Genomic DNA, 455,387 nt, shown 5'->3' on the forward strand with positions numbered 1-455,387 from the left:
AACAGCTCGATCTGCGCCAGCGTCTGGTTGGTGAAGGAGGCCGACATCACGAAGGACGGATGCCCCATCGCGTTGCCGAGGTTCACGAGGCGGCCTTCCGACAGCATGATGATGCGGTGCTTGTCGGGGAATTCGATCTCGTCGACCTGCGGCTTGATGTTGGTCCACTTCAGGTTACGCAGACCCGCGATCTGGATCTCGTTGTCGAAGTGGCCGATGTTGCAGACGATGGCGCGATCCTTCATCGCACGCATGTGCTCGATCGTGATGATGTCCTTGTTGCCGGTCGCGGTGACGAAGATGTCGGCGCGGGGCGCGGCGTCTTCCATGGTCACGACCTCGTAGCCTTCCATCGCGGCCTGCAGCGCGCAGATCGGATCGACTTCGGAGACCATCACGCGGCAGCCGGCCTGGCGCAGCGAGGCGGCCGAGCCCTTGCCGACGTCGCCGAAGCCCGCGACCATCGCGACCTTGCCCGACATCATCACGTCGGTGCCGCGACGGATGCCGTCGACCAGCGATTCACGGCAGCCATAGAGGTTGTCGAATTTCGACTTGGTGACGCTGTCGTTGACGTTGATCGCCGGCCACAGCAGCGTGCCGGCCTTCTGCATGTCATAGAGACGATGCACGCCCGTGGTGGTCTCTTCGGAAACGCCCCTGATGCTCTTGGCGATCTCGGCGAAGTAGCCCTTCGGCTTCTCCTTGAGCTGCTTCTTCAGAAGCGCGAAGAAGACTTCCTCTTCCTCGGAGCCGGGCTTGTCGAGGAACGCGGTGTCGCCGTTCTCGGCGCGCAGACCGAGATGGACGTACATGGTGGCGTCGCCGCCGTCATCGAGGATCATGTTCGGGTGACCGCCGCCGTGCCAGTCGAACAGTTTTGCGGTGTAGTCCCAGTATTCGGCCAGCGTCTCGCCCTTGACCGCGAACACCGGAATGCCGGCAGCCGCGATCGCAGCCGCGGCGTGGTCCTGCGTCGAATAGATGTTGCAGGAGACCCAGCGAATGTCGGCGCCGAGGGCTGCCAGCGTCTCGATCAGCACGCCGGTCTGGATCGTCATGTGCAGCGAGCCGGCGATGCGCGCGCCCTTCAGCGGCTGCTTCGGGCCGAACTCCTCGCGGGTGGCCATCAGGCCGGGCATCTCGGTCTCGGCCAGCGAGAGTTCCTTGCGGCCGAAGTCGGCGAGCGAAATGTCCTTGACGATGTAGTCGGTGAAGCCGGGCTTCGCATTCATAGCGGAGGTCCTGTTGTTGAATTGGTCGTTCCGGGTCGCCCTGGAAAGGCGAACCCGGAATCTCGACATGATGGATAAGGATCCCGGGTTCGCCGCTGTCGCGGCGCCCCGGAATGACGTTGGTACTTAGACTGCGCGCTTGAGCGCTTCGACCAGGTCGGTCTTCTCCCAGGAGAAGCCGCCCTCGTTGTCGGGCGTGCGGCCGAAATGGCCGTAGGCCGAGGTGCGCGCGTAGATCGGGCGGTTGAGGTCGAGATGGCTGCGGATGCCGCGCGGGGTGAGATCCATCGCCTTGGCGGCGGCCTTCTCGAGCTGGTCCTCCGACACCTTACCGGTGCCGTGGGTGTCGATGTAGATCGACAGCGGACGTGCGACGCCGATGGCGTAGGCGAGCTGGAGGGTGCAGCGATCGGCGAGACCGGCAGCAACGATGTTCTTGGCGACGTAGCGCGCCGCGTAAGCCGCCGAACGGTCGACCTTGGTCGGATCCTTGCCGGAGAACGCACCGCCGCCATGCGGGGCCGCGCCACCATAGGTGTCGACGATGATCTTGCGGCCGGTCAGGCCGGAATCGCCGTCGGGACCGCCGATGTAGAACTTGCCGGTCGGGTTGATGTGCCAGATGGTCTTCGGCGTGATCCAGTCCTTCGGCAGCGCCTCGCGGACATAGGGCTCGACGATGTCGCGGATCTGCTTCGACGAGATGTCCTCGACCAGATGCTGGTGCGACACGACGATCTCGCGCACGCCGACCGGCTTGCCGTTCTCGTACTGCACGGTGACCTGGCTCTTGGAGTCCGGACCCAGCACCTTCTCGCGGCCGGAGTGACGCGCTTCCGAGATGAGGCGCAGGATCTTGTGGGCGTAGAAGATCGGCGCCGGCATCAGATCAGGCGTCTCGTTGGTGGCGTAACCGAACATGATGCCCTGGTCGCCCGCGCCCTCTTCCTTGACTTCGCCCGGCTGCAGCGCATCGACGCCCTGCGCGATGTCGGCCGACTGCGGATGCAGCAGGATCTCGATGTCGGCCTTCTCCCAGTGGAAGCCGTCCTGCTCGTAGCCGATGTCCTTGATCGCGGCGCGCACGACGCCTTCGATCTGCTCGTTGGTGACCGATGCGGGACCACGGGTCTCGCCGGCGATCACCACCTTGTTGGTGGTCGCGAGCGTCTCGCAGGCCGCGCGGATCTGCCACGGATCGATGCCGGCTTTCGGCCCCTCGCGGTAGAACAGATCGACGATTTCATCGGAGATCCGGTCACAAACCTTGTCGGGATGGCCCTCGGACACGGACTCGCTGGTGAAGAGATAGGACGCGCGCATCAGTAACCCCTTGTTCCGCCGTTAACCTGGCGGGCGTTTGCGATGTTTAACCTTGGATTATGTCAATCACGCCGTCGCGAGATGACGTAGGACTCGTCGAGAAACCAGAGCCCGTTGTACTTCCGCAGCACGTCCCGGGCGGCATCCAGAGTGCGGCCGTTTTGAGTCATTTCTGTCAATCGGTCGTCCTCGATCTGCGCCACATACACCGCCGCATTCCACGCTGCAAAGGCCGTCGAGGTTCCGATGGTACCCGTCACCTCGTTGGGCAGCGCTTCCATATCATACCTGAAGATCGAACGGTTGTCCGCATAGGCATTAAAATTTAGGTCGCGGCCCAACGATCCGAGCTCGTACTTCACCGCGCGCAATAGCTCATGACGGCTGACCGAGAAAGGATTTTCTCCAGGCCAGATCGCCTGGATCATTTCCATGCCGGGATCGTGACCATGGGAGTGGATACCGATCAGGCGCCCGCCCGGCCGAAGCGCCCGCGCTAGCGGTGCAATGATCCGCTTTGCACGGAAATTGACCGAGGACAGGGCGCGGTAGGGCTGGGATGCAATGACCAGGTCGAAGTTGGCCTCGGTCTGGCCCGGCCGCGGAATGGTCGAATCCAGCAGGAACCTGTGGTCCTCGCGGTACAGTACCAGGACGACGGGCCGCTCGTAGAGCGGCATGGCCGTGCGTGGGCTGATCGCGGCGCGCCAGTTCTGCTCCAGGAACGGCCTCAACTCGGCGATCTGCTGCTCGAACTCGCCCGACGAGGCGCCCCGTAGCGGAACCTCGTGCCAGACGGTGGCCGCCGCCGCCGCAGGCGATGCCGGCGTGAGCCAGGGCGCCTCGGAGTAGAACATGTTGGTGAAGACGAACACCGACGCCGGATGCTCGAAAATGCGGTCCGGGACCCTCTCCAGCGTCAGCCGCAGGTCCTCGAGGCTGAGCTCCTTGCCGGCCACGTAGAACGGCATGTGCGGGTAGCGCTGGTGCGTTGCGCGCAGCACCCTGGCCAGCACCGTGCCGTCGCCGACCCCCGCGTCGAAGATGCGTAGCGCCGGCGGGCGCGGATGGATGCTGGCGAGCTCCAGCGCGACGCGCTCGGCGACCACCCGCTTCTCGCTGCAGGTATGGACGAACAGCAGGTATTTTTGCCGGTTCTCGAAGAAACGGAAATTGCCGCGCGGATCGCGTTTTTCCGGGGGCACCTGGAGCCCCCGCGGCGGCGGCAGGCCGCCCGTCGTCGATACGGCGATATAGGCCTGGATCCGATCCAGCGTGTCGATCGTGATGCGCTTTCCCTCGCGCAGGCGATGGACCAGCTTCCCATCGTTCACCGCGCGCCGGCCAAACGTCGATTCCGCCATGTCCGCCTTGCGGCAGAACTCGGTGATTTGGCTGAGGATTTCGTCGTTTTTCATGAATGGGAAGGCGGTGGGCAGGAATATTGGGACCAGCGTCGTAGCAAAATCTGCCCACTGAGGGAATACCCTCCCCGCTTTACCCCACGTCCAATGACGAGCGCGTGAACCCCGGCGCACCGCCGGGCAACAAACAAGCGCTTCTCCTTCAAGGGACCACCGCCATGCGCCGCCTGCTCGTCGCGCTTTGCCTGCTCACAGCAGCCCTGTGGGCCGCGCCCGCCTTCGCGCAGGCGCGCAGCCAGCTCGGGCCGCTCTGCACGACCGACACCACGCCGCCAGACCAGATGATCGACGCCTGCAACAAGATCGTCGCGCTGAAGGTGTTTCGGGGCGAGCAGCTCGCGACGATCTATTTCTGGCGCGCGGTGGGCTGGAACAAGAAGGGCGACTATTCGAAGGTCATCGCCGACACCACCGAGGCGATCCGGCTCCAGCCGAGCCAGGCGGTCTACAATCTCAGGGGATCTGCCTATTACGACAAGGGAGACTACGACATCGCGATCGCCGATTTCGACGATGCGCTGAAGCTCGGACCGCCTGATGGCACCATCTTCCACAATCGCGGCAACGCCTGGCGCGGCAAGGGCGACTACGCCAAGGCGATTGCCGACTACGATGCCACGATCAAGCTGCAGCCCAAATCGACGTTCTCGTTCCAGAACCGCGGCATCGCGAAGGAGGCGCTCGGCGATCTCGACGGCGCGCTGGCCGACATCAACCAGGCGATCCGGCTCGATCCGACGCTGCCGCAGCCGCTGATCAATCGCACCGCGATCTGGCGCGTGCGGGGCGATCTCGATCGCGCCATTGCCGATGGCAGCGAGGCGATCCGGCTTGCGAAGGAGAAGCCGCCCGTCAACATCATGACGCCGCCGAGCAGCGTGCTGATCTCCGGCTATATCCACCGCGCGCTGGCCTATGAGGCGAAGGGCGACTACGCCCATGCGCGCGACGACTACAAGGCGACGCTGGCGATCGTGGCTTCCGATGCCGGCAGCAAGGCCAATCAGGCCACCGCCAAGGTGCGGCTGTCGCTGGTGACGGATGCGCTCACACCCATCCCGCGCGATGCGCCGTCACCGGTGCCGCAGCCGGCACCGCAGCAAACGGGCACGGCACCTGCGCCCTCGGCTACCCCGGTGACGCCTGGCAAGCGCCTGGCACTGGTGATCGGCAATGGCGCCTACGCGCATGTGAAAGCGCTGCCCAATCCGGCCAACGATGCGCGCGCCGTCGCCAGGAGCCTGCGCGACATCGGCTTCACGGTGTCGGAGGGCATCGATCTCGACCGCGCAGCGATGCAGAAAGTGACGCGCGACTTCCTGCGCGAGGCGGCGCGGACGCAGGTCGCGTTAGTGTACTATGCCGGCCACGGCGTGCAGGTCGACGGCCGCAACTATCTCATTCCCGTCGACGTCGAGCTCAAGCCGGGCGCGGGCATGACGGAGGCGATGATCGACATGGACACGATCATGGCCGGCCTCGACGACCAGGTCCGCACCAACATTTTGATCTTCGATGCCTGCCGCAACAATCCGATGGCGCAGCAGGTCGCAGCCGCCGGCACCAACCGAGGTATCGAGGGCGCTTCGGGCCTCGCCGCGCCAACGAGCCTGGGCGCCGGTGCAACGCTGGGCGCGGGCACGCTGATCGCGTTCGCCACCGCGCCCGGCCAGGTCGCGCTCGACGGCGAAGGCGCCAACTCGCCGTTCTCCGCCGCACTCTCCCGCCATCTCGGCACGCCGGGGCTGGAGGTGCAGCAGATGCTGACGCGCGTGCGGGCGGAAGTGGTCTCGAGCACGAAGAACAAGCAGGTGCCGTGGTCGAACTCGTCGCTGCTGGGCGAGGTTTACCTGGCGGAGAAGTGAGGGTGGGTGAGCGTACTGGTTTTCAAGGGTGCGACGCTGCCCGCCACTCACTCGGTGTCATCGCCCGACTTGATCGGGCGATCCAGTAATCCGAGACGCCAGTGATTCACCGAAAAGACGCTGCGTACTGGATTCCCCGCTTTCGCGGGGGATGACAGCGGCCACGTGGCAAACTTAGTTGCCCCACACTTCCTTGGCGATCTCGACTGCAAGGCCGAGCTTGGCCCACTGCTCTTCCTCGGAGAGGATGTTGCCTTCCTCGGTCGAGGCAAAGCCGCACTGCGGGGACAGGGCGAGCTGCTCCAGCGGCGCGAATTTGGCGGCCTCTTCGAGGCGACGCTTGATGTCGTCCTTTTTCTCGAGCTCGCCGAACTTCGAGGTGATGACGCCGACCACGACGACCTTGTTGCCCTTGGGCAGGAAGCGCAGCGGCTCGAAGCCACCGGCGCGGTCACTGTCGTATTCGAGGAAGTAGCCGTCGTAATTGGTGCCGGCGAGCATGGTCTCGGCCACGGGCTCGTAGCCGCCCGAAGAAATCCAGGTCGAGCGGAAATTGCCGCGGCAGACATGCGTCGTCACCACCATGTCGGCTGGCTTCTCGGCAAGCGCGTAGTTGATGACGCGCGCATAGATCTGCTGGAGACCCTCGGGATTGTCGCCGCGCTCGCGCGCTTTCTGCAACTCGTCCTGCGAGCAGAGATAGGCCCACACGGTGTCGTCGAACTGAAGATAGCGGCAGCCGGCATCGTAAAACGCCTTCACGGCCTTGCGGTAGGTCTTGCCGAGGTCTTCGTAGAACGCGTCGAGATCGGGATAGACGTCCTTGGAGATTGCCTTGCGGCCGCCGCGGAAGTGCAGCACCGCCGGCGAGGGGATCGTCATCTTGGCGGTGACGTGGGCCTGGTCGGCGGACTTCTTCAGGAAGCGGAAGTGATCCAGCATCGGATGGTCGTCGGGGAAATCGAGCTTGCCGATCACGCGGACCGCGTCATGCCGCGTCTCGACGCCTGCGAACTGGATGCCCGTGTCCGGGTGAAACATTTCGCAGCCCGTGAGCTTGGCTAGGAAATCGAAATGCCACCAGGAGCGGCGGAATTCGCCGTCGGTCGCGAGCTTCAAGCCGATCGAGGCCTGCTTGTGCACGACCTTTTCGATCTCCAAGTCCTCGATCTTGCGCAGATCGTCAACCGAGATCTCGCCCTTCTCGAGCCGGCTACGGGCTTCCTTGATCTTCGCGGGACGCAAGAGGCTGCCGACCTCGTCGGCGCGGAAGGGGGCTTTGGTTCGCTGCATTTTCTACTCCCGGGATATTTTTAGTGGGCCGCCGCCCCTGCGACGCCGAGGTGGCGCTCGAGGACTGAGGGGTCGGCCTTCAGCGCGGCGCTCGGGGCGTCGTGGACGATCGTTCCGCGCTCCAATATCACAACACGGTCGGCGAGCCCCAGAATCTTTTGCGCGTTCTGCTCGACGATGATCGAGCAGATGCCGCCCGCCCGGGTGATGGTGCCGATCGCCTTCAGAAGCTCCTCGACGATGATGGGGGCGAGGCCCTCCGTCGGCTCGTCCAGCAGCAGGACCTTCGGGTTGAGGGTCAGCGCCCGGCCGATCGCCAGCATCTGCTGCTCGCCGCCGGAGAGCTGGTTGCCAAAATTGCTCCGCCGCTCCTTCAGCCGCGGGAACATCTCGTAGACTCTCTCGACCGTCCAAGGGCCGGGCTGCGCCACCGCGGTCATGTTCTCTTCCACCGTCAGCGAGCGGAAGATATTGCGCTCCTGCGGCACCCAGCCAATGCCGGCCCGCGCCCGCTGATCGGGCCGCAAGCTCGTGACATCGGTGCCGGCGAGCGCGACCGAGCCGGAGAAGCGGCGGGTGACACCGACGATGGAGTTGATCAGCGTGGTCTTGCCGGTCCCGTTGCGGCCCAGCAGCGCAAGCACCTGCCCCTCGGCGAGGCGCAGGGACATGTTGGGCAGCACCACCGCCTCGCCATAGCCCGCGCGAAGTGCGTCGATCGCGAGCAGGTCAGACATTGACCGCCTCCTCGCCGAGATAGACGGCCTTGACCTGCGGGTCGCGCGCGACCACGTCGGGCGGACCTTCGGTGAGCAGCGCGCCCGAGACCAATACCGAGATGCGGTCGGCGAAGGAGAAAACGAGGTCCATGTCGTGCTCGATCAGGAGCACGGTGACGTCGCGCGGCAGGCTGCCTACGACGGCGAGAATGTCGTGGCGCTCGCTTTCGGGCACGCCGGCGGCGGGCTCGTCGAGCAGCAGCACGCGCGGCTTGGCGGCGATCGCGACCGCGATCTCGAGCAGACGTTGCTTGCCGTAAGGCAGCGTCACGGTCTCTTCGTTCATGACGTCGAGCAGATGGAAGCGCCTCAGGAGATCGGCGATCTCGCCGTTGACGTCGCTCCGCGTGCCCATCCTCCGCCACCAATCGCCGCCATGGCCGAGGCGCTCGGAGACGGCGAGGCCGATGGTCTCGAGCGGGGTCAGGTCGGGATAGAGCTGGTTGATCTGGAAGGTGCGCGACAGGCCGCGCAGCACGCGCTTGTGCACGGGCAAATCCGTGATGTCCTGGCCTTCGAGCAGGATACGGCCCGAGTTCGGCTTGAGCACGCCGGTGAGCTGGTTGATGACGGTGGTCTTGCCGGCGCCGTTCGGGCCGATCAGCGCGTGGCGGGCGCCCTGCTCGATCTTGAGCGACAGGTCCCGCGTCACGCGCAGCCCGCCGAACTGCTTTTCGAGATTTTGGGTTTCGAGCGCGATGGTCATGCGTCGCTCTCCGGCACGGCAACGACGGCCTTGCGTCCGGCAACCTGCTTGATGACCAGGTTCGGCACGTACAGCACCCAGCGATGCAGGCGCTGGCGGCCGACCAGCACGATCACGACCAGCACGAGACCGATCCAGAATTGCCAATATTGCGGGGTGATGGTGGAGAACACTTCCTGGAGCATGCGGAAGATCACCGCGCCGACCAGCCCGCCATAGAGATAGCCGGTCCCGCCGATCACGAGCACCAGCATCAAATCGGCCGAACGCTCGAAGGCGAACACGTCAAGCGAGGCGATCGCCGTGGTCTGGGTGAACAGCGCGCCCGCGATGCCGGCATAGAACGCCGCGAGCGTGTAGATCGCGATCAGGCGGCGGTTGACGGGGATGCCGATGGCGGCTGCGCGCAGCGGATTGTTCTTGATCGCGCGCAGCGACAGCCCGAACGGCGAATGCACGACGCGGCGAGCGAACAGGAACAACAGGAACAGCACCGCCAGCGAGTAGAAAAAGCCGGTCTTGCCGAACATGTCGAACGAGATCTCGCCGAAGATCGGCTGCATCTCGATGCCCTGGAGGCCGTCGGTGCCGCCGGTGATGTTGGAGAAGCGCTCGGCGAGCGCTTCCAGCAGCAGCGCGATGCCGAGCGTGACCATCAGCCGGGTCAGATCGACGCCGCGGATCACCAGGAAGCTGGTGGCGAAGCCCAGCACCATAGCGGCAAGGCCGGCTACGATCAGCGCGAGCACGGGCTCGTTGATGATCCCATGCAAGGCGAGGAGCCCCGCGGCGTAGGCGCCGACGCCGAAGAAAGCGGCATGGCCGAGCGAGACGATGCCGGCATAACCGAGGATGAGATCGAGCGACATCGCAAACAGCGCCAGCCGCAGGATGTCGGTCATGATCAGATAGCGCGTGGGAAATGCGAAGCCGCAGGCCAGCACGACGAGCCAGAAGGCGACTTCGCCATAGTGCCAGCGCGCCTGGCGCTGGGCGTGATAACCGACGTCGGAGGAAGCGCTCATCGGCGGCCTCAACGCGCGGCCGTGCGGCCGAACAGGCCGTTCGGGCGCCAGATCAGGATCACGATCATCATGGTGTAGATCACGAAGGGGCCCATCTTCGGCACGTAATATTTGCCGGCGACGTCACCGATGCCCAGCAGGAGCGAGGCCAGGAACGGCCCGGTGATCGAGGACGAGCCGCCGACGGTGACGACGATCAGGAAGTAGATCATGAACTTCAGCGGGAAATACGGATCGAGGCCGAGGATCTCGGCGCTCAGCGCACCGCCGAGGCCGGCAAGCCCGCAACCGAAAGCGAAGGTGAAGGCGAACACCTGCGGCACGTTGATGCCGAGGCCGCTCGCGGCACGGGGATCATCGACCGCGGCGCGCAGCCGGCTGCCGAACCGGGTCTTGGCCAGCACCATCTGGAGACCAATGGTGAGCAGGCCGCAGATCACGATGATCATCAACCGGTAGCGGCCGATGCCGACGCCGAACACGTCGAACTGGCCCTGGAGCGCAGCCGGCAAATTGATGAAGACGCGCGACGAGCCCTGGATGTAGTCGACGGCCGCGACCGACATGAACGTGAGACCGATCGTGAACAGCACCTGGTCGAGATGGCCGCGCGTATAGAGATGGCGGTAGAGCGTTCGCTCGAGCACGATGCCGATCGCAGCCGACGAGACGAAAGCGAGCGGCAGCGCGGCGAAGAACGGCCAGCCCATCCGGTTGACCAGGACCATGCAGACATAGCCGCCGGCCATGGCGAAGGCGCCGTGGGCGAGGTTGACGAAGTTCATCAGGCCGAGCGTGACCGCAAGCCCGCAAGCGAGCACGAACAGCAGCATGCCGTAGGCAACGCCATCGAACAGGTTGGTGAGGATAGAGGTCATCGGAAGCGGGTGAACCCTGGTAATCACTCGTCATTCCGGGGCAGCGCGCAGCGCTGAACCCGGAATCTCGTTTCAACAATTTTGAGATCCCGGGTTCGCGCTAATGCGCGCCCCGGGATGCCCCGCTTTCGCGGGTCACTTCTTCGTCTTGCCGAGATCCTTGACGGCTTCGAAGGTCGCGAACTCGACATTGTAGAGCTCGCCGTCGACCTTCTCGACCTTGCGGATGTAGATGTTCTGCACGATGTCACGGGTCTCGGGATCGATCGAGATCGGGCCGCGCGGGCTTTCCCACTTCTGGCCCTTCATGGCTTCGACCAGCTTGGTGCCGTCGGTGTCGCCGTTGGTCTTCTTCAGCGCCTCGTAGATGAGGTGGATGCCGTCATAGCCGCTCACGGCCATGAAGCCCGGACGGTTACCGAAGGCCTTTTTGTAGGCCGCGACGAAATCCTTGTTCATCTGCGAGGGATGCGCCGCGGAATACAGATGCGCGGTGACCGTGCCGAGCACGGCGTCGCCCATGTTGTTGAGGAGGTCGTCGTCGGTGACGTCGCCGGGTCCGATCACCTTGATGCCGGCCTTGTCGAGGCCGCGCTCGGCATACTGCTTCATGAAGTTGCCGCCCTGGCCGGCCGGCACGAACACGAAGATCGCGTCGGGCTTGGCGTCCTTCATGCGCTGCAGGAACGGCGCGAAATCGGGGTTGGCGAGCGGCGTCTTGACCTCTTCAACCACCTCGCCGCCACCGGCGGTAAAATTCTGCTTGAAGAAGTTCAGCGCGTCATTGCCCGGCGCGTAGTCGGAGGTGAGCGTCGCCACCTTCTTGATGCCGTTCTTCACCGCCCAGTCGGCGATGATGGTGGAGGACTGCGCCAGCGTGAAGCTGGTGCGCACGATGTAGGGCGAGCGCTCGGTGATGATGGAGGTGCCGGCCGCCATCACGACTTCCGGGATCTTGGCCTGGGTTGCGAGCGGCGCGGCCGCGAGCGCGGCCGGCGTCACGCCGAAGCCGGCGATGAAATTGACCTTGTCGTTGACGATCAGCTCCTGCGCGGCCGTCTTGGTCTTGTCCGGAATCGCGGCGTCGTCCTTGAGGATGATCTCGATCTTTTTGCCGGCGACGGTGTCGCCCTTCTGCTGCATGTAGAGCTTGATCGCGTTCTCGATCTGCTTGCCGGTCGAGGCCTGGCCGCCGGTCATCGGCAGGATCAGGCCGACCTTGACGGTGTCCTCGGCCTTGGCCGGCACGATGGTCGCGAGACCGGCGATGGCGGCCGCTGCTGCGGTCCAGGCGACCTTGTAAGAAAACGTCTTCCGTTCGAACATCAGATGTCCCTCCCCTTCATTCCTGACCTCTTGTGCGCCGGACCGAGTGCCCGGTCCTTGGCTCAACCTTAGCTCACGCACGCGCGATGTCGCGCCACATGGCGTCTTTCGCGCCCTTATTGTCAATCGGACGTTTGGCGACCATTCGGCGCAAGCCACGCGTCCCGATTGCCGACGACGGGGAGCGATGCCGTGGTTACGTCGGGGTAACCCGAGCATCCCGATCCTGGTCGCTCCTATTTGTACGATTGTACAAATAAAATGGACCTGTCAACGAAAAAGCCCCGCCGCCGACCAAGCCAGTTTGTCGCGCGCCGCTTGGCACAGTCTAGAAAGCGGCCGGCCGCGTGGATGGAGGATTTCGTCTTTCTTTTGCAGAATTCGGACACCGGCGCGGCTTTGGTCACCGCAAATCGGTGGCTAATTACCTACCTTGAATAAGCCTATTTTACCTTGTTGAAGACTACTCTTCCCGCGCCAGTAACCCGGCGTCCAACCTGACTGAATTCGCGCGCGCACAATGCTCAAGCCTTTCCGCTGCGCCCTCACCCTGGTTGCGCTCGCCGCGGGGCTGTCCGGCTGCGGCACCGCCAACGAAAAGCTGTCCGCCGGCATTGGCGACTACGTCCCGCAATGGGCCGGCGGCCTGCCGGCCGACGCACCGCCGCGGGCGGGCACCCCGGAGTACGATGCCTGGATGAAGGAGCGCCAACGCCTGCGCCAACTTCCAGCCGCTGAGCGGCCGAAGGAAGGGCAGGCCCAGCAGCCGACCGGCACAAACCCCGCCCGGGAAGCGGTTCGCTAGAGCGGATTTCGATCAGGCGCGATCATGACCGGACGACCAAGCTTTGCCACTCCTAGGCGCTGAAGACGTCCGCCGGATTGGTGGTTCGCCCCCCTCATAACCGTTCGCTGACCTTGGCCGCTTCTCAGGCGCTACAGAGCGTTTTGAACACCACTATATTGAAAGATCGCGCAACAGCCGGAGACGCCCGCAAAGGAAAAGCGATCATCGTCAACTATTCGGTCGAGCACTGCCTGGTAGACACCATACACGTGTCGCCGATCCGCATTCCCGGGATCGAGGAAATCGTGAAACATGACGAAACCGCCGTCGACCAGAAGTTTTTTGGTGAGTTCGGCGGCATCGATCGTAGCTTGATATCCGTGCCAGTGATCGATGAAAATGAAGCCGTACTTTTTCCCCTCCGCAGCAAGCTCGTTCATGCGTCGTGTCGCGTCCGAGACGGTGAATGTCACTCTCTCGCTGCCCGGGCGTCCTGTTAGATTCCGCTCGGCTTCAGAGCTGTTTTCGCGGTCCAGCTCGATTGTCTCGATGGAGCCGTGGCCTCGATCATGAACGGCCTGCGCCAGGATCGAGGTCGACAGTCCCTTGTTGGTGCCAGCCTCCAGAATATCTCCGGGGGCTCGGAACGCCAGATCATAAAGCTTCAGCGCATCGCCCCGCCGCAAATAGCCGGTGATGCCGAGCTCGATCAGGAATTCAACGCCCTGATGACCGAGCGGCGCGTCAGCAAGGTGCTGGTGGGACGCGTTGATGATGTCACCGCTGTAGTCGGCAAAACTGAGACGATCCAGCGGCCGCCACTGATCTGCATAGGCCGCCCCTGACGAAGCAAGGCGCTCCTTGTACTTGTGGCTTTTGGTGATCCAGGCGTCATAGTTCGGAGGGAACAGCTTGATCTTGACGACATCCAGCATATTCGACAAAGCCACTGTCATACCCCTAGCTTGTTGCGATCAGATCTCACTGCGGTCGAATAATAGAATAACACCCTGAGGTCTACAATGTTGCCGCGATCATTGCCGCAGTCCTGACGAACCGGAGCTTGCAAAACGAACTGGAACCTTCATTCGGTCAAATCTGCAAAGGCGTCACTGGACGCTGTTTTCTGGACGTGCGATTCTGGATCATGCAGCAATGATTTCCAAAATGAGTTCGGCGGACGAAAAAAGATGCCTGGTCATTGGCGCCACAGGGCTGGTCGGCGGCCATATTCTCCGGCTGCTGCTGCAGAGCGGACAACGGCCGCTCGCCCTCTCCAGATCACGCAAGAGCGCTGCAAACGTCGACTGGTATTGCGGTGACCTGGCAAAGCCTGAAGCCCTGAACTTCCCGTCGTTCACGACCCTCTACTGCACGGCCGATGCTATTCTGTTGGCGAACGCCCTTCCCCATATCTTCGATCCTTCGCTGAAGCGTATCGTCGTATTCAGCTCCACCAGTGTCATGACCAAGCGAGATAGCGAGGTCGCAGAAGAGCGCGAGTTGTTGGGAAGGCTCGCCGAGGCCGAAGACAAGATCGTGCAGGCTTGCGCACGCAACGACGTCGAATGGACGATCTTGCGTCCGACATTGATCTACGACCCTGGCCGCGACACCAATATCACACCGCTTTCGCGCCTCATCCGACGATTTGGCTTCATGCCGCTGGTCGGCGGCGGCTCGGGTCTCCGACAGCCGGTGCATGCCGAGGATCTGGCCATCGGCGCCATCGCAGCGGCATCAACCGCGTCCGCTGCGAACAAGTTCTATTCCCTCCCCGGCGGCGAGACGCTGACCTATCGTGACATGATAGGTCGGATTTTTGAAGGAATGGGGGTACCTCAGCGAACCATTTCGATTCCCGCTTCCCTGTGGAAGGCCGCCTTCGTTTTCGCGAAACCACTCTTTCCAGGTGCGAACGTGGCGATGGGCACTCGCATGACGAAAGACATGATTTTCGATTCGAAGCCTGCGTCTCAGGATTTCGGCTGGAAGCCTCGGACGTTTCATCCCCTGTTTGATCGATCGCCCGTCAAGAAACCGTCGTGATGGTCACTTGACCGCAGGGTCCTTCTGTCCGGTGTGGTTAGCCCGAGGGCTTGTCCCGAACGACGCGATCGACTCCCACGCCATGCCCTCGAAGGGTCGACCAGATCAGCTTCAGATCTGCGGCAAAGCTTTGGCTGCGGATATATTCGGCGTCGACTTCCGCCAGACGCTTGGGGTCCGTCATGTCGATACCCCGGCTTTGCGCAAGGCCCGTAATGCCGGGCAGTACCATCAGGACTCCTAATCGCTTGCGGGCTTCCACCAGTGCCGCCTGGGACGGCAAGCACGGCCGAGGTCCGACAAGGCTCATATCGCCAGCCAGCACGTTGTAGAGCTGCGGGATTTCGTCGACCTTGAAGCGCCGAAGATACTCACCAAGCGCGGTAACCGACGACGCCTCAACCTGGTGGGTCGGAACATTGGCAGTTCCCGCACGCATCGTCCGGAACTTGTAACAGGTAAATGGATGCCCGCCCTTTCCGACGCGAACCTGCGCGAAAATCGCTGGACCCGGGCTCTGAAGCCGAATGGCTATCGCGATGACGAGGAGGACCGGCCAGGAAACCAAAAGAAACAGCGCGCAGGCCGCGAAATCAAACGCCCGCTTCATCGATCAATCACTCCAACGATCCCGACGGTGGCTCGACTATGGCACGGAGGCCCGCCTTGGTCTCAACCCGAGGAGACCATCCAGCCTTCTGCAAGCTGGCAGAGCTTGCAACGAGTTCCCGCCCGATTCGATCCCAAAGCGACCGGCGCCCTGTCGCAATCACCATGGCTTTGAGCGCCTCAGGCGGTATCGAAATCAGTCGAGGCGAACGTCCCATTCCTTCTCTTAGCGTGGCAAAGATTTCGGCGATAGTGATCGGTTCCGGATCGGAAACGATGAAGGTCTGGTTCAGCGTGGCGGATCCACTGAGACAGAACAAGACTGCTTCTGACAGATTCCGGATTGATAGAAGAGAGCGTCGATTGCGGAAGGCCCCAAAGGGTAGCGGAATGGGGAGCGCCGCAATGCGTACGATCAAGGCGATATTGGCCTTGGCTCCCGGGCCGTAGACGATCACGGGCCTGAGAATTGTATACGGCACGCCAGAGCGCTTAATTTCCTCTTCCGCCTCCAGCTTTGCTCGATCGTAAGCCGTGACCGGGCACGCCTTGTCATTTTCCGTAACGACGCTATCTGCCGCCGAGCCCGCCTGGGCACCAATGGACGACATGAAAATCAAGCGTTTGACCGAGTGATGCCGACAGGCCTCTGCCAAGCCTTTGGTCGCAACACGATTGGCTCGCGTGTAGTTGCCGCTATCGACGCGACTGCGGTGGGCGATGGCGGCCAAATGCACGACGATGTCGATGCCCTCGAGCAGCGGATGCCAGTCCACTTGGGTTTCGAGATCGGGCAATTTCACCCATTCCAGATTGTTCCCCGCTCTGCCCGGCTGGCGTGAAGCCGCCCTTACATGATGTCCGACGGACGACAAGGCGGAACAAACCGCTCCACCAATGAAGCCCGAAGAGCCGGTGACCAGTATTCGAAATGGCATCCTATTGTTCCGCCCAGCTCACCACTTCCGCCGAATGTCTTAAAGCGGATACGCAACTCACGGTAAAGGTCCGATACAATCGCACGCCCGAACCATTTTGATGAGGGAGGGCTGGATTTGTCACAACCCAGCGGCCGTCCCGTCGGCAGCCCTGCCTCGAATCAGCAGAAGCATCATCGGCCGGCCGGGGCTTTTCAAAGCCCGGAATCCCGGTTCGCGCCCAGTATTGGCGAAATATGTTCCATCGTCATGAACCTGACAGCCATTCCGGCCCTAGTCCCCAAGATAGTTACCCAACAATCGGGACGTCGGCCCCTGGAACGACGATCACCCGACGAAAAGTTCCCGCCGCTCGGCCGGGCGATGATCCCGGGCCAACCTGTCGTCCACACCATTTTACAGGGTGGAACGCCCAGCGGCGCGCCGCATTGCGCTCGATTCACGAGAGAGCGGGCATGGAGGTCGATCATCCTCCGCCAATCCTCGCGGCGGCAAACAGCAACTGGCGGTTCTGCTCGATGCTTTGCGAATCCTTCAAGACACGTTCGGCATATCGTATGCACGCGGCTCTCGCGGCGGACTGTTCGGCCAACGTCCAACGCGCCGCCTCATCGATGCAAGCCGCGATGGAGCTGAGGTCTGGCGCAATTGCCCATCCCGCACCGGCTTCGCGCAGATCGTTCCACGGGGTCTGATCGCTGGTGAGCACAGGCAGCCCGACACTTAATGCCTCAAAAATGACGTGCCCGTAGTTCTCGCCTAACGTCGGAAACAAAAACAGGTCATAGCCGGCAAAGACCGACGCGATGTCCTGATGCGCGACTTCACCGCGATAGGCGACACTGACATGCGGCGGCAGCTCGTCGATGAGCCTCTGGCATTCCGCCCAATAGGACTCATCCTCCTTTGGTCCGTAGATATCGAAGGCGACGCCTGCATTCACGAGACCAATCGCCTGCAGCGCACCGGTCAGATTCTTTTTAGGCGATATGCGGGACAAGAAACAGAGGCGAAACGGACGACCACTCTCACGTGGACTCCATGCCGAAGCTGCATTCACAGGCGGCGCGGTCGCCAGATCAGATCCGACTGCTATCGAAGACGAGCCGATCGACATCGTTCGGGAAATATCGTCAGCCTCAATTTCCGTCGAAGCATGCCACATGACATCCCGGGTCACCCCAAACATCGAGGCGCCCTTGATATACGCCGATTTCCTCAGGCTCTTTAGTGTCAGGGCCCCAGGCGAGAACTCTCCCCGCGGCGCAAGCAGCAAAGGTATGCGTGGAATAAGACCGAACCGCCGAGCGATCAGGACGCGCAAGCTAAAAATCGGATCGAAAAAACTGTTGAGATAAATACAGTCGGGGCGAACCTCGTCGATCAGGGCGCGGATGGCTCGAATGGAAATGGCTCCGGGTGCAAAATATCGAACCTCGGCCTTGCCGATCTTGATCCAGGCACTTCCATCAAACTCCGGATACGGTTCGGCGTCCCCCAAGTCGCGATCGGTTGTGCCGATGAAAAATCTGATCTCGTCGCCGAGCGCTTCCGCCATGTTCGCGAGCGACCTGATCGGACCGCCTGCCTTGAAGCCCGGCAGATAGTGTCTGTTAAATGCCAACACTTTCATGATGATCTGGTTTCGCGCTGAAAATGACCGATACCGTCGCGGCAATATCGACATCTGGCAACGCCAGGTCGGAATATCCCTTCCAAGGGAACGCAATCGCGAATCCAGGCGAATGTGTCAATCGCACAACGTAGATCATCACCGGCCAATGACCGCAACCACGACGGCAGCGCCCGCAAAACGGCCCACCCGAGGCTGAAAGTCACGATGATTTACTGGGAATTGCGCCAGATGGCCAGCCTGTAGTAATCACGGACCACCGGCAACTCTCGGGTGTGGCAGGGATAATTGGAGACCTATGTTGACGGAACTGCCACTGATAAGCTTGGTGACGCCCACCTACAACCGCTCCAAATATCTGCCGGAGACGGTGAACTCGGTACTCAATCAAAGCTATCCCAATATAGAATTCATCATCGTCGACGATGGCTCAACCGACTCGACCGGTGAGTATCTCGCCACGCTTCCTCCGACGGTCAAAGTCTTGCGGCAATCGAACGCCGGACAAGTCGCAGCGTTGACGGCAGGCTGGGGCGCTTCAACCGGTACATATCTCGGTTACCTGAGCGACGACGACATCCTGCTACCGGACGCGGTCGCAACCCTGGTCAAGCATCTCGAAGCAGAACCTGAGGCGGTCGCTACCTTCCCAAACACCAATCTGATCGATCAGAACGGCAGGGTCGTCAGGGAGCGCGGGGGCCGGCCGTTTTCCCTGGCAGAGCTCGTGATCGAACAAGAATGCTACATTGGCCCGGGCGCCATCTTTCGTCGGAGCGTATATGAGGCGGTCGGCGGTTGGGACCCTCGCTGCAAGCTCGGACCAGATCGCGAATTCTGGATGCGGGTGGGATGTCTTGGCCGCATCGATTTCAATCCGGAGGTGCTGGCGCTCTACAGGGTCCATTCCGGATCTCTTTCAATCAGCGGAATCGTGTCGGACAAGCTGGTCGATGAGTTCATCTATGTTGCGGACAAGTTCTTCGATGGCCCGTTCTGTCCCAGCTCGCTGCGGGCCAGCAAGAACCTCGCGGTCGCCAACGCCAACCTCGTTGCCGCCCGCGGACATCTGCGCAATGGTCATCTGACCCGGTTTGCCCGGTCAATCATGACCGCCCACAGATACGACCCTGCAAGCCTCAATCTGAAAGCGATGTCGAGACTGGTCCGAGCGGTGATCCCCCCTGAGCTGAAGCAACCGATCGCGCGCCTGGTTGGACGCTTTCGACGCGGCACTTAATCCCGTCATGATTCTCATCGTCACAGGGCTCTGCGCAAATGGCTTTTAAGACTCCCGAGCGTCTCAGCGCCCTTCGGCTCACCGGCGCGCCAGCGGCCATGACGATCTATCTTGCATTGACCGTGCTGACCTTTCGTTTCGGCCCGTGGCCCTGGCCAGTGCAACAGCCGGGATACCTTTACCTCTATCTCACAGCGGCCATCGCCCTGTTCTTCATTGGGGCAATCGGCGGCGCCTTCGCATCCCTGCCGTGGCGGTCGCCTATCGCAAGTCATCGAGAAACTGCAACGATCAAAGTTGCGATTCTGCTCATGGTTCTCAGTGTGCTGATCCTGTCGGAGGCGCGAACCGACTCGCTCCTACCACCGGTCTCGCTTCAACTGTCGCTCGCGAACTACAACTACGATATCTTCGTTGCGAGGAATTTCACACGAGGATGGTGGACTTACTTCGAATACGCGTTCGCCCTGCTCAGCCCGTTCTTCTTCCTTGCGCTGACTGGAGCAATTCAGCATTGGCGCCAGCTGTGGTGGCCCTACCGGATTGCGTATATCTTCGCCTGTGTCACTTATCTCCTGATCTACACGCACATCGGCGTTAATCGCGGTCTCTTCCAATTGTCGGTGCTGCTACCGCTGACCTTTGGGCTATGTTACGTCTTTTCGGGACTGACCTCACGCCGCACGATCTGGATCTTGATCTCCTCCGCAGTCGTTGGCACCGCATTGTTCCTGTGGATCTTCGTTTTCTTCATTTCATTTCGCGATCCAGCCTCCAACGTAGGCCACTTCACCCCTTTGAATATCGACGCGCAGAGATCCGGAGCGATCTATGCAATCCTACCGCCGGCGCTGTACCCGGGCTACGAGACGGTCACGCGATATCTCGGCGTCGGCTACTATGGACTTTCCCTCGCGCTGACAGAAACCGACTATGGACTTGGGTGGGGACTCACCAATTCCCTGCTCGTCTTGAGGAAGGCCAAGGTTCTCCTCGGCGACAGCTGGTATTTCCATACGCTTCTTCCGGTCATCGAAAAGAAGTACGATTGGAGCCTCTGGACAACCTGGCACTCCGCGTTCACGTGGTTCATCTCGGATTTCGGCGTGTCCGGTTCATTGATCGTCGTTCTGATGATTGGTCTCCTTTATGGCCTAGTGTGGCGCAATCTTTTGATGACGGGATCCGTCGTTGCGTTAGCCTTGTTCTATCTGCTGAACACGATGGTCTTTTATTTTCCGGCCAACAATCAACTGCTGCAGTCGGCCGACACGTTTTTCGGCTTCCTGGTTCTATTCCTGATTTTCGTTGCTGGTTTTTTCCAACTGGATCTCATTAGAACGTCACCCTCAGCCACCACCGTTTTTGATCAGCCTCCCAAGGATCAGTTTTAGCCAGCCTTCGTGCGATGTCCGGGTAAGATGTCGACAGCATGGGCAACGGATCATAGAGATGCAGCCGTGACCTTCTTACGCAAACGCCCGACGGACCGACCTCCGGGCAGCGGAAATGCGGGCCGATCCGGCGGCATGGCCGTGGCCGGCAAAGTCTTCCAACTCGCGACCGGCGTCGGAATTGGCCTTCTGCTCCCGCTCAGCCTGAGTTTGCACGACGTCGGCCTGTTCTTTTTCGTCCAAGCCATCGTCAACGTAAGCGTTGTCCTCGCTCAGTTGGGACTGCCCGTGACGATCCCTGGAATCGTCTCACACGCGATGGCGGCTGGAGACACGGGACGGGCCCGGATTGTCGCCATCGAAACGATCAAGATGTCTGTCATCTCCGGCCTGGCTGTCGGATGCCTGGTCGGAATTTGTGCGTTCGCTTTCGGCCCGGCTGCCAACGCATTGAGTCCACAGATCTGGAGTCTCGTTCCGCTCATCATTCCCATGATTGCAGCCGGCGCTCTGCTTGGCGTGCTGGCAGAACTCCATCGCGCACTTTACGGCATGATGGCCGCTTCGTTCCTGCCCGCCTTTCAGGGGCTGATCGTCAGCGCCTATCTTGTATTTGCGCTCGCTTTCAAAATCCCCATGTCCATCTCACACCTTCTGACCGCCAGCGTGCTCGCGGCTATAGCCGGGATTGCGCTCGGACTGGTGCAATTGGGCCGAATGATGCGTCCTTGGCAACGGGTACCGGTCACGCCGGCGCCCCCGTCAGACATCCTCGCAGAAAGCTGGCCAAATCTCGTAACGACCATGAGTTTCGTTGCTGCGTCCCAGCTCGACATTTGGGTCGTGGGACTAGGCGGCCACCCTGCAGACGTCGCCTGCTATGGACTGGCTTTGAGAATAGGCGGCCTGTTTGCGGTCCCGCTCACGATCGTATCGCTCACGATCCTGCCCCATATCGTGACGAACTGGGCGTGTCACCGCCGCTTGTACTTGCAGTGGCTGCTAACTCTTTCAGCCACCGGCGCGACATTCGCAGCGCTTGTTGGATTTATCCCGTTCGCGGGCTTCGGACGAAGCTTGATATTGGCGATCTGGGGAGAGGCGTATGCGCCGGCCTTCGGTGCCGCGCTCATCCTGGGTCTCGGCCAAGTCATGTTTTCAGCAGGCGGCGTTGCCGGTTACGTGCTCATTCTCCTGGGCCGGCAGAAAGTCGCAATGGTCAGCACGCTGCTCGTCGCGAGCGTGACCGTGCTGCTGGCAGTTTGGGCCATGTTCAATTTCGGGATTTTGGGCGTGGCAACCGTATATGCCGCAAGTTCGACCGCGCAGGCGCTCGTGAACGTCCTCCTGGTCAGAAACTTCTTCGGGCTCACTGCGAATGCAAGACTGATAAACCCCCTGCGTGTTGGTCGACTGCTGTCTCACACGCCGAAGAGCTCGCGAAGCACGCTGTCGAAATGACCGAAAAATTGACAGTATCGACGAGGGCCACGGCGTTCCTGTCGTCCGTCTTGGATGATTTCCAGTCAACGCATGAGGCGCGGGACGCGTTGCGGATGACCGGCCAATTGCCCCATCAGACTGTTTCTGGTAGTCCTGCGCCCATGCAATCCGGGACGCTTCTGAAGTCGGTAACGCTAGTGCTGGGGCTGCTGGCGGTGTATTTTCCGGTCGCGATCTACCTGAAATATTCCTACACCCCGCGGCCGGAGCCGTCAGTGATCCGAAGCTTCTTGCTCGCCCCGTTCGCAAAGGTTGACGGCGATGGGCATGCGTATCAGGCATCAACGGAGTACATCGCATCGCTTGACGCGCTCGCTGACTCCGCCGACGCCCCGACAAGGTCTCCGATCGTGATCTACGAAAACGAAAAGCAACTCGGACCCGCGCACAGCTCGCACGAGGATATCGAAAAGACGGGTGGCGGACGATTCTCGCATTGGCGAGGAATGGGAATCATTTTCTCGACCAGCGACACCACCAATCCGAACACAAACGGCAGGCGGTATACCATCGTTCGACCGAAGTGAGATCCTTCAGCGCGACTGCCGCTTGCCATTAGCCGGATAACGCAATTCGGACAACCAGCCGACGATCTTGTCGATCTGCTTCTTCCGATCGAATTCAGCGGTCGCAAGCTCGCGTCCGCAGGCTCCCATCGCGCGCCGCTCATCCGGCGTCAAGCTCGCAAGCTGCACGACGGCGTTGGCGAGCCCTTTCGCATCGCCGGCGGGGCACACGAGACCGGCTCCTGCCTGCTGGACCAGCGTCGCGCCCTCGCCGTTCATCATCGCGAGCACCGGAATGCCGGCGGCGAGATAAGTCTGCAGCTTGGCGGGAATCGTCGAGGACAATACCGGGTCCGGCTTCATAGAGACGAGCAACGCATCAGCGTGGGTAAAAAATGACGGCATTCGCTCGACTGCAAACCGCCCAAGCATCAAGATCACGTCACCAAGGCCACGCCGACCGATTTCGGAAGCGACCCAATTCGACATGCGGCCGTCGCCGACGAGGACCCAGCGGAAATCCGGGCGGCCGCGCAAATGCTCGGCTGCGTCGAGGATTGCTGGAAAGTTCTGCGCGTCGCCGATGTTGCCAGCGAACATCACCGTGAATTTGCCATCCGCCGGCGGAACCTCGAGCGCCGCGGCCTGATCGCGCGCCTCGTAGATCAGTTCAGCCCAGTTGGGAAAGTAGACGATGCGCTCCGGATGATCGCAATTGGCGGCAATGCGCGGCACAAAGCTGCGCGACTGCGCCAGGATCAGATCGCAGCGATTGTAGATGAACCGCACCAGACGGCCGATCAGGGCCAGCAACCGGGGCGACCTCACCACACCAACGGCAGCAAGCGTTTCGGGCCAGAGATCCTGCACCCAGAAGGCGACGGGGACGCGTCGCAGCCGACGCAGCAATATCGCCGGAATGCCGACGGTGACCGGCGACGGCTCGAACACGAAGATGCAATCGAATGGCGTCGATCGGAGCTTGATCGGACCGAGAACGCTCGCCGTCACGACGAAGCTCAGATAGTTCAGCAAAAGCCCGGTCCCTGCCGATCGAGCCAGCAGAGGAACGCGCAATATCCGCGCGCCCTTGTATTGTTCGAACCGTTCGGGCGCTGCGTAGAAATCCGCAAATCCGGTGCGATTGGGATAGCTCGGCGTCCCGGTCAGGATCGTGACCTCGTGACCTCGCGCAACGAGATCTTCCACGAGATCGTTGATCTTGAAATTTTCCGGCCAAAAGTACTGGCTGACGACAAGCAACTTCAAGGAACACCAATCCAGGCTATCTTACGGTGCTGACGCCCCGCGGCGTCCGGCGCAATGTCTTCTAGCGATTCGTTCTCCAGACAACCCTTTTGACGTAATCGGTATAGCTATGAATGATGCGGACGACCTTGTCGGACACGTTGGGAGTCGCATAGTCGGATACGAGACGGAGGGCGCGATCCGCGCCACGCTCCCGCGCATCGAGAATCGCAATTCCCTGCATGACGCGGTCCACGTCGAGCCCGACCATCATCGCGGTGCCCTCCTCCATGCCTTCGGGGCGCTCGTGTGCCTCTCGAATGTTCAGCGCCGGGAGATCCAGAATCGACGCTTCCTCGGTGATGGTACCACTGTCTGAAAGTACGGCGCGGGCTCCGATCTGCAGATTGACATAGTCGCTGAATCCAAGCGGCTTCAGCAGCTGGACTTCCGGCCGGAACGACATGCCCCGCGCGTCGATGCGCTTCTGGGTGCGCGGATGGGTCGAGACGATGACCGGTAGGTTGAACTGCGCGGCGACCGCATTGAGCGTCTCCCGGAGCTTGGCGAAGTTCGTCTCGGAATCGACGTTCTCCTCCCGATGCGCGCTGACGACGAAATAGCGGCCGGTCTCCAGCCCTAGCCGTGCCCGCACGCCGGAAGCATCGATCTGCGGACGGTAGTGCTCCAGCACTTCGAACATCGGGCTCCCGGTCTTGATGACGCGGTCGGGCGCCAATCCCTCGCGGAGCAGATAGTCGCGGGCGATGGTCGAATAGGTGAGGTTGATATCCGCGGTGTGATCGACGATCCGTCGGTTGATCTCCTCCGGAACGCGGTCGTCGAAGCTGCGGTTGCCCGCCTCCATGTGAAATATCGGAATCCTGCGACGCTTGGCTGCTATCACCGCAAGGCTGCTGTTCGTGTCACCGAGGATGAGCAGCGCTTCAGGAGCCCGTTCCGCCAGAACCCGGTCCGTCGCGATGATGACGTTGCCGATCGTCTCGGCCGGCGTCGCTCCCGCAGCCCCGAGAAAAACGTCCGGCTTCCGGATGCCCAGATCATCGAAGAAGATCTGGTTCAGCTCGTAGTCGTAGTTCTGCCCGGTATGGACCAGCGTGTGATCACAGAATTGATCGAGCTTGGCGATGACGCGCGACAGCCGGATGATCTCGGGCCGGGTGCCGATGACGGTAACGACTTTCAGCTTGCCAACAGTCATGAACCCGACATCCTGCATCTCATACGTCGCACCATGACGATCACCCACCCGTTTCGGGCAGCACCGGCGCACCCGGGCCCATCGGGCCTACCACCCCGCCTCGTCATCCTTCGTTGACAGGCGTGCGGCCTGCAACAACGGTGCGGATGTAATCGAGGCTATCGAGCAGCTTGGCCATGCCGGTGACTTCGAGGCGGTCGGTATTGTGAGAATTATAATCCTCGCTGATCGAGATCTGCGTTTCGCCCTCTTCGTAATATTTCGTGTAATTCAGGTCGCGCAGATCAGGCGGAACGCGGAAGTAGAGATCGAGATCCTGCGCGTTGGCGCGCTCCTCCCTGCTCAGCAGCGTTTCGTACAGCTTCTCCCCGTGACGGGTGCCGATGATCTGGATCGGGTGATCGGGACGGCCAAGAACCTGCACCATCGCCTTGGCAAGAACCTCGATCGTCGCCGCCGGGGCCTTCTGGACGAAGATGTCGCCATTGTCGCCATGCTCGAACGCATAGAGCACGAGATCCACGGCGTCGCCGAGCGACATCATGAAACGCGTCATGTTCGGATCGGTGATGGTGATGGGCTTGCCGGCGAGGATCTGATCAACGAACAGTGGGATGACCGAGCCGCGCGAGGCCATGACGTTGCCGTACCGCGTACCGCAAATTACCGTCGATCGCGCATCGAGATTGCGCGACTTGGCGACCATGACCTTTTCCATCAGCGCTTTGGATATTCCCATCGCGTTGATCGGGTACACTGCCTTGTCGGTCGAGAGGCAGACGATGCGCTTGACGCTCGACGCGATCGCCGCCTCGAGCACATTTTCCGTTCCCACGACATTGGTCTTGACCGCTTCCATGGGATGGAACTCGCAGGACGGCACCTGCTTCAGCGCGGCGGCATGGAACACGAAATCGGCGCCGCGCATCGGGCCGAGGAGGCTCGAATAGTCGCGGACATCGCCAAGATAGAACTTGAGCTTGTCCGAATTATACAGCTTGCGCTGATCGTCCTGTTTCTTCTCGTCGCGGCTGAAAATGCGAATTTCGCGAATGTCTGACGAGAGAAAGCGACGCAATACTGCGTTGCCGAAAGACCCGGTGCCACCCGTGATGAGCAAACATTTGTCTTCGAACATAGACGTTCCCAAGCGATCTATCCAAAGTTGGCGGCGTTGCGAGCATCTTGGTGTCGAACTCGACCCAGCCTTCCGGAAACTGCTACAGAACCCCCCGCGCTTCCGCAACCGCCGAGTGCCCTCATATCGGGGCGATGCGGGGTTTAAACGCAAATTGGGCCGTCAGGGGCATGGTTCGGGCGTATCCGAACCAAATTCAACTGGATCGCGCATGTGCCTGCCGCATTACCGTCGCCCGCGCCAGCCCGTCATTTGGCCCCGAATGTGGAGAATCCCCCGAAGGAACGGTGCAAGGGCCGTTTCTGCCATCCCGGGGCAAGCGCGGCTGCCAGGAGAACCGGAAGCTGTGTCGGCCCGACGACTCTCTCAGCCTTGACAAGACATGTCGCATATGCGGCCGGGAGCTGGATTTCGGAAAGATATTGGGTCGGCCGATAGAATGCGGGCACCAGCGCCATGCTGAACGAAGCCCGGTCCTGCGGAAGTTCCACCGAGATGCTTTGATCGAGGGGCTGCCATATGCCTTCGCGCCTCGCGTATTGGAATGAAACCGTCGTCCTGCCCGGCCGGCAGTTCTCGCCACCGAACGTCAGCAGGATTCGGTCTCCGTCAGACCGCACATTCCATTGCAGGCCCTGTTCGCCGAGTTTGGGGGTCATGCTGTCCGGGGCACTTTCGACAAGCGCGCGATGCCTGTCCGGCAGTGGCAGATCAAAGACCGCGTTCCCGCCTGCGGAGGGCTTTGTGATCAGCACAACCGGCTCTCTCGGCGCCGCCAGCAACGCTTCGAACTGATGCCGCAGCGCGCGATCCTGATACATCGTCATGCCGGCGTATACTGAAATCAGTCCGACCAACACGATCGCCGCAACGATCAAGAAGCACGGCAAAACGCGACGAAGCCGCGACCATTCGAAGGGAACGCTGAAAAACGAGATAACCGCCAGGATCCAGACGAACTCGAGATGAAAGACGTGCCGGACCGAAAACTGCACCACCGGGTAGGTCAGAAGCGCGCCGAACATCAGAAACAGAGCGAGCGTTTCACGCGGTCTGACTGCCGCCTCGCGCCAGAAGAACGCGACAAATCCTGCTGCACATATGATCGCAATCCATGAGTTCGCCAGGCGATCGTAGAGCCGGTTCAACAAGCGTGCGATCCACGGGGCCGCACGCACCGGAACACCTGGGTCCACATTGACACGCCCAGGCGCGACGAGTTCCGGAAACACGATGACCCAGGCCGCGGATTTCAGCGCTTGCGTCGTCACGTCCCCAGCGAAATAAGGAAGCCAACTGAGCACATAAGAACCAGATCGTGTTATGGCTTGGGAAACCGTGTGGCCAAGCTTGCCTTCGCCCGCGTCCCAATCCGGATCAGCAGGACGCAAGTCTGCGGCGACGGACGACAGCGTGAGCTCGTCTGAATAACGCGCTCCAAGCGAATATGGCACAGGCCCCAAATCCAGATAACTCTGGAATGGATCTGACAAGCCCTGCATCAGCAACGTGCCGGATGCTCCGGCCTTTCCGACCCCCAACAGCGGCGCGGCAGAAAGCAAGGCTATCGCGGCGAAAACGGCGATTGTTGCGATACCGACTTTCCATCTTTTCGGTCCCGAACCGACCACCAATGCGATGCTTCCGATCGGCAACAGGATGAAAACGTCGGAGCGAAAGCCGACTCCCAAGCCGACCGTCACGCCAGACAGGGCCGCCCACAACAAAGCCATGCGCGGCGACTCGGCGCGGATGGTCAAAATCAGAAAGACGAGAGCCCAGATGAAGAATGGCGCCTTGGAGAAATCCCGAAAGTACGGAACCATCGACAGCATGACGGGCGACAGAGTCAGGAGAACTGCCCCTGCCGCAGCGGGCCATCTCGCAAAAAAAAGACGCACGAGCACGAAGCAACCGCACGCATAGGCACCGACCAGCGTCGAAACCAGCGGCCAAAGGTTCGCGTAGCGAATTGACGTCACGCGCCACAAGGCAGAGACCGCCCGGCCCAGATAGAGCTGCGAACGAAAGAAGATGCCGGCCGGCTCTTCCGGAGCGATCCCGATCGTCGCGCAGTCGAACACGGTGCTGCGCCCCGACAGGAAATCGATCATCGGCGAGGGTGCGACCGGAGAGCGCACGAAGCCGTGGCCGCACGCCGAATAGACCATCTCCGGCATGAATGCCTGATAGAAATACAACATGTTCGATTGGTGGAGCACGGCAGCGCCCAGCAGCGCACCCAACAGGGCGAACCCCACCCCGAGAACCCAGTCGGGGCGGTCAGGCATCGTCACGGAATTTCTCGACATTAGTGGGAGACTCACAATCGGGTCGATCTGGGTCCGATCTCCGGAACGGTTCGGCGGCAATACGAGCGCAAATTCGCAAGGCCTGAGCGGACCGTTTATACGTCGATCGGGGCATCGACAAGTGAGCGGGCCGCAGTCTCCGCCGCAGGCCCGACGGCCCATTCCGGGAGCATCCGTACGGACGTCGGCGACTTCGCCGCCGCGCGGTCCCCGGAAACCAGCATCGTCTCCCCTTCTACAGCGACCGGCTTTCAAGTACTGTCCGCGCTCGTCTTCCTGACATCCCTGATGGAGTTGTAAATGACGCTTAGGGTCACGGCGCGCGAGTTCTTGCGAGGAACACTTCATCGTCTTGGCCTGACGAGAGTGATCGACTGGGTGCGCCAGGTCCGGGGAAACAGATTCGCCATCGACAAGCGCGCCCCCGTGCGGGATCGCTTCGCTGCAATCTATCAGAACGACCTCTGGAAGATGAATGAGGGCCAGCCCTCTTCGGGAGCCGGGTCAAGCGAGCACTCGGCGCAGAATGTCATCGCGACCCTTCCGAAAGTCGTATCCGAGCTCGGCATATCGTCGCTGCTGGACATCGGCTGCGGAGACTTCACCTGGATGAAGAAGATAGAGCTGCCTTGCTCATACACCGGTATCGATATCGTTCCATCCGTCATCGCGAACAACCAGAAGCAGTTTTCCACGTCGCAGCGGAATTTCATCTGCCTGGACGCCATCACCGAGGACATTCCGGCTGCGGACGCGGTGCTATGCCGGGAGGTGCTGTTCCACCTGAGTTTTGCCGACAGCATGAGCCTGATCAGGAACGTCTACAAATCGGGGAGCAGGTTTTTCCTGACGACGACGGAACGAGCGACCGGTTACAACTCCGACATCGACAGCGGCGACTTCCGCATTCTGAATCTGCAGATTTCTCCATATAATTTAGGGCCGCCAGTCATGGAGATTGCGGACGACTCAGTCAGCGTCGGCAGGATTATCGGGGTCTGGCGGCGCGAAGATTTTCCTGCCTGGGCGAAAAGCCATTCGGACCGTCCTGCGTCCTGACCCCGTCCGAAGTGCAGGACGTGGTGGCCCGCGAGCGGCGCCACCTCCGCCCGGTTGCCAGGCGCTCCCCTCGCCCCTATTGAGGCCGCTCGCCCCCTAAGGAATCCGGTGAATGACTTTGATGGACAAATGGCGAGCGATTGCCGGTCGCGCCGAAACTCCAGGCGGAATCGGCATCCTGCTTTGCCTGTACATCGTCACCGCCTGCCTCTCCCTGATCGCCGTCACGACTTTCAGCAGCCATTATTTCAGTGCCGCCGCATTCCATATTTTCTACGACCCGGCTCGATTTCCGGTGGCAGCTGCAGTGGTCGCGGCCTTCGCCGTCGTCGGGATGTTCTTCCTGGTAGCCCGCTTCAGTTTCGGGTACATCGTCGGATTCTATCTTTATTCGATGATGCTCGGCTATCTCTGGCTCAATTGCTTCAGCGACTTGAACTACGATCACCGGCTGGCCGGATGGTCTGCGGCATTCTCGGCTGGGGCGTTTCTTGTCCCCGCCACGCTGATCGTCTCACCCGTTGGCCGGATATACGAGCTGCCCGCGCGCATGTTCGAGCATTTGCTGACGCTCATCCTGCTGTTGTCCCTGGCGACGATCATCGCGGGTGCAATCTACAATTTCAGAATTGTGGCCATCGAGGATATCTACCGCTACCGCGATAAGCTGGATTTTCCTACCGGTCTCAGATACGCGATCGGGATCACCACGACTACCTTGCTGCCCTTCGCATTTGCCTGCTTCGTTGCGCGAGGAAACATCTGGCGCGCCGGCGCGGCGCTGGTTCTCTCCCTGCTGTTTTACCCGATTACACTGACCAAGTTCGCTATTTTTACGCCAATGTGGCTGGTGTTTGTTGCCGTTCTCGCCAGATATTCGAGACCCAGAACAGCAGTCATTCTTTCCCTTTTGCTCCCGATGCTCGCAGGACTCCTGACCTCCGTTTTCGAGGTGCTTCCAACCCTCTTCTACACAGTCAATTTTCGGATGGTGATCATCCCGTCGAACGCTTTCGATATCTACAATGATTACTTCTCCAGGCACGAGCTGACCTATTTCTGTCAGATCGGATTCCTGAAGCGGTTCGTTCCCTGCGCCTACAACGAGCCCCTGTCGATCCTGATGAATCAAGTCTATGAACTCGGATTTCTGAATGCGTCGCTGTTTGCGACCGAAGGAATCGCCTCCGTCGGCCCCATGCTCGCACCCATCGCGGCGTTCGCATGCGGATTGGTCTTCGCGTTCGGCAACCGTCTGTCCGCGGATCTGCCGTCCAATTTCGTCTTGATTTCCAGCGCGATCCTGCCGCTGGTCTTTGTCAACGTCCCTCTATCGACTACGCTTCTGACGCATGGGGCTGGGGTACTCTTTCTACTCTGGTATGTGACGCCGCGCGCGATGTTCGAACGATCATCTGCACCATGAAGGCTCCGCCGCTCACCTCCCGAGGCGAGGTTCGCTAAAGCATGACGAGGTAGGGATCCTTCCTCGGCGTGCGCGAAGGCGATCGCGAGGCTTTACCCGTTGCCGACGGCCACCAGCGAGACACGGTGCACACCAAGTCCGAGCAGGCGCTTGTCGCCGCTTGCGGCATTCAAGTCGCAAGGCCAGAGCGGCGTGCAGCCGTCGAGCTGAAGGCGAACCCGGTCGGATCGAAGCCGGAGTAGGCGCTCCGGCACGCGGCCTTCGAGCACGACCACGTCCCCCTTCTGCCTGCGTTCGACGTCACGGCGGCGCCGTTGACGCGCAGCACGGCGTCGTCGACCGCGGCCTAAGAGATCGCGGGTGCAACTTCCCAGCGCACGGTGTGGTCTCCGCCCCGGTCTAAGGCATGCACAGATCTGGTGGTGCGGCGGCTTGACTCGGGTTGGCCGCGGGGGATTCCAGAATCGGAAGTCTGTGTGACTTCTATTGCAGCACTCCGTGGTTGGACGGGGTGCCGTGATGTCGTCACGGATTGACTGGACGCTGGACCGGTTCGGAGATTGTCGTCTCGATAAAGGGGCGGCGCTCGTCGAACGCATGGTTGCGGGCAGAGCTGTCTGCCTGCGGCGGGCTTTCCCGGGGGATCGCGCGCTGGAGGTGCGGTTCAACCGCTTTCTTGGCCACGACAAGGTGAGAGGGAGCGGATCATCGAAAGCTGGGGCGAAAACACGGTCGCGGCAGTAGAAGGCCATCATGTGCTGGCCATCCAGGATACCAGCGAGATTGACTTGACGCCGCGACGCCGGCGCGGGCTCGGAGAAATCGGCAAAGATCGCCAGCCAGGCCGAGATGTTGAGAATCGGCTCTATGTTCCAGTTGTGTGGTGATCCTGGTGCCACGGATATTCCGCGAGCTGAAAGGGCTCGTCTGGCGGGTTGTTGAAGTCCGGCCCATAGAGCGAGAGAGCGAGGCCATGAGTCCCAGAATTTCGGGCGAGGAGCACAGATCGTAGACGGTCCGGCTGTCGAGGTGACGGACGCGCAGACTGAACGGGCAATAGCGCGTCAGCGTGGTTAGCACGCGATCGAGAATGGTCTGGCGCGCCTGCTGCACCTGCTGCGGATCAAAGGCGGTGAACGGCCCCTGGCGTCGAAAGGTTTCGATCTCCGCGGCGGAGAGTGAAGGCATCGATTTTGGCGAAATCGGTCTCGGCCTAACGGAAGGCGCTACGGCGATAGGTTCGATCGCGAAAAGTCTAACAGGATCGGCGGGCATATCCAAGCGAGCACCGGGAACATCATCCCGGGTAATGAGGTCGCGCAGACGGCGATAGGCATCGCGGCCCTGAACTATGTTGCGCTCGGCTGCGCGCAGCAGATCCGCGGGAGCCCCGGCGATCTCGCACCAACCTTCCGCAATGGCGTGAGCTAGCGCGGAGGCGGTATTCTCCCGCCCCAGTTCGACGATCTGAATCCCCGTGTCGAAAAAGCTTGCCCGCGGAACGCAGAACTTCAACCTGTAGTAATGTGACTAGATTAGCGCCACCACGGAGACGCATTGCGACAGGGCACACATGGCAGCGTGGTAGCTGCCGGTAACGACAAGGCAGCAATCGCCGGCCCGTGCAACGATGTCCTCGGGCGCAGCAAGTCCGCGGTGGTCATCGACCCGCTCCGCCAAGTCGTCCAGCGTCTCACGGATGGCATCCGCGTCGGAAGGCCCGAAGGCCGAAATCGGAACGGGGACGATCAGCGCGTCCAGATCAGCGACCGCGCCGCGCAACATCTTGCGCAGGTCGGTTGTGGCAGGCCCGACGCTGGCATAGTCGGCACAACGCACGTCGATGCCAGCCCCCTGCCCAGCACCTCGGGCCGCCTGGCCTGCGCGAACTCGATAGCCTCGTCGCCCACGATCACCACCCGGCGCCTGCGCCTGCGCGACATTCGCCTCCGTCCTGATCCAGCGTCTCGCAGCCCGGCCAGATGCCGCGCAGCCTTGCCACGATGCCTTCAAAGATCGCCCGATCGCCGTGATTGCTGTTGTCGGCGAAATCATTTCCGGATTCGACGAGCAGCTTGACGGTCATCGGGCCGCTCGGAGGTCCTGCGGCTTGGCAGATTAGTGTTGTGATACTTGCCTAATCCACGAACACCACGGTCTTGCGGCCATTGAGAATGACGCGGTCGTCGAGATGGTAGCGGATCGCGCGGGCCAGCACGCGGCGCTCGATATCGCGGCCCTTGCGGACGAGATCCTCCGGCGTGTCGCGGTGGCTGATGCGCTCGACGTCCTGATCGACGATCGGGCCTTCGTCGAGGTCGCGCGTGACGTAATGGGCGGTAGCGCCGATCAGTTTGACGCCGCGCTCATGGGCCTGGTGATAGGGCTTTGCGCCCTTGAAGCCCGGCAGGAACGAGTGGTGGATGTTGATGCAGCGGCCGGCAAGCTTGGCAGACAGATCGTCCGACAGGATCTGCATGTAGCGAGCGAGCACGACGAGATCGGTGCCGGTCTCGGCGACGAGATCGAGGATCTGCGCCTCCTGCTCGCGCTTGGTCTCCTTGGTGACAGGCAGATGGTGGAACGGGATGCCACCGAAGTCGAGCCCGGCATAGACCTCGCGCGGATGGTTGGAGACGATTGCGGTCGGGACCATCGGCAGCTCGCCGGTGCGCCAGCGATAGAGGATGTCGACCAGGCAATGGTCGGACTTCGACACCAGCAGCATCACCTTGCGATGCGCGGCACGGTCGCGCATCTGCCACTCCATGCCGAAACGCTCCGCGATCGCGGCAAAGCCGGTCTGGAGCGCCGACAGTTCCACGGCGAGATCGGCCGCGGTGAACACCACGCGCATGAAGAACTTCTTGGTCTCGACGTCGTCGAACTGCTGGGCATCGAGGATGTTCTGTCCGTTGTGGGCCAGGAAGGTCGACACCGCCGAGACGATGCCGGGACGATCCGGACAGGACAGGGTCAGGACATATTGATGATCGGGCATGGCTCTTGATGAAGGTTTGGGCGGCGACTGCGGAGTGACCCGCGATTTGCGCCCTGCTCTATCACCAACCCCGCCCTTGCGCCAATTCCAAGACTTGATCCCAAGACTTGATCCCAAAGACTTGCGTCAGCATAAAGCGCGGAGTCAGGATGAACGGACCATTGCAATTTACCGCCGGAGCACACCCATGGCCGACCGCTTGAACGGCTACCGCATCCTGATCCTGGAGACGCGCGAGGAGGCGCAGTTTTCAAAGCTTCTGGCGGAGCAAGGTGCCGATGTCGTGCAGTGCCCGATGTTCACCATTCACGACGCGCCCGATCCCGCCCCGGTCGAGGCCTGGATCCGCCGCGCCATCGACAAGCCCCTTGACGATCTCGTGCTGATGACCGGCGAAGGCCTGCGGCGGATCATGAAGCTCGCCGTCGCGCGCGGGCTCGACCAGGCTCTCGTCGCCGCGCTTGCCAAATCGCGAAAATTCACCCGCGGCCCGAAGCCCGGCAAGGCATTGCGCGAGATCTCCCTCGATGCGCAGCAGACCACGGAGAAGCCGACCACCGAGGGCGTGATCGAAATGCTGGGCAGGCTCGACCTAAAGGGGCGACGCGTCGGCCTTCAGCTTTATCCGGACAAGGACCACAGCGCACTGACCGGCACGCTTGCCGCGCAAGGCGCCGATGTCGATACCGTGCTGCCTTATGCCTACGATTCCAAGGCAGCGGATGCCAACATCGTCGCCGCCATCGACGACATGGCCGAGGGGCGGATCGATTCCATCGCGCTGACCAATCTTGGCCAGGTCCGCCGCCTCATAGAAGCCGCGAAGGCACATGGCAGTGAGGCGAAGTTGCGCGCAGGGTTGGAGCGGACGCTGATTGCGTCGGTGGGTCCTGCGGTGTCGGGAGAGCTCGCCGCGCATGGCCTGCGCACGGACATCGCGCCGGCGGAAGACCACTATTTCATGCGCCCGCTGATCTCGGCGATGGCGGCAGCGCTCGCCGAGAGACGGCCAAAGGTGGCGGGTTAGTCACCAGCCGACGATGCTTAGCTCGCCACCTGCGAGGCGGCCGACATCAACTCCTGAGGGCTCGGAGCCCCGAACATGCGGTGGCCACCTTCAGGAACCTCGGTAAAGGTCCAGCGCACGATTCCCTCGCGATCGAGCAGGAACTGGCCGAACAGCTGGCCCTGGCCGGTTGCCGCCATGCGCTGATCGGCCTCCATCATCTCGTAACCGTCCTTGTTGTTGAGGTACTCGGCAGCCGCCAACCGATTCATCGACCCCGACGTTTCGCCGGGCACATCCACCTGCATGCTCTTGACGACGTCCATACCCACCTTGCGCGGCCACTCGGTTTCGTTCTCCGTGAACTCGATAGTGGGCAGGCCGAACGCGCGGTGCGAGACCCGCTCGGGGTCGGACGCGGCGAGCAGATTAGGCAATGGATGATAGCGGAAGTAGAGCCGCGCGCGCTCGATGGGCGTATTCACGACCGTGAGACTTTCGACGCCCTTGTCGCGCAGGGCTGCGTCAAGTTGCGCTTGTGCAGCGATATGGCGCCGACAGAACGGGCAGTGCAGCCCGCGAAACAAGCCAATCAATATCGGGCTATGCCCGCGAAAATCCTGGAGCGCGATCGTTCCATCGCGTGTGATGGCGTCCAGCACGATGTTCGGCGCGCGATCGCCCGGCTGAAGCGGTCCGTCGACATGAAGTTCTGACATAGTTGAACTCCTTCATATGACCTAGTCAAGAAATGGCAGCACGATCAGCCCGGCGGGATCAAGCCCGTGGCGAGCGCAGACATCATGGGCCAGCGCGAAATATCGGTCGGCCTCGGGCATGTCGCCTCGATCAAGGCTCAGCGTGGCGAGACCATCATAGCATGGAAACAGCTGCTGCGGCTCACCGGTTTCGTTCGCCACCTCGATTGCCTCATTGTAGCAGAGGGCGGCCAGCTCGGGGCGGAAGTGGCATTGATGGATTTGCCCGAGAACGATCAGGGGCACGGAGAGATGCTCGCGCTGATCGAGTGCCCGGTCGATTTCGATCGCCTTCTCGGCGGCCGGTACTCCTTCCTCGGTACATCTGTCCGTGAAGGTGCAACAGGCAACGGCAAAATTGGCAAGAAGACGCGCCTGGAAGCCGAGATCCCCGATCCGACGCGCGACATCGAGTCCACGCCGGCAGACCTCCACGGCTTTCGCCGGGTCGACGATCGTGTAGAGCACACCGAGATTGGTGTAGCCGCGGCAGGCTACGTTGAGGAGGCCGGCGGTTTCGGCGGCTGCAACGCTTTGCTCCACCTCGCGCACCGCCTCCTCGTGTCGTCCAAGCCGCGCCAGCGCAACGCCCTTGGTGTTGAGGGCCTCCGCAATGGCACGTGCCGCCTCGAGCCTGCCCTGCTCGTCCGCGGCCGCCGGTACCGACCGTGCATAGCCGAGCGCCTCGTCTGCCCATCTTGCGGCGGCCACGTGGTCGCCGGTCCGAAACGCGAGACGGCCACGCTCCTGCAGGAGATGCGCCCACTCGATGGGCGCGTCGGTCCCTCCAAGCAGTTTGGCCGCCTCGGCGTAATGCGTCTCTGCCTTGATCCGCTTGCCGGCGTCCCACAGCAATCGTCCAAGCTTGCGAAGGATTCGCGCTTCGCCGATCCGGTCCTGGATCGTGCGGTGCCCCTCCAACGCGCTCTGATAGTGCTCCTCGGCCGTGTTCCGGCGGCCAGCCGCGGCACAGAGGTCCGCAATCCGCTCGTACAGGACCAGACGTTCCGGCTCCCGCTCGCCGCCGGTCAACAGCACGGCGAGGGCCTGTTGGTAGAGGCGGATGGCATCGTCATTGGCATAGCTGGCGCGAGCGCGATCGCCGGCCGCGCGCAGATAGCGCGCGCCTTTCGGCTTGCTCGCGCTCAGACTGAAGTGATGTCCGAGCAGTATGAGATCTTCGAGGCGCTCGGGCTCATCGCCATAGAGCCTCTCGAGCGCCCCGCCGATCCGTCCATGAAGCTCGATCCGGCGCTGCAGAAGCAGGTTTTGATAGATCACGTCCTGAAGCATGGTTTGCGTGAAGCGGTAGGTCCGCAGCGAAATCGAGTTCGCGCCCGCGATCTCCTCGATGATCTCCGCGTCGCACAGAAGTTCGAGCCCTGCTTCAACCCTTGCCGGCTCGGTTGCCGCCGCACCGAGAGCAGCCGCATCAAACCGCGGGCCGATCACGGCGGCTTCCTGTGCCAGGCGGCGCACCTGATGCGGCAACCGGTCGAGACGCGCCAGCAACAATGCCTGAATGCTTGCCGGAATATCGGCGGCGGCTTCATCCGATTTCATCCGCCACTGTGCGCCGTCGCGCTCCAGGGTGCCGGCTTCGATCAGGCCGCGTATGATCTCCTCGAGGAAAAGCGGATTGCCGCCGGCGCGATCGAGGATTCGACCGAACAGAGCTCCCGGCGGTTCACGCCAACCGTGACTGAAATAGGCCGCGAGCAGCCTTTGTCCGTCGGCGTCGCCAAGCGGGGGCAGCCGAAGGGTTGTGTGACTGATCCTGCTCGAACCGAACTGGTCCAGTTCCAGCATCGGCCGATGCGTGAACAGCAGCATCAGCCGCGTCCGCTCCAGCCGGTCCATCAGGAACCGCAACGCTTCAAGCGACACCGCGTCGGCCCAGTGCAGATCCTCGACGATGATCAGCAGTGGCGACAGTGCCAGGCGGCCTTCGAGGACGGTGCGAATCGCGAAGAATATCTGCCGGCGGAGCTGTTCGGGCTCGACATGCCTGAGCGCGGCGTTGGGGTCGCCGAGACCGAGGACATGCAGATAGAGGGGCATCAGGCGGTCGGCCTCCTCGGTCGCGAGGCCAAGCTCCGACAGCGCTTCGGCGACCTTCGCCTCCGCCTCTACGGCGCCCGCCTTCTGCGCGATGCCATAAGCGCTGCGCAGCACGGCGGCGAGAGTGCCGTAGGATTGTTCGCCGAGCGGCGAGCACGCCGCGTGCCGGATCGCCACGCCTGCGAATCGATCCTGGTCGCGGATGCGCGCGACGAACTCGCTGACCAGGCGCGTTTTCCCGATGCCGGCTTCACCGACCAGCCGCACCAGTTGAGCCGCGCCGCCGCACGCGCGATCAAGGCTGCCGATCAGGCGCGCAAGCTCGGCGTCGCGCCCGATCAACGGCGCATTGAGGCCCAGCGTGTCGAGACCGCGCGCGGCACGGGGCGTGTCGAGCGGCTCCTTCAGACGGTGGACCAGCACGCTGCCCATCTTGCCCTTGAGCGAGACCTCGCCAAGCGAGTCATAGGAGAACGCATGCCGAGTCAGACGGTGGGTCAACGGCCCGACCAGCACCTCGCCCGGAGCCGCCATCGATTGTAGCCGCTGGGCGGTATTCACCGTGTCGCCGGTCACCGAATAGGATTTGGAAACACCCGCACCGAGCCCGCCCGCGACGACGTGCCCGGTGTTGATGCCGACATGGAGCAGCAGCGGTGAACCGGCATACGCCTTCGCGCGTTCGCTGAGGCGCGCCGTCCGGCCAATCATGTCGAGGGCAGCGCGCACCGCCCGCTCCGGGTCGTCCTCGTGCGCCGCCGGCGCGCCAAACAGAGCCAGCAGCGCATCGCCGATGAATTTGTCCACGAAGCCGCCAAAGCTTTGCACCGCGGCCGTCAACTCCTCGAACAATTCGTTTTGGAGCGTCTGCATGACCTCGGGGTCGAGCCGCTCGCTCATCGCAGTGAAGCCGCTGAGGTCGGCAAACAGCACGGTGATGGTACGGCGGTTCGCCTCGCTGTCGATCTTGTCCGACGGAGCTCGAAATGCGGCTTGAGCCTCCTCCGCCGGCACGAGCGGCGGAGACGAGGACCGGATCGGGAGCGTCGTCGGGCTCGTCCGCGCCGATGCCTGCCCGCCTGTGGGGACCTCAGAGACGAAGGCGCCGCATTTCGGGCAATAGACGAAATCCGGCGCGCATGGAAAGCCGCAGCCGGGGCACGCGTTCGGCTGCTTCGTGCCGCACTTCGGGCAGAAGGCAAAGCCGCTCTGGACCTCTAAACCACAACAAGAGCAGTTCATGGGTCAGGACCTCGCGGAAGCCGCGATGGCGCGAGCTCCTGGACCTGCCGGATGGGCCCAGGAACCTGGCAAGCATGGGCTCGTCGCACGGGAAGAGCAAGCGGCGGTTGGTCAACCTCACCGTATCGGCTGCGCGACGAAGCGATGCAGCGGGCGCACCGGCGCACCGCAAATCGTCGGCAAGCATGGCGGCATGCGGTAGCGCCAATTGACAGGGGCATGGCCGGGGCTACCCTGCCAACAGAAGAACAAAAATAAGGGGGAATCGCCGTGAAACCCGTCATCGCATCTTGAACACATCCGCACTCGCGCCATTCCGCATCCGCAACTATCGCTTCCAGTGGCCGTCCGATCTGCTCACCTCGTGGGCGTTCGAAGTGGAGACGCTGGTGCTCGGCTGGTACATCATGGTCGAGACCGGCTCCGTGCTGCTGCTCACCGTGCTTGCGTCGCTGCAGTTCGTCGGGACCCTGGTCGCGCCGGTGCTCGGCATGATCGGTGACCGGATGGGTCATCGCGATCTCCTGGTCGTGATGCGCCTTGCCTATACGGCGCTCTCGTCGACCATCATGGTTCTGGCGCTGACCGGTCATTTGTCGCCGCTGAGCGTGATGATCATCGTCGCGCTCATGGGCCTGATCCGCCCCTCGGATCTCGGCGTCCGCGGCGCGCTGCTTGCCGAGATCATGCCGCCCGAGCACCTGGTGGGCGCCATCAGCGTTGCGCGCACGACCCAGGACAGCGCCCGCATCGCCGGAGCGTTGACGGGTGCAGGCCTGTTCGCCGTCCTCGGCATCGGCCTCGTTTACGTGGCGATCGCCTGTCTGTATCTCGCGGCCGCACTTCTCATGCTCTGCCTGACCCGGCCAAAGAGGACCGTCACGACGAGCGATCTTCCGGCGAACAGCCACGCGGTCTCGCGATTGCTCGGCGACCTCAAGGAAGGGATCGTCTATGCCTGGAACGGCCCGGGAATGCGCGCGGCGCTGTGCGTCGCCTTCCTGGCCAATCTCACCGCCTTTCCCTTCACCGGCGGACTATTGCCCTACATCGCGCGGGACATCTTTCATACCGACCAGACCGGCCTCGGCTATCTCTCGGCGAGCTTCGCCGTGGGCTCGCTGATCGGCTCCATCACGCTCAGCCTGGTCAGCGGACTGCGCATTGCCCGGCTTCTCATCGGCGCGACGCTGGCCTGGTACGCCATGCTGCTGGTGTTCGTCGAGATCAGGACCATGCCGGTGGCGATGGCCTGCCTCGTTCTCGCCGGCATCGCCCAGAGCATGTCGATGATATCAGCTGCCGTGATCCTGATGCGGACGGCCAGCGCGCACCTGCGCGGCCGTGTGATGGGCGTGCGCATGATGGTGATCTACGGACTGCCGCTCGGATTGCTCGCGGCCGGCAGCTTGATCGACATCATCGGCTATTCCGCGACGGGCTCGCTCTACGCCGCCGCAGGCTTCATCGCGATGCTGGCGATCGCGGTCCGCTGGCGCGCCGACCTCTGGCCGGTCCACGCGCCGGCAAACGCGCGCTAGTCCCCGTAGCCGCGCAGCCGCTCGACGTCGAGGATGGTGACGCCGCCATATTCGAGCCGCAGCAGCCCCTCCTTCTCCAGCCGGTTCAGCGCGCGGTTGGCGTTCTGGCGGGACATGCCCGAGAGCGCGCCGATCTCCTCCTGGGTGATTTCCAAATGCGCGGTGGATTCCGGATAGAGGATCGGATTGAACAGCGAGGCGATGCTGCGCGCGAGGCGTGCGGTGGCATCCAGCGTGCGGTTGACCTCGAGCATGCCGATGAACTGGCCGAGCCGCTCGTTGAGCTGTCGCACCAGGAAGCGGTTGAAGCCGACGCTGTTCTCGAACAGCCACATGAAGGCGCTGCGTTCCATTAGCGCGATGCGGCTGTCGCGCAGCGCGACCACGTCGTAGCGGCGCGGCTCGTTCTTGAGCACGCTGCCCTCGCCGAACCAGGCCCCGGCCGTCAGCCCCGCAAGGCTCGTCTCCTTGCCGTCGCGCGAGACCCCGCCCATCCGCGCCAGGCCGCTCACCATGCCCGCCCAATAGCCGAACGTATCGCCGCGCATGAACACGGTCTCACCGGTGCGGTAGGACCGTTCCGTGATCCCGGTGCGGGCGACCTCGATCTCCGCTTCCGTGAGCTCGCGCGACCAGGCGGCGACCCGCTTCAGTTGATCCTCTGAAATCATGATGCCGAAGCCAGCCGCACCGTTCGCCACCCAATCTCTCTGTTGCACTGCAACACGATCGCTTCGACCACCATCCGACGAAAGATGAAGGCCACTCCCGCCTGAAAAACTTTGTCGCAGAATTGTCAGGCGGGAGACATTTCAAAATAGCGCTTTCCCCTATTGAGGACCACCTTGGGTGATGCGGCTTTTGATCCCGATCGGGAGCAAGAGTGGCGCGGCGCCGGTCGAGACCAATAGCTGCATGGCCTCACCGGCACGGCCGTACTAGGATCGCCCGACAGGAACGGACGAAGAGCGCCGCTGAATGCGCCATCACCGGGAGGGATTTGTTTGGTGGCTACCAGTCTCGAAGTGCGCGGCGTGTCCTTGCGATTCGGCGGCGTCCGTGCGCTGACCGATGTTAGCTTTGCCATCAATGACGGCGAGCTGTTCTCGATCATCGGCCCCAACGGCGCCGGCAAGACCTCGATCGTGAATTGTATTTCCGGCCGCTACAAGCCGACCGAGGGCCAGCTGTTCTACCGCGGCCGCGACATCACAGGGCTGACGCCGAACGCGCGCCCCACGCTCGGCATCGGCCGCACCTTCCAGAATCTGGCCCTGTTCCACCACATGAGCGTGCTCGACAACATCATGGTCGGGCGCCATCACCTCCTGAAGAACAATTTCCTCACGGGATCGCTGTACTGGCTCACCGGCGCGCGCAAGGAAGAACTCGAGCACCGCCGCAAGGTCGAGGAGATCATCGACTTCCTCGATCTCCAGTCGGTGCGAAAGGCGCAAGCCGGCACCCTCTCCTACGGCCTGCGCAAACGCGTCGAGCTCGCCCGTGCCATGGCGCTGGAGCCGCGCCTCATTCTCCTCGACGAGCCGATGGCCGGCATGAACTTCGAGGAGAAGGAGGACATGGCCCGCTACATCGTCGACCTCAACGAGGAGTTCGGGATGACGGTGGTGATGATCGAGCACGACATGGGCGTGGTGATGGACATCTCCCACCGCGTCATGGTGCTGGATTTCGGCCGCAAGATCGCCGAGGGCGATCCGGCCGCCGTGCTCGCCGATCCCCACGTCAGGCGCGCCTATCTCGGCGAGGAGGACGAGGTGCTGGTCGATCCGGACGATGCTCCGCCAGCACAGGAGAGTGCGGCATGATGGATTACGCGGGCCGCGTCGCGCAGGCCGACACCTATCCGAAGATGCTGCGGCTCAATGCCAGGGAGCACGGCAACGAGATCGCGTTGCGCGAAAAGGATCTCGGGCTCTGGCGCGTCTTCACCTGGAATGACTACCACACCCGCGTACGCGACTTCGCGCTCGGCCTCATCGAATTGGGCCTGGGGCGCGAGGACGTCATCGGCATCATCGGCGACAACCGGCCGGACTGGGTCGCGGCGGAAGTGGCGACCCACGCCATCGGTGGATTGAGCCTTGGGCTTTATCGCGACGTGCTGGACGAGGAAGCCTCCTACCTCCTCAACTATGGCGAGGCGCAGGTCGTTTTCGCCGAGGACGAAGAGCAGGTCGACAAGCTGCTCGCGCTTGCCGAGCGCGTGCCGCGGCTGAAGCACATCATCTATTCCGATCCGCGCGGCATGCGGAAATACGACGATCCCCGACTGATGTCGGCGGAAGCGTTCGCCGAGCTCGGCCGCGGCCGCGCCACGCGTGAGCCGGAGCTCTACGATCGCCTCGTCGATGCCACCAAGGGCGAGGATGTCGCGATTCTCTGCACAACGTCGGGCACCACCTCGCACCCGAAGCTCGCCATGCTCGCCGCCGGCCGCGTGCTCGGCCATTGCGCGACCTATCTCGCCTTCGATCCGAAGGGACCGGACGACGAATACGTCTCCGTGCTGCCGCTACCGTGGATCATGGAGCAGGTCTATGTGCTCGGCAAAGGCCTGCTGTGCCGGATGAAGATCAACTTCGTCGAAGAGCCTGATACGATGATGAACGATCTGCGCGAAATCGCGCCGACGTTCGTGCTGTTTGCGCCGCGCGTCTGGGAGTCCATCGCCGCCGACGTCCGCGCCAAGGTGATGGACGCAACGCCGTTCAAGCAGCGCCTGTTCGACATCGGCATGAAAAGCGGACTCGCCGCGCTCGCGGACGGCAAACGTTCGAGCTTTGCCGACGCAATCCTGTTCCGCGCGCTCCGCGACCGCCTCGGCTTTACCCGCCTGCGTTCGGCCGCGACCGGCGGCGCGGCACTCGGCCCTGATACCTTCAAGTTCTTCCAGGCCATGGGCGTGCCGCTGCGCACGCTCTACGGCCAGACCGAACTGTTAGGGGCCTACACGCTGCATCCCGAGGGCAAGGTCGACCCCGACACGACAGGCGTGCCGATGGCCGACAGCGTCGAGATCCGCATCGACAATGCCGACGTCCACGGCGTCGGCGAGATCGTGGTGCGGCACCCCAACATGTTTCTCGGCTACTACAAGAGCCCCGAAGCAAGCGTTGCCGACATCAGGGACGGCTGGATGCTGTCGGGCGATGCCGGCTATTTCAACGCGAACCGCCAGCTCGTCGTCATCGACCGCATCAAGGACCTCGCCGAGACCTCGCGCGGCGAGCGCTTCTCGCCGCAGTTCATCGAGAACAAGCTGAAGTTCTCGCCCTATATCGCGGAGGCCGTGGTGTTAGGCGCCGGCCGCGACGCGCTCGCGGCGATGATCTGCATCCGTTACTCCATCATCTCGAAATGGGCGGAGAAGAGCCGGCTCTCGTTCACGACCTACAGCGACCTCGCCTCGCGGCCCGAGGTCTACGCCCTGCTCAAGAAGGAAGTCGAGACCGTCAACGCCACATTGCCGCCGGCGCAACGCATCTCGCGCTTCCTGCTGCTCTACAAGGAGCTGGACGCCGACGACGGCGAGCTCACCCGCACCCGAAAGGTGCGCCGCAGCGTCATCAACGAGAAATACGAAGGCATCATCAACGCGATCTACCGCGGGGATGCCGACATCCCCGTCGACACCGTGATCCGCTTCCAGGACGGCACCACGCAGCGCGTGCGAACGACGCTGCGCGTGGTGGATCTCGGCGGGCACGGACATATGGCGGAGGCGGCGGAGTGAGCCTGCTTCGAACCGAGACCGCGCTGCCAGCCGATGCGCCCTCTCCCCTTGTGGGAGAGGGCATCTCCGCCGCTCGCCACACCCTCACTCGGGTGAGGGGGCCTCTCTCCGCACCGTCGCTGCCGAGAGAACCCCTCACCCGGCTTCGCTTCGCGAAGCCACCCTCTCCCACAAGGGGAGAGGGTGCACCGTCATCGCTTCTGCATTTTGCGCGGACATCGACATGAACACCGCCTTCCTCATCCAGCTCCTGGTCAACGGCCTCGTGGTCGGCACGCTGTATGGCGTGGTCGCGATGTCGTTCGTGCTGATCTACAAGGCGACGCAGGTCGTCAACTTCGCGCAAGGCGAACTGCTGCTGGTCGGCGCCTGGGTGTGCTGGGCGCTGCTTGCGAAGTACCAGGTGCCGTTCTGGATCGGCATGCCGATGACGCTGGTGTTCATGTTCGTATTCGGCATCGCGATCCAGGTCCTGATCCTGAGGCCGATGATAGGTGAACCCATCATCTCGGTGATCATGGTGACGATCGGCCTCTCGACCGTGCTCCAGGCCACGCTCAAATGGATGTTCGGCGTCAATCCGCAACCATTCCCGCGCGTGTTCGAGAGCCAGTCGGTCAGCCTGCTCGGGCTTCAGATCCAGACCGTCTATGTCATGAGCCTCGTGGTCTCGGTCGCTATGATGATCGGCATGGCCTGGTTCTTCCGCGCCTCCAAATACGGCCTGGCCATGCGCGCCACCGCGTTCAACCAGCAGGTCGCGCAATCGCTCGGTATCTCCGTCAAGAGCGTGTTCGCGATGGCCTGGGCGATCTCCGCGACAGTGTCGGCGGTCGCGGGCGTGGTGGTCGCCGTCGTCAACGGCGTGTCCTCGGGACTTGCGGCCTACGGCATCAAGGTGTTCCCGGCGGCGATCCTCGGTGGGCTCGATTCCGTCGGCGGCGCCGTGCTCGGCGGCATCATCATCGGCTTGCTCGAGAACATCGCACAATATGTCGACAGCGAGTATCTGCACTGGGGCAATCTCTACGAGATCGCACCGTTCTACGTCCTCATCATCGTGCTGATGATCAAGCCCTACGGCCTGTTCGGCACCCACGACATCGAGCGGATCTGATCCATGGCCGGCCCTGCCCTCATCCCTGCTGGTGACTTTCGCACCTCCTACGCGGCGGACACCACGATCTTCCCGACCACGACCAGCCGCAACTTTGCGATCATCGGCGTGCTGTTGCTCTGCCTCGTGCCGCAATTCCTTGGCGGGTACTGGCTCAGCATCCTGATCCAGATCGGCATCTTCTCGATCGCGGCGCTCGGCCTCAACATCCTGGTCGGCTTCACCGGACAGATCTCGATCGGCCATGCCGCCTTTTTCCTGCTCGGCGCCTTCACGTCGGCCTACATCTCCAACAACGCGCCGATCCCGGTGTTCTTCGCGATCCCGCTTGCGGGCATCGTCACCGCGCTGGTCGGGCTGATCTTCGGCATCCCGGCGGCGCGACTGAAGGGGCTCTACCTCGTCATCGCAACGCTGGCGGCGCAATATATCCTGCTCGACTTCTTCTCGCGCGCGGAGTGGTTCACCGGCGGCTCGGTGCCGGCCAGCGCCAATCCGTTCTCGATCTTCGGTTTCACCCTGCGCGGCGACAGACAATATTTCTATGTCGTGCTAGCCTATGTGGTCGCGAGCTATGTCCTCGTCACCAATCTGATGCGCACGCGCGACGGCCGCGCGCTGGTGGCGATCCGCGACCATTATCTCTCGGCTGAGATCATGGGCATCAACCTCACCAAATACCGTACGCTGTCGTTTGGGCTGGCTGCCTTCTTCGCCGGCATCGCCGGCGCGCTCTATGCGCATTACCAGCTCGTGGTATCGCAGGAGGGTTTCGGCATCGAGCGCTCGATCCTGTTCCTCGCCATGATCATCATCGGCGGCACCGGTTCGATCATGGGCACGCTGATGGGCACCGCCTTCGTGGTGCTGCTGCCTGAGACGATGGAATTCATCAGCCTCTACCTGAAGGGCGGCGCGATCGACAAGGCGCTGTCCCTCAACACCAACATCACCTTCCTGCGCGAGATCGCGATCGGAGTGATCATCATCGCGTTCCTGATGTTCGAGCCGGACGGGCTCGCCCATCGCTGGCGACAGATCAAGGCGTACTGGAAACTCTACCCGTTCTCGCATTGAGCACGGGCCACTTTCTAACCAACGAAGAAACAGGAGGAGGCAACCAATGAAGACAAAATCCCTTTTGAGCACTGCATCGCTCGCGCTGGCAATCGCCGCATTCTCGGCCGGCGCGCAGGCGCAGATCGCGATCGGCCATCTCGCCGATTATTCCGGCGGCACCTCCGACGTCGGCACGCCCTACGGCCAGGCCGTCGCCGACACCTTCGCCTGGGTCAACAAGAACGGCGGCGTGGGCGGCAAGCAGCTCAACGTCGATACCAACGACTACGGCTACCAGGTGCCGCGCGCGATCGCGCTCTACAAGAAATGGTCGGCGCCGGACTCCAAGGTCGCCGCGATCATGGGCTGGGGCACCGCGGACACCGAAGCGCTGACCGGCTTCCTCGCCCAGGACAAGATCCCCGACCTCTCCGGCTCTTATGCCGCAGCCCTCACCGATCCCGAAGGCGTCAGCGGCAAGGCCAAGCCCGCGCCCTACAATTTCTTCTACGGCCCGAGCTATTCGGACTCGCTGCGCGCGATGCTGATGTGGGCAGCCGAGGACTGGAAGGCCAAGGGCAAGGCCGGCAAGCCGAAGTTCGTACACATGGGCGCCAACCACCCCTATCCGAACGCGCCGAAGGCCGCAGGCGAAGCCATGGCGCAGGAGCTCGGCTTCGAGGTGCTGCCGCCGCTGGTGTTCGCGCTCGCGCCGGGTGACTACAGCGCGCAGTGCCTGAGCCTGAAATCCTCGGGCGCCAACTACGCTTATCTCGGCAACACCGCCGCTTCCAACATCTCGGTGATGAAGGCCTGCAAGACCGCCGGCGTCGAGATCCAGTTCCTCGGCAATGTCTGGGGCATGGACGAGAACGCCGCCAAGACCGCCGGCGATGCCGCCAACGGCGTGATCTTCCCGCTGCGCACCGCGGTGAGCTGGGGCGGCGATGCGCCCGGCATGAAGACGGTGATGGAGATCTCGAAGATGTCCGACCCCACCGGCAAGGTCTACCGGCCGGTGCACTACATCGCCGCTGTGTGCTCGGCGCTCTACATGAAGGAAGCGCTCGACTGGGCCGCCAAGAACGGCGGCGCCACCGGCGACAACGTCGTGAAGGGCTTCTACCAGAAGAAGGACTGGGTGCCGTCGGGCATGGAAGGCGTCTGCAATGCCTCGACCTGGACCGACAAGGACCACCGCGGCACGCTGAAGGTCGACCTCTATCGCACCAAGATCGCGGGCGCGACCGACGGCGACCTCAACGACCTCATGGCCAAGGGCACGATCAAGCTCGAGAAGGTCAAGACCATCGAGCTGCCGCGCAAGCCGGAACTGCTGGGGTGGTGAGCGCAATCTCCGACGTCATGGCCGGGCAAAAGCGCGAAGCGCGTCTTCGCGCAGACGTCCCGGCCATCCACGTCTGACCACGCGGCATGAAGAACGTGGATGCCCGGGACAAGCCCGGGCATGACGACAGTAGCAGATTGGCGGCATACCCAATGACCGAAATCATCGAAGCAACACGTCCCTCCCCCAGCGCCGTGCCCGCGCCGCCCCTCCTCGCGGTCCGCAACATCGAGGTCGTCTACGACGACGTCATCCTGGTGCTGCGCGGCCTGAGCCTCGACGTGCCCAAGGGCGCGATCGTGGCGTTGCTGGGCGCCAACGGGGCCGGCAAGTCGACGACGCTGAAGGCGATCTCGGGGCTGCTCAAGACCGAGGACGGCGAGGTCACGCGTGGCGAGATCCTGTTCGAGGGCTCCGCCATCGCCGGCATCGATCCCGACAAGATCGTGCGTCGCGGCATCTTCCAGGTGATGGAGGGCCGTCGCATCGTCGCGGACATGACGTCGCTCGAAAACCTCAAGCTCGGCGCCTTCACCCGCAGGGATCGCGAGGTCGACGCCGATCTCGACATGGTCTTCAACTATTTCCCGCGCCTGAAGGAGCGCACCGGCCTTGCCGGTTATCTCTCCGGCGGCGAGCAGCAGATGCTCGCGATCGGCCGCGCGCTGATGGCGCGCCCGAAGATGATCTTGATGGACGAGCCCTCGATGGGCCTGTCGCCGCTGCTGGTGAAAGAGGTGTTCTCGATCATCCAGAAGATCAACCGCGACCTCGGTGTCACCATCCTGCTGGTCGAGCAGAACGCCCGCGCCGCGCTGTCGGTGGCGAGCCACGGCTACATCATGGAGCAGGGCAAGGTCGTGCTCGACGGCACCGCGGACGAACTGCGCGACAACGAGGACGTCAAGGAGTTCTACCTCGGCGGCGCCGGCGATCAGCGCAAGAGCTTCAAGAACCTCAAGAGTTTCAAGCGGCGCAAACGGTGGCTGTGAAACTCAGCTCAGCACCTGCTCCGCTTCCGTGACTGCACAGAGAACATGATAGAACGACGACGCAGGAATGGTGTCGACCAGCGATTTGCCGTCGCGATCAAACTGGTCGTACCAGGCGCCCTTCACGGGATGGCTGAGATAATGCCGTTCGAGCCGCACCAGCGCCGCGCGCGCCTCATCGGCCGCGCCGGCCTCGCCGGACTCGGCCTGCGCGATCCACGCCTTCGCCATCTCGGTCTGCGGCCACAGCCGGCGCGTGCTGCGACGGATGTTGCCGCTGGCATCGCCCTCGTCAACCAGACACCCTGTGGCCTGGTCGCGATAGCGCAGCGCGCTCGCGAGCAGTTCGGCGCGACGCTGTCCGGTCGGGCAACCCGTGATGCGCTCAAACCCTTTCAGCAGCCAGACCCATTCGGCCTGATGGCCGGGCTCGACGCTGACCGGCTCGATCTTGGACCAGTCCTCCTCGAAATACTCCGTCAGGATCCGCTTCTGCTTGTCGTAGAGATTGGCGAGAAACAGCGCGAAGAACTCGCCGGCGCGGTTCTGGAACGACAGGTCGTGGGTCGCATCGAAGCATGCGATCATCGCCTCGAACAGATGCATGTGCGGGTTCTGCCGGCGCGGCAGCGAGACCGGCAGGCCTTCATGGACGCCGCCATGCGGCGAGCGCAGATGGCCGTCGAGGAAGGCGAGCAGCGCGTCGATCTCGGCGCGAATTTGCGCATCCTGGTCGAGCCCGTAGACGGCCGCGAGCGCAAACAGGATGAAGGCGTGGTCGTAAGCATCGCGCCGGCCGTCCAGCACGGCGCCGTCCGGCGTCAGCCGGTGCACATAGCCAGGCCGGCCGTCGGGCGCCTTCGCTTTGCTGAGCAGATGCTCCAGTCCCTTCAGCGCGATGCCGCGCCCCTCAGGATACCAGCCCATCTGCGCCGCCTTGGCGTAGCACCAGATCTGGCGCGCCTGCACGAACACGCGCCGCGGCGCGGCCGTGTCGGCCGTGCCGTCAAGCTGCAGCCGGTCGATGAAACCGCCTACCGCATCGTCCCAGCCGACGGACGACCACAGCGGCAGCGCCTCGTCGATCATGCGGCGCTTCAGGCGCGCGACGACGTCCGCCGCCTCGTCCGCCGCAATGATGCCTTCGTCCGCCATCGCGTCCTCTCCACGCCTCGACACTGGCCGTCTGATACCCATGCCGGCGGCGGCGTGCAACGGATGCCAACCCGGAAAGACCCGCCATGACCGCCCATTACGACGCCCGCGAGACGCGTGAACCGGCCGTGCGCGAGGCAGAGCTGTTCTCCCGCCTGCCGGACGTGCTGCGGGGCGCGATGGCCGCACCCGCCTACGCCGAGCGGCTGAGGGGCATAGATCCGGCTGCCGTGACCTCCAGGGCGGCGCTGGCGGGCCTGCCGGTGCTCCGCAAGTCGGAGCTGCCGGCCCTGCACAAGGCCTCAGCGCCCTTCGGCGGCTTCGTGCCGGCAGCCCCGGGATCGTTCGCCCGCCTCTTCACCTCTCCCGGTCCGATCTTCGAGCCTGAAGGGCGGCAGGCCGATCCCTGGCGCGGTGCGCGGGCGCTGTTCGCGGCCGGGTTCCGCCCCGATGACATCGTGCTCAACACCTTCAGCTACCACCTCACCCCCGGCGGCTTCATCTTCGATGCCTCGGCGCGCGCGCTCGGCTGCGCGGTGATCCCGGCCGGCCCCGGCAATACCGAACAGCAATTCGAGCTGATCGAGGCCTACCGTCCGGTCGGCTACAGCGGCACGCCGGACTTTCTGAAGATTTTGCTCGATGCCGCAGCAAGCTCGGGGCGCGACATCTCCTCGATCAAGCGTGCGCTGGTCTCGGGTGCGGCCTTCCCGCCCTCGCTCCAGGCCGAGATCAAGGCACGCGGCATCGACGCCTACCAGGCCTTCGGCACCGCCGACCTCGGCCTCATCGCCTTCGAGACCGAGGCGCGCGAGGGCATGGTGGTGAACGAGGATCTCATCATGGAGATCGTCAAACCCGGCACCGGCGATCCCGTCGCGCCGGGCGACGTCGGCGAGATCGTGGTGACCTCGCTCGATCCGCACCATCCCTGGATCCGTCTCGCGCTCGGCGACCTCACCGCGCTGTTGCCGGGTCCGAGCAAATGCGGCCGCACCAACATGCGCATCAAGGGCTGGATGGGCCGCGCCGACCAGACCACCAAGGTCAAGGGCATGTTCGTCCGCCCCGAGCAGGTCGCCGAGATCGGCAAGCGCCATGCCGCGGTCGGGCGCCTGCGCCTCGTCGTCATGCGCCAGGGCGAGGCCGATGCGATGACGCTGCGAGCCGAAACTGTGGCCGCGAGCGACGCCCTGCGCGAGGAAATTGCAGGCACCTTGCGCGCGGTAACGAAACTCGGCGGCAATGTCGAGCTGGTCAGCCCGGGCGCGCTGCCGAACGACGGCAAGGTGATCGCGGACGAGCGGTAACTTCAGCTCGACTTCGATAGTCGATAGTTGCCGAGATACAGCACGTCCAGACCCGAGCAGAAGTACGTATGCAACGCTTCCAGCGGCGCGTTCACCGTCGGCTGCTCGTTGATGTTGAGGCTGGTGTTGATCAGGACCGGCAGCGAAGTGGCTTTCGCGAACTCGCCGATCAGACGGCTGTAGAGCGGATTGCTGTCCGCATGGACGCTCTGGATCCGCGCCGTGTTGTCGACGTGGACCACCGCGGGCATGGTCTCGGCGACTTTCTCATTGACTGGAAACGTCACCACCATGAAGGGCGCATCGAACGTGTCCTCGAAATACTCGGCCTGGCGATCATAGAGCACCGACGGACAGAACGGGCGGAACTCCTCGCGATATTTGATCGTGAGGTTGATGCGGTCCTTCATGCCCGCATGGCGCGGATCGGCCAGGATCGAGCGGTTGCCGAGCGCGCGCGGACCGTACTCCATCCGCCCCTGGAACCAGCCGACAGTCTTCTGCTCCGTCAGGTCAGTGACGCAGCGCGAAACGGGATCGTCGAGCAGCTCGAACCGCGCGCCGATCTTGTCCAGCGTCTCCTTGATCGTGTCGTTGGAATATTCCGGTCCCCAATAGGCATGGGTCAGCGGCGCGATCGTGTGGCCAGCCTCCGCGCATTTCATCATCGCGGCGCCCAGCGCCACGCCCGCATCGTGCGGCACCGGCGGAACGTAGAGACGCTTCACGGACGGTTCGGCCGCGATCTCCATGTTCATCTTGCAGTTCAGGCCGACGCCACCGGCGATGCAGACGTCGCCGCAACCGGTCTCGGCGATCGCGGAGCGGATCACCTCGGTGGCGACGATCTCGAGCTGCTTCTGGCCGCTCGCCGCGATGTTGGTCATGCGCTGGTCGAGCGGCGCGCCGCGCAGGCGCCGCGGCCCCAGAATCTCCTCCATCTTCTCGGTGAAGATGCGCTCCTGCCGCGTCGAGAAATCGCTGGTGAATATCCCGGCGTCGCGCCGGCGCTTGTCGAGCTCGGGATCGAGCTCGTAATTGATGCCGGCCGGGCGCAATAATTTCGCAAATTTGTCGAGATAGTCGGGGCTGCCATAGGACGACAGGCCCATGACCTTGTACTCGTCATTGGTCATCTGATAGCCGAGATACTGGGTCAGCATCCCGTAATAGAGCCCGAGACTGTTGTTGCGGCCGAACCGCGTCAGCACGCGGAAGTCGTTACCGCGGGCATGGGCGACGAGGCCGGAGCTGGAATCGCCGGAGAAGTCGAAGCAGGCGACGGTCGCCTCGGAAAAACCGGATCCGTAGAACGAGCTCGCGGCGTGGCAGAGGTGATGGTCGTAGAGCTCGATCTTCGGGCTGTGACCGAACTGGTACCTGAAATATTCGGTGAGGCGCTGCGTATAGTTCGTGTAGGTCTTCAGCGGCGAGCAGATCCAGTCGACGTCGCGCATGGTGATTCCGGCCTGCTTCAGGCAGAAGCCGATCGCCCCACGCGGTAGCTCGCCGCGCGCGTGCTTGGCCAGCGTGAAACGCTCCTCCTCGGCAGCCGCGATCAACTCGCCGTCGCGCAGCAATACCGCCGCTCCGTCGTGGTGGCCGTGCTTGATGCCGGAGCTTATCCCAATCACATACATGTAGACCTCTTGGGAGCTTTCTATAGAAACTGAGGGGGATGTAAATCTTGCTGCCTTGGTAATTTTGCATTGGCCTCCCGCTCTCGCCAGCGGCGGTCACGCGACACAACGCCCGAGAGTGGCCGCCAAATGCCTGACGGATCTTGAATAAGCGGGCTAGCGGCTGATCTGACACGCGCGGTCCTTGCGGCCACAGCGTCGACGGCGCCTCAGGCCGAGAGGCCTCGGCTCAAATTGCGCGTGGTAACGAAACTCGGCGGCAATGTTAAGCTGGTCAGCCCGGGCGCGCTGCCGAACGACGGCAAGGTGATCCCGGACGAGCGCTAGCACGCGTTTGCAATATCCTTGACAAGATGCCGGTCGAACGGCGAACAAAGGCCGCAAACATTTGTTGCGGCTCTCCATCATGACGACATCGACGCGCCCCGCCGTCTTCTTCGACCGCGACGGCGTCCTCAACCACGACGCAGGCTACCTGTTCGATGCCAGCAAGTTCGAATGGATGGACGGCGCACGCGAGGCCGTCCGGCTCGTGAACGAGGCCGGCTATTTCGCCTTCGTCGTCACCAACCAGTCCGGCGTCGCCCGTGGATTCTACCAGGAGAGCGACGTAGAAGCGCTGCATCGCTGGATGGCGGACGAGCTCGCCGCGGTCGGTGCACGGATCGACGCATTCGAATACTGTCCCGACCATCCCGATGGCGTCATCGAGCGCTACCGTCGCGACAGCGACCGGCGCAAGCCCGGCCCCGGCATGATCACCGACCTGATGAAGCGGTTTCCCATAGCGGCCGACCGCAGCATCCTGATCGGAGACCAGCAGCGCGACGTGGACGCGGCGCACGCCGCCGGCATACGCGGCCTCTTGTTTCGCGAAGGCAATCTTGCGGCCTTTGTGCGCGAGGCGCTGAAGCTCGGCTGAGGCCGCTCGGCCCAGCGTTGAAATTCCCCCGTTCCCGGGCTAGTCGTCCGTGGCAGGGCTCACGCACGGCGCGGCGGTTCTTCGTTTGTGGTACACGGCGCCACGCAGCACCTAGCGAACCGGAGTCCCAAGTCTCGTGCGTGTCCTCATCCTCAACGCTGACTATCAGCGCTTCCTGGCCTGGCTCTACCGGCGCAATCCGGGCCTCGACGGCGCGTTCTACGACGCGCAGATGGCGGCGCGTAACGCCAGCCTGTTCGGCGTTGCCAATTTCTATTCGCGCAACTTCGCTGCGGCGGGGCACGTCGCCGCCGACATCCACGTGAATAATCCATGGATGCGGGCAGCGTGGGCGCGCGAGCACGGACTTTCCGTCGCGCAGCCGCCATCGCCCGACGCCTCGGTGCAGCGGCAAGCCATTCCCGGTTGTCTGCTGCGCGCGGTCGCGCCTTTCAAGCCGCTCCTCCGTCCGCTCGCGCGCAAGATGGGCCTGAGCCCGCGGCTCGACGCGGAGGCCGAAAAAATCCTGTTGGCGCAGATCGAGGACTTCAAGCCGGACCTCATCCTCAACCAGGATCTCTTCCACGTCGACACGCGCCTGGCACGCCGGATCAAGCAGATCGGCCGCCCCATCCTGCTCGGGCAGGTCGGAATCGTGCCGTCGCGCGGCGAGGACTGGTCGGTCTACGATCTCCTGATCTCACAGATATCGGCGGTCGTCGATTCGTTTCGGGCCCAGGGCGTACGTTCCGAGATGATCCACCTGGCATTCGAGCCCGGCATCCTCGACGTGCTTCCGCCGGCGCCCGAGCGCAACAACGACGTCTCCTTCGTCGGCGCGATCTCGGCCGATCACCAGCAACGGGTCGCGCAGCTCGAAGCGGTGGCGCAGAAACACGATCTCAAACTCTACGGCAGCGGCCTCGACAGCCTTCCCGCCTCCTCGCCTTTGCACCGCTGCTATCAGGGTGAGGTGTGGGGCGTGGAGATGTACCAGGCGCTGCGCGCGTCCCGCCTCACGCTGAATTCGCATATCGACATAGTCGGACGCGAGGCTGGCAACGCGCGCCTGTTCGAGGCGACCGGCGTCGGAACCTGCCTGCTCACCGACTACAAGGACAATCTTCACACGCTGTTCGACGATGGCCGCGAGGTCGCAGCCTGGCGCTCGGTCGACGACTGCCTCGCCTTGATCAACCGTTACCTCGCCAATGAGGACGAGCGCCGCGCGATCGCCGCGGCCGGACAGGCGCGAACGCTGTCGACCCACACATTCCGGCAGCGGATTGACCACATCCTCCGCCTGGCCGGTCAGAGCTAACGCGTCGCAACGCCGACCGCGTCCGCCCTTGACGGTGCCAGCCAAAATGGCCAAAGTGCCGGACTGGGACGCTATGTCACTATAATTCCTAAGCTTTTTCGAGGCAAGACGATGGAACACGTCGAACAAGTTCGATTCGGCGATCAGCTCTACGCCATCATCGTCCGTGCCTCGTTCCGCGAGCCCGGCATCCACTTCTTTTCGACGCCCGAACTGTCGCAGCAGCTCGCCTTCATGAGCCACCCCGAGGGCAAGAGCATCGCGCCCCACCGCCACAACAAGGTGACGCGGGAGGTCCACTACACGCAGGAGGTGCTCCTGATCCAGAAGGGCAAGCTCCAGGTCGATTTCTACACGGTGGCCGAGGAATATCTGGAAAGCCGCATCCTGAGCGCGGGCGACATCATCCTGCTCTGCAGCGGCGCGCACGGTTTCCACGTGCTCGAGCCGCTCGAGATGTTCGAGATCAAGCAAGGCCCCTATGCCGGCGAGAACGACAAGACTCGTTTTCCCGAGGCCGCGCCGTCCGAGATCAGGGTCAAGGGTCCAGGACTGTGACTGATAAGCCTGTGAGCGAAAAGCCTGTGAGCGACGCGTTCATCCCCGTCAACACGCCATTGCTCGACGGAAACGAGGCCGAGTACCTGGCAGAGTGCATCCGCACCGGGTGGATCTCGTCCGAAGGCCCGTTCATCAAGCGTTTCGAGCAGGCGATGGCGCAAGCCGCCGGCCGCCGCCACGGCGTCGCCGTCACCAACGGCTCGGTTGCGCTCGACATCGCCGTGCATGCGCTCGGGCTTGAGCCCAGTGACGAGGTCATCATTCCGACCTTCACGATCATCAGCTGCGCCGCCGCCGTGACCCGGGCGGGGCTGGTCCCGGTCGGTGTCGATTGCGATCCCGCAACCTGGAACATGACGATCGAGGGCGTCGAGGCCGCGATCACGCCACGCACGCGGGCGATCATGCTGGTTCACATCTACGGCCTGCCGGTCGATCTCGAACCGATCATGAAGCTCGCCAAGGCACGCGGCCTGAAGGTGTTCGAGGACGCCGCCGAAATGCACGGCCAGACCTATCGCGACGCGCCCTGCGGCAGCTTTGGCGACGTCTCGACCTTCAGCTTCTATCCGAACAAGCACGTCACGACCGGTGAAGGCGGCATGATCGTCACCGACGACGACGCGTTGGCCGAGCGTCTCGCAAGCCTTCGCAATCTCTGCTTCCAGCCGCAGCAGCGCTTCGTCCACGAGGAGCTCGGCTGGAACGCGCGCATGACGAATCTGCAGGCGGCGCTTGGCGTCGCCCAGGTCGAGCGCCTGCCGCGGACCGTCGAGATCAAGCGCCGCATCGGCCGCCTCTATGATCAGCACCTTGCTGATGTCGCCGGCATCCGCCGTCCCGTTGCCAGAACCAACTACGCCGACAACATCTACTGGGTCTATGGCGTCGTGCTGGACGATTCCGTGCCGTTCGACGCCAAGGAGGCGATGCGGCGCCTGGCACAGAAGGGCATCGGCACGCGGCCGTTCTTCTGGTGCATGCACGAGCAGCCGGTGCTGCGCCGCATGGGCTTCATGCTGAATGAATCGCATCCTCACGCGGAATATATCGCTCGCCGCGGCTTTTATCTGCCAAGTGGGCTTGCGTTGACCGAGGACGAGATCGCCCGGTCGGCGCAGGCGCTCAGGGAGATTCTGGCGTGACTGTCTTCGCGGACTACGCGCCCTGGTACGATCTGCTCTACCGGGACAAGGACTACGCGGCAGAGACGGACTTCGTCGAAAGCCGCCTGCGCGCGCAAGGCGTCGCCTCGGGCAAGCTGCTCGACCTCGGCTGCGGCACCGGCGTGCACGCGATCGAATTCGCCCGCCGCGGCTGGAGCGCCGCCGGCGTCGATCTCAGCCACGACATGATCGCGAAGGCGAAGACTCGTGCGGAGCAGGCCGGCCTTGCCATTCCCTTTCGCCAAGGCGATGCCTGCGAGACCGGCCCGGAGCGCGGCTACGATGCGGTGGTGTCGCTGTTTCACGTCGCAAGCTATCAGAACGATCATGACAGGCTGGAGGCGCTGTTCAGGACTGCGCATGCGGCCCTGAAGCCGGGCGGCGTGTTCTTCTTCGATTACTGGTATGGCGGCGCGGTGCTGGCGCAGGGCGTGGAAACGCGCGTCAAGGTGATCGAGCAGACCCCGCTGCGCCTGACCCGGATCGCGCAATCCGACCATGACGAACCGAATGCGACAGTGTTCGTCAACTACACCCTGTTCTGCGAGGACATGGACGGCTCGACGATCCGGCGCATCGACGAGACCCACCGCATGCGCTACTGGTTCCCGTTCGAGGTCGAGGCCGTGCTCAGGCGTTGCGGGTTCGAGCCGGCCGGCAGCCATGCCTGGCTGTCCGACGCTGCGCCGAACGTGAAGGACTGGGCCGCCTGGTCCATCGCGAGAAAGGCCGGGCAGCCGTGAAGCGCTACCACGTCGGCATCTTTCTCGAGCTGCCGCTCGACGTCGGCGGCGGCTTCCAGCAGTCGCTCACCGACATCATGTGGATGCGCGACTGGGCCAAGACCGCCGACATCGACGTCACCGTGCTCACGACGCTGCACGACAACGTCGCGATCCTCGCCGATCTCGGCGTCAACAGCGTGTATCTGAAGCTCGGCTGGCTCGACCGCCTGTTCCTGTTCCTCAAATATTCAGGACCGTTCGACCTGCTGCAATACTCCATGCGGGTCTGTGCACCGTTCGAGAAGAAGCTGATCCGGGCCGGCGTCGACATCGTCTATTTCACCACCACGTCGAACTGGAACCTGGTGCTCTACAAGCTGCCGTTCATCATCACGATCTTCGACGGCTGCTTCCGCGACAGTCCTGAATTCGACGAGGTGCGTGAATTCGCCCAGTTCGAGCGCCGCGACATCGTGTGGCGCAGCGCGGTCACCAAGGCCGCGGTGGTCGTCACCAACGCCGACGAACTGATCGACATGCTGTGCCGGCGTTACGCCATGGAGCGCGACCACGCCGTCTGCATCCCGTTCTCGCCATCGCTCTACGTGTCGCGATCAGGCGCTGCTGTCGATCAGGCCGCGGACGCCGCGATCCTCAGGAAGCACCGCATAGAGCCCGGCTATCTGTTCTATCCGGCGCAGTTCTGGTCGCACAAGAACCATTCAACCGTCCTGCTTGCGATGCGCCTGCTCAGGGATCAGGGCGAGAGGCACCGGCTCGTTCTCTGCGGCTCCGATCCCGGCGCGCGCGCCGTGTTCGAGGCGCTGGTCGCGCAGCACGGTCTCGACGATTCCGTGCACATGCTCGGCTTCGTCCCCTCCGCGGAGCTAGGCGCGCTCTATCGCGGCGCCAATGCGCTGGTGATGGCCACCTATTTCGGCCCCACCAATCTGCCCCCGCTCGAGGCGTGGGCAGTCGGCACGCCGGTGATCTATCCGGACGCCTTTCAGGCGCAGGCCGGCGACGCGGCCATCCTGTTCGACTACGACGATCCGGCCTCGCTCGCGAAAGCCATCGTCAAGGTCGGCTCGGCCGCAGAGCGCACCCGGCTCGCCATCGCGGGCAAGCAAAGGCTTGCCTACTTCGCGGAGCGGATCGACGAAGGGCATCGGCAGCTTGCCCGGCACCTGATACGGCTGAGATATCGCCGATACCCTCAAATTTACTGACGGCGGGGCAAGGCTGGAGAGCTCCGAAAGGGCCGCTCATCCCATGAGGCGATGGTGGCATCCTGTCACTGATTTGCCCAACGCGCCAGCCCATTTTTCGTAAAATCAGCAATGCGCCGGACGCCGCGTCGCCTTTCATGGGGTTTGTTTCGACATTTTGCTGTCAGATGGCCCGGGCGTCGGACGGTCGAGGTCGCCCCGGTTTCAGTTCGGCACCGCCGCCAGCACGCGCAGACGCACGCGCTCAATGAGCAACGGGCTCGCCGCGACGGTCACGACGACGAGCCAGATCGCGCATTCCACCAGGAAGCGGAGCGTCCCCGTTCCCGGCACCACGGCGTGGATTGCCAAGCCAAGCCCCCACCCGCCGAGCACGATCGTGACCATGCTCGCGATCAGGACCAGCATGTGATGGAGCGGATGAGCGAGCGTCTGGCGCATGATGACGAGCGTCAGAATTCCGAACTGGGTCAGGAGATCACTCGCCACGATTGCGATTGCAGCGCCGAGCGGTCCGAGCCTGGGAATGAGCAGGACCGACAGGATCAGGAACGCGATCAGCTGCAGCCCCTTGGTCCGGATCAGGAGATCGCCGCGATTGCTGTGATTGGCAAAGACGAATGCCATCAGCGAGGGCGCAACGACGGCCGAACCGAGCAGCAGCGTAATGGCGAGCGGGGCATCGTTCGGAATGCTGCCATGCGTCCACAGGGCGAAAAAATCGGACCAGAAGGGCAACAGGCCTGCGACGATGAGGCTGGCCGCGGCGGTAACGAGCAGCGAGCCCTGGGCATAGAGCCTGCGCAGCCGCACCTTGTCGCCGATCGCATGGTCGTGGCCGAGCTCAGCTCCGATCGGCAGCGTCATCAGGATGCAGAGGCCTCGCAGGAAGCTCGAGATTACGCGGACCAGTCCCCATTGCGCCACCGCCACGCGATCGGCGACCATCGCACTGACCAGCAACATCGGCGCGTTGGCGAGCGCAAGCTCGGTGAGGTTGGCGATGGAGAAGGGAAAGCCAAGGCCGAACTGGCCGGCGCTCCAGCGCCAGGACAAGGACGCAGCGGAGCGGCCACGGCTGCGCCGCAGGAACGGCAACTGGCGCGGCGCGTCATAGGCAATCAGGAACACCGCAAACAGGATCTGCGTCGAGACATAGGCAATCGCGACCGCGAGCAGGCTGCCAAACCAGGCGATCGCGACGAGTTGCCCGACCTGTCCGAGCGCCAGCGCGACGTTTTGCGACCACACGGCCCGGCCGTATTTGCCGCGCACGCGATAGAGGCCGGCGACCAGATTGGCCGGCAGCGCGAGCAACGTGCCGACAGTGATCGCGAGCATCGCGGTGTCGAAGGTCGGCAGCCCCCGAAATCCGAGAACTGCAGCGGGCTGAAACAGCTCGGTGCCGACGATCAGCAACGCGCCGAGCACCACCACGATCCGCAGGTAGATCCGCATCATGCGCGCGTAGAAGCTCGCCGTGCGTCCGTCGCAATCGACGCAGGACTTGAAGGCGAGAAACCGGTTGATGGAGCGAAGCTGCAAGCCGGCATCCGCGACGATGACGAGGCTTCCGGCCGCAAAGAGCGCAAGCCAGGCCGCGAGCATGTCGCTGCTCCAGAATTGCAGGAATGCGGGAATGAGGAGCAGCTGCTGCGTCAGCGCCAGAAGCATCTGCACCAAGTTTGCCGACCAGCCGTGAATGAGCCGGTGAAGGCGGCCGCTGCCCTCTTCGCTCTTGGGGCCGCCCGTCCTGCCTGGCGCGTCAACTTGCGTATCGATCAAGCCGCATCCTTCCCGCAAACGCGCGCCCCGAACCGTCGCGATTGCCAGCGATGGGGCCGGCGGTTCCACCGGACCGCATCCGATCGCCAGTTGATTCCAGCAGCGGAAAACGCCAACGTGGATTCGAAGCAGAGCGTTAGCGCGCGTCTTAAGGTGGTTCAACGGCTTAGGCAATGGCATCCGAATTCATCCCGTTCAATCGGCCCTACGCGACCGGAAAGGAGCACTGCTATATCCAGAATGCGCTGGAGAGCCTTCACGTGTCCGGCGACGGTCGCTTCACCAAACTTTGCCACCAATGGATCGAGCAGCGCACCGGATGCGCCAGAGCGTTGCTGACGCACTCCTGCACCTCGGCCCTCGACCTCGCCGCGATGCTCATCGACCTCAAGAGCGGCGACGAGGTGATCCTGCCCTCGTTCACCTTCGTCTCGACGGCGAACGCCTTCGTGCTGCGCGGCGCGGTCCCGGTCTTCGTCGACATTCGCGAAGACACGCTCAACCTCGATGAACGGCAGATCGAGGCCGCGATCACCTCGCGCACGCGCGCGATTGCGCCGGTGCATTATGCCGGTGTCGGTTGCGAGATGGACGCGATCGGAGCGATCGCCCGGCGTCACAATCTGCGGATTGTCGAGGATGCCGCTCAAGGGGTGGAGGCGAGCTACAAGGGCTCGCCGCTCGGCGCCATCGGCGATTTCGGCAGCTTCAGCTTCCACGAGACCAAGAACATCATATCGGGCGAAGGCGGCTGCCTGCTGGTGAACGATCCCGCGCTCGTGCTAAACGCCGAGATCATGCGCGAGAAGGGCACCGATCGTAGCCGGTTCTTCCGCGGCGAGGTCGACAAATACACTTGGCAGGATATTGGCTCCTCCTATCTTCCGAGTGATCTCACCGCCGCCTTCCTCTGGGCCCAGCTCGAGCAGGCCGAGCGCATCACGCGCGAGCGACTGGCGACCTGGAACAGCTATCACGACATGCTGGCGCCGATGGAGCAGCGCGGCCTCCTGCGCCGCCCCGTCGTGCCCGACCACTGCCTCCACAATGGACATCTTTACTACGTGCTGCTTCCTCCGGACGTCGACCGGTCCATGGTGCTGCGCAAGCTCAGAGACGAGAACATCCATGCGGTCTTCCATTACGTGCCGCTGCATTCCTCGCCCGCGGGGCAGCGGTTCGGGCGGACGCATGGCGATCTGACGCTGACAACCGAACTCTCGGAACGTCTGATCCGACTGCCGATGTGGATGGGGTTGCAGCAGGTCCAGCAGGAGCGGATCTGCGACACGCTGGGGACGATCCTCGGACGGTAAACCCTAGAGCCCGTCCGATTCGCCATTCTTGGGTGTCGAGCGCAACACGAAGGGCGCAAAGGACAGATCGCCGGCCGTCGTCGGCGCCACCAGCTTGCCGCCCTCGACGGGACCGCCTGCCACACCCGGCACTCCGGGCAGCGTCGACGGCGGTGCAAGCGGGGCATCCAGACGCTGCAGCACGAGCACCTCATTGCGACCGCCCTGCTTGAGGGTCACTTCGCGTGGCTGAACCGCGCTCAGAGACCAGCCGGCGCGGGATTCGCCTTGGCGCAGCCGTCCCGGCGATCAACCCGCACCGAATCAAAACTGAGCTCAACGTCAGTTCCAGGTCAGGTCCGGAGCCCTGTGGATGCTGCGCTCGGCGGCTTGCAAGGCGGCGGTACGCGGGCCAGTGGCAACGTCGAGCTCGACATCGAGAAGGAGATCTCCAGCATCGCCGTAGGCAACGCCGGCTCGCTGAGCGCCGACGATCTCGCAGCGCCGCGTCAAGAGCTCGATCGCCGTGACGAGCCGCCAAACCGTGCTGCTTGCCGGCCTGATCAGCGAGACCGAGAGCAAGCAGCGCCACGGATTGCCGATCCTCGATTCCATTCCCGGCGTCAGCGACGCCTTCTCGCACCAGGGCACCGGCCAGTCGCGCCGAGCTGATCCTGTTCATCCGTCCGACAGTCATGCGAGACGGGGTCGACGCGCATGTCATCGCCGAGGAGATGCGCAGCAAGATGAACGGGCCGTCTGGTCGGTAGCAGCAATCCGGTGGTGGTCGTTTCCAAGGCGACACGCTGACGGCGTGATGGACGAGCCGGCCATCCGTGCCCAAGGCTCAGCGCCTCGAGGCTCCTGGCCCGCCCTCAGCCTCATCCTGTGCACAGGCGGCGGCGAAGCCTTCTTGCCGCCCCGGCGCGAGGGCCTCTGGGTGCCCTTCTGGCGGCCTTGATGGTGGCCATAGCTGCGACCGATGCCCGCACCTACAGCATCCCGAACGTATTCACGGCCACTGCCTTTGCCCTCGCCCTGCTCCCGGGCCTGCGCGATCGGGCCTGCTCTGGGCGGCCATGCGGGCCCTCGCGGTGGCCTTGCTGCTGCTCGCGCTGATGATACCGTACCGGCGCTGGCGCGGCCGTTACGGACTTGGCCTCAGCGACGTCAAGCTTGCGGGGGTTGCCGGCGCTTGGCTCGATCTCACGACGGTCGCCGTGGCGATCCAGATGACGGCGCTGGCGGCGATCGCCGCCTACGTCCACAATGTTGCACTGCGAAGAATGCCCTTGAGTGCAACCGCCTTCCTGCCGTTCGGCCTGTTTCTGGCCCCGGCGATATTGCTGGGCTGGGCAAGGTCGTGACGGCCAATTGGTTCACGAGCTGGCCGGCGCTCTCGCCAACCTAGAGCCTGCTCTAGTCCGTTCGCTTCAATGCTCGCGGCTCTGCGTCCATTCCAAGGCACGTATGCGCGCCTCCGGGATTTCGGCGCGGGACATCTTGGTGGTGACGGCATCGCGGATCCTGGCCCGCGCCTCGCGCGCCGGCGGCGGTCGCGAGATTGAGCCATTTCGAGGCCTCGACAATGTCCCGCGGCACGCCCTGCGCGATCGTAGAGCAGGCCGAGCGAATATTGCGCAAGGCTGTCACCCTGCTCCGCGGCGCGGCACTATCACATCGCCGCTTCGGAACAATTCTGCGGCACGTCGCGAGCGGTCTCGAACATGAAGCCCGGATGGAACTGCACGGCGGCATTGCCCCCGTTCAGCCAGCGGAATGAAGATCCTCGAGCCCGTCACATAATCCTGCCGCTTGAAGGCCGCGACGCCCCACCGAGGGATTGCCCGTGGGCCCTGTCCGCACGCGAGCGGCAGAAGCACAGAGAGCACTACTACGACATAGCCGGCTTCCTGTGGTCGCCAAATGCCAACAAGATCTGTTCCGCACGATCGTGTTCATCCCGATGACCGCACCGTAGTCGCCGCGCGCAGGAACATAGCGAGGCGGCACGCACCGCCACCTGTCACACGCAAAATCCCCCGGGGCAAGCTACGCCACGGGGCTTTGGTTTCCCGCTTCTCCCGCGCACGCAGCATGCGACGAAGCGAGACGTGAGATTACCGGCAGGCCAAGGTCTTGACCGGCACGATCGCAGGCGCCCCTAAGGCGACGAAGGCAATCAGAGTGCCTCAGCGATGGGTCGCGATCGCAGTACGTTTGGGTTCTCCGCGTCAACTCGATCCAACGTGTCGGTAACATGAGGAAGCGCTCGATTCGCTTGGCCGGCAATCGAGGGTACTCGGACCGGTTCTCAATCTAGGTGCAGAAGTCTGCCGATATAAGTAGCACCTCTAGTTGTCAGATGCCCGTCGTCCCAGCTCAACAACTCTCCCTTGGAGAACGGCGTGTGGGTAAGGCAACCCTGCTCATTGCACAGCGCATCGAACGGTGACACGAACCGCACCCCCGCAGCAACTGACATCGCCGCAAGTGCATCGTCTATCTCCCTATAGCGTAACGGCTTCGGAGGCATTCGATCGGGAAGTCGGCCATTCGCTCGCCAATACTCGTAGATCTGCGTCGGCAAGTTGGGAGACCAAAGCGGCAACTGACCGACGATGACGACATCGTCGACGAGGCCCTTAAGCTCCGTCAGAGCCTCCATCAGTCCCTTATCCTTCGGCTCAACCGCGAGATAGTTCTCGTACTTCGTCCAAACCGCAAACAGGATAACGGTTCGTGGTTTAAGTTCGGCGATCCTACGCAGAATCGCGGCATTGGCCTTGGCGCAGTTCTCGTAAGGGCCTCCACGTGACGGTGGGCAGCTGTCCCTCGTGAATTGCGCGATGTCGAGCCCGTCACGCTTGAGCCCCGCGTAGAGCCGTCCTGCGTGCGAGTCGCCCCATATCAAGCTTGCCCCCTTGTTGCATTCGGGCGCATAACCATCAAACGGCGCTTCCGCGCTCAACCAGCATCTAAGAACCCGCGCATTCGAGGCAGGATCGTATTGCATCGTTGCGAGGACGGATTGGACATCGCCGGGATAGCGACCGGGCAATCCTCCACTTTGCCAGACGACGGCGGAAAAACCAATGACCGCAGCCATGCCGGCGAGTGAAACGGCGACGCCATGCCTTCTTAACTTTCCAAACCGGATGGGGTGCTCGACGAACCTGGTCGTCAGCGCGGCTAGCAACAGGCTGAGCACGACGAGTGCTGCTCGAACCGAAACCGATCTCGCGCCGAGGATGGCGGCATATGAAAGAAGAGGCCAGTGCCAGAGATACAACGGATAGCTGACCAAGCCAACCGAAACAGCCCACTTCTGCGCCAAAATCCGCGAACCGCATACGATGACAATGGAAGTGCCGATGACTGGGAGCAATGCGAGCAAGCCGGGAAAGGGACTCAACTTGGTCAGCATCGCGGTACCGCCGAAGATGAGTGCGATTCCGAGATTGGACATCCATTCGCGATCCCGAACGCGCAGGTTGCTGCATGCCAGAATTCCCCCGACACCTAACTCCCACAGGCGCGACCACGGAGCATAGAACGCCGCGGTAGGATCATATCGGACGGCAAAACAGCTGTAGATCAGCGAGACTGCCACCACGGCCGAAAGGCCTACCACGAGGCGCCTCGATCGATAGAGCAGCAGCAGCAACAGCGGCCAGATCAGATAGAACTGTTCCTCCACGCCGAGAGACCAAAGGTGCAGGAGCGGCTTCGTCTCCGAGGCCTGATCGAAATAACCAACTTCGCTCCAGGACAAAAAGTTCGGAACGAACAGAACTCCGGCAACTCCATGGCCTCCGAGCGCTTGATACCGCGCCGGCAAGAGCTGCAACCAGCCTATGGCCAGCGTGACGAAGATGACGACCCAAAGTGCGGGAACTATCCTGCGAATGCGTCGTGCATAAAAACCTGCGAAGCTGAATTTTGATGCGTTGAGATCAGACAGTATGATCCCGGTGATCAAGTAACCGCTGATCACGAAGAAGACATCGACGCCTACAAATCCGCCGGTGACAGTGCTGGGAAAGGCATGAAACAGGACGACGAGGATCACCGCAACGGCGCGAAGACCATCAATCTCGGGACGATACTCCTGGGTCATGTTAACTGCGCTTCTGCTCGGCGCTCACTGGCCGAGCGCAAACGGAACAAGATCCGGTAGCGTGCGCGGTTTTGGGGAGCTATTTCCACGGCAGTGCACTCATCTTGCAGTTCAACGTAAGTTTCCGTCACGCATGCCGCCACGAAGCTAAACCGCGCGTCCGACGACGATGCGGCTGCCGCCGGCGGGCCAGCGCAGCCCCGCAAGTGTCATGCGCACTTCGGCACGCAATATCGTGGTGAATATACTGTTGACCCGCGGATCGAGCGCGAATTCACGCTCGACTTCCTCGTTGCCGGCCTTGCCACGGCTCTTCAGCCGACTTGCGACCATCAACGGCAGCAGCAGTGACGTGTACGAGCTCGAGAACAGGGGCTCAAAGCCGTTGCGACGCATCTTCTCTTCGAGCTCGCCAGGGCGGTAGCGCCGCTCGTGATAGGCAATCTCGTCGGCACGGCTCCACAGCCAGGGATGCTGAGGCACGGCGACGATGATGCCGCCGCCGTCCACCGTTGCCGCACGCATCCCGCGCAAAACGCCTTCGTCATCGGCAATATGCTCGATCACGTCGAACGCGCCGACGAGGTCGAACGCACCGCGCGCCGGAATGTGGCGCGCATCCATCTGCACGAATTCGACGTGCGGCAGGCGCGTGCGGGCAAAGGCGAGCCCGGACGGATGCAGCTCCGATCCGACCAGCCGCTGCCACCGGCGCGATTGCGCGAACGCGCGCAGCACCACGCCGTTGCCGCAGCCGATCTCGAGGAACCCATGTGCCTGGGGAAAAAAGCGATTGGCAAGGCCTACCAGCAGCTCGTTACGCGCGACGAACCAGAAATGCTCGTCCTCGACCTTGGCAAGCGCCTCGAAGCCGCGCGGATCCATTCCGCTGATCGTATCGGCGAGTTCGGGCGCAAACATCGGGATGCCTTCGCGCTCTGCCACGGCCACCAAGCAAGCAGGGCAACACCAGCCGACCGGCCAGATCGGTTCGCTGTCGTGGATTTCCTGTTCGGCACCACAGGCCGGACAGCAGCGGCGCCCTCGGACCGAACCGATCATACGAAACTCACGTTGGGCACGGATTCGGCAGGACGGATAATAGGGAGTGAATTCATCGCAGAGTCACTGTAAACACGGTCCAGATGGAGGGCCGGACGAGGGCCTTGCCAACAAACTGTTCGGATCAACCACGCGCGTCAAGCTCCATCGCGGCGCGTCGTCTGGCGTCCATGAAGTCATAGCTGTGCGAATCTCGATCATCCAGTCCTGCTACATCCCTTGGAAGGGCTTCTTCGACCTTATGGGGCGATGCGACGAATACGTCATCTTCGATCATATGCAATACGTGAAGCGCCACTGGCACAACCGCAACAGGATCAAGACCGCCAATGGCGTCGAATGGCTGACCATTCCCGTCGTGACCAAGGGACGGTTCGACCAGCCGATCGACGAGGTCGCGATCGAAAAGCCCTGGGCCGAGAAGCACTGGCGAACGCTGGAACTCGCCTATCGTCGCGCGCCATTCTTCGACGCATTCGCACCGGCGGTCCGCGCCTGGTACGAGCGCGCTGAAAGGGAGAGCCGTCTCACCTGCGTCAACGAGCTTTTCATGCGCGAGATCGCGGGCCTGCTCGGGCTGAAGACGCGGATCGTTAGGGATACGGCCTATCCCGCGGAGGGCGTGAAAACGGCGCGGCTGCTGGCGATCGCTCAGGTCGCCGGCGCCAAAAGCTATCTGAGCGGCCCTTCAGCACGCGCTTATCTCGACGAATCCCTGTTCGCCGCCGCCGGAATCGCCACGGAGTGGATGAGCTACCAGGGTTACCCCGACTATCCGCAGCTCCATGCCGGGTTCGAACATGCCGTCAGCGTGCTCGACCTAATTTTCAACACCGGCCCGGACGCGAGGCACTTCATGCGCAAGCCTGAGCGATGACAGGCCGCTGGATTCGGGCTAGGGACGAAAAAAATCGCGGGACGGGTTCCGGGATTTTCGAGTTGAGGCGCGCGACCCGGGCTGACGCGACGGTTTGCCACAAGGCGTGCGCTTACCGCTCGCCCAGACTGGTGGAGGCGCCACCGGCGACGGTAACCGCCGTTCCGAACGCCGAATTGCCAAGCAGCCGGTTGTTGCCCGGAGGAAAGTGCTGTTTCGTTGAAGCCCGCGATATCCGGTGCAATTTTACCTCGTATCCCCCGAGGTTGATTCACGGCCTGTGCACGTTTGCGCCTCCCGCCCACTTGCCGTATGAGACTGCTCACGGACCATTCCTGCGACATCTCTCTAAGGCATTGCAAAGGCGAGATGATTTGTAGAACGTCAGCGGTCCTGAAGAGGAAGTGATGCAAACAACGCTGGAAAGCCCCGAGGCCCTGGTGCGGGTGGGAACTTTCCCGCCCGGGGTACCGCGAACGGCATCATTCCCTGACATCGATAGCGAGGCTGCCGGGAACTGGTTCGGTGCAGTGAAGGTCTCGACGCGGAGGGAGTGGAGTTGAAGGTCTCTATCGTCACCACGCTTTACCGTTCCGCTGCCTATATCGACGAGTTCCATCGACGGGCAATGCAGGCGGCGAGCGCGATCACCGACGACGTCGAGCTCATCATGGTCAATGACGGCTCTCCGGACGATAGTCTGGAGTTGGCCGTCGAACTGCACAAATCCGATCCGCGCGTGGTCGTCGTCGATCTCGCCCGCAATTTCGGCCACCACAAGGCGATGATGACGGGCCTTGCCCACGCAACCGGCGAATTGATATTTCTCATCGACAGCGACCTGGAGGAGCCGCCTGAAAGCCTCCCGCAGTTTTATGAGCTCTTCAAGCGGGAGGCCTGCGACGTCGTTTACGGCGTCCAGGAAAATCGGCGCGGCGGATTTTTCGAGCGGGCGACCGGTGTGCTATTTTTTGCTGCCCTCGATTTCCTGGGAGACCGACCGGTTCCGCGTAATGTGGTGACGTCGCGCCTGATGACGCGCGACTATGTCAGCGCCCTGGTCAGCCATCAGGACCGCGAATTCATCATATCGGATCTGTGGCAGGTAACCGGCTTTCGTCAGACTGCGATCAGCGTGAAGAAGCTTTCGCTGTCGCCATCCACCTATTCGTTACGGAACCGGATCGAGCTTGCGTTAAAGCATGTTACGACGACGTCGACGCGGCTACTCTACTTTGTTCTCTACACCGGAATACTGATTTTCGGACTTTCCGATGTCTTGATCCTGTTTTACCTGGTGCGCTACTTCGCCTCGGGCATTGGTGTGGATGGCTTCACTTCGCTCATCATATCAATTTGGTTCCTTGGCGGCCTGATAACGCTCATCCTGGGCATTCTCGGAATCTATATCGCAAACATCATGGCGGAGACCAAGCGGCGCCCCTACACCTTGGTTCGCCGCATCTACAAGATCGACACTGTGATCGATCGCAAGCCGAGCCGTGACGGCTCGTCCGACGCGCAACTCGCTTCGACGATAACCACATGAACAACCCAATCGACCCTCCGATCCTGCAACAGGTCGCGGCACACTACACTTCCAAGCTTCGGACGCACGGCTCAACTTCGCGAGGCGTCGACTGGAACGACCTTCACTCACATGAGCTGCGACATCGGCAGTTCCTTCGCCTCTTTGAAGGTGCCCCTGACGCCTCGCTCATTGATCTCGGATGCGGCTTCGGAGACTTCTTGCGCTTCCTGCGCCTCGCCGGACATCGTGGACGCTTTGTCGGCTATGACGTCACGCCGGGCATGATCGACAAGGCGCGTGAACTGCACGGCGAGGGTGACGACCGGCAGTGGCGTGTCGGCTCTGCTCCTTCTGAAACAGCCGACTTCGCCGTCGCGAGCGGAATATTCAACGTCAAAGGCGACGTTCCGAGCGCCGCCTGGAGCAGCTATGTGCTACGAACGATTGATGTGCTCGCGCAAACAGGACGACAGGGATTCGGCTTCAACGTGCTAAGCATGTCGAGCGATCCCGACCGACGCAGACCCGACCTGTACTATGCCGAGCCAGCCGAAATGCTGTCCTACTGCGTTTCCCGGTACGGGCGATCCGTAGCCCTTCTCCAGGACTATGGACTTTACGAATTCACGGTCATCGTGCGCGCGACCGCATCACGTACGACCTGAGCAAGTCACTCCAGCGCGCGACGAAGCGTCCGTTCAAGCCAAGAAACAACCGAAATCCCATCCGCGGCTGCGGCCTTCACGGCCTGGTCGCGCAGTTCGGGCGAAACGCCTTCGAGCTTGCCGAAATAGCGCTTACGATGCGATCCGCCGCGCCATCCGGGAAACTCGATGTCGAGATCGAGCTGCGGCTCTCCGGTACCCACGTCGAACACGATCACGTAGAACGACCCATTCAAAATCCAGTGACACGACACATTGCGCGCATGGGACGGGATCTTTTCGATTGGCGCTTGATGATGAAAAAGCGGATTTGAGTTCTTCAGAATCTTTCCGAACTCGGTCTCGCTGAGCCAGGCTCCAACCCCTTCGTCCCCCAGCACCACCCGGCCACCCGGCTTAACGACCCTCGCGATCTCCGCGATAGAAGCCCTGATGTCGGGAAAGAGGTTGAGGCCGCCAAAATGGAAAGCGCGATCGAAGAATCTGTCGCGGAATGGCAATTTTCCGGCGTCGGCGACAAAGAGCTTCAGCGCAGAGGTATCGACCTCTGCCGCTTCCAGTCGATCGCGCCCGATGTGAACCATCTCACGATTGATGTCGCCCGCGTATACTGACGCCCCGCGCGTCAGGAAATGACGGGTGTCGCGGCACGTGCCGCAGCCAACCTCCAGTATGCGATCCCCTCGGGTAATCCCCAGCAGATCCGTGAGCTGCTCGCGGGTTTTCTCCTCCTCACACAGCAGCATACGGTACATGACATCGTTGCCGGCATCGTATTCCGCCGCGCGCTCTCGATAGTACTTGTTTCTGTCCCCGCGCGCATCATCGTGACCGGTGGCCAGCAGCAACGAAGGAATGCCGTCAATGACGGGGTACCGATCGCCGGCCGGGCTCTCCAGGAAGCGCCCGTCGGCCGACTTGACGAGAGGCTCGTGCGAGCGAGGACAGAAAAACCCTGACTCCGTCATGAGCTGGTCCTTTTGTTCGGCAAAATTTCGCAGCTGGAAGCCTTCGACGGGCGCGTTCCATAAAAGTCGGAAACATCGCGCGGCGTCTGGACTCCATAACCGAGGAGACGGCGGGTTTGTTCGTCGTCGGTGTATTCAGGTCCAAGGAGTGAAGGAAGATCGATCTGCTGCCGCATGAGAGGTATGGTGTAGAGGTGATTGACCGCTCTTCTCGGACTAGAGGTCTGGTTCACACCGCCGCGGTGAAACACCATCGCGTCCAACACCAGGAAGGAACCGGCCGGGGCCGTGACGGTCCTTTGCAGGGCCTCCACAGTCAAATCGGATGGAAACGCCTCCTCCTTGTGGCTCGCGGGCACGACCAGCGTGGAACCATTTTGCAACGTGAAGGGATCGAGGCAGAACAGCGCATTGATCGCCAGAGGACGGCTCGAAACGAAGTGTTGATATGGCAAATCCCGATGGTACGCCGCCTGGTTATATTGCTGCGCATTCGGCGGATTGATGATGCCGTTCTGCTGATTGAGGATAATATAGTCAGCGATCAATCGGCGGCAGATTTCCAGAACGTTTGCGTTCATCGCAAGATCTAAAAACAGACGATCATGCGCGAGCGGCACTCGAATCGTATTATGTTCGTCGATCCTCTTGAGCTCTTCCCGACCTCCATACAGGTCCTGGGTTGACTCCAACACGCGATCGAACGCGTCCGCGAGCCGACGCAAAGCTTCCGCGTCGAAACCTCCATCCACGACAGCAAATCCCAACAGCTTGATTTGCTCAATTGCCCTGTCCAGCGCATTGCTGCTTTGAGCCTGCGTGTGAACGCCGTAACGTGCGACAGATGTTTCGGTCATATCTTACTCTCGAGGACTTGGAGAACGAGCCACGTCGTAGATTGCGTCAGTCGGCGAGCCTCTCCAACGGATGATCGCCGTCCCACACGGCCAGTCCGAAGCCGGTAGCTCCGTAGCCGTTGCCATTGTACGTGAGCCACAGCCGCTCACGGTGCCAGAACAGCGCCGGATAGCAGACCATGTCGAAGTCCCACCCAGGCTCGGTCCGATCGAATTCCATGATCCCGTCGATGCGTTCCCAATGCTTTGCATCCCTGCTCCAGGCCGCTCCCAACGTGTAACGCGAGCCGCGCGTTGCGAAAGTCATCAGATAGACTTCGCCAATCCGCACGACACTTGGCCGTACAACCACATGTTCCTGATGCCCTGTCAGCCCTATGGCGATCGAGCCATCGCGCTCCCAACGAAGACCGTCGCTGGAATGCGCAACCTTGATCGCATGGCGGAGCGACTCCTCACCGAGACCTGCCGCAAGGTTGGATCCATACCACATGCGCCATTGCCCAGGACCGATTTTGAGCACACAAGGGTAGGTCAGAGTGTATGGATCCACCGGGGTGCGATCGAGAACAGGTCCTGGTGAAAAACGCTCGAAAGGGCCATCAAGCGAGGATGATCGCGCCAGACCGATCGCGTTTCGCCAGGGAGAGCGGACGCCCAGGTTCCAGCCCATATAGTAAAGATGATACTCGCTCTCGTCACGCGTGATGCAGCCGATGCTAATGCCGCTGTCGTCGAATGTCCCGTCTTCGCCAGGTGAGATTACCGGCTGCGCGGCCACTCTCAGGACTTGCGGTGTATCCGAAACGGCGACGTCGACCCAACCGATGTGCGAGCGCTTGTCTGCATCGCGCGAGCTGTAGAAAAAGCGAAACGTGTCGTCCGTAACATGAACAGGGATCGGTAACGCCGCGTGACTGCGTGCCCACCATTGCTCTCCGCTGGGAGCAAAGACGGCTCCGAGGCGTCGCCAGGACATGACGGCCTCACAGACTTCTCAAGCGCGTGCTAGGCACGGGCGAGCGTTCGGTTCCGCGTGGTGCGACCACCGACAAATCGGGCTGGTCCTCGAGCACCAGTGCACCGGCGCCCAACACGCTTCGCTGGCCGATCGTGACGTGATCGCGGATCGTCACGTTCACGCCCACGAAGCTCCCTCGTCCGATGCGAACGCCACCGGAAATGACCACGTGAGATGCCAGGAAGACATCATCCTCGATCACCGAGTGGTGACCGATATGATTCCCGCTCCACAGCGTGACATTTGCGCCGACGCTGGCGAAGGGCTGGATGGTGTTGTCCTCGAGAATGAAGCAGTTCTCTTTCAACTCGAACTCGGGGAATACCGTGGCGCGACTGCTCAAATAGCTCGCGAGCTGATACCCCTTGGCGCGCGCCGCAGCCACTTTCTCCGCACGAACCGCGTTGATCTTGGCGTAGCTGACCGCGACAAACATGGCATGGTGGCCTGGCGGGAATTTTTCCCCGACATCCTCGAATGCGACCACAGGACGGCCCCGAAACTCCGTTTGCTTCAGAAAAACGCGATCAACCGCAAATCCGACGACCTCATATTGGGAATCGCAGGAAAAATAATAATCCGCGAGCTCGGCAATTTCACCGATTCCGAATATGACGACTTGCCTGTGTTTCTCTTCATCGGACTTGTCCATGCGGACGCTTATAGCCCATCTGGCGCGCTGACCGAAAGCCGCGCAGCTTGGATTCCTCACAAATATTGCGGTTTAGCGGCAGCGATATCCCTCCAGCGCGCGGTCAATGAATGAGAAACCCTGCCGTGTGACTGGCCATCAATGCCGCGAGCGCATCGTGCGCATCATTCACCTGGTGGGCGAGCATCGGGAAGAGATCTGCCTGCGTATCCGGCGGACTTGCAGGGCCGATGTAAGACGGCACGACATATTCCGCTCCAACCACTTGGCTGTTCACCTGGCCACCGACCGGGTCCAGACCCTGGTGCTCTTGAAACACAAATGCATCCGCTGTCTCCGTCACGAACTGCGAGGTGGAATTCGGCTGAATCCCCTGTCCCGATGCTTTGACGCCGATCACGCCATCGCCGTTGAGATCCTGATGGAAGCTGGTCTCGATCGACTGCAGCGCGACCTCCGAACCCGACATCGGCATGACCGCGTTCGACACGTAGCTGCCCTGGCTGTCGGCGTTCCAGACCGCATACTGGTCGGCGCCGTTGATCTTCCAGGCGACCAGGTAACCGCTGCCCGACTGCTCCGCCCCTATCGCACGCCAAACTCCTGCATCGCCCGACGCGATCACCTGCGTCGCCCCGTATGTTACGATGGGCCCGCTAGACGCGCCGTTGGCGAACAACGAGTATTGGCTCCCCACGACAGCGAGGCTGGTCGATCCGTAGGATTCGATCACGGTTGCGGGCGCTGGCGCGGGAACACCGATCACGCCATCGCCGTTGAGATCCTGATGGAAGCTGGTCTCGATCGACTGCAGCGCGACATCCGAACCCGACGTCGGCATGACCGCGTTCGACACGTAGCTGCCCTGGCTGTCGGCGTTCCAGACCGCATACTGGTCCGCGCCGTTGATCTTCCAGGCGACCAGGTAACCGCTGCCCGACTGCTCCGCCCCTATCGCATGCCAAACTCCTGCATCGCCCGACGCGATCACCTGCGTCGCCCCGTATGTTACGATGGGCCCGCTAGACGCGCCGTTGGCGAACAACGAGTAATGGCTCCCCACGACAGCGAGGCTGGTCGATCCGTAGGATTCGATCACGGTTGCGGGCGCTGGCGCGGGAACACCGATCACGCCATCGCCGTTGAGATCCTGATGGAAGCTGGTCTCGATCGACTGCAGCGCGACATCCGAACCCGACGTCGGCATGACCGCGTTCGACACGTAGCTGCCCTGGCTGTCGGCGTTCCAGACCGCATACTGGTCCGCGCCGTTGGTCTTCCAGGCGACCAGGTAACCGCTGCCCGACTGCTCCGCCCCTATCGCATGCCAAACTCCTGCATCGCCCGACGCGATCACCTGCGTCGCCCCGTATGTTACGATGGGCCCGCTAGACGCACCGTTGGCGAACAACGAGTAATGGCTCCCCACGGCAGCAAGGCTGGTCGATCCGTAGGATTCGATCACGGTCGGGACTAGCTGGCTGATCAGCGTGATGCCCGAGATCGTGCCGTCGGCGAACTGGAAATACTCCGCGCCCGACACGGTATCGGTGCCGTCGGGCGTGCCAGAACGCAGATCGACGAGCGTGAACATTTGCGCGGTCGCGTTGTAGCTGATCCCGTAATTGGCCTTGCTGCCGGAATACACCGCGGTGTCGGTGCCGGAACCGCCGATGATGATGTCGTTGCCGCCGCCGCCAGTGATGGTGTCGTTGCCGCCGCCACCGTTCAGGACGTTCGCGATCGCGTTGCCCAGGATCGTATCGTTGCCGAAGCCGCCGGTGGCGTTGTCGATGTAGGAGCGCGCGTCGTTGTTGTAGAGATAGGCGTTGTAGACGTTACCTGAGGCGTAATGGCCGTTGCCGAGATTGGCGAGTTGCACGGTGGAGAACACCGACGAGGCGCCGGGGTTGAGATTGATGCTCAAATTCGTCGTGTAGTTCGACAGATCGTAGGTATCGACACCGCCGCCGTCCCAAACCGTCTCGTAGATGCGGTTGGCCGAGTTGCCGGCGCCGCCGCCCGGCGCGAGTTGCCCGACACCGTTGATGAACTCCTGACCCGTGCTGGGATTCCAGGAGTAGACGGTGTTCCCACCCTGGGTCGCGTAGTTCGCGCCGTACATCGTCTGGAGCGCGAGGATATCGTTGGCCATATAGGTCTGCGGATATCCGTAAGCCTCGTTGCTGTAGCCGGCGGTCGTCGAGGCGCCGACATAGCTGCGATAGCTCATGACGGTGTATTCGCTGTCGTCATGCGCGCTCGGCACAGCGACATTGGCGGGGCCGCCGGTCTCCTGGCTGTGCTTGAGCCCGAGAGCGTGGCCGAGTTCGTGCATCGCGGTCGTGAAATAATAGTTGCCGAGCTTGGCCAGCGAGTAATTGTATTGGGTCCCGAACCAGACGTCGCCGCCGGCCGCATAGTCGCCGGGGTAGTAGGCGTAGGAGGTTGGGGGCTTCGACGACTGCGCGATCATGATGTTCGCGCCGTCGGTCCCCACGTACTGAATGCTGGCGTTGGTGTAGCCGAGGATCAGTCCGATCGCGTAGTTGATCGCCGCCTGCATCGCGCTTGGCGCCGCGGCGAAGCCAGACGATGTCGGCTCACTGTTGCCGCCGTAATAAGGACTGGAGTAGTCGCTGGGCGCGTCGGGAAAGCTGTAGGTGATCGTGCCGGTCCACTTGTAGCCCGACAGCAAACCGTCAATATCGGCGTTGTTGGTGGCACCAACGGTGACAGAATTGGCCAATGGACTCTCCGGAGCAACGGATCACGCGATTCGCGGACGAAGGCGCATGATTCTAGCTTGAGAGTTATACGTTTGGTTAAAATCCGGCAGCAGCCTCCGGCCCCCTTTCATAAGGCCGTTTTAGCCATCAAATCAAGTAGCGGTACGGGCCAAGGGCAAGGATTCAGGTCCCGCCAGCGGGTATGATCTGTAAAGGAAATCATGAAACCAGGCCCATTTTCAGTCGGTCTCATCGGGGTCCTGGCGGTGTTCGCCGGGCCGGATCGTTTGCCCATCGGAGAACAGCCTGCCATGGTCGGGAAAGCCAATGCGAACGACAGCGCCAAGGAAAGTGGCAAGAAAAGCGTCAGGGAAAGCGACAAGGAGAGCCAAAAGGAGGGAGGACGCGCTGCCTCCATGCCAATGGCCCGCGATCCTTCCGCCGCGGTGGCGGAGGAATACGAAGCCGCCCGCCGGAAGGGAACCCGGGAGGCGTTCGAGCTCTTCATTGCGCGGCATGGCGATGATCCGCTGGCTGAGCAGGCGCGAGCCGAGCTCACGAGGCTCAGTCCTCGGCCTTGATTGGAAACGCCTGACCGCCGTTCATCGCGTGACTCGGCGGAAGCTCGGGGGATCACACTCTGCAAGAGCCGAGCGATTTGGCCTAACAGCCGGCTCAGCGACAATCCTCAAGATGTCTCCAGAGTTAACCGAGACCGATCCGCGCGTGCTGATAGCCGCGGTTCAGAATGTCCTTCCACCATTCTCGGTTGCCGCAGAACCAGCGAACTGTCTTGACAAGTCCACTGGTGAAATCTTCTTCTGCGTGCCAGCCGAGCTCGCGCTCGATTTTGCCCACATCAATCGCGTAGCGCCGATCGTGCCCAGGCCGGTCCTTCACGAAGGTAACCAGGCTTCGCCGCGGATCTGAGGCCGGCGCAATCCGGTCCAGCTCGTCGCAGATGCACTCGACCACTTCGAGGTTGCTACGTTCGCTGGAGCCACCCACGTTGTAGGTCTCGCCGACGCTACCCCTCTCAAGTACCAGCGTCAGCGCCTTTGCATGATCTTCGACGTAAAGCCAGTCCCGGACATTCTTGCCGTCGCCATAGACCGGCAGCGACTCGTTTGCCAATCCCCTGATGATCATGTGCGGGATCAGTTTTTCCGGAAATTGATAGGGACCGTAGTTATTCGAGCAATTCGTCAGTAGCGTCGGGAGCTCGTAGGTTTCGCGCCACGCGCGCACCAGATGATCCGATGACGCCTTGCTCGCCGAGTAGGGTGAATTCGGAGCATAGGCTGTCTCTTCAGTGAACAGCCCTTCAGCTCCGAGGGAACCGAACACTTCGTCCGTTGAAATATGCAAGAACCGGAAACGTGCCCGGTTCGCTGGCGGCAACGTACGCCAATAGCGCAATGCCTCCTGCAAGAGCGTGAAGGTGCCCAGGACATTGGTCTGGACGAATTCAGCAGGTCCATCGATGGATCGATCGACGTGGCTTTCAGCGGCAAGATTCATGACCGCGTCCGGCGTGTAGAGATCGAACAGCCTGCGCAAGCCGGCGCCATCGCAGATACATTGCTTTTCGAAGGCATACCGCGGATGACTTGCTGCTCCCGGAAGCGAAGCGAGATTGGCGGCGTAGGTCAGCTTGTCGATATTGATGACCCGTGCACTGGTATCAGCGAGCAGATGACGAATGACGGCGGAGCCTATGAAGCCCGCACCGCCGGTCACGAAAATAGTCATTCCAGCAAAGCGCATTTAAGTCTTTCATTTCGGCGGCCGCCTAGCGCTTGAACGAGCGATAGACCGAGAGCAAATACTCTCCATAACTGCTCGCTGCGTTCTTTTGCGCGAGCTTTTCGAACGCTTCGAGTGAGATGTAGCCTAGGCGCAACGCAATCTCTTCGGGACATGCGATTCGCAATCCCTGTCGCTGCTCCAGGATCTGCACGAAATGGCTCGCTTCGACCAGAGACCCGTGCGTGCCGGTATCCAGCCACGCAACGCCGCGGCCCAGTTGCTGTACGAACAGCTTGCCCCGCTCGAGATACACCTTGTTCACGTCGGTGATCTCGAGTTCCCCGCGTTCTGACGGCTTGATCTTGGCGGCGATGTCAACGACATCGTTGTCGTAAAAATAGAGCCCGGTGACCGCCAAATTTGATCTCGGATTTTTTGGTTTCTCTTCGAGAGACAACGGCCTGCCGGCAGCGTCCAGCTCCACGACGCCATATTGCTCCGGTGTATTGACGGTGTAGCCGAATAAAGTCGCACCTTGCTTACGCGACGCAACCAAACTCAGCATCTCCTGCATACGGTTGCCATAGAAGATGTTGTCCCCCAACACGAGGGCAACAGCGTCCGTGCCGACGAACTCGCGACCGACGATGAAGGCGTCCGCCAGCCCCCGCGGCGTATCCTGCGATGCGTAGGAGAGGCGCAGCCCGATTTCAGCGCCGTCTCCGAGCAGGCGCCTGAACAAGGGCTGGTCCTCGGGCGTCGTGATAACAAGAATTTCCCGGATGCCCGCCAGCATGAGCGTGGACAAGGGATAGTAGATCATCGGCTTGTCGAAGACAGGCAGGAGCTGCTTAGATACGACAGCGGTAACGGGGTACAGCCGCGACCCTTTGCCTCCCGCCAAAATGATGCCTTTCATGTGCCCCCAAGAATTTGTGCGACCTTGCGCACTTGATACTCAATGCTGGGCTCGGTGCAACGCGGTTGTTAGGCCGGTGCGGGAACCAGCTAGCCGCTGGCGTGCATTGAAATTTTGTTCGATTTGCCTGATCAGAGAACCCTCGCACCGCCCGTCTCTACCCCGGAGCCCTTAAATGCCCTTTCCGCATGCCTCGGAAGCTCTGTCGCGCTTTACCGTGCTCGATCTGACCCGAGTCCGGTCCGGGCCCACCTGCGTGCGGCAGCTTGCGGATTGGGGCGCCAATGTCGTCAAGATCGACGCGCTGACCGAGGATGCCGGCAGCGAGCAGCCGGGCGGGCCGCGGCGGGGTTCCGACTTCCAGAATTTGCACCGCAACAAGCGGGCGATGACCCTGAACCTGAAGGACGAGCGCGGGCTGGCCGTGTTCAAGCGCCTCGCCGCCAAGGCCGACGTCGTGGTCGAGAATTTCCGTCCCGACGTTAAGAAGAAGCTGGGCATCGACTATGAGAGCCTGCGCGAGATCAACCCGCGCATCGTCTATGGCAGCATCTCCGGCTTCGGCCAGGACGGGCCCTACCACAAACGGCCGGGCTTCGATCAGATCGCGCAAGGCATGGGCGGGCTGATGTCGATCACCGGCGCGCCGGGCGAAGGGCCGATGCGGGTCGGTATTCCCGTCGCCGACCTCACGGCCGGCCTGTTCTGCGCCATGGGCATCCTCACTGCGCTGCTCGAGCGCGAGGTCTCGGGCAAGGGCCAGTGGGTGCAGACCTCGCTGCTCCAGGCCCAGATCTTCATGCTCGACTTCCAGGCCGCGCGCTGGCTGATGGAGAAGGAGGTCGCCAAGCAGGCCGGCAACAATCACCCGACCAGCATCCCGACCGGCGTGTTCAAGACCTCGGACGGCTACATCAACATCGCCACCACGGGCGGACGGATCTGGGAGCGTTGCGCGCAGGCGATTGGCGCCCCTGAGCTCTACAGCCATCCCGATTATGCGACCGCCCCGGCCCGCTCCAAGAATCGCGACGCCCTCAACGCCAAGATCGAGGAGCGCACGGTGACGAAGTCGACCGAGACCTGGGTGCGGGAGTTCAACGACGCCGGCGTGCCCTGTGGGCCGATCTACGCCATCGACCAGATGTTCGAGGACGCGCAGGTCAAACATCTCGGCATCGCGCAGGACGTGCCGAACGACGAGGACCGCCACATTCGACTGGTCGGCCAACCCGTCTCGCTGTCGCGCACGCCGAGTAAGATGGTGGCGCGGCCGCCGGAATTCGGCGAGCAGACGAGCGAAGTGCTCGCCGAGTTCGGCTTCGCCCCTGACGAAATTGCCGAATTGAGACGAGTGAAGGTCGTTTGACGTCGCCCAGCGCCAACGCGCGCGACCTGCTGGGGCCTGCGCACGGCTCGGGGATCCTCTCGCGGCCCGCCCGAAGCGATCTGCCACGGCGATTTCGGGCCGGCGAATATCATGCTCCAGGGAGCAGAACCACGCGTCATCGTCGCCGTCCTGCTCAAATCCTGCCTCGCGGTTCGCTCGGGCGCGCATCTGAGGCGGTGCCGGCCCATGCCCGCATATCCGAATTCTCGAGCTGCCCCGCTAGGCTGCCTTCTCCGCTGATCTGCGAACCGGCCTTCCCGCCAGCAATGATCCGTTGATTTATATCGCTCTACGATATATTTTCGCGCAGTGCGCCGTGGCTAGGGGACGCGCCCGACGACTAGGCGCGTCCCGAGTACGGCGCCGGCCGATGTGATCGGCGCCAGCTCATCATCCTCACAATCGCGTTATCCCGATCAGACCAACATGCCCCGCCCCATCCCCGCCAATTCCCTGCCGCGCCTCGGCGACTTCACGACAGACCGGCGTGTTCTCCTGCTGGTCGCCATGGCGGTCTTTGTCGGCGCGGGTGGCGCCGGTACGGCATGGCTGTTGCTGCGCGCCATCGCGCTCGTCACAAATGCCGTGTGGCTGCACACGCTGAGCACGCAGACCCTCCCGACAGCTAATCTGAAACCCGACGCCTGGATGGTTGCGGCCCCGGCCTTTGGCGGCCTCGTCATCGGCCTGATGGCGCGCTTCGGTTCCGAAAAAATTCGCGGCCACGGTATTCCCGAGGCGATCGAGGCGATTCTGATCGGCGGCAGCCGTTTGCAACCGAAAGTCGCCGTCCTCAAGCCGCTATCGTCGGCGATATCGATCGGCACCGGCGGGCCATTCGGCGCAGAGGGTCCGATCATCATGACCGGCGGTGCGGTCGGCTCTCTCTTCGCGCAATGCTTCCACCTCAGCGCGGCCGAACGCAAGGCGTTGCTGGTGGCCGGTGCCGCGGCAGGCATGACGGCCATCTTCGGAACACCGATCGCGGCCGTCATGCTCGCCGTCGAGCTTCTCCTGTTCGAGCTGAAGCCGCGCAGCCTGATCCCCGTGATCGCCGCCTGCGTGGTCTCGTCGTCGCTGCGGCCCTGGCTGATCGGCAGCGGCGCACTGTTTCCGTTCGCCGGCCAGCTCGATCTGCCTTGGTGGGGGCCGCTTGCCTGCGTCGGCGTCGGCGTGGTCGCGGGATTGCAATCGGGATTGCTGACCACGCTGCTGTACAAGGCCGAGGATTTTTTCAGTCACCTGCCGATCCACTGGATGTGGTGGCCGGCGATCGGCGGACTGTTCGTCGGCGCCGGCGGCTTGATCGAACCGCGGGCCCTCGGTGTCGGCTACGACATCATCGGCGACCTGCTCAACGACAACGTCGTGGTATCAGTCGCGGTGCTGATCCTGCTGGTAAAGTCCGCGATCTGGATCGTCGCTCTCGCGTCGGGCACATCCGGGGGCGTCCTCGCGCCGCTTCTCATTTTCGGCGGCTGCGTCGGCTGGCTCGAAGGACAATTGCTGCCGGGGCCGCATGGGGCATGGGCGCTCGTCGGCATGGCCGCGATGATGGGCGGCACCATGCGCTCGCCGTTGACCGGTATCCTGTTCGCCGTCGAACTGACTGGCGACTTTCCGCTGCTCGGATCGCTCCTGATTGCCACGAGCGCCTCCTATGCGCTCACCGTGCTGCTGCTCAAGCGCTCGATCCTCACGGAGAAGATCGCGCGGCGCGGCCAGCATGTGGTGCGCGAATACGGTATCGATCCCTTCGAACTGCTGCGCGTCAACGAAGTGATGGTGACGGACGTCGATACGCTGCCCGGAACGATGACGGTCGGCGAAGCGATGTCGTTCTTCTCCGGGGACGAGCGGCGTCACAAATCCTACCCGCTGATCGATGCAGGCGGTCAGGTCTCGGGTCTCGTGGGCCGCGCGGACGTCTTGCGCTGGCGCGCGGAAAGCGCCGACGGTCGCGACACCTTGTTCGACTGCGCATCGGATCGCTCGCTCACACTCGGCTATCCCGACGAACCGGTGTCACATCTTGCGGATCGGATGGTTCTGGCCGACGTCGGGCGCGTGCCGATCGTCGAACGCGCGACCGGGCATCTCGTCGGCCTGGTTGCCCGCAAGGATATCCTGCGCATTCGAGCCACCGCAAGGTCCGTCGAGAAGCAGCGCTCGGCCTTCATCGGCCTTCATCGACCTTGGCGCCGCAGCCCGTCAGAAAAGGTGACCGCCCTTAACGAAGCGCGGCTTTAGACAGCGGATGCGCCTCGCCGACGATGTCATACAACTCTCTTTGCTAGTTCGTATCTTGCGATAGCTATCCGGCGAGGAAGAAGGAGCCATAAAGCGCTGTGTAGCAGACCCAGGCGAGCCGTGTTCCCTGCCAAAGGCTCGTCTTAGCAAGAGCAAGAGCCGTTCCAAAAGCAATTACAGCGAGAGCTTGTTGCATGCGCTAATCATTCGTGAGTTGCCCATACCGGACGCTGCAGAAATACTGACCCGGCTATGGATCCCCTGTTGCTAATTGTCGGCGTTGTGGCCATTTTGACTGTTGGTGCCACGTTCGCGGTGATCACCTATTTCGATGTTAAAGCTGAGCGCCGGCGCCAACGGTAAGGCCGCCTCTGTTCATTTCGGTTTTTGGCGCTTCAATGCTCGCATGATTCCGATACGGGCAAACATTGTCGGGCTGCCGCCTTCCGCCACCAGGATCAGTGCTGCATCGCGGTTGCCATTCCGGCGCGGAGTGCTCTTTCTTCGGCAGCGTGGCGATGTACTCGCCGGCGTCGAGCAGCGTCACCAGTACGCGATCACCGATCCTGGTCGGATCCTCGAACGGCCGATGCCATCCTCGTTCCGTCACACCGCCCCCGGTTACCAATAGCCCATGCCACCGATAGGCCCTTTGGCGTTCCAGTTGAAGTCCGGTCGTACGTCCGCGCCACGCCAACTCCGGCTGGCGAGCTTTTATCGCTGACGCGGAACCCCGCCGAAGGCCCGTCAGTTTTATTGAACGGGCGATTCCTTTGCTGAGAGGCGGTACGTCATGGACTGTCTCAGCCTTGTCATACCGGCCACTATTCTTCCTGGGCCACAGTAAGATTGATCGGCGGAGACGGTGACGCAATTACCCCGGGTCCGCATGAGTATAGAGGACCCGCCCGTTCGCGCTGGGGGCCTTCTTTGCACGCCCGGCAAACTCCCCGTTGACGCGGCCGAGAAGGCTGTCACATTACTTTGACAGACAGGTGCCAGTTTGGCAGGCGCTGGGATTTCAGAGCCCAGACCGGAATACGCGGCGAATGCTGCCGAGCGAATATATTCCGCTTGTGCAGCGTTCGGTATCCTCTCAATTTCGGGAGTTCGGCGTGTTTGATGCTGAAATAACTGCGCTGCTCAGGGCGGTGCTCGAGGAAGTTTGCGAAAATATTCCTGTAAGCGAGACGGGCGCCAGAGCGTACGTTGCCTCGAAGCTGTTGGATGCCGCAGCACACGGACAGCTCTCAACCGACGCGTTGAAAGCGGCGGGCCGCAAGGCCCTCGACCCACCAACGATGTGGCCCTGATTATCCGCTCATCACTCGATCACATCGTATTCGAATGCGACGCCGTCAAAAGTGCGTTTAGGTCAATGTTGCTTTCTTTTCGCATGCAATTAAGCGCGATATAGAATACCACAGGTTGCATAAGCAGGGGACGCTTATGGATTGGGCGGAACGAACTTATCTGTTCAGCTTTGTCGTGCTGTCGATCTTCAACGCTGTGGGGGTGGTATGGATGATTTTATCGCTGTGAGCCGTGCTACGCGGGGCCTTAGCACGCATCGTGCGGTTAGGTCTTGGTGCGTGTCGTCCGGTTGGATTGCGCTACTCGCGATTGTTGCCTACGCGATCGCTAACCTTCCCTGGTAAGGCATCAAGCAACTGCGCTCAACACAACGGCCTTTTCTTTATGCTCAGCGTAGCCACCAGCACCGCTGCCAATAAAACCCAGCCGACGATATAAACGATAGTCATAGAACCGTACCCTCAAGATTATCAGGGTAGTGCCTTGGCCCCGAGAAAGGTTCAAAATCTTCGTGTCATCGCCGGCGCGTGCGGTCGCTAGTTCGTGACTGGAATCAGGGGCTTTGAACGCTGGTCGGTGGAGTGGAAGCCTTCTGGCGGAAGATCGATCCGATCGTCTATGGCGGGCTAGCCGCCGTTCTTGCCTCCCAAGCCGCTGCCTCGATCCGCCTCGCCCAGAAGAGCGGCAGACTGCCAGCTCATGGTCGAGCCGACCAAACCGTTTGACCAGGACTCCCAGAATCTGCATCGTAACAAGCGGGTGATGACGCTGAACCTGAAGGACGAACGCGGGCTCGCCGTGTTCAAGCGCCTCGCGGCCAAGGCGGACGTGGTGGTCGAGAATTTCCGGCCCGACGTCAAGAAGAAGCTCGGCATACGATCAATCCGGGCATCGTTTAAGGCAGCATCTCCGGCTTTGGCTAGGACGGCCCCTATCACAAGCGGCCGGGCTTCGATCAGATCGCGCAGGGCATCGAAAGACTAAGGGAGGCGGGCGTCGTCTGAGTCCACTCACGACAGGGGCAGTCTCGCATTGGGTAAATCGTTGGATGCCTGTCCGTTCGGGGCCGCCGGGCCCGACCGGACAAGCCTGATTGACCCTCCATCCCGGTTTTCACGAAAAAAGAGTCTCCGTTCCGGCCGTTCCTAGTTGTTCATGCAAGGCTGCCTTAACCACAGGTGCTCTAGATTTCAGCCCATTCAAAGCGGAATGAACCCGAATGGCGATCGATTCCCGGACGGTTAGCTACAGCATCATTGTCCCGGTCTTCAATGAAGAGGCCGTTCTCCCGATATTGCTGCGCCGGCTCGACCTCCTGCTGACCCGGCTCAACGGGCCGGCGGAGGTCATTATTGTCGACGATGGCAGCAGCGATTCCGGCACCATCGTACTGGAAGCACTCGTCAAACGCGATCCGCGCTATCGCTTGATCGGCCTGTCGCGCAATTTCGGCCACCAAGTCGCTATTACCGCCGGCATGGACGCGGCGCAGGGCCAAGCGATTGTGGTTATGGATGCCGATCTGCAGGACCCGCCTGAGGTCGTGGAGCAACTCATCGCCAAATGGGAAGAAGGTTACGAAGTCGTTTATGCGCGGCGCCTGTCGCGCGCTGGCGAAAGCCGGTTTAAGCGCTCGACGGCCCATCTGTTCTACCGGATACTCGGGCGCATGACCTCGGTTCGGATTCCCGCCGACGTCGGTGACTTCCGCCTGATCGATCGCAAGGTGCTCGACGCGCTGCGCCAGATGCCGGAGCGGGACCGCTTCGTGCGCGGCATGATCGCCTGGCTCGGCTTCCGGCAGACTGAAGTGACCTTCCATCGCCTTGAGCGCGCGGCCGGCGAAACAAAATATCCTCTGCTCAAGATGACCCGTCTTGCGTTGGCTGCAGCGCTCGGCTTTTCCGATGTGCCCTTACGCCTGGCAATCTGGTGTGGGCTCTTGGTGTCGTGCCTGGCCCTCCTCTACGGCGGCTGGGTGCTTGTGCTGTGGATGAGCAAGGACAGCCACCTGGTTGCCGGCTGGTCCTCGACCATGGTCGTCATATCGCTCCTATGCGGACTTAACATGCTCATGACGGGCATCGTCGGGCTCTACATCGGCCGCATTCACGCCGAGGTGAAGCACCGTCCACTCTACGTCGTGCAGAAGCGGTTGGGCTTCGATCGCGCCCAAGCTGCGCCGGCGAGCGCCGCAGCTCACGCCATGCACGAATAGTGAGCCCACATGAGCGAGCTCTTCGACCAGTACCGCAGCAATTACCGGGACGTCGTCCAATCATCGATCGACTTCTCGGGCCTGCCCCACAGCTTCTTCATGCGCTCCAAAGCCGACCTCCTGCGCGACCTGACCGCGCGGCGTCTCGGATCGGCAAGACCCGCGATGCTCGACGTCGGTTGCGGCGTCGGCAGCTTTCATCCGTTGCTGCGCGGCATGGTCGGCAGCCTGACCGGCATCGATGTTTCATCGGAGAGTATCGAGCAGGCGCGCGCCGACAATCCCGGCGGCGAGTACCGCGCCTTCGACGGCAGGAGCTTTCCCTTCGACGACGACAGTTTCGATATCGTGACTGCGATTTGCGTGCTGCACCACGTCGCGCCTGCCCAATGGACCAATTTCATTAATGAGATGCGGCGCGTGGCGCGCCCGGGGGGCCTTATCTGCATCATCGAGCACAATCCCCTCAATCCGCTTACCCGCCTTGCCGTTGCGCGCTGCGAATTCGATCGCGACGCCGTGTTGCTCAGCGCTCGCAAGGCACGGAGATTGATGGCGGCTAGCGGTTTGCAGAAGATCGGCGCACATCATTTCCTACTGTTGCCCTGGGAGGCAGAGCCGGCACGCCGCGTCGAGGGCGCCTTGAGGCGTATTCCGCTCGGCGCCCAATACGCCGCCTTTGGTACCGCCTGAACTAATTCTACAACACATCCAACCGCCGATGGGCGACCGCCACATTGTCGCTGAAGATGCATTGCCAGTCCGGCAGGCAGTGGAGCAGCGTGACCCCCGGCGTGTCCAGCTCAAGCAGTGTCGCATCAGGCTTGTATTCGTCGAGCAGCTTGAGAAAATCGCACAAGTCGGCCGGGGATAACGCTCGATTGTAGCGCACTCGGGCAGCAACGCCACAACCCCGGGCGCCGCCGAAGCGGTAATTCACGGCGAAGCGCAGGATGTTGTCGGTGGAGTGCGAGCGATACCCGACAACCAGCGGTGCGCCGCTGAGCGGGATCACGGGCGTTGCGAGCGAGCCCGAGGCGTTTCCGAGATCGACATAGAGATATTCGAGCCTGGCGTTCCAATTGTCGGCGAAGGCGCCTTCGATGCCCGCGCCCGCGCTCCAGCCGACCTTCGTCGTGCTGCTGTTGAAGCTTGCCGCAACCGGCGTGAACGTTCTGCCGTCGGCGCCCCCGAAGCCGCCAACATTGATCGCGCCTACGCTACCTGAGGTCGAGACCCGCCCATAGGCAAGACCGCCGGTGCCTTAGAACAGCAAGCGTGCGTCACGACGACACCGAGCCGGCTTGCTCGCGAGATGCGCGGGCGATTCAGTGCCGCGACACCAGGGAAGAGTTGTCCGGCTTGGGTCCTGCGATCGGTAGTTCCAGATTTTCATAGCGAGTTCTCAGTATTTGATCCACGCAAGCAGCGCGATATTGCGCGGCCGCGCCTCGGAGCCGCCGAGCCCGCCGTTAACGCCACCGCTCGCGCGGTAGTCGGCGAGTGCGCGACAGCCGTAGCGCCACCAGGCGAACTGTAGAAGTGAGACGGTGCGCAACTTGGTATCGGCGCCGAAGGGTCGGTCATGAGTTGCTCGATTAGAGGTTGCGAATTAGATCGTCGCCCCGCTGGGGGAATCTAATGATCCATCGGTTTGTTGCGCCCGGCTACCGTTCGCTGTCCGTTCTCGCTCAACGCGTCTATCGCAGGATGGACCGGGAATGGAAATATTAACCTGACCTCTTCAACTTGAGCCAGACGGGGGCGAAACCAATGACGCTCGGCGCACGCTCAGGCGGCGAACCATCTCCGGGGTGACGGCAAATGATCGATAGTAATGATGACTATTCGCGAAGGTTTCAGGAACTAAGGCCATTTCTCGTAAATGACGAAGGTCTCAGATACGCGGACTTCATCAAGACGCTGACGCCCAACTATACGAGGCTCTATCTGGATATTGCGCTCGGCTACTTTGCGCTGATTGTTACTTTTGCGTCTGTCCGCGCCGTGCCCGTGCAAATGGACTATGGACTGCTATTTACTGTGTTTGCTGGTGCAATCTCTATTGGCTTCTGGATCGCCTACCTGCAACTGTTCCTTCATGAAGGCGCTCACTTCAATTTCGCCCCTGATAGAGGACAGAGTGATTTTCTATGCAACATTCTGGTTGCTTGGATGATAGGGACATCTGTTCAGCGGTACCGCATCACCCATTTTCAGCACCATCGCGCGCTCGGCAAAATCGACGACAGCGAATCGACTTATTTCTCCTCGCTTAATCTGGCATTTCTGATCAAGGCTCTGTTTGGCGTCCGAGTGATGGAAGTGCTGCGGTCGCGCACCGAACTCGAAGCTAAAGCCAAGAGGGTCGATCGAGGCACATGGGTCAGGCCCATGGGTCTCCTTGCGCACATTGCAATCGTCACGATTTCCTTCTTTTCTCGCGAGCTACTTTTTTGCGCCGCGTGGGTCCTGGGGACCGTGATGTTTTTCCCCCTCTTCGGCGCTCTTCGCCAGTTGCTGGAACATAGAGACCCCTCTGCGGATCCATGTGTCGATTACAATGAGCATGATCATGGCGCCTATACGAGGGTGTTTGGACCCGGCATATTCGCTTCGGTATTCGGAGCCGCGGGATTCAATCGCCACCTACTGCACCACTGGGAGCCGCAGGTTTCCTATACCAACTTGCATGAAATGGAGGCATATCTCCTCAAGACGGAGTTAGCATCGGTTATCGAGCAGCGTCGCTCCACATATTTGAAAACGTTCCTCAGTCTCTTCAGGTTCACATGACCAAAATAACGTGCCCGATTTGTGCCGATGGTTCTGTGCGTCATTTCGCGAAAGCCAACGACATTGAGTATTTTACATCCGGCAGGCTCTTCGATTTCTACCGCTGTGACAGCTGCGATATTCTGTTCATTTACCCGATGCTGTCGGATCGGCTGAATGAAATCTATCCATCCAACTATTATTCGTTTCACGCCAATGCAGCCGATACCTTGGCACTACGCTTCAAGAAGCGTCTTGACGACAGGGCTTTCCAAGCAATCACCAAACAACTCAATGGAGAACGCCTGTCTGCATTAGACGTTGGAGGCGGAATCGGTTGGCTCCTCGACGGGCTGAAGAGAGCCGATTCCAGAATTGCTGATACAACGGTCGTAGACATTGATGCTGGAGCGGCCGATGTCGCCCGCGCCAAAGGTCACAACTTTCACCTCACGCCTATTGAAGGCTTCGAGACTGAAAAAACGTTCGACTTGATCTTGATGCTAAACCTGATCGAGCACGTTCCAGATCCGATCAAGATACTGAAAAAGGCAAAGAGCCTGCTTTCTCCTGGTGGTCTCATTTGGATTAAAACGCCCAACTACGACTCGCTAGACGCTCGTATTTTTAGATATCGTTCCTGGGGAGGATATCACACGCCTCGACATTTTGTTCTCTTCACCAAACCTAGCTTCATTCGTCACTGTGAATCCGCGGGCCTTCATGTTTTGAATTGCTCGTATACGCAAGGCGCCCCATTCTGGAGCGTAAGCGCCATTAACGAATTAAAGCGCGTTGGCCTCGCGGAGGTGTCAGCTGCACGGCCATCGCTGCAGAACAGCCTTACTCCCTTTTTTCATCTGCTTTTTGCGGCGTTCGATTTTGTCAGGATGCCTTTCTCTAAGACGTCGCAGATGAATTGCATCCTCACGGCCCAATCATCCACTTCTGAGACATCATCGGCAACACCGATTTCGAGGGCGAAGTTGGGGTCAAGCAGGATTTCTGGCGGTGCGTGATCACGTCGCTCCAATAGGAAGCAGCGCGCGGGCCGGACGGCAATCTGAATCCCGGCTCCATATGAATGCCATGGTTGAGAAGACTCCCGACACTCCCTAGAAGAGCTGCGAGATCTGCGTGCAAGTTCATCCGTTTGGCGAGAATTCTCCGACCTCTCTCAGCCATTACCCCACGCAAAGACTGCGCTCAGGACGTGCCGAACGACGAGGACCGCCACATTCGACTGGTCGGCCAACCCGTCACGCTGTCGCGCACGCCGAGCAAGATGGTAGCGCGGCCGCCGGAATTCGGCGAGCAGACCGACGAGATCTTGAAGGAGTTCGGCCTCAGTGCAGACTAGATCGCGACGCTCCGGAACGCCAAGGTGGTGCGAAAGAACGGCCGCGTCGCGACCGCCGGCCTTTCGGATCCGGGCCGCCGCGGTGATCACCATCGGCCGCGCATTGACGGCTTAAGCAACGATCTAGATCTTACGCAAACCGTCGAAACGCGAGCCGACATAGCGGAGAAAGGTCGTTGTTGGACAGGTCGACCGATCGGCCGAGTTGCTTGACGCCGATCGTGTTGAAGGAGATCGTCGTGGCGTCAATGTTGATGCCGCCGCCCGAGATGGCAATGCCGGCAACCGAGTTGCTTGACACGACCGAATTGCTGAGGTGAACGGCGGCGCCGGCACCCACGCCGATACCGCTGGCCGCGTTGATCACCTTGACGTTGCTGAGCGTCGCCTTGATCAAGCCCGCAGTCGCGCTTGCAATCGTAAAGCCACTGGCTCCCATATCCCGTGGTGTTCACGACGTTCAGCGCTCCAGTTTCCAATCCGCTTGGGTCAAGCGGCAGGCTTCGCCCGCCGCAGCCATCCGACGCAGCGCAGCAAGCGGTCGATCACAGGCCAAAATAGCAGCACGATCGCCAAGGTTGTGATCGAGCCGACCAGGCTGTTCGACCAGAACACCTTGAGGTTGCCGCCGGACCCAATCATCGACAAGCGGAAGGCATCCTCGGCGCGGTTGCCGAGCACGAGCGCCAGGGTGAACGGCGCGAGCGGGATGCCGATCTTCTTGAAAACGTAGCCGACGATTCCGAAGCCCAGCATCAGCCAGATGTCGAACATCGCGTTCTGGATCGCATAGGCGCCGATCGCGCAGGACACCACGATCATCGGCGCCACCGCGGCGAACGGCACGCGCAGGATCGAGGCGAAGATCGGCACCGTCGTCAGCACCAGCACGAGGCCGACGACATTGCCGAGATACATCGAGGCGATCAGACCCCAGACGAAGTCCTTGTGCTCCACGAACAGCAGCGGACCCGGATTGAGTCCCCACACCATCAACCCGCCGAGCAGGATCGCGGCCGTGCCGGAACCAGGAATGCCGAGCGCCAGCATCGGCAGCAGCGCCGAGGTGCCGGAGGCATGCGCCGCCGTCTCCGGTGCGAACACGCCCTCGATGCGGCCCTTGCCAAAGCTCTCGGAATCCTTGGCGAAGCGTTTTGCGAGGTTGTAACCCATGAAGGAGGCCGCGATCGCGCCGCCCGGGGTGATGCCGAGCCAGCAGCCGATGAAGGAGGAACGCAGCAGCGTCACCCAGTATTTCGGCAGATCCTTCCAGACGCTGAGCACGACGCGAAGCGAAATGCTCGCCGCGTGTCCGCGCAGCGCCAGCCGCTCCTCCATCGTCAGCAGGATCTCGCTGATGCCGAACAGGCCGATGACGGCAACGAGGAAGTTGATGCCGCGCAAGAGCTCGGCCGAGCCGAAGGTCATGCGCAGATTGCCCGACACCGTGTCCATGCCGACGCCGGCGAGCAGAAGGCCGAGCGACATCGAGATGACCGTCTTGTGCTTGGCCTCGCGCCCCAATCCGACGAAGGAGCAGAAGGTCAGCAGATAGACAGCGAAGAACTCGGGCGGGCCGAACTTCAACGCAAAGGACGAGATCATCGGCGCGAGGAAGGTGATCAGCAGCACCGCGACCAGCGAGCCGATGAAGGAGGACGTGAACGCCGCGGTCAGCGCCTCCGCCGCCCTACCCTGCTGCGCCATCGGATAGCCGTCGAACGTGGTCGCGACCGACCAGGCCTCGCCGGGGATGTTGAACAGGATCGAGGTGATGGCGCCGCCGAACAGCGCGCCCCAATAGATGCAGGACAGCATCACGATCGCCGAGGTCGGATCCATCGTGAAGGTCAGGGGCAGCAGGATCGCAACGCCGTTGGGGCCGCCGAGCCCGGGCAGCACGCCGACGAAGATGCCGAGCACCAACCCGACCATCATCAGCACGAGCGTCTTCCACGTCAGCAGGACGGCGAAGCCATGAAGCAAGAGACCGAAAGCTTCCATCGTGAGCGCCTAGTAGCCGAAGGCCGCTTCGAGCGGCCCTTTCGGCATGATGACGTCGAAGGCGATGTCGAAGGTGACGAACATGATCGCCGTGAACAGGAAGGCAGTGAGCAGCGACTTCCACAGCGCGATCTTGCCGACGAGCCGCATGAAGCCCGCGATCAGGAGGAAGCTCGCGACGTAGAGGCCGAGGAACTGCATCACCAGGCAGAACAGCAGCGTCGGCACGAACACCGCTATCACACGGCGCGCTTGCGCACGCGTGACGAAGCTTTCGGATGCCGCGCGGTGCGCCACGAAGGCCGCAATCAGGCCATAGAGGCTGCCGCCACCGAGGATGACGGAGAGATAGAACGGGAAATAGCCGGGCTCCGGCCCGGTCGAATCCCAGGAAGCGCCGGTGCGCCAATTGTCGTAGCCGAGCGTTGCGGCCAACGCGAGCAACAGCAGGCAGACGAATATCTCGATCGTGCCGGAGGAGACGACGGAGGGTGAGTCGTCTTCAGGCGCGGTCGGATCGTCGACGACGATTTCAAGATCGGTTTGGGACATGAGCTGCTTTGCAAAAGCCGGGAGTGATGTCACCTCGCCCCGCTTGCGGGGAGAGGCAGAGGCCGCGTCCGCGGCCCGTTTTCTAGAACGCCGAAGCGCCGGGTGAGGGGGACTCTCCGCGAATCCGTCTGCCACTCTCTTCGGGGAGGGAGCCCCTCACCCCTGCCCTCTCCCCGTAAGAACGGGGAGAGCGAAGAGAGAGACGGCTACTTCGCGACGAATCCGGCTTCCGTCATCAGCGACTTGTTGGTAGCGTCGTCCTCCTCGAGGAATTGCACCATGTCCTTGCCGGTGAGGAAGATCGGCTTCAGCGCCTGCTTTTCCATGTAGTCCTTGTATTCCGCGGTCTGCGTCACCTTGTGGAACAGATCGACATAGAACGCCTGCTGCTCCGGCGTGACCTTGCCGGGCAGGAACATCGCGCGCAGCATCAGATACTGGACGTCGACGCCCTCCTCCTTGCAGGTCGGGATGTCGGCCCAGGATTGCGTATCCGTCACCTTGCTGGTGTAGGAGATGCGCTCCTTGTCGAACACGCAGAGCGGGCGCACCTGGCCGGCACGCCAGACTTCGAGATTTTCGCTCGGGTTGTTGACGTTGGACTCGGTGTGGTTGCCGACGAGCTGGGTCGCGGCCTCGCCGCCGGACTTGTAGGGCAGATAGGAGAATTTTGCGCCGGTCTTCTGCTCGAGGAAGACGGTCAGCACGTGATCCTCACGCTTGGAGCCGGTGCCGCCCATCTTGAACGGCGAACTGGCCGCCTTCGCGGCCGCGACGAATTCCTTCACCGTCTTCGGACCTGCGCTGTTGTCCCACAGCACGAACTGGTCGAGCGCGATTACCGAGACCGGCGTCAGCTCGCGCCAGTTGAACGGGATCTTCGCCGACAGCGGCAGCATGTAGATCAGCGAATAGGCGATCAGCACCTTGTTCGGGTCGCCTTCGCTGGACTTCATGTACATCAGCGCTTCCGCGCCCGAGGCGCCGCCCTTGAGCGAGACGACGATCGGCTGCTTCATCAGATTGTTCTTCTGAATGGCGGCCTGCATCATCCGCGCCATCTGGTCGGAGGCGCCGCCCGCGCCGGCGGCCACCACGATCTCAACGGGCTTGGTTGGCTCCCAGCCGGCAAAAGCCGGCGCGCCACAAAGCGCAGCGGCCAGCACGACCGCGGCCTTCATTCCATGTCCCACGTGCGTCTCCCCAAATTTTCGCCTATGTTCTTGTTCGGATTGGCAATTCGCGAAGCAATGCGAATTGCATTGTGCGGGCGAATGCCGGCCAGTTCAAGCCGGCCCGGCGCCGCTCAGCTTATGACTTTGGAATGAGATCGATTGCAAGCTCGACCGCCGAAATCTCGGGACTGGAATAGAAGGCGAGCCCTCAAATCAACGTTGCAGTTCGGGTTGCTCCCTACGATCGTTCGGGAATTACCTGCTGTTTGGCGGTGAGAGATAATTTGTCACAGCTTTGTGCCACAAAGCCCGCGAGATCATCGGGCGGATGGGCCAGCACGCCGGATGCAACCGACTCCAGTCGCTTCAGTGAAGAACGGGCGCGTTTCCTCATTTCGCAGATGCCGAGAGCCTATGGTCTATTTCAATCGAAATTCCACCGGAGGAAAATCAGAGGTAGTTCAAAGCACTTTGGTATTCGCTGTTGTCGTATTCGTGTTCGTTGTCACAAGCCTCATGATCGCGCCGGGCGCGGATGGGCTGTTAGGTGCATACCTCGCCGCCCTAATGCTCGGCATCGCCTGCAACGACGCCCGCCACTACCTCATTCCAAACGAGCTGACCGCCGCGGCTTTCGGAATTGCTTTGTTACGCGGATTAATCTTACCCAATGCCAGTGCATCATCCATGCTGTGGCTGGTGTTTCGCGCCTCAGCGGTAAGTCTGCCGTTGTTTCTTCTCTTGTTGTTCTACCGCCACTGGCGCGGCCAAAACGGATTGGGACTTGGGGACGTCAAGCTTGCCGCAGTTGCCGGTGCCTGGCTCGAACTCCCAACGGCGGCTGCGGTGATCGAATTGGCGGCACTTTCGGCGATTGCCGCCTACACCGCCAATGCTGTCGTGCGACGGCGGTCGCTGCGACGTACGGCACTCCTGCCGTTCGGACTCTTTATGGCGCCCGCTATTTGGATCGGCTGGCTGAGCGAACAATTGCTTTTGCGCTGGGGCTATTTCTGGCCGGGTTGACCTCGCCGCTTGCAAGGTCGGTGCTTCGGCGGTCCCGCGGCCGCGAGTTGAGTGATCGAGACGCGGAGACGTAGTGTTGCACGCTACTTGCCCTTCCAGTTCGGTGTACGCTTGTTGAGGAAGGCGTCCATACCCTCGCGGAAATCTTCGCTCATATAGGCCTTGAGGATCAGGTCCTCGCCCTCTTCGCGCGACAGCGTGGGGCGGATACGGCGCACCGCCTCCTTGGTCGCTTCCAGCGTGAGCGGCGCATGGCTTGCGACGAGCTTGGCGGTCTCGTCGGCACGGCGCTGCAGCGTCTCGACGTCGGGCACGACCTCGTTGAGCAGGCCGAGCGACAGCGCTTCCTGCGCCTCGACGAGGCGCGCCTTGAAGATCAGATCCTTGGTGCGGGCGGGACCAACGAGCGAGACGACGCGGCTGATGTTCGACATCGACAGGCAGTTGCCGAGCGTGCGTGCGATCGGAAAGCCGATGCGCGTGGTTTCGGTACCGATGCGGAGGTCGCAGCAGGCCGCGATGCCGGCGCCGCCGCCGGTGCAGGCTCCCACGATCGCCGCGATCACGGGCACACGGCACTGCTCGAGCGTGCCGAGCACGCGGTCGATGCGGGCCTCGTAGTCGAGCGCGTCCTGCGCGGTCTTAAACGCACGGAACTGCGAAATGTCGGTGCCGGAGGCGAACGCCTTGTCGCCGGCGCCGGTCAGGATCAGCGCCTTGATCGAGCGATCGGCGTTGATCTCCTGGCAGATCTCCGCCATGCGGTCATACATGGCGAAGGTCATTGCGTTACGCGCCTGTGGGCGGTTGAAGGTGATCCGCGCGATGCCGTCCTGGACGGAGTAGAGCAGGTCTTCGTTGGTCGTCGTCGGTGCGTTCATCGCGCGCTCACTTTCTGGGTTAGTTCAGGCCACCTGAGCCTTTAGGCCACCTGAGCCTTGGCCATCGGCACCGCATCGCGTCCCTTCAGGACGTCCATGGCCGCCAAAACGCCGCCGCTCCGGTGCGGAATCTTTGCAAGATCCAGGCCCATCTCGACGCCGGCGAGCGTGCCCATCAGCATCAGGTCGTTGAAATGGCCGATATGGCCGATGCGGAACACCTTGCCCTTGACCTTGTTCAGGCCCGTGCCGAGCGACATGTCGAAGTTTTCGAGCACCACCTTGCGGAAGGCGTCGGCGTCGTGTCCATCGGGCACGCGCACGCCGGTCAGCGCCGGCGAGTGTGCGGCGGGATCGGCGCACTGCGTCTCCAGGCCCCAGACCTTGACCGCGGCGCGGGTCGCCGCGCTGTGGCGCTTGTGGCGGGTCCAGACATTCTCCAGCCCCTCCTCTTCCAGCATCTTGACCGCTTCACGCAGGCCGTAGAGCAGATTGGTCGCGGGCGTGTAGGGGAAGGTGCCGAGCTTGTTGAAGGAGATGACCTCCAGCCAGTCCCAGTAGGAGCGCATGCCGGGGTTGGCCTTCGCCACCGCGAGCGCCTTCTCCGAGACGGCGTTGAAGCCGAGGCCCGGGGGCAGCATCAGGCCCTTCTGCGAGCCGGCGACCGAGACGTCGATGCCCCAGGCATCGTGCTCGTATTCCATCGAGCCGAGGCCGGAGATGGTGTCGACCATCAGGAGGGCCGGATGCTTGAGGCGGTCGAGCAGCTTGCGCACCTCGAGCGGCGGCGTCACGCAGCCGGTCGAGGTCTCGTTGTGGACGACGCAGACCGCCTTGATCGTGTGCTGCTTGTCGGCGGCAAGGCGCTTCTCGATCTCGGCGAGGTCGGCGCCATGGCGCCAGTCGCTCGGGATGAAGTCGACGTCGAGCTTGAACTTGTCGGCGATGCCGCGCCACAGCACGGCGAACTGGCCGGTCTCGCACATCAAAACCTTGTCGCCCGGCGCGAACACGTTGACCATCGCCGCTTCCCAGGCACCGGTGCCGGACGAGGGGAAGATGATCACGGGCTGCTGGGTGCGGAACACCCGCTGCATCGAGGCGAGGACCGCAAAACCGAGCTCCGCGAACTCCGGACCGCGATGGTCCAGCGTCGGCATGTCCATCGCCCGCAGCACCCGGTCGGGCACGTTGGTCGGTCCTGGAATCTGTAAGAAATGCCTTCCAGTGTGCACGGTCATCGGCGTCCTTCCCGGTCTAGCCTTGATTTTGATGGGCGCCGAATAGCACCATTTGACCGGCTTGTCCCCTCTCCTTAAGACGCCTCCCATGCATAAGCGGCGGGCCTCCGCCGCCCCTACTCCGCGGCCACCACCTTTCCGACCGGCAGGCGCCCCTCGGCCTCCGTAAACGGACGCTCCGGATGCATCAGGAAGGCGGAAAAGCCACCGAGCAACAGCAGCCCCATCGACATCAGGAACGGCAGGTACCAGTTGCCGATCGCGTCGATCACGAAGCCGGCAACGAGCGGGGAGACGATGGCGGCGAAGGCCGAGCCGGTGTTCATGAGTCCCGAGGCGGTGCCGGAATATTTCGGGGCAATATCCATCGGGATCGACCACATCGGGCCGATCACCAGCTCGGCGCAGAAGAAGCCGGCCGACAGGCACAGCGCGACGATCGTGATGTCGTGGACGAACAGGATCGGAAACAGCGAAAGCAGCGCCCCCGTAAATCCCGCAACGGTGACGCTCAGCCGCGCCAGGCGGACATTGCCGGTGCGATCGAGGATCTTGTCCGAGAGCACGCCACCGACGCTGTCGCCGACCACGCCGGCGAAAAACACGCCGGAGGCGAACAGCGCCGAGTTCTTGATGTCGAGATTGTAGTTGTTCTTGAAGAACAGCGGCAGCCAGTTGAGATAGAGCCACAGGCACCAGCCGTAGCAGAAATAGGTCAGCGTCACTGGCCACATGCGGCCGAGCAACGGCCCCCACGGCACGCGCGGCCGCTCGCCGGTCGGGCGCGGCGGCAGTGCGGCGAGCTCGGCCTCGGTGATGGAGGCGTGCTCCTTCGGCTCGTTGCGGAAGTACCAGACCCAGACGACGCCCCAGACCAGGCTGACGAGACCGAGCACGACGAACGCGCCGCGCCAGGTCAGCCAGAGGATGAGCAGCGCCACCACTGGTGGCGTCACGGCATTGCCGAGCCGCGCGAACGAGTGTGTCAGTCCCTGCGCAAAACCGCGGCGGTTCGCGGGCGTCCAGTATTGCATCGCGCGCGTTGCCGTCGGGAAGGTCGCGCCCTCGCCGAAGCCGAGCGCGAAGCGCGCGACGAACAGTGCGGCAAGACCGTTGACGAAGCCGGTCGAGATGGTCGCCGCCGCCCAGATCATGCCGCACCAGAACAACGTCTTGCGCGGCCCGAAACGATCGCCGACCCAGCCGCCGATCACCTGGAACAGCAGATAGGGATAGGCGAAGGCGGAGAAGACGAGGCCAAGCTGGGTGTTCGACAGACCCAGCTCTTTCTGGATCTCGCTCGCGGCGGTGCCGATGTTCACCCGGTCGACATAGGTGATGAAATACATCGCGCAGAGCATCGCCAAGACGACATGCGTGGCCTTGAACCGAATTCCCATCTCCACCCTCCCTGACTGCTTTTTATGATTGGCCTTGCGTGTCCCGCGCGACCTGGGTGCCGACCACTTTCAGATGCGGCGAGGCATTGCCCTGCGGGCGCTGCTCCAGCAGCTTCATCGCGGCGTCGACGCCGCCGGAGCGATGCGGCACGCCCGCAACCGACAGGCCCATCTCCACGCCGGTGAGCGCGCCGAGCAGCGTCAGCGCGTTGCATTCGCCGAGATGGCCGATACGGAAGACTTTTCCGGCGACCTTCGACAGGCCCGAGCCGAGCGACATGTTGTAATTGTCGAGCACGATCTTGCGGAACTGATCGGCGTCGTGGCCCGGCGGCATCAACACCGCGGTGAGCACCGGCGAGAACTCCGAGGGCTCCTGGCAGAGGATCTCGAGACCCCAGTGACTGACGGCGGCACGCGTCGCCGCAGCCAGCCGCTGATGGCGCGCGAACACGTTGTCGAGCCCCTCTTCGAGCAGCATCCTGATGGCCTCGCGCAGGCCATAGAGCAGATTGGTCGCCGGCGTGTAGGGGAAGAAGCCGTTGGCGTTGGGCTTGAGCATCTCCTCCCAATCGAAATAGGAGCGCGGCATCTTGTTGGTCTTCGCGGCTGCGCGCGCCTTCTCCGAAATCGCATTGAAGCCGAGACCGGGCGGCAGCATGAAACCCTTCTGCGAGCAGCTCACACTGACATCGACCTTCCACTCGTCGTGGCGGTAGTCGACCGAGCCGAGCGAGGAGATGGTGTCGACCATCAGCAGCGCCGGATACGAGGTGCGGTCGATCGCGGCGCGGATCTCGGCGATGCGGCTGGTCGCGCCGGTCGAGGTCTCGTTGTGCACGACCATGACGGCCTTGATCGCGCGCGCCTTGTCCTCGGTGAGCTTCGCCTCGATCAATGCGGGATCGGCGCCGCGGCGCCAGTCGCCGGGCACGAAGTCGACCTCGATGCCGAATCGCCCTGCCATCTGCCGCCACAGGGTGGCGAAATGGCCGGTCTCGACCATCAGCACCCGGTCACCAGGCGACAGCGTATTGACGATCGCGGCCTCCCAGGCGCCCGTCCCCGACGAGGGGAAGATCACGACCGGACCCGCGGTCTGGAAAATTGTCTGGCTGCCTTCGAGCACGGCGCGGCCGAGCTCGCCGAATTCCGCGCTCCGGTGGTCAATGACCGGCATGTCCATGGCGCGCAGGACGCGTTCGGGGACCGGGCTCGGGCCCGGAATCTGAAGGAAATGGCGTCCCTGGTGCATGAAAACCTCCCTATCGGCGGACTCTGGCCGACTTTGGAGTCATTCTGCATTCATTTTTTGTCATTTCAATCGAATTTTGGTATTCGATTGTGAACATCGACGCGATCGAACAGGCAAACTATTGTGCTGCAAATGAAATCCACGATTCCCGACACCGGGGTTCCGATCGCCCCACCCGCCGGCAATGGCGGCGACCGCCAGGAGGCCTCGCTTCACGGCGAGATCCTGCTGCGGCTGCGCGACTACGTGGTCGAGGGCAATATTCCCGACGGCGCGCGCGTCCCCGAGCGGCAGCTCTGCGCGATGCTCGGGATCTCCCGCACGCCACTGCGCGAGGCCCTGAAAGTGCTCGCTTCCGAGGGCCTGATCGAGCTTCTGCCCAACCGCGGCGCGCGCGTCCGCCAGCTCAGCCAGCGCGACCTCGAGGAGCTGTTCGACGTCATGGCGGGGCTGGAGAGCCTTGCCGGGCGCCTCGCCTGCGAGGCCATTACGGATGAGGAAATCACCGCGATCGAGCAGTTGCACTACGAGATGTACGGGCACTATCTGCATCGCGACATGCACGGCTATTTCCAAACCAACCAGCGCATCCACGAAAGCATCGTCGCGGCCGCACGCAACGAGACGCTGAAGAGCGCCTACACCAACTTCGCAGGCCGCATCCGCCGGGTCCGTTACTCCGCCAATTTCGCCCGCAAGCGGCAGCGCTGGGCGGAAGCGATGCGCGAGCACGAGACCATCCTCGACGCGCTGCGCCGCCGCGCCGCCAGCGAGCTCAGCGACATCCTGTTCCAGCACCTGCGCAACAAGCGGGCGGCCGCGATCGAGCACCTGACCGAGCCCCAAGAGGACGCACCGGCCTCACCCTGAGGGGCGGCCGACTTGCTCATTTTGAATTCATAATATAATCGGTCGTGAGAAATAATGAATAACTCAGCAAGGCTGAGCCTCGCTGGGTCAATCCGGGACCAGGGATGACAAACGCCTCCTCGCTCGAACGGCGCCTGCGCGCGGAAATGACCGGCGACGTCCTGTTCGACGGCTTCAGCCGCGGCCGCTATGCCACCGACGCCTCGTTCTACCAGATCATGCCGGCCGGCGTGGTCGTGCCCAGGACCATGGACGAGGCCTTGCGGGCACTGGCGATCGCCCGCGACGAGGGCCTGAAGGTCACCCCGCGCGGCGGCGGCACCTCGCAATGCGGCCAGACCGTCAATGACGGCCTCGTGGTCGATCTCTCGAAGCACCTGAACCGGATCCTTTCGCTCGACGTCGCCGGCCGCACCTGCGTGGTCGAGCCCGGCATCGTGCTCGACGACCTCAACCGTCAGCTCAAGAAGCACGGCCTGTGGTTTCCGGTCGACGTCTCCACGGCCTCGCGCGCCACCATCGGCGGCATGGCCGGCAACAATTCCTGCGGTGGCCGTAGCCTGCGCTACGGCACGATGCGCGACAACACGCTGTCAATGGAGGCGGCGCTCGCCGACGGCACGCTGGGCCGGTACGGCGAGGTGTCGCGTGATCTCTCCGATCTCGATGCGAACGACAGCGCGCGAGCCCTGTTCCGCGACATGCTCGATCTCGGCGCCCGCGAGGCCGACGAGATCGCCGCGCGCTTTCCCAAGTTGCAGCGCCGTGTCGGCGGCTACAATCTCGATGCGCTGACGCCGCGCAATGCGCGCAACAACATGGCGCATCTCCTGGTCGGCTCCGAAGGCACCCTCGCCTTCACCACCAAGGTCGAGCTGAAGCTGTGGCCTGTCATCCGCAACAAGGCGCTCGGCATCTGTCATTTCGGCAGTTTCTACGAGGCGATGGACGCCGCTCAGCACCTGGTCAAGCTCAAGCCGATCGCGGTCGAGCTGGTCGACCGCACCATGCTCGCGCTCGGCCGCGACATCGCAATGTTCAGGCCGATCATCTCCGCCGCCATCAAGGGCGATCCGGATGCCGTTCTGGTGGTCGAATTCGCCGAAGAGGACCAGGTGGACAATCTGGTGCGCCTCAAGCAACTCGGCGAATTGATGGGCGATCTCGGCTTCGGCTGGAATAACGACCAGCGCAAATGGGGCGGCGTGGTCGAGGTCACCGAGCCCGCGCTGCAAAGCGGCATCGCCGATTTCCGCGCCGCCGGCCTCAACGTCATGATGTCGATGAAGCAGGAGGGCAAGCCGGTCTCGTTCGTCGAGGATTGCGCCGTGCCGTTGCTGCACCTGGCCGACTACACCGCGCGCTTGAGCGAGGTTTTCGCCAAGCACGGCACCAGCGGCACGATGTATGCGCATGCCTCCGAGGGCTGCCTGCACGTACGGCCCGTGCTGAACCTGAAGCTTGAGAAGGACGTCAAGGCGATGCGCGCCATCGCCGAGGAAGCCTTCGCGCTGGTGCGCGAATACAAGGGCTCGCATTCTGGCGAGCATGGCGACGGCCTGGTGCGCTCCGAATTCCACGAGACCATGTTCGGCGAGCGTCTCGTCGCCGACTTCAGGGAAGTGAAGCAGCGCTTCGATCCCGAGGGCGCCCTCAATCTCGGCAAGATCGTCGATGCACCCCGGATGGACGATCGCTCGCTGTTCCGCTTCAAACCCAACTACCGCGTCAACGAGTTGAAGACGAAGCTGGATTGGTCCGCCTATCCCGGCGCCGGCGGCGGATTCCAGGGCGCGGTCGAGATGTGCAACAACAACGGCGCGTGCCGCAAGCTCGAGGGCGGCGTGATGTGCCCGTCCTACCGCGCCACGCGCAACGAGAGGGACGTCACCCGCGGCCGCGCCAACAGCTTGCGGCTCGCCATCTCCGGCCAGCTCGGTCCCGACGCGTTGTCCTCCGACGAGATGATGGAGACCCTAAAACTCTGCGTCTCCTGCAAGGCCTGCCGCCACGAATGCCCGACCGGCGTCGACATGGCCAAAATGAAGATCGAGGTGCTCGCTGCCCGCGCAGCGTCCCGTGGCCTGACCCTGCGCGATCGCTTGGTCGGCTACCTCCCGCGCTATGCCGGTCTCGCATCGCACTTCGCGCCACTCGCCAATTTGCGCAACCGCAGCCCGCTGCTCCGAAAGCTGTTCGAGCGCTTTGCCGGCATCAGCGCGCGCCGCGCCCTGCCCGCCTTCCGCAGCGACGTGTTCGTGCCGCCTGCGGAAGCGGTTGGGCCGGAGACCGGCCGCGAAGTCGTGCTGTTCACGGACACCTTCAATCGCATCTACGAGCGCGAAAATCTTGACGCCGCGCTCCGCGTGCTCGCCGCGGGCGGTTATCGCGTGCACCTGCCCAAGCCGGCGAGCGGCAGTCGCCCGCTCTGCTGCGGCCGTACATTCCTCTCAGCCGGTCTCGTCGACGAAGCCAGGGCCGAGCTCGACCGCCTCGTGGCCGCGTTCGCGCCCTTTGCCGCCCGCGGCGTGCCGATCGTCGGCCTCGAGCCGAGCTGCCTGCTGACGCTGCGCGACGAGCTCGCTTCGCTGCGCAAGGACAACGACGCCAGGGCCGTCGGCGCCCACGCGCTGACTTTCGAGGAATTTTTGGTGCGCGAAGCGGAAGCCGGAAGGCTGCAGCTGCCGCTCGGTACCGTCGCCGACAAGGCCGTCGTGCACGGCCATTGCCACCAAAAATCCTTCGGCGCCTTCAAGCCGGTCGAGCAGGTGCTGCGGCTCATTCCGGGCCTGAAGGTCGAGACCATCGAATCGAGCTGCTGCGGCATGGCCGGCGCGTTCGGTTACGGCGCGGATACCTACGATGCCTCAATCGAGATGGCCGAGCTGTCGCTGCTGCCCGCCGTGCGGCGCGCCGACAAGACGACGCTGGTCGTCGCCGACGGCACCTCCTGCCGGCATCAGATCCACGACGGCGCCCAACGCGAAGCGCTTCACGTCGCGCGCGTGCTGGCGATGAGCCTCGACCGCGCCGGAGCAAATTCCACTTCTCACACTAAAAAGGAAACCAGCCATGGCTGACCTCTCGCTCGACACTGCCCGCAAGATCCTCGACGCCGCCTTCGCAAAGTCTACCGAACTGAAGCTAAAGCCGCTGGTCGTCACCATCCTGGACGCACGCGGTGTGCTCAAGATCGCTGCGGCGCAGGACGGCACCAGCCTGATGCGCGCCGAGATCGCCCACGGCAAGGCCTATGGTGCGCTCGCCATGGGCATGGGCTCGCGCGCCCTGTACCAGCGTGCGCAGGAGCAGGCCTATTTCATCGATTCCGTAAACACAATCGCCAGGGGCGCGCTGGTGCCGGTCCCCGGCGGCGTGCTGATCATGGATGGCGCAACGCTGCTCGGTGCCGTCGGCGTGTCCGGCGACACCTCCGACAATGACGAGGCCTGTGCGGTCGCAAGCATCCAGGCGGCGGGGCTGAAGGCCAATGCGGGCTAGACATCCAATGCGTCAGCTGCGCCGGGGCGTTCTCGCCGCAGCTGACGTTGCAGGTGCCCCTTATCGAGTACCAGTGCGTGACAGGTTAAAATCTGGCCTTCGCCGCTCGCACTAGCCGTCAAGCCTGTAGATGACGAATGAGTGGTTCGCAAAGACGACGGGAAACGACAGCGCCTTCCACGCGGCTTTGCGAACCATGTAATCCCCGCCAAACTGGCTTTTGAAAGCGCGCCATTGGTTTTCATCAAGCCCTGCCCAGCTTTCTGAATCGTCAAGATCATGTTCCGTGTTTTGAAGTCGGCCATCCGGAAATTGTATTGCTGGGCCTCGGGAGTCGAAACGTAGACGTTGTAGACAGCATAAGTCACGATCGTCTGACGCCTGCTGACCCCGCGCCAGGTCAACGGCGCCAATCCGGTGTTGATGAAAGCCGATCCGGGCCGGGTATGATCGCGCGCCCAGACCTGGACGTCGTATAAGTCACAGCGGCTTCAGGAGGATGCCGTCATTGCAGCCGAATTCGAGCACGGTGGCATGGCGCGGATTGACAAATCGTGCAACCACCTCAGTCGCGTAGTCGTTGAAATGCTCCCTCAGCGTCCGGATCGCCGACGAGAAGTAAAAATAATCGGCGAAGAGGAGGGTCGGATCGACCTTCTCGGGAACCTGAACCGCGTAGCAGCTCGGGCAAAAACACACCCGCAGGCGGAATTTCGATTCTCGGGCGAATGTTTCTTCCTTCAAGAACCCGCCGGCCAGCGCCGCCTCGCCGAAATCAATGACTTCTACCAGACCCTCTGCCTCACAAAATGCACATCGGCCGTTCTGGGGGTCAATCGGATGCAATCTTTCCACAACGACTGTCGAGGTCCTACTTGATGGGGTCGACCCCCGAGATTAGGTCCAACTGCGCGGTAGCTAGCGAATTTTTTGGCCAACAAGCCCTAAGCACTGGCCGTGCGCCTGATGGCTCGAACTTGTCAAGCGGGACCTAACCACCGGACGGACCGGAGATGACACATCGACCTGCCTCAGGTCCGGGCCCGCCCACGCGAAATCCGGAATTTCTTGACAGACCGGTGAGATAGATGCCATCCGCTGAGATGCTGAGCCACGTCAAGTGTAAGTGGAAATGAAGAATGTCGTCGGAATTGCCGCCTGATCCACACACGGCTCGCCGCGTCCCGCACGTGCTCGTGCTCGGCGCCACCGGTATGCTTGGGCACAAGCTTGTCCAGCGGCTGGCGGCGCAGGGCTTTCAGATTTCCGGAACGATACGCTCATCTTCGATTCCCGACACGCCCGCGGCCCGACTGGCCCTGGCTGGCACACACCAGATTCAGCCGAATGTGGATGTTTTGCAGGACACGGCCCTCCAGGCAGCGATCGAGGCGGCAAGTCCTGATGTCGTGATAAATGCGGTCGGCGTGATCAAGCAGCTCGATCTGGCGAAGGACGCCATTACTTCGATCGCGGCCAACGCGATGCTTCCGCACAGAGCCGCAGCACTTTGCAGGCAGCGGGGCGCCCGCCTGATACAATTCAGCACCGATTGCGTGTTCTCCGGCCGGGAAGGCCCGTTTGCGGAGAATTCGCCTACCGATGCCGAGGATCTGTACGGACGTAGCAAGCTGCTGGGCGAAGTTTCGGGGCCCGGCTGCCTGACCATTCGGTCTTCCATCGTCGGCAGGGAATTGCGCGGGCGCTCCAGTCTGATCGAATGGTTCCTTGCGCAACGCGGCGGGCACGCGAAGGGATTCGCCGGCGCTCTCTATACCGGGCTTACGACCAACGCCATGTCAGATCTGGTCGGAAGATTGATTACGGAACATCCGGACGTCGATGGCGTCTGGCACGTTGCCTCGGAGCCGATCAGCAAATACGAGCTTTTGCAGATCGTGAACGCTCAATACGGGCTCGGCGTGACCCTCGAGCGCGACGAGACTTTTTTCTGCGATCGCAGACTTGACGGCAGCAACTTCGCGAAACGAACCGGATTCCGCGCGCCAGACTGGCACACGATGATCCGAGAAATGCATGAAGATCCAACGCCCTACGACGCGCATTGAATCTCAGCAATAGTAGGGAACTATTTATCCAAACGTGTGAGCACAGCGCAGCGAGATATCACCCGCTCGATGTGGAACCAACCTTCAGGCTCGTGGAGAACTGAGAGGCGCGGTTACCCTCTGCCGCAGCGCGCCGGACGCTTCAAAGCCAAACGTGCGATTTTGCGAACGAGTTCACTCTCGTTATCGGTGCCGTTGCTTGGGCCATACAGCCTCAAGCTTCCTTCTTAGCAGCGAGTGAACTCGACGCGCGCCTCTGCGCGTGTCGATTTCTACGCAAGGACTCGCCAAGTGGCGCGGACAGACGGCTGTCATTGCGAGAACCTACTATTGAGTTTGCGGGACCGGGACGTCAGTGCGGCTGGCAGGGGAATTGGCAAAAAGCCGGGCAGACGTATCCTCAATCTGCTCCGCAATCTGATCAGTCGCCTCCGCTGTTTGACTTGCTAGAGCTTTGACTTCGGCCGCAACAACGGCAAAGCCTTTTCCAGCATCCCCGCGCGCGCAGCTTCAATAGTGGCATTCAAGGCAAAAAGGTTGGTTCACCGGTGTCTGCGTTTTGGCTGACGCGGGCCATGGTGTAGTTCGGAGGGCTCTGCATGCCCGTAACCGATCAGAAGGGCTGCTTGAAGCCGCGGCGTGCGGCTGCTTCGAGGAGATCGAGGAAGGTCTCATCCAGCTTCCGCTAGCGTGCCTTCATCGCAAGCCCGGCATCTTCGGCAAGGGTCTCCGCCAGGGCAAGAGCAACGGCAATGCCCCGTAGCGACCGCCTCGTCCGGCAAGGCGAGCACGCTCGGTTAGCCCGCAGTTCTTCGATCTCGGCGGCCGCCCGCCCCTGCTTGACGAACTTTGCGAGAGTTTCGGACTGCAGCTCGATCCTTTCGATTTATCGAAGGCGACTATCAATGCTGGCGATTTGTAAGGCCGATTTCCCACTTTGTAGCTCAAATCCGAACGTCGGATGACTTGAGGTTTGGGTATGGTCCTCAAAACAAGAGCCGCGGATATCGCAACGAGTGGCAAGCAGGTGAACAGCAAACTGTTGTAGCTCCGTAGAGCCACGCAGCTCCGCCAGTGAGAAGGAGCGCCGCTGGAATCATTGGAAATGGGCTTGTGACTGCGCCGACGCGATGCGCAGCTCTCCGATCGAGCAAGACACCAGTCCCGAGTCGACCTAAGATTGAAGCGAAACCGATCATTCCAACTATTGCCACTGCTTCAGCCCGCGATCTACCCGCAGACGTCATGATCGGGACGAAGTGTACAATCATCGTCATGATGACAAAGACGATCAGCGTTCCCGCAATGGCAATCTTAAAGAAACTTGCTGATCGCAAACCTTCCTGCAGGGTTAGCCCTTCTATCGCTGGTTCCGGAACAATTTGCGAGTGAGACGTCAGGTTTGCGTTATCACAAAAGAATAGAGCCACGAAGGGATGGCCACGATGGCATAAAGACATCCAAGGGCGGCATAAGCCACTCGCCAGCCCTCGTGCCTTATAGATACTCTGCGATCCACGGCGTCAGTGCAGACCCAAGTCCGGTGCCACAAAACATTACGGCGAGTGCGAGGCCTCTCCCGGACGTGTACCACTGAGCCACTCCCGCGGCCCACGCTGTTGGTTTGAGCAAGATGGCACCCGCAGCGACCAGAACGAAGATCGCCTGGTAGGACCATATTGAGCTTCCGACTAAGGAGAGAGCGGAAAAGCTGCCGCGCTTGGGAACGAAGCGATCGGCATAACAGACGGTCGCGCCGTGCTCGCCCTTGCGCACCGTGCCGCCCCAGCTGAGAAGCTTGCCGAAAGGTCAGCCAGCGTTGTATGGTGAAGCCGCATTCCAAGAGCTGCCCCCACAGGATCAGGATATTGATCCCCGAATAGGATTTTCCGGTCGCGGCATTTCTGGGAGGCGCGAAAACCTGACTGCCGCCACCTGTCCCCCATGGGCGAGCCCAGGGGAAAATGCCCGCCTCCAGGTCCGCGATGATGCGAGCTGTAATTTCCTCAACGATCTCCGTTCGCTCCTCTTCCGCGCCCTGCCGCCCCGGGGATCCCCGCCGGTAGACACGTCATGCAAAGACTTTGCAGCCGTGGGGTCAAGCGTTGCGACTTCAGAATTAGGAACCACCGCGGTGGTCCGAGTGTTTGCTGAGGCTGGCTCTTGCCAAGCTGGTGGAGTGGCCCTGGCCTACCCCTTGCGCCCCTGCAGCCGGGATCGTCTCTCCGCCATGTAGTATCAGAGGAAGCGTATGCGTTCCTCGCCCTCGATCGTGCCGGCCGATCGTCTCGATCGCGACATCTACTTGGTGCTTGAGGACTTCGTAGCGCATGCCGGTTGCGCCTGGCGCGAGACGGACGAGCAGGACACCGACCGCGAAACGGTGCTGCGGGATATCATTTCGGGGTCAGCCAAAGCGGCAAAGAATCTCAAACCTCGTCCACACCCACGACGCGCGGTACCTCGCTCGTCGAGGATGGCCGACGCCCGTTACCGTCCCTTAAACCTCTGGTGGCAGTCTAAAGGCGATCCGCAGACCTGCCTGTCAGGCCACGGATTGGTCAAATTCAGGATCGTCGCAGATGTTTGCCGAGACGCTGGAAGCGGTTCAATCCTCGCCGTCGAAGCGGACGATTTATGTCCGGCTCGTACTGGCTGCGCTGGCCTTTATGGTCCTGCTCAAGATCTTGAGGTTTGGCCGCTGGGGCGCCTGGCAGGTCCGCGAACTCTCGGATTTCGATGCCTTTTACATCACCGCGCAACAGGTGTGGCGCGGCCAGCTCGATCTGGTCTACCGGTTCGAGACGCTGATAAAGCTTCAGGCCGAAGCATAAAATGGGGCAACGAGCTTTATGCCCTGGACCTATCCGCCGCAGTTCGACCTGCTGGTGGCACCGTTTGCACTTCTGCCGGCCGGCGTCGCCTATCTCCTTTTTGTCACAGCGACGTTGACCATCTATCTCCTGACGCTTCGCGCCATTGCAGGCAAGAATTTCGCGCAGATCATGGTCTCATCTTTCCTGCACTCGCAATCACGGTCGGCTGCGGACAGAACGGCTTTCTTACAGGCGCACTGATCGGCCTAGTCTGCCTCAACGTGGAGCGGCGACAGGTCCTCGCCGGTCTCGCACTGGGCGCGATGGTGATCAAGCCGCATCTGGCCATTGCCGCCGGCGTCTACATGCTGCCGGCGCGCCGCTGGGCGGCGCTCGCGACGGCCACCATGTTCGTGCTGGCGAGCTCACTCATCTGCACGCTGGTGTTCGGATGGCAGATCTGGACCGTCTGGCTCCGCGCTATCCGGGAATCAGCCATCTTCCTGGAGCACGGTCTTTATCCGATGTTTCGCATGATCTCGGCCTACGCGGCCGTCGGCAGCGCCGTCGTTCCTCCGACCTTCGCTTTTTGGGCCCAGGCGATCGTCGCCTGCTTCGCGTTGATCGCGGTCGTGCTCGCCGTCCGGCAGGGCGCCGCGCGAAAAATATCGTCCACATTCGCGCTCGGCATCACCGCCATGGTCTCGGTGATGATCAGCCCCTATGCCTATGACTACGACCTGCCTATGATGGGGATTGGCCTCGCGTTGCTGCTTCCCGATCTTGCCCAGTTGGCGAGCGCGCGCGAACGCAGCGTCATCTATGGACTGATCCTGCTCGCCGGCGCCTACGGCATGCTTCAGTCGGCACGCATGGCGGCACAGTTCGGGAATGAAGCCGATCTTGCCGACATGGATGGGAAGTTTGCACCCGCCATCGGTGGCTTCGCGCTGATGTCGCTACTCGTTCTGCTCGCGAGGCTGCTGCGACGCGGAACACAGCCTGCGCCGGCCCTGCCGCAGGTCGCACAAGCCGCGGAATAGCGTCGCCAGATTCGCTGCAAAGCCAGCGCCACGCCGCCAAGCGCAACTGCGATCGCCGGCTATTCGCGCGAGCCCAGCCCGAAGCAGAGAGACCGATTGTCCTGCCGCGCTGCGCCGTATTCAGCCTAGGTGAAACGGCGCTGGCTGCATATTTTTCGTATTTTTTTAACCCGGTCGGCCGCAGTGGTGCCCCAATGCGGCCTTTTCTTTTGTTGGGCGCGCGAGCGTGAACTGCCCCCTTGCTAGTCTCTCGTCTATACTCGAGCAAGTGATCCCATCGTGGCGCTGGTCTAACCATGCCGTTTTGGACACTTTCACAAACCATCAAGGCGGTCTTAGTCCTGCTAGCCGTCTATTTCCCGATTGCGCTTTATCTGAAGTACAGCTACATTCCGGAACCTGACCCGCCGAAGGCTGCGAATTTATCCGGGCCTTTCCGCAAGCTCGATGCGACCGCCTATATGGCCCTTGCGCCAAAACTCGACGCGCTCGCAGATGTTGACTACGGCCCCACCAGATCAACCATTGTCGTGCTCGAGGATGGGAAACCGCTTGGCCCGCCACATAGTCGTTCCAAAGTGGCCAGCGGTAGTTATTCGCATTGGCGTGGTTCCGGCATCATCTTCTCGGCCAGCGACAACAGCGACCCGAACTCCAATGGGCGAACCTATTCCGTTACATGGCAGTGATGAAATATTGAGTAAGACCCGCCAGCGTGAACCGACGGTTCGGAAGCATCACAAACCTGTGGCACGACCGTTGCCCAATCGAAACAACTGGGATTTCAGAGCTCAGTTTGAGAATAAAACGCTGCCGGGACGTGTATTTCGAGCCCGGTAGCGTTCGATTTTGGGCCTAGTGGGACGCCCGCTGGGAGTGGACCGGCTGGCTGAACCTTAATCTCCACGCTCCTGATTGGCGCGGCCGGACCTTTGAGACATGGCAAGCGTTGACGCTCCGAACACCAGGGCAGGATCGTGAACCTGGAGTGTCGGACGTGAGTATAGTCCCTCTGGAATTTGAAAGACGGTTGGCGCAGCGGTGGACGGCCAGATTTCAACGGCCCATCTCACCAGTACAGCAAGTGCGTCAGCCCCCCAGCGAAGGTTGGCAGGTCGTCACTAGCTCGAAGCGAAAAAAATCATCTGTTAAGAAGAGGCGCCAGCGCATGGAGAGCCCGCTGGCTCAATAGCCGGCGGGACATGTCGTTCACCGTCCGAGCGGTCGGCGGTCCGTCATCAGCCGCCGCCGGTCGCGCTTCCTTCGCGTTCGGCGCTTCGATGGCGGCATGCCGCGGACCTGCCCGTTGCCACACGCCCAAGCACGCCGATGGCCGACCGCTCAAAATCACGTTCGGCGAGATGCGCGAGATGGGCGTAAGCGGCGTTCTGGTCTATTGCCGTTGCGGCCATCACGTCGCCCCGGGACGCGACCGCTGGCCGGACAACGTACGGCTCTCGGCTCTCGAGCCGCGGTTCGTCTGCAAGGCTTGCGGCCAGCGCGGCGCAATCCTTCGCGCTGGCAGCGAAGAAACAATGATGGCTGTTGGCCGATAGCCCCGCAAAAAGACGGCCCCGGCCATGGGGTTCGTTGGGTCGTTGAGGCCGGAACCGGTTGGGGGTGCTTGGACTTTGGGGAAGATCAAGCGACTATGAGCTTACTCATAACTCGGAGCACCGCTTTGTTCGTTTCAACACATTGTCGGTACTTTTCCGGACAGGAGCAGCAAACTCTTGCGCAATGAATGACCGAACGGGGCTGGCGGCGGCCTTTCGAAGATCCGATAGACATAGGCGGCCGCAAGCTGGTGACGCTGCTCGACGCCGGCGAGTACATTGCCGAACTGCCGAAGAAAGAGCACGAGGAGGCAGAGTGGCGAGCGGCGATGGAAGCCCTGCCCCTGGTGGTCGAGCGCGGCGGCCCGACGATGTATGTCCGGATCGGGATCATGCGGGCATTGAACCGACATTACGTCCCGGAGTTTAACCCGAAGTGGAAAGAACCTCACTGGGGCCGGCGCAAGCTGAAGAGGGATCGATGACCGTCTTCGTTTACGTGAACACCGCTAAACAGCCCGGCGACGCCGACCACATCAAAGTCTTCTCCACGGTCGATGCTGCGGAAACGTGGTTCGAGGAAAACGATCCCGAGGGGGTGACCTTTGAGTACGACGTGATAGGCCCGCCAGCGTGAGCAGCGAGCGGAAGGCCGCCAACTGAGGCGGCCTTACATATTAGAAACTAAGAGAGCGACGGACGCGATCAGTGTGGCCGTACTGAGGGTCACCACGACAAGGGCTTGTTCACTGTGGGCTTCTAGTTCTTTGTCATTCATCTTGATCAACGCAAGCCCACAGATTTGGTTCGATGGCTAGGTCGGAGCCTTGAGGCCCGGTGAGTTCAGCCATTCCTCGATGTGGGCGGCTACGTCAGATCCGTGAGCCTTCTTCAGAAGCTCCTCGCGCTGTTCACCCGGGGGTAGGTGCTCTGCCATCTCCCTCGCTAGCCTAGCTTCTTGGATGAGCCGTTCGCCCAGCGCTCTATCCTGTTTGAACCGGTGGCGTTTCATTTGAACGTCCTCCCAACCTGAAAACGCGTTAGGGGAACTAACGTTCGGAATTGGAACCTTACATCAGGTGTCCATCGGTCGAACGCCTCTGTTCGCTAAGTGTTCGTGGGACCGAATTCCTTCATTAAATTCTTGCTCGGCTGTCACTGGAAATTTAGGACACTAGGGGATCCAAACTAGGCCACAAGGGGTTAAATACGGACAGTCCCCATGGAGCGATGAGAACATTTCGAGAAACGAGAACAAGAGCCCGCCAGCGTGAACCGGGCGGCCCTGGGAGGGCGAGCCGAAGCCCAGCCCTAACGCGATGCTCTCCCGCGCGCAGCACTCAGGTCCGCTTTTATACCTGGAATTGCTACATCAGCGGGCTGTCGGCTCGGGGGCGGCTCATTAAGGTCTCGCGCCCATGGTGCCCCTAATCGAACTGTCGAACTGGACGTGACTTGATCAGAGCTCACGCAAGCAGAGACAAGCAGGCCAGGAAGGCCAATCAATACCGCCCGCAACATCGCCTGGATGCCCATGCTCGCCTAACCGAGATGCCTCCGAATCGATCCTCAGATCTTATAACCGTTCTTGGGAAAACTCTCGGAAATGATGCCCCGCCAGCGTGAACCGGCGGCTCTCATTCGTTGGTCGGACCAGACACTGTAGGGCGGCCCGTGGATGCATCCGACGTTTCATAAAACCATTGGGGAGGGACTGGGAATGAAGACCATCGCTTTTGCTTTTGCGTACATGCTCGCGTAACGGCTGCCCAGGCGCAGTATGTGGGCGGCACCGGCTCGAATCCGAGCACGCACAGGTCGTCGGGCTACCCCCGCAGCAATGGCACCTATGTTGCGCCTTACGTCGCGACCAATCCGAACGGGATTCAGCGCGACAACTATGGCACCAGCGGCAACTACAACCCGAACACCGGCAACTTCGCCACGCGAACGCCGCGACACTGAGCAACCTTGGATGAGTGACTGCTAACGAGCCCGATAGGCTTGAACGGATTTGTGCGTTCAACAATCAAAGAAAACAAATGGCGACTGACGACGATTGGAGAAATACCGAAATTAATGTTCGGTTTTCGCCGGGCCCGACTCGGATGAACCGGGCCGGGCATGATGGGCTCCTAGCCGCCAGTGTTGCCCATATGGGCGACGTGAAGAGTGGATTTCACAAGACATAGCGCGGTGACAGACGCCAAGGCGCTCGAGATGCCTTTGATGAGTGTTGTGTTGTGTCGCGAACGAGCGACGCGTCTACGACATGGGTCGAGCAATCCTTGGCTTGCCTGCGGTGTGATTGAGACTGCAACCTCGCTTCGGAGGCGCGGGGCGCGCGAACTATCCCGCGCCCTTCAGTTCATCGCGTCAACCGTCGGCTCGACGAAAACTAGGAATCTGGGGTTGCATCAGGCTTTTTCAGCAAGCCGGCAGGGGGGAAGGACGCCGGCCAAGTTGGTTGTCCTGCGCGAGGCGTAGCTGGTTAGTCCTCGCATCATCCCTCGCGAGTGCAGCAAGCCTATCTAACTGGGTGGACAATCCGGTGAAGCTCTTCGCGATGTTCTTCAAAACAGAGGCTCGGCTGGGAGTGGTGCCGGCAACTCGCGATAGAGCGTTGTATTGATCTGCTAATTCTTTGCAGGCTGCAGCGGTAATCATATGGGCTCCTCAGCTAAAAGACGCCAACATCGCAACCCTTGGTACGTTCTGGAAAATCACCACCTTCCAAACCAACTTGGGAGACTACGGGCACAATATGACATTATCATCAAACGAATGAGGCACTTCAGGATCAGAAAAAGAAGCAAATTCGAGCGAAAGTCCGTGGAATCGCTTTTCTTCATCTGGGCCGGTGATCGTCGATCGGTCCGGCAACTTTCTACGGTCGGTTCACGGCAAACCAATTCGTCTCGGATCGAACCCGCATCTCCGCATTGATCAAGCTTGCCGACATCGTTGCAGATGGAATGGACCTGACTAAAGCGCGTGACTGCTTTGAGGCGCAGGTCCACAGGCGCCGGGTGCTATCCTGATTCCCTCTGCGGGTGTCCTAATTAGGACAGTCACGAAGGCAGATTAGACAGAGCCCTCTTTTGAGATCGGCCCGCTTCCTACAGCTGGAGCGCAGCCACGATGGTATTCTTGCTGGCAGTTCGCGTAATCGTCGTACAGGAGGTACGAACCGTACCACGACAACAATGACCACGAAAGCAAGAGCTATCTTCTGCCTCATTTTGACACCCGCAGAGGGGAATTAGGATAGTCACTAGAACAAACTAGGACACTAGGGGTCAAATACGGACAGCACCCCGTCGTGGGTGTGGAAAAGGCCGCCAAGTGAGGCGGCCTTACTCACTGTCGGCGCGACTACCAACGCGCAGCGACGGTGCCGGCACGCCAGGCCAGGCTCCAAATGATCGGCGTGCAGGCCAGCATAAGTGCGCAAATACGAAGTCCGGTCATGTTGAGTCTCCGTTGAGGAGCGCGGAATGCGACTTCTGAGCCTCTCAGACCGATCGGTAATTTCAAAACGCGAAGGGATGCTACTCTTCGAGAAAGGTGAGCGACCACCGATCGCAGCTGGGGCACGAGCAGGGGCACAGAAACGAACGACGAATAAACTCTTGTAAATTCAGATAGATATAGCCTGCCAATGGAGGAGAGAGTGTCAGTCAATCCCCATTGAAAGATAAAGCATTTTTAGTCTTCGCAGGCTAACAGCCACTGTTCAAGCTACCGCCGGAAAACGGAACTCCGTCTTCGACAAAGGCATGTCGGATCTGGTTGATCGGGCCTTTTGCTCCATCTTTTTCTCGCGATAACATCATGCGAAAGCTGATCGCCCTCGCGGTCGCTCACTGGAAGGCGGGCCGGCGACAAGTCGCTGACGTTGGCGATCCAGTGGCCGTGACCGACAGCAGCTTTGCTTGTAGGAATCGACCATAGGGTTCAAGCGCCCAGCGGCGCGTTGGCGCTTGTCGAGCGGCGGCCCACATTCAGTCCTCTGCCGCGGCATCTTCTCCTTCGCCCTACTTTCCCGTGACGATCAGCTGTCAAAGAGCTATCCTTCGAACGAATTCTCCGTCGGCGTCATCGCCGCCCCACAGATTGGAACTGCGATTTCCACGAGCGAATTCGATGCGCACGTCGCCCGCTTTTGAAACGGATCCCGGCTTTGCCCGAATGAACGTGCCGGACATTCGGATCAATTACGATCCAATCGATCCGGACCAGTTCGATCGACCAATTGTCTCCATGTCCATCGAGACGGGGCAAGGGAACGAGGAGTTGCCGCTCCATTCCCACAAGAAGGGCCAGCTGGTGGTGGCCTCTCATGGATCGGTCATGTGCCGCGCTCCGGGAGGACTATGGATCGTTCCGCCACAGGGTGCTGTATGGATACCCGCCGGAGTCCTGCACAGCAACTGCATGTCGGACGCCGGAAAGGTCTACGTCGTCTTCATCGATCCGCAGGCGAGCACGCTTCCGACCACTTGCTGCACATTCACGATATCATCGCTGGTCCGCGAACTGATCCATCGATTGTCGGTATTCCCGCCCCTGTATCCGATCGAGGGACCGACAAGCCGACTTGGGCGCGTCCTGCTCGACGAACTGGTGCAGATGTCGACCGAACAGATGTACCTGCCGATCTCTGCTGATAGCCGATTGCAGCATCTGGCCGCATCTCTGCTCAATGATCCGGCCGATCGGAGCACGGTCGACGAGTTGTCTGCTCGATACGCGATGAGCGAGCGCACATTCGCCCGCCTGGTATTGAAGGAGACCGGAATGACATTCGGGCGCTGGAGACAGCGCCTGCACATCCTTGTCGCGCTTCAGTTGCTGTCAAACGGATCTTCCGTCCAGGCCGTCTCGCTCGATCTGGGTTATGAAACGCCGAGCGCCTTCATCACCATGTTCAAGAAGACGATGGGCAAGAGCCCTCGTCGTTTCCTCGCCGAGCGTTCGAGCTTCGTCGGTCGCGAGCCGGTCGAATGAACCGCAACTTGCGGCTTAACAGCCTGAAGCCGCGGCCGGCATTGCCTTATCTCGCATTGAACGGTGCCAGCGGAAACTGAAGGACCGCCTCGGCCACGGCTTGCGGCGCCACCACGCGAGGCTTGCCATTCTGCCCCTGCAGCATCGTCACGTCGCCCCCCATGTTTTGACCGTCGGCATCGAACTTGATCCTGCCGCTGGACATGAGGATCGGCGTCATGTCGGTTGCTTTGAGCGCGGCATGGATCGCCGCAGATTCGGACGACCCGGCGCGACTGACGGCGTCCACCACGATCTGCACGGCTTCGAACGCGCATCCTGAATTTGCGTCAACCCAGTCGTTTGGATAGTCGGACGCAAACCGCTTGAGGATCGCTGCGGCGTCGGGAGCCTTCGGATTATACCACAGCGTCGACAGTATCGCGCCGTCACCATATTTGCCCAACGCGTCGTAGTAGGCCTTGTCCTGCACGCCATTCGAGTTCGGCGAGAAGATTAGTTTGGGATTCCACCCCTGCTTGACGCATTCACGGATGATCATGATGGCGTCATTGACGCGCGTCACCGATATCAGCGCGTCGGCGCCGGACGCTTTCGCCTTCGCCACCTCAACCGAGAGATCCCTGGCCTTCTCGTCGTATGGGATGTACTGGGCAATCTTCAGAGGGACATCGACCTCCTTCCAGGCCCGATCGATGCTGGCCGCGGTTGATTGCCCCATCGTGTTGTTGAGATGCATGACGACCGCGCTCGTCGGCACATCCTTGAGCGGCGACAACAGCGACTTCAATTCGATCAGCGACTTCCTGACGATCGTCAGCGACGTGGGGCAGTAACGAAAGACCTGGGTGAATCCCTGCGAAGTCACCTGGGTTGCGGTCGCGATATGCACCACCATCGGGATCTTCGCAGCCTCGGCGGCCTGCAGCGCGGATATGGTTGCGCCGGAGTCCCAAGCACCGATGAGCACCGTGCAGCCTTGCCGGATCAAGTTCTCGGCGGCAATTCGCCCGTTTTCCGGCCTGCTCTGCGTATCGGCGTGGATGACTTCCATGTCTATTCCGAATTTCTCCTTGGCAAACTTCGCGCCGACGTCGATACCGCGCACACAGGCTTGGCCGGGAAATGCCAAAACGCCGCTGCTCGGATTGATCGCGCCGACCCGCACTTTGCCGGGAGCCTTTGCCTTCGCCGGCCACGATACGAACCCGGCAGCGGCGCCAACGCTGCTGCCGAGCAGCGCACGGCGCGTCAAACCAATTTCGTTGCGATTCATCATGTGACGTTCGCCCTCAGTCTGCTGCATGAATATTGAGCCGATCCAATAAAAACACGATGACTAGCGACGCACGTGGCAGATGCGCCCGCTCAAATCACGTTTCCACCTCGGCCTTGATCAGATCGTCTTCACTCTCATCGTAAAGCGTGTCGATCAACGACCGATATCTCTCGATGATCTGCCTCCGGCGCTTCTTCCTGGTCGGAGTCATCACGCCATTCTCGGGAGAGAGTTCTTCCGGCAAGATCCGGAAGGCCTTGATCTGCTCGGCCCTAGCCAATTTGCTGTTGGCCTTGCCGATCTCGCCTTCGATCATCCGGACGACGATTTCGGAATTTGCCAGATCCGCGTATTGCGCGATCTGAAGATCCCACGATCGGGCCCACTCCATCGTCGCGATCGCGTCAACTTCGATCAACGCGGTGAGATACTTCCTTCCTTCTCCGATCACCGCGGCCTCGGAAATGAACGGACTATGCCGGATTACATTTTCGATCTGCGTCGGGCTGATGGATTTTCCGTTGGACGTGTTGATGATCTCTTTTTTCCGATCGACCAGCTTAAACAGGCCTGTCGGGCCGATATCCACGATGTCTCCGGTATAGAGCCACCCGTCGCGCAGAGCCGACTTGGTTTCCTCCAGCTTGTTCCAGTACCCGACAAAGAGCCCTGGCCCCCTGACAATCATCTCCCCGTCCTCGAGAACCGCCGTCTCCCAAGCCGAATCATGCACGGGCACGCCAACGGTGCCGGCTTCCGGCCATTCCGCCATCTGGACCAGATTGGCGCCGACCAGTTCGGTCTGGCCGTAACATTCCTTCAGCTGCAGGCCCCACAGCTGCCAGAGCGACATGAGTTCGGACGGCATCGCAGCCGACGATGTGTAGGTGACCGCGAGCTCCTCGAACCCGACTTCAGCAAGCAGCGGACGGAAGATCTGGTCCTGGCACACGGCGAACAGGGCCGAGATCAGGGGATCGGGCGTGCCGCCGGCCTGGCGGTCGTCGAGCGCCTTGCGGGCGATCGTCATCGCAAATTGATAGTCCTGCTTCTGCTTCGCCGATCCGGAATGGACCTTGCTGAGGATCTGGGTGGCGAACCGTTGATAGAAGCGGGGCGGCGCCGTGAAGTAGGTCGGCTTCACGTCCTTGATCGTCTGAGCGAACTCCATGCTGGTCTCGCCGAAATGCGGCACCATCCGGGCGAGCAAAGGCAAGGTCGTTGCCTGCGCGCGCGCGACCGTATGCGACATCGGCAGATGCACGACGACGCGATGGGTGTCGGAACGCATCCGCGGGCTGAACGTCGTCACGCTGTGCGCACCGGCGAGCAGCGACAGATGGGTCAGCATCGCACCCTTCGGAAAGCCCGTGGTGCCGGATGTATATCCGATGCTGACCAGATCGCTCGCCTTGGCTTGCGCGACCTGCTTGCGAAGAAATCCATCGGCATCGACCGAGGTCGCGCCGCAAAAGGCCCTGAGACAGACCACCTTCGCCGCTGCGCTAGCCCCAGTCCACGCCGGATCGAGCACAATGACCTTGCGCAACGTCTCGGCCTGGCCGGACGCCAGGACGATGCCGAGCTGAAGCTCACTGCCGACAAAGACGATGGAGACGCCGGAATCGCTCAGGTAATAGCCGACCTCCTCCGGCGACGAGGTGAAGTACACGCCGACCATGACGCCGCCGGCGCAGATCGTCGCCATGTCGGCGAGCAGCCATTCCTGGGACACATCCCCCATGATGGCTGCACGATCACCGCGCTCAAAGCCGGCCTGTTGCAGGGCGACGGCCAGATTGGCCACCTGATCGGAATACTGCCGCCAGGTCACGGCGGTCCATTCGCCGCGACGCTTTTGCTTGTAGGCGACCGTCTCGGGCCGCTCTGCTCGTCGCGCGTGCAGAAGCTGCGGAATGGTCACGTCGACGAGTTGAGCTCCCGAGGTGATGGATTCGACGTCCATCTCACCGCTCCGCGAAGCGCTTCCGCTTCTCAGCGAAGGCGGCGACGGCCTCGCGCCGCTCGGGCAGCGCGAAGGTCAGCATCTCCAGCGCGCCCGAGGTGTCGAGCACCAGATGCGCGTACTGCTTGATGATCTTGTTGACGCTGTACTTGGTCCAGATGATCGACTCCCGCGGGCCGCTTGCAAGCATCTCGGCGTATTCGATCGCCGCGTCCTTGACGTCCCTTGCCGAAATGACCTCGTTGATCATGCCCATGGCGGCGGCCTTCTCGGCGGAGATGAACTCGCCCGTCATCAGGTAATGCTTCGCGCGTACTGGCCCCATCAGCAGCGGCCAGATCACCGCACCGCCGTCACCCGCTACGACACCGGCCGTCACATGGGTATCGGCAAATCGCGCGATCGGATTGGCGAAGATGACATCGCAGAACAGCGCCAGCGTCGCTCCGAGCCCAACGGCAACGCCGTTGACAGCCGCCACGATCGGCACCTCGACTTCGAGCATGTTGCGGACCAGATGGCGTCCGCTCCTGGTCGGCGACGGCAGCGGACCTTTGTCGAGCGACTTCTGATCGCCACCCGAACAGAAGCCTCGCCCTGCACCGGTCAGCACGATTGCGCGGACGTTCTTGTCGTGATCCAGCTCGACGAAGACCCGCTCGAGCTCCTCGTGCATGTCCCAATTGATGGCGTTCAGGATCTCCGGCCGATTCATCGTGACGACGGCAACGCCGCTGGAGCGCTTCTCGACGATGAGATATTTGTAGCTGTGCTGTGACATTGGTTTCTCCGTCCTGTTGTCCTAGAATTATTTTTGAGGTCGCATCGCCCGGATCTTGTCGAGGATCTCTTCGGTGGGTCGCACAACGTTGTTTCTGTCGTTGAAGTGTGGGATCACGTAGCGACCGCACATCTCGATCGCCTCCATGATCTTCTCATGGTTCACCGAATCGAGATGAAGCAGAACTTCATCGATGCCCAATGCCTCGAATTTCTCGAGCTGACGGATGACGGTGTCCGGACTCCCGCAAACGGTGGTCGCCGATTCGTTGAGCAGGTAGTCCCAATCCTTTCCGGCGCGCTCCGCCGCCGGCTGGCTCTCGCTCATGTATGCATAGTCATCGGAGAGCTTCGCCAGGCGGGGGTAAGCGTCGGTCGCTATCCGGGCGTAGTGCATCAGAGGCTCAGCGTAGTCTTCCTTCGCCTTCTGGTCCGTGGGACCGATGCCAAAGAACAGCGGAAGGCCGATGCGAGAGCGATCGAGCGGACCGCGCTCATCACGCTTCCAGGCTCGACGGTAGGTGTTGATCAGCTTGGCTTGATAGTCCCACCCTTGGTAGATGTTGCTGCTCAGCACGGCGAACCCTTCGGAGCCTGCCCAGCTATGGCTACGTTCACTTGTGGCAGCAATGCCGATCACTGGATGGGGCTTCTGAAGCGGCTTCGGAACCAGCATTCGCGGCGGAATCTGGTAATACTTGCCTTCGAAGGTGAAGATATCCTCGCGCATCGATTTCTTGAGCAGCGCGAGCCCTTCTTCCATTTGGGGGAGCGTTTCATTCGGGTCGACGTTGAAGGCGCGCATGGCGATGGTCGTGTTGGCGCGGCCGGCGTAGAACTCCATGCGGCCATGCGACAGAATATCGGTGACGGCCAGCCGTTCCGCCGAGCGCAAGGCGTGATTGATCTTCTGCGGCATCAGGGTCACCGCAGACCGCAGCTTCACGCGTGACGTCACCGCAGCGAGATAGCCGTAGACCACCTCAGGGGCCGAGCTCGAGATGCCGCCGAGTGCGACGTGCTGCTCGGACAGCGCGACGCAGTCGAACCCCATCTTTTCCGCAAGGCGCACCTCGTCGACCAGCTCATGAAGCCGGCGCGCATAGCTCTGCCCGACCTGGGTTTCCTGCTCCGACCAAAACCCGAACGAAAGTGGCATCTTCTGAAGTCCTCTGGAAGATTCGAGATGGCAGAGGATTTCATAGGCACGGCAACATTTTCATCCGAATGCTGTTGGCGGCTGAGCAGCTTTCCAAATTTTATGCTGTCGGCAGGCGAACCGCATCCTGTTTCCAGCCAACACCACCGCCGGTGGTTTCCCGCGCCTGGCGGCGCGTCAGAAGCCGTCCTAGCCTCATCGACCAAACGAGGTCGCCAGAAGATCCGCGATCGCCTCGAGGCATCGCGCGCCGATCTCGGCGGTCGATCCATGCGGATCACCAATGATCCCGTTGTGCGTGATCGACTTGATCCCGTTCTTCCACATCAACTGAAGCTGCTGTTCAGACAGCGCGCCCAGGTACCCCACTTCGAACCGATCCAGCCGCACGCTATCGGGGCGGAGCCACATCATGAGCGACGTCTCCGCGATGTCGGCGTGTCCACCGACGGCGCTGGGATCACCTCCGGCATCTCGGACGGCGCTTCGCCACTTGTCGATCCAAGCAATTGCATCGCAGAACGCGTCGATCTCGACGTCCGGCGAAACCGCGCGCCTTAACCGCAGAAGCATGTCGCGCAGGACGGGAAAGTTTCCGATATGCCCGGAGAACAGCAGGATCCGCCTGAAACCATGCTGGGCGAGACTTGTGCAGTAGTCCAGGCAGATCGATTCGAAGGTTTCGGGTCGAAGGGAGATCGTTCCAGGGAAGACAAGATGGTGGGCCGAGCAGCCGACCTTGATCGTCGGAGCGATCAGAGCCGTGCCGAGATGCCGCGCGACTTTTGCCGCGAGCGCATCCGCGTGATCTGCATCCATGCAAAGCGGAAGATGCGGCCCATGCTGTTCGACAGCGCCGCACGGTATCAAGACCGTCGAATATCCTTGCGCCAGGGCAGCCGATACCTCCTCGAAGCTCATGATAACCGTGAACCGCTTCAGGAATGGGATGGCCTGCGCTTCGTCGCCCGTTTCGCTCGCGCGCTGCCTTTCGTCGACCGGTACAAAGCGATCGGCATAGACAACAGTAGTCCCGCGCTCGCCCTTGCGGACGTGACCACCGAGCGATAGCGCCTGGCGGAAGGTAAGCCAGCTCTGACCTGTGAACGCGCGCTCGGTGGCAGCCCCCCAGAGGATCAGAACGTTGATGCCGCTGTATTGACGGCCGGTCGCGGCGCTTTTCGGAATGGCCAAGGACGGCTTCACCGCGCCCCAAGGCTGCACCCATGGCGCTCGGCCGGCCTCAAGTTCACCGATAATCTTGTTGGTGATTTCGTCATAAAGGTTTGCCCGGTCCTCACCGGCGCGCGCTCGAGGAGAATGTCTGGACATCGCGGGTCTCCGCGACGGGCGCCGCAAGCCTCTCTCGCAGCCCGTAACCCGTCACGGCAAAACCGCGCGAAACTCTTACTCTCAGCGCCTAAGCGAGAGAATGCGAAATCTGCGATGCGGCCAGCCTTCCGTCCGCTTCTTCATGGCTTTTGGCCTTGAGGTGCCCAGGGCCGCAGGCCCTGACCAGGCGTGCGCCAGTGGCGCATCGCCTCAGCGGACAATGGCACCCGGAGAGCGTGAGCATAGCGACCCGAAGGGGCACGCGGGTCCGAGTGCAGCGACGAGATGAAGTAACCGGGCACCGACCTCTCGGGCGCATAATACGTCGATCGATTCGCCCAACAAGATGAGCTGGAGATCCTGATGAATTACTTCGCTGGACTCGACGTGTCTCTGAAGCGCACCGCGATCTGCATCGTTGATCGAGATGGAAATATCGTCCGGGAAGGAGTGACGGATACCGAACCCGAGGCGCTAATTTCCTGGCTGAGAAATACCCGCTTCGCTTTGCAGCGCATTGGGCTAGAAGCCGGCCAATGTTCCTCCTGGCTGCACAAGGGGCTTTCGGAAGGCGGATTACCCGTCATTTGTGTTGAGACCCGGCACGCAAAGAGCGTGATGCAAGCCCAAACTGTCAAGACGGACCGCAACGATGCTCGTGCGCTTGCGCAAATGATGCGAACAGGGTGGTTTAAGGCGGTTCACATCAAATCTGAAGACAGCCAAAAGCTGCGCGCGTTGATGGGCAGTCGCCGGTGCCTGCTCGACAAGCAACGCGACCTCAACAATCATATTCGGGCGGCACTTCGAACCTTCGGATTCAAAGTGGGGCTTATCGGCCAAAGCCGCTTTGAAGAACGTGTCCGCGGGCTGATCGTGGCTGATGGAGATTTACAGGCCCTCGTCGTTCCATTGCTCGAAGCCCGGCGCATGCTCGGCGAACAAGCACGCGTGTTGACGCGCCTGATTGGGCGCCTGGTTCGGAGCGATGCTACTTGCCGTCGGTTCATGACGGTTCCTGGCGTTGGTCCCCTGACAGCTTTGGCATTCAAGACGACTATCGATAATCCAGGCCGCTTCCGTAAATCACGGCATGTTGGTGTCCATCTTGGACTGACCCCAGGCAAATACGCGTCGGGAGAGGTCGATTACAACGGGCGCATCACCCGGTGCGGCGATGCCTTTGCTCGAGAACACCTCTTTGAAGCCGCGCACTCATTAATGGTCAACACTAAACGGTGGTGCTCGTTGAAGGCGTGGGGCATCCGCATCGCTAAGCGTAGTTCAATGAAAAATGCGCTGGTAGCCGTGGCTCGCAAGATATCCGTCATCCTGCACCGTATGTGGTGCGACGGCAGCGACTTCCGGTGGGAAAGATCGGAGGTCGCAGCGGCAGCCTAACATCCGAATGCACTGATCAGCAGAACACGGCCGAAAGGCTGTCAAGGAGTCCGGTAGGACGAGGAATGGCGAGGGTGATAACCGGTCTGCAGCGCGAGCAAATCGCTCCGCGACTGCGTCCCCGAGATGGTCCCGCCACTTCTTCACGAACATCATCATGAGGCGGGGATCCCGACCTCGAAGAGAAGCGCGATCGCCGGATAGCTTTGACACCACGGTAGGTTCGGAAGGCACAACCACAATGCGGTAATTGGATCAGATTTCGTACTTGACGTCTCAACCCCGGTTAGAGAAGACCGGTTAACAGTGGCACCCGGGAACGGGGCAGTGATAGCGATCGCCGGCATACTTCATGACGGCGGGCCCCTTTCCCGAGTGCCCCCGGCGAGGAACTCCACAGTGCTTGCGCGAGGGATCGAAGCCGGATGGCCGAGACGCAAAGCGGCTCGGTTCACGAGAGCCCGATGCGGCGGAGCCGCACGCGCGCAAGCGGAAGAATCCCCTCAGATTCGAACCAGATGATCTAGATTTTCTCGCGCGCTTGCGCCTGCTCGTCATAGATCCTGATCTGAAGCATGGGAATCGCTTCTTTATATCCTCTCTGCCTGCCCTGGCGCCGTCTCGGTTGCGAATTCGGCCTTGAGTCGTCCATCCACCCCAAGTGCGTAACCAAAGGCCACTGGTGCCTGCAGCCATTCCGGCCTCGCTTTGCAGTAAGATGCTCAGGACCGTTCAGCGCGGTCGAAAGTGACCAGCCGAGCAGCGGTCGAATTGGACCTACTTTGGCAAGAATCGTTCTGATGCAGCGCGCACCTCCAAATTCCGACATCAAAAGCTGTCCCGATATACTTAATGCAGGTTCACCGGCGACCTAGTCGGAAAGGCCATTGATGATGCAGTTCAAGCAGTTGACTGCCTGCTAGCGGTCCCACCGACGACACGCACGAAGAAACTAAGCCATCTCGCGCAAAGGGATCTCAACTTAGTCTGCTCGAGAGCGGCGCGCCAAGGCCGCCTTTTCGCGCGCAAAATCGGCCGATCGCCGCCAAACCGCGCTGCGCAGTAGAGACGAAAACTGCGTCAGCGTAAGAGTTTTCCATGATCCAGTCCGGCTCTAGCTCTACCGACCACAAGCCGAAGGCAATCTAGACCTTTGAGACTGGACGTCGTCCTTCTGCAAATTCAGCTCTTGTTGCACCTAAGCGGTCACGCATCAGTGAGATCAGAACGTCCATCTCCGCCACGCGCTGCGCTGCCCGCTCGCTACCCACCTGCTGGAACGTGGCCCGCGATGATGAGAGCGGACATGGCAGCCGCCTACCTGGACTTTGAAGATACACGCGATCTCGCGCGCGCGATCCACCGAGGAGACGCACCGCCGCCGGTCTGCTGTCGCGGAAAAGGGCGGCTGCGGCAGCCGGTCTGGTCGAAAGCGACCCTGGACCACTTTGCGGCACCTATTGGAACAAGAGATGCCAGCGAACCGGAAGATCTCTTATGCCTAGTATGATATCGCTCGATACAGCACCAAGACTTCCTCGATATTGTCGACGAAAGCTGTTGGCGACCAATCAGGAGGCTTACTATTTTGCACCGCCAACCTGGGCTCGTCGACAAGGCTGCGATTTGGGACCTGAAGCCTTAGGAACCGATTTCACGGCTGCAGTCGAGCGTGTGGAGAAGGTCCTCTTGCCCGCTTTCGATAGTTGGCGCTCGCAAGGCCTCAGTGACGTAGTGCTTGCCTCTCCCGAACCCGGCACCTTCGACTGGCTAGTCGGCGTCTTCCAAGCTCACCAGAAGTGGAACGAAATCGACAGCAGCACTCAGCGTCAGTACAGCAAAAGCCTCGCGCTCTTCGCCAATCATGAGTTGAGAGATGGAAGTCGCGTTGGGTCCAAGCAATTGTCCGATTTCACGAAGGCCTTCGTCGACGCAGTTTATGGAAAGTTACTAATGGTAACGAAAGTGGGTAGCAATGGAGAGGTAGTCGTCCGCGAGCGTCGTCGCTATGCAAATGTGGCCATGGCGAGCTGCCGACGCGCCTGGTTCGTCGGCCAGCGCGCTCAAGAAAAGATGGTACCGGCGAGCAATCCATTTTCACGGATGGGATTAAGATCACGTGCGCCCGGACGGCCGATACGACCCACACCGACCGCAACTTGGGATGAACTCGTCGCATTTAGAGCTGCCGCGACAAGGCTCGACTATCGCTCGATCGGAACTGCTGCTTTGTTGTCATGGGAGTGGTTGCAACGAGAGCAGCACGTGTTCGGCGCCTTCGACATTTCGCACTATCGCCCTAGCGAGCGGCCAAATAGCGTCAGGATCGTGCATCCAAAAAATGGAGAGGAGGCCTGGTGGCCGCTGTCAGACGAAACGGGCGCCCCTCTCTTTCCTGAACTTATGGACGAGCTTGACGAGATTAAGAAGACCTCGCTCCCGGGCCTGGTATTCCGACGTGACCATGCGCATCGTCGGTCGGTAATCCCGCTACCATGGATTACCCCACGCAAGGACCTGCGCTATCTGCGTAGTGTGGTCAGGAAGATAATCGCAGAATCGGGCCTTCGTCAGGAACTTTCCTTTACTTCCTTCCGGCACGGAGGGTTCACCGAAGGCGCCGACAGCGATCTCACGGATGCAGAATTGCGCGCCGCCGGCCGTCATAGATCAAGCCGCCAACTGCCCACCTACGCCAAACGCACCGGCAAGCAATTAATTAGGGCCACAAAGAAGCGTCGCGAGGAGCGGACAAGGTCACTCCTTGTTCGACAAAACGCCAATCGTCCCTCGGAATGAGGCCGCATCGGGCGACCGCAGCATCTAACGCATGTGCTGAAATGATCACCTATTTTCCTGTCCACAACGGCCGACGCTTCTCGCTGAACGCCTTCAGGCCTTCCTTCGCGTCCTCCGTCATTGCGAGCAGCGCGATCTGGCTTTCGGTGTAGGCGATGCTCTCGTCGAACGACATCGAGGCGATGGCGCGCATGGCGTATTTGCCGCGGCGGATCGCGGTCGGGGACTTGTCGATGATGCGGCCGATCAGCCAATCAACTTTGGCATCGAGCTCGGCCGTCGGCACGACGTAGTTGAGCAGGCCCGCATCCTTCGCGGCCTTTGCGTCGAACGGCTCGCCGGTGAGCGCCCATTCGTTGACGAGGCGTCGCGGCGCGATCTCCTGCAGCAGGCTCAGCACCTGCATCGGGAACACGCCGACCTTCACCTCGGGCAGGCCGAAGATGACGTGATCGGCGGCAATCGCCATGTCGGTCATGCACAACAGGCCCATGCCGCCGGCCATGCAGACGCCGCCCACGCGCGCAATCGCCGGCTTCGTCGCGTTCTGCGACAGGCGCAGCAGATCGGCGTAGTCGACATTCGGCTTGGAATGGTCCATCGCGAAAGCTGCGCCGGAATTCTGCAAGTCGGCGCCGGCGCAGAACGCCTTGTCGCCTGCGCCCGTCAGCACGATGACGCGGACGTCCTTGTCGTCATGCGCGTCGCGATAGCCTTTGGTGATGCCGGCGATGACCTCACCGTTCAGCGCGTTGCGTTTCTCCGGCCGGTTGATGGTGATCCAGAACGCCTGCCCACGCTTTTCGGTGATCACGGCTGTGGTTTCGCTCATGGCGCGCTCGCTTCCTTGCTCCCGTTTGGCAGCCATTTGCGGCAGCTCGGGCGGCAGGTGCAAGGGCAATCTGTCGCGAGGCGCTGCTTTAGCGCCTCGACACAAATTTGCAGGCGATCGAGGCGCGAGCGCGCCTCAGGCCGAGCCCGCTTTCCGGACCCAGACCTTGTTGTCGTGGAATGCAGCCCCGCCGATCGGCGCGATCGTATCCGCTCCGGTCAGCATGTTGATGCCGCGGCCACCGATATGGTTCTTGTTCGGGTGAACGGATTCCGCAATCAGCACGCCGCGCCGCACGCCCTCGAACAGCGTTGCCGCCAGCGTGGTCTCGCCGCGGCTGTTGCCGAGCGTCACGGCATCGCCGTCGGTGATGTCGAGCGCGGCCGCATCCAGCGGATGAATCATCACGCTGGCTTTACCCTCGCGCGCCTGCGAGGACGGCGTCTCGTTGAAGGTGGTGTTGAGGAAGCTGCGCGAGGGGCTGGTGGCAAGCCGGAACGGATGGGCCTGATCAGTATGCTCGATCACCGCCCAATGGTCCGGCAACGACGGCATCTTGTCGAAATCGCCCATCGTCTGGCCGAACGGCGGATGCGCCCAATCGGCCTTGAAATGGAATTTCTTGTCGGCGTGGGCAAAACCGTCGAGATAATGCGAGGTCCGGAAGTCCGGTTGCAGGTCGCGCCAGATGTCCGCTTCGAGACCAGCGATGTCGCCGTGGTTGCTGAGCTTCAGCGTCGCGTCGATCAATTCGCGCGGCGTCATCTCGAAGCCCGGATGCTTCGCGTCAAGCCGCGGCGCCAGCGCCTGCATGACCTGATGGTTGGAGCGGCATTCGCCGGGCGGGTCGATCAGCTTCGGCCCGACCGAGATGTGCTGGTGGCCGCCGCCGTAATAGAGATCGTCATGCTCCATGAACATGGTCGCCGGCAGCACGATGTCGGCCATCTCGGCCGTCTCGGTCATGAACTGCTCGTGCACCGCCACGAACAGATCCTCGCGCGCAAACCCCTGACGTACCAGCGCCTGCTCCGGCGCCACCGTCATCGGATTGGTGTTCTGGATCAGCATCGCCTTGATCGGCCCCTTTCCGAGCAAGGCCTCGGCATCGCCGGTGAGGATGCGGCCGATCTGCGACTGGTCGAGCGCGCGCGTGGTCTTATCGATCGCGTCGTGGCCCTCGATGAGGGATTCATTGAAGTGCCACAGCGCGTAATTGTTAAAGAAGGCGCCACCGCCTTCATATTGCCAGGCGCCGGTCACCGCGGGAATGCAGTTCGCGGCATGCATTTGCGTAGCACCGTTGCGCGAGCGGGTGAATCCGTAGCCGAGCCGGAAGAAGGTCCGCTTGGTCTCGCCGACCAGTTTCGCAAAGGCCTCGATCTCGGACACCGGCACGCCCGAGATCGCGGACGCCCACTCCGGCGTGCGCGTCTTCAGATGCGCCTCGAGCTCGGCGGGGCAATCCGTGTACTTGTCCAAATAGGCACGGTCGGCGTAACCATCGCGGAACAGGACATGCATCACGCCGCACGCGAAGGCGCCGTCGGTGCCGGGCCGCAGGATGATCTTGATGTCAGCCTGCTTCATTGTCTCGTTGTCGTAGATGTCGACCGCCGCGATCTTGGCGCCGCGCTCCTTGCGCGCGCGCGCGGCGTGCGTCATCACATTGACCTGCGTGTTGACCGGGTTGGTGCCCCAGATCACGACGAGGTCGGAGAGCGCCATCTCGCGCGGATCGACGCCGGCAATCTTGCCGGTGCCGATCGCGAACCCGATGCGCCCGACATTGGCGCAGATGGTCTGATAAAAGCGCGAATATTTCTTCACATGCGTGAGGCGATTGAGGCCGTCGCGCATCACCAGCCCCATCGTGCCGGCGTAGTAATAAGGCCAGATCGATTCCGCGCCGTACTCGCGCTCGGCCTGGTTGAAGCGATCCGCGATCTCGTCCAGCGCCTCGTCCCAGGAGATCCGCGCGAACTGGCCCGAGCCCTTCGGCCCAATGCGGCGCATCGGAAATGTCACCCGTTCAGGGTGATGGATGCGCTCGGCATAACGGGCGACCTTGGCGCAGACGACGCCGGCCGTGTAGGTCTGCTTCTTCGAACCGCGAACGCGGCCAATGCTGCGGCCTTCGACCACCTCGATGTCGAGGGCGCAGGCCGACGGGCAATCGTGCGGACAGGTCGAATGGCGGATTTCGATCTTGGCGTGCTGGTTCATGGCCAAATTCGTAACACCAAATGACCTGCCAGCCGAGGGCATTTATCCGGCAATGCCCATGCGATTTGCTCAAATCGCACGCGCCAATGGTTCCTGCCGCGACTGCGAAATGAGGCGCCACCACACCGAAAACGGCGCGATATTCCCGGCACAATCGGCTTTGTGAGGCGTCGACAGTCCGCATCCCCTGCCGCTACAGTGCCGGCCAACAAAAACGATATCAGGGAGGTAGGCGTGATGGCCCGACGATTCATGCTGGCGCTGGCGGCCGCGCTCCTCGCCGCATTCTCCGCGGCCCCCTCCCTAGCGCAAGATTATCCCAACCACGCGGTCCGGATCGTTGTCCCCTTCGGCGCCGGCGGGCCGGCGGACGTCGCGGCCCGGCTGATCGGCAACGTGCTCCAGGAGAGCTTTGGCCAGCCCTTCGTGGTCGAGAACCGCACCGGCGCGGGCGGCGTCATCGGCACGGTCGAAGCGGCGAAGTCGCCGGCCGACGGCTACACGCTGCTGATGATGTCCAACACCCAGACCGCGAATGAATCGCTGCTGACGCCGGACAAGCGCAAATACGAGCTGATGCGCGACCTCGCGCCCATCGCGCCGGTGAACTACTCCGATCTCGTCATCGTGGTGAACCCGCAGGTTCCAGCGAAGACGCTGCAGGAGTTCATCGCGCTCGCCAAATCGCAGCCGGGCAAGCTGAACTACGCCTCCTCCGGTCAGGGCACGCCCTATCACATGGCCGGCGAGCTGTTCAAAGCCATGGCCGGCATCGACGTGGTCCACGTGCCCTACCGCAACAGCGGCGAGGCGCGCAGCGGCGTGATCGGTGGACAGGTGCAGATGATGATCGACGCCGTGCCGGCGATGGCGCCGAATATCGGCGAGAACCAGGTCCGCGCGCTCGCGACCACCGGCAAGGAGCGCTCGGCCGTGCTGCCGAACGTGCCGACCGCTGGCGAAGCCGGCGTAGCAGGCTATGAGGCCACGATCTGGCTTGGCCTGATGGCCCCGGCCGGCACGCCGAAGCCTGTCATCGACAAGCTCAATGCCGCCGTGAACGCAATGGTGAAGCGACCGGACATCGTAAAGCTCTGGACCGAGCAGGGTGCCGTACCCATGTCCATGACGCCGGAAGAATTCGAAAAATTCCTCCGCGGCGACATCGAGAAATGGGCCGATGTCGTCAAGAAATTCGACAAGTCCTGAGGTCGCGGAGCGATCATGCCGACCATTCAATTTCAGCTCAACGGCGCGGCGATGACCGTGGAGGCCGATCCCGACCAGACGTTGCTCGATGTGCTGCGCGGCCGGCTCGGCGTCAACGGTCCGCATTTCGGCTGCGGAGCCGGTGAGTGCGGGGCCTGTTACGTCATGGTCGGCGACCGCGCGATGGCCTCCTGCGACATGCCGATGTGGTCGGTCGCGGACGTCGTCACGGTGGAGGGCCTCGGCACGGCCGAACAGCCGCATCCGCTGCAACGCGCCTTCGTCTCCGAGCAGGCTATGCAATGCGGTTACTGCGTATCGGGAATCCTGATCAGCGCGGCGGCGCTGCTGAAGCGCAATCCCTCGCCGACGGAGACTGAGGTCAGAGCCGCGCTCGATCGCAATCTGTGCCGCTGCGGATCGCATAATCGCATGGTCCGCGCCGTGCTGCGCGCGGCAGCGGAGACGGCGACGTCATGAGTGTGCCGTCCCCCGTCCCGAAACTGCCGGTTAGCCTCGCGGCCAATCCAAAGCTGTCGTCCTGGGTGCGGTTCATCGGCGAAGGCGGTGTCGCAATTTCGCCCGGCAAGGTCGAGATCGGCCAGGGCATCGTCACGGCGCTGGCGCAGATCGCCGCGGACGAGCTCGACGTCGATATCGGCAGGATCGAGCTGATCCGCACCTCGACGGCGGCCAGCCCGAACGAGGGTGTCACCTCGGGCAGCCTCTCAGTCCAGCAATCCGGCCGCGCGCTCCGACACGTCTGCGCCGAGGTCCGCCAGCGCTTCCTCGCGGCAGCATCAGAGCGTCTCGGCGTCGATGCGGCGCTGCTCGATGTCGATGACGGCACGATCTCGGGTCCCGGCAATGTCAGGACCAGCTATTGGGAGCTGGCTGGCGACGTCTCGCTCGACCGCGACGCCACCGCGGGCGCCGTGGCGAAGCCCGCTGCCACACGCGGTGTCGCCGGACATTCGGTCCAGCGGGTCGACATTCCCGACAAGGTGTTCGCGCGACCGCGCTTCATTCACGATTGTGCATTGCCGGACCTGGTGCACGGCCGCGTGCTACGGCCTGACATCTCCGGCGCCAGACTGATCGCGCTCGACGAGATGGCTGCGCGCGCCGTTCCCGGCCTCGTCGCGATCGTCCGCGACGGCGGCTTTGCCGGCGTGGTTGCCGATAGCGAGGCTGCGGCGGAAGCCGCACTGAAAGCCTTGCGCAAGGGCGCAACCTGGTCGGCCGGCGAGCCGTTGCCCGACGAAGACGATCTCGCGGGCTTTCTGAAGAGCCAGCCGGCCGAAACCACCGTCATCGACACCAGAGCAGCGGCAACGACGAAGAGAGCTGCGCGCACCCTTCGCCGGCAATACACCCGTCCCTACATCGCACATGCCTCGATCGCGCCATCTTGCGCCATGGCGCAATGGGATGGCGATCGTATCCATGTCTGGACACACAGCCAGGGCATCTATCTGCTGCGCGCCGATCTTGCGATCGTGCTCGAGCTGCCGGCCGAGAACATCGTCGTCGAGCATATGGAGGGGGCCGGCTGCTACGGACACAATGCGGCCGACGACGTCGCGCTCGACGCCGTGTTGCTGGCGAAAGCCGCCGGCGGCCGCCCGGTGAGGGTGCAGTGGTCGCGCCATGACGAGATGTCTCATGCGCCGTTTGGCGCAGCGATGGCCATCGAGATCGAGGCCGACCTCGATGCGGACAGCGAGATCGTCGGCTGGCGCCATGCGATCTGGAGCAACGGCCACGCCGCGCGGCCGGGACGCGCGGCGCAGCCGGCGCTGCTTGCGGCGACCGAGATCGCGAACCCCTACCCGCGCATGATCTCGACGAATCCACCGGCCGCCAATGGCGGGGGCGGCGACCGCAACTCCGTTCCGCTCTACGACCTTCCGGCCTGGACCATCACGAGCCACCGGCTGCTGACGATGCCGGTGCGCACGTCGGCGCTGCGGACCCTGGGTGGGCAAGGCAATGTGTTCGCGATCGAATCCGTGCTCGACGAGATCGCGGTGCTGCGCGGCGAGGACCCGATCGCGTTCCGCCTGCGTCATCTCCGCGACGAGCGCGCCAGCGACGTCATTCGCGCCGCGGCACGCCGCGCGCAGTGGAAACCGCAAAAACAGTCTGGCATCGGCCATGGCGTCGGCTTCACCCGCTACAAGAACACGGGCGCCTATTGCGCCGCGATCGCGGAGATCGAAGGCACCGACGACATCCGCGTCAGGCGGTTGACGCTTGCGGTCGACGTCGGCGAGGCCATCAATCCGGACGGCGTCATCAACCAGATCGAGGGCGGCGCGATCCAGGCCACGAGCTGGGTGCTGAAGGAGCGCGTGCGCTTCAACCGGTCGCACATTACATCAACGTCCTGGACCGACTATCCGATCCTGACCTTCAGCGAGGTGCCGGCGGTGGATGTCGAGATCATCCAGCGGCCGGAGATCGAGCCGGTCGGCGCCGGCGAGGCCGCACACGGTCCCGTGACGGCGGCGATCGCCAATGCGGTCTACGATTGCCTTGGCGTCCGCGTACGCGACCTGCCGATCACGCGCGACAGGATCATCGCAGCCATGGAGCTTGCATCGTGACGACAGTGACCATTTTGAGCGGCGGCGCAGCGCAAGGCCTGGTGCGCGGCCTCAGCGAGCCCTTCAAGGAGCAGACCCGATTCGGTATCGACGGCGAGTTCGGTGCGGTCGGCATCATGGCCGACAAGCTGCGCGCGGGAATGCCGGCCGATCTCGTGATCTTGACGCAGGCCATCCTTGCAAGGCTTGCGGACGAGAAGCTCATCATCCCCTCCTCGATCGCGGATGTCGGCCGGGTCGAGACCGCGCTGGCGGTCCGCAGCCGCGATCCCAAGGTGGCCGCGAAGACTGAAGCCGATTTGCGCGAGGCGCTGCGATCCGCAGATGCCATCTACGTTCCGGACACCAAAGCCTCGACCGCGGGACAACATGTCGCAAAGGTGCTGGATCAGCTTGGCATCGCCTATGAGGTCGCATCGCGTCTCAAGATCTTTCCGAACGGCGCGACCGCGATGCGCGAGCTTGCTGCGTCCACCGCAGCTCGGCCGATCGGATGCACCCAGGCGACCGAGATCATTGCGACCGACGGCATCGCGCTATCAGGGTCGTTGCCGCCGGGCTGCGAGCTCGTGACGATGTACACGGCCGGCGTCACCGCGCGGGCCGTGCACCCGAAGGAGGCGGTCGCCCTGATCGCGCTGCTGACCGGCGCAGACCGGAAGGAGCTGCGCCAGCGCGTCGGCTTTGCCGGCTAGATACGGATGGCCGCCCTATTTGTGCAACTGGGTAAGACCGGTCGGCGGCCCGTCGACCGCGGTCCAGCCGCCGTCGACGAACAGCGTGCTGCCGCTGACATAGCTCGCCGCATCCGAAGCAAGATAGGCCACGGCGGTCGCGACCTCGTCGGCGCTGCTCCAGCGGTTGAACACCGTATGGCCGGCATAGAGATTGTAGATATCGGGCCGCTGCTTGAACGGGCCGGTCAGCGCGGTCTCCGCAATGCTCGGCGCGATCGCGTTGACGCGGACGCCAGCGTGGCCGACCTCTGAAGCAAAGCCTTTCACCAGGAGGCCGATGGCCGCCTTGGTCGAGCCGTAGACGCCAAGGCCCGGCTCGATGGTCACCGCGCGCACCGAAGAGCAGGCGATGATGCTGCCGCCCTTCTGCTCGACCATGATGCGGCCGAAGGCCTGGAAGAACCAGACCGTGCCCTTGACGTTGAGGTTCAGGACGCGGTCGAGATCCTCCTCGGTGTAGTCGAGGATGGTCTTGCGGATGTTGAGCCCGGGTGTCGTCACGGCGATGTCGAGCCGAGAGAATCTCTGCATCACGATCTTGGCGAGCGCATTGACGTCCGCAGCGCTCGCGGCGTCGCAGCTAGCTGCTTCCGCCCAGCCGCCCTTGTCGCGAATGCCGGCGGCCGTCGCCTCGGCAGCGTCAAGCGCACGATCTGCGCAAACGACGCGGGCGCCGAGCCCGGCCAGCGCCTCCGCCGACGATTTACCGATGCCCGATGCGGCGCCGAGCACCACCGCGGTCTTGCCGGTGAGATCGAAGAGCTTGCGATAGTCAGTCACGAACGGTTTCTCCCTGTTGCTGCTATCCCTTGTAGCCCATCAGTAGGCGGGGCAGCCACAGCGAGAACGCGGGGACGTAGGTCACGAACATCAGAGCTGCGATCAGGGCAGCATAGAACGGCAGAATGGTGCGCATCACCGCGCCCACCGAGATGCCGCCGATGGCGCAACCGACGAACTGCGTCGTTCCGACCGGCGGGGTGTTCAGCCCCAGCGCGCAGTTGATCAGCATCAGCATGCCGAACTGCACCGGGTCCATGCCCGCCTTCATCGCGATCGGCAGGAAGATCGGGGTGCAGATCAGGATGGTCGCCGCCATGTCCATGAACGTGCCGAGCACGAACAGGATGACGTTGATGAGCAGGAAGATGACCCAGGGTTGCGAGGACACCTTGCTCATCAAGTCGCCGGCGAAGTCGGCCACCTCGTAGAGTCCCATCAAATACTGGAACATGGTGGAGACGCCGATCAGCAGCAGCACCACACCCGTCGTCTTCACGGCCTTGGCGGCAGCCCGCAGGAAGTTCGGCAAGGTCATGGTACGGTAGATGAAGAACGTCAGCAGGATCGTGTAGGTGACCGCGACGGCTGCGGATTCAGTTGCCGTGAAGACGCCGGACAGGATGCCCGCCAGGATGATGCCGACGATCAAAAGGCCGGGCAGCGCGGCCGCGAACGAGCGGAAAACCTCGGCCCAGCCCGGGAACTTGCCGGCCGGATAGCCACGCTTCACCGCGACCGCGTAGGCGGCAACCAGCATGCACACCATCAGCACGAGCGCCGGCAGGAGGCCGGCCGCAATCAGCGCGCCGATCGAGACCTTGCCGCCCGCGGCGAGCGCATAGATGATCATGTTGTGGCTGGTGGGCATGAGCGCACCCACCAGGGAGGCATGGGTGGTGACGTTGACGGCGTAATCGGTATCGAACCCTTCCTTTTTCATCATCGGGATCATCACCGCGCCCATCGCCGACACGTCGGCCACGGGCGAGCCGGAGACGCCGCCGAACAGCGTGCAGGCGACCACGTTCGACATGCCGAGCCCGCCGCGGATGTGTCCGACGAGGTTCTTGGCGAGCTGCACGATCTTGTCGGCAACGCCGCCATGCAGCATCAGCTCACCACTGAAGACGAAGAACGGGATGGCGAGGAAGGAGAAGATGTTCATCCCCGACATCATCTGCTGAAAGATGACAGCGACCGGCAGGCCTTCGTAGAGGATGGTGCAAATCGCCGAAAGGCCGATCGCGAAGGCGACGGGTACGCCGAGGATCAGGAAGCCGAAGAAGGTGGCGCCGAGAATGATCAGTTCCATGAGGGGACGACCTCTTCGCCGCGCAGGAGCGCAATGATGTGCTCGATTGAAAAGGAAACGATCAGGACGCCGGAGGCGATCAGCGGGACGTAGCGGATGACCTCGGGGAGCCCGAGATTGGGGATCTTCACGGTTCCGACCGACGCCCCGAGGATCCAGCCGTTGTAGGCCATCGCAATGCCGAACACGGCCACCAGAACATGGATCACGAGCTCGATCTTCTCGCGCAGATGGTCCGGAAGCATCACCAGCAGACTATCCATGCCGATGTGTCCGGCGTCGCGAACGCCGACGGCGGCGCCGATCAGCGTGACATACAGGATCAGGACCAGCGCAAGGTTCTCCGTCCAGGTCGGGCTCGAATTGAGCACGTAACGTCCGAACACCTGGTAGAACACGATGGTGACGATGACGAGCAGTCCGGTCACGGACAGATACATGCCGAGGCGAGCAACGACGGCATTGATCCGCGACAGCAAGCCGGTCGACGGTCGGCCGGTTACCTCCTGCTCGTGGCTTGCGACATGTGGGTCTGTCATCGCGTCTCCTTGCGCGTCCCCTTCGCGAGGGTCCGGCGCCCGCCTCGCGGCGACGCCGGACCCGACGCTGTGGTCTTACTTCGTGTCCTGGATCCGCTTGACGAGGCCCTTCAGCTTTTCGTCACCGGCGAACTTGTCGTACACCGGCTTCATCGCGTCGACGAATTCCGCCTTGTTGGCGATCGTGACGACCTGAACGCCGGCGGCCTCGACGGTCTTGCGCGAGGCCTGCTCACGCTCGTCCCAGAGCTTGCGCATGACGGGCACCGATTCCTTGGCCGCCTTGCGGATCATCGCCTGGTCCTCCTTGCTCAGCGTGTCCCAGACCGTCTTGGACATCACGAGAACTTCAGGCGCCAGCGAGTGCTCGGTGACGTTGTAGAACTTGGCGGCCTCGAAATGACGCGAGGACTCGTAGGACGGCCAATTGTTCTCGGCGGCGTCCACCAGACCGGTCTTGAGCGCGGTATAGACCTCGCCATACGGCATCGGCGTCGGGTTGGCTCCGAGGCTCTGGATCATGCCGACCCAGAGGTCGGATTGCTGGACGCGAATCTTCAGGCCTTTGAGGTCCGCGAGCGACTTGACCGGCGCCTTGACGGTGTAGATGGACCGGGCGCCGCTGTCGTAATAGGCAAGGCCGATCAGGCCCGCGTGCGCCATAGACGCTAGGATTTCATCGCCGATCGGTCCGTCAAGGACGGTGCGCATGTGCTGAGTGTCGCGGAAGACGAAGGGCAGGCACAACGCGATGGTTTCAGGCACGAAGTTGTTCAACGGCGATGCGTTGATCCGCATCATGTCGAGGGCGCCGATCTTCAGCTGCTCGATGGTGTCCTTCTCGGAGCCTAGGGCTCCATTGGGAAACACCTTCACGCCGAGCTTGCCGCCGCTCGCCGTCGCGAGCTGCTTGCCCATGAACCTGACGGCCTCGACGGTCGGATAATCTGTGGGGTGGATGTCGGCCGAGCGGAAATCGCGTGCGGTCGCCAGCGGCGCTGAGACCGCCAGTACGGCGGCTGCGATGATACCGGTGAGTGTCTTCATCTGGGCTTCCTCCTGAGTTGATTATGTCGTCGTTGGGCCGATGCTGCAGGCCGCCTTGGGTCGCTCCACTTCAGGTGTAAAGTCAAGCGTTACAAGCGCACCACCTTGGTAGGATTGCGCGGCGGAGTCGAGCGGATTTGACTGGTGGATGATCACGGCGAGGGAAGGTGCGAGCTTCATCGCGCCCTCTCCGGCGGGGACTTGCGCGGCAGGTGCCGGCTTCCCTTTAATCCCGCCTCGCCGTCGGCCAATGCCGGACGCGAGGTGACGATGCTCGTCATATCCATGGACGTTCCTCTGGTTTTAGAATCGACCGCTATTGGTTGCGGCTTGGAGGTGCAGACGTGACGGTCGCCCCATCCTTGTACGATGCGCGCTGATCAGCGCGATATCGCCAACGTCGTCCCTAGGGCGGGCGGCATTCTGAGTCCAAGCCAAATCCGGCATCGATCAATGCTGGAGTTGCATCGATCGATCATGCATCACTTCGAGGGCGCGATCGGCGAATGGCCCCGTTTTTCCGAAATCGCCTGCACCGGGGCGTTACTTGACGCCACAGGTAGAGCCCGCCCAAGATGCGCCGAAACGGAACATCGCGAGGAAATGCCCATGCCGCGGAAGCTGATCGATATTTCCGTGCCGCTCGGAAACGACGTGACGGCCGATCCGCCGGGCAATCACCCGACGATCCAGTATATTGATCACCAGCAGGGCCTGCCCCGCATGCTGCAGTTCTTCGACGGCCTCAAGGCGGAGGATTTGCCGGATGGCCAGGGCTGGGCGGTCGAGCAGGTCTCGCTGTCCACCCACAACGGCACGCATCTCGACGCGCCCTGGCACTTCCACCCGACCATGAATCGCGGCGAGCGGTCATGGACGATCGACGAGGTGCCGCTCGAATGGTGCCTGCAGCCCGGCGTGAAGCTCGACTTCCGCCACCTGGCCGATGGGTACGTGGTGACTGCCGACGATGTCGAGAAAGAGCTGAAACGGATCGGGCACACGCTGTCGCCGCTGGAGATCGTGGTCGTCAACACTAGCGCCGGCGCCAAATTCGGCCAGGCCGATTACGTCAACTCCGGCTGCGGCATGGGCTATGAGGCCACCATGTACCTGCTCGAACGCGGCGTGCGGCTGACCGGCACCGACGGCTGGAGCTGGGACGCGCCGTTCCTCTACACCGCGAAGAAATATGCCGAAACAAAAGATGCCGGCCTGCTCTGGGAAGGTCACAAGGCGGGACGACACATCGGCTATTGCCATCTCGAGAAGCTGCACAATCTCGACAAGCTGCCGTCGACCGGATTCACGGTCTCATGCTTCCCGGTGAAGATCGAGCAAGCGTCCGCAGGGTGGACCCGAGCAGTCGCCATCGTCGACAATCAGGTCTGAGGCCTCACTCGCCGTCGAGGCCGCTCTCGGCGAGGTCGCGCAGCGCATCGGTATCCAGCACGACGATGGCGCCGTGCTCGAGACGAACCCAGTTGCGGCCGGCCCAGGCGCGCAATTGCTTGTTGATGCTCTCGCGCGTCATCCCCACCATCTCGCTGATCTCCTGCTGCGTGATGGCGAGCGTGCCGCTGCCGGAGTCGAACTTGCGCTCTTCGGTGAGACCGAGCAGCGCGCTCGCAAGCCGGCCCGGAAGATTTTGCAGGATGACCTGCTCGACCTGCTGGCTGGTCCAGCGCAGGCGCGCGCAGAGCAGCTCGATGAATTTCATCGCCAGCGCCGGCTGGCTCTTCACGAATGGCAGGAAGTCGCGGCGGTCGATGATGTAGAGCTCGCAATTGGTATTGGCGGTCGCGTCGGCCGAGCGCGGTGCGCCGTCGAGAACCGCGATCTCGCCAAAGATTTCTCCAGGACCGATCAGATTGAGAATGGCATTCCTTCCATCCGGCGACGAAGAGGAAATCTTCACTGTTCCCGTGATCACCGCGAACAGGTTGTTGCCGGGATCGCCCTTGGCGGCGATCGTCGCACCGCGCTTCACCGTGGTGTGCTTGGCGTAGCGGCAGAGCTGATCGAGCGCATCTGGCTCCAGATCCGCGAAGATCGGGTGCTTGCGCAGGACCGATAATTTGTTGCCCGCAGCTTGTCGGGGGTCGCCGGTCTTGTCCTGAGGCACGCCGCTGGGCTCCTAAGACTGCGAGGCACTGGAGTTCCTGCGTAGTCAACGTTAGCAGGCTTTTCAACCGGAAAGCATGTGCACGGTTTGAGCCAAATACGGCGAAAATGCCGCGGTCGGGCGCCAAGGCGGCATCCGGGGGATGAGCCAGCGCGTCCCGGTCGATGCAGAGTTGCAGCTATCGCGCGCACCATTGCGTTGAGGCGCTGCCGAACGGCCGCGAGCTGGCCGTGGAAGCCTCCGCGGCAAGCACGGTAAAACGCGATCGTGATCTCAGGACCGTCAATGCTTGGCGTCCGAATCGGGCCGACCCGCGCTGGTTTGCCGGTCTGCCCATGCCAAAGCCCCGGCGAATGTGACAAAAACGACCACGACAGCGATAGTCACCAGCAGTGCGTCAGTCGGCATGATGCCCTCCCCTGTTATTTGGGGCATTATTGGCGGCGCACGACCGCCGTCATTGATTGGGATCAAAATTGGCGAGCGCCGGATCAGGCCGCAGCTAAGGCCTCGACTTTCGCCGGATCGAGCAGGCTGATGCCGCCTTGAACGATCTCGATCACCCCATGTCGCTCCAGCTTGGTGAAAGTGCGACTGACGGTTTCGATGGTCAGGCCGAGGTAGTCGGCGATGTCCTGACGACTCATCGGCAGCTGAACCGTGTCCGATGCCCCCTTCAGCGAAAATAGCCGCTCGCGCCAGGTGAGCAGAAACGCCGCGACTTTCTCGTCCGCCGATCGGCGGCCGAGCAGGACCATGTGGTCGCGCGCCTGGCTCAACTCGCGAATCGCCAGTTCGTTGATCCGCCTGAGGAGATGCGGCCGGCTCTCGACGAAGCGGCCGAAGGGCGCCTTCGCGAACTGGCACACTGTGACGCCGCCGATCGCATCGGCCGAAAAATTGTGACGGCCGGAAATATTCATCCCCAGGAAATCGCCTGGTAACGCAAATCCCACGATCTGCCGCCGACCGTCGGGCAACAGCTTGTAGAGCCGCATGACGCCGTCGAGGAGGTTGTAGAACGAGGTCGTGGTGTCCTCCTCGGAGAAGACGGTCTCGCCCGCGTCAAAGAGGACGCGACGCCCCAGATGCTCGAATTCCCTGAGCTCGGCCGGGTCCAGCGACGAACACACCGCGAAGTCGCGGACCGCACAATCGCTACAGAAATGCCCGTTCGGCTCGATCGTCACCACGGAAGCCTTCATCTACCGCTCCAAGCACCGGCTGCTCCGCATCAGGCCGAGCCCACCGCGCGGGCTGCATTTTACTGCACTGCGCCAAAGCCGATTGACCCAGATCAATTTTGGCGGGCATGGCCGTCTTGTGTTGTTGTTAGACCGCCTGCACCGTCCAGCCGATCAGCTCCTTTGCAATGCGGGCGAAGGCTGCGTCGAACGCCGCGACCGCTGCGACCGGCTCGACCTTGTCAAGCTTCTCGCTGGTCTCGACGAGGCGCGACGCGATCACCTTGCCGTTCTTGTCGACGATGCGTGCCGACAGTCCGATCTCGACCCGGGCCTCGCCTTCCGTGGCGATCCGGAAACGCCTGATGTCGATCAGGAGCTGGTAGTCCGCCTGTCCGAGGTCAGCCGTGCGCAGCGGCGCGTGGGCGATGTCGTAATTCTCAAAACTGTCGATCAGCCGCGCCTGGACCAGCTTCGGGATGCTGTCGGCCCAGAGGAATTCCGCAAAACCCGGATTGTCCCCGCTGGGCGCAAACAGCATCCGCTGAGTCTGGAGCATCGCAACCGCGGTCGGCTCGGGAATCGCCAGTGACGCCGTAAGCGTCTTGCCGGCCGGCCCAAGATTCTGCGGCGTGCGCAGGTCGTAGGTGATCTTCTGCGCTGGCGTCCCGCCGCCGGTCATCTTTTCGAGGCCTGCCAGAATACCGTCGATCTTGCCGGTGTTGCGCGCGAGCCCGTCGGAGAATGTCTTGAGGTTCGCGATGGTGTCCTTCAGCGGACCGGAATTGTCCTCCAGCACGGTGTCGACCCGTCGCAGCGCATCGCGCGCCGCCTGCGACATGCTCTGGCCTGCACCGGCCTCGGCGATCAGGGTCACGGGCTCGCCGGCCTTGGCAACGATCATGCCACCCTCCAGCGTCACCACCGGCACGCCGGTCAGCCCCTGGAAATCGAGCCCGACCTTGGTGTCGGTACGCACGGGTGTCGTCGAGGCAACCGAGATCGTCGCATTGACGAAGCGCGGATTATCCGGCGCGAGGCCGATCTGCGTCACCTCGCCGACGCGGATGCCGTTGAACAGCACGCCGGCGCCGACCAGCAGACCCGGCACCGGACCTTGGAACTGCACTTGATAGTTCGCGCGCGGCCCAATCCCGCCCGTGTTGTTCAGCCAATAGACGAAGCCGAACACCGCGAGGATCGCGGCCAGCACGAAGCTGCCGATCAGCACATAGGGAGCGCGGGTTTCCATGTCTCATCTCATCTCGTGTTGCAGCATCTGCGAGCGCTTGCCGTGGAAATAGGCGCGCACCCAGGGATGCTCGGATTGCAGCAATTCGCGCATCGGGCCGATCGCCACGATCTTGCCGTCGGCGAGCGCGGCGACGCGGTCGCAGACCGTGGTGAGGCTCGCAAGATCATGGGTGACCATGAACACGGTGAGGCCGAGGGTCTTCTGCAGCGTCCCGATCAGCGCGTCAAAATCGCCGGCGGCGATCGGGTCGAGACCGGAGGTCGGCTCGTCCAGGAACAGGATCGGCGGATCGAGCGCGAGTGCACGGGCCAGCGCCACGCGCTTGGTCATGCCGCCCGAGAGCTCCGACGGATATTTGTCGGCATCCTGCGCCCGCAACCCGACCATCTCGAGCTTGGCGATCGCGATCTCGTCCATCAGCTCCTGGGACAGCACGAGATTTTCGCGGAGCGGAAACTGCACGTTTTGACGAACCGTCAGCGAGGAGAACAGCGCGCCTTGCTGGAACAAAATGCCCCACGTCGTGGCCGCGCCTTCGGTGCGGCCACCGATCGGCTGTCCCATGACCTCGATGCTCCCGCCCTGGCGCGGGATGAGGCCGATGATGGTGCGCATCAAGACCGACTTGCCGCCGCCGGACGCGCCGACGAGCCCGAGGATCTCGCCCCGACGGACATCGAGCGACAGATGGTCGAGCACGGTCTGGCGGCCGAAGCCGACCACGAGGTCGCGAACGCGGATCGCCAATACCTCTTGCGATTCGTCCATCGTCACATTCCGATCGAAGCGAAGAAGATCGCGAACAGGCCATCGAGCACGATCACCAGGAAGATCGACTTCACCACCGACGTGGTCGTCTGCCGCCCGAGCGATTCCGCGCTGCCCTTCACGCGCAATCCTTCGCTGCAGGCGACGATCCCGATCACCAGCGCCATGAAGGGCGCTTTCAGGATGCCGACCTCGAAATGGGTGACGGAGATGGCCTCATGCAGCCGCGCGATGTAGATCGCCGGTGCCATGCCGCCGTAGAATTGCGCGACCAGACCTCCGCCATAGAGCGCCGCAACCGCCCCAATGAACGCGAGGATCGGCAGCGCGATGACGAGGGCCGCTACTCGCGGCAGGATCAGGACATGGACGGGATCGAGGCCCATGGTCGAGAGCGCATCGATCTCCTCGCGCATCTTCATCGAGCCGAGCTCGGCGGTGTATGCGCTGCCCGAACGTCCCGCGACCATGATGGCGACGATCAGCACACCCAGCTCGCGCAGCACCAGGATGCCGACCATGTCGACAGTGTAGGACTCCGCACCGAACCTGCGGAAATGAAAGAACCCCTGCTGGGCGATAATGGCACCGATCAGGAAGGTAATGAGAACGACAATCGGAATGGCCTGCCAGCCGATCCGGTAGAGTTGATAGACAAGCGATGTCAGCCGCAGCGAGCGTGGCCTGCGCAGCACGCCGATCACGGCGATGAACAATGCACCCAGCATTTGAAGGAAAGTCGCGATATCCTCGCGCGCACCGACCGTGGACCTGCCGAGATCGCCAAGTCTGAGCAGGACCGGATTTGCAGAGGGCGCAGGCGCCGGCGTATGGCGGTTGACTTGACGCACCTCGTCCATCAGGCCGCTGAAATGGTCGGCCACACCGACGAATTCGGCCGATCTGCCTGACGATGCGGCCCGTCGCGACAGCTTCTCCAGCACCCAGGCGCCGAGCGTGTCGAGCGCACTGACGCCGGACATGTCCAGCGTCACGGCGCTGGATCGATCGACATCCGCCCCGACCGAACGGGACAGCGTTTCAAGCGCCGACACGTTGGCTGCCGTCCACGGCCCTTCCGGGCGCAATTTCAGCACATCGCCGGAGGGCGCTGCCAGCAACAGCGGTTCGGAGTTCACGCTTCCACCTCATCGGGACAACCGGTCCCCATTCAGCCGGCATTTTTAGGCCAGCATGTGGCGGCCGGTTTGACCTGTCTCAAGACCAGGACCGCGCGCCGTCCCTTGACGCAAATCAAGGGCGCCGGGTCGCCGGGCCCTAGGGTCGTTTCCAACAAAGGGAGTTCTCAAATCCATGTTCAACAGCGACAGGATGAGCGAAGAATTGCGAGCGCTGAAGGTTGACGTCACGCGTCTGCTGAGCACCGCAGGCGAAGAGATGTTCGACAGCTCGAAAGACCGGGCCGAGGCTCTGGCCGATCAGATCAAGGCTGCGCTTGCCGAGCTCGGCGAGACCGTCAGTGACGAGCAGGAACAGTTTCAGGATCTCATTGCGGATCGCCCGATCACGTCGCTCGCCTCGGCTTTTGCGCTCGGCGTAGTCGTCGGCTTCATGCTGAGGAGACACTAGGTGAATACGGAAAATATCGTTAGACATCTGCGCGTGCTGTGGCGTACCGACAGGATCATCGCGGACATCAGGCTGCGCCATCTGCTGATGGGTCTCGGCCTGCGGGCCTTTGCGGCTCTGATCGCGGCATTCGGGCTCCTGATGCTGGAGCTGTCGGCCTATTTTGCGCTGGTCCAGATATGGAGCGCAATTGCGGCGGCTGCCATCCTCGGCGCCGTCAATTTCGCCATCGCGGCGGTTCTCTTCATCGTTGCCGGCCGCCCTCCATCCGGCCGCGACATCGAGCTCGCCAATGAAATTCACGGCACATCCATCGAAGCCTTGCAGCTCGAGGCGCGGGCGTTCCAGGCCCAGGCGTCAGGCGCGGTCCATCATCCGCTCAGCACGATTGTGCTGGTGCCGCTGATCGCGATCATCGTCAAGAGTCTGCGGAAACCGGCCACGGAATCTGCCGCATCGCGCGAAGCGCACTCGTGATCGGAACGCTCAGAGCTTGAGCCTGACGTCACAGAGGTCGGGCTCGATCGAATCTGGCTTCACGTCGAAGCCGAGCTGGCGGCACATCTCAAGCATTGTGGTGTTCTCCCTGAGAACATCACCCGAGATGGTCTTCAAACCCTCGGACCTCGCATAGGCGATGATCAGCTGCATCAACGCCCATCCGAGCCCCCTGCCCTTGAGGTCGGATCGCAGCAGGATCGCATATTCGCCGCTCTCATAGACCGAGTCCGAATGGAGCCGGACGACCCCCACCATCTCGTTGGTGGCCTCGTCGAATGCGATGAAGGCCATTGCGCGCGCATAGTCGAGTTGGGTCAGGCGCGCGATGAACTCGTGGGTGAACTCCTTCATCGGCGCGAAGAAGCGCAGACGGAGGTCGTGCGCCGTGACGTGACGCAGGAATTCGTGGATGGTCGGCTCGTCCTCGGGACGCAAGGGCCGTACGAAGATCCGCCAGTCGTCCTTGAGCGCCAGGCGGCGCTCCCACTGCGACGGATAGGCCCGGACGGCGAAGTTCGCCGGGCCGGAGCCGGCGAATTTGCGCTGCGGCGGCCCCACCGCGACGCGGGCGTCGACCGCGGTTACACCGGTCTCGTCCGCAAGCAGTGGGTCGATGTCGAACTCCCGGATCTCGGGAATGTCAGCGGCCATCTGGGCGAGCTTGACCAACACCATCGCGACGGCGTCCTGCTCGACCGCGGGTACATCGCGATAGGCCTTCAGCAGCCGTGATACGCGCGTGCGGCCGATCAGGTCGCGGGCGAGTTGCAGATCGAGCGGCGGGAGCGCCAGTGCCTTGTCGTTGATGATCTCGACCGCCGTCCCGCCCCGGCCGAAGACGACGACGGTGCCAAAGGTGGGATCGTCGGCAAGACCCAGGATCAGCTCGCGCGCCTTCGCCTTGACGACCATCGCCTGCACGATGACGCCCTCGATGCGGGCTTCGGGACGGAGCTTCCTCGCCCGCGCGAGAATGTCGGTGGCAGCCGCGCGCACGGCCTCCGGCGTGGTCAGATTGAGGACGACGCCGCTGACGTCCGACTTGTGGATGATGTCGCGCGACATGATCTTCAGCACGACTGTGACGCCTTGCGCGAACATCTCGCTGGCGTAGGCGACGGCCTGCTCGACATCGGTCGCAGCACGGGTCGGTACCATCGCGATGTCATAGGCCCCGAGCAGATGCTTGATCTCGACGGGATCGAGCCATTTGCGGCCGTCCGCGATCGCAGCAGCGACGATCTGCCTCGCAGCCCGGGCGTCAGGCACGAACGTGTCGGGCATCGCGGGAGGAACCTGGCTCAGCTCCTCCACGGCCTCGCGATGCCTCACGAGATGCATGAAGCCGCGCACCGCATCATCTTCGGTCGGATAATTCGGAATGCCCGCGCCGGAGAGCGCCTGAACGATGTTCTGATCGGCTCCGACCCAAGCGGCCAGCACGGGCTTCGCCCATCGGCGCTGGTGCTCGCGATATTTGCCGACGAGCTCCGTCACGGTCGCGGCGATGCCGGCCGCCGGGGCTATCGCGGTCTGCACGTTGAGGACGAGGACTGCGTCGTTGTCGGGATCGGCGAGCAGCACCTCCAGCGCCGCCGCGTAGCGCGATGCATCGGCATCGCCGACGATGTCGACGGGATTTGCACCCGACCAGTTCGGCGGCAGCACCGCATCGAGGTTCTTGCGCGTCTCAGCCGAGATCGACGCCGGGATTCCGCCAAGCTCCACCAACCGATCCACGGCCAGGACGCCGATGCCGCCGCCATTGGTGAGGATGGCGAGACGCTTTCCCGTCGGCGGTTCGACGCGACCGAGCGTCTCGGCGCAATCGAACAGCTCGCGCAGATCGGAGACCCGCAGGACGCCCGCACGGCGGAACGCGGCGTCATAGACGGCGTCGGCGCCGGCGAGCGCGCCCGTATGGGTTGCCGCCGCTTTGGCACCCTGCGCCATGCGGCCGGACTTGACCACGACGACCGGCTTCACACGCGCCGCGGCCCGCGCCGCCGACATGAACTTGCGCGCGTCCTTGATGGCTTCGATGTAGAGCAGGATCGCGCGGGTCTTGTGGTCCATCGCGAAATAGTCGAGCAGGTCGGCAATATCGACATCGATCTGATCGCCGATCGTGACAATGCCGGAGAACCCGACGCCGCGCTGCGCAGCCCAATCCACCATTCCGGCGGCGATCGCGCCGGATTGCGAGATCAGCGCGAGATTGCCCGCCCCCGGCATGTGCGCGGCGAAGCTGGCATTGAGGCTGACGCCTGGCATCATGATGCCGAGGCAGTTCGGCCCAATCAGCCGCATGCCATATTTGCGCGCCGCAGCGATCGCGGCCTCGTGCAGGGATCCCGGTCCGTGACCGAGGCCCGCCGAGACGATCAGCGCGCCGGCCGAGCCACGACGTCCGGCCTGGTCGATGATGCCGGGGACCTCTCGCGCCGGCGCGGTGATGACCACGAGCTCGGGCACGAAGTCCAGCCTGTCCAGACTGCCCACCGCAGCGATGCCGCCGATCTCGGCATGGCGCGGATTGACGAGGCCGAACCGCCCCTTGAACTCGGCCTTGTGAATGTTCTCGAGAACGGCGCGTCCGACCGAGACCGGGCGGGCGCTCGCGCCGACGAGCGCAACCGAACGCGGCGACAGCAGATTCTTCAAGCGATAGGTTGACATGAATGCATATGCGCCCGGTCGGTGGCGGTTCCGATGGTTGACGATCGGCCGATAAACTGGCGATGCGCCTAAAGCGCGATGAGATTGGCATGAATCGTCATCGCGCTTTAGGTTGTTGTTTGAGCATGATCTTTTTCGGAAAACCGCTACGCACTTTTCCGGATCATGCTTTAGTGCGAGATCATAACCCAGCACGGTGGCTGGCCAATGACGGTCTTTGTCACACCACCCCAGACGATCTCGTTCAGGCGTGAATGATGGTAGGCGCCCATCACGATCGCATCCATGGCATGGGAATTCGCCCAGCTTCCGAGCACCTTGCCGATCGAGCTGCCGCCGCCCTTCGTGGTTTCGAACGAGGCGTAAACCCCGTGTTCCCTCAGATGGTCGACGAGCGCGGTTCCGGATTGCACGATCGCATCGGTCTTGTCGTCCGCCACCGTGACCACCCGCACGGATGCCGCAGCCTGAAGAATGGGCAGCGCGTCGCCGACGGCCCGCGCGGCACGGGCGGAGTGATCCCAGGCGATCATGACGTTCTCGAACTCCGGTCGGAGCTCGTCCACATGCTGTTCCGGGCAGAGCAGCAGCGGCCGGCCGGATTCGAACAGGAGCGTTTCGATGATACGCTCCGTTCGACTGTCATGCGGCCTCACGGGGACCAGCGTCAGATCGCTGAAGCGTGCATGCTCAGCCAGGATCGACGCGATCTGGTCCGCCGGCACCTTACCCGATCGGCTTTGGGCGCGAATGTTGGCGCGGGAGGCTGCATTGGTGAAGGCGTCGAGGAGTTGCTGCACGTCGCTTACCTCACGCGAACCGCTCGCCTCCGCGGAATCCAGATCGCCAGGGATGATGACCTTCGGTCGCACGAAAACGTCTTCTTCGAGCGCGAGCGCGGTGATCCTGGCGCCGAGGTCGGCGGCGACAGCCACGCATGTCGCGATCGCAGCGAGGGCCGGCCCGCGCGGTTGGCCGACAAGCGGCAGAAAGACATCCTTGATGGGCATCGGGATTCTCCTTACCGGTTAGGATAAGCCAACTTTCGCCGGGAAGCTTGATCCTCCTCAAGGCGGGAACACCGCGCAGCCAGCCGACGACAGGCTTTGACCGATGTCAAGGACTGGCCCCGATCCGCCTCTAGGAGTTAGCCTGCTGCCTCACCGCCGATGCATCTGGATATGCTCGCAGAGATGACGGACGATTCTGCAACCCAGGGACGGGTCTTCCAAGCGTTGAGCGCGCGTCCCGGCGTGAAGCGGATCGACACGCACGCAGCCTCGGTGCTTCTGGACGGGACACGCGCGCTGAAGATCAAGCGGGCTGTTAAGTTTCCATTCCTCGACTATTCGACGCTCGAAAAGCGCGAGGCGGCCTGCGAAGAGGAGATCAGGATCAACCGACCCCTCGCGCCGCAAATCTATCACCGCGTCGTGGCGATCACGGAGGAGCCGGATGGATCGATCGAGATCGACGGTCGCGGCCGGCCGATCGAGTATGCGGTCGACATGTCCCGCTTCGACGAAAACCGGACGCTGGACCATGTGGCAAAAGCCGGCCCGCTGGATGCAGAGCTCGCCCCGGCCGTCGCGGATGCGATCGCAGCATCGCATGCGAGAGCGCCGGTCGCGGACGGCGCCGCATGGATTGCCTCCATTCCTGCCCTGATCGATGGCAACAGCACCGGGCTGCGCAATGGCGATCATTTCGAAGCAGCCCAGATCGAGCAACTTTGCGAAGCCTCACACCAGGCATTCCTGCGCGTCCGCGCTACACTGGAAGAACGCGCGCGCCACGGTTTCGTGCGCCGCTGTCACGGCGACTTGCATCTTGCCAATATCGTGCTGATCGATCGGCAGCCTGTCCTGTTCGACGCGATCGAATTCGACGCGCAGATGGCGACTGTGGACGTGCTCTACGATCTTGCGTTCACGCTGATGGACCTGCTGCGCCATGACCAGTCGACCACGGCCAATGCCGTCTTGAACCAGTATCTGATGACGGCGCCCGACGAAACGCTGGACGCCCTGGCTGCGCTGCCACTGTTCATGTCCATTCGCGCGGCGATCCGTGCGCAGGTGGCGCTGGCGCGGCTGAGGCGGCCTGATGCCGACGGCCCCGGCACTCTCGACGAGGCGCGCCGCTATTTCGAGCTCGCCCAGGCTTTGATTCATCCCCCCGCCCCTCGCCTGATCGCGGTGGGCGGACTGTCGGGCACCGGCAAATCCGTGCTCGCGCGCGCGCTGGCGCCCGCCGTGGCGCCACAGCCCGGCGCCGTCGTGCTGCGCAGCGACGTCATTCGCAAGCAGCTGTTTCAGGTAGGACACACCGAACGGCTACCGCCGTCCACGTACCAGCCTGACGTGACGGCGCGCGTCTACGAGGTGCTGATGCAGCGCGCCCGGCAGGTTCTGGCGCAAGGCCATTCGGCGATCGTCGACGCCGTCTTTGCCCGCGAGCCCGAGCGAGACGGGATGGCCGCCCTGGCACGCGAGTGCGGCGTACCGCTCAATGGACTATTCCTCGTCGCCGACCTCGCCACCCGCCAGGCGCGAATCGGCGGCCGCCGGGGCGACGCGTCCGACGCCACGCAAGAGGTTGCCGCGCAGCAAGAGCACTATAATATCGGCCATGTCGGTTGGGCGACCATCGATGCATCCGGGACACAAGCGCAGACGCTCCAAGACTGCCGGGACGTAGTCGCTGAGGGCAAATAAGGCAATCCGATTGGCGCGGGCTAGGATGGCGCGACCCACCACGAATTCGATGGCGACCGCTCGCGCCAAGCCTGCGGCGCGGCGCAATGTTCTGCCTGGCCGCCTCAGCCCCGGCATGGCCTGCGACACGGCGTTCCGGATCATCGCCCGCCGTCACCTCGATGCCGTCCTCGCCCAGCACGATGGCACCTGCCACGGCGATCCGGAGGCGCTGCATCAGATCCGGATCGCACTGACGCATCTGCGCACCGCCATCCGCTTCTTCTCGCCCATGGTCGATGATGCCCTGCGGCCGAATGTCTGGGCCGAGCTGAAATGGCTGAACAGCCAGCTCGGCATGGTGCGCGACCTCGACGTGGCGATCGAGCGGGTTATCGCCGAGAGCGGAGGCGAGCTTGATGTGATTGCCGAGCTTCAGCATTGGGACGAGAAGCGCGCCGAGAGCCACCGCCTGCTGGCGCGCGCGCTGCAATCGGCGCGGTATCGCCGTCTTGTCGAACAGACCTCGGCCTGGATCGAGAGCGGTCCTTGGTCGACCCGGCGCAGCAAGGAGGCCATCCGATTGCGCCGCTGCCCGCTTGCCGACCACGCGACGGCGCAGCTCACGGAATGGGAAACGACGCTGCTCAGGAAGGCGCGGAAACTCCGCAAGCTCGACGTCGAAAAGCGGCACAAGCTGCGGCTCCTCAACAAGCGGCTGACCTATTCGATCGAGTCGCTACAGGATTTGTTTGCAGACGAATCGCTGACAAAACAGAAGTCGATCCTCAAACAATTGCGTAAGGCGCAGAAGTCCCTCGGGCAATTGAACGACGATGCGCGAGGGCAAACCCTGGCAGCGTCGCTGAACGAGGCCATCCCCGAGGCGGGCATTCGTTTCCTCAACCGGAAGCGGGAAAAGAAGCTATTGCGGACCGCCTCGAACGCCTACCGGAAACTGGACAAGGCCAAGCCGTTCCGCTCCTCCGACCTCGCCCCGAATGCAGAGCCCAAGGATTAGGTGCCGGACCAGCGCCGCTTGACTTGGGTCAAATCAGCTTCCCGCCGGTGACGTAAGCTCCACACATCGATATTCGTGTGAACTTGCGGAGCTTCCCCATGCGCGCCCACCAGATCATGACCCGCTCGGTCATCTCGGTTGCCCCCCACACCAGCATCGTCGAGGCGGCAAACATCATGCTGAAGCGGCACGTCAGCGGCCTCACCGTGGTCGACGATGCCGGCAAGCTGGTCGGCGTGGTCTCCGAGGGGGATTTCGTCCGCCGCAGCGAAATCGGCACCGGGCGCAAGCGAGGCCGCTGGCTGCGGTTCATCCTCGGCCCCGGCAACTCCGCCAGCGATTTCGTCCACGAACATGGCCGCAAGGTCTCGGAGGTGATGACCGCCTCGGTCGTGACCATCACCGAGGATACGGCGCTCGCGGAGATCGTTGATCTCATGGAACGGAACAACGTAAAGCGGCTGCCGGTGGTGCGCGGCGACAAGGTCGTCGGCATCGTCTCCCGCGCCAATCTATTGCAGGCGGTGGCGGGGCTCGCCCGCGAGGTACCGGATCCGACGGCCGACGACGATCACATTCGCGGCCGAATCATCGACACCATGGAGAAAAACGACTGGTCCCCGTTCGGACTGAATGTCATCGTCCGGGACGGCATCGTTCATCTCAGCGGTGTCATCACCGAGGAACGCGCGCGTCAGGCCGCGGTCGTCGCGGCGGAGAACGTCGAGGGCGTCAAGAAGGTGCACGACCATCTGTGCTGGGTCGACACCGTATCGGGCGTCTATCTGAATTCGCCCGAGGACGACGATCTCGCCAAGGCCAGCTAGGCGCGAACCGAAGGCGGCTTAGCGGGGAATGACGGCGGTGGCTTCGATCTCGACGCGCGCCGCCTTCTCGACGAGGCGGACGACCTGCACCAGCGCCATCGCAGGATAGTGCGCACCAAAGGTGGCACGGTAGCTCTTGCCGAGCTCCCTTAGGTTCGCCAGGTATTCGTCCATGTCGACGACGTACCAGGTCAGGCGCACGAGGTGCTCGGGCCGCGCACCCGCCTCCGCCAATATCTCGGCGATGTTGCTCAGGGCCTGGCGCACCTGCGCGACAAAGCCGTCCGCGAGACGCTCCTCGGCGTCCCAGCCGATCACGCCGCCGGTGACGACGATGCGTCCCTCGGCGGCCATGCCGTTGGCATAGCCTTTTGGTAGCGGCCAGCCGGACGGTTGGAGCACCTGCGCCCTGGAGCCGGTTTCGTCCTCGGCTGCTGTCGGCAGCACCGCGAGGTGCGGGCCTTTCGGCGTCGTCACGGACAATTCTTCATCCTTCTCTCATTCCGCCGCAACGCCGGAGGACGTCGCTGCAGCCTGCGCCAACTGCCGCAGGGCAAATCGCTTCAACTTGCCGGTCTCGGTCTTCGGCAGTTGCGCCACGAACTCGATCGCGCGCGGATATTTGTAAGGCGCAATCTCACGTTTGACATGCTCTTGCAACTCCGCTGCGAGTTGAGCGTCCGGCGTCACGCCGGGGGCGGCGATGACATAAGCCTTCACGATCATGCCACGCGCCTCGTCCGGCGCACCGACGACGCCGCACTCGGCTACGGATGGATGCGTCAGCAGCGCCGCCTCCACATCCGTGCCCGCGATGTTGTACCCGGCTGACACGATCATGTCGTCGGAGCGCGACTGGTACCAGAAGTAGCCGTCGCTATCCATCAGATAGGTATCGCCGGTGATGTTCCAGCCGTTTTGGACGTATTTGCGCTGCCGCTCGTCGGCGAGATAGCGGCAGCCGGTCGGGCCGCGCACCGCGAGCCGCCCCATCGTGCCCGGCGGCAGGTCATTGCCGTCGTCATCGACGATTTTTGCTTCGTAACCCGGCACGGGTTTGCCGGTTGCGCCGGGACGGATCTCGTCCTCGGTCGCGCTGATGAAGATGTGCAGCAGCTCGGTCGAACCGATGCCGTCCATCAGCTTGATGCCGGTGGCCTTGAGCCAGGCATCGAATGTCGGCTTGGGGAGGGTCTCGCCGGCAGAGACGCACTTTCGCAGCGAGGAAATGTCGCGACCTGCGAGCTTGCCGATCATGGCGCGATAGGCGGTTGGCGCGGTGAAGCAGACCGATGTCTTGTATTGCTCGATCGCCGTCAGCATGTCGTCCGGCGTCGTCTTCTCCAGCACGACGAAGGAAGCGCCGATATGCATCGGAAACAACACGCCGCCGAAGCCGAAGGTAAAGGCGAGCGGCGCTGAACCGACGAAGCGATCCTTCTGCTCCGCCCTCAAGATGTTGTGCGCATAACCGTCGCAGACCGCCAGCATATCCCGATGGAAATGCATGGTGCCCTTGGGATCGCCCGTCGTGCCCGACGTGAAGGCAATCAGGCAGATGTCATCGGCGGCGGTATCGACCGCCTTGAACTCCGGGCTCGCATCAGCAATCAGCGCCTCGAGCGAGTCCGACGCGCCGTTGCCCCAATAGACCACGTGCTTGAGGCCGGGCGCCGCCGCTTTCGCCTTCTCCATCTCCTCCGAGAGTTTTCCATCGCAGAGCGCGAGTGCAATCTCCGCCTTCTGGATCGGATAAGATAGTTCCTTGGCGCGCAGCAGAGGCATGGTCGCCACGACGATGCCGCCAGCCTTGATCACCGCGAGATAGGTCGCAACCATCATCGGATTGTTGGCGGAGCGCAGCAGCACGCGTCCGCCGGTTACGAGACCAAGCTTGCGAACCAGCACGTTGGCGATGCGGTTCACGAGCGCTTGCAGCTCGCGATAGGTGTAGCTGACGGCCGGACTGATGACGCAGGACGCGTCACTGTGGCCCTGCTCGACCCAGCGGTCGAGAAAATAGCTGACGCAGTTCAATCGCGGCGGATAGTGCAGCTCCGGCCGCGTGAAGATGAATTCGGGCCAGAACTCTCGCGGCGGCAGATGCTGCCGTGCGAATGTATCGACGTGGGCCGTCGCGGCGTTGCCGTCATACGAACCCGACTCTTGAGCCTTAGCGGCGTTGGCCATCGCACGCTCCTTTCAGCATGGAAAGCACCCGGCAGCATCATCTGGAAAACATTTTAGGCTTAAAACAATTCGGCGCAATAGCGGATTTTGGGCATCCCATGCATTTTCCTGCGGCAAGGTGGGACTGGCGGGGGTGCCCGCTGGCCGACTACGGTCGGCGGCGACCGGCCGATTTCTGCGCCGACGCCTTTGTCTTGGCCAGGAGCCGCATCAATTCGCGGACATCCTTCGGTGTCAGGTCGGCGAACAGATCGGCGATCCAGGTCTCGTGCTCCGCAGCCATCCTGCGAAACTCGGCGCGACCCAGCTTTGTGAGGCGGATTACCTGGACGCGGCGGTCCGTCTCCGAGGTGCGCCGGTCGAGATGGCCCGATTCCACCAGCCGTTCGACGAGGCCGGTGACGTTGCCGTTGGACACCATCATGCGCTTGGAGACATCGGACAGCGTCATGCCATCGGGCGCCTTGTCGAGCTGCGCCATCAGGTCGAACCGGGGCAGCGTGACGTCGAAGCGCTGTCGCAGGCGGCCGCGGACTTCGCCTTCGATCAGGGTCGTGCAGGTGAGCAGACGCAGCCACAGCCGAAGCTCTTCGGCGTGGTCCTCCGGCGTCTCGACGGCCTTGGTCTCGGAATCGAGCATCTCGATGCAGTCACTCATGGCCGGCCTTGGCGCCAGCACGGATTCCCCAACGTTTTGAGCTTCAAATAAATCGGCCCCGGCCGCAAGCCTAAAGCTGCAACAATCGACCACACCCGAATTTCTTTAGGCTTCAAATAACTGGCGCGCCGCTTGCATGCGCCGTGGCCCGAAGGATGGCCGCGCCTTGAGCTTGCTTGCCGCGGCCGCCATCATCGGCATAAGCTTGGATTGGAGTACGCGGCTTGCTGCGCAAGCCCGATCGTCACGGGGGACACATCATGAAGACGCAAATGACCTTGGCCGCTGCCGCCCTGCTGCTCGGCACCGCAGTGAGCCCTTCCCTCGCCCAGGAGAAGATCAAGCTGGGCGTGGTCGTGACCCTGTCGGGCCCCGCCGCCGCACTTGGCCAGCAGGTCCGCGACGGCTTTGCGCTCGCCGTGAAAGATCTCGGCGGCAAGATGGGCGGCCGAGATGTCGAGGTGATCGTCGCCGATGACGAGTTGAAGCCCGACGCAGCGGTCACGAAGGTCAAGGGCCTTCTGGAGCGCGACAAGGTCGACTTCGTCGTGGGCCCGATCTTCTCCAACATCCTCCAGGCGATCCACCGCCCCATTACGGAGTCCAAGACGTTCCTGATCAGCCCCAACGCCGGCCCATCGACTTTCGCCGGCAAGGACTGCAACCCGTTCTTCTATGTGACGTCGTATCAGAACGACCAAGTCCACGAGATCCTCGGCAAGGTCGCGCAGGATCGCGGCTACAAGCGCATGTATCTGATGGTGCCGAACTATCAGGCCGGCAAGGATTCAGTGGCGGGCTTCAAGCTCGACTACAAGGGCGAGATCGTCGAAGAATCCTACATGCCGCTGAACACGCTGGACTTCCAGCCGGAACTTTCCAAGATCTCGTCGCAGAAGCCCGATGCGCTGTTCACGTTCATGCCGGGCGGCCTCGGCGTCAATCTCGTCAAGCAATACCGGCAAGCCGGCCTCGCCGACACTATTCCGGTGCTCTCGGCTTTCACGGTGGATGAATCGACCTTGCCGGCGCAGCAGGATGCGGCCGTCGGCATGTTTGGCGGCGCGAACTGGGCGCCCAATCTCGACAATCCCCAGAACAAGAAGTTCGTCGCGGCCTATGAAGCCGCCTACAACGTCGTGCCTGGCACCTACGCTTTCCAGGCCTATGACGCCGCGATGCTGATCGACAGCGCGGTCAAGGCCGTGAAAGGCGATCTCTCGAACAAGGATGCGGTTGGGGCTGCGCTGAAGAAGGCCGACTTCACCTCTCTGCGCGGCGCCTTCAAGTTCAACACCAACGGCTATCCGATCCAGGATTTCTATCTGACCAAGGTCGCCAAGCGTGCGGACGGCAAGTTCCAGACCGAGATCGTTCAGAAGGTCTTCGAGAACTATGGCGACCGCTATGCCAAGGACTGCAAGGCGGCAAACTAAGCCGCATCGCGTTACGGGAGGACTGCAATGAAGAGCGAGATCACCGGCATCACACGGGCCAATGAAGGGATCCAGGGCATTTCCTGGAACATCCTCGGCCAGACCTATGTGCCGAAGAGCAATACCGAGCACAGCTTCTCCTGGCACGCGACATTGCCGCCGGGCACATTCGTGCCGCCGCACATCCATCCCGACCAGGATGAGTATCTCTACATGCTCGAGGGCAAGCTCGACTTCGTGCTCGGCAATTCGGAGGCGCAGGCCACCGCGGGCGATCTGATCCGCCTCGGCATGGGCGTGCCGCACGGCATCTTCAACAAGTCGGAGCAGACCGCAAAGGTGCTGTTCTGGGTGTCGCCGACCCGCAAGCTGTTCGACTTGTTCTGGGGCCTTCACAACATGAAGGAACAGAAGCCCGAGGACGTGGTGGCGATGGCCGCCGAGTTCAACATCCACTTCCTGCCGCCGCCGCCCGGCGGCTAGCAGCGAGTCTTAAGCGCGCACCGCCGCCAGACCCGGCACGGCGGCGAAGCCGGCCTTGGTGGCATAGCCGCGCACGATCGCCTCGCGCTGGGAATAGCTCAGCACGTTGTCGACGTTGTCGAAGCCATCGGGTGCAAGCTGCTCGACCGCGTCGATGACGCCCTCGGGGCCGCCGCGCCGGTTGGAGCGGACGATGTCAGCGGTCATCGGCAGACGCTTCTTCTCATATTCAAGCAAAGCCTGGCGCGGATGCTCGGCGCGCACCAGCGCATCGGCAAGGCAGCGCGCGTCGAGGATCGCCTGAGATGCGCCGTTGGAGCCGACCGGATACATGGGATGCGCGGCATCGCCGAGCAGCGTAACGCGCCCGGACGACCAGTAAGGCAAGGGATCGCGGTCGCAGGTCGGATATTCGTAGAATTCCGGCGTTGCCGAGATCAGGCTCTTGACGTCGATATAGGGTACCGAGAAGCGCGCGACATGCGGCATCAACTCCTCGCGCCGGCCGGGCCGCGACCAGTCTTCCTTCCGGGGCGGCGGGGCATTGCCTTCGCCGACCTTCACCAGCACCGCCCAGTTGGTGAGACGGCTCGCCGAGCTCGATCCCTCTGCGATCGGATAGATCACCACCTTGGCGTTGAGGCCACCGGCCACGATCATCGACTTGCCGGTGAGGAACAGCGGCCAATCGCGTGCACCGCGCCACAGCATCAGGCCGTTCCAGCATGGCGGTCCCTCGTTCGGGAACAGCGTGCCGCGAACGCGTGAATGGATGCCGTCAGCGCCGATCAGGATATCGCCCCGCGCAGTATGAATGTGCGCGCCCGAGCGGTCGAAGAAATAAGCGGTGACGCCGCCCTCGTCCTGCGTGAAGGCGCCGAGGCGGCAGCCGGTGTGAATTGCCTCCGGCCCGAGCCGCTCCTCGACGGCGCGATGAATGACGCCCTGAAGGCGGCCGCGGTGGATCGAGAATTGCGGCACGTCATGGCCGGCGTCGATGCCGCGGGCTTCGCGCCAGACCTCCTGGCCGTGGCGATTGAGGTAATAGAGCTGGTCGGTGCGGATCGCGACGTCGTCGAGCTGCTGGAGGAGACCGAGGCCGGCAAGCTCCCGCATCGCATGCGGCAGCGTGTTGATGCCGACGCCGAGCTCGCGGATGGTGTCGGCCTGCTCGAAAATCTCGCACCCGATGCCGCGCGAGCGCAGCATCAATGCCGTGGTGAGACCACCGATACCGCCACCGACGATAATCGCCTTCATCGCCCTAACTCCACTCGAAAATACGCCAGGCAATGGGTTAAAGTCGCACGGGCGGTCACTCCGCCGCAAGCGGCTTTGTCGCCTCCGCCTTGAGCTCGGCCCGGGTCTTGGGCTTAGCCTTAATTCTCAGCTCCTCGACATCCCGCCGGTCGCGCACGCTGTTGCGGAAAATCTGATCCGTTCCGGGCAGGTATTGCGGCGCAAGTCACCGTTGCTGGCCTCCCGCAGCAAGTCCGGGGCTCAGTCGCCCCTGAAGACCGGCTTGACCTTGTTGGCGAACGCTTCAAAGGCGCGCTCGAAATCCGCCGTGGTCATGCACAGCGCCTGGGCAACGGCTTCCGCTTCGATCGCCTCTTCAATCGACATCGCCCATTCCATCGCCAGCATCCGCTTGGTCATGGTGTTGCCGAAGGTCGGGCCTTCCGCGACCTGCTTGGCCAGCAACTGCGCCTGCGGCAACACCTGCTCGGGCGTGACGATGCGGCTGAAGAAGCCCCAGCGCTCGCCCTCCTCCGCGGTCATGAACCGGCCGGTGTAGAGCAGCTCGGAGGCGCGGGACTGTCCGATGATCCGCGGCAGGATCGCGCAGGCGCCCATGTCGCAGCCGCCAAGGCCGACCTTGTTGAAGAGGAACGCGACCTTCGCGCCGCTCGCCGCAAGCCGCATGTCCGATGCCATCGCGATGATCGCGCCGGCGCCGGCGCAGATGCCCTCGACCGCTGCCACAATGGGTTGAGGGCAGGCCCGCATCGCTTTGACAAGGTCGCCGGTCATCCGCGTGAAGGCGGTCAGCCCCTTGGTGTCCATCTTCACGAGCGGGCCGATGATCTCGAACACATCGCCGCCGGACGAGAAGTTACCGCCGGCGCCAGTGACGATGATGGCCTTGACTGCATCATCGAAAGCGCAGGCGCGGAAGAAATCCGTCAGCTCCCGATAGCTCTCGAACGTCAGTGGATTCTTTCGCTCGGGACGGTTGAGCGTCACCGTGGCAACGCCGTCGACCACCGCCAGCAGGAAGTGCTGCGGCGAATAATCCGCGAGCGGCACGGTCACAGGATTGGCTGGTCTGCTCATGCGATCTCCTTAGTATGTTTGTTCCGCGCTGCTAAATTTCGCCGCCTGCGACTGCAATCGCCTGCCCGGTGATCGCACCAGCGCTCTCGCCGCACAACCAAAGCACTGCGTCTGCCACCTCTTGGGGCGTGATCAGCCGCCCCTGCGGGTTGTGTTTCGCGAGCTCGGCGATCGCCTGCTCGCGGCTTCTCCCGGTCTTCTTGATGATGTTCTCGATGCTGCCGGCGACGAGATCGGTATCGGTGAAACCCGGGCAGACCGCGTTGACGGTCACGTTGCTTCCGGCCATCTCGAGCGCAAGCGAACGGACGAGACCGACCACGGCGTGCTTGGCGGCCGTGTAGGCACTGACATAAGCATAGCCCTTGAGCCCGGCCGTCGATGCAATTGCGACAATGCGGCCATAGGGGCGATCCTTCATCCCCGGCAGCACGCCCTGGATGGCATGGACCACGCCCATGAAATTGACGTCCATCATGCGCGCGAACAGAGCACTGTCCGATTTCGCAAACGGCGCGGATTCGGCGCTGCCCGCGTTGGCGATCAGGATATCGATCGGCTTTCGCGCATGCGCCTCCGTGATGGCGGCTTTCAACGACACCTCGTCCGAGACATCGGCAACGGCCACGAAGTGCGCGGCGCCCGCGTTGACCGCCTCCTCGAGAGGAGCGACATTCCGGCCGAGCACCGTCACGGTTGCGCCTGCCCCGACAAGAGAGGCTGCGATGGCGCGGCCGATGCCGCGACCGCCACCGGTCACGAGCGCGTGCGGCGAGTGCGGCAATCCGGACATGCGCTGGCTCCTTGGCTCTGCTGCTCGTTCCTCGATATATTTTAACCTTCAAGTTTTTGCAACGAAGCTGCCGTAGCGCCGCGAACGCCTTCGCGCGAGAGACCGGCCCGAAAATTGCTTTAAGTATAAAATTATCGCTTCCCATCCCCCACAGGCCTGTTAGCATCGCCTGGGCAAGCAAAAGGATGTCGCGTGTCGCAGCCTGCGCCAATGATAACAAAAGACGGCCGCTTCGCCTATGAAGCAGCGGGCGATCCGGACGCGACACCCCTGATCTTCCTGCATGGCATTGGCGGCGCGGCACGGGCCTGGCGGCAGCAGCTTGCGAGATTCAGCACCCAGTTCCGCGCGATTGCATGGGACATGCCGGGCTACGGCGGATCGGCGCCGCTCGCCAGCGTCAGCATCGCGGCCCTTGCCGATGCGCTCCAGCAATTCATTGAGCAGCTTGGTGCGACCACGCCAATTCTGGTCGGCCATTCGATCGGTGGCATGATCGTCCAGAAATGGCTGGCGCAATCTCCGAAACTGGCCCGCGCGATCGTCCTCGCGCAGACCAGCCCGGCCTTCGGCAAGGCCGATGGCGATTGGCAGAAATCGTTCATCGCGGCGCGGCTTGGGCCGCTCGATCGCGGCGAGACCATGAAGTCGCTGGCTCCCTCCCTGGTGAAGGAGCTTGTCGGCGACGATCCTGATCCGAAGGGAATGGATCTTGCGCGCGAGTGCATGGCAAGCGTGCCCGTAGCGAGCTATCGCGCCATGATGCTGGCTTTGATGGGCTTCGATCAGCGCAGCACGCTCAAGGACATTTCCGTCCCGACGCTGTTGTTGTCCGGCTCCAAGGACAACAATGCGCCTGCTACCATGGTGGCAAAGACGGCAACATTCATTCCATCTGCCGAATATGTCGAGCTGGCTGGTGTCGGCCATCTCGCCAACCTTGAACGCCCTGACGCGTTCGACGAAGCCCTCGGCCGGTTCCTGAATTCCGTCGCGACCAAAACGTAGGGTGGCTGCGCAATGACCATGCAAGTCAGAAAGAACATCGGCGCAACCGACAAGGTCGCGCTGGATGCTCCGATCTTCGATCCCGTGGCATTCCGCCTGAGCGACGAGCAGGCCGGCATCATCGCGCGCGCCCGCGAGATCGGCCAGAGCGTGTTCGCTGGTCGCGCGGCGACTTACGATCGCGAGGCCGTCTTCCCGACAGAGAACTATCGCGACCTGCATCGCGTCGGCCTGCTCGGCATCGCGGTTCCCAAGAAGCATGGCGGGCTCGGCGCGAACTATCAAACTTACGCACTAGCGGCAGCCGAAATCGGCCGCTATTGCGGCGCGACCGCCCTCACCTGGAACATGCACGTCTGCTCGACCCTATGGTCAGGTCCGCTCGCCGACGATCTCGACATGGACGCGGAGACCCGCGCCGAGCACGAGCGACGGCGCGCGGTTCATTACAAGCGTATCGTCGAGGATGGCGCGATCTACTCGCAGCCCTTTTCCGAGGGCGGAGCGGCCGCGGCCGGCGGCGTCGCGTTCGGCACGGAAGCAAAGCCCGTGAAGGGCGGTTGGATCGTCAACGGCAAGAAGATCTTTGCATCGCTGTCCGGTCATGCCGACTATTACGGCGTGCTCTGCACCGAGATGGAGGAGGGCGAAAAAGCCTCGCGCCGCAACACCCTTTACCTCGCGATCTCCGCGAAATCGGACGGTGTCTCGGTGGTCGGCGACTGGGATCCGCTCGGCATGCGCGGCACCGTCTCTCGCACGCTGCTGTTCAAGGATGTGTTCGTCCCTGAGGATTCCGCGCTGATGCCGCGCGGCGTCTATTTCCAGGCGGCGATGCGCTGGCCTCACATGTTCCTGACGCTGTCGCCGACCTATATGGGCCTGGCGCAAGCCGCCTATGATTTCACCGTACGCTATCTTCGCGGCGAGGTACCGGGCATGCCGCCGGTCAAGCGCCGGATGTACCCGACCAAGCAGATCGCGGTCGCGCAGATGCAGATCAAGCTCGAGCAGATCAAGGCGATCTGGTTCCAGGCCGTCACCGAGGCCCACGCCAATCCAAGCAAGGAGCAGGTGCTGCGCGCCTATGCCGCGCAATATTCGGTGATGGAGGGCGCCAATGAGCTCGCCGCGCTCGCGATCCGCACCTGCGGCGGTCAGGCCATGCTCCGCTCGCTGCCGCTGGAGCGCATCTATCGCGACAGCCGCTGCGGCTCGCTGATGCTGCCCTGGACCGCCGAGCTCTGCCTTGACCGGATCGGGCGCGAGGCGCTGTACGAGGCCGGTGAAACGGACGACTGACCGTGGACCTCTGTAGTCTGATCGATCGCAACGCGGCGTTCGCGCCAGACAAGACGGCGATCGCCTTCGAGGGTGAGCGGCTGAGCTACGCCGCACTCGCCGCGCGCATCGAACGGACCGCCACCGCGTTGAAGCAGGGGCTCGGCGTCGGCCGAGGCGACCGCGTCGCAATCCTGAGCCTCAACCGGCCGGACCATCTGGTTCTGCTCTACGCATGCGCGCGACTTGGTGCGATGCTGGTGCCGCTGAACTGGCGGCTGGCGGTTGCCGAGCAACGCTTCATTCTCACCGATGCGGGCGCAAAGGTCCTGGTACTCGAGCACGCATTTGGGGGAGTTCTCCCGGAGCTTGCGCCAGGGACGGCCGTTATCGGACTCGACTTCACGCCACCGCGTGGCGCGACATTCGAGGCGTTGCTGGCTCGCAGCGAAGGCAGCGGCCGCAATCCGCACACTGATCTCTCTTGCCCGCTTCTGATCGTCTACACGTCAGGAACGACGGGACGGCCGAAGGGCGCAGTTCTGCGGCAAGAAGCCTTGTTCTGGAACGGCGTCATGAGCCAGCACATGCACAACATGACGTCGGATGATCACGTGCTGACGGTGCTGCCGTTCTTCCATGTCGGCGGCCTCAACATCCAGACCACGCCGGCACTGCAGCTTGGTGCGACCGTCACGATCCACGCCCGCTTCACGCCGGATACTGCGCTCGCGGCCATTGAACGGGAACGACCGACCCTGACGGTGATGGTGCCGGCAATCCTCCAGGCCGTGAGCGAGCATCCCGCCTGGACAACGACCGATCTCTCGTCGCTCAAAGCCGTCTCGACCGGCTCGACCATCGTGCCACCGCACCTGATCGATCGCTTCGTGGCGCGCGATGTTCCGGTGCTTCAGGTCTATGGATCGACGGAAACCTGTCCCATCGCAGTCTACACCCGGCTTGGCGGCGATCTTTCGCGCGCGGGATCGACCGGACTTGCCGGCCTGTGCTGCGAAGCGAAGGTGATCGATCAGGCCGGCATTGAGGTCCCTGCGGGTACGCCGGGCGAAATCGCCGTGCGAGGGCCCAACGTGTTCTTCGAATATTGGGGCAATGCGGGTGCCACGCGCGATGCGCTGCACGACGGTTGGTATCGCACCGGCGATGTCGGCCTGTGCGATGCCGACGGCTATTTTTGGGTCCGGGACCGCAAGAAGAACGTGATCATTTCCGGCGGCGAGAATGTCTATCCGGCCGAGGTCGAGCGCGTCCTGCTCGAACATCCCGATGTCAGCGAATGCGCCGTGATCGGCCGGCCGGACCCGCGCTGGGACGAGGTGCCGATCGCCTATGTCATCGGGCGGTCCGGCTCCCGGCTCGAAGCGGAGGAGCTGAGAGCGCATCTTCAGATGCAGCTCGCCCGTTACAAGGTTCCGCGCGACATTGTCTTCGTCGACGACCTGCCGCGCACGGCGCTGGGCAAGGTCCAGCATTTCCTGCTGAAGCAACTTGATGCGCAGTCGCGCGCGCAAGGAGAAGCATCTTGAAGATTGCAGTACTGGGTGGGGGAAACGGCTCTTTCGCGGCCGCGGGCGATTTTGCGCTGTCGGGGCATGAGGTCCGGCTCTGGCGCCGCGACGCCGATCAGGTGGCGGCGCATCGCGCCGCCGGCTCGCGCATCCTGGTCAAGGATCACAATGGCCGACACGATGTGAAGCTCGCACTGGTGACGACCGACATCGCCCAAGCAATTGATGGCACCGAGCTGATTCTGTGCCCCGCCCCTGCCTTCGCGCAGCCGGACATTGCTCGTTTGCTAGCTCCGCATTTGCGGGACGGCCAGGTCGTGTTCCTGCCGCCCGCCACATTCGGCTCGATGATCTTCGCCCAAGCCGCACGGGATGCCGGAAACCACGCCAGGGCAAGCTTTGCCGAGACCGGCACGCTGCCTTGGCTGACCCGCAAGCACGGGCCGTTCGAGGTCGCGATCACCATACGCGCCAAGCGGCTGCCGGTCGGTGTATTTCCGCTCGATCAGGCCGCGCACGCACTCGAAGTGATCGGACGCGCTTTCCCTGATGCGATCGAGCCCTGCGGCGATGCGCTCTCCGGCGCGCTGATGAACGCCGGGCCCATTATTCACCCGCCGCTGATCGTGATGAACGCGGGCCCGATCGAGCATTTCGAACGATGGGACATCCACAAGGAAGGAACGCAAGCCGCGATCCGCCGGGTGACCGACGCGCTCGATGCAGAGCGGATCGCCGTGCGCGAAGCGCTTGGCTATGGCGCGCCGCATTTTCCGCTGGCCCACCACTACGCCAAGGAAGGCGAGATCTGGATGTATGGCCGTGGCTCGCACGACCGGTTGACCGATTCCGGCGACTGGCGCGAACGGATCGTGCTGACCGAGCACCGCTATATGCGTGAGGATCTGCGGCTTGGGCTGTCGCTGCTGGTCTCCGCCGCCGCCATGGCAGGCACGCCTACGCCGCTGGCCAAGGCCTTTCTGGCCATCGGCGGTGCAATTTGCGGCGAGGATTTTGCTCAGGGCGGCCGGACGCTCGAGACACTGGGGCTTGGCAATCTCGGCAAAGCCGAGCTCCAGGCGCTTCTTCGCAGGGGATTTTGACCGATGACCAGCCGCGCCAACATTGCCTGCCTCGGGGCCGGCCGCATGGGGCGCGGCATCGCCGTCGCGTTCGCCTACGCGGGGCACACGGTCACGATGATTGATATCAAGGGCCGTTCCGCGGACGATTTCGCCAGGCTGGAGGCGGACGCGCTCGACGAAGTCAGGAAGACCTTTGCCAGCCTGTCGAAACTGGGGCTGCTGACCGAGGCGGATGTCGATCCACTTATCGCACGGGTCTCGGTGGTGCCAGCCAGCCAAAGCGGCGCAGCGGTGTCCGGCGCCGGAATGGTTTTCGAGGGCGTTCCCGAGGTCGTCGAACTCAAGCGCGAGGTGCTGGGGGCGGCCTCAAAACAAGTCGGCCCGGATACGATCATCGCTTCGACCACGTCGACCATCCTCGTCGACGATCTCTCCGGTGCGATCGTGAACCCTCGCCGCTTCCTCAATGTGCACTGGCTCAATCCAGCCTATCTGATCCCGCTGGTCGAGGTTTCACCCGGCAAAGCCACCGATCCCGCCATCATCGATGAGGTCAAGGCGCTGCTCGAAGCCATCGGAAAGGTCCCCGTGGTCTGCGCGGCGACGCCCGGCTTCATCGTCCCGCGCATCCAGGCGCTGGCGATGAACGAGGCCGCACGCATGGTCGAGGAAGGCGTCGCCAGCGCCGAGGAGATCGACAAAGCGATCCGTTACGGCTTTGGCTTCCGCTATGCCGTGCTCGGACTGCTCGAGTTCATCGACTGGGGCGGCGGCGACATCTTGTACTACGCCAGCCGGTATCTCGAGGGAGCGCTCGGCAGCGACCGCTATCGCGCGCCGGACGTCATTTCCCGCAATATGCATGAAGGCCGCATCGGCTTGCGAACGGGTGCCGGCTTCCTCGATTATTCAGGCATGGACGTCGATGCCTATCGCGTGAAGCGGCTTCAGGCCATGGTCGACCTGCTCCGGCATTTCGGCCTGGCGCGCCCACCGGTCCTCGACCGCAGCTAGCCGAAGACGTTCTGCAGCACGCCTTCGCGAACGACCGCGACGCCATCGAGTTCGATCGTCGTTCCCATCATCGGCAAATCAAAGTGGCCCGCCGTGTAGCGGCCGGCAAATTCGTTCGCGCCGGTCGAGAACAGGAAATTGCCGGAGACGGCACGAATTTCAGTGCCATTGGTGTCGCGCTGGTCATACATCGAGAGGGCTTCGTAGCGGGCCCCCGGATTCATGCCGAAACCGACATGCGAGACCGCATAGGCCTCGCGATCGCCCCACGCTGCGAGATAGGCGCGCATCATCGCCGCATCCGTCCCCTCGCCCTCCAGCTCGACGACGTAATCGTCCTTCAGCGTCATTTTCACGGGGGACACCAGGTAGCGCTTGAAGGTCAGATTGATGTCACCGGGGGCCATCACCAGGATCCCGTTGATCGTTCCGCTCTTGGGAAAGCTAACCACAATGCCACCCGGCCAGTGCGCCAGCGTGCCGGGCTTGTCAGTCCAGCCCCACACGCCGACCGTGGACGCACCGACCATGTCAACGTCGAGCGCCGTGCCGGCTTTCGATGTCACGCGCATCCGCTTCGTCCCACGCAACAACTTCGCCGCCGCGCGAACACGCTTCTCGAGTGCGGGATCCGGTACCATCCGCTCCAGCGCTTCCGGGTGTTCGTTGGAGATCACCAGTATCCGCGCACCGGCCTTGAGGATCTCCGGCGTCTCCACCGCGTGCATCAGGCCCTCGATGGTGCAATCCACCACAAAGCCGGCCTGCTGGAGCGCTGTGATGACCGGACCAAGCCGCTGGATTGCCTCGCTTGCTCCGGTCGAACGAACCGGCACGATATTCCGGTTACGCGGGGTCGGCATCACCACATGAAATGGCCGCGCGCCCATCCGCAGCAGTGCGAGCTCCGCCAAATGAACGTTCAGCGCACGCGATTGTGTTTCCGAGAGGATCGCCGCGGTGTCGCTGGCCTTGACGGCGCAACGCTCAAAGATCTCGCAAAACGCGTCGATCCATTTTGCCTCGATGCGATCCGCCAGCATGGTCCACTCCCGGTCTTCTGGTTTCTTTGTTCAGTCAGATCACGCTTCGGGGAAGCCCCGCAAGAGATACGATCGCAGGGCACCCAGCAAGCCGTTCAGGATCAACCCCAGCAGCGAGATCGTGATCAGCGGCACGAACATGTCGACGGCTTGAAAAGTTCGGGCCGCCGTCACCAGCACATGCCCCAACCCGTCCGTCGACGTGATCATCTCGGCCAGAAACACCACGATGCAGGAAATGACAAGGCCGATCCGGCAGCCGGTCAGGATCGAGGGCATCGCTGCCGGCAAGACTACCTTGAACAAGATTTCATAGCGCGGCGTTCCGGCCGCCATCGCCGACCAGACCAGCTTCTGCTCGACGGCTGATGCGCCGTAATAGGTGGACAGCAAAATGGGAAAGAGTGCGTCCGCCGCCACCAGCGTGATCTTCGATCCGTGACCGAAGCCGAGCAGAAGCAGCAGCGCCGGATAAAGTGCGACTTTAGGCAACGGCGCCAACACGCGCACGATTGGCCGAACCACGGCATTGATCGTTGGATTGGCGGCCGCGGCGATGCCGATACTTACGCCGAGAACGACCGCAATCGCAAACCCGGCAAACAGCCGGATCAGGGTCGCCGCGATCTCCTGCTGAAACGTCCACGTCACGAGTTGCTGGAGCAACCTGCTGAAGACGTATCCCGGCGGCGGCAGCAAGACCGCAGGCGCAAAGCCGAACGATACGAGGCCTTGCCACACCGCGATCACGAGCACAATTGGCGCGAGCCCTAGAACGACGTTTGCTGAGGGAAGACGCGATGTCATGAGAAGCTCAGCGGCATGTCGAACTGAGGCTCGGACCAGCGCACCAGCCGTGCGCGGACCCGCTCGAAAATCGCATCGAGGAAAATTCCCATCGCCCCCACGATGATGATCATCGCGAAGACGGTGTCGTATTGGCCCATGTCCAGGGCGTTGAACAGAATGTTGCCGGCGCCGGACTGGCGGGCGATCATCTCGCTGGTGATCATCGTGATCAACGCCAGCACGAGACCCGTGCGACATCCGGTCAGGATCTCCGGCAGCGCCGCCGGCAGCACGATCCGCACCAGCCGTTGCAGCGGTGAAAGTCCCATCGCGGCCCCCGACCACAGCATCTTCTCTTCGACGGCCTGGGCGCCCTCAAAGCTGTGATAGATCACGGGGAGGCTGACGCCGAGGAAGATCACCAGCGTCTTCGTGATGTCGCCGACGCCCAGCCAAAGCATGATGATCGGCATCAACGCCGCTTTCGGCACCGGATAGATCACCATTAGAAGCGGGTTGAAGAAAGCCGCGACGGCGCGGCTACGCCCCATCAACAGACCCAGCGGGATCGAAACGAGCACAGCTACACCGAACCCGATCGCCATGCGGCGAAGCGAGGCCAGGATGTTGATCAGCGACTCCTTGTCACCAAGGATGTCCGGGATCGCGCGGATCGCCTCGACCGCCGTCGGAAAGCTGTCATTCTTCAGCGCGAGCGACGCAACCTGCCACACCGCCAGCAGCCCGATGCAAGCGAACACCGGGGCGACACGTCTGGCGGCGGCAGCAGGCGATGTCATGACGGCGATCCGGTCTCTTCGACCTCGTCGAACATGCGCTCGATGTCGACGACGTATTTCTGGTAGCGCGGATCGAGCAACAGCTCGTTGCGGCGACGCGGCCGGGGCAGATCGATGTCGATCACCTGCCGAATGCGGCCGGGAGATTTCGACATCATCACGACCTTGTCCGACAGGAAGACGGCCTCGTCGACCGAATGGGTCACGAACAGCACCGTCTTGCGGTCACGCTCCCAGATGTTCAGGAGATCATTCTGGAGACGTGTACGGGTGTGCGCGTCGAGCGCGCCGAACGGCTCATCCATCAGCAGAACTTCAGGGTGGTAAGCCAATGTCCGGGCCAGCGCGACGCGCTGCTTCATGCCACCCGACAGCTCCTTGGGATAAAAGTTCTCATAACCTTTGAGGCCGACCATCTCGATCAAGGCCCGGCTCTGTGCTCCGGCCTCGGTGGCAGGCACACCTTTCTGGCGCGGGCCATACATCACATTGCCCAACACGGTCTTCCAGGGAAACAGAGCGAACTCCTGAAACACTGGTCCGCGATCCGGACCCGGCCCCGTGATCGTCTGTCCCTTCATCTTCGCCGCGCCGGTGGTCGGGTTGACGAAGCCGCCGACGATATAAAGCAGTGTCGACTTGCCGCAGCCGGACGGACCAAGGATGGAGACGAAGGCTCCTTCCTCGATCGTCAGCGAGATGTCCGATAGCGCCAAATGATCCTTACGCGCCGAGGTCTGAAAAACCTGGGAGACGCGGTCGATCTCGATGATCGCAGAAGCCGGCCTTTGTGACGTCACCGGATTCACCCATTCGCTCGATCTCGAAGGCACTACCCTCATCCCGTCTCTCGCTTGACTCACGCGCGAACGTCACACGCCGATCCGCGGATGTCCTCCATCAGCGGCTCGAGCTTAGCAAGAAACTTGCCAGACAGGCGGTCATTCTCGCACGGGCGCGGCGCGTCATTAGAACCAAGGCCATTCTGCAGGGCCCTCATGTGTCACGGCTCCGCCCGGCGCCTGTCCGACCAGCCGCGCATACTTTGCGAGCGCACCTGCACGGTGACGGGGCGGCCTCGGCTTCCAATCGCGTCGGCGCGCCGTGAGTTCCTGCTCGTCGACCAGCATATCCATCCGCCGGTTTGCGGCATCGATCCGGATCCTGTCGCCGTCGCGAACAAGCGCCAACGGACCGCCGACAAAGGCTTCGGGGGACACGTAGCCGATGCACATGCCGCGAGTAGCGCCGGAGAACCGTCCATCGGTGATCAGGGCCACTTTCTCGCCCATTCCCTGGCCGTAGATCAGCGCGGTAACGCCGAGCATCTCGCGCATGCCCGGGCCGCCGACCGGCCCTTCATTGCGGATCACCAGCACCTCGCCCGCCGTGTAGGCGCGGTCACGGACCGCTTTGACACATGCCTCCTCATCTTCGAAGACGCGCGCAACGCCCTCGAAGTGCTGGCTCTTCAAACCTGCGACCTTGATCACCGCACCGTCTGGACAGAGATTGCCCTTCAGAACCGCCACGCCACCATCAGGCATGATCGGCGCACGAGACGCGTAAACGACTTCACCATCGGGGGCGTTGGCCGCGCCATACTCTTCGGCGAGCGTGCGCCCCGTGACGGACAAGCAGCTCCCATCGATGTGCCCGCTCTGGATCAACTCGCGGATCACGACGGCAGCGCCGCCGATGTCGTAGACATCCTTCGCAGTGTACTTGCCGCCAGGTCGCAAGTTTCCGATCAGCGGCGTCCTGGCAAAGACCTTGCCGACGTCATCGATCGTGAATGCGATCCCGGCCTCATTCGCGATCGCCGGCAGATGCAGCGCGGCGTTGGTCGAGCCGCCCGTGGCGGCAACTATCGCCGCACCGTTCTCGAGGGATTTCCGAGTCACGAGGTCGCGCGGCAGCGGGCCGCCACGTTCCAGCATCTCCATCACCAACCGCCCGGCACGGCGCGAGATCTGTGCACGTTCGGCATAGACACCGGGCACCATTGAGACGTTGGGAATGGTCAGCCCCATCACCTCCGACACCATCCCCATCGTGTTCGCGGTAAACTGGCCGGCGCACGCGCCGATGGTCGGCAGGCAGGCGCGCTCGATCCGATCGAGCTTGGCGCCGTCGATCTCTCCCGTCATGAAGCTGCCGACAGCTTCGTAGGAGTCGAGCACCGTGAGAGTCCGCCCGTCCACCCGGCCCGGCAGCGAGCTGCCGCCGTAGATGAAAATGGACGGTACGTTGCAACGAACCATGCCCATCATCACGCCGGGAAGCGTCTTGTCACATCCGCCGTACCCGATCAACGCGTCATAGGCGAGACCATGAACGACGGCTTCGATCGAATCGGCAATCAGCTCGCGCGAAAAGAGAGAAAACTTCATTCCCTCGTGATTCATGCTGATGCCGTCTGAGACCGACACGGTGGAGAATTCGCGCGGCGTGCCGCCCGCCTCCTCGATTCCCGTCTTGGCCGCGGCCACCTGGAAGTCGTGCGTCATATTGCAGGGCGTCTGCTCGCCCTTCATGCTGACGACGCCCACCATCGGCTTGGCGATCGCGGCGTCGTCGAGCCCCATTGCGCGCATGAAAGCGCGGTGCGGGGCCCGGTCGAGGCCGTCAGTCGTGACCCGTGATCGCAACTTCTTCATGCGCGCATCTTCTTCATGCAACGTCCGGGATGATCCGGGACGCCGCGCCCCCTCGTTCGGACAATTCGCCCGTCGCCTATTCCAGCGGCGCGACGATCGTCGCGTGCTTGAACTGCGTGGCATCCAGCTTCGGCAGCATTCCGGTCTCCGCGTAGATGTCCAGCATCTTCTGGATCGCGGGGAAGTTCGGCGCCGCACCCGGATCGCGGCCGAAATCGTTGTCCTTGAGCAGATAGGTCTCGAGCACCGGAATAGGCGCCTTCAGAACCTCATTCACGACCTTTAGCGTCTCTTCGCGGTTGGCCAGCGCTTTCTTCATACCTGAGGTAATGTCACGCACGTAGGCCTTCACCAAGTCGGGGTTCTTGTCGACGAAATCCGCGCGGCAGGCTTCCAGGATGTGCACGATGTTCGGCATCGCCTGCGACAACGAGAACAGCTTTCTTGTGCCACCCTTCGCCTCTGCACGTGCGGCAAACGGCTGGTTCATGTTAACCGCGTCGACACGGCCCTGGCGCAGCGCATCTTCGGAGACGGCAAAGCCGACCTCGACCAGCTTGATGTCCTTGGCCGGATCGACGCCATTCTGCTTGAGCAGCAGGTTGAAGGGGCCTTGCGTGCCGCCGCCGATCACGGAAATGCCGACCGTCTTGCCCTTGAGATCGGCGATCGTCTTGATCGGCGAGTCATCCATCACCGCCCAATAGACCGAGAAACCGCCGGGCTTCTCGAAGACGTGCTGCGCTACGATGTAGGCCTTGAGATTGCCGCCGACCACACCGTTGGCCAGCGACAGCGGCGCTTGCGTCGCGCAATCCAGCGCGCCGGCCGCCAATGCCTGCGTCATCGGCGCGGTGCCCTGAAATTGGGTCCATTCGATGTTGTAGGCCTTGCCGATATTGGGAAACTCAGCTGGCCGGCGCATCATCCAGTACTTGGATTCCTCGGCAGGGATGGTCCAGCCGACGCGAATGGTCTGCTGTGCCCATGACGGGCCTGCCCCCGCGCTCGCAGCCGCGGCCGCTCCCAAAGCCAGGATCCACTTCGAAACGGTTCGCATCATGCCCACTCCGCTGCTCCGGCGCCGACCGGCGCCGCCCAACCCGACCGCCTCAAATGTTTCATGGTTCAAACAATCAGGCAAGCCATGCGAGCCGGACGGTTTCGCTGTCCGACCTGCAATGTATGGTAAGGCGGCGTTTGCGCTGCGACAGAAGGAGGCAACCTATGGCTGATGCGAGCAAGACAAACCCGCAGGGCGTCGAGAGGCTCGGCTATCTCGGCCTTGGACTGATGGGAACGCCGATGACCGGGCGCCTGCTCAAAGCCGGCCATCAGGTCGCTGTCTGGAATCGTTCGGAGGGCAAGGTCGCTCCGCTCGTCGCGGCCGGCGCCAGGCGCGCAGCCACGCCCCGCGACATGTTGGCGAACGCGGATATCGTCTTCATGTGCGTGACCGATGCCGCCGCCGTCGAAGATGTGATCTTCGGACCCGAGGGTCTTGCAGCGGCTTCCGGCGCAGGCAAGCTCGTCGTTGACTTCTCGTCAATCCATCCCGACGCCGCGCGCGATCTTGCAGCGCGGCTGAAAGACGCAAATGGCGCGGGCTGGATAGATGCGCCGGTGTCCGGCGGCACCAAGGGCGCAGAGGAAGGCACGCTCGCCATCATGGCCGGCGGGGAAGCTGCTGACATCGAGCGGGCACGGCCCTATGTGCTGCACATGGCAAGCAGGTTCACCCACATGGGCCCGATCGGGGCTGGCCAAACCACAAAACTCTGCAACCAGGTGATCGTCGGATGCGCGATGGCCGTTCTGGCGGAAGCAACGCGCCTTGCCTCGAATGCAGGGATTGACGCAGGCCGGCTGCCCGAGGCGCTCGCCGGCGGCTTTGCGGATTCCATCCCGCTTCAGCTCTTCGTGCCGCGCATGGTCCAGGGCATCCACTCGCCGCCGCTTGGCCATATCGCGACAATGCTCAAGGATCTCGACACGGTCGCCGATGTCGCCCAGGCGACGTCAACGCCGGTGCCGATGGCGACCCTCGCTGGACAGATATTCAGGCTGGCCAAGGCTGCCCGCGGCGCGAACGCGGACGCTTTGGAAATCTACAAGCTCTCGGCCACAGACCGCCGAGCCGACGAGCGTCCTTGAATCGCCTTATGGCGACTTGCGTTCATCATCAGCCAGGAACCGGCCATACACCCCGCGCGCAAACAGCAGGGGCTCCTTGGCACTGTAGGCATAGGCCTCGACCGCGCCGAGGAAGATCACGTGGTCACCGCCATAATAGCGATTGACCGATCGGCATTGAAAGTTGGCGACACTCTCGGCAAGGACCGGCGCGTTCCCGAGGCCCGGGGTCCAGTCGACCCCGGCGAACTTGTCCTCGGACGATTTTGCAAATTTGTTCGCTAGCGTTTGCTGCGACGTGCCGAGTATGTGAACGGCGAAATGGCTGGCGTTCTGAAACACGGGGAGGCTTGAGGAATAGAATCCGAGGCTCCAGAGGACCAGAGGGGGATTCAGCGAGACTGACGCGAACGAATTGCAGGTGATGCCATAGGGCTTTCCATCGGCGGCCATGGCCGTGATGATCGTTACGCCCGTTCCATATGTGCCAAGCGCATTGCGAAAATCGCGAGGATCGATCGGCGAGCTGTCGCTGGCGAGTTCATTGGCTGGATCGGAAATGGCCGGCTGCTTCGGCAGATCATTCATCGGCCGGCCTCACAGCGTGAGATTCTCGGACGGCAGGCCCAGAGCCACCCGTCCGTAATTGGTTCCGGCCGCGTCGAAGTTGAACGCAAGATGCGAGTTTATCGCGTGCGCATCGCGGAACTGCCGCTGCAACACGCCCGTCGTGAACAGACCGCGCGCTCCGCTCGCCGCAAACAGCATCGAGACCGCGTCGGTGCACAGATTCACCGAAAATGCGCCATCGCGACGATATCTGGTCTTGGTCGCCATATCGGGAATACGTCCGCGCCTCGCATCATCCATTGCATTGACGCAGGCCGAACGCATGATCAGGCGCGCAGCGTCGATCTTGGCCGAAGCTTCCGCGATCTTGATCTGCGTGCTTTGAAAGTCGCTCAGCTTGGCACGGTTGTAGGTCGAGATGCGATGACGCGCGACCTCCGCATAATCGTCGAGGCATACTTGAGCATTCCCCAGCGCGACGCCGGAGAGGACGTAGGGAAATAGCGAGAACACAGGTAGCGCATACAGCGGATTGGGATTGACCCTGCTTCCCGGCGTCGGGCCGCCGGCAAGATCGCCGACCGCAACCGTCATATAGTCGGCCACGAAAGCGTCCCTGACTTCGACGTCGCAAGACCCCGTCCCGCGCAAGCCCGCGACATTCCAGGTGTCCAACACCTTGTAATCGCCCTTCGGCAGCAGAAAAATTCGATACTCGATGCCGTCCGCCTCGTCGTCGGAGTAAACGACGCTTGCAAGCATGTTCCATTCGCAGGAGGCAACGCCGGAGGAAAACGGCCAGCTGCCGTGCAACCGGTAGCCGCCCTCGACCCTCGTGGCGCGTCCGGCAGGAAAAATGAACGAGGACGCAATCAGCGCGTCCGGATCGCGGTCCCAGACCAGATCCTGCGCCTTTCGCGCGAACATGCCGAGCATCCAATGGTGGCTCGCCAGGTTAGCGAGATTCCACGCCACTGACGCATCCGCCATTCCCAGCAGTTCGGCGCAGTCGACAAGAGCGACATAGTCAAGCTCGGCACCGCCGATGCGCTTCGGCTGCAGCATGCGGAACAGGCCGGCGTCGTGGAGATCCTTCTCGGTTTCCGTTGGAAGATGCCGCAGTTCCTCCGTGCGGACAGCCCGCTCTCGCAGCCGCGGCACGAGCGCCCGGGTCCGCGCGATCATTGCTGCATAGGCGCGTTCGCCGGCTTCCTGCCCCGTCGGCTGGCCCATGCGCGGCTCTTGACCAGGCGCCATTCGTGTCCCTCGCTTTCACATAGTTATGCGGCGGGAACTTCGCCAAATCAAGCTGGGCAGGGTTAACGTTGCGTGGTCGCCCTGGGCCCCGGCTGTCCGCAGGAATGCGATGTCGCGTACACCGTCTTCTCAAGGCAGCATCCCGCAAGCTTTGCGGTGCCTGGCTCCACGGAGCTGACCGCTCAGGCTTAGCCTGAGGTCGATGGCTTGCCTGATCCAAAGACGCCCTTCTGAGTGAACTCCGAAATCCGGCGATCGTCGTAACCGAGCGTATCACGCAGGACGGCTTCGGTATGCTCGCCTAACAAGGGCGCAGCGACGGGATCAATCGCTCCCGTCAGGCTCATATTGATCGGAGGTTCGATATTGGGGACCCACTTTGCCGTACGGTGCGGAATCCTGTTCAGGCGATGGCGCTCGCGGGCCTCGGGCGCATTGAACCCCTCCTCGACCGTTCGGAGATAGCCGACCGGGATATTGGCCAGCTTCATCTTTGCTATCCAATTCTCGAGGGTATCGCTCGCGAAGACCTCTGCAATGGCTGCCCGCAGGAGCTCCTTGTTCTCAGAGCGCGCTTTGCGCGACGCGAACTGCGGATCGGTGATCAGATCGGGCCGGTTCAGCACCTCGACCACCAGCCGGCGATAGAGCCGGTCGTTCGCGCAGGCCATGTAAAGCGGCCCATCGGAAGCTTCATAGACACCGACAGTGGGGGACCCGTTCGGCGAATTGCCGAACCGGCCAGGGTTTTCGCCGTTGATCAGATAGGCCATGCCGTAGAAGCCGGTCATGCCCATGGCGACGTCGAACAGGGCGACCTCGACATGCTGCCCGCGGCCGAGCCGATCGCGCGCCAGTAGCGCCAGCAAGATGGCGTTGCAGGCGGACATCCCCGTCGCCATGTCCACGATCGGCGGGCCGGTTCGAACCGCCGGCCCATCGGCAAACCCGTTGAGCGACATGAAGCCGCTTTCCGCCTGCGTGATGGGATCGAAGCCGGGCCGCGCGGCAAATGGTCCTGTGCGTCCGTAAGCCGAGATCGAGCAATAGACCAGCCGTGGATTGAGCGGTGCGACCGCCTCGTAGTCGAGGCCGAATTTCTTCATGACCCCGCTCGAAAAGTTCTCCACGACCACATCCGCCTTCCGGATCAGGTCCAATGCGATCTCGCGAGCCTGCGGCACGGTCAGGTCGAGCGCGATACCGCGCTTGTTGCGGTTCAGGCTCAGATAAGCGGCGCTTTCGCCGCCGATTTCGGCGTGCTCATAGGCGCGCGTATCGTCGCCGCCATCCGGATTCTCGATCTTGATGACGCGTGCACCGAAATCGGCAAGCGTCTGCGTGCAGGCCGGCCCCGCCACTACGCGTGTAAAATCAACGACCAAGAGATCGTCGAGCGCGGTAGGCGCGCCCGTCGCCCGAGACGAACGTTCCGGTAATTGAGGCTTGGTGGGCATCGACGGCGCTCCCTTACATCGGCTTATGGTTGCCGAATTTCCTGCAAGAGCAAACTTAAAGCCCGGCACCACCAACTTCGCAAGTGCTTCACCCGCATCGCTTCAATACGCAAAAAGGGCCCGGCGGCCAACGATGCGAATTTTGTACGGCCCGTTTGCGGGAAATAGCGTGTGTGCAAGTGCCGCGATGTCGGCGCCGTGGGGGCTCACTTGCCCAGCACGACCCTAACGCCTAGCCAAACGGCCCCCATCAGTCCGGTCGCGATCACCGTGATAACGGCCTTGAAAGTGTAGCTCTGCGCCTGCTCCACGCTCTTTCGCCACCTCCGCAGGTGCTGGAGATCAGCCCTTAGCTCCTTCCGGTCGTCATGTTCGATTCCGAAGGAAGCCAGCACTGATGCGACGGCCTTCAATACGAAGGCATCGATGCTCTCCTGTTGCAGCCTGTGTTGCTCGGCCAGTTTCTCAGCCAAGATCGCCCTAATTTCATCATCTGGCATCTTCACCGCTTGATGATCCTTGCAACGTTCTCGAAACCACGCTTGGCAAAGTAGAAGGAGACAACCAGTCTCTGTCGGCGTCCGCGCCCTAGACGTCTTCCGTCGCCCGGGCGGGCGGGCCGGCTCGCTCGCGAGCTCGCCTTCGATCTCCTCGCTCAAGAAAACGTCTCCCACAGCACGATTGCAACCAGGCCCGCGAGTGCGTAGGCGGTCATCGTCTCTCCACAAAAAAAAATGCGCGGCAGATCGCGTGACGAAGCCGCGATCGTTTCGGGCGCGAACCCTATCTCCGTGTCTCCGGAGACCGCAGCGGCGCGAGCAACAGGCCCAGCGCCGCGGGCCGGCACGTTCGCGCGTGCACGGCCAGCAATGGTACGGACGGCGGCGCGCCGATCGGCGCTCCCTTAACGCGGTCTAGAGAGTGCGTGGCCGGATGCGCGGCCACCGTCCGATCTCGAAATCGAGACGAAAAAACCCGCGGCGGATGCTTCCGGCGCGGGTGAACCAAACTCGTCTCGATGATGTCATTCTGCCGGTGTTTTGCCCGACGTGTCAAACATTCCTCGTTCGACCGCACCGTGCCGGAACTTACCCGAAGAGCGGCGCGTTTATTCCTTCGGTCAAAGGGTCGTGCGTGCGATGAGCCATACCGTACTGGTTGTTGACGACGATCCCGGCGTCCTCGACGTCATCGTGGGCATGCTGGAAGATCTCGGCTGCGAGGTGACAAGCGCTCAAAGCGGCCTGGATGCACTCGATCGGCTCAGGCAGAATGAGAACATCTCCATCCTCATCACGGACATCAATATGCCGGGCATGGATGGTCATGAACTGGCCGAACTGGCGAAGCGGCTACGCCCGGAATTGAAGATCCTGCAATTATCGGGGCGCGAACCGCGGCGCGGGGGCCTGCCAATGATCAGGAAACCGTTTTCGTTCGAGGAGCTCGCCGACACCATGCGGCGAACCATCGGCGTTCGCTGAAGGCAAGATGCCCAGAAGAAAACCCGCAGCGGGGGCTCCCGCGCGGGTCGAACCAAACTCATGTCGATGATGTCATTCTGCCGGTGTTTCGCCCGACGTGTTAACGCGGCGGACGCGGAAGAAGGAGCCCTTCCTCCCAGCTTGATATGTGGTGCGCAAGGGGCTTGCTTCAAGTCCCCCGCCCTGCCTTAGAACCCCCGACCCAAAGACCATCCAAAGCAGCAACTCGAGGGGGTCCACATGCCTGTATTGCTTCCGACATCCCGGCCGCGCGGCCACACCACACAGGCCGGCGCCAGCCGCGCGAGTCATCATGCCGTGCTGATCGCCGGCGGCGGCCCGACCGGCTTGATGCTGGCCGCCGAGCTGGCGCTCGCGGATGTCGACGTCGCCGTGGTCGAGCGGCGCCCGGATCAGGAACTCGTCGGTACGCGGGCCGGCGGATTGCACGCGCGTACCATCGAGATCCTCGATCAGCGCGGCGTCGCGGAGCGCTTCCTGCGCGAGGGGCAAGTCACCCAGCTCGCAGGCTTCGCCTGGACCAGGCTCGACATCGGCGATCTCCCCACCCGGCACGCTTATGGCCTCGCGCTGCGGCAGAGCCACATCGAACGCATCCTGGCCGGCTGGGTCGAGGAGCTCACGGTGCCGATCTATCGAAACGCCGAGGTGACGGGCTTCGTTCAGGGCGCGACCGGCATCGACGTTGCGCTCTCCGGCGGCAAGACGTTGCGCGCAGGCTATCTCGTCGGCTGCGACGGCGGTCGCAGCCTGGTGCGCAAGAGGGCCGGCATCGATTTCGTCGGCTCCGATCCGACGCTCAGCAATCTCATGGCCGAAGTCGAGATGCGCGACGAGCCGGCGTGGGGTCTCCGCCACGACGCCATCGGCTTTCATGGCCTCAGCAAAGCGGAGAGCGGTCGCGTGCTGGTCGTCGTGACGGAAGCGACGCTCGACCGCACCGCCGAACCCGGCTTGCGAGATCTCAGCGATGCGCTCGTCGCCGTGTACGGCACCGATTTCGGGCTCCAAAATCCCGCCTGGATCTCCCGCTTCACCGATGCAGCGCGGCAGGCCGTGTCATATCGCCGGGAGCGCGTGCTGCTCGCCGGCGATGCCGCGCATATCCATCACTCCGTCGGCGGACAAGGCCTTAACACCGGCGTGCAGGACGCGGTCAATCTCGGCTGGAAGCTGGCGCAGGTGGTCAGGGGCATTTCGCCCGACAGCCTGCTCGACACCTACCACGCCGAACGTCATCCCGTCGCCGCACGCGTCTTGCGCAACACCATGGCGCAAATCGCCATGCTCCGCCGCGGCGAGGCCGGCCTCAAGGCCGCGCGCGATGTGGTGTCCGACTTGCTCGCCATGGACGAGCCGCGCAAACGTTTTGGCGCGATGATGAGCGGACTCGATATCCGATATGATCTCGGCGAAGGACACGAACTGTTTGGGCGCCGGATGCCCGACCTCGACTTGATCGTCGAGGGCCATCCGCTGAGATTGTTCACGCTGCTGCACGGAGCGCAGGCCCTGCTGATCAATTTCGGCAAGACCGGCGGCTTCGACATCGCGTCCTGGGCAGATCGCATCAGAGTCATCAACGCCAGCCACGACGGAGCGTGGGAGCTCCCCGCCATAGGGCAGGTCGCCGCGCCCGATGCCGTGCTGGTGCGGCCCGACGGGCACGTGGCGTGGGTCGGAGATGAGAGCCAGCGCGGACTTGAGAACGCGCTGACCACTTGGTTTGGCCCGCCGGCTGCGGCGTAGCGCACGAGAGCCTCACGTAGCAACAAACAAAGCCCGCGGCATTCCGCGGGCTTGATCGAAAACCCGTGGTTGACGCGGCTTGTGTCGCTCCGCGCTCATGTATTCTCCTGCGAAGCCAGCCAAAGCTCTTCGTGAGAGACGTGGAAATCGCCCGTCGCGCCGATGCTCCCAAGGACGCTTAGCGGTTCGCGGACTCCTCGACATGGGCGTCGAGCGTTCGGCCGTCCTCTCCTTGATGTACAATGACCCGCTCGATGCGATGTCGCGCCTCATCACGGGACAGAAAGTCATAGGCGTATTGATAACCCCACGCATGAAGATCTTCCCGATGGTGGACGCGGCAGATCAAAAATCCATTCGCGTCCTTCACGCGAAAACACTCCTTCTCCTCTTCCATGACCCACGGCGCCGGAAACCGCCTGAGATTGTCCATACCACTTCAAGGACGTGCAAAACTCCTGATCGGCGAGCCGGGCGCCAACAGGCGGCGCTTGGCAACGTGAGCCCGTGGTGCTGGCGCTGGTCGGCGAGGAATATAAAAGCATTGCACAAGGATGGGCTCATTGTCGCCGAGCTGCACCCGCTCTTGCGCCAGACCGCTCATCACCACGCGCATCTTCATGATCTCTTCCGCGACAAAGGTGCAGTCTTCGTCGCGCTTGATCTGCTCATGCATGATGGCTTCGGCTTCACGCATGCTCAAGCGTAATGCCCTGATAATGCGGCGAATTTCATTTATGCGGTTGTCCATAGCCATCTCCACTCGAAGATGGCAGAATAAGAACAAATCATGAACATAAAGTCAAGGGAGACGAAAGCATAAGAAGGGTCGGCCTATGGGCCGAGCAGTCGTTGTCCGGGGATGTATCAAGACAGGAGGTCAGACGCTTTCATGTGCAATCTGTATTCGATCACCACCAATCAGGCCGCCATCGCCGAGCTTTTTCGCGTGGTCCATCGCTACGAAGGCAATTTGCCGCCGATGCCCGGCGTGTTTGCTGATTACCCCGCACCTGTCGTTCGCGACACCGGTAGCGGCGAACGCGAGTTGGTGATGATGCGTTGGGGCATGCCGCCACCACGCACCGGCGGTCCGCCCGTGACGAACATTCGCAACACCTCATCGCCGCACTGGCGCGCGTGGCTCAAGCCGGAGCATCGCTGCCTCGTGCCCGCCAACAGCTTTGCCGAATACGCGCCGGAGCCGAACCCGGAGACAAAGAAGAAAGATGTCGTGTGGTTCGCGCTAGCTGAAACGCGACCTCTATTCGCGTTCGCCGGCATCTGGACGACGTTCAGTGGTGATCGCGGCACGAAGTCAAAGCCGGTCCCCGGACCGCATCAGGTCTCTGGCTTCCTCACGACGTCGCCGAATGCCGTTGTCGAGCCCATTCATCCAAAGGCAATGCCGGCGATCCTGACGACGACCGAGGAACAAGATGCTTGGCTGCGGGCGCCATGGGATGAAGCCAAGGCGCTGCAACGGCCTTTGCCGGATCAAGCTCTTAAAATCGTGGCGCGAGGCGCGGACAAGGAGGACAGTCCGATTCAGCACGTAAAATGAGTAAACCGCTCAAGCGACCAAAACCTCGCGGCGACGGACGCTCGAGATTTCCGGAGCAATGTATCAAATGTTGCAGACGCCCGCCGAGGACAGGCCTACAGTCAGCCATCACCGCGCGGCACGTGGCATCGGTCGGTGATGAGAACGCCGGTTGCGCTCCCGCCCCACTCTGACGAGGGAGCAGTGCCATGCTGAAGCGACGTCGTGTCAAACAGTCCAAAACTCTCCACGAGCGGCTCGCAGACGAGGCCGTACGCCTTCGCGAGGAGGCCCAGGCGCTTGCGCCGGGACGCCGCCGCGAGGTCCTGCTGCGCCGGGCGCGGCAGGACGAGACGGCCATGCAAATCGAGTCCTGGCTGCATTCGCCGGGCCTGAGGCCGCCGACATGACCCGGCAATACCGCGCCTATCTGGTCGGCGACAACGGCGTGTTTCGCTCCGCCGAAGCGTTCGAGGCCGACTCCGACGCATCCGCGCTTCGCATCGCACAACAGTTCACGCGCCGGGGCGACGTCGAGGTCTGGCAGCTCGACCGGAAGATCGGGCTGCTGGCGCAACCCACGCATCCGTCACAGCCTGACCGGCGGCCACGCGCCTGAACCGCCGCACCGGAAGGCGTCACTCCTCCGCAAGCTTGCGCTCGATATAGGCGTCCACCGTCTCGGCGAAGGAGCGCTGCACCCCCACCGCGGCCCCGTGCTGGTCGAGCGCGTCGCGCTGGAGCACGCGCAGGCCGCGCCCGCGGAGGTTGGCCGGCGCGGTGTTCAAATATTGATCGATGGCGCCTTTGGCGAGCGGAATGGCCCTCGGATCACCCCTTGCGATCAAGAGACGCAAGAGGCTCTGGCAATCGGCCAAACCGGGCATGGCTCAGCCTTCAGCGTTGCTGCGATTTCGGCTTCGGCCGCTTGACCGGCTGGGTATGCGTGCCGAACAGCGCCAGCAGAAACGCGACTTCTTCCTTCGAACCGACCTGGATCATGACTTGTCTCCTTTTCGCTCCGTTGGTCGAGCCGAACGAGCTCGGCGTTCAGGACAATCAGGTTTCAGCAATGTTTCAGGCGTGTTTCGTCGGGACCGAAAACGATCTCCAGACCTTTCGATGATGACGCGATGATGCCGTTCTGCCGGTGTTTATCCGACCAGCCCTAGTTCGGAAGAACGGCCCCGGCGCGGGACGGGGGGCTGGGGGCGCCGGAGCCGCCATTTCCGGCCGGCGATCGGCGGTGTGCCGGCCATAAGCCCAAATAGAGTTTGGAGCTGGAAGTTCCTAAAGGGGACCCGCAACTCCGCAGCCTCGTCTTCGCTTTCTTCCGGCCGCCCCCACCTGCCTGACCGCCTTCCTCACCGCGGATTGCCGGCAGCTCAGGACCCTGGGAAATTCACCCGGTCTGGTTCACATTTGTTATGGCAAGGATTTGTTAACCGGGAAAAGATGGCAAGCCGGGGAGCTGGTCGAGGCATTTCATTTCGGAATTATTGAAACCCGGAAAGCATGAGGGGCCGCTGCCAAAACAGCGGCCCTTTGCTTTGACCGGCAATACGAGCGGAGATCTTCACCTCGGGTTCGTCAGGCCAGTCCTAAACCCCGAGCCCATAACGGCACGTAGGTAGGAAACATGTCCTTTGACCCGATGGCCGCTGCGGTTGACTGGCTTGATGCGTCGTGAGCGCGATCCTCACCTTCAAGGCGAAAGGTCAGATAGCTTCGTTGACGTGCGGGCCTTTGAACCAGGGCGCGTACTCATAAAGGAGCAGACGTCGACATCCGCCCAGGGAACTGGTTACGAGCCGGTTGTCACGATGCAGTTGATCACAGACGGGTAATCACTTTGCTCCTGTAAGCGAATAAATTCTTTGATTGCGCGATAACACGTCGGCATCGACGCACTTCCACCCATGCTTTGGTTCGCCCAACGATCCAACATGACATGCGTCTTGACAATTTCTGCGTTCGCCGCGCGCAGGATACCGATGGAAGGCGAAGCCGTTTCAAACAGATATTTGTGGAAGCTGATCACGAAAGTATCGCTTCTCGGTAACCCGTCGCCATACGGAAGAAGGTCCACATCCCGCACAGTCTTGATATTTTTATAGAGCCACTGCGAATCGATCAACGCTTTCCCAATCCCTCTTCCCTCAACGCCAAGCGGAGCAACCCACTCGGGGCCCGGGGCTATGGAGGACCAAAAGATCACGCGATCATCACGGCGGTTCTCCATCGCCTTGAGCATGCAGAGGAATCGTTCCTTTTGCGGATCGTTCGAATGCTCCACCTCGTACTGGAGCTTCTTGAGTTTGTCGGGCCAGGGTATGGGTTTAGGTGGGGGCGGAGGCGGCACAGCGGGAAGATAGATTTTGCGCAGCTTCGGGTCAGCCCCGATGAACGCGTAATTGCGCCCCCCGTCACGGCTGTGGCGGCAACCCACGAGCTCTCGCAAATACCAATTCACCTCCTCAGGAACGTGCGTTTGGAAATTGAACTCGATCAACGCCCACGCATCCATGTGCTCGCGCGCCGCAATTTTCCACCAGTCGTCCGTATCCAGGACCGGATATTCGCGCCCGCCTTTGGGCGGCCACAAGCCGCGCTTCTGCACTGGATTAAGAGGAACTTTGATATTGACCATTCGACGCCTCCCGCACAGTCCGAACCGCAGCGCACAGCGAAAGAAATGAAGTTTCGCCGGAAACATCGGAATGGCAACACGTCGGCGACGCGCCGGGTATGATCTATCTCACATTTGTTCTGGCGCCAGCCGCTCGCGGACAATGTCACCCCTTGGCCCTTCCCGGACCTCATGGAACGTCCGCTTCTGCGCCGCTCTTCGGGAAGCGGACATCGCGGATTTATGAGCACACGCTCCAGCCGCGTTGATTCTCTGCGTCACGACATCGTTGGCCCAATAGGTCAAACTTTATCCAAATGCGGCGAAGCGGATTCGGCGGAATGAAATCTCCCCGCGCCATGCTGGGACATGTCCCTTGCGAGGGCGCATGGGCAAGCTGGAGATTCCGTCGATGTATTACGTCGCCGCCGCATTGCTGGTGCTGTCGGGACTGTTCTACTCCGCGAGCCATCACGAGCTCGGCCAGTTCGGCGCGAACGTGTGCAGCTATGGCAGCACGTTCTGCGACAACCCGGTGGTCGTCTTCACCGGCGGCGCGCTGGCCGCCGCCTGGGGCATGTTCGTCAGCATCAAGTAGCAGCACGCGCCTCGCCGCGCAGCACGCCGCAGCTCAGCGCAGGCACGATGCGCTCCGTCACGTCCTTTGCGTTGAACCGCTAATTCCCAATTCCTTGCGGACGGCCGCGGCCGAATTGCCGACCTTGTCGACGGCCTTTTGCAGCTCCTGCTTCGATACGCCGAGCGCGTGCGTCCAGTACTTGACCTCGAAGGCCTCGTGCATGTTGATCTTGCTGCGGTCCGGTTGCTCGCGCTTCGTCAGATTGTCCATTGCGTTTCCTCCCTCACGGAAGAAAAAAACGCCAACATGGACCGGCCGTTCCAAACGGCAGAGCGAGACTCACAGGGCGAGGCTCACACATCGGGGCTCACACGTCGAGGCTCAAACGTTCAGCCACAGCATGGAAGCCAGCACCGCTGAAAAGACAAACAGCCCGACAATTGCAATTCTGACAACCAGGTCGGCGGCCACGCGTGCCCCCTTTTCGTTGCAAATTCTTTGCCCGCACCGCACGCGGTCACCGCCATGGGCAAGGCAGGACCGTATCGTGACTTTGCTGCCGGGGCGGGGTGGCAACAGCCGGTCAAGCGGCAGCGCAACGTTGCGAACCCACCTTTGGTTCCTAATTTTCGGACGGCGCGAATCAGCCGATGTTAACCCTGCCGGCTGGCGGGTGCCATCGTCGAGAAAGCCAGACCGTGCTGCGCGACGGCGGACAGCCGAGCGCGTGCTGCCTGATCGCCGACGGATTCTGTGTCCAGGGACCGGCCGACCATCGGCGACATGTTCTGGCGCGCGATACGCAGGTGACCGTTTTGACGTGGGGCAAAGGAAAAGCCCGCAACCGTGACGGTGCGGGCTCGATCTCTGCGATGGTACAACTCTACAGGTGTTTTGCCCGACGTGTCAAAGCCGACGCGTCAAAGCAATGACGAGGCATTGGCGTCAGCAGACGGCAGCGCCGGCCGACGCAGGAACTTTGCGGCCGTGATCGCGCTTAAAGCACACTTCGCAATTCCGGAAGGTCAGCCCTGTCAAACCGATCGAAACAGCACGCCGCCAAGCCCGACAGCGCCGAAGATTCGGCGAAGTCCGGGCCGGGGCTGCTGAAACGGCTGGGGCCCGGCCTCATCACCGGCGCAGCCGACGACGACCCGTCGGGCATCGCCACCTATTCGCAGGCGGGCGCGCAATTCGGCTACGGGCTGCTCTGGACGGTGTTTCTGACCCTGCCGTTCATGATCGCGATTCAGCTCGTCAGCGCGCGGATCGGCCGGGTCACCGGCAAGGGGCTCGCCGCCAACGTCCTGCAGCTCGCGCCGCGCTGGATCGTGCTGGGGCTCGTCTCGCTGCTCGTCATCGCCAACACCTTCAACATCGCCGCCGACATCGCCGCGATGGCGGAGGCGCTCTCGCTGGTCATCGGCGGGCTCAATCACGAGCACGCGCTGATCTTCGCGGCGGGCTCGACCCTGCTCCAGGTGTTCGTGCCCTATCGCCGCTATTCGCCGGTGCTCAAATTCCTGACGCTGACGCTGTTCGCCTATGTCGCCACCGCCTTCACCGTGGAGATCCCGTGGAGCACCGCGCTGCTCGCCGCGGTGTGGCCGAAGGTGAATGTCAGCGCCGAGTATTTCCTGATGGTCGTCGCGGTACTCGGCACCACCATCAGCCCCTATCTCTTCTTCTGGCAGGCCTCGCAAGAGGTCGAGGAGATGAACCAGGGCAAGCGCGACAGGCCGCTGCGCGACCTTCCGAACGGGGGCGACCCCGAGATCGCGCGCATCAGGGCCGACACCATCGTCGGCATGCTGCTCTCCAACAGCATCGCCTTCTTCATCATCCTGACCACGGCGTCCGTGCTGAACGCCAATGGCATCACCAGGATCAACTCGGCAACGGAGGCCGCCGAAGCGCTGCGTCCGCTCGCCGGCGACTTCACCTTCGCGCTGTTTGCGATCGGCATCATCGGCACCGGCCTCCTGGCGATCCCGGTGCTGGCGGGCTCGGCGGCTTACGCCGTTGCGGAGATTTTCGGCTGGCGCGCCACGCTGGAGGCGAAGCCGGAAAAAGCGGTCGGCTTCTACACCATCATCGCGGCCGCAACCATCATCGGCTTCGGCCTCGGCTTCACCGGCATCGACTCGATCCACATGCTGGTATGGAGCGCGGTGCTCAACGGCATCGTTGCCGTGCCGGTCATGGCCATGATGATGCTGATCGTCTCGAGCCGTGCGATCATGGGCCGCTTCAAGGCCCGCTCATGGCTGGTCGCGCTGGGCTGGCTCGGCACCGCGATCATGGCGCTGGCCGTCCTCGCTCTGCTCGGCTCATCCGCGATCGGCTGACCAGATGCGGTAATGGGCCCGGCTCCGAGCAAGGGGTCATGATGGTGGCTGTCCCCCGATAGATGATGAAACGGGGTCACGATTTGAGTCGGCCCCAAGCATCTGGAGACGGAGGACAGCCGTGGACAATTATGCCGGAATCGACGTGTCATTGGAACTGTCGAGCGTGTGTGTTGTGGACGCCCAGGGTAAGATCCTGAGGGAAGCAAAGGTCGCAAGCGAGCCCGGCGCCTTAGTTGAGCTTTTTGAGGCGCTCGGCTTTGCAGTGAAGCGGATCGGGCTGGAGGCTGGGCCGCTGTCGCAATGGCTGCATGCGGGCCTGAGAGGTGCAGGATTCGAAACAGTTCTGCTGGAAACGCGGCACGTGAAGGCCGCGTTGTCTGCAATGACGGTTAAGACGGATCGGAAGGATGCCCGCGGGATCGCCCAGTTGATCCGGATGGGGTGGTATCGATCGGTACACGTAAAGTCGGTTGACGCGCAAGAGATCCGGGCACTCCTGATCGCACGCAAACAGCTTCTCGGGCGGCTCATCGATGTAGAACTAAGTATCCGAGGGATTTTGCGCGGCTTCGGTCTGAAGGTTGGTCCGGTGACGCGAAGGAATTTCGAAGCGCGGATTCGAGAGCTGGTTGCGGGCCAGGCGACATTGGAGCGCATTGCCGATGCGATGCTTTCGGCGCGATCGACCCTGAAGGCAGAATACGGAAGGCTACACAAGGCTGTGCTGGCAGCTGTGCGTGACGATGCGGTCTGTCGCCGGCTGATGACAGTGCCAGGCGTTGGTCCCCTAGTGGCTATTACCTACAAATCGGCGATTGATGATCCTAAGCGCATTGCAAAGTCAAAGGCAGCAGGCGCGCTGTTCGGGCTCACACCAAAGAAATATCAATCGGGAGAAAAGGACGTCACGGGCGGAATCACGCTGGCCGGCGATGAGACGGTGCGGACGGTCTTGTATGAAGCCGCCAACGTTCTGCTATCGCGTATCACACGGTTCTCGAAACTCAAGCGCTGGGGGATGGACGTCGCCAAACGGCGAGGCTCGAAGCGCGCAAAAGTCGCCCTGGCACGTAAGCTCGCAGTGATCTTGCATCGGATCTGGGTCGACGGCACAACTTACCGATGGGCTGAAGCGGGGCCGATAGCGGCATAGAACAGGCGGAGGAAATTAAGAACGCAACCGGGCTGAACTGAAGCCCAATGCCCGAAGTCCCGTCGCCGGGACGGTGGATCCGGTGAAGCCGTTACACGCCCAGTGGCCGTCGTCTGACGAACCACGCGTATCTAGATAGGCTCACCGCTCCCTCTGACAGCATGATGTGGCGGCCAGGCGTCGACCACGGACAGAAGCATGAGCTCGGCGGCGTGACGTTCACTCGGGAGGCTTGACATCATCGGGCCCATTACAGAAGGGCGTGTACTCATCTGTGGACGCCCCGCCAGATGCAAGCGGTTTTTGAGGAAGATTGGCACGTAGTCGGATGCTGCCATCTGTCCGGCCTCTGATGCAGCGATGGAGCTGCGGGCCTGTATGGGAGTTCGCGGACCGGAACCAAATCATAAATGCGTGCTCTAGGCACGATGAGTACATCTGGTTCTTCCGGCCCCGTCTCGCCGACTGTTGCACCATACCCTCCTTCGACCGACTACACCTCTGACGACCTCAGGCCCACCAAGATCACGCCTTGGCTGCGACCGGAGCCCTGTAATTTTCCTGCTTTACAAGTAGCGCCCAGACGATCCGCGCCATCTTGTTGGCGAGCGCGATGGTCACCAGCATGCGCGGTTTGCGAGCCAGCATCTGTTCGAGCCACGAACCCCTTGGCGCGCCGCGTTTGCTTGCCTGTTGCACGACCGCGCTGCTGCCGATGATGAGGAGGCGCCTGAGCGTGCGTTCGCCCATCTTGGATGTCGCACCGAGCTTCTGCTTGCCGCCTGTCGATCTTTGAAGAGGCGTGAGACCCAACCAAGCGGCGAAGTCACGGCCTTTGGCAAAGGTCTCGGCCGGCGGTGCTAGAGCGGCGATCGCGGTGGCGGAGATTGGGCCAATGCCGGGAACGGTCATTAGCCGGCGCGATACTTCGTCCTCGCGAGCACGTCGCGCGATTTCCTGGTCGAGGTCCGCGACCTTGCCATTGAGGTCGGTCAGCAGGTCCAACATCAATCGGAACATGGCGTGGGCCGCTTTGGGGAGCGAGCTGGCCATCTCTTCTTCCTCGATCAGGTCGGTAAGCATCGTCACGTGCGACGGCCCCTTAGGTGCGACCCATCCATATTCAGTGAGGTGTCCCCGGATCGCGTTGATGAGCTGCGTTCGCTGCCGCACTAACAGGTCACGGGTCCGAAACACCAGACCCGCCGCCTGTTGCTGTTCGCTCTTCACGGCCACGAACCGCATGCTCGGCCGCTGCGCTGCTTCGCAGATCGCCTCGGCATCGATCGCGTCATTCTTTTGACGCTTCACAAACGGCTTTACGTAGGCGGGAGGGATCAGCCGAACTTCATGGCCAAGCTGGGCGAGCTGCCGGGCCCAGTGATGGGCTCCGCCACATGCCTCCAGAGCTACCGTGCAACTCGCCTGGGCTGCAAAGAAATCCAGCAGCTTTCCTCGGCTGATCCGTTTGCTGAATATAGCGCGTCCTTCCCCGTCCGCGCCATGAACGTGGAAAACATGCTTGGCGATATCTAGACCGATTATGCTAACCTCTGCCACGGACGCCTCCCTTAAGTGGTGCCAACACCTCCACTTTGGCACATCGATGCCGTCGGCGGGGCGTCCACCCCATCATAAATGGCGGGATGGGAAGTCTGCTTCCGGGAGCACAGCAGACCAATTGTGCTCAACGTGAGTTCTTCGGATTTTGATCCAGACCGGACCACCCGTTCGCCGCGCAGGCATTGGGCTTAGGCTCGACCGGTCCTCGCGCTAGTTTGAAGGACCTCGTGTTGCCAGACAGAGCGGTCATCCCCATCGTATAGTGATCAGAAACCGCCAGCCACGAAAAGACCAGACTACTGGCGATTGCCGCGCTTGCGCCGCGTGCTTGGGCGGAAGGGCGCAGTTACGGGTGCCAGGGCGAGCCCCTGGTACGGTATGGTAATCATCCCTCGACCATGGCCGATGAGTGCCGGTCATGTCAGTCCAGTGGATTATCGAAGAGCTGATCTATGGCCAAAAGCATTCTTGTCATCGTTGCTATTCTCGCAATTTCTACTTCTGGCGCTTTGGCCGCACAGAGGATCCATCATGGCCGCGCGTCGCCTGCGCCGTCACTGAGCGAGGGGTCGAGGGGGCTGAGCCCATATGCTGTGGGCCCAGGTAATTCCAACCGCGACCTGTACATCAAGAACCTGCGCGACTCCGGGTATAATCCGGAGAACGACTTCAACAGGTTCGGGAACGTGCAGGCAGCACCTTATGGGGGCGGCTAAACCTCGAATCCCCTTAACCCGGTATCGGCGCGGCTGCCGTCGCTAGGCCCGCCAAAACGGCTTTTCGAGTTCGTGCGCGATGTCGCTCCGAGAGACGCCGATATCGTGCAGGTCGGGCTCGGTCCAGCGTGCGAGCTCCCGGCGATCGCGATAACGCTGCCGCCAGAGATGAAGGGTCTCGCCAACGCTGGCCCAAACCTCGTTGAGATCTGCGACGCCAAGATCTACGACGCCAAGATCTACGACGCCAAGATCTGAGACGCGATGACGAAGGCCGCGAGCACGGCCGGCACGCTGATGAAAATCGTATTACGGCGTCACGGGATTGACGGTCGGAGATGTCTTCGGCCCCGGCCGCTCCGGCTCGACCGGCGACTTCGGTGCGGTGGGAAGCACCTTGGCGCCGGCGGCATGTGCGGCCTCGCCCGTCGTTGCATACATCGCAACATGAGCCGGCTGCGTCTTGGCGCGGTTCCACGGCCCGTGATCGACGATCACCATCGCAGCAATCGTCAAGCCGGCCACGATCAGCGCAATCACGCCGGGATGGCGAAGCGCCGAGGACATGGAGTTTGCGAAACGATCTGTTGCCATCGAACGACCCGTGCTGTTTCCTCTCGCGGGTTAACTCAAACGCATCCTGCGAGTTCCACCTTTCGCTTAAGCAAGTTCCGAGCCACTGCGCGGAACTGATCGTCCCGATACGATCACTTTTTCACGTCGGGGCGCGCGTCGCCGACGAAGCTGTCCCGGTTCGGCATTTTGACAGCCGAAAGCGATTTGGCATCGAGTGTCGCATCGGTTCCCACCAGCCCGTTCAGGTTCAGGGCATAGGCGGACACCGCATAGACGTCCTCGTCGCTCAGCGACTGCGGCGCGTTCTGCGGCATGGCGCGGCGGATATAATCGAACAGCGTCGGTGCATAGGGCCAATAGCTGCCGACGGTGCGGATCGGCCTGGCCGTCCCGATCGTGCCCTGCCCACCGGCGAGCCGGTCACCCAGGCCACCCTCGCCTTTATCGCCATGGCAGGAAGCACATTGCTGGGCGAACACCTCGCGCCCATGGCTGACCGAACCGCCGCCCTTCGGCAGATTGCTGCCGTCACGTCCGACATCGATATTCCAGCCCGCGATCTCCGCAGCCGTCGCAGCGCGACCGATGCCATAAGGGCTTTGCGCCTGTGCTTCGCTCGCGAAGGCACCCAGCGCGATTGCGACGGCGACGCCGCAGCTCTCACGCCAACGCATTGGTCACCTCGCCGTCGGCCGCGATGCGCCAGGGCCAGATCGCGTTGTTGTGGTAGAAATAGTTCTCGCCGCGCACCGCGAGCAGCTCGGCCAGCGTCGGCTGCACATAGCCGGTCTCGTCGACGGCTCGGCTCTGGATCACGGCCGGCTTGCCGTCCCATTGCCAAGGCAGGCGGAAGCGCGTGAGGGCGCGCGTCAACACCGGCTCCTGCAATCGCGCCTCCTGCCAGCTCTTGCCGTCATCGACCGACACCTCGACACGTTTGATCTTGCCATGTCCGCTCCAGGCGATGCCGGTGATCTCGTGGAAGCCAGGCGCGCTCAGGCGATGACCGCCCGAGGGACGCGTAATGATCGACTTCGCTTCCATGTAGAAGGAAAATTCGCGCGCCGTGCCGTCAGGCAAGAGATCGGTGTATTTCGAGGTCTCTTCGCGCGAATAAGTGGGCTCCGCGGTCACGTGCAGGCGGCGCAGCCACTTCACGCTCATATTGCCTTCGAAGCCCGGCAGGAACAGCCGCACGGGATAGCCCTGCTGCGGACGCAACCGCTCGCCGTTCTGGCTGTAGACCAGAAGGGCATCCTCGAGGCATTTCTCGATCGGAATACTGCGCGTCAGCGCGGCGGCGTCAGCGCCTTCGGCGACGACCCATTTGGCGTCCGGTTTCAATCCGGCCTCCTGGAGCACGAGCTTCAGGCTCACACCGGTCCATTCGGCGCAACTCACCAGACCCACGAGGTCCGACGCCGTCTTGCCATAGGGCTTGGTGTAACCAGGATTGCCGGAGCATTCGAGGAAGTGGATGCGCGACTCCGACGGGAAGCGCCTGAGATCGTCCATCGTGAAGATCAGGGGCCGTTCGACGAGGCCGTGCAGCATCAACCGATGCTGCGCCGGATCGATGGTCGGAACACCGCCATGATGCCGCTCGTAGAACAGTCCATTCGGCGTGATGATGCCGTCGAGCTCCTGCAATGGCGTCCGGCTGGAGGCCGATATGTACTGCTTGAGAGTCTTCGAGATGTTCTTGACGACATCCTTCTCGAACGGTGACGGGGCGCCATAGGGCTGGGCTCCCATCGGCTCGCCCGGCGCCTTCATCCATTCGGGAATGTTGGGCGGAAGATTGTCCGTCTCCGCCGCGGCCGACGCACCAGCGCCCAGAACGGCGCCGCCCGCCACCGCGGTGCCGCCTTGCAGGAAGCGACGGCGTGTTGTTCTCGCGGATTTTCCGGCGGCGTCGATCGTGCTGCTCATTGCGGATCCTCGGCTGAAGCGCGACCCGCATCAAACCCTCCGCGAAGGGCGTTTGCAATCCGTACCTATTTCAAAAACAGGCGATTTAGACCAGGACTGGTCTAGATCAACCGGCCGCAACAGCCATTCCGTTCTTCGCGACGCAAGACAGCTATCAGTTTCACTCGCCCGGTGCGATCGCGTTACTCGGCGTCGGGCGGTCGGTGATCTGTTGTCCGAACAGGCTGCCGATCAGCTCGACCGCAGTGCGCGCGGTGCGACCGCGCTCGTCCAGGAACGGGTTGAGCTCGACGATGTCGACCGATCCGACCACGCCGGAATCATGAAGCAGCTCCATGATCAGATGCGCCTCGCGATAGGTCGCTCCGCCCGGCACCGTGGTGCCGACTCCCGGCGCAACACACGGATCGAGGAAATCGACATCGAAGCTGACATGGAGCACGCCATCGCTCGCCTTGACGCGCTCGATGACGCGCCGGATCAGCACAGCGACGCCGAACTCGTCGATCTGGCGCATGTCGACAACCCTGATCCGGCGCGTGCGCATCAATTCCCTTTCGAGCTTATCGATCGAACGCGCGCCGAACAGGTCCAGCCTGTCGGGATCGATCGAGGCGCGCGGATCATCGCCGAGCAATCCGTCGAGGCCGGGCTCGCCACACAAGAACGCCGCCGACATGCCGTGCATGTTGGCGGTGATCGTCGTCTCGGGCGTGTTGTAATCGGCATGGGCGTCGAGCCAGAGCACGAACAGCTCGCGTCCGCACTCCTGCCAGTGGCGCGCCATGGCATTCACCGAACCCATCGACAATGTGTGATCGCCGCCGAGGAAGATCGGCAACGCCCCGGTCTGCGCGATCTCATGGCCTCTGCGGCTCAGCAGACGCGTCCAACGCTGGATTTCGCGATAGTGATTGGCTTTTTCGGGTGGCCTGTCGGCGAGGTCCCTGACCTCGGCCACGGAGAGATCGCCGTAGTCGACGACTTCCAAATCAAGGCCTTCGAGCAATGGCGCAAGGCCGGCGGTGCGCAGCGCTGCGGGGCCCATCAAGGTGCCGCGCTGCGAAGCTCCCATGTCGATGGGCGCGCCGAGCAAGGCGATGCGCCGGCCTTGATCCGTCATGATCCGATCGGTCACGGCAGTCTCCTGACATCCACACGGTCGTGGCAGCCTAGCAGAGATTCGTACCCGTCGTTTCACGGGTATTTCCCGGTGAAAAGACGCCGCGAGAGACGCCGTCCGGAACAAAATCCCGCGCGCCGCATTTCCCTTGCAAGGCCGGCACCCGCCGTACATTACGGCGCCTGTCGCGGATAGCCAAAGGTCTTCGGACCCGCTGTTCAAAACGAGCGCTCGCGCGGATAGCCAAAGGTGCCGGCCTGATTCACTTCGTCAGAAGCGGAGTTTACGAATTTGAGCACCGAAATTCCGCAGCCCCCGTCCCAGCCCGGCATGGCCGAGCGCGCCATCGACGCGGCGGCCGACGTCTCCCACACGATCGGTGAGGTCGCGGGAGGCTTGCGCGCCGCTGTCGACCGCTTGACGCATGTCATCGACGATGCTCGAAAGCCGGGTAAACCGCTCTCGACGGTCGCCGCAATCACACGTGAAGCGCCGCTCGCGAGCCTGTTCGTCGCCTTCCTGTTCGGGGTTGCCATCGCCCGCCGGCGTTAGCAATGAAGCCCGCGTGACGTTAGTCAGCTAGGCCGCGGTGACGGATCGGGGCCGCGGCAGGAATTGCCGTTCGAACGCCTCGGCAGGCATCGGGCGGCCGAAGAAATATCCCTGACCTTCCTCGCATCCCATGCTGATCAGGAAGTCGGCCGTGGCACGGTTCTCGATGCCTTCCGCCACGACAGTGAGCCCGAGCTGCTTGCTGAGACCGATGGTCGAGCCGACGATCGCGGCGTCGTCGGAATCGGCGAGCAGGTCAAGCACGAACGACCGGTCAATCTTGAGCCCATCGAGCGGAAACTTCTTCAGATAGCTCAGGCTCGCATAGCCCGTGCCGAAATCGTCGAACAGAACGCGGACGCCAAGCTGCTGGATCCGCTCGAACATGTCGAGCACGCGGCTTTCGTCATGCAGCAGGATATCCTCCGTGACTTCGAGCTCGAGCAGCGACGGCGTGAGCGCCGTCTCCGCGAGCAGCGCCGCAACGGAATGCGCGAGGTCGCCGGAGTCGAGCTGCGACGGCGAGAGGTTGATCGCGACGCGCACGCTGTTTCCGGACAATTCCCAGGCTCGCGCCTGCCGACAGGCGGTCTCCATCACCCAGTTCGCGATATCCGCTCGGACAGGGACGAGGTGTTGACCACCGGCATGAATTCCCCGGGCGAGACATAGCCGCGCACGGGATGCCGCCAACGGATGAGCGCTTCGGCTCCGAGCAGGCTGCCGTCGACCAGCCGAACCTGTGGCTGGTAGAACAGTTCGAACTCGCCGCGATCCGCGGCGAGCGCCAGTTCGCTCTCCAGCGTCAGCCGGTTCTCCAGCTCCTGCCTGATCGCACTCTCGAAGATCACGTGGCTGCCGCGCCGCGTCATCTTTGCTTTGCTCAGCGCCAGATGACCATTGCCGAGAAGATCGTCGGCGTTGTGCCCACCTTCCGGATAGACGGCGACGCCGATGCTGATCCTGACGCGATGTTGGCGCGCGCCCGTTGCGAGCGGCGCTTCGAACGCGCGCGCGATCCGCTCGGCAAACGCGACAATCGGCTCGCCAGCCTCCGTACAATCAAGCGCGATGGCGAACTCGTCGCCGTTCGAGCTGCGCGCAAGCACCGTGCCCTTCATGTCGCAATCATCGGCGTTGACGCTGACCTTGGCCGGGACCTTCAGCAACGTGTCCGAGCACGATGTTTACGGCCCCTGGTACAACGACCACATCAGGACCGCGAGCCTGACCGCCGATTACCGGCTCCAGGATCGCTTCGGCGGCACCAATTTCGCGACGCTGACTTACCGCCAGGGTCTCGACATCTTCGGTGCCTCGCATTTCGACGACGATCTGCTGTCGCGCGACGGCGCCGCGTCGAACTTCTCGGTGCTGAACCTCTGGTTCACGCGCTACCAGCCCCTCAACGACGCCTGGTCGCTCAAGCTGTCCGCCGCCAGCCAGACGGCATCGCGGCCGCTGTTCATTTCGCAGCAATTCTATCTCGGCGGCACGGCTTTCGGCCGGGGCTATGGCGCGGCCGAGATCAGCGGCGACAACGGTCTTGCCGGCTCGCTCGAGCTGCGCTTCGACCAGAAGCTCAATTTCCGCTACTGGACCGGCTATCAGCTCTACGCCTTTGGCGACGCTGGCGCAGTCTGGAACGACGGCTACCGCCTCAGCGACGGCCTGTCGCTGACATCGGCCGGAGCCGGCGTGCGGTTCTTTCTGCCGGATGATCTTCAAGCCGATCTCGGCGTAGCCGTCCCCTTGAGCTACCGGGCTCCAGACAACGAGCGCCGCAGCCTACGCTTGCTGTTCACCCTCTCGAGCGCATTCCGGCTCTGCCCCGAACGCGGCAGGGGCGGCTGCCTCTAGCTGCCGCGCTCTGAGCACACCCGGCATGCGGCCCTTTTGCGGCCTTGCTCACAGACTTGCCTAAATTTAATCCCGTAACCTGCTCACGATCGCTCGATCCGGGGGCTTCCAGTGACCATTTTCAGTCGAAAGTGATTGGGACGGAACCATGAAGAGGGTGCTTGCAATCCTGGCTTTTCTCTGCGTGCTCGGCGTCGGCCAGTATTTCGTGGTCAGCCGGTTCGCGATCCGACACGAGGTTCTGACCCTGTTCGATGCCGCGCGCCAACGGCCGATCTCGGTCGAAATCGCGGTGCGGCGCGACTACGAGACCAAAGCCAATCTCGGGCTCTGGAAGCTCCCGCTCGCCCTCATCAGCAATGGCAACACCGTCAAGGCGACCGAGTATTCCTTCCTCGCCAACGTGCTCGCGGCGCGCGGTTATCTCGTTGCCAGCATCCAGCAGGACCTGCCGAGCGATCCGCCGTTGATGACCCATGTCGGTCAGCAATATGTCGGGCGGCGCGAGGTCTATATCCGCTGCGAGGCCAACATCCTTTTCACCCTGGCCGAACTGAAGCGACGGCAGGAAAACACCGACTACGACCACATCACCCTCGTCGGCCATTCCAACGGTGGCGACGTCTCGATGTATGTCGCCCATCAGCACCCGGAGATCGTGTCAAAGGTGATCACGCTCGACAATCTGCGGGTGCCCTTCGTGCTCAGCGACAACCTGAAGATCTTGTCGTTCCGCTCCAAGGATCCGCATTTCCAGACCGACCCGGGCGTGCTGCCGACGCCTGAAGAGGCCAAAGCGCGCGGCATCGACATCGTCCACACCGGTGCTCAGCACACCGAGATGAGCGATCGCGGTCCCGATGCGGTCAAGGAGAAGATCCAGGCGACACTCGACCGCTTCCTGCGTGACAGTGCCAGCAGCTCGCTCGCGCCGGCTGACACCAGAAGCCCGATGATCATGAACCCCGGCGACTACTAGCCGGGCCCCCTTTGCGGCAGATCAAGGCAGCTCCAGGCTGGCGACGATACGAAGGGTCTCACCATCCCGGAGAGGCACGTGTCGCACTCCATCGAAAGCCTCGATACGAAACGTCTCGATACGGCAGGCCTTGGCCTGCCAGCTGCGAGGATACCGGCATTCGCGCGGCATCTCTATCGTGCAACCCGCAAGCTGCTGCGGTCGATCATCGCCCGCATCGATCTCTCGCAATTTCCAGGATCGTGCTGCGGCTGAGCGCGGCATCACGCAGGATCAATTTGCGGGCACGCGGCGCACACCGGAACTCAGGACTTTCCCTTGCCGGGCTGCATGAAACTGCCGGTCATCTGGCGCATGTGGTCGCCGGCGCTGGTGAACTGGCTGCGCAGGAAGTCGGACTGGATTCGCATCGCTTCCTGAAGGTCGGTGGCATGCACGAGCTTGCGCGCGTGCTCGAACGCCGACTTCATGTTCTGCTCAGTGAACGCGAGCGCCTGCTTGGACACTTCGGTCCCCGCTCCGGGAACCGACGTCATCGACTTGGTGGCAGCTTCGAAAAACATGCCGAATGCCTGTTCCGCCTGGTCGATCGTCTTTTCGGCCAGGTCGCGCAGTTCGGCCGGGACTTCGAGCTTCGGTTCGATCATGGTCATACTCCTCCCCGTTTTTCCCAACTGAATACCACACTTGCCGGACCGCATTCCAGCGGCAGCCTGGGCGACAAACGTCGCCCGGCGGTCCGCTCCGGCAGGAAAACGAAGGACGAGGCGTAAGGCCGGCCCGCGGCCCGGGGTCAGGACAGGGGGTGCTCGGGGAGGGTTTCTTCGGTGCCGAGGTCTTCGACCAGCTTGATGACCTCGAAACGCTGTCGAGGCCCGAGCTTCAGGAACGCGCGAAGCAGGCGCAGGCTTTCAACGGTGCTGCTTGCAGGCGCGCCGAGCTTAAGGTGCAATTCAGCCGCGAAATTGAGGTTTTTCATCTCGCACCTATGACAAGCATCGGCCCTCGTGATCAGACGTCGAGGTCTCGCTCGAGAACCGAACACCATGACCGGACGCCATGGTGACCCTGAGATCTCGGACGGGGCACCCGGTAGTTTAACACGCTGAACCACATATCCATACGGACTGGCTCAACCGAACAGGTTGCAATTATGTCAAGAAACAACCCTTCCGGCAAGCCCAACCGTCACCGTAGGGATGCTCCGTCCGCATCGCACCACGGCAATTCCGGATAACAGGAATATGCACCGTCGTCACCCACCTGCGTCAAGAAGCGGCATCACTCACGCACACGGCCTCGATCGCTGTCAATCGGTGCAGCGTTTCGCCGTGTTTCCGGTGTGAACGAGGCCAGATTAAAGTTTCGTCACGTATACACGTAATTGTTGAGTCCGACCTCGGCGGTTGTATCGTCGGCGAAATGAACGTCGGGCCGCGCAGCCGGCCTGCAGCGTCTTGATCCGTCCGCCAGTGAAGCCCCCTTGAGCTGTCCGGCTTGGACGCGGTTCCCCGGACCAGGGTTCATCGGTCCGAAGATGTCTCCGCCAATGAACCGTCGTTCAAGGTTGAACGACCAAGCGGTTGCGAAGCGGCCACGCAGACCACGGGCGCCATGGCTGACGGACTTCTCGTTTCGGGCGCGCCTCAGCACCAAAGGACGACAGCATGCTTTCCCGCTGCGATCTCATCAAGGGCGGCGCGGTCGCGCTTCTCACTTTCTCGATACAAGGCGCATGGGCGCAGGAGACCAGGATGAATCTGTTCAAGATCGTCACCATCAAGGACGAAATCGTCGTCGGATTGTCGGCGGCGGAGCTCCAGGCGCTCGGCGGCAACGATGCGAGCGCGGTTGCGCACGCGCTGGCGCAGAAGGGCGATCTCACGGTCTGGCAGTACAACGTGCATCGCGGCCCGAACGGCGAATTGCAACAGGCGCCGACCGCGAAGATCGGGCTCTTGGCCAACGCGTCTCTCCGTGTCGAGCCCTACACGACGCCTTACCAGATCGTGCCGCATCCGTAACAAGCGGCCCGGGCGCGCCTGCGGCGAGATCGCAGGCGCACCACTACTCTCAACGCTGCCTGGCGCGCTGAACCCCGCCTTCCGTCGCAAAGCCGTAGATCAGCGCCAGCCGGTCCAGGCATTCGCGAAAGCGCCGTGCGAAATAGTCGTTCCAGCGCTGCGCACGGACAGCGCGCCGCTCCCCGATCTGATCCATGGTCAGCCCCAGCACCAGGACGTCGTGCACCAGCGCGGCGCCGTCGGTACCGAGTTCGCGCTCGACCCGGTTGAGGCGCAGCACAGCCTGGCGCTGGTCCTCGGTGACGGGCTCGCGCGAGCGCGTGCCATCGACATATTCGCGCGTCGGGTCTACCGCCTGGGGCCCGCGCTCCGCCCTCTCCCAGTCGTTCTGGAAGGCGCGCCCGCCGCGATACTGCGCCTCGTCGATCTGGTGATGCGCGTGCAACCGGCCGAGCGGATCGCCGCGGATCGAGCGGACGGCGACGATCTTCTCGCCGGCATCGAGCGCCAGCGGATTGTCGACCTCGACCTCCGCCACCTCTGCATTGAACGGCACCTCGCGCGATCGCCGATCGTAGATTCCAGTCAATCTGTAGGACTTGTTGCGTCGTGCACCTGCCACTCGGATACTCCTCGCAAAATTGAACGAATAGCGGTCCCGTCAGGCGGCGGAGATCAGCCTCAGGACGACGGGACCGGCGGCGCGAACGGACGCAGCCTCAGACCTTCGCGTCAGGCGGGCATGCGGCGTGCAATAGCTGGAGCCCGGCTGGCGCGGATGGCCGCAGAAGGCGATCCGCTCCTCCTCCTTGTCGCCGCCATAGGGATAGCGGCAATCGTCGCGCCCGAGTTCGCCCAGCGCGACCAGGCGGGGCTGGACGCCGACACAGCGCAACTTGACCCGCGCGGGTTTCATTGCGGATTTCGGTGGCAAGTTCAGGTTCGGTACCGCCGGACGGGGCGGCCCGATGAGACAGGTTCCTGACGGCAAGGACGGCACGATCGATGGACTCATCATCCGCGCCGGTGCCGCGAGTCCCAGCCGCTTGGCGCGGCCGGCCACCGCATTGCGTGTGTAAGCCGTTCCAAACCTTCCGTTTATCTGTCTTCCGATCTCCGCATAAGACATTCCCTTGAGAAAATAGTCGCGAAGCGCGTCGGAGTGCTCCGACGGCCAATGACCCGGTTCCATGCTGCTGTCCTGTGATGCGACTCCTCCGATCGCTCGATCGCGAGGCGGATCCTACATCCCGGTATTCCGAAGCAACTGTCAAGCGACAATTCTGATATTCATAATTGCATCAATTCCGAATTTCGGATTACAAGAGGCCGAACGATGGGCAATCGAGGGAATCACCATGTTGGACGTTGCAATGATCGAGCGGGGCCTGGAGAAGACGGGCAAGAGCAAGGGCGGCCTGGCGGCGGCCATGGGCGTGCGGCCCGGCGCGGTGTCGGAGATCCTGGGCGGCGAGCGCTTGGTGAAGGCGTCCGAAATCATTCCGATCATGGAATATCTTGAGCTCAATCTCGCGCCGATCATGGGCCGTGTCGGGGCCGGCGCGGTGATCGAGCCCGATTATGAACAGGTTCCCCCGGAAGGCCTCGGCGATATCGCGCTGCCGTTCCCGATCATGGAAGAGACCGTCGCCTTCGAGATCGTCGGCGATTCGATGCTGCCCAAATACGAGAGCGGCGACGTGATCGTGGTCTACAAGGACCAGCGCCATCCGCTGTCGAGCTTCTACGGCGAAGAGGCCGTGGTCCGACTCAAGACCGGCGAGCGCTATTTGAAGACCATCGAGCGGGGCAAGTCGCCCTCCGTCGTCAACCTCACCAGCTTCAACGCCAAGCCGATCGTCGGCGTCAAGCTCGAGTGGTTCGGCGAGATCTGCCTGTCCATGCCCAAGGGCCAGCTCGAGCGGCTGCGCGCCAAGTCGGCACGCCCTCGCAAGAAGAGCAAATAGGCGCCGACTTCCGATTTTTGGAAATCATCCTTGACTTAATTCTGTTTTTCGGAAATACTCTGCCGCGCTCCCGGTTACGGGGCGCGGCAGGATCGTTTCATGCAGTATTTCGTCGTGATGATCGACTATGGGCGGCACGGACGCGAGGCGGTCGTCGATCACAAGGCGCGAGGTCATCTCCCGCGTCGCTTCGGGTGAATACCGAAACATCTCGTTCATCCACGAAATCGCGGAGAATGCGGTGGCGGACGTGACCGAGGCGATCCTGACCGAGGCCGCCCTCCCCCAGGTTCCGCCTGAAGAAGTCGACCTCCAGGCCATCCGCCTCGATCACGCCCGCGACCAGCGCAAGCATGAGAAGACGTGACGCAGGTCCAAACGGCCTGCGTCACTGTCCGGCCGGCGATCACACCGTGAGGACGGTCGAGCCCGTAGTCTTGCGCGCGGCGAGATCGGCATGCGCCTTGGCGGCGTCCTTCAACGGATAGGTCTGGTGCACCTCGATCTTGACTGCGCCAGACTTCACGACGTCGAACAGCTCGTTCGCCATCGCGACCAGGGCCTCGCGCTTGGCAGCGTAGGTGAACAGCGTCGGACGGGTGACGTAGAGCGAGCCCTTCTGCGCGAGCAGGCCGAGATTGAGCGGCTCGACAGCACCGGAGGACGCACCGAACAGCGCGGCAACACCGAGCGGCGCAAGACAATCCAGCGACTTCAGGAACGTGTCCTTGCCGACGGAATCATAGACCACCGGCACCTTCTTGCCGCCCGTGATCTCGTCGACGCGCTTCACGAAATCCTCGCGCGTGTAGATGATCACATGATCGCAGCCATGTGCCGTGGCGAGCTTTGCCTTCTCGTCGCTGCTGACGGTGCCGATCACCGTCGCGCCGAGATGTTTTGCCCACTGGCTCAAGATGAGACCAACGCCGCCGGCCGCGGCATGGAGCAGGATGGTGTCGCCGGCCTTCACGCGATAGGTCTGCCGGATCAGATATTGGGTGGTGAGCCCCTTCAGCATCATAGCCGCCGCGGTCTTGTCGTCGACGCCGTCGGGCAGCTTCAACAGCCGGTCGGCCGGGATCAACCGCGCCTCGGAATAGGCACCGAGCGGCGAGGCGCCATAGGCGACGCGATCGCCCGGCTTCAGATCGGTGACACCAGAGCCGACTTCCTCGACGATTCCGGCCGCCTCGCTGCCAAGACCACTCGGCAATTGTGCCGGATACACGCCGGAGCGATTGTAGATGTCGACGAAGTTGAGACCGACGGCAGTGTGACGGATGCGCGCCTCGCCAGGTCCGGGCTTGCCGACACTGACCTCCTCCCAGACCAGGACTTCAGGACCGCCGGTCTTGTGAAAGCGAATGGCATGCGTCATGGGCGTTGCTCCCTTATTGTTGCAGTGAAGGTCCGTGGAAAACGGATCGGCCAGTGAAATAGGAATTCGGTCGGCCCGTTACAGTACAGAGACGTAACAAGAATGTCACAGCGAACGACAAAGGCTCGCAGTTCCGCCTCTGTTCGAAAGAGTTGATGACGGTCATGGTGCGCCCGGCGGTAGGTTTCGCACGGGGTTTGGTGGTCGCCTGCGAAGGAGAGCCGAGATGCCAGCTTATGTACAGCATCATCAGGACATCGAAATCGCGCCTGTAATTTGTCCTGCCTGCATGGGGTTCCTGCCGATGTACGTTCGCGAGGTCGAACCGCATTGGGGCCTTGCCAAGATCGACTTCGTCTATGAATGCGCGGACTGCGGCGCTGAAGTCCGGCAGACCATCCGCAAGCCGGAGCTGCGGCACTGACCGCCGTCGGCGCCCCCCTCAAGTATTTGCGTTAAGCGGAAAAAACGCCGTCCGCGCGGGTCTGATGCCTCCCAAACGAGGCTTGTTCTTTGCCGGGAACGCAGGCAGAACAAGCCTCAAGCAAGACCTTTGGGAGCGCCCTTTCGTGGCTGAACAGAAGGCCTCGACCTCGATCGAGGCAGTGGAGAGCGGCCTCGCCGCGCAGGGCTATATCGCGAGCCGGCAGATCGCGACCGCCGTCTATTTGTCGCAGCAGATCGAGAAGCCGATCCTGGTCGAAGGCCCCGCGGGCGTCGGCAAGACCGAGCTTGCCAAGGCCGTTGCGGCCTGGCGCGGCATGAAGATGATCCGCTTGCAATGCTACGAAGGCCTCGACGAGGCCAAGGCGCTCTACGAGTGGAAATACGCCAAGCAGCTTCTCTACACCCAGATCCTCAAGGACAAGCTCGGCGAAGTCCTCGGCGGTGCGCAGACGCTGCACGCGGCGCTCGAGCAGCTCCACGATTTCGGCGACGTCTTCTTCTCCAAGGAGTTCGTCGAGCCCCGACCACTGCTCCAGGCGCTGGAGCAGCCGGGCGGCTGCGTGCTGCTGATCGACGAGATCGACAAGTCGGATGCCGAATTCGAATCGCTGCTGCTGGAAATCCTCTCCGATTTCCAGGTCACGATTCCGGAGCTCGGCACGGTCGCGGCAATCACGCCACCGACCGTGATCCTCACCTCGAACAGCGAGCGTGACCTCGGCGACGCCCTGAAGCGTCGCTGCCTGCATCTGCATATCGGCTTCCCCGAGCAGCGGCTCGAAGAACGCATCGTCGAGAGCCGCGTCTCCGGCATCTCGCAGGCGCTGCGCCGGCAGATGGTCGGCTTCATCCACGAGATCCGCTCGCTCGACCTGAAGAAGCTGCCTTCGGTCAGCGAGACCATCGACTGGGCGCGCGTTCTGGTTCTACTTCAGGCCTCGGAGCTCGATACGGACATCGTCAAGGACACGCTTAATGTGCTCCTGAAATACGAGGCCGATATCGAGGCAGCAACGCCGCAAATTACGACCTTCATTGCCAAGGCGGCACGGTCCAACGTCTTCGGTTGACGCCGATGCGCGAGAACCTCCATCGTTTCTTTCGGGCGGCGCGCGGTGCCGGCGTGCATGTCTCGCCCGCCGAAAGCATCGATGCGATGCGCGCGGTCCAGCAAGTCGGCTTTGCCGACCGGGCCATCCTGCGCGATGCGCTGCTCCTGACGCTCGCCAAGTCGCAGGACGAGAAGCTCGCCCTCGGCGACTGCTTTGATCTCTTCTTCAGCCAACCAGAGCCGCGGCAGGATCAACCCGAGGCCGACGACAACGACGACGCCTCGCAGGACGCGGATCAGACACCCTCACCCAGCTCGGCCAGCGAAGCAGGCGAAGGCCAGCCTTCCGAAGGATTAGGCCCGCTTGCGCAGATGCTGCTGTCGCAGGATCGCAACGCGATCGCAGCCGCGATCGCAAGCGCTTCCGGTGCGGCTTCGCTGTCCGACATCCGCTATTCGACTCAGCGCGGCATCTTTTCCAGCCGCATCCTCGACGCCATGGGCCTTCAGCGCCTGCGCGACGATCTCGATGCGCTCACCGCGACCAATCCGTCGCTGGCCGAGCGTCTGCGCGGCGCGCTGGACGCGTTGCGCGAAGCAGTCCGCGACACCGTCTCGCAAGGCCTTGCGCTCTATGCCCGCGAGGAGGCCGAAAACCTCCGCAACGAGATCCTGCGCAACGCGCCTCTCGCCCGCATCGAGCGGCGCCAGGTCGCGGAGATGCGCGCTCTCATCCGCCAGATCGCGCGGCGCCTGCGCGAGCGCTACTCGAAGCCGCGCAAGCGTCAGCGCCGCGGCCATCTCGACGTGCGTCGCACACTGCGCCGCAACGCGGCCTGGGGCGGCGTGCCCTTCCTCACCGCGTGGAAGCGCAAGCATCGCGATCGGCCGAAGATCGTCGCCATCTGCGACGTCTCAGGCTCGGTCGCGCAGGTCTCCGATTTCTTCCTGCTCCTGATCCACTCGCTGCACGAGGTGGTCGACGACGTCCACTCCTTCGCCTTCTCCTCACATCTGATCGAGGTCAGCGAGATCCTGGAAAAGAAGTCGCCGGAAGAGGCGATGGCCGAGATCATGTCCAAGGTCGGCTTCGGCTCATCCGACTACGGCTCCTCTCTCGTCGATTTCGAGAAGGAGTTTATGAGCACGCTGACGCCGCAGACCACGGTGATCGTGCTCGGTGACGCCCGCAGCAACAATCTCGACCCGCGCGCCGACATCCTGCGCCGCATCTCCGAACGCTCGAAGCGCGTGGTCTGGCTCAATCCCGAAGGACGGCTCGCCTGGGGCTTCGGTGATTCCGAGATGCCGCGCTACGCGACCTTCTGCACTGTCGTGCGCCAATGCGCCACCGCACAGCAGCTCGAACGCGCCGTGTCCGACATCGTGGCGACTTATCAGTAGACGGCAATCACGTCCGCCGCTGGCGTCAGGCGGCAGTCAGCTCGGCCTGGACGAGGTTGCACTCCCGAAAGTGATGCGCAATTTCGTCGAGCGCGCGCTGCTCCCATTCCTGGGCCTGCGCGAGCCAGAACGCCCGTCGCTCCGAATCCAGCGCCGCGCGCTCTCGGCAGAGGAATTCCTGACTACGAATTGCCATCAGCCTGTTCATGCACTCACACTCCTGTCGTGTGAAGCCAATCCCCTGCGAATCAACGTAGCAGAGTCCAGTCAGAGTCCAATCGCCCTCGCTTCACGATTTCTGTGCATATCGCGACGCGCAATGGGACAGTGATGCTTCCCGTGCACTGCGGTAACTCTCGCCGCAGGATCAAGCGCACATCATCAATTAGTGATCGGAGAGCGGGACGATTTTCGTACGCAAACGATCTTAACTGTTGTGGCGCAATGAAGTGCGGCAATTCGTGAAGAGAGGTTCTAAACAGCTTACCGAATTCCCGACTCATTGTCGTCGCATGGTGTTCATGCGGTGCCGCTAACAGGGACGCGCGAACTTGGACTATCGCTTGAGGCAACATGAGCAACGACATCGACTTCGATCTTTCGCCGGACCAATGGGAAGCGCTGAAAGCGCTTCGCAACCCGGTGTCGAATGGTCGCCTCTCGAAGGCCTATCTCGTCGAAGGTCTCGTCAAGCTCGGTCTCGTTGTTGTCAATGACGGCGTACCTTCGATGACGCCAACCGGACGCAAGGTGCTGGTGCGCGGATCGTGCCGGCTACTGGATCTCGTGGCGTGACGAGACTGTCCGCGCGCAACGGCTCTGCATGATCGCCTGAAGAATAATCTTTTGCGTTCCCGCTGACGGCGCGTCGCGGGGACGACCTCAACCCGCCAACGTAACGATCAAAGGTCCATTTCGGGTTGCGACGACCGTGTGCTCGTACTGAACGGTAGGCGCCTCGGGGCTGCTGTAGAGCGTCCATGGATCGTCATCGCCGTTCTCGGCCCACTCCGCGCCAAGCGACAGGAACGGCTCGACGGTAAACACCAGACCATCGCTCATGATGCGGCGCTCGGAGCGATCGGGCCATGTCGCGATCTCCGTCGGCTCCTCGTGGAGCGACAAGCCGACACCGTGACTGGCTAGGTTCTTGACGAGCATGTAGCCGTTTTTCCGCGCAAACGTCCCGATGGCCTGGCCGATGCCGGCAATCGGTTTGCCGGCTCCGACCTGCCGCAGCCCCGTCCACATCGCCCGCCGACCATCCCTGCAAAGACGTTCGATCGAACGGGTCACGGGCGGAACGGCGAATGAGGCGCCTGTATCGGCAAAGAAGCCGCCCTTCTCGGCCGAGACGTCGATGTTGACGAGGTCGCCACGCTCGATCCGCCGGGCACCCGGGATGCCATGAGCGATCTCTTCGTTCACGCTGATGCAGGTTGCGCCAGGAAAGGCATAGGCCAGTTCCGGCGCCGAACGCGCTCCAGCGGCCTCAAGGACCTCTCGTCCGATCCGGTCGAGTTCGGCGGTGGTCATGCCGGGCTCGAGGGCTTTCCCCATCGCCTCAAGGGCATTGGCGACGATACGCCCGACCTCTTTCAGACAAATCAGATCGTTCTCATTCGAGATTGTCATATCAAGCTCTCGCGAAAGCCGGGACATAGCTGTTGCGATGCCGACTTGCAAACGGAAGAGCGCGCGCAAGAATCCCGGATTATGCGGCGCGCTGGATGACTTCCAGAACCAAGCCGCGACAATCTGGCACGGTTGTTGCTCCTTTTTGAGGTCCAAGACGTCAAACCGGGGGAGTCCACCATGTCGACCATCACCGCGGCACCTACCGCCGAGCCGAAGCCGCTCTACACCTCGCTGTTCGTCCAGGTCCTCGCCGCGCTGGTGCTTGGCGTCATCCTGGGGATGGCCGTTCCGGACTTCGCGATCGGGCTCAAGATCCTCAGCGATGCCTTCCTGAAGCTGATCTCGATGATCGTGGCCCCGATCGTGTTCTGCGTCGTCGTGCACGGCATTGCCGGCGCCGGTGACCTCAAGAAGGTCGGCCGGGTCGGCGTCAAGGCGCTGGTCTATTTCGAGGTCATGACGACCGTCGCCCTCGTGGTCGGCCTGCTGCTCGCCTATCTCTTCGGCCCCGGCCACGGCATGAACATCGATCCCTCGACGCTCGACGCCAAGGCGCTCAACACCTATGCCGACAACGCGCACAAGCTGTCCGGCGGCGGCATCGGCGCCTTCCTGATGAACGTGATCCCCAGCACCTCGTTCGATGCGCTGTCGCGCAACGACGTGCTCCAGGTGCTGTTCTTCGCGGTCCTGTTCGGTGTCGGACTTGCGCTCGTCGGCGGCGAGAAGGGCGCGCTGGTCACGTCGATCATCGACGCTGCCTCCGCCGTGTTGTTTCGAGTCATGGGGCTGATCGTGCGGGTCGCGCCGCTCGGCGTGCTCGGCGCGGTCGCCTATACCGTCGGCAAATACGGCGTCGGCTCACTGAAGCAGCTCGTCTCGCTGGTGATGCTGTTCTACGTCTCGGTCGGCATCTTCGTGCTGGGCGTGCTCGGCGGCGTGATGGCGCTCGCCGGAATCAACATCCTCAAATTCCTCGCTTACTTGCGAGAAGAGCTGACCATCGTGCTCGCGACCGCGTCCTCCGATGCCGTGCTGCCGCAGATCATGAAGAAACTGGAGCGGATGGGCGTGAAGGATTCCGTGGTCGGCCTCGTCATCCCGACCGGCTATTCCTTCAACCTCGACGCTTTCTCGATCTACCTGACGCTCGCCGTCGTCTTCATCGCGCAGGCGACCAACACGCCGCTGTCCTTCGGCGACCTCCTGCTGGTGCTCGGCGTCTCGCTCATCACGTCGAAGGGCGCGCACGGCGTGCCGGGTTCGGCGATCGTGATCCTGGCCGCGACGCTCAACGCGGTGCCGAGCATTCCCGCCATCGGCCTCGTGCTGGTGTTGTCGGTCGATTGGTTCATCGGCATGGCCCGCGCCCTCGGCAACCTCGTCGGCAATTGCGTGGCGACGGTGGTGGTAGCCGCCTGGGAAGGCGATCTCGACCGCGCCAAAGCGGCCAAGGTGCTGGAGGGCGGCGAACTGGTGGACGTGACGGCGGGGTAGCGCCCGCGGATCAGTCATCCCACCGGAGGAGTGGCGTTCCATACGCCCTCCTCCAGACAGACAGGAAGCGCGGAAACCAGGAGTGCGCCACGGCGCCCTTATAGGCCCAGGTGCGATACTTCAGCCCCTGCCCCGAGATCAGCTCCTGATAGCCGCCATGGACCTCGGTCGCGGTCCGAATGTCCTTCAATATTCCCTGCGCGCAAGCCCGATAGGTATCGCTGCCTGAGGCTTCATCAAAATCCAGCATCCGATCCGCGAATTCGACATTGAATGTCGGCCACGACGAACGCCCCTGATAGGCCGGCGCCGCGATCTTGTGGATCATCTTGTTCCGTGGATTATCCGCCGACACCAGGAAGTGGAACGTGCTGGGGATGCGAAATCGCGGCTCGGCGATGATCAGATCCGTCGTAGCCGCAAACAGCGCCCGCTCGCTGGCATCGTTCATGGCCCAGAAACCGCGATGCACGCTGACGAAATCCAGGGCCACCAAGGACACCGGTGCGCCCGCCGGGCCTTCAAGCGAATGCCTGATATAGCCGTCCTTGCCGAACAAACGGAGCAGATCTCGCTTGTACTGCGCAAGGTCGCGACCGAGCAGCCGCTTAACTTCGTTCTCGTCGACGATCCCGAGCTGCACGCCCCACACGAACGTCGTGTAGACGCAGGCGTTGGTGACGAAGCGCCTGCGCTCGGCCCGCGTATCCGTTGCCGCGGAGCGAGGCCCGCCGGCATCGCACAGCAGATACCTGGTGCCGTCAGCGTCGAACGGCTCAAGCTCACTCGCGAGCTGAAGGATCGCGCGCTTCATGTCGACGCTATATTCGGCCAGCAACAGGCGGCCGGCATGTGCGCATTGCGACATCGCCAGATAGGAAGACGCTCTCTCGTCGGCACCTATCATCTGCTGGAGACCGGCGAGAATGCCGAGCAGCGTGTCAGAGGGCCGCGAGAAATAATTCACGCCGAGGTACCGCCCGCGCCCCGCAGGAACGATCGTCGTCGTGACCACGTCGGCGCGAACCGCCTCCAGCAGGAGGCGAACGCTCTTTTCGAGCAGGCGAGCCCGACGGACCGCGTCCTGCGCATCCATGATGGTTTCAGGATCGAGAACGTCGGGGTAAAACCAGGCGAAGTCCCGCGGGTAATAGGCGGAAGCGTGCGGCGCTCCCGTGACGAGGAAGGCCTCGGTCACCGAAAAGGCACTGTCCATCGAGTGCCGGTAGAGATCCTCGATGTCCGACAACGCATGATGCGATTGTCTCAGGAAGCGATCACCGAGAAAATTGACCGCCTGAAGAGCGTTGGCGACAAAGGTCGCAGCCATCCCCTGGTAGAACCGGTTCTCACGTTGTGATGGAAAAGAGATGTCGCTGTTCATGTGCGTCAATCGGCTGATGTCTCGTGACCCCGTGATGGCGGCCACCATTTTAAACATGACTGATTCGTATCTCTACCCGGTGACTTGCGGGCTTCGGGCGATCAGTTCGCGCCGGCACGGCCCTCCTGCGGCCTGAAATTCTCGATCACCCGCAGCAGCACGCGCGCGCCGGCATCGGCATCGGCGAGCTCGACGTGCTCGTCCGGGTGGTGGCTGATGCCGCCGCGGCAGCGGACGAAGATCATGCCGACATCGGCGATATCGATCATCGCCATGGCGTCGTGCCCTGCCCCGCTCGACAGCTCGAACACCGACGCGCCTTCGGCGGCGATCGCCCGCGCGATCTGATCCTTCAGCCAGGGGGCGCAAGGCGCGGTGCGGTTCTCGTGAGTGACGTCGAGCTGAAGCGCCAATTGCCGGCGTTTTGCAATCGCCTCGATCTGGCGGACGACGTCGGCGACCGCGCGCTTGCGATGCATGTCGGTCGATGCCCGCATGTCGATGGTGAACGACACTTCGCCCGGGATGACATTGGTCGCGCCGGGCCTCGCCTGGATATAGCCGACCGTGCCGACCAGCCCGCCCGCGTCGGTGCTGCAAAACTGCTCGATCGCGCCGATGCATTCGGCCGCGCCGGCGAGCGCATCACGGCGCAGCGCCATCGGCACGGTGCCGGCGTGACCGGCCATGCCGGTCAGCCGCGCAGCGAGCCGTGTCGCGCCCGCAATCGCAGTGACGACACCGACGGGCAGGTTCTGCGCTTCCAGCACCGGGCCCTGCTCGATGTGCAATTCGAGATAGGCGAGCAGTTCGCGCCGGGCCCGCGCGGCCGCGCCGATGTGATCGGGATCGAGGCCGAACGCGACGAGCGCATCGCGCATCGACACGCCGTCGCGATCGCGCGTGTTCAGGACGCCCTCGTCGAAGGTGCCGGCCACCGCCCGGCTTCCGAGCAGCGTCGAGGCGAAACGTACACCCTCTTCATCGGCAAAGCCGATCACCTCGATCGCGAACGGCAGGCGCTTGCCGCGGCGGTTGAGATCGGCGACGCAGGCGATCGCCGTGATCACCCCCAGCGGCCCGTCCCATTTGCCGGCATCGCGCACCGTGTCGTAGTGCGAGCCGAGCATCAGGCAGGGCGCCCCCGGCTGCTCGCCTTCGTAGCGTCCGCAGACATTCCCGATCGCATCGAGATGCGCGCTCATGCCGGCTGCGCGCATCCAGCCCAGGATGAGGTCGGCGGCCTTGCGCAGCTCGTTGGTGAGATAGATGCGGGTGAGCTTGTCGCCGTCTTCCGAGATCGCGGCGAGCTCGTCGATCCCGCGCACGATCTCCTCGCCGAGCGATGCATTCTGAACGGCGTTACCAGCAACCATCTCGGCGAGCTTCCCATCTCTTGGGACCGCGGCGGCGGTCCTGGCGGCAATCGATACAAGTTCGGTGCCAGCGAAAAATCACCAACCCGGTCCCCATCCGCGCGTGGGTAGCATGAATGCGGGTTGCCGGCAGACCGTAGCTCCCGTCATGCCACACGCGAGCCGGCCAGGCTGCTCAACTCCATTGCATACAACTTCCATATTTTGCTCAAAAATTAATCTGCCGACTTACTCGGCAGGATTCTGAGAATTCGTAAACACGATACTTTTCAATGGCTTCGTGTCCATTGACCACGCCATGGCCTCTGGCACGAAGCTTGCGACATCTTATCCCCAGGCTCCGCCAGACCGGCGCGGCCGCGAGATTGAGGCGGGACATCCGCCTAGGGGAGCGAGCAATGGATTTCGGCAAGATTTCACGACGTCATTTGTTGCAGGGCGGCGCGGCCCTGACCCTCGGTGCGGCAGCGGGCGTCCGTCCCGCCCTCGCGGCCGATACCACCATCGGCTTCATCTATGTCGGCTCGCGCGACGACTACGGCTACAATCAGGCGCATGCGCAGGGCGCGGCGGCACTGAAGAAAATTCCGGGGCTGAAGGTCGTCGAGGAAGAGAAGGTGCCGGAGACCGACGCGGTCGAGAAGACGATCGAGTCCATGATCAACCTCGACGGCGCTACCCTGCTCTTCCCGACCTCGTTCGGCTACTACAACCCGCACATGATCAAGATGGCCACCAAGTTCCCGAAGATGCGCTTCGAGCACTGCGGCGGCTTGTGGAGCGACAAGGATCCAAAGAACGCCGGCAGCTATTTTGGCTATATCGACGAGGCCCAGTACATCTCGGGCATCGTCGCCGGCTACACCTCCAAGAGCGGCAAGCTCGGCTTCGTTGCCGCCAAGCCGATCCCGCAGGTGCTGCGCAACATCAACGCCTTCGCGCTCGGCGCCAGGCTCGCCAATCCCAAGGCCACCACCCAGGTCATTTTCACGGGCGATTGGTCGATGCCGGTCAAGGAGGCCGAAGCCACCAACAGCCTGATCGATCAGGGCGTCGACGTGCTCACCTGCCACGTCGACGGTCCGAAGACCATGGTCGAGAACGCGGCCCGCCGCGGCGCCTTCGTCTGCGGTTATCACACCAACCAGTCGCCGCTGGCGCCGAAGGCGTATCTCACGGGCGCCGAGTGGAATTGGGAAGCGCTCTATCCGAAGTTCGTCAAGATGATCGCCGCCGGCGAAAGCATCCCGAACTTCTATCGTGGCGGACTCAAGGAAGAGATCGTCAAGACCTCGCCCTACGGTGAGGCGGTCTCCGCCGAAGCGCGCAAGCACGCCGACGAGGTCAAGGCCAAATTCCTGTCGGCGGAGGGCTACGCCATCTTCAAGGGCGGGCTGGTCGACAACAAGGGCAAGATGGTGATCGCAGCCGGCACCGATCGCGGCCAGAAGGATCCCGAGCTGGAGAAGATGGACTACCTAGTCGACGGCGTGATCGGAGCGACTTCGTGACAACGGAAGCCGCGGATTCCACTGAAGCGGCCGGGACAATTGCCCCGGCCGCCGGTCCCGGCTTTCTCCAGCGCCACGGCGCGACAATCGAATACATCCTGATCCCGGGCGCGGCGCTGGCCGGCGCGCTCGTGGTCTTCGGCATCTTCGTCGCGATGTTCGGCAAGAACCCGCTCGATCTCTATTCTTATATGTACTACGGCGCTTTCGGCACCTGGTTCTCCTGGCAGAATACGCTGACGCGTGCTGCGCCGCTGATCCTCACCGCGCTCTGCACCGCACTGCCGGCACAGCTCGGCATGGTCATCATCGGCGGCGAAGGCGCGCTCCTGATCGGCGCGCTGTCGGCGACCAGCGCCGCGCTGGCGCTTCAGGGCATGCCGCCGCTCGTCGTGCAAATTGCCATGGTCATCGGCGGCGTGATCGGCGGCGGCCTGTGGATCATGCTGTCGGGCGCGCTGCGCCAGTATCGCGGCGTCAACGAGACCATCTCGAGCCTGCTGCTCGTCTACATCGCGCTCGCGATCCTCAACCATCTCGTTGAGGGGCTGATGCGCGATCCCGCCAGCCTCAACAAGCCGTCGACGCGCGAGATCGGCGCCGCCAACATGATCGGCAGCATTCCCGGCACCGACGTGCATTGGGGTCTCGTCTTCGGCCTGATCGCCGCGATCGCTGCCTACGTCCTGATCTATCACACCGTGTTCGGCTTCGCCGCGCGCGTCGCCGGCGGCAACATCCGCGCCGCAAAGATCGTCGGTCTCGGCGTCAGCAAGCTGATCCTGACCATCTGCTTCCTCGCCGGCGGCGCCGCGGGCCTTGCCGGCATGGTCGAGGTCGCCGCCGTGCAGGGACGCACCAACGCCAACCTTGCGGCGGGCTACGGCTTCACCGGCATTCTCGTCGCCTTCCTCGCGCGGCAAAATCCGCTCGCGATCATTCCCGTCGCGATCCTGCTCGGCGGCATCAGCGCCAGCGGCGGCCTGTTGCAGCGCCGCCTCGGGTTGCCCGACGCATCCGTGCTGGTGCTCCAGGGCATCATCTTCGTCTTCGTGCTGGCCAGCGATGCACTTTACGGCCGCATTGGATTCTTGAAGGGAAAATCCTGAGATGGCAGACGGATCGATCGGCCTCTGGACTGTCCCGCTCGCCGTGCTCGGCGGCGCCATCCGCGTCTCTACGCCGTTTCTGTTCGTGAGCCTGGGCGAATGCATCACCGAGCGCTCCGGCCGCATCAATCTTGGCCTTGAGGGCACGCTGGTGACGGGCGCGATGAGCGCCTACGGCATCTCGTATCTCACGGGATCGCCCTGGCTTGGCGTGCTCGCCGCCGGCATCACAGGTGCACTGCTGGGCGCATTGCACGCCGGTATCTGCTCGCTGCCGCGCGTCAACGATATCGCGGTCGGCATCGCGCTGATGCTGTTCGGCACCGGCCTTGCCTTCTATCTCGGCAAGCCGCTGATCGAGCCCACCGCTCCGCGCCTGCCCGCGATCGATTTTGGCTGGTGGAGCAACATCCCGCAGGTCCGCGCCGCGCTGCGCGTCAACGTCCTGTTCCTGATCGGCGTCGCGCTCGCGCCGATCCTCTATTGGGCCTTCCGTACCACGCGCTGGGGCCTTTTGATCCGCACCGCCGGCGAGAGCTCCGACGCCGCTCGCGCGATGGGCCATTCCGTGCTGCTGATCCGCCTGCGCGCGACCATGGTCGGCGGCTTCCTCGCCGGCATCGGCGGCTCGTTCCTGTCGCTGTTCTATCCCGGCAGCTGGAACGAGGGCCTGTCCTCCGGCCAGGGCATCACCGCCGTGGCCCTCGTGATCTTCGCGCGCTGGGATCCCCTGCTCTGCCTGTGGGCCTCGCTCGCCTTCGGCGGTGCCGCGGCCCTGGGCCCTGCGCTGCAATCGGTCGGCGTCACCTCCGGCTATCACCTTTTCAACGCCGCGCCCTACATCCTGACGCTGGCGATCATGATCATCACCTGCTCGCCGAAACGCACACTGACCGGAGCACCGGCCGAATTGTCGATCACCCGCTAGAGAGCGAAATCATGCCCGAGCGCTATATCAAGTCCGAGCCCTACGCGTGGCCCTACAATGGCGATCTCCGCCCCCAAAACACGGCGCTCATCATCATCGACATGCAGACCGATTTCTGCGGCATCGGCGGCTATGTCGACAAGATGGGCTATGACCTCTCGCTGACGCGGGCGCCGATCGAGCCGATCAAGAAGCTGCTCGCGGCGATGCGCGCCCAAGGCTTCCACATCATCCATACCCGCGAGGGCCATCGCCCCGATCTCTCCGACCTTCCCCCCAACAAGCGCTGGCGCTCGCGGCAGATCGGAGCCGGAATCGGCGACCCCGGCCCTTGCGGGCGTATCCTCGTTCGCGGCGAGCCCGGCTGGGACATCATCGAGGAGCTGGCGCCGCTGCCAGGCGAGCCCATCATCGACAAGCCCGGCAAGGGCTCATTCTGCGCCACCGACCTGGAGCTGATCCTGCGCGTGCGTGGCATCGAGAACATCGTGCTGACGGGCATCACGACCGACGTCTGCGTTCACACCACGATGCGCGAGGCCAACGACCGCGGCTTCGAATGCGTCCTGCTGCACGATTGCTGCGGCGCGACCGACAAGAGCAATCACGAGCATGCACTGAAGATGATCAAGATGCAGGGCGGCGTGTTCGGCGCGGTCTCGACGTCGGACGCCTTCATCGGAGCTATTTCGTGATCATCGGCGACACGCCGCCGCCAGCGGGCGCCTTCGGCGTCGACGCCATCGCCATGACCATGCGCTTCGGCGACTTCCTCGCGCTCGACAATGTCGAGCTGAAGGTGCGGCCGGGCTCGTTCCATGCGCTGCTGGGCGAAAACGGCGCCGGCAAGTCGACGCTCGTCAAATGCATCATGGGCTATTATCACGCGACCGAAGGCGACATCCTCGTCGGCGGCCGCGAGCAGGCGATCGCAAATCCAAAGGACGCGCACGCGCTCGGCCTCGGCATGGTCTACCAGCATTTTACCCTGGTGCCGGCCATGACGGTCGCGGAAAATCTCGTGCTGGCCCGCGACGATGTGCCGGCCGTGGTGAACTGGCCGAAGGAGATGAAGGAGCTCGAGGCCTTTCTGGCGCGGATGCCGTTCAAGGTGCCGCTCGGCGCCAAGGTCTCCGACATCTCCGCCGGGGAGCGGCAGAAATGCGAGATCCTCAAGCAGCTCTATCTGAAGCGCCGCTTCCTGATCCTGGACGAGCCGACCTCGGTGCTGACGCCGGCGGAGGCCGACGAAGTGCTCGGCATGCTCCGCGACATGGTCGTCAAGGGCGAGCTGACCATCTTGATGATCACGCACAAGTTCCGCGAGGTCATGGCCTTCGCCGACGACGTCACGATCCTGCGCCGCGGCAAGCTCGCAGGTGCCGGCAAGGTTTCCGGACTCACACCGGATGCGATGGCGCGAACCATGATCGGCGCCGAGGAACTGACCGTGCAGCCGCCGCGCACCGGCGAAGCCGGCCAGGCCCGGCTGGAATTGGCAAAAGTCCGCGCGCTCGACGACGCAGGCGCCATCGCCGTGCACGACGTCTCACTCACGGTCCGCGCCGGTGAGATCGTCGGCATTGCCGGCGTCTCCGGCAATGGCCAGCGCCAGCTGGTCGAGGTGTTGGCCGGCCAGCGCGAGCCGGAGGGTGGTGAAATTCGCGTCGCGGGCGATTCCTATCACGCCAGCCGCGAAGAGATGCGCCGCCACAAGATGTCGCTCCTGCCCGAGGAGCCGCTCAAGAACGCCTGCGTCGGCGGCATGAGCGTCGCCGACAACATCGCCTTCCGCGAATTCGACCGCGCGCCCTTCGCGAGCGGCGGCTGGTGGCTCAACCGCGGCGCCTTCCGGGAAGATGCAAAGAAGAAAATCGGACAGTACAAGATCAAGACCCGCACGCCCGATACGCCGATCGCGGCGCTGTCGGGCGGCAACGTCCAGCGCGCCGTGCTGGCGCGCGAGCTTGGCGGCAACGTCGAGGTGCTGATCGCGGCCAATCCCTGCTTCGGCCTCGACTTCGCGGCGGTGGCGCAGATCCACGCCGAGATCATGGCCGCCCGCAACCGTGGCGCCGCCGTGCTGCTCGTCAGCGAGGATCTCGACGAATTGCTCGAACTCTCCGATCGTCTGGTGGTGATGTTCCACGGCGATTTCGTGTATGAAGCACGAACCAGCGAAGCCGATCTGACCGTGGTCGGCCGGCACATGGCGGGGCATTGACCAGGGACGAGCGATGAGCGGCCGATCCGAGCGCGACGAGCACTTCCTCCGCCTGTCCTTTACGGTCGCTCGCCGCTCGCTCACCCATGGCAACCATCCGTTCGGCTGCGTCGTTGTCGATGCCGATGGCAAGGTGCTGATCGAGACCGAGAACGGCTACATGCCCGACCACGACGGCACTGCACATGCCGAGCGTCTCGCGGCCACGCAGGCCTGCCGTATGCTCGACCGCGAGGTGCTGGCGAAAGCCACGCTCTATTCCTCCGCAGAGCCCTGCGCGATGTGTGCCGGTGCGATCTACTGGGCCGGCATCGGCCGCGTGGTCTACGGCCTCAGCGAGCACCGCCTGCGCGGCATCACCGGCAACCATCCCGAGAACCCCACGCTCGATTTGCCGTGCCGTCAGGTGTTTGCCAGCGGCCAGCGGCCGACGGAAGTTGTGGGGCCGCTGCTCGAGGACGAGGCCGAAGCGCTGCACGACGGCGCGTGGACGAAGTAGCGAACTCCAAGAACTCGCCTTCGTAGGGTGGGCAAAGCAAGCGTGCCCACCAATCCCAACCGCTCAGAGAGATTGCGGGCACGGCGCCCTGCGCCTTTGCCCACCCTACGCTCTCGCAGACGCCGATGGCGCTAAGCATCTCTGCGCGGCGCCATCGTTGTAGCTTGGAGACTCAGCCGATCAGAACTTCACAGTGATACCACCGTAGACCGTCGACTCGGTGCAGCTCTTGGTGCTCTGGCCAGTCGCCGCGACGGTGCAGACACCGGCCATGGCGTTGTGGTCGAGGCCGAACTTGTTCTGCCAGTAGCGATAGGCAACCCAGAGGTCGACGAAGTGCGAGTACTTGTCACCCCAGACCGCCTTCGAGGCATCGAAGGTCAGGCGGATCGGCTCGCTGTTCAGCTCGGTTTTGGAGGCGGTCGAGAACCGGCCGGGGCCCGACAGCGCAGGCAGGCCGTTCGAGTCGCCCTTCGGTCCGTACCAGCCGGCGCGGCCGCTGATCGACCAGAACTGCATGTTCGGGGGCAGGAAGCCGAGGTCCATGTAATAGTTGATTTCGACGGCCCAGGTCGGCCTGTAGCTGATATTGCCGTCGGAGTTACAGGTCACGCCCGGCACGCCCGGTCCAAACAGGCCGCACTGCGTGAAGGCGTTGTGGTTCAGGAACTCGTAGTACATCAAGGGCGCGACGTTGATGTAGCCCTTGTAGGGCAGGTCGAAGGCGAACTGCAGACCGGCGACAACGTCGCGCTTGGCGGGCGCCAGGAAGTTGTTCTCGGTGTTGGCGTCCATGCCGACTTCGAACGAGATGTTGTGCAACGGCCCCATGGTGAAGGCCTTGGTGTCGAAGATCTCATTCCAGCCGAAGGTCGAGCGGAACAGGCCGTAGATCTCGGTCGCGCCCGCGCAATCGTTGAGGCCGCCAGTGATGGTCACGCCCGGTGCGACGCAAGGCGAGGCAGGGTCGTTATGGCCCGACTTGAACATCGAGATGGTGAAGAAGTTGGTGCCGTAGGCCCAGAGATCGAAATGGGTGAAGGAGTAGACCTGCTTGGCGGTGGTGCCGTTGATGCTGCCGTCGGGGCTGACGCTCCACATGCCGGGGTCAGTGCCCTTGGGCATCCAGGAGAACGTGACGCGGTTGTCGATCACCAGGAAGAACGGGACGTCCGACGCTTTCTTGGCAGCCTTGACCGGCAGGTCCGCTGCCTGAGCCAGGCCACTGGTAGCGAGTGTAGCAGTCGACAGCGCCGCGGCTGCGATTGCCTTGAAGCGAAACGACATCCTGAATACCCCCAAGTTTGGACACGTAAAAATGAACGCCCCTTGGGTGCGACACTTGCGCCGATCTCCCGGAGTGAGAAGCCTCAACTTCTTTCAAGGCATGCCGCTTGTTTCGGCAGGAGGCGGCCTTTCAACCCGGAAATTCGAGGATTTTTTCCGTTTCGCTGTTGCGTGCGTGCGGTGACGCAATGCCGAACATTCCCGTTTGATTTCATTTGTCTTTTGTGGCGGCGCAAGAATGCAGACACAATTGACGACAGCGACCGTTGGCCTGGTCGGGAATTGCATACGCGCGCCGGCGCGACTTTGCTCAACTTCAGGTCAGGCCTGCACAGCGGGTTCCGATTTGGTTTGAGCCGTCACAAATTTGCAACAGGCGTCTCTCGCAGGAGGCAGCCGCAATGGCTCTCTCGAATGTCGGTTGGCGACGATCATCGACTGACAAGGGCCGCGACTCGCGACACAGACCGCCTGCCGAAGCGTTGAGCAAGGGATGACGCTTTTTCACATCTTACGCGACGGTTCAAACTAGCCCACAATTGAGGCACTTCACCCCGAGCCAGCGCATCAGCGAATGTTAGACCAGACGTCCAACGACCTGCATTCCGGCGAGCTCCCTCTGCTTCAGACGATCGGGCTCACCAAGCGCTATGGTGATTTCCTCGCCAACGATTCCATCGACATCGATATCCGGCCGAAGGAAATCCACGCCCTGCTCGGCGAGAACGGCGCCGGCAAGTCGACGCTGGTCAAGGCGATCTACGGGCTGATCCAGCCCAGCGCCGGCGAGATCCGCTGGCAGGGCCAGCCCATCGCGCTGTCGGGTCCGTCGGACGCGCGCAGCCGCGGCATCGGCATGGTGTTCCAGCATTTCTCGCTGTTCGACAATCTCACCGTTGCCGAGAACGTCGCGCTCGGCCTCGACGGACGAGAATCCTTCAAGGACATGTCGGCGCGGCTGGAGCAGGTGTCGAAGACCTATGGACTGCCGCTCGATCCCAGGCGCGAGGTCTGGCAATTGTCAGTCGGCGAGCGCCAGCGCATCGAGATCGTCCGCGCGCTGATGCAGGATCCGAAATTCCTGATCCTGGACGAGCCCACCGCCGTGCTGACACCGCAGGAGGCCGATCAGCTCTTCATCGTGCTGGAACGCCTCAAGGCCGAAGGCCGCGCCATCCTCTACATCAGCCACAAGCTCGAGGAGGTAAAGCGCCTCTGCGACACCGCCACGATCCTGCGCGGCGGCAAGAAGGTCGAGACCTGCAATCCCCGGCTCGAGACCGCGGCCTCGCTGGCGCGAATGATGGTCGGCGGCGAGATCAGGGAAGTGAAGGCACCCGCAGGCCGGAAGACCACCGTGCCGCGGCTCGTCGTCAACGACCTTTCACTCGCGCCGAGTGAGGCTCATGGCGTGCGGCTCGAGCACATCTCGTTCGAGCTGAAGGGCGGCGAGATCCTCGGCATCGCCGGCGTCGCCGGCAACGGCCAGGACGAGCTGTTCGCCGCGCTCTCCGGCGAACGCCTGGCGAAGGACCCCGGCACGGTGGTGATCGAAGGCATCGCCGCCGGCCACCTCTCGATCACGCAGCGCCGCAAGCTGGGCGCGGCCTTCGTCCCGGAGGAACGGCTCGGCCACGGCACCGCGCCGCGCATGAAGCTGTCGGAGAACGCGCTGCTGACCGGGCACGCCGCCAGCGGCATGGTCCATCACGGCTTCATCGACACCGCGGCGACACTAAAGACCGTGGACCGCGCGACCGAAACGTTCGACGTGCGCAAGGCCAAGCGGGATCCGGAAGCAGCATCCCTGTCCGGCGGCAATCTGCAGAAGTTCATCGTCGGCCGCGAGATCCTGCGCAACCCCGCGGTGCTGGTGGTGAGCCAGCCGACCTGGGGCGTCGATGCCGGCGCCGCCGCCGTGATCCGTCAGGCGCTGCTTGATCTCGCAACCGCAGGCGCCGCAGTGCTCGTCACCAGCCAGGATCTCGACGAGCTCGCCGAAATCGCCGACCGCATCGCCGTGATGTTCCATGGCCGGCTGTCGGCGCCGCTTGCAACAAGCGAAGCCACGCGCGAAAAACTCGGCCTGTTGATGGGGGGCAGCAGCCTGGAGCCGAAGGAGGCCGCGCATGCAGTTGGTGCTTGAGAAGCGCGTCGAGCGTTCTAACAGGATCGCGCTGGTCTCGCCGCTGATCGCGATCGGGCTGACGATCGTGACCATGATCATCCTGTTCGCGATCCTCGGCAAGAATCCGCTTCTCGCGCTGCATGCCTATTTCATCGCGCCTTTGACCGACAGCTATTCGCTGCAGGAGATCGCGGTGAAGGCGACGCCTCTGGTGATGATCGCGATCGGGTTGTCGCTCTGCTATCTCGCCAACGCGTGGAACATCGGCGCCGAGGGCCAATTCCTGATCGGCGCGGTCGCCGGAAGCTGGATCGCAGTGAAGACGCAGGGCACCGATGCCGGCGCCTGGGTGCTTCCGGTCATGCTTGTGCTCGCCGCCACAGCAGGCGCGCTCTATGCGCTGATCCCGGCGATCTGCAAGGTGAAATTCGGCGCCAGCGAAATCCTGACCAGCCTGATGCTGGTCTATATTGCTGACCTCTTCCTCGACTATCTCGTGCGAGGCCCCTGGCGCGATCCGCATGGCTTCAACTTCCCGACCACGGCCGAGTTCGATCCTGTGGCGACGGTCCCGCTGCTGATCGAAGGCGGCCGGCTGCATCTCGGATCGATCATCGCTCTGCTCGTCGTTGCCGCCGCGGCGATCCTGCTCGGACGCACCATCAAGGGCTTCGAGATCCGCGTGGTCGGTGCGGCGCCCCGCGCGGCCCGGTTCGGCGGCTTCAACGCCAACCAACTGATCATCCTGACCTTCGCCGTCTCCGGCGCGCTCGCAGGCCTTGCCGGCATCATCGAGGTCGCGGGTCCGGTCGGGCATCTCCAGCCCGGCATCTCGCCCGGCTACGGCTTTACCGCGATCATCGTCGCCTTCCTCGGCCGGCTGAACCCGCTTGGAATATTAATTGCAGGCCTTTTTCTCGCATTGACCTTTATCGGCGGCGAGCAGGCGCAGATCGCGATGAAGATCCCGTTGGACGTCACCAAGGTTTTCCAGGGCATCCTGCTGTTCTACGTCCTCGCCTGCGATTCGCTTATTCTCTATCGCTTCAAGCTGGTCTTCCCGAACCGACAGGTGGCCCGTGGAACTGGTTGAAGCCATCATCCTCGCGGTGCTCGCCGCGTCGACACCGCTGCTGATCGCCGCGACCGGCGAGCTCGTCACTGAGCGTTCCGGCGTCCTCAATCTCGGCGTCGAGGGCATGATGATCGTCGGTGCGGCCTGCGGCTTTGCGGGTGCGTGGCTCACCGGCTCGATCTTCATCGGCGCGCTGTTCGGCATCGTCGCGGGCACGCTGATGTCGCTGGTGTTCGCGCTGATGGCGCTCGGGCTCGCCGTCAACCAGGTTGCAACGGGTCTCGCGCTGACCATCCTCGGCGTCGGCCTGTCCGGTCTGATCGGCGCCGGTTTCGTCGGCGAGCGGATCACTCCGGCCGTGCATCTCCACATTCCCGGCCTCACGGACATGCCGCTGATTGGCCGGGTGCTGTTCGGCGAGGACGCCTTCGTCTATTTCTCCATCGCACTCGTCATCGGCGTCTGGTGGTTCCTGTACCGCACGCGGGCGGGTTTGATCTTGCGCGCCTGCGGCGACAATCATGTCTCCGCGCATGCACTCGGCTATCCCGTGCTGCGCATCCGCACCTTTGCCGTGATGTTCGGCGGCGCCTGCGCAGGCCTCGCCGGCGCCTACCTGCCGCTCGCCTACACGCCGTTCTTCATTCCCGGCATGACCGCCGGCCGCGGCTGGATCGCGCTGGCGCTGGTCGTGTTTTCGTCCTGGCGGCCCGGCCGGCTCGTCGTCGGCGCCTATCTGTTCGGCGCGGTGACGATCCTGCAACTGCACGCGCAGGGCTGGGGCGTCGGCATTCCCTCGCAATTCATGTCGGCGCTGCCTTACCTCGCAACCGTCATCGTCCTGGTCCTGCTCTCACGCGCGCGCACCGGCGGATCGACCGCGCCGGCCGCGCTCGGCACCGTGTTCGTGCCGGACCGCTGAATTTCATTTCCGGGGCGTGCGCGATGGGGCGCGTACGTTGCGGATCGTGGCTGTCCCCTGATGTTTGGAGATTGATGATGAGGAAATCACTTCTTGCGCTGGCTGCCGGGCTTTTGCTTGCCGGAAGCGTCAGTGCAGCCTCCGCCGCCGACAAGCTGAAAGTCGGCTTCATCTATCTAGGTCCGATTGGAGACCTGGGCTGGACCTACCAGCACGACCTCGCGCGCCAGGCCCTGGTGAAGGAGCTGGGGGACAAGATCGAGACCACTTATCTCGAGAACGTCCCCGAAGGTCCCGACGCCGAGCGCTCCATCGAGCAGCTCGTCCGCGCCGGCAACAAGCTGATCTTCACGACCTCGTTCGGCTACATGGACCCGACGCTGAAGGTCGCCAAGAAATATCCGAACGTGCATTTCGAGCACGCCACCGGCTACAAGCGCAACCCGAACATGTCGACCTATTCGGCTAAATGGTGGCAGGGCCGCTACATCCAGGGCCTGATCGCGGCCAAGATGTCGAAGTCCGGCGTGCTCGGCTATATCGGCTCGTTTCCGATTCCGGAGGTTGTCTCCGGCATCAACGCGACGATCCTCGCGGCGCAGACCATCAACCCGAACATCAAGGTCAAGATCATCTGGGCCAACACCTGGTTCGACCCGGGCAAGGAGGCCGACGCCGCCAAGGCGCTGATCGACCAGGGCGCCGACGTGATCATGCAGCACACGGATTCGCCTGCGGCGATGCAGATTGCCAGCGAACGCGGCAAGCTCGCCTTCGGCCAGGATTCCGAGATGATCAAGTTCGGGCCGAAGACCCAGCTCACCTCGATCCTGGACACCTGGGGCCCTTACTACATCGAACGCGTCAAGGCCGAGCTCGCCGGCACCTGGAAGTCCGAGGACACCTGGGGCGGCCTCGACAGCCACATGTTCGCGATGGCGCCCTACACCAACATGCCCGACGACGTGAAGAAGATGGCCGAGGATGCCCAGGCCGCGATCACTGCGGGCAAGTTGCATCCGTTCAAGTGCCCGGTCATTGGGCAGGACGGCAAGCCGGTCGAGTGCAAAGGTGGCGATCACCTCGATGACGGCCAGATCCTCGGCATGAATTTCTACGTCAAGGGCATCGACGACAAGCTTCCGGGCAAGTAGCACGCTTCTTGCATTGCCTAGATCACCTGCTCCTCCCGGAGGAGGTTCGGAGGGGGTGGCCAGAAGCACCCGGCACTTGTGGTCGCCCCCTCTTCTTTTTTGCCCGGATTATCCCGCCTGCATCGCCCGCGCCGCAGAACCGTGGCGGCGAATGAGATCGGGAACATCCAGTCCCGGGATCGCGCCGTCGATCACGGCCCATTGTCCCGCCACCATCACCCGGTCGGCGCGATGCGCCCCGCACAGCACCAGCGCGGCCAGCGGATCGCCGTGACCGGAGAAGCGCAGCTCGTCGAGCCTGAACAGGGCGAGATCGGCCGCCTTGCCGACGGCGATCTCGCCCAGTTCCGGCCGGCCGACGCAGGCTGCCGAGCCCTTGGTGGCCCAGCGCAGCGCATCCTTGTGGCTGACCTTGGCCACTCCGTAGCGCGCCCGCTGCAGCAGGAACGCCGCCCGCACCTCCTGCATCAGGTTCGATCCGTCATTCGACGCCGAACCGTCGACGCCGATGCCGATGCCGACACCGGCCTCCTCCATCTCGCACACCGGGCAGCAGCCCGACGCCAGAATCTGGTTGCTGCACGCGCAATGGCTGATGGTCGTCTTCGCCTTGCCGAGCCGCTTCATCTCCTCCGCATTGAAGAAGATGCCATGGGCGAGCCAGGTCCGTGCATTGAGCCAGCCGCATTGCTCGAGATAGTCGAGCGGACGGCAGCCATACTTCTGCTGGCAGAATTTGTTCTCGTCCTCGGTCTCGGCGAGATGGGTGTGCAGGCGAACGTCGAGCTTGTCGGCGAGATCGGCGGTGGCGCGCATCAGGGACGTCGTGACCGAGAATGGTGAACATGGCGCCAGCGCAATCTGCACCATCGCATCCGCGCCACGCTGGTGATGCTTTGCAACCACCCGCGCGCTGTCGGCGAGGATCGTGTCCTCGTCCTGTACGACTCTGTCAGGCGGCAGGCCGCCGTCGCGCTGCGACAGATTCATCGAGCCGCGCGTGAGCAGCACCCGGACACCGAGCCGTTTTGCGACCCCGACCTCGATATCGACGGACTCCTCGAGCCCCGCCGGGAACACATAGTGGTGATCCGTTGTGGTGGTGCAGCCCGAGAGCAGGAGCTCGGACATCGCCACGGTGACGCCGAGCTCGAGCGATTCCGGCGTCATCCTTGCCCACACCGGATAGAGCGCCTGGAGCCAGGGAAACAGCTCCCGGTCCATCGCCGCCGGCAGCGCCCGCGTCAGCGTCTGGTAGAAATGATGATGCGTGTTGATCAGGCCCGGCAGCACGACATGCTCGCCCGCGTCGAACACCGCGACATCCGCCGTCGCAGGCCTGCCGCCGGCCGGCACGAGCTCGACAATCCGGCGATCCCTCACCACGATCCCGCGCTCGGCGCCGTCGGCGAGGATGGCGAGGGGATCCCTGATCCAGATCGGCTTTGCGTCGCTCATGATCGTGGTCTCCTCACATCCGCTGATGACAAGGCCGGCAAGGCAGCCGCCGGCCCGATCAACTTCATGCTACGACTTGCTTGTTGCGACTTGGCTCCGGTCTTGCAAGACTCATCTGTACGATTCACGGGCGAAAGCTTTGGCGCAGCCATGGATTTGAATACCATCACGACGGTGGCCCATCCGCAAACGCGAGCACAACTGCCCGCCTGGGCGGAGGGTGATGCTTGGCTCGCGGGCGGCACCTGGCTGTTCTCGGAGCCGCAGGTCCACCTGAAGCGGCTGATCGATCTCACTGACCTGAAATGGCCGGCGCTGACGATCACCGACACCCATCTCACCATCTCCGCCACCTGTACCATCACGCAGCTCGACGGTTTCGCCTGCCCGCCCGACTGGCTCGCAGCCCCGCTGATCGGCCAGTGCTGCCGGGCTTTCCTTGCGTCATTCAAGATCTGGAAGACCGCAACCGTCGGCGGCAATCTCTGCATGTCGTTGCCGGCGGGACCGATGATCTCGCTCACGTCAGCGTTGGACGGCGTCTGCACCATCTGGAAGGCCAGCGGCGGTGAAGAGCAGATGGCCGTCGTCGACTTCGTCGTTGGCAACCAGCGCAACCGCCTGACGCCGGGCGACCTGATCCGGCAGATCGATATCCCGATTGCCGCGCTGAAGCGCCGCACGGCCTTTCGCCAGATCTCGCTGGCACCGGTCGGCCGCTCTGCGGCGCTTCTGATCGGCAGCCTGGATAACGATGGCACGCTGACACTGTCGGTGACCGCATCGACGGTGCGACCGATCCAGCTGTCCTTTCAGAAGGCTCCGGACGCGGGCGCGCTTCGCGACACGATCGCGCAGCAGATCCCGGATGATCTGTACCACACCGACATCCACGGCAAGCCGATCTGGCGCAAGCATATGACGCTAAGGCTCGCCGAGGAGATTCGCGGCGAGCTCCTAGGGGCAACGCCGTCATGAGTTTCGAGGTCAACGGCAAAACGTTCCCGCAGGAGCCGCGCGCCGGCCAGTGCCTGCGCACGTTCCTGCGCGAGCTCGGCCATTTCGGCGTGAAGAAGGGCTGCGATGCCGGCGATTGCGGTGCCTGCACCGTGCTGCTCGACGGCGAGCCGGTGCACAGCTGCCTGATCCCGGCGTTCCGCGCCGAGGGGCGCGCCGTCACCACGATCGAAGGGCTCGGTGGCGACCACGGCGCGCATCCGATGCAGCAGGCGTTCCTCGACGCACAAGGCTTTCAATGCGGCTTCTGCACCGCCGGCATGATCCTGACCTGCGCTTCGCTGAACCAGGCGCAACGCACTGATCTCGGATCGGCGCTGAAGGGGAATATCTGCCGCTGTACCGGCTATCGCTCGATCGAGGACGCGCTGCTCGGCAAGACCAATGTCGAGGAGAGCGTCGAGCCCGGCGCCGCCTTCGGCCGCAGCCTTCCGGCCCCAGCAGGCCCCGATGTCGTGCGCGGCAAGGCGCGCTACACCTTCGACACGCAGATCGACGGCCTGCTGCACACCAAGCTGCTGCGTTCGCCTCATGCGCACGCGAAAATCGTCGCGATCGACAAGTCGGACGCGCTGCGCGTGCCCGGTGTGCACGCGGTCCTGACGCATGAGGATGCACCGTCGGTGCTGATCTCGACCGCGCGGCATGAGAAGGACTGGATGGATCCGGAGGATACCCGCATCCTCGATGACGTCGTCCGCTTCATCGGCCAGAAGGTCGCCGCCGTCGTCGCCGAGAGCGAGGCCGCCGCCGAGGAGGCGTGCCGGCGGCTGAAGGTCGATTACGAAATCCTGCCTGCGCTGATCGATCCGGAGCAGGCGATGGCGCCGGGTGCACCTGTCATTCATCCTGACCGCACCACCGCGAACCGCATCGCCGATCCCCATCGTAACCTCGCAGCGGAGACCCATGGCGAATACGGCGACGTGGCGGCGGCGCTCGCGACGTCCACCGTCACCTATGAGGCTACCTTCCACAGTCACCGCGTGCAGCATGCGGCACTGGAGACCCATGGCGGCCTTGCCTGGCTCGACGCTTCAGGCGTGCTCAATGTCCGCACCTCGACGCAGGTGCCGTTCCTGACCCGCCGCGCGCTGTCGGACATCTTTGAGCTCCCGATGGACAAGGTCCGCGTGTTCTGCGAGCGCGTCGGCGGCGGCTTTGGCGGCAAGCAGGAGATGTTCGTCGAGGACATTCTGGCGCTGGCTACGCTCAAGACCGGACGACCGGTCAAGCTGGAGCTGACCCGCGAGGAGCAGTTCATCGCGACCTCGACGCGGCATCCGATGCGGGTCCATATCAAGGCCGGTGCCGATGCCGACGGCAGGCTCACCGCGCTCCAGCTCGAGGTGCTCTCCAACACCGGCGCCTACGGCAATCATGCCGGCCCCGTCATGTTCCACTCGCTGTCTGAGTCCATCGCTGTCTACAACTGTCCGAACAAGAAGGTCGACGGCTTCGCCGTCTATACCAACACGGTGCCGTCGGGCGCGTTTCGCGGCTATGGCCTGCCCCAAACGCAGATCGCGATCGAAGCCGCGATCGACGAGTTGGCACGGCAGCTCGGCATCAGCCCCTATGACATGCGCCGGCGCAACGTCGTCAAAACAGGCGATCCCATGCTGTCGCCGCCGCCGTCCGAATTTCACGACGTGCTCTATGGCTCCTACGGGCTCGACCAGTGCCTCGACCTCGTCGAACGCGCCATGCAGGCCGACGGCCCGCAGAGGGACCTGACGCCGGAGTGGCTGATCGGCGACGGCGTCGCGCTGACCATGATCGACACGGTGCCGCCGGCCGGCCATCTCGCGGATGCAATGATCGCGCTCAACGACGACGGCGGCTTCGACCTCACCGTCGGCACCGCCGAGTTCGGCAACGGCACCAGCACCGTGCACCGGCAGATCGCGGCGGCGATGCTTGCAACCACCGTCGACCGCATCCGCCTGCGCCAGTCCGACACCGCCCATGGCGGCCACGACACCGGCGCCTATGGCAGTGCGGGCACCTTCGTTGCGGGCAAGGCAACGCATGCGGCCGCGATGCAGCTTGCGACCGAGCTGAAAACGGTGGCCGCCGGCGCCTGGCTGTGCGACGCCGCGAGTTGCACGCTCGACGACGAAGCCGTCGTCAGCGGTGTCCGGCGGATGTCGTTTACCGAACTCGCGAAGCTTGCGCGCGAACGCGGGCAACCGTTCGCGGCCAGCGGCAATTCCGAGGGGACGCCGCGCTCGGTCGGATTCAACGTCCAGGGCTTTCGCGTCGCCGTGAACAAGGGCACCGGCGAGATCAAGATTCTCAGGAGCGTGCAGGCGGCGGACGCCGGAATCGTCGCCAATCCCATGCAGTGCCGCGGCCAGGTCGAGGGCGGCGTCGCGCAGGCGATCGGGGCTGCGCTCTACGAGGAGATGGTGATCGACGCGACCGGCCGCGTCACCAACCCGAAATTCCGCGACTACCACCTGCCCTCCTTCGCAGACATTCCGCGCACGGAGGTCTTCTTCGCCGAGACGTCCGACACGATCGGGCCGCTCGGCGCCAAGTCGATGAGCGAGAGCCCGTACAATCCCGTCACCGCCGCGCTCGGCAACGCGATCGCGGATGCCACCGGCATCCGCTTCACCGCGCCGCCGTTCAAGCCGGACCGGCTGTTTCCGGCGTTGCACGAGAAGTTCGGGAATTAACTTCCGCGATAGGTCGAGTAGCTCCACGGCGTGACCAGCAGCGGCACGTGGTAGTGGCCTTCCGGCTCGCTGATCGCAAAGCGCAGCAGGATCTCGTCGAGGAACGGCGGGTCGGACAGCGGCACGTTGCGCCCCGCGTAATATTTGGCGACGCTGAATTTGAGCTCGTAGCGGCCGATCGGCAGCGGACGGCCGCCGATCAGTGGCTGGTCGGTGCGGCCATCCGCGTTGGTGACGGCGCGCGCGATCACGCGGCTCTCGCCGAGATTCGCAAGCTCGACGAGCTCCACCGGGATGCCGGCCGCAGGCTTTCCGGCGTGATTGTCGAGCACATGCGTCGAGAGCCGGCCGTGTACCTTGAGCTTGTCGTCGGCGACGACGAGCTGATCGAGCCGCAGCGCGGAGATGCGGCCAATCTCCTCGATCGCACGTCGCGTCTCGGTCTTGGCGATATTGCGCAACCGCGTCTCGAAGTCGCGCAGCACGGAATCCCTGGTGTGACGGCGCACGCAGACGATATAGGGGAAGCCGAACTTGTCGCGGTACGCATCGTTGACGCGCTCGAACGCCGCGTATTCGGCCTCCGACAGCCGGTCGAGGCCGGCACTGTTCTGTTCGTCGGTCGACTCCACCGTGAGACCCGCCGCGCGCTGGGTCTTGTTGGCGAGGTCCGGATGCGCCCGGATCAGCGCGAGCTGCACGTCGGGCTCGGCACTCTGGATCGCTGCCATCAGCGCGGCGTGCAGCGCATTGATGCCGGCGAACGGCCGCTTTCCGGCGAGCTGCTCGGCAATCCACGGTGAACATTCGACGACGTTGGCAAGAGCCGCGACAAAGCCGGCCTTATCAGCAGCATTGAGATCGGCGAGCGAGATTTGCGCCATCGGCTTCACCCGATCTCGAAGGCATCGGCGGCGAGATGGGTATGCTTGTCGTGCCAGTGCTGCGCGATCTGGAGCCGCGTCGGCACCCAGACGCGATCGTGCTTGCCGATATAGTCGAGGAAGCGGATCAGTCCCGCGGCGCGGCCGGGCCGGCCGGCAAGACGGCAGTGCAGCCCCACCGACATCATTTTCGGCGCGGTCTCGCCCTCGGCATAGAGCACGTCGAAGGCGTCCTTCAGATAGGTGAAGAACTGCTCGCCTTCCGCAAACCCCTGCGGGTTGATGAAGCGCATGTCGTTGGCGTCTAACGTATAGGGAATGATGAGCTGCTTGCCGTTCGCGCCCTTGACCCAATAGGGCAGATCGTCGGCATAGGAGTCGCAGAGATAGAGGAAGCCGCCCTCCTCCATCAGGAGGCGGTTGGTGTTGATCGAGGAGCGCCCGGTGTACCAGCCGAGCGGCCGCGAGCCCGTCGCCTCAGTGTGAACGCGAATGGACTCGGCGATCTCGGCACGCTCCTGCGCCTCGGTCATGTCCTTGTGCTCGATCCATTTCAGGCTGTGGCTCGCGATGTCCCAGCCTGACTCCTTCATCGCCGCGACAATCTCCGGATTCCGCTTCAGCGCGGTGGCAACGCCGAACACGGTGGTCGGCCATTTCCGCTCGTTGAACATCCGCCACAGCCGCCAGAAGCCGGCGCGCGAGCCATATTCGAACATCGACTCGATATTGGCGTGGCGCTTGCCCGGCCAGGGCTGCGCGCCGAGGACGTCGGACAGAAACGCTTCCGAGGCGCGATCGCCGTGCAAGATGTTGTTCTCGCCGCCTTCCTCGAAGTTGACGACGAACTGCACCGCGACCCGCGCGTTGTCAGGCCATTGCGGATGCGGCGGATTGCGGCCGTAACCGTGGAGATCGCGCGGGTAGCTTCTATCCGTCACTCAGACTTCCTCGAAGCGGATCGGCAGGGCGCCCTTCCACAGCACGCTCTTGCCGAGGGTCGCGAGATTCTCGAGGCCCGAGGTCAGCGTGATGAAATGGTTGCCGGCGAGCTGGCCCATTTTGCTGGCGAAGTGCACGCCGCCATAGGCGAGCAGGATCTCGGTTTCGCTGATGCCGCCGGGATAGAGGATGATCTGACCCGGTGCGGGATAGCTGGTGTGGTTCTCGTAGCCGACACCGAAATCGAGATCGCCGAGCGGCATCCACACGCCTTCGCCGCTCCAGCGCACATGGATGATGTGGCTTTCGAACGGCAGCGCCTTGCGAAAAGCAGCGACGGTCTTGGGCGCCAGTTGCTCCTCGAAGCGAGCATCGAAGGTGAAGTCGCCGGCGCGGATAACGAGTTTGCTCATCTCATCTCTCTGGATCGGGGGCTAAAGGCCCACGGGGAATTCTCAAGCAAAGAGCACTCCAGAGGGCTTCGCGCAAGTGGCGCGGCCCGTCATCTGCGGTCGTAGGACCAGCCGAAAATACCGCTCCGCCGCACGTCGGGCTCGGGCTCGGCGGCGGGCGCGGCCGAAGGGGGCGCCTCCTTCAGTTCCGCCTGTGGCGGAGGTGGAGGCGGCGCCGGCAGATTCTCGCATTTCATGGAGTAGACCAGCTTGCCGTCCGCGGTCCGCCCGATCGGGGCGCACGGGTCTGGATGCGCGGCCGAGGTCTTTGGCGTGAGCTTAACCTGCGCGGCCGCCGGCGAGGCGATCAGGAGAAGGACCAGCAGATATTTCGACATCGTTGTCGCCTGAGAACTCAACTCGCCTCATTGAACCGGATTGCCAGGGGCAAGTCCACCGGCGCTGCGGGCACGATTGCCGAATATTTGGCCGGGGCTAGAAAATTTGCAGGATGGGTAGAGCGAAGCGAAACCCATCCTCTCTCATCAACGCGGAGACATGATGGGTTTCGCAAGTGCTCTACCCATCCTACGGCCCCTCAGACGCACCATCGCCTTCTCGCGGCGCATTTCGCCCGAGCTTTGCTTCGTCGCTCCACCCCCGAAGCCAAGAGGGCGCAGGGAAGACCGGGTGCTGACCTCGCACCCGCGGTCCGCTGCACGAGATGGTGCGCAAGGAAACCGCACAGGAGCATACAGGTGGTGCCAATCACTCGGCCTTCCCTGCGCAGTGGTTGGACGGCTTATGCCGTGCTCTCCCGGGAGCCGAATTCCTTCTGGCCTCCCTCACGCCTGCGAAAGTCACCAGCATCGCGCCGGTTGACGCGACTACCGCATCCGCAAACGCTTGACCGTAGCGACGACGGCCAGGACCACACGTCTATATTTTGGCATTCGGTGAAACACGCCGAAACTAAGAAAGCCCTATTAAATAAGGTCTTTTCAACTACCCTGATGCGGGCTGTTTCAGCGGGCTTCACCAAATTAAGGGCCCGGCCCTAAGACTTTCAGCGTCCGCACGACAAACCGAAAGTCCGAAAGCCGAGCCCTTTGGTCCCAAGCCTTAGGAGCCGAAACCACATGGATACTACCATTGTCCCCTCCCCCACCGGCAAGCGGGGCCGCAACCTCAACAGTAGCGTCAGTCTGACCGACCGCATCTGCGAGAAGCGGGTCGCCAAGAGGACCAAACTTTACGACCGCAAATGTCCCGGTCTCTACGTCAGCATCACCGCGGCGGGCATCGCGACCTTTTCCTTCAAGTTCACCGACCGGCAGACCGGCAAGCAGCGCACCGGCTGGCTCGGCGTCTACAATCCGGAGACCTTCACCGTCGAGGATGCCCGCAGCAAGGTCTACGGCCTCAAGGCCATGGGTGGTGACGCCCTCGTCGAGACCTTCCGTGACCAGAAAGTCGCGAAAGCCAAGCGTGGCAAGACCGTCGCCGAGATCATCGACGAGCGAATCACTTGGATGAAGACGCCGGTCAAAAAGCCGGACGGCGAGATGCGCCCCCGGCTGGAGAGCTGGGAGAACACGGCAAGCCACCTCGACCGCTTCATCCGCCCCCGCCTCGGCAAGAAGCTGGCCATGGAGGTCACTAAGCACGACATCGCGACACTCTCGAACGACATCGTTGCGGGCAAGTTCGGCAAGCCATCCGTCAGCAATGCGCGCCATATGCGGAAGGCGGCTTCGGGCCTGTTCAACTGGGCGGCGGAGGCAGGCCGCGACTACGTCACCGCCAGTCCCTGCGTCAATTTGCCGAAGCTGGACCCAGAGCATCCTCGTACTCGGGTCCTGTCTGTGGATGAGATCAGGACGTTCTGGCACGGACTGGCCCGCGACGACCTCCCCTATGACCGCCGGACGCGGCTCGCTCTCAAGTTCGAGCTCGTCACCATGCTGCGCTCTCGTGAATTGCTAAGTGCGCATAGAGCTGAGCTGTTTGACCCCGACGGCGACCACCCGCGCTTTGACGTGCCGCTCAAGCGGGTCAAGAAGCGGCGGGTGATCCAGCAGCCGCTGTCCGATCTGGCCGTCGAAATCATCAAGGAAGCGCTGACCTCAGATGATCAGCAGTTCGTTTTCGAGAGCCCCATGTACAAAGGCCAGCCTATCCACCGCAAGGCGATAGCCGATGCACTGCGGGGCACCAAGCACGAGAAGAACAAGGATAAGACCAAAACTGCCGGCCTTTCGATGCCTCTTCGATAACCTTTCTCGTGCAAGGCGGTGACCGTCAAAGGATGGCGGTCCCTCCGCGATGGTCGCCAAGGTACTGTGGAGAGCGCCCCAACGTGCCGGGACCGCGCGACCGCGACCTCGGAGGATATTTGCAGTTGCGAATTCCGGGCTTAATTTTATGTCAGTTGGTACACAAAGGGCGGTATGCGATGTGGATGTCGAATACGGAAGCCGTGATCTTCATGGGTTGGAACACCCAGAGCCCGCATAAGGTTAGATAGATTGCGCACCATCGCGGCGGCCTGACCGCACGCTGGATTGGAGGCAGCACATGAAAATCGTGGACGAAGACGGCGAGATCATCGCAACAGCATCCGATGACCATACTCTAATCGGCGGCCACCACCGCCTCGCAGTGGCGGCCAGCCTCGGTCAAAGACTGTTCTGGCGAGATACCGGCGAACCAGTGAAGCTTGATAACTTCTTCAAGCATTATGGAAGTTCTCTTCGACATACAGCCTGAGCCGCTCGCAGAGCGTACGTTGTTCGGTACATCGCAACAACGCCAACTGAGGCGGCTTTCGGCCGCCACCAGTGCAGCCCCACTGACCATTATCGAATTTGCTATTTGTTGTTGAACCTTTGCGAGATTTCCGGGACCAACTGCCGTGGGGTTGGGAACGGAGATTTCCCATGACAAAGCATCGAGTGATCACTGGATTTGTGGCTGTCGCTCTGCTTGCTGCCGCCACCACCGCGACCAACTTTAGGTCGTACTGGTCCTCTGCCGATCGTGCCGTAGCGTCCGCCAACGCGATGTCGATCGAAAAACTCACAGCCGCTGCAGGCAAGCTCGCGACTGATGAATTCGATGACCAATCGGTGATCTATTCGTCGAAGCGCTAAGCAGAGACTGCGTCCACCCACTTCCGATCATCAGTGCTGTCGTTAGAGGAGGGCCTTGGCAGGACGACGGGCGATAATGCTCGCTGACTTGCCCTGCTGCTTGATCGTCCACAGCCGGTACGCTTTGTCGCCTCCGTTGTGCCCGCCACGTCATCCACCGCAATCTGTAGCGGCTTGCCTCTCCCGCTCGGGGCGGCGCATCGCCGCGTGCAGCTGGAACTATCACCGAGGAGTAATACCAAACTTGAGGCGCACAACGGGTGGGATTAGGCTTCCGGCGAAGTCAAGAAGCAATGGCCTGATAACCCGGCGATGGTTTACATGCGCCATACGATTAAGACCGCACCAAACGTTGTCATCCTCGAGGCGTCACATGCGCGGCGGGGATTTGCAATTTCCTGGATCGCCCGAACCCTCGTCACGGCGGCACTCATCGGGTTCTGTCTCAACGCCGACGTCGTCGCCTATGTGGCGCGATACGCCACCCCGCAGGAGTTATCTAAGCTCATCACGGTCGTCCCGCCGGTCATGGCGCAACAGACGCCATTGTCGAAGGACGACGAGGCGGCGCAGCTCAAGCAGGCGGTCGACAGCGCGACAGCGGAACTGCGGCAGTCTCTGCAGCAAGAGCACGCCAGGGCTGAGGCGCTCGAAAAAGAACTTGTGAAGGCATGGCGGTACGTCGGGAAACTGCTGTCGATGCCCAACGGCGAGGCGCATCAGTTCAGCCAAGCGGTCGACAGCGCGACGGCGGTACTGTGGCAGTCTCTGCAGCAGGAGCGCGACAGGGCCGAAGCGCTTGCAACCGAACTGGCGGACGCGCGGCGCTCCATGGAACAGAAACCTGCCGTTGTGGAAGAGAGGCCCGGTGTCTCCTTGCCTGCCTGGGCAAACAGCTACGCCGCCTTCGTGAACCCCGCCCAGACCGCAGGTCAATCGGACGTGGCCACGGAGAACAGCAAATCGGCAATTAAACCAGGCGAACCAGCTCGCGTTGAACACAAACCGCGCGGGGGCTACGGCTGCCAGCACTTTCAGACCTACGATCCGGCATCCGGAACTTACATCGGCTATGACGGACGACGGCGTTCCTGCCCATAAGCGCGGGGGCGGTGTTTCGGCAACAAGTCTAGCTGACCTGCCGCTATGGGCAGCGAGATGCAGCCGCCCTCACTCGGCTGCTGCGGCTTCCTGACGACGTCACCGAACGTGTCGTCTTGTCGATCCATCCAAGGCGATGCCGGTGATCCTGACGACCGACGAGGAGCGCGACGTTTGGATGCGCGCGCCGTGGGATGAGGCCAAAGCGCTGCAGCGGCCGCTGCCGGATGACGGGCTGAAGATCGTGATGCGCGGTCCGGACAAAGAGGACAAAACAGCATGATAATTGCCCTCTACATAGCTGCGGCTGTGATCATGGCTGTCGGGAGCCTCTACTTCGCGTGGCGAAGCAGGGACTTTCGGAAATTTCTGGCCGGTGCTTTCTTCGTGTCATCTGGCATTTTATTCTACCTCTTTCTCGCCGATGTTTCAGTGCCTCTGTTAGGGACAAGCTTCGTCGAGACACCTCAGATCAGCCTCGGCCGCTCGATCGTCCATTTTAGTCTCTTCCTGCTCTGCTTATATTTTGGGTTCGTTAGGTAGCAAGGCTAGCGCGATGCGCGCGCCACGGGACGAGGCAAAGGCGCTGCAGCGGCCTCTGCGGGATGGGACGCTCAAGCTCATCGCCACCGGTGAAAAGGAAGACCGGGCAGCCGCCGCCTAGCTTCTTGCAACGGCATGAGCTCACACATCGGGGCAGCACAATATGAACCGGGTCCTTCGGACGCATCGGAGGGTGCGGACGCTGCTTTGACTCCCTGGCGCAGGTGCCGTACTTTTTAGAAAACAACGGGGCGCGAACTAATTGCAGCTCCAAAGGGAGAACGTCATATGAGCCGGAACTCGATCACCCGCAGGTCATTTGTGGGCGCGGCCGCTGCAACAGCCCTTACTCCCTATGTAACACCTGCAAAGGCGGCAGGACCGATCCGGGTGATCAGCCACCGTCAGCCGGCTTTGGAATACTACACAGACCAGATGAAGAAGGCCCTACCCGAGGGGCTGGTCTCCGTTGAACTCATGCCGATCGACAAGGAAGTCGAGCTAGCGTCGATCACGATGTCATCTCGCTCCGACGCTATCGATGTCGCCTATCTCAACGACACCACAATGCAGAAATTCGCGGCCAGCGGTTGGTTGGAGCCGCTGGACGATCTCTGGGCGAAATACAAAGACGAATTCAAACTCGACGACTTTCCCAAATCTGTCATCGAGTCCGTCAGCTATAACGGCCACATCTACTCAATGCCGATCCTGACCAATACAGAGATGTTTTTCTACCGCGAGGATCTCTTCAAGGAGAACAACATCGCGCTTCCGAAGACCATGCCAGACTACATGGAAGCCGCGAAGAAGCTTCACCAAGGGCGCGTCTCCGGCACCGTGATGACATTGAAGCCGGTCGATGGCTGTCTGAACGAAGCCCACTGGTATCTCAACGCGCTCGGAGAAGGCTGGTTCGACAAGGGCTGGAAGCCCATCTTCAATCAGCCGGCCGGCGTGAACGCCATCACCATGATGAAGCAGATGACGGCGTTCGCCCCACGCGGGTTCACCTCAGCCGCCAATGACGAATCGAGCATCAATTTGCAGCAGGGGTTGGCTGCGATGGGACTGCAGTGGTTCACCCGTGCGGCGTCAATGGATGACGAGAAGAAGTCCCGTTTCGTCGGCAAGATCAACTGGATCGCGCCTCCCGGCGGCGGCCAGCGCATCGCCAATGACGGCTTTGCCATCTCGAAATATTCGTCCAAGGATAAAGATGCGATCTTCAAGATGGTCGCAACGGCAGCCAGCCAGAAGAGTATGCAAAAAGGCGCAGAGTTCGCCATGCCGCCGCGACTCTCGGTGCTGGGAGACCCCGAACTTGCGAAGAAGTACCGCTGGTATCCCGGAGCCCGCGCATCCCTGGAGGTCGGAAAGCCCTTCCCTTCGATGCCCGATTTCCTCGACGTGGGCACCATCGTGACGCGGTACATCCTCCAGGCTGTGACCAACGAGAAGGACGTCAAGGCCGCCCTGGACCAGGCTGCACAGGAAACCACCGAGCTGCTCCAGACACGCGGATACTACAAGTAGTCCGCCCTCGCCTGTGGCGGACCGAGACGCCCGCGGCTTGATCCAAGCCTCCTCCCAAGAAATCTGGCAAGAGATCTGACGTCATGCGTTGGCAGCGCGGCATGTGGCTGTTCCTGGTCCCGAGCTTTGGCCTGATGGCGCTCGTGCTCCTGTGGCCTCTTGGATATGCCGTTTATCTGAGCACGTTCGATTACCACCTAGGTTCGCCGGCGATGCGCTTCGTCGGCCTTGCGAACTACACGCAGTTGCTGAGCGAAGCCCGCTTCTGGCAATCGCTGTCGACCACCGTCGGCATCGCCCTGGGATCGGTGACTGTTGAATTTGCACTTGGGTTTGCCCTTGCGCTTGCGCTGTACCGGCTGACATTCAGCGTGCGCGCCTTTATGATTCTTTTGTTCTTGCCGCACATCATCACGCCCGTCGTCGCGACGCTATTTCTGAAATGGGTCCTGACGTCGAATTGGGGCTTGATCGACGCGACGCTGGCGACCTTCAACATCGATCCGCCGGACTGGCTTGGCAATCCGGTCTGGGCGAGAATCTGCGTTGTGTTCGCCGATGCCTGGATCTTCACGCCGTTTGTCATGCTGGTTCTTTATGCGGCCCTACAGACGCTCGACCAAGCCCAAATCGAGGCGGCGCAGATCGATGGTGCGGGTGAATGGCACATCGTCCGCCATGTCGTCCTCCCGGCCTTGGTGCCGGTCATCGTGTTCACCGTGTCTGTCCGCCTCATGGATGTCTTCCGATTCTTCGATACCATCTACGTCCTGACCGGAGGCGGCCCCGGCACCGCGACCGAGACGATCACGCTGTACACCTACCAGCTTGGTTTCCAGTTGCTACAGGTTGGGAAGGCATCCGCGCTCGGGATCATCACGCTCGTCGTTGTCGCCGCGATCATCGCGGTATTCAGCAGCCTCCTGCAGCGTGGGTACGGAAGAAGCGCATGAAGGCACGCCGCATGACGCATGTGCGTAACCAGACGCTGCTCTTCGTCGGTCTGGCACTCTTCACTTTCGTAAATCTCGTCCCGCTGATCTGGGCCGCCTTGACGTCGATCAAGAATCCGGCGGACGCGTTCACTGTCCCGCCCACGATCATCTTCCAGCCGACTTTGGAGTACCATCGCGAGGTCTGGGTCGATCGTGGCTTCGTTCACTATCTGATCAACAGCCTGATCGTCTCCGCGGGAACATTGCTCATTTCGGTGCCGATCGGCAGCCTTGCAGCCTACGCGCTGTCGCGCATGCCGCAGCGCCGCGCCTCGCCCATTTTGTTCGGGCTGTTTACGATCCGCATGTTTCCACACATGCTAATGGCGATTCCATTCTTCGTCATGGGCAGCTTCCTGAATTTAATCGACACCTACCCGCTCCTGATCGCTGCGCTGGTGGCGATCAACCAGCCGTTCACGATCTGGCTGATGTACAGCTTTTTCCTCGACATTCCGCGCGAACTCGACGAGGCCGCCGCAATAGACGGCTGCAACGTCTGGCAAACATTTCGCATCGTCATTCTGCCACTCGCGCGCCCCGGGCTCACGGTCGCGGCGCTGTTCAGCCTGCTGCTGTCCTACAATGAATTTCTGTTCGCCCTCGTGCTAACGGGCATCCGCACGAAGACGCTTCCGGTTGCGATCGCATCCTTCGGCGGCGAGGACGTCAGCGACTGGTCGATCTCTGCTGCAGGCGCCATCGGCATTATGCTGCCCATCGTTCTGATCATGATCTTCGTTCAGCGTCATTTCGTGCGCGGGCTCACCATCGGCGCCGTTAAAGGCTGACGCGTGCTCAACTCCAACAGGATGAACCATGACCAAAGCGACCATCGTTCTCGACCGCGCGTTCACAGTGGGACACGCGGATCAGCGCCTCTTCGGCAGCTTCGTCGAGCATCTCGGGCGATGCGTCTATGGCGGCATCTTCGAGCCCGGACACCCGACGGCCGACGACGAAGGCTTTCGGCAGGACGTGATGGAGCTTATCCGCGAGCTCGGGGTCACCGTCATCAGGTATCCCGGCGGAAATTTCGTATCCGGTTACAACTGGGAGGATGGCGTCGGTCCGGTCGACCAGCGGCCCCGGCGTCGAGAACTCGCCTGGTTCAGTACCGAGACGAATGCGTTCGGCACCAATGAATTCATGAGCTGGTGCACCAAGGCCGGGTTGGAGCCGATGATGGCCGTGAACCTCGGCACGCGAGGCGCGGACGATGCCAGGGAGCTGCTCGAATATTGCAACGTGGATCGTGGCACTGCGCTCAGCGATCTCAGACACCAGCACGGCTATCCAGCCCCTCATAACGTCAAGCTTTGGTGTCTGGGCAATGAAATGGACGCTCCGTGGCAGATCGGCGCCAAGTCTGCTCACGAGTACGGCACACTTGCGCGCGAGTCCGCCAAGCTGATGCGCTGGCTCGATCCCAGTATTGAGCTGGTCGCCTGTGGATCCTCCAGCCGCAGCATGGCGACATTCGCCGAGTGGGAGCGCGTCGTTCTCGAAGAGACATTCGATGTGGTCGAATATATCTCGCTCCACGGGTATTTTTCCAAGCACGACGACAAGTCACGCGACTTCATGGCTGAAGCCGATCTGGTTGGGCGCTATATCGATGAGATCATCGCGGTCGCGGACGGGGTCGCCGCCCGCCGCCGATCCCCCAAGCGGATCATGCTGTCCTTCGATGAATGGAACGTCTGGTACCGCACTCGTGACCGCGCGACGCGGACCAAGCCAGGATGGCCCGAAGCTCCAGCCATTCTCGAAGAGCTCTTCACGATGGAGGATGCCCTCGTCTTCGGTGCAGCCCTACTGACACTGATCAACCGGTGCAATCGGGTCAAGGCCGCCTGCGTGGCCCAACTCGTCAACGTCATCGGGCTCATCATGACCGAAACGGGAGGGCGCGCCTGGCGGCAGACCATCTTTTACCCGTTCAAGCACGCATCTGAATGGGCGCAGGGAACGGTTCTCGACATGCGCCTAACTTGCGGGACATTTAGCGCAGGCAACGGCGAGCGATTTCCCGAGATCGTCAGCGCTGCCGTCCTCGCTGAGGACGAGAAGTCCCTCTCGCTCTTCTGCGTCAATCGGAACTTCGACCAGCCGATCGATCTGGCGCTCAGCCTGCGCGGTTTTGAGTTTGGCAAATTCGTCGAAAGTCACGTCATGACGTCGGAGGACCTGAACGCGACGAACACTGCGGACGATCCGGAGCGCGTAAAACCCGTGATAGGTCCCGACGCGGCCTCCCGCGATGGAGTTTGGCAACTCACCGTCCCACCGGCGTCCTGGAGCGTGTACCGCTTTGCGGCATCCCCCGAGACTGCAGCGGGCTAGCTGGCGTGACTCTATCCGACCAGGATTCGAAGGATAGGGACGAACTATTGCTGACACTTCTCTCACAGGCTGAGCAAACAGCGCCCACGATTTCGAGTCACGGCTCGGCGCTGACCAGCGGCTGTGGTTCAAGCCGTTTTGGCATCGCAACACTTTCCTTCACGTTTCATTCATTTTACTGAACCTAAACCTGCGGCCTTCAACGGCACGTAGGTGAGGAATATGTCCTTTGACCCGATGGCCGCTGCGGTTGACTGGCTTGACGCCTACCGCGCTAGCGATATCGAATCTATCTTGAAGATGTACGCCGACGACGCTGTCGTCTAATGTGGCTGCGGTGGCATGAAAACCATTGCCGGGACACAAGGCCTTCGCGCGTATTGGGTGGAGCAGCTTCGCGAATATCCCGCGTCCGATCTGGACAATCTCCAGCCATCAAAGACGGAACGGAGATTTCCTATATCGCCCGCGATGGCGTGGTAAGTGCGGTCCTGAGCTTCAACGCTGCCGGAGAAATCGCGTCGCACACCTGCGGTCCCGCAAACGAAGTCTAGCCCAGCACTAGCATGTACGCGAAGGATGCTGAAAGAACGCTGAGTCCGATGATGGTGACTTTGAAAACGAGGTCTGGCGCTGCCACGATGCCCTCCACGATTTCGCAAATCAGTTAAATCTTACGCTTTATTCCGCAGGCTGCAATCCAGACTCACCACATCAGGGATGCGATCACCGCGAGACCAAGCGCGACCGACGCCCAGACCAGCGATTGATAAATCCAGAGCCGACGGCGGGTCATTGACGTGCCTCCCTCGCATGAGGGGCCGCTCGATAGGCAGCTGTGCCATTGAGCCAGATCAATGAATGGTGCGGATCAAATCTTAAAGAGAGCGAAGGCGAGCAGCGCGACCGGCGGCATGCCGACCACAATCACCGCGATACGAACGAGCAACTCGCCACCCATAGGCTGATCGCAGCGAGTGACGCTCAAAGGCGTCTATGCAGTTTGTGCCAGCTTGGCTGAACCAGTGGCAGAATTCGGCAGAAGCTGCGCGACTAGAAGGGTCTACGCCCTAGCTGGGAGACCAATGACCGCAGAAAGGTCAACAACCATAAGCTCGCGATCACGGCAGCGACGTCCCAGCGAGCGCCAGTTAGCATTGATCGCTTGGACGGTGGCCCACCCGGCTCGCGACGCACGCCTCGGTGAGAGGGCCATGATCGCCAACAAGCTGACGCGGTGGCTGACAAAGGCCGAGCAGCATCAGATCTCGGAATTCATCGCGGACGAGACAGCGATGCGCAAAGCACTCAAGAAGCCGCTCACGAAGAAACAGCCGCCAAGTGCGGATTGAGACTCGCCGGCCAGCCCACTTTGACGCAAGGCGATCTCACATGCCTTCCGACCTCGCGATCTCTGCAAGGTTCTCAAGCTGGCTCCCAAGCGCTGCCCAGCTCCGTGAGATGTTCGTCAGCACGGTCGCTCGACGGGCGGAATTCCTCGGATCAGCGGCACGTAGTTTGTACTCGGCGGCATAAGCGCGGCATTGTTCAGCTGTAGGCACGTTGTCCCCTTGCGCGCATCAGTGTCCCGGTCGTGACCGATGGCGATGAGACGATCATCACATTTGTCCGGAAGTCGACACAATCAGGGGAAGCCGAGATGCAGCTATGTGACTTTGCGCTATGCAGTTTGTGCCAATTTAGCGCGGCGGGCCATCACTAGACCCAATATAGGACGCCTACGTGCACAACGGCGCTGACAGTAAGCTTTCACGGCTGTTGGCATGACGAACTTGAAATCGAGAGCCCTCTGTTTGCTTCTTCTCTTGGGTCAATTGACAGGAGCGCTCTTTATAATCTTGGACGGTCTGCCCGAATTTAGGCACTTGATGACTTATCCCGGTGAGCAGCTATCTTTCGAACGGTCTGACAATCTTGCAGCGCCAATCATGATCGTTGCGATGCAAATCGCTATTGGTATCGCCTTCGATGCGTTCCGCTTCCCCCTCAGCGTTCGAATCCGATCTTGAGCCACCTGTTTCTGTTCCTGGGGCGGCTTTCCTTCATTTTCGGTGGCTCGCTGTTCGGCGTCGTATTTTTCAGACATCTGCCGGCGATCAATCAAGGCGCCGATCTTTGGCTCATGTTCAGTCGTGGGTTGCAACTCGTGGCGTCACTGTTCGCGCTATTCTGCGTCACGCTAGAACCAGAACAACTTGGGCGTACCTTATAGGCAGCCAATAGAATCTCGACGGATGCCGGTCACCGCTTCGCATTGGCACAAAGTGCACTAGCCACGCACCGGGACTGTGCTTGTCTGGGATACGCCTCGTCGATCTTTCCAGCCCCCAAGCTTCCTAAGCTTGGCGAGAACGTAGAAGGCCCCGGCGCGGTCAGCAGCTTCGTGGGGGCCAGTTAACTCGGATAGCCCAAGGCGATGGACGCAGAGGCAGATCGGCAACGCGGTTTGGAGTTGGGTCGCCGATGGGCAGAGCATGCTTCGGCACATGAACTTGCCACCATGGTGAGCGGCCCGTTCGATGATCTCAGCCAAATTCTGCCACCGAACGTATCTGATCAGTTCGTCGGCGGCTTTCGCGAAGGCGTGTTGCGCGTCTGGCGGGGATCTTAGGATCTAAGTTCAGCGGCGCACGGTAATGTGCACCAAGTGCACTTGCACCCCCATCATCGGCCGATCCAAGGTGTGAGTTCTAAGGGATCGCTGGACGAGCCGACGAACGCTGGACTACCAGCAATACCTCAACTGCGGCGGCCAGAGCCCGCCGGGTGCCGCCATTGCGTCAATTGTCTTGACCGACCTGAAGAAAGCACGGATCGGACGATCCCGATTGCACCAACGGTCAATTGCATGCTCTCAGCGATCGACGAAGATTGAGACAGTTTCGCGTGCTGGACGACCGCTATGAAGGTGCGAGAGCTTGTGGAGACCCTGCAAAGATTTCCTGATCAAGACGCAACAGTCGTCATCGGTGAAGGAGTGACGCCCAATGTTTGGCTCATCGTCGAAGGTGCCGTAGAGCGCGGCATTCACGTTAAAAAAACCAATCTCGATTGGGTTGGTCCGGGTAGCGAGCCGGGCGTCGAAATCGTCTAGGCACCCTATGAGCGCAGCTTTCCAGTGCCTGCAGCGCTGGCACACCTCGGCATATGCAATTGCACCAGTTGGCTAATTATCGGCTCGAGAGTGGAGCAATCAGACTGAAGCACCCATTAAGTTTAAGATCCGGCATTCCGCTCTCGAAGGCAGCCGGTTTTGGGTGCACCTGCCATGCTTCGTTGGTTACCGCCATTATCCTGAGTTTGCGGATTTCGTGGAGGTGAAGCAGTTGGTCGATCATGACCGCAACGATCATGGGCAGCTGTCCGCCGAGCAGGTCATTGGTGGCTGGCGCTGCACCGGCGGGTACGCCCCGGCTGGTCTGATCGTGACGGGTCTAACTCTGCCGCATGGATATACGTTCTTTGGCACACGACATTTCCAGCCGCCATCCTTGCCCATGCCCTCGTGAAAGATTCGGCCGATCGCATTTTCAATCCGTTCTTTTCCACGAAGCCTGAGGGCATCGGATCGGGGAGCTCGCGATCTGCTCTACTTTACTTGCAAAGTCAAAGGGCGAACTAAGGCTGGTAAAGTCAGATGCCAAAGGGTCCATCTTTGAAGTTGCAATACCATCCGAGCAACAACGCTGATGCCCGTTATTGGCCCTTCGCAGACCTTGGCACTTGCTCCTGCGATGTCAGCACGTAATCCAACTGAGACATTGCAAAGCGCTGCAACCGATTGGGTTGCCTAGTCCAGAAAAAAGCCCCGGCGAGCCGGGGCTTTGGTTTGCGCAGACTGAAGCGATTAGTATCTGGCCGGAGAGCCGTAACCGCCAAAGCGATAGTTCAACCGGACGGTGACCATGTCGACATCCTGACTGAACCTTTCGCCAACGAGAGTGACACCGCCGGGCGTGACCAAGCCTGCACCCACGAAGGTACGGGTGTCATTCCCCATCCAGAGGTGGTCGTATTCAACACCCACCGTCCAGTTCGGCGTGAAGCCATATTCCCAGCCGACGCCCAAAGCGCCGCCCCAGCGCGTATGACTTGCCGAGTCCAGACCCACTCCGGTGAAGTTGTTGAAGACATCAATACGATTGTGGGTCACGGCGGCACCACCCTTCACGTAGAGCAGCGAGGCGTTCCACGCCCAACCGAGTTGTCCACCTTGGCCAACAAAATCTCGACCGCGCGAGGACTGCCTCGCATCGAGGTTGACAAGCTCCTTTGGGAGGAAGGATGGAAGCTCGCTCCCTCAGATGTTTATGAGACTAGGCATGCAGCGTATCCATTCGGCGTAGGCCGCAGGGTTACCGCCGGAGCAGTCCAGGGTTCTCTTTGTAGAACCTGATCAGCTCGATGAGGTTTTCGATTCCGAAGTCGGTGAACGCCTGGACGCCGTCTTCTCCGACGCCATAGACCCAGATGACGCCGTCCTCGATCTCCATTTCGTTGGCGATGTCCCACAACCAGTCTTCGTCTTCGCCGAGGTCTTTCGCGACCTGGGTGATGGTGGTGGCGTGATGGACCTTGTTGACATGGCTGGTCATGCCGCTCGAGCGGAGATCGCTGATGCTGGCGTCCATTTCCAGGGCAGAAGTTCGTCCAGCCGATGAGCCGGATGGGCGGCGATCCGGGCGAGGATATCCGTAAGCCACGCCTGCGGGTCGATGCCGTTCATTTTCGCCGTGACGATGAGGCTGTACATAGCTGTGGCGCGCCGCCCTCCGCGATCAGATCCGCAGAACAGCCAGGACTTCCGTCCAAGAGCGATGCCTCGCAAGCCCCGTTCGGCGGCATTGTTGGAGAGACACACGCGTCCATCTTCCAGGAACAGCGTGAAGCTCGCCCATCGCTTCAGGATGTAGTTGAACGCCTTGGCCAGGTCGTGACCGCGAGACAGTTTGGCGAGCTTTTCGCGCATGTAGACCTCAAGGTCCTCGACCAGAGGCCGGCTCAGCGTCTGTCGCACCTCCAGACGCCCTTCGGGGCTCCTGCCATTGATGGAGCGTTCGATCTCGAACAGCGCATCGATCCGCCGCACGACCTCGATCGCGATCGGAGAGAGCGGGATTTCCTTCTTTCCGGCGCCCTTGCGCCGCGCATTCTCTTCGATGTCGGCCATGGCAAAGAATGGGCGCCTTCCATGCGACCAGCAGGCAGCTTCCCGGATCGGTCCGGGTTGGCGCCCCGCCAGATAGAGCTGGTTGTACCCGTCATAGGCGTCGGCCTGCAGGATGCCGGCATACTGGGCCAGATGCATCTGGGGATGCTCGCCCTTGCGGTCGTGCGAGTGGTAGAACATCGCTGCCGGTGGGCCCGCGCCCCCAAACGGCCGGTCGTCCCGAACGTAGATCCAGCACCGTCCCGTGTCGGTCTTGCCCTTGGCCAGCACCGGCACGGTCGTATCATCGGCATGAAGGCGCTCGGCCGCCATGACATGGGCTTCCACCAGGCGCAGCAGGGGATCCAGCGACGCACAGACCGCCCCAACGGCATCCGCCATGGTCGACAGTGCGATCGGCACGCCTTCGAGAGCATAGCGCTCGGCCTGGCGGTTTAGCGGCTGATGCTGGCCGAACTTCTCGAACATGATCATGGCCAGGAGGCTCGGGCCAGCCCATCCCCGAGCGATGGCATGGTACGGCGCCGGCGCCTGGCTGATCTTCTCGCAGTCGCGGCAGGAGAACTTCTCCCGGACCGTCTCGATCACCTTCCACTGGCGCGGCACTACTTCCAGCGTGCGCGTCACGTCCTCGCCGAGCTTGCGAAGGCGATTGCTGCCGCAGCATTCACAAGCCGTAGGTCCTTCGATCACCACCCGCTCCCGGGGAAGGTGCTCAGGGAAGGTCTGGCGCTCAGCGCGCTTGCGCGTAAATCCGCGCACCGTCGTCGTCTTCGCCAAGGCTCGTTCCGCCGCAAGCTCGTCCTCGGTGGCGTCGGCTTCCAGCTCTTCGAACGTCAGCGCCAACTGCTCGATCAGCCGCGCCGAACGTTCCGACCGTTGCCCGTAGATCTGATGCTTCAGCTTGGCGATCTGCAACTGCTGCTGGGCGATCAGCGCTTCGTCTTCCGACGCTTTCGCGCGGGCGACCGCGAGCTCGGCGGCGATCTCCAAACCCTTCGCACGCTCGACCGCCAGCGCCTCCTTCAGGGCGGCAACATCATCCGGAACAGCGTCGCGGTCGGCATCCATGCGACGCAGTGAATCACAGATTGGACGCGATGGGACTCCCCAAAATGGCAGCAACCGTAGTTTCTTCGCTCAGCCCGCACTCTGCGGTCGCCAACTCAGTTGCGGATTCCGCCAGTCGATGCCCTCGAGCATATAGGCCATCTGCGCCGCTGAGATCGATACCGCGCTGGCCGACGCCGACGGCCAGATGAACTTGCCACGATCCAGACGCTTGGCGTAGAGCGACATGCCCAGCCCATCGTGCCAAAGAATCTTGACGAGGTCACCGCGACGGCCCCGGAAGATGTAGAGATCGCCGGCATAAGGATCGCGCTTTAAGCTCTCCTGAACCGTAAGAGCCAGGCTTTGCATGCCGCGACGCATGTCGGTGTGGCCAGTGGCGATCCAAACCCTGATGCCGCTCGGAATCGGGATCATCGTCGTCGCAGGAGCTCAAGAACCCGCTGCAGCGCCTCGCTGTCGACGTCCCGGTCAACGCGCACACGACAGCCACCGCCAAGCTCGATCTCGATGATTCCAGCCCTTGCACGATGCGCAGGCGGTGAAGACACCGGTTGTGGCGCGTCGCTCGAGACCGGAACCGCCACCGGTGTGATCTCGACGGGAACGAGAGCTGGCCCGGAATCTCCGCCCAGTCGGCCCTGGCGCGCCTGTCGACGCCAAGTGAACAGCAGGCCGTGAGCCACCCCGTGCCGTCGCGCGACGCCGCAGACCGTCTCGCCAGCCTGCAAGGTCTCTTCGACAAGGCGAACCTTCTCGTCGTAACTCCATCGCCGCCGACGCTCGGCGCCCAACACATTGACCTGCATTCGCCACGTGACCTTAAAGCTAGATTTAAGGTCAAATCCTCGGGCCGCCTCTCAAATTACACAAGGCGGCCGCCGCCGGAGGGATACCATGCAGCGGCTATCGCCGGGGATAAGTGGGTCATCGAGGGACTGGGTAGCCAAGGATCGATACCGGCCCGGGTATCTAGGGCGACAGAGATTGTGCTGATCGACTTGCCTCTTTGGGTTCACTTCGCGCTGGCAGCCGAGCGTCAAGCCCGCTGGTACCATGAAGATATGCGTCCCGCCGGAATGGATGAGAAGCCACCCACGATGGCGCTATTCAGGACGATGTGGGAGGTCGATCAGCACTGGCTGCCAGCCATTCGCGACCTCTGTGGCAGGGCCGAGGAAGCAAAGAAGCTAACTCGGCTTTGTAGTCTCGAAGAAATCGATGCCTATTCGGTACAGGTAGATCGACCTGAGAGCTAGGTTGCCGCGCTCGCGCTTGCCGTCCGCTAAGTCTGAGTGAGACATGCCGACTGGGTCAAGCAAAGTCCGCCAGCAAGGTACGTTTCGAAAGGCCACCTCAGTGGGGTACTGACGTTCGAACACGGCCTAGAATAAGCAGCGCCAGAAGCGCAAAGGGCCCAATGATCAAGGCGGTCGAAAGCCAAGCCTTTGTAGATCGGCCACGGTCGCGGGCCATGTCATAGGCAGCAGGCATGCAGACCATCGCGTAGAGCTGGAAAATCAGCCACGTCGGCATGGGCAACTCCTGATTGCCATCCGATGATAGCATCGTTCGAGCTTTTGTCAGCGTCAATGTCAGTTGTTGGCCCCAAGCCGAACTCGCCAAGGCACGTTGCCGCCGCAGCCACCGCCGCTTTTGACCCATAAGCGACATCACCCCTCCGGCACGCCAGCCAAATACATCCCCTTCAAAAGCCGCCTTGACCCCGCAAGAAACGTCGGGTCGTCGGAAACTCGGAGGGTTTTCAAACGGCGGATCGTGAAGGCGGGGTCGAGTAAAAGACCTTCGTTTCTAGCTGCTACCGCGTTATCTGTTTGCCCGAGAAGCGCGAGGGCGGAAGCGTATTCGAAGTGCGCCATGGGATAGTTCGGGTTGGCTTTCAGGCTTCGGCGTAGCCACTCAGCGGCTTCACCATCGGCTTCAAGGTGCAATTTAGCTGTACCAACATAGGCCAGCCAACGAGCAATCCCTTCGTCGCGAGGAGATACACGCAGCGCTTCCTTTACGTGTGCCTCAGTCTCAGCGGGGCGACCGAGATACAGTTTGGCGATGCCGACACAAGCATGAGCCTCGGCAAAATTTGGGTTCAAAGATAGGGCATGCTCGCATTCAGCAAGTCCTTCCAATCCGCGTCTCGTACATAATCGCACGCCACCAAGAGCCAAATGAGCGGCGGCGTGCCGTGGATCGAGAGAGATAGCCTTAATCGAGGCCACTTCTGCCGTCGCAATATACCGATACGGGTCATCAACGAACACAAGGCCAGCACAGAACACATCTAACATCGCAATAGCGGCCAGTGTCTCGATGTTATCAGGTTCAAGCTTTAGGGCCCCCTCGAAGAAACCTCGCGCTTGCATTAGGCTAGTCGGGGTCCAACCTTTATTGAGTCGAGCCATCCCTTGGAAATGCAGATCTAACGCGCTTGGTTGCAAAGAACGCTCCGCTCGCCTCGCCTCGACTGCAATAAGTTGAGCATTAAGTGCGTTGGCCAATCTCGACACGATTTCGTCTTGCATTTCGAAAAGGTCGGCGAGTGGTTTGTCGAAGCGGTCGGCCCACAGATGGCTGCCTGTTTCGGTATCGACTAGTTGCACGCACACCCGAAATCGATCCCCGCTCCGCTGCACCGAACCTTCGAGCACGTAACGAACATTCAGCTCGCGGCCAATCTGCTTGAGATCGACTGCTTTGCCCTTGTAAGTAAATGCGGTGTGCCGGCCAATCACGAACGAGCCTCTGATGCGGGATAAGTCCGTGGTCAGGCTCTCGGTCACGCCGTCGGCAAAATAGTCTTGCTCGGGATCTCCACTGAGATTGGCGAACGGCAGCACAACGATAGAAAGGCGGGGTGCTGAAGGCGATGTCGCTGCGGTCACTTCACCACGCACCGCCGAACTGTCCTGCTCGACAGGGCTGGCCTGTCTTTCTTCCTGCACGGCTCCAACAAAGCGGAATCCTTTGCGCTGCAGGGTCTTTATCAGAAGCTGCTTCTCGCCGGTGTCGCCGATCGCGTTCCGGGCGGCATTAAGCCGGGTCGTCAACGCCGCCTCCGAGACGACGCGGCCATTCCAGACGGCGCTGAAGATATCGTCCTTCGTAACGACGCGTTCTCTGTTGCGGATCAGATAGTCGAGCAGATCGAAAACCTGCGGCGCGATTGGGACTACCTCGTCGCCTCGACGCAGTTCGCGACGACCCAGGTCAAACGTACAGTTTGCGAAGAGGTAGCGCACAGCCTTTCCCTTACGGTAGCCGTCTACTCCCTGAGGTGGGCAGCCGCGGTCAAGACTATGCCACGAGCGAGCGAAATGTAAGCTGCTCACGAAGTGTGCTCGGAACGGTGACCAATTCCGCTAAGTGGATGTCTGCATTTGGGCCTTAGCAGAACATCGAGGCGCCTATCGGCACGTCGGCTGTTGGCGGTAAACCGGACCAAAACACGATTGGCCGGTGATGACAGCTTGTGACCCAAAGCGGACCTGGGGCGAGGCACCGTCTTGGGTCTGCTTGTGACACCCCGAGCGGACATGAGCGGGTTACCCTTGCACGATAATAGCCAAAACCGGCCTCTAGATCGATCTCCCTTTGATTGCGTCATGTCCAAAGGTTCGCTTAGTCTGCGGAAGTCAAAGGGGTAGACCGGGCTGAATCGAGGGAATGGAGCAAAGCAATTGGGTGGCACAGCGCTACGACGAAAGCTGGCGGCAATAGTTGCAGCCGATGTCGCAGGCTATTCTCGCTTGGTAAGTCACGACGAAACTGCGACCCTAAGAAAACTTTCCGCCTATCGCCAAATCGTCGATGCGCTAATCGACGAATATGGTGGGCGGATAGCGAACACCGCCGGCGACAGCATTTTAGCCGACTTTGCAAGTGCAATAGATGCCGTTGAATGCTGCGTAGCGGTTCAGCTTCGTCTCGCCGCCGCTGAGGACGACCAACCTGAGGACCTCGCGCTTCGGTTTCGAATTGGAATTCATCTGGGCGACGTTGTCATTCAAGGGATTGATCTACTGGGTGACGGGGTCAATGTCGCAGCGCGATTAGAAAGCATAGCCGATCCCGGCGGCATCTGCATATCGGGAGCAGTCTTTGATCAGGTTGACGGCAAATTGGGCTACCCCATCGAACCTCTTGGACTTCAGCGCTTGAAGAATATCTCGCGCCCAATCGAAGCCTACAAAATACTGCTCCGGCAACGCTCAACGTCACCGCAGGCAGAAAATCCCTCTTCGTCGAAATTTGAGCAACAAATTCAGTACTGCCGATCTGCGGACGGCGTGCGGTTGGCTTACTCCGTCGTCGGTACTGGCCCTTTCCTGCTAAAATCAGCAAACTGGATCAATCATTTGGAGCTCGATTGGGAGCTACCTCTCTACCGTCATCTATTCGTAGGACTGTCTAAGCAGCACAAGCTGGTTCGCTACGACGCTCGTGGCAACGGATTGTCCGACTGGGATCAAAGTGAACTGTCGCTGGACGCCTGGGTGAGTGACATGGAGGCTGTGGCAGATGCAGCGGGCCTTATACGCTTTCCCATATTTGGGTTTTCCCAAGGTTGCGCCGTGTCGATTGCGTATGCCGTCCGTCATCCTGAACGAGTTTCTAAGCTCATTCTCTTCGGCGGTTTCGCAACCGGCAGATTTAAGAGGCCTTCCAACACGGCTACGGACCTGGAACGATACAAAGCTACGGCAACTCTCATTCGGTTGGGGTGGAGCTCTGAGGATCCTACGTTCCGACAAATGCTGGCCTCCCAGCTGATACCGGGTGCAACGAAAGAGCAAGCGGTGGCTTTCAATGAAATGCAGCGACGAAGCCTATCGGCTGAAAGCGCGGCCCGATATTATGAAACAGTAAGCAATTTCGACGTTCGTGATCTTCTTCCGCAGGTGTCCGTTCCAACACTCGTGCTCCATTTTCGTGAAGATGCAATGGTCCCGATTGAAGAGGGCCGCCTAATCGGCGCCAAAATACCAAACGCAAGGTTCGTCTCTTTGCCGGGAAGAACCATCTCCCTTTAGAAAATGACCCTGGCATGCCGCAGTTTTTCGAGGAGCTGGAATCGTTTTTGAAGACAGGCTAATTGGGTGACCGGGTGGTTTGATTGTCGGCTTCTGGCCCTGAGCTGAACACCACAAGAGCCATTGCCATGTCCGCTATTTGAGGGAAGCCGGACGTCGCCTGGCTGATGGGCTGACCGCTGCTTTCGACAAGTAGCGGACATCACCGACCGGGCTACTGGTGTCGGCCCGGCGACCTTCCGCGCGGGCATCTGCCGGCAAAATCCCAAAGCGCCCTCGACCAGACCGTGCTAAGAAACACTTGCAATCTGCAGGAGACACCCCATGGGCTATTCTGTCGTAGATCTTGGTCCGATGCAGCCACAAGGAATAAGCAATCGAGGCGACGTCATCCTGACGGGCTCCGGGTTGAACCCGCCAAACTTTGTCCGCCTCGTGGACGGCACTCTCATCACTCTTCCATCTGAAATCATAGATGTATGGGCCATCAACAACGAGCGCGTTGTCCTCGCCGGAGTGCAGGGCTCCACCGGGCGGGAATACGCGCTTTACAATCTTGAAACGAATACGAGCGAGCCGATCGCAATTCCGGGTTATCCCGCAATTGGACCCCTGGCGCTGAACAATTCCGGCGATGTGGCGGGAACAGCGGCAAAGGGCTGGAGCGTCTTGGATGATCAGAGAGGTTTTATCTTCAATCACAACACCCAGGCGGTTACTTGGGTGTTGCCAACGTTACCGTCGCAACCACCCGGATCGACGGCCTTCCTTGAATTGAAAGATATCAACGATCTTGGCCACGCGATCGGAGTTCAAGGGTGGGTACTAGGCTACGATCAGCTCGAAGTGCCCGTTTTCTACGATGGTGCAAATCTGCGCGCGGTGGCAAATCCCACCTTCCTGTCCAATGGAATTCGCATCACCAACGACGACAAGCTGTGGGTTTGGTTTTTTGGTCGGGGCGGCCCCGAAGTACAGGCAATTTACGATGCCACCACCGACACACTCACGCCATTCTCAAATGGCCAAATTCTTGACCTCAATGCTAACGGTCAAATCTTGTTTGAGCACGAATTGAACTACTATCTTCAAAGCGGAGGATTTATCACAGCAGTAAGCGATCTCTTCCCGTCCGGATCCGGTTGGAGTCTAGACTTTGCAATTCAAATGAATGATTCCGGGGCAATTGTCGGCTGGGGTGAACTACATACCAATGCTGGTTCCTCCGCCGGACATGGATTCTTATTGAGCCCCCCACCTCTCCGAATTCCGCGCGGCAAGCGGGACGATATTATCGCGATCATCCTCTGGGGCGTGATCAACTGCGGTCCCGGGGTAGCAATAATTGGGGGACATTTAGTCCGAATTCCACCTCACGGACCGCTGAACGAACTTATGGCCGCACTGCCTGAAGCCCTTCGCAACGAGCTGACGCCCTTGATCGAGGATGCGCATTTCAGGGAACCCGCCGACGTGCGAGATTTTCGCAGACGAGTCACGTCTGTAATCTCAAGCTACTCGCGCCGTACATTCGGTCGCTCATGAGGGCAGAAATGAAAAGTGCCCAAGCAACCGAACGTGCCATCGGCAAAATTATTCCTGCTCAGAATCACCGCTCATGTTCTGTGCGGCTTCCACGGGCTGGACGCTTGGTATTGTTGGGTGAACGGTGCTGCGGTTCCTCCTCTACAAGGAATAAACCCGCCCGGGGAACCTGATGGCTTCTGTGTGCTTTGATCTGTATGCCGAGGGAGATTGCGATAACGCTTTGGTCTCTGGCCGCCGCTTGCGCGGTGGCATTTAGTTTGGCCGCACTTGTCTCTCCTCACTAGCCAAGCACTTAGTATCTCATCACTAGCCAAAAGACCGCCCGGCGACCTTTTTTGTAATCGCGAAAGCGTATGACCCTAGAGCTGGATGACCAGCCCTGGAGGGGTCATTGGCAATCTTCGTTGATCGTCGGCTCGTGGCCCTTAGCTGCCTCTCTGCTCTCTAATCCTGATGTCGGCTTGCGGAATGCGAGCGGACCAGGACCGACCCACGAGCGTCTCCCGCCAGGGGCCGCTTGTGACCCAAACACATCAGATGACTGGCGAAGCAGAAAGCCTGCTCTCCTTCACCACATTTAAACCTTAAGATTCTACGAAGAGGACTCACCCACAGGCCGCAGGAACGAACAGTCTTTGTACAGGAGCCATCCGTGGACTTCAGGCAATGAAGGTTTGGCAGACCAGCTGCATCGTGGCTGTCATCGCATCCGTGGGACTTTGTCTGGCCGCCAGTAACAGACCGGCCGCGACGGTGCCGGATGTCATCCCGGAAGCTGCAGCGAACATAGCGGCTCCTGCGAACATGGTGGCGCCCGCCTTGTACGCAGAGGCATCCGCCAGACTGGCGGCAGCGCTTCGGGCAGAAAGTGCAGAGCTTGGCTCGGTGGCGTCAGCAGGTTCCGGGTCGTTGAGCACCGGAGCCGAGATCGTCGATGAACCCGTCGCGCCGAAATTGGTGTCGTTGGGACAGGATATCGTCCAACCGCTGCCGGCAGAAAGCGATGGGTCCAAAGATGCTCCGAAAGCGGCGTCGGCGCAGGATTTCCGTTATCTGGTCTACTACGTCTGGTCCGAACTGCCGCCCGCCGAGAAGCCGGCGGAGATCGTTTTGCGTGCGTTCAAGGACATTCCGGTCGGAACGCCAGCCGAAGAGATCAAGCGCGCTTCCGACGCGTTTGGTCTCGATTTCAATTTCATGATGGCGGTTGCCAAGATCGAATCCGGTTTCAACCCCAATCAGCGCACCGGGTCGTATATCGGCCTGTTTCAACTCAGCCAATATGAGTTCGGGAAGTTCGGCTTCGGGCAGATTCGCAGTCCGCGGGATAACGCCGTTGCGGCCGCCTACAAAATCATTACCGAAGGCGTCCAGTTCGAGTGGGTGACGCACCGGACGCCGGACATGAGCGATCTTTACCTGATCCATCAGCAGGGCTGGGAAGGCGCCGCTGAGCACATCAGCCGGCCCGCTCGCACCGCCTGGAAATCAATGTGCGCCACCAGCGAAGGTAAGGAGAAGGGTGAGAGGTGGTGCAAACGCGCGATCTGGGGCAATGCACTTCCGGCGTTCAAGCGCACCTGGAAATCGGTGGACAACGTGACGTCAGAGGCGTTCGTCGGGATGTGGCGCGGCCGGGTCGCCGAATTCTACACGAAATATGTGGCGACCGCCGCTGCGGCGGCAAGCCAATAATTCCCGATGTCGGCAGGGCCCTGCCACGCATGCATTGCCTTAAGCTGCCTCCGCTCATGGCTCTTCGCCGGACCTTAGCGCCCTCTCCTGCCATGTCTGCAAAGTGACCCGAACCAGACAATCGACGGGGACGAGTGTTTGGCTCGAGCCTCTTCAAAGGGCTCGTTATGCGTCCTATCTGAGCTCTCCCGACCCGTTCACTGGCTCTCTTGCCGTGCTCGAGCGTCGCCTCACAGATGCGTCTTACGAGCGATCGAGACAGGTCTCCAAGGCTCCCAAAGCGCTCTACCCGCCCCCAATCTACGGTCTTACGGTGCGGCTGTACCCCGTAGTGACGAACGGCGCTTTGACGCAACGGGAATTTTCAGCAATACTCGCCGCATGGTTGCTCTTGATGAGATTGCAGATGCCCGTCGCCGCGAAGTTGATCGCGCGCATCGACTGCGATTGGAGGGCCTGGTCGACGATATCCGGAAGGCCATAGAAGGACCCAGCAGCGCCCAAAGAGAAGGTAGCGTGGATCAGAGCGTTGCTCGCCGTCCAGGGCTAACGCACTCAAGGGTAAGCTTGAAACCGACCGCCATCTGAGGTGGCCTTAGTGCCTGCTGATCGGCTCAAATCTATCGAGTCTGGTTGCGCCCTCCCAAAGCTCAACCGCGTGCTCGTCTACAAGCAATTTGGCTCGCTCCCGAGCCTCCTCCTCGTCATGCACGTCAAGGTCGATTCGAAACGTTATGTGCCCCTCGCCGTCAATCAAGTATGCGCGAAACACTCGCATGATCCCGCTCCAAAACACCGCCTCGCTCCGAAGCAAGAACGAGTTTAGAGCCGATCTAAAATCACGTCATTATCGAAATTAGGCCCGCCAGCGTGAACCGGCGGCCGGGCCTGCTTTTCCACACCCACGACCGGCAGTACCTCGCGAGCATCCCGCGCCGCTGGGATAATTTGACTCACGCCAGCGCTGCGGTTCGATGGCATCATGACCAAGGCAGAGAACAGAGCGGCGGCGATCTGCGTCAGCGGCATCGTGCCCGCCAACGTCCTAAGCTTTTCGATTTCCTCTGCGGTCCAATCCTGCTTCCAGCGCGCCATTTTTTCCGACCTACGAATTTCGCGGTTCCAGTGAATTCACCATCGGCACACGGCTTTCCGTGAGCGCAACATCGCTTGGCACAAACTGCACTTGCCCAGGAGCGCGATGTCTCCACCATCAGTGAGCTTGCCGCCCAGGATGTTCTACCTCCAATAGCACGATTCGACGGCGGAGAGCGCTGGCCCCGGCGTACAAACAACCCCCTATATCCCCGGCGCCGGGGCCAGTTTCCGCGAGCGAAATTTCGCTCGTGTCCGCCACCAAAGTTGAGGCATCGGCGGAGTAAGAGTATGAGAAAGGTTCCGCTATTCACCTGCGCGCATTGCCGAGTGCAAGACGCGGATGTGATCAGCATTACCGTCTCCTACAAAAAGGGAGAGTCTGTCCATGGCGAGTGGCACCCAGCATGCTTCGAGCAGGTCAGGCCGACGCTGAAACGCAAGGGCGACCCCATGATCGCCATCAGCAGCAACGTACCGCCGAGCGACCCGCGTAGTCTTGATCATCCTAGCCACCGTGAACAATGGTTGGCGCTGGCCAGGGCAATCGGGCAGCATATCGCGAGAGATGAACGTAATGGCGTCAGCGGGCCGCTCATAGGAGACGTGGACCTCGACGAGGACAAGTCATCATGACATTGCCAACTCCGAAGCCTGATGATGGCACGACCCTCGGCCTTGCCATGGGCGTCGTCGAAGAATGACGATCTTGCCGAGCCCGGCGCGCCGGTCTTCAGTGCCTCGCCTAGGCTAGTCAACGCAAAACGCTGTCCCGTTGCTCTGTCAGGATTCCCAGGCTCGCTAGAGTGCGCATCAATCGATGCAGTGATGGTGCATGCGCCTGCATCGGACCAGCGAGTTCCAAAGCGCTCTTCGGCCCAGAAGCGAGCTGATCGGCTAATCCCACCTTCGCAGCGACGCAAACGGTTCTCGCTTTGCCAAGAAGTGACGCATATTCCGACTCCGTTAATTGAGTACGGTGTCCGCTCTGTTCGGTTTTCGACACTGGAAACCGCGTTCTGCCGTGCTCCGCGCCTGCCCACACGTTTCCGCGCCTCGGCCGCACAGACAAAGCAACTAGCCGGGAGGCCTATCAGTGCGCTCGACAGGCCGGGCCTTACGGCAGCGACCCTCGAAACTCTGCGACACCAATATTCCGAGCGAATATCGCGGCAATCAGGAGGACGAGCATCGCGACGGCAAGTCCATTCAAGATCGCAGACAGATATCGATTAAACCAATAGCGCATCATTACTGCCCCCATGCGCATCGCCCTGCCCGCTGCAACTTGCGTCGTTGAGCCGTTAGGCGATTTGGTGGCACAGCGATGGCATGGCTCCGAAATTGCGCGGCTTGCGGCCCCGCCAATTTGCAGGCTTCGTTGGAGTGGCTACGGCGATGTCGGTGATGTCGCCCATGTTGGCGCGCCTGAGATCACGCAGGCCCTTGATCTGATCACCCGACATAGCTCCTCACGACGGAAGCTTTCCATCCCTGCTGTTTGATGATCGCGCGCGCCTCGTCGTCGCTGTTGCCGAGAGCGCGTTGCGCAGGATCGGCGCCGCGGTCAGGACGACGCCGTGACGGCTGACGAAGCCCGCGACGAAATGCCTCGCCCTCACGCGAACCAGCAGCTCGTTCACGGCTTTTCCCACACGATCAGCAGTACCGCGACGGCCAGCACGGTGAAAAGACCAGATAATCGCTTTAAAGAGCAGCTCGCGCATCGCCGTGCCAAAAAGGCGGCTCCAGCCATAATGGAAGCCGGAGCCGCGAAGTCACGCTTGCAAAGCACCTCGGGTACGACGTCATGTCCGACCCCGAAGCACGATTCAAATGCTGCTCGATTGCCGAGGTTCCCCGTGATGTCCCTCTGGAGACGGCTACAACCGAAGTTAATGCGCAGCTTGACATTTGTTAGATGCGCGAATGCTCGCAAAGTGGAAGGTCGCGTCGGCGCGCGGGGGAGCGCGCTCGCGGCCCCGGCATCCCGACCCCTCTCCTCCCGGATGCCTGGGGCCGACGCGCACTGATTGCGATGTGCCTTGTCGGCCACACGTCCGACTAAACCGAGACCGTTTGTCGGGTTTCGTACAGACGCGCCAGCGCCATTTATTCAGCCTGTCAGCGGACGGGTGTTGATCGGCGGATCAGCCCGGTGGTTTTCCTCCAAGAGCCACCGGGTTTTCCCCCCGGTCTGTGGCGAGGACTGACGGCGCTGTCGGATAATGATCTTCATTTCAAAATTGCCGTCGTGGGCCTGGGCGCGTTTTCGACCGTCCTGGCGATCACGCTGATATTTTCTCTCTGAGCGTGGAGCCCGCGGCCGGGATCGAACCGGCGACCATCCGCTTACAAAGCGAGCGCTCTACTACTGAGCTACGACGGGCAAGGTGCATACAGCTGGCGATAGCTCCATTAGAGGAACCTGCTGCCACGGGGGGTGAACTGGCGCTGCTGAGCCATCGCCTCACCGGAGGCGAGCAGCACCGCGATCAGCCTCCTAATTTGGACCTCCCGAACGTCTTGTCCGTCTTCAGCAGGAACAGACCCTCGTTGCGGTCATCATCGTAGAACCCGATCCAGTAGTATTCCCGCTGGTCAGGCGGTCTCTCGCCGACGCAGACGAACGTCGCGCGATACTCGACATCGCCCCGTGTCGGCCGTTGCGGCCTCAGCCCGACAAGTCTGCACCCAGCCTTCCCAGCCTCGTAGTGAAACCCGCGCGCGGCGATCTGGATGCCTTCCTCATCCTTCCTGCAGTGCTTCATCATGTGCGGCTCGCCGCACCATCGGCCGTGAAACATCGAAGGCATCTCGGCGGCGTCGGCGGCGTTCGCGGCGAGCAGCAGCAGGCCGCCCAACAGGATGGTCCTCATCAGTGATGACCCTTGTATCAGCTTGCCGCGCTACGGACGGATATATGTTTAGGGTAAGACCTTAACGAGTTCTTACTACCCCGAGAGTTGAGCCCGCGGCCGGACCCGAGCCCGCGCCGCTTACAAGGCAGCTGCTCTACCTCTAAGCTACGACGGGCAAACTCCTGCGCCCCGGTGGAGCGCATCATCGTCAAGAGATAATCAAAGGCGGCTCAGTAAAAGCGGCCGCCGGATGACCTCGGCTGCGCTCGGTTCCAATAAGGGTTGACCAGGCACATTGCTGCACGGCCACTCGCACTCGCTTGGCACTGATCCCATGTCGTGTAGGAGCAGTCGAAGTAGGTGCCGCCACCCCACTTCCAAACCTGAAGACAGACTGGGAAGTTCGGATCGTACGTTTGAGCTTTAGCCGGGGTCATCACCAGGATCGCCGCACTGAGGAATATCCAACGGAGCTTCCGCATCGCCACCTCCTCTTTGCCCTGTCCTTCGCTGCGCAAGATATCCCTGCGCGGCGGTGAGCGCCTGTTCCATCGACTTGGTGCCGTTCACGGCTCTGCGACCGGCATTGTCGTCGTAGGTAGAAGAAACTCGAACCGGCGACCATCCGCTTACAAAACGCGCTCTACCACTGAGCTACGACGGGCAGCGCAAAAATTACACTGCTAGCGCCCTCGAGGATTTGCCTATCTAACCGGTACCGGTACCCAGTCGCTTTCAATCCCGACTAGCGCCCCCCGAGGCCCCCCCCTTCAGCGACCGCTCTCCACCGCGAGGGATGCCAGTATCGTTGAGGCGCGCGCATGGCGGTCTGACGCGTCCCAGCGCTCCACATGGTCTTCGCAGAGAAGCGCTGCAACAAAATCGAATCGGAGGCGACGACATCCCCGGCACTCGTGACCTTGCATAGGTCTGCAAGACTCATCACTCGCGGATACAGCAAAAATGAATCGCTGCGATTCCGTAAACGCGGATCGTACAGATTCTAAACGGTGGTTCGACGAGATACGCAAAAAACATCCGCGACAGCAGAATGAAGATCAGACGACCTATGCTGCACGTCTGCACACTTTAATGCAGAAGGCGGATGTGACCACAGTCTGGCCGCTTAAGACACTGCGGCGCCGTCTTTACAGATAGATTGCCGAACAAGCGCTGCGACCTGATGAGTTGCAGCGATTTTGCAGCGATTTTCTGCGTGCGAAAAGTGCGCAATTGCGCTAGGTGACTTGCGCACTTTGCTCACGGCATTCTCGGCGGCATGAAAACAAATGCCACCACCTCAACGCAGTATGCCGCTGACCTGACGCCACTGGAGCTGCGGAAGAAGATCCCGGTTCGAGAAGCCGCCGCGCTGAATGACCTTTCGGAGGCTAGCTTTCGGCGCCACTACAGGCATCTGATCCGCAAGATTACGCCCCGCCGCGACACTGTCGAGCTTGGCGACGCGATCAACCTACCACCTAAGCCGACTTAAACGAAAACGCCCCCGGAGCTGAGGCCGCCGGGGGCGTTTTTGTCTTTGGCCTCGTCCACTGGCAATGAACGGAGGAACCAATGCGCAGGCTATCACTCCCACGTCGCGATCACAATGAGGGCAACGGCTGGCGGAAGAGCGAATCAGCTGGTTCCGACTATGCTGCGAGCCGCACTGCACCCGATGCACAGGTGTCTGCCCAAGGCGACACCGAGGAAATCCTCAAGGCAGAGATGCTGGCGCTCAAAACGGATGTCGAGCGAGAAACCTTAGAAAGCAAACAGAGGTCGAACCATCTCACCGCACGGATTTCTTTTCTCAAGCACCGCCTGGAAATGTTCGAACGCAAGATCAACCGGTAGAAAGGAAAGAGCAATGAACGCGATTGCACAAGGCAAGAACTCATTGGTCCCTGTCGATGGCTGGGATGACACGGCTGCAGAAGCCGAAGCGCGGGTCATCCGCGGCTTGCTGCTCAAGTTTTCGGAAGCCCGTTGGTTTATCGGCAAGGAAAGCGAGCCGGTGAAGGAAAGCCGCCAGCTCGTGGCCGTGGCCACCGCAGCCGCTTGGGTGAGGTGGCAGGGCGGCAAGCCGAGCGAGTACCGCCTGCGCGAGCCAGGAGTGCCCATGCCGGAGCGCGAACAGCTGGGTGATTGCGATCGGGAATCCTGGGAGAGCGGCTCGGACGGGCAGCCCCGTGATCCCTGGCAGAGCACCCGCCTTGTGCACTTGATCGATCCGCACACTGCCGAGGCCTTCACCTTCTCCACGTCGAGTGTGGGAGGCATCGAATGTGTGGTCAATCTTGCCGATCAGATCAAGCGCATGCGGAACACGCACCCCAACGCGGTACCGCTGGTCGAACTGGGCGCCGCGCCGATGAAGACAAAGCATGGCCGAAAGTCGAAGCCGGTACTGAGGGTAGTCGGCTGGAAGAATGCGGTGAATGTCGCGTTCGACCAGCAGGACCAGCTGTTGCCGTCCCCTGCGCCTGAGACACCGGCACAGGTCGCGGCGATCCGCGGCCATGACATGGATGATGACATCCCGTTCTAACGGAAGTTGCGATGGGAGCGGCAAAAGATTTTTCCGCTCCCGCTCTCTTGGATGATTTTTCCACTCCGTCGAGCACTTGCCATGGCGATGCACCAGGAGAATCTCGGCGCTGCGTTGACGCTCGCTTCCGCCGGCATCAAGATCTTTCCTGCCGGATTTGACAAGCGTCCGCTGTTGCAAGGATGGCGCGAGGCGGCGACATGTGACTCAGACCAGATCTCCACGTGGTTTGAGCGCGCAGCGGCGCTTCCGGCGATCCCGTGTGGGCCAAACAATCTCCTTGTGATCGATTGTGATCGTCACGGCGACGACGCTGATGGCGTCGCCGGCTTCAAATCCCTCATCACTGAGCGTGGCGCGCTGCCGCTCCATGTGCCCCTTGTGAAGTCGCCCAATGGCGGCGTGCATGTGTATTTTAGGCAACCGGACGGGGAGGCGCTTGGCAACGGGCGCGGCTCATTGCCCCCCGGGATCGACGTGCGGGGGGTCGGCGGCTTCGTTGTTGGACCTGGCGCACAACTGCCGGACGGGCGCGGCTGGACACTGGTGCCGGAACGCACCGCGATCAAGGATGCGCCGCCCCTCCCGCTATGGCTCGCAGCTATGTTGCGTCCGCCGTCCCCCACGCAGGTGCGCCGTAGCGATGCGCAGACAACCGACCAGCGCGGCCGCGCCTACGCCTTGGCGACACTCGATGGCGTCGAAGTTGAGCTCGCCGCCGTGCCGGCTGGTGAACGGAACGAGCGCATCTACAAGACGGCATTCCGTCTCGCGACCATGGCGGCGCGAGGCTGGCTGACGCAGAGCGACATCATCGCGACGCTGGAGCGGGCCTGTGAGGGCAACCTGTATCTGCGCGAACACGGACGCGGCGCAACGATGAAAACGATCGAGAGTGGCATCCGCGACGGTCTCAGCGTTCCGCATGGAGATCTTGAGGGTCGCGATAATGGAGCAAGCCATTCTGCGAGCGGTAGGACGGAACCCAAGAAAGAGCAGGCGAAGGAGCGGCTGCACACCCTGCGGACCACCGGTGATTGGGACGACCCCGATATGTCGATCCTGGATAACCGCCGGGGCGAGCTGCCGGACCTGCCGATGGCCGCCTTTCCGCAGAGCCTGCACCGCTGGATGACGGATGCTGCGCACGGTGCGGGAGTGACGGTTGAGCACATCGCGTTGACGCTGCTCGGTATCAGTTCAGGCCTGATCGGGGTTGCGCGCAGGGTGCAGGCCACCCGCGCATGGCAGCAGCCTGTGACGTGCTGGACCTGCCTGATCGGCGTCTCCGGCTCGGGCAAGACGCCATCGCTCGACGTTGTCAAGCGGGCGCTCATGGTCGTGGATCGCAACAGGAAAGACGACAACATTGTGCGCCGGCTGGAGCACGAGACCCGCGCCGAGCACGCCAAGGCCGCACTCAAGAAATGGAAGGATGAGCTGTCCGCGGCCGTGGAGACTGGACAGCCGCCTCCGGTCAAGCCGATAGAGGCACAGGACGTGCCCGCGTTCGTGATCCCGCGCCTCTACGTCTCCGACTGCACAATCGAACGGTTGGCGCCACTGCTCGAGGCGCGGCCGCGAGGAGTTATCTACGTGGCTGATGAACTGGCTCGACTCTTCATGAACCTTGAGCGTTACAGCGGCGGTTCGGATCGCGCATTCTGGCTCGAAGCCTGGGACGGCAACAGCTTCATCGTCGAGCGCTTCGCTCGACCTGCGGTGATCCTGCCTCATCTTCTCGTCGGCGTCGTCGGTGGTTTCCAGCCGGATCTGCTGGCGCGCAGTTTTGCCGGTGACTGCGACGGCATCTATAGTCGTTTCCTTTATGCCTGGCCGCAAGAAGCGCCCTTCCGCGAGCCGACCGACGACGCCGATGAAGTCGATCCCGAGATCATCAATGCCTTCGGACGGTTGGCAAACCTCCCGGCTGGAGAAGAAAGTGCGTTCGGGCCGCGAAGCGTTCCACTGACTGCAGACGCCCGGCGTGAATTCGCGCAGTTTGCGCAATTCGCGCATCAGGGGAGGCTGCAGCTTGAGGGGCGCGACCGCGAATACTGGTGCAAGGGGACGGCGCACGTGTTGCGACTGTCCGGCACGCTGTGCTTTCTGGAATGGGCTTGGCTCGGCGGGGCCGAGCCGCAGGCGATCGAGGCGCGGCAAGTCCAGAGCGCGGTCTCTCTGTGGAAAGACTACCTGTGGCCGCACGGGCGCGCCGCATTGCGTCTCGTCGGGCTCACCGAGAAGCATGGAGACGCGCGGACCGTGCTGCGCTGGTTGCATGCGAGTAAAAAGACGATCATCTCACGCGAGGAGGTGCGACGCGAGGCATTGGCCCAACGGCTTGATGCCGGCGAGACGCAGGTGCTGCTCGACCTACTGGTGCGCGCCGGCTGGCTTCGGGAGGCCCCTGTTAAGGTGTCGGTACCGGGACGGCCGCCCCGGCGGTGGGAGGCCAACCCACGTCTCTTTGAGGTCCTTCTCTAAAGCGGAAATTGCGGGAAATGCAGAAACGGAAGAGCACTCTCTCGACATCTCCAGCTAGGTGTCTCGGCACGGCTCCTGCCGCGCCCTCTCCGCGGCAGGAGGCAAGAACGAGCTTTGAGGAAGTCGCGATGACCGCAGCGAAGGAGACACACGCGAAGAGCGATGACGCCGACGGGACGAACAGGCCCACTCCTCGCCGCATGCTCAACGAAACACAGGTGCTACAGCTCATCCCGGTCAGCCGCACCACGCTCTACCGCATGGAGAAGGCAGGCCGGTTTCCGAAGTCCACCTATATCAGCCCTAACCGGCGCGTCTGGTACGAAGACGAGATCGTGGCGTGGCAGAACGCGGTCGATGAATTCGATCCGCATAGGGCTCGGGGCAAAAGGCGGCGCCGCGAAGCCTAGTCCAGCGGTGATGATCCCTATGAGGACGAAGCCCACCGGCTGGGGGCGCTTAAGCAGCAGAGCAAGGGCTCCGCAAGCGTCAGCGTGATTTTCGTTTGCGCCGTGTTCGTATGCGGCTGAGCCGTTTGGCGTTCGCCGCCACCTTCCTTCGATATTGATCAACAATCTCGTCGGCCGAGGCTCCAGCTATCAGGCTGGTACCAGCTTTCGCCGCCGCAAGTATCTTTTCGCTCACCATGCGCTGGGCTTCACGTTGAGCCGCTTTGTCGCCACGCATCAGCTTCGCGATCCGCAGTCCGATCACGCGATTGCTTTCTAGCCCTAACATCATCCAGTTCCACATGTGCGATATTCCCGGTCATGCGAACGGCGTACCATTAGGGATCATATCAACGGTCACGGAGTGCGCGATGTCCAATCAAACCCGCGTGGCTGGTCACGATGGGCACAATCTGCTCGCTCATTCCCTCCCGATCTGCCTCGGCAACACACGTCACCAACGGTCTAGCAAGAGTTCCTTCACCTTGATCTAGGGATACATCCGAATGGGCGATAGCCGAAGATCACTTGGTGCTGAAGAGTGAGACCGCTGCTGCCGGGGGCCAAACGGGGATGTCCGATGGGTGCGGCAGGCTCGCGCTTTGCGCATATGAAGAGAAGTCGCCGCGTCCGGGCGGTCGTTGTCGGCGTGCTGGAAGAGTTGCCGTTTATCTGCCCGGTGGCGGTCGCAATCGGCTCGCTGATCATGATCGGAATCACGCTGTGCAAGGATTGGTCGCAGTGAGCGGGAATAGTGACGAGCGATCTTACCACGCCGGCTTCCCCGGCTGACCGATCTCGAATCGCCACGGTCGCCGCGTCGATATTCAGAGTTCGCTTTGATGCAAATTCGGTGAATCGACGCTGGCAAACCAAAAATATCTCGAAGTTGAGCGCAAGCTGAGGGACACCCCCGGCGCGGAGGCTGTGCTTGTCTCTGTCGATTCCTTGAACGCGGTGCGGAAGGCCTATCCGAATTATTTCCTCGATACAGCGGTGTTCGTGCGGCTCATTCGAGAGACGACCAGAACACTCACGCCACCACCGCGCCCCTCAAGGAGGCCCCCCCGACACAAGGCAGCTCGATCTCTTCAAGTAGCAGACGATCAGCGACAGTCCCTGCCACGGGCGGAGCGGCCATCCCGCTTTCGCTTTTATGCCGCTTTAGCCACTCTTACCGGTGAGGACCTGATCTTGAAACGTAGGAGAGTACGTCATACCGCCGACCTATCAGTCGCAAAATCATGTTGGCGAACTGAACGAGAGAAAAAATTGCGAGGAATTCCAAAATCATTTCGAAAAGCCTCCGGGTTCGAAAATTAGCTGTCGCAAAAAAACGCCCCAGCCCGGAGACCGCTAATCTAAAACTGTTTGTTGCGGTGTAAGCGCAAAATGGAACAGTTCAATGAAGAAACAACAAATCAGTTGCTTTTCGGCAACAGCACGAGGAGATTGCAGCGTTCGTAAACACGCTGTCATTTGCCGCCGGTCGCCAATTTCGCGCCAGCATCATCCGTACTGTTCATCGAGTGGCGGCTCGCCGCACTTGTCGGCCACAGTCGCGAGCGATCTCGGGCGCACCTCGAACACGACCCGCTCGATCTGCGCCGGATCGCGAGTCACCTCGCGGCGCACACCGCGCAGGTAGGCTCGACAGATGCGTCAGCACGGTGCCAGCGATTTGGTCGATCAGTTCATCAACATCCGCTCGGCGCACCAGTTCTCGCTTCTTCTCCATCAACCGCAGTGGCAGCATCTCGCTCTTGGCCGCGACGTGGGCAGCATCGCCCTCCGTGCGCGGTGATTGCTGCCGGCTCGCGCCGCAAGTATCGCAGGTAGTCAACGCGTCTCTGGTCGAGCGGGAAGCCGTCACCTTGCCGCCGGATCACGCCTTCCGCTTCGAGCTTGCCGATATAGGTTCGGGTGCAATCGAGGTACACCGCCAGCCGATGCGCTGACGGTCGCGGACTTTCTGGATCGCGGTCGAGAGGCGACGGACGGGCGAGTCATCGTTCGCTCCTGTTGCGGCGCGTTGGAATATCTCACATCCTCTTGCGGCAGCATAGCGGACCATGCCCGGACTTGCCATCTGGCTGAGCGGCCTGTCACCAATTAACCCGCAGCCCGGCCTTTCCTGTGTAGGCGAAGCCGCCGCCGTCGAACCGGCTCTGGTAGGAAGCGTTGGCGTAGAGCGTGGTGTTCGTTCTCACCTGCCCGCTGACGCCGACATTGACCTCACCCCAGAGACCACCAAGATCGGCGTGGAACGGGATGAAGCCGGTTGCCGAAGAAAATGAGGTCGTCGGATTGCCCTGGAATTCGTTCCAGAGATTCGGCCGGATCCAGGCAGTGATCGTGCGCAAACTGTCGTCAAGCGCCCAGGTGCGGCCGAAGCGGGCGCCGATCCGGCCCAGCAGCGAATCGACATCAGTAAAGCGGATTTGCGCCGCGATGTCGCTGGCACCGTTGATGTTGATGTTCTGGTAGACCAGTTGCGCCTGCGGTTCGATGAACCAGCCGCCGGCGAACTTGAAGGGATATCCCGTCTCGAGCGAGGCGGCGAAACCTTGGCCTTGGGTCTTGAACGTCGGCAGGCCGCGGTTGGCGGTCGAGCTGATGTCGTAGAAAGTGCCCTGCAGGATTGCATCGGTGTACCAGCCGGTCGGCCCGAAATGGGTCCAGTAGCCGCCGAGGGTGTAGGCGTTGAAGTCGCTGTTGCCTTCTCTGCCGTCGAAATGGGTGACCTGTCCCTGGTTGGTGCCGATCGCAAAATAACCGCCGGCATGATCGCGCGAGCCATCGGGTCGATCCTGGCGATAGAAATCCATGCCGGCCTGCAATCCCAGGAAGGTGTAGTCGAAATGCGGACCAGCGGAGCCGCCGAGCACGCCCAGTCTGTCGCCGTGCTGCACGCCGTTCATGCCGATGATCCGGCCCCAGCCAAGATACTGTGAGGCGGGATTGAGCGGGGTAGCCTTGTAGTACCCGCCTTGGGCGGTAGTCGGAGCAACCCCTTCATCGAACTCCTCGCCGACGCGCTCGTGCAGTGTGTCGAGCAGGTTGCGGCCGTACAGCAACGCCATCGACGGGATCGCCGCATAAAGCGAGGTTTCGGCGCGGAAGTTCGGGATCGTCGGCGATGGTGGCGTAGGCCCCGGCGTAGGTGGGACAGGCGTCTGGCACTCCGGCAAGGCAGGGGTCAGCGTGCAGTTCAAGGTCGAGCGCAAATACCAGTTTCCGTTGGCTGCATCGGCGCCAACGCCACCGTGGAAAAGCGTGTATTCGAAGGCGCCGGCCACGGCCGGAGCGCCGAGCGTGAAAGCGCCACCTGCCGAACGGCTGGGGTCGAGCGCCTGCACGACCAGGATGCCGCTATCGAGCGTCAGCGCGCCGGTACCACCGGCATTCTTGACAAAAAGCCGCGTCGCGCCGCCCGGAGCAACGGACGTTCCGTCCACAACAAGGATGTCCGAGCGCGAGGCGGCGCCTCCTTCGTTCAACACGGTATCGATCAATAGGCGGCCGCCGTTCGATATGAATGTGCCGCCGCCGTTCGCTCCGGGCGTATGGCCGCCCGAAATCAGCAGGACGTCACCGGCAACGGGATTGGCCTGCAGGTCGATGGTGCCGGAATTAGTGAACGTCGTTGCGCCGAGAATTTGGCCGTGCACCGGCCCGCCGAGCGCCATGGCATTGAAGGCTAGTCCTAGCGGCAAATACTGGCCGGTGCTGTCGAGCGTGGTCGCGCCGGGACCGCCCAGCAATGCCAGCGTACCACTATTCGTGAAGGTGCTGGGGCCGCTGCCAAGGTCGGAAACCGCGACGCGCAATGTATCGCGGATCCCGTCACCATTGGTGTCCGCGAAGTGGCGCAGGTTGAAGATGCCGTTGTTGGTGACAGCGTTGGCGCCCGCGAACTGGACAAAGCCGGTGATGGTGCCGTTGTTGAAGATGATCGGATCGCCCGCCACGGCGCGGTCGGACAGTGCGCCGATGCTGCCGTCATTGGTCAGGGTCGCGATGCCGCCGGTCGAACTCAGGAAAACGCCGGTCGCCTGCAAGCCGTAGGTCGGGCCGACACTGGTAAGGTCAGCCTGCCAGCCGCCCATGATCGATCCGCCTGGTGCGATGTTGATCGTCACGCCGCCACTGCCGCTTGTTGCGCTGATTGCGGTACCGAACTGCCCCAGAGTTGACACGTTGGTCGCGTTGACCTGCACAAACCCGGACGTTGTGGAGAACGGCACCGGGCTGTGTATGGTTTGGGTGTCGGTGAGCTGCCCGTTGTTCCTGGCGAGTATCGTGCCACTGTCGGCGAGGATACCGACTGCGTTCGAGCCGTTCGTCGTGTTGATCGGTCCGGAGGCATTCACCGCTATGCTGCCGCTGCCCGAAAGCGCCATGATGCCGGCGCCGCCCCCGCCTTGGGTCGTAATGCCCGGACCGGTATAGGTCAGCGTGGTCGGCGCATCCGCGTAGCTAATGGTTCGGATGCCGACAGGGTTATTGAAAATATTAGGATCCGGAGCGGCGGTCCCGAAGCTCATGATTTGCGACGCCACGGTCGCAGTTAATGCTCGACCATTCGCTGCGGTAGCCGAGTCCAGTTGGACGGAGATCGCCGCCTTCACAGGCAACGTTGGAGGATCCACCCCGGGGTTGTTCGAACCGCTGACGGTGATGACGGTGCCGGGACTGGTGGTGACCGAAGCCGACCCGTCGCCCTCGGTCCATACGACGATGCCACGGGGCCTGTTCCCAAACACGTTGATCGTGCCGCTATTGTATGTCACGGAAGCATCGCCGGTCCCACTTGGCGCCAGGAGCGAGTCACCGGCATGGGCAATCAAACCGTAAAAACCTGCTCCGCCCACACCCGGGGTGCCCGTGATATTCCCGGAAGCAGCGATTGTGGCGTTGCCTACCCCGCGGTTATCCGCCTGAATGCCGGTAGATTCCGTTCCGCTAGAGGTTAAGCCCGGGCCGCTCCAGGTTACGCTTGCCACATGAGGGGTCCCCGTCAGGTTTGGCATTGCGAACGCCACGATCGCGTCCTCACTTGCGGTGCCGGCCACATTAATTGTGGTGTTCGTTGCCGTAATGATGGCGTCGCCGCTGGACTGTATTCGCTGCCCGGTGTTGTTGTTGCTAAGAGGATTGGCTGTATTGTTGATGGTCACACCATCCGCAGTGATGGTGATGTTAGCGCTGCCCGCAGTCACGCCCGTGGAGTTAGCTGCGTTGACGGCGTTGAAGCCGGGTGCGCCAGCGGGGATGGTGACAATGACACCCGACTGAAGCGTGAGGTTGATGGGGGTGCCGCCGGAACCGTTTTGGGTATCGTAGCCGATGCCGGTGGGATAGAGGTTGCCCACTGAGGTGCAGGTAACGCTGCCGGAAGCATCGAGTGCCCCGCATTCGTTCAGCGCCAACACCGGCGACAGCCCCGCGTCGACCGCGGCGAAGGTCGCAACCACGGCTAACGAAACGGTCGATAGCAGTGAACGGCGGAGGAGCTGAAATCGATCGGCCAGTTTGTTTGGTGCGACGGTCGTGATTGTAAGACGATCTCGGTATTTTACCGCATTGCAGGCGCAATCATCCGGCACGCGAGTGTCGACGGCCACGGCTCCATACTTCATCACTGCCCCATCAAAGTGATATCACCAAATGAAAGGTCAGGCGGCGCTGGTCGTCAGAAGCACAAACATACTCATTGCGTCAGACCGATTGGCGTAACGCGCAAAACTCGGAACACCGACTCAGCTACATCAAACGACTCTGAATTCGGCGGGAACGTTGTCGTCACTGTGGCGGGCACCCAATGGTTCGAGTTTATCGTTTTGCGTGGTTGCTGCCGGGTTACACAATGGACAGCATCGCTGATCAATTCCTTCGCCTTGGCAGCTCGCGATTTCATTTCTCGCCTCGGCCAACGCGATGCGCACCGCGTACAACTCATCGCTCAGCCCGGCTTTCGCCCTCACGCTCCTTGGCAAAGTGCGTACCGAGCGCATTCCCAGCGTAGACATCCCGGAGGTCCGGGTTGGCCCAAAAGACGACCTCACCCTTACGGCTGCAATTGACACATCGCGTCATTTCGCAGCGGTGTGGAAGTTGGTCGGACGCACCGCAACCTCGAGTTATGAAAACGCCCTACGTGTCGCGCCCCTGATTTTCTCGCCGCAGATATTCTCAATAGGCGCGGTCGCGCGGTTGCCGCAGGAACTTACGCGCTCGGAAGGACCGGAAGACGATCGGGTGCACACAAAAAGAAAGGCCGCCTGCGTTGCCACAAGCGGCCCAAGTCTAGGGAGGAAACGCCCAAGTAGGGCAGCGATAGCGGGAACGCTACCGCATGCCCTTAGACAACACGATCGCGGTCGGCGGCTCAATTGAACGTCGGTAAGCGTCGGTCATCTAAACGGCTAACGGACCGATACGAAGGTTTAAGGCAGTCGCCATCTCCGGTCTCGCGCCAGCGTTTTCACGCATCTTTGCACCCCTTGATGCGAACCGTGCCAGCATCGAGCGCACCGCCGTGCAAGTCCGATTGGCCCCCAACAGCACCGCGAGAGCGGACAATCCGGGACCGCAGCTTAGTGCCCACAAGCCGTCGATCGATCAGCTCGTCGCAATTGGACTATTCGGGCAACCCCGATTTCCGGAGGCCCTCAATCAGTAGCTTCGAGTTTGATTGTCCGCCCCGGGCGATGTACGCGGATATCGTAAACGCGGGATCGGTCTCAAGCAGATGCGCCGCCGCCTCACGTGCCTCCGCATCACGTCCGAGATGGGCGAATGCGGACGCGAGACAGCGGTAAGATGTCGGAAAGGAAGGGTTCTGACGTAGGGCTTTTTTCCCTGCGGCGATGGCCTCGTCAAACCGACCAAGCTCGATTAAGGCAGTCCCCATCCCGGTAAACGACCGGTGTAGCAGCGGGTCTACCGGGCTCATGCGAATGGCACGTTCGAAGCTCCGGATCGCTTCCTCCGGCAGCCCGGCAACTTTTAGGACCCAGCCTCTGCAGTGCCATGCCCAAAATGAATTCGGGTTGAGGGCGACCGCCCGGTCTGCCATTTCGATCTCACTTTCACTATCGCCGACCATGAACGCCGAGATTGCGGCAGTTCTTGCTAATGTGTCTGGATCACTATCGTCGATGCTCAATGCCAAGCGAGCAAGCCGAACTGCTTCCCGGCGCTCGAATTGAGGATCGACAGCATAGCCCTGAAGCACGTTTTGCATGCGACAGTTACCTGCCAGAGCCGCGACTGGGCCGAACCGAGGGTCCAGCTCCAAAGCACAATGCGCCAGCCTGATCGCCTCGGTATTCCCTTCGCGGGTCGCTAGGTACCACTGCTGCATCGCCCGCAGAAAAAAGTCATAGGCGGTGAGGTTCTCCGGTCGCCGCCGCGTCGCGATTGCGATTTCCGTTTGAAACAACTTTGGTTCAATAGCTGAGACAACGGCGACCGTCACCTCGTCCTGAAGAGCGAAGATGTCTGTCAGATCACGCTCGAACCGGTCCGCCCAAATGTGTGCCCCTGTGATCGCGTCAATTAGTTGCCCTGTGATACGAACTTTCCCTGACGCCTTGCGCACAGAGCCTTCAAGGACGTAGCGGACGCCAAGCCTGCGCCCGACTTCCTTGGCATCGACGGCTTTGCCTTTAAACGTAAAGCTCGAATTGCGAGCGACCACGAATAGCCATTTGAACCGCGAAAGCGCTGTAGTGATCTCTTCCACCATCCCATCCGCAAAATACTCCTGCTCGGGATCGTCGCTCATGTTCTCAAACGGCAGCACGGCGATTGAAGGCTTGTCCGGGAGCGGCGGGGCCGCACTTAGCCTATCGCTCAACGCGCTACAGGCTCCCGCGCGGACAGCGTAAGCGCGGACCGGCTTGGAGATGTTCTTGAGCTGCTGTTCGCCCCGATCCTCGAAGCCAACGTCCAGCTTGCCCTCGACCTCGCTGTGCACCTTTTCGGAAATTAAAATGCCGCCTGGATCGGCTGTCCCTTCCAGCCGGACAGCAATGTTGATGCCGTCGCCAAAAAGATCGCCGTCAGCTCCGACGATAACCTCCCCGAGATTGACCCCAATGCGCAGCTTTAGGGAGCTTCGGCCTGAGGCGATGCTTTCCTGTATCTCCACTGCGCATCGCACCGCAGCCGATGGACTTGCGAACTCGGCCAACGCGCCGTCACCCGTGGTCTTGATCAGTCGCCCGTCGTGGCGGAACAGGCCAGGCTCGATGACTTCGCGCTTGAGCCGCTCGAACTCGGCATAAGTGGCTTCCTCAGCGCGTTGCATCAACGCGGAGTAACCGACCACGTCGGCAGCCAAGATCGCCGCTAGTCGTCTCTGAACCCGCTGCTCGGTCACGGCGGTCCTCCGAAGGGCCAGACTAACCACGCCGCTGAGACAAGGAGCATTAAATTCGGCGATCTTTCGATCTTGACACCATAGCTCTACGTCGTAGCCGTCAGCCAAACATCTGGCGCGCTTCTTGGCTTCGGTCTCGTCCTCGCAAACTAGTGGGATGATGGCTCGATATGTCCGTCAAAGCCCATGATAAGTGCGCGGTACTCTTGCATCTTCTGACCTCCGTTTCACAAACGAGAGGCCACCAACTGAGGCGGACCTATTCTTCTGGGGGTTGCAGGCCCGGCGAGGTCAGCCATTCGTCTATATTAGAAGCGGTTTCGAGCTGGCGTAATCTGCGTTCTAGAAGATCACGTTGCGGTCCTGGCTGCGTGTTTTTCAGCTCCGCTATGATGCGGGCTCGTTCCGCATTCAGGTCGTCGTTAGTGTGGGATTGTGGGTGTCGTCCCATGGCACTCTCCTATCCCTGCGTGAATTGGGAGGGAGCGCAACCGGCGTTCTCATCACCGATCCAAAGCACGGTGATACAACCATTGTGCACCCGGAACCGGAGCGACGCCAGAACAAAAGCTAATCCAGGGCAAAACGCGACTTGCCTTCTAGTCAGCACTTAGGCTGGGCCAGACGTTCACCAACCCGCAAGTAGTCAAGTGGCTCCGCTCCCCGGCAACAGATTGGCCCGGGGCCCTCTGCCAGCTTTTAGCTGCGTACGGCGGCGCGGAAGCCGAAGAAGCTCAACGCGCCCGCAACAATGATGGCAATCCAGCTCGGCCAGAACGGTATATTGACGCCATTCAACGTGACGGACCAACCCATCACAATCCGGATCAACTGCAGAAGCGCGATCAGGGCAAAGATGGCAGCGGCAAGCGTGCAGAAGGTTCTTATGGTCATTGTCCATCTCCGATGGCACACGCGCACCCCGAACGCTCTCATACATCATCGTGAGACTGTCGTTCGTGAACGCGCGATAATCCATTCCACACCCCGATGAAAACTGCGGCCGGACCTGAGCAGGCGAGTTGATTGCTTTCGCAGGTTAAACGGATGGTGATGGAAGCGAATAAGGGGCTCATCGCCGCATTGTCCCTTGGTACAATAACTTCTGACAAGTATGGGCGTAACGTATCGCATTCCATCACAACCTCTGGGCGTAAAATCCAATTTGCGACTGCGCTCCTACCAGCGTCCAAAAAGTATGGAGAAGGCCATGCTTATGCGCGACACACCCCTCGGCGACCGCGCCTTTAGCCTCCCCATCGCGCTCAGCGCGTTCAGTTACAAAAAGGGGCAGGAAATCTACGGCGAGGGCGAACCGGCCCGATACATTTATCAGGTGCGACACGGCGCGGTGCGCCGTTACAAACTACTTTCGGACGGTCGCCGTCAGATAGGGGCATTCCATCTGGTGGGCGATATTTTTGGCTTAGAGAACAGCGACGCTCATCACCTTACCGCCGAGGCTGTCGTTGCGACCGAGGTCGTTCTGATACAGCGGGAGAGCCTCGAAGCCCTCGCGGGGACCGATGCTCCCGTCTATCGCAAGCTGCTCGACATGACGACCAGAAATCTACAGCACGCCGAAAACCACATGCTGTTGCTGGGACGCAAATCCGCGACGGAGAAGATCGCGGCGTTTTTGCTGGAGATGGATGAGAGACTGACGAAGGCCGGAATAATGGCGCTGCCGATGGGTCGCCGCGACATCGCGGACTATCTGGGTGTCGCGCACGAGACCGTCACTCGCATGCTGTCGATCCTGCGCGACGAGGGGGTACTCGATTTCATCGGGAACACGCAACGCGAGATCGTCATCCGTGACCGGCAGTGGCTCGCAAGTCGTGATCAACCAAACTAACAGTCTGAGGCTGGTACCGGAATTGGAGCGCTTCGCGAGGCATGGAGCTGGGAAACGATGACCCCGTTTGGCGTGGTTGTTGTTTGCATCATTGGCATCCTGTTCGCTGTCGCCCTCGCTACACCAGTCAGCCGCCAGGCCTTTGTCGGTCGCGCCCGCCAGACTGTGAGCCTGCTAGTCTGGCTCGCTCTGCTAGTGCTGCTCGTGAGCCTGTTCGCGCGGATCGGCTGGTGATTGCTTGCGAATTCCCCGCCCGTTGGCCCTAAGCCTGCCTAGCGTGAAGTGGGCCGCCGGTAACTCCCAGCAATTCCCGGCGACCCCCTGTCGGTCACTCCCAATACCTCTGCCCAATGACAGTAGGCGTGACCGCCCATTGAGGGCCAGCATACTAAGAGAGCGCGACGACGAAATTGATCTCGATCAACGTCGCCGCGAGGATGCGCCTGAGGTAGTGCCTTACTTTCTTGGCAGCAACACCAAGACGAACCATTGAGCCGGGAAGAGCGGGAAGAATAGCGCTCCCAAGAGAAACCAGGCGCGTCTCGACCGGCCTCTCTCTTCCGCAAAGTTGGCAGTTACGCGCCCGCAGTAAAGCATCAACCCGATAACGACTAAGCCGAACATGATCGAAGCAAGCATGAGTGGCTCCTGCCGATAGGCGCTTGCCGAAGATATGGGGTTGGCTTCTAGGTGTGAAACAGGGCCTATTAGGGCCCAGCCCATTTCCCGGCGGTCGCCCGCTATCCGCCCGCTACCGAAAAATGCCTTTTTTTCAATCTCTTCCGACGATTTTAAGAGGCCCAAAATAGAGCTTGCGGAAAGGACCACACGGTTTTTCCGTACGCACGGCCCGCCATTTCGCCGCAGTTTTCCCAGCCCTGTCGACGGAGCCGGAAACTTACAGACGAGACGAACCTGACAGCGCCGCTCATCCGGCACGAAGTTTTGGGCTCACGGAGAGCAATCCGCCCTGCCTTTGACCTCTCGCGCCCGACGCTGCCGCGTCCACCGCAAGCCCGGCCCGCGACAGTGACGACACAAGATCGCCCCTCTTGGTGAGCCGGGATGGGCGACACATACGACAAATCCGAATTTCGGCAAAGTAGAATATTTTCGTGAGCGCGGCTTGACGCCCTCTCGGGTGTTTTGCCCGTCGGGCGACGCAGAGGCGCGTAGCCGGACGGAGCCAACGGGTCGGCGCGAAGCGCCGCCCGATGAAAGACAATCCGGGCTACGGCGAGAACAGGCGCCTAATAAGGCTGATAGTAGCCACGCGGACCGTAATAGGGACCGCCGCCATAATATCCCTGACCACCATAGTAAGGACCCGGGCCGTAATAATTGCGATTCTCGTAGTACTCCTGGCGCCGACTCTCTGCGATTGCGCCTCCGATCAGACCTGCCGCTACGCCCATGAAGGCAAGCCCTGCCGCATTTGGACCCCGGCGATAGTAGCGGTGGCGGCGGGCGGCGCTGAAATCGGTCGCTACGGATCTGCTTGACGTCGCAGAGTCCGCGCTGACGGGCGGCGAACCGGCCGGCGCCGCAGACGAGGGCGAGACGGAAGCTGTCGCCAGAGCCAGACCCGCAAACGCAGCCAGCGCGGCGTTGCGACCAAACCTGGAATTTACGGGCCTATCGCTCATCTCAGCGTCCTTTGTTCTCGTTCAAAGTCAAATTATGAAACGACCTACAACGTGAAAATCACTGAAAAGTTTCGTGATCGCGGCAATCGGCCACTTCGAACGATTGTAAACCGAATGACCAGATCGAGCTTGAACCACTCAACCTGAGCGGATAATGAACAGCCGCGCCGTTTTTCGGTCGCCGTAAGCGTTTCACGTGAACCAACGCATCAACCGACGCCGTCGGGATCGATGCCAATTTTAGGGTTCAACGTGACTGACGCGTCCTTTTCTTCAAGAGAAATCAGATGATTGCGGTTCGCAAACTGCCGGCGCGCTATGCGCCGATCGTGATGCCATTTGTGCTGTCCATCCTCATGACGGCCGTGGTGTCGGTCATTTCGACGCTCCGGAGCCTCGGCGCGACGCCGGCGTTCCTCGCGACCTGGCCGGGCGCCTGGGCGCTGTCATGGCTCGTCGCCTTTCCGACGCTGCTGATGGTGCTGCCACTGGTCCAACGGATCGTGGCGTGCGTCGTCGCTTCTCCATCTCAACCAGGCCGATAGAAGGCGCGGACGGCGGCGCACGAAGCACGCCGTCCCGCTTCCATGATTGCTCGACACCTTGGATCGAGCTTCCACTCTGTCATCTCTACCCGTTGCCTTGTCGCGACGCCGTCGGCTGCTGCCCTACATCGCGTCGCGAACCCTGTCGGAATGCTCCTATCAGGTCGCTCACCGCGGCGATTGGCTGGCAGATCCATGCACTAACCGGCAGCGCCTACTCTCTCGGCCTCGCAGGGCTCGATCATCGCGCTGATGGCGATGGGCGCCATACGATCAGCGGCATAGTCCGCGTCGCGCTGGTGTGGCTCGGCGAATTCGAAAGCTGCATGACCGCCGCCTTACTCGGCGCGATGCCGGCGGTAGTTCTCGACGGCGTCGGCACCACCGACGTGGGGCGATCGTTGTCGTGAATGCGGCCGCGGCTACGGGCCCATATCGATCGCGACTATTGTCGCGCCGATTGCAGCTGGACCGGAGCCGGCCGTCGCACCGCGGCACGCGGTGACGACGTTGCTGGCGCGGGCTTGCGCGTCTGGGCCGCAGCCGGGCGTGGCGCAGGCACGGGTGCTGCGCTCGTCTTCTGCCCCGCGTTCGACCGGTCGGTCGTTTTCCCGGCGATCTCGGGGATCTTGTTATCCGGCGTCTTGTTTTCAGACGCCTTGTCTCCGGGCATCTTGGCGACGAGCCGCGCCATTTGTTCCTGGCCTGCCTTCAACTCATCGGCAAGCCTGAGATTGTCGAGCGACATTTGCTCCTGGTTCGCTTTCAATTGCGCCTGGCTCGCCTTGAGCTGATCGATGCCTTGCTGCACGTTTGCGAGATCGCTCGCCAGCTTCTGCAGCAATTCGGTCAACTCCGGCGGGAGCGTGCTGCCGGTTGGCGCGACTACCTCTGGTATGGTTTCGGCGGCGGATGCCGGTTGCGGCGACGCCTCGGCCAATTGAGCAGTCGGGCTCGCCTCAGCTTCGCGCGCCGGCTCCGCTTGCAACTGCGACGACGTCGCAGCGTGCAGCGGCGCCCAACCGGCGATCATCTGCCTGACCGTATCACCGTGGGATGATTGCGAGACCAAGGCCGCGATGCCAATTCCCGCAGCCAGCCCCAGACCGACGAAGCCGCGCAGCGCCGTCCCGCCACGCCGCGGGCGACTGCGCACGGCATCGCGCTCCAGCCGGGCAAGCTGCTCGCTGGCGCGCGCGATCTCTTCATCCACGCTCCTGATTTTCTCGAAGGTATGCGTGAGCTCTTCGTCCATGCGCGCGGACGGCGCATAACGCGGCTCGACCGGTGTCGTCACGGAGTTCATTGGCGCTCCCCTTCTCAGCCCAATGTCGCCCGAAGGCGTCCGTCGCATTTGCTTACCCTGATCATCGCTGACGCGCTTTGTCCAAAGCAAGACGCCTTCAAGGAAATTCGGTGGCGGGACGACTCCGGGCGCCATGGTCCCCTCCCCCAATACCTCTCTCGACCCCGAGGCCGCGGACCCTTACGACAGCGCCCCGAGCACGCCGCGCGTTGCCTTGTCGATCTCCTCGACATAGCGGCGGCGGACAAACGTCTCGGTGAGGAAGCCGACCACCTTCCGGCTGTCGGTGGAATCCACCACCGCCAGCATCTCGGCTTCCGCTTCGTCGAACACGGCCATCGCCGACTTCACGTTCATTTCCGGGATCAGCACGATCTCGGTCAGGCGGGCGAGCTCGATCACCTGGATGTCGTCGGCGATGGTGTCGAGGTCGCTGGAGAACAGGTCGGGCAGCAGGACGAGGCCGACATACTCGTCCGCATTGTTGACGATGACGATGCCGGGCCGCGAGCCCAGTGCGAATTCGCCGCGCACGGCGGCGATCGTGGTGGTCGACGGCACCTTGCCGACGTCGGAGCGCATCAGCCGCTCGACGGTAAGGTTGCGCAGCCAGCCGACGTCGTTGGCGCTGCGGATGGTCTCGCCGCGCAGATGCAGGCGCCAGGTCGAGAAGGAATGACCGAACATGAAGCGGACGCAGATCGACGTGACGATGCAGCCGGCCAGCACCACGGCGGTGACGTCGACATTGCGGGTCATTTCCAGCACGAGGAACGACATGGTCAGCGGACCGCCGACAATGGCGACGCCGAGCGTCGCCATACCCGTCAGCATCGCGACCAGCGGGTCGATCACGAATTCCGGGCTGATGAGCAAAAGAACCGCAGCGAAGAACTTTCCGATCAGGCTGCCGACGAACAACGAGGCAAAGAACAGACCGCCGCGGAAACCCGAGGCGAGCGAGATCAGGCAGGCCGTCACCTTCAAGGCGATGATGATCGCGATCAGGCCGATCGTCATGTCGTGAAACAGATCGAGCACCATGGCGCCGTGGCCGGCCGCGAGCACCTGCGGCGTGACGATGGCAAAGCTGCCGACGATAAGGCCGCCGATCACCGGGCGCAGCCAGACCGGCAGCCAGACAAACAGGCGCTCGAACATCGAAGACGACCGCATCACCGCGATGCCGACGCCGCTGGTAATGAGCGCAAGCCCGATCAATGCCAGATATTGCTCGACGCCGACCGCGCTGACCTTCGGTATTTCGATAGAGTACGGCGCGCCGCCGAGCCATTGCGCGGTCAGCGCGCCAGCAAGCGAGGCCGCCAGGATCGGCGCGGCGCTGCCGACCGAATAGACGCCGACGATCAGCTCGCAGGCATAGAAGGCGCCGGTGATCGGCGCGCCAAACGCCGCTGCGATCGCCGCGGCAGCGCCGCAACCGACGATCAGGCGCAAATCGTTGCGGCGCAGATTGAAGAACTTGCCGAGCAGTGAGGCGATGCCCGAGCCGATCTGGGTGTAGCCGGCCTCGAGGCCGACCGAGGCGCCGCAGCCGTTCGAGATCAGCGTTTGGCTCGACACCACCATGCTGTCGCGCATCGACAGATTGCCGCCGCGTAGCGCGTTCGCCTCGATCGGGTCGACCGCGTTGGAGATCTTCAGCCGCCGCCGCCACCACTCCATGATACCGAGCGCCAGTCCGCCGAGCGCGGGTGCGATCAGGGCCGCCCAGGGGCTGACCCGGGCGTGGGCGGATAGGCGAACATCGACGGGAATGCCGTAGATCACCATATGGGCAATCTGCGCGATCTCGGCCATCAGCGTCACGATGGCGCCGGTAAACGTGCCGATCACGAGCGCGAGCGGGATCAGGTAGAACTCGTTGCTGCGCAAGAGCGCACGCAGGCGAACCATGACGCGGTTCGATCCCTTGCGATCGGCGATGTGTCTGATGCGCGCGAACACCTTTTTGCCCGCCCTACCCTTCCGACATGCCGTAACCGGCCATGCGCTGGCCGACCCGTTCGATCTCGGCACTCGACAGCAGCGGCGGTTTTCCGATCTGGAGGCAGCCGTGATACTGCCGCGCCAGCGTCTCGACCTCGACGGCGAGCCACATCGCCTTGTCCAGCGTCTTGCCGACCGCAATCATGCCGTGATGGTCGAGCAGGCAGGCGAGCCGGCCCTCCAGCGCCCGCAGCGCATGCTCGGACAGGTCCGCCGTTCCGAAGGTGGCATAGGGTGCGCAGCGGATACTGTCACCGCCGGCGGCCGCGATCATGTAGTGCACGGGCGGAATCTCCATGCCCATGATCGCCAGGATGGTGCAATAGGTGGGATGAGCGTGGACGACGGCGTTGACGTCGGGCCGCGATTTCAGGATGTCGCGGTGGAAGCGCCATTCACTGGACGGCTTCTGACCGGGGGCATGGGAGCCGTCCATCGCCATGAACACGATCTGGTCGGGCGTCATGGCGTCATAGGGCACGCTGGTCGGCGTGACCAAGAGCCCGTCCACATGCCGGACGCTGATATTGCCCGAGGTGCCCTGGTTGATGCCGAGCGCGTTCATGCGGCGGCACGCGTCGATGATGGCCTGTCTCTTATCGAGCTCGTCCGCTGTCATCGACATCCCGATTTCATCTCGACTTTTTGGCGATGGGCGTTTGTTAGACCGGGAGTACGTCAAAGCAATGTGGCAGCGCAAGCGAAAGCGGCCCGGATCAAGTACCGTCTTGCCGGCAGTCCCGCCAAGCCACAAAATATCACTTAAAATCAATAAATTAGCAGATTGTCGCAGGCCTAGGGCAACCCCTAGGGCAGGCTCGCCCGGACGGCCGCGATCCCGTTGATCACGAACTGCACCGAATAGGCTGCGAGCAGCATGCCGAGCACGCGTGAGAGCACGGCATTTCCGGTGCGCCCGAGGGTGCGCGCGATCAGGCTCGCGGAAACGAAGCACAGCATGCAGAGCAGGCAGACGGAGACGACGACCGCGATGATGATCGCGAGCTTGGCCCCATAGCCGGCATTGCCCGTCAGTAGCAGCGTGGTCGCGATCGCACCGGGACCGGCCATCATCGGGATGGCCAACGGAAACACCGCGACGTCGGAGGCATGCTCCGAGGTCGCCTTGTCGGCCTCGCGCGCCTCGCGATGCGGACGGTCGCCGAAGATCATCTGGTAGGAGACGCCGAACAGCAGCAGCCCGCCGGCGATCTGGAAGGCGGGGATGCCGATCCCGAGCTGGCGCAACAGCCAGTTTCCGGCCAGCGAGATCACCACCAGGATCGAGGCCGCGATCAGCGGCGCGCGCAGCGCGATCGTGCGCTTGACCTTGTCGGGCATGCCTCCGGTCGCGGCGAGGAAGGCCGGCGCAAGGCCGACGGGATCGACCACCAGCAGCAGCGTCACGAAGGCGGACAGGGCAAAGTCGAGCATGCGGGTGGGTCTCACGCGAGGTGCAGCCGCAATCCATAACCGCTCGAGGAAGCCTTCGCGAGGAACATTTGCCTTCGCAGAGTCTTGGTCGCGCGAGGATTGAGGAAGGGCATGCCTTCCCATGTCGCCTCAAGAGGAGGATTTATGGCTAAACGAGCAAAGAAACGTGCGAACGCGAAAAAGACGGCGGCGCGCCGTCCGCGTCAGGCACCGAAGATGTTGAGCGACCTGTTCCTGGAGACGCTGAAGGACATCTATTTCGCCGAGAACAAGATCATCAAGACGTTGCCGAAGATGGCCAAGGCCGCGCATTCCAAGGACCTTGCCGCCGCCTTCAACAAGCATCTGCGCGAGACGCAGGGCCAGGTCAAACGGCTCGACCAGATCTTCAAGATGCTGGGCAAGCCGGCCCGCGGCAAGCCCTGCGAAGCGATCAACGGCATCACCGACGAGGGCGCCGAGATCATGAAGGATTTCAAGAACGCCCCTGCCCTCGACGCCGGCCTGCTCGCGGCGGCGCAGGCCGTCGAGCACTACGAGATCTCCCGCTACGGCACGCTGCGCACCTGGGCCGAGGAGCTCGGCATGCCGGACGCCGCAAGGCTGCTCCAGGAGACGCTGGACGAGGAAGAGGCGACCGATCACACGCTGACCGAGCTCGCGACCTCGGTCATCAACCTCGAAGCGGAAGAGGAGTACCGCGCCGCAGCCTGATCGGCGCGACGCGCCCAACTGTTGCCTTCGATGCCGCGGAATATCCCCGCGGCGTCGAAGCGTGCGACTGCAAGGGCCTCTCCGGTTGGAGGGGCCAGGCATGCTCCAAACGCGCGATGCTGGAATTTTGGGGAACCGACCCCATATGCTCGTTTTCCAACCGCAGCGCCTTCCCCGAGTTTTGCCATGCAACCCAAAAATCCCCTCGACTGGATGCTGTCCGAAGCCCTGGACTCGCTGACCCGCGCCGAACGGCTGCGGCAGCAGTTCGGCCGTCAGGAAGCCTGCTGGGAGCCGCCGATCGACGTGCTCGAAACCGAGCATGAGCTTTTGATCCTGGTCGCGCTTCCCGGCGTCAATCCTGACAATGTCGAGACGGTGATCCTCGACGGCGTGCTCGTCATCTCCGGCCAGCGCACGCTGCCGCCGGAGCTTCGCAACGCCCGCATCCACCGGCTCGAGCTGCCGCAGGGCCGCTTCGAGCGGCGCATCGCGCTTCCCGTCGGCCGCTACGCCATCAGCCGCTTCGTGATGGACGGCTGCGTCGCGCTGCGCCTCGCCAAATCCTGAGGTCGATCATGGCCACCGAACAGATGAATACCGCACAAACCAATTCCCAGAACAATTCCGACGTGAAGATTCCCGAAGACGCGCTGATCGTCATCCCGGTGCGCGAAATGGTGCTGTTTCCCGGCGCCATCGCGCCGATCGCGATCGGCCGGGCGAAGTCCATCGCCGCCGCGCAGCAGGCGCTGCGCGAGCAGCGGCCGGTCGGCATCGTCCTACAGCGCAGCCCTGAGATCGAGGAGCCCGGGCCTGATGACCTCTACCGGGTCGCGACCATCGCCAACATCGTGCGCTACATCACCGCGCCCGACGGAACGCATCACATCGTCTGCCAAGGCGTGCAGCGTGCCCGCATCCTCGACTTCCTGCCGGGGACGCCGTTCCTGGCCGCGCGTTTCCAGCAGATCCCCGAGCCGACCACGAGTTCTCCCGAGATCGAGGCGCGTGCGCTGAATCTGCAGCGCCAGGCCATCGAGGCGGTCGAGCTGCTGCCGCAGGCGCCGCCCGAGCTGGTCGCGATGTTCCAGAGCACCACCGCGCCCGGCGCGCTGGCGGACCTGGCGACGTCGTTCATGGACATCAAGCCGCAGGACAAGCAGGAGGTGCTGGAGACCATCGACCTCGCCTTGCGGGTCGAGAAGGTGTCGAAGCATCTGGCCGAGCGGCTGGAAGTGCTGCGCATCTCCAACGAGATCGGCCAGAAGACCAAGGCCTCTTTCGACGAGCGGCAGCGCGAGGCGATCCTGCGCGAGCAGATGGCGACCATCCAGCGCCAGCTCGGCGAAGGCGACGGCAAGGCGGCGGAGGTCGCCGAGCTGACGGCTGCGATCGCCAAGGCCAACATGCCGCCGGAAGCGGAGGCGCACGCCAAGAAGGAGCTGCGCCGCTACGAGCGCATGCCCGAGGCTGCCGGTGAGTCCGGCATGGTCCGCACCTATCTCGACTGGCTGATCGAGCTGCCCTGGGCGCTGCCCGCGGAGAAGCCGATCGACATCAAGGAAGCACGCCGCATCCTCGACGCTGATCACTTTGGCCTGGAGAAGATCAAGGGCCGGATCATCGAATATCTGGCGGTGCGCAAGCTCGCTCCGCAGGGCAAGGCGCCGATCCTGTGCTTCGTCGGGCCGCCCGGCGTCGGCAAGACCTCGCTCGGCCAGTCCATCGCACGCGCGATGGATCGCCCCTTCGTGCGCGTCAGCCTCGGCGGCGTGCATGACGAGGCCGAGATCCGCGGCCATCGGCGCACCTATATCGGCGCGCTGCCCGGCAACATCATCCAGGGCATCAAGAAGGCCGGCACGCGGAACTGCGTCATGATGCTGGACGAGATCGACAAGATGGGCCGTGGCGTGCAGGGCGATCCTTCCGCCGCCATGCTGGAGGTGCTCGACCCCGAGCAGAACGGGACGTTCCGGGACAACTACCTGGCCGTGCCGTTCGACCTGTCGCGCGTGGTGTTCATCGCGACGGCCAACATGCTGGACCAGATTCCGGGTCCGCTGCTGGATCGCATGGAGCTGATCAGCCTCGCAGGCTACACCGAGGAGGAGAAGCTGGAGATCGCGCGCCGCTACCTGGTGCGGCGTCAGCTTGAGGCCAACGGCCTGACGGCCGAGCAGGCCGAGATCGAGCCGGAGGCGTTGAAGCTGGTCGTCAAGGGCTACACCCGCGAAGCCGGCGTGCGCAACCTCGAGCGCGAGATCGGCAAGGTGTTCCGCCATGCCGCGGTGCAAATCGCCGAGGGCACGGCTGCCAAGGTCGTGGTGAGCCCGAAGGACATCGCCACCGTGCTCGGCCAGCCGCGCTTCGAGGGCGAGATCGCGCAGCGGACCAGCATTCCGGGCGTCGCCACCGGGCTCGCCTGGACGCCGGTCGGCGGCGACATCCTGTTCATCGAGGCTTCGCGCGTGCCCGGCCGGGGCGGCATGATCCTGACCGGCCAGCTCGGCGACGTCATGCGCGAGAGCGTGCAGGCTGCGATGACGCTGGTGAAGAGCAAAGCCACGCAGCTCGGCATCGATCCGTCGGTGTTCGAGAAGAACGACATCCACGTTCACGTGCCGGCGGGCGCAACCCCGAAGGACGGACCGAGCGCGGGCGTTGCGATGTTCACGGCGTTGACGTCCCTGCTCACCAATCGCACGGTGCGCAGCGACACCGCGATGACCGGCGAGATCTCGCTGCGCGGTCTGGTGTTGCCGGTCGGCGGCATCAAGGAGAAGGTGGTGGCTGCGGCCGCCGCCGGATTGAAGCGGGTGATGCTGCCGGCACGCAACAAGCGGGACTACGACGACATCCCGAAGAGCGCGCGGGACAACCTCGAATTCATCTGGCTGGAGCGCGTCGACGAGGCCATCGCCGCAGCGCTCGAGCCGGCTGATGCCAAGGTCGAAGCGGCGGAGTGAAGACGATGAAGAAACTGCTGGAAAAAGCGAGGCGATCGCGGAAGACGCAGCGGCTGCGTCAGCTGCTCGACCGTGCGATCGACCGGGTTCGCGATGCGCTGGCGGCACCAGGGCCGCGGCTTCAGCCCGTTCCGGTCCGGGTGAAGCGCCGCAAGGGTTGAGCCCTCCGTCTCAAGCCCTCGCGGCAGCCCCAAACAAAAGGCCCCCTCCTAGCCGAGGGGGCCTTTGCGTTGTTAGCCCACCGCGTCCTTGGCGGCCTTGACCGGGCGGGCGCGGACGATCTTCCGGGCCGGCTTGGCCTTGAACATCATCTCTTCACCCGTGAACGGGTTGGTACCCTTGCGCGCCTTGGTCGCGGGCTTCTTGATGACCACGAACTTGGCGAAGCCCGGCACCAGGAACAGGCCGTTCTTCTTGAGCTCCTTGTGACCGACGTCGGTCAGCGTCTCCATGACGCTCTTGACGTCGCGCTTGGAAAGCTCGGTGGCGGTCGCAATCTTTTCGATCAGCTGCGATTTGGACATTTGGGTTGGCATCGTGTCTCCTCTGATTCGTTGCCGGTTGCATATTAGACCAACCGTTGAAGGCCCAGAGCCTTCTGCACAGTTTTGTCGCGATTTTACGGGCTTTTTTGGCCCCCTGTGGCAAAAAACCCTGCTTTTCAGCGGCTTCCAGAGCGGAAGGAGCCTCCGGCAGCGGTTTTTGCCTTGTTTCAAAGGCCCGCACGCCGCCTTGCTAAAGCTGATTCGCTGCTTTCGACAAGCGACGACCGGCCTCTTTGTGACAGGCCGGTCGCGATTCACCCTGAAAAATAAGGCTAGATCGTCGTGTTGCGGCGTCTCGGCTGCTCTCTCACCCTGTTCTTACGGGGGCGCGACGAGCTTCGCTCGCGCTAGATACGCTCGATGATGACGGCGGGAGCCATGCCGCCGGCGGCGCACATGGTGACGAGACCGCGCTTCAGGTCGCGCCGTTCGAGCTCGTCGAGCACGGTGCCGATCAGGATCGAGCCGGTGGCGCCGATGGGATGGCCGAGTGCGATCGAGCCGCCATTGACGTTGACCTTGGCGCGGTCGAGCTTGAGGTCGCGGATGTACTTTTCCGCCACCACCGCAAAGGCCTCGTTGATCTCGAACAGGTCGATGTCGTCGATGGAGAGCCCCGCCTTCGCCAGCACCTTGCGCGTGGCCGGCACCGGCGCGTTCAGCATCAGGGTCGGCGAGTCCCCCATGTTGGCCATTGCGACGACGCGAGCGCGCGGCTTCAGACCGTGCGCCCTGGCATAAGCGGGCGATGCGAGCAGGATCGCGGCGGCACCGTCCACGACGCCGGACGAGTTGCCGGCGTGATGCACGAAGTCGATGTTCAGGTCCGGATATTTCTGCAGGATCAGGCCACGATAGGTCGTGCCCTTGTCGTCGAGCGCATAATCGGCGACCGCGGGGAATGCGGGCTTCAATGCGCTCAGCCCTTCCATCGTGGTCTGCGGCCGCGGATACTCTTCATGGTCGAGCGCGAGGCTGCCGTCCTCGCGATGGACGGGCACGAGGCTCTTCTTGAAGTGGCCGCCGGCAGTCGCCTGCGCCGCGCGTTTCTGGCTTTCGAGACCTAGCGCGTCGACGTCGCTTCGCGTGATGCCTTCCAGCGTCGCGATCGCGTCGGCGCAGACGCCCTGATGCGACTGCGGATGCCGCGCACGCAGGCGCAGATTGCCGCTGTCCATCATCATCGGACCGCCGCCGCGGCGTCCTTCCATCGACATCATCTCGCAGCCGCCGGCGATGACGAGGTCTTCGGTGCCCGACATGATCGAGGCCGCCGCCATGTTGACGCTGGTGATGCCGCTTCCGCAGAAGCGGTCCAGCGTCACCGCGCTGGCGCGCACGTCGTAGCCGGCATCGAGCGCCGACATGCGGCCAAGGTCGCCGCTTTGGGTCGCGACCTGCGCGCTGCAGCCCCAGACGATGTCGTCGACATCGGCGGTGTCGATGCCGGTGCGATCGGCCAGCGCGCGCAGCACGGTCGCGCCGAGCTGCTGCGGATGAATGCCCGAGAGTGCTCCCTTGCTGGCCTTGCCGACGCCCCGCGGGGTCCGGCAGGCATCGATGATCAGCGCGTCAGCCATTGGCGTTGTCCTCTTGTTTATGGGTGTTGATGTCGTTTCTGAATCAGGGGAAGAGTGGAGTCAACGTGCGGTGCCGCGCGGCCTCCTTGCAAAAAACTGAAAAACAACCCCATGCGCAGTAGAAGCGCGGGTTCCGCATGAGGCGCGGTGAGACCGGTGAAGCGATTGGCTTGTCAGGCTAAACGGCCGTGGCCGCGCGATCGTGCGTCACCTCGCCCCGCCTGCGGGAAGGGGTCGGATTTTACGCGCGGCGGAAAATCCGGGAGAGGGAGAGAAAGCTACGCCCCCGCCGCGTTCTTCGCGATCACGTTGCGGTAGAAGGTCGCGCTGAGCTTCGGCGTGCGCACCTGCGTGTCGAAATTGACGTGATAGAGCCCGAAACGCTTGTTGAGCCCGAACACCCATTCAAAATTGTCCAGCAGACTCCAGAGGAAGTAGCCGCGCACCGGCACGCCCTCCGCGGTCGCGCGCTGGAGCTGGGCGAGATAGTTGCGCAGATACATGATGCGATCGGTGTCGTAGATCTTGCCGTCGGGCGTCACCACGTCGTCGCCGGAGGTGCCGTTCTCGCTGATGTAGATCGCATCCGTCTTCCAGATCTTTGCGGCCAGCTTCGGCACCCAGTAGATCGTCTCCGGCGCGACGCGGAGCCAGTTCGAGTTCATGTGCGGGAACGATTTCGGGATCGGCAGCGGCATGAAGCCCGCGCCCTGGTCGGAGGGCACCACGTAGTTCTGCGGCGCGTAGATGTTGAGACCGAGGAAGTCGACCGGCGAGGAGATGATCTTCAACTCGGCGTCGGTGTATTTCGGCGCATCGGCGCCCGCGTATTTCAGGAAGGCGTCGGTATACCGGCCCGTCATGATGACGTTGAGATAGCCGGCGTTCATCTCGCGCAGCGCGATCTCGGCCGCGCGGACATGCTCGGGCGTGTCGATTGCGGGAACGCAGACGTCGATATTCTCGGCCGGCCCGACCCTGGTGCCGCGGCGGCCGTGCGCCCGCACCGCCTGCACCGCGAGCCCGTGCGCGAGCGCGCTGTTATGCCTGACCTGGTTGACCTCAGCTTGCGGCAGCGTCACGCCGGGCGCGTCGATGCCGAGGCCATAGCCGAACTGGACGAAACGTCCGCTCTCGTTCAGCGTGAACACGTTCTTGACGCGATCGGTCAGGCGCTCGGCCACATAGCCCGCATAGTCGCCGAAGATCTTGCAGGTCTCCGTCGAGCGCCAGCCGCCGAAGCGATCCTGGAGCGATTGCGGCAGGTCCCAATGGTAAAGCGTCAGCCACGGCTCGATGCCGTTCTTCAGCAGCTCGTCAATGAGCCGATTGTAGAAGTCCAGTCCCTTCGGGTTCGGCTTGCCGTCGCCGTCCGGAAACACCCGCGGCCACGCCACCGAGAAGCGGTAGGCCTTGCAGCCGAGTTCCTTGATGAGCGCGATGTCCTCCTTGTAGCGGTGATAATGCTCAACGGCGCGATCGCCGGTGGTGCCGTCCTCGATCTTGCCGGGGATGCGTACGAACTTGTCCCAGATCGAAGCCCCCCGCCCGTCGACGTCGACCGCACCCTCGACCTGATAGGACGAGGTCGCCGTGCCCCAGACAAAGCCCGCCGGAAAGCCGTCCATGCCCCGCGGCGCGGGTGCCGGCTTGACCTCGGCGGCCTCCAGCGGATTTGCGATTCCGGCTGCGGACAATCCCGCCAGCTTGGCAAACTGGCGACGCGAGACCTTGTCCGACATTGATACTGCCCCTTGAGACGATTGTTGCAGCGGCACAATGGCGTGTCGGAAGCTGCTTGAGAAGCCGGAGTTCCGGGACTTGCTGATGCAAAAATGCAGAAGAACGCCCCCGGATTTACCCCGTGCCCTTCTTTTTGTCATTCACGCCCCGAGCCGCGTCGAAGCACGCCAACAGCGAATTGATCACAGCTCGCGAGCCCAGCCCATCCACCACGAAGTCGCGGTCCTTGCCGTTGGGCGGTATGATCTTCAGGCTGCGAATGCAGCAGCGATCGTCCGAATACATCGAACTTCTGGATGATAGAACGATCCGGCGCTCTTCCAGGGATGGCGCAAGAACGTATACGTCCGTTCACAAGCGCTGCCCCGAGTGATTGCGAGTCCGGCTGCGGACATACGGCCAGCCTGGCAAGCAGGCGCCGCGAAGCCTTGTCCGACATGATGCTGCATTGAACCGAGCACGCCGAGCGACCCGGCTCCCTCGATCAGCGCGAGCGCTTGGGCAATTTCGGAAGCTTGTCGGGATTGAACGCCGGTGCCTGCTCGGTTCGTTCACGTGCGGGCGGCTGCTGTTCCGAGAGGATGAGCGTACCCTGGAGGATCATTCCCGGCATCTCCGCTGCCGTCGCCGTGTAAGTCGCGACCTTGCCGGGGCAGTTTCCCTCGATGTCCAGCGTGAGCTCATCGTCGATGCCGAAGACCGTTGCACGTCCGTCGGTATGACGCTTCGTCGACACGGAGGCGGTGAAGCGATCTCCATCGACCTTGCATGATCCGTGATAGGTCATCAGGCTGTCGCAGCCCCAGATTTGTCCGTCTGCGACATGGACGATCCCGGTGCCCTGGTCCAGTGGCGTCTTGTACCACGCCGCGTAGGTGCCGTCCTTCAGCATGGGAGCAGTCTCCCTTGACATTCCCTCGCGAATAATCCGCATGATCAGCGCTAAGAAACGGTTAATCGCGCGGCCCGTGCGAATCCGGTCTGTCTTTTCGCAACTCGGCTTCCAGTTCCTCGATGATGCTGTGAAGCAGACATGCGGCAAGCGGATCGGTGACTTCGCGCTCCAGAAGCCTGTAGCGCGCGATCTGGAATTCCCGCTCTCGCAACTGGTGTTCTGTCATCGGACGGGCCCTCCGGCAAACCTACCCGGAAACAGCCAAGTCGTTTCGTTACAATTTTCAGATCATTTGCTATGGTTTCTGATCGGTAAAGGAACACGGCGCCGAGCAGGCAGGTGTGCGGGGTTTGCAATGTCGATCGTTCAAAGCTATCGCGCCTTCGCCTACAACAATGCCTGGGCGAACCACCGGTTGCTCCGCGCGTGCGCCGAGCTGAGCCAAGGCGCATTTGAGGTCGAGCGGACGGGCTTCTTCCCGAGCTTACAACGGACGCTGAACCATATTTATGTCGTCGACCTCTTTTACGTCGATGCACTCGAGAGCGGATGGCTTGGGCCAAAGGCCTGGGAGGATCCGATCCCGTTTCCAACTCTTGCAGGGCTCTCGAAAGCTCAAGCATTGATGGACCGGCGCTTCATCAGCGTCTGCGATGCTCTGACACCCACCTCGTTGAACGAAGACGTACGGATCAATCGAGGTCCTCGTATCCAGATCGAGCGACGCGACCGCCTGCTGATGCATCTCATTCAGCATCAAATTCACCACCGAGGGCAGGCGCATACGATGTTATCGGGAACGCGCGTCAAGCCGCCGCAGCTCGACGAGTTCTTTTCAGCTGCCGAAGCGCCGTTGAGGGCATCCGAGTTTGCCGATCTGGGCTGGACGGAGGAAACCGTCTGGGGGCCGCCCAACTGAGCGAGCGCGCGCTACCGATTGCGGTTCCGACCTGCTCCGACCGAGGCGAAGACAACTTCCATCAGCCATGCAACACCGGCGTCCTTCATCGCAGCCTTGGTCGCGATGGCGCAGATCGCATCCGGTTTACGGGCGAAAGGCAGCTCGACGAACATCAATCCGAAATGCCCGGCGTGCTGCTGCACCAGACGCCGCGGCAATGCAGCGATCAGTTCGGACCCTGCAAGCTGGACGAGCGCCATCATAAAGTTCGGGACAGTCAAGGCAATGCGGCGCTTGAGACCGCGCTTTGCCAACATCTCATCGACGAAGCCGCGCGGCTCACCGCTGAGAGACACCAGCAGATGCTGCGATTGCGAGAAAGCCGCAGGTGTCGGAGCTCTGGCGAAGGCGTGTCCCTTGCGCATGGCCAGCACGAATTCCTCGTCGTAGAGCCTGCGCGCCTCGAAACGCGGCGATACCGCCGACAGCGGCAGCATCGCGACGTCCAGCTCTCGTCTTTCGAGCATCTCGAGGCACTCGTGCCAGGGTTCGCCGATCGCACCGCCGCGGGGCGCGGGCATCACATGGATCAATCCGATGTCGATATGGGGCGCCCTGCTCGCGATCGAACCGAGTAGCGGCCCCGTTGTCGAGGCGAGAACAGCATCGGGTGCGCCGATCGTAAAACGGCGACGGCTTTTCGCGGGGTCGAATGGTGTAGCCGAGCCGACCAGTTGTTCGACGCGCGCGATGATTTCAGCGATCGGGTGGTCAAGCTCCAGGGCCCGCTCCGTTGGAACGACGCCCTTCGGCGTTCGCAGGAACAACGGGTCGTTCAAAACAAGACGCAGCCGGCCAAGCGCATGGCTGACAGCCGACGGCGTCAGGTTCAGTCGCGCGGCTGCGCGCGCGACATGGCGCTCTTCCAGGACCACGCGGAAGAGCACCAGGAGATTCAGTTCGACCCTGGATAGATCAATTTGGTTCAGCATATTGCTGAAATCATATCGCTGGATTCATCGAGATCAAGGCCTCATGGAATGCGTAGATCGTGCAATCAGGAGCCTCGAAATGATCAGAAGGTCGAAAGAGGTGAGCAAAGGCCATGGCTCGCCGGACAACCAGGACTCGCCGCACAGAATGTCGAGGCGCTCGATGATGATGGCGGCGGCGGCAATTCCTGCTTCCGCTCAGCTTTCAGCCGACGCGGCCGCCGAGGACGATGCGACAGCCGGTCTCATCAGGCTCGCCGGCGAGAAGAATGCCGCCTTCATGCGTGGCGACATGGACCGCTGGTCGCAGCTCGTCCGCATTGCCCCGGATTTCACGCTGATGCAGCCCTTCGGTGGCCCTGCCAGCTTCGGATTCGACAACAGCCCAAAACGGTTGGCTGACCTGGCGCAATATTTCAGGAACGGGGAAACCGGACTGGAGGTCTTGCAGACCTATGCCTCGAACGGGCTCGTCGCGCTCGTCATGATCGAACGCCAGCGCGCGGAGGTCGGCGGCTTGCCTGCCCAGGACTGGTCGCTGCGCGTCACGGAAATCTATCGCAAGGACAGCACGGATTGGCAGCTGGTACACCGCCATGCAGACCCGCTGGTCCGGCGCATTTCCTTGCAGCAAGCCGCGATCCTCGCCCGAGGCTGGGCAGAGTAAAAATGATGTCTTTCGCCCTACAGAGGCGGCCGGGCTTGCGTGTCGAACTCAGAACGTCATCCGCATGCCCGCATAGAACGCACGGGGCCTTGCCGGGCTCAGCGATCGCGGGTCATTAAATTCCGCACCGCCATTGGTGAAGTTGGGCAAGGCTTCCCTATCGAAGAAGGTGCCAAGGGTCGAGTAGCGGTTGTCGAAGATGTTGGCGACGCGACCGTAAATCTGCAGGTTCTTGGTGATCTGGTAAGAGGTGTGGAGATTGAACACGGCGTAGGACGGCAGCTTCGGAAACTGGTTGGACTCATCGCCGACGAAATACTGGCTCGAGACGAAGAGCGCGTCACCCCCGACCTTCCAGACATCGGTAACCGCATATTCGATGCTTGCCTTAATAAGGTGGCTAGGGAGGCGCGGAATGTGATTGCCCGGCAAGACCTGGATATTGCCGTCGTCGGCGAACGGGCTGTCTGAGCCAAGCGTCAGCGCGTCGAGGAAGCGTGCGTCCAGGAACGCGTAGCTCGCCTGGAACTGAAGCACATTCGACTTCAGGCTCACCTCGGCTTCGACACCCTGCCTGCGTGTCCGGCCGACGTTCTGGAAAAAACCGAAGCCGGTCAATCCAGGAATCGGAGTCGCGAGAATGTCGTCGTAGTTGGTCGCCCGGAAAGCGCCGATCTTCCAGCCGAGCGAACCGATGTTCAATTCCTTGGTCCCGCGGAAGCCCGCTTCGAACGTCTTGGATACGACTTGCTGCAGTGGGGGGTCGGCGATCAGGAACTGTCCGATGATGCATGGCCTCGCCGGATCGGCGCAGCCGAGTTCGAGCGGCGTCGGCACCCGGTTGGCTTCGGAATAGCCCGCATAGGCTGTCACTTCAGAGGTGATCTTGTAGGTGCCGCCGATGATCGGATTGAATCGATCATAGGTATGATCGCCATTGAGTGCGGTGCCGAGCTGGTCCATCAGCGTGACACGGGCCGCATTGAACCGGCCGCCTGCCGTCACCGCAAAGCGATCATCCACGTTGAACGTGTCGAGCGCATAGAGCCCCTGATATTGGTTGACGGTACGAAGCGACACGGGGCCAACCGATGTCGGGTCACCGGACGCACCCAGGAATACGCCGCTGCCCGTGACGACATAGTTCGTGCCTATCGTTCCCAATTCGGCACTACCGGTGAAGCGAGTGCTGCTCACATCATAGCTTGCGCCGATCACGAGGCGGTTCTCATGACCGAACAACTGATCGCTGTTGGTCGCCTGGCCGGATATGCCAAAGGTGGTCGATCTCGTGCTGGTGCGATCGATCTCGCCGAGTATGGCGTCCGGCGCAAAGGGATTGGCCAGCTGAACGCCATTCAGGCCAAAAGCCGGGACCGTATCATCGCCAAAGCACAGGAGGGTTGGATCGACACAAGGCTGGGCGTCGGTCGGGTTTCCGTCCACGGTGCTCTGTTTGAAGCGCCGCAGATGCGCCGTGCCCTCAAAGGTCCAGGTCGGCGTCGCCTCCACCTTGCCGGTCAGGTTGAGATAGCCGACCTTGTTGGAAATGGTTTGTGGCGTTGTATAGGTCGCGCCCCAATATTGCTGGAGCAATTCGGCCGGAACAGTGCTGGGTCCTGCCAGGGAATTGTTGGCGACGCCGCCATTGAGGTGGAACTCGTTGCCTTCGAAGCGATACCCGACATCGCCATAGAAGCGCCGGACGTCCGATTGCGAGAAATTGCGGAAGCCGTTGTCGTGAACGCCTTCGAGCGCTCCGTAGACCGACCAATTATTGTCGACCTGCTTGCCCCATTGTGCAGAGCCCTGGATGCGGCCGAATGACCCGCCCATGATATCGATTTCGGCACCCTGATAGTTAAAGCCGTTCTTCATCTGCAGATCGATGGCGCCGCCGAGGGCATTGAGGCCGTATGCCGGATTGTTGGTTACGACCACTGCCGATCGGATCGCAGCCGTCGGGATCAGATCCCAATTAACAGTGTCGGAAAACGCCTCGTTGATGCGTACGCCGTTCTGGTAGACGGCGAGGCCCTGCGGCGTGCCGGCCAGAGGTGAGGCAACGAAGCCGCGAAACTGCACATCGGGCTGGAATGGATTGCCGGTCACTTCATTGATGCTGAGACCAGGCACGTACTGCTGCAGGGCAACGGCGATATCTGGCGAGGCGGTACGCCTGATCTGGCTGGCATCAACCGCATTGATCGCGGACGGCACCTTGTCGACATCGAGACCTCGGCCGGTGCCCGGCGAGGTCGGGTAGACGTAGAGGCGCGTCTTCGGGCTGGCGGACGCCGGCGCCCCTATGCGCGCGACCGGCCGCGTCGGCGCACTGCGCCTCGCGGCCGACGGCGGAGGTGCCGTCACCTCGACGGGCGGCAGGTTCTGGACGTTGGTTTCCTCATCCTGCGCGGCTGCGGCGGGGCCTGCAAAGACCAGGCCCGACACCAGCCCCGTCGACACCGAGGCCATCAACAAACGACGCTTGAACCAAAGAGGCGTGCCCATCCCTGCCTTCCCATCCGTGACCACCGGCTGTTTTGATTTTCGCCGTTTGGTTGAGACGAGTGTATTCAGCGGCAGTGAGTCCGCCAGCCACAAAAGGTCTGGCACTATGCGCACCCGTTTTCCCGACAAAATCGGGAATTTTTCCCGATGCGATCAGGACGCCGCCGTCGGAACCAGCGCCTCCACGGTCAAGCCGCCGTCGCCGGAGACTACGTTGAGCGTGCCGCCCAGCGCCAGAATGCGCTCGCGCATGCCGACGAGGCCGAAGCCGAGCTTCTGGCCCGGCTCCATGCCGCGGCCGTTGTCGCTGACCCGCACGCGCGCGTAGCCGCGGCCGCCGGCCTGCTCGACGGGCTCGATCACGACATTGACCGAAGTCGCGCCGGCGTGGCGGAACACGTTGGTGAGCGCCTCCTGCACGATGCGGTAGATGGTGAGGTCGGCCGTCTCGCCGGTGACCCCGAGCGTGGCCGAGATCACGGTTTCGATCGCGACGTCGGGATGCGACTCCCGCCACAGCCGCGAGAGCGATTCCAGCGCCTGGCGCAGGCCGAGCTCGGCAAGGCCGACGGGCCGGAGCCGCTCCAGCACGCGGCGGGTGAACTGCTGGAGCTGGTTGATCTGTTCCAGCAAGGCGCTGCCGTGCTTTCGGACCGAGTCGGCATTCGGCGCGCGCCCGTCCGCGAGCTTCGCCAGCGCGCTCGCATGCGCGCGCAGCGAGAACAGATACGGCCCGAATTCGTCATGCAGCTCGCGCGCGATCTCCTTGCGCTCGACGTCCTGGAGCGACACCGCGCGCTCGGCCAGGAGCCGCTTTTCCTCCACCGCCGCGCCGAGCGCCGCCGCGAGATGATTGAGCTTGCCGCAGATCGCGGCCAGCTCGGGCGCACCGCCCGGCGTGGCGCGCGCGTCATAATGCCCGCCCTCGATCGCGGTCATCGTCTGCGCCAACGACTGCAGCGGCGCGAGCGCGCGGCCGACCACCGTCATCATCACCAGGAACAGCGCGAGCGCGATCACCGAGCCGACCTCGAGCTGGGTCACGATGGCGTCCCAGATCTCGGCGATCTCGTCGTCGGGATGCGCGGTGATCACCAGCGAGCCCGGCTTGCCACGGACCGAGACCGGCACGCTCACCGCGGTCTGCTCGGGATGAACCAGGCTGACGAACCAGGCCGGCGGTCCGCGCGCGTCGTCGTCGGCAGGCCGGGGCGGCGTCAGCGGGTTACCGCCGGCGTCCTGAAGCGCGATGCTGACATGGCGCAGGCGGCTCAGATCGCGCGCGATCTGGTTCAGCCTGGCATCCGGATCGGGCGCCTCGTTCAGATCGGCCACGATCATCTCGATGAATTCGCGCGCAAGCCGGATCACGCTCTGGTCCTCGGCCTGCACGCGCGGCCCGGCTTCCGCGACCTGGCGGCCGATATTGACGGCGAGCCCCAGCGCCAGCAGCAGCGCCAGCAGAAGGTTGATGCGCGCGCGCAACGATAGATTTTGCCACATTGGTGCCGCCCGTGCCTCGCGAAGGTTGGCCCGCGCCTGTCCGATGACGTTGACAGAGGCGAAGCGCCCGATATCTAATCGAAAGCGTACAGCAATCCCGGCCGGGTTGCATGAGGCGACATGAGACGCGCGCAGCGTTCTTGTTGGATCGTGCGGCGCAAAACAGGCAAATTCTGTCAAGGGGAACGCGCTGTCACGGGGAACGCCTATGCGCATTCTGATCGTCGATGATCATCCCATTGTCGCCTCCGGCTGCCGTGCCGTGCTGGCCGACGAGGGCGAGATCGAGATTTTGGAGGCCGCCGACGCCGAAGACGGCGAATGCGTCTTCATTGTCGAGCGTCCCGACCTCTGCATCATCGACATCAACCTGCCGACCGTCTCCGGCTTCGAGCTCGCGCGCCGCATCCTCGAACGCGCGCCCGGGGCCCGCATCATCATGTTCAGCATGAACGACGACCCTGCGTTCGCCGCGCGCGCGATCGAGTGCGGGGCCAAGGGCTACGTCTCCAAGACCGGCGACCCCGACGACCTCGTCGAGGCGATCCGCGCCGTCGGTGGCGGCGGCACTTATCTGCCGACCGCGATCGCGCGCAGTATCGCGTTTGCAGGACCGACGCTGGCGCAAAGCCCGCTGTCGAAGCTGAACGCGCGCGAGATGGAAATCCTGCGGCTGCTCAGCGCCGGAAAGAGCCTGTCCGAGATCGCCTGGCTGGTGCAGTCGTCCTACAAGACTGTCGCCAACACCTCCTCGATCATGCGACAGAAGCTCGGCGTGAAGACCTCGGTCGAGCTGGTACGGCTGGCGATCGACAGCGGCGTCGCCTGACAAACACCGCCACGAATTCGGTCACACAAGCGTTGCAATCTTGATGTGGTTAGATGCCACGGAGCATAACGGCATGACGATCCAGACTGTCTCGACCAACACATCCTATGGCGGCGTGCAGGGCGTGTACCGCCATGCCAGCCAGTCGACCGGAACCGACATGGTGTTCTCGGTCTATGTTCCCCCACATGCCGCCGGCGCAAAGCTGCCCGTGGTCTGGTATCTCTCCGGCCTCACCTGCACCCATGCCAACGTCACCGAGAAGGGCGAATTCCGCAAAGCCTGCGCCGAGCTCGGCCTGATCTTCATCGCGCCGGACACCAGCCCGCGCGGGCCCGACGTGCCGGGCGATGCCAACAATGCCTATGATTTCGGCCTCGGCGCCGGCTTCTATGTCGACGCGACGCAAGAACCGTTTGCGCGCAACTATCGCATGTGGAGCTATGTCACCGACGAGCTGCCCAAGCTCGTGGCGGAGAATTTTCCGGTCGACGCCAAGCGGCAATCGGTGATGGGCCATTCGATGGGCGGCCACGGCGCGCTGACGGTCGCGCTGCGCAATCCGCACCGCTATCGCGCGGCCAGCGCGTTTGCGCCGATCGTGGCGCCCTCGCTCGTGCCCTGGGGCATCAAGGCGCTGACCGGCTATCTCGGACCGAACAAGGAGACCTGGCGCAACCATGACACCGTGGCGCTGATCGAGGACGGCGCGAAATATTCCGGCTTCCTCGTCGACGTCGGCGAGGCCGACAATTTCCTGAAAGAACAGCTCAGACCCGAGCTGCTCGAGGCCGCCTGCACCAAGGCGGGCATCCCGCTGACGCTGCGGCGGCAGGCGGGATATGACCACAGCTATTATTTCATCTCGACGTTCATGGGCGATCATCTGCACTGGCATGCGGAAAGATTGAAGGGGTGATCTTTCTCACCCTCCCCTTGAGGGGGAGGGTGAGAGCGCCCACTACTCCGGCTTGCCGTAATTCGGCGCCAGCAATCGATTGCGGATCAGGTAGCTCATCGTGCGCGACCACGATTCGTCCGTGTTGCCGCGCATGTCGGCGCTGGCGGCGGTGATCATGTTGCCGGTCTTCACGTCGCGCAAATAGATGTTGAGATTGATGATCAGGTTCGAGACCTTCTGCACCATGCCAGTGATCTCGAGATCAGCGCCCAACTCTCCCGCGAGCTTGAGGTCGCAGCCGCCGCAGGCCTGAAGATTGGCGTGACGGGCGGCATCCCTGACCGGTGCGATGTCGAGCAGCTGGAACCTTCCCGACAGAGCCAGTTCCTTGCGCAGCTGCTCGCTGATGCGCTCGAGCCGCGCCTCTTCCGGCTTGGAGCCGTAGAACTCGCCGGGAAGGCTGGTGTCGATCAGCTCGAAATCGAACACCGCCAGTTTCGGCGGATCGGCCAACGCGACCGAACCCGTCAACAGCAAAGCTGCGAAACATATCAGCGCTCGCATGATCGTGATTCCCGGCCTCGCGCGCGCGGGGACGAAATGCGGGGTTGCAAGCCGGGCCAAATCGGTCATGCTTTAGCAGAGACAATTCTCCACCGGCGGTCAAGCCAGGGAGAACATCTGGAGGAAACATGATCCGATGGTTGGTCGGCCTGATCGGCCTGGGTCTTGCCGCGACGAGCGCGCTCGCGGCCGACCCGGTGCAGATCGGCGTCGGCTATCTCGGCGTCGCCGGCACCAGATCGACGCTGTCGCTGTTCGAGCAGCCCGCGGAGAATGACGGCGTCGCTGGCGCGCGCCTCGCCATCGAAGACAACAACACCACGGGAAAATTCCTCAACCAGCGTTTCACGCTGGAGGAGCGCCGCATCAAGGAAGGCGAAGATCCGGTTGAGGCTGCGGCTGCGCTTGCCGAGAAAAACGGCTTCATCATCGCCGACCTGCCGGCCGACGCGCTGTTGAAGGTCTCGGATGCCCTGCGCGAACGCGGCACGCTGCTGTTCAACGCCGGCGCAATCGACGAGCGGCTGCGCGAGGCCGATTGCCGCGCCAATGTCATCCACACCGCACCGACGCGCGCGATGCTGGCCGATGCGCTCGGCCAATATCTGGTTTGGAAGCAGTGGAAGCGCTGGGTGCTCGTGGTCGGCTCGCATGACGAGGACAAGCTGTTTGCAGACGCGCTCCGGCGTGCCGCCACACGCTTCGGCGCCAAGATCGTGCAAGAGAAGACCTTCGAGGACAAGGGCGGCGCGCGCCGCACCGATAGCGGTGTCACGCTGATCCAGCGCCAGATGCCGGTGTTCACGCAACAGTTGCCGGCCTATGACGTGCTGGTCGCCGCCGACGAGAGCGAAGTGTTCGGCGCCTATCTGCCCTATCGCACCTGGGATCCGCGCCCCGTCGCGGGCTCGGCCGGCCTCGTGCCGCGCAGCTGGGACGCGGCACAGGACCAGTGGGGCGCGATCCAGATGCAGAACCGCTTCATAAAGCTGAACTCGCGGCGCATGACCGCGCTCGACATGCAGGCCTGGACGGCGGTGCGCATGCTCGGCGAGGCCACCTCGCGCACCAATTCCGGCGACGTAAAGAAAGTCACCGACTTCATCAAGGGGCCGGACTTCTCGGTCGCCGCCTTCAAGGGCACGAAACTGACCCTGCGCGACTGGAACCTGCAGCTGCGCCAGCCGATCCTGCTGGTCGACGGCCGCATGGTGGTGTCGGTGTCGCCGCAGGAGGGATTTCTGCACCAGGTCTCCGAGCTCGACACGCTCGGCTACGACCGCCCGGAGAGCAAATGCAAGCTGAAGTGAGGACGCGAATGTTGCGCATGTGGCGTGTGGGGTTGCTGTCCGGACTGGCGTTTGCGCCCGCGCCCGCGCATGCGTTCATCGCCTATGTCTCGAACGAGAAGAGCAACACGGTCTCGGTAATCGACACCGACAGCTGGACCGTGACCAAGACCATCAAGGTCGGCCAGCGCCCGCGCGGCATCGATTTCACGCGCGACGGCAAGTTCGTGATGGTCGCGGTCGGCGACGACGACACCATCCAGGTGATCGATGCCAAGACCCAGGCCGTGGTGGACAGCCTGCCCTCCGGGCCCGACCCGGAATTGTTCGCGCAGGATGCGGCCGGAAAAATCCTCTATGTCGCCAACGAGAACGACAACACGGTGACCGTGATCGATCTGGAAAAGCGCGCGCGGCTCGGCGACATCCAGGTCGGTGTCGAGCCCGAGGGCATGACCATCAGCCCCGACGGCAAGACGCTTATCAACACGTCCGAGACGACCAACATGGCGCATTTCATCGACACCTCGTCGCGCCAGATCGTCGCCAACGTGCTGGTCGACGCGCGGCCGCGCTTTGCCGAATTCAAGCATGACAGTTCAGAGCTGTGGGTATCCTCGGAGATCGGCGGCACGGTCTCGATCATCGATCCCAAAAAGCACGAGGTGACCGGCAAGGTCACGTTCGAGATTCCGGGGTTGCGGAAAGAGGCGATCCAGCCGGTCGGCATCGGCATGACCAGGGACGACAAGACCGCCTTCGTCGCGCTCGGCCCGGCCAACCGCGTCGCCGTGGTCGACGTCGCCTCGCGCAAGGTGACGAAATACCTGCTGGTGGGGCAGCGGGTCTGGCACCTGGCGTTCACGCCGGACGAGAAATATCTGCTCACGACCAATGGCGTGTCCAACGACGTCTCGGTCATCGACGTCGCCGCGCAAAAGGTGATCAAGACTATTCAGGTGGGCGAACTGCCCTGGGGCATTACGATCGCGCCATGACCAGCCCTGCTCCCATCGCCGAACCACAGGAGATGCCGAGGCTGGAAACGGCCGCGGTGCCGGCGCTGTCGATCGACGGCGTCAGCCATTCCTATGGGCCGCGCCGGGCGTTGATGGACGTCTCCTTCAATGTCCAGCCCGCGAGCTTCACCGCGCTGCTCGGGCTCAACGGCGCCGGCAAGAGCACGCTGTTCTCGCTGATCACGCGCCTGTTCGGCATCCAGAGCGGCCGCGTCGGCATTTTCGGCCACGACATCAGCAAGAGCCCCGGCGAGGCGCTGCGGCTGCTCGGCGTCGTGTTCCAGCCGCGCACGCTCGATCTCGACCTGTCGCTGACGCAGAACCTGCTCTATCACGCCGCACTCCACGGCATCAGCCGGCGCGAGGCGGCCGCGCGCAGCGGCGAGCTGCTCGGCCGCATCGGCCTCTCCGAGCGTGCCGGCAGCAAGGTGCGCGATCTCTCGGGCGGCCAGATGCGGCGGCTGGAGATCGCACGCGCCCTGCTGCACCGGCCGCGGCTGCTGTTGCTGGACGAGCCGACCGTCGGCCTCGACGTCAAGGCGCGCGCCGACATCATCAGCCATGTCCGCCAGCTCGTCACCGAGCAAGGCATCGGCGCGCTCTGGGCCACGCATCTGTTCGACGAGATCATGGCCGGTGACGACCTCGTGGTGCTGCACCAGGGCAAGGTGCTGGCGCAGGGGCCGATGAGCCGCGTCATCACGGATGCCGGCGCGCAGGACGTCAACACCGCCTTCATGCGCCTGACCGGTGCGCAGACGATGCCGGGAGGCGGCGCATGAGCAGCATCACGACGCGGGATACGCCGCGCGGTTTCTCGGCCGCGGAATACATGACCTGCCTCACCGGCATCGTCTGGCGCGAGGGGCTGCGCTTCCTGCATCAGCGCGAGCGCTTCGTCTCCGCGCTGGTACGCCCCCTGTTGTGGCTGTTCATCTTCGCCGCCGGCTTCCGCCAGGTGCTCGGCATCTCGATCATCCCGCCTTACGAGACCTACATCCTCTACGAGGTCTATATCGCACCCGGGCTGATGGCAATGATCCAGCTCTTCAACGGCATGCAGTCCTCGCTCTCGATGGTCTATGACCGCGAAATGGGCAATATGCGGACGCTGCTGGTGAGCCCGCTACCGCGCGGGTTCCTCTTGTTCTGCAAGCTGCTGGCGGGCACCGCGGTGTCGCTGCTCCAGGTCTATGCGTTCCTGCTGATCGCCTGGTTCTGGGACATCACCCCTCCCCCGATCGGCTATCTCACCGTGCTGCCGGCGTTGATCCTGTCCGGACTGATGCTGGGCTCGCTCGGCATGCTGATCTCCTCGGGCATCAAGCAGCTTGAAAGCTTCGCCGGCGTGATGAACTTCGTGATCTTTCCGATGTTCTTCGCCTCCTCCGCGCTCTACCCGCTCTGGCGGGTGCAGGAGGGCAGCCCCTATCTCTACTATCTCTGCGCGGCCAACCCGTTCACCCATGCGGTCGAGCTGATCCGTTTTGCGTTCTACGGGCAAATCAACTGGATCTCGCTGGCGGTGGTGGCTGCCTGCACAATCGTCTTCATGATCGGCGCGATTCTGGCCTATGATCCCTCGCGCGGGCTGGCGCGACGGGGCCCTGCGGGAGGCGAATGATGAGATCAGGGATCGTGATCGTAGCCGCTGTGGCGCTCGCTGTTGCGGGCACGGCCGCGCGCGCGGCCGATCCACGCTATCCCGACTGGCCCTGCACGCAGGCAAAAGTGCCGGTGATTTCTCTCGCCGCGGTGTGGGCCGGTCCGGCGCTCGACGACGCCGAGACCAAGTGGAAGGACGACGCCAAGATCAGCGCGCTGGTGTCAAAGCTGTCGGCGCGCAAGACGCCGCTCGACGAGGCGGAGAAGTCGGTCAAGGAATTTCTGGCGGGCTCCGCCGCTGACAAGACCGCGAACGCAAAACTCCTGTTCGCCGGCCTGTTCGACACGCTCAACGCGCAGCGCTCCCAGGTCATGAGCGGGCTCGAACGCGTCAGCCGCAAGCAGCGCGAGGCCGCCGACAAGATTCGCGAGGAGACCCTGGCCCTGCAGGCGCTCCAGGGCGCAACGCCGCGCGACGAGGCCAAGGTCGAGGCGCTCAGCAACGAGCTGATCTGGAAGACCCGCATCTTCGAGGACCGCCACAAGGTGGTGCGGTTCGTTTGCGAAGTTCCGACCACGATCGACCAGCGCCTGTTCGCTCTCGGACGCGTGATCCAGCAGGAAATGGAATAGCGTCAGCCTCGCTGACCGCTCACCAAAAGTTCCCGCGATCGCCTCGGGATCGTTAACCTTTTGCCGCGCTATCTGCCGGAACTAAATCCATTCAAGATGGCTTGTCGAAGTGAACTTCAAGACGTCGGGAGGCCTCGATGGGAACAACAAAATTCATCTTTGCGGGTGCTGCGGCCCTCGGCATGCTCGCAACCAGCGCTCTTGCTGACGACATGACCGGAATGGTCACCAGGATAGACCGGCTCAACAGCACGATCTCGATCCAGCAGACGCAGAAAGGCACGGTCGGAGGCAGCGCGGGCGGCGCCGGCGCGCTTCAGGAGTACAAGGCCAAGGACGCCGCGATGCTGGATGCGGTCCATGCCGGCGACAGGGTGACGTACTCGGCGACCGACAACAACGGTGCGGGCACGCTGACCAAGTTGCAGAAGCAGTAACCCTGCATCTTCACCTCTCCCCGCGCGGCACGGCGTCATGGCCGGGCTTGTCCCGGCCATCCACGCCCAACCACACGGATTGAAGTACGTGGATGCCCGGGACAAGCCCGGGCATGACGGCCTGTGGCTACTGCTCTGGCCGCGGCTGCGGCGGCGTCTCCTCGGTCGGGAGGTTCGCGCGCTCCCAGCCGTCGGTGCCGTCGGGGTACCAGGCGACGTTGGAATAACCGTAAGCCAAGGCGCGCTTGGCGGCGTTCCAGGACATCCAGCAGTCGGCCAAGCAATAGATCACGAGCAGCTTAGCCTTGTCGCCGCGCGCGGCGTGGGCGAGGCCGCGCTGGAAATAATCGTCCATGGCGGGCGGCAGCACGCCGTAGCCGGTGTCCGGCAGCCAGGTGCTGCCCGGAATGTTTTTCCGCGGCATATCGCGCCAGACGGTGCCTTCGGGAAGGTTCTTCGGCTTCGGCGCGCGTGGCAGCACGTCGATGAACGCGCCGCTCTTCGCACGCCAGATTGCTTCGGCCTCCGCAGTCGTCAGCACGCGCGCCCCAGTGAGCATCGCCGGCACCGGCGCGCGGAAATTGTCGGCGCGATATCCCTCGGGCTCGAACGGCTCCTGCTGCTGCGCCAACGCCGGCGCCACCAGAATGGCGGCAACCAGCGCAGCGGCAACGCGCCGCCTCATGGCGTCTTCTTGGCCGTCTCCGCACCGAGCGGCCGGTCGCTCTCGTCAAGCAGCGGTACGCCGAAGTCGAGCAGGATCTTGTTGATCTCGCCCTGGTTCTCCTGGATCAGCTTGTTGAGCTGCCGCTTCCAGTTCTGGTCGGCGGGGCGCACGCCCATGCCGATGCGATAGACCAGCTTTGGCCCCGAGGTTTCCTTCACCAGCGGCGTGACATGAAGCGAGCCAGCCTTCTTCGCATAATACCCGGCCATCGGACCCCACAGCACGCCTGCGTCGATCTTGCCGGCGACGAGGTCGTCGACCATCGCCTGCGCCGAATTGTCGAAGCGCGTGTCGATCATCAGCGGATAGGGCTTTGCATCGCCCATCAGGCCGGCCAGCGCCATGTTGGTCGCCGGCGGCGTGCCGGCGACGATGCCGACATGCTTGCCCTTCAGGCGCGCGTCTTCGAGCGTATCGACGTCCTCGAGGCCGCTGCCGATCTTGGCGACCAGCGCATAGGTCGTGCGGTAATAGGGATTGGTGCCCTGCACGAGGTCGTCACCTTGCGGGAATCCCATGATGACGTCGCAGCGATGCGCGCCCAGCGTCATGCGCACGAAGCCGGTGGCCTGCGGGAAGAAGACGTAGTCGAGCTTCTTCTGGAGCTTGTCCGCGAGCAGCTCGGCGAGCTTGTTCTCGAACCCCTCGCCCTTCTCGTTCGAGAACGGCAGATTGCGCGGGTCGGCACAGACGCGCAGCACTTTTGGATCGACCAGCTCGAACGAGAGGTCGCCGGTCTCGCTGGTCTGCGCAATGGCGACGTCGCCGAACGCGCAGGACGCCACCAGGACCCACAGTGAAAACAACCAGCGACGATGTCGTCCGGCCTCCGTCATCGCGCTTCCTCCTCGGTTTGTTTGAATGCTAGCCATGCAACGCATGACGCGCCATGTTTTGCCAAACTTTGTGCTGGCTTTGCTTTGTTGCAGTGCAAAGCGCGCAACCCTTTGAACTGAGGCGGAAAAGTGTCTCGCATCGCTCTCGTGATCGCAGCCTTGTCCCTGCTGGGGATGGCGACGCTAGCACGCACTGAAGCGGCCGAATTGCCTGTGAGCGAAGTCGCGCCGGGAATCTTCGTACACTCCGGGGCCATCGCGCTGATGACCCGCGAGAACGAAGGCGACATCGCCAATGTCGGCTTCATCGTCGGCGAGGACGCGGTGGCCGTGATCGACACCGGCGGCAGTCTCCGCGAGGGCCAGGCGCTGCTGGCGGCGGTGCGGGCTCGCACATCCAAGCCGATCCGCTACGTCATCAGCACCCATGGCCATCCCGACCATGTCTTCGGCAATGCGGCCTTTGCCGCAGAGGGAACCCGCTTCGTCGGCCACAGCAAGCTGCCGCAGGCGCTGGCGACGCGCGGGCCGTATTATCTCGACAATTTTAGACGCCTCATGGGTAGCGAACTGATCGATCCCGTGAAGATCGTGCCGCCCACCCTGCTCGTCGTTGATACCCTGACGCTCGATCTCGGGTCGCGCCGCCTCACCTTGCGGGCCTGGCCGGCCGGGCACAGCGACAACGATCTGACCGTGTTCGACGAGACCAGCAAGACGCTGTTCGCGGGCGACCTCGTCTTCCTCCGCCATATTCCGGTGATGGACGGCAGCATCCGCGGCTGGCTCAGCATCCTCGGGGAACTCGGCAAGATTCCGGCGCAGCGCGTCGTGCCCGGTCACGGGCCTGTGAGCGACTGGCCTGCCGCGCTCGGCGACGAGCGGCGTTATCTCACGACGCTGCTGGCGGACGTCCGGGCGTCGAACAAGAAGGGCGAGCCGATCCGGACTGCAGCCGACAAGGCGGCCGCATCGGAACGGCCGCATTGGCAATTGTTCGACGACTACAATGCTCGCAACGCAACCGCAGCATTTTCGGAAATTGAATGGGAGTAGTGGACGCGCTACGCTGGACGCGGATCGGCTACGCCGACCCAGAGAAAACTGCTTCGTCCGCACGGGACCACGACCATGACGGGATGCACACGCCGCCGCCTGCCCCTGATCGCCGCATTGCTCGGCATCGCCTTCGCTGTGCCGGCGAGCGCCGAGGAGGCTTACGATCCCTGGCCGGGCCTGGTGCAGGACATCTTCAGCAACCGTCCGATCAACGACGGCAACGACGTCATCGGCATCGAGATGCCCTATCGCGCCGAGGACGCGGCGATCGTGCCGGTCACCCTGCGCAGCAAACTGTCGCCCGCGGATAGCCGCCGCATCCGTTCGATCACCCTCGTCATCGACCGCAACCCCGCGCCGATGGCAGCGAAGTTCGAGCTCGGCGCAGATGCCAACGTCACCGAGATCTCCACGCGGGTGCGCGTCAACAACTACACCGACGTCCACGCGGTCGCCGAGCTCAGCGACGGCCAGCTCTACGTCGCCAAGACCTATGTGAAGGCCTCAGGCGGCTGCTCGGCGCCGGCGGGAAAGAACATCGAGGAAGCCAGGAACCGGCTCGGCCAGATGCGCTACCGGCAATTCGCGCGCGAGGAGGCACCTGCGAGCCGCGTCCGCGAGGCGCAGATCATGATCGGCCATCCCAACAATTCCGGGCTGCAAATGGATCAGGTCACGCAGCTTTACATCCCCGCCTTTTTCGTCAACCAGCTGAAGCTGACGCAGGACGACAGCCCCGTGCTGTCGATGGAGGGCGGCATCTCGATCTCGGAAGATCCCAATCTGCGCTTCACGTATGTGTCCAACGGTGCCAAGCGATTCCGCGCGGAGGCAAAGGATACGGACGGGCACGTGTTCCGCAATGAATGGGATGTGGAGAAGCCGGGGACGTGAGGCTCTCGATCGTCATGGCCGGGCATAGCCGTCCGAAGGACGGCGTCGCTTTGCTCGCCTATGTCCCGGCCATCCACGGACTTCGCGCCTATCCTAAGAACGTGGATGCCCGGGACAAGCCCAGGCATGACGGCTACGGTTGGCGTGAAGCTGGCCGTTAGAAACACCTCACCTCGGCTTCCGCCTGGGCGCGCCTGAGATCATTCACCGCTGAGTTCGCCTGCTCGGACGTACGAAACTGGACGCCGAGATTGCCGCGCACCTGGGACATGCTCAGCGCCGTCTCGGCGGTGACGTAGCGGTCATAGGACACGATCGAGGCCACCACGTCGATCGAGCAGGAGCATTGCTCGATCGACTGCCGGCTCTCGCCATTGGCCTTCATGCAGCCATAGACGTATTCGGCACGCGCCGAGGTCGGATAATCATTGGCCTCCTCGGCACGCGCGGCATAGACGGTCGCAGCCCACACCGCCAATGCGGCGACAATCGGTCGTAGCTGTCCCGCCAGATTCATGAGCGTCCTCCCGCTGGTTGCGACGAAAGCTATGCTATGCGTATTGTCATGAAAAGCACTCCCTTCGAGGAAACGGCTCACAAGGTGATGAGAGCACTTGGTTTGAGAGCGCCTGGACGAACATTGGCGCTCGCGATGACGCTGGCGCTGTCGCTGGCCGACCCCGGCCGCGCCGCGGATACGATCCGCCTTGCAGTGCAGAAGACGGGAACATTCTCCTGGGAGCTGGCCGCGATCCGCGCCGGCGGGCTCGACAAGGAAGCCGATCTGTCGCTCGACGTCGCCGAGCTCGCGAGCCCCGAGGCCGGCAAGATCGCGCTGCGCGCCGGGAGTGCCGACATCATCCTGTCGGACTGGCTGTGGGTGTCGCGCGAGCGCGTGCTCGGCGCCAAGCTCACCTTCTATCCGTATTCCAGCGCGCTCGGCGCGGTGATGGTGCCCGCATCCTCGCCGATCAGGACGCTCGCCGACTTGAAGGGACGGAAGCTTGGCGTCGGCGGCGGCGCGATCGACAAGAGCTGGCTGCTGCTGCAGGCGCGGATGAAGCAAGACGGCATCGACCTGAAGTCGGACGCGAGCATCGTCTATGGCGCGCCGCCCTTGATCGCCGCCAAGGCGCTCGATGGCGAGATGGATGCGAGCCTCAACTTCTGGAATTTCTGTGCTCAGCTCGAGGCCAAGGGTTTTCGCCGCCTCGCCGGCATCGAGGAGATTTTGCCGAAGCTGGGGGCCAAGGGCGCGGTGTCCGCGGTCGGTTATGTCTTCGACGAGAGCTGGGCCGCAAGCCATCGCGATGCGGTGGCGCGTTTCATTGCGATGACCCGCAAGGCCAAGCAGCTGCTGGTCACCTCGGACGCCGCCTGGGACAAGATCGCGCCGCTCACCGGCGCGAGCGATCCGGCCATCCTCAAGACCTACCGCGACCGCTATCGCGACGGCATTCCGCGCCGGAGCATCGTGGACGAGGAGGCGGATGCGCGCGTGCTCTATCGCGTGCTCGCCGAGATCGGCGGACGCGACCTGGTCGGGCCGGCGGCCGAGCTCGATCCCGGCACCTTCTATCACGCGGTCCCCGGAGACTGAGGTGCTGCGTCTTCTCTCGTTTTCCCTGTTCCTCGCGACGTGGTGGATTGCAGCGCTGTTCGTCGGCGGCGCAAAGCTGCCCTCCCCGCCTGCCGTGCTCAACGTCATCATCGCGGAAGCATCGAGCGGCGCCCTGTTCCTGCATCTCGGCGCCACGCTGGCGCGCGTCGCACTCGCCTTCGTGCTGGCGATGTCGCTCGGCAGCGCCATCGGCTATTTGATGGGACGGGTGAAGCTCGCCGACCGGCTCGGCGATCCCTGGCTGATCCTGCTCCTGAACCTGCCGGCGCTGGTCGTGATCGTGCTGGCCTATATCTGGGCCGGCCTGACCGAAGCGGCCGCGATCGCGGCGATCGCCATCAACAAGCTGCCGACCGCCATCGTCACCTTGCGCGAGGGCACCCGCGCGCTCGACCGTTCGCTCGACGAGATGGCCACCGTGTTCGCGATGCCGCGCTGGCGTGCGTTCCGCCACGTCGTGCTGCCCCAGCTTGCGCCCTATATCGCAGCCTCGGCCCGCTCCGGATTGTCGCTGGTATGGAAGATCGTGCTGGTCGCCGAGCTGCTGGGACGGCCGAACGGCGTCGGCTTCGAGATTGGCGTCGCCTTCCAGCTGTTCGACACGCCGCGACTGCTGGCCTATTCGCTCACCTTCGCGGCCGTCGTGCTCGTCATCGAAACCTTGCTGGTGCAGCCGTTCGAAGCCCGCGCAACACGGTGGCGGCCCCGTGCGGCTTGAAGTCGATATCTCCGGAAAGACATTCAGGAGTGCCGCGGGCGAAACGCACGAGGTGCTGGCCCCGGTCAGCTTCGCGCTTCAATCCGGTGAGGTCGGCGTTTTGATCGGCCCCTCCGGCTGCGGCAAGAGCACGATGCTGCGCATCATCCTCGGGCTCGACCGCGATTTCCACGGGACCATCGCGCGTCCACCGGAGGCGCGGATCGGGATGGTGTTCCAGGAGCCGCGGCTGCTGCCGTGGCGCTCGGTCGAGCAGAATGTGCGGCTTGCGGCCCCGGACATCTCCGACGCGAAGCTGTCGGAGCTTTTCAGGATCCTGGAGCTGGAAGCGCATCGCAGCCACTTTCCCGGCGAATTGTCGCTGGGACTCGCCCGGCGCGTCGCGCTGGCCCGCGCCTTCGCGGTCGAGCCCGATCTGCTCGTGCTCGACGAGCCCCTCGCCTCGCTCGACGACGCGCTCGCGGGCCGCCTGCGCGACGAGATCGCGACGCTGGTCGCAAGCCGCCCCATGATGACGCTGCTCGTCACCCACAGCCTCGACGATGCGATCCGCCTCGGTGACCGCTTGTTCTTCCTGTCGCCGCAGCCGGCGCGAATTCTGGCAGAGGTGCCCATCAGCATCCCGCGTGGCGCACGCGGCGACGCAGAGATCGCCACGATCAAGGCGGGCCTCTTGGCGAGGACCCAAGGTGAACATGGCGGCGAACGCGACGGACGTGATGCCTCATAGGCAGCCAGGCAAAGCGCGTGCTAAATATGGCCGGTAGCGGAGCCTGATGATGAAGCGAATGGTCGCCCTCATGACGCTTGGCCTCGCTCTCGTCGCGACCATGGCGAGCGCGCAGGACATGATGCGTGACGTCGACCTCACGTCACCCGCGATGGTCTCCGCGGAAATGAGCCGTCAGGAGGTCGAGGCCATCCTGGCCAAAGCCAGCGCCGGGGCGCCGGCCGATTTCACCGGCAAGCGGTTGTCGGGGCTCGACCTCTCGGGTCTCGATCTTTCCACGGCGATTCTCCGTGCGGCACGACTCAACAAGACAAAACTCGCCGGTGCCCGTCTTGATCAGGCGATCCTCGATCAGGCGTGGCTGCTGAACGCTGATCTCGCCGGTGCGAGCCTGAAGGGCGCCAATCTGTTCGCCTCGCAGATGGCGCGCGCGCGTCTGGACGGCGCGGATCTGACCGGTGCTCGCATCGCGGCCGACCTCACCGGCGCAAGCCTGCTCGGCGCCTCGATTGCGGACGCGCATCTTGGCGCCGATATGCGCAACCAGTCGATGGGGCTGATGCGCGCCGTGCTGCGATCCGCCAATCTGGAAGGGTTGAACGCGCGCAACGCCGACCTGTCGCGCGTCGATCTTGAATTTGCCTCCCTCAAGGGAGCCGACCTGACCGGCGCGTCGCTCAAAAATGCTCAGCTCGGCGGCGCCGACCTGACCGGAGCCACCGTCACTGACGCCGATTTCGAGGGCGCCGATCTTGCCTCGGCGAAGCTGATCGCGCCGATCGGCCTTGACCGCGCCAGGAATTTCGACAAGGCAAAGAACCGCGAGCGTCTGATCAAGGAATAACAGGCGCGCCTTTGGGAGGATCGGCTGATGCGTTGGTTTCTGGCTTTGATCGCGTTGTTGACGTTGGCCGGCGAAGCCGCAGCCCAAAGCAAGGGCAAGGGCATCCGGCTCTGGAATCTGACGACGGAGACGATCTCCGGCTTCCAGCTCTCGCCCGCCGGCAAGACCGAATGGGGGCTGAACCAGTGCCTGAACGACAAGGACAAGGAGGTCGACCACGACGAGCGGCTGCGCATCACCGGCGTCGAACCCGGCCGCTACGACGCCAGGGTCAGCTATCCCAATGCGCGGCAGTGCATCGTCCGCGACATCGAGATCAAGGCCGACGCGGTGTTCTCGATCGCCGACAAGGATCTGAAGGACTGCACGAAATAACGAAGGCGGCTTACGCCTTGTCGTTCGGATGCGGATATTCGCAGCGCCACCGCACCGCCTGCCACTTCGGATGGTCGCCAACCCATTGCGCGATATAGGGCGGCGCGGCCATCACGCATTGCCTCGGGGACCCCGCAAAGTTGAACACCAGATGCTGCTCCTCGCAGGTCGCAGGCGAGAGCACCGCACACACAGTCACCACCAGGTCAATCGGGTTCATGCCGGGATCCTGTCGCAAGGGGACAATGGAGATTAGCACGAAAGATTACGTTCCGAGGAGCGGGAAGTTTCAAACGTACAGGATGTTCCCGCTCCCAGCGCGTGGGGAGAGGCGGAACAAACACCTAGAAGTTTACTCCGAACACCAATCGTGCCTGATGACGCTCGAAATTGACGAGGTCGAGATTGCCGCCTGATCCGGCCGGGCGGCCCCAGGCCTGCATGCTCCAGCTCAGGGTGAGCCGCGACTTCTCCGATAGCTGGAAATAGGCGGTCGGACCGACAAACAGCGCCTGCCCCGAGAGCTCACCGAGGCCGATGCCCTCGTACTGGCGAAAGTAGCGCATCTCCCCGCCGAGCAGAAAATTGGGGCGCACGCGCACCAAGGCGCCAAAGGCCGCGCCGATCGTCGAGCTCTTCTCGGACACTCCCGCCACCTCGAAGCGCGCCCATTCCGGCTGATAGATCAGGTTGAGCGCTGCGATGGCGTAGTTCGGAATCAGCTGACGGTCGAAAGCGAGCGTGAATTCGGAGCCGTACATCCGTCCCTTCGCGCCGCTGGTCTCGTCGATGCGATCGCCATGGAGTTCGGCGGCGACAGTCAACCCGAATGGCGCGCGCTCGCGGTCGAGCAGGCGGTAACGCAGATCGAGCGAGGCACCCTGGAAATTGAACTGGCGGCGGTCGTCGATATCGGGGACGCCGGTGATGTCGTGCAGCGTGGCGGTGCCGCCGACCTCGACACGGAAGTTCGGCAGCGGCACGACCTCGATCTCGACCTCCTGCTGGAGGGCGCGATAGGTGCCGCCGCCCTTGCCGAAGCTTCCTGTCGTTTGGGTCTGGAATTCCCGCTCGCCGGGATTGCCGACGTCGGTGCCGATCATGAAGCCGAAGATGTGCTCGGTATCGAAGCCCTCTTCGGCACTGACACACGCCGGTGCAAGCGCAACACCGAACGCAATTGCCGTCCAGATCGTGTGGGCTCCAATGGGCATTGCGAACACTACCACGGCTTCGACGGCGTTCGCCATCGAAGCCGTGGCAGGTCGTCAGTCTTACTTGCGCGCAGCGCAGGCGTACATGTTGATTTCCATGCCGACCGGCACTTCCACGATCTTCGGAGCTTTCCAAGCCATTCGGGTCTCCCAAGGGTATTGAGCGCGACATCGCGCGGGGCAAAACCTAGGGCTGCGTCAGGTGCAGCGCAAGCCTGGAATCGAAGCGCAAACACAGCGAACCGTCGCATTGTGCTCGCGAATTTCCCTCTCGGGCAAATCGCCTTCGCTCCCAGTCAAGCGTCACATCTCTCACCGCAACAATCGCAGCAGCGCGCGGCCGGCGCGCGAGTTCAGCTCCTTCGCATCCAGCGTTCCGTCCTTGTCGGGATTCGCCGCGTTGAAGCGCTGCTCCACCACCGCGAGATATTCGTCGAGCGTGAGAGTCCCGTCGCGATCGGGATCGGCGGCGGCGAGTTCTTTCGCCGTTAACCGTCCGCGCAATTCGCGCGCGTCCAGCGTGCCGTCGTGATCGGGATCGAGCTTTGCGAACAGCGCAGCGGCCGCCTTCTTCACCTCGGCGAGATCGAGCGTGCCGTCATTGTCGGTATCGAACATCTTTACGGCGTTGCCGGAAGCAGCCCACGCTGGACCGGACAGCACTGCAATCGTGAGCGCAAGCGCAACTGAGCGACGTGAAATCATCAAACCCTCCTGACCAGACCCCCGATTCGCACGGGATCGAAACGACATAAGTCTACAAGCGAGCCCCGGTTCAAGTCCGGAATTGCAACCGGCGCACCGCACAACTCGCGGAACCCGACGGCCCGAGGAGAGCGGCCGAAGCCGGCACCGCTTCATGCCACGGAATTTTTTCAGCGTCTGCGCACAAGTGAAAGTCGGTTGTCAGGTTTCCGTCAGGTGACCGGCATCTGGCATCCAACATATCGGCAACGCACTTACGACTTTCGTATTGACGTGTTTTGCGTTCGGGCGGAGTGTTGCTCCCGCAGCGTCAAAAGGCGCGCATATTGGGAGGAACGGATGAAACGCTTTGCGATGGCCGCGAGCCTCGTCATGCTTGCATCAACTTGTGCGAGCGCACAGACCACCGAGCAACTGGTCAAGGGCGCGACCGATACATCGAACGTTCTCAATTACGGGATGGGCTACAATCTGCAGCGCTTCTCGACGCTGAACCAGGTCAACAAGGACACCGTCAAGAATCTCGTCCCGGTCTGGAACTACAGTTTCAACGACGATCGCAGCGAGGAATCGCAGCCGCTGGTGTACCAGGGCGTGATCTACGTGACCTCGCACAACGCCACCATGGCGGTCGACGCCAAGACCGGCAAGCAGATCTGGAAATCCAAGGTCGAGTATCCCGCCGAGACGCCTCGCATCGTCTGCTGCGGCATCATCAACCGCGGCGCCGCGCTCTATGACGGCAAGGTCTTCCGCACCACGCTCGACGCCAACGTGATCGCGCTCGATGCCAAGGACGGCAAGGAGCTGTGGCGGCAGAAGGCGGCCGACATCAAGGAAGGCTATTCGATGACGGTGGCGCCGCTGGTCGCCGACGGTGTCGTCATCACCGGCATCTCCGGCGCCGAGTTCGGCACCCGCGGCTTTATCGACGGCTGGGATCCGGCGACGGGCAAGCATCTCTGGCGTACCCATTCGATCCCCTCGCCCGACGAACCCGGCGGCGACACCTGGAAGGGCGACACCTGGAAGCTCGGCGGCGGCTCGACCTGGATCACCGGCTCCTACGATCCCGAGCTCAACACGGTCTATTGGGGCATCGGCAATCCCGGACCGTTCAACTCGGCGGTGCGTCCCGGCGACAACCTCTACACCTGCTCCGTGCTGGCGATGGATCCCAAGACCGGCAAGATCAAGTGGCACTACCAGTTCTCGCCGAACAATCCGTTCGACTATGACTCGGTGGCCGAGATGGTCCTCGCCGACATGAATGTCGAGGGCAAGCCGACCAAGGTGCTGATGGACGCCAACCGCAACGGCTTCTTCTACGTGCTCGACCGCACCAACGGAAAGCTGCTCGCGGCCAATCCTTACGTGAAGGTGAATTGGGCGACCGGCATCGACATGAAGACCGGCAAGCCGATCGAGACCGACGTCTCGAAGGACGCGCGCGACGGCAAGAAGGTCACCGTCTATCCGTCGATCCTCGGCGGCAAGAACTGGGAGCCGATGTCGTTCAATCCGCAGACCGGATTGGCCTACGCCAACACGCTCGCCTTCGGCGGCAGGTACAAGACCGAGCCCGTCACCTTCAAGCAGGGCGAATGGTATCTCGGCATGGACCTCACCGACCTCTGGGAGTGGGGTGACGGCCCGCGCGGTCATCTGAAGGCGATCGATCCCATGACCGGCAAGGCCAAGTGGGAAGCGCCAAGCGACATCCCGCGCTTCTCGGGCGTGCTGTCGACCGCAGGCGGCGTCGTGTTCTCGGGCGCACTGACAGGCGAGTTCGAAGCCTTCGATGCCGACACCGGCAAGAAGCTCTGGCAGTTCCAGACCGGCTCCGGCATCGAGGGGCAACCGGTGACCTGGCAGCAGGATGGCGTGCAGTACGTTGCCGTCACCTCCGGCTATGGCGGCGTCTACTCGCTGTTCTCCGGCGACGAGCGGCTTGCCAAGGTGCCGCCCGGCGGCTCGCTGTGGGTTTTTGCGGTCAAGCAATAACCACGGCCCGATGCTGAAGGACATATCTCACAAGACGGTGGCGACGATCGCCACCGTCGCGGTGCTGACGGTCGCGCTTGCGGCGACCGTTCGTGCCGCGGACGATGCAACCGGCAATCCCGTGCAGGCACAGATCGACCATGGCAAGTCGACCTATGCTTCGAAATGCTCGCACTGCCACGGCCCCAACATGATGAATTCCGGCACCATCACGCCGGACCTGCGCGCCTTTCCCGACGACAAGACGCGCTTCGTCACCACGGTGAAGAACGGCAAGAACAACAAGATGCCGCCCTGGGCCGATATTTTGAGCGACGACGAGATCGGCAATCTCTGGGCCTTCGTCTCGAGCAGGAGAAAGCCATGAGACCCTGGCTCGCCGCATGGAGCCTTGCCGCGACCCTCGCGGCGGCGACCACCGCCGCGCGCGCGGCCGAGGAGCCGCTGAAGGTTTGCCTCGATGAGGATCGGCCTCCGCTCTCAATGCATCACAAGGGCAAGCCGGATGCCGGCTTCGATGTGCTGCTGGCGCAGGCGATCGCGGACCGGATCGGCCGGCCGCTGAAGATCCAGTGGTTCGAGAGCAAGCTGGACGAGGATTCGAGCCCGCAGCTCGAGGCCAACGCCTTGCTCTCCGATGGGCGCTGCTCGCTGGTCGGCGGCTATGCGCTGACGACGGATTCCCTCGTCAAGCCCGGCATGAAGACGGCACGCTTGCCGGATTTCGCCGGGGCCACGCGCGACGACCGGCGCCGCCGCGTCGCGCTCGGCGTGCTTGCGCCCAGCCAGCCTTACGTCTATTCGCCGATGACGGTGGTACTCGGGCCGAAAGCGCAGGGCCGCAAGATCGACGACATTGGCGACCTCGCCGGCCTTCGCCTTGCGATCGAGAGCGGCTCGCTGGGCGATGCCATCCTGATGACCTTCGACAAGGGACGCCTGATCGACAGCATCACCCATCTCGTCCCCGGCCGCGACGATCTCCTCGGCGCGCTCCAGCGCGGCGACCATGACGCGACGCTGATCGACCTCGGCCGCTTCGATGCCCACCGCGCCGCGCACCCCGGCACGACGATCACCGCGTCGGGCTATTATTATCCGATCGGCGCCAATCGCGGCTATGTCGGGCTCGCCAGCGACGGCGCACTGATCGACGCGGTCAACAAGGCGCTGACCAGCCTTGCCGCCGAGGGCAAGATCGCCGAGTTCGGCAAGCAGGCCGGCCTCACCTATCTGCCGCCGCGCGAGCCTGCCGTGCTCGGCGATGTCTGGGCGAAGATCATTCAAAGGTGACGGTCTCGTGTCCCGGACGCGGTGCGGCACGCAGTGACGCTCCGCAGAGCCGGGACCCAGGAGGCTACGCAATTCGCTGCGGCATAGGCCCCGGCTCTGCAGCGCACCGCTGAAGTGGCGCTGCGCTGCGTCCGGGGCACAGATAACAATCGTCATTCCGGGGCGTCCGTAGGGCGAGCCCGGAATCCATTTCTCCGCAGCGCATGCGGCCGATGGATTCCGGGCCTGCGTGCTTCGCACGCATCCCGGAATGACGGCGGGTGTGGCTCGCGGCGTCTCACTTCGTATAATGCGGCCGGTCATTGGGCCATTTGGTGAAGTCGTGAGTGCCTCTGCCACAAACTTGCGCGATCTCCTCTCCCGCGAAGTCAAGACCAGCGAGCTCCTGCGCGCGCTGATCGTCGTCGGCCCGATGGTCGCCGCCTATTTCATCGCGCGCGAGACGGCGCTGCTGAACCTCGGGCTCGTCGCGGTCTCGCTGCTCATTCCGGCGCTCAGGCAACACTTTCCGCCAAAAGTCGTCGCGTGGCATTATCTCGCCATCCTCGTCACCTTTGCCGCGCTTTTCCTTGCAGCTCCGGTCAAGCCGCTATTCGTGGTGCTGACGGCACTCGCAGGCTTCCTTGCGGTGGCGGGGACGCGCTACGGCGAACATTTCCGCACGCTCGGCAATTGGGTGTTCATCCCCGCCGTCTATCTCGCCTGCGAGGTGCGGGAGGGCGTGAGCGCCGAGGAAGCAATACGTCATGCCGGCGTGATCGTCGCCTCCTCCCCGATCGCGCTGGCGCTCGTCTGCGCTATCCAGGCTTACGACCAGCGGCAGCGCGGCGATGCCGCGACCTCGTTCGGACCGCCCGCGGCCGAATGGTTTCCGCCCGCAGCGGCAACCGCCATGGCCGTCTTTGCCGCAGCCGCCCTGGTCGAGATCTTCAACCTCGCGCAGGGGCAATGGGTGATGTGGTCGGCCGCAAGCGTCGTGGTCGGCGACCTCACGGCGTCCACCGGCAAGCTAAAGCAGCGGGCGATCGGCGCCTTCGTCGGCGTGCCGCTCGGCTTTCTCGCGGGCCTTGCCCTGCCGGAAAGCCGCGTCGGCTACGCCATCGCGATTCTCGCGGCCACCCTCACCCTGATCTCGTTCTCCCGCTACATCGTCGGCTTCGGCCTGCGCTGCTTCTTCATTGCGCTCGCCGCATCCTTTGCCGGCGGCGCCAGCGGCATCGCCGAGGAGCGCATCGTCAACGTGCTGATCGGCGGTACGTTCGGCCTGACTGCGGTGGCCCTGACCGAGATCGTCTGGCTGCGGGTGATGCGGAAGACCCGATCACCCGGATGACGCGCAAACGGCACCGCGCGGCCTTGTCGAATGCGCCAATCTGTCTCGCCTACCGCCCATGGCGGCGCCAGCCTGATGCAGTAGGGTCGGCAAAAATCAGGAGGGAATCATGCCCGCAAAATTCGATCGCCGCCACTTCATCGCCGCCGGTACCAGTGCACTCGCGATGCCCTTCGTCGCGCGCGGCGCCTCGGCGCAAGGCACGTCGCAAGGCACTTGGCCGTCGCGGCAGATCCGCATGATTTGCAGCTATCCCGCCGGCGGACAGACCGATTTGCTCGCGCGCGCCTATGGCGAATTCATCTCCAAGCAGGTCGGCAAGACCGTCGTGGTCGAGAACAAGCCCGGCGCCTCCGGCGCGATCGGCACGGCAGAGGTCGCCCGCGCCGAGCCCGACGGCCATACCATCCTGTGCTCGATCTCGACCACCTACATTATGAACCGGGTCGTGATGAAGAATCCCGGCTACGACATGGACAAGGATCTGACGCTGGTCAGCGTCATTCCGGGCGCCGGCCTGTTGCTGGTCGCGAACCCCAAGACCGGGGTCAAGACGCTGGAGGATTTCGTCGCCTTCGCGCGCAAGAGCGGCAAGGTCAACTTCGGCACCTATAGCGCGGGCTCGGCCCCGCACATGACGATCAACGAGCTCAACAAGCAGTACGGTCTTTCCATCGAGCCGGTTCACTACCGCGGCGAAGCGCCGATGTGGACGGGGATGCTGGAAGGCACGCTCGATGCCGCAATGGGCAGCTACACGGCGGCGCAGTCCGTCCTGCAAAGCGATCGCGGCACCGTGTTCGCCGTGCATTCGAAGAAGGTCGACGCGATCCCCGCCATCAAGACCCTCCCGGAGCAGGGCGCAACGTCAAAATTCTTCACCGTGAGCGGCTTCTCCGGCTGGGCCGTGCCGAAGGCGACGCCGCAGCCGGTGGTCGACCGCCTGGCGGAGCTCTGCGTCGCCGCCAACAGCGATCCGAAGGTGAAGGAGGTTCTCGCGACCTTCGTGCTCGAGCCGGCAATCGGCTTCAAGGAGACCAATGCCCTGTATCAGCGCGAGTTGCCGATCTGGATCGAGAGCGCGCGGTCGCTCGGCCTCGAGCCGGCCTGAACCCTGCGCGGCGCACGGGGCTGTCCCATCGGAGCCCGGCATCCGACCAAAGCCTAGTGTTGGAACCGCGTTTTCCCGCTATGATTGTGCGCCGGTGCCGGAACCCCTCACCGGCGGACAAGAAAGGCCGATCGCATGACACCGGATGGCGTCGCCGTTGCCGTCATGATCATCCTGCTCTTTCCGATGGGCTATTTCACGCTGGCCTCGCCCGCCTTCCTGCTGGTGAAGCTCGATATCCAGCCCGTCGCCCAGCTATTGCGTGGGATGTTCAATGCCCATTTTCTGGTGATGCGCGTCGCCGGCGTGATTGGGGCGCTGGCTTTCCTGCTCGACGGTCGCCTGGTCGCCGCGATGGGCGTCGGCCTGCTCGCGGCCCTGGCGATCTGGGGACGCCGCTGGTTCATGCAACGGATGGACGACCAGCTCCGCGCGAGGGACGCCGGAGATGCCGAGGCTCCGCGTCGGCTGCGACGCCTGCATTGGAGCGGAATGCTGGGAAACGCGGTCCTGCTCGTCGCTCTCGTGACCAGCATTCCCTACGTCGCCATATCGGCCTGAGAGATATCGCCGCGCGGCCTGCGCCGACTGCGGCGCTCGCCTAATGCTCGCCCGAGGCCGCGGCGCCCTGCTGGGCCTTGTGGATCGAGGACGGCACCACGCCAAAATATTTCCGGAACACGCGGCTGAAATGCGATGAGCTGGAGAAGCCCCAGGAGAAGGCGACGTCGGTGATGGTCTTGCCGCCGTGCGCCTCGAGCTCCTGGCGGCAGTTCTGCAAGCGCGCCTGCCAGATATAGTCGCTCACCGTGGTGCCGCGCTCGGAGAACAGCATGTGCAGATAGCGCTTGGAGCAGCCGAGCTCGGCGGAGATCTGGTCGATGCACAGATCCGGATCGCGCAGGTGCTCGCGAATGAAGAATTGCGCGCGCACATACATCGCCTCGGGCCCGACGCGATCGAACATCGTGTCCGCTTCGCGCAACGGCAGCAGCAAGAGGTCGATCAGCGAATCGGCGACACCGACCGCGCTGTTCGCCGACAGCTTGGCCGCCTCGTCGAAGGTGGCATGGACGAAATCATGGGCGATCCTCCCCGTCCCGGTCTTCGCCGACAATTTGCAGGCCGGCATCCGCTGCGACGGGAATCCGCGGTCGCGCAGCAAGGCCTTCGGCACGATCACCACGTCGTGGCGGGTGAAGGCGGGGCTGATGATCGAATGCGGACAGGAGACGTCATAGGCGATGATGTCGCCCGGGTTCAGCTCGATGTGGCGGCCCTCCTGCTCGAAATAGGACACGCCGTAGGTCTGGAAGTGGATCTTGATGTACGGGTGTTCGTTGGCCTTGGCGCGCGCCAGCGTGTGCGCGATGCGATGCTGGCTGACCTCGATCTGGCAGAGCTTCAGGCGCGAGACGCTCGTGTAGTCGATGCGGCCCTCGAGCGAGGACGCCTCGAGCGGATCGACGTCGAAATGCCCACACAGGCTTGTCAGCCCGTCGATCCAGCTCTGGATCTGCCGCTTCGGCGTCAAACCGGTCGTCGAGAGCGTGTGAATGGTGTCGGACATTAATCCAGCCGCTGGTTTCATCTGGAGATTCGACGCGAATCGCAACCAGCGCTGCCGGAGCCCTCAGCCATGATTGCGTGACGTTTACCTCGAATTTGAGCGGTCTGTTGCAACGAGCGCGATCGTTCCATTGCCACCCTTGACGGTTAATCCTCCGCCTTAGTTGCAGCGCCGTCAAGGGGAACCTGAGCGTCGAAGGCGGTCGCGAAGCCGCGCGGAAGCCGCTGAATTCGCTACTGCAAAATCAAAAACTTCGCGTCCGTGCGCTGTCAAGCAAACCGGCTTCCCTCTTGGGCAAGTTTCCCGATGACGAAGTCGTTAGGGATTGCGGCAGGAACAACAAAAACGGGCCTCTCCTGCACGTGGACCCGTAGCTCTCATCCGGAGGAGGAAACAGCACAGCATCGTTTCTGGTCCCAAACGTGACCGCCCTGCACGAGCAGACGCCGGACTAGAAGCCCGGTGATTAAGCAATGCTTCGGAAACAATAAACGAGACCAACGGAGGAATGACTATGCGCAAGGTGCTAATGGCGACCTATCTTGGCTCCGCGGCGATGCTCGCCGTCGGCAGCGCGTCAGCCAATGACGAGCTGATCAAGATGTCGCAGAATCCCAAAGACTGGGTGATGCCGGCGGGAGACTACGCCAATACCCGCTATTCGAAGCTGAACCAGATCAACGCACAAAACGTAGGCAAGCTCCAGGTCGCCTGGACCTTCTCCACCGGCGTGCTGCGCGGCCACGAAGGCGGCCCGCTGATCATCGGCAACATGATGTACGTCCACACGCCGTTCCCGAACAAGGTCTACGCTATTGACCTTTCCAACGAGAACAAGATCGTCTGGAAGTACGAGCCGAAGCAGGATCCGAACGTCATCCCGGTGATGTGCTGCGATACGGTTAACCGCGGCCTGTCCTACGGTGACGGCAAGATCATCCTGCATCAGGCCGACACCAACCTCGTCGCGCTCGACGCCAAGACCGGCAAGGTCGAGTGGTCGGCGACGAACGGCAACCCCGCGAAGGGCGAGACCGGTACGTCGGCGGCGCTGGTCGTCAAGGACAAGGTCCTGGTCGGCATCTCCGGCGGCGAGTTCGGCGTGCAGTGCCACGTCACCGCTTACGACCTCAAGAGCGGCAAGCAGGTCTGGCGCGCCTTCTCCGAAGGTCCGGATGACCAGATCAAGGTCGATCCGGCCAAGACAACGTCGCTCGGCAAGCCGGTCGGAGCCGATTCCTCGCTGAAGACCTGGCAAGGCGATCAGTGGAAGATCGGCGGCGGCTGCACCTGGGGCTGGATGTCCTATGATCCCGCTCTGAACCTCGTGTATTACGGGTCGGGCAACCCCTCGACCTGGAATCCGAAACAGCGTCCGGGCGACAACAAGTGGTCGATGACCATTTTCGCGCGCGACGCGGACAGCGGCATGGCCAAGTGGGTCTATCAGATGACGCCCCACGACGAGTGGGACTATGACGGCGTCAACGAGATGATCCTCTCGGATCAGCAGATCAACGGCCAGCCGCGCAAGCTGCTGACTCATTTCGACCGTAACGGCCTCGCCTACACGATGGACCGTGAGAACGGCGAACTGCTGGTCGCCGAAAAGTACGATCCGAAGGTGAACTGGACCTCCGGCGTCGACATGGACAAGAACTCGGCGACCTATGGCCGTCCGAAGGTGCTCGACGCAGCGTCGACCGACAAGGCCGGCGAAGACCACAACGTGAAGGGCATCTGCCCGGCCGCGCTCGGTACCAAGGACGAGCAGCCGGCAGCCTACTCGCCGGACACGCAGCTGTTCTACGTTCCGACCAACCACGTCTGCATGGACTACGAACCGTTCAAGGTGAGCTACACCGCGGGCCAGCCCTATGTGGGTGCGACGCTCTCGATGTATCCGCCGCAGGGTGAAACCCACATGGGTAATTTCATCGCCTGGGACGGCAAGACCGGCAAGATCGTCTGGTCGAACAAGGAGCAGTTCTCGGTCTGGTCGGGTGCGCTCGCAACCGCCGGCGGCGTGGTGTTCTACGGCACGCTCGAAGGCTACCTGAAGGCGGTCGACGCCAAGTCCGGCAAGGAGCTCTACAAGTTCAAGACTCCCTCCGGCATCATCGGCAACGTCACGACCTATGAGAACGGCGGCAAGCAGTATGTCGCAGTGCTCTCCGGCGTGGGCGGCTGGGCCGGTATCGGTCTGGCAGCTGGTCTGACCGATCCGACCGCCGGTCTCGGCGCAGTCGGTGGCTACGCGGCTCTCAGCAACTACACGGCACTCGGCGGTACGCTGACCGTGTTCTCGCTGCCGGCGGCGAACTAGCCTCACCTTCGTATCGCTCCGGCGCGTGGATCAACTCCACGCGCCGGCTCGTCTCCACCGAACGCCTTCGAGGATCATCTCTTGCGTAAAATCTGCTTTGTCATCGCTGCGACCATCTTCGTGACCTCGGGGGGAATTGCCGTTGCGGACGGTCCGGGCGACCCGACCGCCGTCAAGAAGGAAGACGACGGAAAGTGGCTCGATAAGGAAGGAAACCCGACCTACAAGATTTCGGCCGACGGCACCGTGGACTGGTTCACCTATTCCGGATATCGCCGCTATCATTCCGACTGCCACGTCTGCCATGGCCCCGACGGCATGGGATCCACCTACGCACCGTCGTTGAAGGATTCGGTCAAGACCATGAGCTATGGCGACTTCCTCGGCGTCGTTGCCTCCGGTCGCAAGAACATCTCGACCGCGCAGGAGAACGTCATGCCTGCCTTCGGCGACAACCCGAACGTCGCCTGCTACATGGACGATCTCTACGTCTATCTGCGCGCCCGCTCCGACGAGGCGTGGGGCCGTCAACGTCCCTCCAAGAAGGAGGAGAAGAACGAGACCTACACCAAGGCGGAAGACGCCTGCATGGGCAAGAAATGAAGGTTACCAGGACCGATACCACCTCGTGGCGTCCTGCGAGAATTTGAGGAGTTTACGATGAAGACACGTGCCGCCGTTGCTTTCGAAGCCAAGAAACCACTCGAGATCGTCGAAGTCGATCTGGAAGGACCGAAGGCGGGCGAAGTCCTGGTCGAGATCAAGGCGACGGGCATCTGCCATACCGACGCCTACACGCTCGACGGCTTCGACAGCGAAGGAATCTTCCCGTCGATCCTGGGTCATGAGGGCGCCGGTATCATCCGCGAGATCGGACCGGGCGTGACCTCGGTGAAACCGGGTGACCACGTCATCCCGCTCTACACGCCGGAGTGCCGGCAGTGCAAAAGCTGCCTGAGCCAGAAGACCAATCTCTGCACCGCGATCCGCGCGACGCAGGGCAAGGGCGTGATGCCTGATGGCACCAGCCGCTTCTCCTACAAGGGCAAGCCGGTCTACCACTACATGGGCTGCTCGACCTTCTCGAACTTCACCGTGCTGCCGGAGATCGCCGTGGCCAAGATCCGCGAGGACGCGCCGTTCGACAAGAGCTGCTACATCGGCTGCGGCGTCACCACCGGCGTCGGCGCGGTCGTCAACACCGCGAAGGTCACGCCGGGCTCCAACGTGGTCGTGTTCGGCCTCGGCGGCATCGGCCTCAACGTGATCCAGGGCGCCAAGATGGCCGGCGCCGACAAGATCATCGGCGTCGACATCAACGACTCCAAGGAGGATTGGGGCCGCCGGTTCGGCATGACCGAGTTCGTCAACCCCAAGAAGATCACCGGCGACATCGTCGCGCATCTGGTCAATTTGACCGACGGTGGCGCCGACTACACCTTCGATTGCACCGGCAACACCACCGTGATGCGCCAGGCGCTGGAAGCCTGCCATCGCGGCTGGGGTACCTCAATCATCATCGGCGTTGCCGAATCCGGCAAGGAGATCGCCACCCGCCCGTTCCAGCTCGTCACCGGGCGCAACTGGCGCGGCACGGCCTTTGGCGGCGCACGCGGCCGCACCGACGTGCCCAAGATCGTCGACTGGTACATGAACGGAAAGATCCAGATTGATCCGATGATCACCCACGTGCTCAAGCTCGAGGAGATCAACAAGGGCTTTGACCTCATGCACGAGGGCAAATCCATCCGTTCAGTCGTCGTGTTCTAGTTCGAAAGCGTCACACCCAAGGAGGATCGACCCATGACTGTTGCACTCCATCCCTCGATCGATAACGGCGTCAAACAGGGCAGCGGCAACTTTGCCGGCGGCACGCTGGTCTGCAAATGCACGGACCACCCGGTCAAGGTCGCGGTGAAGGGCGACGTTGCCCACAACCACGCCTGCGGCTGCACCAAGTGCTGGAAGCCGCAAGGCGCGAACTTCTCGGTGGTCGCCGTGGTGCCGCGCCAGAACGTCAGCGTGACCGAGAACGGCGACAAGCTCCAGATCGTCGATCCCTCGGCGGTGATCCAGCGCTACGCCTGCAAGGCCTGCGGCACGCACATGTACGGCCGCATCGAGAACAAGGGCCACCCGTTCTACGGCCTCGACTTCATCCATCCCGAGCTGTTCCAGGAGCAGGGCTCGCAGGCGCCGCAATTCGCCGCCTTCGTCTCCTCCGTGATCGAATCCGGCGTGAAGCCGGAACAGATGGCAGGCATCCGCTCGCGGCTGAAGGAAATCGGGCTCGAGCCCTATGACTGCCTGTCGCCGGCGCTGATGGACGCGATCGCGACCCACGTGGCGAAAGCCAAGGCTGCCTGACAAGGCTGCCTGACAAGGCCGCCAGACCTTCGCCGTGCCCGTCCGCTCGCTGGCCCCGACCATCGCCAGCGAGCCGGACGGTCCGGTCCCCGACCAAATCGCTGCGATGCCTCCGCTTCGCACGACGCAAGATGCGAGGGCCATGAGCTCCTCAGATGAGCTCCTCAGTCCTGGTCTCTGAATGACTGCGCAGTGCCGCCCACTTCCCCCTCGAAGTCCGCGCCTCTGCGTTTCTCCCTCCCTTGACTGAGGCATCCTGCTTCGTCCGCGCAGTCTCTGCCGGACGAAGCTTTTTTGGTCGTGCACATTCCGCAGGCGCAGGGGCGTAATGCCGCGCCCTGCTTTTGACAAACCTTGGTTGCAATCCTTTCCCGTCAAGAACACCCGGCTGTGAACGCCGGGCCGAGGCGATCTCTGCTATGATTGCGTCGTGACGATGCCGCGACGTTCAATCAATCAAGAATAAAACGGGAGGTATCGAGCACATCCGGACATTGCGATTCGTATTCCAGCCGCCCGCCGGGATCTGCCCGCGCGGGGCGACAGGCGAGGATGCGGGCGTGACGACGCACGGACCATTGCGCCGGCCGAGGGCGGCGCGTTCAAAATCACAAGCTTATGAAGAGCGAGGGACGATCATGATCAAGGTGAAGATCAACGGCCAGGAACAGAGCTGGGACGGCGACCCGGATCTCCCGCTACTCTGGTTCTTGCGTGACGAGGCCGGGCTGACCGGCACCAAGTTCGGCTGCGGCCAGGCCCTGTGCGGCGCCTGCACCGTCATCGTCGACAAGGAGGCCGTGCGCTCCTGCATCACGTCGATCAACGACGTCGCCGGGCGCGAGGTGACCACCATCGAAGGGCTGCATCCGAACGGCGACCATCCCGTCCAGAAGGCCTGGCGCCAGGTCAACGTGCCCCAATGCGGCTTCTGCCAGGCTGGCCAGATCATGCAGGCCGCAGCGCTGCTGATGGAGAATCCCAAGCCGTCACACGACCAGATCCGCGAAGCGATGGCCGGCAACATCTGCCGCTGCGGCTGCTACCAGCGCATCGAGAACGCAGTCCATCTCGCATCGACGGGAGTGTGACATGAACTTCATCGAGAACCCGACGAAGCTCCGTGGCTTCGAAAAGAACCTCAAGGTCGAGAAGGTCTCGCGCCGCAGCATCCTGAAGGGGCTCGGCATCACCGGCGGCTTCGTGCTCGCCGCCCCCGTAATGTCACGCCAGGCCTTCGCCTATGAGACCGGCGCCGGCAAGATGCCACACGGCGTCGTGGTCGATCCGCGCGTCTTCGTTGCGGTCGCGCCCGACGGCACCGTCACCATCCTCGCCCACCGTGCCGAAATGGGCACCGGCGTGCGCACCAGCCTGCCGCTGATCGTGGCCGAAGAGATGGAAGCCGACTGGTCCAGGGTCAAAGTGCAGCAGGCCCACGGCGACGAGGTCAAGTTCGGCAACCAGGACACCGACGGCTCCCGCAGCACGCGGCATTATCTGATCCCGATGCGCCAGATCGGCGCCTCCGCCCGCACCATGCTGGAGCAGGCCGCGGCCAAGCGCTGGGGCGTGCCGGCGACCGAGGTCAAGGCCGTCAATCACGAGGTCGTCCACAGTGCCAGCGGCCGCAAGCTCGGCTTCGGCGAGCTCGCCGCGGACGCAGCCAAGCAATCGGTGCCGAGCATCGAAGGCCTCAAGCTGAAGGACCCCAAGGACTTCCGTTATCTCGGCAAGGGCCAGATCGGCATCGTCGATCTCCACGACATCACCACCGGCAAGGCGCGCTACGGCGCGGACGTACGCCTGCCCGGCATGAAATATGCTGTCATCGCACGCCCGCCGGTGACCGGCGGCAAGCTGGTCTCGTTCGATCCGGACGCGGCGCTGAAGGTCCCCGGCGTCGAGAAGGTGATGCAGGTGCGCGGCTGGCCGTGGCCGTCGAAGTTCCAGCCGCTCGGCGGCGTTGCGGTGATCGCGCGCAACACCGGCGCGGCGATCAAGGGCCGCGACGCGCTGAAGCTGACCTGGGACGACGGCGCCAACGGCAAATACGACTCTGTCGCCTATCGCAAGGAGCTCGAGGAAGCCTCGCGCAAACCGGGCCTCGTCGTACGCCAGGAGGGTGACGCAGACGCTGCGCTGAAGGGCGCCGACAAGGTCGTCGTCGGCGAATACTATCTGCCGCACCTCGCCCATGTCAGCATGGAGCCGCCGGTGGCGGTCGCCGACGTCAAGGGCGACAAGGCGGAGATCTGGGCGCCGGTGCAGAGTCCCGGCGGCACCCGCGAGGACGTCGCCAAGACGCTCGGCATTCCCGAGGACAACGTCACGGTGAACGTCACGCTGCTCGGCGGTGGTTTCGGCCGCAAGTCGAAATGCGACTTCGCGCTCGAGGCCGCACTGCTGTCGAAGGAGCTCGGCGCGCCGGTGAAGGTACAATGGACGCGCGAGGACGACGTCCGTCACGACTTCCTGCACACCGTCTCGGTCGAACGGATCGAGGCGGGACTCGACAAGAACGGCAAGGTGATCGCCTGGCGCCACCGCAGCGTGGCCCCGAGCATCGCCTCGACCTTCGCCGCGGGTGCAAACCACCAGGCCCCCTTCGAGCTCGGCATGGGCCTTGTCGACATGCCGTTCGAGATCCCCAACATCTCCTGCGAAAACCCGGAAGCAGCGGCGTTCACTCGCATCGGCTGGTTCCGTTCGGTCTCGAACATCCCGCGGGCCTTTGCGGTGCAGTCGATGGTCGGCGAGATCGCGCAGGCGACCGGGCGCGACCAGAAGGAGACGCTGCTCGCGCTGATCGGCAGCCCGCGCATCGTCAAGCCGGCGGTGAAGGACATGTGGAACTACGGCGAGCCCTATGACAGCTACCCGATCGACACCACGCGCCTGCGCAAGGTGGTCGAGCTGGTCGCCGAGAAGGGCGAATGGGGCCGTCAGGTGCCGAAAGGCCACGGCCTCGGCATTGCCGTGCACCGCAGCTTCGTCAGCTACATCGCGACCATCGTCGAGGTGGCCGTCGACGAGAAGGGCAAGCTGACCGTGCCGCGGGTCGACACCGCGATCGACTGCGGCACCTATGTCAATCCCGAGCGCATCGCCTCGCAGATGGAAGGCGCGGCGATCATGGGGCTGAGCGTCGCCAAATACGGCGCGATCACCTTCAAGGACGGCAAGGTGGAGCAGAAGAACTTCGACGACTTCCAGGTCCTCAGGATGGATGAATCTCCTCTTGTAACCAACGTCTACATCGTCCCGCCCGGACCCGACACGCCGCCGAGCGGCGTCGGCGAGCCCGGTGTTCCGCCCTTCGCACCCGCGCTGATGAACGCGATCTTCGCCGCGACCGGAAAGCGTATCCGCAGCCTTCCGCTCGGCAAGCAATTGGAGGCTTGAGACGGAACATTGAGCGGCCTCGCGCCGTTTCCATCGATCTGACAGGAGCAGATCGATGACCAACATCTCAAAGGCGCTCGCAGTCTCGTTGCTGTCGGGCGCCTTTTTCATGACGACCACGGCTGCGTTCGCTCAAAGCAACACCACCCCGCCGACCACCGCCACGCGCCCCACCGCGCCAGAGCAGAACTCGCTTCCCAACGCCGGCGCCCCGCCCCCTTCGACCACGCAGACCACCGGGCAGACCAGCTCCGATCCGAAGGTTCAGGAGATGAACCAGAAGGAAAAGGACAAGGTTGATCGGCAGGGGAAGTAGCGGTTCAGCGCCTGCGCCCACAAACCGCCGCTCGCCGTCATGGCCGGGCTTGTCCCGGCCATCCACGACCTCTGCCGCGGCACGAAGAACGTGGATGCCCGGGCCTTCGCCTCGCCGAAGCGGCTTCGGCCGCGCAGGCGGGACAAGCCCGGGCATGACGAGTTCGTGGCGCGAGCACCGCACACGCAAAATGCGGCGGACGTTGCCGTCCGCCGCATTTGCCCCCTTGACGCTCCGCTTCCTTCGATCCGTCCGCGGAGCTTATTTCTTCAGCGCGAAGACCCAGATGACGCCGCCCTGCGGCACATTGGATTCGATGCCGATATTGTTGGTCGCGAGCGCATCCTGGATGCGCTGGGCGTCGACGCCCCATCCGGACTGGATCGCGATGTATTGCGTGCCGTCGATCTCATAGGACGACGGCATGCCCATGATGCCGGAGTTGGTCTTCTGCTCCCACAGCAGCTCGCCGGTCTTGGCATTGAAGGCGCGGAAGTTGCGGTCGTTGGTGCCGCCGACGAAGACGAGATCGCCTGCGGTCGCCGTCACCGAGCCGAACAACTGCGACTTCGGGAAATTGTGCTGCCACACCTTCTTGCCGGTGACGGGATCCCAGGCCTGAAGCTCGCCGAAATGATCCGCGCCGGGCTTGGTCTTCAGGCCAATGTCTTCCGGCTTGGTGCCGAGCCAGAGCTCGCCGGGCTTGAGCGGAAGCTTCTCGCCGGTAAAGCCGCCGCAGAAATTCTCGTTGGCGGGCACGTAGACGAGGCCTGTCTTCTGGCTGTAGGCCGCCGACGGCCAGTCCTTGCCGCCCCACAGCGACGGACAGAACTCGACGCGCTTGCCGACGGCCGGCTTGTGATCGGGATCGACGATCGGCCGTCCGCTCTCGGCATCGATGCCCTTCCAGACGTCGGTGGAGACGAACGGCCAGCCGGCGACATAGTTGATCTTGGTCGGCGTGCGCTCGAGCACCCAGAAGATCGCGTCGCGGCCGGGATGGACCAGGCTCTTGATGTTGCGCCCATTGCGTTGCAGGTCGATCAGCATCGGAGCTTCGACCTCGTCCCAGTCCCAGGAATCGTTCTGGTGATACTGGTGATAGGTCTTGATCTTGCCGTTGCTGGGATCGAGCGCGAGCACCGACGAGGTGTAGAGGTTGTCGCCGGGGTGCATCTCACCGGGCCACGGCGCGGCATTGCCGACCCCCCAATAGATCGTCTTGGTGTCCTTGTCGTAATTGCCGGTCATCCAGGCCGAGCCGCCGCCGTTCTTCCAGTCGTCGCCCTGCCAGGTGTCGTGACCGGGCTCGCCTTCGCCCGGAATGGTGTAGGTCCGCCACAGCTCCTTGCCGTCCTTGGCATCGTAGGCGGCGACATAGCCGCGCACGCCGAACTCGCCGCCGGAGCCGCCGACGATGACCTTGCCGTCGATGATCAGCGGCATCAGGGTCATGTACTGGCCCTTCTTGTAATCCTGCACCTTGGTGTCCCACACCACCTTGCCGGTCTTGGCGTCGAGCGCCACGACGTGGTCGTCGGTGGTGGCGAGATAGAGCTTGTCCTCCCAGAGGCCGACACCGCGACTGGTCGGATGCAGCTGGAACAGATCGTCGGGGAGCTGCCGCTTGTAGCGCCAGTACTCGTCGCCGGTCTTCGCGTTCAGCGCGATCACCTGGCCCATCGGGGTCGCCACGAACATCACGCCGTTGTTGACAATCGGCGGCGCCTCGTGGCCTTCGACCACGCCAGTGGCAAACGTCCAGACCGGCGTGAGATTCTTGACGTTCGAGGTGTTGATCTGGTCGAGCGGGCTATAACCCTGCCCGTCATAGGTGCGCCGATAGAGCATCCAGTTGCTGGGTTCCGGATTTTCCAGCCGCTGCGCGGTGACGGGAGAATAATTCTCGATCGGGCCGGCGCCGGCCGCGGTCGAGGCAAGACACGTGAAGGCGACGAAGCCGGACAGTAACCATTGCTTCCTGGTCATGGACGTTTTCATGGACGTTCCCCTTTTTCATCCGTTTGAATTCTTGTTTTGAATTCTTGTCGTTCGTCCCGTCGTCCGCCCTCGGCGGATGCGGCCTCTCGTGACGCAGGCATAACCCGCACCGTCCATCATCCTGGCTGCACGCCACCTACCTTTCCAATGAAGTTGCCGACCACGCTGAGCGAACCGTCAGCGAGCGCGAGCGGCAGCGCGGCAAGCCGCCGCGGCGCCGGCCCGAACACGACCTGCGCGCCCGCGCGTGGATCGTATTCGGAGTTGTGACACATGCACTTGAACACGTCCTTGTCGCCGACATCGCTCTTGACCCAGGCGGTGACTGGACAGCCGGCATGCGAGCAGATCGCCGAATAGGCCAGGATGCCGTCGACGGCACGCGCGCGGGTCTTCTCGTCGAGCTCGGCGGGATTGAGCCGGATGATCAGGATTTCGTTGAGGCGCGAGGCGCTGCGCACCACCGATGTGTTGGGATCCTTCGGCCACGCATGGACCGGCGGTCCACCGGCCGGGAGATCGGCCGCGGTGATGAGCTTTCCTTCCTGATCGCCTTCGGAGAAGACGAGGAGATCACCCTTCTGCGGACGTTCGTCGGAGCCTGGCGGATCCTCGCCCGCGCGCGCCTGCGTGGAACAACCAAGGCAGGCGGTCGTGGCGAGCGCGCCAAGCAGCAGCGTTCGCCGCGTCTGTTCTGTACCCGCGTCGACTTCAGGTTCCGCGGTGCTCTCGGAGGACGATGAGGAAGTGGTGTTGAATGATGCGCGCGACATGCACGTTAGCAGGCGCTGGAACTCTGCCGAAAAAAAGGCGGAGAATTGGCGCCGCAGCGCATCAATATGTCTTTGCTCGCTTTGGTTGAACGCAAATGAATGCGTTCCAGCGCAAATTTGCAATTGCAACGTCGCGTCGCGCGATCGGCATGATGATTTTGCAGATCAGACCGATGATGCCGGAATTGGTGCAACGCGTTATTGACCGCGCAGCGCAACCTCGAAGCGATACAACTGCACGTTTTGCAGGCAGACTTACTGCCGTCAGGACCGGAGCACGTGACGCGGCGCAGCGATGCGGCCGGCGATGGTCGCCGACGCCATCTCAAAACTGTCGGCGATGCGACGCGCCTTGTCGATGAAGAGCGCGGCCGCCGGCGGGGGACAGACCTCGCGCGCGGTCTGCTCGAACAGATCGAGCCAGCGGTCGAAATGATCGCCGACCAGCCTGAGCGGCACATGCGCCCGCATCGGCGAACCATGATAGCGGCCGCTCATCAACACGACCGACGACCAGAAATCCTTGAGTTTGGCGAGATGCTCATCCCAATTCTGCACGATCGCAAAGACCGGCCCCAGCAGCGCATCCTCGCGCACGCGTCCGTAGAAGCGGGTGACGAGCTCCCCGATCATCTCCTCGGTGATCCCGGTGCGCTCGATCGCATCCTGGGTCAGCAGGTTCCGGCGCGCGGCCGCCGCCTCGCGCTCGGCCTTCAGTCGATCCGACATGTCCTTCGTTATCCGTTCATTTGTTCCCGCAGGCCGCCCGTTCGACATTGTCGGGCCAATTGCGCGCGGCGTCTTTGTCGTAGCGCAAATTGCGGGGATCAGGCGGCGGATGCCGGGCACCCGCCGCCGGCGCCATCAGGCGCTATAGGTGTAGAAGCCCTGGCCGGTCTTGCGGCCGAGATGGCCGGCATCGACCATTTCCTTGAGCAAGGGGGCCGGACGGTATTTGGGATCGTTGAAGCCCTTATAGAAGACCTCCATCACCGAGAGCATGGTGTCCAGCCCGACGAGATCGGCGAGCGCCAGCGGCCCGATCGGATGGTTGCAGCCGAGCTTCATGCCGGCGTCGATCTCCTCGGCGGTCGCGATCCCTTCCTGGAGCGCAAAGATCGCCTCGTTGATCATCGGGCAGAGGATGCGGTTGACGGCGAAGCCGGGGCTGTTCTTGGCCGTGATCGCCACCTTGCCGACCCGCTTGGCGAAATCCAGCGCCTTGGCGTGGGTGTCGTCGGAGGTCTGCAAGCCGCGGATGAGTTCCAGCAGCGCCATCACCGGCACCGGGTTGAAGAAGTGCATGCCGATGAAGCGATCGGGACGATCGGTTGCGGCGGCAAGCTTCGTGATCGAGATCGAGGAGGTGTTGGTCGCGAGCAGCGTGCGCGGCGACAGCGTGGCGCAGAGGTCCTTCAGGATCTTGACCTTGAGCTCCTCGTTCTCGGTCGCGGCCTCGATGACGAGGTCGCAATCGGCGAGCTTCGCGCGGTCGGTGGTGCCGGCGATGCGCTTGAGAGCCGCCTCGCGATCGGCCGCCGACATCTTCTCCTTCTTGACCAGGCGCTCGAGGCTGCCGCCGACGGTCGACAGCCCGCGGTTCACCGCCGCATCGGAGATGTCGACCATCACGACCGAGAGCCCGGCCGCGGCACAAATCTGCGCGATGCCGTTCCCCATGGTCCCTGCCCCGATGATGCCAACCGTGTTGATCATTGCCTCGTATCCTTCATCCTTGCGGGCGTGCCAGACGGCCCGGCCCCATTGTTCCTGCATCAGGGTCTAGCACCGCCGCCGGGCGGGTGCGACCTGATCCTGCCCCTCCTTAAAGCATCCCAGGCGGGAATAAAGCCGCCATTCGGGCGCGAAACGGCATGATCTGGCGGCCTGGCAGCCGGTTTTCGCCGAATTTGCGCCTGCCCGGCGCGTCGCCGGCGGAAGAGCGGCGCAACGCACGATCTCCATCGATCAGACGATGCAGTGCCCGCCAGCGGGGTGTAATCGATGCGCAATGGCCAGCGCGACTGCTCCGCGACGCCATTGTGACATAGACCACATGGGCTTCGTGCCCCAGCTGTTAGCGTCGCACACATGAACAAACAGATTGCACTACCAATCGTTTTTAGCGCCCTGCTCGTCGCCACGCAAAGCCTGGCGGCCGAGACCAAGGGAGCCGGCTCAACCTTCGTTTCGCCCGTGATGGCGAAATGGATCGACGCATACAAGACGAAGACCGGCAACACCGTCAGCTATCAAGCGGTCGGCTCGAGCATCGGCGTCGGCCTGATCAAGAAAGAGGCCGTCGACTTCGGCGCAAGCGACATGCCGCTCGACGCGAAGGAGTTGGAAAGGCTCGGCCTCATGCAATTCCCGATCGTGATCGGAGGCGTCGTGCCGGTCGTCAATATCGACGGTGTCAAGCCCGGCCAGATCCGCTTCACCGGCCAATTGCTTGCCGACATCTATCTCGGCAAGCTGAAATCATGGAACGATCCGGTCATTCGCGCGATCAACCCCGACATCAGGCTGCCGAACACGCCGATCACGGTGATTCATCGCACCGACGGATCCGGCACGACGTTCAACTGGTCGAACTACCTCTCGAAGGTCAGCCCGCAGTGGAAGACGAGCGTGGGCGAAGGCACCTCGGTCGAGTGGCCGCTTGGTCTCGGCGGCAAGGGCAATGACGGTGTCGCCTCGCTGGTCAGCCTCGTTCCCGGCTCGATCGGCTATCTCGAATACACTTACGCGCTGCAACGGCTCGACAGGATTTCCTTCGGCGTCGTGCAGAACAGCGCCGGAAATTTCGTCGTCCCCGACGCCGCATCGTTCCAGGCCGCGGCCTCGAGCGCGGACTGGAAGGCGGAGAAGGATTTCCATCTCGTGCTCACCAACGCGCCCGGCGAAGACGCCTACCCCATCACGGCCACGACGTTCGTGCTGATGCCGAAGGCGCCGAAATCCGAGGAACGATCGGGAGCGGCCATCGACTTCATGCGCTGGTCGCTGGAGAACGGAAAGGCTCAGGCCGAGACGCTCAATTACGTGCCGCTGCCGGCCGCCCTGGTCGACCAGATCGAGCGCTACTGGGAGCAGAGCCTTGGTGCGCCCACGATTTCGGCATCGGCTGCAGTCAAGCGCTGAGGCTCGAAGCAAGTCTGGCCAGAGATCAATCGCCGGCAGGCCATCCCCCGCTGGAACTTTGCGCGCGTCGAGCACGTTGAGCTGGCACCGGGCCTGAACTCGGCCGGTTGGAGGCCTTGCGATCTTTTCCGACGATGAAGACATCGACCACGGTGACCTCAGGAGCTCTGTAACCCCCTGGGTCACGAGCGGCGGACCAGACGTTCGACCCGTCATCGGAAGCTTCGCATGCGACGTCCTCGTTATCGGTGCGGGGATCACCGGCGCCATGGTCGCCGAAAGCTTCACCCGTCGCGGGCACGAGGTCGTCGTCATCGACCGGGAAACTCCCGGACACGGCAGTACCGGCGCCAGCACCGCGATGTTGCTCTGGGAAATCGATCGACCTTTGTCCGAGCTTACCCAGGCTTACGGATTCGAACGTGCGGCGCGTTGCTACACGGCGAGCCTCCGCGCCGTCCAGGGCTTGTTGTCGTTGACGCGCCACTATCGCATCCCATGCCACATCAGAGACCGGCTTTCACTCTACCTTGCAGTTGACGACAGCGGAAAATCCCTGAGAGAGGAGTCTGATCTGAGAGCGCGCGCCGAGTTGCCCGGCGTATTTCTCGATCACGCGTCACTGCTCCGCCGGTTCGAGGTTGCCCGTGCGGGTGCGATTCTGTCGCCGCTTGCCGCAGATGCCGATCCTGTCGAGCTCACTCACGGACTTCTGAAGATCTCCATCGGACGGGGGGCCCTTGTCCGGCAAGCCAACGCGACGGCTTTCGAAAGCGCCGGCTCCAAGGTCGCCGTTGGCCTCGACGGCGGCCACGAGATCGAGGCGAACCGCGTGGTGTTGTGTACGGGTTACGTGATGCCCAGCATCGTGCGTCCGACCATCCAGCGCCCGGCCTCGAGCTGGGCCATTGCCACAGAGCCTCAGCCTCTAAATCTGTGGCCCGAGGACGCGCTGATCTGGGAAGCGAGCCATGACTACCACTATGCCCGCAGCACGTCGGACGGCCGGATCATCTTCGGCGGTGAGGATGATGATTCCGCGATAGAACCGCAGGCGCGCGAAGCGCTCACCTCTGCCAAGCGGGAACGCCTGAGGCAGAAGCTTGGGGCGCTTTGGCCTCGATCATCCCACAAGATCGACTATTGCTGGTCGGGGGCGTTCGACACGACGCAGGACGGATTGCCGCTCATCGGCGCGGTGCCCGGCCAGAAGAACATTTTCGCCGCCTATGGCTACGGCGGCAACGGCATTACGTTCAGTTATCTTGCGGCTGAACTGCTCGCGACGTTTTGCTCCGGAGGCAATTCTCCGCTACTCGACGACTTCGCGATCGATCGCACCGCCTGAGCAGACCGACCATCGAAGCGTTCCATATGGGACATCTCGGGGCGGAGCCACCGAAGAGCGAATCACGGCTCAGATCACGTCCCGGAAGCCTGCATAACACGGCACCGACGTTCTTTTTTTGGATGAATCGCGTTTTCAAATCGTTCCTGCCCGGTATTCTGTCGTTGAACAAGACTCGCAGGGACCAGTCCGTGAAGCGATTGCGCGGCCTCGACGTCGACGAACCGGAGGCATTCTGCCCGACGCCGAAGCGTCCGGCCGGATGAACGATTTCGCGCGATCCATCGGCGCCGCGCTCACGCTGATCGGCGAGGCCGACGCCGAGCTGCTCGGCATCGTCGCGCTGTCCGTTCGTGTCAGCCTGACCGCCGGCATCGTCGCGCTGCTCATCGGCGCGCCCTTCGGGGCGCTGCTCGCGATCACCCGATTCCGCGGGCGACAAGTCGTCATCGTGCTGACCAATGCTCTGCTCGGCCTGCCGCCGGTCGTGGTCGGGCTTGCGCTCTATCTTCTGCTGTCGCGGTCCGGCCCGCTTGGTGCAGCCGGACTGTTGTTCACGCCGACCGCCATGGTGATCGCGCAGACCCTGCTCGCGACCCCGATCGTGGTCGCGCTGGTGCACCGGCCGGCGAGCCTGCTTTGGGCGGAGTATGGCGACCTCGCGCGGATCGACGGACTATCGACGCTTCGCAGCATCGGCTTGCTGTTCGCGCTCGGCCGAACGTCGCTGCTGACGGCCTTTCTCGCGGCTTTCGGGCGCGCGATCGCCGAGGTCGGCGCCATCATCATCGTCGGTGGCAACATCCGCGGCTTCACGCGCACGATGACGACCGCGATCGCGCTGGAGACCAGCAAGGGCGACCTGCCGCTGGCACTCGGGCTCGGACTGATCCTGCTCGCGCTCAGCGTGGCGGTGTCGACCGTCGCCTTCCTGCTAGTGGGACGCGTTGGGGAAAAATAGCTGCTCGCCGCCGACCTTGTAGCCGGCGATCGCGTCTTGGCCCTTCGGCGAGACCAGCCAGTCGATGAAGGCCTGTCCGTCCTTCGCCTTCACGTTCGCATGCATGGCCGGATTCACCAGCATGACGCCGTACTGGTTGAACAGCCGCTTGTCGCCCTCGGTCAGGACGGCAAGCTCGCCCCGGTTCTTGAACGACAGCCAGGTGCCGCGGTCCGACAGAACATAAGCATTCGACGACGAGGCCATGTTCAGCGCCGGACCCATGCCCTGCCCGATCTCGCGATACCAGCTGTCCTTGCCGGCACCGATGTCGACGCCCGCCTCCTTCCACAATCTCAGCTCCGCCGCATGGGTCCCGGACTTGTCGCCGCGCGAGATGAACGGCGCCTTCGCCGCCGCGATCTTGCGCAGCGCATCCGCGACGTCCTTGCCGCCGGAGATCTTTGCGGGATCGCTCTTCGGACCGACAATGATGAAGTCATTGTACATGACATCAAAGCGCTTCACGCCCTGCCCCTCGGACATGAACTTGTCCTCGGCCGGCCTGTCATGCACGAACACCACGTCGGCATCGCCGCGCCGCCCGATATCGAGCGCCTGGCCGGTGCCGACGGCAACGACCTTCACCTCGATGCCCTCGGCCTTCGAGAACAACGGCAGCAGGTAACCGAACAGGCCCGACTGCTCCGTCGACGTCGTCGAGGCCACCGTGATGGTGCGATCCTGCGCGAATGCGCATGTCGACCAGAACAGGACCGCTGCGATGGCGGCAAGCTTTCTCATTGCGTTGTCCTCACTCTCCTGATGTTTGAACTTAGGCGGGAAGGATGACGCGGGGAAGTCCGACGTTCGACGCAGGATCAGCGGCCGGGGCAGTACCGCATGACGTTGCGGTAGCCCTGCGCTCCGGCTCCTTCACCCCCTGCTCTTGCCAGGCAACCCAAAGCTTGTCGTCGGAGCTTCAGGACGACCGCAGCTTTTCGATGATGGCCGTCACCTCGTTCAGCTGGGCTTTGGCCGTGGCCAGCAGATCGAGCAGATCGCGCGCCGACTGGGCTGATCCGCCAGCGGTGGCCTGATCGATCACGCTCAAGCCGTCGGTGAGACGCGAGATGATTTGCACGAGTTCATCGCGGCGCGCCTCAAGGTCCGCAAGCGTTGCGTCAAAGCGCTCGTCGAGCCGGGCGCCTTGCAACGAGCGGATCGGAACGATCCTGTCGTCGGGAGGATCGGACATGCGCGTGCTTTGCATTGCTGTCCCGCCCATCCTAGGCGCGACCGCCCGCAACCCGGCGGTGGTGCGTTGTCGCATCCGACACGGCAGTCGCGTTGCCCTTTCCCGCGCGGTGGACGCACGGATGTTCTGCAATTGGTCCCACCTACATTGACATCGATGTGACGGCCGGGGCATTTTTTTGCATTGCTGGCGAATCAGCGATTGCCTCACGCCGAGTACCTCTTGGACAACTCCCTGTGCTTTCGAGACTGATATCGTTGCTGCGCCGCATTCCTGCGGTGAAATGGGCGTTCACCCGGCTTAGGCCCTTGCCTCACGGCGGCAGCATCGATGTCGCGCCGATCGCGGCAAGCGATTCGCCCGCAACCGTTGCCGACATCGCAGAAGCTGTTCCGGCTCCCGACAGCATCAGCACGAGCCCGCAGCGCAGTGACAGCGAGATCGCCGTTGCGGCTCCGGTCGCTGAAGAGGGCGCCGCTATCTCTGTCATCCCCGAGAGCCCGTCCGCAGCGCCAACTGATATCACCGTCGCTGATGATTCATCCTTGGAAGCGCCGACAGAGGTCGAGGTGGTCGTCGTCGAAGAGGTTTCGGTCTCGTCAGTCGAGGTGGAGAGCGCGGCCGTTGATGCTCATGAGCTCGTCAGCAGCGATCCGCCCGCGGAGCCTGAGACCAGCGTCGCACCCGTCGTCGTAGAAGAAACACCGGTCCTCGTTGTCGAGATCGAGAGCGAGCCGGTCGTTGCACCCGAGCTCGTCGGCAGCAACCCACCTACGGAACTCCCGGTGAACGCTGAACCCGTCATCGTTGAAGAGGTCCGGCTATCGCCTGTCGAGGCCGAGAGCCGGCAGGCCGACGTTTCCGAGCCCGTCATCTGCAGCGATCCATCTCCCGAACATTCGACCGAGGTGGAGCTCGTCGTCGCACAGGAGACGCTGGTCTCGTCTATCGACATCGAGATCGCTCCGGTTGATGCCCCCGTTCTCACCGTCAACGACGACACCTCCTCTGACGTCGCTGATGTTGAGCCGGCTGTCGTGGAGGACCCGTGTGTCGCGCTTGCGGACAGCGACGTCTCGGCAGAGGAGGTCTCCGAGAGCAGCATCGACAGCGTTGCCATCCCTATCGTCGCGATGGAGATCGAGCCGGTCGCGGCCAACGATCCCGCCTCGGTCGCAGCGATCGCCGCGGAGAATTTCTCTGCCGACACAGCAAGCGTCGTCACGCATGTCGCGCCGGAGCCGATCCTCGAGTCTCCCGCTCCGGTGATCCCCAGCGCGCCGAAGACGCGCGCAAAGGTCGTGGAACCCGTCGACCGCGCCACGTTGATCCGGCAGCGCTGGACGGAGACCGGGATCAGGATGTGGAATCCGCGGCTTCTCGGCGCCGGCGACGCCACGCTGAACATCCAGGGCCGCGTCGAGCTGCTACCGCCCGCGCCCGGCGAGACCATGCCGCGCTACGACAAGCTCGAATTCAGGATGTCGGGCGGGCAGATCGTCTGTGAGGGCGTCGTCGTCGAGGCGCCCGCGTCGGCGGGTCACCGCAGCTTTACCCGGCTCGCCGAGCCGCGTAACCTCGACCTGACCCGCGAACCGGTACGGGAACGCCAGGCCGCTCTCGCCTGACCCTTGTCCTCTGCAACCATGCCCGCCATATGCTAGGCTGACGCCTTGGACATGGGAGGCTGCATGCCAGCAAGATCATTGCGTCTGGTCGTGATCGCCGCCCTCTGCATCTCGCAAGGGGCCTTTGCGGCGTCCAGCAAACGCCCACACCATGTGCCCGCCACCGATCCGGCCGCGCCCTACAAGGCCGACCGGCTCTCCAACTCGCGCGGCCAGACGATCCTCAACACGCCGGGCCAGACCACCGTGCTGACGCGTCAGGTCCTCGACGACATGAAGGCGACGACCCTCCGCGACGCCATGCGCTCGACCGCCGGCGTGACGATCGGGCGCTAGACTTCGCGCGGCTTCGCGTTCAGGGGATCGGATAGCCCTTGACCCACTCCAGCGCCGACGGCAGCGTTTGCGCGATCGTTGGCCGGTCGACGTGCTTGGCGTTGCGCACGAACAGGAACTGGTAGTGGTAGTCCTTCTCCGCCAGCACCTTCGCCATCAGCGCGTTCGACAGGGTCCAGTCGTGCATGCCGTCGGGAATGGTGGGGTTCGGATAGAACAGGTCCTGGTCGCCGCCGAAAAACCAGAAGCGGATCGGCTTCGCCGGCGCGGCGACGATCAGCGGCACGCCGGGCGGCTCGGCCGGCGTGAGCACGCCGGCCTTTGATATGAGGTTGGGACCGGCCGGCCCCGTCCATGTGCTGTGATATTCCCAAGCGCCGCCACGCAGCGACGGATCGTGCGGCCACTGCTGGTTGACCATCGTCGGCGAGAAGGCCAGCACGCGGTGATAGAGATCGGGATAGAACCACGCCATGGTGAAGGCCGCAGCCCCGCTCGAGCTCAGCCCCATAGTCGCGCGCCCGTCCGGATTCCTGGTCAGCTTGACGTCGGCATTCTTTTCGACCAGCGGCAGCACCTCGCGCTCGACGAATTGCGCATACGCGCCTGACACCGCGTCATATTCGCGGCCACGCTGGCTGCCCTGCGCATCCTGGCCGCCGTTGCCGATCTGGATCGCGATCATCGGCGGCACGCGGCGCTGCGCGATCAGATTATCGAGCGTCGTGGCGAGATCCTTGTAGGCGTTGGAGCCGCCGTCGCCGACCACGATGAACGGCGCCTCGGTGCCGCGCACATATTGCGCCGGCACGTAGACATCGATCGTGCGCGACCAGATTCCAGGATGGCTGGTGGTGACGATCATGTGCGACTTTTCATCCGGCGCGGTGACGGTCGTCATGATCGAGGAATTGGTGCAGCCGGCGACGTCGTCGCGGATCAGGCCGGGATTGTAGATCGTGCTCTCCTTCGACGTCAGCGTGAAGGATTTTGTCGTGCCGCGTGGTACGCCTTCCTTCGCAATCGTCTCCGGCGCGGGATTGTGGGTGGGCCCGATGATGAAATTGCCCTCGGCGCCGGGCGGCGGCAGCGTTCCGTCGGGCAGCTCGGTCGCGCGCGGATAGTTGGGGTTCGAGGGATCGCGCGTCGGCGGTGTCGTCTTGAAATCCAGGCCCGCCGTGTCGATGAAGAACGGTGCCGCCTTGTCGATGGTGTTGGCCCCGGGCGGCACAGCCATGTTCTGGGTGACGCAGGCCGGCTGCGACACTGCAATTGAAGTGAAGGAGAGGAGGGAAATCAGCGTCCCCGCGAGGACGGAGAATGAATTGGTCATTTCAGCTCCCGGTGCCGACAAGTCTTTCTGGCTCGCCTTGACGCAAAGTATGGCGGGCCGCCTGCGCGCGGTCAAACAGCAAGCGGCCGCATTCCAGCGATAGCCGCCATGCTCAAACCGAACGGCGACCGCTATTCCGTGCATGCCCATGAATTTTTCCGGATACGAGGCCGTTGCTGCCGCAGCTCGCACGACGTAGCTTGCGCGCCGGCCGTGCTGCGCAAAAGGCGCGCACAGTCGAAACGAACAAGAACACTTCGGGAGGCAACCTATGAAGAAGCTCGCGGCCACGCTATGTGCGCTGGCGTTCCTCGCAACGGGCGCACAGGCGCAGACCATCAAGGATTTCCTGGCGGCGGTCATGCAGAAATGGACGGCGCCATTCGATCCGTTCCAGCTGATCGGCAACATCTATTATGTCGGTACCGACGGCATTGCCGTTTATGTCATCAAGACATCGGAGGGCCTGATCCTGATGGACACGGCGATGCCCCAGTCGACCGACATGATCAAGGACAACATCGCGAAGCTCGGCCTCAAGGTCGCCGACATCAAGATCATCCTCAACACGCATGCGCATCTCGACCACACCGGCGGCTTCGCCGAGATCAAGAAGGAGACCGGCGCACAGCTCGTTGCCGGTGAGCGCGACAAGCCGCTGCTCGAAGGCGGCTACTATCCAGGCGACGAGAAGAACGAGGACCTCGCCTTCCCCGCGGTGAAGGTCGACCGCACGGTGAAGGAAGGCGACAAGGTCACGCTCGGCGACACCACGCTGACGGCACATGCAACGCCCGGCCACTCGCCGGGCTGCACGAGCTGGGAGATGACCGTCAAGGACGGTGGCCAGGACCGCGAGGTGCTGTTCTTCTGCAGCGGCACGGTGGCGCTGAACCGGCTGGTCGGCCAGCCGACCTATGCCGGCATCGGTGATGATTACCGCGCGACCTTCGCCAAGGCCAAGGCAATGAAGATCGACGTGCTGCTCGGACCGCATCCGGAAGTCTATGGCATGCAGGCCAAGCGTGCGGAGATGAAGGACGACGCACCGAACCCGTTCGTCAAGCCGGGCGAGCTCGCAACCTACGCAACCAGCCTGTCGGAGGATTTCGACAAGCAACTCGCCAAGCAGACGGCGGCATTGGAGAAGAAATAACGGCCGTTTGCCCTCTCTTCACCTCTCCTCCCGCGGGGAGAGGTGAAGCGCGCGCGTCGGCTGACCGCGCGGCCATGCGCCGTCGCCGACGTGAAAAGCCAAGATCTCGCATGGTTAGCAGATCGTAGCTGCGGGTGGCCCCGGGCGAGGCGTGCCTGAGACACGCGCCTCGGCCGCCGGATATTCTTAACACGGTCTCACCAATGCACGCGGCTGGAAAATCCCGTGGCCGCGCGCAACCTGCGCTGGCTTTTCGTGCAGCCCCACCTAACGCGAACTTTACCCCCGTCGTGCAAGTTCGCCACCGTTTTGAAGGGATCCGGGGCGCGTATTGCAATGCCTGTCGCCAATTTGAAGTCTCAGCTCGCCGCCGCGATGCGGCTGTTTCGCGTGCCGGCCGATAACTCGGACCTGACGCGCGCGCAGTTCGACGCCTTCTCCAAGCAGATCCCGCTGCTCTATTTCATCTTGATGAGCAACACGATCGCCGTCGCCTACACCTATGTCAACGTGGCGCCGGACTGGCTGACGTTGATCGTGCCGAGCGTCCTCACCGTGCTCGCCGCGCTTCGGACCTTCTGGTGGCTGCGCCAGCGGCACCTCGTGCGCAGCGATGCCGATATCCTGCGCAATCTGCGCGCCACCAACTGGATGACATTGCCGATCGGCGCCGGCTTCACCGCATGGTCCTTTGCGCTGTACCCTTACGGCGATGCCTTCGCCAAGAGCCAGGTCGCCTTCTACATGGCGGTGACCGTGATCGGCTGCATCTTTTCGCTGATGCATCTGCGTTCCGCGGCGTTGATCGTGACGCTCGTCGTCGACGTTCCCTATGTGCTGTTCTTCTGGGCCACCGGCGAACCGACGCTGAAGGCGATCGCGGTCAACAACCTGCTCGTGTCGGGCGCGATGGTGACGGTGCTGTTCATTTACTACCGCGACTTCGCCGACCTCGTCTCCAGCCGCAAGTCGCTGCTGGCGCAGCAGGCGGCGACGCAAGCGCTCTCGGACGAGAACTTCCGCCTCGCCAATCTCGATTCCCTCACCGAGCTGCCGAACCGCCGCCGCTTCTTCGCCGAGCTGTCGAGCGCCTTCACCGACGCCGAGCGCAGGCGCGTTCGCGTCGCGGTGGGGATCATCGACCTCGACGGCTTCAAGCCGATCAACGACAATTACGGCCATTCGGTCGGCGATCGCGTCCTGATCGAAGCCGGGCGCCGCATCCGCGAAGTTTGCGAAGGCTTCGGCCCGCAGCGGGTGGAATTTGCCAGGCTCGGCGGCGACGAGTTCGGCCTCGTGGTCTGCGGCGATCCCGAAGATGACGATCTGATGCGGCTCGGCCAGCGCATCGGCGAACAGGTCAAGCTGCCCTACCAGCTCGACACCGCCCATACCGGGCTATCCTGCTCGATCGGCTTCGCGCTGTTCCCAAGCTCGGCGACCAGCTCCGAAGCGCTCTATGAATGCGCCGACTACTCGCTCTATCATGCCAAGCGCCATCTGCGCGGCCGTACCGTGATCTTCTCGAGCGAGCTCGAGGCCGAGATCCGCAGCCGCGGCGTCATCGAGAACTTGCTCCGCACCGCCGATTTCAGCACCGAGATGGATCTGGTGTTCCAGCCGATCGTGGACGCCATGAGCGAGCACACCGCCGGCTTCGAAGTCCTGGCGCGCTGGCACAGCTCCCGCCTCGGGCTGGTCTCACCGGCCGACTTCATTCCGGCCGCAGAGCGCATCGGCCTGATCCGGCCGCTGACGCAGGCGCTGCTGGCCCGCGCTCTCGTGACGGCAAGGAGCTGGCCCGACCACATCCGCCTGTCGTTCAACCTCTCCGCTCACGATGTCTGCGCAGCCGAGGGGATTTTGCCGCTGATCTCGATCATCGAGAAGAGCGGGTTGCCGCCGCACCGGATCGACTTCGAGATCACCGAGACCGCCGTCACCTTCGACTTCGTGCGCGCGCAGCAGTCGATCGCGACGCTGAAGGCCATGGGCTGCGGCATTTCACTGGACGATTTCGGCACCGGTTATTCCTCGCTGAGCCACGTGCATCGGCTGCCGCTCGACAAGATCAAGATCGATCGCAGCTTCGTCGCAGACATCAACGAAAATCCGGTGAGTCACAAGATCATCAAGTCTCTCGCCGGCCTGTGCGACGACATGGAGATCGCCTGCGTTGCCGAGGGCGTCGAAACCCGCGCCCAGCTCGACAGCCTGCGCCGCCTCGGATGCGACTTCATCCAGGGCTACTACTTCGCAAAGCCGATGTCGGGCGATGCGATCGGTGACTATCTCGCAAAGGAACGCCAGCGTCTCGGCGACGCCAAGGTCGTGGCCTGAAGGCCAGATTTCTCCGCACGCGCAGCGCTGATAAATTAAATTGCTGCCCGTCAATCGTCCGCTTCACATGCGTCGAAACGCCCTCCGGAGCCATCACACCGCGCAGTAGCGCTCCTGGATGTCCTTGTCCGCCAGCAGTGCCGCGGCGCTGCTTTGATGCACGACCTCGCCCTGGTCGATGATCACGGCGCGGTCGGCCAGCCGCAGGGCCCATTCGACGTTCTGCTCGACCAGCAGCAGTGTCTTGCCTTCGTCGCGCAGGCGGCGGAACAGCACGCCCATCTCCTCGACCAGGACAGGCATGATGCCTTCCGAGGGCTCGTCGAGCAGGATCATCTTGGGCTTTGCGATCAGCGCGCGGGCGATCGCGAGCATCTGTTGCTCGCCGCCTGAAAGCGTGACGCCCTCCTGATCGAGGCGTTCCTTCAGGCGCGGAAAGGTTTCGGCGATCTCGTCGATCGCGGCGCGCTCCTCGATCTCGCTTCCGGCCGCGACCAGGCCGAGCCGCAAGTTCTCGCGCACGGAGAGCCCGGGAACGATGCGGCGCTCCTCGGGCACATAGGCCAAACCGAGGTGGAATCGCTGATGAGCGCGGAGCGGCAGCAGCTCCCTGCCCACAAAGCGCACGCGGCCGGCGGCCTTCGGCATCAGACCCATCATCGACCGCAAGGTCGTGGTCTTGCCGGCGCCGTTGCGGCCGACGAGAGCTACCACCTCGCCCTCCTTCACGTGCAGGGAGATGCCGTGCAGGATATGGCTTGCGCCATACCAGGCGTGGAGATCATTGATTTCGAGCAGCGCGGTCTCAGCCATAACCTTCACTCTGTCCGAGGTAAACCCGCCGGACTTCCGGGTTGCTCCTGATCTCGTCGGGCGCGCCGTCCGCCAGCAGACGGCCGTGATGCAGCACCACGACACGCTTGGACAGGCCGAGCACCATTTTCATCTTGTGCTCGACCAGCAGCACCGTGCGCTTCTCCGCGAGCCGCTCGAGCAGCGCGACCATGTCCTTGGTCTCTTCCGGACCCATGCCGGCGGTGGGCTCGTCGAGCAGGAGCAGCTCGGGCTCAGAGACCAGCGCGATCGCGATCTCCAGCGCGCGCTGCTGGCCGTGCGAGAGGAATTTTGCCAATTCAGCGCGCTTGCCGAGCAGTCCGACCGCCTCAAGCGCCGCGTCGGCGCGTGCGTTCAGCTCCGTGAGCCGGGCGCGGTTGCGCCAGATGTCGTAGCTCACGGTCAGCGCCTGCGCCGCCACGCGCACATTCTCGTGCACGGACAAGTCCGGAAAGATGTTCGTGATCTGGTAGGAGCGCGAGATGCCCTGATGCACGAAGCGGTGCTGCGGCAGGCCGTTCAGCTCGCGGCCCCTGAAGTGCAGCGTGCCCGACGTCGGGGTCAGCGCGCCGGAGAGAATGTTGAAGAAGGTGCTCTTGCCAGCGCCGTTCGGCCCGATGATCGAGGTGAGCTGTCCCGCCGCAAAGGACACGGTAATGTCTTCGAGCGCGACGAAGCCGCCAAAACGCTTGCCGACCCCCTCGACGCGAAGCAGTTCGCCGCTCATGGCCGCGCCTTTCCGATGCCGAGCGTGTCGAGCAGCGTTCCCCAGATCCCCTTGGGCAGGAACAGCACGAACAGCACGAAGATCGCGCCGACGAAAATCTGCCAGTGCGGCGTCCAGAGCGAAATGACGTCCTCCAGGATCAGGAAGCTCGCCGCCCCGACGAAGGGCCCGAAGAAGCTGCGCGCGCCGCCGAGCAGCACCATCATCACGATCATGCCCGATGTCTGGTAGTGCAAAAGGTCCAGCGGTACGATCGACAGGTGCAGCGCCAGCATGCAGCCGCCAAGCGAGGAGATCGCACCCGACAGCATGAACACGATCAGCTTGCTACGCTCGACGTCATAGCCGCACGCCCGCGCCCGCTGCTCGTTTTCGCGGATGGCCTCGATGACGGCGCCGAACGGCGAGTTCAGGATCCGCGACTGGAACCACATCGCGAGCGCCGCGAAGGCCATCAGCACGTAATATTTGTTGACGGGGTCGAGGAAATTGATGGGGAAGCCGAACAGGCTGATGCGGTCGACGGTGAAGCCGCGCAGGCCGTTCTCGCCGCCCGTGAAGGACGAGGCCTGCAGCGCGACGTAGTAGACAAGCTGGGCCAGCGCCAGCGTCACCATGGAAAAATAGATGCCGCGGGTGCGCGTCGAGACGATGCCGATTGCGGCGGCAAGGCCGGTGCTCAGGAGGACGGCGATCGGCACCGCGGCGAACCAGGGCACGCCGTAGCGGCCGATCGCAATGCCGGTGAAGTAGGCGCCCGCGCCGAAGAACGCCGCCTGCCCGAACGACAGCAGCCCCGTGTAACCGAACAGCAGATTGTAGCCCATCACCACGACGCCGTAGATCAGGACGTTGACGGCCAGCGCCTGCGACGGCAGCAGCCAAGGCAGCACGGCCAGCACCGCAATCGACAGCAGCACGCGCTGCTCGAGAAGCCAACTAAGCCCGCTGGACGAGGGCTTGGCGACCGCTTCGCCGCTCGATGGTGACGTCACGCGGTCCTCCCTCTCACGCCGAACAGGCCTTGCGGGCGGATCAGCAGCACAATCGCCATCAGCGCGAACATGACGATGGTCGCCATTTCAGGCGCGAACAGCGCCACCAGGCTGATGGAGATGCCGACCATGAGGCCGGCGACGACCGCGCCGACGATCGAGCCGAGCCCGCCGATCACGGTCACGACGAAGGCCTCCGCCAGTACCAGCGAGCCCATCTCCGGATTGACGCTGCGCATGGGACCCGCGAGCACACCGCCCAGCGCGGCAAGTCCGACGCCAAGGCCAAAAATCGCGAGCCAGACCCGGCCGATATCGACGCCGAGCACCTGCATGATGGTGGGATCGCGGGCGCCCGCGCGCACAATGAGGCCGATGCGGGTCTTCTCCAGCGTCAGCCAGAGCACCAGCAGCACCACCGCCACCAGCGCGATGACGAACAGGCGGTAACGCGGGAAGAAGCCGATGCCGAGATCGAGCACGCCGACGAGCTGTGGCGGGGTCGGAAACGGAATGCCGTCGCTGCCGAACACGATGCGCACGCCCTCGACCAGGATGTAGCTGAGGCCGAAGGTGAGCAGCAGCGGATCGTCGATCGAGCGTCCATAGAGCCTGCGGATCAGGACGAGCTCGATCAGCATGCCGAACGCGCCGATCAAGATGGGAGCGAGCAGCAATCCCCACCAGAAACTGCCGGTGAGCGATGCCAGATACAGCCCCGCATAGGCTCCGATCATGAACAGCGCACCATGGGCGAAATTGACCACCCCGAGCATGCCGAACACGATGGTCAGTCCAAGCGCAGTGATTACCAGTACCGCCCCAAGGGCGATCCCGGAAAGAAGCTGCATGATGATCAGCGACAGGTCCATCGGCCAGGCTTCAGGTCGCGTGACCGAGCTCGCTGCAGCTGCGCAGCATATCGTCGGAGCCCGAATCGTTGGCGAGAATCGCGAACAGATCGTTGTCGTTCGCCATCGCCGACTTCTTCTTGGACTCCAGCACCAGCACCGACTGCACCGACTGGTGGTCGCATTTGCGGTAGTGCTGCGGGCCCTTGGTCAAGTCATATTGCAGCTTCTCGAGGGCATCGATGACCTTGTCGGTGTCGGTGCCCCCGGCAGCCTGCATGGCTGCCAGCAGCGATCCGACGCCGGAATAGCCATAGGCGCCGTAATCGGTCGGGATCGCGCCGCCATTGGCAGCCTTGAATGCTGCGTTGAAAGCGGCTGCCGACTTGCTCTGCGTCTCCAGGCCCCAGTAGTAATTGGCGCCACCGACCACGCCCTCGAACACGTCGGGGCCGACCGCGAGCCGCTGGTTGTGCAGGATGACGGGCACCACGATCTTCATCTGCTGCTTGACGCCGAAATCCACGGCCTGCTTGATCGCGTTGGCCTGGTCCCGGCCGAAATTGGAGATGCAGAGCACGTCCGGCCGCATCGACATCAGGCGCGGCATGAAGGTGGAATAGTCGGCCGCGCCGAATGGATGCAGGATCTCGCCGACATTGTCCGCGCCGATCGCCGCCTGCGCGCGCTTGAAGCCGCGCAGCATCTCATGGCCATACGCATAGTCGGCCACGAGATGGGCGACCTTCATCCCCTTCTTCAGGGTCTGCCGCGCCACGGCAGCGGTCGTCATGTGCGGGTTCAGCGCCTCATGGAAGGTGTATTTGCTGAAGTCCTTGGCCTCGTTGATCGTATCGGACTGGCTGATCGAGACGTAGATCACGCCGCGGGCGCGGGTCACCTCGTTGACGGCGAGCTGCACCGCGCTGGAAAGCGCGCCCACCACGGCGTGGACCTTGTCCTTCTCGATCAGCTCCAGGGTCCGGGTCGCGGCCTCACCGGCATTGAGCTTGTCGTCACGCACCAAGAGCTCGACCTTGCGGCTGCCGATGCCGCCCTTGTCGTTGACGAGCTTGACGGCAAGCTCAGCGCATTTGACCTGATCGCGCGCCTCAGCGGCGAACGGTCCGGTCAGCGGCGTCGGGAAGCCAATGCGAATCGTCTCGTCCGCGGCGCGGCCGAGACGCGGCATGGCGAGCAGGCCGGCGCAGGCGGAGAGGCCAGCGAGCGCAGTGCGGCGGGATATTGTCGAGGTCGAACCGGATTTGGGCATGATTTCCTCCAACTGTCTTTTTTCTAGAAACGCTTCAGGGCCTTCAGGACTTTTATGGGCGTGATCGGGATCGAATTGATCGTCGCGCCGAACGGCGCGAGCGCGTCGTTGACGGCGTTGAGAACGCAGGCGGATGCCGCCGCCGTGCCGGCTTCGCCAACCCCCTTGGCTCCGAGCACGGTGTCGGCGGTCGGCGTCTCGACATGGCCGATGACGATGTCGGGCATCTCCATCGGCATCGGAACGAGGTAGTCGGCGAGCGAGCCGTTCATGAGCTGACCAGTCTCGCTGTAGCGGCACTCCTCGAACAGCGCCGCACCCAGCCCCTGCACGATGCCGCCGCGCAGCTGCTCGTCCACCAGCATCGGATTGATGACGCGGCCGCAATCCTCGACGATGAAGTGCTTCAGCACCTTGATGAAGCCGGTCTCGACGTCGACCTCCAGCGAACAGCCCTGAATGCCGTTGGTGAAGGCGAACGGATAGCCCTGGGGCGCGAAGTGATGGCTGACGGTGAGCTGTGCCTGTGTGCCGGGCGGCAGCGTGTCGGAGCGGAAATAGGCGATGCGCGCGATCTCCGAGATCGGCATCCGCTGGTTCCGCGTCGCTGCATCCACCACCTGACCATCGATGATGTCGAGCGCGGACGGCTGCTCCTGGAGGATCAGCGCGGCGATCTCCAGAATGTTGCGCTTGAGAACGCGCGTCGCCTGAAGCGCGGTCTCGCCGCCGATGCCGGCGCCGCGGCAAGCCCAGGTGGCGCCGCCATGCGGTGTCACTTCGGTATCTCCGGTGATGACCTTGACGTGCTCCTGCGCGAGACCGAGCTGGTCGGCCACGATCTGGCTGATGATCGCCTCGGTTCCCTGCCCCTGCTCGGTGACCGAGATCAGGCAGCGGACCTCGCCCGATGGCGTCAGGCTGAGGATCGCACCGTCCTGCGACGAGATGCGCGCACCGCCGACGCCGTAGAAGGCCGGGCTGGGATTGGTGATCTCGACGAAGGCCGCAATGCCGATGCCGCGATAGATGCCGCGCTTGCGCAAGTCGGCCTGCTCGGCGCGCAACGCCTCATAACCCATCATCTCGTGCAGGCGCTTCAGGCAGGAATGGTGTGACAGCGCCTCGAAGCGATAGCCGGTCGGCGAGGTCTGCGGATAGGCATCGTCAGCGATAACGTTCTGCGCGCGGATGGCGAAGGGATCGAGGCCAACCTTCGCCGCGGCCATGTCGACCAGCCGCTCGGTGACGGCGCAGGCAATGGGATGGCCGACGGCGCGATACTGGCTGGTCTGCACCTTGTTCTGGAAGATCACCTCCAGTGTGGCCCGATAGTTCTTGAAACGATAGGGCGCGCCGATCAGGCGGATCACCTGGTTGCCTTCGACCACGCTGGTGCGCGGATAGGTCGAGAACGCGCCGATCGCGGTCAGGTCCAGCACGTCCATCGCCAGGATCTCGCCCTTCGCATCGAGCGCCATGCGGGCGCGGACGCGATGATCGCGGGCGTGGATGTCGGAGACAAAGGACTCGATCCGGTCTGCGACGTATTTGACGGGACGGCCGAGCAGGATCGAGAGGCCGACCACCGCCATGTCCTCGTGATAGACATGCAGCTTCATCCCGAAGGAGCCGCCGATGTCGGTCGCGATGACGCGAACGCGGGCCTCGGGGATACCATAGTGGCGCGAATAGAGATCCTGGAACTGGTAGGGCGTCTGCGTCGCGTGATGCACGGTCAGCGCATCGGCGGCGGGATCGTAGTCGGAGACGATGGCGCGCGGCTCCAGCGTCACCGCGGTGTGGCGGCCGAAGGAGAACTCTTCTTCCACCACGTGCGCGGCATGCGCAAAGGCGTCGTCAACGGCGCCATTGTCGAGCTGGGCCCGGAAACAGGTGTTATTGACACTGCCCGGATTGATCAGCGGGCCACCAACCTCTCGTGCACTGTCGATATCGACGACGACAGGGAGGTCCTCGTAATCGATCTCGATCAGCTCCAGCGCATCTTCCGCAAGCGCCCGGCTCTCGGCGACGACGGCCCACCACAGCCTGCCCGGCCCAGACCACGCGGTCGAGCGGCAATGGCAATTGCGGAGCCGACGTCATGCCCTTGAAGTGGTCGAGCGTGCCGGTCCAGGGCGTGCAGATCTTTGCGAGGTCCTCGCCGGTGGCAACGAGATGCACCCCTTCGAGTACGCGCGCTTGCTCGGTATTGATGGCGACGATCTTTGCGTGCGCATGCGGACTGCGCAGAAAGGCGGCATGGAGCATACGCGGCAGGCGAAGGTCGCTGACATAGCGTCCGCGGCCGGCGAGCAGCCGCTTGGCGTTCGGGCGCGGCACGGAGCGGCCGATATAGGAATTCGGGCGGTCGAGCGAGGTCAGCGGCGCGCTCATGTCGCGCCTCCGCTTTCTTTGCGCGCTTTGGCCACCGCGCCGATGGCGTCCACGATCGCCTCATAGCCGGTGCAGCGGCAGTAATTGCCCGACAGCGCATCGCGAATTTCATCGCGGCTGGGCAGCGCCACCTGCGAGAGCAACTCGTGCGCATTGACCAACATGCCCGGCGTGCAGAAGCCGCATTGCAGCGCGTTGCGGCGATGGAATTCGGCCTGGAGATCGGCGATCGCACCGCTCTCGGTAAGGCCTTCAATGGTATTGATCTTGGCGCCATCGGCCTGCACTGCAAAGATCAGGCAGGAATGCACGGCACGATTATCGAGCTGCACGAGGCAGGCGCCACAGGCGCCCATCTCGCAGCCGGCATGCGTGCCGGTCAGTTCGAGCGCGTTGCGCAGGCAATCGACCAGCGTCTCGCGCGGCGCCACCTCGCAGGCGACCTTGCGGCCATTGACGACGAAGCGGACCCGCACCGTCTCGTCCGCGTCGTCCAGAAGGGTTTCGTCAAACCCGCTCATGCGCCCTCACCCAGACGTCCGAGCAGGCGGCCGAGCAGCACGCGGGCGAGATGCAACCGCATCGCCGGCGGCACCTCGTCGCTGTCAGGCGGCGCGAGATCGCCTTCGAGCGCAGCTTGTGCGGCGTTGATGCGTTCTGCATCGAGGCTTGAGCCGATGAGGGTCGCCTCAGCCCCCTTCACGCGCGTCGGCGTATTGCCGACGGAGAAGAAGGAGATGCGGATATCGTCGATGCGCTCTCCGGTGCAGGTCGCAAGCATGCCGCATCCGACCAGAGCATAGTCCCCGCGCCGGCGCGCCAGCTCGTCGAACGCAAAGCGCTGATCGGCCTTGAACAACGGAACGTAGATCGCGGTGATCAACTCGCCGGGCTGCAACGCGGTCTCGAACAACTCGACGAAGAAGTCATCGGCTTTCACACGCCGGCTGCCGGAAGGGCCGGCGATCTCGATCTCGGCATCGAGCGCCAAGGTCATCGCCGGGAATTCCGAGGCAGGATCAGCGAGCGCAATGCTTCCGCCGAAGGTGCCGCGATTGCGGATCGCGGGATGGGCGACGAAGGGGGCGGCCGCATGCAGCAGCGGCGCGAACTCGGCGATCAGCGGCTCGCTCAGCATCTCGCAGTGACGGGTTAGCGCACCGATGCGCAAATAACCGCCTTCGCGCCTGACGCCGCGCAGCTCGTGGATGTGGGTGATGTCGATCAGCAGCCGCGGCGCCTGCAGACGCAGCGACAGCGCCGGCACGAGGCTCTGGCCGCCGGCAATGAAGCGTGCGTCATCGCCGGCGCGGGCATGAGCATCCAGCGCCTGGTCGATCGTCGCAGCACGAAAATAGCTGAAAGCCCTCGCCTTCACCGCCGTTTCCTCGAGATCCGTCGGCTCATCAGCCGGGATGCCAGATTTGTAACCATCTGGTCTCAAAATCCTGACACGCCGCCGGGAGGCGGTCAACAGGAAATGACCATTTGGTCACAAATGCATCTTTAGGCTAAGAAGGCAGCCTGAGATTGTGATTCAGCGACGAAATGGCCCGAAAAGCGCAGAAACCAGCGAAGCGACCGGTCCGGAAGCGGACGGACACAGGCAGCAAGTCCGCGCCAAAGCGCCGCAACATGCGTGCGGCCGACCGCGAGCGTGCAATCGTGGACGAGGCGATCCGCTTCTTCGCCGAGCATGGCTTCGAGGGCCAGACCCGCGAACTCGCCAAACGCATGGGCATCACGCATTCGGCGATCTATCGCCACTTCCCGAGCAAGGAGGCGCTGATCGAGCGGGTCTACCAGGAGGTCTATCTCAGCCGCTGGTCGCCCGATTGGGGGCCGATGATCCGCGACCGCTCGCTGTCGCTGGAGGCGCGGCTGACGCGCTTCTACCTCGATTATGTCGAGCGCGTGTTCGAGTACAATTGGGTCCGGATCTTCGTCTTCTCCGGCATGAAGTCGTTCGGCATCACCGGCCGTTATCTCGACATTGTCCGCCGCGAGATCATCGAGCCCGCGGCGGCCGAGCTGCGCCACGACCTGAAGCTGCCCGATGCAAAAGCCCATCCGCTCAGCGAACGCGAGACCGAGCTGTTCTGGGGCCTGCACGGCCGCATTTTCTATCTCGCCATCCGCAAGTTCATTTACGAGACGCCGATCCCGCCCGATCTCGACGCGATCGTCCGCGACGCCGTCCAGACCTTTATGGACGGCGCGAAGATGACGATGCCGAAGCTGCTGGTGAGCGGCTAGTTACTTCGCAAGGCTTGGCAGATCGAGGCCCTTGTCACGGGCACAATCGATCGCAGTCTCATAGCCCGCATCGGCGTGGCGCATGACGCCGCTGGCGGGATCATTCCACAGCACACGCTCAATGCGCTTCGCGGCTTCCGGCGTGCCGTCGGCGACGATCACCATGCCCGCATGCTGCGAGTAGCCGATGCCGACGCCGCCGCCGTGATGCAGCGAGACCCAGGTCGCGCCGCTGGCGCAATTGAGCAGCGCGTTGAGCAAAGGCCAGTCGGACACCGCGTCCGAACCGTCCTTCATCGCCTCAGTCTCGCGGTTGGGGCTTGCCACCGAGCCGCTGTCGAGATGATCGCGACCGATCACGATCGGCGCCTTCAATTCGCCGCGTGCCACCATCTCGTTGAAGGCAAGGCCCAGGCGATCTCGGTCGCCGAGGCCGACCCAGCAGATCCGCGCCGGCAGGCCCTGGAACTTGATGCGTTCCCTGGCCATGTCGAGCCAGTTGTGCAGATGCTTGTCGTTGGGCATCAGCTCCTTGACCTTGGCGTCGGTCTTGAAGATGTCCTCGGGATCTCCCGAGAGCGCAGCCCAGCGGAACGGCCCGACGCCGCGGCAGAACAAGGGGCGGATATAGGCGGGCACGAAGCCCGGGAAATCGAAGGCGTTCTTCAGGCCCATGTCCTGCGCCATCTGGCGAATGTTGTTGCCGTAGTCGAGCGTCGGAATGCCTTGCGCATGGAAATCCAGCATAGCCTGGACGTGCTCGACCATCGACGTTTTTGAGGCGCGCTCCACCGCCTTCGGATCGGACGCACGCTTGGCTTCCCAATCGGCGAGCGTCCAGCCCTTTGGCAAGTACCCGTTGATCGGATCATGCGCGCTGGTCTGGTCGGTGACGATGTCGGGCTTGACGCCGCGGCGCACCAGCTCCGGGAAAATCTCCGCGGCGTTGCCGAGCAGGCCGACCGATATCGCCTGCTTCGTCTTTGCGGCCTCTTCCATGATCCCGAGCGCTTCATCGAGCGTTGCGGCCTGTCGATCGAGATAGCCGGTGCGCAGCCGCATCTCGATGCGGCTCGGCTGGCATTCGACCGCAAGCATCGAGGCGCCGGCCATGGTCGCGGCCAACGGCTGCGCGCCGCCCATACCACCGAGACCGGCGGTGAGAATCCATTTGCCCGCGAGGCTGCCGCCGTAGTGGCGACGGCCGACCTCGACGAACGTCTCGTAAGTGCCCTGCACGATGCCCTGGCTGCCGATATAGATCCAGGAGCCGGCCGTCATCTGGCCGTACATCATCAGGCCCTTGCGATCGAGCTCGTTGAAATGATCGAGCGTCGCCCAATGCGGCACGATGTTGGAGTTCGCGATAAGGACACGCGGCGCGTCGGCGTGGGTGCGGAAGACACCGACCGGCTTGCCGGACTGGACCAGCAGCGTCTCGTCATTTTCGAGCTTGCGCAAGGCCGCCGTGATGCGGTCAAAGCTCTCCCAGTCGCGCGCGGCGCGGCCAATGCCGCCATAGACGACGAGCTCGCTCGGACGCTCCGCAACATCAGGATCGAGATTGTTCATCAGCATGCGCAGGGGCGCTTCCGTCAGCCAGCTCTTGGCGCTGATGTCGCTGCCGCGGGGGGCGCGGATGGTGCGGTCATTGTCCAGTCGGCGGTTCATGCGGAGCACCTCTTTAGTCAAGTCTCGGGAACGGATCGGTTGGAAGCGCCGCAATCGCCACGGCCGGTAGCGCATCGGCTTCGATCAGCGCAGCCGCCTTGGCGAGATCGCCGGCCATGTAGCGGTCGGCGGCGAGTGCGGGCACAAGCTCGCGAAGCGCGGCGATAACGGCTGCGAGTGGGGCACTGGTCGCATGCGGCGCGCGCAGCGTGATTCCCTGCGCGGCGACCAGGAGCTCGATGCCGAGGATGGCGGCGAGATTATCGGCCATGTCGGACAAGCGACGCGCGGCGTGCGCGGCCATCGAGACATGGTCTTCCTGGTTGGCGCTGGTCGGGGTCGAATCGATCGAGCAGGCAGCCGCACGCTGCTTGTTCTCGGCGTAGAGCGCGGCGGCCGTGACCTCCGCGATCATGAAGCCGGAATTGATGCCGGGATCGGGCGTCAGAAACGGCGGCAGACCGAAATTGAGCGCGGGATCGACCAGCGTCGCGATACGGCGTTCGCTGATCGCGCCGATTTCCGACAGCGCCAGCGCGATTGTATCGGCGGCAAAGGCCACCGGCTCGGCGTGGAAATTGCCGCCCGAGACGATCTCACCTGTCTCGACCAGGACGAGCGGATTGTCGGTAACGGCATTGGCTTCGACGATCAGCGCCCGTGCGGCCTGCGTGATCAGGTCGAGCGCAGCGCCCGCGACCTGCGGCTGGCAACGCAGGCAATAGGGATCCTGCACGCGCTCGTCACCTTCGAGATGCGACAACCTGATATCGCTGCCGTCGAGCAACGCGGTCAACGTCGCGGCGGCAGCGATCTGTCCTGCGTGACCGCGCAACGCCTGAATCTCGGGGCGGAACGGCACCGTCGAGGCCATTGCCGCATCGACCGACAGCGCGCCGGTGACGAGCGCGGCGCGAGCCAGGCGAAACGCGCGAAGCGCGCCGGAGATTGCGTAGGCGGCCGAGAACTGCGTGCCGTTGATCAACGCGAGCCCCTCCTTGGGGCCCAGCGTCAGCGGCGCAAGTCCGGCGACGGCGAGTGCCTCACGGCCGGAGACAGTCTTGCCATCGACGATCGCCTGCCCCTCGCCGATCATCACCGCCGTCATGTGCGCGAGCGGCGCAAGATCGCCGGAGGCGCCGACCGAGCCCTGCTGCGGCACCAGCGGATAGACGTCCCGCGCCAACATGGCCTGCAATTGCTCGATCACCTCGCGACGCACGCCGGAGGCGCCGCGGCCGAGCGAGACGATCTTCAGCGCCATCATCAGCCGGACGATCGGCTCCGGCGTGGCCGGGCCGACGCCGCAGCAATGCGAGACGATGAGATTGCGCTGGAGCAGCGCGGTCTGGTCGGGCGGAATGCGCTTCGAGGCCAGCTTTCCAAACCCGGTATTGATGCCGTAGACCGGCGCGGGGGCGTGTGCTGCCTTTGCGACGATCTCCGCGGCTGCCTCGACGCGCGGCCAGAATGACGGATCGAGTACGACGGATTGTCCCTTGAGCACGCGCGCGACATCATCGAGGCTGACAGCTCCCGGATTGACGACGATCGCCGCGCCCTGCTTCGTCACTGTCCCCTCCACACCCGGCGATACAGCGGATTGATGCCGATGCGGTAGACGAGCTCGGCGGGCCGCTCGATGTCCCAGATCGCGAGATCGCACCACTTCCCAGCTTCCAGCGTGCCGGTTTCATTGAGCACGCCGAGCGCCCGCGCGCCTTCACGGGTGACACCAGCGAGGCATTCGGCCACCGTCATCCGGAACAGCGTCGCGCCCATGTTCATCGTGAGCAGGAGCGATGTCAGCGGCGAGCTGCCGGGATTGCAGTCGGTCGCGAGCGCCAAATGGACGCCGTGCCTGCGGAACGCCTCGACCGGCGGCTTCTGCGTCTCGCGAATGAAATAGAAGGCGCCGGGCAGCAGCACGGCGACAGTTCCGGCCTTCGCCATTGCGGCGGCGCCGGCCTCGTCGGTGTGCTCGAGATGATCGGCGGAGAGCGCGGAGAATTTTGCGGCGAGCGCAGCGCCGCCGAGGTTCGACAGCTGGTCGGCATGGAGCTTGACCGGCAGCCCAAGCCCCCTCGCCGTCTCGAACACCCGCGCGGTCTGCTCGGCCGAGAACGCGATACCTTCCATGAAGGCATCGACGGCATCGGCAAGACCGGCCCTTGCCACAGCCGGCAGCATCTCATGACACACGAGATCGATGTAGCGATCCTTGTCACCGCCGGCGTCTACAGGCAGCGCATGCGCCCCGAGAAAGGAGGTGCGGATCGCAACCGGCCGCTGACGGCCGAGGATGCGCGCCGCTGAGAGCTGCCGCATCTCGGTCTCGACATCGAGGCCGTAACCGGATTTGATCTCGATGGTGGTGGCGCCCTCGCCAATCAGCGCATCGAGCCGCGGCAGCGCGCTTGCAACGAGCTCGGCCTCGCTCGCCTTGCGCGTCGCGGCGACTGTCGAGACAATGCCGCCGCCGGCGCGCGCGATTTCCTCGTAGCTTGCGCCCTTCAGGCGCAGCTCGAATTCATGCGCGCGGTTGCCGCCGTAGACGAGATGGGTATGGCAATCGACGAGGCCGGGCGTGATCCAGCGCCCCTCACAGTCGATCCGCTTGATCGCGTCCGCATCACCGGGGAAATCCGCCGCTGCGCCCGCATAGACGATATGGCCGCCGCGCGTGGCGATCACGCCGTGCTCGATCTCGCCGAGATCGGGACGGTCGGCCCGCATCGTGGCGAGCCGGGCGTTGTGCCAGATCCGGTCGAAGCGCTCTGCCATGCAATGGTCCCTTCGTGGGATGCTTGACTTATATGTCTAGACATATAATCGTGGGGCGGTTCTGTCCAGCCGGCGTGTAATCATGACCCGACTGCATTTCGCCTCCGCGCTCCTGCCTTCGGGCTGGGCCAATGACGTGCAGATGGTGATCACCGCCGGCGCGATCGCCGAGGTGACGCCGGGCGTGTCGCCGGCCGCCGGCGACGAGCGTCACGGAATTGCGCTTCCGGGGTTGGCGAGCCTGCACAGCCACGCATTCCAGCGCGGCATGGCGGGGCTGGCCGAGCTGCGCGGCGATAGCACCGATACGTTCTGGACCTGGCGCGAAACGATGTATCGCTTCGCGCTGGCGATGACGCCGGACGATGTCGCCGCCGTTGCGACGCTGCTTTATGTCGAGATGCTGGAACAGGGCTTTACCCGCGTCGGCGAATTCCACTACCTCCACCACGATCGCGACGGCTCTCCTTATGCCGACCTCGCGGAAATGGCTGCGCGCATTGCACAAGCCGCCGAAGCTTCCGGCATTGCGCTGACGCTGCTGTCGAGTTTTTATGCGCATGGCTCCTTCGGCGGCGCCGCACCGCATGCCGGACAACGCCGCTTCATCTGTTCGGTCGATCAGTTCGCCGCGCTGATGGCTGCATCGCGCAAGGCGATCGCAAGCTTACCGGGCGCCAATATCGGCATCGCGCCGCACAGCCTGCGCGCGGTGACGCCGGGCGAGCTCGCGGCGATCATTCCACTTGCGGATGGCGGGCCGGTGCATATTCATGCCGCCGAGCAAGTGAAGGAAGTCGAGGATTGCCTGGCCTGGTCGGGACGACGGCCGGTGCAATGGCTGCTGGAGAGCGCGCCGCTCGATCAACGCTGGTGCCTCATCCACGCGACCCATACGACGGATGAGGAAGTTGCCGCATTCGCCAGGACTGGTGCGGTGGCGGGTCTTTGCCCCATCACGGAAGCGAGTCTCGGCGACGGCATCTTTCCGGCGCGCGAATTCGTCGAGGCCGGCGGCGTGTTCGGTGTGGGCACCGACTCCAACGTGCTGGTCGGCGCAGCCGACGAGCTGCGCCAGCTCGAATATGGCCAGCGTCTCAAGCATCGCGAGCGCAACGTGCTCTCCGGCGGTGCAGGCCGCTCGACGGGACGTGCGCTGTTCGATCATACGCTCGCCGGCGGTGCATGCGCGCTGGCACAAACGACGGTTGGCCTCGGGCCCGGCGCACGCGCCGACATCGTCACGCTCGACACCGCACATCCGTCGCTCGCGGGACGTTTGCGCGACGCCGCCATCGACGGTTGGATTTTTGCCGGAGGGACCGGTGCGATCGATTGCGTCTGGGCTGGCGGCCACAAGGTCGTCGAAGGCGGACGACACAGACTGCGACAGACCGCGCGCGAACGCTTCAACGCGGCGGTGCGGAGGCTCGTCGCATGAGCCTGGCCACCGATGCCGCCGACCAGCCGACGCTCTACAAGCGCATCCGCGCCGACATCGAGAAGCGCATCCTGACCGGCGAGTGGCCGCCCGGGCATCGGATCCCGTTCGAGCACGAATTGGTCGCACGTTACGGCTGCTCGCGCATGACGGTGAACAAGGCGCTGTCGGAGCTCGCGCAGGCAGACCTGATCGAACGGCGGCGGCGCGCCGGCTCGTTCGTACGCCGGCCGCAGCATCTGTCGGCGGTGCTGAAGATCGCAGACATTCGCGCCGAGATCACCGCGCTTGGCCGCGGCTACGGCTACGAGCTGATCGGACGCAAGCTGCGCGCGGCGACCGCCGCCGACCGCGAGCGTCTTGGCGTCAAGAAGGCCGGAAAGGTGGTTGCGATCACCTGCCGGCACAGCGCCGACAAGGTGCCGTTTGCCGTCGAGGACAGACTGATCGATCTGTCGTCCGTGCCGGATGCCGCGACCGCGGATTTCTCGCGCGAGCCGCCCGGCTCGTGGCTGCTTCATCATGTCCCATGGACGGAAGCCGAGCATACGATCAGCGCCATCGTCGCGGACGATCGCACGGCGGAAGCGCTCGACATCGCCGTCGGCGCTCCTTGTCTCGTGATCGACCGCTATACCTGGCGCAGCGCGCGCACCATCACCGCAGTGCGCCTGCTCTATCCCGGTGACTCTCACCGCCTTGTCGCCCGATTCAAGGGAGGCTGAGAGAACGATGTCGGCACAAATCGTGCAACGCTTCGGGCAACGGTCCATATGGGCCGGCAATGATCAACAGGACGTCAAACCATCGATCGGCAAGAGGACGACAATCATGCGTACTTCAAAGGTATTTGCGACAATCATTGCACTTGCGGCCTCCACTCCCGTGCTCGCGGACGACGTCAAGGTCGGCGTCGGCATCTCCGGCTGGACCGGCTTCGCGCCGCTCACGCTGGCGAAGGAGGCCGGCATCTTCAAGAAGAACGGTCTTGACGTGACGATCAAGAAGATCCCGCAGAAGGACCGCCACCTCGCGATCGCCTCCGGCGACGTCCAGTGCGCGGCCACGACGGTCGAGACCTGGATCTCCTGGAACGCCAATGGCGTTGCGACCAAGCAGATCTTCCAGCTCGATAAGAGCTATGGTGCTGACGGCATGGCCGTGCGCAACGATCTCGCGTCGATCAAGGACCTCAAGGGCAAGACCGTCGCGGCTTCCGCGCCCGGCACCTCGCCCTATTTCGCGCTGGCCTGGATGCTGAAGAAGAACGGGCTCTCGGTGAAGGACGTCACCGTCGTGAACCTCGAGCCTGCGGCGGCCGCGCAGGCCTTCGTCTCCGGCCAGAACGACGCCGCGATGACCTACGAGCCGTATCTGTCGACGGTTCGCGCCGCGCCCGACAAGGGCAAGATCATCGCGACCACGCTCGACTATCCGATGGTCATGGACACGTTTGGCTGCACGCCGAAGTTCCTCACCGAGAACCCGAAGGCTGCCAAGGCGCTCGCCGATAGTTATTTCGAGGCGCTCGAGATGATCGCCAAGGATCAGGCCAAGGCCTATGAGATTATGGGTGCCGATGTGAAACAGACCGGCGAGGCGTTCGGCAACTCGGCAAAATATCTGCGCTGGCAGGACAAGGCCGCGAACCAGAAGTTCTTTGCCGGCGATTTCCTGGCCTTCAACAAGGAGGCCGCCGACCTCCTGCTCGAGATCGGCATCATCAAGGCCGCGCCGAAGGTCGAGGACCTCTTCGACGCGAGCTACATCAAGTAACTCTTTCAACAGCGACCGGCCCCGTCTCGCGGCGGGGCCGGCAAACTCGTTCACCACCCGGATAGATCGTTGATGCGTCCCCTGGATCCCGTGACATCGAAGCAGCGCGTGGCTTACGGCCTCGCGTTCTTCGTGCTGTTCGTCGCCCTCTGGTCGTGGGCAACGCTCGGCGGCCATGTGTCGAAGACCTTTCTCGCCAATCCGCTGACCATGATGCAGGAAGGCTATGACCTGCTCGCCAAGCAGGGCTTCCTGTTCGACATCGGTATGACGATCTGGCGCGTCGTCGGCGGCTTCGCGCTCGCTGCGATCATCGCGGTTCCGCTCGGCGTGTTGATGGGTGCCTACAAACCGGTCGAAGCGTTCCTCGAACCGTTCGTCTCCTTTGCTCGCTATTTGCCTGCCTCGGCCTTTATCCCGCTGCTGATCCTGTGGGCCGGCATCGGCGAATTGCAGAAGCTGCTCGTCATCTTCATCGGCTCGGTGTTCCAGATCATCCTGATGATCGCCGTAACCGTGGGCACCACGCGGCGCGATCTGGTCGAGGCGGCCTATACGCTCGGGGCCAGCGACCGCGGCATCATCCGGCGCGTGCTGCTGCCCTCCTCCGCACCCGAGATCGCGGAAATCCTGCGGCTGGTGCTGGGCTGGGCCTGGACCTACGTCATCGTCGCCGAGCTGATCGGCTCGTCCTCGGGCATCGGCCACATGATCACCGACAGCCAGGCGCTGCTCAACACCGGCCAGATCATCTTCGGCATCATCGTGATCGGACTGATCGGCCTCCTCTCGGACTTCATGTTCAAGGCGTTCAACGCCTGGCTGTTCCCGTGGAGGCTCGCATGACCACGCTGAAGATCGAACAGGTCTCGCGAACCTTCCCCGCGCGCCACGGCAACGCACCGACCAGGGCGCTGGAGCCGACCGACCTCACCATCGGCAACAACGACTTCGTCACCATCCTCGGCCCCTCCGGCTGCGGCAAGTCCACGCTTCTTCGCATCGTCGCCGGTCTCGACCGGCCGACCAGCGGGCGCGTCACGCTCGACGGGCGCGCGGTGACCGGCCCCGGTGCCGATCGCGGCATGGTATTCCAGTCCTACACGCTGTTTCCCTGGCTGAGCGTGCGCGAGAACATCGCCTTCGGCCTGCGCGAGCGCGGCGTGACGCAGGATGAGCGTAACAAGATCGCCGATGCCTTCATCCGTCAGGTCGGGCTGTCCGGCTTCGAGAACCACTGGCCGAAGCAGCTCTCCGGCGGCATGCAGCAGCGCACCGCGATTGCGCGTGCGCTCGCCAACGATCCAAAGATCCTGCTGCTCGACGAGCCCTTCGGCGCGCTCGACAACCAGACCCGCGCGTTGATGCAGGAAATGTTGCTCGGGATCTGGGAGCGCGACCAGAAGACCGTGCTGTTCGTCACCCACGACATCGAGGAAGCCATCTTCCTCGGCAGCCGCGTCATCGTGATGAGCGCGCGCCCCGGCCGCATCAAGGCCGAGATCAATGTGGACCTGCCGCATCCGCGCTCCTACAAGATCAAGACAACGCCCGAATTCGTCCAGTTGAAGGAACGGCTGGTCGAGGAGATCCGCACCGAGGCGCTGAAGGTTGCCGAACATGCCTGACACCAAGCCGCGTGCCGATGGGCAACGCGTTCTCGCCGACCTCAATGCGCTCCGTGCCATCGGCGCCTACAAGACCGGCGTGCACAAGCCGACCTTCTCCGAGCCGCACAAGCAGTCGCTCGACTGGCTCGTGCAGAAGCTGCCCGACGCGGGCCTTACCGCCGCGATCGACGGCATCGGCAACGTGTTCGGCACCAGCGCAAAGCCGGGGCCAAAGCTGCTGGCGGGATCGCATCTGGAAAGCCAGAACTACGCGGGCTGGCTCGATGGCCCACTCGGCGTCGTCTATGCGCTCGAAGCGGCCCGCGTGCTCAATGCCGATCCCTCGCTCGAGGGCGCGGTCGAAGTCGCCGCCTGGTGCGACGAGGAAGGACACTTTGGGCACTTTCTCGGCTCGCGCTCCTATGTCGGACAGGTGACCGAGGCCGACATCGATGCCGCCCGCGACCGCACCAGCGGCCGCACCATGCGCGACGCACTCGCCGACATGCGGCTCTCGGGCCGCGCGCGCGTCGCTGCCGAGCCTGGACACCACGTCGGATATCTGGAGGCGCATATCGAGCAGGGTGACACGCTCGAAAGCGGCAAGCTCGCGATCGGCGTGGTGACCTCCATCGTCGGCATCTGGCAGTACCAGATCAATTTCGTCGGCGAGCAGAACCATGCCGGCACCACCCGCATGGCGGCGCGGAAGGATGCCGGCCTCGCGCTGGCCAAATTCTGCGTCGCGATCGACGAGCGGTTCCCAGGGGCCTGCGGCCCGCGCACGGTCTGGACCACCGGCCGCATCACGCTCGATCCCGGCGCGCCGAGCATCATCCCGGGCAAGGCCGAATTGCTGTTCCAGATCCGCGACGACGATCCAACTGTGATCTCGCGGCTGGAGCAACTGCTGCGGAGCATGGCGGACGAGGCCACCGCGAAGGGCCCTTGCGCCGTCACCGTGGAGAAGCTGCGCACCGGTGCTCCCGCGATGATGAACCCCGGCATTCAGGACGCAATCGAGGCCGCGAGCAAGGCCCTGGCCGATGGACGATCCGTCCGTATGCCCAGCGGCGCCGGCCACGACGCGCAGATGCTTGCGACCGTCATGCCCGCGGGCATGCTGTTCGTGCCGTCGATCGGCGGCATCAGCCACCACTGGACCGAGAACACCGCCGACGCCGACATCGTCACGGGCGCGCAGGTCTTTGTCGACGCCTGCCGGCGGCTCCTGGGTGGTTAGAACGACGTGCCGCCGCCGAACCTGAACTCCTGGACGATGTCGTACTTGCCCTTCGTGATCGGCACGGCATAGTCGAAGCGCAGCGCTCAACCACACCCGCCTCTGGCATGCTGGATCGTCCGCCTTCGCGGGCGATGACAGCGCGTGCTGCGGACACACCTTCGCATCCTCGCGGCCCGACGGGCGGCCCCGACGGAGCGCTCACGAATATCGTCCCGAACGCCACACGCTTCGGAACCCAGGTTGACGTCGCGCCGTTCTTGAGCACAGTCTGCGACAATTCGAGCACGCCTCGGACATAAAGGCGCGGCAATCTCAGGGCTTGTCGATCGCCACGCCCCCTGCTTCCCCGGAGTTCCCATGCATTCTGCCGACCGGCCGGCAACGCGCCTCGCGACGCGGCTCGCCTTTCTCGTCGCGGGCTTCGGCATCGCGTGCTGGGCGCCGCTGGTGCCGTTCGCAAAGACGCGGCTCGGCGTCGATGACGGCGTTCTTGGATTGCTCCTGCTCAGCCTCGGCATCGGCTCGGTCGTCGCGATGCTTCTGACCGGGGTCATGAGCGCGCGCTACGGCAGCAAGCCGATCATTATTGCGGGCGGACTCGGTCTGGCGCTGGTGCTGCCCCTGCTGGCGATCGCAAGCTCGCCGGCAACGCTGGCGCTGGCCCTGTTCGCCTTCGGCGCCGCGCTCGGCTCGATCGACGTCGCCATGAACATCCACGCGGTCGAGGTGGAGCGCGACGCGGGCCGCCCGCTGATGTCCGGCTTCCACGCGCTGTTCAGCATCGGCGGCTTCGCGGGATCCGCCTTGATGACCGCGCTGCTCTCGCTGCAACTCGGCGCGCTCGCCTGCACGCTGATCTGCTCCGTGCTGATGCTGGTCGCGACGCTGGCGGCCTGGCCGCGCCTGCTTCGTTCGGTGCAGGTGCAGGACGGACCGCTCTTCGTGCTGCCGCATGGCTCCGTGCTCCTGCTGGCGCTGCTCGGCGCCATCACTTTCCTCGTCGAGGGCGCGATGCTCGATTGGGGCGCGCTGCTCGTCATAGGCGCCGGCCTCGTCTCGGAGGCGCAAGGCGGGATCGGCTACATCGTGTTCTCGATCGCGATGACCGCGGGGCGGCTCGGCGGCGACGCTGTCGTTGCACGCATCGGGGATCGCACGACATTGTTGTGGGGAAGCCTCATCGCCGTCGCGGGCTTTGTGGTGCTGCTCACGGCGCCCGTAGCGGCGGTCGCCATCGGCGGCTTCCTGCTGATCGGCCTCGGTGCATCGAACCTCGTGCCGGTGCTGTTCCGCCGGGCGGCCAGGCAGACTGTGATGCCCACGGGGCTCGCCGTCGCCGCCATCACGACCGCAGGCTACGCGGGCATCCTCATCGGCCCCGCCGGCGTCGGCTTCGTCGCTCGGCTTGGCGGATTGCCGACAGCGTTCTGGCTGCTGGCCGTACTGATGTGTCTCGTCGCGCTGTCGGCGCGCATTGTCACGGCGGAGGGCCGCCAGACATCGCGCGTCGAGGCCTGAGCGGCCTCACAAATTGCTCAGCCCGATCGACTTGATCACCGGCGCCAGGCTTGCCGTCGTCGTATCGACAATGCGCTGGAATTTCTCGGGGCTCGAATCGCTGTCCGGCTCGATGCCCTGCGCACGGTAGCTTGCCTGAAGCGCAGGATCGGCCATCGCGACGCGCGTTGCCTGCGCGATCCGGTCGATGATCGCATCGTCGGTGTGCCTGGGCGCAAAGATGCCGAACCACCCCTCATAGCGAAGATCGGGCATGCCGGATTCGACAGCGGTCGGAATCTCCGGCGCGCCGCTCAGCCGCTTGTCGCTGGTGACCGCCAGCAGCCTGACCTTCCCGGCCTCGGCCAGTTGCTTCAACTGGTCCGACATGACGCCAATGACAAGCGAGATCTGGCCACCGGCGAGGTCGTTGGTCGCCTGCGAAATGCCCCGATACGGAACGTGGACGATGTCCAGCGCGCCTGCCTGCTGCTTGAAGGATTCGCCAACCAGATGATTGCCGGTGCCGATGCCGGGCGTACCGTAGGACAGCTTTCCCGGATTGACCTTCGCGTAGGCGATCAGCTCACGCAGATCCGTGGCAGGCACCGACGGATGGATCGCGAAAACCAGCGCAGTGCTGATCAAGCGATAGATGGCGCGAAAATCGTCGACGGAATAGCCGGGATTTTTCGAGGTCAGGGGAATGATGACCTGCGTGCTGCCGTTGCCGAGCAGCAGCGAATAGCCATCGGGCTCCTCGCGCGCGACCGTCGCAGCCCCGATCGCGCCGCCCGCGCCGCCGATATATTCCACGAAGGTCGGCCCAAGCAGCGATGACATCTTGTCCACCCAGGGACGCCCGATCTGGTCCCCCGCTCCGCCGGCTCCATACGGAAGCACGAGGCGAATGGGACGAGACGGATAGTCGGCGGCTTGTCCGCTGCGCGGGATGGCCGCCAGCGCCGCTGCGCCCGATAGCGCATGGACGAATCGTCGCCGCGAGAAGGAAGCCATGTTCGAAATTCCGGAAGTCGGTGGTCACTGTCGAGGCGGGACCGGCTCCCGAACCATCCAATCTCAGCAATCTGCTACCGCCGTCAATGCGCCATCCGGATGAGAGCACCGGTGTCATCGCCTTGTCATGTCAGCATAACCCTTTACTTCCTAAGGGTTATTTCAGCGGACCGACCGACCCAAGCCATGCGCGCAGGGCTGCCAGCTCTGCCCACTGCTTTCGGCCAGTTTACTGTACGCCTCGTTCTGTTAGACCAAAAAGTAATACATTTTGACTCCCGTGGCGGGGGCAATGGCGCGTGCCAGATCGTACCGAAGACTCGGCCATTTCCTTTGGGCCATTCCGACTATTTCCGAAGTCCCGGCTCTTGGAGAAGGAGGGCTCGCCGCTTCACGTCGGCGGCCGCGCGCTCGATATTCTGATCTTCCTCGCCGAGCGCCCCGGCGAAGTCATCGACAAGAGAGAGCTGGTCAAGCGCATCTGGGCCGACGTCAATGTCGACGAGGGCAGCCTGCGCTTCCACGTCGCGGCACTGCGCAAGGCGCTGGGCGACACCGGCAAGTCGGCCCGTTATGTCGTCAATGTGCCCGGCCGCGGCTACTGCTTTGTCGCCTCGCTCGCTCAGGCGGCCCCGCCGGCCGGTCAGCCCGCCGTGAACATCTCACCTCCCCGCTCCCTTCCCTCGCCGCTCTCCAAAATGGTCGGACGTGAGGAGATCGTCGAGAAGATATCGAACGGGCTTTCGTTGCATCGCTTCATGACGGTGGTCGGCCCCGGCGGCATCGGCAAGACCGCCGTCGCCGTCACCGTCGGACATCGCAGATCGGCGGATTTCGCTGGGCGCGTATTCTTCGTCGACTTCGGTCCGCTGAGGGATGCCAGCCACATCGCGACCACCATCGCCTCCGCACTGGGACTGACCATCAGCGCGGAGGATCCGACGCCGGCCCTGCTGACATTTCTGAAGACCGGCCCAGCCTTGCTGATCTTCGACAGCTGCGAGCATGTGCTGGATGCGCTGGCACCGCTCGTCGAGCGCATCGTTCGCGACGCACCGCAGCTTCGCGTTCTCGCTACCAGCCGCGAGTCGTTCCGGAGCGACGGCGAACGGATTTTCCGCCTGTTCCCGCTGGATTGCCCGCCGGAGCGCGAGGACCTGGGTGTCGCCGAGGTCCTCGCTTACCCCGCGGCCCAGCTCTTCGTCGAGCGCATTGCGCAGAGCTCGGGTCCGTTCCAGCTCAGTGCGGAAGAAGCGCCGCTCGTCGCGAGCATTTGCCGGCGCCTCGACGGCATCGCGCTTGCGATCGAGCTCGCGGCGGGCCGTGTCAATGCGTACGGCATTGCCGGAACGGCGTCGCTGCTCGACAGCCGCTTCTCGTTGCAGTGGCGGGGTCGGCGCACCGCCGTGCCACGACACCAGACGCTCGCGGCAGCGCTCGACTGGAGCTACGATCTGCTACCTCCCGCCGAGAGTGCCACGCTGCGACGCCTGTCGGTCTTTGCCGGGCCCTTCGCGCCGGAGGCGGCTGCCGCGGTGGCCGCCGTCGACGGCCTTGGCGCGTCCGAAACGCTGGAGGCGATCGACAGCCTCGTCACCAAATCGCTGATCTCGCCATCCGGCTCGCGAACGCTGCGCTATCGCCTGCTCGACACCACACGCACCTATGCGCATGGAAAGCTAAACGAGCTCGGTGAGACCAGTCAGTTCGCGCGGCGCCATGCAGAGCATTTTCGCGACTTCTTCGAGCGCGCGGAGGCCGATACATCGACGCCGCTGCCGGAATGGCTGAGCATCTATGGCGCGGAGCTGGACAATGTGCGCGCCGCATTGAACTGGGCCTTCGGGCCCGACGGCGACGCCGCACTCGGGATCGCGCTGACGGCGGCTGCCGTCACGCTGTGGGTCCGCCTGTCCCTGTTCGCCGAATGCCGCGAGCGCGCCAAGACGGCGCTCACCGCGCTCGGCGACAGCGGCGGCGACGATCGCATTCGCATGCAACTCCTGTCGGCGCTCGGCTGGTCGCTGATGTATGGCGAGGGCCGCGCCCGCGAGGCGCGTCCGATCCTCGAGACGACCCTGGAGCTGGCTGACAGGCTCGACGACAAGGACTTCCGGCTGCGCGCGCTCTGGGGCTTGTGCATCGACCAGTTCAACAACGGACAGTTCGGCAGGGCCCGCGCGCTCGCCGACCGGTTTGCGAATGCAGCGGCGAACTCGTCGGACAGGACCGATCTCATGCTGGGCGACCGGCTGATGGCGGTGGCGCTGCATTATCTCGGCGATCAGAACGACGCGCGGCTGCGCATCGAGCGCGTGAACGCGTCGCTGCATGTGCTGGCGGAAAAGCCGAAGATCTTCCCGCTCGACCTCAGGATATCGACGCAATATTTCCGGGCCCGCATCCTGTGGCTTCAGGGCCTCGCCGATCAGGCTCAGGCGCTCGCCGCCCGAAACATCGAGGAAGGCCGTGCCAACGGCCACGCGCTGACTTTCTGCAGCGTGCTGGGGCAAGCCGCCTGCCCGATCGCCTTCTGGTCCGGCGATTTCGAAGCCGCGGAGCGCCACGGCGCCGAGCTGCTCGAACACACCGAGCGCCACGCCATCCGGCTGTGGGGCCTGTGGGCACGGGCCTTCAACGCGGCGGTCGTCGTAAGGCGTGGCGACGTCGCGACCGGCCTGCCGCTGCTGCGCGAAGAGCTCAATCGCGCCGGCGATGCGCGTTTCCTGCCGCGCTTTCTTCCGCTGCTCGGCGAGCTCGCCGCGTGTTCCGGCGAGGCCCACCAGATCGACCGTGGCCTCGACGTGATCGAGGACGTCCTGACCCGCTGCAACGACCGGCAGGAGCTGTGGTACCTGCCGGAACTGATCCGCATCAAGGGCGAATTATTGCTCAAGAGCCCGCGGCATGCGGGGGACGCCGAGGCGCGCTTTCGCGAGGCCATGGACATTGCCAGCCAGCAGGGCGCGCGATTCTGGGAGCTGCGCGGTGCGATCAGCCTCGCGCGGTTCATGATCGGAGCCGGCCAGAATGCCGAGGCCCTGGCAATTCTCGAACGTGCATGCGGGCCGTTCAGCGAGGGCGCCGGCATCGCCGATATCCGCAGCGCGCGCAATTTGATCGCGCAACTCCGGACTTGACGAGGCCGGCCGAAGGCCTTCGGCCTTCGTACCGCGCCGCTCGCTTCATCCTGCCCGCGGAATGAATCCGGGCACGCCGGTCTCGACCACTGTGTTGAACCGGACATTCGTCGTGATGTGATCCCGCATCTCCCGCATGGCGTCTTCAGGCAGCGTCGAAATATCGAAGTTCTCCTCGATACGCCGAGGATTGGTCGAGGTCGTCAGGAAAGCCGTGCCGCGCTGGACGGCCCAGGCCAGGGCGACTTGAGCCGGCGTCTTGTGCAGGCGTTCCGCGATGGCAGTGATCACGGGGTCAGCGAGGAGATTCGGCTTCATGGCGTGTCCCAGCGCGGCAAACGCCTGCAGGACAATTCCATGCTCCCGACAGAAGTCGAGCAGCTCCCATTCGGGCAGGTACGGATGCGATTCGACCTGCACCATGGCAGGCCTGATCCGCGCGACCTCGACGATCTCGCGCAGCTTCTCCAAGGTGATGTCCGACAAGCCGATCGACTTGCAGTGCCCCTCGTCGACGAGGCGCTCCAGCGCCCCCCATGTCTCCGCCAGCGTCACGCCTGAATCATAGATCACATGGCCGCTCGCATCCCTCGGGTCCTGCTCGTCGCCGGGTTGAAAGGCGAAGGGCGTATGGATGATGTAGCAGTCGATCTCGTCGAGTTGCAGCCGCCGGCGACTGGCGTCGAAGGCAGGCCTGACCCGCTCCGGCCGATGATTGGTGTTCCATAGCTTCGTCGTAACGAACAGGTCCTGGCGACGAAGCGTGCCCGCCCTGAACGCATCCTGTAGCGCGTCGCCGACGGCCGCTTCGTTGCGATAGCGCTCGGCACAATCGAGATGTCGAAATCCGGCCTCCAATGCAGCCCTGGTGGCCTGCCTGGTCACGTGCGGATCCGGAATGAGCGTGCCAAATCCGACTGCGGGAATCGTCACGGCCTCATGCGTGGGAATTCTCGTGTAACGAAGTGAATCGGAGGTCGTCATGGTGATACTCCTTGTTGACTGCTAGCCGCCCGATGCGGACGAAGCGATCGAGGTTGCGGACACAACGTCATTTCACGACTCTCCGGCGTTAGCCGGCGGGACGCGGCCTACGAAGAAAGAACACCAGCGGGATCACGACGAGCATGGCGAACATCAGGATCTCGAACTGATCAATGACCGCGACCGTGGCCGCCTGGCGCGTGACCATGCCGTTGAGGGCGGCAAGACCTGGCTTCCCGATCGGGCCCGTGACATTCGCCGCGACACGATAAGCCGTGAGATGCTTGGCGAGCGCGATATGCACGGCCTGGGTGTTAGCATAGAAGAACAGCTGGACCACCGCGATGCCGATGGTGCTGCCGTAAAGGCGCGACAGGTTGATCAGCGCACTGCCTTCAGGGCGAAGCTTCGGATCGAGCGTTCCGAACGCGGCCCTCACGAGCGCCGGCAACAACATGCCGAGACCGGCGCCCTGGAGGAAACCCGCTTCGACGACCGGCCGCCAATCCATCGCCGGCGAATAGCCGAGCATCAGCCAGTTGGCATAGACCACCAGCGCCATGCCCCCCATGAGGAACGGCCGGTAATCGACCTGCCCCGGAACCAGGCTGGTCAGCACCAGCGCTCCCACCAGCGCCACGCCGCGCGGAATGCTCATGTAGCCGGTGGTGTCGACTGGGTAGTTGAGCAACTCCTCCAGCATCGGGGACGTCAACGCCAATGTCGGCAGCAGGACGAAGCCGAGCGCGAAGGAGATCACCGTCGAGAGAACGAGATTGCGATCCCTGAACAGCGCCGTGCGGAGAAAATGTTCCTTCTTCGTCAGAACGTGCACAATGAAGAGATAGAAGGCCAGGACCGAGGCGATCGCTTCGACCCAGATCTCCGTCGAGGCGAACCATTCGAGGCGCTCGCCGCGATCCAGAAGCATCTGCAGCCCGATCATGCCGGCGGAGAAGGTCGTCAGGCCGAAGACATCGAAGGGCTGGCTCCGCTCTGCCCGCTTCTCGCCCAGCGACAGGGCCATCGTCAGGGCGATGAAGGCCGTCATGGGCAGGCTGACATAGAAGATCGACGGCCAGCCGTAATATTCGCTGAGCCAGCCACCAAGAGCGGGACCGGTGCTGATGCCGAGCAGCGAGCAGACCGTCAATGCCAGGCCCATGCGCGCTTGCCGCGCCGCTGGCGTCGCCTCCAGCAGAATCGCCAATGAGAGCGGCGCAAGTGGTCCGCTCGCCGCGCCCTGGAGAATCCGCGCCAGCACGAACTGGATCGACGTCGTCGCGAGCGTGTCGAGGACAAGACCAAGCGTGAAGACGGCAAGGGCTGCCTGATAGACCGCCTTGCGGCCATAGCGTCCCGCGAGCCATTGCGTGACCGACATGGTCACGGCGCTTGCAGCGATATACGAGGAGAACACCCAGCCGACCTCGTCATTGGCCATCGAGAGCGTGGCCTGGATGTGCGGCAGCGCGGCGTTCGGGATCGAAATGTTGACGGCCTGCATGTAAGTCGCCATCAGGGCGGCCGCCGAGATTGCATGATGACCGCCGGTCGCGGTCGATGGGAGGGGCGTGCTCATTTGCCCTCCGTCGCAAGCGCAGGCTGGAGCAGATGCAACCAGTTGCGACGATGGCCGGTGTCGACCCGCGCCGTCACGCTGATGCCGGAGAACAGTGGCCGGGTCGAATCGGGATCGTCGAGTTCGAGGCGCACCGGCAGTCGCTGGACGACCTTGACCCAGTTTCCGGTCGCATTCTCCGGTGGCAGGATCGAGAAGTCCGACCCGGTGCCGGGACTCATGCTGACGATATGCGCCTTGAATTTTCGATCCGGATAGGCGTCGACGTCGATCGTCGCCTCCTGGCCCGGCCGCATGTGGATCAGGCCCGTCTCACGAAAATTCGCCTCGATCCAGACGTCCCGGCTCGACATCAGTGAGAACGTGGGCGCGCCTGCGTTGACGAAACCGCCGATCTGCAGATCGTCGACCTTGGTCACGATACCGTCGTCGGGCGCTCTCACCGTGGCGTAGGAGAGATCGAGCCGCGCGCGATCGAGCTGCGCCCTGGCCGCGCGGACTGTCGGATGGCGGTCGACGTCGATGTCGGGGTCGCCGTTGAGCGCGACGACCGTATTGGCGATCTGCTGTTCGATCGATGCCATCCGATGGCGCGCGACCTTGAGATCGGTCTCGGCCCGCTCGTAGACCGCACGCGGCGTGAAGTCGGAGGCGACCAGCATCCTCTTGCGGTCGAACTCGCGCTCGTCGAAAGAGGCCGAATCCTTCGCCGATTGCAGCTCCGCCTGCTGCTGGCGGTAGGTCGCCTTGAGGGAGTCGATCTGGAGCCGCGCGCTGCCGAGCCGGGCCTCGGCTTGATCGACGGCGATCTGGTAGGGCTCCGGATCAATTCGAAACAGGACCTGGCCCTGCCGAACGCGCTCATTGTCGCGCACGGCGATCTCGACCGCCTGGCCCGACACCCGCGCGTTGATGGTGACCTTCGCCGCGCGTACGAACGCATCGTCGGTCGAGACGTATTGTTCCCGCGCCAGATACATGAAGGCGCCGAACACGGCAGCCGCGGCCGGCACCGCGAGCATCAGGGGCCGGCGCAGCCGCCTGGCAAGATCCGCTCCGAACAACGGCGCAGCAGCCTCGCTCCCGCGGAAGCTGCGATCGCCCAGCCAGCCGGCGATTGGCGCAAAGTTCAAACCCATCGTCCTCGTCCCTATCTCATTTACTAACGTTCGTTACAAATATTGTACCCCGATGCGGCGATCAAGCCGCGCGGCCATTGATTTTTATAACGACCCATACAAATATATGTGTGGAACATGGCAACCAGGTTCGGACGACATGGCACGGAAAAAGAGCGAGACGGGGCCGGCGCGCCGGGGACGGCCGCCCGCCTACGACACTGAGACGGCCCTCAAGCGGGCCACGGAAACGTTCTGGAGGACGGGCTATTCCGGCACGTCCCTGGACAAGGTCGCGGCCGCGACCGGTATGAGTCCACCGAGCCTCTACGCGGTGTTCGGCAATAAGCACGCGCTCTATCTCGAGGCGTTGGCGCGCTATTGGGAGATCAGCCTCGCGGCAACGCGCGAGGCTCTCGCAGGGGACCATCCCCTGGACGAAGCGCTGATGCAGGCCTATGACGCGGCGCTGTCGATCTACTTTTCCGGCAAGGGATCAGCGCGCGGCTGCTTCGTGGTCGGTACCGCGGTGACCGAAGTCGCCGAGGATGCGGCGATCCGGAGCAGCGTTGCCACGGGACTGCGGACGATCGATGCCGATTTCGAGGCCCGCTTTCGCCTGGCGCAGGACAAGGGCGAGCTGGATCGCGAGGCCGATCCGGCTGCACTTGCGATCCTTGCCGCCGCCACGATGCAGACGATCGCCATCCGCGCCCGGGCCGGCGCACGCCGCGCCGATCTGAGGGAGATTGCCCGCAAGGCGGTGACCGTGATCTGCCGATGCCGGCCGGAGGCGCATTGAGCCGCGAGGAATTCTCGTGATCGTACGATGAGGGGAGTTCGCACATTTGCACTCCTCGTCAAAAGGCCCTCGGCGGCCGTACGCGACAATCCGCCTAGCCTCCCGCGGCAGCCGCGCGCCTTGGCAGCTTCCAGTCGGGCCGGATGAAGTGGCAGGTGTAGCCATCGGGATAGCGCTCGAGATAATCTTGGTGCTCCGGCTCGGCTTCCCAGAACTCCGCTGCGGGTGCAACCTCGGTCACCACCTTGCCGGGCCAGAGACCTGACGCCTCGACATCGGCGATGGTGTCTTCGGCGACTCTCTTCTGCTCGTCACTAGTATAGAAAATTGCCGAGCGGTAGCTCGTGCCCCGATCATTGCCCTGGCGATTGAGCGTGGTGGGATCGTGAATCTGGAAGAAGAACTCCAGCATGGTCCGGAAGCTCGTCTTGGCGGGATTGAAGATGATCTCGATCGCCTCGGCGTGGCCCTCGTGATTGCGATAGGTGGCGTTCTTCACATGCCCGCCAGTGTAACCGACACGGGTGGAGATCACCCCCGGTTGCCTGCGGATCAGAACCTGCATGCCCCAGAAGCAGCCTCCGGCCAAAACTGCGCGCTCTGTCGTCATCTGATGCTCCATTCGTTTCGTCGAGATACTCAGCGCTTGTCCGCTGCCGGATGCAAGCGCGGGTCATCATGGTCGTCGTGATATTCGAGGCCCAGCGGCCCGATGGCGGAGACCTGTGTGACGTATTCGCCGGACTTCGCCCAGTGAAAATGCCAGGTTTCACCGGGCAGCACGATGACGCTGCCCGGCGGATAGGCTTTCACCTGGTCGCCATCAAAACGCTCGCCGAGCCCGATGTAGAATACACCCGACATGACCGTGTAGATGCGATCTTCCGGATGCTTGTGCGGCATCAGTTTTGTGCCCCCGGGCACCTTCACCCGGACCACGTAAGGTCCGGGTTCGCTGGGATGGCCGACCATCACGGCCAGCCGCGCGCCCGGCGGGAACGCGGGGAACGGTTGCCATGCGATGTCCTCGGGCAAAATCGCCCGGAACCTGTCTTCATCCGGCTGATGCTGGCGAGGCAGATCTTGGCGAGGCAGATCTTGGCGAGGCAGATCTTGAAGAGACATGGCACCGCTCCCTGTGTTCAATCAGGTCAATTTGGCGTCGAGCGAGATCGCGGCGTTGAGCACCTTCGACACCGGACAGTTCTTCTCGGCCTCGCCGGCGATCTTGGCGAAACCTGCGTCGTCAAGGTTCGGCACCTTGGCGCGGAGGGTCAGTGCCGACTTGCTGATCTTGAAGCCCTTGCCTTCCGGCTCGAGCGTGATGGCGGCTTCCGTCGACAGCTCGTCCGGCGTGAAGCCGGCGAGCTGAAGGCCGAAGGCCAGCGCCATGGTAAAGCAACCGGCATGGGCCGCCGCGATCAACTCCTCGGGATTGGTGCCCTTCTCGCTCTCGAAGCGGGTCTTGAACGAATAGGGCGTCCCGGCGAGCACGCCGGATTCGCTCGACAGATGGCCGGTGCCGTCGCGACCGGTGCCCTTCCAGACTGCTGTTGCCTTGCGGATCATCTCAATTCTCCTTGCTGGTCTTCAGGTTGGTTTTTAGCACCGGCGCTCGGTAGCGGAGGAAAGCGACATTGGCACGACCGCCTGTCACCCCTCCAACCGGCCGAACGCCGCAGCGGTTCCGTTAACTCCCGATTTGTCCGACGTGGAAGCCGAGCCGGTTCTCGACGTCGCCGGCGCGGTGGAAACCGCGCGCCATCAGCGCCTTGATACGGGTCTGGCTGGCGGGACGGCCGAGCGCGGCCAGGAACGCGTCCCACTCCGGCTTGATCTCGTCATCCGGCGGCAGGCTCGCAACATCGACGAGACGCTTGGTCTCGGCGATGGCCTCCTTGTCGAACGACGCGATGCGCATGGCGAGCGCCTCGACGAAGCCGTCGAGCTCCGCATCCGGCAGCGAACGGTTCACGTAGCCGTAACGCTCGGCGAGATCGCCGTGGATGTCGTCGGCACCGAGCAAAACTTCGAGCGCACGGCCTCGGCCCATCAGCCGCGGCAACCGGGCCATCGGTCCGCCGCCGGGCACAAGTCCCGCGCCGACCTCCCATTGCGACAGGATCGCCTTCTCGCGGCTGGCAAAGCGCATGTCGCTCGCCAGCGCGAGCTCGCTGCCGACCCCGGTCGCACGGCCCCGGATCGAGGCGATGGAGACGACCGGCGCGCGGCTGAGGCGCACCAGCATGTCCGGCAGCGCCTGCAGGCCGGTCGGCCCCGGCGGAACGCCGAGAGAGTCCTCCAGCGGCGCCAGGAAGTCGTAATGCGTGATGAAGAAGCCTTCGACGGCGCTGTCGAATACGACGACCTTCACGTCAGGATCGGTCTCAATCGCGGTGATGATGTCGTTGAGCAGCGGAAGGTGCTTTGGGCCGAAGATGTTCACCGGCGGCATGTCGAAGGTGACGCGCCAGTATGTCGGCAGGCGACGCTCCAGGCGAATGTCCTCGGTGGTGAAGATCTGTACGGGGCGGCTCATTGTTGGCACTCCTGATATGTGTGTTCGGAAAAGGGACGCACGGCAGCGCGTGTCCCCTGCTCGGTTCAGATCGACTGGCGCAGCGGGCGGAACGCGGTGCGCATTTCCGCAGAGAACAGCGCGGGCTGCTCCCAGGCCGCGAAGTGGCCGCCCTTGTCGAGGCGGTTGTAGTGCATCAGCTTGGGATAGGCCTTCTCGGCCCAGCTGCGCGGCGCGGCATAGATCTCGTCAGGGAACACGCTGACGGCGACCGGGATCTTGATGTGCTTGGGCTCGAAGAACACCAGCTTGTTCTCCCAGTAGAGCCGCGCCGACGACACCGCGGTGTTCGTGAGCCAGTAGAGCGTGATGTTGTCGATCACGTCGTCCCGCGACAGGCCTTCGGTCTTGCCGTCGAACACCCGCGCAATCATCGCAGCACTGCGTGCGTCGTGATCAAGCATCCAGGATGCAAGACCGGCCGGCGAGTCCACGAGGCCATAGAGCGTCTGCGGCCGGTTCGACATCTCGATCGCGTAACCGAGGCCGTGCTTGTAGAAATCGTCGAGCTGGTCGTAGGCAATGCGCTCGTCGGCCGAGAGGTTTGACGGCCGTGTCCCACCGGGCTGAAGCGCTTTGGCGATGTCGTCGGGAACGGTGGCGGGCATGTTGGTGTGAATGCCGAGCAGTTCCGGCGGTGCGATCACCGCCATCTGCTCGGTGACGGCATTGCCCCAATCGCCGCCCTGCGCCACGTAGCGGTTGTAGCCGAGGCGCTTCATCAGCACGATCCAGGCGCGCGCGATGCGCTGGGGATCCCAGCCGAGCTCCGTCGGCTTGCCGGAGAAGCCGTGGCCCGGAAGCGAGGGGATCACCAGGTCGAATGCATCCGCAGCCTTAGCACCATGCGCGGTGGGGTCGGTGAGCGGGCCGACGATCTTCATCTGTTCGATGATCGAGCCCGGCCAGCCATGCGTGACGACCATCGGCAGCGCGTTCTCGTGGCGGGAGCGGATGTGAATGAAGTGGATGTCGATGCCGTCGACCTCGGTGACGAATTGCGGCAAGGCGTTCAGCCGCGCCTCCATCTTGCGCCAGTCGTAGTCGTTCTGCCAGTACCGCACGAGTTGCTGAAGCGTCGTGAGCTGCACGCCCTGCGATTGGTCGGCGACGATCTCGCGATCGGGCCAGCGTGTCGCTGCGAGGCGGCGGCGGAGGTCAAGTAGATCTTCCTCGGGCACGCTGACGCGGAACGGCCGGATGGCGCCGCTTGCGGCGGCCTTCGCCGGACGCAGCGGCAGCAGGCTCGCCACGCTGGCAGCGACCGCGGTCATTGCGGCCTGGCTCAGCAATTGACGGCGGTCGGGATTGAGAATCTCGGCTCGTGCTTGCGTTGTCATGTCGGATCTCCCTTGCTTTGGTCGGTGACGCCAACCGAATTCAAAATCGACGCGTCGGCTCGTCGTGAAGAGAGATTGGCGCAGGTCCTGGCAATTAGCTCGTTATCGGTTGTTAGGCTGCGTTAGCCGTTGCGAGTCCGCGGGGTGCAAGAGAGCGAGCGACGATGACGATGCGCGCGATGCAGAAGCGACACGGCGCGCGACGAGTTCAATCGGCGCGCGCCCTGTCTATGAATTCAGGAGATAGGTTCATTACAACTCAGGAGGGCAGCGGTTGACCGGCTTGCTCGCGGACGATGTAGTCGGCGTACCAGTCCGCCCAGTTCTCGTCGTGTCCGCCGATGCGCTTCTCGTGCTCACCATGCGCGACCGCGGCACGTCGCAGGGTTGCGGCCAGATCGGCCGTTGAGGCAAACGTCGTGCCGTCCCCCTCGATGCGTCCAGGCAGTCGCGTCGTAACCTCCTGGAACAGCCAGCCATTGCCGTCGGGATCGCTGAACGAGGCAAACGAGCTGTAGCTGCCGCGCTTCGGGTCAACACCGCTGACCCGGACGCTACCGAACAGATACGGCTCGTCCGGACCGGCGTGAACGTCGCCCGCACCATGGAATGGTGCGCTCACCGCGATGCCGCGGTCGAATAGATCCTGTCGCGCCGCCGCCAGATCGGAGACGATCAGGTACAGTCCGCGCGCCGAACCGGGCGCTGCCGGTGTGACGTTCTTGCCGAAGATCACAGAACAGGCCGAACCCGGTGGCGTGAACTGGATCACGCGCCATTCGTCACCTGAGGCAAAATCGGCGTCCAATCGCCAGCCGAGGCGCGTGTAGAACGCCTTGGCGCGGTCGACATCCGACACGGGGATGACGACGACCTCGAGCTTCAGGTCAACGCTACGCGATGTCGATGACGTGTTCAGAGACCTCGCCGCGGCGTCGCGGTCCATTTCGGTGGTGGCCATGTCGAACTCCCTGAGTTGAAATTGAAGCGAGCTTCAAGTGGCAGTTGGCATCACGATCGTCACGCGTGTGCCGCCCTGGCTCGCCTCGCCCTGCAACCGCGCGTCGATACTGCGTGCGAGCCCTTCAAGGATGCGGCTGCCGGTGCCCTGAAGCGGACCGGTCGCGCCGATGCCGTTGTCAGCCACCGTACAGAGCCAGGCGCCGTCGCGGTTGGCCATTTCGATGCGGATCAGCGCATCGTTCTTGTTCGGGAAGGCATGTTTGGCGGCATTCGTGACCAGTTCCGTCAGCATCAACGCCAGCCGATGACACTGCGATGCCGGCAGCGCCCCGCTCTCGATCGCTGCCTCGCAGCAGATGCCGGCCGGTTCCAGCACTGCCTCGGAGAGCGCCTCGCACAGGTTTTCGAAGAAGGCCTCGACGGAGACGGCGGACAGGCTGTCGCTGTCGGACAAGAGTTGATAGAGCCTGCCGAACGCGACGATGCGCTGCTCGAACCGGTCCACCGCGCCCGACATGTCCCTGGTGCCCGGCCGCGAGAAGTCGCGGCGGACTGACGCACCCAGCAGCGTCAGCGTGTTCTTCATCCGATGGTGGGATTCCCGCAGCACGAGTTCCCAGTCACGCGACTGATCATCAAGGCTGGCAATGTGCTGAGATCGGACGAACTGGTCGTTCGTCTCCAAGCCGATAGTGGACATGATAGCCTCCCCGTTGGACCTAGGACCTAGCTCGAAGCCTATACTGGATGCGCCGCGCGCGTTTTGCTCGTTAGACGTTGCAAGATTTTGTTATGATCGGCGGCATCACAAGCCAGACTGTCCTCTCGATGGTCAAGCACGCTGACGGGTCGTCCCGATCGCTTCCCAAGCCGCTCGCGTTTAAACGAAATTTGTCACGCATCATCCCGGTGCGGCCGGCTGATTTGCCGCGCGATTTCGCCACTTTCGACCAGTTTACTCATGACCTCGTTCTGCTAGATGAGGATGCGGACAACAGCCCCTTCACTGGATTCATTGGCGCGTGGTGGACACTAACGACCAGGATGCGGCGATTTCCTTCGGGCCATTCCGGCTGTACGCAAGGTCGCGCCTGCTCGAGAAGGACGGCGCTCCGCTTCACCTCGGCGGCCGCGCACTCGACATCCTCATTTTTCTCGTCGAACGCGCCGGCGAGGTCATCGACAAGCGTGAGTTGATCAAGCGCGTCTGGGCCGACGTGACGGTCGATGAAGGCAGCCTGCGCTTCCACATCACGACACTACGCAAGGCCTTGGGGGATGCCGGCGAAGGCTCCCGCTATGTCGTCAACGTGCCCGGCCGTGGCTATTGCTTCGCGGGCCCGCTGGTCCGGTCCGAATCGTCGGAGACGCGGACAGGCCCGGCCGTCCCGTCGCCTCACATACTCCCCCCGCCGCTTGCCAGGATGATCGGACGAGACGACGCGGTCGAGCGGATTTCCACCGAGCTTGCGCAGCATCGCTTCGTGACAATTGTCGGCCCCGGCGGAGTTGGCAAGACTTCCGTCGCGCTCGCCGTCGCGCATCGCGAGCTCCAGGCCTTTGACGGTCAGGTCGACTTCGTTGATTTCGGCGCGCTGACGGATGCCAGGCTCGTTCCAAGCACCATCGCCACCACGCTCGGCCTGACCGTCAATTCCGAGGACCCGATGCCGGGCCTGCTGACGGTGCTGCGCAACCGTCGGATGCTGCTGATCTTCGACAGCTGCGAGCACATCATCGACGAGCTCGCGCCCCTGGCCGAGCACATCGTCCAGGAAGCGCCCGAGCTGCATATTCTCGCCACCAGCCGCGAATCCTTTCGCACCGAAGGCGAACGCGTCCACCGGTTGTTTCCGCTGGACTGCCCGCCCCAGCGTGACGGGCTCGGCATCGCCGAGATCCTTGCCTATCCCGCAAGCCAGCTCTTCGTGGAACGCATTGCCGAGAGCCTGGGCGAATTCGAACTGAGCGAGGAGGATGCACCGCTTGTCGCCGAGATCTGCCGGCGACTGGACGGCATCGCGCTCGCGATCGAGCTCGCCGCCGGACGCGTGAACGCCTATGGAATTGCCGGGACCGCCTCACTGCTCGACAGCCGCTTCTCGCTGCTGTGGCGGGGACGCCGCACCGCGATCCCGCGGCACCAGACCCTGAGCGCCGCGCTCGCCTGGAGCTATGATCTGTTGCCGGCAGCCGAAAGCGCGACGCTGCGCGGTTTGTCGGTGTTCGTCGGGCCATTCACGATGGAGGCCGCGCTCGCCGTTGCGTTCAGCCAGGGCATCAGCGAGCCCGAGGCGGTCGAGGCCATCTCGAACCTGCTCTCCAAATCGCTGATCGCAACCTCACCTGCGGAGCGGCGGCTGCGCTATCGTCTGCTCGACACCACCCGCGCCTTCGTCGGCGCGAAGCTCGTCGAGAACGGCGAAGCGCCCCGTGTCGCGCGCGCTCACGCCGAATATTTCCGCGACTTCCTGCGCGACATCGCGCTCAAATCCACGGGCATGCAGACCGCGGGCGGCTTCCTTCCCTATGCCGACCATTTGCCCAATGTCAGGGCCGCGCTGACCTGGAGCTTTTCGGATAGCGCCGACCGGACGATCGGCGTGGATCTGGCGGCTTCGGCGGCCCAGTTTTTCCTCGAACTGACATTGCTGACGGAGTGCTATCGCTGGACGCAGCAGGCGCTGGTCTCTCTCGATAGGAATTCGATCGACCGCCGCCAGGAGATGACGCTGCAGGCCGCGTTCGGCGTCTCCGTGATGTTCACGCAGGGCAATACCGAGGCGGTCCGGTCGGCGTTCACGCGCAGTCTTCAGCTTGCGCGGGATCTCGAGGATCTGCACTGGCAGCTCTGGCTGCTGCGCGGATTGCACATCTACCTGACCAGGGTCGGGGATTTTCACGGCGCGCTCGGCACCGGCGAGCAGGGCGAGAGCGTTGCGCGCAAGCTGAATGATCCGGCCGCCGCGCTGAACGTGGAATGGATGCTGGGCGTCGCGCACCATTTGATCGGCAATCAGGACAAGGCCGTGCAGTTCTGCGAGAGCGCGATGGTGCACAATCCCGGCTCGCAGCGGCTGAACATCGGGCATCTCGGTTATGACGACCGCATCGTCGCGCTGGTCGCGCTGGCGCGCGGGCTCTGGCTCACCGGCCGGCCCGATCGCGCGATCGAGGCGGCGAGATACACCGTTCGCGAGGCCGAACTGCTCGAACAACCGCTCACCCTCGGCATCTCCCTGATCTGGACGATCTACGTGTCCCTCTGGGTCGGCGACTGGGCCAATGCCGAAATCCTGATCGAGCGGCTGATCGACCATTCGGCGCGGCACTTCCTTGGTCCCTATCACGCCGTCGGCATCGGCCAGAAGGGCGAGCTCATGCTTCGCCGCGGCGACATCGCCGGCGGGATCGAGCATCTTCGCCGCAGCCAGGCCACGCTGTACGCGACGCGGCACCGGATCATGACGACGGTGTTTGCGACGGCGCTGGCGGAGGGCCTCGTTGCGGAGAACCAGCCGGACGAGGCCCTGCGCACGATCAATGAGGCCATTACGCAGATTCCAGATCATGGCGAATCCTTCGACATGCCGGAGATGCTCCGGGTCAAGGGCGACATCCTCGTCCGGTCGGGAAACACCGCGGAGGCCGAGCGCTGCTTCCGGAAATCGCTTGATCTGTCGCGCCGGCAATGCGCGCTCGGCTGGGAGCTGCGGGGGGCGATCAGCCTCGGCCGGGTCTGGCGCCAGGCCGGACAAGCGGGCGAAGCACGCGCCCTGCTCGCCCCGCTCGTCGCGCGATACCAGGAAGGCCTCGAGACCCGCGATCTCGTGGCCGCCAGGGAGCTCCTGAGCGCGCTGAATTGACAGTATCTTCAACGGGATACCGCCGAAGCACCTGCTCGCAAGTCCTAACAACTTCTAACACGCCAAGCCGCATCCGCCCCGCCATGGTGGTGGCACTTCACGGTGGATATGGCGGGATATGGCGCTTCTTGACGATGTAATTGATGCCAGCGGCGGTATGGCCCGCTGGAATAGCTTGAACCGATTCACGCTCCACCTTTCCGTCGGCGGCTCGTTGTTCTCCAGCGCCGGACATGCCAGCGAATTCAAGGACGTGACGGCGGAGGGCTCGACCCGCGCCCAGTCGGTCCGCTTCACCGGCATCACCGGGGGTGAACACTCCGGCTGCTTTCAGCCCGACGCGATCACGATCGAGAGCCTCGAGGGTGAGGTCCTGCGCACCTGGGATAACCCGAGCCTTGCATTTCCCGAGACCGGCTCTCCTGCGCTCGCGGACGAACTGCACCTCGTCTTCTTCTGCGGCGTTGCGATCTGGAATTATCTGACCAACCTATTTCTGCTCGCCCATCCCGACGTCGTCACGGAGGAGCTTCCGCCGTGGCGCGAAACCGCTGACACGTGGCGGCGGCTGCGCGCGCAGTTCCCGCCGAACCTGATCACGCTCGCGCCCGAGCAGATCTTCTACTTCGACGAGAACGCCCTGCAACGGCGGACGGATCACGATCTGTTCGGAAACAAGGTCGCACATTATTCCTGGGCCCATGACAGCTTCGGCGGCATCGTCGTGCCGACATTGCGGCGTGTGCAGACGCTGCGGCCTGATGGAAGCGTGATCGCCAGGCCCGTGCTGATGGACGTCGAGATCTTCGACGCCGTGTTCGAGTAGCGGTGGCGACGCGCGAGAGCGAGAACCCTTCACTGCTCTCAACGCCTAACAATACATAACGAGCTAACAGGCGGCCTTGGGTGCAACATTGGGCTCACGAGCAACGAACAAGTGTCGTGCTCGAACGAGACCGAGGCCGGCGCACCTCCACCACGAGGGAATGCGTCATTGCAGCGAACGCACTCAAGGAGATCGTCATGAAGATTCTTATGGTTATCACCTCCCACGACCAGCTCGGCAACACCGGACGCAAGACCGGGTTCTGGCTCGAGGAGCTCGCCGCCCCCTACTACGTGTTCAGGGATTCCGGCGCGGAGATCACACTGGCTTCGCCCAAGGGCGGCCGGCCGCCACTCGATCCCAAGAGCAACGAGCCCGAGTTCCGCACTGACCTGACACTGCGCTTCGAGGCGGACGCTGCCGCTGAAGCCCAGCTCGACAAGACGGTGCGCCTCGACAGCGTCAAGCAGGAAGACTTCGACACGCTGTTCTATCCCGGCGGTCACGGCCCGATGTGGGACCTCGCCGAAGACAAGGACTCGGTCAAGCTGATCGAATCCTTCCTCGCCGCCGGCAAGACCATCGCGGTGGTGTGTCACTCGACCGGTGCGCTGCGCCACGTCAAGACGCCCGATGGCAAGCCTCTGGTCGAGGGCAAGGAAGTGACCGGCTTCACCAATGGTGAGGAAGAGGACGTGGGCCTGACCCATGTCGTGCCGTTCCTCGTCGAGGACGAGATGTTGAAGCTCGGCGCGGTCTTCTCGAAAACGGCGAACTGGGGCGTTCACGTCGTCAGCGCGGGCCAGCTCATCACGGGACAGAATCCGCACTCCTCCGGCCCGGCCGCGCAGACGCTGCTCGCCGCCCTGGCCAAGAAGGCGAAGTCGGCCGCGTAAGTCAGACTCGCATCGGGGCGGTGCTCATCAATGAGCACCGCCCCGGCACAATCAAATCGATGACCGACGCAACTCTGTCGCCAACCGGCGTTCGGAGAGGGATGACGCGCGACAAGATGAACCCGGCCACATGTCGGCCCGAGAGCTGGAGAAGAGGACACAATCATGGATTTGCTTGCCTACACCAAGACGATCGCAGAACGCATTGAAGCGGAGGCTGCACGCGCCAAGGTTCCTGTCGCCGTTTGCATCATCGATGTTCACGGCAACATCATTCTCAAGCACCGCATGAACGGGGCGCCGACCTTCTCGCTCGAACTGTCGGAGCGGAAGGCCTATACGTCGGCGCTGGTAGGGCTTCGCACGGCGGAACTCTCTCCGATGGTACAGCCCGGACAGGCCCTGTTTCCCTTGATGGGAGTTGCGGGCGGACGGTTCTGCTCGATGGGCGGCGGCGCCCCGCTGCACATCGACGGACAGTTCGTCGCCGGCGTCGGCATCAGCGGCGGCACCGTCGAGCAGGACGTCGAGATCCTCGAAGCCGGGCTTCGCGAACCCGCGGTCGCAGCCGCGATCGACATGAAACTCGAGGTCGTCGTCCTCCCGGTTTCTGACGTCGAGCGCGCCAAGCGCTTTTATGCCGATCTCGGCTGGCGGCTCGACATCGACTACCAGGGCGAGGACAACTATCGCGTCATCCAGTTCACGCCGCCCGGCTCCGGATGTTCGGTGATCTTCGGCGGCAACCTCACCACAGTCCCGCCCGGCTCCGTGAAGGGGCTCCATCTCATCGTGTCCGACATCGAGGCCGCATGTGACGATCTGCGCCGCCGCGGCATCGCCGTCAGCGAGCCGTTCCACGATCCCGGCGGCATCTTCCAGCATGCCGACGCGAACGAGCTTGCTGCCGGCCCCAATCCGCAGCGGAAGAGCTATGCTTCCTACGCCTCGTTCAGCGATCCCGATGGCAATGGCTGGGTGTTCCAGGAGATCACCACGCGGCTGACCGGACACATCGAGGACGATGACGAAAGCTTTACGCCGGAGCTCACGAATGTGATCCGGCGAGCGGAAGCTGCTGCGCACAACAGCGATCAAGGTGGCAGCGTGCCGCTCAATCCCGTCAGAGCGGTTGCCGGCGCATGACGCGCCGGCACGTCTCGACGCGACACGCCCACATCGGAGCGATGACATGAATATTCCAGCCACCCTCGCCCTCGCAGCCGCCCTCGCCTGCACCACCGTGCAGGCCTCGGCACAGGATCTGCGGTCGAGCCGACGCTCGATCAGCTATCACACGATCGATATCGGGGGTCTCAACATCTTCTACCGCGAGGCCGGGCCCGCTGACGCGCCGACCGTGCTGCTGCTCCATGGTTTCCCCTCCTCGTCGCGGATGTGGGAGCCTCTGCTGCCGCTGCTCGCCGACAAATATCACCTGATCGCGCCTGATTATCCCGGCTTCGGCAACAGCAGCGCGCCGCCGCCGTCCGATTTCACCTATACTTTTGACAACATCGCCGGCGTGATGGGCGAGCTGACGAACAAGCTCGGCCTGACCAACTACGTGCTGTTCATGCAGGACTATGGCGGCCCGATCGGCTTCCGCATGGCGCTGGCGCATCCCGAGCGCGTCCGCGCCATCATGATCCAGAATGCCGTTTCGCATGAACAGGGACTGAGCCCGCTCTGGGAAGCGCGTCGCAAATATTGGGCTGATCCGGCGCATGAGCTCGAGGCGCTCAAGGCCAACTTCACATCCTTGGCCGCGACGCGCCAACGGCACCTCGGGTCCAGCCCGCACCCCGAGCGCTACGACCCTGACACATGGACCGACGAATACGCATTCCTGACGCGTCCGGGGCAGGCCGAGATCCAGACCACGCTGTTCCTGGATTATCGGACCAACGTCGCCTCCTATCCGAAATGGCAGGAGTGGCTGCGCAAGACGCGGCCGCCGACGCTGGTGGTGTGGGGCAAGTACGATCCGTCCTTCGCCGTCGCCGGCGCTTCGGCCTATCGCGACGATGTGCCGGATGCGGAGGTCCACATCGTCGAAGCCGGCCACTTCGCGCTCGACGAGGCAACCGACGAGATCGCTACGCTGGTCCGCGACTTCCTTGCGCGTCTGGATGGGCGCAAGGGCTGAACAGCGATTTGCACTATGCACCGACCACAGGAGGCACACATGCCCGACAACATCAACCACGAGCGACGTCGTTTCGTCGGCAGGGCTGCGATGACACTCGCCGCGACCCAACTTGCGCTGAGCACGACGGCTACGGCGCAGCCGGCGAAGTCCGCCACCGTCGTCAAGCCTCGCGCCAACACCTCGTTCGCGTCCCTGAAACAGATCGACGCCGGCCTCCTCAACGTCGGTTATGCCGAGGCGGGTCCCGCGGATGGCCCGCCCGTGATCCTCCTGCACGGCTGGCCCTATGACATCTACGCCTTCGTCGATGTCGCACCGTTGCTCGCCGCGGCCGGCCGTCGCGTGATCGTGCCTTACCTGCGCGGCTACGGCAGCACGCATTTCCTCTCCGACTCGACGATGCGGAACGGGCAGCCGGCGGCGATCGCGGCCGACATCGTCGCCCTGATGGACGCGTTCGGAATCGACAAGGCGACGATTGCCGGCTTCGACTGGGGTGCGCGCACCGCCAACATCATCGCTGCGCTCTGGCCGGAGCGGGTCAAGGCGATGGTGTCCGTGAGCGGCTATCTGATCGGCAGCCAGCAGGCCGGCAAGATGCCGCTGCCGCCGAAGGCCGAGTTGCAATGGTGGTACCAGTTCTATTTCGCGACCGAGCGCGGCCGCGAGGGCTACGACAAGTACCGCCACGATTTCTCGAAGCTGATCTGGCAGCTCGCTTCGCCCCAATGGCATTTCGACGACGCCACCTTCGACCGCAGCGCGAAGGCGTTCGACAATCCGGACCATGTGGCGATCGTGATCCATAATTATCGTTGGCGGCTGGGCCTCGCCGAAGGCGAAGCGAAATACGCCGACGACGAGGCGAAATTGGCGCAAGCCCCCGTGATCGCCGTGCCCACCATCACCATGGAGGGTGACGCCAACGGCGCGCCGCATCCGGAGCCGTCCGCTTACGCGAAGAAATTCTCCGGGCGCTATTCGCACCGGACCATCAAGGGCGGTATCGGCCACAATCTGCCGCAAGAGGCGCCGAAGGCCTTTGCCGACGCGGTGCTGGACGTCATGGCCGAAGCCTAGTCGCCGGACCTGCCAACGGCACTTAACAACGCTTAACGGGCGATCGTCTGCGCACGGGGGTATCTCTATTGGGGCGACACCACCGATGCGAGAGGAAACGGCCGGATGATTCCGCTGCTGGCAAATGCGATCGAGGCCCATGGCGGGCTCGATCGATGGAATGCCCACGAGCGACTCACCGCCACGATCGTGACGGGCGGCGACCTCTGGATGTTGAAGGGCGTCGATCAGGACCAGGCGCCGCGCACGATGCGGATCGAGCTGCATCGCGAGCGGGCTTCCGTGGAGCCGTTCGGCAAGCCCGGCCAGCGCACCGACTTCAGCCCGGAGCGGATCGCCATCGTGGCTGCGGACGGCCGCATCGTCGCGGAGCGCAACAATCCGCGCGGCTCGTTCGCGCGGCACGATATGCGCACGCATTGGGATCCGCTGCATCGCGCTTATTTCAACGGCTACGCACTCTGGACCTACATGACTGCGCCGTTCCTGCTGGCGGCGGACGGGTTCGAGGTCCGGGAGATCGCACCCTGGCGCGAGGGCGCGGAGGTCTGGCGCGGATTGCGGGCGACCTTCCCGGCCGCGATCGCAAGCCACAGCGCCGAACAGGATTTCTATTTTGGCCCCGACATGCTCATCCGCCGGCATGATTACCGGGTCGAGATCGCCGGCAATTTTCCGGCAGCTCAGTACGTATCCGATCCCGTCACCGTTGACGGCTTCGAGCTCCCGACCCGCCGGCGCATCTATCTGCGCGGCGACGATCTGATGCCGCTGCGTGATGAGCTGATGGTGTCGATCGATCTCGCGGATTTCCGGTTCGACTGAGCCTTGTCAGGCCGATGCCTCGTCCAGCACGAGCCGTGCGGCCTTCAAATCCGCCGTCTCGAATCCTTCCGAGAACCGCGCATAGGTTGCGGCGAGATCGTCGAGCGGATTCTTGATGCCCTGCCGAAGCCGAAGCGCCGCAAGCGACATCTCCGTCCGCAATCGCCAGGACAGCGCGCCCTGCTGCTCGGCCAGCGCGAGCGATGCGGCAAAGCTCGCTTCGGCGGCACCGAGATCACCGGTCCGCGCCTCGAGGTCGCCGCGCCGGCGCAGGAGCTCGGGCATGTCAAAACCTCCACCACCGTGCTCGACACGAGCGATCGTCTCGTGCAGGACTTGCAGCCCTTCCGTCAACCGTCCCAGCGCAGCCAGTCCTTGCGACAGGTCTGCGGCGAACGCGGATGCGTAGAGCTCGTAGCGATCCGCATGCAGGCGCGGCAGCGCGCTCCGCAGCAGATCGACACCGCCGGCCAGCTCGCCGCGGGCGATCATGGTCTGCGCGCGAAAGCCGGTCGCGACGGCTTCGTACGGCGCGAGCCCGTGCACGTTCGCATGGGTCGCGAGGCGCCCCGTCATCGTCTCGACGGCGGCGCAGTCGCCGACCCAGCCGAACACCGAGGATGACCAGCACAGCGCGATGCAATACATCACCACGTCGCGCGGCGCGGCGGCGCCGACGAGCGGGCGGACGCAATCGAGTGCGCGGTCGGGAAAGCCGCGCAGCCACAGCACCCGTGCGAGCGGAATCTGTGGCGTGCGTGAATAGGCGAAATGCCCGGGCTCCGTCCCGCGCAGCGCGGCGTCGTCGCGCACGCCTTCGTCGAGGTGGGCCTGCGCCTCGGCCTGGTCGCCGGCGAGATGATACGACACGCCGAGAAGCGCCTTGCTGCCTGCGATCCCCGCGGTGTCGCCGATCTGGCGGGCGATGCGCTCGGCCTGGAGTGCGGTCGGCACGAGGTGCCTGTAGTCGCCCGTGCGGCGATAGAACATGTTCAGCCGCGACAGCAGCCTGAACGCATTGGCGTGATCGTCGAGCGCTTCCGCGATCTCCAGCCCGCGCCGGAGTGCGGCCTCGGCCTGCTCACTGTTGCGCTCCGTGAACATGAAGGCGTGGCCGAGCGTCGACTGCAGCTCGAGCTCCCATTTGCCGCCCTGGTTGGCATCGTCGAGCATCGCGAGCGCGCGGCCCGACCAGATGCGCGCCTCGTTCAGCAGATTGAGCTCGACGAACAGCCTTGCGGCGCTGCCGGCGAGCGGCACGCGCAAGGCGGCACCGTCGTGGTCGGCAAAACTCCATTCCAACGCCGCACGGGCATCTGCGAGCAGGCTCGCGCGCGCCTGCAGACGCGAAGCCTGGTCGCCCTGCTCCGCCAAGCCGGCTTCGAGCGTGCGCTGAACATATGCCGTGTGACGGCGCGCGATCGCGGCCGCTTCGCCTTCGTCGACCAGCTTCTGCATGGCATAGACGCGCGTGGCATCCAGCAGGCGATAGCGCCGCGACGCGCCATCCGGCTGCGCCGACACCAGCGATTTTGCGACGAGTTGCTCCAGCGCTTCGACGACGCGATCGGGCGCGGCGCCCTCATCCGCGGCGACTGCGATCGCCCCCTTGAGCGTGAAGGGGCCGGCGAAGATGGCGAGTCGCTGAAACACTGTGCGTTCGCTCTCGCCGATCAGGCCAAAACTCCAGTCGAGCGTCGCGCCGAGCGTCTGCTGCCGTGGCGGCGCCGTTCGCCGTCCGCGCCAATCGAGCTTGAGCCTGGAGTCGAGCAACGCGGCCATCTCCCGCAATCCGTAGACGCCGACGCGCACGGCGGCGAGCTCGATCGCGAGCGCGATGCCGTCGAGCTTGCCGCAGATCTCGGCCAGGACCTCGGCATCCTCGTCCGTGATATCGCCGCGATGGCCTGCGGCCGCGGCACGATCGATGAACAGCTGCGCGGCCGGATAATCTAGCACTTCGCCGGCACTGAGGTGGGCGCCTTGCGGCGGGCCGGCCAGCGGAATGAGCTCGAAGATCTGCTCGCCTTCCACCAACAGCGACTCGCGGCTGGTGGCGAGAATGGCGATGCCAGGCGCCTCGCGATAGATGTTTTCGGCCAGACGAGCGACCTCGTCGATGACGTGCTCGCAGCTGTCGAGGATGAGAAGCAGCCGCCGTCCGCGCAGGAAATTGACGATGCTGCCTGAGGGATCATCGTGATGCACGACGAGGCCCAGAGCGGCGGCAACCGTGCTCGCGACCAGCGTGGCGTCCTTCAGTGGGCCGAATTCAAGGAAATGAACGTCGCCCTCGAATGCCTGCCACATGTCATGCGCGAGCGCGGTCGCAACCGTGGTCTTGCCGATGCCGCCCGGTCCTCGCAGCGTGACGAAGCGGTCGCTCAGCAGACGCGCCGACAACTCGGGCAGCACGTCGTCCCGACCGATCATCCGGTCCAGCCGGTGCGGCAAGGCTGCAGGCGGCGCCGTTCTTTCAGGTGCACGCGGCGCGAGTGCCGGAGCGGCGTTGCGTTCGCCACGTTGCACAGGCGCGACGAAGCAATAGCCGCGGCTCGGGACGTTGGTGATGTAGCGAGCCCCGTCCTTGCCGTCGCCAAGCACCTTGCGAAGCTCCGCGACATGGACGCGCAGGCTGATCTCCTCGACCGCGAGGCCGGACCACGCGTAGCTCAGAATCTCGTTCTTCGGCACCACTTCGCCGGCACGGCTGAGGAGCAGGCGCAGAATGTCCATCGCGCGGCTGCCGAGCTTGACCGGCGCTCCGTCCCTCTCGAGCAACCGCGACCTCAGCGAAAACGGTCCGAACGAGACTGCGTCGAAATCAAGGCTCGCCCCGGCGCCATTGCCGGGCGAGCTATGTCCTGCCGGGGGTTCGGTCACTTCTGACTCATCTTGACGGCCATTTCATTCAAATGCGCGGCGACTATACCCGCCGTCGATGCGCGGTCCAGCAACGCACCGCGCCGGCCTCATACCGGCACATCGACCGCCGCGCGATGTTCTGCAACTTCCTCACACCGCACCGACCTGCGCAAATAATTGAAAAGCTGGACAAAATCAAACGTCCTGCGGCGGGCTGTCACACTTTATGCGCACGCACAAAATCTAACACCTCCTAATCATCACTAACGGGCTTCTTGCCTGGCTCACGCCTATCCTCTGATCGTGGAAAGCACTGAGAGTTGGCCGATCGCTGCAAGCGGCGACGAGGCCAGGAGAGGACGAGCGATGTTCACTGACTTGCAAGCGGCGCATGCCTGGATCGAATTTCCCGCCAGCCGGTGTGATCGCGAGGTTTCGCACGGGATGCGAGCAATCGCGCAGGAAAGCGGATGGCGCAAGATCGACCGCGGCCCGGACGCGGACATCACGATTTCGCGATGGGAGGACTCGCGGGCCATCTCGTCGCACGAAGCGACGACGCCGGCGGACCGCTATTTCGTCGCCATCGCCCTGAAGACCGCTCGGGTAAAGCTGACGCGGGACCGTCAGATCATCTTCGACGGCACCATGCCCGCGGGTACGCTGTACGTCAGTGCACCATCGAAGCTTGTCGGCGTGCAATTCCAGTCGCCCTGCGCATTCCTGCACTTCCACATCTCCACTGATCATTTTTCGGCGGCGCGGCCGGCGACCGAGGGGCTCAACGACCTCGTCCTGCTGCGCGACCCGCTTGCCGCCGAACTCGCCAAGGCACTGACTGAGCATGGCGATGCCGCGGACCAGCAGTTCGCGCGCTGCATCGGCGAGACCCTTGCGATGCATCTGACCCGGCTCGAGCTGCCACGCGCAAAAGTCAATGCCTTGCCGAAATGGCGGCTGCGGCGCGTCGAGCAACATATCGCCGATCACTTTGATCGCTGCATCAGCCTGTCCGAGCTCGCCAATGTCGCAGGCCTCTCAAGGATGCATTTCGCGGCACAGTTCCGCGCCGCGACCGGCTACCGCCCACGCGAATATCTGCTCAATCATCGCGTCGAGCATGCGAAGACCTTGCTCACGACGACCGAGCGGCCGCTGGCGGAGATCGCGCTTGCCGTCGGCTTCAGCACCCAGGCGCATTTTTCGACCGTGTTCAAGCGCATCAGCGGCGAGTCACCGGCACGCTGGCGTCTGGCCAGCAGGACTGTGCTGCCTGCTACGGAGGCGCTTCCGCGGCGGCGCCCTGCCGCGGACATGGAGTGGATGGTCGGCGCAGCGGCGTAGTTCGTGCGCCGGCAGGCAAATTGGGATCGAGGGATCTGGAATCAAGGAACTTGGAATCAAGCGACTGGAATCAAGCGACTTAAGATCAAGGCACTTGGCATCGCGCCATCTGCACTTCGGCCGGTTTGCGATTTCTTTGGCGTGAGTGCCCTGCCACTCGCGCCGGCTCGAGCCCTTTTCCTCCCGGGCCTGCGAGCCACTCGGGGCCGTCCCTGCGCCCACACAGGGCGGCCCCTTTTCTTTCTGCTCTGATGTCGTGGACGCGCTACGGCACGGGCACGAGAGCGCAATATGATCCACAGTCCCTCCATGTCGTCATTGCGAGCGCATTTCGCGTAGACCGGATGGAGCGCAGTGTAATCCGGCGCCTTCGCAATACGGCCGCAGCAGTCCCGGCGACGCCGCCTATACCGGATCGAACGCCCGGATCGGCGGCAGATTGCCCGTGAACTTCTCCACCTCGACCGTCGTGAGCTGGCCGGTGCATCCCTGCGCGAAGGACGAGGTGCCAATGTCGCGGGTGAGCACGTTGGGATTGCCGTGAACGCAGAGCGGCGCTTCGTCCTCGGGGTCCATCGGGTCGTACCAGGCGCCGGTCGGCAACTGCACCACGCCGGGCGCGATGCCGTCGGTGACGTGGACTGCGGCAAGACACGCGCCGCGCTCGTTGAACAGGCGGATGATGTCGCCGTCCCTGATGCCGCGAACGTCCGCATCGCGCGGGTTCATGCGCGCGACTTCGCGGCCGCGATGTTTTGCGGCAAGCGAGTGTCCGCCGAAATCGAGCTGACTGTGCAGGCGCGTCACCGGCTGGTTGGCGACGAGGAAGCACGGCGCACCGGGTTTTGGCATGTCGGTCTTCTCCAGCCAGACCGGATGGCCGGGGCAATCGGCATCGCCGTGCGCAGCGATCTTGGCTGAGAAAATCTCGATACGGCCGCTCGGCGTCGGCAGCGGATGTGCGACTGGGTCGTCGCGGAAACTGCGCAGTCGGCCACCGTCATCTGGCTGCTGCGGCACCACCAGGCTGCCGCGCCGCCAGAATTCGTCGAAATAAGGCGCCTCGAGGCCACGCGCTTGAAGTGAGGCGCGAGTCGGCTCGTACAGATGTTCGAGCCACTGCCGCGACGTGCGCCCTTCGGTGAAAGGTTCGCGTGCACCCAGGCGCTCGGCGAGATCGGCAAAGATGTCGTAATCGTCCCGCGCAAGGCCGAAGGGCTCGGCGATCCGGTGCATCGCGACCATCAGGGGATCGTTGGTCGAATAGCCGATGTCCTCGCGCTCCAGCGTCATGGTCGAGGGCAGCACGATGTCCGCGTGCCGCGCCGTCGCGGTCCAGGCGAGCTCGTGCACGACGAACGTATCGAGCTGCGCAAAAGCCTTGCGCAAGCGGTTGATGTCCTGATGGTGATGGAAGGGATTGCCGCCGGCCCAGTAGACGAGACGGATGTCCGGATAGGTACGCGTCTCGCCATTGTAGCGATAGGTCGTGCCGGGATTGAGCAGCATGTCGGCGATGCGCGCGACCGGAATGAAATCACGCACGCCGTTGCGGCCCTGCCCCAGCGTTGGTCCCGGCACGTCGTTGACGCGGCGGCCGTAATAGCCGATCGCGCCGAGCGAATAAGCATAGCCGCCGCCGGGAAGGCCGATCTGGCCGAGCGCTGCTGCGAGCACCATGCCCATCCACACCGGCTGCTCGCCATGCTCGGCGCGCTGGAGCGAATGCGAAACGGTGATCAGCGCACGCTTTCCGGCGGCGCGGCGCGCGAGTTCGCGGATCGCGTCCGCATCGACACCGCAAATCGCGGCGGCCCATTCGGCATGCTTGGCCTGCCCGTCGCTCTCGCCAGTGAGATAGCGCAGGAACACGGGCCAGCCTTCGGTGTAGCGATCGAGGAAGGCCTGGTCGTGCAGACCTTCGCTCACAAGTGTGTGGACGATGCCGAGCATCAGGGCGGTGTCGGTGCCGGGCAGGCACGTCATCCATTCGGCGCCGGCCTCGACGGGAAGATCGTCGCGCAGCGGGCTGACCAGGATGAACGCGCAGCCGCGCCGGCGCGCGGCTTCCATGGCGCCGCGCTCGACATGCTTGCTGATCGAGCCGCCGGCCACCATGGAGTTCTTCAGCGCCATGCCGCCGAACGCCAGCACGATGTCGGTGTTCTCGGCAATCTGCTCCCAGGTGACGTTGCGCTTGGTGATGTCCTCGTAGCCGGCGAGAATTTGCGGCAGCAGCACCGAGGATGCGCCCGAAGAGTAAGTGTTCACCGAACGCACATAGCCGCCCATCGCGATGTTGAGGAAGCGATGCACCTGGCTCTGGGCATGATGGAAGCGGCCCGCGCTCGACCAGCCGTAGGAGCCGCCGAACACGACGCCGGGGCCGCGCGTGTCGCGAATGCGGCCGAGCTCGTCGCCGAGCAGATCGAGCGCCTTCTCCCAACTGACGGAGACGAACTCATCGCGGCCGCGGCGATCGTCCGGGCCAGGTCCGCGCTCGAGCCAGCCGCGGCGGATCGCCGGCTGGGCGATGCGCGCCTGATGCCGCAGCGCGCCGGGGAAATTGCCGATGATGCCGTTCGGATCGGGGTCGCCCGCATAGGCCCTGACCTCGAGTCCGGCTTCGCTTTGACGCGCGGAAAACACGCCCCAATGCGAGGTGTGGGGCTTGAAGCCGTCAGACAGGTCGAGGCCGGGGTCGGGAAAGCCAATCGTATCGTCCATCGTCTGATCCTTGTTCCGGTACGGCACGGGCCCAGCCGCTGCCGCGTCAATTCCGGTGGCAGTATACCGATCCGCATCCCGATGTCGTCGGGATCAGGGCCGTCGGAAACGCCGGGCTCCCGCGCGCAAGTACAGCTTGGTGACCGTCCGACCGCACGACGAGCGGCGATTTTTGAGCCAATTTATTGTTTATTGTCAATATCTTGTCCGATCACCTTCGGGACGCCCGGTCGCGAAATCTCTTCAAACGACATCGACATGGAAATGTGCGATATGCCGCCCATCCCCACAGCAGCATCGGTCTCATCATGATCCAGCGCGTCTTGCCCTACGAAGGACTCCTCCACGAAGTGGTCGAGCATAATGGCGTGCTCTACATCGGCGGGATCGTCCCCGAGGACACCAGCCTCGACATGTCGGGCCAGGCCAACGACGTCCTCGGGCAGCTGGCCCGGCTGCTGAAGACGCTCGGCTCCGATATCACCAACGTCTTGCAGGTGACCATCTTCATGACCAACCTCAAGGAGAAGGCGGAGTTCAACGCGGCCTGGAAGGCGCACTTTGCGGAAGCTCACCTGCCGGCGCGCGCTGCGATCGGCGTGGCCGATCTCGGTCCAAGCGTCAAACTCGAGATGACTGCCATCGCGGCCCGGTAACCCAGGCTCGACGCGCTCACTTCCATGCGATCGTGATCGCGCTGATGTTGGAGGCGAGTTCAACTCCGGCCTTCGGGCCTTGCAGCACGATCGTCACGCCCTTTTCGTTGCGCAGGTGGACGCCGTTGACGCCGCCGACGAGGGCGAAGCCGCCGCCGACGGAGCTGTAGGTGCCGACGAAGTCGCCGACATCGCGGATGCCTGATGCCCGGCCATCAAATCTGCCGACGCTCGCGCCGGCCGTGATGCCGACGCTCAAGCCGGAGACCTTGAAGGAATAGTTCCGACCGCGGTAGTTCAGCACACCACTGCCGGTGCCGCCTCCGACCAGCAGGCCAGCCTTGACGAACTTCACCTGGACATGGCCGCTGGCTTGCGCGAACGACGGCGTGGCCGGCATCGCGAGCAGGAGGAGCGCGAGCGCCGCAAGGCCGATTGCGATCGCGCGCCGCATGCGTTTCGGCCTACGGTTTTCCGGCATCGGCCTTCTTCCAGGTCTGGTCGGGATCGAACAGCGTCATGCGCGGCGCCACGAAATCGGTCCGCGTGCCGAGATCCTTCTCGTAGACGGTGCCAGCATGATTGACCAAGAAGGTCATCACGCCGGAATTGCCGTATTCGGCCGGCCAGGCGATCAACGCGAAGCCGCCGATCATCTTGTCCTTGACCACGTAGTTGAGCGCGCCGCCGGGCGCGTCAGACCCCTGGCCCTTCAGGATGCGGAAGTAATAGCCGTGGTAGGGCGCCGGCCCCTCGCCCGGCTTGTAACCTTCGGCCGACGCCTCCGCGACCAGCGCGCCGAGCGGACTTGGATCGCTGTCATCGCGCCAGAACAAGCCGTCCTTCTTCCCGGGCGTGGAGAGGAAGCGTTGCGCGTAGACGCCGACGCCCTGGCCGCGATCCTTGTCTGCATATTCGTTCTGGGCGTCGACATAGGCGAGCGCGGTCTGGATCGCATCGAGCTCGTTGCGGCCGATGCGGCGGCGAAGCACCTCGATCCGTCCCTCGTCGGTGTCGAATTCCCAACCCGCTTTGTTATTGACCAGCGGGATCGGGAACGGGAAGTCATCGGGGCCAAGCAGCAGCGTCGCCTTCTTGTTGCCCTCTGCCTTGATCGCGTGCTTGGCGTCATACATCGAGACGAAACGCGCGCGAATGTCGGCATCGGCAACCTCGTCGCCGGACGAAACGATGTCGTCCGCTGCCCTGCCGAGCACCTTCAGGATATCGCGCGGACCGTTCTTGGCAGCAGCGGCGAGCGCGGATGCCGCCTCCTCCGGTGTCGGGTAGGACTGCTGTGCCTGGCTTGCCGTGCCCATCAGTACGAGCGCCAAGATGCCCGGCAAGACGGTACGATGAAGCAATTTCCGACCCATCATGGCGACACCTCCGCAGGAATCCTTGCGCCGCCGGCGAGCCAGTCGCTGTAGGTGCGGAATTTCAGACCGAGCTTTTCGTAGTAGACCCGGAGATAACCGTCACTGCCGCGAGTCACTGCGCCCGGCATCACGCCCTCGACCTCCTGCGCCATGACGCCGACATAGGCCTTGTCGCTGCCAATGTACCTGAAGTGATAATAGCCGAGGCCGTTAGAGAGATGGCCGAGCAGCGTGATGTCGTGCTTCAGCGCGATGTCGGAGCGCCGGCCACCGCCGCCACCGCCGCGGCCTCCTCCTCCGCCTCCACCACGGAAGCCGCCACCACCACCATGCATGGCCATTCCGCCACCGCCGCCACGCCCGGCAAAGCCTCCGCCGCCACCACCGCGCGGCATGCTCGCCATGCTGGAGCGTCCGCGCGCCGATGCTGCGGCCGCCGCCCGGCCCGAAGAGACGTTCATCGCACCGCCGCGATTGCCGCCACCGCCACGATTGGCGGCAGCACCGCCGCCGGCACGGTTCGCAGCCTTTGCACGATCGCCGCCGCCCTTGCCTGCATTCTTGGCGCGATCTCCGCCACCCTTGGCACGATCTCCCGCGCCAGCGCGATCGCCGCCGCCGGGCCGGTCGCCGCGATTGCCGGCACGATCACCGCGATCACCAGCACGATCTCCTGCACGGTCACCCGGACCGCCACGATCACCGGCACGGTCGCCGGCGCGATCTCCCGCCCGATCTCCCGCACCTTGGCTCGGACGCAGCACCTGGTTGCCGTCACGGCCGCGGAAATCCATCCGATCCGACGCGCCCGCCCTCACATTGGTGTTGCCAAAACGCTGCTGGACGTTGGTGTTGTTGTAGCGCACGCCGCCGCGATGCGCCGGATTGTGCTGCCAGCCGTTGGCGATGTTGGTGGTACGATGATTGACGTAGACGTTGCGGTTGCCCCAGTTGCAGCCGCCGCCCCAGTAATTGCCCCAGCGCCCGATCGCCCAGGCCGTGCCGAAGGCAATGCCGGCCGCGACCACGCCGGCGCCGATATAGGACGGATAGCCCCAGTAATACGGCGGGTACTCCGCGTAAGGCCAGGTGCCGTAGACCGTGGCCGGATCGTAGTAGGGCACATACATCTCGGCGGGATTGGCCTGCTGGATGACGACCACCTGCTTGCCTTCCTGGCTCTGAACGCTGACCTTCTGCTGTTTGGTCGTGACCAGCTTCTTGTTGTCATAGGCCTTGTTCCGCAGGCGCTGGATCGCATCCATCACGTCGGGCTGCTGCGCGAGAAAGGCATCGCCCAGCTCCTGGGTCCATTCGAGCTTGTCGCTCATCATCGACAACACATCGGCGGTGCTGGCGAGCGCCTTGACGCTGTCGTCCCAGGCCTGCTTGTCGACCTCCGCCTTCAGCGCATCGCCCTTCAGCGTCTTGCGCTCTTTCAGCCAGCGATCGGCCTGCACGACTTCCAGCGGATAGGTCGATGCCGCCAGCACATTGGCCAGCAGCTCGTCGGGATAGAGCGCGATTGGCGCCACCAGCGCCTCGAGCTGCTCGGGTTTCAGGAGTTCGGCGCTCGGCGGAGGCGGACTTGCGGGCTGTGCCTGCGTGCTTGGCGCCGCCGGCTTGTCAGCTGTCTGCGCGGTCGCGGTGATCGGCATCGTCAGCACCAGCGCAAGTGCCATCAGGATCTTGCCGCAGCGAAACATACCTTCCTCCATCGAACTTTCCGGCCACCAAGATCGGGCCGCGGTACTGGCATTTATTGATCAAGATCAACGAAGGCCTGCTTGACCGCCTTGTTGCGGCGCGAGAGCAATGCCGCGCTGCCGGATCGCAAGACGTCCGCGCTAATGGGTGATCGGGAGCCTGATCGTGAACAGCGCACCGCCAGACGGCTGGTTCTCGGCGGCTATGGTGCCGTGATGGGCCTCGACGATGGTCTTGACGATTGCAAGCCCCATACCCATGCCCTGAGGCTTGGTCGTGAAGAATGGATTGAAGACGTTCGCGAGGTCGCCGACCGCAATGCCCGAACCGGTATCGGCGATCCGGATCTCGGCGTGGCTTCCGGCGCGCCCGGTCGATACGCTGACCTCGCGCTTCTTCATGTCCGCGTCGGAGACCGCATCCAACGCATTGATGATCAGGTTGAGAACGACCTGCTGCAGCTGGACGGGATCGCCCTTGACGTTCAGCTCCACAGCGGCTGGCGCATACGCCAGCGTGATCCGGCGCCCGTCGGCGACCGCTGTCACCAGGCCAATGGCTTCCCGTACCGTGTCGTTCAGTTCGGTGTCCTCGATTTCAAACGGCCGCTTCTTCAGGACGCTGCGAAGCCTGCGGATGACCTCGGACGCCCGCTGATCGTCGCGCCTGATGTCGGCCAGAATCTGGCGGATCTCGTTGATGTCGGGTGAAGTGGCTTTGAGCATGAGCTCCGCCGTCTCGGCATTGGTCAGAATGGAGCCGAGCGGCTGGTTCAGCTCGTGGGCAATCGACGTCGTCAACTCGCCGACGGCCGAATAGCGATTGGCGTGGGCGAGCTCCGCCAGGCGTTGTCGCGACTCGATCTCGGCCAATTGACGGCGATGGCGCTCGTGCAGAAGCCCGCTGATGAAACCGGCCTGTATCAAAATCACCGCCGCGATCAGCAGCATCTGCCAGCGATAGCGATCCCAGACGGTCGACTCACGAAACAGGATTTCGCTGCCCGGCGGCAGACTGCTCTCGCCGATCCCCCAGCGCTGCAATTCCCGCCAATCATATTTCGGCGACCCGAATCCGATCGGCTCGTATTTGATGCGGGCCGGCTTCTCGCCGCCGAGGATCGGGATCGCGGCACTGACGGTCTTCGCACTGGTTTCGGCGATGGAATGCATGGGCCCGCCGACGCTCGCGCCGCCGAAGAAAGGTTCCTGATACGAGAAGATCGGCGCGTTCGCGACCGCATGCAGCCTGTGCAGGGCGATATCGCCTTCGTGGACAATGCCGGCGGCGTCGACCGACATCAGTCCCCAGAACAGCACGGTATGAGGCGGAAGCGCCGATGCGCGCTTCAGGATCTCCTCAAACGGCAAGTCGGAGTACCAGACGAGGTCGAGCCGGCCTTCCAACGGTTTCAACTCCCGCTTCACCTCGTCAATCCAGAATTTCTCGAGGGGCGAGGCACCGACCACAACGGCAACCGTTTTGGTATCGGGCAAGAGCTTAAGAATGTTCTCGAAGGCCGCAACAAAATCATTGCGGACGGACACGACCACGTCATTGTCGGTGAGGTCCAGGCGGTTCACCAGCCGTTGTTCGACCACGGTCAGCACCGCCGGCGTTTCCGGAAAGAGCTTCGCACGGTATTTCTGCACGAACCGCGCCGCAGGTGCGCCGATGCTCAGCACGATGTCGGGCGGCGTGCCCTGGTAGAGCGAAGCGAGATAATCGACGAAGGGCGCTTCGGGGCCCGGATTGTTGAAGCGCGCGATGAGCAGCGTGTGCTCCTGGACGTCGAGCGGCCAGGGCGATTGCCGCTCGAGCTCGGCCTTGATGCTCCGCGCATATTCACTCCAGGGGCGAAACTCGCGGCCGAAGGAGTGCAGGATCAGCACGCGCTTTGGCTCGCTGCGCGCAGCCGAGCCGGGCTCAGCGGCTCGCGCGAGCCCGGACAGCATGCACGCAGCGAGCAACAGGCCGAGACCCAACAGCGTGGTCGCAACCCGCCACTGCTTGACCGACGCCATGGTCATGCGCCCGCTCCCCTCCGCCTCGGCCGCGCTCCGGCGCCTCCGGAGCACAATTCTAGCGAGAACTGGGTCGCTTCGACAGTGCCGAGGACGCAGTCAAGCTGCATGCAGGGCGGTCCATTCGCGAAACGATCCGACCTGGCACGTCAGTGCCCGCTCAGCACCAGCGTCTTGATCGGCAGCAACAGCGCCTGGATGCGCAGCAGCAAAGCGTGCACCAGACCGACCCCGTCGATGACATGCAGTGCGATTTTGCGGCCGGTACTGGTGTCCTTTGCGGAGATCTCCTCGTGATTGCTGGTATAGGCATTGACGATGCAACTGCTGCCCGCCGTCACGCCGTCGAGGCCGCCCTTGTAGAGCGGCTCCAGGAACACCAGAATAGTGCCCGGCCGCGCGATATTCTGCGGATCGATCAGTTGCTCACCGGAGCGAAACTGTCCGGCGGCGATGTAGTCCTGCACCGTTGTGATGACCATCGGAATGATCACCCAGGGCCTCGACATGCAAGTTGCCTCCGCCACCATCCCTTCCTTCATCACCTGCGCTTCGATCTGGCCGAAGCCTGCCTGTAGCGCCTTCCGGCCGGCCCCTTCCGGGATCAGAATGCCGGCCGGCCGCATTAACTGGTTGACGACGTCACCGGTGCGAACCAGGAATTGCTCGACACGTCCGTCGACGCCCGCGCGAACGACGGTCTTGTCGAGATCCACCTGGGCTTGTGCCAGCGCTGCTTCGGCGCTCGCCTTCTGCGCCGGAATGAGTGTCGAGACCTGCAAGCTCGCCGACTGCTTCGCGGCGGTCGCCGCGTCTACGCCAGCCTGGCGCTGATCGACCAGCACTTGGAGCTTTTCGATGTCGCGCTGCGGCACGATGCCGGGATTGCGGCGCTGAAGGTCGGACTTGGTGTCGAGCTCGTCCTTGGCCTGCTGATGATTAGCTTTGGCCTCCTGGATCTGGGCTTCGGCCTTGACCACGTCGGATTGCGCCGCCGTCATCGACGCCTCGACCTCGGCAACCTTGCGCGCGGCCGTCTCAAACGCGGCCTGCTGTCTGGAACTATCCAGCGTGAACAGCACGTCGCCCTGCTTCACCGGCGCGCTGAAGCCCACCTTGACCTCTGCCACTCGTCCCGACCCTTCGGGCAGGATCGGCACGGTGCGGAAATAGAGCGCCGCGGACGAGGTGGAAGGGTGGAAATAGAAGATCATGGTGATCAGCGAGACCGTGAGCATCAGGCAGCCCGTGATGCCCCATCTGAGCTCGTACCAAACCGAGAAGAAGGTAATCTCCTTGCCGAAGCGCTTGCCCTGGACATAGCGGCGGTAGAGGTAGTCGGGCAGGATCGTGAGGAGCGAGCAGAACATGAGCTCAAACATGGCTGTGCTCCTTCTCCTTCGCGGGACCGGATTTCCCTGTCGGCGACGCACTGGCCCCGGCGTCCGATCGGGAATCGAGCACCACGTCGCCTGCTTCGCCCGGCGTTGCGTCGGCAATCTTCTCAACGGAGCCAGCAATGCTGCGAAGCGGCGTGCCGAAATCGGGAAGATCAATCAGCGCAAGCAACAGGCCCGCCACCCAGAAGATATGCATGTGGGTAAAGAGCGAGATCAGGCCGAGCACGGCTACGAATTCGAATTGCAGTTTCTGCGACTTGTGCGCCATTCGCTCAGGCAGGCTGTGCAGCTTCCAATAAAGAGTGCCGACCCAGAGCACGGTGCCGATCAGGAAAATCCCCATCACGACCATCAGCGGATCCACCCCGCTTCCCGGTGCGAGATAGAACGGGAGATGATGCGGCGCCATCGGATGAAGCTGCTCGCTCAACGGTCTCTCCTCATCAGGCGCGTTTCCACTTGAATGCGTCGAATGCAGTGTCGGTATCGGGTGGCGCAATTGCTTGATTTGGATCAACGGGCCTGGAACGGCCCCACCTAGCCTCGCCTGAAAGACGCGCAACAACAGGAGCCGCCAGCCATGCCCGGCATCGATGATCTCATCCCCAGCGCCACGCAGATCCGCAAGGAAGCAGCCCTCAAGGAGGCAGCGAAGGCCGACGAATATGCGCGCCTTGCCGCCGCCGCCGAAGCCGAGAAACACGCCCTCATTGAACGCCTCAGCAAGCCTTCTGGCAAGACCGAGGACGAAAAGATCAAGCTCGCCTCGACGGTCATCCAGCGTGCGGTGCGGAACGGCTTGACCGAGGTTCAGGTCTATCGCTTCCCCAACACGCTGTGCACCGACAAGGGCCGCGCCATCAATCAGATGGAAACGGGCTGGGAGAACACCCTGACCGGGATTCCGAAGGAAATCTTCCAGCTCTGGATCGATTACCTGAAACCGCGCGGCTATCGCATCGCCTATCAGATCATCGATTTTCCAGGCGGTGTGCCCGGCGATATCGGCGTGACCATTTCCTGGGGTGATTGAGCATGGCCAAGGACGAGTCCACGGAGCGGATGAAGCGGAAGGACTATGAGAAGGAGCTCGAAAAACTCCAGGTCGAGTTGTGTCACCTTCAGGAATGGGTCAGAGCCCAGAAACTGAAGGTGATCATCATCTTCGAGGGGCGCGACGCGGCCGGCAAGGGCGGGACGATCAAGGCGCTGACCGAAAAGGTGAGCCCGCGCGTGTTCCGTGTCTGCGCCCTGCCCGCGCCCTCCGACCGGCAGAAATCCCAGCTGTTCCTGCAGCGCTATATCGAGCAATTCCCGGCCGGCGGTGAGATCGTGATTTTTGACCGCAGCTGGTACAACCGCGCCGGCGTTGAATACGTCATGGGCTTCTGCTCGCCGACCGAACACAAGCGCTTCCTGGAATTGTGTCCGCTGGTCGAGAAATTCGCCGTGGACGCCGGCATCGTCCTGATCAAGCTCTGGCTCGAGGTCGGGATGGAGGAGCAGGAGCTCCGCTTCAAGGCACGTATCGAGGATCCACTGCGGCAGTGGAAGCTGAGCCCGATGGACACCGAGTCGTTCGGGCGCTGGTACGATTACTCGCGCGCGCGTGACATGATGTTCGAGGCGACCGACACGAAGCATGCACCGTGGCGATTGATCCGCTCCGACGACAAGCGGCGAGCGCGGCTCAACGTCATCTCGCACATCCTGAGAACGATCCCTTACAAGGAGGTCAAGCGGGAGACGGTCAAGCTGCCGCCGCGGTCCCACAAGGGACGTTACAACGACCAGGCGAGCCTGCGCGGCCTGAAGTTCGTCGAGGAACGCTACTGAGACGCGAAACGGGCTGCGGTGACGCAGCCCGTTTGGCTTGAGCGCCCTGCCGGGCCTATTTCAGCCGGATCGTGACGCCGCCGACCGCGGCCGACACCTCCGCGCCAATCTTCGGGCCGCTGAGCTGAAGGATCACGCCATTGCCGTTCTGCAACTGCACGGCTCCGGCCCCCGCGGCGACGGCGCCGCCGGCCCCGCCCACCGCGTAAGAGCCTTCAATCGACTGCGGCCCCCTGAGATTGAGGGCGCGGCCGACGAACTTGGTCGTCGAAGCTCCGATCGTGAAACCGACGCTCATGCCTGACACGGTGAAGGGATATTTCTTGCCCCGCAACACCAAAACGCCCTCGCCGCCGCCGACGCCGACGATGAAGCCGCCCTTGGTGAAGACGACGGCGACCTGGCCGGTCTCGGCACGCGACGGCGTGCTGAAACCGGCAACACCTGCGAGCAAGGCGATCAGAGCGGCGCGGATGGCAGATTTATTCATGACTTTCATTCCCCTTTTGGTTTTGACGTCGAACTATTGAGCCAGGATCATCGCGAAGTAGCCGAACACGGTGAGCAGGATGCCCGACACGGCGTAGCCGACCGGGAACCCGATCCAGGGCACGGAGCTCTGAATTTCGACTGCGGCCTCGCGGGCCGGGCCCGAATGCGACCGCGCACCGGCAACGCCGCCCATCAGCACCGCCGGATTGATCTTGAAGAGGTGGAAGCCGATCGCCCAGACGATGAACGGTGGGATCGTGCAAGCGATGAAACCGGCGACGAAAATTTTCAAGGCAACCGCACCGGTGAGCTGCGCCAGCAGCCCGGCGCCGGCATTGACGCCGACGATCGCGACGAAGACCACGAGACCGAGATCCTCCAGCACATTGCGCGCCGCGTTCGGCGTGTTGCCGAAGAAACGCAGGCGCGACGCGATCGAGGACACGATGACGCCCGACAGCAATAGACCGCCGGCGTTACCGAGGCCGATCTTGGCACCGAAGGCCGGGAATTCGATCATGCCGATCAGGAAGCCGATGATCATGCCGACCGCCAGCGTCAGCAGGTCGGTCGAGGTGTTGGTACGCGCGATGCGCCCCCACATCTCGCCGAGCTCGTTGACCGCGGACTTCAGACCGACCACGGAGACGATGTCCATCCGCTCCAGCTTGGTCTTGAGACCCGCCGGAATCTGGACGCCTCCACGCTCAACCTTGGTCACCTGCAACTGGCCGGCGATTGCGGTGTCGCGGAAGGACTCGAAGGTGCGTCCCACCATGTCCTTGTTGGTGACGAGGATGTCCGCCTGGTCCATGGGGATGCCGAGCGTCTTGGCGTCCGCAACCTCCGGACCGATCAGGCCCATTTTCTCCGTGAGATGCTCGGTCGCACCGCCCAGTGCGACGATGTCGCCTTTTTGCAAGATGAGGTCAGCATCGGCGCCTTGCGGCTCACCGTTCCGCCCAACATTGACGATGCGGTATTCCGGATTCACGGTACGGAATTTTGCGATGCTCATGCCGACCGTCGCGGGATTTTCCAGCCGGTACGCGCGCAGGCTGAACTGGCGATAACCGGTCAGGCCGCCGCCCTCGAGATCCTTGACACCAAATTCCCGCTCATACTGCTTCGCGGCGGCCTTGGCGTCGACACCCCACCAGCGCGGCAGATATTTGCAGATCAGGATGATGCCGACGGTGCCCCAGATGTAAGTGATGCCGTAGGACAACGCGATCATCCCGGAGGCGTCCTCGGGCTTCATGCCCTCGGGCAGCTTGACGACACCGGAGGTGATGGCCTGCTCGGCCGAACCGATCGCAGCCGACATGGTCTGAGACCCCGCCAGCATACCACCGGCGGCGCCGATCGGCAGCGCGAACAACTTCGTACAGATGACGACGAGCGCGAGGCCAAGAACACTCGACACCACGGCCAGGACACAGAATTTCAGCCCGTCGCCCCTCAGGCTGTTGATAAAGGACGGACCGACGCGCAAGCCCACGCCGTACATGAAGAGATAGTAGAACAGGCTCTTGACGAAATTATTCAGCTCGAGCTTCACGCCATAAGTGGACGCCCAGACCGACAAGCCGGCGCCCACCACGATGGCACCGGCAACCATGCCGAGGCCATAGCCCTTGATGCTGGCCCGCCCGATATAGACGGCAAGACCAACGACGAAGAACAACAGCAGAAACGGATTCTGCTGCAGGAAGGTGAAGAAGCCTTGCATGTTCGTCCCCTTTTTACGAGGCGGCCTTCAGCTTCGGCTGCGCGCCGGGCTTGGGCCTGCCGATCTTCGCCAAGGCTTCGGCGCGCACGAGCTTGAGGCCTTCCTTGGCGTCGTAGCCATGGATCTCCTTCACATCGAGCTTGCGCATGAAGTCGATGGTTTCCTGGGTGATCACCTGACCCGGCACCATGATCGGGAAGCCCGGCGGATAGGGAATCACGAAACTGGCGGAGACGAGGTCGGGGCCTGCTTTCAGGCGGCGGTCGATCTCGGGATCAGCGAGCCTGATATATTCGCATCCCGCCGCGTCGTAGGCCGCGTAGAATCCGCTGCGGATATCACCTTCATTGGTCTTGCTGCCGGCATCGCCACGGAAGCTCTGGTGGAAGTGCGAGAAGTTCGGCAAATCAGGCACGTCAGTCATCAGACTCTTCACCCGTGCCTCGAAGGTCTTCTTCGCATTGGCACCGCCTCGGGCGAGGCCGCGATCAACCTCACCCGCGATCTCGGCCAAAACCCTGACAAGATGTGCGACGTCGCTGCGGGTGTTGTTGATGTTGGACTGGAGCAGCACCGAATTGCGTGAGGTCTTGTTGACCTGGATGTTGTAGTCGTTCGCCAGGATGCCCTTGAACTGCGTGCCATCGTAGCCGGCGGTGCCGCACACCAGTGTCATGCGGGTCGGATCGAGACAGAACTCATCCTCGTCCAGGCTCTTCAGAGCGCTCGCCCAGTTCGCGCCGGCGGCCAGATAATCGGTGAAGCCGCTCTGGCGATATTGCGCCGGCACCATGGCGTCGGCGCCGAGGATGCGGAAATATTTCGAGAGCAGCGGATTGGCGTTGACGGCGTGACGGATGGCAAGCGCGATCTCGATCGCATTGGCCACCAGACCATACCCTTCCAGCTCCATCTGGCGCCGCGAGACGTCGAGGCTCGCGATCAACTGCTGGTTCGGACTCGTGGAGGCATGGGTAAAGACGGCCTCCTTGAACTGCTGCTCGACCGTGTGGAATTCGACGTCCTTGACCGAGAGCATCGAGCCCTGACGGATCGCCGACATCGACTTGTGGGTCGAATTGGTCTGATAGACGCGCAAGCGTATCTGGCGCGGATCGGGGATCAGCCGGGTCTTGAGCAGCACCTCGTTCGAGGGGTTCTTGCCGAGCGTGGCTTGTTGGGCTTCGTAAGCTGCGACCGATCTCGGATCGCGCATCCAGGCCTCGATCGCGTTGGCGGCGCCCATCGCGGTGCGCCGCCGCAGGAACGGCGAAAAGCGCGCAAAGCCGAACCAGGCCTCGTCCCATAGGAAGATCAGGTCGGGCTTGATGGCGAGGCATTCCTCCATCACCCGGCGGGTGTTGTAGATGTGGCCGTCGAAGGTGCAGTTGGTCAGATCCAGCAACTTGACGCGGTCGAGCCGGCCGTCGGCCTTGGCGTTCAGCAAGGCCTGCTTGATGGTCTTCAGCGGCACGGCGCCGTACATCGAATATTCCGTCATCGGGAAGGCTTCGACATAGAGCGGCTGCGCGCCGGCCAGCACCATGCCGTAATGATGCGACTTGTGACAATTGCGGTCGACGATCGCGATGTCGCCCGGCGCGAGCAGCGCCTGCACCGCCATCTTGTTCGAGGTCGAGGTGCCGTTGGTGACGAAGAAGACGCGATCGGCGCCAAGCGCGCGTGCCGCCTTGTCCTGCGCCTTCTTGATGTTGCCGGTCGGCTCCAGCAGGCTATCCAGGCCGCCGGTGGTCGCGCTGCTTTCCGCCAGGAACAGGTTCAGGCCGTAGAATTCGCCCATGTCACGGATCCAGTCCGACTTGAAGACCGATTTGCCGCGCGCGATCGGCAGCGCATGGAACGTTCCGATCGGACGCTGTGCATATTTCTTCAGATTGTCGAAGAACGGCGTGTCGTAGCGATCCTGCACACCTTCCAGGATCGAGAGATGCAGCTCGAGCAGCTCCTCGACCGAATAGAAGATGCGGCGGACGACATCGGCCTCGGGATTTCCGGCCATCGCCTCCACGTCGCGATTGGACATCAGATAGAGGTCGAGTTCGGGACGGACCCGCTTGATGACGTGGGCAAGCCGCAGCGCCGAGGCATCGGACTCGTCGTTCAATCCGGCCGACGAAGTCATCGTACGGAGCACCGGCGCGTCATGGCGTGAGCGCAGCGCAAAGCCCTCGTTGATGACGACGGCTGCGAGATTGGGGTTGAGGATGGCGGCGCAGAACGCGTCTTCGAGGCTGCCGACGATCACCGGCTCATAGACGAATGGATCGAGCGGCCGCCGCAGCTTGCGCCATTCGTTGGCGAGCGCGGGCCAATTGCCGGACGAGAGGCCGGTGACGATCAGCGTCTCGAAATAGGGACGGCGCGCGCCATGCTGCCCGGACATTTGCGGCACCAGATCGGGGTTGTCACCGTTGCCATCGTCATTGGCGCTCCCGTCGCCGGCATGTTGGCGAAACGACCTCGTCGTCAAGGCCTGCATCATCCGTGCCGCAAGGGCGAGTGAGCCCGCCGCATCGCCGGCCGCGGCCGCGTCCCGCAGGGCCGCCATGAGGTGAAGGCCGGGATAGCCGTGAAATTCCTCCGTTATGGAGAGATCGGCCAGCGCAGTGTCATATTTCGCGCGATCTCCGCCACGCACCCACGCCTTCGCGGCCTCCACCAGATCGCGCCAGTTGTCCGCCCGTCCGCCGGGCCCGGAGAAGAACTGATCGATGCGCTTTTGCGCGGGCTTGGCTTCTTTGGGCATGCGGCTCTCCCGATCCCTTGGGCAAAGGTGATGCCGGATCGTGGGTGCGGGGCCGGTCGCTCCATTGATCCAAGTCAACGGTCGTGGGCATTCTGATTAGCGGACGGACAGGACGATGCCCTTTGCATCGCAATACCGAGGCGTCAGACCGTTCGTTGCGCGGTATTGGCTGGATCGTCGCCCAAGACGCTGTCGAGCGACCGCAGCCACTGGCCGCTGTCGGTTTTTTCCGCCAACCCTTCGGCGCGCAACAAGTCGCGCAGCTGCGCATGCGCGCCGACGATGCAAAGGCGGACATCGCGGGAGGCAAGTTCGTCGTAGAGTTCGTGCAGCATGCGCGCGCCGGCGAGATCGATGTAGGGCGACGCCGAAAGGTCGCAGGCCACCAGCCGGATGCCTGGCGACCTCCGGAGCGCGATCAGGACCGTCTCCAGGATCGTCTCGGCATTGATGTAGAGCAGCGATGCTTCGGGGCGGAATGCAATAACGCCGGCCAGTGGCTCCACGTCCTCGTGCCTGGCGCTATCGGAATAGCGGCCGCTGCCGGGCAATCGGCCAAGGAACGCGACATTCGGCCGCGAGGCGCGCGCCAGCAGCAGGAAGATCGACGCAATTGCTGCCAGCAGGACGCCCTGGAGAATGCCGAGCAGCAGCACCGATACCAAGGCAATCGCCGCCGCGTAGAAGTCGATCCGGCTGACCCGCCACATCCGCAGCAGCGCGCGCACATCCACGAGCTTGTAGACCGCGGCAAAGACGATGGCCGCGAGCACTGCCTTGGGCAGGTTGGTCAAGAGACCGGTAAAGAACAGAAGACAAAGCCCCAGCATCACGGAGCAAATCACCAGCGCCAGCGGCGTCCGGGCGCCGGCGCTGTCATTGACGGCCGATTGCGACAGGCCGCCTGCGACGGGATAGCCATGGCCAAAGGCGGCCGCGAGGTTCGCGGCGCCAAGACCCAAAAACTCCTGTCGGACGTCGAGCGGGTAGCCGTGCTTGGCGGCAAAGCTGCGGGCCGCCGAGACGCCTTCGATATAGGCCAGCAGCACGCAACCGGCGGCAAGCGGAAACAGATCGTCGAATTCCAGCAGGCCGAAGGTCGGCATCGCCAGAGCCGGCAACCCTTCGGGTATCTTCCCGGTGACGGGCACACCGAGAGACGGGAGACCCAGCACCGTCGCTACGACGATCGCGAGTGCGACGATGGTGATGCCGACCGGCTTTCCTGGCAGCAGCCGCTCGCCGAGCAAGAGCAGCAGTAGTGCGACCGCGCCGATCGCGAGCACAAGCGGATCGGTGGTACCGAGCTGCCCGGCGAGCTTGATGGCGCGGTCGAAGAAATTGTGGCCGCCGCCAGCAACGCCGAGCAGGCTCGGCAACTGGCTCATGATGATGGTGAGCCCTGCCCCCGCCTTGAAGCCGACCAATATGCTGTCGCTGACGAGGCGCACGAGCACGCTCAGCTTGAACAGCCAGGCGATGAAGCACAACACCGCCACGGCAAACGCCGCAAGGCTTGCGATCTGCGCATAGCGCACCGCGTCTCCACCGGCGAGCGCGCCGACGGTCGCGGCGATCATCAGGGAGATCGCGGAGGTCGGGCCGATCGCAAGCTGGCGCGAAGAGCCGAGCAGCGCATAACCGATGCCGCCGAGCATGTAGCCGTAGACCCCGATCTGCGATGGCAATCCGGCGAGCGCGGCATAAGCGAGCGACACCGGGATCGCGTAGGCAGCGAGCGTGATGCCAGCGACGGCGTCGGATGGCAGCCATTCGCGCCGATAGGCCGCGAGCCAGCCGAACGGTGGGAAGAAACGCATCCAGCTCGCTTCAGGAGGCGAATTCATCCGGTCACCTCACGAGGCGTCGTTTCGCAGCGCAGCAGGACGATCAGCAGCGCGATCACGGGAAAACCGAGCGCGAGGTTGGGAATGATCTTGGTGGCGTAGGCACCGGCGGCGGCGCCGAAGCCAAACACCGCGCACAGCGCGAAGAAGATGCCGGACCGGCGCACCGTCCCGAGTGGTGCGCCTCCGTACACGACCGCGAAGACGTTCTCGATGGCCTGGCGCATGTTGCCGGTGATCATCACCGTGCTGCAAACGGTGCCCTCGACCTTGACGAACATCGCCGCCTGCATCGCGGCGACGAATGAAATGCCGAGTGTTCCGGCGAGATCTGGTAGCCGGTTATGCAAAATACCGACCGCGATCAAGAGCAGGATTTCGACCAACGTGCTGATCACGCTGGCCCGTCCGCCGACGGCGCGGCGCAGCCATGCGGCGACCACGATACCCACCGCAAAGGCGAGAATGGGCGGCACGAAGTGAAACGCCTTCGCCCAATCGCCGGCCATCGCATAGACCCAGAGGAAGATCAGATTGGCGGTCTGCGCATTCGCCATCACGCCGTGGATGATCCAGGTATAGGCATCGATATAGCCGCCGGCGAAGGCGAGCAGTAATACGATCTCGACGGTTTCGTCGCGGCGAATCGTGCCGGCTGCGACGTCGAGGGTGCTCATGTCGGCGATAAGGGCTGTCGCAAACTCTTCATCATGTCATAGGCATCGCCTCGCCTCCGCCGAGGCTTGATCTGGATCAAGCAATCTTCTCCCGCTGCAAATCAAATCCAGCGCAAAGCGCCGGGGGATATGTGACCATGGACGCCGTCAGGTGGATCATCACCACCGCACCGGAGATATTCCTGCTGCTGGCCGTTGCGCTCGGCACCATTCTCGGCCGCCAGAAGATTCATGGGTTCTCGATCGGGACGACAGCCTGCGTCCTGATCGTGTCCGTCCTGATCGGACAGCTCGGCAGTTTCACCTTCCCGCCGATCCTCCGGGCCGTGCTGTTCAGCCTGTTCGTATTCACCATCGGTTATCGGTCAGGGCCGGAGTTCTTCGCGTCCCTGAGCGTGCGGACGCTGGCCCAAGTCGTGCTGGCGCTGGTGATCGGCGCGACGGGCCTCGTTCTCGTGCTCATCTTCGCCCAGCTGTTCAAGCTCGACACCGGAACGGCCGCGGGCCTCACTGCCGGCGCGCTGACACAGTCCTCCGTGATTGGCACCGCATCGGGCGCGCTGGCACAGCTCGGATTGCCCGACGAGGTCTTGAAGCAGCAGGAGGCCAACATCGCCGCCGGCTATGCCGTGACATATGTGCTTGGCTACATCCTGACGCTGCTGTTCGTCCCCTTCCTCGCGCCGCGTCTGATGGGGATCGATCTGAAAGCAGAGGCGAAAAAGCTCGAGGCGGAGCTGGCCGGCGGCGCCCCCGCGAAGACGGACAACCTGTCCTATCGCAAATTCCAGGCCCGCGCCTATCGCGTCTCGGCTGCCGCGGGCCGTACGGTCGAGGCCGTCGAGACGGAGATCGGCGGTCGCACTATCGTGGAGCGGATCGTTCGCCGCGGCACCGACGTTGCGCCCCGTCGCGACGCGATGCTCGAGGAAGGCGACGACATCGTCCTGACCGGTCCGACCACCGCCATCGTCGCCGCAGAGCCCGTCATTGGTCTGGAAGTCGACGCCGACGAGCTGCTGCGCGGTCTGCCCGGCAACGTGATCGAGATACTCGTGGAGAACCGCAAGCTGCACGGCCGCGCGATTAGGGAAGTGGCCGAGATCGTCGGCGACAACGCACGCGGCGTCTTCCTGCGCACCCTGACACGGATGGGTCGGGAGGTACCGCTCGGGCCCGAAACACGGCTCTATGTCGGCGATGTCATGACGCTGGTCGGCAGCACCGGCAATATCGCGCGCGCGACATCGCAGGTCGGCCACGCCTTGAGCGCAAGCGACCGGACCGACATCGCTTTCCTCGCCGCCGGCATCGCCGTCGGTCTCCTGGCTGGCCTCGCCAGCTTCAAGGTCGGCGCGGTCGCGTTGACGCTCGGTGGTGGCGGCGGCGCGCTGATCGCGGGCCTCGTCTGCGGCTGGCTGCGCTCGCGCAAACCCAACATGGGCGCGATGCCGCCGGCGGCACAGCAAACACTGAGCGACCTCGGCCTTGGCGGCTTCATCGCAGCCATTGGACTCGGCAACGGCCTCGCTGCCTGGTCGGCGATCCAGGCTCATGGCTTGCTGCTGGTCGGCATGGGCATCGTCGTCACGCTGGTCCCGCTCGTCGTCGGGCACTCTCGTCGCATACTACGTGCTACGCATGAATCCCGTCGTGACTTGCGGCGCTCTGGCCGGCGCCATGACCGTCGATGCCGCCGTCACCGGCGCGTGCGACGTCGCCGAGAGCAAGACGCCGGTGCTCGGCGTCGCCGTGCCCTACGCGGTCGGCAATGTCGTGCTGACGGTGCTGGGCCCCATCGTCGTTGCCGCCACCTATACGGGCTGAAGGAGATCGCGATGCGCTCGCTTCTGGCTGTAACGCTCCGATCCCTGGCGACCACCCTGCTCGCTCTGGCCTCGCTCACCGCCCCAACGCGGGCCGAGGACGAGGTCCGAATCCAGGAGGAGATCTGGGCCTTGCCACTGCCGCTGCCGATGTTCGCCTATCTGGTGCGCCCGGTCGGCGACGGCCCTTTCCCTCTGGTGATCATGAACCACGGCGTCTCTCTCAATCCGACCGACCGGAGCTTCTTCCCGCTGGTGGAATTCCGCGACGCTGCAAAGTGGTTCGCCAAGCGCGGCTATCTCGTGGTCGCACCGGTCGGCAGCGGCTATGGCGCCGCGGCCATCGACATTCCCGAGCGCGCGCTCTATGGGCCATTCTTTTCCAAGGTCGGAAAGTGCACGAACCCCAACTTCCATGATGCGGGCCTCGCAGTCGCCAAGGTCGATCTCTGGATCATCGACTACATGGCCGCCGAGAAACGGATCATTCCAAAGGACGTGATCGTGGTCGGCCAGTCCGCCGGAGGCTGGGCTTCAATCGCCTTGTCCAGCGTGAACCCACCACAGGTGAAGGCCATCATCACCTTCGCCGCCGGCCGCGGCGGGCGGGTCGGCGGCAAGCCGAACAACAATTGCGCACCCGACAAGCTGGTCGAGGCGACCGCGGATTTCGGCAGCACGTCGCGGGTGCCGATGCTGTGGATCTACATCGAGAACGACACGTTTTTCGGCCCCGACTTGTCGAAGCGCATGCATGCAGCGTTCACGGCGGCTGGCGGCCGCGCCGAATATCATCTGATGCCGCCCTTCGGCAACGAGGGCCATTTCTTCATCGGCTCGCCGGACGCGATCCAGCTGTGGTCGCCGCTGGTGGCGAAGTTCCTCGACGCGCAGAAATAGAGTTCAGGCTCGGAGGCACATCATGCCAAGTCCCCGCAATTGTCTCTCTGGCCTGCTGGTCGTCGCGGTCGCCGGAAGCGCGACATGTGCCGGCATCGCGGCGCCGAAATCCGCGCAGGCCGACAAGCCCGCCGAGGTCGCGACGCGCGGCCAGCGCGAGGCAAAGGACATCGTCTACGGAGACTGGCAGAAGCTCTGCTTCAAGGCAGGCGGTGCGCCGACGCTGTGCCGGACCTCAATCACCGGCAAGTTTCCAACCGGCCAGACGGCTGTTCGCGTGGACCTGATCGAGCGCGAAGGCACTCCCTCGGCACGGCTGCAACTCTTCGTGCCCGTCGGCATGTACCTGCAACAGCCGGCGAAGCTGACTGTCGACCAGGGCAGCCCCCTCCGCATCCCCTACAGCTGGTGCCTGACCAACGCCTGCATTGCGGCCGACGTCGCGCCTCCCGCGATCATCAAGGAGATGGAGTCAGGGAAGACACTTGCCCTCGAGGTCGTCGATTCAAACCTTCTGGCATTGACGACCTTGGTGCCGCTGGCGCAGTTCGCGTCCGTCCACAAGGGCGCACCGGCCAGGACGCTGGAGCAATATGTCGACGAATGAGCGGCATGCTGCATTAGGCAGCCGACGCACGCGCGACCGATTCGATCAGAGACTGGGCCGTAAATGGCTTGACCAGATAGGCAATGCATCCGGACGCGACCGCGGCAGCGCGGTTCGCAGAGCTGTCGTTTCCGGTGATGTAGATCACCGGCGCGGTGACGCCCTCCTCTGCCAGTTGCCGGCGCAGGTCGATGCCGGACCTTCCGTTCAGGTCGATATCGAGGACGATGCAGATCGCCTGGTCGAAGCTGTCGTGATCGAGCAAAGCTCGAGCGGAGTCGAAGAGCGTCGCGGTAAAGCCATGCTCGCGGAGCAGCCTGTTCAAGCTGGTCCGGATGGACGGATCGTCATCGACGACAAAAACAGAGCCACGCTCTGACAAGGAAGTGCCCCTTCGAGCCGAACGACTGATCGCGGCGGCTCTGGCCATATTGAATTCGCCTGGTTTCCACTTGCGGGTCAGGCAAACCACCGCCCTCCATGACACCGCACCAACGAATTTCATATTGTCTCTTGGGGAAGTCACACCGCGGGAACTGTGCCGTGACGACAAATCAGCTAGTCGTCGCTCGTATCGAGCATTCCAAGCCGCTCCGCGATCGAAACGAGCTCCGCGAGCGAATGAACCTGCATCTTCTCCATCACCTGGTGACGGTGTGCCTTCACGGTGCGTTCGGTGGTTCCAAGCTCATGCGCTATCTGCTTGTTGATCCTGCCGCGGACGATGAGATCGAACACCTGACGCTCGCGATGCGTCAATGTGGCGAGGTGAATGCGGAAGGTCTCGAGCCTTCCGCGATGTGCCTGCGCGGCGCGCTGGCGCGCCAGCGCGCGCTCAATCGCAGCGATCAACTGCTCGGAGGATACCGGCTTGGTCAGGAAATCCTCCGCGCCGGCCTTGATGGCCTGCACCGTGGTTGGCGTGTCGGCGTGTCCGGTCAGGAATATGATTGGCAGCGTCGAGCCCGACGCGATCAATCGGGTCTGCAAGTCGGGGCCGCTCAGCCCCGGTATCCACACGTCGAGCAGGATGCATCCCGGCTGCGCGTCGTCAGGCGCCGCATCCAGCAAATCCTGTGCCGACGCGTAGGTCGCAACGTCGTAGCCGGCGAGCTTCAGCCGGCGCGCGATCGCCGTCCGGAAGGAATCGTCGTCGTCCACCACGTGAACAAGGCCGGGCACGCATCACCTCTTGCTGAATTCGCCAACCACCAACGGCAACTTCTCAATCCGCGCAACAACCTCCCAACAGGCGTCCACGCTGTCCCTTGGTACAATGAACCTTGGGACAATGGATGAGAATGCCGCCTTAGTCGTAAATCAACTTCGGCGGGAGTGGGACAGCGCGGCGCATTCCCAGCGACGAGAGTTTTCGTCCGACAGACCAATTCGGCGATGAGCTGAGGAGTTGGCCTATGTTCGTTCGCATCACAACGGATTCCACGCCGCGTCCCAACTCCCTTCGCGACCTCGGCATGACCAGCGATTCAAATGCGCTCGTCAGTTTAAGCCAATTTACCTATAAAAAGGGCAGCGAAATCTACGGGGAGAGAGAGCCTGCCGAATATGTCTATCAGGTGACGTCTGGTGCGGTGCGAAGCTACAAGCTGCTGTCGGACGGCCGCAGGCAGATTGGCGCCTTTCACCTCGCCGGCGATATTTTTGGCCTCGAGAACGGCAGCGAGCACCGCTTCACCACGGAAGCGATCGTCGACACCACGGTGCGCCTGGTCAGACGGCAAAGCCTCGAAATGGTGGCCGAAAGTGATGCGATGGTCGCCAGAAACCTGCTCAGCATGACCACGAACAACCTCCAGCATGCGGAAGACCACATGCTGCTGCTGGGACGCAAGACCTCGCTGGAGCGGGTCGCGGCGTTCCTGCTCGAGATGGACGGGCGGTTGACGGCGTCCGGCGTCATGGCGCTGCCGATGTCGCGGCGCGATATCGCCGATTACCTCGGCCTGACGCTGGAGACCGTATCCCGCGCGCTGTCACGGCTCCATGAGCTCGGCGCCCTCGGCTTCGTCGGTAACACCCAGCGCCAGATCGTGCTGCTGGATCGGCACCAGCTTGCAAGCCTCGACCTGCAGCCTTGAACAGGCCGCCGTCGGCGAATGGCACAAACTGCACATCACACCGGTTCCGTCCGATGCTAAACTCTCCCGATGTGGAACGAGACCGTATTTCGGATCGCAGTCGTTTTGTTCGGGACGCTGCCGGTGGCGTTCACGGCCATGATCCTTTTCCTGGGGTGAGCTCGGCTCTGACCGAAGCTTCCATCGGTATCAGGATCATTTGAGGCCAGGCGCCCGGGTTACGCCGAGGTGCTCGAGTGTCTTGCGCAAGACCTCGAACAGGATGGCGGCCGACCAGCCGAACAGCAGGACACCGTTCATGGCCGTCAACGGGCCGATGAGGCGCCATTCGCGCACCGGCGTGATATCGCCGTAGCCGAGCGTGGTGTAGTTGACGAAGGCGAAATAGAGCAAATCACTGCCCGGTGCGGCGGCCTGAACAACTTCATACATCAGAGCCCATGCCAGAACCTCCAGCGTATGCGCAACCTGCAACACCACGGCTGTCGCGACCATGACACCCATCAGGTGCACTCTTGGTCTCCTGGTTTGCCGCAGGCCCGCGCCGCGGGCGATCCCGACGGCGACGATGGTCACCAGCGCATGGATGCCGATATTGATCACGCTGACCAGCGTACCGACCAGGAATTGAAGAAGCATCGCGCGCCGCCAATCCTTTTCAGCTTTCCGGGAAGCTGCCTCAATGTGACGACGGCCCGTTCAGCAAGAGCGCCAACGTGTGCCGCGCGATGGTCAATTCGTCGTCGGACGGGAGCACGTAGAGAGGGATACGGCTATCGCGGCGCGAGATCAGCCGTGCGTTATGGGCGTTGGCCGTCGCATCCAGTATTGCACCGAGCCAGCTCAGCCTTTCGGCGATGCGCGCGCGGATCGCTGTCGAGCCTTGGCCGATCGCGCCGGTGAAAACAAAGGCATCGAGCCCCTCCAGCGCGGCCGCAAGCAGGCCGGCGTTGAGGCCGGCGCAGTAGGCGAGGTGCTCGACGGCCTGTTCTGCTCGTAGAGAACGAGCCGCCGCGCCGTCGTCACTCGGATTGGTGAGCAGAAACCCGTCGCCGGGATCGATTTCGCCTGCGGAATAGTCCGGCGGCGACGCGCTAAAGGTATAGAATCCATTCGTGCTTTCGACGCTGCGGCCTTCCTTCAGCGCGCACATCGAGCTGGTGTCGCCGAGGCACGCAACGATCACGCGGCGCGCGGCGATCTGGGGGGCCTCAAGCGTCAGAGCTCGTGCGATCGACTCGTAGCAAAGACCGTGAGCCCCGTAACGTCTTACGTCACCTGCGCAGAGTTGATGCACAATAGGATAGCTGCCGCTCTCCGCCACCTTGCCAAGATGGAATGCAGTATCGAAGCAGGCGACTTGCGGTAGCGCAGGATGATTCGCCTGCATGATACGGATTGGCGCAAGATTATGCGGCTGAAGCAGCGGCGCGAGTGCAATCAGCCGTTCCAGACGCGCCATCACGGCGTCATCGATCATGGCCGGCTGGGCGTCATCCGGTCCTCCCTGAGCGACGCGATGTCCCACGGCCAACAGGTGGATTCCCAATTCGTCCCGCAGCCAGGTGTCGACAACCGCGCTTGCCGCCGGAACGTCACCGACGTCGTCGTTCTGATAGGTGCGGTGTGCCATCGGATCGCCGTTCGCCCCGCTCGCCCTGAGGCGCGGATGGCTGCCGAGCCCGTCAAGCCGTCCCTTGATTTGCTGTTCCAGCCTCCCCTCGCCTCGTACGGAGAAGAGCTGGAAGTTCACGCCCCCTGCATTCGCATCGATGGCAAGGATCGCATCCATGGCGGTCAGTCGACGGCCGTCATCGCCGGGGACGTTTGCCCGAATACGCAATCCCGCTGCGACGTTTGATGGGCCATCGACATGCCTGAGGTCAGATCTGCCTTCGCGCAATCAAGGCGCATCGGGAGTCGAGAGGATTGACTTAGGTCAAGGTGATGCGTGCGGAGATTCAGGTCTGTTACGGCCTTTTCGGCGCAACGGCACGGTCGTTCCGAATCCAGGCCGCCGCGAGTTCCCAGGCGACCGACAGGACGATCGGCCCGATGAAGAGGCCGATGATTCCGTGCGCGAGCGTTCCGCCGATCACCCCGATCAGGATCACGATCGTCGGCGTGGTCAGGCCGCGCCCCATGACGATGGGCTTCAGGATGTTGTCGAGGAGGCCGACGGCGCCGAAGAAGACGGTCAGGAGCAGTGCCGTGGTCACGTCCTTGTCCATCCAGATCCAGACAACCACGGGGAAGAGAACGAGGAAGGGGCCGATCTGCACGATCGACAGCAACAGGACGACGAACGCCAGCAGGCCGGCACTCGGGACGCCTGCGACCTTGAATCCGATGCCGGCCAATAGCGACTGCACGATTGCGACACCGATCACGCCCTGCGACACCGCGCGGATGGTCGCGCCGGCGAGCTCCAGAAAATGTTCGCTCTGCTCCGGTACGACCCGGAACAGGAAGCCGCGCACCGCACCGACAAGCTGCGGACCGTGGGGAAAGAGGAAGCCGGCGACGAATACCGACAGCAGGAACTGGAGCGTGCCGACACCGGCATCGCCCGCGAACGACAGCATCATCCCGGCAAGCGGTTTCAGATACGGCGCCACTTCGCTCAGCACCGCGCGAATATTGCTGTTGGCCTGGGTCCAGAGATCGTAGAGTTGGGTGCCGATCAGCGGCCAGCTCTTGATCTGTTCGGGCGCCTCCCGAAGCGCCAGATCGCCGCTGCTGATCTGGCCCGCGAGATCCCTGATGCCGTCGACTGCGCTCATGCCGAGCCAGGCCACAGGACCGATGACGATGCCCAGCATAACCAGCGTGAGAATGAACGCGGCGGTGCGCGGGCGGCCCCCGAGGCGTTTGGCGAGCCAGCCGAAGATTGGATAGAACGCCACTGCGAGCACCGCACTCCAGGCCAGGATTGGGACGAAGGGGCGGATGATCAGGAAAGTCCACAGGATCACCAGCGCCAGCAATCCGAGCCGGATCACGAGCTGGATGATGCCATCGGCAAACAGATACTGGCGAGGGGTGTTCAAGGCCTGTGTCTCGGGCAACGCTCCTGCAGGAAACCTAGCGGCTTCTATCCCGCGGCGGGCTTGATACAGATCAACAGCGCGCCCAATGCTCGCGCCAATACGCTCTAGTCTACGACGAGCACGTCATCGACCTGCGTCATCGGATCTGCGCGCTGCAACGCTCGGACGAGACAGGCTTTGCTCTGCCGCCTGAAATCAAAAAGCCCTAGGCCACGCTGCGCAGTCCCTCAGCGGACAGGCTCGTCTTCCACCTAGTGCCTGGGATTGAGGGCATCATTCAGGCCGTCACCCATCAGGTTGAAGCCGATGACGAGCGCAATGATCGCGAGGCCGGGCCAGAAGGCCATCCATGGCGCCTCGCCGAGAAATTGCCTGGCAACGTCAAGCATGGCGCCCCATGACGGGGCCGGAGGAAGCTGGCCAAGCCCCAGAAAGGCCAGGCTCGCCTCGGCGAGAACTGCAATCGCCATGGTAAGCGTCGCCTGCACAATCGTCGGCGCAAGCACGTTCGGCAGCACCTGTCCGGTCAGGATGGCGAGATGGCCGAGCCCTTGGGACCGGGCCGCCGCGATGTAATCCTCGGTGCAGACGACCAGCGTCTCGGCACGCGCAACACGAACGAAAACGGGCACGGCGGAAATGCCGATGGCAATCATCGCATTTTGCAGGCTGGGGCCCAGGAACGCGGCGAGCGCAATCGCCAGCACCAGAAACGGGCAAGCGAGCAGCGCATCGGCGAGGCGCGAGATCACCATGTCGGTGAGGCCGCCGAAATAGCCGGCCATGAGGCCAAACGGGAGGCCGATCAGCACGGCGACCGTCACGGAGACCATGCCGGCGGCAAGCGAGGCTTGCGTGCCGAAGATCACGCGTGAGAGCACGTCCCGACCGAGATCGTCGGTGCCGAACCAGTGTGCCGCACCGGGTGCCGCGCGAATCGCCATCCAGTCCGGCGAGTTTGGATCGTATGGCGCAATCCACGAGGCAAACACCGCCAGCACGACGAAGAACAGAATGATCGTGGCCCCGATGACGGCGGATGGTTCGCGCAACAGGCGACGAATTTCCGAAGGAGCGGTGGCGCGCGCCTGACTTGCGACCGGCACCGTCTCAATCGAGCTCATGATCTGAGCCTCGGATTGAGCAGCACATAGGCCACGTCGGCAATCAGGCTCATCAGGAGGAATACGGCTGCTGTGCAGAGCACGACCGCCTGAACCACGGCATAGTCGCGGCTGAACACGCCGTCGACGACCATCTTGCCGAAACCCGGGATGGAAAAGACCTGCTCCGTCAACACCGCGCCGGCCAGCAGTTCGCCAAATTGCAGTGTGCCCAGCGTGACCACGGGGATCAGCGCGTTCGGCAACGCATGACGCAGCACGATGGTGCTTTCGCGGACGCCCTTCGCGCGGGCGGTGCGCACGTAGTCCTGCTTCATCGCCTCGATCATCGCGCTGCGGACATGGCGCATCATGATCGCAGCGGTGCCCGTGCCGAGCACCAAGGCGGGCATCAGCATCGAAAGCAGATTGCCTCCCACGCTCTCGGACAGCGGAACGAAACCTCCGGCCGGAAGCCAACCGAGATTCACCGAGAACAGAAGGATCAACATGATCCCCAGCCAGAAATGCGGGATCGACAGTCCGGCAAGCCCGAACAGACTGGCACCGTAGTCGAAGGGCGTCCCGCGCCCCAGCGCCGCGAAGATCCCGATCGGCAACCCGACGAGCAGCGCGACCAGCATCGACAGCATCGCGAGCTCGGCGGTCACCGGCAGTTTTTCCACCAGCATGGTGCCGATCGGCAATCGGGTGCGTACCGAAGTGCCGAAATCACCGTGCACCAGGGCTTTCAGCCAGATGGCGTATTGCACCGGGATCGGATCATTGAAGCGATACTTCTGCCGAAGATACTCAACGACTTCGGGATTACGCTCTTCTCCGGCGAGCGCCAGCGCAGGATCGCCGGGCAGCAGTTTCTGCAGACCGAACACCATCATCGACACCAGCAACAGGGTCGGCAGCAGGACGGCAAGCCGGCGCAGAAGCAAGGTCTTCATCGGGGCAGACTAGTCCTCACCAGGGCGAGCGCGTCGGCGGGCGCGAGGCGTTGTGCATCAATTCACAGGCCCGACACCGACCAAACGCAACAGACCGTCCGGCACCATGACGATGCCGCCGACCGATTTGCGGGCCGCGAAGAACCAGTTCGGGTGATGGAGGGGAATCGACGAGAGCGCCGTCAGGTAAATGTCCGTCGCTTTGGCATAGAGTGCCTTGCGCTTGGCTTCGTCAGCCTCGCCCCGGGCCTGGTTCAGGATCGCATCGAGGTCCTTGTTGCAGTACTTGTTGACGTTCTGGGAGCCCGCGCAACTGAAAAAGGCGACCAGCGTCGGGTCCGGGTCGGCGCGGCCACTCCAGTTGCCGATATAGGCTTCGAAATTGCCGTTCATATAGCGCTCGATGGCCGTGGTCGTTTCCATGGGCAGCAGCTTGACGTCGAAACCGGCCTCGCCCGCCATCGACTGTATGATCTGTGCGACCCGGGAGTCGCCGGCCGTATTCTCGTACTGGATCTCCACCGGCACGCGAGTCATCCCGGCCGCGGCAATCATTGCCTTTGCCTTGGCAACATCGCGAGCCGGCGCCTTGCGCACGCTATCGTAGAACGGAGATGATGGCGGAATCATCTGGTTATCCGCCAGGAACTCGCCGTTGAAGGCAACGCGATTGATGACGTTGCGATCGATCGCCAGCTCAAAGGCCTGACGCAGCGTCGTGTTCTTGCCGAGTGGCGTATCGGCCTTCGCGCCCGCGCCGACATTGAACATCAGATGCGAGACGGCAAGTCCCTGGCCGGAATGCAGGGCGAGGTTGGGATCGTCGCGTACGGTCTTGAGATCGGTCGGCGCGATCCGCTCCGCGAGATCGAGATCGCCCGCCCGGACACGCGACAACCGCACGGTCGAGTCGGGAACGTAGTAGTAGACGACCTCGTCATAGCCGACCCGTGCAGCATTCCAGTAGCCAGGATATTTCTTGACGCGAATGAGGTCGCGCGACTTGCGCTCGACAAATTGATACGGACCGGCACAGACCGGCGCGGCTGCAAATTCCCCGGCTTTCTCCGTGGCGGCCTTGGGCGAGACCATCATGCCGGCACGATCGCTGAGATTGGCAAGCAGCGGCACGAACGGCTCCGACAGGTTGAACTTCACCTTGTCCGCGGCAAGCGCTTCGACGCTCGCGATCGGCGCCAGCTCGGCCTTGCGCTTGGAATCCGGCATCGTCTTCATGCGCTCGATATTGAACTTGACTGCTGCCGCATCGAACGCGGTGCCATCGTGGAACGTAACGTTCTTGCGCAGCATAAAGGTGATCGACTTGCCGTCCGCGGACCACTCCCATGCCTCTGCCAGCTGCGGCACGATCTTGAGGTCGGGGGAGATATCGACAAGCTTGTCGCACAGCGCCGCAAACACGAAGCGGCCGGAGTAGGTGCCGCTGAGTGCCGGGTCGAGCGCATCGGGATCGTCCTGGATGCCGACCCGCAATGTCGCGGCACTCGCCGAGACAAGGCCCGATGCGATCATCAGAATTGCCGCCAACGCCGTGCCCGTCCGCTTCATACGGAATTCCTTTCGTCGCACGCCTATCCCAAGGCTTCCAAGGCTCTGCTGCTGAAGGTCAAGACAAGCACGACTGAACCTATTTGTAAACGTCTCGAACAAATCATCCTGCCGTATGGAACCAAATTGCAATACATCGCTCTACAGAGCGAAAAATCTTCGCACCACACCTCTTGACGGCAGATCAGGCGAGGTATTAGTTCGGTATATTGACTAATTGGATTGAGGCCCATGCCAGACGCCCCCTCATCGCCCGTTGCGCGACAGCAATCCGTGCGCCTTGTGATTGAGCGCCTGCTGCGTGATCGCTCGGTATCGCGCGCCGAAATCGCCCGCAGCACGGGCCTGTCCAAGCAGACCATCTCCGAAGTGATGCGTGATCTCGAGCGCGACGGCTGGGTCCAAGAGGACGGTCAGATTCAGGGCAGTGTCGGGAGAAGCGCCGTCACCTATGCGCTCCGGCCAGACGCCGCCTTCGTGCTGGGTATCGACCTTGGCGGCACGAAACTGCATGTCGCTCTTGCCGATCTGCACGGTGAGATCGTCGCCGAGAGCATCGAACCGACATCCTGCGACGGCGGCGCTGCCGTGGTCGCACAGATCGATCGCATGAAGGATGCCCTGCTTCAGCGTGCGTCCGTATCGGCGCAACGTTTGCGCGGCGGCGTGATGGGAAGTCCGGGGATGGTCGACCCAGCGTCGGGCAGCATCGTCATCGCGCCCAATATCCCTGGATTGGATAGCCTGGACGTGAGGGCCGCGCTGCGCGAACGGCTCGGAATCGACGTTGCCATCGAAAATGACGTCAATCTCGCCGCAATCGGGGAGCATTGGCGCGGCAACAGCCGCAAGGCGCGCAGTTTCGCCTTCATCGCAGTCGGTACCGGCATTGGCATGGGCATCTTTTCGGACGGCTATCTCGTGCGCGGCGCACGCGGGGCGGCCGGCGAGATAGCCTACCTGCCGCTTGGGGGCGATCCCTACGATGCGCGTGGCCTTCGGTTCGGCACCCTGGAAACCGCGATCGGCAGCGCCGGCATTGTCGAACGCTATATCGCGCTCGGCGGCGCGCCCGGCAGTACCGTGCGCGATGTCTTCGATCGGCTCGCGGTCGAGGAGGCGGCACGAGTTACGATCGACGAGGTCGGCCGGATCCTCACGACCGCGATCCTGGCGGTGCACAGCATCCTCGATTCGGAAATCATCATCATGGGCGGCAGCATCGGCGCGCGGCCCGAGTTGAAGGTCCGGATCGATGAACATCTGGGACGCTGCATGCGCGAGCCTGTTCGTATCGAGCTCAGCGCGCTCGGCAATCGCGCTACGCTGATCGGCGCGATCGGCAGCGCGATCGACCTCGTGCATCGCTCGCTGTTCGGCATCGGCAAGGATGCGGGCCCGCTGGCTCTTCCTTTCACGGCAACAGATGTCGCGGCATGAAGGAGCAGGCGCCTAGAATCGAAGTTGTCGGCAATGCCGCCGCCGTCGCGGATCGCGCAGCCGCGCTCGTCATCGCGCGGCTGCACGATCGACGGCCGACGACCCTCGGTCTTGCGACCGGAGCGACAATGGCGCCGCTCTATGCCCGCCTTGTCGCCGCGACCCGCGCCGGCCTCATCTCATTCCGAACGGTGTCGAGTTTCAACCTCGATGAATATGTGGGCGTCGCACCCCAATCGCCCGGAAGCTTCCATGCCTACATGCAGCAGCATTTGTTCGGGCATGTGGATATGGAAGCCGGTCGGGCAAAGATCCCCGATGGCACGGCCGACGACGTCGCCGCCGAGGCCGCGCGCTATGAGGCGCAGATTGCGGCTGCCGGGGGCATCGACCTGCTGCTCCTCGGCATCGGCGCCAACGGCCATATCGGCTTCAATGAGCCAGGTTCGGATTTCGCCTCCCGTACCCGCGAGGTCAGCCTCGACGATGCAACCCGCATCGCGAATGCCATCAATTTTCCCGATCCGGCGTCGGTTCCCGAACGTGCGATCACAATGGGAATAGCGACAATCCTGGAGGCTCGGAGCATCCTCCTTATCGCCAGAGGGCCGGAGAAAGCCGCCGCAGTCGCAGCCGCGATCGAGGGTCCGATCGCAGCAGCTTGTCCTGCCTCGGCACTCCGCCTGCACGGCAACGTCGATATCCTTTGCGATGAACCGGCTGCCGCTGCCCTCGCCAAGCGGCCCCACAACAACAATCGGAGAAGGGCATGAGCTGGGGACAGCGCGATTTCATGGTGCCGGGGCGCTCGCTGGCGGTGGGCGACCGGGGCATGGCCGCGACCTCTCATCCGGCTGTCACGCTCGCTGCGGTCGAGATTCTGCGCAGTGGCGGCAATGCAGTCGATGCCGCCGTTGCCGCGATCGCCCTCCAGGGTGTCATTGATCCGCATATGACCGGCATCGGCGGCGACTGTTTTGCGATCTATGCTCCCGCCTCCGGCAAACCTGTCGCCGTCAACGGCTCGGGCCGAGCACCGGCGAAGGCCGAGCTCGGCTGGTTTCGGCAACGCGGGCTGGCGTCGATCCCGGACGATTCACCCCATGCAGTCACAGTTCCGGGTGCGGTCGATGCCTGGTGCCGCCTCTCCGGCGACTATGGTTCAAAAGGTCTGGACGAGGTTCTGGCGCCGGCGATCCGCGCGGCCGAGACCGGCTTTTTGGTCACGCCCCGCGCCGCGCTGGATTGGGCGCGCTACGCCGATCGCATCGAACGACATCAGACCGGCGTACCGGTCTATCTGCCCGGTCGCGCTGCGCCCGTCGTTGGCAGCAAGCTCAATCATCCCGCACTCGGCGCGACGCTGCGTCGGATCGCACGCGAGGGACGCGCCGCGTTTTACGAAGGTGCCGTCGCCGAGGAAATCGTCGCGACATTGAAGGCGCTGGGCGGAATGATGCAGCTTGAAGATCTCGCAAGTGCCCGATCGGAGTACGTTGAGCCGATCAGCGCCGACTACCGCGATCATCAAATCCTGCAATGTCCACCTAACGGACAGGGCGTCGCGGCGCTGCTGATCGCCCGCATCCTTGCCGGCTTCGACATGGCCAATCCGGCGCTCGGCGAGGCGGATCGCATTCACCTCCTTGCCGAGGCAACCAAGGCGGCCTACCGGCAGCGCGACGCGCTGGTCGCCGATCCGGCGTTCCGTCCGCTCGATGTCGACTCGCTCCTCTCGGAGGCGTCAGTCGCGGCATTGCGCTCCTCCATCGACCGGAAGTGTGCCAGCGCATCGGCGGATTTTGACATGCCTGTTCATCGTGACACGGCTTACGTTGCAGTCGCCGACCGCGACGGCAACATGGTATCTTTCATCAATTCGCTTTTCTTCGCGTTCGGCAGCGGCATTTACGCCCCGCGCGCGGGGGTGCTATTGCAGAACCGAGGTTCGGGATTCTCCCTCTCCGAAGGACATCCCAATGCCATCGCGCCGCGAAAGCGTCCCTTTCACACCATCATTCCGGGTCTGCTGGCGAAGCATGGCAAGCCGATCATGGCCTTTGGCGTGATGGGTGGACAATACCAGGCGGCAGGACATGTGCAGATCCTGAGCGGCGTGCTCGATCGTGGGCTCGACATTCAGCAGTCCTCGGATGCGCCGCGCAGCTTTGCGTTTGATGGCACGCTAAGCCTCGAACCCACGATTCCCAGCTCCGTCGCCGACGAATTGATTGCGCGCGGTCATCGTGTGATCTGGGCGGACGAACCGCTCGGAGGTTGTCAGGCCGTGCACGTCGATCTTTCCAGAGGCGTCATTCTCGGCGCGTCGGACCATCGCAAGGACGGCATTGCACTGGCGGCGTGACCAGGATGAGAAAGACCGTGATGTCGGATCGGGCAGCATGAGCGAGACAACGGAGGCGATCCTGTCGATCGAGCGGCTGACGCTGGCGCTGCCCGCCGGCGGGGATCGTGCCTCTGCCGTCGAGGACGTTTCGCTTGCTCTGCATCCGCGACAAATCCTCTGCGTCGTCGGTGAATCCGGCTCCGGTAAATCGGTCTGCGCGTCTGCTGTAATGGGCCTGCTGCCCAGGGCCATTCGCCCGGTTGCAGGGGCCATACACTTTGAGGGACGCGATCTGCTGAACCTCCCCGCGGCAGAATGGCGGACGTTGCGCGGGCGACGCATCGCGATGATCTTCCAGGAACCTATGACAGCGCTTAATCCTGTGATCCGGATCGGCGACCAGATCATGGAAGCGTTCGAGGCGCACGGACAATTCACGCCGACTGAGCGGCAGGCCCACTTGCGCGCCCTCCTCGAAGAGGTCGGCATGCGCGATCTCGAGCGGATCATCCGCAGCTACCCGCATCAGTTGTCGGGTGGCCAGCGTCAGCGTGCCATGATCGCAATTGCCCTTGCGCTCGAACCATCGATCCTGGTCGCGGACGAACCAACCACGGCCCTCGACGTCACGACACAGGCACAGATCCTTCGATTGATCCGGGACATTCAGCAGCGGCGCGGCATGGCGGTGCTGTTCATCACCCATGATTTCGGCGTCGTCGCCGACATCGCGGACCGCGTCGCAGTTATGGAGAAGGGTCGCGTCGTCGAACAGGGGTCCGTGGAGGACGTGCTCGAACGCCCGCAGCATCCCTATACGCGTCGGCTGCTCGCCGCGGTGCCCGGCGGGACCCCGCCGGTCCGGGTCCGGGTCGAGGACGAACCGATCGCCTGCGCCGCGACAGGCCTTGCGAAGATCTATCGTGGCAGCGACTGGTTCAGCTCCCAGACCGAGGTCGCAGCCGTGAAGAGTGTGACCTTCGAAATCCGGCGCGGCGAGACGCTCGGCCTCGTTGGAGAGTCCGGCTCGGGCAAGAGCACGATCGGTCGGCTGGTGATGCGCCTCACCGACGCCGATGCGGGCGTGGTCCGTATTGGCGAACTGGATTTCTCCGAGGCTCGCGGTGCCCGCCTGCGGGCCGCCCGCAAGCATGTCCAAATGGTGTTCCAGGATCCCTTCGCCTCGCTCAATCCACGCCGCCGCGTCGGGCGAATTATCGCCGACGGGCCGATCGCGCACGGCGTCCCGCCGGCACAGGCCTTCGCGCGCGCCGAGGAACTGCTGGCGCTCGTGGGTCTCGACCCGAGCGCCGCGCGGCGCTTTCCGCATGAATTCTCCGGAGGGCAACGCCAGCGGATCGGAATTGCGCGCGCGCTGGCGCTCGACCCAGAGGTGCTGGTGGCCGACGAACCGGTGTCAGCGCTGGACGTCTCCGTCCAGGCGCAGGTGCTCACCTTGCTCGAGACATTGAAGACGCGGCTGCGGCTGGCGGTGCTGTTCATCACCCACGATCTCAACGTCGCGGCCCAGGTCTGCGACAGGATCGCAGTGATGCGCCTCGGAGAAATCGTCGAGATCAGGCCGACGGCGGATCTGCTGGAACGGCCGGAGCATCCCTACACGCAGGCACTGCTGGCCGCGATCCCGGGCAGGCAACGCAGAACGCCCACGTCGGTCTGAACCACCGCATTTTCATTGAAGGAGGTCTCTGACATGCAGAAGCTCACGGAACTTCCAATGCTGCGCATCGGCCTTGTCGGCAGCGGCTTCATTGCCGCGTTCCATCTGCAGTCGATGCTCGGCGTGCGCAACGTCAGCGTCGGCGGCGTCTACAGCCGTTCTGCCGAGCGGCGGACGCGCATCGCCGACAAGGCGCGCAATCTTGGCCTTGGGCCGGCGCATGTGTTTGACAGCATCGAAGCGATGGCAATGTCCGGCGAGGTCGATGCGCTTTGGCTGCTGACGCCGAACGACAGCCGTCTCGACATCATGCGCGAGATCCACCGCGTGACCAAGGCCCGGGCCCCGCTGCGCGCCGTTGCTTGCGAAAAACCGCTCGCCCGCACGCTTGCCGAAGCACGGGAAATGCGCAGGCTCGTCGAAGATGCAGGCCTGCTTCACGGTTATCTGGAGAACCAGCTTTTCTCGACCGCGGTGATGCGCGGCAAGGACATCATCTGGCGCCGAGCCGTACCCGGAAGTGGACGCCCCTATCTCGCGCGTGCCGCCGAGGAGCATTCAGGACCGCACGAGCCGTGGTTCTGGCAAGGCGACAAGCAAGGAGGGGGCGTGCTCTCCGACATGATGTGCCATTCAGTCGAGGTCGCACGCTTCATGCTGACCGCGCCAGGCGCAAAGCGCGACTCCTTACGGCTGGTCAGTGCCAGCGCCACGACGGCCAATCTCAAATGGACGCGCCCCCACTACGCTGCCGACCTCAAGAGCCGAATGGGGGTCGATTTCACGAAACGTCCGGTCGAAGATTTCGCGCGCGGGATTCTTGCGATGGAAGATACCGACGGGCATCAATTGATGATCGAGGCGACGACCTCATGGGCGTATGTCGGCGCGGGCTTGCGCATCCAGCTTGAATTGCTTGGTCCCGAATATTCGATGGAGTTCTCCTCGCTCTCAACTGGCCTCAAGGTCTTCCTCTCCCGCGCGATCAGCGGATCAGAGGGCGAGGACCTCGTCGAGAAGCAGAATTCCGAGCAAGGTCTGATGCCGGTTGTCGAGGACGAAGCCGGCATCTACGGCTACACCGACGAGAACCGCCATATGGTGGAGGCATTCAGGCGAGGCATGAGTCCGGCCGAAACCTTCGATGACGGGGTCGGCGTCATGGAAATGCTTATGGGACTCTATCGCTCCGCAGAACTTGGCCGGACCATCCATTTCCCGGATCCCGAACTCGAGCACTATGTCCCTCTCGTGGCTCGCTGACGGCGAGGGACGCGCCCATCGCGTCTTCCCGAGGATGGCGCGCTGCTATTTCGCCAAGCGGAACTTCCCGCCCTCGACCTTGATCAAAAAGGCTGAGCGTTCATCATAGCCGTTGTGGTCGGTCTTGCTCATGTTCGACAGCCCGTTGTTGAGATAGATGTTCTCCCCGCGCTCGAGTTCGTCCCGCAGAGCCGCACGAAACTCGGGCGTGCCCGGCTTCGTCGTCTTCAGCGCGTTCGGAACGGCTTTCCCGATCAGCGCGACGACATCCCAGAGGTGAGCCGCGAACATATTTGGCTTCTGACCGTTCACCGCCTCATAGGCGGTCACGAACTGCTCCGTCGCGTGACGGAACGGGTCCCCCGCCGGAAGATCGGCCGCGATGGTAAAGGCCTCGCCGGCGAAAATAGCGCCTTCGACGGTCGCGCCTCCGAGCTTGATGAACTCCTCGCTGGCAACGCCATGTGTCTGAAAGATCATTCCAGTGTATCCGCGCTCACGGAGCGCCTGTTGCGGCAGGACCGCCGGGGTACCTGCAGAGGCAATGAAGACGGCGTCAGGATTCGTCGACATCACCTTCAACGCCTGGCCGGTGACGCTGGTGTCCGCACGCGCGTAGACTTCATGTGTCGTCACCATCAGGCCCAAGGTCGGCGCAAGGCGGCTCACCTCTTTATAGTAACCTTCCCCATACCCATCCGAAACACCGATAAAGCCAAGCGTCTTCGCGCCGGATTTCGCAATGTATTTGAGAATGGCGCTCGCCATCAGGTCATCGTTGGGGACGACCTTGAAGGCCCAGGACCGTTTGTCGTCCAGCGGCTGAACGATGGCGGTGGCGGCCGCAAGCGATAGCAACGGCGTCTTCGACTCCAGCGCGACGTCGAGCATCGGCATGGTCACCGGCGTCAGAGAAGACCCGACCAGCACATCGACCTTGTCCTGGATCACGAGCCGGCGCGCGTTCTGGATTCCTTTGGTCGAGTCAGACTCGTCGTCCAAGATGATGTAGGTCACCTTCTCTCCGCCGATCTCTTTTGGCAGAGCTGCGACAGTCTTGAGCTGAGGTTGCCCCAACGCAGCTCCCGGGCCGGTGGCCGAAATCACAATTCCCACTTTAATTTCCGCGTGCGCCGCGTATCCATAAAGTACGCAGGCCACAACAAGACAAACTCGCGTGAAACCGATCGTCATGCAGCTCCTCCCTGTCCGCCCCAGTGCTTCGGCCAGTTGCATCGGACCCCGCGGGGCAGCATCAAGGACCCGGAGGAGATCATCCGATATTCAAAGCCCTGTCCCGGGGTTACGAGCAACCAGGCGAGCGACCCTAAGCGGAGCGCAGAGCCGTGTCTGTCCCTATGCCTAGGGACAAGGACCCGCGCCTCAAGCCAGGCGCCGGCCCAAGCCGCCCAATCGGCAGTTCACGTCGCGCGCGCCATGATCGACCTGTCTTGCGTCGCGTTCGACGCCCCGATCGACTGGCTGGTGAGGCCGGACTATCGCCCTAACAGCTTCCCGATACCTGTCAAACCGGCACGCAGGAACGGATCTGAGTGGATGTAGAAATATTTGACGCCGCGCTCAAGCCAGAATGGCAGTTCGTCCGACGTCACGAGCGTGCCGGCGATCTTGCCAGCCGCACGGATCTTCTTCACTGCATGGGCAACCCGTTCCATAACGGCCTGCGGCCGCGGCTGCCCGAACGGCGGCGCCGGCGGATAGCCCATGTTCTGCGAGAGGTCGCCGGGTCCAATGAAGAAGACGTCGATCCCCTCGACCGCGAGCAGCGCGTCGATGTCGTCGATCGCCTTGGGCGTCTCGATCATGGCAATGACAAGACGCTTCTCGTGATCGGCCGGGCACGCATAGCGCACCGCGTCGACGACGGCGCGCGCCTGGTCCGCGGTATCGACCATCGGCACCATCAGTCCGTCCGCGCCGGCGTTGAGATAGCGGATCAGGACCGGCCGCTCGTGGGAGTGAGGGCGAACGATCGCGGCGCCGCCTGCGCCGCGGATGGCCTGAGCCGCGACCCGCACATCCTCAAAGCTCCAGGTGCCATGCTCGCAATCAACGAAGATGGCATCCGCACCAAGCTCGACCAGACGGACCGCCAAGCCCGATGAGGCGTGGTGCGGCGTGAACATGGTGACTGCATGGCCCTTGGCAAGACGCTCGCGCAATTTGGCTCCATTCATGGGAGATCCTCTTCTTTAGCTCTTCGGCTTGTCGGCAAGGCCTTCGGGCGCGCCGACCCAACGCGCGGTTTCAATGTCGGCGGAAGTGTCGCGCAGGAAGGTCGGACAGATGTGCAGTTCGGGGATTACGGCGCCCTTCTGCAGGCTGGCGCAGAGCAGCACCGCGCGCGCAACATCATGCGGATTGAGCATCACGGCGCGTTCGCTGTCCAACGGCGGCCGCGCGCGATTGTCCATGATCGGCGTGTCAGTCTCGCCGGGCAGGATCGTCGTCGCCCGGATACCCTGGTTGCGATAGGTGTTGTGCAGGAAAGCCATGAAGTTCTTCACGCCGGCCTTGGCCGCACCATAGGCGGCGCCGCCGAGCAGGTTCGGATTGACGACCGCGAGCGACGAGACGGTAATCACCGTGCCCTCCTTCTTTGCGATCATGTCCTCCAACACGGCCTGGGTCAGATTGAACACCGCCGTGAGATTGACGTTCACTGTGGCATTCCACTCGGCCTCGGTGATGAAGCGGGCGTTCAGCACTTTGCTGGCACTACCGGCGTTGTTGACGAGAGTATCGATCGCCCCAACGTTGCGCTTGGCCCAGGCAACCGTCTCCAGGATCGCGTCCCGCGAGGCGACATCGAGCGCACAAGCGGTGGCTTTGCCGCCCGCCTTCTCGATGATAGCGACGACGTCCCGCAGCGGATCTATCCGACGCCCGGTCAGGACGACCGTTGCGCCTTCCTGCGCGAGCAGGATCGCGGTCTCACGTCCGATTCCCGTTCCGGCGCCGGTGACAAGCGCGATCTTTCCATCGAGCAGACCCATGACATTCCTATTCGGCGGCGGTCGCCGCCACGTTTGAGCGCTGATAGCCGTAAATCTGTCTCGCCGCCGCAGGCGTGATCAAGCCTTCGGCGAGGTCGAGCTCGATTGCGGACGCCGAGCGCTCAGACGTCCGTCCCCATCCGCCACCGCCGGGCGTCTCGACCTCCAGACGGTCACCCGTCTTCAGAACCACCTTTCCCTTGGGAAATTGCGGATCCCCGTTCTTGTACACCTTGCCGGCACTGCCGGACTTGCCGTCGACGACACCGAAGCAGGGATGACGCACGCGCTCAGACGCCAGATAGATGTTCATGGGATTGCGTCCGAGATTGCGCAGCACGACACGCTGGCCGAGGCCGCCACGGCTCTTTCCGGCACCGCCGGAGTCCGGAATCAGCTCCTTGCACTCGGTGAGCGCGGGCACCGCGATCTCGAACATCTCGATCGCCGTGACCCTGCAGTTGGACGGAAAGCTCAACGTGTCCAAACCGTCGAACTCCGAGCGGGCGCCCTGCCCGCCGTGAAAATTCTGCACCGAGCCGTATTGCGTGCCGTCGTCGCGCCGTCCCACGCAGTTGGCGGCCCAGATCGGCGCGCCGCCGCTATCGCCCATCACCTTATCCGGCACCACGCCTTCCAACGCCTTGAAAATCAGCGATGGGATGACATGCCCGATCAGGTTACGCGAATTTCCCGCCGTCCATTCCTCTGGATTGAGAATCGAGCCGAGCGGCGCCTCGTCCGTGATCGGCGTGATGCAACCTTCATTGTTCGGCGTGTCCGGGTCGAGCAGGCATTTCAGCGCGTAGACCGAATGGGCGTAGCGATAATTGGTCCGGCAGTTGATCGAGTGAAGAATTTGCTCGGATGTTCCGGTGTAGTCGACGTGAATGGAATCGTCGCGGACGATCACGGCCGCCTGCAGCGTCACATCGGTGTCGTAGCCGTCGAGCAGCACCTCGGCACTATAGGTACCATTCGGCCATTGCCGGATGGCGCGGCGGGTCTGCGCTTCGGAGCGGGTGTGGACCGCGTCGGCCAGCTCGTCGATCCCATCGAGATCATATTCGTCGAGGAATTTCACCAGTTCGCGGCCCATGACATTGTTGGCCGCGACCATTGATTCGAGATCGCCCATCACCTCGGTCGGAAGGCGAACGGAGGCGGCAATGATGTCGAGCACGTCCTGGTTGGGAACTCCGGCCTTGTGCAGCTTCACGATCGGAAAACGGATGCCCTCCTCGAAGATGTCGCTTGCTTCGGAATGCAAGGGAGCACCACCGATATCCGGCAGATGCGCGATCGAGCCGGCATAGGCCACGACCTTCCCCTTCTTGAAGATCGGCGTGATCATCGTCACGTCGGGCAGGTGCCCGGTGCCGATTTCCGGATCGTTGGTGGCGAGCACGTCGCCTTCTTGCAGGGTCCCGGCCGGAAACTTCGGCAGGAAATACTTCTGTGCGGCAACCGGCAGCGAGGTGATGAATACCGGGATCGACCATGTGCATTGCGCCAGCGCGCGGCCGCGGCTGTCGAGCAGCACGGTCACGTAGTCGTGGTTCTCGCGCACGATCGGCGAGAACGCGGTGCGGCCGAGCACGATGTCGGCCTGGTCGGCGATGAAGATCAGGCGATTCCACATTACCTGCAAGTTGATGGGATCGTTGAAATCGGCGGCGTTCACGGACATGGGTGCGTCGTCCTCAGGCGATGTTGATCACGAGATTACCGTTGATGTCGACGTGAGCCGTGCCGCTCGGTCCGACGACCGCGGTGGATTCCCGCTGCTCGACAATGGCCGGACCCTCGATCTCTTCGCCGACCGGCAGCTTGTAGTGATCGTAGACCGGTGTTTCGACGAAGCCATTGCGCTCACTGAAATAGACCGAACGGTTACCTTTCTCGGCCTCGGCAGCATGCCGCGTGTGCGGGCGGGTCACCTGATCCTTTTGTCCGCTGGAGCGCAAGCGCCAGGTGATCACCTCGACCGATGAACCCGAGACAGTGCGACCGAACAGTTCGCGGTAGAGCTTGTAAAAATTGGCGAGAAGCTCTTGGTGGAACTGCTTCGGCGACAGGCTGCGATCCGGCAGCGCGACCGTGATCTCGTGGCCCTGGCCGACGTGGCGCATGTCGACGGTGTAGGTGTTGGTGATGGTCTCGGGCGCAACACCGGCGGCGCGGACGACTTCCGCGCCTTGCACTGCGAGATCGCCGAGCAGGCGATCCATCGCCGCAAAATCCCAATGGTCGACCTGCATCGGAAAGCTCGCGGACAGATCGACGGCGACCGGCGCGATCAAAAGACCGATCGCCGAGGTGACGCCGGCGCCGGTCGGGCAGATGATGCGCTTGATGCCGAGCTTGCGCGCGATGCCGTAGGCATGCACCGGGCCCGCGCCGCCGAAGGCGACCATCGGCAGGCTGCGCGGATCGACGCCGAGGTCGGTCGCGTGCACCGCCGCCGCCTTGCTCATGGATTCATTGACGAGATCGTGGATGCCGAAGGCGCAGCGGGGCAAGCTGACGTCGAGCGAGGCTGCCAGCTTTGTCATCGCCGCGAGCGCGGCGTCCTTCGACACCTTGAACGAGCCGCCGACAAAGGATTCGGTGCCCATATAGCCGAGCAGGATATCGGCATCAGTGACGGTCGGCTCGGTTCCGCCGCGCTGATAGGCGGCCGGCCCCGGCATCGCGCCTGCCGAGCGTGGCCCGACATCGAGCAGGCCCAGCGGGTTCTTCGCCGCGATCGAACCGCCGCCGGCGCCGATCTCGATCATGCGGATCGACTGGATCTTCAGCGGGAAGCCCGAGCCCTTGCGAAAGCGATGATAATGCGCGACCTCGAGATCGGTGCCGACCGTCGGCTCGCCGTTCGGGATCAGGCACAATTTGGCGGTGGTCCCGCCCATGTCGAAGGACAGCACGCTGCCCTCGCCGGCGATGTGGCCGAATTCGGCGGCAGCAACAGCGCCTGCGGCCGGACCCGACTCAATCAGGCGCACCGGCAACTCCGCGGCGCGGCTGCTTGGCACGAGGCCGCCCGACGAAGTCATCCACAGCACCTGTCGACTGATCCCCTTGGCGGCGAACTCACGCTCGAGATGCGCGACGTGTCCCGACATCTGCGGTCGCGTATAGGCGTTGACGACGGTAGTCGAGGCCCGGTCGAACTCGCGCACCTCCGGGCAGACTTCGGAGGATAGCGACACAAAGATATCCGGGTCTTCTTCACGCAGCAGTGCGGCGATGCGCTGCTCATGATCAGGATATTTGTAGGCGTGCAGCAGACAGACGGCGACGGATTTAATGCCCTCCTCGCGCAGCCGGCCGGAGATGTCGCGGACCGTCTCCTCATCCAGCGCCGTGATGACCTCGCCATCGGCAGCGATACGCTCGACCGCGCCAAAGCTGTTGGCACGCGTCACCAGCGGGTCGGGATATTTCAGGTTCAGATCGTAGAGATCGTAACGGCCTTCGTTACGAATACGCAGCATGTCCTGGAAGCCGGCAGTCGAGATGAAGCCGGTCTTGACGCCCTTGCGCTCCAGCACGGCATTGGTGACCACGGTGGTGGCGCCGAGCACCTGAAGCCCGTCGAGATCGACGTCGCCTCCGAATTGTTCGAGCAACTCGGACACTCCACGAACCACGGCCTCGGCCGGGTTGGCCGGCGTGCTCAGCACCTTGTGGAGATGCAATTCGCCCTTGTCGTCGAGCAGCGCGAAATCGGTAAAGGTTCCACCGGTATCGAATGCGAGCTTGGCCATCTTTGTCCTCGAAGCGATTGTCTTCGAAGGTAGAAAATGCGGTTGCGGCCGACCACCACAACTCCCGTCTGCCGCCATAGGTTTTGTTTATGGCCTGACGAAACCGGCGCGATGCGGCCGCCGCGCACGGCGTTGCCCGGACTCTGGCCTGGAGCCGTGTTGCCTAGACCGCTTTGATGCCCTGCGGGTGGCTGCGCATCAGCTTCTCGACCACGGTCAGAAGCACCGAGCGCGTGGCGAGCGCGGGCTCCGACAGCGGCAGATGGTCCGAGATACACAGGGACACGGTCGCCTCGATCGCGGGACGTACCAGTCGCCGCACTTCGACGCCACCAAAGCTCGACGCGGTCGCTGCAACCGAGGCCGGCAGGATGGTCGAACCGAGGCCCTCGGTCACGGCCGCACCGAGCGCGGAGACGGATTCGATCTCGGAGGCGACATTCGGCTTCACCCGTGCCCGCGCCAGCGATTCATCGATCAAGCGCCGCAGGAAATGCCCCTGGCTCGGCAGCAACAGCTTTACGTCGGCCAGTGCGGACAGCGGCAGAGGTTCGTCGGTCGGCTTTTTCGCGGCGGGCCCCGCCGGCGAAACGAGATACAACTCCTCGCGGAACAACGGCTGCAGCTTCACGCCTTTGATCGGGCCGGAGCCGTAGATCATGGCCATGTCCATCTTGCCGGTCATGATCAACTCGCTCAACACATGGCCAAAGCTGTCGTTGATATGGACGATGATCTGCGGATGCAGCGTCGACATCTCCTTCAAGATCGGCAGCGACAACGTGCTCGATGCCGAATAGGTCGCAAGCCCGATCGAGACCCGCCCGGCCAGCGCTTTGGTCGACTGATCGATGTCGATCTGCGCCTGCTCGATCTGCTTCAGCAGCAATTGCGCATGGCGGTAGAGGATGAGGCCGGCCTCGGTCGGGACGATGCCGTGATTGCTGCGCAGCAGCAGCTTGTGCTTGAAGTGAGTTTCGAGGGCTGCGATCTGCTGCGACAGCGCCGGCTGCGCCGTGCGGAGCAGACCGGCGGCGCGCGAGACGCTACCGGCATCGACCACCTTGACGAAGCTCTTCAGCTTCCTGAAATCGACGCTCATCTGTGTCGAACGCTGGTCCTGAACCGAACGGGCAACGCCCGCGCGGCCGTTCATGAAAACACGGTCTGGATCGACACTATCCTTTATCTAGCCCATTGATTTCAATCGGTTTCGTCGCCTGCGCGCCGATTTGCTTGATTGCCCTCAGCGCAGCGCCCTGCAGGCCTTCTCAATTCGGTCACAGGCGTCCTTGATCGCCCCCATCGAGGTCGCAATCGACAGGCGGAAATACGGCGAGAGCCCATAGGCCGCGCCCTGCACCGCGGCTACGCCGACATCATCGAGCAGATAGAGCACGAAATCGAGATCGCTCTCGATGAGCTTACCATCAGGCGTCGTCTTGCCGATCACCCCCGCGCAGCCGGGATAGAGATAGAAGGCGCCATCAGGCACCAGGCAGGACAGGCCGGGGATCGCGTTCAACCGCGCGCAGGCATAGTCGCGGCGCTCCTTGTAGAGCCTGACGCTATCGCGAACGAACGACTGGTCGCTGGTCAGCGCATGGGCGGCGGCCGCCTGGCTGATCGACGAGGGACAAGATGACATCTGCGACTGCAGCTTGTTGATGGCGGCGACCAGCGGCGCAGGACCTGCGGCATAACCAATCCGCCAGCCGGTCATTGCGTAGGTCTTGGACACGCCATTGGCGAGCAGGACGCGGTCCTTCAGGGCCGGCACTGCGGCGGCAAGGGTCGTCGCGGGCTCGTCGCGGTACCAGATCTGGTCGTAGATATCGTCCGACAACACGAGGACATTGGGATGGCGGAGCAGCACGTCGCCGATCGCCTTGAGGTCTTCGCGAGAATAGGCCGCGCCGGTCGGGTTCGAGGGCGCATTGAGGATCAGCCAGCGCGTGCGCGGCGTGATCGCGGCCTCCAGTGCCTCCGCGGTCAGCTTGAACCCCTGGTTCTCGGAGCAGCGGACGATGACAGGCTTGCCGTCATTGGCGATGACCATGTCGGGATACGAGACCCAATACGGCGCAGGAATGATGACCTCGGCCCCCTCCTCCACGCTCGCCATCAGCGCGAGAAACAGGATCTGCTTGGCGCCGCCTCCGACGCAGATCTCGTTGTCCGAATACTCAAGACCAAGGCGGCGCTTGTAGTCCGCGATAATCGCGTTTCGTAGCGCGACGGTGCCATTGACGGCGGTGTATTTCGTCTCGCCGCGCTCGATCGCCTCATGCGCCGCGGTCTTGACATGATCGGGCGTGTCGAAGTCGGGTTCGCCGATCGCCATGTCGACGATGTCGCGGCCGGCGGCCTTCAGCTCGCGCACGCGCGCGGACGCCGCCGTGGTGGGGGATATCTTGATGCGCGAGACGCGCGCGGCCGGCACGAAAATCGTCACTATGGTCGTCCTTTGCGTTTTCGATGGTCCGCGCCGTCAAGCAGGCGCCCATTGTCAATGTTCGACGTCGGTCTCGCCGCGCATGCGGCCGGTGAGGAAGAGTTCGCCGAGCTCGTCGTGGGTGATGTCGGCGGGACGGCCGTCCCAGATCACCTTGCCGAGCCGCAGGATGACCGCGCGCTGTGCCACCGCCATCGCCTTCTTGGTGTTCTGCTCGACAAGCAAAATGGTCTGGCCGGCCGCGTTGATCCGCAACAACTCATCGAAGACGATTCCGATCGCGGTCGGCGACAGGCCGACAGAGGGCTCGTCGACCAGCAGGATCTTTGGCCGCTGCAACACCGCCATCGCGACCTCGAGCAACTGCTGCTCGCCGCCGGACATGTTGCCGGCCAGTGTGTTGCGACGTGTCTTCAGGATCGGAAAGAGATCGTAGACATAGTCGCGCTCGGCCTTCACCCTGCTATCGCGCAGCGTATAGGCCGCCATCTGAAGGTTCTCGTCGACCGTCATGACCGGAAAGTTGCAGCGGCCCTGCGGCACCCAGGAGATGCCTTCGGCCAGGATTGCGCGAGATTTCAAGGCAGTGATGTCCTTACCCTGCCAGTCGATGCTGCCGCCCTTGACGGTGGTCATACCGTAGAGTGTCTTCAGCAGCGTCGACTTGCCGGCACCGTTCGGTCCCATCAGGGCGACGAACTGCCCCTGGGGCACGTCGAGATCGACGCCATTGAGGATGTCGAGCGAGCCGTAACCCGCGCGCAGGCGTTTAATTGAAAGAGAAGATTCAGCCACCGAGATAGGCCTCCCGCACCGCCTGGTTCTGGACGATTTCGTCGGGTGTTCCTTCCGCGAGCTTACGCCCCTGGTCGAGCACGACCACGCGCCTGCACAGGCTCGTGACCACGTCGATGTTATGCTCGATGATCAGGAAGCTGACGCCGAAGGAGGTATTGGCCAGGCGGATGCTCTCGACCACACGCTCGATCAGCTTCGGATTGATGCCGGCCATCGGCTCGTCGAGCAGGATGAGCTTTGGTTCCGGCATCAGCATCGAGGCGAACTGGATCAGCTTCTGCTGGCCACCGGAGAGCTTGCCCGCGGGCTGGAACCGCACGTCCCAGAGCCCGGCGATCCTGATCAGCTCGCGCGCCCGCTCCCGCAACGCCGCGACACGATTGCGGGCCGCGGCGCCGATCCCGAAGGTCGACAAGATACCGGGGAAGGTGAACATCTGGCCGGCGATCACGAGGTTCTCCTCGATGTCGAGCGCAGAAAACACCACGGTCTTCTGGAACGAGCGCAGCATGCGCCCCTCCCGCGCGATGTCGTTCAGCGACCAGCCCGTGATGTCCTGCCCGTCGAGCTTCACCGCGCCCGCGCTCGGCCTCGCGAGCCCGGTCACGCAATCGAAGAAGGTGGACTTGCCCGAGCCGTTCGGGCCGATGAGACCGCAGATCTCGCCGCGGTCGACATGCAGGTCGACACCATCGACCGCGCGCACCGCGCCGTAGGATTTGCAGAGGCCGGAGATATCGAGAATTGGCAGGCCGGTCATTTGCGCCTCTCGAGGAATGACCAGAACCGGCCGATCAATGGCGCGAATCCGCTCGGGAACCAGAACACGAGCCCGAGCAGGAAGAAGCCATAGGCGATCATGCGCAACTCCGGCGCCACACGCAGGGCTTCCGTCAGGCCGACGAACAGCAAGCTGCCGAAAATGACGCCCGAGATCGTCCCCGCTCCTCCGCCGAGCACGATGATCAGCATCGTCGTCGAGTAGTACATCTGGAAGGTCAGCGGGCTGACGACCGTCAGGTAATGCGCATAGAGGCTGCCGCCGAAGCCGGCGAAGGCGGCGCTGATCATGAAGACGACGAGCTTGTAGTGCCAGGTCGGGATGCCCACGGATTCAGCGAGCGTCTCGTTCTCGCGAATGGCGATCATGTTGCGGCCGGCCGGCGATCGCACGATCAGATAGATCGCCAGTGTCGCCAGGGCCGCGATGACCAGGACAAGATAATAGAAGCCGACGGTTCCGGAGACCGTGAACGACGCCGGCCCCAGCGCGAAGTAAGGCTTTGGAATCGCCGCCAGCCCCATGTCTCCGCGCGTCAGGCTGATCCAGTTCTTGGCGATGGCCTGCCCAATGATGACGAAACCGAGCGTGCACATCACGAACGACGTCGCACGCAGCCTCAGAGCAGGAATTCCGAGCGGCGCCGCAACCGCGCCGGTCACGAGGCCGGCGGCGAGGAAATTCAGATAGAACGGCGTGCCGACATGGACCGCCAGCAGCGCCGAAGTATAGGCCCCGATGCCGAAGAACGCCGCCTGCGCCAATGACAGAAGGCCGGTGTAGCCGAGCAGCAGATTGAGACCATGTGCCGGCAGCAGGAAGATCAGCGCAATGATGATCGCATGCAGCGGATAATTCCCGAGGAACAGCGGCGCAACGCAGGCCAGCGCGATGAGCGCGAGGCCAAACGGAATACGGAGATCCCGCCCCGTCGCCGCAACCGGGCTTTCGGCTGGTATCATGGTCTGTTCTCGGACGATCTCAGTCATGTCACATCCATGGCGATCAGAAGCGCGCCTGTGCGGAGAAGAGCCCATGCGGACGCCACATCAGCACCAGCATCAGGGTCGCAAAGCCCACGGTGTCGCGGAACTGCAGTCCGACATAAGTCGCGACCAGGCTCTCCGCGATGCCGAGGATCATCGCCGCCACGAATGTGCCGCGGACGTTACCCAGCCCGCCCATGATGATGATCGGCAGCGTCTTGAACGTGATGAGCTCCCCCATGCCGCCGTAGACACTGACGTTCACGGGCGCGGTCAACACACCCGAGAGCCCCGCAAGACCGGCGCCAAGGATGAACGTCCACAGCGCGACATGCCGAACGTCGATGCCGACCACCGCGCAGCACTCGATGTTCTGCGAGACCGCACGCATCGCCTTGCCCATCCGGCTATAGGTGACCATCAGCTCGAGGCCGACGAACACGATCAGGCCGATGATGATGATCAGGATGCGCTGCTCGGCCAAAGTGAAGCCGAACAGAGTCACCGGCTCGATGTAGCCGCCGGAGAAGAACTTGTAGCCGCCGCCAAAGACCAGGATGACGGTGTTCTGCAGGATCAGGGCAACGCCCAGCGTCGCGAGCACGCCGGCCTCGGCCGGCGCCCCCACGATCCGCTGCATCACGAAATTGCCGACCACCACGGCGATCACCGCGGTGGCAACCACGCCGATCACGACCGCCACCGGATACGGCAGATCGAAATACTCGATCGCGAACCAGGCCCCGAAGGTACCGAGCATGTAATATTCGCCATGGGCGAAATTGATGGCGCGCAGCACGCCGAAGATCATCGTCATGCCGACGGCAACGATCGCATAAACCGATCCGGATACGATGCCGTTAACAACCTGCTCGATGATCGTGTAGAACATGTGGTCTGCCGTCCCGTTGCCTTACTTGGGATAGTCGATCTCGGCCGAATAGGCTCCTTTGATGGCCGGCTTGCCGTTCTCGATCTCGAGCAGGATCATCGGCAGGCGCGCCTGATTGTGGTCGTCGAAGGTGACTTCGCCGACCGCGCTCGCATAGTGGATAGTGGAGAGCGCGGTACGAACCTTCTCGCGGTCGATGCTCTGGGCCTGCTCGATTGCCTTGGCCAGAAGATGCGTCGTCTCCCAGTGCACATAGGCGTGATTGTTGGGGGCTTCGCGATACTCGGCGGTGAACTTGTCGACGAAGGCCTTGCTCTTCTCGGATTCATAGGCTGGAAGCCAGGCCGCGGCTTCGATTGCTCCCTCGAGCGCCTTCGGCGCCGCCTTGATGGAGCTCGCTGTGTTGAACTCGGCGTTGCCGATCAGGGGGATCTTGCCGGCAATCCCGGTTTCGATCATTTGACGCCCGACGATGGGTGTGGAATCGGCATTGCCATACATGATGATGGCCTGGGCGCCGGAATCGCGGATCTTGGACAGGACGCTGCGGAAATCCACCTCGCCTTCCTTGTAATAGTCTTCCGTCAAGATCTGACTCTTGAAGCGCGGCAGGTACTTCTTGGTGAACTCAATGGCCGCACGCCCGTAGTCGGTGTCAACCGACAGCACGGCGTATTTGGTAAATCCCTTCTTCTCGGCGGCGTATTGCAGCACGACCAGGGCGCGGTTTTCGTCGGTCGGATAATTACGATAGGTCCATTTGAACCCGCCGACGCCCGCCTTGTAGGTGATCTTCGGATTCGACGAGGCGGCGTTGAGGAGAAGCACACCGGCGTCCTCCGCGACCGGTTGCATCGCGAGCGTCACCGAGCTCGAGACGTCGCCGATGATGAAGTCGACCTGGTCCTGGTCGATGAGGCGCCGGGTTGCCGAGACGCCCTCGACCGGAGTACCTTGGCTGTCGCCGGCCAGGATGTTGATCTTGCGCCCGCCGACGCCGCCAGCGCCGTTGATCTCCTTCGCCGCCAACTGGGCACCGCGCATCGAGAAGGCGCCGTAGCGGGCATTCGGTCCGCTCATCGGCGCGACGAGACCGAGCCTAACCGTCCCATCTTCGCTTCGCGCCGCGAAGGCGCTGGAGGAAGCGGTCTGTAGTCCAACCATGGCGGTTCCGATGCAAAATCCTCGTCGGCTCAACTCGATGGTCATTTGCCCGCTCCGTTGCTGCTACAAGATGATGCGCCCGCGAACGCCGCCACCTCTGTGGTCTTGCCCTTGGAATTTTTTGCTGCGGCCGACGGTAAAAAATAGATTTACGTTCGATGACAGGGGAAGCACGACTGTCCTCTGCCGCCATAGCGAATTCTTATAGCGGGCGGCGCCACTCAATCTCGGCCGTAGTGATTGATGGAATTGGACCATGGCTTGAACTGATTGGCGTTCGCCGACCGGCTGCATGGTACATCACGCTCGGCGCGATGCGAGCGCGGCGCGCCTCGATCAGGCAGAATGGGCACGCGACCTTATCAATGGTCAATGCCTGCGGCCGCCGGATGCGGTCAAGCTATCGGCCCGATCGTGCGATCGGGCTACTCAGCCGAGGCGATCATCGATGTAGCGCCTGAGCGCGGACGCGGCATTCAGCATGTGCGCACGCATTCGGCGCGCTGCGGTCTCTCCGTCACCTTCCGCGATCGCCTGCATGATGGCGTCATGCTCGTCGCGGGACTTGCGAATGCGATCGCCCTGCCGCAATTGGGTGCGGCGGAAGGCGCTGAGCCGCGAACGCACGTCCTGCGCCTGCTCGGCGAGAAACGAGTTGTGCGTTGCGCGGTAGATGCATTCGTGGAATTCGCGGTTGAACGCGTCATAGGCGTCAACATCGTTGGCCTCGACCATCCTGAGCGAGGCGTCATGAAGCTCGATCAGATGGCTGCGCTCGAGCGGCGTCATGCGGTAGGTCGCGAGCCTGACGCACATGGCCTCGACCTCGGCGCTGGTCTCGAACATGTCCATGATGCGCTCCGGCGTCATCCGTGCAACGACGAGGCCGCGGCGGCCGCGCACCTCGACGAGGCCGCTGACCACGAGCTGGCGAAGCGCCTCCCGCACCGGCGTGCGGGAAGCTCCAAAACGATCGGCAAGCTGCTGCTCTTCCAGGGCCGAACCGGCGACGAGCGCACCTGAAGCAATCTCGTCCGTGAGCGCGTTCCGGATGCGATCGGAGAGCAGCCCGCCATCGTCCTCCGCGTCGACTGCGACCTTCAATACTTCTGCCATTCAGCCTCCCGTGATCGCGCGCACCGCGAAGTAAAGGATCGAGGGCGCGACCAGGCATCCGAGCCCGGTGTGGAATGTCGCCGTCAGCGCACCATAGGGCACCAGACGCCGGTCCGTCGCCGCCAACCCTCCAGACACGCCGCTGACCGTTCCCATCAAGCCGCCAAACACCATCGCGCTACGCGGATTGTTCAGGCCGATCATCTTCGCCACAAAGGGCGTGCCGATCATGACGATCACCGCCTTGAATACACCGGTCGCGATCGAGAGCGCAATAACCGGTGAGGATGCGCCGATCGCCGCGCCCGTGACCGGGCCCACGATGTAGGTGACCGCGCCGGCGCCGATCGTCGTCAACGATTCCGCGTCAGTGTAGCCAAACGCCGCGGCGACGAACACGCCGAGAATGAACGGCACCACCGTTCCCAGTCCGAGTGCGACCGCACCAATCACCCCGGCCTTGCGCGCATGGACGACGTCGACCTCGAAGGCAGTGGCGACGATGGCGAAATCGCGCAGCATCGCTCCGCCCATCAAGCCGATCCCGGCCAGGGCCGGCAGGTCGGCCACGCCCTTCTCGCCGCCGGTGGAGACGCCTCCCCAAAAGGCCAGCGCAAGGCCTAGGATGATCGCGATCGCCGAGGCGTGAATGCGCCCGAAGGTGAGATATTTCGAGATCGTCCCGGAGATCCACATCAGGATTCCGACGGCCGCGAACGCAGTGATCAGCGCATTGGCGGCGAGAATGTGAGAGATCATGATCATCCGATCCTCCCGGACTTGAAGTGGGGCACAGGTGCGGCGAGCGCCTCGGCCTCTCGCGCCTCGATCTCGTCCATGGTCTCGACGCGACCGCTGAACCGCCCGATCAGGGCCACCATCGCGAAACACAGCGCGACCGCGCCGATCCCCGCAATGACGACGATCGGACCGCCTTTTGCCGCTGCGACCACGTTCTGCTGCGCGGCCATGGCGACCACGATCGGAATGTAGAAGCTGCCCCAGAACTCGACGCCGGTCTTGAACCCGTGGCTGAGTATGCCGTGCCGCACCAGCCAGAGCCGGGCCGCGATCAAGAACATCATGGCGATGCCGACGCCGCCGACATTGGCCTTCACGCCGAGGGCGACGCCGAGCAGGTCCCCCAGCAGGCCCCCTAAGAGGGTGCAGATCGCGAGCAGCGCTACGCCGGAAATCGTCACGGGCGCCTCCCCTCGGCGAGCAAGGCACGATCCCCAGGGCTTGGACTATCTGCATGCATTCGCATCGTAAATTCCCTCCTGTGTATGCGAATATCCATCGCTTATGGGTTTATGTATACACTAATTGACATCAGAAGGCAATACGCATACATTAGGGCGATCGAAAGCCAACCCCGCATGCCAAGGAGCCAAAATGAGCGATTGGGGTATGCAAAAGGCCGCCCTGGCCGAGCGCCTGGCGGCCGGTGCCCAGCACGCGAAGGGCAAGATGGTGCCCATCGCGAACCTGCCTGCATTCCTGAAGGCGGTGATCCGGTCAGGAGACCGGGTGTGCCTGGAGGGCGATAATCAGAAGCAGGCCGACATCCTCGCCTCGGCGCTCGCAAACCTCGACCCCCAGGATGTCCATGACCTGCACATGGTGCAGTCGGGGGTGGTCCTGCCCTCCCACCTCGACATATTCGACAAGGGAATCGCGCGGCGGCTCGACTTCTCCTATTCGGGCCCGCAATCGGCCCGCATCGCGCGCATGCTGTTCGGCCGCAACATCGAGCTCGGGGCCGTGCACACATACCTCGAGCTGTTCGCCCGATATTTCATCGATCTCACGCCGAACGTCGCACTCATCGCGGCGGTGAGCGCCGACAAGGACGGCAATCTCTATACGGGGCCGAACACCGAAGACACGCCGACGGTGGTCGAGGCGACGAGCTACAAGAACGGTCTCGTCGTGGCGCAGGTCACCGAAATCGTCGACAAGGTGCCGCGCGTCGATATTCCCGGCGACCTCGTGCATTTCGTGGTCGAGGCCGGCCGCCCCTTCTATGTCGAGCCGCTCTTCACCCGCGACCCGGCCGCGATCACCGAGACCCAGATCTTGACCGCAATGCTTGCGATCAAGGGCATCTACGCGCCCTACGGCGTGCGCCGGCTCAACCATGGTATCGGCTTCAACACCGCCGCGATCGAGCTGCTGCTGCCGACTTATGGCGAGAGGCTCGGCCTCAAGGGCAAGATCTGCACCCATTTCGCGCTCAACCCGCATCCCACGATCATTCCGGCGATCGAATCCGGCTGGGTCGAGCAGATCCACTGTTTCGGCTCGGAAGTCGGCATGGAGGATTACGTCGCGGCGCGTTCCGATGTCTTCTTCACCGGGCCCGACGGCTCGCTGCGATCGAACCGCGCCTTCTGCCAGACGGCGGGCCTCTATGCCTGCGACATGTTCATCGGATCGACGCTCCAGATCGACCTCAAGGGCCACAGCTCGACGGTGACGACCAGCCGCATCGCCGGCTTCGGCGGCGCGCCCAACATGGGCTCCGATCCGCGCGGCCGCCGCCACCCGAGCGAACCCTGGCTCAAGGCCGGCGCCGAAGCCGATCCCGACTCCAACGCGGCGCTGCGCCGTGGCCGCAAGCTGGTGGTGCAGATCGGCGAGACCTTTGGCGAGCGCAATGCCCCGCTGTTCGTCGAGCGGCTCGATGCGCTCGATCTAGCGCGCGAGCTCAAGCTCGATCTCGCGCCAGTCATGGTCTACTCGGACGACGTCACCCACATCGTCACCGAGGAAGGCATCGCCAACCTGCTGATGTGCCGGAGCAAGGACGAGCGCGAGCAGGCGATCCGCGGCGTTGCCGGCTACACCGACATCGGACGCGCGCGTGATGCGAAGCTGGTCGAACAGCTCAGGCAGCGCGGCGTGATCCAGCGCCCCGAGGATATCGGCATCGATCCGCTCGACGCCGACCGGCGCCTGCTGGCGGCCCGCTCGATCAAGGACCTCATGCTGGCCTCCGGCGGTCTCTACCGCCCGCCCAGCCGCTTCCGCAATTGGTGAGGAGTTTTGCATGGAAAAGCTCAGCTTCAGACTGACTGCCCCGAGATGCGCCTGCGGCACCCGCACCCAGGCGATCGTCGGCGTCGTCGCCTCCGGCAATCTTGAGGTGCTGCTGGAACGCGTCTCGCCGACAGATGTCTGCACCATCGACATCGCGACGGCCGCTCATGGGTTCGGCATGGTCTGGGACGCCGTGGTCCGCGACTTCGTCGCCCGCCGCTCCGCCGGCGGCTTACGCATTTCCATCAATGACGGTGGCGCCAGGCCCGACACAGTGGCGCTGCGCCTCGCACAAGGCGTCCGCAAGATCGAGGAGCTGGAACGATGACAGCGACCACAGCCGACAAAGTCTCGCTGAGCTGGTACGAGGCCAGCGCCCGCCAGCGCATCGACGCGCTCGTCGATGCCGGCAGCTTTGCCGAACTCATCGGCCCCGAGCTGCGCGAGATGAGCCCGCATCTGGCGATCTTCGACCTGCCGGAGCAGTTCGACGACGGCATCGTCGTCGGCCGCGGCCGCCTGGACGGCGCGCCCGTGCTCGTCGCCGCACAGGAGGGACGCTTCATGGGTGGCGCCTTCGGCGAGATCCATGGCGCCAAGCTCACGGGCCTCTTGCGCGCCGCGCGTGCGCTTCATCAGGACGTACTGATCCTGTTCGACACCGGCGGCGTGCGGCTTCAGGAAGCCAATGCCGGCGAGCTCGCCATCGCCGAGATCATGCGCGAGATCATCGAGGCACGGCGCGCCGGCATCAACGTCGTCGGGCTGATCGGCGGACGCGCCGGATGCTACGGCGGCGGAAGCCTGATCGCCGGCACCTGTTCGTGCCTGATCATCTCGGAACAAGGCCGGCTCAGTGTCAGCGGCCCCGAGGTCATCGAAACCAACAAGGGTATCGAGGAATTCGACTCGCGCGACCGCGCCCTCGTATGGCGCACCATGGGCGGCAAGCATCGCTACCTCATCGGCGGCGCTGATGCGTTCGTCGACGACGAGGCGCAGGCGTTTCGTCAGGCGGCGGTCGACGCGCTCAAAGCCAACAGGCGATGCGACGTGGTGGTGCTCGAAGCCGAGCAGACGCGCCTCGAGCGGCGATTGCAGCGTTTCGGCGAGGCCGAGGACGCCGTCGAAATCTGGCAGACGCTTAGCATCGACCAGCCGACCCAGATTCCCGCGCTTCCCACAGCCGCATTTCTTCGCGCGGCAAGCAACAGGGAGAGCGCCGATGACGCTCGATGACATTCTGGCCGGCCTGTTCCTGAACGGCAGCAAGATCGAAACAAACGGCGCAATGATCACGGGACAGGCGATCCTTCCCGATGGAGGTCCCGTCCACGTGCTCGGCATCACGCAGGGTCAGCCGCTCGGCGTGGACGAAGCCATCGTGCTCGCAGGGCGCGTGATCGAGATCGTCAAATCCGGCGATCGCGCGCCGATCCTGGTCCTGGTGGATTCCGCCAGCCAGCGCATGAGCAAGCGCGACGAATTGCTCGGCCTCAGCGAATACCTGTCGCATCTCGCCAAGGCCCTGCTGCTGGCGGAAGCCGGGGGACACCGCACCGTCGGCCTGCTCTATGGCGGCAGCGCGGCTGGTGCATTCATCGCCACCGCGCTCGCCACCGGCACGCTGGTGGCACTGCCCGGCGCGCATCCCGCGGTGATGGACCTGCCGTCGATGGCGCGGGTCACCAAGCTTCCGATCGATGTTTTGAAAGCGAAGGCGGAAGCCACACCGGTGTTCGCGCCCGGCCTCGAGAACATGGTGCAGACCGGTGGCATTCACGTTGTCTGGAACGAAAGCGCCCCGTTGGCGCCGCAGCTTGCCGCCGTGCTGCAACGGCCGCAGGGACAGGACGATCGCGCGCGGCTCGGCGCCGAGCGTGGCGGACGGCGGAAGGCGGCCGAGATCGCCGATCGGGTTGTCACACTCGCGGCAGCCGCGCGTCAGGGGGCGCAACATGGTTGAAGCCCTCCAGCGCCATACGATGGTGACCGCCTCGGCCACCGGATGGGCGGCCGCGATGAGCCGAAACCCCGCACTCGCCAGCGAGCCGATCATCGAGGGCTGGGCGCGCGCCGGTCGCCCGCTCGTGGTTCGCAGGCCGGCCTGCAACGATCCCGCAGGCATGGTTCCGCTCGGCCTGCCGCTGCCGCCGAGTTCCGGCAAGCGGCGTATCGCGGTCGCGCTCGCCCCCGGCGACCTCTTCGCGCTTGCGCCGCCGCCATTGCTGGCGGATGCGGCAGCAGCCGCGCCTGCGTCGTGGCGCGAGACCATCGACCTGCTCGTCGGCCTTCTTCCGGAGACGCGCACGTTCGGCAGTCTGGCCTGGCAGCATCTCACCGGCCTGCCCTATCTGTCCGATGGATCGGACCTCGACCTGCTCTGGCCGCTGTCCTCGGCGAGGCACGCGAACACCCTGCCATCCGACATCGCGCGGATCGCAGAGACGGCGCCGATGCGGCTCGACGGCGAGATCGTCTATCACGCCGGCGCCGTGCAATGGCGCGAGCTGACCGGCGCTGACGAGGACGAAGT

419 protein-coding genes, 1 tRNA gene and 13 pseudogenes (2 of these 433 cut by a window edge) are annotated in these 455,387 nt (G+C 63.0%); 212 read left to right on the forward strand and 221 right to left on the reverse strand.

Translation table 11 applies throughout. The annotated features are described in order from the left end of the window. The 3 genes from ahcY to ACKWRH_RS30900 all read right to left on the reverse strand — a co-directional run. Positions 1-1,235 carry the 5' portion of an adenosylhomocysteinase gene (gene ahcY, locus ACKWRH_RS30890; RefSeq protein ID WP_445216586.1) on the reverse strand. Its footprint begins 187 nt before the window's first position, so 1,235 of the gene's 1,422 nt are visible here — the first part of the coding sequence; it begins with the start codon at positions 1,233-1,235; its stop codon lies beyond the left edge, outside the window. A 126-nt stretch (positions 1,236-1,361) separates the two neighbouring features. Continuing rightward, a complete protein-coding gene (gene metK, locus ACKWRH_RS30895) occupies positions 1,362-2,558 on the reverse strand; it encodes a methionine adenosyltransferase (protein ID WP_028151996.1) in 1,197 nt (398 codons plus the stop codon). A gap of 62 nt (positions 2,559-2,620) precedes the next feature. Next, on the reverse strand, positions 2,621-3,976 hold the full coding sequence (locus ACKWRH_RS30900; protein ID WP_445216587.1) for a hypothetical protein: 1,356 nt from the start codon (positions 3,974-3,976) through the stop codon (positions 2,621-2,623). A gap of 164 nt (positions 3,977-4,140) precedes the next feature. Here ACKWRH_RS30900 and ACKWRH_RS30905 point away from each other — a divergent pair, with 164 nt between their 5' ends. Continuing rightward, complete coding sequence (locus ACKWRH_RS30905; protein ID WP_445216588.1) at positions 4,141-5,847, forward strand: caspase family protein; 1,707 nt, start codon at positions 4,141-4,143, stop codon at positions 5,845-5,847. Between the two features lie 174 nt (positions 5,848-6,021). Here ACKWRH_RS30905 and ACKWRH_RS30910 read toward each other — a convergent pair whose 3' ends face one another. From ACKWRH_RS30910 to ACKWRH_RS30935, 6 genes are all read right to left on the reverse strand, one after another. Beyond that, positions 6,022-7,140, reverse strand: a complete 1,119-nt coding sequence (locus ACKWRH_RS30910) for a cobalamin-independent methionine synthase II family protein (RefSeq protein ID WP_445216589.1) — start codon at positions 7,138-7,140, stop codon at positions 6,022-6,024. A 20-nt stretch (positions 7,141-7,160) separates the two neighbouring features. Further along, the gene (locus ACKWRH_RS30915) at positions 7,161-7,877 is read right to left on the reverse strand and encodes an ABC transporter ATP-binding protein (protein ID WP_063982182.1); all 717 of its coding nucleotides are present in this window, start codon (positions 7,875-7,877) and stop codon (positions 7,161-7,163) included. Continuing rightward, the gene (locus tag ACKWRH_RS30920; RefSeq protein ID WP_014493881.1) at positions 7,870-8,625 is read right to left on the reverse strand and encodes an ABC transporter ATP-binding protein; all 756 of its coding nucleotides are present in this window, start codon (positions 8,623-8,625) and stop codon (positions 7,870-7,872) included. The genes ACKWRH_RS30915 and ACKWRH_RS30920 overlap by 8 nt, the downstream gene beginning before the upstream one ends. After that, positions 8,622-9,650: a branched-chain amino acid ABC transporter permease gene (locus ACKWRH_RS30925; RefSeq protein WP_445216590.1), complete on the reverse strand. Its 1,029-nt coding sequence runs from the start codon at positions 9,648-9,650 to the stop codon at positions 8,622-8,624. The genes ACKWRH_RS30920 and ACKWRH_RS30925 overlap by 4 nt, the downstream gene beginning before the upstream one ends. Before the next feature lie 8 nt (positions 9,651-9,658). Continuing rightward, a complete protein-coding gene (locus ACKWRH_RS30930) occupies positions 9,659-10,528 on the reverse strand; it encodes a branched-chain amino acid ABC transporter permease (RefSeq protein WP_445216591.1) in 870 nt (289 codons plus the stop codon). A 135-nt stretch (positions 10,529-10,663) separates the two neighbouring features. Beyond that, the gene (locus ACKWRH_RS30935; RefSeq protein WP_445216592.1) at positions 10,664-11,854 is read right to left on the reverse strand and encodes an ABC transporter substrate-binding protein; all 1,191 of its coding nucleotides are present in this window, start codon (positions 11,852-11,854) and stop codon (positions 10,664-10,666) included. A 520-nt stretch (positions 11,855-12,374) separates the two neighbouring features. Between ACKWRH_RS30935 and ACKWRH_RS30940 the strand changes: the two genes are divergently transcribed. After that, complete coding sequence (locus ACKWRH_RS30940; RefSeq protein WP_354095665.1) at positions 12,375-12,659, forward strand: hypothetical protein; 285 nt, start codon at positions 12,375-12,377, stop codon at positions 12,657-12,659. Between the two features lie 131 nt (positions 12,660-12,790). Here ACKWRH_RS30940 and ACKWRH_RS30945 read toward each other — a convergent pair whose 3' ends face one another. Beyond that, complete coding sequence (locus tag ACKWRH_RS30945; protein ID WP_445216593.1) at positions 12,791-13,597, reverse strand: O-methyltransferase; 807 nt, start codon at positions 13,595-13,597, stop codon at positions 12,791-12,793. Positions 13,598-13,808: 211 nt separating this feature from the next. Between ACKWRH_RS30945 and ACKWRH_RS30950 the strand changes: the two genes are divergently transcribed. Further along, positions 13,809-14,690, forward strand: coding sequence for an NAD-dependent epimerase/dehydratase family protein (locus ACKWRH_RS30950; RefSeq protein WP_445216594.1), 882 nt, complete (start codon positions 13,809-13,811; stop codon positions 14,688-14,690). A gap of 37 nt (positions 14,691-14,727) precedes the next feature. Here the strand turns inward: ACKWRH_RS30950 and ACKWRH_RS30955 are convergent, their stop codons facing one another. From ACKWRH_RS30955 to ACKWRH_RS30965, 3 genes are all read right to left on the reverse strand, one after another. Further along, positions 14,728-15,300, reverse strand: a complete 573-nt coding sequence (locus ACKWRH_RS30955) for a sugar transferase (protein WP_354095662.1) — start codon at positions 15,298-15,300, stop codon at positions 14,728-14,730. A 7-nt stretch (positions 15,301-15,307) separates the two neighbouring features. After that, positions 15,308-16,237 (reverse strand): NAD-dependent epimerase/dehydratase family protein, encoded by a 930-nt coding sequence (locus ACKWRH_RS30960; RefSeq protein ID WP_354095661.1) that lies wholly within the window; start codon positions 16,235-16,237, stop codon positions 15,308-15,310. Positions 16,238-16,703: 466 nt separating this feature from the next. Further along, entirely contained in the window at positions 16,704-17,924 is a 1,221-nt protein-coding gene (locus tag ACKWRH_RS30965; protein ID WP_445216595.1) for a glycosyltransferase, read from the reverse strand. A 274-nt stretch (positions 17,925-18,198) separates the two neighbouring features. Between ACKWRH_RS30965 and ACKWRH_RS30970 the strand changes: the two genes are divergently transcribed. From ACKWRH_RS30970 to ACKWRH_RS30985, 4 genes are all read left to right on the forward strand, one after another. Continuing rightward, positions 18,199-19,110 (forward strand): glycosyltransferase, encoded by a 912-nt coding sequence (locus ACKWRH_RS30970; RefSeq protein WP_445216596.1) that lies wholly within the window; start codon positions 18,199-18,201, stop codon positions 19,108-19,110. A gap of 38 nt (positions 19,111-19,148) precedes the next feature. Beyond that, a complete protein-coding gene (locus ACKWRH_RS30975; RefSeq protein WP_445216597.1) occupies positions 19,149-20,504 on the forward strand; it encodes a hypothetical protein in 1,356 nt (451 codons plus the stop codon). 135 nt (positions 20,505-20,639) lie between these two features. Beyond that, positions 20,640-21,965, forward strand: a complete 1,326-nt coding sequence (locus tag ACKWRH_RS30980; RefSeq protein WP_445216598.1) for a hypothetical protein — start codon at positions 20,640-20,642, stop codon at positions 21,963-21,965. Beyond that, positions 21,962-22,534, forward strand: a complete 573-nt coding sequence (locus tag ACKWRH_RS30985; protein WP_445216599.1) for a hypothetical protein — start codon at positions 21,962-21,964, stop codon at positions 22,532-22,534. Before ACKWRH_RS30980 ends, ACKWRH_RS30985 begins: the two co-directional genes overlap by 4 nt. A 6-nt stretch (positions 22,535-22,540) precedes the next feature. Here the strand turns inward: ACKWRH_RS30985 and ACKWRH_RS30990 are convergent, their stop codons facing one another. The 4 genes from ACKWRH_RS30990 to ACKWRH_RS31005 all read right to left on the reverse strand — a co-directional run bounded on the left by ACKWRH_RS30990 (position 22,541) and on the right by ACKWRH_RS31005 (position 28,418). Next, positions 22,541-23,782 (reverse strand): glycosyltransferase family 4 protein, encoded by a 1,242-nt coding sequence (locus tag ACKWRH_RS30990; protein WP_445216600.1) that lies wholly within the window; start codon positions 23,780-23,782, stop codon positions 22,541-22,543. Between the two features lie 61 nt (positions 23,783-23,843). Further along, a complete protein-coding gene (gene wecB, locus ACKWRH_RS30995) occupies positions 23,844-24,983 on the reverse strand; it encodes a non-hydrolyzing UDP-N-acetylglucosamine 2-epimerase (protein WP_445216601.1) in 1,140 nt (379 codons plus the stop codon). Between the two features lie 103 nt (positions 24,984-25,086). Next, the gene (locus ACKWRH_RS31000) at positions 25,087-26,121 is read right to left on the reverse strand and encodes a polysaccharide biosynthesis protein (RefSeq protein WP_445216602.1); all 1,035 of its coding nucleotides are present in this window, start codon (positions 26,119-26,121) and stop codon (positions 25,087-25,089) included. A gap of 248 nt (positions 26,122-26,369) precedes the next feature. Continuing rightward, positions 26,370-28,418, reverse strand: coding sequence for a hypothetical protein (locus ACKWRH_RS31005; RefSeq protein WP_445216603.1), 2,049 nt, complete (start codon positions 28,416-28,418; stop codon positions 26,370-26,372). Between the two features lie 315 nt (positions 28,419-28,733). Here ACKWRH_RS31005 and ACKWRH_RS31010 point away from each other — a divergent pair, with 315 nt between their 5' ends. Further along, positions 28,734-29,492, forward strand: coding sequence for a class I SAM-dependent methyltransferase (locus tag ACKWRH_RS31010; RefSeq protein ID WP_445216604.1), 759 nt, complete (start codon positions 28,734-28,736; stop codon positions 29,490-29,492). A gap of 112 nt (positions 29,493-29,604) precedes the next feature. Continuing rightward, positions 29,605-30,918 (forward strand): hypothetical protein, encoded by a 1,314-nt coding sequence (locus tag ACKWRH_RS31015; RefSeq protein WP_445216605.1) that lies wholly within the window; start codon positions 29,605-29,607, stop codon positions 30,916-30,918. Positions 30,919-31,010: 92 nt separating this feature from the next. Here the strand turns inward: ACKWRH_RS31015 and ACKWRH_RS31020 are convergent, their stop codons facing one another. From ACKWRH_RS31020 to purU, 5 genes are all read right to left on the reverse strand, one after another. Continuing rightward, on the reverse strand, positions 31,011-31,193 hold the full coding sequence (locus ACKWRH_RS31020) for a hypothetical protein (protein WP_445216606.1): 183 nt from the start codon (positions 31,191-31,193) through the stop codon (positions 31,011-31,013). 430 nt (positions 31,194-31,623) lie between these two features. Further along, a complete protein-coding gene (locus ACKWRH_RS31025; protein WP_445216607.1) occupies positions 31,624-32,433 on the reverse strand; it encodes a hypothetical protein in 810 nt (269 codons plus the stop codon). A gap of 15 nt (positions 32,434-32,448) precedes the next feature. Next, positions 32,449-32,757, reverse strand: coding sequence for a hypothetical protein (locus ACKWRH_RS31030; protein ID WP_445216608.1), 309 nt, complete (start codon positions 32,755-32,757; stop codon positions 32,449-32,451). A gap of 73 nt (positions 32,758-32,830) precedes the next feature. Continuing rightward, positions 32,831-33,004 (reverse strand): hypothetical protein, encoded by a 174-nt coding sequence (locus ACKWRH_RS31035; protein WP_445216609.1) that lies wholly within the window; start codon positions 33,002-33,004, stop codon positions 32,831-32,833. Positions 33,005-33,055: 51 nt separating this feature from the next. Further along, positions 33,056-33,919 carry a formyltetrahydrofolate deformylase gene (gene purU, locus ACKWRH_RS31040; protein WP_445216610.1) on the reverse strand — a complete coding sequence of 288 codons (864 nt, stop codon included), beginning with the start codon at positions 33,917-33,919 and terminating at the stop codon, positions 33,056-33,058. Between the two features lie 187 nt (positions 33,920-34,106). Between purU and ACKWRH_RS31045 the strand changes: the two genes are divergently transcribed. Continuing rightward, on the forward strand, positions 34,107-34,946 hold the full coding sequence (locus ACKWRH_RS31045; RefSeq protein ID WP_445216611.1) for a uroporphyrinogen-III synthase: 840 nt from the start codon (positions 34,107-34,109) through the stop codon (positions 34,944-34,946). Between the two features lie 17 nt (positions 34,947-34,963). Here the strand turns inward: ACKWRH_RS31045 and ACKWRH_RS31050 are convergent, their stop codons facing one another. After that, positions 34,964-35,644: a redoxin family protein gene (locus ACKWRH_RS31050; RefSeq protein ID WP_445216612.1), complete on the reverse strand. Its 681-nt coding sequence runs from the start codon at positions 35,642-35,644 to the stop codon at positions 34,964-34,966. A gap of 21 nt (positions 35,645-35,665) precedes the next feature. Beyond that, positions 35,666-38,986, reverse strand: a complete 3,321-nt coding sequence (locus tag ACKWRH_RS31055) for an adenylate/guanylate cyclase domain-containing protein (RefSeq protein ID WP_445216613.1) — start codon at positions 38,984-38,986, stop codon at positions 35,666-35,668. A 290-nt stretch (positions 38,987-39,276) separates the two neighbouring features. Between ACKWRH_RS31055 and ACKWRH_RS31060 the strand changes: the two genes are divergently transcribed. Further along, positions 39,277-40,527: an MFS transporter gene (locus ACKWRH_RS31060; RefSeq protein ID WP_445216614.1), complete on the forward strand. Its 1,251-nt coding sequence runs from the start codon at positions 39,277-39,279 to the stop codon at positions 40,525-40,527. Here the strand turns inward: ACKWRH_RS31060 and ACKWRH_RS31065 are convergent. Beyond that, on the reverse strand, positions 40,524-41,198 hold the full coding sequence (locus tag ACKWRH_RS31065) for a Crp/Fnr family transcriptional regulator (RefSeq protein WP_445222497.1): 675 nt from the start codon (positions 41,196-41,198) through the stop codon (positions 40,524-40,526). The genes ACKWRH_RS31060 and ACKWRH_RS31065 overlap by 4 nt on opposite strands. 336 nt (positions 41,199-41,534) lie before the next feature. Here ACKWRH_RS31065 and ACKWRH_RS31070 point away from each other — a divergent pair, with 336 nt between their 5' ends. The 6 genes from ACKWRH_RS31070 (at position 41,535) to ACKWRH_RS31095 (ending at position 48,800) form a co-directional block, all read left to right on the forward strand. Next, positions 41,535-42,356 (forward strand): ABC transporter ATP-binding protein, encoded by an 822-nt coding sequence (locus ACKWRH_RS31070; protein WP_014493868.1) that lies wholly within the window; start codon positions 41,535-41,537, stop codon positions 42,354-42,356. Continuing rightward, positions 42,353-44,284, forward strand: a complete 1,932-nt coding sequence (locus tag ACKWRH_RS31075; protein WP_445216615.1) for a long-chain fatty acid--CoA ligase — start codon at positions 42,353-42,355, stop codon at positions 44,282-44,284. The genes ACKWRH_RS31070 and ACKWRH_RS31075 overlap by 4 nt, the downstream gene beginning before the upstream one ends. 223 nt (positions 44,285-44,507) lie before the next feature. Continuing rightward, positions 44,508-45,401, forward strand: coding sequence for a branched-chain amino acid ABC transporter permease (locus ACKWRH_RS31080; RefSeq protein WP_014493866.1), 894 nt, complete (start codon positions 44,508-44,510; stop codon positions 45,399-45,401). Between the two features lie 3 nt (positions 45,402-45,404). Next, the gene (locus tag ACKWRH_RS31085; RefSeq protein WP_445216616.1) at positions 45,405-46,478 is read left to right on the forward strand and encodes a branched-chain amino acid ABC transporter permease; all 1,074 of its coding nucleotides are present in this window, start codon (positions 45,405-45,407) and stop codon (positions 46,476-46,478) included. Positions 46,479-46,524: 46 nt separating this feature from the next. Beyond that, positions 46,525-47,808 (forward strand): ABC transporter substrate-binding protein, encoded by a 1,284-nt coding sequence (locus tag ACKWRH_RS31090; RefSeq protein ID WP_445216617.1) that lies wholly within the window; start codon positions 46,525-46,527, stop codon positions 47,806-47,808. 152 nt (positions 47,809-47,960) lie between these two features. Beyond that, positions 47,961-48,800 carry an ABC transporter ATP-binding protein gene (locus tag ACKWRH_RS31095; protein ID WP_445216618.1) on the forward strand — a complete coding sequence of 280 codons (840 nt, stop codon included), beginning with the start codon at positions 47,961-47,963 and terminating at the stop codon, positions 48,798-48,800. A 3-nt stretch (positions 48,801-48,803) separates the two neighbouring features. On the opposite strand, the gene ACKWRH_RS31100 is transcribed toward ACKWRH_RS31095, so the two are convergent. After that, a complete protein-coding gene (locus ACKWRH_RS31100) occupies positions 48,804-49,955 on the reverse strand; it encodes an AGE family epimerase/isomerase (RefSeq protein ID WP_445216619.1) in 1,152 nt (383 codons plus the stop codon). A gap of 86 nt (positions 49,956-50,041) precedes the next feature. On the opposite strand from ACKWRH_RS31100, the gene ACKWRH_RS31105 reads away from it, so the two are divergent. After that, entirely contained in the window at positions 50,042-51,265 is a 1,224-nt protein-coding gene (locus ACKWRH_RS31105; RefSeq protein ID WP_445216620.1) for a phenylacetate--CoA ligase family protein, read from the forward strand. Between the two features lie 2 nt (positions 51,266-51,267). Here ACKWRH_RS31105 and ACKWRH_RS31110 read toward each other — a convergent pair whose 3' ends face one another. Then, on the reverse strand, positions 51,268-52,905 hold the full coding sequence (locus tag ACKWRH_RS31110) for a carbamoyltransferase family protein (protein ID WP_445216621.1): 1,638 nt from the start codon (positions 52,903-52,905) through the stop codon (positions 51,268-51,270). Between the two features lie 406 nt (positions 52,906-53,311). Between ACKWRH_RS31110 and ACKWRH_RS31115 the strand changes: the two genes are divergently transcribed. The 6 genes from ACKWRH_RS31115 to ACKWRH_RS31140 all read left to right on the forward strand — a co-directional run bounded on the left by ACKWRH_RS31115 (position 53,312) and on the right by ACKWRH_RS31140 (position 58,829). Then, positions 53,312-53,827 (forward strand): D-glycero-alpha-D-manno-heptose-1,7-bisphosphate 7-phosphatase, encoded by a 516-nt coding sequence (locus ACKWRH_RS31115; RefSeq protein WP_445216622.1) that lies wholly within the window; start codon positions 53,312-53,314, stop codon positions 53,825-53,827. Positions 53,828-53,963: 136 nt separating this feature from the next. Further along, positions 53,964-55,148, forward strand: coding sequence for a CgeB family protein (locus ACKWRH_RS31120; protein ID WP_445216623.1), 1,185 nt, complete (start codon positions 53,964-53,966; stop codon positions 55,146-55,148). A 111-nt stretch (positions 55,149-55,259) separates the two neighbouring features. Next, entirely contained in the window at positions 55,260-55,706 is a 447-nt protein-coding gene (locus ACKWRH_RS31125; protein ID WP_354095634.1) for a hypothetical protein, read from the forward strand. A gap of 26 nt (positions 55,707-55,732) precedes the next feature. Next, positions 55,733-56,854, forward strand: a complete 1,122-nt coding sequence (locus tag ACKWRH_RS31130) for a DegT/DnrJ/EryC1/StrS family aminotransferase (RefSeq protein WP_445216624.1) — start codon at positions 55,733-55,735, stop codon at positions 56,852-56,854. Next, complete coding sequence (locus ACKWRH_RS31135; protein ID WP_445216625.1) at positions 56,851-57,618, forward strand: class I SAM-dependent DNA methyltransferase; 768 nt, start codon at positions 56,851-56,853, stop codon at positions 57,616-57,618. Before ACKWRH_RS31130 ends, ACKWRH_RS31135 begins: the two co-directional genes overlap by 4 nt. Further along, on the forward strand, positions 57,615-58,829 hold the full coding sequence (locus ACKWRH_RS31140; protein ID WP_445216626.1) for a glycosyltransferase: 1,215 nt from the start codon (positions 57,615-57,617) through the stop codon (positions 58,827-58,829). Before ACKWRH_RS31135 ends, ACKWRH_RS31140 begins: the two co-directional genes overlap by 4 nt. Positions 58,830-59,033: 204 nt before the next feature. Here the strand turns inward: ACKWRH_RS31140 and ACKWRH_RS31145 are convergent, their stop codons facing one another. Then, positions 59,034-60,614 (reverse strand): hypothetical protein, encoded by a 1,581-nt coding sequence (locus ACKWRH_RS31145; protein WP_445216627.1) that lies wholly within the window; start codon positions 60,612-60,614, stop codon positions 59,034-59,036. Between the two features lie 173 nt (positions 60,615-60,787). Here ACKWRH_RS31145 and rffA point away from each other — a divergent pair, with 173 nt between their 5' ends. Next, a complete protein-coding gene (gene rffA / locus ACKWRH_RS31150; protein WP_445216628.1) occupies positions 60,788-61,930 on the forward strand; it encodes a dTDP-4-amino-4,6-dideoxygalactose transaminase in 1,143 nt (380 codons plus the stop codon). 3 nt (positions 61,931-61,933) lie between these two features. Here the strand turns inward: rffA and ACKWRH_RS31155 are convergent, their stop codons facing one another. Next, positions 61,934-62,149 (reverse strand): hypothetical protein, encoded by a 216-nt coding sequence (locus tag ACKWRH_RS31155; RefSeq protein ID WP_445216629.1) that lies wholly within the window; start codon positions 62,147-62,149, stop codon positions 61,934-61,936. Positions 62,150-62,251: 102 nt separating this feature from the next. Then, entirely contained in the window at positions 62,252-62,524 is a 273-nt protein-coding gene (locus ACKWRH_RS31160) for a hypothetical protein (protein WP_445222630.1), read from the reverse strand. On the opposite strand from ACKWRH_RS31160, the gene ACKWRH_RS31165 reads away from it, so the two are divergent. The 3 genes from ACKWRH_RS31165 (at position 62,454) to ACKWRH_RS31175 (ending at position 63,692) form a co-directional block, all read left to right on the forward strand. Further along, positions 62,454-62,870, forward strand: a complete 417-nt coding sequence (locus ACKWRH_RS31165) for a hypothetical protein (RefSeq protein WP_445222498.1) — start codon at positions 62,454-62,456, stop codon at positions 62,868-62,870. The two genes, ACKWRH_RS31160 and ACKWRH_RS31165, sit on opposite strands and share 71 nt — an antisense overlap. Before the next feature lie 118 nt (positions 62,871-62,988). Next, positions 62,989-63,276, forward strand: a complete 288-nt coding sequence (locus tag ACKWRH_RS31170; RefSeq protein WP_445216630.1) for a hypothetical protein — start codon at positions 62,989-62,991, stop codon at positions 63,274-63,276. A 221-nt stretch (positions 63,277-63,497) separates the two neighbouring features. Next, positions 63,498-63,692 carry a hypothetical protein gene (locus ACKWRH_RS31175; protein ID WP_445216631.1) on the forward strand — a complete coding sequence of 65 codons (195 nt, stop codon included), beginning with the start codon at positions 63,498-63,500 and terminating at the stop codon, positions 63,690-63,692. A gap of 531 nt (positions 63,693-64,223) precedes the next feature. Here ACKWRH_RS31175 and ACKWRH_RS31180 read toward each other — a convergent pair. Together ACKWRH_RS31180 and ACKWRH_RS31185 are read right to left on the reverse strand one after the other, a co-directional pair. Beyond that, positions 64,224-66,029 carry an acyltransferase family protein gene (locus ACKWRH_RS31180; RefSeq protein ID WP_445216632.1) on the reverse strand — a complete coding sequence of 602 codons (1,806 nt, stop codon included), beginning with the start codon at positions 66,027-66,029 and terminating at the stop codon, positions 64,224-64,226. A gap of 147 nt (positions 66,030-66,176) precedes the next feature. Beyond that, the gene (locus ACKWRH_RS31185; RefSeq protein WP_445216633.1) at positions 66,177-67,091 is read right to left on the reverse strand and encodes a methyltransferase domain-containing protein; all 915 of its coding nucleotides are present in this window, start codon (positions 67,089-67,091) and stop codon (positions 66,177-66,179) included. Positions 67,092-67,275: 184 nt separating this feature from the next. Here ACKWRH_RS31185 and ACKWRH_RS31190 point away from each other — a divergent pair, with 184 nt between their 5' ends. From ACKWRH_RS31190 to ACKWRH_RS31200, 3 genes are all read left to right on the forward strand, one after another. Continuing rightward, positions 67,276-67,968, forward strand: coding sequence for a WbqC family protein (locus ACKWRH_RS31190; protein WP_445216634.1), 693 nt, complete (start codon positions 67,276-67,278; stop codon positions 67,966-67,968). Positions 67,969-68,527: 559 nt separating this feature from the next. Further along, a complete protein-coding gene (locus tag ACKWRH_RS31195) occupies positions 68,528-69,517 on the forward strand; it encodes a glycosyltransferase family 2 protein (protein ID WP_445216635.1) in 990 nt (329 codons plus the stop codon). Beyond that, a complete protein-coding gene (locus tag ACKWRH_RS31200) occupies positions 69,514-70,164 on the forward strand; it encodes a class I SAM-dependent methyltransferase (protein WP_445216636.1) in 651 nt (216 codons plus the stop codon). Before ACKWRH_RS31195 ends, ACKWRH_RS31200 begins: the two co-directional genes overlap by 4 nt. A 5-nt stretch (positions 70,165-70,169) precedes the next feature. On the opposite strand, the gene ACKWRH_RS31205 is transcribed toward ACKWRH_RS31200, so the two are convergent. The 5 genes from ACKWRH_RS31205 to ACKWRH_RS31225 form a co-directional block, all read right to left on the reverse strand. Further along, on the reverse strand, positions 70,170-71,132 hold the full coding sequence (locus ACKWRH_RS31205) for a methyltransferase domain-containing protein (RefSeq protein WP_445216637.1): 963 nt from the start codon (positions 71,130-71,132) through the stop codon (positions 70,170-70,172). Beyond that, positions 71,129-71,989 (reverse strand): phytanoyl-CoA dioxygenase family protein, encoded by an 861-nt coding sequence (locus ACKWRH_RS31210; protein WP_445216638.1) that lies wholly within the window; start codon positions 71,987-71,989, stop codon positions 71,129-71,131. The genes ACKWRH_RS31205 and ACKWRH_RS31210 overlap by 4 nt, the downstream gene beginning before the upstream one ends. A 46-nt stretch (positions 71,990-72,035) precedes the next feature. Then, complete coding sequence (locus ACKWRH_RS31215; RefSeq protein ID WP_445216639.1) at positions 72,036-72,968, reverse strand: hypothetical protein; 933 nt, start codon at positions 72,966-72,968, stop codon at positions 72,036-72,038. Positions 72,969-72,975: 7 nt separating this feature from the next. Next, on the reverse strand, positions 72,976-73,662 hold the full coding sequence (locus tag ACKWRH_RS31220; RefSeq protein ID WP_445216640.1) for an acetyltransferase: 687 nt from the start codon (positions 73,660-73,662) through the stop codon (positions 72,976-72,978). 103 nt (positions 73,663-73,765) lie between these two features. After that, entirely contained in the window at positions 73,766-76,411 is a 2,646-nt protein-coding gene (locus tag ACKWRH_RS31225; RefSeq protein ID WP_445216641.1) for a M10 family metallopeptidase C-terminal domain-containing protein, read from the reverse strand. Positions 76,412-76,612: 201 nt separating this feature from the next. On the opposite strand from ACKWRH_RS31225, the gene ACKWRH_RS31230 reads away from it, so the two are divergent. Then, on the forward strand, positions 76,613-76,972 hold the full coding sequence (locus tag ACKWRH_RS31230) for a hypothetical protein (protein ID WP_445216642.1): 360 nt from the start codon (positions 76,613-76,615) through the stop codon (positions 76,970-76,972). A 124-nt stretch (positions 76,973-77,096) separates the two neighbouring features. On the opposite strand, the gene rfbB is transcribed toward ACKWRH_RS31230, so the two are convergent. Beyond that, on the reverse strand, positions 77,097-78,158 hold the full coding sequence (rfbB, locus tag ACKWRH_RS31235) for a dTDP-glucose 4,6-dehydratase (RefSeq protein ID WP_445216643.1): 1,062 nt from the start codon (positions 78,156-78,158) through the stop codon (positions 77,097-77,099). A gap of 25 nt (positions 78,159-78,183) precedes the next feature. Next, the gene (gene rfbA / locus ACKWRH_RS31240; protein WP_445216644.1) at positions 78,184-79,059 is read right to left on the reverse strand and encodes a glucose-1-phosphate thymidylyltransferase RfbA; all 876 of its coding nucleotides are present in this window, start codon (positions 79,057-79,059) and stop codon (positions 78,184-78,186) included. Positions 79,060-79,234: 175 nt separating this feature from the next. Here rfbA and ACKWRH_RS31245 point away from each other — a divergent pair, with 175 nt between their 5' ends. The 7 genes and pseudogenes from ACKWRH_RS31245 (at position 79,235) to ACKWRH_RS31275 (ending at position 86,924) form a co-directional block, all read left to right on the forward strand. Further along, positions 79,235-80,428, forward strand: coding sequence for a CaiB/BaiF CoA transferase family protein (locus ACKWRH_RS31245; RefSeq protein WP_445216645.1), 1,194 nt, complete (start codon positions 79,235-79,237; stop codon positions 80,426-80,428). A gap of 447 nt (positions 80,429-80,875) precedes the next feature. Further along, complete coding sequence (locus tag ACKWRH_RS31250; RefSeq protein WP_445216646.1) at positions 80,876-82,699, forward strand: chloride channel protein; 1,824 nt, start codon at positions 80,876-80,878, stop codon at positions 82,697-82,699. 331 nt (positions 82,700-83,030) lie between these two features. Next, entirely contained in the window at positions 83,031-83,330 is a 300-nt protein-coding gene (locus tag ACKWRH_RS31255) for a hypothetical protein (RefSeq protein WP_445216647.1), read from the forward strand. Between the two features lie 418 nt (positions 83,331-83,748). Further along, a complete protein-coding gene (locus ACKWRH_RS31260) occupies positions 83,749-84,012 on the forward strand; it encodes a hypothetical protein (protein ID WP_445216648.1) in 264 nt (87 codons plus the stop codon). Between the two features lie 730 nt (positions 84,013-84,742). Further along, positions 84,743-84,933, forward strand: a pseudogene (locus tag ACKWRH_RS31265) (CoA transferase); the annotation flags it as partial. 299 nt (positions 84,934-85,232) lie between these two features. After that, a complete protein-coding gene (locus ACKWRH_RS31270; RefSeq protein ID WP_445216649.1) occupies positions 85,233-86,231 on the forward strand; it encodes a glycosyltransferase family 2 protein in 999 nt (332 codons plus the stop codon). A 9-nt stretch (positions 86,232-86,240) separates the two neighbouring features. After that, a complete protein-coding gene (locus ACKWRH_RS31275) occupies positions 86,241-86,924 on the forward strand; it encodes a class I SAM-dependent methyltransferase (RefSeq protein WP_212454617.1) in 684 nt (227 codons plus the stop codon). A 7-nt stretch (positions 86,925-86,931) separates the two neighbouring features. Here ACKWRH_RS31275 and ACKWRH_RS31280 read toward each other — a convergent pair whose 3' ends face one another. From ACKWRH_RS31280 to ACKWRH_RS31290, 3 genes and pseudogenes are all read right to left on the reverse strand, one after another. Beyond that, on the reverse strand, positions 86,932-87,246 hold the full coding sequence (locus ACKWRH_RS31280) for a hypothetical protein (RefSeq protein WP_445216650.1): 315 nt from the start codon (positions 87,244-87,246) through the stop codon (positions 86,932-86,934). Positions 87,247-87,312: 66 nt separating this feature from the next. Beyond that, positions 87,313-87,441: pseudogene (locus ACKWRH_RS31285) on the reverse strand (outer membrane protein); the annotation flags it as partial. 195 nt (positions 87,442-87,636) lie between these two features. Then, positions 87,637-87,789 (reverse strand): hypothetical protein, encoded by a 153-nt coding sequence (locus ACKWRH_RS31290; protein WP_445216651.1) that lies wholly within the window; start codon positions 87,787-87,789, stop codon positions 87,637-87,639. Between the two features lie 266 nt (positions 87,790-88,055). On the opposite strand from ACKWRH_RS31290, the gene ACKWRH_RS31295 reads away from it, so the two are divergent. The 3 genes and pseudogenes from ACKWRH_RS31295 to ACKWRH_RS31305 all read left to right on the forward strand — a co-directional run. Continuing rightward, a complete protein-coding gene (locus tag ACKWRH_RS31295) occupies positions 88,056-89,027 on the forward strand; it encodes a fatty acid desaturase (protein ID WP_445216652.1) in 972 nt (323 codons plus the stop codon). Continuing rightward, entirely contained in the window at positions 89,024-90,025 is a 1,002-nt protein-coding gene (locus ACKWRH_RS31300; protein WP_445216653.1) for a class I SAM-dependent methyltransferase, read from the forward strand. Before ACKWRH_RS31295 ends, ACKWRH_RS31300 begins: the two co-directional genes overlap by 4 nt. Positions 90,026-90,210: 185 nt before the next feature. Continuing rightward, positions 90,211-90,366 (forward strand): annotated as a pseudogene (locus ACKWRH_RS31305) (CoA transferase); the annotation flags it as partial. 130 nt (positions 90,367-90,496) lie between these two features. Here ACKWRH_RS31305 and ACKWRH_RS31310 read toward each other — a convergent pair. From ACKWRH_RS31310 to ACKWRH_RS31325, 4 genes are all read right to left on the reverse strand, one after another. Further along, positions 90,497-90,763, reverse strand: a complete 267-nt coding sequence (locus tag ACKWRH_RS31310) for a right-handed parallel beta-helix repeat-containing protein (protein ID WP_445216654.1) — start codon at positions 90,761-90,763, stop codon at positions 90,497-90,499. 92 nt (positions 90,764-90,855) lie between these two features. Then, positions 90,856-92,370, reverse strand: a complete 1,515-nt coding sequence (locus ACKWRH_RS31315) for a tripartite tricarboxylate transporter permease (RefSeq protein WP_445216655.1) — start codon at positions 92,368-92,370, stop codon at positions 90,856-90,858. A gap of 9 nt (positions 92,371-92,379) precedes the next feature. Further along, a complete protein-coding gene (locus tag ACKWRH_RS31320) occupies positions 92,380-92,922 on the reverse strand; it encodes a tripartite tricarboxylate transporter TctB family protein (protein ID WP_354096907.1) in 543 nt (180 codons plus the stop codon). Positions 92,923-93,128: 206 nt separating this feature from the next. Next, positions 93,129-94,103 carry a Bug family tripartite tricarboxylate transporter substrate binding protein gene (locus ACKWRH_RS31325; RefSeq protein ID WP_028149699.1) on the reverse strand — a complete coding sequence of 325 codons (975 nt, stop codon included), beginning with the start codon at positions 94,101-94,103 and terminating at the stop codon, positions 93,129-93,131. 408 nt (positions 94,104-94,511) lie between these two features. Here ACKWRH_RS31325 and ACKWRH_RS31330 point away from each other — a divergent pair, with 408 nt between their 5' ends. Beyond that, positions 94,512-95,123, forward strand: coding sequence for a prepilin peptidase (locus ACKWRH_RS31330; RefSeq protein WP_445216656.1), 612 nt, complete (start codon positions 94,512-94,514; stop codon positions 95,121-95,123). 83 nt (positions 95,124-95,206) lie between these two features. Here the strand turns inward: ACKWRH_RS31330 and ACKWRH_RS31335 are convergent, their stop codons facing one another. From ACKWRH_RS31335 to ACKWRH_RS31350, 4 genes are all read right to left on the reverse strand, one after another. Beyond that, positions 95,207-96,004 carry an enoyl-CoA hydratase/isomerase family protein gene (locus ACKWRH_RS31335; RefSeq protein WP_445216657.1) on the reverse strand — a complete coding sequence of 266 codons (798 nt, stop codon included), beginning with the start codon at positions 96,002-96,004 and terminating at the stop codon, positions 95,207-95,209. 41 nt (positions 96,005-96,045) lie between these two features. After that, positions 96,046-97,245 carry a pyridoxal-phosphate-dependent aminotransferase family protein gene (locus tag ACKWRH_RS31340; RefSeq protein WP_445216658.1) on the reverse strand — a complete coding sequence of 400 codons (1,200 nt, stop codon included), beginning with the start codon at positions 97,243-97,245 and terminating at the stop codon, positions 96,046-96,048. A gap of 116 nt (positions 97,246-97,361) precedes the next feature. Beyond that, a complete protein-coding gene (locus tag ACKWRH_RS31345) occupies positions 97,362-98,645 on the reverse strand; it encodes an MFS transporter (RefSeq protein WP_445216659.1) in 1,284 nt (427 codons plus the stop codon). A gap of 22 nt (positions 98,646-98,667) precedes the next feature. After that, positions 98,668-99,900, reverse strand: coding sequence for a pyridoxal-phosphate-dependent aminotransferase family protein (locus ACKWRH_RS31350; RefSeq protein ID WP_445216660.1), 1,233 nt, complete (start codon positions 99,898-99,900; stop codon positions 98,668-98,670). A gap of 132 nt (positions 99,901-100,032) precedes the next feature. Here ACKWRH_RS31350 and ACKWRH_RS31355 point away from each other — a divergent pair, with 132 nt between their 5' ends. From ACKWRH_RS31355 to ACKWRH_RS31365, 3 genes are all read left to right on the forward strand, one after another. Continuing rightward, on the forward strand, positions 100,033-100,770 hold the full coding sequence (locus tag ACKWRH_RS31355) for a GntR family transcriptional regulator (RefSeq protein ID WP_445216661.1): 738 nt from the start codon (positions 100,033-100,035) through the stop codon (positions 100,768-100,770). 104 nt (positions 100,771-100,874) lie between these two features. Then, the gene (locus ACKWRH_RS31360) at positions 100,875-103,850 is read left to right on the forward strand and encodes an FAD-binding and (Fe-S)-binding domain-containing protein (RefSeq protein WP_445216662.1); all 2,976 of its coding nucleotides are present in this window, start codon (positions 100,875-100,877) and stop codon (positions 103,848-103,850) included. Further along, the gene (locus ACKWRH_RS31365) at positions 103,843-104,271 is read left to right on the forward strand and encodes a GlcG/HbpS family heme-binding protein (protein ID WP_445216663.1); all 429 of its coding nucleotides are present in this window, start codon (positions 103,843-103,845) and stop codon (positions 104,269-104,271) included. The genes ACKWRH_RS31360 and ACKWRH_RS31365 overlap by 8 nt, the downstream gene beginning before the upstream one ends. A 480-nt stretch (positions 104,272-104,751) precedes the next feature. Here the strand turns inward: ACKWRH_RS31365 and ACKWRH_RS31370 are convergent, their stop codons facing one another. Next, positions 104,752-105,117 (reverse strand): class I SAM-dependent methyltransferase, encoded by a 366-nt coding sequence (locus ACKWRH_RS31370; RefSeq protein ID WP_445216664.1) that lies wholly within the window; start codon positions 105,115-105,117, stop codon positions 104,752-104,754. 293 nt (positions 105,118-105,410) lie between these two features. On the opposite strand from ACKWRH_RS31370, the gene ACKWRH_RS31375 reads away from it, so the two are divergent. Further along, entirely contained in the window at positions 105,411-106,340 is a 930-nt protein-coding gene (locus ACKWRH_RS31375; protein ID WP_445216665.1) for a dTDP-4-dehydrorhamnose reductase family protein, read from the forward strand. A 396-nt stretch (positions 106,341-106,736) separates the two neighbouring features. Here ACKWRH_RS31375 and ACKWRH_RS31380 read toward each other — a convergent pair. Next, positions 106,737-106,882 (reverse strand): annotated as a pseudogene (locus tag ACKWRH_RS31380) (methyl-accepting chemotaxis protein); the annotation flags it as partial. Positions 106,883-108,062: 1,180 nt separating this feature from the next. Beyond that, positions 108,063-108,354: pseudogene (locus ACKWRH_RS31385) on the reverse strand (ArdC-like ssDNA-binding domain-containing protein); the annotation flags it as partial. A 568-nt stretch (positions 108,355-108,922) separates the two neighbouring features. Between ACKWRH_RS31385 and ACKWRH_RS31390 the strand changes: the two are divergent. The 6 genes from ACKWRH_RS31390 to ACKWRH_RS31415 all read left to right on the forward strand — a co-directional run bounded on the left by ACKWRH_RS31390 (position 108,923) and on the right by ACKWRH_RS31415 (position 112,392). Next, positions 108,923-109,174, forward strand: a complete 252-nt coding sequence (locus ACKWRH_RS31390; protein ID WP_445222631.1) for a hypothetical protein — start codon at positions 108,923-108,925, stop codon at positions 109,172-109,174. A gap of 18 nt (positions 109,175-109,192) precedes the next feature. Continuing rightward, complete coding sequence (locus ACKWRH_RS31395; protein WP_445222499.1) at positions 109,193-109,417, forward strand: glycosyltransferase 87 family protein; 225 nt, start codon at positions 109,193-109,195, stop codon at positions 109,415-109,417. After that, positions 109,372-110,199, forward strand: a complete 828-nt coding sequence (locus tag ACKWRH_RS31400) for a glycosyltransferase family 87 protein (protein WP_445222500.1) — start codon at positions 109,372-109,374, stop codon at positions 110,197-110,199. The genes ACKWRH_RS31395 and ACKWRH_RS31400 overlap by 46 nt, the downstream gene beginning before the upstream one ends. Positions 110,200-110,495: 296 nt before the next feature. Then, entirely contained in the window at positions 110,496-110,888 is a 393-nt protein-coding gene (locus ACKWRH_RS31405) for a hypothetical protein (protein ID WP_445216666.1), read from the forward strand. A 1,055-nt stretch (positions 110,889-111,943) separates the two neighbouring features. Beyond that, entirely contained in the window at positions 111,944-112,240 is a 297-nt protein-coding gene (locus ACKWRH_RS31410; RefSeq protein ID WP_445216667.1) for a hypothetical protein, read from the forward strand. Next, a complete protein-coding gene (locus tag ACKWRH_RS31415; RefSeq protein ID WP_445216668.1) occupies positions 112,237-112,392 on the forward strand; it encodes a hypothetical protein in 156 nt (51 codons plus the stop codon). The genes ACKWRH_RS31410 and ACKWRH_RS31415 overlap by 4 nt, the downstream gene beginning before the upstream one ends. A gap of 177 nt (positions 112,393-112,569) precedes the next feature. On the opposite strand, the gene ACKWRH_RS31420 is transcribed toward ACKWRH_RS31415, so the two are convergent. After that, positions 112,570-112,767 carry a hypothetical protein gene (locus ACKWRH_RS31420; protein WP_445216669.1) on the reverse strand — a complete coding sequence of 66 codons (198 nt, stop codon included), beginning with the start codon at positions 112,765-112,767 and terminating at the stop codon, positions 112,570-112,572. 770 nt (positions 112,768-113,537) lie between these two features. On the opposite strand from ACKWRH_RS31420, the gene ACKWRH_RS31425 reads away from it, so the two are divergent. Both ACKWRH_RS31425 and ACKWRH_RS31430 read left to right on the forward strand, forming a co-directional pair. After that, complete coding sequence (locus tag ACKWRH_RS31425) at positions 113,538-113,720, forward strand: hypothetical protein (protein ID WP_445216670.1); 183 nt, start codon at positions 113,538-113,540, stop codon at positions 113,718-113,720. Positions 113,721-115,901: 2,181 nt separating this feature from the next. Further along, positions 115,902-116,765: an AraC family transcriptional regulator gene (locus ACKWRH_RS31430; protein ID WP_445216671.1), complete on the forward strand. Its 864-nt coding sequence runs from the start codon at positions 115,902-115,904 to the stop codon at positions 116,763-116,765. A gap of 46 nt (positions 116,766-116,811) precedes the next feature. Here the strand turns inward: ACKWRH_RS31430 and ACKWRH_RS31435 are convergent, their stop codons facing one another. Beyond that, a complete protein-coding gene (locus ACKWRH_RS31435) occupies positions 116,812-117,897 on the reverse strand; it encodes an ABC transporter substrate-binding protein (protein WP_445222501.1) in 1,086 nt (361 codons plus the stop codon). Between ACKWRH_RS31435 and ACKWRH_RS31440 the strand changes: the two genes are divergently transcribed. Continuing rightward, complete coding sequence (locus ACKWRH_RS31440; protein ID WP_445222632.1) at positions 117,818-118,048, forward strand: hypothetical protein; 231 nt, start codon at positions 117,818-117,820, stop codon at positions 118,046-118,048. The two genes, ACKWRH_RS31435 and ACKWRH_RS31440, sit on opposite strands and share 80 nt — an antisense overlap. 90 nt (positions 118,049-118,138) lie before the next feature. Here ACKWRH_RS31440 and ACKWRH_RS31445 read toward each other — a convergent pair whose 3' ends face one another. From ACKWRH_RS31445 to ACKWRH_RS31460, 4 genes are all read right to left on the reverse strand, one after another. Then, positions 118,139-120,010, reverse strand: coding sequence for an AMP-dependent synthetase/ligase (locus tag ACKWRH_RS31445; RefSeq protein WP_445216672.1), 1,872 nt, complete (start codon positions 120,008-120,010; stop codon positions 118,139-118,141). A 1-nt stretch (position 120,011) separates the two neighbouring features. Then, positions 120,012-120,791, reverse strand: a complete 780-nt coding sequence (locus ACKWRH_RS31450; RefSeq protein ID WP_445216673.1) for an enoyl-CoA hydratase/isomerase family protein — start codon at positions 120,789-120,791, stop codon at positions 120,012-120,014. 27 nt (positions 120,792-120,818) lie between these two features. Then, complete coding sequence (locus tag ACKWRH_RS31455; RefSeq protein WP_445216674.1) at positions 120,819-121,949, reverse strand: LLM class flavin-dependent oxidoreductase; 1,131 nt, start codon at positions 121,947-121,949, stop codon at positions 120,819-120,821. Positions 121,950-122,144: 195 nt separating this feature from the next. Next, positions 122,145-123,281 carry a creatininase family protein gene (locus tag ACKWRH_RS31460; protein ID WP_445216675.1) on the reverse strand — a complete coding sequence of 379 codons (1,137 nt, stop codon included), beginning with the start codon at positions 123,279-123,281 and terminating at the stop codon, positions 122,145-122,147. 363 nt (positions 123,282-123,644) lie between these two features. On the opposite strand from ACKWRH_RS31460, the gene ACKWRH_RS31465 reads away from it, so the two are divergent. Both ACKWRH_RS31465 and ACKWRH_RS31470 read left to right on the forward strand, forming a co-directional pair. After that, positions 123,645-124,682 (forward strand): IS110 family transposase, encoded by a 1,038-nt coding sequence (locus tag ACKWRH_RS31465; RefSeq protein WP_445216676.1) that lies wholly within the window; start codon positions 123,645-123,647, stop codon positions 124,680-124,682. A 1,560-nt stretch (positions 124,683-126,242) separates the two neighbouring features. Next, the gene (locus ACKWRH_RS31470) at positions 126,243-127,481 is read left to right on the forward strand and encodes a hypothetical protein (protein ID WP_445216677.1); all 1,239 of its coding nucleotides are present in this window, start codon (positions 126,243-126,245) and stop codon (positions 127,479-127,481) included. 49 nt (positions 127,482-127,530) lie between these two features. On the opposite strand, the gene ACKWRH_RS31475 is transcribed toward ACKWRH_RS31470, so the two are convergent. After that, a complete protein-coding gene (locus ACKWRH_RS31475) occupies positions 127,531-128,313 on the reverse strand; it encodes an enoyl-CoA hydratase/isomerase family protein (protein ID WP_445216678.1) in 783 nt (260 codons plus the stop codon). Positions 128,314-128,448: 135 nt separating this feature from the next. Then, complete coding sequence (locus ACKWRH_RS31480; RefSeq protein ID WP_445216679.1) at positions 128,449-130,539, reverse strand: molybdopterin-dependent oxidoreductase; 2,091 nt, start codon at positions 130,537-130,539, stop codon at positions 128,449-128,451. 237 nt (positions 130,540-130,776) lie between these two features. Here ACKWRH_RS31480 and ACKWRH_RS31485 point away from each other — a divergent pair, with 237 nt between their 5' ends. Genes ACKWRH_RS31485 through ACKWRH_RS31500 form a run of 4 tightly spaced genes read left to right on the forward strand, consistent with a single transcriptional unit; the run spans position 130,777 to position 135,052 of the window. Next, positions 130,777-131,748 carry a tripartite tricarboxylate transporter substrate binding protein gene (locus tag ACKWRH_RS31485; RefSeq protein WP_445216680.1) on the forward strand — a complete coding sequence of 324 codons (972 nt, stop codon included), beginning with the start codon at positions 130,777-130,779 and terminating at the stop codon, positions 131,746-131,748. A 15-nt stretch (positions 131,749-131,763) separates the two neighbouring features. Further along, positions 131,764-132,228 (forward strand): (2Fe-2S)-binding protein, encoded by a 465-nt coding sequence (locus ACKWRH_RS31490; protein WP_445216681.1) that lies wholly within the window; start codon positions 131,764-131,766, stop codon positions 132,226-132,228. After that, positions 132,225-134,357, forward strand: a complete 2,133-nt coding sequence (locus ACKWRH_RS31495) for a molybdopterin cofactor-binding domain-containing protein (protein ID WP_445216682.1) — start codon at positions 132,225-132,227, stop codon at positions 134,355-134,357. Before ACKWRH_RS31490 ends, ACKWRH_RS31495 begins: the two co-directional genes overlap by 4 nt. Beyond that, entirely contained in the window at positions 134,354-135,052 is a 699-nt protein-coding gene (locus ACKWRH_RS31500) for a molybdate ABC transporter substrate-binding protein (protein WP_445216683.1), read from the forward strand. The genes ACKWRH_RS31495 and ACKWRH_RS31500 overlap by 4 nt, the downstream gene beginning before the upstream one ends. Before the next feature lie 15 nt (positions 135,053-135,067). Here ACKWRH_RS31500 and ACKWRH_RS31505 read toward each other — a convergent pair whose 3' ends face one another. The 5 genes from ACKWRH_RS31505 to ACKWRH_RS31525 all read right to left on the reverse strand — a co-directional run bounded on the left by ACKWRH_RS31505 (position 135,068) and on the right by ACKWRH_RS31525 (position 138,955). Continuing rightward, a complete protein-coding gene (locus tag ACKWRH_RS31505) occupies positions 135,068-135,874 on the reverse strand; it encodes an SDR family NAD(P)-dependent oxidoreductase (protein ID WP_445216684.1) in 807 nt (268 codons plus the stop codon). A gap of 22 nt (positions 135,875-135,896) precedes the next feature. Continuing rightward, positions 135,897-137,189 carry a TRAP transporter large permease gene (locus tag ACKWRH_RS31510; RefSeq protein ID WP_014493780.1) on the reverse strand — a complete coding sequence of 431 codons (1,293 nt, stop codon included), beginning with the start codon at positions 137,187-137,189 and terminating at the stop codon, positions 135,897-135,899. Beyond that, the gene (locus ACKWRH_RS31515) at positions 137,180-137,728 is read right to left on the reverse strand and encodes a TRAP transporter small permease (RefSeq protein WP_014493779.1); all 549 of its coding nucleotides are present in this window, start codon (positions 137,726-137,728) and stop codon (positions 137,180-137,182) included. The genes ACKWRH_RS31510 and ACKWRH_RS31515 overlap by 10 nt, the downstream gene beginning before the upstream one ends. A gap of 75 nt (positions 137,729-137,803) precedes the next feature. Continuing rightward, positions 137,804-138,775, reverse strand: coding sequence for a TRAP transporter substrate-binding protein (locus ACKWRH_RS31520; RefSeq protein ID WP_445216685.1), 972 nt, complete (start codon positions 138,773-138,775; stop codon positions 137,804-137,806). 21 nt (positions 138,776-138,796) lie between these two features. Continuing rightward, positions 138,797-138,955: a hypothetical protein gene (locus ACKWRH_RS31525; RefSeq protein WP_445216686.1), complete on the reverse strand. Its 159-nt coding sequence runs from the start codon at positions 138,953-138,955 to the stop codon at positions 138,797-138,799. A gap of 429 nt (positions 138,956-139,384) precedes the next feature. Here ACKWRH_RS31525 and ACKWRH_RS31530 point away from each other — a divergent pair, with 429 nt between their 5' ends. Then, positions 139,385-140,167 carry a cyclase family protein gene (locus tag ACKWRH_RS31530; RefSeq protein ID WP_445216687.1) on the forward strand — a complete coding sequence of 261 codons (783 nt, stop codon included), beginning with the start codon at positions 139,385-139,387 and terminating at the stop codon, positions 140,165-140,167. A 4-nt stretch (positions 140,168-140,171) separates the two neighbouring features. Here the strand turns inward: ACKWRH_RS31530 and ACKWRH_RS31535 are convergent, their stop codons facing one another. The 5 genes from ACKWRH_RS31535 to ACKWRH_RS31555 all read right to left on the reverse strand — a co-directional run bounded on the left by ACKWRH_RS31535 (position 140,172) and on the right by ACKWRH_RS31555 (position 145,246). Then, entirely contained in the window at positions 140,172-140,900 is a 729-nt protein-coding gene (locus ACKWRH_RS31535; RefSeq protein ID WP_445216688.1) for a Crp/Fnr family transcriptional regulator, read from the reverse strand. Between the two features lie 491 nt (positions 140,901-141,391). Further along, on the reverse strand, positions 141,392-142,105 hold the full coding sequence (locus ACKWRH_RS31540) for a helix-turn-helix domain-containing protein (RefSeq protein WP_354126141.1): 714 nt from the start codon (positions 142,103-142,105) through the stop codon (positions 141,392-141,394). A gap of 127 nt (positions 142,106-142,232) precedes the next feature. Then, positions 142,233-143,336, reverse strand: coding sequence for an ABC-type transport auxiliary lipoprotein family protein (locus tag ACKWRH_RS31545; RefSeq protein WP_445216689.1), 1,104 nt, complete (start codon positions 143,334-143,336; stop codon positions 142,233-142,235). A 3-nt stretch (positions 143,337-143,339) separates the two neighbouring features. Continuing rightward, positions 143,340-144,107: an ABC transporter ATP-binding protein gene (locus ACKWRH_RS31550; protein WP_445216690.1), complete on the reverse strand. Its 768-nt coding sequence runs from the start codon at positions 144,105-144,107 to the stop codon at positions 143,340-143,342. Positions 144,108-144,109: 2 nt separating this feature from the next. Continuing rightward, positions 144,110-145,246 (reverse strand): ABC transporter permease, encoded by a 1,137-nt coding sequence (locus tag ACKWRH_RS31555; RefSeq protein WP_445216691.1) that lies wholly within the window; start codon positions 145,244-145,246, stop codon positions 144,110-144,112. A 175-nt stretch (positions 145,247-145,421) separates the two neighbouring features. Here ACKWRH_RS31555 and ACKWRH_RS31560 point away from each other — a divergent pair, with 175 nt between their 5' ends. After that, on the forward strand, positions 145,422-145,697 hold the full coding sequence (locus ACKWRH_RS31560) for a hypothetical protein (protein WP_445216692.1): 276 nt from the start codon (positions 145,422-145,424) through the stop codon (positions 145,695-145,697). Next, the gene (locus ACKWRH_RS31565; RefSeq protein WP_445216693.1) at positions 145,698-146,174 is read left to right on the forward strand and encodes a phage holin family protein; all 477 of its coding nucleotides are present in this window, start codon (positions 145,698-145,700) and stop codon (positions 146,172-146,174) included. A gap of 9 nt (positions 146,175-146,183) precedes the next feature. On the opposite strand, the gene ACKWRH_RS31570 is transcribed toward ACKWRH_RS31565, so the two are convergent. Both ACKWRH_RS31570 and ACKWRH_RS31575 read right to left on the reverse strand, forming a co-directional pair. Further along, positions 146,184-148,877 carry a bifunctional acetate--CoA ligase family protein/GNAT family N-acetyltransferase gene (locus tag ACKWRH_RS31570; protein WP_445216694.1) on the reverse strand — a complete coding sequence of 898 codons (2,694 nt, stop codon included), beginning with the start codon at positions 148,875-148,877 and terminating at the stop codon, positions 146,184-146,186. A gap of 170 nt (positions 148,878-149,047) precedes the next feature. After that, complete coding sequence (locus ACKWRH_RS31575) at positions 149,048-149,887, reverse strand: universal stress protein (protein ID WP_445216695.1); 840 nt, start codon at positions 149,885-149,887, stop codon at positions 149,048-149,050. Positions 149,888-150,070: 183 nt separating this feature from the next. Between ACKWRH_RS31575 and ACKWRH_RS31580 the strand changes: the two genes are divergently transcribed. From ACKWRH_RS31580 to ACKWRH_RS31590, 3 genes are all read left to right on the forward strand, one after another. After that, positions 150,071-151,594, forward strand: coding sequence for a bifunctional aminoglycoside phosphotransferase/ATP-binding protein (locus ACKWRH_RS31580; protein WP_445216696.1), 1,524 nt, complete (start codon positions 150,071-150,073; stop codon positions 151,592-151,594). Between the two features lie 25 nt (positions 151,595-151,619). After that, the gene (locus ACKWRH_RS31585; protein ID WP_445216697.1) at positions 151,620-152,594 is read left to right on the forward strand and encodes a CHAD domain-containing protein; all 975 of its coding nucleotides are present in this window, start codon (positions 151,620-151,622) and stop codon (positions 152,592-152,594) included. Positions 152,595-152,692: 98 nt separating this feature from the next. Next, the gene (locus ACKWRH_RS31590) at positions 152,693-153,421 is read left to right on the forward strand and encodes a CBS domain-containing protein (protein WP_445216698.1); all 729 of its coding nucleotides are present in this window, start codon (positions 152,693-152,695) and stop codon (positions 153,419-153,421) included. 18 nt (positions 153,422-153,439) lie between these two features. Here the strand turns inward: ACKWRH_RS31590 and ACKWRH_RS31595 are convergent, their stop codons facing one another. The 3 genes from ACKWRH_RS31595 to ACKWRH_RS31605 form a co-directional block, all read right to left on the reverse strand. After that, entirely contained in the window at positions 153,440-153,898 is a 459-nt protein-coding gene (locus tag ACKWRH_RS31595; protein WP_354123911.1) for a RidA family protein, read from the reverse strand. A gap of 21 nt (positions 153,899-153,919) precedes the next feature. Then, complete coding sequence (locus ACKWRH_RS31600; protein WP_445216699.1) at positions 153,920-155,611, reverse strand: benzoate-CoA ligase family protein; 1,692 nt, start codon at positions 155,609-155,611, stop codon at positions 153,920-153,922. Positions 155,612-155,759: 148 nt separating this feature from the next. Continuing rightward, positions 155,760-156,269 carry a MarR family winged helix-turn-helix transcriptional regulator gene (locus ACKWRH_RS31605; RefSeq protein ID WP_014493760.1) on the reverse strand — a complete coding sequence of 170 codons (510 nt, stop codon included), beginning with the start codon at positions 156,267-156,269 and terminating at the stop codon, positions 155,760-155,762. 260 nt (positions 156,270-156,529) lie between these two features. Here ACKWRH_RS31605 and ACKWRH_RS31610 point away from each other — a divergent pair, with 260 nt between their 5' ends. Both ACKWRH_RS31610 and ACKWRH_RS31615 read left to right on the forward strand, forming a co-directional pair. Next, positions 156,530-157,705 carry an ABC transporter substrate-binding protein gene (locus tag ACKWRH_RS31610; RefSeq protein ID WP_445216700.1) on the forward strand — a complete coding sequence of 392 codons (1,176 nt, stop codon included), beginning with the start codon at positions 156,530-156,532 and terminating at the stop codon, positions 157,703-157,705. A 27-nt stretch (positions 157,706-157,732) separates the two neighbouring features. After that, a complete protein-coding gene (locus ACKWRH_RS31615) occupies positions 157,733-158,188 on the forward strand; it encodes a cupin domain-containing protein (RefSeq protein ID WP_014493758.1) in 456 nt (151 codons plus the stop codon). A 9-nt stretch (positions 158,189-158,197) separates the two neighbouring features. Here ACKWRH_RS31615 and ACKWRH_RS31620 read toward each other — a convergent pair whose 3' ends face one another. From ACKWRH_RS31620 to ACKWRH_RS31630, 3 genes are all read right to left on the reverse strand, one after another. Next, positions 158,198-159,448 carry a flavin-dependent oxidoreductase gene (locus ACKWRH_RS31620; protein ID WP_445216701.1) on the reverse strand — a complete coding sequence of 417 codons (1,251 nt, stop codon included), beginning with the start codon at positions 159,446-159,448 and terminating at the stop codon, positions 158,198-158,200. A gap of 240 nt (positions 159,449-159,688) precedes the next feature. Next, the gene (locus ACKWRH_RS31625) at positions 159,689-160,525 is read right to left on the reverse strand and encodes an enoyl-CoA hydratase family protein (protein WP_028156623.1); all 837 of its coding nucleotides are present in this window, start codon (positions 160,523-160,525) and stop codon (positions 159,689-159,691) included. A gap of 31 nt (positions 160,526-160,556) precedes the next feature. Continuing rightward, complete coding sequence (locus ACKWRH_RS31630; protein ID WP_445216702.1) at positions 160,557-161,318, reverse strand: SDR family NAD(P)-dependent oxidoreductase; 762 nt, start codon at positions 161,316-161,318, stop codon at positions 160,557-160,559. A gap of 192 nt (positions 161,319-161,510) precedes the next feature. Here ACKWRH_RS31630 and ACKWRH_RS31635 point away from each other — a divergent pair, with 192 nt between their 5' ends. Genes ACKWRH_RS31635 through ACKWRH_RS31655 form a run of 5 tightly spaced genes read left to right on the forward strand, consistent with a single transcriptional unit; the run spans position 161,511 to position 167,238 of the window. Beyond that, entirely contained in the window at positions 161,511-162,326 is an 816-nt protein-coding gene (locus tag ACKWRH_RS31635; protein ID WP_445216703.1) for an alpha/beta fold hydrolase, read from the forward strand. A gap of 12 nt (positions 162,327-162,338) precedes the next feature. Further along, complete coding sequence (locus tag ACKWRH_RS31640; RefSeq protein WP_445216704.1) at positions 162,339-163,628, forward strand: acyl-CoA dehydrogenase family protein; 1,290 nt, start codon at positions 162,339-162,341, stop codon at positions 163,626-163,628. Between the two features lie 2 nt (positions 163,629-163,630). Continuing rightward, positions 163,631-165,157 (forward strand): class I adenylate-forming enzyme family protein, encoded by a 1,527-nt coding sequence (locus ACKWRH_RS31645; RefSeq protein ID WP_445216705.1) that lies wholly within the window; start codon positions 163,631-163,633, stop codon positions 165,155-165,157. After that, positions 165,154-166,242, forward strand: a complete 1,089-nt coding sequence (locus ACKWRH_RS31650) for an NAD/NADP octopine/nopaline dehydrogenase family protein (protein WP_445216706.1) — start codon at positions 165,154-165,156, stop codon at positions 166,240-166,242. The genes ACKWRH_RS31645 and ACKWRH_RS31650 overlap by 4 nt, the downstream gene beginning before the upstream one ends. Positions 166,243-166,245: 3 nt before the next feature. Then, the gene (locus tag ACKWRH_RS31655) at positions 166,246-167,238 is read left to right on the forward strand and encodes a 3-hydroxybutyryl-CoA dehydrogenase (protein ID WP_445216707.1); all 993 of its coding nucleotides are present in this window, start codon (positions 166,246-166,248) and stop codon (positions 167,236-167,238) included. Here the strand turns inward: ACKWRH_RS31655 and ACKWRH_RS31660 are convergent. The 6 genes from ACKWRH_RS31660 to ACKWRH_RS31685 form a co-directional block, all read right to left on the reverse strand. Beyond that, positions 167,235-168,281: a peptidase M29 gene (locus ACKWRH_RS31660; RefSeq protein ID WP_445216708.1), complete on the reverse strand. Its 1,047-nt coding sequence runs from the start codon at positions 168,279-168,281 to the stop codon at positions 167,235-167,237. The genes ACKWRH_RS31655 and ACKWRH_RS31660 overlap by 4 nt on opposite strands. Before the next feature lie 39 nt (positions 168,282-168,320). Continuing rightward, on the reverse strand, positions 168,321-169,088 hold the full coding sequence (locus ACKWRH_RS31665; protein WP_445216709.1) for an ABC transporter permease: 768 nt from the start codon (positions 169,086-169,088) through the stop codon (positions 168,321-168,323). After that, entirely contained in the window at positions 169,085-169,870 is a 786-nt protein-coding gene (locus ACKWRH_RS31670; protein WP_445216710.1) for an ABC transporter permease, read from the reverse strand. The genes ACKWRH_RS31665 and ACKWRH_RS31670 overlap by 4 nt, the downstream gene beginning before the upstream one ends. Beyond that, positions 169,867-170,712, reverse strand: a complete 846-nt coding sequence (locus ACKWRH_RS31675) for an ABC transporter ATP-binding protein (protein WP_445216711.1) — start codon at positions 170,710-170,712, stop codon at positions 169,867-169,869. Before ACKWRH_RS31675 ends, ACKWRH_RS31670 begins: the two co-directional genes overlap by 4 nt. Positions 170,713-170,838: 126 nt before the next feature. Then, entirely contained in the window at positions 170,839-172,530 is a 1,692-nt protein-coding gene (gene ilvD / locus ACKWRH_RS31680; protein ID WP_445216712.1) for a dihydroxy-acid dehydratase, read from the reverse strand. A gap of 76 nt (positions 172,531-172,606) precedes the next feature. After that, positions 172,607-173,590 carry an ABC transporter substrate-binding protein gene (locus ACKWRH_RS31685; protein ID WP_282524591.1) on the reverse strand — a complete coding sequence of 328 codons (984 nt, stop codon included), beginning with the start codon at positions 173,588-173,590 and terminating at the stop codon, positions 172,607-172,609. 167 nt (positions 173,591-173,757) lie between these two features. Here ACKWRH_RS31685 and ACKWRH_RS31690 point away from each other — a divergent pair, with 167 nt between their 5' ends. Beyond that, the gene (locus ACKWRH_RS31690) at positions 173,758-174,684 is read left to right on the forward strand and encodes an NAD(P)-dependent oxidoreductase (RefSeq protein WP_445216713.1); all 927 of its coding nucleotides are present in this window, start codon (positions 173,758-173,760) and stop codon (positions 174,682-174,684) included. A gap of 6 nt (positions 174,685-174,690) precedes the next feature. Here the strand turns inward: ACKWRH_RS31690 and ACKWRH_RS31695 are convergent, their stop codons facing one another. From ACKWRH_RS31695 to ACKWRH_RS31710, 4 genes are all read right to left on the reverse strand, one after another. Next, positions 174,691-175,251: a flavin reductase family protein gene (locus tag ACKWRH_RS31695; RefSeq protein WP_445216714.1), complete on the reverse strand. Its 561-nt coding sequence runs from the start codon at positions 175,249-175,251 to the stop codon at positions 174,691-174,693. A gap of 9 nt (positions 175,252-175,260) precedes the next feature. Beyond that, positions 175,261-176,466, reverse strand: coding sequence for an acyl-CoA dehydrogenase family protein (locus tag ACKWRH_RS31700; protein ID WP_445216715.1), 1,206 nt, complete (start codon positions 176,464-176,466; stop codon positions 175,261-175,263). Positions 176,467-176,678: 212 nt separating this feature from the next. After that, positions 176,679-177,947 carry a CaiB/BaiF CoA transferase family protein gene (locus ACKWRH_RS31705; protein WP_445216716.1) on the reverse strand — a complete coding sequence of 423 codons (1,269 nt, stop codon included), beginning with the start codon at positions 177,945-177,947 and terminating at the stop codon, positions 176,679-176,681. A 206-nt stretch (positions 177,948-178,153) separates the two neighbouring features. Beyond that, on the reverse strand, positions 178,154-178,453 hold the full coding sequence (locus ACKWRH_RS31710; protein WP_445222502.1) for a hypothetical protein: 300 nt from the start codon (positions 178,451-178,453) through the stop codon (positions 178,154-178,156). Positions 178,454-179,086: 633 nt separating this feature from the next. On the opposite strand from ACKWRH_RS31710, the gene ACKWRH_RS31715 reads away from it, so the two are divergent. Together ACKWRH_RS31715 and ACKWRH_RS31720 are read left to right on the forward strand one after the other, a co-directional pair. Continuing rightward, positions 179,087-179,431, forward strand: a complete 345-nt coding sequence (locus ACKWRH_RS31715; RefSeq protein ID WP_445222503.1) for a response regulator — start codon at positions 179,087-179,089, stop codon at positions 179,429-179,431. Between the two features lie 240 nt (positions 179,432-179,671). Continuing rightward, on the forward strand, positions 179,672-181,201 hold the full coding sequence (locus ACKWRH_RS31720) for an FAD-dependent monooxygenase (protein WP_445216717.1): 1,530 nt from the start codon (positions 179,672-179,674) through the stop codon (positions 181,199-181,201). A gap of 178 nt (positions 181,202-181,379) precedes the next feature. Here ACKWRH_RS31720 and ACKWRH_RS31725 read toward each other — a convergent pair whose 3' ends face one another. After that, positions 181,380-181,634: a hypothetical protein gene (locus ACKWRH_RS31725; protein ID WP_445216718.1), complete on the reverse strand. Its 255-nt coding sequence runs from the start codon at positions 181,632-181,634 to the stop codon at positions 181,380-181,382. A 6-nt stretch (positions 181,635-181,640) separates the two neighbouring features. After that, positions 181,641-181,952: a hypothetical protein gene (locus ACKWRH_RS31730; RefSeq protein WP_445216719.1), complete on the reverse strand. Its 312-nt coding sequence runs from the start codon at positions 181,950-181,952 to the stop codon at positions 181,641-181,643. A 141-nt stretch (positions 181,953-182,093) separates the two neighbouring features. Here ACKWRH_RS31730 and ACKWRH_RS31735 point away from each other — a divergent pair, with 141 nt between their 5' ends. From ACKWRH_RS31735 to ACKWRH_RS31745, 3 genes are all read left to right on the forward strand, one after another. Then, entirely contained in the window at positions 182,094-182,765 is a 672-nt protein-coding gene (locus tag ACKWRH_RS31735; RefSeq protein ID WP_445216720.1) for an SOS response-associated peptidase, read from the forward strand. 188 nt (positions 182,766-182,953) lie between these two features. Beyond that, entirely contained in the window at positions 182,954-183,154 is a 201-nt protein-coding gene (locus tag ACKWRH_RS31740) for a hypothetical protein (RefSeq protein WP_445216721.1), read from the forward strand. Then, on the forward strand, positions 183,151-183,363 hold the full coding sequence (locus ACKWRH_RS31745) for a hypothetical protein (RefSeq protein WP_445216722.1): 213 nt from the start codon (positions 183,151-183,153) through the stop codon (positions 183,361-183,363). Before ACKWRH_RS31740 ends, ACKWRH_RS31745 begins: the two co-directional genes overlap by 4 nt. A 19-nt stretch (positions 183,364-183,382) precedes the next feature. On the opposite strand, the gene ACKWRH_RS31750 is transcribed toward ACKWRH_RS31745, so the two are convergent. Continuing rightward, the gene (locus ACKWRH_RS31750; protein WP_445216723.1) at positions 183,383-183,631 is read right to left on the reverse strand and encodes a hypothetical protein; all 249 of its coding nucleotides are present in this window, start codon (positions 183,629-183,631) and stop codon (positions 183,383-183,385) included. A 917-nt stretch (positions 183,632-184,548) separates the two neighbouring features. Continuing rightward, complete coding sequence (locus tag ACKWRH_RS31755) at positions 184,549-185,394, reverse strand: hypothetical protein (protein ID WP_445216724.1); 846 nt, start codon at positions 185,392-185,394, stop codon at positions 184,549-184,551. Positions 185,395-185,785: 391 nt separating this feature from the next. On the opposite strand from ACKWRH_RS31755, the gene ACKWRH_RS31760 reads away from it, so the two are divergent. Beyond that, entirely contained in the window at positions 185,786-185,971 is a 186-nt protein-coding gene (locus tag ACKWRH_RS31760) for a hypothetical protein (protein WP_014493715.1), read from the forward strand. Between the two features lie 57 nt (positions 185,972-186,028). Here ACKWRH_RS31760 and ACKWRH_RS31765 read toward each other — a convergent pair whose 3' ends face one another. Further along, on the reverse strand, positions 186,029-186,223 hold the full coding sequence (locus ACKWRH_RS31765; protein ID WP_445216725.1) for a DUF3606 domain-containing protein: 195 nt from the start codon (positions 186,221-186,223) through the stop codon (positions 186,029-186,031). 833 nt (positions 186,224-187,056) lie between these two features. On the opposite strand from ACKWRH_RS31765, the gene ACKWRH_RS31770 reads away from it, so the two are divergent. Both ACKWRH_RS31770 and ACKWRH_RS31775 read left to right on the forward strand, forming a co-directional pair. Further along, positions 187,057-188,301, forward strand: a complete 1,245-nt coding sequence (locus tag ACKWRH_RS31770) for an NRAMP family divalent metal transporter (RefSeq protein ID WP_445222504.1) — start codon at positions 187,057-187,059, stop codon at positions 188,299-188,301. 121 nt (positions 188,302-188,422) lie between these two features. Continuing rightward, positions 188,423-189,457 carry an IS110 family transposase gene (locus ACKWRH_RS31775; RefSeq protein WP_445216185.1) on the forward strand — a complete coding sequence of 345 codons (1,035 nt, stop codon included), beginning with the start codon at positions 188,423-188,425 and terminating at the stop codon, positions 189,455-189,457. 525 nt (positions 189,458-189,982) lie between these two features. Here the strand turns inward: ACKWRH_RS31775 and ACKWRH_RS31780 are convergent. The 6 genes and pseudogenes from ACKWRH_RS31780 to rocF form a co-directional block, all read right to left on the reverse strand. Further along, positions 189,983-191,017 (reverse strand): IS110 family transposase, encoded by a 1,035-nt coding sequence (locus tag ACKWRH_RS31780; RefSeq protein WP_445216184.1) that lies wholly within the window; start codon positions 191,015-191,017, stop codon positions 189,983-189,985. A 761-nt stretch (positions 191,018-191,778) separates the two neighbouring features. Further along, positions 191,779-191,868, reverse strand: a pseudogene (locus ACKWRH_RS31785) (DUF1127 domain-containing protein); the annotation flags it as partial. 177 nt (positions 191,869-192,045) lie between these two features. After that, a complete protein-coding gene (locus ACKWRH_RS31790; protein ID WP_445216726.1) occupies positions 192,046-192,330 on the reverse strand; it encodes a hypothetical protein in 285 nt (94 codons plus the stop codon). Between the two features lie 113 nt (positions 192,331-192,443). After that, positions 192,444-192,986, reverse strand: coding sequence for a c-type cytochrome (locus tag ACKWRH_RS31795; protein WP_445216727.1), 543 nt, complete (start codon positions 192,984-192,986; stop codon positions 192,444-192,446). Further along, complete coding sequence (gene soxC / locus ACKWRH_RS31800) at positions 192,973-194,244, reverse strand: sulfite dehydrogenase (RefSeq protein ID WP_445216728.1); 1,272 nt, start codon at positions 194,242-194,244, stop codon at positions 192,973-192,975. Before soxC ends, ACKWRH_RS31795 begins: the two co-directional genes overlap by 14 nt. Positions 194,245-194,404: 160 nt before the next feature. Further along, positions 194,405-195,382 carry an arginase gene (gene rocF, locus ACKWRH_RS31805; RefSeq protein WP_445216729.1) on the reverse strand — a complete coding sequence of 326 codons (978 nt, stop codon included), beginning with the start codon at positions 195,380-195,382 and terminating at the stop codon, positions 194,405-194,407. Between the two features lie 276 nt (positions 195,383-195,658). Between rocF and ACKWRH_RS31810 the strand changes: the two genes are divergently transcribed. Continuing rightward, complete coding sequence (locus ACKWRH_RS31810) at positions 195,659-195,919, forward strand: hypothetical protein (RefSeq protein WP_445216730.1); 261 nt, start codon at positions 195,659-195,661, stop codon at positions 195,917-195,919. Positions 195,920-195,946: 27 nt separating this feature from the next. Here the strand turns inward: ACKWRH_RS31810 and ACKWRH_RS31815 are convergent. After that, positions 195,947-197,013: pseudogene (locus ACKWRH_RS31815) on the reverse strand (putative bifunctional diguanylate cyclase/phosphodiesterase); the annotation flags it as partial. Here ACKWRH_RS31815 and ACKWRH_RS31820 point away from each other — a divergent pair. From ACKWRH_RS31820 to ACKWRH_RS31830, 3 genes and pseudogenes are all read left to right on the forward strand, one after another. After that, a pseudogene (locus tag ACKWRH_RS31820) lies at positions 197,009-197,779 on the forward strand (ShlB/FhaC/HecB family hemolysin secretion/activation protein); the annotation flags it as partial. The pseudogenes ACKWRH_RS31815 and ACKWRH_RS31820 overlap by 5 nt on opposite strands. A 148-nt stretch (positions 197,780-197,927) precedes the next feature. Next, positions 197,928-198,758, forward strand: coding sequence for an alpha/beta fold hydrolase (locus tag ACKWRH_RS31825; protein ID WP_445216731.1), 831 nt, complete (start codon positions 197,928-197,930; stop codon positions 198,756-198,758). 78 nt (positions 198,759-198,836) lie between these two features. Further along, a complete protein-coding gene (locus ACKWRH_RS31830) occupies positions 198,837-199,013 on the forward strand; it encodes a hypothetical protein (protein WP_445216732.1) in 177 nt (58 codons plus the stop codon). 50 nt (positions 199,014-199,063) lie between these two features. Here the strand turns inward: ACKWRH_RS31830 and ACKWRH_RS31835 are convergent, their stop codons facing one another. After that, a complete protein-coding gene (locus ACKWRH_RS31835; protein WP_014493705.1) occupies positions 199,064-199,405 on the reverse strand; it encodes a phasin in 342 nt (113 codons plus the stop codon). A gap of 146 nt (positions 199,406-199,551) precedes the next feature. Then, positions 199,552-199,737, reverse strand: a complete 186-nt coding sequence (locus ACKWRH_RS31840; protein ID WP_063982041.1) for a hypothetical protein — start codon at positions 199,735-199,737, stop codon at positions 199,552-199,554. Between the two features lie 688 nt (positions 199,738-200,425). On the opposite strand from ACKWRH_RS31840, the gene ACKWRH_RS31845 reads away from it, so the two are divergent. After that, entirely contained in the window at positions 200,426-200,782 is a 357-nt protein-coding gene (locus ACKWRH_RS31845) for a hypothetical protein (protein ID WP_445216733.1), read from the forward strand. Positions 200,783-200,831: 49 nt separating this feature from the next. On the opposite strand, the gene ACKWRH_RS31850 is transcribed toward ACKWRH_RS31845, so the two are convergent. Both ACKWRH_RS31850 and ACKWRH_RS31855 read right to left on the reverse strand, forming a co-directional pair. Further along, the gene (locus tag ACKWRH_RS31850; protein WP_445216734.1) at positions 200,832-201,404 is read right to left on the reverse strand and encodes a hypothetical protein; all 573 of its coding nucleotides are present in this window, start codon (positions 201,402-201,404) and stop codon (positions 200,832-200,834) included. Between the two features lie 39 nt (positions 201,405-201,443). Beyond that, positions 201,444-201,974, reverse strand: coding sequence for a GcrA family cell cycle regulator (locus tag ACKWRH_RS31855; protein ID WP_445216735.1), 531 nt, complete (start codon positions 201,972-201,974; stop codon positions 201,444-201,446). Positions 201,975-202,140: 166 nt separating this feature from the next. Between ACKWRH_RS31855 and ACKWRH_RS31860 the strand changes: the two genes are divergently transcribed. Both ACKWRH_RS31860 and ACKWRH_RS31865 read left to right on the forward strand, forming a co-directional pair. Then, entirely contained in the window at positions 202,141-202,749 is a 609-nt protein-coding gene (locus ACKWRH_RS31860) for a S24 family peptidase (RefSeq protein WP_445216736.1), read from the forward strand. A 99-nt stretch (positions 202,750-202,848) separates the two neighbouring features. After that, positions 202,849-203,116: pseudogene (locus ACKWRH_RS31865) on the forward strand (hypothetical protein). A gap of 39 nt (positions 203,117-203,155) precedes the next feature. On the opposite strand, the gene ACKWRH_RS31870 reads toward ACKWRH_RS31865, so the two are convergent. Next, positions 203,156-204,130, reverse strand: a complete 975-nt coding sequence (locus ACKWRH_RS31870; RefSeq protein WP_445216737.1) for a quinone oxidoreductase family protein — start codon at positions 204,128-204,130, stop codon at positions 203,156-203,158. A 226-nt stretch (positions 204,131-204,356) separates the two neighbouring features. Between ACKWRH_RS31870 and ACKWRH_RS31875 the strand changes: the two genes are divergently transcribed. The 3 genes from ACKWRH_RS31875 to ACKWRH_RS31885 all read left to right on the forward strand — a co-directional run bounded on the left by ACKWRH_RS31875 (position 204,357) and on the right by ACKWRH_RS31885 (position 207,032). Next, on the forward strand, positions 204,357-204,554 hold the full coding sequence (locus ACKWRH_RS31875; protein WP_208087881.1) for a hypothetical protein: 198 nt from the start codon (positions 204,357-204,359) through the stop codon (positions 204,552-204,554). A gap of 145 nt (positions 204,555-204,699) precedes the next feature. After that, on the forward strand, positions 204,700-205,647 hold the full coding sequence (locus ACKWRH_RS31880) for an AAA family ATPase (RefSeq protein WP_445216738.1): 948 nt from the start codon (positions 204,700-204,702) through the stop codon (positions 205,645-205,647). 5 nt (positions 205,648-205,652) lie between these two features. Next, complete coding sequence (locus ACKWRH_RS31885) at positions 205,653-207,032, forward strand: vWA domain-containing protein (RefSeq protein ID WP_445216739.1); 1,380 nt, start codon at positions 205,653-205,655, stop codon at positions 207,030-207,032. Positions 207,033-207,057: 25 nt separating this feature from the next. Here ACKWRH_RS31885 and ACKWRH_RS31890 read toward each other — a convergent pair whose 3' ends face one another. Next, positions 207,058-207,240 (reverse strand): hypothetical protein, encoded by a 183-nt coding sequence (locus ACKWRH_RS31890; protein WP_028152900.1) that lies wholly within the window; start codon positions 207,238-207,240, stop codon positions 207,058-207,060. A gap of 365 nt (positions 207,241-207,605) precedes the next feature. Between ACKWRH_RS31890 and ACKWRH_RS31895 the strand changes: the two genes are divergently transcribed. Further along, positions 207,606-207,827: a hypothetical protein gene (locus ACKWRH_RS31895; RefSeq protein ID WP_028152899.1), complete on the forward strand. Its 222-nt coding sequence runs from the start codon at positions 207,606-207,608 to the stop codon at positions 207,825-207,827. 87 nt (positions 207,828-207,914) lie between these two features. On the opposite strand, the gene map is transcribed toward ACKWRH_RS31895, so the two are convergent. Further along, positions 207,915-208,667 (reverse strand): type I methionyl aminopeptidase, encoded by a 753-nt coding sequence (gene map / locus ACKWRH_RS31900; protein ID WP_445222505.1) that lies wholly within the window; start codon positions 208,665-208,667, stop codon positions 207,915-207,917. Between the two features lie 180 nt (positions 208,668-208,847). Between map and ACKWRH_RS31905 the strand changes: the two genes are divergently transcribed. Beyond that, positions 208,848-210,167 carry a dicarboxylate/amino acid:cation symporter gene (locus tag ACKWRH_RS31905; RefSeq protein ID WP_445216740.1) on the forward strand — a complete coding sequence of 440 codons (1,320 nt, stop codon included), beginning with the start codon at positions 208,848-208,850 and terminating at the stop codon, positions 210,165-210,167. 10 nt (positions 210,168-210,177) lie between these two features. Here the strand turns inward: ACKWRH_RS31905 and ACKWRH_RS31910 are convergent, their stop codons facing one another. Together ACKWRH_RS31910 and ACKWRH_RS31915 are read right to left on the reverse strand one after the other, a co-directional pair. Further along, on the reverse strand, positions 210,178-211,551 hold the full coding sequence (locus ACKWRH_RS31910; protein ID WP_445222506.1) for a hypothetical protein: 1,374 nt from the start codon (positions 211,549-211,551) through the stop codon (positions 210,178-210,180). Between the two features lie 101 nt (positions 211,552-211,652). Further along, on the reverse strand, positions 211,653-212,927 hold the full coding sequence (locus ACKWRH_RS31915) for an allantoate amidohydrolase (RefSeq protein WP_445216741.1): 1,275 nt from the start codon (positions 212,925-212,927) through the stop codon (positions 211,653-211,655). Between the two features lie 398 nt (positions 212,928-213,325). Between ACKWRH_RS31915 and ACKWRH_RS31920 the strand changes: the two genes are divergently transcribed. The 6 genes from ACKWRH_RS31920 to ACKWRH_RS31945 are packed head-to-tail and all read left to right on the forward strand — an operon-like array spanning position 213,326 to position 219,198. Next, a complete protein-coding gene (locus ACKWRH_RS31920) occupies positions 213,326-214,438 on the forward strand; it encodes a BMP family ABC transporter substrate-binding protein (RefSeq protein WP_445216742.1) in 1,113 nt (370 codons plus the stop codon). Beyond that, on the forward strand, positions 214,435-215,547 hold the full coding sequence (locus ACKWRH_RS31925) for an ABC transporter permease (RefSeq protein WP_445216743.1): 1,113 nt from the start codon (positions 214,435-214,437) through the stop codon (positions 215,545-215,547). The genes ACKWRH_RS31920 and ACKWRH_RS31925 overlap by 4 nt, the downstream gene beginning before the upstream one ends. A gap of 1 nt (position 215,548) precedes the next feature. Then, positions 215,549-216,475, forward strand: a complete 927-nt coding sequence (locus ACKWRH_RS31930) for an ABC transporter permease (protein WP_445216744.1) — start codon at positions 215,549-215,551, stop codon at positions 216,473-216,475. A gap of 11 nt (positions 216,476-216,486) precedes the next feature. After that, the gene (biuH, locus tag ACKWRH_RS31935) at positions 216,487-217,170 is read left to right on the forward strand and encodes a biuret amidohydrolase (protein ID WP_445216745.1); all 684 of its coding nucleotides are present in this window, start codon (positions 216,487-216,489) and stop codon (positions 217,168-217,170) included. Then, the gene (locus ACKWRH_RS31940; protein ID WP_445216746.1) at positions 217,167-218,699 is read left to right on the forward strand and encodes an ABC transporter ATP-binding protein; all 1,533 of its coding nucleotides are present in this window, start codon (positions 217,167-217,169) and stop codon (positions 218,697-218,699) included. Before biuH ends, ACKWRH_RS31940 begins: the two co-directional genes overlap by 4 nt. Before the next feature lie 13 nt (positions 218,700-218,712). After that, positions 218,713-219,198, forward strand: coding sequence for a nucleoside deaminase (locus ACKWRH_RS31945; RefSeq protein ID WP_445216747.1), 486 nt, complete (start codon positions 218,713-218,715; stop codon positions 219,196-219,198). A gap of 180 nt (positions 219,199-219,378) precedes the next feature. Here the strand turns inward: ACKWRH_RS31945 and ACKWRH_RS31950 are convergent, their stop codons facing one another. Further along, complete coding sequence (locus ACKWRH_RS31950) at positions 219,379-220,485, reverse strand: hypothetical protein (protein ID WP_445216748.1); 1,107 nt, start codon at positions 220,483-220,485, stop codon at positions 219,379-219,381. A 574-nt stretch (positions 220,486-221,059) separates the two neighbouring features. Between ACKWRH_RS31950 and ACKWRH_RS31955 the strand changes: the two genes are divergently transcribed. The 4 genes from ACKWRH_RS31955 to ACKWRH_RS31970 all read left to right on the forward strand — a co-directional run bounded on the left by ACKWRH_RS31955 (position 221,060) and on the right by ACKWRH_RS31970 (position 225,764). Beyond that, positions 221,060-222,631, forward strand: a complete 1,572-nt coding sequence (locus ACKWRH_RS31955; protein ID WP_445216749.1) for an ABC transporter ATP-binding protein — start codon at positions 221,060-221,062, stop codon at positions 222,629-222,631. Continuing rightward, positions 222,615-223,706, forward strand: a complete 1,092-nt coding sequence (locus tag ACKWRH_RS31960; protein ID WP_445216750.1) for an ABC transporter permease — start codon at positions 222,615-222,617, stop codon at positions 223,704-223,706. Before ACKWRH_RS31955 ends, ACKWRH_RS31960 begins: the two co-directional genes overlap by 17 nt. Further along, positions 223,693-224,610 (forward strand): ABC transporter permease, encoded by a 918-nt coding sequence (locus ACKWRH_RS31965; protein ID WP_445216751.1) that lies wholly within the window; start codon positions 223,693-223,695, stop codon positions 224,608-224,610. Before ACKWRH_RS31960 ends, ACKWRH_RS31965 begins: the two co-directional genes overlap by 14 nt. A gap of 77 nt (positions 224,611-224,687) precedes the next feature. Further along, positions 224,688-225,764, forward strand: coding sequence for a BMP family ABC transporter substrate-binding protein (locus ACKWRH_RS31970; RefSeq protein WP_071917314.1), 1,077 nt, complete (start codon positions 224,688-224,690; stop codon positions 225,762-225,764). Positions 225,765-225,872: 108 nt separating this feature from the next. Here ACKWRH_RS31970 and ACKWRH_RS31975 read toward each other — a convergent pair whose 3' ends face one another. Continuing rightward, positions 225,873-227,222, reverse strand: a complete 1,350-nt coding sequence (locus tag ACKWRH_RS31975; RefSeq protein WP_445216752.1) for an 8-oxoguanine deaminase — start codon at positions 227,220-227,222, stop codon at positions 225,873-225,875. A 150-nt stretch (positions 227,223-227,372) separates the two neighbouring features. Here ACKWRH_RS31975 and ACKWRH_RS31980 point away from each other — a divergent pair, with 150 nt between their 5' ends. Together ACKWRH_RS31980 and ACKWRH_RS31985 are read left to right on the forward strand one after the other, a co-directional pair. Beyond that, the gene (locus tag ACKWRH_RS31980) at positions 227,373-228,200 is read left to right on the forward strand and encodes an FAD binding domain-containing protein (RefSeq protein ID WP_445216753.1); all 828 of its coding nucleotides are present in this window, start codon (positions 227,373-227,375) and stop codon (positions 228,198-228,200) included. Next, positions 228,197-230,923: a molybdopterin-dependent oxidoreductase gene (locus tag ACKWRH_RS31985; RefSeq protein ID WP_445216754.1), complete on the forward strand. Its 2,727-nt coding sequence runs from the start codon at positions 228,197-228,199 to the stop codon at positions 230,921-230,923. Before ACKWRH_RS31980 ends, ACKWRH_RS31985 begins: the two co-directional genes overlap by 4 nt. Here the strand turns inward: ACKWRH_RS31985 and uraD are convergent. From uraD to ACKWRH_RS32005, 4 genes are all read right to left on the reverse strand, one after another. Next, positions 230,920-231,807 carry a 2-oxo-4-hydroxy-4-carboxy-5-ureidoimidazoline decarboxylase gene (uraD, locus tag ACKWRH_RS31990; RefSeq protein ID WP_445216755.1) on the reverse strand — a complete coding sequence of 296 codons (888 nt, stop codon included), beginning with the start codon at positions 231,805-231,807 and terminating at the stop codon, positions 230,920-230,922. The genes ACKWRH_RS31985 and uraD overlap by 4 nt on opposite strands. Before the next feature lie 5 nt (positions 231,808-231,812). Beyond that, positions 231,813-232,748, reverse strand: coding sequence for an allantoinase PuuE (gene puuE, locus ACKWRH_RS31995; protein ID WP_445216756.1), 936 nt, complete (start codon positions 232,746-232,748; stop codon positions 231,813-231,815). After that, a complete protein-coding gene (locus ACKWRH_RS32000; protein WP_014493672.1) occupies positions 232,749-233,162 on the reverse strand; it encodes a DUF3830 family protein in 414 nt (137 codons plus the stop codon). It lies immediately after the preceding gene. A gap of 89 nt (positions 233,163-233,251) precedes the next feature. Beyond that, positions 233,252-233,539 carry a hypothetical protein gene (locus tag ACKWRH_RS32005; protein ID WP_445216757.1) on the reverse strand — a complete coding sequence of 96 codons (288 nt, stop codon included), beginning with the start codon at positions 233,537-233,539 and terminating at the stop codon, positions 233,252-233,254. A gap of 741 nt (positions 233,540-234,280) precedes the next feature. Between ACKWRH_RS32005 and ACKWRH_RS32010 the strand changes: the two genes are divergently transcribed. The 12 genes from ACKWRH_RS32010 to ACKWRH_RS32065 all read left to right on the forward strand — a co-directional run bounded on the left by ACKWRH_RS32010 (position 234,281) and on the right by ACKWRH_RS32065 (position 245,929). Then, positions 234,281-235,417 carry a tyrosine-type recombinase/integrase gene (locus tag ACKWRH_RS32010; RefSeq protein ID WP_445216758.1) on the forward strand — a complete coding sequence of 379 codons (1,137 nt, stop codon included), beginning with the start codon at positions 234,281-234,283 and terminating at the stop codon, positions 235,415-235,417. 301 nt (positions 235,418-235,718) lie between these two features. Then, entirely contained in the window at positions 235,719-235,910 is a 192-nt protein-coding gene (locus tag ACKWRH_RS32015) for a hypothetical protein (protein ID WP_445216759.1), read from the forward strand. A gap of 170 nt (positions 235,911-236,080) precedes the next feature. Then, on the forward strand, positions 236,081-236,293 hold the full coding sequence (locus ACKWRH_RS32020; RefSeq protein ID WP_445216760.1) for a hypothetical protein: 213 nt from the start codon (positions 236,081-236,083) through the stop codon (positions 236,291-236,293). Between the two features lie 321 nt (positions 236,294-236,614). Next, a complete protein-coding gene (locus tag ACKWRH_RS32025; protein ID WP_445216761.1) occupies positions 236,615-237,394 on the forward strand; it encodes a BA14K family protein in 780 nt (259 codons plus the stop codon). 142 nt (positions 237,395-237,536) lie between these two features. Continuing rightward, positions 237,537-237,677, forward strand: coding sequence for a hypothetical protein (locus tag ACKWRH_RS32030; RefSeq protein WP_445222633.1), 141 nt, complete (start codon positions 237,537-237,539; stop codon positions 237,675-237,677). 548 nt (positions 237,678-238,225) lie between these two features. After that, positions 238,226-239,473 (forward strand): extracellular solute-binding protein, encoded by a 1,248-nt coding sequence (locus ACKWRH_RS32035; protein ID WP_445216762.1) that lies wholly within the window; start codon positions 238,226-238,228, stop codon positions 239,471-239,473. A gap of 83 nt (positions 239,474-239,556) precedes the next feature. Beyond that, positions 239,557-240,426, forward strand: coding sequence for a carbohydrate ABC transporter permease (locus ACKWRH_RS32040; protein ID WP_445216763.1), 870 nt, complete (start codon positions 239,557-239,559; stop codon positions 240,424-240,426). Next, a complete protein-coding gene (locus ACKWRH_RS32045; protein ID WP_445216764.1) occupies positions 240,423-241,259 on the forward strand; it encodes a carbohydrate ABC transporter permease in 837 nt (278 codons plus the stop codon). Before ACKWRH_RS32040 ends, ACKWRH_RS32045 begins: the two co-directional genes overlap by 4 nt. 28 nt (positions 241,260-241,287) lie before the next feature. Continuing rightward, positions 241,288-242,814 carry an arabinosylfuranosidase ArfA gene (arfA, locus tag ACKWRH_RS32050; protein WP_445216765.1) on the forward strand — a complete coding sequence of 509 codons (1,527 nt, stop codon included), beginning with the start codon at positions 241,288-241,290 and terminating at the stop codon, positions 242,812-242,814. A 1,214-nt stretch (positions 242,815-244,028) separates the two neighbouring features. Continuing rightward, positions 244,029-244,166, forward strand: coding sequence for a hypothetical protein (locus tag ACKWRH_RS32055; RefSeq protein ID WP_445216766.1), 138 nt, complete (start codon positions 244,029-244,031; stop codon positions 244,164-244,166). Positions 244,167-244,840: 674 nt separating this feature from the next. After that, positions 244,841-245,047, forward strand: coding sequence for a hypothetical protein (locus tag ACKWRH_RS32060; protein ID WP_445216767.1), 207 nt, complete (start codon positions 244,841-244,843; stop codon positions 245,045-245,047). Between the two features lie 690 nt (positions 245,048-245,737). Continuing rightward, a complete protein-coding gene (locus ACKWRH_RS32065; RefSeq protein WP_445216768.1) occupies positions 245,738-245,929 on the forward strand; it encodes a hypothetical protein in 192 nt (63 codons plus the stop codon). Positions 245,930-246,682: 753 nt separating this feature from the next. Here the strand turns inward: ACKWRH_RS32065 and ACKWRH_RS32070 are convergent. From ACKWRH_RS32070 to tnpA, 5 genes and pseudogenes are all read right to left on the reverse strand, one after another. Further along, a pseudogene (locus ACKWRH_RS32070) lies at positions 246,683-247,042 on the reverse strand (outer membrane protein); the annotation flags it as partial. 148 nt (positions 247,043-247,190) lie between these two features. Further along, positions 247,191-247,430 (reverse strand): hypothetical protein, encoded by a 240-nt coding sequence (locus ACKWRH_RS32075; RefSeq protein WP_445216769.1) that lies wholly within the window; start codon positions 247,428-247,430, stop codon positions 247,191-247,193. Then, complete coding sequence (tnpC, locus tag ACKWRH_RS32080) at positions 247,427-249,076, reverse strand: IS66 family transposase (protein ID WP_445216770.1); 1,650 nt, start codon at positions 249,074-249,076, stop codon at positions 247,427-247,429. Before tnpC ends, ACKWRH_RS32075 begins: the two co-directional genes overlap by 4 nt. Before the next feature lie 69 nt (positions 249,077-249,145). Then, positions 249,146-249,493, reverse strand: a complete 348-nt coding sequence (tnpB, locus tag ACKWRH_RS32085) for an IS66 family insertion sequence element accessory protein TnpB (protein ID WP_445216771.1) — start codon at positions 249,491-249,493, stop codon at positions 249,146-249,148. Beyond that, positions 249,490-249,885 (reverse strand): IS66-like element accessory protein TnpA, encoded by a 396-nt coding sequence (gene tnpA / locus ACKWRH_RS32090; protein WP_445216772.1) that lies wholly within the window; start codon positions 249,883-249,885, stop codon positions 249,490-249,492. Before tnpA ends, tnpB begins: the two co-directional genes overlap by 4 nt. Here tnpA and ACKWRH_RS32095 point away from each other — a divergent pair. Then, positions 249,766-250,335 carry a hypothetical protein gene (locus ACKWRH_RS32095; RefSeq protein ID WP_445222634.1) on the forward strand — a complete coding sequence of 190 codons (570 nt, stop codon included), beginning with the start codon at positions 249,766-249,768 and terminating at the stop codon, positions 250,333-250,335. The genes tnpA and ACKWRH_RS32095 overlap by 120 nt on opposite strands. 414 nt (positions 250,336-250,749) lie before the next feature. On the opposite strand, the gene ACKWRH_RS32100 is transcribed toward ACKWRH_RS32095, so the two are convergent. Further along, positions 250,750-252,333, reverse strand: a complete 1,584-nt coding sequence (locus ACKWRH_RS32100) for a winged helix-turn-helix domain-containing protein (RefSeq protein ID WP_445216773.1) — start codon at positions 252,331-252,333, stop codon at positions 250,750-250,752. 438 nt (positions 252,334-252,771) lie between these two features. Between ACKWRH_RS32100 and ACKWRH_RS32105 the strand changes: the two genes are divergently transcribed. From ACKWRH_RS32105 to ACKWRH_RS32115, 3 genes are all read left to right on the forward strand, one after another. Beyond that, entirely contained in the window at positions 252,772-254,124 is a 1,353-nt protein-coding gene (locus ACKWRH_RS32105) for an alpha/beta fold hydrolase (RefSeq protein WP_445216774.1), read from the forward strand. 324 nt (positions 254,125-254,448) lie between these two features. After that, the gene (locus ACKWRH_RS32110) at positions 254,449-255,669 is read left to right on the forward strand and encodes a hypothetical protein (protein ID WP_445216775.1); all 1,221 of its coding nucleotides are present in this window, start codon (positions 254,449-254,451) and stop codon (positions 255,667-255,669) included. Between the two features lie 669 nt (positions 255,670-256,338). Further along, a complete protein-coding gene (locus ACKWRH_RS32115; protein ID WP_445216776.1) occupies positions 256,339-257,367 on the forward strand; it encodes a transglycosylase in 1,029 nt (342 codons plus the stop codon). 822 nt (positions 257,368-258,189) lie between these two features. Here the strand turns inward: ACKWRH_RS32115 and ACKWRH_RS32120 are convergent. After that, positions 258,190-258,462: a hypothetical protein gene (locus tag ACKWRH_RS32120; protein ID WP_445216777.1), complete on the reverse strand. Its 273-nt coding sequence runs from the start codon at positions 258,460-258,462 to the stop codon at positions 258,190-258,192. Between the two features lie 291 nt (positions 258,463-258,753). Here ACKWRH_RS32120 and ACKWRH_RS32125 point away from each other — a divergent pair, with 291 nt between their 5' ends. After that, complete coding sequence (locus ACKWRH_RS32125) at positions 258,754-259,098, forward strand: hypothetical protein (protein WP_439035030.1); 345 nt, start codon at positions 258,754-258,756, stop codon at positions 259,096-259,098. A 118-nt stretch (positions 259,099-259,216) separates the two neighbouring features. On the opposite strand, the gene ACKWRH_RS32130 is transcribed toward ACKWRH_RS32125, so the two are convergent. The 5 genes from ACKWRH_RS32130 to ACKWRH_RS32150 form a co-directional block, all read right to left on the reverse strand. Continuing rightward, entirely contained in the window at positions 259,217-259,528 is a 312-nt protein-coding gene (locus ACKWRH_RS32130; RefSeq protein ID WP_445222507.1) for a methyltransferase family protein, read from the reverse strand. Positions 259,529-259,934: 406 nt separating this feature from the next. Beyond that, the gene (locus tag ACKWRH_RS32135; protein WP_445216778.1) at positions 259,935-260,189 is read right to left on the reverse strand and encodes a hypothetical protein; all 255 of its coding nucleotides are present in this window, start codon (positions 260,187-260,189) and stop codon (positions 259,935-259,937) included. Between the two features lie 587 nt (positions 260,190-260,776). Next, positions 260,777-260,852 (reverse strand) — tRNA-Thr (locus ACKWRH_RS32140). Positions 260,853-260,957: 105 nt separating this feature from the next. Beyond that, positions 260,958-261,326, reverse strand: coding sequence for a hypothetical protein (locus tag ACKWRH_RS32145; RefSeq protein ID WP_445216779.1), 369 nt, complete (start codon positions 261,324-261,326; stop codon positions 260,958-260,960). 227 nt (positions 261,327-261,553) lie between these two features. Then, on the reverse strand, positions 261,554-261,805 hold the full coding sequence (locus tag ACKWRH_RS32150) for a DUF3551 domain-containing protein (RefSeq protein ID WP_445216780.1): 252 nt from the start codon (positions 261,803-261,805) through the stop codon (positions 261,554-261,556). A 797-nt stretch (positions 261,806-262,602) separates the two neighbouring features. On the opposite strand from ACKWRH_RS32150, the gene ACKWRH_RS32155 reads away from it, so the two are divergent. The 5 genes from ACKWRH_RS32155 to ACKWRH_RS32175 all read left to right on the forward strand — a co-directional run bounded on the left by ACKWRH_RS32155 (position 262,603) and on the right by ACKWRH_RS32175 (position 266,771). Beyond that, positions 262,603-262,818, forward strand: coding sequence for a hypothetical protein (locus ACKWRH_RS32155; protein ID WP_445216781.1), 216 nt, complete (start codon positions 262,603-262,605; stop codon positions 262,816-262,818). A gap of 80 nt (positions 262,819-262,898) precedes the next feature. After that, a complete protein-coding gene (locus ACKWRH_RS32160) occupies positions 262,899-263,180 on the forward strand; it encodes a hypothetical protein (protein WP_445216782.1) in 282 nt (93 codons plus the stop codon). 13 nt (positions 263,181-263,193) lie between these two features. Next, the gene (locus ACKWRH_RS32165; RefSeq protein WP_445216783.1) at positions 263,194-263,874 is read left to right on the forward strand and encodes a hypothetical protein; all 681 of its coding nucleotides are present in this window, start codon (positions 263,194-263,196) and stop codon (positions 263,872-263,874) included. Positions 263,875-263,955: 81 nt separating this feature from the next. Next, the gene (locus tag ACKWRH_RS32170; RefSeq protein WP_445216784.1) at positions 263,956-266,361 is read left to right on the forward strand and encodes a DUF3987 domain-containing protein; all 2,406 of its coding nucleotides are present in this window, start codon (positions 263,956-263,958) and stop codon (positions 266,359-266,361) included. Positions 266,362-266,489: 128 nt separating this feature from the next. Next, positions 266,490-266,771, forward strand: coding sequence for a helix-turn-helix transcriptional regulator (locus tag ACKWRH_RS32175; RefSeq protein ID WP_445216785.1), 282 nt, complete (start codon positions 266,490-266,492; stop codon positions 266,769-266,771). Between the two features lie 79 nt (positions 266,772-266,850). Here the strand turns inward: ACKWRH_RS32175 and ACKWRH_RS32180 are convergent, their stop codons facing one another. Then, on the reverse strand, positions 266,851-267,114 hold the full coding sequence (locus tag ACKWRH_RS32180) for a hypothetical protein (RefSeq protein ID WP_445216786.1): 264 nt from the start codon (positions 267,112-267,114) through the stop codon (positions 266,851-266,853). A 276-nt stretch (positions 267,115-267,390) separates the two neighbouring features. Between ACKWRH_RS32180 and ACKWRH_RS32185 the strand changes: the two genes are divergently transcribed. Both ACKWRH_RS32185 and ACKWRH_RS32190 read left to right on the forward strand, forming a co-directional pair. Further along, entirely contained in the window at positions 267,391-267,555 is a 165-nt protein-coding gene (locus ACKWRH_RS32185; protein ID WP_445216787.1) for a hypothetical protein, read from the forward strand. Positions 267,556-268,467: 912 nt separating this feature from the next. After that, positions 268,468-268,614 carry a hypothetical protein gene (locus ACKWRH_RS32190; protein ID WP_445216788.1) on the forward strand — a complete coding sequence of 49 codons (147 nt, stop codon included), beginning with the start codon at positions 268,468-268,470 and terminating at the stop codon, positions 268,612-268,614. Positions 268,615-268,915: 301 nt separating this feature from the next. Here ACKWRH_RS32190 and ACKWRH_RS32195 read toward each other — a convergent pair whose 3' ends face one another. The 3 genes from ACKWRH_RS32195 to ACKWRH_RS32205 form a co-directional block, all read right to left on the reverse strand. After that, positions 268,916-272,452 carry an autotransporter outer membrane beta-barrel domain-containing protein gene (locus tag ACKWRH_RS32195; RefSeq protein ID WP_445216789.1) on the reverse strand — a complete coding sequence of 1,179 codons (3,537 nt, stop codon included), beginning with the start codon at positions 272,450-272,452 and terminating at the stop codon, positions 268,916-268,918. A 1,001-nt stretch (positions 272,453-273,453) separates the two neighbouring features. Next, positions 273,454-275,199, reverse strand: a complete 1,746-nt coding sequence (locus ACKWRH_RS32200) for an adenylate/guanylate cyclase domain-containing protein (protein WP_445216790.1) — start codon at positions 275,197-275,199, stop codon at positions 273,454-273,456. 699 nt (positions 275,200-275,898) lie between these two features. Next, positions 275,899-276,093, reverse strand: a complete 195-nt coding sequence (locus ACKWRH_RS32205; protein ID WP_445216791.1) for a hypothetical protein — start codon at positions 276,091-276,093, stop codon at positions 275,899-275,901. A gap of 316 nt (positions 276,094-276,409) precedes the next feature. On the opposite strand from ACKWRH_RS32205, the gene ACKWRH_RS32210 reads away from it, so the two are divergent. Together ACKWRH_RS32210 and ACKWRH_RS32215 are read left to right on the forward strand one after the other, a co-directional pair. Then, a complete protein-coding gene (locus ACKWRH_RS32210; protein WP_445216792.1) occupies positions 276,410-277,057 on the forward strand; it encodes a helix-turn-helix domain-containing protein in 648 nt (215 codons plus the stop codon). A 57-nt stretch (positions 277,058-277,114) separates the two neighbouring features. Then, positions 277,115-277,291: a hypothetical protein gene (locus tag ACKWRH_RS32215; RefSeq protein WP_445216793.1), complete on the forward strand. Its 177-nt coding sequence runs from the start codon at positions 277,115-277,117 to the stop codon at positions 277,289-277,291. Positions 277,292-278,307: 1,016 nt separating this feature from the next. Here ACKWRH_RS32215 and ACKWRH_RS32220 read toward each other — a convergent pair. Further along, complete coding sequence (locus ACKWRH_RS32220; RefSeq protein WP_445216794.1) at positions 278,308-278,703, reverse strand: hypothetical protein; 396 nt, start codon at positions 278,701-278,703, stop codon at positions 278,308-278,310. Positions 278,704-278,990: 287 nt separating this feature from the next. On the opposite strand from ACKWRH_RS32220, the gene ACKWRH_RS32225 reads away from it, so the two are divergent. Further along, positions 278,991-279,248 (forward strand): DUF2798 domain-containing protein, encoded by a 258-nt coding sequence (locus ACKWRH_RS32225; protein ID WP_445216795.1) that lies wholly within the window; start codon positions 278,991-278,993, stop codon positions 279,246-279,248. Between the two features lie 445 nt (positions 279,249-279,693). Here the strand turns inward: ACKWRH_RS32225 and ACKWRH_RS32230 are convergent, their stop codons facing one another. From ACKWRH_RS32230 to ACKWRH_RS32245, 4 genes are all read right to left on the reverse strand, one after another. Continuing rightward, on the reverse strand, positions 279,694-280,689 hold the full coding sequence (locus ACKWRH_RS32230; RefSeq protein WP_445216796.1) for a hypothetical protein: 996 nt from the start codon (positions 280,687-280,689) through the stop codon (positions 279,694-279,696). A gap of 45 nt (positions 280,690-280,734) precedes the next feature. Further along, positions 280,735-282,522: a chloride channel protein gene (locus tag ACKWRH_RS32235; RefSeq protein WP_445216797.1), complete on the reverse strand. Its 1,788-nt coding sequence runs from the start codon at positions 282,520-282,522 to the stop codon at positions 280,735-280,737. A 13-nt stretch (positions 282,523-282,535) separates the two neighbouring features. Beyond that, positions 282,536-283,189 carry an L-fuculose-phosphate aldolase gene (locus tag ACKWRH_RS32240; RefSeq protein WP_445216798.1) on the reverse strand — a complete coding sequence of 218 codons (654 nt, stop codon included), beginning with the start codon at positions 283,187-283,189 and terminating at the stop codon, positions 282,536-282,538. Between the two features lie 182 nt (positions 283,190-283,371). Continuing rightward, positions 283,372-283,998, reverse strand: a complete 627-nt coding sequence (locus ACKWRH_RS32245; protein ID WP_028156691.1) for a MarC family protein — start codon at positions 283,996-283,998, stop codon at positions 283,372-283,374. Positions 283,999-284,142: 144 nt separating this feature from the next. Between ACKWRH_RS32245 and ACKWRH_RS32250 the strand changes: the two genes are divergently transcribed. The 4 genes from ACKWRH_RS32250 (at position 284,143) to ACKWRH_RS32265 (ending at position 287,845) form a co-directional block, all read left to right on the forward strand. Next, the gene (locus ACKWRH_RS32250) at positions 284,143-284,712 is read left to right on the forward strand and encodes a YciE/YciF ferroxidase family protein (RefSeq protein ID WP_014493662.1); all 570 of its coding nucleotides are present in this window, start codon (positions 284,143-284,145) and stop codon (positions 284,710-284,712) included. 186 nt (positions 284,713-284,898) lie between these two features. Beyond that, a complete protein-coding gene (locus ACKWRH_RS32255) occupies positions 284,899-285,282 on the forward strand; it encodes an Hsp20/alpha crystallin family protein (protein WP_014493661.1) in 384 nt (127 codons plus the stop codon). 8 nt (positions 285,283-285,290) lie between these two features. After that, positions 285,291-287,684: an endopeptidase La gene (gene lon, locus ACKWRH_RS32260; RefSeq protein ID WP_445216799.1), complete on the forward strand. Its 2,394-nt coding sequence runs from the start codon at positions 285,291-285,293 to the stop codon at positions 287,682-287,684. 5 nt (positions 287,685-287,689) lie between these two features. Then, entirely contained in the window at positions 287,690-287,845 is a 156-nt protein-coding gene (locus ACKWRH_RS32265) for a hypothetical protein (RefSeq protein ID WP_187387991.1), read from the forward strand. Between the two features lie 72 nt (positions 287,846-287,917). Here ACKWRH_RS32265 and ACKWRH_RS32270 read toward each other — a convergent pair whose 3' ends face one another. The 5 genes from ACKWRH_RS32270 to ACKWRH_RS32290 all read right to left on the reverse strand — a co-directional run bounded on the left by ACKWRH_RS32270 (position 287,918) and on the right by ACKWRH_RS32290 (position 292,444). Continuing rightward, a complete protein-coding gene (locus ACKWRH_RS32270) occupies positions 287,918-288,220 on the reverse strand; it encodes an HU family DNA-binding protein (RefSeq protein ID WP_014493658.1) in 303 nt (100 codons plus the stop codon). A 356-nt stretch (positions 288,221-288,576) separates the two neighbouring features. Next, complete coding sequence (locus ACKWRH_RS32275; RefSeq protein WP_445216800.1) at positions 288,577-289,809, reverse strand: acetyl-CoA C-acetyltransferase; 1,233 nt, start codon at positions 289,807-289,809, stop codon at positions 288,577-288,579. Positions 289,810-290,087: 278 nt separating this feature from the next. Further along, on the reverse strand, positions 290,088-291,551 hold the full coding sequence (locus ACKWRH_RS32280) for a GH1 family beta-glucosidase (RefSeq protein WP_445216801.1): 1,464 nt from the start codon (positions 291,549-291,551) through the stop codon (positions 290,088-290,090). A gap of 115 nt (positions 291,552-291,666) precedes the next feature. After that, positions 291,667-291,837, reverse strand: a complete 171-nt coding sequence (locus tag ACKWRH_RS32285; RefSeq protein WP_445216802.1) for a hypothetical protein — start codon at positions 291,835-291,837, stop codon at positions 291,667-291,669. 199 nt (positions 291,838-292,036) lie between these two features. Beyond that, positions 292,037-292,444, reverse strand: a complete 408-nt coding sequence (locus tag ACKWRH_RS32290; protein ID WP_445216803.1) for a hypothetical protein — start codon at positions 292,442-292,444, stop codon at positions 292,037-292,039. 358 nt (positions 292,445-292,802) lie between these two features. On the opposite strand from ACKWRH_RS32290, the gene ACKWRH_RS32295 reads away from it, so the two are divergent. Next, a complete protein-coding gene (locus ACKWRH_RS32295) occupies positions 292,803-293,366 on the forward strand; it encodes a DinB family protein (RefSeq protein WP_445216804.1) in 564 nt (187 codons plus the stop codon). 11 nt (positions 293,367-293,377) lie between these two features. On the opposite strand, the gene ACKWRH_RS32300 is transcribed toward ACKWRH_RS32295, so the two are convergent. After that, entirely contained in the window at positions 293,378-294,340 is a 963-nt protein-coding gene (locus tag ACKWRH_RS32300; protein WP_445216805.1) for a LysR family transcriptional regulator, read from the reverse strand. A gap of 79 nt (positions 294,341-294,419) precedes the next feature. Between ACKWRH_RS32300 and ACKWRH_RS32305 the strand changes: the two genes are divergently transcribed. After that, the gene (locus tag ACKWRH_RS32305; protein ID WP_445216806.1) at positions 294,420-295,007 is read left to right on the forward strand and encodes a DUF4440 domain-containing protein; all 588 of its coding nucleotides are present in this window, start codon (positions 294,420-294,422) and stop codon (positions 295,005-295,007) included. A 48-nt stretch (positions 295,008-295,055) separates the two neighbouring features. Here the strand turns inward: ACKWRH_RS32305 and ACKWRH_RS32310 are convergent, their stop codons facing one another. Both ACKWRH_RS32310 and ACKWRH_RS32315 read right to left on the reverse strand, forming a co-directional pair. Further along, positions 295,056-297,518, reverse strand: coding sequence for a TonB-dependent receptor domain-containing protein (locus ACKWRH_RS32310; protein WP_445216807.1), 2,463 nt, complete (start codon positions 297,516-297,518; stop codon positions 295,056-295,058). 153 nt (positions 297,519-297,671) lie between these two features. Further along, positions 297,672-299,021: a histidine kinase gene (locus tag ACKWRH_RS32315; RefSeq protein WP_445216808.1), complete on the reverse strand. Its 1,350-nt coding sequence runs from the start codon at positions 299,019-299,021 to the stop codon at positions 297,672-297,674. Between the two features lie 208 nt (positions 299,022-299,229). Between ACKWRH_RS32315 and ACKWRH_RS32320 the strand changes: the two genes are divergently transcribed. Continuing rightward, a complete protein-coding gene (locus ACKWRH_RS32320) occupies positions 299,230-299,850 on the forward strand; it encodes a response regulator (protein WP_445216809.1) in 621 nt (206 codons plus the stop codon). A 73-nt stretch (positions 299,851-299,923) separates the two neighbouring features. Beyond that, the gene (fghA, locus tag ACKWRH_RS32325; RefSeq protein WP_445216810.1) at positions 299,924-300,769 is read left to right on the forward strand and encodes an S-formylglutathione hydrolase; all 846 of its coding nucleotides are present in this window, start codon (positions 299,924-299,926) and stop codon (positions 300,767-300,769) included. A 42-nt stretch (positions 300,770-300,811) separates the two neighbouring features. Here fghA and ACKWRH_RS32330 read toward each other — a convergent pair whose 3' ends face one another. After that, positions 300,812-301,384: a DUF3280 domain-containing protein gene (locus tag ACKWRH_RS32330; RefSeq protein WP_445216811.1), complete on the reverse strand. Its 573-nt coding sequence runs from the start codon at positions 301,382-301,384 to the stop codon at positions 300,812-300,814. A gap of 59 nt (positions 301,385-301,443) precedes the next feature. Between ACKWRH_RS32330 and ACKWRH_RS32335 the strand changes: the two genes are divergently transcribed. The 6 genes from ACKWRH_RS32335 (at position 301,444) to ACKWRH_RS32360 (ending at position 306,298) form a co-directional block, all read left to right on the forward strand. Continuing rightward, positions 301,444-302,625: an ABC transporter substrate-binding protein gene (locus ACKWRH_RS32335; protein ID WP_445216812.1), complete on the forward strand. Its 1,182-nt coding sequence runs from the start codon at positions 301,444-301,446 to the stop codon at positions 302,623-302,625. Positions 302,626-302,633: 8 nt separating this feature from the next. Next, entirely contained in the window at positions 302,634-303,602 is a 969-nt protein-coding gene (locus tag ACKWRH_RS32340; RefSeq protein WP_445216813.1) for a YVTN family beta-propeller repeat protein, read from the forward strand. Further along, positions 303,599-304,405, forward strand: coding sequence for an ABC transporter ATP-binding protein (locus tag ACKWRH_RS32345; RefSeq protein WP_445216814.1), 807 nt, complete (start codon positions 303,599-303,601; stop codon positions 304,403-304,405). The genes ACKWRH_RS32340 and ACKWRH_RS32345 overlap by 4 nt, the downstream gene beginning before the upstream one ends. Then, positions 304,402-305,247 carry an ABC transporter permease gene (locus tag ACKWRH_RS32350; protein WP_445216815.1) on the forward strand — a complete coding sequence of 282 codons (846 nt, stop codon included), beginning with the start codon at positions 304,402-304,404 and terminating at the stop codon, positions 305,245-305,247. Before ACKWRH_RS32345 ends, ACKWRH_RS32350 begins: the two co-directional genes overlap by 4 nt. Beyond that, positions 305,247-305,861, forward strand: a complete 615-nt coding sequence (locus tag ACKWRH_RS32355) for a hypothetical protein (protein WP_445216816.1) — start codon at positions 305,247-305,249, stop codon at positions 305,859-305,861. Before ACKWRH_RS32350 ends, ACKWRH_RS32355 begins: the two co-directional genes overlap by 1 nt. 137 nt (positions 305,862-305,998) lie before the next feature. Beyond that, entirely contained in the window at positions 305,999-306,298 is a 300-nt protein-coding gene (locus ACKWRH_RS32360; protein WP_445216817.1) for a copper-binding protein, read from the forward strand. 127 nt (positions 306,299-306,425) lie between these two features. Here the strand turns inward: ACKWRH_RS32360 and ACKWRH_RS32365 are convergent, their stop codons facing one another. Continuing rightward, positions 306,426-306,983 (reverse strand): PQQ-dependent catabolism-associated CXXCW motif protein, encoded by a 558-nt coding sequence (locus ACKWRH_RS32365; protein WP_445216818.1) that lies wholly within the window; start codon positions 306,981-306,983, stop codon positions 306,426-306,428. Next, positions 306,980-307,861, reverse strand: a complete 882-nt coding sequence (locus ACKWRH_RS32370; RefSeq protein ID WP_445216819.1) for a substrate-binding domain-containing protein — start codon at positions 307,859-307,861, stop codon at positions 306,980-306,982. Before ACKWRH_RS32370 ends, ACKWRH_RS32365 begins: the two co-directional genes overlap by 4 nt. 129 nt (positions 307,862-307,990) lie before the next feature. Between ACKWRH_RS32370 and ACKWRH_RS32375 the strand changes: the two genes are divergently transcribed. From ACKWRH_RS32375 to ACKWRH_RS32385, 3 genes are all read left to right on the forward strand, one after another. Then, entirely contained in the window at positions 307,991-308,917 is a 927-nt protein-coding gene (locus ACKWRH_RS32375; protein ID WP_445216820.1) for a quinoprotein relay system zinc metallohydrolase 2, read from the forward strand. Positions 308,918-308,992: 75 nt separating this feature from the next. Beyond that, positions 308,993-309,814: a quinoprotein dehydrogenase-associated SoxYZ-like carrier gene (locus tag ACKWRH_RS32380; RefSeq protein WP_014493634.1), complete on the forward strand. Its 822-nt coding sequence runs from the start codon at positions 308,993-308,995 to the stop codon at positions 309,812-309,814. Continuing rightward, a complete protein-coding gene (locus ACKWRH_RS32385; RefSeq protein WP_445216821.1) occupies positions 309,811-309,975 on the forward strand; it encodes a hypothetical protein in 165 nt (54 codons plus the stop codon). Before ACKWRH_RS32380 ends, ACKWRH_RS32385 begins: the two co-directional genes overlap by 4 nt. On the opposite strand, the gene ACKWRH_RS32390 is transcribed toward ACKWRH_RS32385, so the two are convergent. Next, the gene (locus ACKWRH_RS32390; RefSeq protein ID WP_014493633.1) at positions 309,972-310,331 is read right to left on the reverse strand and encodes a hypothetical protein; all 360 of its coding nucleotides are present in this window, start codon (positions 310,329-310,331) and stop codon (positions 309,972-309,974) included. The genes ACKWRH_RS32385 and ACKWRH_RS32390 overlap by 4 nt on opposite strands. Before the next feature lie 135 nt (positions 310,332-310,466). On the opposite strand from ACKWRH_RS32390, the gene ACKWRH_RS32395 reads away from it, so the two are divergent. From ACKWRH_RS32395 to ACKWRH_RS32415, 5 genes are read left to right on the forward strand one after another with little or no spacing between them, the layout of a single operon-like run. Next, the gene (locus ACKWRH_RS32395; protein ID WP_445222508.1) at positions 310,467-311,414 is read left to right on the forward strand and encodes an ABC transporter substrate-binding protein; all 948 of its coding nucleotides are present in this window, start codon (positions 310,467-310,469) and stop codon (positions 311,412-311,414) included. 1 nt (position 311,415) lies between these two features. Continuing rightward, positions 311,416-312,153, forward strand: coding sequence for an ABC transporter permease (locus ACKWRH_RS32400; RefSeq protein ID WP_038957639.1), 738 nt, complete (start codon positions 311,416-311,418; stop codon positions 312,151-312,153). After that, entirely contained in the window at positions 312,143-312,883 is a 741-nt protein-coding gene (locus ACKWRH_RS32405; RefSeq protein WP_445216822.1) for an ABC transporter ATP-binding protein, read from the forward strand. Before ACKWRH_RS32400 ends, ACKWRH_RS32405 begins: the two co-directional genes overlap by 11 nt. A gap of 58 nt (positions 312,884-312,941) precedes the next feature. Then, positions 312,942-313,727, forward strand: coding sequence for a pentapeptide repeat-containing protein (locus ACKWRH_RS32410; protein WP_445216823.1), 786 nt, complete (start codon positions 312,942-312,944; stop codon positions 313,725-313,727). 27 nt (positions 313,728-313,754) lie between these two features. Further along, positions 313,755-314,102, forward strand: coding sequence for a hypothetical protein (locus ACKWRH_RS32415; RefSeq protein WP_445216824.1), 348 nt, complete (start codon positions 313,755-313,757; stop codon positions 314,100-314,102). A gap of 10 nt (positions 314,103-314,112) precedes the next feature. Here ACKWRH_RS32415 and ACKWRH_RS32420 read toward each other — a convergent pair whose 3' ends face one another. The 4 genes from ACKWRH_RS32420 to ACKWRH_RS32435 form a co-directional block, all read right to left on the reverse strand. Next, complete coding sequence (locus ACKWRH_RS32420) at positions 314,113-314,322, reverse strand: hypothetical protein (RefSeq protein WP_014493627.1); 210 nt, start codon at positions 314,320-314,322, stop codon at positions 314,113-314,115. Positions 314,323-314,446: 124 nt separating this feature from the next. Then, a complete protein-coding gene (locus tag ACKWRH_RS32425) occupies positions 314,447-315,352 on the reverse strand; it encodes a hypothetical protein (protein ID WP_445216825.1) in 906 nt (301 codons plus the stop codon). Positions 315,353-315,376: 24 nt separating this feature from the next. Then, complete coding sequence (pqqA, locus tag ACKWRH_RS32430) at positions 315,377-315,457, reverse strand: pyrroloquinoline quinone precursor peptide PqqA (RefSeq protein ID WP_012029362.1); 81 nt, start codon at positions 315,455-315,457, stop codon at positions 315,377-315,379. 171 nt (positions 315,458-315,628) lie between these two features. Beyond that, positions 315,629-316,021, reverse strand: coding sequence for an EF-hand domain-containing protein (locus ACKWRH_RS32435; protein WP_063981985.1), 393 nt, complete (start codon positions 316,019-316,021; stop codon positions 315,629-315,631). 339 nt (positions 316,022-316,360) lie between these two features. Here ACKWRH_RS32435 and ACKWRH_RS32440 point away from each other — a divergent pair, with 339 nt between their 5' ends. The 6 genes from ACKWRH_RS32440 (at position 316,361) to ACKWRH_RS32465 (ending at position 322,323) form a co-directional block, all read left to right on the forward strand. Then, a complete protein-coding gene (locus ACKWRH_RS32440; RefSeq protein WP_354114032.1) occupies positions 316,361-318,025 on the forward strand; it encodes a methanol/ethanol family PQQ-dependent dehydrogenase in 1,665 nt (554 codons plus the stop codon). Positions 318,026-318,035: 10 nt separating this feature from the next. Then, positions 318,036-318,392: a c-type cytochrome gene (locus tag ACKWRH_RS32445; RefSeq protein ID WP_014493623.1), complete on the forward strand. Its 357-nt coding sequence runs from the start codon at positions 318,036-318,038 to the stop codon at positions 318,390-318,392. Next, on the forward strand, positions 318,389-319,318 hold the full coding sequence (locus tag ACKWRH_RS32450) for an ABC transporter substrate-binding protein (protein ID WP_445216826.1): 930 nt from the start codon (positions 318,389-318,391) through the stop codon (positions 319,316-319,318). The genes ACKWRH_RS32445 and ACKWRH_RS32450 overlap by 4 nt, the downstream gene beginning before the upstream one ends. Positions 319,319-319,640: 322 nt before the next feature. After that, the gene (locus tag ACKWRH_RS32455; protein WP_445216827.1) at positions 319,641-320,651 is read left to right on the forward strand and encodes an FUSC family protein; all 1,011 of its coding nucleotides are present in this window, start codon (positions 319,641-319,643) and stop codon (positions 320,649-320,651) included. A 109-nt stretch (positions 320,652-320,760) separates the two neighbouring features. After that, positions 320,761-321,762, forward strand: coding sequence for a Bug family tripartite tricarboxylate transporter substrate binding protein (locus tag ACKWRH_RS32460; protein ID WP_445216828.1), 1,002 nt, complete (start codon positions 320,761-320,763; stop codon positions 321,760-321,762). A 135-nt stretch (positions 321,763-321,897) separates the two neighbouring features. Further along, the gene (locus ACKWRH_RS32465) at positions 321,898-322,323 is read left to right on the forward strand and encodes a hypothetical protein (RefSeq protein WP_445216829.1); all 426 of its coding nucleotides are present in this window, start codon (positions 321,898-321,900) and stop codon (positions 322,321-322,323) included. 40 nt (positions 322,324-322,363) lie between these two features. Here the strand turns inward: ACKWRH_RS32465 and ACKWRH_RS32470 are convergent, their stop codons facing one another. Then, positions 322,364-323,332 carry a helix-turn-helix domain-containing protein gene (locus ACKWRH_RS32470; protein ID WP_014493617.1) on the reverse strand — a complete coding sequence of 323 codons (969 nt, stop codon included), beginning with the start codon at positions 323,330-323,332 and terminating at the stop codon, positions 322,364-322,366. A 514-nt stretch (positions 323,333-323,846) separates the two neighbouring features. Here ACKWRH_RS32470 and xoxF5 point away from each other — a divergent pair. From xoxF5 to ACKWRH_RS32505, 7 genes are all read left to right on the forward strand, one after another. Beyond that, positions 323,847-325,658 (forward strand): lanthanide-dependent methanol dehydrogenase XoxF5, encoded by a 1,812-nt coding sequence (gene xoxF5, locus ACKWRH_RS32475; RefSeq protein WP_445216830.1) that lies wholly within the window; start codon positions 323,847-323,849, stop codon positions 325,656-325,658. Positions 325,659-325,739: 81 nt separating this feature from the next. After that, complete coding sequence (locus ACKWRH_RS32480) at positions 325,740-326,261, forward strand: c-type cytochrome, methanol metabolism-related (RefSeq protein ID WP_014493615.1); 522 nt, start codon at positions 325,740-325,742, stop codon at positions 326,259-326,261. 57 nt (positions 326,262-326,318) lie between these two features. Next, the gene (locus tag ACKWRH_RS32485; protein ID WP_014493614.1) at positions 326,319-327,428 is read left to right on the forward strand and encodes an S-(hydroxymethyl)glutathione dehydrogenase/class III alcohol dehydrogenase; all 1,110 of its coding nucleotides are present in this window, start codon (positions 326,319-326,321) and stop codon (positions 327,426-327,428) included. A 33-nt stretch (positions 327,429-327,461) separates the two neighbouring features. Continuing rightward, entirely contained in the window at positions 327,462-328,025 is a 564-nt protein-coding gene (gfa, locus tag ACKWRH_RS32490) for an S-(hydroxymethyl)glutathione synthase (protein WP_014493613.1), read from the forward strand. 638 nt (positions 328,026-328,663) lie between these two features. Next, entirely contained in the window at positions 328,664-329,116 is a 453-nt protein-coding gene (locus ACKWRH_RS32495) for a (2Fe-2S)-binding protein (protein WP_014493612.1), read from the forward strand. A gap of 1 nt (position 329,117) precedes the next feature. Beyond that, on the forward strand, positions 329,118-331,430 hold the full coding sequence (locus ACKWRH_RS32500; RefSeq protein ID WP_445216831.1) for a molybdopterin cofactor-binding domain-containing protein: 2,313 nt from the start codon (positions 329,118-329,120) through the stop codon (positions 331,428-331,430). Between the two features lie 55 nt (positions 331,431-331,485). Further along, positions 331,486-331,746, forward strand: a complete 261-nt coding sequence (locus ACKWRH_RS32505) for a hypothetical protein (protein ID WP_028151274.1) — start codon at positions 331,486-331,488, stop codon at positions 331,744-331,746. 261 nt (positions 331,747-332,007) lie between these two features. Here ACKWRH_RS32505 and ACKWRH_RS32510 read toward each other — a convergent pair whose 3' ends face one another. The 4 genes from ACKWRH_RS32510 to ACKWRH_RS32525 all read right to left on the reverse strand — a co-directional run bounded on the left by ACKWRH_RS32510 (position 332,008) and on the right by ACKWRH_RS32525 (position 336,236). Continuing rightward, complete coding sequence (locus ACKWRH_RS32510; RefSeq protein WP_445216832.1) at positions 332,008-333,735, reverse strand: methanol/ethanol family PQQ-dependent dehydrogenase; 1,728 nt, start codon at positions 333,733-333,735, stop codon at positions 332,008-332,010. 128 nt (positions 333,736-333,863) lie between these two features. Next, entirely contained in the window at positions 333,864-334,520 is a 657-nt protein-coding gene (locus tag ACKWRH_RS32515; protein WP_445216833.1) for a QcrA and Rieske domain-containing protein, read from the reverse strand. A gap of 264 nt (positions 334,521-334,784) precedes the next feature. Beyond that, a complete protein-coding gene (locus tag ACKWRH_RS32520; RefSeq protein WP_212488807.1) occupies positions 334,785-335,249 on the reverse strand; it encodes a group III truncated hemoglobin in 465 nt (154 codons plus the stop codon). A gap of 135 nt (positions 335,250-335,384) precedes the next feature. Further along, positions 335,385-336,236, reverse strand: a complete 852-nt coding sequence (locus ACKWRH_RS32525) for a 3-hydroxybutyryl-CoA dehydrogenase (protein ID WP_445216834.1) — start codon at positions 336,234-336,236, stop codon at positions 335,385-335,387. 375 nt (positions 336,237-336,611) lie between these two features. Between ACKWRH_RS32525 and pstS the strand changes: the two genes are divergently transcribed. The 3 genes from pstS (at position 336,612) to ACKWRH_RS32540 (ending at position 339,973) form a co-directional block, all read left to right on the forward strand. After that, on the forward strand, positions 336,612-337,664 hold the full coding sequence (gene pstS, locus ACKWRH_RS32530; RefSeq protein ID WP_445216835.1) for a phosphate ABC transporter substrate-binding protein PstS: 1,053 nt from the start codon (positions 336,612-336,614) through the stop codon (positions 337,662-337,664). A gap of 268 nt (positions 337,665-337,932) precedes the next feature. Further along, positions 337,933-339,012: an NAD(P)/FAD-dependent oxidoreductase gene (locus tag ACKWRH_RS32535; protein WP_445216836.1), complete on the forward strand. Its 1,080-nt coding sequence runs from the start codon at positions 337,933-337,935 to the stop codon at positions 339,010-339,012. Between the two features lie 262 nt (positions 339,013-339,274). Beyond that, entirely contained in the window at positions 339,275-339,973 is a 699-nt protein-coding gene (locus ACKWRH_RS32540) for an ABC transporter permease (RefSeq protein WP_085405650.1), read from the forward strand. Here ACKWRH_RS32540 and ACKWRH_RS32545 read toward each other — a convergent pair. Continuing rightward, the gene (locus tag ACKWRH_RS32545; protein ID WP_445216837.1) at positions 339,947-340,756 is read right to left on the reverse strand and encodes a substrate-binding domain-containing protein; all 810 of its coding nucleotides are present in this window, start codon (positions 340,754-340,756) and stop codon (positions 339,947-339,949) included. The two genes, ACKWRH_RS32540 and ACKWRH_RS32545, sit on opposite strands and share 27 nt — an antisense overlap. Before the next feature lie 178 nt (positions 340,757-340,934). Continuing rightward, a complete protein-coding gene (locus ACKWRH_RS32550; RefSeq protein WP_445216838.1) occupies positions 340,935-341,285 on the reverse strand; it encodes a hypothetical protein in 351 nt (116 codons plus the stop codon). Between the two features lie 17 nt (positions 341,286-341,302). On the opposite strand from ACKWRH_RS32550, the gene ACKWRH_RS32555 reads away from it, so the two are divergent. Together ACKWRH_RS32555 and ACKWRH_RS32560 are read left to right on the forward strand one after the other, a co-directional pair. Then, positions 341,303-342,838: a hypothetical protein gene (locus ACKWRH_RS32555; protein ID WP_445216839.1), complete on the forward strand. Its 1,536-nt coding sequence runs from the start codon at positions 341,303-341,305 to the stop codon at positions 342,836-342,838. A 63-nt stretch (positions 342,839-342,901) separates the two neighbouring features. Continuing rightward, the gene (locus ACKWRH_RS32560) at positions 342,902-343,174 is read left to right on the forward strand and encodes a TonB-dependent receptor plug domain-containing protein (protein WP_445216840.1); all 273 of its coding nucleotides are present in this window, start codon (positions 342,902-342,904) and stop codon (positions 343,172-343,174) included. Positions 343,175-343,193: 19 nt separating this feature from the next. Here ACKWRH_RS32560 and ACKWRH_RS32565 read toward each other — a convergent pair whose 3' ends face one another. Continuing rightward, complete coding sequence (locus tag ACKWRH_RS32565; protein WP_445216841.1) at positions 343,194-344,507, reverse strand: alpha/beta hydrolase; 1,314 nt, start codon at positions 344,505-344,507, stop codon at positions 343,194-343,196. 271 nt (positions 344,508-344,778) lie between these two features. On the opposite strand from ACKWRH_RS32565, the gene blaBJP reads away from it, so the two are divergent. Both blaBJP and ACKWRH_RS32575 read left to right on the forward strand, forming a co-directional pair. Beyond that, the gene (blaBJP, locus tag ACKWRH_RS32570) at positions 344,779-345,663 is read left to right on the forward strand and encodes a BJP family subclass B3 metallo-beta-lactamase (RefSeq protein WP_445216842.1); all 885 of its coding nucleotides are present in this window, start codon (positions 344,779-344,781) and stop codon (positions 345,661-345,663) included. A gap of 336 nt (positions 345,664-345,999) precedes the next feature. After that, positions 346,000-348,003 (forward strand): putative bifunctional diguanylate cyclase/phosphodiesterase, encoded by a 2,004-nt coding sequence (locus ACKWRH_RS32575; RefSeq protein ID WP_445216843.1) that lies wholly within the window; start codon positions 346,000-346,002, stop codon positions 348,001-348,003. A 93-nt stretch (positions 348,004-348,096) separates the two neighbouring features. Here the strand turns inward: ACKWRH_RS32575 and ACKWRH_RS32580 are convergent, their stop codons facing one another. The 8 genes and pseudogenes from ACKWRH_RS32580 to ACKWRH_RS32615 all read right to left on the reverse strand — a co-directional run bounded on the left by ACKWRH_RS32580 (position 348,097) and on the right by ACKWRH_RS32615 (position 356,461). Next, the gene (locus tag ACKWRH_RS32580; RefSeq protein WP_445216844.1) at positions 348,097-348,816 is read right to left on the reverse strand and encodes an ABC transporter ATP-binding protein; all 720 of its coding nucleotides are present in this window, start codon (positions 348,814-348,816) and stop codon (positions 348,097-348,099) included. Beyond that, a complete protein-coding gene (locus tag ACKWRH_RS32585; RefSeq protein ID WP_085405619.1) occupies positions 348,809-349,564 on the reverse strand; it encodes an ABC transporter ATP-binding protein in 756 nt (251 codons plus the stop codon). Before ACKWRH_RS32585 ends, ACKWRH_RS32580 begins: the two co-directional genes overlap by 8 nt. Continuing rightward, complete coding sequence (locus tag ACKWRH_RS32590) at positions 349,561-350,559, reverse strand: branched-chain amino acid ABC transporter permease (protein WP_445216845.1); 999 nt, start codon at positions 350,557-350,559, stop codon at positions 349,561-349,563. The genes ACKWRH_RS32585 and ACKWRH_RS32590 overlap by 4 nt, the downstream gene beginning before the upstream one ends. Continuing rightward, positions 350,556-351,431 carry a branched-chain amino acid ABC transporter permease gene (locus ACKWRH_RS32595; protein WP_028152185.1) on the reverse strand — a complete coding sequence of 292 codons (876 nt, stop codon included), beginning with the start codon at positions 351,429-351,431 and terminating at the stop codon, positions 350,556-350,558. Before ACKWRH_RS32595 ends, ACKWRH_RS32590 begins: the two co-directional genes overlap by 4 nt. Before the next feature lie 10 nt (positions 351,432-351,441). Beyond that, positions 351,442-352,683 carry an ABC transporter substrate-binding protein gene (locus tag ACKWRH_RS32600; RefSeq protein ID WP_445216846.1) on the reverse strand — a complete coding sequence of 414 codons (1,242 nt, stop codon included), beginning with the start codon at positions 352,681-352,683 and terminating at the stop codon, positions 351,442-351,444. 23 nt (positions 352,684-352,706) lie between these two features. Beyond that, positions 352,707-355,083: pseudogene (locus ACKWRH_RS32605) on the reverse strand (xanthine dehydrogenase family protein molybdopterin-binding subunit). Then, positions 355,080-355,604, reverse strand: a complete 525-nt coding sequence (locus ACKWRH_RS32610) for a (2Fe-2S)-binding protein (protein ID WP_445216847.1) — start codon at positions 355,602-355,604, stop codon at positions 355,080-355,082. Before ACKWRH_RS32610 ends, ACKWRH_RS32605 begins: the two are co-directional and overlap by 4 nt. Continuing rightward, positions 355,601-356,461, reverse strand: a complete 861-nt coding sequence (locus tag ACKWRH_RS32615) for an FAD binding domain-containing protein (RefSeq protein WP_445216848.1) — start codon at positions 356,459-356,461, stop codon at positions 355,601-355,603. The genes ACKWRH_RS32610 and ACKWRH_RS32615 overlap by 4 nt, the downstream gene beginning before the upstream one ends. A 257-nt stretch (positions 356,462-356,718) precedes the next feature. Between ACKWRH_RS32615 and ACKWRH_RS32620 the strand changes: the two genes are divergently transcribed. Continuing rightward, positions 356,719-357,339, forward strand: coding sequence for a TetR/AcrR family transcriptional regulator (locus tag ACKWRH_RS32620; RefSeq protein WP_445216849.1), 621 nt, complete (start codon positions 356,719-356,721; stop codon positions 357,337-357,339). Here the strand turns inward: ACKWRH_RS32620 and hutU are convergent, their stop codons facing one another. From hutU to hutI, 3 genes are read right to left on the reverse strand one after another with little or no spacing between them, the layout of a single operon-like run. After that, the gene (hutU, locus tag ACKWRH_RS32625) at positions 357,340-359,010 is read right to left on the reverse strand and encodes a urocanate hydratase (protein WP_445216850.1); all 1,671 of its coding nucleotides are present in this window, start codon (positions 359,008-359,010) and stop codon (positions 357,340-357,342) included. Positions 359,011-359,023: 13 nt separating this feature from the next. Next, positions 359,024-360,583 carry a histidine ammonia-lyase gene (gene hutH, locus ACKWRH_RS32630; protein WP_445216851.1) on the reverse strand — a complete coding sequence of 520 codons (1,560 nt, stop codon included), beginning with the start codon at positions 360,581-360,583 and terminating at the stop codon, positions 359,024-359,026. Next, positions 360,580-361,794, reverse strand: a complete 1,215-nt coding sequence (gene hutI, locus ACKWRH_RS32635; RefSeq protein ID WP_445216852.1) for an imidazolonepropionase — start codon at positions 361,792-361,794, stop codon at positions 360,580-360,582. The genes hutH and hutI overlap by 4 nt, the downstream gene beginning before the upstream one ends. An 82-nt stretch (positions 361,795-361,876) precedes the next feature. Here hutI and ACKWRH_RS32640 point away from each other — a divergent pair, with 82 nt between their 5' ends. The 6 genes from ACKWRH_RS32640 (at position 361,877) to ACKWRH_RS32665 (ending at position 367,864) form a co-directional block, all read left to right on the forward strand. After that, entirely contained in the window at positions 361,877-363,235 is a 1,359-nt protein-coding gene (locus tag ACKWRH_RS32640; protein ID WP_445216853.1) for a formimidoylglutamate deiminase, read from the forward strand. Continuing rightward, complete coding sequence (hutC, locus tag ACKWRH_RS32645) at positions 363,232-363,960, forward strand: histidine utilization repressor (RefSeq protein ID WP_014493578.1); 729 nt, start codon at positions 363,232-363,234, stop codon at positions 363,958-363,960. Before ACKWRH_RS32640 ends, hutC begins: the two co-directional genes overlap by 4 nt. A gap of 106 nt (positions 363,961-364,066) precedes the next feature. Next, a complete protein-coding gene (locus tag ACKWRH_RS32650) occupies positions 364,067-365,011 on the forward strand; it encodes an ABC transporter substrate-binding protein (protein ID WP_445216854.1) in 945 nt (314 codons plus the stop codon). Positions 365,012-365,083: 72 nt separating this feature from the next. Continuing rightward, positions 365,084-365,857 carry an ABC transporter permease gene (locus tag ACKWRH_RS32655; RefSeq protein ID WP_028156759.1) on the forward strand — a complete coding sequence of 258 codons (774 nt, stop codon included), beginning with the start codon at positions 365,084-365,086 and terminating at the stop codon, positions 365,855-365,857. Next, positions 365,854-366,639 carry an ABC transporter ATP-binding protein gene (locus ACKWRH_RS32660; RefSeq protein WP_445216855.1) on the forward strand — a complete coding sequence of 262 codons (786 nt, stop codon included), beginning with the start codon at positions 365,854-365,856 and terminating at the stop codon, positions 366,637-366,639. Before ACKWRH_RS32655 ends, ACKWRH_RS32660 begins: the two co-directional genes overlap by 4 nt. Then, positions 366,632-367,864 carry a Zn-dependent hydrolase gene (locus tag ACKWRH_RS32665; RefSeq protein ID WP_445216856.1) on the forward strand — a complete coding sequence of 411 codons (1,233 nt, stop codon included), beginning with the start codon at positions 366,632-366,634 and terminating at the stop codon, positions 367,862-367,864. Before ACKWRH_RS32660 ends, ACKWRH_RS32665 begins: the two co-directional genes overlap by 8 nt. Here the strand turns inward: ACKWRH_RS32665 and ACKWRH_RS32670 are convergent. Further along, positions 367,861-367,947: pseudogene (locus ACKWRH_RS32670) on the reverse strand (BamA/TamA family outer membrane protein); the annotation flags it as partial. The gene ACKWRH_RS32665 and the pseudogene ACKWRH_RS32670 sit on opposite strands and share 4 nt — an antisense overlap. A gap of 277 nt (positions 367,948-368,224) precedes the next feature. Between ACKWRH_RS32670 and ACKWRH_RS32675 the strand changes: the two are divergent. Beyond that, on the forward strand, positions 368,225-369,385 hold the full coding sequence (locus ACKWRH_RS32675) for an MFS transporter (protein ID WP_445216857.1): 1,161 nt from the start codon (positions 368,225-368,227) through the stop codon (positions 369,383-369,385). Between the two features lie 6 nt (positions 369,386-369,391). Here ACKWRH_RS32675 and ACKWRH_RS32680 read toward each other — a convergent pair whose 3' ends face one another. Continuing rightward, positions 369,392-370,381 carry a Bug family tripartite tricarboxylate transporter substrate binding protein gene (locus ACKWRH_RS32680; RefSeq protein WP_445216858.1) on the reverse strand — a complete coding sequence of 330 codons (990 nt, stop codon included), beginning with the start codon at positions 370,379-370,381 and terminating at the stop codon, positions 369,392-369,394. Positions 370,382-370,680: 299 nt separating this feature from the next. Here ACKWRH_RS32680 and ACKWRH_RS32685 point away from each other — a divergent pair, with 299 nt between their 5' ends. Then, a complete protein-coding gene (locus ACKWRH_RS32685) occupies positions 370,681-373,521 on the forward strand; it encodes an ATP-binding protein (protein ID WP_445216859.1) in 2,841 nt (946 codons plus the stop codon). Positions 373,522-373,566: 45 nt separating this feature from the next. Here ACKWRH_RS32685 and ACKWRH_RS32690 read toward each other — a convergent pair whose 3' ends face one another. The 3 genes from ACKWRH_RS32690 to ACKWRH_RS32700 form a co-directional block, all read right to left on the reverse strand. After that, positions 373,567-374,505, reverse strand: coding sequence for an aldo/keto reductase (locus ACKWRH_RS32690; protein WP_445216860.1), 939 nt, complete (start codon positions 374,503-374,505; stop codon positions 373,567-373,569). 88 nt (positions 374,506-374,593) lie between these two features. Then, positions 374,594-376,087 (reverse strand): MDR family MFS transporter, encoded by a 1,494-nt coding sequence (locus tag ACKWRH_RS32695; protein WP_445216861.1) that lies wholly within the window; start codon positions 376,085-376,087, stop codon positions 374,594-374,596. After that, positions 376,084-377,226 (reverse strand): HlyD family secretion protein, encoded by a 1,143-nt coding sequence (locus tag ACKWRH_RS32700; RefSeq protein ID WP_445216862.1) that lies wholly within the window; start codon positions 377,224-377,226, stop codon positions 376,084-376,086. Before ACKWRH_RS32700 ends, ACKWRH_RS32695 begins: the two co-directional genes overlap by 4 nt. Before the next feature lie 139 nt (positions 377,227-377,365). Between ACKWRH_RS32700 and ACKWRH_RS32705 the strand changes: the two genes are divergently transcribed. Next, positions 377,366-378,007: a TetR/AcrR family transcriptional regulator gene (locus ACKWRH_RS32705; protein WP_445216863.1), complete on the forward strand. Its 642-nt coding sequence runs from the start codon at positions 377,366-377,368 to the stop codon at positions 378,005-378,007. Between the two features lie 94 nt (positions 378,008-378,101). Here ACKWRH_RS32705 and msrA read toward each other — a convergent pair whose 3' ends face one another. From msrA to ACKWRH_RS32740, 7 genes are all read right to left on the reverse strand, one after another. Continuing rightward, entirely contained in the window at positions 378,102-378,617 is a 516-nt protein-coding gene (msrA, locus tag ACKWRH_RS32710; RefSeq protein ID WP_445216864.1) for a peptide-methionine (S)-S-oxide reductase MsrA, read from the reverse strand. A gap of 29 nt (positions 378,618-378,646) precedes the next feature. Further along, positions 378,647-379,132 (reverse strand): cupin domain-containing protein, encoded by a 486-nt coding sequence (locus ACKWRH_RS32715; protein ID WP_445216865.1) that lies wholly within the window; start codon positions 379,130-379,132, stop codon positions 378,647-378,649. 21 nt (positions 379,133-379,153) lie between these two features. Continuing rightward, positions 379,154-379,576 carry an OsmC family protein gene (locus ACKWRH_RS32720; protein WP_445216866.1) on the reverse strand — a complete coding sequence of 141 codons (423 nt, stop codon included), beginning with the start codon at positions 379,574-379,576 and terminating at the stop codon, positions 379,154-379,156. A 121-nt stretch (positions 379,577-379,697) separates the two neighbouring features. Next, positions 379,698-380,546: an enoyl-CoA hydratase/isomerase family protein gene (locus ACKWRH_RS32725; protein ID WP_445216867.1), complete on the reverse strand. Its 849-nt coding sequence runs from the start codon at positions 380,544-380,546 to the stop codon at positions 379,698-379,700. 65 nt (positions 380,547-380,611) lie between these two features. Beyond that, complete coding sequence (locus tag ACKWRH_RS32730; RefSeq protein ID WP_445216868.1) at positions 380,612-381,925, reverse strand: epoxide hydrolase family protein; 1,314 nt, start codon at positions 381,923-381,925, stop codon at positions 380,612-380,614. Between the two features lie 259 nt (positions 381,926-382,184). Then, positions 382,185-382,886 carry a VOC family protein gene (locus tag ACKWRH_RS32735; RefSeq protein ID WP_445216869.1) on the reverse strand — a complete coding sequence of 234 codons (702 nt, stop codon included), beginning with the start codon at positions 382,884-382,886 and terminating at the stop codon, positions 382,185-382,187. A gap of 33 nt (positions 382,887-382,919) precedes the next feature. Beyond that, positions 382,920-383,588, reverse strand: coding sequence for a sensor histidine kinase (locus ACKWRH_RS32740; RefSeq protein ID WP_445216870.1), 669 nt, complete (start codon positions 383,586-383,588; stop codon positions 382,920-382,922). A gap of 322 nt (positions 383,589-383,910) precedes the next feature. Between ACKWRH_RS32740 and ACKWRH_RS32745 the strand changes: the two genes are divergently transcribed. The 7 genes from ACKWRH_RS32745 (at position 383,911) to ACKWRH_RS32775 (ending at position 392,533) form a co-directional block, all read left to right on the forward strand. Next, positions 383,911-386,754, forward strand: coding sequence for an ATP-binding protein (locus ACKWRH_RS32745; protein WP_445216871.1), 2,844 nt, complete (start codon positions 383,911-383,913; stop codon positions 386,752-386,754). Positions 386,755-386,872: 118 nt separating this feature from the next. Next, positions 386,873-387,580 carry a hypothetical protein gene (locus tag ACKWRH_RS32750; RefSeq protein ID WP_445216872.1) on the forward strand — a complete coding sequence of 236 codons (708 nt, stop codon included), beginning with the start codon at positions 386,873-386,875 and terminating at the stop codon, positions 387,578-387,580. A 197-nt stretch (positions 387,581-387,777) separates the two neighbouring features. Beyond that, positions 387,778-388,476: a type 1 glutamine amidotransferase domain-containing protein gene (locus tag ACKWRH_RS32755; protein WP_445216873.1), complete on the forward strand. Its 699-nt coding sequence runs from the start codon at positions 387,778-387,780 to the stop codon at positions 388,474-388,476. Positions 388,477-388,641: 165 nt separating this feature from the next. Then, positions 388,642-389,622: a heme-binding protein gene (locus tag ACKWRH_RS32760; RefSeq protein ID WP_445216874.1), complete on the forward strand. Its 981-nt coding sequence runs from the start codon at positions 388,642-388,644 to the stop codon at positions 389,620-389,622. A 46-nt stretch (positions 389,623-389,668) separates the two neighbouring features. Then, positions 389,669-390,625 (forward strand): alpha/beta fold hydrolase, encoded by a 957-nt coding sequence (locus tag ACKWRH_RS32765; protein ID WP_445216875.1) that lies wholly within the window; start codon positions 389,669-389,671, stop codon positions 390,623-390,625. A 39-nt stretch (positions 390,626-390,664) separates the two neighbouring features. Further along, positions 390,665-391,708, forward strand: coding sequence for an alpha/beta fold hydrolase (locus ACKWRH_RS32770; protein ID WP_445216876.1), 1,044 nt, complete (start codon positions 390,665-390,667; stop codon positions 391,706-391,708). Positions 391,709-391,813: 105 nt separating this feature from the next. After that, positions 391,814-392,533 carry a hypothetical protein gene (locus tag ACKWRH_RS32775; protein ID WP_445216877.1) on the forward strand — a complete coding sequence of 240 codons (720 nt, stop codon included), beginning with the start codon at positions 391,814-391,816 and terminating at the stop codon, positions 392,531-392,533. Positions 392,534-392,539: 6 nt separating this feature from the next. On the opposite strand, the gene ACKWRH_RS32780 is transcribed toward ACKWRH_RS32775, so the two are convergent. Continuing rightward, a complete protein-coding gene (locus ACKWRH_RS32780; protein ID WP_445216878.1) occupies positions 392,540-395,416 on the reverse strand; it encodes an ATP-binding protein in 2,877 nt (958 codons plus the stop codon). Positions 395,417-395,764: 348 nt separating this feature from the next. Here ACKWRH_RS32780 and ACKWRH_RS32785 point away from each other — a divergent pair, with 348 nt between their 5' ends. Then, complete coding sequence (locus ACKWRH_RS32785; protein ID WP_445216879.1) at positions 395,765-396,742, forward strand: helix-turn-helix domain-containing protein; 978 nt, start codon at positions 395,765-395,767, stop codon at positions 396,740-396,742. A 405-nt stretch (positions 396,743-397,147) separates the two neighbouring features. Here the strand turns inward: ACKWRH_RS32785 and ACKWRH_RS32790 are convergent, their stop codons facing one another. Next, positions 397,148-399,469, reverse strand: coding sequence for a molybdopterin guanine dinucleotide-containing S/N-oxide reductase (locus tag ACKWRH_RS32790; RefSeq protein WP_445216880.1), 2,322 nt, complete (start codon positions 399,467-399,469; stop codon positions 397,148-397,150). A gap of 182 nt (positions 399,470-399,651) precedes the next feature. Then, positions 399,652-399,831 (reverse strand): hypothetical protein, encoded by a 180-nt coding sequence (locus ACKWRH_RS32795; protein ID WP_445216881.1) that lies wholly within the window; start codon positions 399,829-399,831, stop codon positions 399,652-399,654. Here ACKWRH_RS32795 and ACKWRH_RS32800 point away from each other — a divergent pair. Next, the gene (locus ACKWRH_RS32800) at positions 399,820-400,125 is read left to right on the forward strand and encodes a RidA family protein (RefSeq protein ID WP_445216882.1); all 306 of its coding nucleotides are present in this window, start codon (positions 399,820-399,822) and stop codon (positions 400,123-400,125) included. The genes ACKWRH_RS32795 and ACKWRH_RS32800 overlap by 12 nt on opposite strands. A gap of 16 nt (positions 400,126-400,141) precedes the next feature. Here ACKWRH_RS32800 and ACKWRH_RS32805 read toward each other — a convergent pair whose 3' ends face one another. The 6 genes from ACKWRH_RS32805 to ACKWRH_RS32830 all read right to left on the reverse strand — a co-directional run bounded on the left by ACKWRH_RS32805 (position 400,142) and on the right by ACKWRH_RS32830 (position 407,044). Beyond that, positions 400,142-400,606: a hypothetical protein gene (locus ACKWRH_RS32805; protein WP_445216883.1), complete on the reverse strand. Its 465-nt coding sequence runs from the start codon at positions 400,604-400,606 to the stop codon at positions 400,142-400,144. Then, complete coding sequence (locus tag ACKWRH_RS32810; RefSeq protein WP_445216884.1) at positions 400,590-401,504, reverse strand: DUF2950 domain-containing protein; 915 nt, start codon at positions 401,502-401,504, stop codon at positions 400,590-400,592. The genes ACKWRH_RS32805 and ACKWRH_RS32810 overlap by 17 nt, the downstream gene beginning before the upstream one ends. Further along, a complete protein-coding gene (locus ACKWRH_RS32815) occupies positions 401,501-403,210 on the reverse strand; it encodes a DUF3300 domain-containing protein (RefSeq protein WP_445222509.1) in 1,710 nt (569 codons plus the stop codon). Before ACKWRH_RS32815 ends, ACKWRH_RS32810 begins: the two co-directional genes overlap by 4 nt. 141 nt (positions 403,211-403,351) lie before the next feature. Continuing rightward, on the reverse strand, positions 403,352-405,241 hold the full coding sequence (locus tag ACKWRH_RS32820; protein ID WP_445216885.1) for a sensor histidine kinase: 1,890 nt from the start codon (positions 405,239-405,241) through the stop codon (positions 403,352-403,354). A 143-nt stretch (positions 405,242-405,384) separates the two neighbouring features. Beyond that, positions 405,385-406,617, reverse strand: coding sequence for an HlyD family secretion protein (locus ACKWRH_RS32825; RefSeq protein ID WP_445216886.1), 1,233 nt, complete (start codon positions 406,615-406,617; stop codon positions 405,385-405,387). Next, the gene (locus tag ACKWRH_RS32830) at positions 406,610-407,044 is read right to left on the reverse strand and encodes a hypothetical protein (protein WP_445222510.1); all 435 of its coding nucleotides are present in this window, start codon (positions 407,042-407,044) and stop codon (positions 406,610-406,612) included. The genes ACKWRH_RS32825 and ACKWRH_RS32830 overlap by 8 nt, the downstream gene beginning before the upstream one ends. 171 nt (positions 407,045-407,215) lie before the next feature. On the opposite strand from ACKWRH_RS32830, the gene ACKWRH_RS32835 reads away from it, so the two are divergent. Then, on the forward strand, positions 407,216-407,668 hold the full coding sequence (locus ACKWRH_RS32835) for a hypothetical protein (RefSeq protein WP_445216887.1): 453 nt from the start codon (positions 407,216-407,218) through the stop codon (positions 407,666-407,668). A gap of 2 nt (positions 407,669-407,670) precedes the next feature. Next, on the forward strand, positions 407,671-408,471 hold the full coding sequence (gene ppk2 / locus ACKWRH_RS32840) for a polyphosphate kinase 2 (RefSeq protein ID WP_445216888.1): 801 nt from the start codon (positions 407,671-407,673) through the stop codon (positions 408,469-408,471). 55 nt (positions 408,472-408,526) lie between these two features. Here the strand turns inward: ppk2 and ACKWRH_RS32845 are convergent, their stop codons facing one another. From ACKWRH_RS32845 to ACKWRH_RS32865, 5 genes are all read right to left on the reverse strand, one after another. Then, the gene (locus ACKWRH_RS32845; protein WP_445216889.1) at positions 408,527-408,961 is read right to left on the reverse strand and encodes a hypothetical protein; all 435 of its coding nucleotides are present in this window, start codon (positions 408,959-408,961) and stop codon (positions 408,527-408,529) included. A 33-nt stretch (positions 408,962-408,994) separates the two neighbouring features. Further along, complete coding sequence (locus ACKWRH_RS32850; RefSeq protein WP_445216890.1) at positions 408,995-410,695, reverse strand: aspartate:alanine exchanger family transporter; 1,701 nt, start codon at positions 410,693-410,695, stop codon at positions 408,995-408,997. 13 nt (positions 410,696-410,708) lie between these two features. Then, positions 410,709-413,462: a decarboxylase gene (locus ACKWRH_RS32855; protein ID WP_445216891.1), complete on the reverse strand. Its 2,754-nt coding sequence runs from the start codon at positions 413,460-413,462 to the stop codon at positions 410,709-410,711. 143 nt (positions 413,463-413,605) lie between these two features. Continuing rightward, positions 413,606-415,309, reverse strand: coding sequence for a SulP family inorganic anion transporter (locus tag ACKWRH_RS32860; protein ID WP_445216892.1), 1,704 nt, complete (start codon positions 415,307-415,309; stop codon positions 413,606-413,608). After that, positions 415,306-415,986 carry a YoaK family protein gene (locus ACKWRH_RS32865; RefSeq protein ID WP_445216893.1) on the reverse strand — a complete coding sequence of 227 codons (681 nt, stop codon included), beginning with the start codon at positions 415,984-415,986 and terminating at the stop codon, positions 415,306-415,308. Before ACKWRH_RS32865 ends, ACKWRH_RS32860 begins: the two co-directional genes overlap by 4 nt. A gap of 137 nt (positions 415,987-416,123) precedes the next feature. Between ACKWRH_RS32865 and ACKWRH_RS32870 the strand changes: the two are divergent. The 3 genes and pseudogenes from ACKWRH_RS32870 to ACKWRH_RS32880 all read left to right on the forward strand — a co-directional run bounded on the left by ACKWRH_RS32870 (position 416,124) and on the right by ACKWRH_RS32880 (position 419,319). Then, positions 416,124-417,813, forward strand: a pseudogene (locus ACKWRH_RS32870) (aspartate:alanine exchanger family transporter). Positions 417,814-417,824: 11 nt separating this feature from the next. Continuing rightward, entirely contained in the window at positions 417,825-418,712 is an 888-nt protein-coding gene (locus ACKWRH_RS32875) for an alpha/beta hydrolase family protein (protein ID WP_445216894.1), read from the forward strand. 22 nt (positions 418,713-418,734) lie between these two features. Next, positions 418,735-419,319 carry an invasion associated locus B family protein gene (locus ACKWRH_RS32880; protein ID WP_445216895.1) on the forward strand — a complete coding sequence of 195 codons (585 nt, stop codon included), beginning with the start codon at positions 418,735-418,737 and terminating at the stop codon, positions 419,317-419,319. Positions 419,320-419,332: 13 nt separating this feature from the next. On the opposite strand, the gene ACKWRH_RS32885 is transcribed toward ACKWRH_RS32880, so the two are convergent. Continuing rightward, positions 419,333-419,824: a response regulator transcription factor gene (locus ACKWRH_RS32885; protein ID WP_445216896.1), complete on the reverse strand. Its 492-nt coding sequence runs from the start codon at positions 419,822-419,824 to the stop codon at positions 419,333-419,335. A gap of 53 nt (positions 419,825-419,877) precedes the next feature. Beyond that, the gene (locus ACKWRH_RS32890; protein WP_445216897.1) at positions 419,878-420,501 is read right to left on the reverse strand and encodes a response regulator transcription factor; all 624 of its coding nucleotides are present in this window, start codon (positions 420,499-420,501) and stop codon (positions 419,878-419,880) included. 233 nt (positions 420,502-420,734) lie between these two features. Between ACKWRH_RS32890 and ACKWRH_RS32895 the strand changes: the two genes are divergently transcribed. Next, a complete protein-coding gene (locus ACKWRH_RS32895; RefSeq protein ID WP_445216898.1) occupies positions 420,735-421,418 on the forward strand; it encodes a helix-turn-helix domain-containing protein in 684 nt (227 codons plus the stop codon). Positions 421,419-421,613: 195 nt separating this feature from the next. Here the strand turns inward: ACKWRH_RS32895 and ACKWRH_RS32900 are convergent, their stop codons facing one another. The 6 genes from ACKWRH_RS32900 to ACKWRH_RS32925 all read right to left on the reverse strand — a co-directional run bounded on the left by ACKWRH_RS32900 (position 421,614) and on the right by ACKWRH_RS32925 (position 428,099). Then, positions 421,614-422,057 (reverse strand): potassium channel family protein, encoded by a 444-nt coding sequence (locus tag ACKWRH_RS32900; protein ID WP_445216899.1) that lies wholly within the window; start codon positions 422,055-422,057, stop codon positions 421,614-421,616. 40 nt (positions 422,058-422,097) lie between these two features. Next, positions 422,098-423,210 (reverse strand): acetate kinase, encoded by a 1,113-nt coding sequence (locus ACKWRH_RS32905; protein WP_445216900.1) that lies wholly within the window; start codon positions 423,208-423,210, stop codon positions 422,098-422,100. A gap of 178 nt (positions 423,211-423,388) precedes the next feature. Beyond that, positions 423,389-424,468, reverse strand: a complete 1,080-nt coding sequence (locus ACKWRH_RS32910; RefSeq protein WP_445216901.1) for an AI-2E family transporter — start codon at positions 424,466-424,468, stop codon at positions 423,389-423,391. Positions 424,469-424,719: 251 nt separating this feature from the next. Next, positions 424,720-425,592: an ABC transporter permease gene (locus ACKWRH_RS32915; protein WP_445216902.1), complete on the reverse strand. Its 873-nt coding sequence runs from the start codon at positions 425,590-425,592 to the stop codon at positions 424,720-424,722. Beyond that, positions 425,589-426,530 carry an ABC transporter permease gene (locus ACKWRH_RS32920; protein WP_445216903.1) on the reverse strand — a complete coding sequence of 314 codons (942 nt, stop codon included), beginning with the start codon at positions 426,528-426,530 and terminating at the stop codon, positions 425,589-425,591. Before ACKWRH_RS32920 ends, ACKWRH_RS32915 begins: the two co-directional genes overlap by 4 nt. A 57-nt stretch (positions 426,531-426,587) precedes the next feature. Then, a complete protein-coding gene (locus tag ACKWRH_RS32925) occupies positions 426,588-428,099 on the reverse strand; it encodes an ABC transporter substrate-binding protein (RefSeq protein WP_445216904.1) in 1,512 nt (503 codons plus the stop codon). Positions 428,100-428,372: 273 nt separating this feature from the next. On the opposite strand from ACKWRH_RS32925, the gene ACKWRH_RS32930 reads away from it, so the two are divergent. From ACKWRH_RS32930 to ACKWRH_RS32950, 5 genes are read left to right on the forward strand one after another with little or no spacing between them, the layout of a single operon-like run. Then, positions 428,373-429,539, forward strand: coding sequence for an ROK family protein (locus tag ACKWRH_RS32930; protein ID WP_445216905.1), 1,167 nt, complete (start codon positions 428,373-428,375; stop codon positions 429,537-429,539). Continuing rightward, positions 429,536-430,312 carry a glucosamine-6-phosphate deaminase gene (gene nagB, locus ACKWRH_RS32935; RefSeq protein WP_445216906.1) on the forward strand — a complete coding sequence of 259 codons (777 nt, stop codon included), beginning with the start codon at positions 429,536-429,538 and terminating at the stop codon, positions 430,310-430,312. The genes ACKWRH_RS32930 and nagB overlap by 4 nt, the downstream gene beginning before the upstream one ends. Next, positions 430,309-431,904 carry a gamma-glutamyltransferase gene (ggt, locus tag ACKWRH_RS32940; RefSeq protein WP_445216907.1) on the forward strand — a complete coding sequence of 532 codons (1,596 nt, stop codon included), beginning with the start codon at positions 430,309-430,311 and terminating at the stop codon, positions 431,902-431,904. Before nagB ends, ggt begins: the two co-directional genes overlap by 4 nt. Positions 431,905-431,941: 37 nt before the next feature. Continuing rightward, positions 431,942-433,567, forward strand: coding sequence for a dipeptide ABC transporter ATP-binding protein (locus tag ACKWRH_RS32945; RefSeq protein WP_445216908.1), 1,626 nt, complete (start codon positions 431,942-431,944; stop codon positions 433,565-433,567). Between the two features lie 33 nt (positions 433,568-433,600). Further along, a complete protein-coding gene (locus ACKWRH_RS32950) occupies positions 433,601-434,830 on the forward strand; it encodes a Gfo/Idh/MocA family protein (protein WP_445216909.1) in 1,230 nt (409 codons plus the stop codon). 45 nt (positions 434,831-434,875) lie between these two features. Here ACKWRH_RS32950 and ACKWRH_RS32955 read toward each other — a convergent pair whose 3' ends face one another. The 15 genes from ACKWRH_RS32955 to madL all read right to left on the reverse strand — a co-directional run bounded on the left by ACKWRH_RS32955 (position 434,876) and on the right by madL (position 451,011). Next, positions 434,876-436,024: an ABC transporter substrate-binding protein gene (locus ACKWRH_RS32955; RefSeq protein ID WP_445216910.1), complete on the reverse strand. Its 1,149-nt coding sequence runs from the start codon at positions 436,022-436,024 to the stop codon at positions 434,876-434,878. A gap of 302 nt (positions 436,025-436,326) precedes the next feature. Continuing rightward, complete coding sequence (locus ACKWRH_RS32960; protein WP_445216911.1) at positions 436,327-437,028, reverse strand: HpcH/HpaI aldolase family protein; 702 nt, start codon at positions 437,026-437,028, stop codon at positions 436,327-436,329. Between the two features lie 15 nt (positions 437,029-437,043). After that, a complete protein-coding gene (locus tag ACKWRH_RS32965; RefSeq protein ID WP_445216912.1) occupies positions 437,044-437,847 on the reverse strand; it encodes an SDR family NAD(P)-dependent oxidoreductase in 804 nt (267 codons plus the stop codon). 7 nt (positions 437,848-437,854) lie between these two features. Then, the gene (locus tag ACKWRH_RS32970; protein ID WP_445216913.1) at positions 437,855-439,537 is read right to left on the reverse strand and encodes a hydantoinase B/oxoprolinase family protein; all 1,683 of its coding nucleotides are present in this window, start codon (positions 439,535-439,537) and stop codon (positions 437,855-437,857) included. A gap of 13 nt (positions 439,538-439,550) precedes the next feature. Next, a complete protein-coding gene (locus ACKWRH_RS32975; protein WP_445216914.1) occupies positions 439,551-441,617 on the reverse strand; it encodes a hydantoinase/oxoprolinase family protein in 2,067 nt (688 codons plus the stop codon). A gap of 163 nt (positions 441,618-441,780) precedes the next feature. After that, on the reverse strand, positions 441,781-442,719 hold the full coding sequence (nac, locus tag ACKWRH_RS32980; RefSeq protein WP_445222511.1) for a nitrogen assimilation transcriptional regulator NAC: 939 nt from the start codon (positions 442,717-442,719) through the stop codon (positions 441,781-441,783). 144 nt (positions 442,720-442,863) lie between these two features. Further along, complete coding sequence (locus tag ACKWRH_RS32985; RefSeq protein ID WP_445216915.1) at positions 442,864-444,072, reverse strand: aspartate transaminase; 1,209 nt, start codon at positions 444,070-444,072, stop codon at positions 442,864-442,866. A 54-nt stretch (positions 444,073-444,126) separates the two neighbouring features. Beyond that, a complete protein-coding gene (locus tag ACKWRH_RS32990) occupies positions 444,127-444,867 on the reverse strand; it encodes a branched-chain amino acid ABC transporter ATP-binding protein (RefSeq protein ID WP_445216916.1) in 741 nt (246 codons plus the stop codon). Next, positions 444,860-445,630 carry an ABC transporter ATP-binding protein gene (locus tag ACKWRH_RS32995; protein WP_445216917.1) on the reverse strand — a complete coding sequence of 257 codons (771 nt, stop codon included), beginning with the start codon at positions 445,628-445,630 and terminating at the stop codon, positions 444,860-444,862. Before ACKWRH_RS32995 ends, ACKWRH_RS32990 begins: the two co-directional genes overlap by 8 nt. Next, positions 445,627-446,613 (reverse strand): branched-chain amino acid ABC transporter permease, encoded by a 987-nt coding sequence (locus ACKWRH_RS33000; protein WP_445222512.1) that lies wholly within the window; start codon positions 446,611-446,613, stop codon positions 445,627-445,629. Before ACKWRH_RS33000 ends, ACKWRH_RS32995 begins: the two co-directional genes overlap by 4 nt. 43 nt (positions 446,614-446,656) lie before the next feature. Then, on the reverse strand, positions 446,657-447,529 hold the full coding sequence (locus ACKWRH_RS33005; protein WP_445216918.1) for a branched-chain amino acid ABC transporter permease: 873 nt from the start codon (positions 447,527-447,529) through the stop codon (positions 446,657-446,659). A gap of 21 nt (positions 447,530-447,550) precedes the next feature. Beyond that, complete coding sequence (locus ACKWRH_RS33010; RefSeq protein ID WP_445216919.1) at positions 447,551-448,738, reverse strand: ABC transporter substrate-binding protein; 1,188 nt, start codon at positions 448,736-448,738, stop codon at positions 447,551-447,553. 384 nt (positions 448,739-449,122) lie between these two features. Continuing rightward, on the reverse strand, positions 449,123-449,809 hold the full coding sequence (locus ACKWRH_RS33015) for a GntR family transcriptional regulator (RefSeq protein ID WP_445216920.1): 687 nt from the start codon (positions 449,807-449,809) through the stop codon (positions 449,123-449,125). Beyond that, the gene (madM, locus tag ACKWRH_RS33020) at positions 449,810-450,574 is read right to left on the reverse strand and encodes a malonate transporter subunit MadM (RefSeq protein WP_445216921.1); all 765 of its coding nucleotides are present in this window, start codon (positions 450,572-450,574) and stop codon (positions 449,810-449,812) included. Beyond that, complete coding sequence (gene madL / locus ACKWRH_RS33025; protein WP_445216922.1) at positions 450,571-451,011, reverse strand: malonate transporter subunit MadL; 441 nt, start codon at positions 451,009-451,011, stop codon at positions 450,571-450,573. Before madL ends, madM begins: the two co-directional genes overlap by 4 nt. A gap of 193 nt (positions 451,012-451,204) precedes the next feature. Here madL and mdcA point away from each other — a divergent pair, with 193 nt between their 5' ends. The 5 genes in view from mdcA to mdcG are tightly spaced (at most 10 nt apart) and all read left to right on the forward strand, a layout consistent with a single transcriptional unit that may run on beyond the window. Then, positions 451,205-452,851, forward strand: a complete 1,647-nt coding sequence (gene mdcA, locus ACKWRH_RS33030) for a malonate decarboxylase subunit alpha (RefSeq protein ID WP_445216923.1) — start codon at positions 451,205-451,207, stop codon at positions 452,849-452,851. A 10-nt stretch (positions 452,852-452,861) separates the two neighbouring features. Continuing rightward, a complete protein-coding gene (mdcC, locus tag ACKWRH_RS33035) occupies positions 452,862-453,179 on the forward strand; it encodes a malonate decarboxylase acyl carrier protein (protein ID WP_445216924.1) in 318 nt (105 codons plus the stop codon). Continuing rightward, positions 453,176-454,090, forward strand: a complete 915-nt coding sequence (locus tag ACKWRH_RS33040; RefSeq protein WP_445216925.1) for a biotin-independent malonate decarboxylase subunit beta — start codon at positions 453,176-453,178, stop codon at positions 454,088-454,090. Before mdcC ends, ACKWRH_RS33040 begins: the two co-directional genes overlap by 4 nt. Then, on the forward strand, positions 454,077-454,817 hold the full coding sequence (mdcE, locus tag ACKWRH_RS33045) for a biotin-independent malonate decarboxylase subunit gamma (protein WP_445216926.1): 741 nt from the start codon (positions 454,077-454,079) through the stop codon (positions 454,815-454,817). Before ACKWRH_RS33040 ends, mdcE begins: the two co-directional genes overlap by 14 nt. Then, positions 454,810-455,387, forward strand: the 5' portion of a protein-coding gene (gene mdcG, locus ACKWRH_RS33050; RefSeq protein ID WP_445216927.1) for a malonate decarboxylase holo-[acyl-carrier-protein] synthase. It continues 70 nt past the right edge of the window; the window shows 578 of its 648 coding nt (coding positions 1-578); its start codon is at positions 454,810-454,812; the stop codon falls past the right edge of the window. Before mdcE ends, mdcG begins: the two co-directional genes overlap by 8 nt.

It is taken from the genome of Bradyrhizobium sp. Pa8, assembly GCF_052588265.1.

Excerpts from the sequence above, each read along its gene's own strand:
- metK (WP_028151996.1), bottom strand. The coding sequence starts at position 2,558 with ATGCGCGCGTCCTATCTCTTCACCAGCGAGTCCGTGTCCGAGGGCCAT.
- ACKWRH_RS30900 (WP_445216587.1), bottom strand. The coding sequence starts at position 3,976 with ATGAAAAACGACGAAATCCTCAGCCAAATCACCGAGTTCTGCCGCAAG.
- ACKWRH_RS30905 (WP_445216588.1), top strand. The coding sequence starts at position 4,141 with ATGCGCCGCCTGCTCGTCGCGCTTTGCCTGCTCACAGCAGCCCTGTGG.
- ACKWRH_RS30910 (WP_445216589.1), bottom strand. The coding sequence starts at position 7,140 with ATGCAGCGAACCAAAGCCCCCTTCCGCGCCGACGAGGTCGGCAGCCTC.
- ACKWRH_RS30915 (WP_063982182.1), bottom strand. The coding sequence starts at position 7,877 with ATGTCTGACCTGCTCGCGATCGACGCACTTCGCGCGGGCTATGGCGAG.
- ACKWRH_RS30920 (WP_014493881.1), bottom strand. The coding sequence starts at position 8,625 with ATGACCATCGCGCTCGAAACCCAAAATCTCGAAAAGCAGTTCGGCGGG.
- ACKWRH_RS30925 (WP_445216590.1), bottom strand. The coding sequence starts at position 9,650 with ATGAGCGCTTCCTCCGACGTCGGTTATCACGCCCAGCGCCAGGCGCGC.
- ACKWRH_RS30930 (WP_445216591.1), bottom strand. The coding sequence starts at position 10,528 with ATGACCTCTATCCTCACCAACCTGTTCGATGGCGTTGCCTACGGCATG.
- ACKWRH_RS30935 (WP_445216592.1), bottom strand. The coding sequence starts at position 11,854 with ATGTTCGAACGGAAGACGTTTTCTTACAAGGTCGCCTGGACCGCAGCA.
- ACKWRH_RS30940 (WP_354095665.1), top strand. The coding sequence starts at position 12,375 with ATGCTCAAGCCTTTCCGCTGCGCCCTCACCCTGGTTGCGCTCGCCGCG.
- ACKWRH_RS30945 (WP_445216593.1), bottom strand. The coding sequence starts at position 13,597 with ATGACAGTGGCTTTGTCGAATATGCTGGATGTCGTCAAGATCAAGCTG.
- ACKWRH_RS30950 (WP_445216594.1), top strand. The coding sequence starts at position 13,809 with ATGAGTTCGGCGGACGAAAAAAGATGCCTGGTCATTGGCGCCACAGGG.
- ACKWRH_RS30955 (WP_354095662.1), bottom strand. The coding sequence starts at position 15,300 with ATGAAGCGGGCGTTTGATTTCGCGGCCTGCGCGCTGTTTCTTTTGGTT.
- ACKWRH_RS30960 (WP_354095661.1), bottom strand. The coding sequence starts at position 16,237 with ATGCCATTTCGAATACTGGTCACCGGCTCTTCGGGCTTCATTGGTGGA.
- ACKWRH_RS30965 (WP_445216595.1), bottom strand. The coding sequence starts at position 17,924 with ATGTCGATATTGCCGCGACGGTATCGGTCATTTTCAGCGCGAAACCAG.
- ACKWRH_RS30975 (WP_445216597.1), top strand. The coding sequence starts at position 19,149 with ATGGCTTTTAAGACTCCCGAGCGTCTCAGCGCCCTTCGGCTCACCGGC.
- ACKWRH_RS30980 (WP_445216598.1), top strand. The coding sequence starts at position 20,640 with ATGGCCGTGGCCGGCAAAGTCTTCCAACTCGCGACCGGCGTCGGAATT.
- ACKWRH_RS30985 (WP_445216599.1), top strand. The coding sequence starts at position 21,962 with ATGACCGAAAAATTGACAGTATCGACGAGGGCCACGGCGTTCCTGTCG.
- wecB (WP_445216601.1), bottom strand. The coding sequence starts at position 24,983 with ATGACTGTTGGCAAGCTGAAAGTCGTTACCGTCATCGGCACCCGGCCC.
- ACKWRH_RS31000 (WP_445216602.1), bottom strand. The coding sequence starts at position 26,121 with ATGTTCGAAGACAAATGTTTGCTCATCACGGGTGGCACCGGGTCTTTC.
- ACKWRH_RS31010 (WP_445216604.1), top strand. The coding sequence starts at position 28,734 with ATGACGCTTAGGGTCACGGCGCGCGAGTTCTTGCGAGGAACACTTCAT.
- ACKWRH_RS31015 (WP_445216605.1), top strand. The coding sequence starts at position 29,605 with ATGACTTTGATGGACAAATGGCGAGCGATTGCCGGTCGCGCCGAAACT.
- ACKWRH_RS31035 (WP_445216609.1), bottom strand. The coding sequence starts at position 33,004 with ATGACCGTCAAGCTGCTCGTCGAATCCGGAAATGATTTCGCCGACAAC.
- purU (WP_445216610.1), bottom strand. The coding sequence starts at position 33,919 with ATGCCCGATCATCAATATGTCCTGACCCTGTCCTGTCCGGATCGTCCC.
- ACKWRH_RS31045 (WP_445216611.1), top strand. The coding sequence starts at position 34,107 with ATGGCCGACCGCTTGAACGGCTACCGCATCCTGATCCTGGAGACGCGC.
- ACKWRH_RS31050 (WP_445216612.1), bottom strand. The coding sequence starts at position 35,644 with ATGTCAGAACTTCATGTCGACGGACCGCTTCAGCCGGGCGATCGCGCG.
- ACKWRH_RS31055 (WP_445216613.1), bottom strand. The coding sequence starts at position 38,986 with ATGAACTGCTCTTGTTGTGGTTTAGAGGTCCAGAGCGGCTTTGCCTTC.
- ACKWRH_RS31065 (WP_445222497.1), bottom strand. The coding sequence starts at position 41,198 with ATGATTTCAGAGGATCAACTGAAGCGGGTCGCCGCCTGGTCGCGCGAG.
- ACKWRH_RS31075 (WP_445216615.1), top strand. The coding sequence starts at position 42,353 with ATGATGGATTACGCGGGCCGCGTCGCGCAGGCCGACACCTATCCGAAG.
- ACKWRH_RS31080 (WP_014493866.1), top strand. The coding sequence starts at position 44,508 with ATGAACACCGCCTTCCTCATCCAGCTCCTGGTCAACGGCCTCGTGGTC.
- ACKWRH_RS31085 (WP_445216616.1), top strand. The coding sequence starts at position 45,405 with ATGGCCGGCCCTGCCCTCATCCCTGCTGGTGACTTTCGCACCTCCTAC.
- ACKWRH_RS31090 (WP_445216617.1), top strand. The coding sequence starts at position 46,525 with ATGAAGACAAAATCCCTTTTGAGCACTGCATCGCTCGCGCTGGCAATC.
- ACKWRH_RS31095 (WP_445216618.1), top strand. The coding sequence starts at position 47,961 with ATGACCGAAATCATCGAAGCAACACGTCCCTCCCCCAGCGCCGTGCCC.
- ACKWRH_RS31100 (WP_445216619.1), bottom strand. The coding sequence starts at position 49,955 with ATGGCGGACGAAGGCATCATTGCGGCGGACGAGGCGGCGGACGTCGTC.
- ACKWRH_RS31105 (WP_445216620.1), top strand. The coding sequence starts at position 50,042 with ATGACCGCCCATTACGACGCCCGCGAGACGCGTGAACCGGCCGTGCGC.
- ACKWRH_RS31110 (WP_445216621.1), bottom strand. The coding sequence starts at position 52,905 with ATGTATGTGATTGGGATAAGCTCCGGCATCAAGCACGGCCACCACGAC.
- ACKWRH_RS31115 (WP_445216622.1), top strand. The coding sequence starts at position 53,312 with ATGACGACATCGACGCGCCCCGCCGTCTTCTTCGACCGCGACGGCGTC.
- ACKWRH_RS31125 (WP_354095634.1), top strand. The coding sequence starts at position 55,260 with ATGGAACACGTCGAACAAGTTCGATTCGGCGATCAGCTCTACGCCATC.
- rffA (WP_445216628.1), top strand. The coding sequence starts at position 60,788 with ATGGCATCCGAATTCATCCCGTTCAATCGGCCCTACGCGACCGGAAAG.
- ACKWRH_RS31160 (WP_445222630.1), bottom strand. The coding sequence starts at position 62,524 with ATGGAATCGAGGATCGGCAATCCGTGGCGCTGCTTGCTCTCGGTCTCG.
- ACKWRH_RS31170 (WP_445216630.1), top strand. The coding sequence starts at position 62,989 with ATGCGGGCCCTCGCGGTGGCCTTGCTGCTGCTCGCGCTGATGATACCG.
- ACKWRH_RS31175 (WP_445216631.1), top strand. The coding sequence starts at position 63,498 with ATGTCCCGCGGCACGCCCTGCGCGATCGTAGAGCAGGCCGAGCGAATA.
- ACKWRH_RS31180 (WP_445216632.1), bottom strand. The coding sequence starts at position 66,029 with ATGACCCAGGAGTATCGTCCCGAGATTGATGGTCTTCGCGCCGTTGCG.
- ACKWRH_RS31185 (WP_445216633.1), bottom strand. The coding sequence starts at position 67,091 with ATGATCGGTTCGGTCCGAGGGCGCCGCTGCTGTCCGGCCTGTGGTGCC.
- ACKWRH_RS31200 (WP_445216636.1), top strand. The coding sequence starts at position 69,514 with ATGAACAACCCAATCGACCCTCCGATCCTGCAACAGGTCGCGGCACAC.
- ACKWRH_RS31205 (WP_445216637.1), bottom strand. The coding sequence starts at position 71,132 with ATGACGGAGTCAGGGTTTTTCTGTCCTCGCTCGCACGAGCCTCTCGTC.
- ACKWRH_RS31210 (WP_445216638.1), bottom strand. The coding sequence starts at position 71,989 with ATGACCGAAACATCTGTCGCACGTTACGGCGTTCACACGCAGGCTCAA.
- ACKWRH_RS31215 (WP_445216639.1), bottom strand. The coding sequence starts at position 72,968 with ATGTCCTGGCGACGCCTCGGAGCCGTCTTTGCTCCCAGCGGAGAGCAA.
- ACKWRH_RS31220 (WP_445216640.1), bottom strand. The coding sequence starts at position 73,662 with ATGGACAAGTCCGATGAAGAGAAACACAGGCAAGTCGTCATATTCGGA.
- ACKWRH_RS31230 (WP_445216642.1), top strand. The coding sequence starts at position 76,613 with ATGAAACCAGGCCCATTTTCAGTCGGTCTCATCGGGGTCCTGGCGGTG.
- rfbB (WP_445216643.1), bottom strand. The coding sequence starts at position 78,158 with ATGCGCTTTGCTGGAATGACTATTTTCGTGACCGGCGGTGCGGGCTTC.
- rfbA (WP_445216644.1), bottom strand. The coding sequence starts at position 79,059 with ATGAAAGGCATCATTTTGGCGGGAGGCAAAGGGTCGCGGCTGTACCCC.
- ACKWRH_RS31245 (WP_445216645.1), top strand. The coding sequence starts at position 79,235 with ATGCCCTTTCCGCATGCCTCGGAAGCTCTGTCGCGCTTTACCGTGCTC.
- ACKWRH_RS31250 (WP_445216646.1), top strand. The coding sequence starts at position 80,876 with ATGCCCCGCCCCATCCCCGCCAATTCCCTGCCGCGCCTCGGCGACTTC.
- ACKWRH_RS31255 (WP_445216647.1), top strand. The coding sequence starts at position 83,031 with ATGTTAAAGCTGAGCGCCGGCGCCAACGGTAAGGCCGCCTCTGTTCAT.
- ACKWRH_RS31260 (WP_445216648.1), top strand. The coding sequence starts at position 83,749 with ATGCTGCCGAGCGAATATATTCCGCTTGTGCAGCGTTCGGTATCCTCT.
- ACKWRH_RS31270 (WP_445216649.1), top strand. The coding sequence starts at position 85,233 with ATGGCGATCGATTCCCGGACGGTTAGCTACAGCATCATTGTCCCGGTC.
- ACKWRH_RS31275 (WP_212454617.1), top strand. The coding sequence starts at position 86,241 with ATGAGCGAGCTCTTCGACCAGTACCGCAGCAATTACCGGGACGTCGTC.
- ACKWRH_RS31295 (WP_445216652.1), top strand. The coding sequence starts at position 88,056 with ATGATCGATAGTAATGATGACTATTCGCGAAGGTTTCAGGAACTAAGG.
- ACKWRH_RS31300 (WP_445216653.1), top strand. The coding sequence starts at position 89,024 with ATGACCAAAATAACGTGCCCGATTTGTGCCGATGGTTCTGTGCGTCAT.
- ACKWRH_RS31315 (WP_445216655.1), bottom strand. The coding sequence starts at position 92,370 with ATGGAAGCTTTCGGTCTCTTGCTTCATGGCTTCGCCGTCCTGCTGACG.
- ACKWRH_RS31320 (WP_354096907.1), bottom strand. The coding sequence starts at position 92,922 with ATGTCCCAAACCGATCTTGAAATCGTCGTCGACGATCCGACCGCGCCT.
- ACKWRH_RS31325 (WP_028149699.1), bottom strand. The coding sequence starts at position 94,103 with ATGAAGGCCGCGGTCGTGCTGGCCGCTGCGCTTTGTGGCGCGCCGGCT.
- ACKWRH_RS31330 (WP_445216656.1), top strand. The coding sequence starts at position 94,512 with ATGGTCTATTTCAATCGAAATTCCACCGGAGGAAAATCAGAGGTAGTT.
- ACKWRH_RS31335 (WP_445216657.1), bottom strand. The coding sequence starts at position 96,004 with ATGAACGCACCGACGACGACCAACGAAGACCTGCTCTACTCCGTCCAG.
- ACKWRH_RS31340 (WP_445216658.1), bottom strand. The coding sequence starts at position 97,245 with ATGACCGTGCACACTGGAAGGCATTTCTTACAGATTCCAGGACCGACC.
- ACKWRH_RS31345 (WP_445216659.1), bottom strand. The coding sequence starts at position 98,645 with ATGGGAATTCGGTTCAAGGCCACGCATGTCGTCTTGGCGATGCTCTGC.
- ACKWRH_RS31350 (WP_445216660.1), bottom strand. The coding sequence starts at position 99,900 with ATGCACCAGGGACGCCATTTCCTTCAGATTCCGGGCCCGAGCCCGGTC.
- ACKWRH_RS31355 (WP_445216661.1), top strand. The coding sequence starts at position 100,033 with ATGAAATCCACGATTCCCGACACCGGGGTTCCGATCGCCCCACCCGCC.
- ACKWRH_RS31360 (WP_445216662.1), top strand. The coding sequence starts at position 100,875 with ATGACAAACGCCTCCTCGCTCGAACGGCGCCTGCGCGCGGAAATGACC.
- ACKWRH_RS31365 (WP_445216663.1), top strand. The coding sequence starts at position 103,843 with ATGGCTGACCTCTCGCTCGACACTGCCCGCAAGATCCTCGACGCCGCC.
- ACKWRH_RS31375 (WP_445216665.1), top strand. The coding sequence starts at position 105,411 with ATGTCGTCGGAATTGCCGCCTGATCCACACACGGCTCGCCGCGTCCCG.
- ACKWRH_RS31390 (WP_445222631.1), top strand. The coding sequence starts at position 108,923 with ATGTTTGCCGAGACGCTGGAAGCGGTTCAATCCTCGCCGTCGAAGCGG.
- ACKWRH_RS31395 (WP_445222499.1), top strand. The coding sequence starts at position 109,193 with ATGCCCTGGACCTATCCGCCGCAGTTCGACCTGCTGGTGGCACCGTTT.
- ACKWRH_RS31405 (WP_445216666.1), top strand. The coding sequence starts at position 110,496 with ATGCCGTTTTGGACACTTTCACAAACCATCAAGGCGGTCTTAGTCCTG.
- ACKWRH_RS31410 (WP_445216667.1), top strand. The coding sequence starts at position 111,944 with ATGACCGAACGGGGCTGGCGGCGGCCTTTCGAAGATCCGATAGACATA.
- ACKWRH_RS31415 (WP_445216668.1), top strand. The coding sequence starts at position 112,237 with ATGACCGTCTTCGTTTACGTGAACACCGCTAAACAGCCCGGCGACGCC.
- ACKWRH_RS31420 (WP_445216669.1), bottom strand. The coding sequence starts at position 112,767 with ATGAAACGCCACCGGTTCAAACAGGATAGAGCGCTGGGCGAACGGCTC.
- ACKWRH_RS31430 (WP_445216671.1), top strand. The coding sequence starts at position 115,902 with ATGCGCACGTCGCCCGCTTTTGAAACGGATCCCGGCTTTGCCCGAATG.
- ACKWRH_RS31440 (WP_445222632.1), top strand. The coding sequence starts at position 117,818 with ATGTCTATTCCGAATTTCTCCTTGGCAAACTTCGCGCCGACGTCGATA.
- ACKWRH_RS31445 (WP_445216672.1), bottom strand. The coding sequence starts at position 120,010 with ATGGACGTCGAATCCATCACCTCGGGAGCTCAACTCGTCGACGTGACC.
- ACKWRH_RS31450 (WP_445216673.1), bottom strand. The coding sequence starts at position 120,791 with ATGTCACAGCACAGCTACAAATATCTCATCGTCGAGAAGCGCTCCAGC.
- ACKWRH_RS31455 (WP_445216674.1), bottom strand. The coding sequence starts at position 121,949 with ATGCCACTTTCGTTCGGGTTTTGGTCGGAGCAGGAAACCCAGGTCGGG.
- ACKWRH_RS31460 (WP_445216675.1), bottom strand. The coding sequence starts at position 123,281 with ATGTCCAGACATTCTCCTCGAGCGCGCGCCGGTGAGGACCGGGCAAAC.
- ACKWRH_RS31465 (WP_445216676.1), top strand. The coding sequence starts at position 123,645 with ATGAATTACTTCGCTGGACTCGACGTGTCTCTGAAGCGCACCGCGATC.
- ACKWRH_RS31475 (WP_445216678.1), bottom strand. The coding sequence starts at position 128,313 with ATGAGCGAAACCACAGCCGTGATCACCGAAAAGCGTGGGCAGGCGTTC.
- ACKWRH_RS31480 (WP_445216679.1), bottom strand. The coding sequence starts at position 130,539 with ATGAACCAGCACGCCAAGATCGAAATCCGCCATTCGACCTGTCCGCAC.
- ACKWRH_RS31485 (WP_445216680.1), top strand. The coding sequence starts at position 130,777 with ATGGCCCGACGATTCATGCTGGCGCTGGCGGCCGCGCTCCTCGCCGCA.
- ACKWRH_RS31490 (WP_445216681.1), top strand. The coding sequence starts at position 131,764 with ATGCCGACCATTCAATTTCAGCTCAACGGCGCGGCGATGACCGTGGAG.
- ACKWRH_RS31495 (WP_445216682.1), top strand. The coding sequence starts at position 132,225 with ATGAGTGTGCCGTCCCCCGTCCCGAAACTGCCGGTTAGCCTCGCGGCC.
- ACKWRH_RS31510 (WP_014493780.1), bottom strand. The coding sequence starts at position 137,189 with ATGGAACTGATCATTCTCGGCGCCACCTTCTTCGGCTTCCTGATCCTC.
- ACKWRH_RS31515 (WP_014493779.1), bottom strand. The coding sequence starts at position 137,728 with ATGACAGACCCACATGTCGCAAGCCACGAGCAGGAGGTAACCGGCCGA.
- ACKWRH_RS31520 (WP_445216685.1), bottom strand. The coding sequence starts at position 138,775 with ATGAAGACACTCACCGGTATCATCGCAGCCGCCGTACTGGCGGTCTCA.
- ACKWRH_RS31525 (WP_445216686.1), bottom strand. The coding sequence starts at position 138,955 with ATGAAGCTCGCACCTTCCCTCGCCGTGATCATCCACCAGTCAAATCCG.
- ACKWRH_RS31530 (WP_445216687.1), top strand. The coding sequence starts at position 139,385 with ATGCCGCGGAAGCTGATCGATATTTCCGTGCCGCTCGGAAACGACGTG.
- ACKWRH_RS31540 (WP_354126141.1), bottom strand. The coding sequence starts at position 142,105 with ATGAAGGCTTCCGTGGTGACGATCGAGCCGAACGGGCATTTCTGTAGC.
- ACKWRH_RS31545 (WP_445216689.1), bottom strand. The coding sequence starts at position 143,336 with ATGGAAACCCGCGCTCCCTATGTGCTGATCGGCAGCTTCGTGCTGGCC.
- ACKWRH_RS31550 (WP_445216690.1), bottom strand. The coding sequence starts at position 144,107 with ATGGACGAATCGCAAGAGGTATTGGCGATCCGCGTTCGCGACCTCGTG.
- ACKWRH_RS31560 (WP_445216692.1), top strand. The coding sequence starts at position 145,422 with ATGTTCAACAGCGACAGGATGAGCGAAGAATTGCGAGCGCTGAAGGTT.
- ACKWRH_RS31570 (WP_445216694.1), bottom strand. The coding sequence starts at position 148,877 with ATGTCAACCTATCGCTTGAAGAATCTGCTGTCGCCGCGTTCGGTTGCG.
- ACKWRH_RS31575 (WP_445216695.1), bottom strand. The coding sequence starts at position 149,887 with ATGCCCATCAAGGATGTCTTTCTGCCGCTTGTCGGCCAACCGCGCGGG.
- ACKWRH_RS31580 (WP_445216696.1), top strand. The coding sequence starts at position 150,071 with ATGACGGACGATTCTGCAACCCAGGGACGGGTCTTCCAAGCGTTGAGC.
- ACKWRH_RS31585 (WP_445216697.1), top strand. The coding sequence starts at position 151,620 with ATGGCGCGACCCACCACGAATTCGATGGCGACCGCTCGCGCCAAGCCT.
- ACKWRH_RS31590 (WP_445216698.1), top strand. The coding sequence starts at position 152,693 with ATGCGCGCCCACCAGATCATGACCCGCTCGGTCATCTCGGTTGCCCCC.
- ACKWRH_RS31600 (WP_445216699.1), bottom strand. The coding sequence starts at position 155,611 with ATGGCCAACGCCGCTAAGGCTCAAGAGTCGGGTTCGTATGACGGCAAC.
- ACKWRH_RS31605 (WP_014493760.1), bottom strand. The coding sequence starts at position 156,269 with ATGAGTGACTGCATCGAGATGCTCGATTCCGAGACCAAGGCCGTCGAG.
- ACKWRH_RS31610 (WP_445216700.1), top strand. The coding sequence starts at position 156,530 with ATGAAGACGCAAATGACCTTGGCCGCTGCCGCCCTGCTGCTCGGCACC.
- ACKWRH_RS31615 (WP_014493758.1), top strand. The coding sequence starts at position 157,733 with ATGAAGAGCGAGATCACCGGCATCACACGGGCCAATGAAGGGATCCAG.
- ACKWRH_RS31620 (WP_445216701.1), bottom strand. The coding sequence starts at position 159,448 with ATGAAGGCGATTATCGTCGGTGGCGGTATCGGTGGTCTCACCACGGCA.
- ACKWRH_RS31625 (WP_028156623.1), bottom strand. The coding sequence starts at position 160,525 with ATGAGCAGACCAGCCAATCCTGTGACCGTGCCGCTCGCGGATTATTCG.
- ACKWRH_RS31630 (WP_445216702.1), bottom strand. The coding sequence starts at position 161,318 with ATGTCCGGATTGCCGCACTCGCCGCACGCGCTCGTGACCGGTGGCGGT.
- ACKWRH_RS31640 (WP_445216704.1), top strand. The coding sequence starts at position 162,339 with ATGACCATGCAAGTCAGAAAGAACATCGGCGCAACCGACAAGGTCGCG.
- ACKWRH_RS31655 (WP_445216707.1), top strand. The coding sequence starts at position 166,246 with ATGACCAGCCGCGCCAACATTGCCTGCCTCGGGGCCGGCCGCATGGGG.
- ACKWRH_RS31660 (WP_445216708.1), bottom strand. The coding sequence starts at position 168,281 with ATGCTGGCGGATCGCATCGAGGCAAAATGGATCGACGCGTTTTGCGAG.
- ACKWRH_RS31665 (WP_445216709.1), bottom strand. The coding sequence starts at position 169,088 with ATGACATCGCGTCTTCCCTCAGCAAACGTCGTTCTAGGGCTCGCGCCA.
- ACKWRH_RS31670 (WP_445216710.1), bottom strand. The coding sequence starts at position 169,870 with ATGACATCGCCTGCTGCCGCCGCCAGACGTGTCGCCCCGGTGTTCGCT.
- ACKWRH_RS31675 (WP_445216711.1), bottom strand. The coding sequence starts at position 170,712 with ATGAGGGTAGTGCCTTCGAGATCGAGCGAATGGGTGAATCCGGTGACG.
- ilvD (WP_445216712.1), bottom strand. The coding sequence starts at position 172,530 with ATGAAGAAGTTGCGATCACGGGTCACGACTGACGGCCTCGACCGGGCC.
- ACKWRH_RS31685 (WP_282524591.1), bottom strand. The coding sequence starts at position 173,590 with ATGCGAACCGTTTCGAAGTGGATCCTGGCTTTGGGAGCGGCCGCGGCT.
- ACKWRH_RS31690 (WP_445216713.1), top strand. The coding sequence starts at position 173,758 with ATGGCTGATGCGAGCAAGACAAACCCGCAGGGCGTCGAGAGGCTCGGC.
- ACKWRH_RS31695 (WP_445216714.1), bottom strand. The coding sequence starts at position 175,251 with ATGAATGATCTGCCGAAGCAGCCGGCCATTTCCGATCCAGCCAATGAA.
- ACKWRH_RS31700 (WP_445216715.1), bottom strand. The coding sequence starts at position 176,466 with ATGGGCCAGCCGACGGGGCAGGAAGCCGGCGAACGCGCCTATGCAGCA.
- ACKWRH_RS31705 (WP_445216716.1), bottom strand. The coding sequence starts at position 177,947 with ATGCCCACCAAGCCTCAATTACCGGAACGTTCGTCTCGGGCGACGGGC.
- ACKWRH_RS31715 (WP_445222503.1), top strand. The coding sequence starts at position 179,087 with ATGAGCCATACCGTACTGGTTGTTGACGACGATCCCGGCGTCCTCGAC.
- ACKWRH_RS31720 (WP_445216717.1), top strand. The coding sequence starts at position 179,672 with ATGCCTGTATTGCTTCCGACATCCCGGCCGCGCGGCCACACCACACAG.
- ACKWRH_RS31725 (WP_445216718.1), bottom strand. The coding sequence starts at position 181,634 with ATGGACAATCTCAGGCGGTTTCCGGCGCCGTGGGTCATGGAAGAGGAG.
- ACKWRH_RS31730 (WP_445216719.1), bottom strand. The coding sequence starts at position 181,952 with ATGGACAACCGCATAAATGAAATTCGCCGCATTATCAGGGCATTACGC.
- ACKWRH_RS31735 (WP_445216720.1), top strand. The coding sequence starts at position 182,094 with ATGTGCAATCTGTATTCGATCACCACCAATCAGGCCGCCATCGCCGAG.
- ACKWRH_RS31740 (WP_445216721.1), top strand. The coding sequence starts at position 182,954 with ATGCTGAAGCGACGTCGTGTCAAACAGTCCAAAACTCTCCACGAGCGG.
- ACKWRH_RS31745 (WP_445216722.1), top strand. The coding sequence starts at position 183,151 with ATGACCCGGCAATACCGCGCCTATCTGGTCGGCGACAACGGCGTGTTT.
- ACKWRH_RS31750 (WP_445216723.1), bottom strand. The coding sequence starts at position 183,631 with ATGCCCGGTTTGGCCGATTGCCAGAGCCTCTTGCGTCTCTTGATCGCA.
- ACKWRH_RS31755 (WP_445216724.1), bottom strand. The coding sequence starts at position 185,394 with ATGGTCAATATCAAAGTTCCTCTTAATCCAGTGCAGAAGCGCGGCTTG.
- ACKWRH_RS31760 (WP_014493715.1), top strand. The coding sequence starts at position 185,786 with ATGTATTACGTCGCCGCCGCATTGCTGGTGCTGTCGGGACTGTTCTAC.
- ACKWRH_RS31765 (WP_445216725.1), bottom strand. The coding sequence starts at position 186,223 with ATGGACAATCTGACGAAGCGCGAGCAACCGGACCGCAGCAAGATCAAC.
- ACKWRH_RS31790 (WP_445216726.1), bottom strand. The coding sequence starts at position 192,330 with ATGGCAACAGATCGTTTCGCAAACTCCATGTCCTCGGCGCTTCGCCAT.
- ACKWRH_RS31795 (WP_445216727.1), bottom strand. The coding sequence starts at position 192,986 with ATGCGTTGGCGTGAGAGCTGCGGCGTCGCCGTCGCAATCGCGCTGGGT.
- soxC (WP_445216728.1), bottom strand. The coding sequence starts at position 194,244 with ATGAGCAGCACGATCGACGCCGCCGGAAAATCCGCGAGAACAACACGC.
- ACKWRH_RS31825 (WP_445216731.1), top strand. The coding sequence starts at position 197,928 with ATGAAGAGGGTGCTTGCAATCCTGGCTTTTCTCTGCGTGCTCGGCGTC.
- ACKWRH_RS31835 (WP_014493705.1), bottom strand. The coding sequence starts at position 199,405 with ATGATCGAACCGAAGCTCGAAGTCCCGGCCGAACTGCGCGACCTGGCC.
- ACKWRH_RS31840 (WP_063982041.1), bottom strand. The coding sequence starts at position 199,737 with ATGAAAAACCTCAATTTCGCGGCTGAATTGCACCTTAAGCTCGGCGCG.
- ACKWRH_RS31845 (WP_445216733.1), top strand. The coding sequence starts at position 200,426 with ATGCTTTCCCGCTGCGATCTCATCAAGGGCGGCGCGGTCGCGCTTCTC.
- ACKWRH_RS31855 (WP_445216735.1), bottom strand. The coding sequence starts at position 201,974 with ATGGAACCGGGTCATTGGCCGTCGGAGCACTCCGACGCGCTTCGCGAC.
- ACKWRH_RS31860 (WP_445216736.1), top strand. The coding sequence starts at position 202,141 with ATGTTGGACGTTGCAATGATCGAGCGGGGCCTGGAGAAGACGGGCAAG.
- ACKWRH_RS31870 (WP_445216737.1), bottom strand. The coding sequence starts at position 204,130 with ATGACGCATGCCATTCGCTTTCACAAGACCGGCGGTCCTGAAGTCCTG.
- ACKWRH_RS31875 (WP_208087881.1), top strand. The coding sequence starts at position 204,357 with ATGCCAGCTTATGTACAGCATCATCAGGACATCGAAATCGCGCCTGTA.
- ACKWRH_RS31885 (WP_445216739.1), top strand. The coding sequence starts at position 205,653 with ATGCGCGAGAACCTCCATCGTTTCTTTCGGGCGGCGCGCGGTGCCGGC.
- ACKWRH_RS31890 (WP_028152900.1), bottom strand. The coding sequence starts at position 207,240 with ATGAACAGGCTGATGGCAATTCGTAGTCAGGAATTCCTCTGCCGAGAG.
- ACKWRH_RS31895 (WP_028152899.1), top strand. The coding sequence starts at position 207,606 with ATGAGCAACGACATCGACTTCGATCTTTCGCCGGACCAATGGGAAGCG.
- map (WP_445222505.1), bottom strand. The coding sequence starts at position 208,667 with ATGACAATCTCGAATGAGAACGATCTGATTTGTCTGAAAGAGGTCGGG.
- ACKWRH_RS31905 (WP_445216740.1), top strand. The coding sequence starts at position 208,848 with ATGTCGACCATCACCGCGGCACCTACCGCCGAGCCGAAGCCGCTCTAC.
- ACKWRH_RS31910 (WP_445222506.1), bottom strand. The coding sequence starts at position 211,551 with ATGAACAGCGACATCTCTTTTCCATCACAACGTGAGAACCGGTTCTAC.
- ACKWRH_RS31915 (WP_445216741.1), bottom strand. The coding sequence starts at position 212,927 with ATGGTTGCTGGTAACGCCGTTCAGAATGCATCGCTCGGCGAGGAGATC.
- ACKWRH_RS31920 (WP_445216742.1), top strand. The coding sequence starts at position 213,326 with ATGGATTTCGGCAAGATTTCACGACGTCATTTGTTGCAGGGCGGCGCG.
- ACKWRH_RS31930 (WP_445216744.1), top strand. The coding sequence starts at position 215,549 with ATGGCAGACGGATCGATCGGCCTCTGGACTGTCCCGCTCGCCGTGCTC.
- biuH (WP_445216745.1), top strand. The coding sequence starts at position 216,487 with ATGCCCGAGCGCTATATCAAGTCCGAGCCCTACGCGTGGCCCTACAAT.
- ACKWRH_RS31945 (WP_445216747.1), top strand. The coding sequence starts at position 218,713 with ATGAGCGGCCGATCCGAGCGCGACGAGCACTTCCTCCGCCTGTCCTTT.
- ACKWRH_RS31950 (WP_445216748.1), bottom strand. The coding sequence starts at position 220,485 with ATGTCGTTTCGCTTCAAGGCAATCGCAGCCGCGGCGCTGTCGACTGCT.
- ACKWRH_RS31955 (WP_445216749.1), top strand. The coding sequence starts at position 221,060 with ATGTTAGACCAGACGTCCAACGACCTGCATTCCGGCGAGCTCCCTCTG.
- ACKWRH_RS31960 (WP_445216750.1), top strand. The coding sequence starts at position 222,615 with ATGCAGTTGGTGCTTGAGAAGCGCGTCGAGCGTTCTAACAGGATCGCG.
- ACKWRH_RS31970 (WP_071917314.1), top strand. The coding sequence starts at position 224,688 with ATGAGGAAATCACTTCTTGCGCTGGCTGCCGGGCTTTTGCTTGCCGGA.
- ACKWRH_RS31975 (WP_445216752.1), bottom strand. The coding sequence starts at position 227,222 with ATGAGCGACGCAAAGCCGATCTGGATCAGGGATCCCCTCGCCATCCTC.
- ACKWRH_RS31980 (WP_445216753.1), top strand. The coding sequence starts at position 227,373 with ATGGATTTGAATACCATCACGACGGTGGCCCATCCGCAAACGCGAGCA.
- ACKWRH_RS31985 (WP_445216754.1), top strand. The coding sequence starts at position 228,197 with ATGAGTTTCGAGGTCAACGGCAAAACGTTCCCGCAGGAGCCGCGCGCC.
- uraD (WP_445216755.1), bottom strand. The coding sequence starts at position 231,807 with ATGGCGCAAATCTCGCTCGCCGATCTCAATGCTGCTGATAAGGCCGGC.
- ACKWRH_RS32000 (WP_014493672.1), bottom strand. The coding sequence starts at position 233,162 with ATGAGCAAACTCGTTATCCGCGCCGGCGACTTCACCTTCGATGCTCGC.
- ACKWRH_RS32005 (WP_445216757.1), bottom strand. The coding sequence starts at position 233,539 with ATGTCGAAATATCTGCTGGTCCTTCTCCTGATCGCCTCGCCGGCGGCC.
- ACKWRH_RS32010 (WP_445216758.1), top strand. The coding sequence starts at position 234,281 with ATGGATACTACCATTGTCCCCTCCCCCACCGGCAAGCGGGGCCGCAAC.
- ACKWRH_RS32015 (WP_445216759.1), top strand. The coding sequence starts at position 235,719 with ATGAAAATCGTGGACGAAGACGGCGAGATCATCGCAACAGCATCCGAT.
- ACKWRH_RS32020 (WP_445216760.1), top strand. The coding sequence starts at position 236,081 with ATGACAAAGCATCGAGTGATCACTGGATTTGTGGCTGTCGCTCTGCTT.
- ACKWRH_RS32025 (WP_445216761.1), top strand. The coding sequence starts at position 236,615 with ATGCGCCATACGATTAAGACCGCACCAAACGTTGTCATCCTCGAGGCG.
- ACKWRH_RS32035 (WP_445216762.1), top strand. The coding sequence starts at position 238,226 with ATGAGCCGGAACTCGATCACCCGCAGGTCATTTGTGGGCGCGGCCGCT.
- ACKWRH_RS32040 (WP_445216763.1), top strand. The coding sequence starts at position 239,557 with ATGCGTTGGCAGCGCGGCATGTGGCTGTTCCTGGTCCCGAGCTTTGGC.
- ACKWRH_RS32045 (WP_445216764.1), top strand. The coding sequence starts at position 240,423 with ATGAAGGCACGCCGCATGACGCATGTGCGTAACCAGACGCTGCTCTTC.
- arfA (WP_445216765.1), top strand. The coding sequence starts at position 241,288 with ATGACCAAAGCGACCATCGTTCTCGACCGCGCGTTCACAGTGGGACAC.
- ACKWRH_RS32055 (WP_445216766.1), top strand. The coding sequence starts at position 244,029 with ATGATCGCCAACAAGCTGACGCGGTGGCTGACAAAGGCCGAGCAGCAT.
- ACKWRH_RS32065 (WP_445216768.1), top strand. The coding sequence starts at position 245,738 with ATGAAGGTGCGAGAGCTTGTGGAGACCCTGCAAAGATTTCCTGATCAA.
- ACKWRH_RS32075 (WP_445216769.1), bottom strand. The coding sequence starts at position 247,430 with ATGACCAGCCATGTCAACAAGGTCCATCACGCCACCACCATCACCCAG.
- tnpC (WP_445216770.1), bottom strand. The coding sequence starts at position 249,076 with ATGGATGCCGACCGCGACGCTGTTCCGGATGATGTTGCCGCCCTGAAG.
- tnpB (WP_445216771.1), bottom strand. The coding sequence starts at position 249,493 with ATGATCCCGATTCCGAGCGGCATCAGGGTTTGGATCGCCACTGGCCAC.
- tnpA (WP_445216772.1), bottom strand. The coding sequence starts at position 249,885 with ATGCAGGTCAATGTGTTGGGCGCCGAGCGTCGGCGGCGATGGAGTTAC.
- ACKWRH_RS32110 (WP_445216775.1), top strand. The coding sequence starts at position 254,449 with ATGGGCTATTCTGTCGTAGATCTTGGTCCGATGCAGCCACAAGGAATA.
- ACKWRH_RS32115 (WP_445216776.1), top strand. The coding sequence starts at position 256,339 with ATGAAGGTTTGGCAGACCAGCTGCATCGTGGCTGTCATCGCATCCGTG.
- ACKWRH_RS32120 (WP_445216777.1), bottom strand. The coding sequence starts at position 258,462 with ATGGCGCGCTGGAAGCAGGATTGGACCGCAGAGGAAATCGAAAAGCTT.
- ACKWRH_RS32125 (WP_439035030.1), top strand. The coding sequence starts at position 258,754 with ATGAGAAAGGTTCCGCTATTCACCTGCGCGCATTGCCGAGTGCAAGAC.
- ACKWRH_RS32135 (WP_445216778.1), bottom strand. The coding sequence starts at position 260,189 with ATGCGCGAGCTGCTCTTTAAAGCGATTATCTGGTCTTTTCACCGTGCT.
- ACKWRH_RS32150 (WP_445216780.1), bottom strand. The coding sequence starts at position 261,805 with ATGCGGAAGCTCCGTTGGATATTCCTCAGTGCGGCGATCCTGGTGATG.
- ACKWRH_RS32155 (WP_445216781.1), top strand. The coding sequence starts at position 262,603 with ATGAAAACAAATGCCACCACCTCAACGCAGTATGCCGCTGACCTGACG.
- ACKWRH_RS32160 (WP_445216782.1), top strand. The coding sequence starts at position 262,899 with ATGCGCAGGCTATCACTCCCACGTCGCGATCACAATGAGGGCAACGGC.
- ACKWRH_RS32165 (WP_445216783.1), top strand. The coding sequence starts at position 263,194 with ATGAACGCGATTGCACAAGGCAAGAACTCATTGGTCCCTGTCGATGGC.
- ACKWRH_RS32170 (WP_445216784.1), top strand. The coding sequence starts at position 263,956 with ATGGCGATGCACCAGGAGAATCTCGGCGCTGCGTTGACGCTCGCTTCC.
- ACKWRH_RS32175 (WP_445216785.1), top strand. The coding sequence starts at position 266,490 with ATGACCGCAGCGAAGGAGACACACGCGAAGAGCGATGACGCCGACGGG.
- ACKWRH_RS32180 (WP_445216786.1), bottom strand. The coding sequence starts at position 267,114 with ATGTGGAACTGGATGATGTTAGGGCTAGAAAGCAATCGCGTGATCGGA.
- ACKWRH_RS32185 (WP_445216787.1), top strand. The coding sequence starts at position 267,391 with ATGGGTGCGGCAGGCTCGCGCTTTGCGCATATGAAGAGAAGTCGCCGC.
- ACKWRH_RS32190 (WP_445216788.1), top strand. The coding sequence starts at position 268,468 with ATGCGTCAGCACGGTGCCAGCGATTTGGTCGATCAGTTCATCAACATC.
- ACKWRH_RS32195 (WP_445216789.1), bottom strand. The coding sequence starts at position 272,452 with ATGAAGTATGGAGCCGTGGCCGTCGACACTCGCGTGCCGGATGATTGC.
- ACKWRH_RS32205 (WP_445216791.1), bottom strand. The coding sequence starts at position 276,093 with ATGACCATAAGAACCTTCTGCACGCTTGCCGCTGCCATCTTTGCCCTG.
- ACKWRH_RS32210 (WP_445216792.1), top strand. The coding sequence starts at position 276,410 with ATGCTTATGCGCGACACACCCCTCGGCGACCGCGCCTTTAGCCTCCCC.
- ACKWRH_RS32215 (WP_445216793.1), top strand. The coding sequence starts at position 277,115 with ATGACCCCGTTTGGCGTGGTTGTTGTTTGCATCATTGGCATCCTGTTC.
- ACKWRH_RS32220 (WP_445216794.1), bottom strand. The coding sequence starts at position 278,703 with ATGAGCGATAGGCCCGTAAATTCCAGGTTTGGTCGCAACGCCGCGCTG.
- ACKWRH_RS32225 (WP_445216795.1), top strand. The coding sequence starts at position 278,991 with ATGATTGCGGTTCGCAAACTGCCGGCGCGCTATGCGCCGATCGTGATG.
- ACKWRH_RS32230 (WP_445216796.1), bottom strand. The coding sequence starts at position 280,689 with ATGGCGCCCGGAGTCGTCCCGCCACCGAATTTCCTTGAAGGCGTCTTG.
- ACKWRH_RS32240 (WP_445216798.1), bottom strand. The coding sequence starts at position 283,189 with ATGTCGATGACAGCGGACGAGCTCGATAAGAGACAGGCCATCATCGAC.
- ACKWRH_RS32245 (WP_028156691.1), bottom strand. The coding sequence starts at position 283,998 with ATGCTCGACTTTGCCCTGTCCGCCTTCGTGACGCTGCTGCTGGTGGTC.
- ACKWRH_RS32250 (WP_014493662.1), top strand. The coding sequence starts at position 284,143 with ATGGCTAAACGAGCAAAGAAACGTGCGAACGCGAAAAAGACGGCGGCG.
- ACKWRH_RS32255 (WP_014493661.1), top strand. The coding sequence starts at position 284,899 with ATGCAACCCAAAAATCCCCTCGACTGGATGCTGTCCGAAGCCCTGGAC.
- lon (WP_445216799.1), top strand. The coding sequence starts at position 285,291 with ATGGCCACCGAACAGATGAATACCGCACAAACCAATTCCCAGAACAAT.
- ACKWRH_RS32265 (WP_187387991.1), top strand. The coding sequence starts at position 287,690 with ATGAAGAAACTGCTGGAAAAAGCGAGGCGATCGCGGAAGACGCAGCGG.
- ACKWRH_RS32270 (WP_014493658.1), bottom strand. The coding sequence starts at position 288,220 with ATGCCAACCCAAATGTCCAAATCGCAGCTGATCGAAAAGATTGCGACC.
- ACKWRH_RS32275 (WP_445216800.1), bottom strand. The coding sequence starts at position 289,809 with ATGGCTGACGCGCTGATCATCGATGCCTGCCGGACCCCGCGGGGCGTC.
- ACKWRH_RS32280 (WP_445216801.1), bottom strand. The coding sequence starts at position 291,551 with ATGTCGGACAAGGTCTCGCGTCGCCAGTTTGCCAAGCTGGCGGGATTG.
- ACKWRH_RS32285 (WP_445216802.1), bottom strand. The coding sequence starts at position 291,837 with ATGTATTCGGACGATCGCTGCTGCATTCGCAGCCTGAAGATCATACCG.
- ACKWRH_RS32290 (WP_445216803.1), bottom strand. The coding sequence starts at position 292,444 with ATGCTGAAGGACGGCACCTACGCGGCGTGGTACAAGACGCCACTGGAC.
- ACKWRH_RS32295 (WP_445216804.1), top strand. The coding sequence starts at position 292,803 with ATGTCGATCGTTCAAAGCTATCGCGCCTTCGCCTACAACAATGCCTGG.
- ACKWRH_RS32300 (WP_445216805.1), bottom strand. The coding sequence starts at position 294,340 with ATGCTGAACCAAATTGATCTATCCAGGGTCGAACTGAATCTCCTGGTG.
- ACKWRH_RS32305 (WP_445216806.1), top strand. The coding sequence starts at position 294,420 with ATGATCAGAAGGTCGAAAGAGGTGAGCAAAGGCCATGGCTCGCCGGAC.
- ACKWRH_RS32310 (WP_445216807.1), bottom strand. The coding sequence starts at position 297,518 with ATGGGCACGCCTCTTTGGTTCAAGCGTCGTTTGTTGATGGCCTCGGTG.
- ACKWRH_RS32315 (WP_445216808.1), bottom strand. The coding sequence starts at position 299,021 with ATGTGGCAAAATCTATCGTTGCGCGCGCGCATCAACCTTCTGCTGGCG.
- ACKWRH_RS32320 (WP_445216809.1), top strand. The coding sequence starts at position 299,230 with ATGCGCATTCTGATCGTCGATGATCATCCCATTGTCGCCTCCGGCTGC.
- fghA (WP_445216810.1), top strand. The coding sequence starts at position 299,924 with ATGACGATCCAGACTGTCTCGACCAACACATCCTATGGCGGCGTGCAG.
- ACKWRH_RS32330 (WP_445216811.1), bottom strand. The coding sequence starts at position 301,384 with ATGACCGATTTGGCCCGGCTTGCAACCCCGCATTTCGTCCCCGCGCGC.
- ACKWRH_RS32335 (WP_445216812.1), top strand. The coding sequence starts at position 301,444 with ATGATCCGATGGTTGGTCGGCCTGATCGGCCTGGGTCTTGCCGCGACG.
- ACKWRH_RS32340 (WP_445216813.1), top strand. The coding sequence starts at position 302,634 with ATGTTGCGCATGTGGCGTGTGGGGTTGCTGTCCGGACTGGCGTTTGCG.
- ACKWRH_RS32345 (WP_445216814.1), top strand. The coding sequence starts at position 303,599 with ATGACCAGCCCTGCTCCCATCGCCGAACCACAGGAGATGCCGAGGCTG.
- ACKWRH_RS32350 (WP_445216815.1), top strand. The coding sequence starts at position 304,402 with ATGAGCAGCATCACGACGCGGGATACGCCGCGCGGTTTCTCGGCCGCG.
- ACKWRH_RS32355 (WP_445216816.1), top strand. The coding sequence starts at position 305,247 with ATGAGATCAGGGATCGTGATCGTAGCCGCTGTGGCGCTCGCTGTTGCG.
- ACKWRH_RS32360 (WP_445216817.1), top strand. The coding sequence starts at position 305,999 with ATGGGAACAACAAAATTCATCTTTGCGGGTGCTGCGGCCCTCGGCATG.
- ACKWRH_RS32365 (WP_445216818.1), bottom strand. The coding sequence starts at position 306,983 with ATGAGGCGGCGCGTTGCCGCTGCGCTGGTTGCCGCCATTCTGGTGGCG.
- ACKWRH_RS32370 (WP_445216819.1), bottom strand. The coding sequence starts at position 307,861 with ATGACGGAGGCCGGACGACATCGTCGCTGGTTGTTTTCACTGTGGGTC.
- ACKWRH_RS32380 (WP_014493634.1), top strand. The coding sequence starts at position 308,993 with ATGACGGGATGCACACGCCGCCGCCTGCCCCTGATCGCCGCATTGCTC.
- ACKWRH_RS32390 (WP_014493633.1), bottom strand. The coding sequence starts at position 310,331 with ATGAATCTGGCGGGACAGCTACGACCGATTGTCGCCGCATTGGCGGTG.
- ACKWRH_RS32395 (WP_445222508.1), top strand. The coding sequence starts at position 310,467 with ATGACGCTGGCGCTGTCGCTGGCCGACCCCGGCCGCGCCGCGGATACG.
- ACKWRH_RS32410 (WP_445216823.1), top strand. The coding sequence starts at position 312,942 with ATGGTCGCCCTCATGACGCTTGGCCTCGCTCTCGTCGCGACCATGGCG.
- ACKWRH_RS32415 (WP_445216824.1), top strand. The coding sequence starts at position 313,755 with ATGCGTTGGTTTCTGGCTTTGATCGCGTTGTTGACGTTGGCCGGCGAA.
- ACKWRH_RS32420 (WP_014493627.1), bottom strand. The coding sequence starts at position 314,322 with ATGAACCCGATTGACCTGGTGGTGACTGTGTGTGCGGTGCTCTCGCCT.
- ACKWRH_RS32425 (WP_445216825.1), bottom strand. The coding sequence starts at position 315,352 with ATGGCGAACGCCGTCGAAGCCGTGGTAGTGTTCGCAATGCCCATTGGA.
- pqqA (WP_012029362.1), bottom strand. The coding sequence starts at position 315,457 with ATGGCTTGGAAAGCTCCGAAGATCGTGGAAGTGCCGGTCGGCATGGAA.
- ACKWRH_RS32435 (WP_063981985.1), bottom strand. The coding sequence starts at position 316,021 with ATGATTTCACGTCGCTCAGTTGCGCTTGCGCTCACGATTGCAGTGCTG.
- ACKWRH_RS32440 (WP_354114032.1), top strand. The coding sequence starts at position 316,361 with ATGAAACGCTTTGCGATGGCCGCGAGCCTCGTCATGCTTGCATCAACT.
- ACKWRH_RS32445 (WP_014493623.1), top strand. The coding sequence starts at position 318,036 with ATGCTGAAGGACATATCTCACAAGACGGTGGCGACGATCGCCACCGTC.
- ACKWRH_RS32450 (WP_445216826.1), top strand. The coding sequence starts at position 318,389 with ATGAGACCCTGGCTCGCCGCATGGAGCCTTGCCGCGACCCTCGCGGCG.
- ACKWRH_RS32460 (WP_445216828.1), top strand. The coding sequence starts at position 320,761 with ATGCCCGCAAAATTCGATCGCCGCCACTTCATCGCCGCCGGTACCAGT.
- ACKWRH_RS32465 (WP_445216829.1), top strand. The coding sequence starts at position 321,898 with ATGACACCGGATGGCGTCGCCGTTGCCGTCATGATCATCCTGCTCTTT.
- ACKWRH_RS32470 (WP_014493617.1), bottom strand. The coding sequence starts at position 323,332 with ATGTCCGACACCATTCACACGCTCTCGACGACCGGTTTGACGCCGAAG.
- xoxF5 (WP_445216830.1), top strand. The coding sequence starts at position 323,847 with ATGCGCAAGGTGCTAATGGCGACCTATCTTGGCTCCGCGGCGATGCTC.
- ACKWRH_RS32485 (WP_014493614.1), top strand. The coding sequence starts at position 326,319 with ATGAAGACACGTGCCGCCGTTGCTTTCGAAGCCAAGAAACCACTCGAG.
- gfa (WP_014493613.1), top strand. The coding sequence starts at position 327,462 with ATGACTGTTGCACTCCATCCCTCGATCGATAACGGCGTCAAACAGGGC.
- ACKWRH_RS32495 (WP_014493612.1), top strand. The coding sequence starts at position 328,664 with ATGATCAAGGTGAAGATCAACGGCCAGGAACAGAGCTGGGACGGCGAC.
- ACKWRH_RS32500 (WP_445216831.1), top strand. The coding sequence starts at position 329,118 with ATGAACTTCATCGAGAACCCGACGAAGCTCCGTGGCTTCGAAAAGAAC.
- ACKWRH_RS32505 (WP_028151274.1), top strand. The coding sequence starts at position 331,486 with ATGACCAACATCTCAAAGGCGCTCGCAGTCTCGTTGCTGTCGGGCGCC.
- ACKWRH_RS32510 (WP_445216832.1), bottom strand. The coding sequence starts at position 333,735 with ATGACCAGGAAGCAATGGTTACTGTCCGGCTTCGTCGCCTTCACGTGT.
- ACKWRH_RS32515 (WP_445216833.1), bottom strand. The coding sequence starts at position 334,520 with ATGTCGCGCGCATCATTCAACACCACTTCCTCATCGTCCTCCGAGAGC.
- ACKWRH_RS32520 (WP_212488807.1), bottom strand. The coding sequence starts at position 335,249 with ATGTCGGATCGACTGAAGGCCGAGCGCGAGGCGGCGGCCGCGCGCCGG.
- ACKWRH_RS32525 (WP_445216834.1), bottom strand. The coding sequence starts at position 336,236 with ATGATCAACACGGTTGGCATCATCGGGGCAGGGACCATGGGGAACGGC.
- pstS (WP_445216835.1), top strand. The coding sequence starts at position 336,612 with ATGAACAAACAGATTGCACTACCAATCGTTTTTAGCGCCCTGCTCGTC.
- ACKWRH_RS32535 (WP_445216836.1), top strand. The coding sequence starts at position 337,933 with ATGGTCGCCGAAAGCTTCACCCGTCGCGGGCACGAGGTCGTCGTCATC.
- ACKWRH_RS32540 (WP_085405650.1), top strand. The coding sequence starts at position 339,275 with ATGAACGATTTCGCGCGATCCATCGGCGCCGCGCTCACGCTGATCGGC.
- ACKWRH_RS32545 (WP_445216837.1), bottom strand. The coding sequence starts at position 340,756 with ATGAGAAAGCTTGCCGCCATCGCAGCGGTCCTGTTCTGGTCGACATGC.
- ACKWRH_RS32550 (WP_445216838.1), bottom strand. The coding sequence starts at position 341,285 with ATGCGACAACGCACCACCGCCGGGTTGCGGGCGGTCGCGCCTAGGATG.
- ACKWRH_RS32560 (WP_445216840.1), top strand. The coding sequence starts at position 342,902 with ATGCCAGCAAGATCATTGCGTCTGGTCGTGATCGCCGCCCTCTGCATC.
- ACKWRH_RS32565 (WP_445216841.1), bottom strand. The coding sequence starts at position 344,507 with ATGACCAATTCATTCTCCGTCCTCGCGGGGACGCTGATTTCCCTCCTC.
- blaBJP (WP_445216842.1), top strand. The coding sequence starts at position 344,779 with ATGAAGAAGCTCGCGGCCACGCTATGTGCGCTGGCGTTCCTCGCAACG.
- ACKWRH_RS32575 (WP_445216843.1), top strand. The coding sequence starts at position 346,000 with ATGCCTGTCGCCAATTTGAAGTCTCAGCTCGCCGCCGCGATGCGGCTG.
- ACKWRH_RS32580 (WP_445216844.1), bottom strand. The coding sequence starts at position 348,816 with ATGGCTGAGACCGCGCTGCTCGAAATCAATGATCTCCACGCCTGGTAT.
- ACKWRH_RS32585 (WP_085405619.1), bottom strand. The coding sequence starts at position 349,564 with ATGAGCGGCGAACTGCTTCGCGTCGAGGGGGTCGGCAAGCGTTTTGGC.
- ACKWRH_RS32595 (WP_028152185.1), bottom strand. The coding sequence starts at position 351,431 with ATGGACCTGTCGCTGATCATCATGCAGCTTCTTTCCGGGATCGCCCTT.
- ACKWRH_RS32600 (WP_445216846.1), bottom strand. The coding sequence starts at position 352,683 with ATGCCCAAATCCGGTTCGACCTCGACAATATCCCGCCGCACTGCGCTC.
- ACKWRH_RS32610 (WP_445216847.1), bottom strand. The coding sequence starts at position 355,604 with ATGAGCGGGTTTGACGAAACCCTTCTGGACGACGCGGACGAGACGGTG.
- ACKWRH_RS32620 (WP_445216849.1), top strand. The coding sequence starts at position 356,719 with ATGCGTGCGGCCGACCGCGAGCGTGCAATCGTGGACGAGGCGATCCGC.
- hutU (WP_445216850.1), bottom strand. The coding sequence starts at position 359,010 with ATGAACCGCCGACTGGACAATGACCGCACCATCCGCGCCCCCCGCGGC.
- hutI (WP_445216852.1), bottom strand. The coding sequence starts at position 361,794 with ATGGCAGAGCGCTTCGACCGGATCTGGCACAACGCCCGGCTCGCCACG.
- ACKWRH_RS32640 (WP_445216853.1), top strand. The coding sequence starts at position 361,877 with ATGACCCGACTGCATTTCGCCTCCGCGCTCCTGCCTTCGGGCTGGGCC.
- hutC (WP_014493578.1), top strand. The coding sequence starts at position 363,232 with ATGAGCCTGGCCACCGATGCCGCCGACCAGCCGACGCTCTACAAGCGC.
- ACKWRH_RS32650 (WP_445216854.1), top strand. The coding sequence starts at position 364,067 with ATGCGTACTTCAAAGGTATTTGCGACAATCATTGCACTTGCGGCCTCC.
- ACKWRH_RS32655 (WP_028156759.1), top strand. The coding sequence starts at position 365,084 with ATGCGTCCCCTGGATCCCGTGACATCGAAGCAGCGCGTGGCTTACGGC.
- ACKWRH_RS32660 (WP_445216855.1), top strand. The coding sequence starts at position 365,854 with ATGACCACGCTGAAGATCGAACAGGTCTCGCGAACCTTCCCCGCGCGC.
- ACKWRH_RS32665 (WP_445216856.1), top strand. The coding sequence starts at position 366,632 with ATGCCTGACACCAAGCCGCGTGCCGATGGGCAACGCGTTCTCGCCGAC.
- ACKWRH_RS32675 (WP_445216857.1), top strand. The coding sequence starts at position 368,225 with ATGCATTCTGCCGACCGGCCGGCAACGCGCCTCGCGACGCGGCTCGCC.
- ACKWRH_RS32680 (WP_445216858.1), bottom strand. The coding sequence starts at position 370,381 with ATGGCTTCCTTCTCGCGGCGACGATTCGTCCATGCGCTATCGGGCGCA.
- ACKWRH_RS32690 (WP_445216860.1), bottom strand. The coding sequence starts at position 374,505 with ATGACGACCTCCGATTCACTTCGTTACACGAGAATTCCCACGCATGAG.
- ACKWRH_RS32695 (WP_445216861.1), bottom strand. The coding sequence starts at position 376,087 with ATGAGCACGCCCCTCCCATCGACCGCGACCGGCGGTCATCATGCAATC.
- ACKWRH_RS32700 (WP_445216862.1), bottom strand. The coding sequence starts at position 377,226 with ATGGGTTTGAACTTTGCGCCAATCGCCGGCTGGCTGGGCGATCGCAGC.
- ACKWRH_RS32705 (WP_445216863.1), top strand. The coding sequence starts at position 377,366 with ATGGCACGGAAAAAGAGCGAGACGGGGCCGGCGCGCCGGGGACGGCCG.
- msrA (WP_445216864.1), bottom strand. The coding sequence starts at position 378,617 with ATGACGACAGAGCGCGCAGTTTTGGCCGGAGGCTGCTTCTGGGGCATG.
- ACKWRH_RS32715 (WP_445216865.1), bottom strand. The coding sequence starts at position 379,132 with ATGTCTCTTCAAGATCTGCCTCGCCAAGATCTGCCTCGCCAAGATCTG.
- ACKWRH_RS32720 (WP_445216866.1), bottom strand. The coding sequence starts at position 379,576 with ATGATCCGCAAGGCAACAGCAGTCTGGAAGGGCACCGGTCGCGACGGC.
- ACKWRH_RS32725 (WP_445216867.1), bottom strand. The coding sequence starts at position 380,546 with ATGAGCCGCCCCGTACAGATCTTCACCACCGAGGACATTCGCCTGGAG.
- ACKWRH_RS32730 (WP_445216868.1), bottom strand. The coding sequence starts at position 381,925 with ATGACAACGCAAGCACGAGCCGAGATTCTCAATCCCGACCGCCGTCAA.
- ACKWRH_RS32735 (WP_445216869.1), bottom strand. The coding sequence starts at position 382,886 with ATGGCCACCACCGAAATGGACCGCGACGCCGCGGCGAGGTCTCTGAAC.
- ACKWRH_RS32740 (WP_445216870.1), bottom strand. The coding sequence starts at position 383,588 with ATGTCCACTATCGGCTTGGAGACGAACGACCAGTTCGTCCGATCTCAG.
- ACKWRH_RS32750 (WP_445216872.1), top strand. The coding sequence starts at position 386,873 with ATGGCGCTTCTTGACGATGTAATTGATGCCAGCGGCGGTATGGCCCGC.
- ACKWRH_RS32755 (WP_445216873.1), top strand. The coding sequence starts at position 387,778 with ATGAAGATTCTTATGGTTATCACCTCCCACGACCAGCTCGGCAACACC.
- ACKWRH_RS32760 (WP_445216874.1), top strand. The coding sequence starts at position 388,642 with ATGGATTTGCTTGCCTACACCAAGACGATCGCAGAACGCATTGAAGCG.
- ACKWRH_RS32765 (WP_445216875.1), top strand. The coding sequence starts at position 389,669 with ATGAATATTCCAGCCACCCTCGCCCTCGCAGCCGCCCTCGCCTGCACC.
- ACKWRH_RS32770 (WP_445216876.1), top strand. The coding sequence starts at position 390,665 with ATGCCCGACAACATCAACCACGAGCGACGTCGTTTCGTCGGCAGGGCT.
- ACKWRH_RS32775 (WP_445216877.1), top strand. The coding sequence starts at position 391,814 with ATGATTCCGCTGCTGGCAAATGCGATCGAGGCCCATGGCGGGCTCGAT.
- ACKWRH_RS32785 (WP_445216879.1), top strand. The coding sequence starts at position 395,765 with ATGTTCACTGACTTGCAAGCGGCGCATGCCTGGATCGAATTTCCCGCC.
- ACKWRH_RS32790 (WP_445216880.1), bottom strand. The coding sequence starts at position 399,469 with ATGGACGATACGATTGGCTTTCCCGACCCCGGCCTCGACCTGTCTGAC.
- ACKWRH_RS32795 (WP_445216881.1), bottom strand. The coding sequence starts at position 399,831 with ATGCTCGACCACTTCGTGGAGGAGTCCTTCGTAGGGCAAGACGCGCTG.
- ACKWRH_RS32805 (WP_445216883.1), bottom strand. The coding sequence starts at position 400,606 with ATGCCGGAAAACCGTAGGCCGAAACGCATGCGGCGCGCGATCGCAATC.
- ACKWRH_RS32810 (WP_445216884.1), bottom strand. The coding sequence starts at position 401,504 with ATGATGGGTCGGAAATTGCTTCATCGTACCGTCTTGCCGGGCATCTTG.
- ACKWRH_RS32815 (WP_445222509.1), bottom strand. The coding sequence starts at position 403,210 with ATGTTTCGCTGCGGCAAGATCCTGATGGCACTTGCGCTGGTGCTGACG.
- ACKWRH_RS32820 (WP_445216885.1), bottom strand. The coding sequence starts at position 405,241 with ATGACCATGGCGTCGGTCAAGCAGTGGCGGGTTGCGACCACGCTGTTG.
- ACKWRH_RS32825 (WP_445216886.1), bottom strand. The coding sequence starts at position 406,617 with ATGTTTGAGCTCATGTTCTGCTCGCTCCTCACGATCCTGCCCGACTAC.
- ACKWRH_RS32830 (WP_445222510.1), bottom strand. The coding sequence starts at position 407,044 with ATGGCGCCGCATCATCTCCCGTTCTATCTCGCACCGGGAAGCGGGGTG.
- ACKWRH_RS32835 (WP_445216887.1), top strand. The coding sequence starts at position 407,216 with ATGCCCGGCATCGATGATCTCATCCCCAGCGCCACGCAGATCCGCAAG.
- ppk2 (WP_445216888.1), top strand. The coding sequence starts at position 407,671 with ATGGCCAAGGACGAGTCCACGGAGCGGATGAAGCGGAAGGACTATGAG.
- ACKWRH_RS32845 (WP_445216889.1), bottom strand. The coding sequence starts at position 408,961 with ATGAATAAATCTGCCATCCGCGCCGCTCTGATCGCCTTGCTCGCAGGT.
- ACKWRH_RS32850 (WP_445216890.1), bottom strand. The coding sequence starts at position 410,695 with ATGCAAGGCTTCTTCACCTTCCTGCAGCAGAATCCGTTTCTGCTGTTG.
- ACKWRH_RS32855 (WP_445216891.1), bottom strand. The coding sequence starts at position 413,462 with ATGCCCAAAGAAGCCAAGCCCGCGCAAAAGCGCATCGATCAGTTCTTC.
- ACKWRH_RS32860 (WP_445216892.1), bottom strand. The coding sequence starts at position 415,309 with ATGAATTCGCCTCCTGAAGCGAGCTGGATGCGTTTCTTCCCACCGTTC.
- ACKWRH_RS32865 (WP_445216893.1), bottom strand. The coding sequence starts at position 415,986 with ATGAGCACCCTCGACGTCGCAGCCGGCACGATTCGCCGCGACGAAACC.
- ACKWRH_RS32875 (WP_445216894.1), top strand. The coding sequence starts at position 417,825 with ATGCGCTCGCTTCTGGCTGTAACGCTCCGATCCCTGGCGACCACCCTG.
- ACKWRH_RS32880 (WP_445216895.1), top strand. The coding sequence starts at position 418,735 with ATGCCAAGTCCCCGCAATTGTCTCTCTGGCCTGCTGGTCGTCGCGGTC.
- ACKWRH_RS32885 (WP_445216896.1), bottom strand. The coding sequence starts at position 419,824 with ATGAAATTCGTTGGTGCGGTGTCATGGAGGGCGGTGGTTTGCCTGACC.
- ACKWRH_RS32895 (WP_445216898.1), top strand. The coding sequence starts at position 420,735 with ATGTTCGTTCGCATCACAACGGATTCCACGCCGCGTCCCAACTCCCTT.
- ACKWRH_RS32900 (WP_445216899.1), bottom strand. The coding sequence starts at position 422,057 with ATGCTTCTTCAATTCCTGGTCGGTACGCTGGTCAGCGTGATCAATATC.
- ACKWRH_RS32905 (WP_445216900.1), bottom strand. The coding sequence starts at position 423,210 with ATGGATGCGATCCTTGCCATCGATGCGAATGCAGGGGGCGTGAACTTC.
- ACKWRH_RS32915 (WP_445216902.1), bottom strand. The coding sequence starts at position 425,592 with ATGAGCTCGATTGAGACGGTGCCGGTCGCAAGTCAGGCGCGCGCCACC.
- ACKWRH_RS32920 (WP_445216903.1), bottom strand. The coding sequence starts at position 426,530 with ATGAAGACCTTGCTTCTGCGCCGGCTTGCCGTCCTGCTGCCGACCCTG.
- ACKWRH_RS32925 (WP_445216904.1), bottom strand. The coding sequence starts at position 428,099 with ATGAAGCGGACGGGCACGGCGTTGGCGGCAATTCTGATGATCGCATCG.
- nagB (WP_445216906.1), top strand. The coding sequence starts at position 429,536 with ATGAAGGAGCAGGCGCCTAGAATCGAAGTTGTCGGCAATGCCGCCGCC.
- ggt (WP_445216907.1), top strand. The coding sequence starts at position 430,309 with ATGAGCTGGGGACAGCGCGATTTCATGGTGCCGGGGCGCTCGCTGGCG.
- ACKWRH_RS32945 (WP_445216908.1), top strand. The coding sequence starts at position 431,942 with ATGAGCGAGACAACGGAGGCGATCCTGTCGATCGAGCGGCTGACGCTG.
- ACKWRH_RS32950 (WP_445216909.1), top strand. The coding sequence starts at position 433,601 with ATGCAGAAGCTCACGGAACTTCCAATGCTGCGCATCGGCCTTGTCGGC.
- ACKWRH_RS32955 (WP_445216910.1), bottom strand. The coding sequence starts at position 436,024 with ATGACGATCGGTTTCACGCGAGTTTGTCTTGTTGTGGCCTGCGTACTT.
- ACKWRH_RS32960 (WP_445216911.1), bottom strand. The coding sequence starts at position 437,028 with ATGAATGGAGCCAAATTGCGCGAGCGTCTTGCCAAGGGCCATGCAGTC.
- ACKWRH_RS32965 (WP_445216912.1), bottom strand. The coding sequence starts at position 437,847 with ATGGGTCTGCTCGATGGAAAGATCGCGCTTGTCACCGGCGCCGGAACG.
- ACKWRH_RS32970 (WP_445216913.1), bottom strand. The coding sequence starts at position 439,537 with ATGTCCGTGAACGCCGCCGATTTCAACGATCCCATCAACTTGCAGGTA.
- ACKWRH_RS32975 (WP_445216914.1), bottom strand. The coding sequence starts at position 441,617 with ATGGCCAAGCTCGCATTCGATACCGGTGGAACCTTTACCGATTTCGCG.
- nac (WP_445222511.1), bottom strand. The coding sequence starts at position 442,719 with ATGAGCGTCGATTTCAGGAAGCTGAAGAGCTTCGTCAAGGTGGTCGAT.
- ACKWRH_RS32995 (WP_445216917.1), bottom strand. The coding sequence starts at position 445,630 with ATGACCGGCCTGCCAATTCTCGATATCTCCGGCCTCTGCAAATCCTAC.
- ACKWRH_RS33000 (WP_445222512.1), bottom strand. The coding sequence starts at position 446,613 with ATGATACCAGCCGAAAGCCCGGTTGCGGCGACGGGGCGGGATCTCCGT.
- ACKWRH_RS33005 (WP_445216918.1), bottom strand. The coding sequence starts at position 447,529 with ATGTTCTACACGATCATCGAGCAGGTTGTTAACGGCATCGTATCCGGA.
- ACKWRH_RS33010 (WP_445216919.1), bottom strand. The coding sequence starts at position 448,738 with ATGACCATCGAGTTGAGCCGACGAGGATTTTGCATCGGAACCGCCATG.
- ACKWRH_RS33015 (WP_445216920.1), bottom strand. The coding sequence starts at position 449,809 with ATGGCAGAAGTATTGAAGGTCGCAGTCGACGCGGAGGACGATGGCGGG.
- madM (WP_445216921.1), bottom strand. The coding sequence starts at position 450,574 with ATGATCATGATCTCTCACATTCTCGCCGCCAATGCGCTGATCACTGCG.
- mdcA (WP_445216923.1), top strand. The coding sequence starts at position 451,205 with ATGAGCGATTGGGGTATGCAAAAGGCCGCCCTGGCCGAGCGCCTGGCG.
- mdcC (WP_445216924.1), top strand. The coding sequence starts at position 452,862 with ATGGAAAAGCTCAGCTTCAGACTGACTGCCCCGAGATGCGCCTGCGGC.
- ACKWRH_RS33040 (WP_445216925.1), top strand. The coding sequence starts at position 453,176 with ATGACAGCGACCACAGCCGACAAAGTCTCGCTGAGCTGGTACGAGGCC.
- mdcE (WP_445216926.1), top strand. The coding sequence starts at position 454,077 with ATGACGCTCGATGACATTCTGGCCGGCCTGTTCCTGAACGGCAGCAAG.